This is a genomic window from Oceanomicrobium pacificus (genome assembly GCF_009833495.1).
GTDB classification, from domain to species: Bacteria; Pseudomonadota; Alphaproteobacteria; order Rhodobacterales; family Rhodobacteraceae; genus Oceanomicrobium; species Oceanomicrobium pacificus.
The window spans coordinates 561,877-1,009,265 of the sequence record NZ_WUWG01000003.1; the positions used below are offsets into that span (position 1 = coordinate 561,877).

The following is a 447,389-nucleotide window of genomic DNA, read 5'->3' on the forward strand; positions in this document are numbered from 1 at the left end:
GGCGTGATCGTGGGCACCTATTCCACCGTTTTCGTGGCCTCTGTCATCCTGTTGCGGCTGGGTGTGAAGCGCGACTGGTCGAAGCCCGATCCGGCCGCCGCGGGCACACAGTTTGCCGGCGGGGACAGCTGAGCGCATGCGCCTCAACGAGATCAGCTACGAAGGCGGCATTCCGGTCGACAGTTACGGCCCGGGTTTCTTCCGCATCCAGTCGCAGATCCATGAGGGGCCACTGGCGCTGTTGCCCGGCCGGGCGGAAAGCTGGGCCGGTCTGGGCGCGGACGGGGCCTTCCGGCCCTTCCTCGACGCGGCGGGTGACATTGACGTCCTGTTTCTGGGAACCGGAAGCGATCTCGTGCCGTTGGACCCCGAGACCCGCGCCGCGTTCGACGACGTGCAGGTCGGTGTGGAAATCATGGCCACGCCGGTGGCCTGCCGGACCTACAATGTTCTTCTGTCGGAGGGACGACGGATCGCGGCGGCGCTCATGCCGGTCTGACCGGCTTTCATCGCCGCGCAAAGCGCGTATAGTCGCCGCCGGACCTCCGGTCAGACGGCGGCAATGGCACGACAACTTAGAAAAAGAGGGTAAACCATGGCTTTCGAACTTCCCGATCTCCCCTATGCGCATGATGCACTTGCCGACAAGGGCATGTCCAAGGAGACGCTCGAATATCACCACGACCTGCACCACAAGGCCTATGTCGACAATGGCAACAAGCTGATCGCCGGCACCGAGTGGGAGGGCAAGTCGCTCGAAGAGATCATCACCGGCACCTATGACAAGTCGGCCGTTGCGCAGAGCGGCATCTTCAACAACATCTCGCAGCTCTGGAACCACAACCAGTTCTGGGAAATGATGGGCCCGGGTGAGAGCAAGATGCCCGGCGCGCTGGAAGCCGCCCTGAAGGAAAGCTTCGGTTCGGTCGAGAAATTCAAGGAAGAGTTCTCCGCTGCCGGTGCCGGCCAGTTCGGGTCCGGCTGGGCCTGGCTCGTGAAAGACACGGATGGCGGCCTGAAAGTGACCAAGACCGAGAACGGCGTGAACCCGCTCTGCTTCGGCCAGACCGCGTTGCTCGGCTGCGACGTGTGGGAACATTCCTACTATATCGACTTCCGCAACAAGCGCCCCGCCTACCTGTCGAACTTCCTCGACAATCTGGTGAACTGGGAAAATGTCGCCTCGCGTCTGGCCTGAGCCTGACATCGCGACATGCTGATCGAGCCGGGCGCATCGCGTGCCCGGCTTTTTCGTGGGCGGACGGGAAGGGGACCGCGTGAGTGAAGAGCTGAAAGGCTTTCTGGCCATGGTCACGGCGGCCTCGATCTGGGGCCTGTCCTCGATGCTCATCAAGGCGCTCGACCATGTGCCGGCGCTGGAGCTTCTGGCCCACCGCACCATCTGGGCGGCGCTGTTCTTCCTGGGCCTGTTGGCCGTGCAGCGGCGCTTGCGCGCCTTTGCGGGCCTCTGGCACACGCCCAAGGTCACATCGCGGCTGGTGCTTGCGGCCGCGCTCATCTCGGTCAACTGGCTCTGTTTCATACTCGCCGTGCAGAGCGGGCGCGCCCTGTCGGCGAGCCTTGGCTATTACATGTTCCCGCTCGTGGCCGTGTTGCTCGGCCGTGTCGTGCTGGGGGAGCGGTTGCGGCCCTTGCAGGCGGTTGCCGTGGCGCTTGCCGGTCTGGCCGTTGTCAGCCTGACGATCGGGCTCGGTGTCCCGCCCTGGCTGTCTCTCATCCTCGCTACCACTTTCGGGCTCTACGGGCTCATCAAGGCGCGTCTGGCCGTTGGGCCGGTCCTGAGCGTGGGGTTCGAGACCAGCCTTGTGGCACCGCTGTCCGTGATCTTCCTTCTGTCACCCTATGCGACGGGGGGCTTGTTCGGCTGGGATGCGTGGACGATGGGGCTTCTGGTGGCGTCAGGCGTGCTCATCACCGCGCTGCCGCTTATCCTGTTCTCGGCAGCGACGCGACGGCTGCCCTATGGGACAGTCGGGCTGATCCAGTATCTGAACCCGACGCTGCAATTCCTTGTCGCGACGTTTGTTTTTCTGGAACCGGTTCGCCCGGTCCACATGGCGGCACTGGTCCTGATCTGGGCCGGTCTGGCGCTCTATTCGCGCGACATGCTGCGCGCGTCAGCCTCCAGTCGTGCGAAAAGCGCGGGCACGTCGGCGACCGGCGTCAGCAACTGAGCGAAACTCTCATCCGCGAACCCTTCGGCGATCACATGATCGATGAGGGCTAGCAGCGGATCCCAGTAACCGTCCTGATTGAGCAGGTAGACGGGTTTGGCGTGCAGGCCGAGCTGCCGCCATGTCAGAACCTCGAACAGTTCGTCAAGCGAGCCGGGGCCGCCCGGCAGTGTCACGACCGCATCGGCATTCATGAACATGACTTTCTTGCGCTCGTGCATCGTCTGGGTGATGACGAAGCGCGTCAGGTCGGTCTTGCCAACCTCGCGCTGCAGAAGATGGACGGGAATGACCCCGAACGTGTCGGCCCCTGCCGCTTGCGCCGCGCGGGCCACGGCGCCCATCAGGCCGACATCCCCCGCGCCATAGACCAAACGCATGTCGTGCGCGGCGATTTCGCGGCCGAGCTGCTCCGCCATTGCCATATGTGCGGGGTTTTTCCCCGGACGGGACCCGCAATAGACACATATCGACTTGATTTTGTTATCAATCATGTTTTCCTGCCCCGACTTGTTTCATGTCTGGATGTAACGCATCTTGGGGCATGAGGAACAGAGGCGATTGCAGGCCGGTCCCGGCCGGTCGCGCCGCCGAAGTACAAAGGACCGCGTCAAGCGGAAGCAACCATGTCCGATACCCCCCCGCAAAACACGCCGTCCGATCCGCCGAAGGAAAAGCCGCGCAGCATCGTGATCGCCGTGGCGGTCGTGGCCGTTGTGGCCATCCTGATGACCATATTTGTCAGCCGGATCGAGACACGCGACGTGGCGAGCGTCTCCGGTGACAGTGCCGCTGAGACCGGTTCTGACGCGGCACCTGATGCGGGAGCGGGCGCCGTTGATACAGGGGAGACAGCATCGGCAGATGCGGCGGCGGACACAGCCGCTGCGCCGGAGGCGGATAGCGGTGCAGATGGAACGCCCACAGGCTCAGGCGATGCCGACACTGCGTCGGCGCCCGCGGCTGCACCGGATGCCGACGTGACGGGCACGGAACTGGCCGCGGCGACGCCGGCGGACAGTGACAATGCGCCTGCCGCTGCGGATGATGCGCCCGCTGCCGGTGACGCAGAGGCCTCGCCCGCAACGGATGGGCCGGCCACGGCGGATGCGGACGCGGGAGTTGGCGAGGGCGCTCCGGCGGATGCCGCGAGTAGTGACGCAGCAGACGCTGGCGGCAGCGAGGATGTGGCAACGGCACCTGCTGACGACGCCGACAGCGCCGGTGCGGACACGTCCGACAGTGCCGCAGAGGCCACAACTCCGCAATTCGACGTGGTCCGCGTCGATCAGGACGGGTCGGCGGTTATCGCTGGCCGTGCCGCGCCCAATTCGGACGTCACCATCACGCTCGATGGCGAGAATATCGGCACAGTCACATCGGACGCTCAGGGCCAGTTCGTCGCGATTGTCACCACGCCGCCCGGCGAGGACGCTGCCGCGCTCGCGCTGGAACAGACGGACCCGCAGGGCACGGTCACGGCCTCCACGGACCAGATCGTCATCCTGCCGCCGACCGGCCCCGAGCCGGAGGAGGCCCCGACCATTTTCCGCTCCTCAGGAGACGAGATCGAACTGGTGCAGCCCGCCGCCGTGTCGGCGGTCGACCAGATCGTAATCGATTCGATCAACTATGATGAAGAGGGACGCGTCGTTCTGATCGGTCGCGGCAGCCCGGGCCGGTTCGCGCGCCTCTATGTCGACCGCCAGCCCATTGCAGCGGGGCGGATCTCCTCTGACGGTGGCTGGCGCATCGCGCTGAGCGATCTGGCCGCCGGGCGCTACACGATGCGCATCGACGAGGTGGACCGAGAGGGCGCGGTGACCAGCCGCACGGAAACACCCTTCGAGCGCGTCGTGCCCGACATTGCCAAGAAGGCCGTCAGCCTTGCCGGTGGCACGATCACGGTCCAGCCGGGCAACACGCTCTGGGTCATTGCCCGCGACACCTATGGGGCAGGCACCAGCTACACCCAGATTTTCGAGGCCAACAGCGACCGGATCCGCGACCCCGACCTGATCTATCCGGGCCAGATCTTCACCCTGCCGGAGGCGGAAAACGCCCAGTAGGACTGGTTATTCCGCCACATAGGGCTTAAGTCCGGTCGACGGACCAGAAGACGACCGGGGACAGGTGGCATGAGCGACAATGCGGATATCGCGGCGGAAGAACGCCGCTCGGGTCTCCAGGTCATCCGCAAGGTCATGCCCTATCTTTGGCCCGAGGGGGAGACGGCGATCCGCACCCGCGTGGTGCTGGCGCTCGCGGCCCTTGTGCTGGCCAAGGTCGCGACCGTGGCCACGCCGCTCTTCTACAAAGCTGCCGTCGACGCGCTGGAGCCGACCGGCGACGGGCAGTCGACCGTCTATCTGCTGACGGCCGGTGCGGTCGGGTTTGTCATTGCCTACGGGATGATGCGGCTCCTCGGGGTGGGCTTCAACCAGCTGCGCGACGCGATCTTCGCGCGCGTCGGCCAGCGCGCATTGCGCCAGCTGGCGCTCGAGACCTTTACCCACATCCATGCGCTTTCGCTGCGCTATCACCTGACACGCAAGACGGGCGGGCTCAGCCGGATCATCGAGCGCGGGGTGAAGGGGGTCGATTTCCTTCTGCGCTTCCTGCTCTTTTCCATCGGGCCGCTGGCGCTGGAACTGATCATGGTCGGCGCCATCCTCTTTTTCGTCTTCGGATTTTCCTACCTGTTGGTCGTGGCGATCACGATTGGCCTCTATATCGCCTTTACCTTCAAGGTCACGGAATGGCGGGTGCGGGTGCGACGCCGGATGAACGAGAAGGACACGGATGCCAACCAGAAAGCCATCGACAGCCTGCTCAATTTCGAGACGGTCAAATATTTCTCGGCCGAGGAGCGGGAAGCCACGCGCTACGACGTCTCCATGCAGGGCTATGAATCCGCCGCGCTGACGACCTCCTATTCGCTGTCCTTCCTCAATTTCGGGCAGTCTCTCATCATCACGACCGGTCTCGTCATCATGATGGGCATGGCGGCCGTGGGCGTTCAGAACGGCACGCTGACGGTGGGCGATTTCGTCATGGTCAATGCCTACATGATCCAGATCACCATGCCGCTCAATTTCCTCGGCACGGTCTATCGAGAGATCCGGCAGGCGCTGGTCGACATGAGCGAGATGTTCAACCTGCTCGAACAGCCGCCCGAGGTGACCGACAAGCCCGGCGCGCCGGCGCTGCAGGTGACAGGCGGCGAGATCCGGTTCGACGACGTGTCCTTCAGCTACGACCCCGAACGCCGCATCCTGAACCATCTGAACCTGACGGTCGGCGCCGGAGAGACCGTGGCCGTGGTCGGGGCGTCCGGGTCGGGCAAGTCGACCATCGGGCGGCTCCTCTTCCGCTTCTATGACGTGAATGACGGCCGGCTCCTGATCGACGGTCAGGATGTCCGCGACGTGACCCAGACAAGCCTGCGGGCGCAGATCGGCGTGGTGCCGCAGGACACGGTGCTGTTCAACGATACGATCGGCTACAACATCGCTTATGGCCGCGACGGCGCCAGCGAGGCGGATGTGATCGAAGCCGCGAAAGCCGCGCAGATCCACGATTTCATCTCCGGACTGCCGGAGGGCTATGACACCAAGGTCGGCGAGCGTGGGCTGAAGCTCTCGGGCGGCGAGAAGCAACGCGTAGGCATTGCGCGCACGATCCTGAAGAACCCGCCGATCCTTCTGCTGGACGAGGCCACATCCGCCCTCGACAGCGAGACCGAAGCCGGCATTCTCGGCAGCCTCAAGGCGATGGGGCAGGGACGGTCGGTCATCACCATTGCGCACAGGCTCTCGACCGTGGTCGACAGCGACCGGATCTATGTGCTCGACCGGGGCGAGGTGATCGAGACCGGCACCCATGCCGAACTGCTCGCCGCGGACGGGCGCTATGCCACCATGTGGCACCGCCAGCAGGCGGAAGAGGATGATGCCGCACCGCCGCTGACCGTGGCCTGACGCCTATTTTACCTCAGCGGCGCGTCCGGTCCCAGACCATGTCCGACAGGCGCGGGTCGGCGGTGAAGGTTTCGCGGGGATATTCGATCCAGAGCCTGGGATGATCGCGCATGGCGACGATGCCCGATGCGCCGATGCGGATGCGCCAGGATTGCACGCGCACGGGGCGCGGTCGGGCAAAGCCCGCGCATGTCAGAAGTGCCAGATTGCGGCCGCCCTCCGGATCACGGACGGACCGGTAGGCGATCAGTTCCGCGCCTGCCGCACGGGCCGTGTCTGCCAGTGCCTGACAGGCCTCGTAGCGCACCGGATCGGTCCAACTGTCCGTATCCGCATCCAGCGGGGGCTGGGTCAGGTCGAGTGCGGCCGGTGTCGCCAGTGCGGCCGCGAAGGCCGTATAGTCGGCGGCATTGTCGGGAAAAGGCGTTGCCGGGCTCTCTGCATAGAATAGCAGCCGGTAGAAACACATCTCCGCCACCGCGACCTCGACCGCTGCCGCCCCATACCAGACGCCGGGCGTCAGTCCCGCCCGCCGGAACCGCGAGCCATATGGGTAGGGACGGTGCCGGAAGGGCGTATAGAGCAGATAGTCGAGATGCCGGCACGCTTCGGGCACCGGCGGTTTCACCTCGTCGAGGATCTCCTCCAGCACCGCCTGTTCGGCCAGACTGTCGCAGATTTTCTGGGTGGAAACCGCATGCTGCGCCTCGACCATCCGCCAGGCATCGCCCCGGAAGGGGCGGACCTCAGACCGGAGCGCGTCGGGCGTCCAGGTAGGTGACGACATCCACAAGCCCCTGCACGGTTGCGATATGGGCGGCCGGAACCGCGCCGATGGCACTGTTGGGGGCCGTCATCCAAGCGCGGGCCACGGCCTCGTCCCCGCCGGTGATCGCATCGAGCGACCGGAACGCGCGGACGAGCAGCGCGGAAAGCTCAAACGGTTTGGTGCCTTCTTCCAGCAGCGCATCGCCCCGCCGCAGGCGGGAGATGGTGGCCTCCGAGACGCCGACGATAGCCGCGACCTGACGGCCAGACAGGCCGAGCCGGTCCGCGGCGCGAAACACGGTTTTCGTCAGGACGGCACTACGGCTCGGGGCCGCCGGGGCGATATCATGGTGAACCATCGGCTCCTCCTTCATGTGAAAATATAGCTCAAAAATATTTCACATGCAAGTCTGGGGCGTCACGGCAGACATGCATGGCCCCGCATGTCGGGTGACATGCGGGGCCAGAGTTTTACGCCACTGCGTGGCCGCTATTCGGCGGCGCGGGGAGGGGTGATCAGGTCGGCAATCTGGGCTGACTCGATCCAGTTCACATCTTCCGGTTCGTGATTGCGCGCGGCCTTCTTGAGGCGGCGGTCCCGCGCGACGCGGCTGTCGCGGCCCGAGCGCACCGCGTTCAGCCAGTTGAAGAAGCTGCGGACGAACGCCCCGATCCAGACCCGCACCGCAAGCAACGCCGGCGTGACGATCAGCGTCAGGATGGTCGCAAGTCCCAGCCCGAAGACCACCGCTGTGGCCAGCTGTTTCCACCAGAGTGCGGTGGGCGCATCGATCGTGTAGCCGCCGCCGAAAAAGTCGAGCGACACGCCGAACATCATCGGCGTCAGGCCGGCCATGGTGGTGATCGTGGTCAGGAGCACCGGACGGATGCGCGCCTCGGCGGTGCGGACGATCGCCTCCAGCCGCGGCATGTAGCGCGCATATTCCTGATAGGTGTCGATCAGAACGATATTGTTGTTCACCACGATCCCCGCCAGCGCGACGATCCCTGTGCCCGTCATGATGACGGAGAATGTCTGGTCCATCACCAGCATCCCGATCAGCACGCCCGTCACCGACATGATGACCGCGAGCAGCACCAGCACCGAGTTGTAGAAACTGTTGAACTGCGCCAGCAGGATCACGAACATCAGGCCGAGCGCGCCGGCAAAGGCGACCTGAAGGAAGGCCAGCGATTCCGCTTCGTCCTCCGCATCTCCGGTCCATTCCCAGGCGATGGAGTCAGGCAGGTCCGCGGTTTCCAGCCATTCGGTCAGTTCCGCCTTCTTGTCGTTCGGGATCACACCTTCCTGCACGTCCGATTTCACAAGGAAATAGCGGCTGCCATCGACGCGGTCGATCTGTGCCAGCTTCGGCACCGGTTCGCGGGTGATGAAGTTGGAGAGCGGCACCAGCCCGCTCGAGGTGCGGACCCGCAACGTGTCGAGGGTCGAGAGGAGTCGGTCCTCTTCGGGCAGGCGCACGCGGATGTCGATTTCCTCGTCGGACGTGTCGGTGCGCATCGTATCGAGTGTCAGGCCGCGGGTGACAAGCTGCACCATCGCGCCGACGGTGGCCACGTCCGCGCCGTAACGTCCGGCCTTTTCCACGTCCACGTTGATCTGCCAGTCGATGCCGGGCAGGGGACGCGAATCCTCCACATCCTTGAGCCCGTCGAGACCGTCAAAATAGGCGCGCGCCATGGCGGTCGCTTCGAGCAGGTCCTCCCAGTTGGTGCTCTTGAGCCGCAACTGGAGCGGCTTGCCGCTCGCCGGACCCATTGCGGCCTCGGAGATTTCAGCCTCGATGCCCGGGATCTGCTGCAGCCGTTCGTTGATATTGGCCAGAATGGCCTTGCCCTTGCCATCCTCGCCCAGATCGTCGCGCTGGTCCCAGGGGAACAGCTCGATCTGCACCTGACCGACCGCATCGAGCGGCGTCGAGGCCCCGCCGGTATTCTGGTTCAGGCCACCGGAGCCGGCGAAGGCGAAGATCGACCGCACACCCGGCTCGTTCTGGATTTCCGCTTCCACGGCCCGGACCATCTGGTCCTTTTCCTCCAGCGAAAGGTTGCCGCGCGCCCGCACATAGGCAATCGCCCGCTCCGGTTCGGTTTCCACGAAGAATTCGACGCCGTTGTTGTTCTCGCCGAAATAGCCGAACACGCTGACGATGAAAAAGACCGTTGCGCCGACCGCGACGAAGGGCATGACCGGATTGCCCGACAGGAAGTGGATGAACCAGCCGAAGGGGCTGCGGCGGTAGCCGGCCTGACCCACGGCTTCGCGCCGCGGTCCGTGCAGCGACCCGCCGGTGACCGACAGGGCGACAAGGCCGACGATGGCCAGAAGGAGCCCCGGCAGCACGCCGATCCGGAAGGACAGGATCAGCCCGGCAAAAACGGTTGCGGCGGCCAGCAGCCAGAGCGGCAGGCGGATCCAGAAGGGCAGGCCCGCCCGCAGGCGGTCGGATGCATGTTCGAAGCTGCGGCTCAACCGGCCGGCCACACCGCCCACCACCGGCAGGAAGATCAGCGCCACGACCAGCGAGGCGGACAGGACGAAGATCAGCGTCACCGGCAGGTTGCCCATGAACTCGCCGGCCACGCCGGGCCAGAAGAGCATCGGCAGGAAGGCGCAAAGCGTCGTCGCGGTGGAGGAGACGATGGGCCAGAACATGCGTTTCGCGGCAGACGCATAGGCCCGCATCGGGCCGACCCCGCGCGAGATTTCCTTGTCGGCATATTCGACGACCACGATCGCCCCGTCGACGAGGATCCCCACAGCCAGGATGAGGCCGAACATGACGATGTTCGAGATCGACATGTCGAACACGGCCAGCAGCGCGAAACAGAGCAGGAAGGATGTCGGAATGGCAAAGCCCACGAGCAGCGCCGAGCGCGTGCCGAGCGACGCCAGCACAACGATCATCACCAGCGCGATGGCGGTCAGCACCGAGCCTTCGAGCTGGCTCACCATGCTCTGCACCTCGCTCGACGTGTCCATCGAGAAGCCGACCCGCACCGCGTCCTTCAGTTCCTGCGGCCAGTCGGCAACCGAGGCCTCGACCGTTTCACGCACCAAAGCGGACGTATCGATGACATTGAAACCCTTGCGTTTGACCACCTGCAGCGCGACCGTGCTTTCGCCATTGTAGCGCGCCGTTCCTTCGGCATCTTCGAAGGTGAGGCGGATATCGGCCAGTTCGCCCAGCGTGATGACGCGGTCGCCATTGACCTTCACGGGCAGCGCATAGACGTCCTGCGCATCCTTGAAACTCGACGGGATCTTGACCGAGAAAGCGCCGGATTCGGTTTCTACCTCGCCTGCGGCGATCAGCTGGTTGTTGTTTGTGACAACATTGATCAGCTCGCCAGCGGTGACGTTGTAGGCTTCGAGCCGCAGCGGGTCGATCAGCACCTCAAGCATCTCGTCGCGATGGCCGGCCAGACCGGCCTCAAGCACCGGTGCCAGAGCTTCGATATCGTTCTGCAGGTCCTTGGCCACGCGCAGGAGCGTGCGCTCCGGCACCGCGCCGGAGAGCGAGATCACGAGGATCGGAAATTCCGAGAAGTTGATCTCGTTGATCGAATATTGCCCGATCCCTTCGGGCAGGTCGGCCTCCGCCTGGTTCACGCGGTCACGTACTTCGGCAAGCGTGGCCGCGCGGTCCCAGCCGAATTCGAATTCGAGCGCGATGCCGCCATAGCCTTCGGCCGCGGTCGCGCTCATCGTTTTCAGCCCTTCGAGGTCGCGGAGCTTCGTCTCCAGCGGGCGGACGATCAGCTTCTCGCTATCCTCGGCGGAAATGCCGGGGTAGGGGACAGAGACGAAAAGAGCCGGAATTTCGATATCCGGCTCCCCTTCCTTGGGCAGGCCCGTATAGGCCAGAACCCCCGCCCCGATGGACAGGAGCACCAGCGCCATGATCATGCGGGCATTGTGTGACGCCCAGTCGACGATCCCTTTCATCAGCCGTCTCCGCGCAGGGTGACATCGATCGCCCGGCCATCGGTCACGAAGTCCTGACCAACGACGATCACATCGACCTCGTCCGGCAGGCCCGAAACCCAGATGCCGTCGGCCGCGTCGCGGATCACCGACACTTCGTTGAACCGTGCCACCCCATCCACGTCGATCCGCACGCCGAGCCGCCCGTTATCGTCGAGCGTCAGGGCCGATTGCGGCAGCAGATGGGCCTTCACCCCGTCGAGCGGGATCATGATTTCGGCGGTCGATCCGTCGCGGATCAGCCCGTCGGGGTTGTTCACCTCCACCTCGATGCGGAAGGTGCGGGTCTGCGCATCGGCTGACCGCGAGGCGAAGGTGACGATGCCGGTCACATCCTCGCCCGAAATAAGCCGCCCGGCCGCCGGTCCGCCCACGCGGATGCCGCTGATATCCTTCTCCGGAACGAAGCCCACAAGCTTGATCCGGCTCAGGTCGAGAATGGTCGCGCAGGCGCTGCCGGGCTGCAGAAGCTGGCCGAACTCGGCCGTGTCGCTTTCCAGAAGCCCGTCAAAGGGCGCGGTGATCTGCAGGCGGGCAATGTTCTTCTCCGCCTGTTTGACGGCGGCCTGCGCGCTTTCCAGCTGCGCCTTGCGGGCAATCGCGGCCGTCTCGGACGTGAAACCACGTTCGACCAGCTTCGCGGAGGCGGTATTGTTGGCCTCGGCCTCGACCAGTCGGGCGCGCGCCTCGGCCAGTTCGGCCGGCTTGGTGCCCTCATCCAGTTCGCACAGAAGCTGGCCTTTCTCGACACGCGAGCCCTTGCGGGTCGGCTCGGAGATCACCAGTCCGGTCGTTTCAGCCAGCACATCGACGCGGCGCACGGCCTCGGTCCGGCCGCGCAGAACGATGCCATTGTCCACGGTGCGCGCTACCGAGGTCATGGCAACGACGGAAACCGGCGGATTGTCCTCGTCGGGTGCGTTGATGACCGTCTCGTCCACGACCTCGACCACATCTTCCCCGGCAGCGAACGCCCGCAGCGCGTCGCGTTCCATGACCACGAAATAGAGGGTCAGGGCGACAAGGGCCGCGGTGATGAGGGGCAAAATCTTCATGGCGCGCTCCGTCGGATTTGCATCGGATTGGCATCTCACTTCCGCCCTGCGAACTTACCGGCGGGTAAAATATGCTACGGTAGATAGAGCCGGTTGGACCTGTCTACAAGCGCGGGCTGCGAAAAAAGACGCAAGGTCAGCCTGTTATGCAACGGTCAATCAGGGCATAAGGATCAGGCAATTCCGGTTCGCGCAGGCGTCCGGATTCTACAATGTCGGGGGGAGCCATGTCCACGCAAAGCACATTGTCGAAAAAGGCCGCCGTGGCCGGGGCGCAGGCGCCGGACACGCCCGCCCGCAAACCTATGACCGTTCCGGACTTCCGCGCCCGCAAGGGGCAGGAGCCGCTCGTCTGCCTGACCGCCTATACCGCCCATGTCGCACGGATCTGCGATGAAACGGCGGACATGCTGCTGGTGGGGGACTCGCTCGGCATGGTCATTCACGGGATGCCGAACACGCTCGGCGTCACCTTGGAACATATGATCATGCACGGGCAGGCGGTGATGCGTGGCGCGCAGGCCGCGCTCGTTGTCGTCGATCTGCCCTTCGGCAGTTTCGAGGAAAGCCCCGAGACGGCGTTCCGCAATGCCGCGCGGGTGGTCAAGGAAACCGGCTGCACGGCGGTGAAGCTCGAAGGCGGGCGCGACATGGCGCCGACGATCCGGCATCTGACCCGCCGCGGCATTCCGGTGATGGCCCATGTCGGCCTGATGCCCCAGCAGATGAACACCGCAGGCGGTTTCCGAGCCGTGCGCGCCGAGGACCAGTGGGACGATGTGATCGCTGATGCCAAGGCGGTGGAGGAAGCCGGCGCATTCGCCGTCGTGATCGAAGGCGTGGCGGAACCTCTCGCCGCCAAGATCACCCGCAGCTTGACCATTCCGACCATCGGGATCGGGGCATCGGCGGAATGTGACGGGCAGATCCTCGTCTTCGAGGACATGATCGGCCTCTTCCCCCGCGTGCCGACCTTCGTGAAGCGCTATGGCAACATGGAAGAGATGATGCGCGACGGTGTCACCCGCTATGCCGAAGAGGTCCGCGCCCGCCGCTTTCCCGGTTCCGAACATACCTATAGCGCCAAAAAATAGCGTCAGATCAGGGTTGGAATCTGCCGCGCAGGCGGGCTAGGTTCCGCCAGCCCTGCAAGGAGAGACGGTGTGAGCGAGACTGATTCCTTTATCGACGAGGTCAGCGAAGAGGTGCGGCGCGAGCGGCTTTACGGCCTGATGCGCAAATATGGCTGGATTCCGATCCTGCTGGTGCTGCTGATCGTCGGCGGGGCAGCCTATAACGAATGGCGCAAGGCATCGATCCAGAGCGCGGCCGAAGCCACCGGCGACGCCATGCTGGTCGCCATCGTGGCCGAGGATGCAGCCGCACAGGCCGATGCTTTTGCCGGTATCGCGGCCGAGGGTGGCCCGGCGGCGATCATTGCCCGCCATCAGGAAGCCGCGGCGCGCATCCAGGCGGATGACTTGACGACAGCCACGGTTCTGCTGACCGCACTGGCCGAAGATGCGGAGGCGCCGGTCATCTATCAGGATCTGGCGCTCTTCAAGCTGGTGCTGATCGACGGGGAAGACATGGATCCGGCCTATCGCGATGCGGCCTTCGACCGGCTGACCGGACCGGACAGCGCCTTCCGCCTGCTCGCCATGGAACAGCGTGCGGCTTTCAACGCCGCCGAAGGCGACACGGACGCAGCGCTTGCGGAACTGGCCCTGATCCTTGATGATCCGCAGACCACCAACGGCCTGCGTTCGCGGGCCCAACAGATGATCATCGCTCTGGGCGGCAGTCTCCCCGAGACAGGTTTGCCCGAAACCAGTGACGGCTAAGGAACCGAGGGGAACCGGCATGGGGCGACAGAAGAGCCTTTGGCGTCTTGCGGCCGGCCTGTGCATGGCCGCACTCGTGGCCGGCTGTGCCGAACGCGAACCGCGTCTGCCCGGCGAGCGCCAGTCGATCCGTCCGGCCGACACCGCGGACGGAGAGACGCGCAGCGTCGGGATTTCCTTGCCATCGCAGCGGGCGAATGCCAGTTGGACCCATGTCAATGGCAGCCCCAGCCACACGATCACCCATCCCGCGCTGAGCGCATCGCCCCAGCAGGTCTGGTCGGTCGATATCGGCACCGGCAGTTCCAAACGCACCCGCCTGATCACCACGCCCGTCGTGGCCGACGGCCGGATTTTCGTGATGGATGCGGCGGGCCAGATCACGGCCGTCAGCCGGAACGGGCAGCTGCTCTGGACGATCAACGCAACCCCGGCCGGAGAGGATCCGATCGCCGGTTTCGGCGGCGGCTTTGCCTATGCAAACGGCCGGCTCTTCGCGACGACCGGTTTCGGGCAGGTTCTGGCGATCAACCCGGCCTCGGGCGCCGTGGTCTGGCGCCAGCAGCTCGATGCACCGGTGCGCAGTGCGCCGGTCGCGGCAAATGGCGTCGTCATCGCCGTGTCGCGCGATGATGTGGCCCATGCGCTCGATCAGGGTGACGGCCGCGTGGAATGGATCGTGCCGGGTGCCGTCGGCGGTGCGGGCCTGGTCGGCGGGTCGAGCCCCGCCGTGCGCGGGCCGCTTGTCGTGCTGCCCTACAGTTCCGGCGAACTGGTGGCGGCGCTGACCCGCAACGGGCTGCAGGTGTGGAACAACGAAGTGTCCGGCGCGCGGCGCGGGCTTGTCCGCGGGCTTGTGGGCGACATTTCCTCCGATCCAGTCATCAATTTCGATACGGTCTATGCGGCCAACCAGGCGGGGCAGCTTGTCTCCATCAATCGCCGGTCGGGCCGCACCAACTGGGCCATCACCGAGGGGGCGATGGGGCCGGTCTGGCCGGTCGGCGGCTCGATCTTCTTCATCTCCGACGAGGCCGAGTTCATCCGCGCGAGCGCCGCGACCGGCGACCGGATCTTCACCACCCGGATGACCGAATATTTCGACAGCAGGAAACGCAACCGCGCGGTGACCTATTTCGGCCCGGTTCTGGCCGGTGGTCGGTTCTGGATCGCGGCTTCCGACGGTGTCCTGCGCGGCTTCAGCCCGGCCAACGGCGCGCTCAACGCCCAGCTGCCGGTGCCCGGCGGTGCGGCCACCGCGCCGGTGGTGGCGGGCGGGCTGATGTTCGTCGTCTCCGCAGACGGTCAATTGATCGCTTTCCAATAGGGTCGGAACAGGCTATGTGAGCCGCTTTCGCGGCCGGATCCGGCCCAACAACAGAGGCTTTCAGGTTCCCATGTCTTTCACACTGGCCATTGTCGGACGCCCCAATGTCGGGAAATCGACCCTGTTCAACCGTCTTGTCGGGCGGCGGCTGGCGCTGGTCGACGACCAGCCCGGTGTGACCCGCGACCTGCGCGAAGGCGCGGGCCGGATCGGAGCGATGAAATTCACCGTGATCGACACGGCCGGGCTGGAAATGGCCAAGGACGAGAGCCTGCAGGGCCGGATGCGGGCGCTGACCGAACGAGCCGTTGCCATGGCCGATGTGTGCCTCTTCCTTGTCGACGCGCGTGCCGGTGTGACCCCGGCGGACGAATATTTCGCCGAGATCCTGCGCAAGGCCAATGCCCGCGTGATCCTTGCCGCCAACAAGGCCGAAGGCCGCGCAGGCGAGGCCGGTGTCTATGATGCCTATGCGCTGGGGCTGGGCGAGCCGATTGCGCTGTCTGCAGAACATGGCGAGGGTCTGGGGGACCTGCACCGTGCGCTGGAGCCTTTCGCGCTCGAATTTGCCGACCGCGCGGTGGAACCCGAGACCGAGATCATCCTTGACGATGAGGAGGATTTCGACCCGGACGCGCAGGTGTCCCGCGACCCGAAGAAGCCGATCCAGATCGCGGTCGTCGGTCGCCCCAATGCCGGAAAATCGACCCTTATCAACAAGATCATCGGAGAAGACCGGCTTTTGACCGGACCCGAGGCCGGGATCACGCGCGACAGCATTTCCGTCAACACCGACTGGAACGGGCAGGCCTTCCGGATCTTCGACACGGCGGGCATGCGCAAGAAGGCCAAGGTGCAGGAGAAGCTTGAAAAACTCTCGGTTGCCGACGGTCTGCGCGCGGTCAAGTTTGCCGAGGTGGTGGTCGTTCTGCTCGACGTTCAGGTGCCCTTCGAGCAGCAGGATCTACGCATCGCCGATCTCGCCGAACGCGAGGGGCGGGCGGTCGTGATCGCGGTCAACAAATGGGATCTCGAGGACGAGAAGCAGGAAAAGCTGCGCTCTCTGCGCGAGCAGTTCGAGCGGCTGCTGCCGCAATTGCGGGGCGCGCCGATGGTCTATGTGTCGGCGATGACCGGCAAAGGGCTCGACAAGCTGCAGGAGGCCATACTGTCCGCCCATGATGTGTGGAACCGCCGCGTGCCGACCTCGCAGCTGAACCGCTGGCTCGCCGATCAGGTCGCGGCCCATCCGCCGCCCGCGCCGAGCGGCCGCCGTATCCGCATGCGCTACATGACGCAGGCCAAGACCCGGCCGCCGACATTCGTCGTCTTCACCTCGATTCCGGATGAAGTGCCTAAAAGCTACAACCGCTTTCTGGTCAACGGGTTGCGGCGCGACTTTGACATGCCGGGAACGCCGATCCGGCTGTTCCTGCGCGGCGGCAAGAACCCCTATGAGGCGAAGGCCAAGAAGCGCAAGATTCACTGACGGGCGCGACAGCGCCCGCAACGTTGCCGATCGGTTTGACAGGTATCAGAGAAGCGTGATCAGCCGCACGGCTTCCGTTGACGGGTCGGTCAGACGCGCGCGATCCTCGCCCGGATGGAAGCGCGCGCGCAGAGCGGTCGGCATCGGTTCCGGCTCGAAGGTCAGCACATCGGGGCCGATCTTGTCATTTTCCGCTGCATAGGCATCGATGACCGCCCGCGCGGCGGCTTTCGACATGCCATAGGCGGTGTGGAACTTGCCCCGCGCGGCATCGTGGGTGACGAAAAGCGCTTTTGATCCATCCCGCGCCCGCAGAAGCGGGTCGGTCATGGTGATGAGCCGCTGTGTCGCGCGCCCGTTGACCGCCCAGCAGCGGTCGAGATCCTTGTCGCCCACATGGCCCACGGGCGCGAGCGGCGCGGCATGGGCGGCAGCGTGCACGAGCAGGTCGAGCCCGCCCCAGCGGTCGTGAATGGCCTTGCCCATCCGCTGCAATCCACCTTCGTCGGTCAGGTCGAGGGGCAGGAGTGTGGCCTGGCCACCGGCGCCTTTGATCTCGTCGTCCAGTTCTTCCAGACCGCCTACCGTGCGCGCGAGCGCAATCACATGCGCGCCTTTTGCGCCCAGGTCCCGCGCCACCGCATAGCCGAGCCCGCGCGACGCACCCGTGACCAGCGCCACCTTGCCGTTGAAATCACGCATCAGGCCGGTTCCTTGACCTTGAAACCCTTGTCGATCATGTCGGTCGGCTTGACCGGATAATCGCCGGAGAAACAGGCGTCGCAGAATTGCGGATCAGCCGAGTCGCGGCCGCCTTTCTGGCCGCAGGCCCGGTAGAGCCCGTCGAGCGACACGAATTTGAGGCTGTCGACGCCAAGGTGGGCGCGCATCTCGTCCTCGGTCATGGTGGAGGCGAGGAGCTTGTCCTTCTCCGGCGTGTCGACCCCGTAGAAACAGGGCCACATGGTCGGCGGGGAGGCGATGCGGAAATGCACCTCGCGCGCACCGGCATCGAGGATCATGTCCTTGATCTTGCGGCTGGTGGTCCCGCGCACGACCGAGTCATCCACAAGGATCACCCGCTTGCCCTTGATCAGCGCACGGTTGACGTTCAGCTTCAGCCGCACGCCCATATTGCGGATCTGCTCGGTCGGCTCGATGAAGGTCCGGCCCATATACTGGTTGCGGATGATGCCCATTGCATAGGGAATGCCGCTTTCCTGGCTGTAGCCGATGGCCGCTGGTGTGCCGCTGTCGGGCACCGGGCAGACAAGGTCCGCCTCGACCGGGTTTTCCTTCGCCAGTTCAACGCCGATGCGGCGGCGCGTCTCGTAGACCGAATGGCCGCCGATCACGCTGTCGGGGCGCGAGAAATAGACATATTCGAAGATACAGAAGCGCGGCTTGATCGGGTGGAACGGGTGGAAACTTTCCACCCCCTGGGCGGTGCAGATCACCATCTCGCCCGGTTCGATCTCGCGCACGAATTCCGCGCCGATGATATCGAGCGCGCAGGTCTCCGACGACAGGACCCAGCCATCGCCGAGTTTGCCCAGCATCAGCGGGCGCACGCCGCGCGGGTCACGCACGCCGATCAGCTTGGAACGGGTCATGGCGACGACCGAGAAAGCGCCTTCGACGCGGCGCAGCGCGTCCTTGATCCGCTCGGAGATGTTGTTCTGGATGGAGCGCGCCATCAGGTGAATGATGCATTCCGTGTCCGACGAGGACTGGAAGATCGACCCGCGCTCGATCAGTTCCTGCTTCAGGCTGTCGGCATTTGTCAGGTTGCCATTGTGCGCGATGGCGCACCCGCCGACGGAAAATTCCGCGAAGAGTGGCTGCACGTCGCGGATCGCAGTCTGGCCCTTGGAGCCGGATGTGGAGTAGCGGACATGCCCGATCGCAAGCTGGCCGGGCAGGCTGTCCATCAGCGAGGCTTTGGTGAAATTGTCGCGCACATAGCCGAAACGGCGGGCGGAGTTGAAACCGACGTCCGGATCGTAGCTGACGATGCCGCCCGCTTCCTGTCCGCGATGCTGGAGCGCATGGAGCCCGAGGGCCACGAAATTGGCTGCATCCTGCACGCCGACGACACCGAAGATGCCGCATTCCTCGTGCAACTTGTCATCGTCGAACGGGTGGGCGGGAAGCGCGCGATCGGCGTCTGGCATGGAGTGCCTCATAGCTCAGGTCTTCGTGCCGCGCTTATAGATGGCGCGGCCCCCGGTGTCACCCGCCAGATTGCGGTTTTGTGACGCGCCGGATGCGGTCCGGCGCGTCCCATGGATCAGGCGTCCGTTTCGGTGGTTTCCGGCTCGCCGCATCCGGCGACCAGAACGCCGTAACGCTCTTCCAGCCAGGTTGGTGCGTCTTCCGGGATGCTCTCGTTCAGTGTTGCCTGAAGCGAGGCGAAAATCTCTTTCGAGCGGCTGTCTTCGACCTGCGGGATGCCGTCGCCGGCGGACAGGAAATTCTCGTAGAGCAGCAGCCCGATGGCGACCAGAAGCGCGCCGCGCGCCACACCGAAAAGCAGGCCGAAGCCGCGGTCGATGGAGCCAAGCGCGGAGTTCTGCACCGCGCCCGACAGGAGCGGGGTGAAGATCGAAATCAGCACCAGCGCGACGGCAAAGACCACCGCGAAGGCCGCGAAGATTGACAGTTGGCAGGATTCGGCGATGAAATCCCGCAGGAAGGGGATCTCGCGCACGAACGGTTCGGCCATGGGTGCGAAGAAATAGGCTGCAATAGCGGCCCCGACCCAACCGGCAATGGACAGCAACTCCCGAACCAGACCACGTGAAAACGCCAACAGGGCAGAAATTGCCACGATCAGCAGCACCACGCCGTCGACTATCGTGAAACCTTCCATGCGTCCCTCATTCCTTATTCTGGCTGTTCATGTTTCCGAAACACCGTTCGATGAAACTGGCCAGATCGTTTGTTTGTTCAATCCGCATATCGGATTCGGACAGCGATTTCATCCGCAAAGGCGCAAAAGCGGTTGAAAAACCCAGTTTTTCGGCTTCCCGAAGCCGTGTATCGGCCTGCGCGATCGGCCGAAGCCCACCGGACAGGCTGATTTCACCGCAAAAGACGGTGTCTGCGGGCAGGGGGTGATCCTCCCGCGCGGAGATCAGCGCCGCACTTACCGCCAGATCGGCGGCGGGCTCTGTGACCTTCAGGCCACCCGCGACGTTGAGGTAGACATCGCAGCCGCCGAAACCGATGCCGCAGCGTGCCTCGAGCACCGCAAGGATCATGGCCAGCCGTCCGCTGTCGACGCCGACAACTGTCCGGCGCGGTGTCGCGAGCGGCGAGGGCGCGACGAGCGCCTGTATCTCCACAAGCACGGGCCGCGTGCCCTCGATCCCGGCAAAGACGGCCGAGCCGGACGTGACCGTGTCGCGCTCCGCAAGAAACAGGGCCGACGGGTTCCCGACCTGCGCCAGCCCGCCGCCCGTCATCTCGAACACGCCGATCTCGTCAGCCGGGCCGAACCGGTTCTTCACCGCGCGCAGAATGCGGAACTGGTGGCCGCGCTCGCCCTCGAAATAGAGGACCGTGTCGACCATATGTTCCACGACGCGCGGTCCGGCGATCTGGCCGTCCTTGGTGACATGGCCCACAAGGATGATCGAGACGTTCCGCTTCTTGGCGAACTGGGTCAGCTCATGCGCTGCGGCGCGAACCTGGCTCACCGATCCGGGGGCGCTGTCCACATGGTCGGCCCACATGGTCTGGATCGAATCGATAATGGCAAGCGCGGGCCGTTCCTCGTCCAGCATGGTCAGGATGTCGCGCAGATTGGTTTCTGCCGCCAGTTTCATCGGCGCGTCCGCGAGGCCGAGCCGCTGGCCGCGCATGCGCACCTGTGCGGCCGCTTCCTCGCCCGAGACATAGACGACCCTGTTGCCCGCCCGCGCGAAGGCCGCCGCGGCCTGCAAGAGGATCGTCGATTTGCCGATGCCGGGATCGCCGCCGAGCAGGATGGCCGAGGCTGGAACCAGCCCGCCGCCGAGCACACGGTCGAACTCCTCCATGCCCGAGCGGGACCGCGGCAGCGGCGCATCGTCTGCGGACAGATCGCTCAGCGCGACGCGGTTGCCCCTTTGGGCGCCCAGCGTCTTCTTGGCAGGGCCGGCCGCGAGCGGGGCCTCTTCCTCGATGGTGTTCCATTCGCCACAGGCGTCGCACCGGCCCGCCCATTTGGAATAGCGGGCGTTGCAGTTGGAGCAGACGAAGAGTTTCTGGGCTTTGGCCATATGGGCGATCCTGATCCGTCAGAGCGCCCAACCGAACACGAGCGCCAGCGCGAAGGCAAGCTGCATCGCCGGGAAAGCGCGGTTCCAGCCCCGCTCCAGCCAGAGCGCGACAAGCGCCACGGGCGCGAGAAGCGCGGCGCAGATACGGCCGAGCGAGAAAGCCTCCACCCCCAGCGCCGCCATGATCGCAAGTGTCAAAAGAGCGGCAACACCGTGGGCGATCCGCAACCCGCCGCGCTGCCGCCAGGTTTGAAGTCCGGACCAGAGGAAGGCGCAGAAAACGCCCATCGCGATGACGAGCCCGAAGAGCAGGTTGAAAAGCGTCATCGCCGCACCTGCCGCATGGTGGCAAAGGTGAGCAGGATCGATGCCAGCACACAGGCCGTGAACAGGTAGAGGCCCCAGCCCGGTTCCACCCGCCCGACACCGACGCCCTTGGCCAGCACGATATAGACCGCGATCAGGAACATGTCCGCCATCGAGAGTTTGCCGAGAAGCGCCAGAAGCGGCAATGCGCGGCGTGTCAGCAGCCGGAAATGCACGCCGGACAGCATCAGTGTCTTCAGGATCGGAAACACCAGCGCGAAAGCGGCGACGATCACCGCCAGCGCCACGTCACTCTGCCAGAGCGTGCGCAAGCCCGACAGCACCGTGATCTGCGACGTGCCGAAAAAGGGCAGCAGCCCGGCATGGGCGAGCGGTGCGATCCAGGCGAGCGGAAACAGGACCAGAAGGGCGAGATTGCCCCATTTGAGGATCACCGGACCGCCTCGATCGGCCCTTCGGCACGGCCATGCAGGAACTGGTCCATGTAGGGGTCGCCGCTGGTCTCGATCTGGTCGACGGGTCCGGTCCAGCGGATCTTGCCGTCATGCAGCATCGCGACCTTGTCGGCGATGGCGCGGACCGAACTCATGTCATGGGTGATCGTCATGGCCGTGGCGCCCATTTCCACCACGATCTCGCGGATCAGTTCGTTGATGACGCCCGACATGATCGGATCGAGCCCGGTGGTCGGCTCGTCGAAGAAGATGATTTCCGGCTCGGCGGCAATCGCGCGGGCCAGCCCGACACGCTTCTGCATCCCGCCGGACAGTTCCGCTGGGAAAAGGTCGGCCACATCCGCTTTCAGCCCGACGCGACGCAGCTTTTCGATCGCCAGATCGCGTGCGTCGGATTTCGACAGGCGGTCGCGGCCCTGCCGCAGTCGGAAGGCGACATTCTGCCAGACCGGCAGACTGTCGAAGAGCGCGCCGCCCTGGAAAAGCATTCCGAAGCGGGACAGGAAATCGTCGCGGCGGGTCCGGCCAACCGCGACCCCGTCGATCTCGATCGTGCCGCCATCATGGGGAATGATCCCGAGCACGGTTTTCAGCGCCACCGACTTGCCGGTGCCCGAGCCGCCGATGATGACCATGCTTTCGCCGACCGGAATGTCGAGCGTGACGCCACGCAGCACCTCTTTGGGGCCGAAGCTCTTGGTCACCTCGCGAAAGGCGATACGGGGGGGAGGGGTGCCGGTCATGTCGAGAAGAACAGTTCTGTCAGCGCGTAATTGCAGGCGAGGATCAGCACGGAGGCCGAGACGACGGCGTTCGTCGTCGCCCGACCGACGCCCTGCGCGCCACGGCCGGAACTGTAGCCGTGGTAGCAGCCCATCAGCGCGACGATGAAGCCGAAGACGGCGGCTTTCACCAGCCCCGACCAGATGTCGATCGGCTGCAGGAAGTCGATCGTGTTCTGGATATAGGTCGCGCCGGAAAAGTTCAGCCGGTAGATGCCGACCGCCCAGCCGCCCATGATCCCGATCACGTCACCCACGGCGACAAGGATCGGCATGCAGAGCGTGGCGGCCAGAATGCGCGGCGCGACGAGATATTTCATCGGGTTGGTCGACAGGGTGGTCAGCGCGTCAATCTGTTCGGTCACCCGCATCGTGCCCATTTCCGCCGCGATGGAGGAGGAGACACGACCGGCCACCATCAGCCCGCCGAGCACGGGGCCAAGCTCACGCACCATGCCGATCGCGACGATGGCAGGCACCACGCTTTCGGCATTGAACCGCGCACCGCCGGCATAGATCTGGAGCGCGAGCGCCCCGCCGGTGAACAAAGCCGTCATGCCTACGACGGGCAGGGAGTAATAGCCGATCCGCATCACCTGATGGAGGAATTCCACAGGGTAGAAGGGCGGGCGCACCATATGGCTGATGGCGATGGCGGCGAAAATCACCACACGGCCGACGGCGGCGCAAATGCCGATCACCGACCGCCCGATGGCGGCAAGAAAATTGTCGATCTGGGTCAAGGCCTGCATGCGGGGTCAGTTCTCCGACGCTTTGCGTCTCTTGTAGACACGTTCGTAGCGGTCGCCAAGGCTCGTCAGGATTTCATAGCCGATGGTGCCGGCCGCACGTGCCAGATCGTCGACCGTCTGTTGCGGGCCGAGGATATCGAGCTTGTCAGGTGCATCTGGTAGGCCGGTCACATCGACGGTGATCAGGTCCATCGACACACGGCCGGCAATCGGGCAGGGCGTCGCCCCGTGGTAGAGCGCCATGCCGGGTGCGAGGTGGCGCATCAGCCCGTCCGCATAGCCTGCGGCAACGGTCGCGATCCGGCGCGGCCCTTCGGCCACCCAGTCGGCGCCGTAGCCGACGGCCTCGCCGGCCTCGACGGTGCGAGTCTGGATCACCGGCACACTGAGCGTGACAACCGGTGCGGCACCGGCAAAGGGAAGCCCGCCATACAGCCCGATACCGGGGCGGACCATCTGGTGGTGGAAGTCCGGGCCAAGGAGTGTGCCGCCGGTTGCCGCGAGGCTGCATGGCACGCTCATGTCCTGCACCATTTCCGCGAAACAGTCGCGCTGGCGGCGGTTCATGTCATGGTCCGGTGCGTCGGCACAGGCCAGATGGCTCATGATGAGGGCGGGCATCGCATCGAGTTGGTCCCGCGCGGCTTTCCAGTCAGCCGGTTCCAGGCCGAGCCGGTTCATGCCGCTGTCAAGCTGGATGCCGAACGCAGTGCCGGGCATTTCGGATTTGAAATCGGATAGTTGCTGCAGGGAGTTGAGAAGCGGGACAAGCCCGTTTGCTGTCAGGAGCGGTGCATCTCCCGGCATCAGTCCGGAAAAGACGAAGATCCGTGGCCCGTCGCCGAGCGCGCGCCGCACCGCCACCCCTTCCTCTGCCAGTGCCACGAAAAAGCTGCGGGCACCGGCCGCTTCAAGGACCGGCGCGACCGCGTCCACACCGAGCCCGTAGGCATTGGCCTTCACCACGGCGGCAGTTTCCACCTCCGGCGCCGACAGTGCATCGAGCGTGCGCCAGTTGGCCGCGATGGCATCAAGATCGATCGTCAGTCGGGCCCGCGCCATTCCATCACCTGTCGTTCGCCGGGGTCTTCAATTGGCCGACACAGGGTCACAGGCGCCGGGCGCGGTCAAGGGCGAAAGCCGCCTATTTCTTATTCATCATACGCATCGCCATGGACACGCCGGACATGACCATTTGCGGGGTGATGAGCGAAGAAGGGTTCTGAACCACGCCCTTCACATCGTCGCGGATCGACAGGACTTCTGCGCGGAGCTGGTTCACCTCTTCGACCATCAGGTCGATATCGGCTTCCACGGCGGCCATTGCCATGTCTCGCACTTCGCGCGCAGGCTCCAGCGCCTGCGGATCGGCGGCACGGCTCGCAGCCCAGAGCAGGATCGCGGCGATGGCGAAGTCGATGAAAGCCATGCCGATCGCCGCACCGGGTGGCCCCCAGATGTCGCGCAGCCAGTAGAAGCCCGCCATGTTGAGCATCACCAGTCCGAAGAAACCGACGAGCAGGGCCACGGCGGTCAGCGCGATGCTGCGCGCCATGGCCTTGGCCATATAGTTGAGGATGATCGACTGGCTGCGCCAGAGCAGGGTCAGGTTGCGACTGATCATGGTGTGTCCTCCTCAGCGGCCGAGCGCGTGGCCGATAATGACGCCAACGGCGAGCGCGCCGAGAAATGACAATTTGGGATTGTCGGCAATCGCGCCCTCCACCTCGTCGAGCATCTCCTGCAGGGGGATGTCGGCGATCACCTCCTCGACGGCGTTGAGGAACGGATCTCCGGAGGGCGCGGCAGACGCGGACGCAGCAGGCGCGGGGGATGCGACCGTGTCCTCGACCGCCGTCTGGACCGCGCGGGTTGCTTCCAGTTCGGCCTTCAGATGTTTCAGTTCCGCTTCGAGTTCGGCTTTGGTCGGCATCGCTGCTCCTCCGGTTGGGCGGCATCTCCGTCTTGCGTGCAAGCTTCCCACAGGGGGGCCAATCGGGCAAGCGGCGGAAAGCGCGGGCTTTTTCAGCCTGCAAACGTCCAGCGTGACGCTTTTGTTCCGCAAGTGGCCACACGAATCGTCCAAAAGCGACATCGAATCACGGGTTGACGTCGCTTTCGGCCAACATAGGCGGTCGATTTGGGATCGAATTGCAATCCCGGACCAGTTGTTGTTACGCTGCGGCCACACCCGATCGGCCCCGGCCGAAACAGTAGAATTTATTGGAGATGGTTGGTGCTAGACCAGACGTCCGACGATGCATTCGTCGCTTTTGACCGCGTTCAGAAAAGTTACGATGGCGAGACTCTGGTCGTCAAAGACCTCAACCTCAGGATTGGCAAGGGCGAGTTCCTGACCATGCTCGGGCCGTCCGGCTCGGGCAAGACGACCTGCCTGATGATGCTGGCCGGGTTCGAGACGGCGACCCATGGCGACATCCTGCTCGACGGCAAGCCGATCAACAATATCCCGCCGCACAAGCGCGGCATCGGGATGGTGTTCCAGAATTACGCGCTCTTCCCGCACATGACGGTGGGCGAAAACCTCGCTTTTCCGCTGGAAGTGCGCGGGCTTGGCAAGTCCGAGCGCGAGGAAAAGGTGATGGGCGCGCTCGACATGGTCCAGATGGGCGAGTTTGCCGGCCGGCGTCCGGCGCAGCTCTCCGGCGGCCAGCAGCAGCGGATCGCGCTGGCTCGCGCGCTGGTCTTCGAGCCGGAACTGGTGCTGATGGACGAACCGCTCGGCGCGCTCGACAAACAGCTGCGCGAACATATGCAGTTTGAAATCAAGCACTTGCACGAAAGACTTGGTGTAACCGTTGTTTATGTGACCCATGACCAGTCCGAGGCGCTGACCATGTCGGACCGCGTCGCCGTTTTTGACGACGGGCGGATCCAGCAATTGGCACCGCCCGATGTGCTCTACGAACAGCCGGAAAACGCATTCGTCGCCCAGTTCATTGGCGAGAACAACAAGCTGAACGGCACCGTGACGGCGCGGGCGGATTCGACCGTGACCGTGGACCTGCCGAACGGCCTGACCGTGGACGCGCTCGCGGTCAATTGCGGGGATGTCGGCGCGGCCACGACCCTGTCGCTGCGCCCCGAACGCGTGTTCCTTGACCAGTCGGCGCCGAACCGCACCACCGGTCATGTGCAGGAACTGATCTATCTCGGCGACCATATCCGCTGCCGCATGTCGGTCGCGGGCAATGACGAATTCGTCGTGAAAGTGCCCAATGCCGCCGGTCACCGCCACCTGAAGGTGGGCGAGACGACCGATGTGAGCTGGCACACCGAAGATTGCCGGGCGCTCGACGCGAGCTGACCGGCCGGGCCTGCCCGAAGGTCCTTGGGGCAGGCTGATTGAGAAGGACCACAACAGGAGAAAATGGGAATGACTTTGAAAAAGATCATGATCGGAACCGCCAGCTGTGTCGCTTTGACGGCGGGTGCGGCTTCGGCCACGGATATGACGATCGTGTCCTGGGGCGGCGCCTATTCCGCGTCGCAGCAGGCGGCCTACCACGACCCGTACATGGAAGCGAACCCGGACGTGAACATCATCAATGATGAAAGTTCCGCCGAGGCCGTGGCCAAGCTGCGCGCGATGAACGAAGCCGGCAACATCACCTGGGACGTGGTGGACGTGGTGGCATCGGACGCCATCCGGCTCTGCGACGAAGGCCTGGCGCTGGAAATCGACGCCGACACGCAGCTTGCACCGGCACCCGACGGCACATCCGCGTCCGAGGATTTCGGCGACCTTCTGGTGAGCGACTGCTTCATCCCGCAGATCGTCTATTCCACGACATTCGGCTATCGCACCGACATGGTGGGCGACACCCCGCCGACCACGGTTTGCGACGTGTTCGATACCGAAACCTATCCGGGCAAGCGGTCGCTCGAGAAGCGCCCGATCAACAACCTGGAATGGGCACTGCTCTGCGACGGTGTGGCCAAGGAAGACGTCTATGACGTGCTGGAGACCGAAGAAGGTCAGGCACAGGCGTTCGCCAAGCTCGACACGATCAAGGATGACGTCATCTGGTGGTCGGCCGGTGCCGAAACCCCGCAGCTGCTCGCCGATGGCGAAGTGGTCATGGGCTCCACCTATAACGGCCGTCTCTTCGCGCTGATCGAGGAGCAGAAACAGCCGGTTGCGATGCTCTGGGACGCACAGGTCTTCGATCTGGACGGCTGGATCATCCCCGCCGGTCTGCCTGAGGATCGCCAGCAGGCGGCTCTGGACTACATCTATTTCGCCACCGACACGCAGCGTCTTGCGGATCAGGCGAAATACATCTCCTACGGTCCGGCCCGTGCTTCCTCGGCACCGCTCGTCGGCCAGCATGCGGAACTGGGCATCGACATGGCGCCGCATATGCCGACCGATCCGGAAAACGCCAAGAACACCTTCCTCTATAACTACGAGTGGTGGGCGGATTACCGCGACGACCTGGACGCCAAGTTCCAGGCATGGCTTGCACAGTAAGCCTGTGTGCTTCGCGGGTGGCGCTTATCGCGCCGCCCGCACCCAAGACCGAGATTTCAGAACAGACCCAGATGTAACGGGCGGACCAGAATGACGAGTGCGACAGACGATGCGACCGGCCCCGTGCTGGCCGCCGACGGAACCCCGCTGAAGCGGAGCCTGAACCGGGCTCTGAGGCGGCAGAAGCTCCGGGCGCTGATGCTCGTCGCGCCGCTGCTGCTCTTCATCCTGATCACCTTCATCCTGCCGATCGGTGACATGCTCTTCCGCTCGGTGGAAAACCAGATCGTCTCCGAAACGCTGCCACGCACCGTGGTCGCGCTGGAGGATTGGGACGAGACGACGGGCGAATTGCCTGACGAGGCCGTGTTCGCCGCCTTCCACGAGGATATGGTGATTGCGGCCGACCAGAAGCTGCACACCCGCCTCGGGTCGCGCCTGAACTATGAAGTGAGCGGCATGTCCTCGCTCTTCCGCAAGACCGGACGCCGGGTCGACCGGATGGACACTGACCAGCCCTTCAGGGACCAGTTCATCGATGTCGACAAGGATTGGGGCGATGTGGAGACATGGTCCGCAATCAAACTGTTCTCGCCTGAATATACGCCGGGCTATTTCCTCAACTCCGTGGACCGGACGCTGACGCCCGATGGGATCGAGAAGCGGCCCGAGGACCAGCGGATCTATGTTTCGCTCTTCTGGCGCACGATGGTGCTGAGCTTCACGATCACCTTCAGCTGCCTGCTGCTCGGCTATCCCGTGGCGTTCCTTCTGTCGAACCTGCCGCTGCGCAGTTCCAACTTGCTGATGATCCTCGTGCTGTTGCCCTTCTGGACGTCACTGCTCGTGCGGACCTCTGCGTGGAAAGTGCTTCTGCAGGACCAGGGCGTCATCAACAACACGCTGGTGGCGATCGGAATATTGTCCGACGACGGGCGGCTGGCGCTGATCAACAATGCCACCGGCACGATCATCGCGATGACCCATATCCTGCTGCCTTTCATGATCCTGCCGCTCTTCTCGGTGATGAAGACCATTCCGCCGAGCTATGTGCGGGCGGCCAAATCGCTTGGCGCGACCGACTGGACGGCCTTCTGGCGGGTCTATTTCCCGCAGACCGTGCCGGGCATCGGGGCAGGGGCGATCCTCGTCTTCATTCTGGCCATCGGCTACTACATCACGCCGGAACTGGTGGGCGGCACGTCGGGGATCTTCATCTCGAACCGGATCGCCTACCACATCTCCTCGTCGCTCAACTGGGGCCTTGCGGCCGCGCTCGGCTCGACTCTGCTGGCGCTCGTGCTGGTGCTCTACTGGCTCTACGACAAGATCGTGGGCATCGATAACGTGAAACTGGGATAAACATGGCCCTTCCTTCCTATGCATCGACCGGCCAGCGTATCTGGTATTACGGGTTCCGCACGATCTGTGCGCTGATCTTCCTGTTCCTGATCGGGCCGATCCTCATCATCATTCCACTCAGCTTCAACGCGCAGGATTTCTTCACCTTCACGCCCGAGATGCTGCGCCTCGACCCGGCCGGCTACTCGCTGAAACATTATGAGGATTTCTTCACCAACCCGGACTGGCAACGCCCGTTGCGCAACAGTTTCATGATCGCGCCGATGGCGACGCTCCTGTCGGTGGGCTTCGGCACGCTTGCCGCGATCGGGCTGAGCCAGAGCCATGTGCCTTTCCGCGGTGCGATCATGGCGATCCTGATCTCGCCGATGATCGTGCCGCTGATCATCTCGGCCGCGGGCATGTTCTTCTTCTACAGCCGGATCGGACTTCAGGGCACCTATTGGGGCGTCGTGCTGGCCCATGCGGCGCTCGGCATTCCCTTCGTCATCATCACCGTGACGGCCACGCTCGTTGGGTTCGACAAGAGCCTGACGCGCGCGGCGGCGAACCTCGGCGCGGGTCCGGTGCGGACCTTCTTCAAGGTGCAGATGCCGCTCATCCTGCCGGGCGTCATTTCGGGTGGTCTTTTCGCCTTCATCACCTCGTTTGACGAGGTTGTCGTGGTGCTCTTCGTCGGTTCGGCAGGTCAGAAAACGCTGCCGTGGCAGATGTTCACCGGCCTGCGGGAACAGATCTCGCCGACGATCCTGGCCGTGGCGACGATCCTTGTGGCGATCTCGGTTCTGCTGCTGACGACGCTGGAACTGCTGCGCCGCCGGTCGGAACGGTTGCGCGGCATGAGCCCGGGCTGACCTGACAAAAAAATCGGACTGCGGAAGACCGGCCCTGCAGCCGGTCTTTTGCATTTTCGGGGCCGGTTTTGGCGGTTTGCGGCTTTGGCCCTACACTGGCGACAACCGTCCCAGAGGAAAGGTCAGACCGATGAAACGCCTTCTGCCCGCGACGCTCGCCCTCTCCATTGCCGCCATGCCCGCCAGCGCGGACGAGATCGCCGACGTGCTCCGCGGCGCGCTCGAGGCCTATGAGGCCGGCGATGTGAAAACCGCCAAGGAAGATCTCGACTATGCGCAACAACTCCTGTCGGAGATCTCGGCGCAGAGCTTTGCCGGCTACCTGCCGCCGCCGCTCGACGGCTGGACGCGCGAGGATCAGGAAAGCAGCGCCGGCATTTTCGGCGGTGGCCTCTCGGCCGAGGCGCTCTATTCCAACGGAGACACGCAGTTCACCCTGACGCTGATCGCCGACAGTCCGATGATCATGGGCATGTCGGCGATGATCACAGGCGCAGGCGCGGCGCTCGGCGGCAAGCCTCTGCGCATCCAGCGCGAGCGGTTCATCCGGCAGGATGGCGACCTGATGGGCATCGTCGGCAACCGGGTGCTGGTGCAGGCCTCGGGTGACGCGGCGGAGGAGGATATCGTCGCCACCATCGACCAGATGGACTTCAAGGCGATGGCCGATTTCTAGGGCAGGATCGCGAGCCAGATCCAGACCGTGAAAACGGAGGCCGCGGTGGCGAGCAGAACCGTGCTCGCCGCGGCCCCCTTGGCACGTCCGTAAATATTGGCGAACACATAGGCGTTGACGCCGGGTGCCATGCTGGCCGTCACCACGGCCGAGCGCACCAGCGCGTCCGACAGGCCGAAGACACGGTCTGCCAGCAGGTAGGTGACAAGCGGGTGCACGACAAGCGACAGGGTGGAAACCATGGCCGCTTCCCCGATTGACCGGCGGAGCGCATAGCGGGTCAGGATGCCGCCGAGGCCGAAGAGCGCGGCGGGCAATGCGGCCTCGATCATCATGTCGACCGCCGACCAGACCGGGTCGGGCAACGAGATGCCGGACAGGTTGACGATGAAACCGGCCATCAGGCCAAGCGTCAGTGCGTTGCGAAACAGTGTCGCGCCGACCGCGCGCATCGTGCCGAGGAACCCCCGCCCGTCGACGCGGCTGACCTCCATCACCGTGATGCCGATCAGGTAGCAGACCGGCGCGTGGAAAGCGATGATCGCGAAATTGCCGTCCAGCGACCCCGGCCCGTAGGCCCGTTCCATGATCGGCAGGCCGAGCAGCACCGAATTGGAGAAAAGCGCCCCGAAGCCGATCGCGACAGCCTCGCCCGGGCGGCGGCGGAAGATCGTCCGTGCACCGAGGATGCCAAGGGCGAAACAGAGGATCGCGCCCGAATAAAAGGAAATGAGCAGCCCGGGCTCGAAGGCGGTCTTCAGGTCGAGCCGCGCGATGGCGTCAAACAGAAGGCAGGGCAGCGCGAACCCTTGGGTGAAAACCATCAGCCCGTCGACGGCGCTTTGCTTGAAAAGTCCGAGCCGGGTCGCCAGATAGCCCGCCCCGATGACAAGGAAGACCGGGATGACGACATTGAGCAGGGTCAGCATCGGCGGTGGCTCACAGGCCCGCAACCTTCAGGCGCATCCCGTCATGGGCCGGCGTCACATGGTCGGGCGTCTCGGCCGCCACAGTCGCATGGTCGAGATCGATATGCATGTTGGTCAGGACTGCGTGGCGCGGAGCAGCCTGCGCGATCCATTCCAGCGTTTGGTCCAGATGTGCATGCGTCGGATGCGGGCTGTAGCGCAGCGCGTCGATCACAAGCGTGTCGAGCCCCGACAGGTGCGGCCATGCCGCGTCGGGCAGGGCGGACACATCGGGCAGATAGACGAAATTGCCGATCCGGAACCCCTGCGCGACGATCCGCCCGTGGGTGACGGCAAAGGGCTGCAAGGGGATTGCACCGCCTGGTCCGTCAATCGAGAAGGGGCCGTCGATGCGGTGCAGGTCGAGGATCGGCGGGTAGGAACTGCCCTCGGGCTGCACGAACGCATAGCCGAACCGCGTGACCAGCGCGTCCGAGGTCGGCGCATCGGCCCAGACCGGCAGCCGCGATTTGCGGTTGTAGACGATCATCCGCAAGTCATCGATCCCGTGGACATGGTCGGCATGCTCATGCGTGTAGACCACCGCATCGAGCGTGCCGACACCGGCATCGAGCAGTTGCGCACGCAGGTCGGGGCTCGTGTCGATCAGGAGCCGCGTCGTGCCCTCCGGTCCGGTGCGTTCGACCAGCAGCGAGCAGCGGCGGCGCCGGTTCTTGGGATTGTCGGGGTCGCAAGCACCCCAGATCCCGCCGAGGCGCGGCACTCCACCCGACGAGCCGCAGCCGAGGATCGTGGCGACCGTGCCATGTCCGCTGTTCGTCCCGTCAGGCATCGGCCGGGCTCCATGCGGCGGCCTTGGCGAAGAGCCGGTCGAAATTCTCGCTCGTCTGGCGGGCGAATGCGCCTTCATCCATGTCCCAGAGCCCGGCAATCGCGCGCGCGGTGTGCGCGGTATAGGCCGGTTCGTTGCGCTGGCCGCGATGGGGGACCGGTGCAAGATAGGGGCTGTCGGTTTCCACAAGGATGCGTGTTGCGGGGGCGGCGCGGAAGATATCGCGGAGCGCATCGCTTTTCTTGAAGCTCGCGATGCCCGAGGCCGACAGGTAGAAGCCGAGGTCGAGTGCCGTCTGCGCCAGTTCGGCCCCTGACGAGAAGCAATGCATCACGCAGGCATAGGCGCCTGCCGCGTGTTCGTCGCTCAGGATGCGCGCCATGTCCTCATCCGCGGCCCGGGCATGAATGATGAGCGGCAGGCCGGTCTGCCGTGCGGCTTCGATATGGATGCGCAGGCTGTCCTTCTGCGCCGCCGCGCTGTCTGCCGTGTAGTGATAGTCGAGCCCGGTTTCCCCGATGCCGACCATTTTGGGATGCCGGCTGAGCGCCACGAGATCCTCGACGCGCACCAGCCCCTCGGCGGCAACGCTCATCGGATGGGTGCCGGCGGCCCAGAAGACTTCGAGATGCGCGTCTGCAATCGCACGCACCGTATCGGCCTGCCGCAGCTTGGTGCAGATCGTGACCATGCGTGTCACCCCGGCGGCGACGGCGCGGTCCACGACCTCCGACCGTTCGCCGTCGAAATCGGGAAAGTCGAGATGGCAATGGCTATCGACGAGGGCAGGGAGGGTCATCAGGCGCGGTCCGGTCTCTGGCAGGTTCAGCTTTGGGCCACCGGCGCGGCCCTTGCGGCGCGGCGCAGATCGCCTTCGATCGAGATGAACGTATCGAGGATGACCTGTTCTGGGTCAAGGTTCACCGCGCGCGCATGGGCCAGCCGGCTGTCGATCCGTTGCACGGCGGCGGCCCAGACCGGGCCTTGCGCCGGCGCGTGTGCAGAAATGGCATGGAACCGTTCCTCGCGCGCCGCAGCGGGAATGCCGCTGCCGGCACCGCTGGCCGCAAGTGCCGCGCGCGACAGGGCAATCAGGAGCAGGTCGCAGACCAGTGCATAGCGCTCCTTCTGGCGGACGCCTGCGCAACTGCGCGCCAGCGCCATGACCGGACCGCGCGGCATGGCCGGGTCTGCCAGACAGGCGATGATTTCGGAATAGAGCCCCAGTCCCTCGCCGCGGAGGAGCCGGATCGCACTGCCGACCGACCCGCCCGTCAGTTCGGCCAGCGCACTGCTGTCGGCATCGGGCGCCAATCCGATCCCGTCGAGTGCGGCCCCGAGAGCGGACTGGTCGAGCCGGTCGAGACGCAGGGCGCGGCAGCGCGACCGGATCGTGGGCAGGAGCCGTGCCGGCTGGTGCGAGATCAGGAGCAGGACCGTTTTCTCCGGTGGCTCTTCAAGAACCTTCAGAAGCGCGTTGGCGGCGCTCTCGTTCATCTCGTCCACACTGTCGATGATGGCCACGCGCCAGCCGCCGTCCGGCGCGGTGAGGGAGAAAAACCCTTTCAACTCGCGCACCGCCTCGACGGTCAGAACGGTCGTCAGCCGTTCCTTCTTGTGGTCCCAGAGCCGCCGGCAGAGATGCACGCCCGGATCCGACAGGGCGGCATTGAGCCGGAAGACGGGGCTGTCAGGTGGTGTGTCGAGGGTCAGCGGATCGGCCGTGCGCCGCGCCTCCGTATCGCGCAGGAACCGCGCGATGCGCCAGGCCAGCGTGGCCTTGCCGATCCCTTTGGGGCCGGAAATCAGCCAGCCATGCGGCAGCCGGCCCGACGCGAAAGCATCGAGAAACGCTGCCTCTGCCGCGGTTTGGCCGAAAAGGTGCACCGTGTGGCGCGGATGCGGTGCGCCCTCGATCCGGTCCGGTTCTGGTATGTCTGCAACATCGATGCTCATGCCGCGCGATCCGCAAGGGCCGCATCGATGGCTGCGGCGATCTCTGCGATCGTTCCGCTGGCGTCGATCGGGACGCACCGGTCGGTGAAATCGGCCGACAGGGCACGGAACCCCGCCCGCGCCCGCGCCTGGAAATCCTGGCCCAGTTCCTCGAACCTGTCCTCGCCCGATCCGCGGGCCAGCCCGCGCTCCAGAGCGCGCCGGTCGTCCATGTCGAGCACGAATGTCAGGTCCGGTTCCAGCCCGATCATGAGCGCATGAAGCGTGTCGACCGTCCCGCGCAACTCGGCCCGCGCCGCGCCCTGATAGACCCGCGTGCTGTCGGCAAACCGGTCGCAAATGACGGTCGCACCGCGGTCGAGTGCCGGGCGGATCGTGCGTTCCACATGGTCGCGTCGCGCGGCGGTGAAAAGCAGGATCTCGGTCTCCGGCGACCAGCGGCCGGGGTCGCCCTCCACGAGCAGGCTCCGGATCTCTTCCGCACCCGGAGAACCGCCCGGTTCGCGGGTCAGCACAACATCCTGACCGGCGTCTTCCATCCGCTCGGCGAGCAGCCGCGCCTGTGTCGACTTGCCGGAGCCGTCGATCCCTTCAAAGGTGATGAACCGCCCCACGCGCACCCGGCCTATTGCGTGGCAACGGGCGGGAAGACGCGGTCGCGCAACGTGGCGGCAGCGGCGGCCAGACGGGCGGTGAACCCGCCGCGTTCGACCGTGTCGCGAGCCAGAAGCGGCACGCGGACCGGATCCTGGCCTTCGATCCCGATCTCCAGCGTGGCAAGCTGCTGCCCGGCCTCCACCGGGGCTTCGATCGGGCCGCGGTAGCGAACCTCTGCGGTTACCTCGTCGACGCCATAGGGCACCATGACACGGACCGGGCCATCGGCCACAAGCTCGACCTGTCCCTCGGTTCCGATCCAGAGGTCAGCGACGGCAATCGTCTCGTCTGCCTCGAAAAGCGCGCGCTCGCTGAAATCACGGAAGGCCCAGTTGAGGAGCCGCTCGGACTCGTTGCGCCGGTCGGACGAACTGTCGAGACCCGAGATCATCAGCGTCACGCGCCGGTCGTCACGCTCGGCAGACGCCACGAGCCCGTAGCCCGCTTCCTCGGTATGGCCGGTCTTCAGCCCGTCCGCCCCGAGGTTGAGATAGAGGAGCGGGTTGCGGTTTTCCTGGGTGATCCCGTTCCAGGTGAAACTCGTTTCAGCGAAATAGGGGTAGAGATCGGGGAAATCCCGCACAAGAAGGTTGGCGAGCAGCACCAGATCCTGCGCGCTCATCCGCTGGTCGGGATGCGGCCAGCCGGTGCTGTTGGCGAAGGTCGAGGCTTTCAGCCCCAGATCGCGGCCCTTCTTCGTCATCCGGTCGGCAAAGGCGGCTTCCGATCCGGCAAGGTTTTCCGCAATCACGACACAGGCGTCATTCCCCGAATGGACGATGACCCCCATGATCAGATCCTCGACCCGCACGGTCTTGCCGACTTCGAGGAACATCTTGGACCCGCCCATCCGCCAGGCTTTCTCGCTTACGCGGAACTCGCTGTCGAGCGTCAGATCGGTGGTCTCCAGCGCTTCGAAGAGCATGTAGAGCGTCATCAGCTTCGACATGGAAGCCGGCGGCAGCGGAACATCGGCATTCTTCGACAGGAGCACCGTGCCCGTGTTCACATCCAGAACCAGCGCCGCGCGGGCGCTCGTGTCGATGGCCGCGGCGGGCAGGGCAAGGCCGACCGTGGCCAGTCCTGATACGAGGGCTGAGCAGAGGATGTTTCTGGCACGCATGGCGGCCTCCTATCCGTTTGTGGCGAACGCGTCCTTGTAGCCGAGCGCCTTCACCTTCTTGAGGTTTTCCTCCAGCGCGGCCTGGCTGCGCGCCGGGCCGACAAGGATGAAGTAGCGGCGCTTGCCGTTCTTGGTGTTCGACTTCACGGTCGTCGGCAAGCCCTGCGTTGTCAACTTGGCAAGCAGATCGTTGGCGGCCTTCTCGTTGGAGAGCGCGGCCACCTGCACATAGGTCTTGGATGGTGCGGCGGTGGATTGTGCCGTCTGCGGCTTCACCGGATCGAGCGTGGTGGCCTCGATGGCCGCCGGCTTGGCCGCGGTCGGCGCGGGTGTGGGTTTCGGCGCGGGTGTGGGTTTTGGTGCCGGCGTCGGTTTCGGCGTGGCCGCGGCTGCCGCTGCGGTTGCCGTCGCGGCCGCAGCCGTCGTCGCGGCAGCGGTTGTTGCGGCTGCATCATCCGCCGCGGCAACCGCGGTTTCCGGTTCAGGTTCCGGCTCCGGCTCCGGAGCGGGCGGCGGCGTTTCGACCTTGCGCAGCGCCGTCACCGTCACCTTTGTCGGCTTGCCGGCGAGGATCGCCAGTGCCGAAGCCGCATCGGAGGACATCTGGAAGGCCGGGCCGGGATTGTCCCGCTCGCGGCGGAACAGCGCCGCCTTGACCGATTTTCCGGTTTCATCGTTGCGGATCGTGACCCGCTCGGGCTGGTCGGCATCGGGATGCGCGATCCAGACCCCACCGAGCGACGGCCGCCCGTCCCACAGCGCCAAATCCGTCTCCTGGAAGACGGCGGGCTGGGCCACCTCTTGTGTGCTGCCCTGTGCGGATGTGCCGGATGCTGCTGATGGTCCCGTGCCGTCCTCGGTGCAGGCGGCAAGGAAACTCAACGCAACTACAACCGGAACACCCCGCAGCGCCACGTGACCTCGGTGCATGCGCGGAAACATCATGGAATTCCCCTGTTTGCCGCACGGTGCCGAATGGCGGGGCGGCCGGTCCTCAATTCTTGCGCCGTGTCGGTTTATCTCTTGGCGCGCTCGATGCGAGAGTTTTACCAACAGATGGTTCAAAAGGGAAGGCCGGGATGGCGCGAATGCGGCACGCAGGGCGCGTGCAATCCGGACTTGCGGAGCCGTGCGGAAAGGCGCTATTGCCCACCTATCCAGGAGGGGTGGCCGAGCGGTCGAAGGCACCGGTCTTGAAAACCGGCAGGCGTGAGAGCGTCTCCAGGGTTCGAATCCCTGTCCCTCTGGATTGACACTGATTCTGTTTCTTCTTTCTCTTTCAGTGATTTGTGCGGCGGTTTTCCGCCGGAACATCAGTGGTGTGCTTGACTTGGCGCAGGGCACGCGGCTTGATCCGCGCATGATGCAGACCTCAAAGCCCATGCGCCCCGCCGCCCGTATTCGCCACACGCTCCGCAACCTTCTGCGCCCTGCCGCCGCGCTGATGCTGGCCGCGCTGGTCCTGCCGCTGCCGGCCAGTGCACAATCCAGCCGGGCGCAACTGGCCGAGGTGGCCGAGGCGCTGCGCAAGTATACCGACATCCGCACCGCCAAGGCCGAGGGCTGGAAGGCGTTTGGCGGGGACGAGCCGCTCATGGGCCAGCATTTCTACCCGCCCAACGGACCGGATTATGTGGCCGGCGACAAACTCGATTTTTCCCGCCCGAACAATCTGATGTATACCGAGATTGATGGACGGATGGTACTGACGGGCGCGGCCTTCGTGGTGCGGCTCGGGCCTGATGATCCGCTGCCCGACGGGTTTGCAGGGCGGGCCGACCGCTGGCATGTCCACGATTTCCAGAAAGCCATTGATGCCGCGACCGAGGACCGGCCGGTCCTTGGCGGCATCGCCAACTGGTGGCTGGACCGGACTTATTACAGCAAGGGCGACAATCGCGCGCGGCTCGCGATGGTCCATGCCTGGGTGACGATGCCGAACCCCGACGGGCCCTTCGCTGATTTCAACCGGCTGCTGGCCTATCGCAAGCTGGGCCTGCCGGACAGTTGGGCCAGCGGGGCGTCGATAGAAAGCGCGCGCGGCCTCGTGCTCGCGCAGGAGGGGGGCTGCGAACGGCGGCTCGAAGGGGATTTCTGGATTGCCAACATCAAGGGCCAGCAGAAACGGCGCATCCTGACAGGTTGCGAACAGGTGGCGGCAAAGATCCGGGCGGACCTGCCGGGCACCAAGGCCCGGGTCAATGCGCGCGCGGCCGAAGGCCATGCCGTGTTCGAGCGGTTTTTGGCCAAGGAACTGACCGCCGACCAGAAGCGCCGGATCGCCGCGATGGCCGAACATGGGGACCATGGAAATCACGCGGACCATGCCGGCCACGGCCAAGCCGGCGCGCACGCACATCACTGACGTTCAAGAAAGTTCGATAAGAATATGAAAGATTACGAAGAATTTGATGCGGTCGGTCTGGCAGACCTTGTGCGCAAAGGCGAGGTTTCGGCGGAGGAGCTGCTCGATGAAGCCGTCGATCGGATGGCGGCGCGCAATCCGGCGCTGAACGCGGTGGTGCTCGATTTCACCGATGTGGCGCGGCGCCGTATCGCTTCCGGCCTGCCGGAGGGGCCGCTCACCGGCGTGCCGTTCCTTTTGAAGGACCTCGGGGCCGAAGCGGTTGATTTTCCCTCGCACAACGGCTCGCAACTGCTGCGCAACACGGTCTATGACCGCAATTCGAGCCTTTACGCGCGGCTGGAGGCATCGGGCCTGTCGACATTCGGCCGCACCGCAGCGCCCGAAGGCGGCATCGGCGCTGCGACCGAGGCCGCCGTCTATGGCGGGCCGACGCGCAACCCGTGGAACCTCGACCACACGCCCGGCGGCTCGTCCGGTGGCGCCGGGGCCGCTGTGGCAGCCGGCATCGTGCCTGCGGCGCACGGATCGGACGGGGGTGGCTCGGTCCGCATTCCGGCATCAAGCTGCGGGCTCTTCGGGTTCAAACCCACCCGCGCGCGATTGCCCGACGGTCCCTATGCAGGCGAAGGCTGGGCCGGCATGGCGATCGACGGGTTCCTGACCCGGTCGGTGCGGGACACGGCGGTGCTCTTGGATATTTGCAGGGGCAGCGACCTTGGCGCGCCCTATGCCGCACCACCGATGGAGATGAGCTTCACCGAGGCGCTGGATGCGCCTGCGCGGCCCCTGCGCGTGGCGCTTTGCACAACGACGCTGACGGGTGATGCGATCGACCCGCAGGTGACTGAGACTGTCGCGCAGACCGGAAGGTTGCTGGCTGACATGGGCCATCATGTGACCGAGGACCGGCCGAAAGCCGACACGCTCGGCATGATGCGGGCCTGGACCAAGATCGTGGCTTGCGGCACCGCGCTCTGGATCGACAAGGCGCGCGGGACAACTGGCGTTCCGCCGACTGCCGACGAGGTCGAGGGCGTCGGGCGCGGCGCATGGGCCTATGCGCAAGGCATATCCGGCGCCGACTATCTGGATGCGGTAGGCAAGATCCATTCTTACGGGCGGGAAATGGCTGCGTTCTTCGAGAGTTACGATATTCTGGTGACGGCCACACTGGCCGAACCGCCAGCCAAGATCGGGCGGTTCGACCATCGGAGCGAGGATTATGTCGGCTACCGGACGGGGCCAGAGGGGATTTTTGCCTACTCGCCCTTCACCGCCGCGTTCAACGCGACCGGACAACCCGCGGTGTCCGTGCCGCTCGGCCAGAGCGCGGACGGGCTGCCCATCGGTGTGCATCTGGCCGCGCCCTTCGGCGCGGATGCGATGCTCATGTCCCTGTCAGCGGATCTGGAACGCGCCGCGCCCTGGGCTCACCGCCGGCCGCCGCGCCCGTCCTGAGTGGCGAGCGCGCCGTAGGCCTCCGGCCGCCGGTCGCGGAAGAGCCCCCAGCTGCGCCGGAACGTGGCAACGTCGTCGAGGTCGAAACTGGCGGTCAGGACGGCATCTCCCGACCGGTCGGCCTGCGCGACGAGCCCGCCCATCTGGTCGGCGATGAAACTCGATCCGTAGAAGGACACATCCGTGCCGTCCTGGACTTCTCGCCCGTAGCGGTTGGCCGCACCGAGCGGCATCAGGTTTGCCCCTGCATGGCCCTGCATGACGCGGGTCCAGTGCGGCTGGCTGTCATGGTCGGGCGCGGGCGGTTCGCTGCCGATTGCGGTCGGGTAGAGCAGGCATTCCGCCCCCATCAGCGCCATGGCGCGGGCGGTTTCGGGAAACCACTGGTCCCAGCAGATGCCGACGCCGATGCGGCCGGCCGCCGTGTCCCAGACGCGGAACCCCGTATCGCCAGGCGTGAAATAGTATTTTTCCTCATAGCCCGGACCGTCGGGAATATGGGTCTTGCGATAATTGCCAAGGATCGTGCCGTCCGCGTCGATCATGGCGAGGCTGTTGAAATTGGCCTGTCCGGCTTCCTCGTAATAGGAGATCGGCAAAACCGTGCCGAGTTCGCGGGCCAGATCGGCAAAACGCGCGATGACCGGATTGCCGTCGAACGGCCGCGCCAGGCCGAAGAAACGCGGATCCTCGGTCTTGCAGAAATAGGGGGCCTCGAACAGTTCGGGCAGCAGCACAAGGTTGGCGCCGTCCGCCGCGGCCCGACGCACCAGCGCTTCAGCCGTGTCGAGATTGGCGGCATGGTCGTCGCCGCAGGCCATCTGCACGACGGACAGGGTGAGTTTACGCATTGTTGAACCCTTCCAGGACATTCACGGTGTTGATGCCGACAGCCTCGATCGCATAGCCGCCTTCCATGCAGATGACGGTCGGCAATCCGGCGCGCGCGACGCGTGCACCCATATCGAGAAAATCGCCGCTGTCGAGCTTGAAAAAGCTGATCGGGTCGTCCTTGAACGTATCGACCCCGAGCGAGAGGACGAGCGCCTCGGCACCGAAGGCGCGGATCCGAGACAGCGCGTCGTCGAGCGCCTCCGACCAGGGCCCGTATCCCGTGCCGGGCGCCATCGGATAGTTGGCGGTGGCACCGTCGCCCGCGCCTGTGCCGGTCTCGTCCGCAAAGCCGAGGAAATAGGGAAACGCATCTTCCGGCGCACCGTGGAGCGAGGCGAAGAACACGTCGCCGCGGTCGTAGAAAATATCCTGCGTGCCGTTGCCGTGATGGAAATCCACGTCGAGAACCGCAACCTTTGCCGCCCCGTCGCGGCGGAACATCTCGGCCACGGCTGCCGCATTGTTGAGGAAGCAGTAGCCGCCATACATGTCGCTTGCCGCATGGTGTCCGGGCGGCCGGCAGAGTGCGAATGCCGCGCGGTCGCCGGCGGCCACGGCCCGCTGGGCCGCCTGCGCCGACGCCATGGACGACCAGGCCGCGGCCCATGTGCCTTCGGTGATCGCGGTTTCCGCCGCGAGTGCGTAATAGCCGACCTTGCCGTCGATGTTGCGCGGCGGGCGCGCGGTTTGCATCCGGCGGGCCGGGAAGGAGGCGGCGATGATCTCTCCCTCGAACCCTTCGGCTTTCCATTCGGCCCATGCCGTTTCAAGGAAATCCAGATAGTCGGGCGCATGGAGCGCGTCGACAACCGCGCGGTCGGCCGGGTCGGGGGCTATGGGGGCGGCAAAGCCGCGTTCCTTCAGCCGCGTCAGCACATGTTCGATCCGGCTGGGCCGCTCGAACGGGGTGACGAACTGTCCGCCATGCAACTCTGCCTGCGGGAAATGGGCGCGATGGTCTTCGCTGAAGAAGGTTTTCATTGTCGGTCCTCGGACAGAAGTCAGGTGTCGGCCAACGCCTGCCGGATTGCGGCAATTGCCGCCATCGTGTCGGCGATATAGCCGGGCATCAGGTAATCGGGCCAGGTGGAGAGTTTCACAACCGTCAGTTCGGCTTCCGCGTCGATATAGATGAGCTGGCCGAACACGCCGCGCGCCATGATGTCGCCGCGTGTCCGGTCATGGACCCACCATTGCCGGCGGTATCCGCCCTTGGGCGACAGGACCGTGTAGGGCCAGTCGAACCCGTCCGGGTCGGGTTTGGTCGTGGCGCGCGCCCAGTCATGCGGGATCGGCGTGTCGCCCGCATCCGATATGGCGCGGCGCATCGCCTCTCCGAAACGAGCAAAGTCGCGCAGGGTCGCACAGAAACCGCCATCGGCGAGCGCGGTGCCGGCGCTGTCGACTGTGAAAAACCCGTCGGCTTCCGCCCCGACCGGCTGCCAGATGCGCTCGGACAGGAGCCGGGGCAGTGGCATGTCGGTGACATGCTCGCAAACCCATGCCAAGAGGTCGGTTTCGATCGAGCGGTAGCTGAAACTCTGCCCGTGTGGACGGATGCGCGGCAGGCTCGCGATGACGCTGCGAATGGTTTCCCGCGGGGTGCCGTCGGGGGTCGGGCGCCAGCCGGCCGCCATGTCGATCCGCGTCATGTCGGACCCGGGCAGGTTGTAATCCTCTGTGAAGCGGACGCCGGAGCGCATGTCGAGCACCTGCCAGATGCGCGCATCGCCATAGCCGCTCTGCGCCAGTTCCGGAAGCACGTCGGACACGGGCGCCTGCAGGTCGATCAACCCGTCACCGTGCAGGACGCCGACGAGTGCGCCCACCAGCGACTTGGAGACGGATTGCGCCAGATGGCGGGTCAGCGGTGTCTGGTCGTTGAAGTAGGTTTCAGTGATCACCCGGCCGCGATGCAGGACCATGAATGCATCTGTGTAGCTTTCCGCCAGATGGTCGGCCAGCGTCAGACGTCGGTCCTCGGTCGCGGTGAACGTGACCCCGGAGAGGTCGGCCGTCGCGTCTGCCAGCGGGCGGGCACCGCCCGATCGTGCGCCGACACGGGCGATCGGAAACAGGTCCTCGATATGCTGGAATGTCCAGCGGTTGAATGGGGCGAGGTCCCAATTGGTCAGCGAGGGGCGCTTTTCCGGCGGGGGCGGATTGCCCTGCATGATCCCCAGTTCGCGGGCGGAACGCGGGCGCGGGGTCAGATTGTCCTCGATTTGCGTCATCGCTCCGGTCCGGGCTGGGGGTGGAAGGGATTCGGGTCCTGCGGCGCCCTAAGACGGCGCCGCAGGGATCAACAGCCGCTCAGGCGGTCACTGCTTCAGGCGGGTCCAGATCTTGTTGTAAAGATCGACGACCTCCTGCGGGCAGGGCTTCACGAAATCCGGCGCCGGCGCGTCGGCGGGCATCAGGATCTCCGGCGCTTCCAGCATTTCGGGGTCCATGAAGGCCTCGGAGCCTTTGATCCCGTTCGCATAACGCGCGAAGTTGGAAGTCATGGCCGCGTTCTCCGGGTCCATCATGAAATTGATGAAGAGCTTGGCGTTTTCCATGTTGGGCGCGTCTTTCAGCACGGCAACATTGTCCATCCAGCCGGTGAAGCCTTCCTTCGGATAGGCATATTGCAGGCTCGGCCGCTGGGCGCGGGCGCGCATGGCGGCGCCGTTCCAGTTCTGGCTGAGGTCCACATCGCCCGAGGTCAGTTTCTCGATCGTGGAATAGTCCATCGTGCGCCAGTGCTGCTTGGCCTCGACCAGAAGCTCGGTCACTTCGCGCAGCTCGTCCACATTGCCGTTGCAGCGGCCGTAGCCGAGATAGCGCAGGCCCGCGTTGATCACATCGTTCATGTCGTTGAGCATGTTGATGCGGCCCTGCAGTTCCTCCGGCGGATTGAAGAGCAGTTCCAGCGTGTTGATATCGCCGGTAAAGACTTCCGTGTCGACGGTGAAGCTCGTGGTACCCCACTGGTAGGGGATCGAGTAGTTCCGGCCCGGATCCCACCAGACATCGACCCAGTTCGGATCGACATTGGCGAAGTTTTCCATCTCGTTGGGTTTCACTTCGGCAAGCAGGTCCTGCTCGATCATGATCTTGATCATGTAGTCGCCAGGAACGACGATGTCGTAGCCGGTATTGCCTTCCTTGACCTTGGCCAGCATCGTTTCGTTGCTGTCATAGCCGTCGAGCGTGACTTCGATATCATGCTCGGCCTCGAATTTCTCGATCATCTCGGGGCTGGTATAGTTGCCCCAGTTGTAGATGTTGAGCTTGCCCGCCGCGAGCGCGGGCAGGCCCGCAACCGCGCTCAGAGCAAGGACGCTCAGTCCGATGGTCACTTTTTTCATTTCCGTCTCCTCTGTTGGTGCCGGCCGGGCATCTCTGGCCCGGTCATGCGCGGGATCGCTTCCGTCCCAATAGGAAGGTGAGCGACACAAGCAGCAGCGACAGCCCCAGAAGAAGTGTCGATACTGCATTGATTTCAGGTGTAATTCCGCGGCGGATCTGCCCAAGGATATAGATCGGCAGCGTGGTCTCTCCGGGACCGGCGATCATCAGCGTGATGATCACATCATCGAGCGACACCACGAAAGCGAGCGTGGCACCGGCCAGAATGCCCGGCGCCATCAGCGGCAGGGTCACGCGCCGGAACGCCGCCCATGGCGTCGCATAAAGGTCGGCAGCCGCCTGTTCGAGTGTGATCGTCATGTCCTGTAGACGCGCGCGGATCGGCAGGAAGGCGAAGGGAATGCAGAACACCGTGTGCGCCAGCATCAGGAAACCCACGCCCTGCCAGCCCGTCGCCTGTTTGATGAGCGAGAAGAATGACAAGGTTGCAACCGCGGTGACGATTTCGGGGATCATCAGCGGCTGGTTGATGATAGCGAACACGATCCCCTGACCGCGGAACCGGGCCACGCGGGTGGTGGCAAGTGCGGCCATGGTGGCGAAAGTGGTTGCGAGAGCGGTGGCCACGAAGGCGACCTTCAGTGACATCCAGGTTGCTTTCTGGATGCCCTCGTTGGCGAAGGCTTCCGTGTACCAGCGGAGCGAAAACTCCGTCCAGCGCACGACCGACCGGTTGTCGTTGAAGGAAAAGACGATCAGCACGACGATGGGCGCATAAAGGAAGATGATGCAGGCCCATGCCGCCGCGGCGAAGCCGGGCTGGCGGCGCAGGTCGAACGCCTTGGCGCGCGGGGTCTTGCGGGTCTCGGTCGCATCAGCCATGGGACACCTCCGCATCCGCGCGGCTGCGGTTCACGATCAGGAGCACGATCAGCACCATTGCCATGAGGATCAACGCGGCGGCCGAACCGAAGGGCCAGTTGCGCGAGCCGCCAAACTGCAGCGCGATCATGTTGCCGATCATCAGTTTCTTGCCGCCGCCGAGCAGTTCGGGCGTGATATAGGCGCCAAGGCAGGGGATGAAGACAAGAATACAACCCGCGATCATGCCGGGGCGCGCCATCGGCAGGATCACGCGGCGCAGCACCTGCACCCGTCCGGCATAGAGGTCATGCGCGGCCTCCACGAGCCGGAAGTCGAGCTTTTCGAGCGACGCATAGAGCGGCAGCACCATGAAAGGCAGGAAACTGTAGATCAGCCCGAGGAACACGGCCCCATCGGTATAGAGCATCTCGATCGGGCCGCTGGTCAGGCCGATCATCTGCAGGGTGATGTTGATGAACCCTTCGTCGCGGATGATGAGCAGCATCGCATAGGTGCGGATGAGCAGATTGGTCCAGAAGGGCAGCGTCACCAGAAAGAGCCACAGATTGCGCTGTGCGGGCGGCTTCGTGGCGATGAAATAGGCGGTCGGAAACCCGATGAGCAGTGCGCCGATCGTGGTGATGATGGCAAGGAAGGCCGAGCGCCAGAAGATCGACAGGTAACTCGTCGAAAAGGTCAGGCTGTCATCGAAAATGTCGCGGTCGAAGAGGAACTGGACATATGCGTCGGTTGAAAAGGCCCAGGTGACCCCGCCATAGGTGCCGGGCTCCAGAAAGGAATAGACGAGGGCAATCGACAGCGGCATCAGCCCGACGATCCCGATGGTCAGGATCGCCGGTGCGAGAAGGAAGACGCGGGTGCGCTTCGCGGCGCTGTCACGCGCGGCGCGTGCGCCGGCAAGCGCGTCGGACGCGGGCTGGCGCGTGGTGCGCGTGTCGGTGATCCTGTCCGCCATCCGATCAGTCCTGCAGCACTTGCAGCCGCTCGGGCGGCAGGGTGACCGAGAGCGGCGCGCCCTCGGCAAAGGGGGCGTCCCCGGTCCGGCAGCTGATCCGTGTCGCGCCGAGGTCGACCTCCAGCACCGTGCCGGAGCCGAAATAGACACGCTCGGCCAGGGTGCCGGCAAGGCTGTTCGGGCCCTCGGCGCCCGGCATCACATGCTCGGGGCGGATGGCCAGCGTCACTGTTGTGCCGCTCGCGGGCAGAGGGGCCGTCACGGCCAGATCGCCGCTGCCCGTTGCCACTGTGCCCCCGTCGGTCACGGTGCCTTCGATGAAGTTGATATCCCCGATGAAGTCGGCCACGAAACGCGCGGCCGGGCGGTCGTAAATATCCATCGGCCTGCCGATCTGCAGGATTTTTCCGGCACTCATCACCGCGATCCGGTCGGACATTGTCAGCGCCTCTTCCTGATCGTGGGTCACGAACACGAAGGTGATACCGGTTTCCAGTTGCAGGCGCTTCAGCTCGCTCTGCATTTCCTTGCGCAGCTTGAAATCGAGCGCCGACAGCGGCTCGTCGAGCAGGAGCACTTTCGGCGCAGGCGCCAGAGCTCGGGCCAGCGCCACGCGCTGCTGCTGGCCGCCCGACAGTTGGTCGATGCGCCGTCCGGCCAGATGGTCGAGCCGCACCAGTTCCAGCGTGCGTGCCACGGTCGCGTCGATCTCCTTGCGGTCGCGGCCGAGCATCTCCAGCCCGAAACCCACATTCTGCGCCACATTCATATGCGGAAAGAGCGCGTAATTCTGGAACACCGTGTTGATCGGGCGGTGGTGCGGCGGCAGATGTGTGACCGGCTGGCCGTCGAGCCGGATCTCGCCCGTGTCGGGCAACTCAAAGCCCGCGATCATCCGCAGGAGCGTGGTCTTGCCGCATCCCGAGGGGCCGAGCAGGGTGAAGAACTCGTTTTCCGCAATGGTGACGGAGACATTGTCGAGCGCGGTCATCGCCTCCTGTCCGGAGCCGAAGACCTTGGTGAGCGTCGAGATTTCGATCATCGGCCGGTCGCCGTCGCGGTGTCGGTCGCCGTGGCGGGCGCAGGGCAGGGCGGGGTCTGGCGGGCGGTCGATGCGGGCACGGGCGCTCCTTCTTCGGGGGGAGATGACATCGCCTGTGACTGTGCGGCAGGCCGGATCAGCCGGCCATACCCCCGCGGGGATAGATCAGCGCCGGCCGAGCCGCGACAGGAAGAGCGAGAACAGCTCGCCCTGACTGGAGATGCCGAGTTTCCGGTAGATATTCTTGCGGTGGATCTTGACCGTGCCCTCGGCGATCCCTGCAATCACCGCGATGGATGCGGTGGAATGGCCTTTGAGGATCAGCGCCGCAATGTCGCGCTCGCGCCGGGTCAGGGCCGGGCTGTCGAAAGTGACGAGCACTTCGTCAATGTCGCGCGGCAGGTCATCCGGTTCGAGATCCTGCCGCGGATGGCTGAAATGCTGCGCCAGAAGCGCGTCATAGATCGGCAGCATGTCCTGAAAGCGCGCAATATCGCGGCGCGAGAAGCGTTTCGCGTCCTCGCGCCGTCCGATGGAGGTGAAAACCGTTCGCCCGTCCGGCAGCGGCGACAGGATCGCGGCCTCGTCCACCAGCCGGATCGAGCGGTAGTAGGTCTTGTGATAGGTCGATTGCTGGAACCGGTCCGGGGCCACATCGCGAAGCCTGAAAGCGCCCGGGTCGCCGCCCTGACGGTAATGGGTAAAGAACGGGTCCAGCAGATAGGCGCCGTCGAGATAGCGGTCGATCACCACTGTCCGCCGTTCCGCACGTACGTCGTCATAGATGTGCCTTGGCGGTGCGGTGCCGTCGAGAAGCAGCAGAAGGCACCCCTGAAATGGCGTGACCTCGGCCAGATAGAGCATGAGCGACGGCATGAAATCCGCGGATCCCACGGCGCGGATCGTCCGGCCGAGCGCCATGCGCCGCGTGTTGGAACCGGCTTCTGTCATGTGGGAGCGTCCATTGCCATGGCATCAGAGCTAGCCTGTCCGGTGCGGCCCGTCCATGTTCAAGCGAAGCGGATCGGGTGCCGGTCCGCGAATGTTCATTTTTGAGGCAGGGGTGACGTGGGGTCCGGCCACGTTTCGGGCAGGTGGAGACCTGTGTTCGGCACTTGCGGTCGCCAGGTCGATTGTCCGCGCAAAAAAAGACCCCGCCGAAGCGGGGTCTTAAGACGCCGGACCCGCCGAAGCGGGCCCAGGACAGCCGGCCGGACACAAGGGCCGGCCGTTGTGGCGGATTACGACTCGTCTTCGTCGTCATCCTTGTTCTCGTCATTGGTCTCGTCGGCAATAGCCTCGGTCGACTTGTTCATCTCGGCAATCCGGTCGGCCGTCAGCTTGGCGAAACCGGCAACCAGAGCCTCGTAGAAGTCGCCTTCCTCGGGCAGCAGCACGACCGTTGCATCATCGGGCGCCGTGTCCGTGACGATGCCCTTCAGGTCGAGCGCAAAGGATTGCACGTCGGTCGTGTCCTCGGGGTTCATCACCGATACGACACCGCCGATCGTGTTGAACTCGCCCGCGTCCCCCAGAACATAAGAGCCGTCGAGGCTCAGTTCGCGGATCATGACCGTCACGTCATATCCGCCCGGCTGGGTGATCGGGTAAAGCTCCTCGGCCAGTTTCGTTTTCATGTCGTCGGCGAGGGCCGGCCAGTATTTCAGCGCGTCGGAGGTCTCAGCGCTCGACAGTTCGGTCTGCACGTCGACATCGCCAACGGTGATCGGCGTCGCCTGCACGGCCGTTGCGGCCATCACAAGGGCGGAAGCGGCTGCGGTGGTGCGGAAAAATGTCATCTCAAATTCCTTTCTGTTCAGTCCGTTTCGCAGGGTTGGCCGGCCTGAATAACCGACCGTTGATGGTCCCCGCTGTCGTGGTGAACAAACCGGAATGGTCCTTCCGGAGTTCCCGAAACTTGTAAAAAGATTTTTGCAAGCATCTGGGAACAGGCGGTTTTCTGCCAACCGAAATTGCAAAAGAAAAGGGCGGCTTTCGCCGCCCTGATCCCATCGCCTTTTCAACCGTCCCGCTAAACGGGAAATAGACGGAGCGCTTGCGCACTCCGCCGAAACTGGTTCGAAAAGTCGTTCGTCATGAAAATCACCGCCGGGCTGTCATCAGCCCGATCAGGATGCCAACCCCGACCGCGAGGCCAAGCGCGGTCCCCGGGCGATCCGCGATCATCTGGTTGGCGTCATCGTTGAGCGCACGAGCCTGACGGGCGACGAGTTCGGCATTTTCCTGACCGCGCGCCTTCAATTCCTGCGCCTTGATCTTGGCGCTTTCCGCCAGGGCCTCGCCCTGCGTACGGCCAAGGTCGGAAATGGTCTTGGTCAGACCGGCAAGGTCACTCTTCAGCGCCTCGATCTGCTTGGTGAGATCCTCCACGGAGGCCTCCGACTTGCCGTTGGACGTTTTCGCAACCTGCGTGCTTCTGGCCATGTTCAGTCTCCTTCACGTTTTCAAATCTGGTTGGCACATCAACGTGCCGACCTTTCCTTTGGTTCCGCGAAACCGGAAATGCGCCGGTCTGACGGATCCGTGAGGGAAGCGTGGGAACCTTTTGATCCGGCACCCGTTATGCTCCCAGACGCCGGCTGCTCATATTCGGCGCTAAGCAATTAAAGAAAGGACATACCATGCTTTATTGGGCTTTGATTTTTCTTGTTGTCGCACTGATCGCCGGTGTCTTCGGCTTTGGCGGGATCGCCAGCGCCTCGGCCGGGATCGCGCAGATCCTCTTCTTCATCTTCATCGTGCTGTTCATCGTCGCGCTGCTGGCCCGCGCGTTCGGCAGCAAATCGCCCTAACAGCGGCGGATGATCCGGCGGCTCCGGCCGCCGCCAGCGGCCGGTCGCGCCACCGCGGCCGGCTCCTTTTTTCCCTGAAACGAAACGGAGTTCTGACATGACCAAGTCCCTGAACGTTGTCCCGAGCGAGAAATCCGTGAAAACGGGTGTCCGTGATACGGGTGCCATCGCGCTCGGCCTCGCCGATGCGCTGGCCGACACGTATACGCTGCTCTTCAAGACACACAGCTACCACTGGAACGTCGAGGGGCCGCTCTTCTATTCGGTCCACAACCTGACCGAGACCCAGTATGAGGACCTGTTTGCCGCGACCGACGTGCTCGCCGAACGGATCCGCGCTCTGGGTCATCTGGCACCGACGCGTCTGGCTGATATCGTCGAGGCGTCCGTCATCAAGGAGCATGAAAATGCCTTGTCGGCCGGGGAGATGTGCGAGGATCTGGCAAGCGACCACGAACGCGTCGCCCACCGCCTGCACGCTCTGATCGAGATGGCCGGCCGCGAGAAGGATGCCGTGACCGAGGATCTTGCGACGGCACGCGCGACCTTCCACGAGAAAGCCGCCTGGATGCTGCGCGCGATCGCGGCTGAATAAGGCGCAGGCTTGCGTAACGAGTTCCCCGTGAGCGGGCGCCCGGTTCCCCCCGGGCGCCCTTTTCTTTGGACAGGTCCATTGCAGGGGACGTCCCGGATCTACGAAAAAGCCCCGACCGAATGGCCGGGGCTTCAACCTGTCGTTCTGTGCCGCAGTATCAGGCGCGCAACGTTTCCGTGGAGGAGAAGAACATCGCCTGGCTCACCGCCGACTGGACCTGGTCCTCGGTAAACGGCTTGGTGATCAGGAAGGCCGGCTCGGGCCGGTCGCCCGTGAGCAGCCGCTCCGGGAAGGCGGTGATAAAGATGACCGGCACATCGCCCAGTTCGGCCAGCAGATCGTTGACCGCATCGATGCCCGACGAATTGTCGGCGAGCTGGATGTCGGCCAGGATCAGGTTCGGGCGGATCTCGGTGCCGAGTTGCACGGCTTCGGCGCGGGTCCGCGCGACACCGCCAACCTGATGGCCCATTTCGGAGACCTGCGCTTCAAGATCCATGGCGATGATCGCCTCATCCTCGATGATCAGGACCTTGCCGGCGATCGACCGGGCCATTTCATCCCGCGCGATGCGGACCAGTTCCGTCACTTCGTCCGCGGAGACCTGCATGATCTGGGCGACCTCGGCCGGCGTGAAATCCTCGATCGTGGACAGAAGCAGCGCCTCGCGGGTGTTGGCCGTCAACCGCTCCAGGTGGGCCTGCGCGCGCTTGCGCAGCCCGTCCTCGTCATTGGCGACCGGCGCGCCGGCACTCGTCCAGATCGTGTGGAAGGCGCGGTAGAGCGCAACCCGTGGCGGCAGGCTCCCGTCGAGCACGGCCGGATCCTCGAGGATCGCCTCCAGCGTGGCGGCGGCATAGCTGTCCCCGGAGGTTTGCGCCCCGGTCAGGGCGCGGGCATAGCGGCGCAGATAGGGAAGATCGGCACCGATGGCGCTGACGCGATCCACCGGGGCGGAAGCTTGACGTGTCTCAGTCATAAAAAAAATAAGCCCTTTTCCATTTTTTTCGGAACCTAACGCCCTATCCGTGCATTTCGTTCCAAAGAATTTGTGATCCGAGCAAAATTGACTGAGCGTATGGAGAATGCTGTGCAGGACGAAAAGCAGGAGCGCGCGCGCATCCAGATCGACGAGAATCTGAAGCGCGTCTATCAGGAAGCGGTCGAAGAGGCCTTGCCTGACCGGTTCCATGACCTACTTGAAAAACTGAAGGCCCAAGACGCTCAGAAACAGGGGAACGCTCAAAAATGAGTCAGGCCAATCCGAAAGACGAGCTGGTAGAACATCTGCCGGCCCTTCGAGCCTTCGCCCTTTCCCTGACACGCAACGGATCCGTCGCCGATGACATGGTGCAGGACACGGTCGTCAAGGCCTGGACCAACATCGACAAGTTCGAAGCCGGCACCAACCTGCGGGCCTGGCTTTTCACCATTCTCCGCAACACCTACTATTCCAGCCGTCGCAAGCTCGGGCGGGAGGTCTCGGACGCCGAGGGTGTGTTCACCGAGAGTCTTGCCGTGAAACCGGCCCATGACGGGCACCTCCACATGAACGATTTCCGCAAGGCTTTTGCCACGCTGCCCGACGAGCAGCGCGAGGCGCTGATCCTTGTCGGTGCGTCGGGCTTTTCCTACGAGGAAGCCGCAGCGACATGCGGGGTGGCGGTCGGCACGATCAAGAGCCGCGCCAACCGTGCTCGTGCGCGGCTGACCGAGATGCTCAACCTCGGAGAGGATGAGGCGATGGAACTGACCGACAATGCCACCATGGCGGTCGTCGCGAGCAGCGGAGCCCCGGCGATCTGATGCCCCACAATCTGTTGCCTGCGCGGATGCGGAGCCTCACGTTCCGCGTCGTCGCTTTCCTGTCGCTCGCACTTCTGCCGATCGGCCTGATCGCCGTCAAACAGACGGACGAGGTGACCAAGGAAACCCAGCGGCGCACCGAACTGACACTGCTTGCGGTCACCGAACAGGCCGCGACGGTGGAGCAGGCGGTGATCCAGCAGGCCTTCGGGGCCGCGCGCACGCTCGGCGCCTTCATCCAGCTTTTCAATCAGGATGCCGAAGCCTGCCAGCGCCATTTGCAATCCTTTCTTGATGCGTCGGACCGGTTCAGTTTCGTGGGCTTCCTGCCGAAAGACGGGGTGATGACCTGCTCCTCTCACGGGCGCACGGTGGATTTTTCCGACTTTCCCGGCTTCGCGGACAGTGTCGCCAATCCCGCGCCGATGGTGAATGTCAATCAGGACGCGCCGCTCAGCGGCACGTCCGTCATCATTATCAGCCTGCCGCATTATGATGATGCGGGCAATTTCGACGGTTACATCTCGGTCTCCGTCCCGCATTACCGGCTCGATATCGACAGCGAGGAAGCGCCGAACGACCTGGTCGGGCTGATCACCTTCAATGACGAAGGCGAGGTGATCACCGCAACCTCCGACATGGGTGACGTGGCTGACCTGCTGCCGCGCGGAACAGAGTTGAAATATCTCTTCTCCGGCGGCCGGCAGGCTTTTTCCGGCAAGTCGGTGGACGAAGAGAACCGCGTGTTCGCCGTGACCCCGATCGTGGAAGATACGGTCTACGCGCTCGGCATCTGGTCGGCCCGCGCGCCGTCTGCCACCGGTTTCGACCGTGCGCTTCACCCGTCGGTCTTTCCGATCCTGATGTGGATCGCCTGCCTGATCGTCGCCATGTTCGCCATCCACCGGTTGGTCCTGCGCCATGTGACCCGCCTGCGTCGTCGGATGCGTGCCTTTGCCCGGACCCGCAGTTTCCGCCCGCAGCCGGAAACCGGCCGCGTGCCGCTTGAACTGGCCGAAATGGGACAGGATTTCGACCAAATGGCCGAGGCAATCCTGCGTGACGAAGCGGAATTGGAAAATTCGCTGCACGAGAAGAATGTGCTTCTCAAGGAGGTGCATCACCGGGTGAAGAACAATCTGCAGCTTATCTCCTCGATCATGAACATGGAGATGCGCAAGAATCCGGACCCGGCCACGAAGAAGGTGCTCCGGCGCCTGCAGGACCGGGTGCGCGGGCTCGCCACCATTCACCGGACGCTCTATCAGGCCGACAGCCTCAGCCAGGTGGATGCGGGTGTGCTCATCAATGATATTGTTGACCAGATCCGCGTGAAGGGGCAGGTGGCTGGCACCAAGGTCAAGGTCGACCGGACAGTCGACAGCGTCGTGCTTCTGCCGGATCAGGCAGTTCCGCTGGCGCTGCTCGCGTCCGAAGCCGTGACCAACCTTCTGAAACATCTGGGCGCGCCCGAAGGCAGCCCGCCGGAAGTGATCGTGGAACTGACCGAATCCGATGATGGCGAGGTAACGCTGCGCATCGAGAATACGCTCGGCCAGAAAACGGTGATCGACGATGCGGCGGAAAGCACCGGCCTCGGCGCACAGCTCATGAACGCCTTTGCTCGCCAGCTTGGTGGCCGGATCACGACCGCCGAGGAGGATGAGTGCTACCGGCTGAAGTTGACCTTCGTCAAAACTCCGTTCGATGAGGAACCGGTGGATTTTCCTGCCGACGCGCAGGGCGATGCCGAAGGGCAGAAGGCTGTGACGGTGGCAAGCGAACCGCGGAATACGGAAACGCCGGGTCCGGCGCGGCCGAGCCATGCCTGAGGACGGGCAGGGCGGAGGTGCGGGCACCCGTCTGCTTCTGACGGCAGCGGAAGCCTTTCCCGCCTTCGAGGAACTGGTGCTCGACGCGCAGGATCGCGTCGTCATGGGGTTCCGCGTCTTCGACCCCGACACGCGCCTGCGTTCCGAACGGGCACAAGAGGTCGGACGGACATGGGGCGATTTGATCGGCGCGACCCTCGACCGCGGTGTCTCCGTTAGGCTGATTCTGTCCGATTTCGATGCGGTCGCGCGGCCCGAACTCCACCGCGGCACCCATGCGGCGATCCGCAAACTGAATGCGATTGCCGAAGGTTCGGCACATCCCGACCTCTGGACCGGCATCGCTGCGCTGCATCCCGCGCGCGTCGGCATCGGCCCGCGTCTGCTTTTCTGGCCCAAGATCCTGGGCGAGTTGAAGGCCACGGCGGAGCGGCTGAACGCGCTCGATCCGGATGAGCGGTCGCAGGCGCTGGAGGATATGCCCGGCGTCGCCGCCTATCTGCGGAAGGATGGCGGCACACTGCGGCCGCGGCGCTGGCCTGTGCCCCCACTTGTGCCCGCGAGCCATCACCAGAAACTGGCCGTCATCGACGGGCGGACGCTCTATATCGGCGGACTCGATCTCGACGAGCGCCGCTACGACACGCCCGCGCATGACCGCGGAAGCCGCCAGACCTGGCATGATGCGCAGGTGATCGTGGAAGGTGAGGCCGCTGCCGCGGCCGAAGCCCATCTGGAGGCGTTTCCGGAGGAATGTGAGCGCGGCTCGACGCTGCCGCGGCCCGGGCTCTTGCGCACTTTGTCGGCACAGCGCTCGAACGCGCAATTCCATGTGTCGCCGAAGCCTGTCGTCTCGGAACTGACCGATGCGCATCTGTCCGGTATCGAAGCTGCACAAAAGCTCGTCTATCTGGAAACCCAGTTCTTCCGCTGCCGCAAGATCGCGCAGGCACTGGCCGAAGCGGCGCATCGCGCGCCGGACATTGGCATGGTGCTGGTCCTTCCGGCCGCGCCCGAGGATGTGGCTTTTGAGGGCAAGACCAAAAGCGATGCGCGCTATGGGGAATATCTGCAAGCCAAATGCGTCGATCAGGTGCGTGCGGCCTTCGGCGACCGGCTCTTCATCGGCGCACCGGCGCAGCATCGCCGCGAAAGCGCGGATCCGGATGCCAAAGGCCGTGCCGCGCTCGACGAGGCGCCCATCGTCTATGTCCATGCCAAACTGTCGGTCTTCGATGGCGCATCTGCGATCGTGTCATCGGCAAACCTGAACGGGCGCAGCCTCGACTGGGACACCGAGGCGGGTGTGGAACTGGGCGCACCCGACGCGGCACGCCTGCTCGACCGGTGCCTCGATCATTGGGTGGGCGGGGAGCTTGCCGCGGAGTTGCCGCGCGACGGGGCACTGGCGCCTGCGCTCGCGCGGATTTCGCAGGAAGATGCCGAACGTCCGCCCGAAACGCGGCGATCGCTCCTGTTGCCCTATCCGGTGGCGCCCGCCCGGCGCTTCGGGCGCAACATCCCCGGTTTGCCTGAAGAAATCGTCTGATCTGCCGGCGCTTAGCCGGTCGCGGCTTCGGGTTCGGTGTCCCGATCCGTTCCGGGCGCCCGGCCGTTCCAGGCGATTTCCATCGTCCAGAGCAGAAGCGGCAGCGCGATGATGCCGCCGAGCGGCCCCCAGAGCCAGAGCCAGAAGGTCAGGGACAGGAACACCAACAGCGGATTGACCGACATGGTGCGCCCGACGAGCGTCGGCGTCACGAACTGCCCCTCGATCATGTTGAGCCCCGCAAAGATGAGCGGCGGCAGAAAACTTGCCGGCCCGTCGAAGACGACGATGCCGGCAACCGCCAGCGCCGCCGTGACCGCGGTTGGCCCAAGATAGAGCAGGAAGTTCATCAGGAAGCCGATCACACCCCAGAGGATCGGCGACGGCATGCCGATCAGGCTGAGGCCGATGGCCACCAGCACACCGAAACAAGCGTTGATGATCGTGATGGTCAGGAAGTAGCGCGCCACCGTGCGCTCGGCCTCGTCGAACCGTTCGGCGGTGATGCCGGGGATAACCCGGCCGAGCCATGTATAGGTTTCAACGCGTGCGAACAGAAAGAAGAAGAGCGTTCCGATGAAGATGAGCGCCTGCGCGGCGATACCGGGCGCGTAGGCCAGTGCCTCGGTCGCGGTCGGAATCGCCACCGCATCCTCGTCATCCGACCCCGGTTCGGCATCGATGGCGGAGGCCACATCTTCGGCCACCTGATCCAGACCGCGCAGCATGGCTTTCAACTGCTCGACTGTTTCGCGCAGCTCGTACCAGATGAGCGGGGCGCGTGCGATCACCCGGCTGACGATCGGTTCCAGCAGAAACATGGCGGCAATGGCGACCACGAGCGCGACCAGAAGCGTCAGGAGCGCGGCGAGCGCACCGGGCAGGCGGAGCGCCAGCCAGAGCCGCGTGAGCGGTGAAAGGACAATGCCCGTGACAAGCGCCAGCGTGATCGGCGCTGCGACAGCCGCGGCCACGTCGAGCAGGTAGATGAGTGCAACGGCCGCCAGGATCATGAGGCATGCGCGTTCGACGCGACGGGCAGGGTAGGGATGGGCCATGGCGGGAAGCACTCCTTCGGAAGGCAACGCGCAACACCGGCGGCGGGTTCCGGACGATTTCCGCCTTTATTTGCGACTGTTTCCGGAACTTGGGGCGGTGCGGATCGTTGTGTTTCCAGAAGCCATTTTGATGAAAGGAGTTTCAGCATGAATTGGGATGTTGTCGAAGGCAATTGGAAGCAGATGAAGGGCAAAATCCAGGAAAAGTGGGGCGATCTGACCGACGATGAAGTCGACCAGATCAACGGCAACCGCGAGAAACTGGAAGGCGTGCTTCAGGAAAAATACGGCAAGGCCAAGGAAGAGGTGAAGCGCGACGTGGACGATTTCCTGTCCCGCCACTGACACTGGCCAGATTTCAGAACGATCGAAGCCGGCTCATCGAGCCGGCTTCTTTTTTGTTGGCGGTTCAGGTTCACTTGGTCTGTCCGTCCCGCCGGTCGAAAGACCATTCTGTCTAACCCGAGAAACAGGCTGGTGAGGAATGTCAGGCGGGGCCGGTCGCGCCATCAACGCCTGTCGCCAAGGCACAAAGCATTTCGGGATGCGAGTTCATATCGTCTGGTACAGGTGCGGAGGTCGGATCGCGACAAAGCTGCGGAGAAGACCGCTGCCGCCGGTTCAATCTAACACAATAAGATTTGGAGTTCGCGGGTTCGAGCCCTTCTTGCGCATACAGGCGTTCGGCAGTTCGTGAACGACTATTGCGACGAACCCTCGCGAACCGAGTACCGGACAGGAGGTCGCGCGTTTTCAGAGTGCCAAAGTTCTACCCGGTGGCGTCTCGGCCATTCGCTTTCCCTGAACTCTTCGCTGCATCTACCATGCGCCGCCGGTCTCACCGGTTTGTCCGGTCAAGGCATCCGTCACGAACGAAAAGGGGCCGGAGGGTGAACCTCCGGCCCCAAGGCCACGCGGCCGAAATTTCCGCGCTATTGGCAGGTCTTACGACCCTTCATACTCGGCCATGGCTTCGAGTTGGTCTTCGGTCGCATCGACATAGATGCGGATCTCTTCGCCATCATCGGCTTTGGTGATGGTGAAGCTCTCGAAGCCGATGGCGACCGGCTTCTCGCCGAGGCCGAGGAAACCGCCGACATCAACGATACCGGCCTGCACCATGCCGTCCTCGGTGATGATCATCTCGGACAGTTCGCCAACCCATTCGTCATTCACGTCATAGACGCGCTGTCCGATCAGGGTTTCGACTTCATATTCACCGGCTGCGACGGTCGTATAGCCTTCGACCTCCACCTCCGGGGCAGGGAACGTGTCGAACATCTGTTCGGCATCGGCTTCCAACTCGGCGGCAGCATCGCTGGCCGCAGCCGCGGCATCCTTGGCCGCATCCTCGGTCGCGGCAGCCGCATCATCGAGTGCGTTGGCCGCACCTTCGGCTGCGTTCTCGACAGCTTCACCGGTCTGTTCGGCGGCGTTCTCAACGGCCTGCGCCGTGTCAGCGGCCGCGTCACCGTGATTGTCGGCGGCAACCGGCATGGCGGCGAGGGTGGCAATTGCGGTGGTCAGAAAGAGGTTCTTCATTGCAAATCTCCTTTGGTCTAACTGGCCCGTTCGGGCATGGCAGACAAACCGGAAATCGGGCCGATCTGTTCCGCAAAAATCGGCAAAATATTTGTGGAACCGGCGCGGCCTCCGCAGCGTTATCGCGCTTCTGCGCAGCCTGTGTTTCACGGGCTGGAGGGATCGTGAATTGACGCGCCAGCGCGGCGCGGCATAGTGGCGGCATACCGGCGGAAGCCTGCCGTCGCGGCGCGGCCCATGAGACGGGGGATTGCCTCGTCTCGTGGCCTGCGATAGCCACAAGGGAAGACCCCGTCCGCGGGGCAGAGGTTACGGAGCAGAAGAGAACATGTCCGACACGACACCCAAAGGCGCGTCGAGAATCGCTTCGACGTTCGACCGTCGCCAGATCCTGAAAGCCGGTCTCGCAACCGGTGCGGCGCTGGCCGCGCCGTCCGTGCTGCACGCGCAGCGCGCCGGTCCGGCGGTGGACCGGAAGATTTCCGGTCTGCAGACCCAGAACTGGCAGAACCATTTCAGCTCGCTCGACAATGGCGCGATCCTCTGTGACACGCGCGCCCGGGCGCTGCATTACTGGTCCGCGGATGGCAGCATCTACAAGATCTACCCGACCAGCGTGCCCCTGACGGACAGCCTGACGCGGCGCGGGCGCACGCGCATCGTGCAGAAGCGCGAAGGGCCGGACTGGCGTCCGACCCCCAACATGCTGAAACGGGACCCTACCTTGCCGGCTTATGTCGGCCCGGGGCCGGAAAATCCGCTCGGCACCCATGCGCTTTATCTCAGCTGGGAATATTACCGGATCCACGGCACCAATGACGTGCGCAAGATCGGGCGCCAGTCCTCCAACGGCTGTATCGGGCTGTTCAACGACCAGATCGCCGAACTGTTCGGCATGGCGCAGGTCGGCACGCAGGTGCTGATGATCTGACTTCCGGTCAGTCCGTGCTGTCTGTCTGCCCGTCATCCGCTTCAGGGGCGGGCAGTTCCGACAGTTTTCGCACCAGCACCATCCGCATGTCCTGCATGGCGAGCAGCAAAGGTTCGGCCAATGCACGCACATCCTCGGGTCCGGCGCGGGACTGGAGCCATTGCGTGGTTCTGTGGATCTCGTCGGAAAGCCGCCGCGCATCCTCGCTCTGGTCCGCGGCCACCTGATCGCGCCGCGTCGCGATCCAGGCTTCGATCTCGGCCCGTTCCGCATCCGACAGGTCCGCATCGCCGTGGATCTTGATGTCACCGTTGCGGATATTGGCATTCGCCACATGGACGAAATCGAGCCGCCGCAGGCGGGCATCATCCTCCACCCGGTAGACGAGCGCGCCGTTCTCGCGGGTCCGGAAATAGAGGAAGGGCGGGTCCTGCAGCATCCGCTCAGCGCAATCCGGCGCAAAAAGTCTGGATGCGGGTGCAGGCATCGGTGAGCGCTTCGTCCGATGTTGCATAGGAGACGCGGAAATTCGGGCTGAGCCCGAAGGCGCCGCCGAAGACCACGGCAACGCCGGTTTCCTCCAGCAGCGCCGTTGCGAAATCCTCGTCCGTGTCGATCCGCGTGCCGCCGGCCGATTCCTTGCCGATGCAGCCCGCAATGGACGGATAGACGTAAAAGGCACCTTCGGGCGTCGGGCAGGTGATTCCGTCCGCATCATTGAGCATGCCGACCACGAGGTCGCGCCGCCGCGCGAATGCCTGTCGGCTCTCGGCGATATAGTCCTGCGGGCCGTTCAGCGCCTCCACGGCCGCCCACTGGCTGACGGAGCACGGGTTCGACGTGCTCTGGCTCTGGATCTTGCGCATGGCCGCAATCAGGTCCACCGGACCGGCCGCATAGCCGATCCGCCAACCAGTCATTGCATAGGCCTTGGAGACGCCGTTGACGGTCAGCGTGCGGTCATAGAGTGCCGGTTCGACCTCTGCCGGCGTGCAGAAGGTGAAGGGCGCATAGGCGATATGTTCATACATGTCGTCGGTCATCACCCAGACATGCGGATGGCGCATCAGCACATCTGTGAGCGCCTTCAGATCGTCCCGCCCGTAACCGGCGCCGGACGGGTTCGACGGCGAGTTGAAGATCAGCCATTTCGTTTTCGGCGTGATTGCAGCTTCGAGCGCGTCGGGGGTGATCTTGAACCCCTCCTCGATCCGGCTCTCCACGATGACCGGTTCGCCGCCGCAGAGCCGCACCATATCGGGATAGCTGACCCAGTAGGGCGCCGGGATGATCACCTCGTCGCCGGGGTTCAGCGTTGCCAGAAGCGCGTTGAAGAGCACCTGTTTGCCGCCGGTGGAGACGGACACCTGCTCCGGCCGGTAGTCGAGCCCGTTGTCGCGCTTGAACTTGGCGCATACCGCGGCCTTCAGTTCCGGGATACCGTCAACGGCAGTGTATTTCGTCCGTCCGGCATCGATCGCCGCTTTGGCGGCGGCCTTGATATTGTCCGGCGTGTCGAAATCAGGCTCGCCCGCGCTCAGACCGATCACGTCCCGACCGGCGGCCTTCAGTTCCTGTGCCTTGGTCGTCATCGCGATTGTCGGGGAGGGGGTCACGCGCGCCAGCGCATCGGCGAGAAAGGGCATTGCGGGCATCCATGTGGCTTTTCTCCCGTGTCTTACGTTGCCTGCAGGCACCAATCAAGTTACCTCTGCCGCGGAGCAGGGAGGGAGCGATCATGCCGACCGAACCAGAGATGGATCTTGAAACCGACTTCGAGGAAGATGTCGCCACGCTGGGGGACCGGATCACGGCCGCGCGGCTGCAGGCGGGTCTGGATCAGGCCGGTCTGGCGCAAGCCATCGGCCTCTCGCCCAAAACCATTGCGAACTGGGAGCTGGACCGGACCGAGCCGCGCGCCAACCGCATGCAGATGCTCGCAGGCGTGCTCAATGTCTCGCTCGGCTGGCTGATGAACGGCACGGCCGGTGACGAGGCTGCTTTGGCACCGGGGGACGAGACCGACGCCATGCGCGCCGAGATCGAGGCGATCCGGACCCTGCACAAGGAGCTTGGCGACCGGCTGGAGCGCCTGATCCTGCTCGTCGACCGGGCGGAGGAGAAGCCGTGACACAACCGTTCCATCTTGCTTTCTTCGTTCGCGATCTGGCTGAGACCCGGGCCTTTTACGGCGGCCTTCTGGGCTGCACGCTCGGTCGGTCCACCGACAGCTGGCAGGATTTCGACTTTTTCGGCCACCAGCTGAGCGCCCACCTTGGACCAGTGGCCGAGCGCGCGACCGGCGCCGTGGATGCGACCGCGGTGCCGATGCCGCATTTCGGCGCGGTTCTCGGCATGGAGGCCTGGGCGCGGCTGGTGCGCCGGCTGGAGGAAGCCGGCGTCGCGTTCCTGCTCTCGCCCCGGATCCGGTTCGAAGGCGCGCCCGGCGAGCAGGGCACCTTCTTCATCGAGGACCCGTCGGGCAACGCGCTCGAATTCAAGGGTTTCAAGGACATGGACGGCGTTTTTGCCAATGGCGAGGCGCCGGAAAACAGGCTCAAGCGGATGCGGATGCGCTGCTGGCGGCGCGGCACCAAGGAAATGGACATGGTGCTGGGGCCCTTCGCCGATGCGGAACTGGCCGGACTGTCGCCGGATGCGCTCGACCAGCTTGATGCGCTTCTGGAAGAGAATGACCAGGATCTCTATGCGTGGCTGACCCGCCAGAGCGAAGCGCCTGCCGATCATGCGGGCATGCTCGACCGGTTGCGGGCCTTTCACGGTTTCGTTTGAGCCAAATTCGCAGAAAATCCGCGATCCTTAACCTCCTGTTTCAGAAATGGCGCGAGCCTGTCCTTCCTTAAGAGGGAGGAGCCGATGGCCGCGTCAGCACGTTCCAATGCCGCCTCACCGCAGGACCGCGACGATCATGGCGCGGCCGACGGGGCCGCGCCACCTGCGGCGGATGGCCAGCTTCTCGACGATGCGCCGCTGGGGCTGCCCGACTATCTCGATGCGCTGAGCCTGATCGAGCGGTTGCACCGGCTGTTGCTCGACGTGGTTAAGGATGAGTTCGAACGGCTCGGACAACTCGACATCAATGCCGTGCAGGCGCTTTTGCTTTTCAATGTCGGCGACAATGAAGTGTCGGCGGGCGAGCTGAAGACCCGCGGCTACTATCAGGGCTCGAACGTGTCCTACAATCTCAAGAAGCTGGTCGAGAGCGGCTATATGAGCCATGAGCGCTCGGCCGTGGACCGGCGTGCGGTGCGCGTCCGGCTGACGGCCAAGGGTCGCGGGGTGCGCGATATTGTTGCCGGACTGTTTGCCCGCCATGCGGTTGGCGTGCAGGGACCGGGCGGTGTGACACCGGCCGAACTATACGGCCTCACCGACAGCCTGCGCCGGATCGAACGGTTCTGGGCCTCGGAAATCCGATACATCTACTGACGGTGCGGCATTGACCCGCGGAGGGTCCGGCTCCGGCACCTATCCGGTGGCGGGTTCGACCTGCCGTGGCGCAAAGCTTGATCTGCCGCAAGTTCCAAGACAGGATGCTGCGTTAAGCAATGCTGCGGCGTTTTGGTTGGTGCAGGCACCGGTCGGCGCCGGTATAAACGGCGGCACTTGCCAATCTGAGGATACATATGGACTACACGGCACATCTGGATCGCGCTTTGAAAGCCCTTCACGATGAAGGCCGGTATCGTGTGTTCACGGATATCTGTCGCGCCAACGGGTCCTTCCCGCATGCCCGCTGGGAGCCGGAGGGCGAAGAGCCGCGCGACATCACCGTCTGGTGCGGCAACGACTATCTGGGCATGGGCCAGCATCCGGTGGTGCTGGAGGCCATGAAAGACGCGATAGATACGGCCGGCGCCGGGTCGGGCGGCACGCGCAATATCTCGGGCACGACGATCTTCCACCGCGAACTGGAAGCGGAAATTGCAGACCTTCACCAGAAGGAAGCCGCGCTCGTCTTCACCTCGGCCTATATCGCCAACGAGGCGACCCTGTCGGTCCTGCCGAAACTCTTTCCGGACGTGGTGATCATTTCCGACAGCCTGAACCACGCTTCGATGATCGAGGGCATCCGCAATGCGCGCTGCGAGCGCCATATCTGGAAGCACAATGACCTCGACCATTTGCGCGAGCTTCTTCAGTCGATCGATCCGGCCCGTCCGAAGGTGATCGCCTTCGAATCGGTCTATTCGATGGATGGCGATTTCGGACCCTTGCGCGAGGTTTGCGATCTGGCCGACGAGTTCGGCGCGCTGACCTATCTCGACGAAGTGCATGCCGTGGGCATGTACGGGCCGCGCGGCGGCGGGGTCGCTGAACGCGACGGGCTGCTCGACCGGATCGACATTATCAACGGCACGCTCGGCAAGGCGTTCGGCGTCATGGGCGGCTATATCGCGGCAAGCGCGAAGATGGTCGACGCTGTGCGTTCCTACGCGCCGGGCTTCATCTTCACCACCTCGCTGCCGCCCGCCATCGCGGCCGGCGGGGCGGCCTCGATCCGGCACCTTAAGCGCGACCAGGCGCTGCGCGATGCTCATCAGGCCGGTGCCAAGGCCTTGAAATTGCGCTTTAAAGCACTTGGCTTGCCGGTGATGGACAATGACTCGCACATCGTGCCGGTGCTCGTCGGCAACCCGGTCAAATGCAAGATGCTGTCCGACAAGCTCCTGAGCGACTGGGGCGTTTATGTCCAGCCGATCAACTTTCCGACCGTGCCCCGCGGCACCGAGCGGCTGCGCTTCACGCCGTCGCCCGTCCACGATGGCAAGATGACCGATCATCTGCTGCGCGCGATGGACAGCCTGTGGAGCCATTGCGAGTTGAGCCGGAGTGCGCTCGCCTCTTAACCCTTTGAAATTGAGGGTATCCACAAATCGGCGGAATTCTGCTACCGTATTGAAAAGCCGGTGGGAAGCGTGAGGCGATTCCACTATCGGTAAAAGAAAAAGGCGGGGCAGTGTGATGAAGGGTCTAGAGGCGGATCCATGGCGGAGTCCAAACCCATAGCGGAACTTGGTGGATACGACTCGTTTGTCGTGCGGCTCGGGGACGAGTTGCGCGGGGAACGCGCAACGCGCGGTAAATCGTTGCTGGATGTGCAGAGGGATCTGCGCATCAAGGCGTCCTATATTGCCGCGATCGAGGATTGCGACACATCCGTGTTCCCCAATCCGGGCTTCATTGCCGGCTATGTCCGTTCCTACGCCCGCTATCTGGGCCTCGATTCCGAAGAGATTTACGGCCGTTTCTGTGCCGAGAGCGGCTTTGACGGGATCAACGCCTCGATGGGCGCGAAACCGGTGGCCGCCAAATCGGCCAAGGCACCGGCGCGGGGCGGCAAGGTCAGCGGCCCGGTCACATCGACGCCCTTCGACAATCCGGTGATGCGCGGGCTGGAAAGCGGCGGATCGGCCCTGTCGAACCTGTCGCTCGCCGGTGTCGGCTCCGTGGCAGTGCTGGCGCTGGTGATCGCCGGCCTCGGCTTCGGCGCCTGGACCGTGCTCCAGAACATCCAGCGGGTGCAGCTCGCACCGGTTGACCAGACACCCGACCTGCAAGCCGAACTGGACCTGCCCACAGGCGGGCAGGGGCCGCTGCCCGGCAGCACGGACGAGGCCCCCGCCGGTCTGGCCGCGCCGACGCCTGTGGCCACGCTCGACACGCTCTACCGTCCGCAAACGCTGGAGAAGCCGATCTTCGAGCCGCGTGACGGCCCGATCGTCCAGATCGACCCCGACCAGACCGGTGTCTTTGCACCGACCGACCGGATCGTCCGCCTGATCGAACAGGCCGAACCCGATCCGATGTCGCGCGAGGTACAGGGCCCGCAGGTGACGGAAAGCCTCGGCCCGCCGAAAGTTGCGGTCTATGCCGAGAAACCGGCCTGGGTCCGCGTCTATGAGGCAAGCGGCGCGGTTCTGTTCGAGAAAATCCTCGAACAGGGCGAAAGCTACATGCTGCCCGAAGATGTCGAGGCGCCGCTTTTGCGCGCGGGCAATGCCGGTTCGGTCTATCTGATGGTCGACGGTGTGCCTTACGGCCCGGTCGGGGAAGGAACGCGCGTCGCCAAGCAGGTATCGCTGGCCGCGCTCGACATTCCGGAAGCCTGGCCGGATGTCACGGTGCCGGAACTGCTTCTGGCCGGCGAGAATCTCGAACCCGCGCAGGACACGGCGCAGGCCCTGTCCGACAACTGACGCCTTCAGCGGCGCAACCACCAGTGACTTGACGACGCCGGCGGCAACCTGCCTGCGTGACAGACGCCGCCGTGCCGACTATATGAGCCGGACAGGATGAACGCAGAACGGTATTCGCAATGAGCCTCAACCCCGTCCGCCCCTGGCGCAACATCTACCGCCGCGAGAGCCGCAAGATCCATGTCGGGTCGGTGCCGGTCGGGGGCGATGCGCCGATTTCGGTCCAGACGATGACGAACACGCTGACCACGGACGTGGCCGCGACCATTGCGCAGGTACAGGCCTGTGCGGACGCGGGCGCGGATATCGTGCGCGTTTCCTGTCCGGACGAGGCGAGCACCAAGGCCTTGAAGGAAATCGTCGCGGAAAGCCCGGTGCCGATCGTGGCGGATATCCATTTCCACTATCGCCGCGGTATCGAGGCGGCGGAGGCGGGCGCGGCCTGCCTGCGGATCAACCCCGGCAATATCGGCTCGGCCGACCGCGTGGCAGAGGTTGTGGCCGCGGCCCGCGATCACGGCTGTTCGATCCGCATCGGCGTCAATGCCGGGTCGCTTGAGAAGCATCTCCTTGAAAAATATGGGGAGCCCTGTCCCGAAGCGATGATCGAGAGCGGTCTCGACCATATGCGCATCCTGCAGGACCATGATTTCCACGAGTTCAAGATCTCGGTCAAAGCGTCGGACGTGTTCCTCGCCGCTGCCGCCTATCAGGGGCTGGCAGAGGCCTGCGACGCGCCGATCCATCTGGGTATCACCGAAGCCGGCGGCCTGACGGCCGGCACGATCAAATCCGCGATCGGGCTCGGCAATCTTCTTTGGATGGGCATCGGAGATACGTTGCGCGTGTCCCTGTCGGCCGATCCGGTCGAGGAGGTGAAGGTCGGATACGAGATCCTCAAGGCGCTCGGGCTGCGCCATCGCGGCGTGAACATCATTTCCTGCCCCTCCTGCGCGCGGCAGGGGTTCGACGTGATCCGCACGGTCGAGAAACTCGAAAAACGGCTGGAACATATCAAGACCCCGATGAGCCTCTCGATCATCGGCTGTGTGGTCAACGGCCCCGGAGAGGCGCTGATGACCGATATCGGCTTCACCGGTGGTGGCGCGGGGCATGGCATGGTCTATCTCGCCGGCAAGCAGGCACACCGGCTCGACAATGAAAAACTCGTTGATCACATTGTCGAATTGGTCGAAAAAAAAGCAGAAGAACTAGAGGCAGAGCAGGAGGCGGCGCAAAGCGCGGCGCAATAAATCAATGAAGCTGATGATTACGCTGGTGCTGCTTGTCGCCGTTTTTGTGGCGGGCCTGACCTTTTACCGGATTCAATTTGCCGAGAGTGACCCGGCGGTCTGGCATGTCGATCCGCTGACCGCCTCGCCGCAGCCCACCCCGAACGGCTATCGCGTGGCGAGCCCGGAACTGGCCGCGCATCAGCCGGACCAGATCGCACCCGTCTACGGTGCGCCGGCGGCCGTCATCATGCAGGCGCTTGACGACTATATCCTCGCGCAGAGCAACACCGAGCGGTTGGCCGGATCGGTGGCAGAGAACTGGGCCACCTATATCCAGCGCACGCCGACGCTGAAATTTCCCGATTATATCTCGATCAAGGTCATCCCGATCGACGAGAATACGGCCACGGTCGCCATCTTCTCACGCTCGCGTTTCGGCCATGGCGACATGGGCGTGAACGAGGCCCGCGTGAAAACCTGGCTGGAAAGCATTTCCACGCTCGCTCTCTGAGGTCAGGAGGCGAGGCAGCCCTCGGACATGTCGCGCCACATCGGGTTGTTGAGCGACATTTCGCACCGGGCAAGGAAACTTCGCCCGTCGACCACCATGCACATGACCGTGCCAAGCTCGCGGCGTTCGCCCTCGCGATCCGTGCAGTAGCAATCGGGCCAGATCGTATCCGCGGTGCCGCCGTCGCTTGCCAGCGCGGGCAGGGCCGCGGTCAGAACGGCCGCGCATATGATCGCACCCGGTCTCATGCCGCCACTATAGCGCAGGGGCGGGTTTAGCGCGAGGCTTTCGCTTGACCCGCCCTGTCCGGCAGGCCAAGACAAGGCCATGATCCCGCATGACAAACTGAAGCAGATCCGCGAACGGTTCGAATATCTCGAAGCCCGCATGGCAAGCGCGCCGCCGGCTGACGAACTGGTGCGGCTGAGCCGGGAATATGCGGATCTGAAGCCGGTCGTGGAAACCGTGACGCGCTATCAGTCGCTGGCGGCGGACCGTGCGGCGGCCGAAGACATGCTGGCCGATGCCGACATGCGCGAACTGGCCGAGGAGGAAATCGCCACGCTCGACGCGGAACTGCCGGCGGCCGAACAGGCCGTGCGGCTGGCACTTCTGCCCCGCGACGCGGCCGACAGCCGCCCCGCGCTGGTGGAAATCCGCGCCGGCACGGGCGGCGACGAGGCCGCGCTTTTTGCCGCCGACCTGCTGCGCATGTACCAACGCTATGCCGAGGCCCGCGGCTGGCGGTTCGAGCTTGTCTCAGAAGCGGCAACCGAACTCGGCGGGGTGAAAGAAGCCGTCGTCAACGTGCAGGGCGAGGGCGTTTTTGCGCGCCTGAAATTCGAGAGCGGCGTGCATCGTGTGCAGCGTGTGCCTGCGACCGAGAGCGGCGGGCGGGTCCATACCTCAGCCGCCACCGTTGCGGTTCTGCCCGAGGCCGAAGAGGTTGATATCGACATTCCCGCAAGCGACATCCGGATCGATACGATGCGGGCGTCGGGCGCGGGCGGGCAGCATGTCAACACGACCGACAGTGCGGTCCGGATCACCCATGTGCCGACCGGGATCGTCGTCACCTCGTCGGAGAAATCCCAGCATCACAACCGGGCGCGGGCCATGCAGGTGCTGCGCGCGCGGCTCTACGATCTGGAACGCCAGAAGGCCGAAGACGCCCGCGCCGCCGACCGGCGCGATCAGGTCGGCAGCGGCGACCGGTCCGAACGGATCCGCACCTACAATTTCCCCCAAGGGCGCCTGACCGACCACCGGATCAACCTGACGCTCTACAAACTCGACGCGATCATGCAGGGCGATCTGGATGAGGTGATCGATGCGCTCATCACCGAAGACCAGGCCCGCAAACTGGCCGAGCTCGACGCGTGAGCGACCGGCTGGCCGATCTGCTGGCGCACGGCCAGGCGGTTCTGACAGCTGCCGGGATCACCACGGCGCCGCGTGATGCGCGGCGGCTGCTGGCCCATGCGATGAAGATCGATCCGGCGCGATTGACCGTGGAACTGTCCGGACCGGCACCCGCCGGCCTGGCCGACAGGTTCGGGACCATGATCGCGGCGCGGGCCCGCTTCCAGCCGGTGGCGCAGATCATCGGATATCGGGACTTCTGGGGCCGCCGGTTTCGCGTCACGCAGGACGTGCTCGACCCGCGCCCGGACAGCGAAACGCTGATCGAGGCGCTTCTGGAGGGCGGACCGGCGGAGCGGCTCCTCGACCTTGGCACGGGTAGCGGCTGTCTGGCGCTCACGCTGCTCGCGGAATGGCCGGGCGCGCACGGGGTGGCGACGGACCAGAGCGCGGCGGCGCTCAATCTGGCACGGGAAAATGCGGAGGCTCTCGGCCTGACAGACAGGGTCCGGTTCGCGCAAGGTGACTGGTGGGATGCGGCGGATGGGACATTCGACCTGATCCTGTCCAACCCGCCCTACATTCCGACCGATGTCTACGCGACGCTCGACCCCGATGTGCGCGACTGGGAACCAGAAGCGGCGCTGACGCCGGGCGCGGACGGTCTGGCGGCCTATCGGGCCATCATCGACGGGGTGGCAGACCATTTGCGCCCCGGCGGACGGCTGGCCTTCGAGATCGGCTATGATCAGGGGGCTTCGGTGGCGGCCCTCGTCGCGGAGAGGCTCGGCTGGACCCCGCGCATTTTGCCCGATCTGAACGGACATGACCGTGTCGTTCTGGCCGACCGGCCGGCCTGAAGCGTTTTTTGGGGTTGTTTTCGGTGTTTTGAACGGTATACGCTCTTCCTAGCTGCTGAAGAGAGGCGCTCGCGCCCTGCACATTCCAGCAGACATGTTAACCGGACATCGGAAGACGATTGGAACCGAGCAGGCGGATTGCGACAGCGCGAACTTGACCGCACAGTGATGCCCCTGGACTCAACAGACAGACATTATGAGATCTTCAAACAAATCGCGGTCCCGCAACAAGAACAACAACAATCGCCGGAACGTCGGAAATGTGATGAACCGCGTGTTCGACAGCGCCGGCCCAGAGGGCCGAGTGCGTGGCACGCCGACCCAGATCATCGAAAAATATCAGACCCTTGCGCGTGACGCGCAACTGGCGGGCGATCGTGTGGCCGCGGAAAATTTTCTGCAACATGCCGAACATTACCTGCGGCTGCTGGGCGAGGCGCAGAAAGCCCAGGCCGAACGCCAGCAGAACCAGCAGGGTCAGCAGAACCAGCAGAATGACGGCAACCGCCAGCAGGCTGACACTGCCGATACGGGCGGTGAGGGCGACCAGCAGCGCCATGCCAACGGCGCCGATGCGGATGCATCGAAAGGCGGGTCGGGCAAGGATGCGCTCGAGACGATCGAGGCCGCGGACACTGCCGACGAACCGTCGCTGGTCGAGACCCCGGAAGCCCGCAAGGAAAGCAAGCCGCGCCGCCCGCGCAAGCCGCGCAAGCAGCCGTCCGACGCCCAGCCCGAACTGGCCGCGGAACAGCCGGCAGGCGACAGCCAGCCGGGCTGAATTTTCTTCACGTTGGACATGCCGCGCCCTATCAGGGCGGGGCAAGCGGCGCGGTCAGGCGCCGCGCATCTCCGCATAGGTGCGGCTCAGGCGGCAGAATTCCTCGACCGAGACGGTTTCCGCACGCGCCGTCGGCGGAATGCCGGCAGCGTCCAGCAATGCCACCGGATCAACGCCCAGAGGTTTTAGTGCTGCGCGCAGCATCTTGCGCCGCTGGCCGAAGGCGGCGGCCACAACCCTGTTCAGAATATCGGCATCGGCTTCGAAACGCGGTTCGGGCAGCGCCGTCAGGTGCACCACGGCCGAAGAGACTTTCGGCGGCGGGGTGAAGGCTGCCGGCGGCAGGTCGAGCACGATCTTCGCATCCGTCCGCCATTGCGCAAGGATCGACAGGCGGCCATAGGCCTTGCTGCCGGGCTTCGCCACGATCCGCTGGGCCACCTCGCGTTGGAACATGAGCGTCAGGCTCGACCAGAAGGGCGGCCAGTCGCTGGGCGTCAGCCAGCGGACGAGAAGCTCGGTCCCGATATTGTAGGGCAGGTTGGCAGCCACGGCGATCGGCGGGCTCAGATGGTCGAGCGGATCGATCTCCAGCGCGTCGCCCTCGATCACCTCCAACCGGCCCGGATAGGCTGCGGCGACCTCCTGCAGGGCCGGAATGCAGCGATGGTCCCGCTCCACGGCGACAACCTTGCGCGCACCCTCGAAGAGAAGCCCCCGCGTCAGGCCGCCGGGGCCGGGACCGATTTCCAGCACATCATGGTCGGGCAGGGCGCGGACCTGCCGGGCGATCTTGCTCGTCAGGTTCAGGTCGAGCAGGAAATTCTGCCCCAACGACTTCCGCGCCGAGAGGCCATGGGCGGCGATCACCTCGCGTAGCGGCGGCAGTCCGTCCTGCGCGGCGCTCATGACACGGCCCCGCGGCGGGCGGCCAGTTGACCGGCCAGCTCCAGCGCCGCGATCAGGCTGTCGGGGCGTGCGATCCCCTGTCCGGCAATGTCATAGGCCGTGCCATGATCGGGCGAGGTGCGCAGGATCGGCAGGCCAAGCGTGACATTCACGCCGCGGTCGAAATCGAGTGTCTTGATCGGGATCAGCGCCTGATCGTGATACATGCAGACCGCACAGTCGTAACTCGCGCGCGCGCGGGCATGGAACATGGTGTCCGCAGGCAGCGGTCCGCGCAGGTCGAGCCCTTCGGCGCGGAGCCGGTCGAGGAGCGGGGAGATGATCTCGATTTCCTGTTTCCCGAACCGGCCATCCTCACCTGCATGGGGATTGAGGCCCGCGACAGCGATGCGCGGCGCGGCAATCCCGAAATCCCGTTGCAGTCCGGCATGGGTCTGCCGGATCACGGCTTCGAGCCCGTCCGCTGTCAGCTGTTCGGGAACATCCTGCAGGGCGATATGGATGGTTGCGGGCACCACCCGCAATTCCGGCGCGGCCAGCAGCATCACCGGATCAGAGGTGCCGCAGAGGTCGGCCAGAAACTCGGTATGGCCGGGGAACGCGAAACCCGCGCCCGCTTTCAGACCGGCCTTGTTGATCGGGTTCGTGACTACGGCGCCGGCCAGCCCCGCCTGCGCGTGATCCACAGCCAGTTCGATCGCATCGATGATGGCCGGTGCGTTGGCAGGGTCCGGCGCGCCCGGTGTGAATGAAGCGGCAAAAGGACGGTGCAGGACGGGCAGCCCGTCGGCCATGACCGCTATGGCCTCTCCGGGTGCCCCGATCGCGCGGATCGGCGTGCGGGTTTTTTCCGCCAGAGCACCGAGCCGGTCGATGTCGGAGATCAGGTAGAAGGGCAGCCTGTCGTTCAGCGCGGTCCAGGCCTTGAAGCTCAGCTCCGGCCCGATCCCTGCGGGATCGCCGCTCGTCAGCGCCAACGGGGCCGGCATCATTGCCGGACCACGACCGCGTTGCGTTTCAGTTCCTGCAGATAGCCTTCGGACAGGCTGTTGAGCCGCTGGTTCAAAAGCTGCGTGCGCACTTGCTCGCGCTGCTCGGGCGCAATGTTGCTGGCACGGTCGCAAAGCATGACGACCCGCACCGCATCCGCGGTCCGCACCACATCGGTCTCGCCCGGATCGAGCCGGTCGATCACCTGGCGCAGATCGCCCGGCAGCTGGCTCGGCAGCACCGGTTTCACGCGCCCGCTGCCGGGGCCGAAGTCGGGCACCCGGGCTGAAAGCGACAGGCAGTCATCCAGTTCGCGCTGCACCGCAACGGCGCGTTCCTCGGCCTCGCGCAGCGCGGTCTGGCTGACCGGATTGGGCAGCGGGATGACCAGTTGGCCGTAGGCGACCGTCAGTTCCGGCGGGGCGGTGCGGCTGTCCACGCGGACCTCGTGCAGTTTCAGGATCGACAGCCCGTCGGGAATCTCGATCGGCAGCGTGACCTCACCGGGCGAGAGCGCAAGGATCTGGGTGGCGATGGCTGGCGGCAGGCTGCCCACTTCAAGCCAGCCGAGCGATCCGCCTTCTGCGGCGTTGTTGGAGCGGGAATATTCCCGCGCGGCGGCGGCGAAATCACCGCGGCCGTTCAGCTGGTTCGACAGGCGTTCGGCCAGTTCGCGCGTGGCCTCCTCGCCGCGTTCCTCGAACGGCATGGCGATTTCCGAGAGGCGTACGCTTTCCTGCGTCGAGCCGCGCCCGAGCGACAGGGCCGCATCCACATCGGCGTCCGACGGGGTGGCGCGGGCGCGGAACCGGCCCTGCACGACCTCCCGCCATGTGACGCCGGCCTTCACGAAATCGTTGAGCGTTGAGGCCGCGATGCCGCGCTGTGCGAGCGCGTCGCGCAGTTCGGCCGCGGTCAGGTTGCGGCTCTCGGCAAACTGGGCGACGGCCAGTTCAAGGCTTTCTTCTTCCAGTTCCAGACCGAAGGAGGCGCCGGCCTGCAGTTTCAGCCGCTCGTCGATCAGCTGGTCGACCGCCAGTTCCTGCCGGTTTCCCGGCGCGCCGAGCGCTTCGAGAAACAGGGCCCGCTGTTCGATATCATAGTAGGTGATGGCCGAATTGTTCACCAGAATGGCCGTGGAGAAGGGATTTTGCGCCTCTGCCGCCACCGTGCCGCCCAGCGCGGCCGCCAGTGCCAGCGCCAGAACCCGGAAGCTGCGTTTCACATTCTCGATCACTCGGTCACCCGTTCATCATCGTCCACACCGCTGTGACGGCCAGATTGTCTCTCCGTCACCGCCGAAGCCGGCCAGCGTCACCGTCAGGCCGACATTGGTCGACGGGGGGACATTAGCGGACTCCGTGAACCGACGCGACACCTTCAGGTCGGCTCGAATGCACTCATTGCCATAGGTGACGCGCCCTTCACCATAGATATTCTTGCCCAATTGCAGGTCCCTGCGCCATTCCCCGCCGATTTCCCAGTTTCGCGCCACCCTGTAGGCACCATCCACAAGGAACTCGTTGCGCGGGTCGCTCGAATCGCTGGCGGAATTCTGCGCGATGTAGAAATGCGAGCCGGTGACGGAAAACCGCTCCGATGCGTAGCCGAAGCGCGTCTCGTTGCGCGAGAAGCTGAAATCCGTGTCGAAGAGCGACCGATTGACGAACTGGAAATTGGACGGCAGTTCCAGCGACAGGGCGCTGACGAAATCGCTCGTCCGACCGTTCAGACCCGAGCCTTCCGCGAACTGGTCGAAGTCGGAGGCACGCAACACCTGTCCAACGGTCAGGCCCAGCGTCCAGCCCGCGGGATTGAAATAGGTGTAAGTTGCGCCGAGATTGGCCCGTAAGCCGGTCTCGTAGGCGTCATTGCCCGGATAGCGGTTGGTGGCGAAGAGATTGGTCTCGTCGAACTCGACCGAGGTGCTGTCCTCGTTCGGCACCTGATCGTTGAAATCCGGATCGGCCGTGTAGAGAAGCTGCGCCACCGGTTCGATCACATGGGTGGCACCGCCCGACTGGCGGGCAAAAGGCCAGCGCAGCTCGAACCCGGTCGTCGGCACGAGCCGGGTGAGGAACTCCTCGTCATAGGCCGGATCGTCCCAGACCCGGTAGAGATCGGCATTGGCGGAAGCAAAGGCGCGGGTCAGGATGCCGGAATCGAGCGCCCAGTCCCTGGTCCATTCCACGCCAAGTCCGCCGCGCCCCACATCGCGCCCTTCCTCGCGCGTCAGGCCCATCGCGTTCGCGGTGATCGCCACCTGTCCGTCGAAGAAATCGTCGCGCAGGTAGCTGCGGTAGTTCACCTCCGGCAGGATGAACGGCACCGTCGCCTGATCCTCGTCATCGCGAAGCGTCTGGAAGGCGAAGGCATTGGCGAACAGATAGTCCCGCGCTCGGTAGCGCTCGATGGTGACCGTGCTCTCCAGCCGGTCGGTGTTGGAATAGTCGAACTGGCGCAGGAAACTCTTGTCGGACGCGCTTTCCAGCGAAAAGCCGGTCTGGAACCCGTCGAGAATGTCGAAGGACCCGTCCGCAAAAAGAAAACCGCGCCCGTCGCCTTCGTCCAGCCCGTCTGCGATCGAGATGGCACCGGTTGCGTCGAACTCGCCATAGGTGAACCGCTGGCGGTACTCGCCCTCCAGCACTGCGCCGCCCTTGCCGGTCAGGAAGGGCGTGATGGTCGTGTCGGCATAGGGGCCCAGCGGAATGTAGAAGGGCGTTTTCACGCCATAGCCGAAGATATCGGAGTTGAGAAATTCCGGCACAAGGAAGCCGCGCGCGCGACGCACGGACGGGTCGGGCACGCGGAAGGTCGGCAGGCGGAGCACCTGCTGGCCGAGAATGTCGAAACGTGCGCCCTCGAAATAGATCTGCTTCTCCAGATTGTCCTGCACCACCCGTTCGGCGCGGATCCGCCAGAGCGGGACGGGTGCCTCGGCACATACCTCGCAACTGCTCGCCACCGTGTTGAAGAGCGTCGTGTAGCGTCCGCCCTCGGATCGCCGCAGGCCCTCGGCCGCCAGTTGAACGCGATCCGCCAGCAGCACGCGGGCGCCCTGAATGAGCCCTTCGGTCAGGTCGGGTTGCAGTTCGGCTGCCTGTGCCAGCACCACCTCGCCCTGACCGTTTGACAGGAAAATCGGCCCGTCGATGAAGACGCGCTCATTCTCCACATCATAGCGGATGCGCGTCGCCTTGAGCGTGTTCGGCCCGTAAAAGGCTTCCAGATTGCCCTCGGCAATCAGCATGTTGGCGGACGGATCGAAGATGACGCTGTCGGCCAGCAGCGTCACCGGCGCGTCTTCCGTGCCCAGCGTCTGGGCGCGAAGCGGCGGCCCCGGCTGGGACAGAAGGAAAGCCGTTGCGATCAGGACCGGCAGGCGGCACGCGCGCATCTAGCCGTCCTCCAGATGCAGCAGCAGGCCCAGCGCAAGCATCACGGCCGCCGCCGAGGGCACCCATGCAGCGATCATCACCGGCACCTGACCGGCCGAGCCGAGGCTCTGGGCAAAAACGGCAATGAAATAGAGGAAGAAGCCCGACACGACCGCCGACAGGACCATGATGCCCATATGGCCGAACCGCACATGGCGGAGCGAGAAGACCGCCCCGATCAGGACCATGGCGACGAAGAAGAGCGGCTGGGCCAGCTGGTTCTGGAAATAGAGCCGGTGTCGCGTGGCGCTGAAGCCGCTCTCCTCCAACTGCAGGATAAAGCCCGGCAGGGCCGTGAGCGGCAGGGAAGAGGGCGCCGCGAACCCGTCAAGGATCAGGTCGGAGGTCAGGTCGGTTGGAACGTAGTAATCCTCATGCGCATAGGACTCGCGCGCATCTTCGGTGCCGTCGGCGGCAAAGCCCCAGATCCGTGCATTGCGCAAATGCCATTGGGCCGGTTCCAGCGTCGCGGAATCCGCCTCGATCCGCTCCGCGATACGCCCGTCCTCGTCGAAGATGAAAAAGCGCACCCGTTTCAGTTCCGCTCCATCGGGCGAGGCGCGGTTGGCCTGGATGACCGCCTGACCCGATGCATCGCCCTGCCGCAGCCATAGACCGCTGTTGGACAAGGAGAGCCGGGTCAGCACCTGGCCCTCTTCCTCGGCAGCAAGAATCTCGGCGCGCTGGCTTGTGGCGATCACGATCGGGTTGAGGACGAGGATCGCAAAGACACCAAGGCACGCGCCGATGACGCAGGGCACGAACACCATGCGCAGGCTCGACACGCCGGCGGCGCGCGTCACCACCAGTTCGGAACTGCGCGACAGGCCGAGGAAGGTCACAAGGGCCGAGATCAGGATCGTCAGCGGAAAGGCCTGTTCGATGATCGCCGGCGCGCGGTAGAGCGTGATCGCGGCAATATCGATGAAGGCCACACCGTCGCGGGACATCTTGCGCAGGTTTTCCACCCCGTCGAAAATCACGACGAGCGCGAGCACCACCAGCTGCACGCGCAGGAATCCCATCAGGAACCGCCAGGCGACGTAATAGGCGAGCGTCATGCCACCACCTCCGCACCCGCTGCCCTGCGGCCCGAGAGCCGCCAGAGAAGGAAGAAGGTCAGGCCCGCCGCGGTTCCCGCCGGCAAGAGCCCGAGCGGCGCCAGCGCAGCATTGGTCCGGATGGCCGAGAGCGCGGCAATGGCCAGCACCTGCACCGCGATGCCCGCGATCACGGCGAAGATGATCCGCCGCGAAAACCCGCGCCGCTGATAGCCGCCGAACAGGATCGTCGCGAGCGCAAGTGCGGGCAGGAAGAGCGCGATGCTGGGTGTCATCAGTTTTTCAACGCCCGCTGCCACATAGAGCGCCTCGTCCCGCTTGGGGATGTCGAGCATTTCCTGCGTCGGCGAAAACAGGTCCCGCAGCGGATATTCCACAGCCGATTTCTTGCGGTCGTCGGCGCTCGCCGTGTCCATCTCGAAATCATAGGAAAACTGCTCGAACTGCACCGCCGACAGCGTGTCCCGCGGCGCGCCGTAAATCTGCGCCAGACCGTCGAACATGACGATCCGCAGGAATGCGTCGTCGCTGAGCAGCAGCGCCTTGTCCGCCGTGTAGGTGGTCACATTGCGCAGGTCGCGCTGGTCATGAAGGAAAATGCCCCGCAACTCGCCGGAGGTGGACGCATCATCGACAAAGACCGTCACCCCGCGTTCGGGATGCATGAAGGCGCCGGGCGTCAGGATGCTCGATACCAACTCATTGCCGACGGCAAGGCGCCGCTCGGCAAGAAGCGTGGTCGAGCGCGGCACCAGATAGAGCGACAGGAGCAGGAGCAGCGCCATCACGCCGGCGCCGAAAATGAGCATCGGGCGCAGGAGCGCCCAGGGACTGAGGCCCGAACCCAGCATCACGACAAGCTCCGATTCACCGTAGAGCTTGTTGATCGTGTAGAGTGCCGCGGCAAAGGCCGACACGGGCAGCACCTGCAGGATCACGCGCGGCAGGATGAGCGAGGAAAATTCCAGAAACAGCATGGCTGCGCTCGAATTTCCGACCACATAGTCGAGCAGTTTCAGCGATTGCGTGAGCCAGATGATCCCGACGAAAACCAGCGTGAAGAAACCCAACGGGCCGAGCAGCTGCGCGAGCATGTATCGATCGAGGGTCTTCATCCGTGACTGCCTGCCTTCGCATTTGTTGCCATGCTCTGAATTCGGCCTATTGGCTTGGTGGCAACTGGTCAAGCCCGCGGAAACCCGATAGGTCTGCCTGCAAGCTTGGATCCACCCATTATGCAGGAGTATCGCATGACCGCGCCACTTCAGATCGATTTTCTGGAAACCGACACGTCGAATTTCGCCGAAACCGAGGGGCGGATCGTTGCCTTCATCGGCGAGGACGGGGTGCTGGAGCCCTCGGCGCGCAAGCTGAACCGGCTGATGAAGGGCGCTCTGGCGCGCTTTTCCGACAGCAAGGCGTTCGAGAAGCTGGAGGCCGGTGCAGGCCAGTCTTTCGACTATCCGGCCGGACTGGCGGCCGAGGCCGTTCTGGCCGTGAAACTGCCGCGCAAGGCGGATGCCGATACGGGCCGCAAGGCGGGTGCCACGATTGCCAAGTTCCGCGGCACGGCGCCGCTGACCATCGTGGCGGGTGCCCACAAGCAGGCCGCACAGATCGCCTATGGGCTGGCGCTGCGCGACTACGGGTTCGACCGGCACAAGACGGCGGACGCGCCCGAGGATGCGCGCAAGGTCGCTTTCATGGTCTCGCGCCCCGAAGCAGTGGCGGCCGAAGCCGCGCCGATGGCCGCACTGGCCGAGGCGGTCTTCTTCACCCGCGATCTGGTCAACGAGCCGGCCAATGTTCTGACAACGACCGACTTTGCCGCGCGGCTTGCCGCGATGCAGGATCTTGGCCTCGATGTCGAAATCCTCGAAGAGGCGGAGCTTGAAAAGATCGGCATGCGCACGCTTCTGGCCGTGGGGCAGGGCTCGCGCAGCCCGTCCAAGGTTGTCATCATGCGCTGGAACGGTGCGGGCGATGCCCAGCCGTTCGCGCTCGTCGGCAAGGGCGTCGTGTTCGATACAGGCGGTATCTCGCTGAAGCCGGCCGGTGGCATGGAAGACATGACCATGGACATGGGCGGCGCGGGTGTCGTGGCGGGCGTCATGCGCGGTCTGGCGCTGCGCAAGGCCAAGGCCAACGTGATCGGCATTGTCGGCCTTGTGGAAAACATGCCCGACGGGGATGCCCAGCGCCCCGGTGACGTGGTGCGCTCGCTCAAGGGCGACACGATCGAGGTGATCAATACCGATGCCGAAGGGCGGCTCGTTCTGGCCGACATCATGTGGTACGTGCAGGACCGGTTCAAACCGCGCGGCATGGTCGATCTGGCGACGCTCACAGGCGCGATCATCATCGGTCTGGGGCATGAGAATGCCGGTGTCTTCTCCAACAATGACGATCTGTGCAACGCCTTCCTGAAGGCGGCTGCGGAAGAGGGCGAGGGCGCGTGGCGCCTGCCGCTGTCGCCCGCCTATGACAAGCTCTTGAAATCCGCCGTGGCCGACATGGCCAACGTTGGCGGCAGACCGGCGGGCTCGATCACGGCGGCGCAGTTCCTGCAGCGCTTCGTCAAGGACGATACGCCGTGGATCCACCTCGACATTGCCGGTGTGGCTGCGGTCAAGACCGACACGGCACTCGCACCCAAGGGTGCGACCGGCTGGGGCGTGCGCGCGCTCGACCGGCTGGTGCGCGACCTGTTCGACGAGTGATCCCGTGGCCGAGGTGCTCTTCTACCACCTGACCGACAGCACGCTGGATGCGACGCTGCCCGATCTGGTGGAAAAGGCGCTCGGCCGAGGCTGGACCGTGGCCATCCGCGGACCGAACGAAGAGGGGCTGGCGGCGTTGAGCCGCCGGCTCTGGGGCTGGAAGGATGTGGGCTTCATGGCCCATGATCTCGCACCGTCCGCGCCCGGTACGCCGGTCATCCTGCACCCTGACGCCGCAGTGGAGGGGCGCGATGTGCTGATGGTCGTCGACGGGATGCCCCTGCCGCTCGATGCGGCCGCCACGCCGGCGCGAACCTGTCTGATCTTCAATGATGCCGATGCGGCCCATGTCGATCAGGCGCGGGCCGACTGGAAGGCGGTCGGCGCGGCCGGCCTCAAGGCCACCTACTGGGCGCAGGCGGACGGTAGATGGGTGAAACGGGCAGAAAACACGCCCGGCGCCTGATCCGTCAGAAGTGGAGCCGCATCCGGTCGCCCGCAATCTCCACCCGGCCGAACCGTTCCAGCGCCGTCATGCCAAGAAGCGAGATGTCGAGCGGCCCGCCATTCACCGACACGTCAACCGGACCGAGCTGGACGGGACCGATGCGAAAATCCTCCACCCGGGCAGCAGCGGTCGCCACGACCCCGTTGGCGGTGCGCGCGCGGCCGCGATAGTCGAGCGCCTGCGGGTCGAGACCCGCGCTGGCCGCATCCGCCTGTGATAAGACGATCAGCGATGCGCCTGTATCTACAATGAATTCAATTTGTTCGCCATTGACGGTGATGTCGGCTCTGAAGTGTCCATCGGGCGCGCGGGCCAGTTCGATCACGCCATCTTCGACACTGATGGCCCGGCGCGGGAACAGTTGCGGATCGAAGGTTGGCCAGGCCGCATAGACGAGCACGGCACCGGCGAAGATAAGCGCCCAGATCGCGGCCTGTTGAAGGGTCCGGTTCAGGTCGGACCGCATGGTCACGAGCCATGAGGACAGGATGAGGGCACCCAGCAGGACCAGATAGATCAGGTAGCCTGCATCGCTGCCCTGCATCAGCCGCCCATGCCAAACAGGCCAAGGTCGGAAATGCCGTCGAGCACGAACTGCACGGCGAGCGCGGCCAGCAGCATGCCCAGAAGCCGGGTGATGACATTGATGCCGGTCTGGCCGAGCACCCGCTCGATCAGACCCCCCATCATGAAGAGGCCCAGTGCTGTCAGCACCACCAGCAGAACGACGCCGAAGATCATCATTTGCGCGGGCAGATCGCCGCTGTTCTGGCCCATCAGAAGGACGATGGTGGCCATCGCGCCCGGACCGGCAATCAAAGGTGTCGCCAGCGGAAAGATCGATGGATCGGGTTTGATTTCAACGGCTTGTTCGCGCCGGTGGGTGCGTTTCTCGAAGAGCATCTCGACTGCGATCAGGAACAGGAGCAGCCCGCCGGAGATCCGGAACGCCGGCATCGAGATGCCGACAACACCAAGCACGGCTTCGCCGAACAGGCCGAACAGCACAAGAAGCCCGAAGCCGACCGCGCTCGCCCGCAACGCCACGAACCGCCGGCGGCGCGGCGACATGCCCTGCGTCAGCGCGACGAACAGCGGCGCAAGTCCGATCGGGTCGATGATCACGAAAAGCGTCGCGAACGCCGTGACGGCCAGTTCCAATGTCATGCGGTCTGCCCCGTTTCGGCTTCCAGTTTCTGTTCCGCCTCTACCCAGAGCGCCTCGGCCCGGTCAAGGGCGTCGAGCACCTCGGCCCGTTTGACCTGCAGTTTCGTCGCGTCCGCCACGCGGGCGGCGTCGTATATGTCGGGGTCAGCCAGACGGCGGTCGATCTCGTCGCGCATCTCTTCAAGCTTGGCAATCCGCGCTTCGGCGCGCGTGACCTCGCTTTTCAACTGCCGCAGCACGTCGCGCGACGGTTGCGGCTTGCGCGCCGGTTTCGGCTGCACAGTATCGGGCTTCGGTGCCTTGCCAGCGGACCGGCTGTCGGCCAGCAGCATGTCGCGGTAGCTGTCCAGATCGCCCTCATAGGGCCGGACCTGCCCACCCTTCACAAGCCAGAGTCGATCGGCCACCAGCGACACGAGATGCGGGTCGTGGCTGACGAGGATCACCGCGCCGCTATAGGCGGTCAGCGCGCGGACAAGTGCCTCGCGGCTGTCGATGTCGAGATGGTTTGTCGGCTCATCGAGGATGATCAAATGCGGCGCGTCGATGGTCGCGAGCAGGAGCGACAGCCGCGCCTTCTGCCCGCCCGAGAGGCGCGACACTTGCGTTTCGGCCACCTGCGCGGGCAGGCCGCCGGCAGCAAGCCGGCTGCGGATCTTGCCCGGCAACTCGTCGGGACGCAGTCGCCGCACATGCTGGATCGGCGTCTCGTCCAGCACCAGTTCGTCCACCTGATGCTGGGCGAAATAGCCGATCCTGAGCTTCGAGGATGCGATCTTGCGGCCGCCCATCAGCGGCAGCCGGTCCGCGATCAGTTTCGACAGGGTCGATTTGCCCTGACCATTCGCACCCAGAAGCGCGATCCGGTCATCCTGATCGATCCGCAGGTCGAGATGCCGCAGCACCGGCTTGCCATCATAGCCGACCGTGGCCTCTTCGAGTTTCAGGATCGGCGGGGCCAGTTCCTCGGGATCGGGAAAGGCAAAATTTGCCACGGCACATTCCTGATCGATCACGATCTCCGGCATCTTTGCCAGAGCCTTGATCCGGCTCTGGGCCTGCCGGGCCTTGGATGCCTTGTAGCGGAACCGGTCGATATAGGACTGCATATGCGCGCGCTGCAGATCCTGCTGCTTCTTGTTGGCCACAAGCTGGGCATGCCGCGCGCGGCGGACAGTGTCGAATGTGTCGTATGGACCCTGATAGAGCGTCAGCTTGCGCTGGTCGAGATGCAGGATCGCACCGACCGAACGGTTCAGAAGCTCGCGGTCATGGCTGATGACCAGCACCGTATGCGGATATTTTCCGAGATAGGATTCCAGCCAGACGGTGCCTTCGAGGTCGAGATAGTTGGTCGGCTCGTCGAGCAGCAGCACATCGGGTTCCGAGAAGAGCACCGCCGCCAGCGCCACGCGCATCCGCCAGCCGCCGGAAAAGTCCGAGCAGGGGCGGGACTGGTCCTCGGACGGGAAGCCGAGGCCGCGCAGGATCGAGGAGGCCCGTGCCTCGGCGCTATGGGCCTCGATATCGGCAAGCCGGATCTGGATCTCGGCGATCCGCGCCGGATCGGTGGTGCTCTCGGACTCTGCCAACAGGGCCGCGCGTTCCGTATCCGCCGCCAGCACCGTGTCGAGCAGGCTGTCGGCGCTTGACGGCACCTCCTGCGCCACGCCGCCGATGCGGGCGTTGCGCGGCACCTCGATCGTGCCCGATTCCAGCGGCAATTCGCCCCGGATCAGCCGGAAGAGCGTCGTCTTGCCGGTGCCATTGCGGCCGACAAAGCCGACCTTGTGTCCCGACGGGATGGTCACGGACGCATCCTCGAAGAGCGGACGGCCCTCCATCGTGAAGGTGATATTGCTGATCCTGAGCATGGCGCCCTGTGTTGCCCTTGTCCCGCCGCTTGTCAATCGCTGCCCGCGCGCGGCCCCGCCTGTTGGTGGCGCGGTCCGGCTTTTGGGGCTTTCGCCGCAGGTGCACCCATGCTATGCGCCCGCCAGAACACGGACAACGGCGCGAACCACGGGGGTTCGTGCAGGAAAAAGGACATAGAACATGGCCATTCAGCGCACCTTCTCGATCATCAAGCCCGATGCGACCAAGCGCAACCTGACCGGCAAGATCAACGCCAAGCTCGAAGACGCTGGCCTGCGGATCATCGCCCAGAAGCGTATCCACCTGACCAAGGCCCAGGCCGGCGTCTTCTACGGCGTCCACAAGGAACGCCCGTTCTACGACGAACTGTGCGAATTCATGTCCTCCGAGCCGATCGTGGTTCAGGTTCTCGAAGGTGAGAACGCGATTGCCAAGAACCGCGAAGTGATGGGCGCGACGAACCCGGCCGAAGCCGCAGACGGCACGATCCGCAAGGAATTCGCGCTCTCCATCGGTGAAAACTCGGTTCACGGTTCCGACGGTGAAGACACGGCCGCTGAAGAAATCGCCTATTTCTTCGCAGGTCTCGAACTGGTCGGCTGATCCGGCTTTTCGATCACCCCGATTTCGGAGAGGGCCGCATCCAGAGGGGTGCGGCCCTTTTTCGTGTCTCCGATCGGCTCCGCCGCCCGGGCTTCGGCCACGAGCCGGTCGAAGATGGTGCGCAGCCGTGCCTTTTCCTCGGGCTGGAGGTCGGTCCACGGGCGGCCCTGCAGGCCGAGCCAGAGCGCGTAAAAACCGATGAAATGCGGCCGCGTGCCGGCGCGCACCAGCCGTTTGTAGCTTTCCTCGGCACCGAGCGCGCGGACCTCTTCTGCTGAATGAAGCCCGGCGCGGGCGAAACCCGCTTCCGAGCGCGGGCCGATATTGCGGATCGCCGAGACCGGCTCAGCCATCATCCGTTCCGAGGATCGCGGTCGGGCTGCGGTCGCCGGCGGCGACCTTGCGCAGAACCGCCGGGTAGAGCCGGTGTTCGAGCGGTAGCAACCGTGCCGCCAATGTCTCGGCCGTATCCGTCTGACGCACCGGCAGGATCGCCTGTCCGAGGATCGGGCCGGCATCGAGATCGGGTGTCACCTCATGCACGGTGCAGCCATGCACGGCCATGCCCGCATCGAGTGCGCGCTGGTGCGTGTCGAGCCCCTTGAAGAGCGGCAGAATGGACGGGTGGATGTTCAGGACGCGCCCCGCCCAGCGGTCGAGAAAGACCGGCGTCAGGATGCGCATGAAACCCGCGAGGCAGATGATGTCCGGCGCGACCTTTTCCAGCGCGTCGTTGAGCGCGGCGTCGAACGCCTCGCGGTCGCCCTTGAAGGCGCGGTGGTCGATGGTCTCGGTCGGCACGCCGTGTTTCGCGGCACGCGCCAACCCGCCGGCGCCGGGCCGGTTCGACAGGACCAGCACCGGTTTGCCCGGATGGTCGTCGCGCGCCATATCGCGCAAGAGCGCCTCCATGTTGGAGCCGCTGCCCGAGATCAGGCAGGCAACGCGGGCGTGGTTCACGCGAGCGTGCCCGAATAGACCATGCCGGGCCGGTCGGTGATTTGGCCGATCCGTGTCACGCTTTCACCTTCATCGGACAGCAGGGCCGTCAGCCGGTCTGCTGCCGCGGGCGCGACGGCAAGGATCATACCGACCCCGCAATTGAAGGTCTTGAGTGTTTCGGCCTCGTCCATGCGCGCGGCACCGGTCAGCCAGCGGAAGACGGGCGGCAGGTCCCAGCTGTCGAGGTCGATCTCGGCCCCGAGACCTTCGGGCAATACCCGCGGCAGGTTCTCGGTCAGACCGCCGCCGGTGATATGGGCGAGCGCATGGACGCCGCCGGCCTGAATGGCGGAAAGGAGCGGACGGACATAGACGCGTGTCGGCGCCAGAAGCGCTTCGCCCAGCGTGGTCTCTGCAAAGGGTGCCCTGGCATCCCAGTCGAGCCCCTCTGCCTCGACGATCCGGCGGACCAGCGAATAGCCGTTGGAATGGACGCCGTTGGAGCCAAGGCCGAGCAGCACGTCGCCCGCCGCCACGTCGCGGGGCAGGGCGGTGCCGCGTTCCATCGCCCCCACAGCAAAGCCCGCAAGGTCGAAATCGCCGCCATGATACATGCCCGGCATCTCGGCCGTCTCCCCGCCGATGAGTGCGGCGCCGGCCTGTTCGCAACCCGTCGCGATGCCGCGGATCACCGCCTCGGCCTGGTCGAGGTCGAGCTTGCCGGTGGCGAAATAGTCGAGGAAGAAGAGCGGCTCCGCGCCCTGACACACAAGGTCGTTGACGCACATGGCGACCAGATCGATCCCGACCGTGTCGAGCCGGCCCGTGTCGATGGCGATCCGCAATTTGGTGCCCACCCCATCCGTGGCGGCGACAAGGACCGGGTCGGCAAATCCAGCATCCTTGAGGTCGAAAAGCGCGCCGAACCCGCCAAGTCCGCCCGCCACGCCCGACCGGCGCGTGGCCGCCGCGGCCGGCTTGATCCGGTCGACGAGCGCATTGCCCGCGTCGATATCCACGCCCGCATCGGCATAGGTCAGTCCGGGTTTCGATTGGGTCATCGGGGCGGCTCCTCGCACAGGGATATGGCGCATCGTTTAGCGCAAGCATCCCGCGAAGGGAACCACCGGCGCGCGACTTGACCGGCGCCCGTGCGCACCGTAAGCAGCGAAGCAGGTGGGCCTGTAGCTCAACGGTTAGAGCAGAGCGCTCATAACGCTTTGGTTGCAGGTTCGAATCCTGCCGGGCCTACCAGATCGACCATATCTGAAACTCACCGATTCCGTGCGGACTCACATAGTGGTGACGGCCGTTCCGTGACAGATATGCTATCATTGATCGTCTGTTTTCGGGTGGGGGCCCTTCAACATGATGTTGGAACATGTCGAGTGGCTGATCGTCGGTGCGACCGCGGCCAGTCTGCTCTATTTCAGATTTCTCTGACCCGTTCCGGCCATCGCCGCGATTGATCGGCCCGTCAAAAATGTGCACCCTTTCCGCAGCATAGCGGAGGGAGGCAACAGTCATGGGCGAAACCGGGCAGGAGCGGCAGTCAGATGCAGGATGAGGCTGGAACGGTGATGGACCTTGGCCTGTCGGCCCGCGCCGGCAGATACCGGGACGAGATCCGCCGCATGATCCGGGACGAGATCGCGCCGCTGGAGGACGCCTTTTTCGACGAGGTCGGCCAGACCGGCGACCGGTTTGCCTATACACCACGCATGACCGAGATCCTCGAAGGGCTGAAGGCCAAGGCCCGCGATGCTGGCCTGTGGAATTTCTGGCTCGACGATTCCGAGGCCGGGCAAGGGCTGACCACGGTCGATTATGCCTATCTGGCCGAGGAAATGGGCAAGGCGCGGCTCGCCGCCGAAGTGTTCAACTGCAACGCGCCCGACACGGGCAACATGGAGGTGCTGCGCCGCTATGGTACGCCCGACCAGCAGGCGCGCTGGCTGGAGCCTCTCCTCGACGGGCGCATCCGGTCGGCCTATCTGATGACCGAGCCGGACGTGGCCTCGTCGGACGCGACCAACATCTCGATGCGCTGCGTGCGCGAGGGCGACCACTACCGGCTCGACGGGGAGAAATGGTGGAGCACGGGCGCGGGCGACCCGCGCTGCGCGCTCTATATCGTGATGGTGCGCACCGGCGGGCCGGACGCGCCGCCGCACCAGAGCCATTCGATGATTCTGGTGCCGGCCGACACGCCGGGCATCGAGAAGCTGCGCGCCATGGAAGTGTTCGGCCATGACGAGGCGCCGCACGGGCACATGCATATCCGGATGACGGATGTGCGCGTTCCGGCGGACAACCTGCTGGTGGGAGAGGGCAAGGGCTTCGAGATCGCGCAAGGGCGGCTCGGACCGGGGCGCATCCACCATTGCATGCGCGCGATCGGCCATGCCGAAGCGGCGCTGGAGCGGCTCTGCCAGCGGGCGTCGAGCCGCGAGGCGTTCGGCCGGACATTGTCGGAATTCGGCAATGTCCATGACACGATTGCAAATTGCCGGATGCAGATCGAGCAGGTGCGGCTCCTGTGCCTGAAAGCGGCTTGGATGATGGATCAGGGCGATGCCCGCGCCGCCGCTCCGTGGATATCGATGGTCAAGGTGGAAGCCCCGCGCGTGGCGCTGATGGTCGTGGATGAGGCGATGCAGCTCCACGGTGCGATGGGGCTCAGCCAGGACACGCCGCTGGCGGCCAGCTGGACCCATTTGCGCACCCTGCGGCTGGCCGACGGACCGGATGTTGTGCATCGACGGCAGGTTGCACGTGCCGAATTGCGGCGCTACCGCAACCGGCCGGTCTGACGGGGATGGCCGTCACCGGCTATCCCGACCTGCCGGACGCGGCGGCATTGCAACCGGTGATCGACCGGCATGCGCCGGCGTTCGGACCCATTGAATCGATTGAAAAGACCGCCGCCGGCCAGTCCAACCCGACCTTTGTCCTGACGGGGCAGGCGGGGGCCAGGATGGTTCTGCGCCGCAAGCCGTTCGGCACTCTTTTGAAATCCGCACATGCGATAGAGCGGGAATATCGCGTCATGGATGCGCTTGCCGGCACCGATGTGCCGGTGCCGCGGATGATCCATCTGGAGCCGTCCGGTGATCTGATCGGGGCGCCTTTCTTCCTGATGGACCATGTCGGCGGCGAGAGCCGGACCGATCCGCGCCTGACCGCCTGGCCCCGCGACCGGCGCGCGCCCGTCATGGCCGATATGGCCCGCGTTCTGGCGCGCCTGCACCGCCTTGATCCGGCGCGGATCGGGCTTGGCGATTTCGGCCCACCCGGCAACTATTTTGCCCGCCAGTTGGGCCGCTGGACCAAACAGTATCGCGCGACCGAGACCGGCCGGATCGGACCCATGGACGCGCTTATCGATTGGCTGGAGGACCATCTCGACCAGCGCGAAGTGGCGCCGCGGCTTGTCCACGGTGACTACAGGATCGACAATCTGCGGCTCGACCGCGCGGCGGGGCAGGTGCTGGCCGTCCTCGACTGGGAGCTGTCCACTTTGGGGGATCCGCGCGCGGATCTCGGGGCGGTCTTCATGCAATGGGCCATGCCGCCCGGGCGCCTGTCACGCGGGCTAGACGGCATTGACCGGGACGCAGAGGGGCTGTTGCCGGACAGGGCGTTCCTCGAGATCTACTGCGCGGAGGCGGGCCTGTCCGCGCCGCCCGACCTGCGCTTTGCGATCGCGTTCAATTTCTTCCGGATGGGTGCGATCCTTCAGGGCGTGAAAAAGCGCGGCCTCGACGGAAACGCATCCGACCCGGCGCGCGCGGCGGCGCTCGGCGCGCTGGTGCCCGACTATGCGACGCGCGCTCTGGCAACGATCAACGCGGGATCCTGATCGTCGCCCTGAGCCCGCCGAGATCGGCGGAATCACCCAGTTCCAGAACGCCCCCGTGGCTGCGGGCTGCGTCGGCCGCAATAGACAGGCCGAGCCCGACATTGCCGCCGCGCTCGACCGACCGCGCCTCATCGAGCCGCGCGAAGGGGCGCATGGCTTCCTCCCGCCGGTCGGCGGGGATGCCAGGACCATTATCCTCCACCGTATACTCGAGCGTCTTTTCCAGAAGCGTCACCGACAGGCCGACCCGCGTGCCGAACCGGTGCGCATTGTTGAGCAGGTTCTGCACGGCCCGTTCCATCGCGCTGCGCCGCATGGCCACCTGCCGGTCCTCCGGCGTGTCGCAGCGCAGAGCCAGCGACACGGTCGCGCCGTGGCGGCGGGCATCTTCCACCAGCCCTTCGGCCAGCGATATGGCATCGACCGGTTCGGTCGCTTCCAGACTGTCGCCGCGCGCAAAGGCGAGAAACTCGGCCAGCATCCGCTCCATATCATCGACATCGCGCAGCATCTCGGCAGCCTCCGGCTCGTCGGGCAACAGCGAGAGCGACAGTTTCAGCCGCGTCAGAGGCGTGCGCAAATCATGGCTGACGCCCGAGAGCATCAGCGTGCGCTGCTCGATCTGGCGTTCGAGACGCGAGCGCATGGACAGGAATGCATTGCCCGCGCGGCGGACCTCTTCCGCGCCACGCGGGCGGAACTCCAGCGACCGGCCCTTGCCGAACGCTTCCGCCGCTTCGGCGAGCCGGCGGATCGGGCGGACCTGGTTGCGCAGGAAGAGCACCGCGATGATCGTGAGGAGGATCGATGTCAGGATCATCAGGACCAGAAGCTGATGCGGGTTGGAGGCGCTCACCCGGTCGCGCTCCACCAGCACCCGCAGGACGCCCTTTTCCGTCATCACCCGCATATCCACATTTCCCGCGTCACTCGCCAGATCGACCTGGATCGGGGCATTGACCCGTTCGCGCAGCGTGGTGATGACCGACCGGCCGGACAGGTCGTAGAACCGCACCTGATCCTTGGGCGGGATGCGGTCGTTCTCCTCGATCGTCAGGGCCAGTTCGAACGGTCCCGCCAGTTGCACGAGCGCCGCGCGGGCCGCGGCAAGGTCCGGCGCCTGTTCGATCTCCTGCACCAGATAGTTGATCTCGCTGGCGAGCGGACGCGTCATCTGCGCGGTCACCTGCGCGAAATGCCGCTGGATGAAGGCCGTGGCCACCACAAGCTGCAACGCCACGATCGGTACGACCATGATGAGCAGCGCGCGCCCGAACAGGCTGCGGGGCATATAGGACTTGAGCCAGGAAAAATTCATCGTCACAACAGGGTTACGCGCGGGCCCGAAGGCTGGCAAGACCGGAGGCAGCTATGCAATCCCCGTTCCGGACAGATCACCGGCCGACCTACGGGCGGCCCGAGGCGATCTCTCCGCTCTGTCAGGTGGTGACGGCGGCAAATGCCGGACCGATGACCTTCACCGGCACGCGATCCTATCTGGTCGGGGGCGATGAACTGGCGATCATCGATCCCGGTCCTGACGATCCGGCACATTTCAAGGCGTTGACGGCGGCTGTGGACGGGCGGCGCGTGGCTGCCGTGCTCGTGACCCATGCCCATGTCGACCACAGCCAGGTGGCGCGGCGGATCGGCGCCGCGCTGTCGGCCCCCGTTCTGGGCTTCGGGCCGATGCCCGCGCCCGATCTGCCGCCCGCCTTCCGGTCGGCCGCACTTGGCGGTGGGGAGGGGATTGACGCTGGGTTCCACCCCGACGAACGACTGGCCGACGGGGATGTGGTGACCGTCGACGGGCTGACCGTGACCGCGCTCCACACGCCGGGTCATCTTGCGGATCATCTGAGCTTCGACTGCCCTGACGCAGGGCTTCTCTTTTCTGGCGATGTGGTGATGGGTTGGGCAAGCACGATGGTCTCGCCCCCGCAGGGCGGCCTGACGGCGTTCCTCCAGGCGCTCGACCGGTTGGAGCCCTTGGCAGACCGGCGGTTCTGCCCCGGTCACGGCGCGCCGGTGGACGACCCGGGCGCCGTGATCCGCTACCTCCGCGCGCATCGCGCCGCGCGGACCGTGGACATCCTCGATGCGCTGGCCGAAGGGCCGAAGACTGTGCCGGAACTGACGCAAGCGATTTACACGGATGTGCCGGTGACGCTCCTTCCGGCGGCCGAGCGCAACGTTCTGGCCCATGTCATTGCGCTGGTCGAAGCGGGGCAGGCCCATGTCGGGGCGACCTACTCCCCACGATCCAAGATAGAATTGCTATGATATTTCAGAAGGTTGCGTGGCTTCTGTTCGCAGCGTCGAAGCTCTCTTTGGGCGGCGGTCAAGCGCAACAGAAAAAATCCCGTCCACTGATCGTTCTGCTCTTGTCGCCCCCGAACCGCTTTGCTATATCGCTGCCACCGAGCAGGCTGTTCCGGCGTAGCTCAGTGGTAGAGCAGTTGACTGTTAATCAATTGGTCGTAGGTTCGAATCCTACCGCCGGAGCCATTTCCAAAGTTTCGAGCTGAGCATAAGATCGCCATTCCAGGCGGGCATAGGCTATTCGCGCTCGTGTCAACTTATCCGTCTTGCTTCCAACCCTCGCGCCGATCTGAGCCGGTCGCGGCGAAAGTGATCAGGCAGACGATCCTGCCTGACCACCGGTTTTCAAAGTTTGTGTCAGCAGTGCCAGAGCCATCAGGCTGCCGAGGCCGGCAAATGTCGTCATGGCGGTCGAACCGACGGACAGGGCGTAGACCAGCCACAGGAGATTGCCACCGCACTGGAAGGCATTGCGCGATCTGCTCTGACCGCGCGCAAGGTCCGGATTGCGCAGGTTTGCGACCAGTTGCGGGACCGAGGAGAAGAGGGTCATCGCGCCAGCGATGAACCCCAGTGTTTCGACAAACATCGCATCCATCGGATCAGCTCCAACGATAGTGCGGCGCACGCTCGCCGCAGAAAAAGCGCAGCACATCGACAGTGTCGACAATGAAGGACACGGCATTCGTCGCCAGCAGGATCACCAGCCAGTTCTGCAGGTCCGGATAGTGCGCGATCTCCGTGGTCCGCGTGGCCATCCAGGCAAACATCGGGATCCAAAGGATATGGGCAATGCCCAGCAGCCGCACAAAGCCGAACCGCCGATGGATCAGCGCCTGCAGGATCACCGCAACTCCGGTTGTGGCGAGCACGACCTGCGCTTCGGGATGCTTGATGAAATAGAGGCAGGCGAGGTTCACGCCGACCAGCCAGACACTCCAGATCCGGGGCACCGGGCGAAACCGGAGGAACACGACGCCGAAAATCTGCAAGGTGCTCTTGAGGAATTCATACATGAGAAGGTCTCCTATCTTTCTGAGTTGATGACACTTGGATAGGAGCGGGGGCCTTGCCGGACTACTTTCCGGCGCGTAGGGATGGACTACGGATTGCGTAGTTAGGGGGAGCGATGAAATACGGACAGTTCTGCCCCGTGGCGAAGTCGGCCGAGATACTCGGCAACGGCTGGACGCTCCTGATCGTGCGCGAATTGCTGATGGGCAGCTCGCGCTTCTCGCAGCTGGAAAAAGGGATGCCGCGCATCTCGCCGACCGTCCTGACCAAACGTCTGAAGGAGCTGGAGGCGCATGGCGTCATCATCAAGCGGCCGATCAGCGGCCAGCGCGGGTTTGAGTATTTCCTGACGCCGGCCGGCAAGGAACTGGCGCCAGTCATCGAGTCGCTCGTCGTCTGGGGGATGCGATGGGCGCGCGACGAATTGCGCGATGATGAAATGGACGTGGCCTTCCTGATGTTCGACATCGAGCGGAACATCGTGTCCGACGAACTGCCGGGCGGGGAAACGGTGCTCTGTTTCCAGTTTCCCGATCTGGAGGAATATCAACGCTGGTGGATCGTGTGCGACGGGGACAAACGCGACCTGTGCTACCAGGACCCGGGCAAGGATGTGAGCGCCTATGTCACTGCCGCATCACGCGACCTGATCGGCGTCTGGATGGGGGATCTGCCGGTCGGTCAGGCGCTGGATGACGACAGGGTCACACTCTTGGGCGACAGTCTGGTCTGCCGCCGGTTCCGCAAATGGTTCCCGCTTTCCTCCGCCGCCGGTGTTCCGCGCCCCGGCCCTGCGGGGTGAAGGCACGGGATTGCCAGGCGTCCCGGCTTACCCCGTCCGGAAACGGTTCTCCGGCAGGCCGCGCGTGTCTGTTCTGAGCGCAAAAAGCGACCCGGCGAGCCGGTCGGTCGGATTTTTCTCCGCCGACGCCGTTGTGATGAACAGGGTGGACAGGTCGGGGCCGCCAAAGCAGCAAGTGGTGATGTTGCGCACCGGCATGTCGATCACGCGGTCGATGCCTCCGTCTGGCGACACCCGCACGATGCAGCCACCGAAATAGCGGCAATTCCAGATATATCCCTCTGCATCGATGGCGGACCCATCGGGCAGACCGCGGTCAAACCCGCTGAAATGCGGCTGGCGGTCGCCGATATCGCCGGTTTCGGGGTCGAACGGATAGGCGCGGATCTCGTTTGCCAGCGTATCGCCGAAATAGAAGGTCTGTCCGTCGGGCGCCCAGCAGAATGTGTTAGAGATGCCGATGCCGTCGTCGAACGGCTCCAGATTCTGGCCCGCGCGATACCGGTAGAGCGTGCCGCGATCCTGCGCGAACTCCTTTGCTTCCCCGTCGCGACCGACATTGTTGCCCATCGTGCCGACCCAGAAGTTGCCCAGCGGATCGGACCGGCCGTCATTGAACCGGACGTCGGGCCAGCCATCGAGCGTCACGCCCAGATCCTCGCGCGCGGCCGTGGCGGGGTTGAAAAGGATGAGCGTCGAGCCGAGCGCGACCAGAAGCCAGCCCGGTCGGTCGGTCAGGGACAGGGCGACGACCGGCTCGTCGAAGATGTGGCTTGTCACGGCGCGCGTGTCGAGCGGCATCCTGTGCAGGAGGAATCGGTTGATATCGGTCCAGTAGATACAGTTCTCCTCCGCGCTGAAGGTCGCGGCCTCGCCGCAAATGTCACCGGTCGGGGCGATACATTCCAGTTCAAGCATCTGTCGGTTTGCCTTCCTGTTGGTGGTCGGGCGTGCGGGCAGGGGGCGGCGCCACGGACCCGTCGATATATTTCAAGCCCTGGTCGAGATGCTCTGACATGTAGAACTGGAACCGGAGCCGGTCGCGTCGCGCCAGTGCCTCGAGGATCTCCGCATGGGCTTCATGGGTCTTGACGAGCCCATCCGTCTGCTTGCCCGTCCGCATCAGGCGGCAGATGAGCGGCTCCATGGTGCGATAAACCGCCAGCACCGTGTCATTCCGGGCGATGGACAGCAGGGCCGCATGGAAGGCGAAGTCGCGTGCCGCGGCATCCTCCTCGGACGTGGCGGTCAGGATCGAGTCGTTGATGGCGGCCAGCCGCGCAAGGTCATCCCCTGTGCACTGTGCGATCAGCGCGTCGGCTACACCGACTTCGATCAGCCGTCGGAAGCCCTGCACATCCATGAAGGTTTCGCGCGTCAGGGTGAGTTGGAAGGAGAAGAGGTTCAGAACCGCGTCCATCTGCCGGTTGACGATGACGGCACCGACTTTCGGGCGCACATCGATCACGCCATAGGCTTTCAGGATGCGCACGGCCTCCCGCACCGTGTTGCGGGCGGCATTGAACCGCTCCCCGAGCTCGCGTTCGCTCGGCAACGGGTCCCCGACCGACAGGCCCTCGGTCGCGATCATCATCTTGATCGCATCGACCAGCTGGTCGACGGCGCTGGTGGTGCCGTTTTTGGGTGTGCCGGTGTCGGACATGTCATCGCCTTGTTGGACCAGATGGAAGGATAGGTCCATGCGGCAGGAAGGCAAGTGCTGATTTTATTCTGATTTTTGCAAAAAAGGATCAGGAAATCGTAGCGTTTCGCATGTCTGGACCAACAAAAGACTTGAACTGCGGTTCGGGCTTGGCCGATACCTTGGGGAAAAGGGAGATTCGATCAGATGCTGCAATCCTGGCGTTGGTATGGGCCTGAAGATCCGGTGCCGCTCGAACATGTCCGGCAGGCCGGTGCGACCGACATCGTGACCGCGCTGCACGACATGTATGACGGCCGGATCTGGCCGGTGGAGGCGATCCGCGCGCGGCGCGAATTGATCGAAGCGGCCGGTCTGCGCTGGACCGTGGTGGAGAGTATTCCCGTGTCCAACCTGATCGAACGGGACGGGGCCGCGGCCCGGCAGGAGATCGAGAATTTCAAGCAGACGATGCGCAACCTTGCCGAAGAGGGGCTGGAGATAATCTGCTACAATTTCATGCCGATCGTCGACTGGACGCGAACCGACCTGCGCTATCCGGCACCCTATGGCGGGCTGGCGCTGCGCTTCGATCCGCTCGACTTCGCTGGGTATGACCTGTTCGTGCTGGAGCGCGATGGTGCGGCCGAGGATTATGACGCGGCAACCATCGAAGCGGCGCGCGCGCGGTTTGACGGCTGGGATGAGGAAACCATCAACACGCTGGAATTCAACATCATTTCCGGCCTTCCCGGGGCAGAGAGCCACTACAACCGGCAGAGCATCGCGGACCTGATCGCGACATTTGCCGATGTGGATGAGGACCGTCTGCGGGCCAACCTGATTGCCTTCCATGACGAGATCATCCCGCTGGCCGAAAGCCTCGGCCTGCGCATGTGCCTGCATCCCGATGATCCGCCGATCCCGCTCTTCGGGCTGCCGCGGGTGCTGAGCACCCAAGCCCAGTATCGCGCCATCTTCGAGGCCCATCCGTCGCTGGCCAATGGCATCACCTTCTGCACCGGTTCGCTCGGCGCGCGTGCGGACAATGACCTCGCCGCGATGGTCCGCGAATTTGCCCCGCGCATTCACTTCGCCCATCTTCGCAACGTGAAACGCGAGGAGGATGGCAGCTTCTTCGAGGCCGACCATCTCGAAGGGTCGACCGACATGGTGGAGATCGTCGACCTGATGCTGCGGGAGGAACGCCGGCGGCGGGCCGAGGGCCGAAAGGATGCGGAATTTCCGATGCGGCCCGATCACGGGCATCTGCTGCTCGATGATATCCACAAGACAACCTATCCCGGCTACTCGGCGATCGGTCGTCTGAAGGGCCTCGCGGAGCTGCGCGGCGTCATGGCGGCGCTCGACCGGGCAGCAGGGCAGGAGGCCGGGGCATGAGCGGGTTTGAGGGCAAGGTTGCGGTGGTCACCGGATCGAGCGGGATCGGGCTCGGCGCGGCGCTCCATTTCGCGCGGCATGGTGCGACCGTTTATGTCTGCGGGATCGACCCGGCTCTGAATGAAACGGCGCGGGCCGAAGGGCAGGGGTTCGCTTTCTCGGTCGCGCCGGTCGATGTGGCCGATGCCGATCAGGTGCGGGACTGGATCGACGGGATCGCGGCGGAGGCCGGCGGAATCGATATTCTGGTCAATGCAGCAGCCATCCAGACATACGGGGACACGGAATCGACGGACGTTGCGCACTGGAACCGGTCCATCGCGATCAACCTGACATCTTGCTATCTGACATCGCATTTCGCCTATCCGCACATGAAGAAACGCGGTGGCGGGTCGATCGTCCATGTCTCGTCGGTGCAGGGGCACAGCAACCAGTTCGGCGTTCTGGCCTATGCGACGACAAAGGGCGGCATCCATGCCTTTACCCGCGCGCAGGCCGTCGATGCCGCAAGAGACGGGATCCGCGTCAATTCGATCAGCCCGGGCTCGATCCGCACGCCGCTTTTGGAATTTGCCGCGCGGGAAATCGTCGGCGAAGGCAATGATATCGAGGAAACGATCGCCGGTTTCGGCAAGGCCCATCCGATCGGGCGCGTCGGCACGGTGGAGGAAACGAGCGAGTTGATCGGGTTCCTGTGCAGCGACAAGGCGGGCTTCTGCACCGGTGCGGACTACCGGATCGACGGGGCGCTGACCGCCCATATCGGTGTCTGACGCCGCAGTGCTCATGTCTGGCGACGGCCCCGTCTGGCAGTTTGACTGGGACCGGCTGTCCGGCGAGGTCCAGGCGCTCGGCGGTATGGCGGGACCGGTCCATTTCGACCTCGGCACGCGCCGCATCCAGCCTTTCGCCATTGCCCCTTGGGGGGACGACCCGCTTGACCGGCGCAACACGCTGCCGCCGATCCTGCGGCGGCTTCGCGGGGAATGGCCCTGCGTGCCGTTCGGGATGCCGGAGCTGCGGACGGACCTGCCGGACCGTTGGCGCGCGGGGCTGGACCCGGGGTTGCACCCCGTGGATCGCTGGCCGCACGGGTTCGGAGCAAATCATCTCTGGCACCGCTTAGCGGGACCGTCCGAGCGTTTGACCATCGGCATCGACTATCCGGCTGACCATGCGGTGAAGCGGCTGGAGCGGTCCCTGTCGGAAGGTCCGGACGGGGCTTTGGACATCGGCCTGACGGTTGAGATGCGCCGCGACGCGCTTTTGCCTCTGGGCTTGCATCCCGTCTTCCGCCTGCCGGACGAGGCGGGCGCGGGCCAACTTGATATCCCGTCTGCCGTCCGCGTGCACAGTTTTCCGCTTCCGGTGGAGCCGGGGCGGTCGGTCCTGCAGCCGGGTCAGGCGGCGGACGGGCTGGGCCGGCTTGCGCTGGAGGCTGGCGGCCATGCGGACATGTCCCGACTGCCTCTGCCTGTGCCGACGGAGGAGCTTCTGCTTGTCGACCTGACTGAGGGGCATGTTGAACTGTGCAATATTTCAGAGGGTTACCGGGTCATATTGACATGGGATGTGTCGCTCTTTCCCTCCTGCCTGCTCTGGGTGTCCACCGGCGGGCGGACGGACTATCCGTGGAACGGGCGGTTCAACGCGATCGGGATCGAGCCTGTCGCGGCGCCCTTCGATCTGGGAGAGATCATGGCCCGCAATCCTGATCTGCCGATCGCCAGCGAGCGGCACCACAGGGCCCTGCGATTGACGGCGGCGGACGGGTTGCGCACGCGATATTCAATCTCCGTTTCCGATATTTGACATTGTTTCAGATGGATACTGGCTCTGGTGAACTGATTGGTTGAAGATTGGGGCGCGGATGCTTTCGATAGGACGCCGCAGCCGAGATCCTTTTCCACCGCCAATCCCGCGCGGTGTCAGTTGCATGACAGGGTGGCGGCGTAGATGGTCGGACGGGCCATAGCCCCGCGCGCCCCAAGCCACGGACCAGAGACCTGATGTCGATCCGCCTCCGCCTGCAAACGCTGATCATCGCCGCGGCCGGGGCTTTGGCTTTCCTCTATCTCGGACTGCCCCTGCCATTCCTGCTCGGGCCGCTCTTTTCCTGCCTCGCCGCCGCACTTGCCGGCGCGCGGATGGAGGGGATGGGTGTGCTCGGCGTCGTGATGCGCACGATCCTCGGCGTCGCGGTTGGCGCGTCGATCACACCGGCGCTCTTCCAGCGGCTGCCGGAAATGGTCTATTCCGTCGCGCTCGTGCCACTCTTCGTGCTCGCGATCGGGGCGGCCGGCTATCCGTTCTTCCGCAGGGTCTGCGGGTTCGACGCACCGACGGCCTATTATGCGAGCATGCCGGGCGGCTTGCAGGACATGCTTGTCTTCGGGGAGGAGGCCGGCGCGGACCTGCGCGCTCTGTCGCTCATCCATGCCACGCGGGTGCTTGTCATCGTCTCCGCCGTGCCGTTTCTGCTGACCCAGGCCTGGGGGCTGACGCTCGACCGGCCACCGGGCGAGCCGGCGACGGCCATACCGCCGCATGAACTGGCGCTGATGGTTTTGGCCGCGATCCTCGGCTGGAAGGGGGGTGAGCGCGTCGGGCTGTTCGGGGCCTCGATCCTCGGGCCGCTCATCGCGACGGCGGCCCTGTCTCTGACAGGCCTTTTGCACCACCGCCCGCCGATGGAAGCCATTGTGGCGGCACAGTTTTTCATCGGGCTCGGCGTCGGGGTCAAATATGCGGGCATCACCGGCCGCGAGTTGCGTATCGACGTGAGCGCGGGGGTGGCCTTTTGCTTGGTGCTGGGACTATTGTCGGCGCTCTTCGCATGGGTCGTGACGGCGCTAGGCTGGGCGCCGCCGCTCGAGGCGTTCCTGTCTTTTGCGCCGGGCGGGCAGGCGGAAATGGCGGTGCTGGCGCTGATATCGGGCGCCGACATGGCCTTTATCGTGACCCATCACATGGTCCGGATCATCACGGTGATCTCCGGCGCCCCGCTCTTGGCACGGTTCCTCAGGTAACGGCCACGCGGCGGTGGAATTCCGGCCGGTCCCAGCTTCCGTCCTTCAAGATCCGCGCAAGGATGCCTGCCGCGCGGTCCAGATCGCCCTCGTCAATAAAGAGCGGCGTGATCCCGAACCGCAGAATATCGGGCGCGCGGAAATCTCCGATCACCCCTTCGGCAATCAGTGCCTGCATCACCGCATAGCCCTGCGGGTGCCGGAACGAGACCTGGCTGCCCCGCGCTGCCGGATCGCGCGGTGTGGCGAGCGTCACGTCGGGGCATTGCGCTTCCACGGCATCGATGAAGTGCGACGAGAGCGCCAGCGACCGGTCCCGTAGATCGGCCATATCGACCCTGTCCCAGACATCGAGAGCCGTTTCGAGCGCCGCCATGGCCAGCACCGGCGGCGTGCCGACACGCAGACGCCGGACGCCCTCGGCCGGGCGGTAATCTTGGTCGAAGGCAAAGGGCGCTTCGTGGCCGAGCCAGCCCGACAGGGACGGCCGGACACGGTCCGCGAGGTCGGGGCGCACGGCGATGAAGCCCGGCGCACCCGGTCCGCCATTGAGGAACTTGTAGGTGCAGCCGACGGCGAAATCGACGCCGAGACCGGCAATGTCGAGGTCGACCGCACCGGCAGAATGGGCCAGATCCCAGACAGTTACGATGCCAAGCTCCTGTGCCCGCCGTGTCAGCCGCGCCATGTCATGCCGGCGACCGGTCCGGTAATCGACCTCCGTTAGCATCAGGACTGCCACGTCTTCGGAGAGATGCGCCTCCACCTCCTGCGGTGCAGGTGTGACGAGCCGGTGCCCCCGGTCAAGCGCGCCGATCAGCCCCTGCGCCATGTAGAGGTCGGAGGGAAAGTTTCCATTGTCCGACAGGATGATCTTGCGGTCAGGCGCAAGCTCCAGCGCGGCCGACAGGGCCTGAAACACCTTGACTGACAGCGTGTCCCCAACCGTGACGGATCCGGGATCCGCACCGATCAGCCGGGCGATCCGGTCACCGATCATGTCCGGCTGGTCCATCCATCCGGCGCTGTTCCATGCGCGGATCAGGTGCTGGCCCCATTCGTCCCGCGCCACCTGTGCCAGCCGGTCGACTGCGCCCCGCGGCAGGGGGCCGAGCGAATTGCCGTCGAGATAGATGACCCCCTCGGGCAGATCAAATGCGGCGCGGGTGGCATTGAAATCGGTTGGCATGGACTGGGGCTCCGGGCTTCTGTTGGCACCTGATTGCCCCGATCAACCGCCCTTGGCAAGGGCCGGGCGGTCCGTCGCGCTTTGGCATTGTTTTCCGCCGCCCTGCGGGGCTATATCGCGGGATGCAGATCATAAAAACAACAGACGAGCTGGCGCGATTCTGCGCCGAATGCGCCAAACATCCCTACGTTACGGTCGATACCGAATTTCTTCGGGAGCGGACCTATTATGCCGAGCTCTGCCTCGTGCAACTGGCCATGCCCGGCGAGGATGACAGCACGGCGGCGCTGATCGACACGCTGGCGGACGGGATTTCGCTCGATCCGCTCTACGATCTTTTCCGTGACACGTCGGTCGTGAAAGTCTTCCATGCCGCCCGTCAGGATCTGGAGATTTTCTATCTGCAGGGCGGGGTGCTGCCGAAACCCTTTTTCGACACGCAGGTTGCGGCGATGGTCTGCGGCTTCGGCGAACAGGCCGGCTACGAGACGCTCGTGCGCAAGATCGCCAAGGGTCAGGTCGACAAAAGCTCGCGCTTCACCGACTGGTCGCGCCGCCCGCTGACCGAGAAGCAGATGCGCTATGCGATTGCGGATGTGACGCATCTGCGCGTGATCTACGAGTTTCTGGCCGAGAAGCTGGAGGAAACCGGTCGCACCGAATGGGTGGAGGAGGAAATCGCCATCCTGATGAACCCCGATACCTATGTGGTCGACCCCGAAACCGCCTGGCAGCGGTTGCGGATCAAGACCACCTCGGGACCGTTTCTTGCCATCGTGCGCGAACTTGCGAAATTCCGTGAGGAAACCGCCAAGAGCCGCAACGTGCCACGCAATCGCATCCTGAAGGATGACGCGATCATGGAACTGGCCTCGACCCGGCCGAAAAACATGGGCGATCTGGGCAAGTCGCGTCTCCTCTTGCGCGAAGCGCGATCTGGCGCCACGGCAGAGGGCATTCTGGCTGCCGTTGCCCGCGCCGAAGCCCTGCCGAAAAGCGCGTGGCCGAGCGTGCCGGAACGCCCGCGAAACCAGAACAACAACGATGCGCTGACCGACCTTCTGCGTGTGCTCCTGAAGGGCAAGGCGGAAAAGTCGAAAGTCGCGCAGAAGCTGATCGCCAACGCCGCCGACCTTGACGCGATTGCCAACAGCGACGCGCCGGATGTCGCCGCTATGTCGGGCTGGCGCTGGAAACTGTTCGGACAGGAGGCGATGCGCCTGAAACGTGGAGAAATCGCGCTGTCTTCGGACGGCCGCCGGATCCGCATCGTGGATATTGCCAAGGCGGACTGACCGCCCTTGGCAACGGGTGATCTATCAGGTGGCCACGCCCGCCGCCCGTCTAGCGGCCGCGCACCGTCATCTGATTGGTCTTGCTGACCACGGTGCCGGCCGTGACGCCGACAAGCTCTGACCGCCGCAGGTGCAGGGCCGCGATGATCTGGCGGGACCGTGCGGTCCCGGTCGAGGTGGCTTCGACAGGCGGCTGGGCGAGCATCTCGAAGACCAGCGTGTTGCCGCGGCGTTCGATCAGGCGCAGTTGCGGGTCGAAATAGCCCTGCCGCGGCGTCCGGCCCATCGCATAGAGCACAACCCCGTCATCGGTTGTCTGGTACCGGACGGCGACGATCTCGTCGACGCGGGTCAGCCGCCCCTGACGTTCGGCCTCGACCTCGGCCACTGTCGGCGGGGCCAGACCGGGCAGGTTGGTCGTACAGGCGGCGAGCAGCACCGCGAGAGCCGGGAAGAACGCAAATTTCATCTTCTACACCTCAACTGGTCCCCGAAAGGGATACCGAGCCGGCGCGTGAATGAAAAGCATCTTCCCGCCCATGCGCGAAAAGCGCGCGCCGGTCCATCGCGGGACTGGACCTTGTCTGGCCAAAGGCTTAAGTCCTCAGCCAGCAGAAAGGATCGCACCCCGTGACCACCGACCGTTTCGAAGAGATTGCCGGGAATTTCGAGTTTCTCGACGAATGGGAAGACCGGTATCGCTATGTGATCGAGCTCGGCAAGGATATGCCGGCGCTCGAGGAGGCGTTTCGCGTGCCTGCGACCAAGGTGGACGGCTGTGCCTCGCAGGTCTGGATCGTGCCGCAGATCGACGGGACCGGACCGGACGCCGTCCTGCATTTCCGCGGTGACAGCGATGCGATGATCGTGCGTGGCCTCATTGCCATTCTGCACGCGCTCTATGATGGCCAGACGGCGCGGAACGTGCTTGCCACCGACGCACTGGCGCAAATGGCCCGCCTCGGACTGGACCAGCATTTGTCGGCGCAGCGCTCCAACGGGCTGCGCGCCATGATTTCCCGGATCCGGTCGCTTGCAAGCGGCCTGGCCGAACAGGAGGATCGCACGTGACTTCGCCCCTGACAGACCTTCTCGACACGCAAGGCTGGGTTCTGGCCGACGGTGCCACTGGCACCAATCTCTTTGCCATGGGGCTCGCCGCTGGCGAGGCGCCCGAACTGTGGAACACCGACGCGCCGGAAAAAATCCGTGCGCTCTATGACGGGGCGATTGGGGCGGGCAGCGATCTGTTCCTGACCAACAGTTTCGGGGGCAATGCCTCCCGACTAGCGCTGCATGATGCGCAAAACCGCGTTCACGAGTTGAACCGGATCGCCGCTGAGATCGGCCGCGAGGCCGCGGACGCCGCCGGGCGCAAGATCATCGTCGCAGGCTCGATGGGCCCGACGGGCGAAATTCTGAAGCCGGTCGGCACACTCACCCACAGTCTCGCTGTCGAGATGTTCGAGGAGCAGGCGCGGGGCCTTGTCGACGGCGGGGCCGACCTATTGTGGGTGGAAACCATCTCCGCCCCCGAGGAATTTCGTGCGGCGGCCGAGGCGATCGCCAATGTCGGCGCGGACTGGGTCGGCACGATGAGCTTCGATACGGCCGGGCGCACGATGATGGGTGTCACATCGGCCGACATGGTCACGCTGGTTGAAAGCCTTCCCAATCCGCCGCTGGCCTTCGGTGCCAATTGCGGGGTCGGGGCTTCCGATCTGCTGCGCACCGTGCTGGGGTTCACCGCCGGCGGCGCGGCCCGTCCGATCGTGTCCAAGGGCAATGCCGGCATCCCGAAATATGTAGACGGCCACATCCATTATGACGGCACGCCGGACCTGATGGCGCAGTATGCGGTGATGGCGCGCGACTGCGGCGCCAGCATCATCGGCGGCTGTTGCGGAACAATGCCCGCGCATCTGGAACAGATGCGCCGCGCGCTGGAGGAAACAGCCCCCGGTCCGGCCCCCGATCTCGCCGCGATCGAGGCCGCGCTCGGCGGCTTCTCGTCGGCCAGCGATGGCACCGGCGATGCCGCCCCGTCGCGGGGCGGTGCAGGCCGGACCCGCCGCCGTGCGCGGGCGAAGTCGGAATAATGCGTGATTTTGTCGCTCTCAAGCCTTAAGAATTTCGGTTCTGTGGCATGTGTCGGAACACATGCCGGTCGGATAGCCGCACCAGAAGTGAAGGAAATGGCCCATGTCGCAAGACGAAGATGACCTGGTTCTCAGCGAACTGAACGATGAGGAACTCGTGCTGCAAATGCATGACGACCTCTATGACGGCATGAAGGAAGAGATCGAGGAGGCGGTTCACATCCTGCTCGATCGGGGCTGGCAGCCCTATGACATCCTGACAAAGGCGCTGGTCGAGGGCATGCGGATCGTCGGCATCGACTTCCGCGACGGAATTCTGTTCGTGCCCGAGGTGCTCCTTGCCGCAGGCGCGATGAAGGGCGGCATGGCAATCCTGAAGCCGCTCCTGATCGAAACCGGCGCGCCGCGGCTGGGCAAGATGGTGATCGGAACCGTCAAGGGCGACATTCACGACATCGGCAAGAACCTCGTCTCGATGATGATGGAGGGTGCGGGCTTCGAAGTGCGCGATCTTGGCATCAACAATGCGGTCGAATCCTACCTTGAAGCCGCGGTCGAAGAACAAGCCGACATTGTCGGCATGTCCGCGCTTCTGACCACGACGATGCCTTATATGAAGGTCGTCATCGATACGATGGTCGAGCAGGGGATCCGCGACGATTATATCGTGCTCGTGGGTGGTGCGCCGCTCAACGAGGAGTTTGGTAAGGCGATCGGGGCGGATGCCTATTGCCGCGACGCGGCGGTGGCCGTTGAAACCGCTAAACAGCTGATCGCGCGCAAACACAATCAGGTCGCCTGACGCGGGAGGGCCGGATGCCCGAACCGACAACAGAAACGCGGGGCAGGACCGGCAAACCGGTCCTGCTGCTGGCTTGCGGCGCGCTGGCACGCGAGGTGCTGGCGCTCGTCGAGATGAACGGCTGGACCCATCTCGACCTGCACTGCCTGCCCGCCAAGCTCCACCTTGAGCCCGCCCGGATTCCGGATGCGGTCGAGGAGGCCGTCACGCGGATGCGTGATGCCTATGACAGGGTCTATGTGCTCTATGCCGATTGCGGGACGGGCGGGTTGCTGCAGGCGCGCTGCGACGCGCTCGGGGTCGAGATGATCGCCGGACCCCATTGCTACAGCTTCTTCGAAGGCAACGCGACGTTTGCCGCGCATGATGATGAAATCACATCATTTTATCTGACCGATTTTCTTGTCCGGCAGTTCGATGCCTTCGTCTGGAAACCGATGGGTCTGGACCGCCATCCCCAGTTGCGGGATCAAATTTTCGCCCATTACGAGACGCTGGTCTATCTGGCCCAGACCGACGATCCGGCGCTTGACGGGGCAGCGGAGGAGGCCGCCGCCCGGCTCGGTCTGGCCTATGAGCGGCGGTCGACCGGATATGGCGATCTCGCACCCTTCATGGCGCGGGCCGCTCAGATGTAATCCGAGCGGTTCAGCCCGTATTTCGCCATTTTCTCGTTGAGCGTCCGGCGCGGCACGGCCAGTTCGTCGATCACCGATGCCACCGATCCGCGATTGCGGCGCAGTGCCGTTTCGATCAGCATCCGCTCGAACGCCTCCACATGTTCGCGCAAGGGGCGTTCTTTGGTGTCTGCGCCCGGAGCAGGGGCCATGTCGTCGGCCTGCAGAAGCTGCGCGATGTTGGTTGCGCCGCGCCGCGTCTGCAGCACCGCCCGTTCGGCCAGGTTGATGAGCTGCCGCACATTGCCCGGCCAGGGGGCTTGCAGCAGCGCCGCAGCATCGCTGGCGCTCACTTCCGGCGGCTCGCAGCCATATTCATCGGCAAACTGGCTGGTGAAACGGGTGAAGAGCATCAGGATATCCTCCCCCCGATCGCGCAGCGCGGGTGCTTTCAACTCCATCGCGGCCAGCCGGTAGAACAGGTCCTGACGGATTTTCGGATGGCCGAGCGCACTGACCGGTTCCGGCGTGATCGCGATGATCCGGAGCTGGTGGTCGGGACCCGCATCCACCGGCGCGTCGGAGATAAGCGTCAGCAGCTTGGCCTGCAGCGCGTCCGGCAATTCCTCGATATTCTCCAGACAGAGCGTGCCGCCCTCGGCCTGTTCGACGGCCGGCTTCTGGCTCAACTCATCGTCCGACCCGAAGAGGAGCGCATCGAGCGTGTCAGCATCGTGCGCTGCGCAGTTGACCGTCACGAAGGGTCGGCCCTGACGGGGGCCACAGGCATGGAGCGCATGGGCCATCAGCGACTTTCCGGTGCCGGTTTCGCCCGAGATCAGCACATGGCCGTCCGCCTGAGCGAGGTCGAGGATCTCCTCGCGCAGATGCTCCACCGCGTCGCTCGCGCCCATCAGCTTGTTGAGGAGCACCGAGCCGTTCGACAGTTCACGTCGCAGGTTGCGATTGTCGAGGGTCAGGCGCCGCGCCTCACCCGCGCGCCGAACAAGTTCCGCCAACCGTTCGGGATCGAACGGTTTTTCAACAAATTCATAGGCGCCGATCCGCATCGCCTCGACGGCCAGCTGGATGTCGCCATGTCCGGTGATCAGGATGACGGGAAGCGCCGGGTCGATGCTTTGCAGCTTTTTCAGCAGCGCCATACCGTCGGTGCCGGGCATCCGGATATCGGTGATGACGATACCGGGATAGCTGGCATCGATGGTGCGGAGCGCGGATTCCGCGCTGTCATGGGTGGTGGTGCGATAGCCCGACAGGCTCAGCCATTGCGAGATGCTGTCGCGCATATCGGCTTCGTCATCGACGATGGTCACGGCAATAGGTTCGGCCATAGTTACTCCGCAGCCCGTGTGGTCGGTTGATGCAGGGGCAGTTGCAGTTCGAAAACCGCGCCGCCCTCGGGATGGTTCCGTGCGATCAGGCGTCCGCCCAACTCGCTCGCGATCCCCGCAGAGATGGCAAGCCCGAGGCCGATGCCCTCTCCGGGTTTCTTGGTCGTGTAGAAGGGCTCGAAGAGCGAATCCGTATCCTCCAGCCCGTGGCCATTGTCGCGCACCGTCAGGCGCACGTTCGGCTGGCCCGCCATGAGGCTGATCTCGATCTTCCGCTCATCCTGCCCCTTGGTGGCGTCGAGCGCATTGCGCAAAAGGTTCACCACGATCTGTTCCAGCCGTACGGCGTCCCCCATCACGATCACAGGCGAATTGGGGACGCGGCGCAGGATTTCAACCCGCGACTGGCTCAATTGTGGGGTCATCATCGACAGGCTGCCGGTCACCGTATCGCGCAGGTCGAGCGGCTGCAGATCGTCGTTGGATTTGCGGGCATAGGATTTCAACTGCCGCGTGATGGCGCCCATCCGTTCGATCAGGTCGTCGATCCGCTGGAAGGAACTGAGCGCCTCGGAACTGCGGTTGCGCGCGATCAGAAGCCGTGCGCCGGCCAGATAGGTCCGCATTGCGGCCAGCGGCTGGTTCAGCTCGTGGCTGACAGCAGCCGACATCTGGCCAAGGGCTGCCAGTTTCGACGCCTGCTCAAGGCTTTGTTCGGTATCTTCAAGCGTCCGCTCAACCCGTTGACGTTCCTCGATTTCCGCCGATAGACGCGCATTGAGCGCGCGCAGCTCCTCGGATTCGCGGCGGATCAGGAGTGACTGTCGCGCGGTGCGCCGCGACAGGAAATAGACAACCGCGGCGGCCAGAAGCGTCATCAGCATGATCTCGAAGGCGAGCACCGCGTTCACCCGCGCGCGGATGTTCTCCAGCGTCGAGAAATAGGTGAGCCGCCAGCCGCGGAACCCGACCTTGGTCTCGTTGCGCAGAAGCGGGGTGTCGTCGATATAGACGTAATTATACTGGTCGCCGTCGACACCGCGGTTGGAGATGGCCCGCTGGACAGCGTTGGGTTCCTCGGTGCGCAGGATGTCCTCAAGCTTCTGGTTCCGCCAGCTTGGGCGCGAGGCAAGGATGATATTGTCGGACCCGTCGGTGACGAAGGCGATCACGTCGGACCGCCGCCAGCTGTCCTCGATCCGTTGCAGATCAACCGTCACCACGATGATGCCGAGCGTGTTCAGCCCGTCGACAACCTTGCGCGCATAATGAAAGCCGATGGCGCCTTCGCCGGGTTCGGACGTGGCAAAAATCGTGCCGCTTTCGCGCAGGGCCTGGGTAAAATAGGGCTGGTCGCTCTTGTTGGTGGACAAGGCGTGCCGGTCGCTTGCCGCCACAACGCGCCCCGTCACGTCGAGCAGTTCGATCGAGGCCGCGCCCAGTTCCTCCTGGAAGTCGATCAGGCGCTGGCTGGTCAGCTGGTAATCCTGACTCTGCAGGGCCGAGATCAGCACGCTGTCGCGTGACAGGATGAGCGGCACGACCGAGTGGCGCTGCAGGATCGACTGGATCGAACCGGAATAGAGCGCGGCCCGCAACTGGCCCTGATTGCGGCTGGTTGCGGTGAACCGGTCGGTCAGCAAAACGTTGGAAAACCAGAGCACGGCCATGGCCGCCACGATCGCAGCCGCCACCGACAGCCGCACCAGCGGGGTGGAGCGGACTTGATCATTGCTGCTGTCTGAACGCCATTGGGCCATGACTAGTTTTAAATTCCGCTGTTGGGCACCTCAAGCGTCTTTGATTGGCGGTTCGGCGGGCTTCCGCCTATCGTGCTGAAAGAGGGAAGAAATTCGAGGATTCCATGCTGTATCACCGCCGACCCGACTGGTGGCTCCCGGACGCGGCCGCCACGCCCGAAAGCGCTTACCTGAACCGCCGCCAGCTTCTGGCCGGCGCCGGCGCCGGGGCGCTTCTGGGCGCAATCGGCCTGCCGAAGGCCGGCCACGCCGCCGTCGCCGAGAGCCCGTTCACACCGATGCCGGCGACCCATCCCGAATATGCGGACGCCGGCCGGCCGGTCACCGCAGAGGATGTGAACGCCGCCTACAACAATTTCTACGAGTTCGGCTCGTCGAAGAAGATTGCCCGTGCCGCACAGGCGCTCGAAAGCGACCCGTGGGTGCTGGAGATCGACGGTCTCGTCGATACGCCGCTATCGATCGACGTGGATGATCTGATGAAGCGCGTGACGCCAGAGGAGCGGATCTACCGCCACCGTTGTGTCGAGGCCTGGTCGATGGTGGTGCCGTGGATCGGACTGCCGCTGCGTGATGTGCTGGCGCTCGCGGCGCCGCAATCGGGCGCGCGCTATGTCCGGTTCGAAACCTTCCTCGATCCCGCGCAGGCACCGGGCCAGAAGCAGCACTGGTATCCCTGGCCCTATGTCGAGGGGCTGACGATCGAGGAAGCGCAGAACGAGCTGCCGCTGCTGGTCGTGGGCGCCTACGGCAAGATCCTGCACAAGCAGTTCGGAGCGCCGATCCGGCTCCATGTGCCGTGGAAATACGGGTTCAAGTCGATCAAATCGATCAAGCGGATCACCTTGACCGACGAACGTCCGGTCAGCTTCTGGGAAGAACTGGCCGCGCAGGAATACGGGTTCTGGGCCAATGTGAACCCCGAAGTGCCGCATCCGCGCTGGTCACAGGCGACGGAACGGGTGCTCGGCGGCGATGATGAGGAAATCCCGACCGCGCTCTACAACGGATACGGGGATCAGGTGGCCCATCTCTACAAGGATATGGGCGACCTGCATGTGCAATCGCTCTGGCGCTAGGGCGCGTGGCGGTCAGGCTCTGACCAGCGCACTGGCCAGACTGTCGAAGAGCCGCCCGCCATCGGTCCCGCCCAGCGCGGGATCGTTGAGCCGTTCGGGATGGGGCATCATCCCCAGAACGCGGCGGTTGTCCGACAGGATGCCGGCAATATCGTCGCGCGACCCGTTCGGGTTCTCCACGTAGCGGAAGGCGACCCGGTCGCTGTCGCGCAGCTCTGCCAGAACTGCGTCGCTGGCGACGAAATTGCCGTCATGATGCGCCACGGGCACCGTGATCGTCTCGCCCGGCCGGTAGGCGCTGGTGAAGGGCGAGTCGCTCGTGCCAACGGTCAGGTGCAGATCGCGGCAGACGAATTTCAGATTGGCGTTGCGCATCAGCGCACCGGGCAGAAGGCCCGCTTCGATCAGAACCTGGAATCCGTTGCAGACGCCGAGCACATGGCCGCCTTTCTGTGCGAACTCGACCACGGCCCGCATGATCGGCGAGCGCGCCGCAATCGCGCCGCAGCGCAGATAGTCGCCGAAGGAAAAGCCACCGGGTATGGCGATCAGGTCGAGGCCCGCAGGCAGGCTGGCATCCTTGTGCCAGACCATCGCGGGGGCCTGTCCGGTCGCGCGTTCCAGCGCCACCGCCATGTCGCGGTCGCAGTTGGACCCGGGAAAGACGATGACAGCCGTCTTCATCCCGCGATCTCCACGTCGTAATCCTCGATCACCGTGTTGGCGAGCAGCTTGTCACACATGGCCCGCACGGCCGTTTCGGCGCGGGCGGCGTCCGTCTCGTCCAGATCGAGCTCGATCACCTTGCCCTGACGGACGCCGTTCACGCCGTCAAAGCCGAGTGCGCCGAGCGCATGACGGACAGCTTCGCCCTGGGGGTCGAGCACGCCGGATTTCAGGGTCACATGAACGCGGGCTTTCATTGCAGGTCCTTTCGCTGGTCTTGGCTGCTCAGTGAACGAGTTTCGGGCCGGCCTGACCGGCGCCGGTGCGCGGCAGCACGCCGAGGCGGCGGGCCACTTCCGTATAGGCATCCGTCAGGCTGCCGAGATCGCGGCGGAACACATCCTTGTCGAGCTTCTCGCCGCTCTCGATGTCCCACAGGCGGCAGCTGTCGGGGCTGATTTCGTCGGCAACGATGAGCCGCTGAAAATCGCCGTCGAACACGCGGCCGATCTCGATCTTGAAATCCACGAGCCGGATGCCGACCGCGAGCATGATGCCGGACATGAAATCGTTCACCCGCAGGGCGAGCGCGACCATGTCGTCCATATCCTGCTGGCTGGCCCAGCCGAAGGCGATGATATGTTCCTCGGTCACCAGCGGATCACCGAGCGCATCGTCCTTGTAGTAGAATTCCACGATCGGACGGGGCAGGGCGGTGCCTTCCTCCATCCCCAGCCGCTTGGCCAGCGAGCCGGCGGCCACATTGCGCACAACCACTTCGAGCGGGATGATCTCCACCGCGCGGATCAACTGCTCGCGCATGTTGAGCCGCTTGATGAAATGGGTCGGCACGCCGATGCTGTTCAGGCCGGACATGAAATATTCGGACAGGCGGTTGTTGAGCACGCCCTTGCCCTCGATCACGTCCTTTTTCTCGGCGTTGAAGGCGGTTGCGTCATCCTTGAAATACTGGATCAGCGTTTCCGGCTCGGGGCCTTCATAGAGGATCTTCGCCTTGCCCTCGTAAACCAGCCGTCGTCTTGCCATTTGGGAACTCCACCAACGGGACCGCGCCCGAAACCAGCGCCGGGTGCATGTGGGCGCTCTATAGGACGTGCGGCGTTTGGGAGCAAGCAATCGCGTCTATTCTCCTTGAGAGCAGGGTGTCGCAGGTCTATCTAGGGGATAACGACAACACCCAAGTGTGGAGCTGACATGAGCACCTTTGACGAACGGGAAACCGCCTTCGAGAACAAATTCGCGCATGACGAGGAAATGCAGTTCAAGGCCGTGGCCCGCCGCAACAAGCTGGTTGGCATCTGGGCCGCCGATCTGCTGGGCAAATCCGGTGCCGAGGCTGACGCCTATGCGCTCGAGGTCGTGAAGGCCGATTTCGAGGAAGCGGGCCATGACGATGTGGTGCGCAAGCTCTCTGCCGACCTGACCGGCCGTGCTGACGAGGCTGCGATCCGCGCCAAGATGGACGAGCTTCTGCTCATCGCCAAGGCGCAGATCCTGAACGAAGCCTGAGCCGTCGGGCGCGGGTGCGCGCCTTCGGCAAGCAGATGAAATGACTAAGGCCGGACCGGGGCGTTCCCGGGCCGGCCTTTTTCATGAGCGGTGTGGTGGTGGTCAGGCGTCGCCGAAGACCCGCTTGAAGATCGTGTCGACCTGCCGCGTGTGGTAGCCGAGATCGAATTTCTCTTCGAGTTCGACTTCGGACAGCGCGGCGCGCACTTCCTCATCGGCCTTCAGCTCTTCGAGGAAATCCTTGCCCTCTTCCCAGACCTTCATCGCGTTGCGCTGGACCAGCCGGTAGGCATCCTCTCGGCTCACACCTTTCTGGGTCAGGGCCAGAAGCACGCGCTGAGAGTGAACAAGCCCACGGAACTTGTTGAGATTGCTCATCATATTCTCAGGATAGACGACGAGTTTCTCGATCACCATTGTCAGACGTGCAAGCGCGAAATCGAGTGTGATGGTCGCGTCGGGGCCGATATTGCGCTCCACGGAACTGTGCGAAATATCCCGCTCGTGCCAGAGCGCGACATTCTCCATCGCCGGGACTACCGCCATGCGGACGAGCCGCGCCAGACCGGTCAGGTTCTCGGTCAGGACCGGGTTGCGCTTGTGCGGCATGGCCGAGGAGCCTTTCTGCCCCTTGGAGAAGAATTCCTCCGCCTCCAGCACCTCGGTGCGCTGCATGTGGCGGATCTCGATGGCGATATTCTCGATCGAGGAGGCGACAACGCCAAGCGCCGCGAAGAAGGCCGCGTGACGGTCGCGCGGGATCACCTGGGTCGAGATCGGCTCGGGTTCCAGTCCCAGCTTCGTGCAGACATGCTCCTCGACCGCAGGGTCGATATTGGCGAAGGTGCCCACTGCGCCCGAGATCGCACCCGTGGCAATCTCCTTGCGGGCCTTTTTCAGCCGGTTCAGGTTGCGGTCCATTTCGGCATAGAAGCGGGCAAAGGTCAGGCCCATGGTCGTCGGCTCGGCATGGATGCCGTGGCTGCGCCCGATCCGCACCGTGTCCTTGTGCTCGAGCGCGCGTTTCTTCAGCGCGGCCAGCAGCTTTTCCATGTCCGCGATGAGCAGGTCCGAGGCGCGCACAAGCTGCACGTTGAAACAGGTGTCTAGCACGTCGGACGAGGTCATGCCCTGATGGACGAACCGGCTCTCCGGCCCGACATGTTCGGCCAGATGGGTCAGGAAGGCGATGACATCATGCTTGGTGACGGCCTCGATCTCGTCGATCCGCGCCACGTCGAATTCGACATCCTTGGCGGTCCAGACGGCTTCGGCGGATTCCTTGGGGATGACGCCAAGCTCGGCCTGCGCATCGCAGGCATGGGCCTCGATCTCGTACCAGATCCGGAACTTCGTCTCAGGTGACCAAATTGCAACCATTTCCGGTCGAGAGTAGCGCGGTATCATCGATATTCACCATGATTGTTGAGGCTGTTTCACGGCCTGATAAACTCTAAGTCACCGCAGAACAAGGAAAGGCATTGCCGCATGGTCGGGATTCGCATCGCCGGGGTCGCTATCGCGCTCCTTTGCGCGCATCCTCTGGCCGCGCAGGAATGGCAAAGACTGAACGACGGGGAGCTTCTGACGACCCTGTCTGGCAAGTCCGTGGCCTTTGACGACCGCTCCAACGCCTATCACAGTTCCGGCCGCCTGCATGAGACGGGCGCACGCGATCTGTGGGGCTACTGGCGTGTTGAACGCGGGCAGCTGTGCCACCAGATGCGGGGCGAACAGGCCTGGTCCTGCTACCGGGTGTCGGCGTCTTGGCGCGACGGGTTGCAGCTTCTGCGGTTCCGCGACGATACCGGGCGGGAGCAGGACGGGCGGATCGAATGACCGCGCCGCAGGCGTTGAGCGACTTTCTCGGAACATGGGACATCGAACGGCGGATCGACAGCGACCGGCCGGGGCAGGGCGGGCGCTTTCGCGGGACCGCAACGATTTCGGCGCGGGAGTCCGGCGCGCTCTATCACGAAAAAGGACGGCTGATGCTGCCCGACGGCACCGGTTTTCTGGCCGAGCGGCGTTATCACTGGAGTGCGGACGGCACGGGCGGAATTGCGGTCCGCTTCGACGATGGCCGACCGTTCCACCGGATCGGCCTTGGGGCGCCGGGCGCGCGGGACGATCACCTCTGTGCGGCGGATATGTACCGCGTTGCCTACGGTTTTTCGCGCTGGCCCCTCTGGCAGAGCCGCTGGCAGGTGACCGGCCCCGCCAAGGATTATCTGATGGTCTCGGACTATCGCCGCAGTGCAGCATCGGACTTGTCTTGACGCCCCCTTTGGTGCAAGACAAGGGCAACGAATTCTCAAAATGGAGTGGGAGACGATGGCAACCAAAACTGACGCAGTCCTGCAGGAAGCGGTCTGGCAAACCGAAGGCACCGGCCTTGCGGTCAAGCGGGTCGTGCTGGTCGTTGCGGGCATTCTGGCGCTTGCCATTGCTGCCAAGATCAAGGTGCCGATGTGGCCTGTGCCGATTACGATGGGCACATTCGCCGTGCTGACCATCGGTGCCGCTTACGGGCCGCGCCTCGGTCTGGCGACCATCATGGGCTACATGATCATCGGTGCGCTCGGCTTCGACGTGTTTGCCTCTTCCTCGACAGAAGCCAACGGCCTGACCTACATGATGGGCGGCACCGGCGGCTATCTGGTGGGCTATGTGCTGGCGACGGTCGCGCTCGGCATGGCCGCGCGTCGCGGCTGGGACCGGTCGATCGGGCTGATGGCGCTCGCCATGCTGATCGGCAACGCGCTCATCTATGTGCCGGGGCTTCTATGGCTCGGCCATCTCTACACCTGGGAACAGCCGATCCTGCAGTGGGGCCTGACCCCGTTCCTGATCGGTGATGCGATCAAGCTGGCGCTGGCTGCGCTGCTGGTGCCGGGCCTGTGGAAACTGCTTGGATCCGCACGGGCCTGAAGCCCTCCGCATCCGTCTGAAATGTTTGGAAACCCCGGCTTCGGCCGGGGTTTTTTCATGTCAGTCGGCGGTTGCTGGCCCGTCATACTGCCGTTCCACCCGGGCGACACGCAGAGTGAACCGCGCATACCAGCGGGTATGGCCCAGCTTCTGCGCCACCTGATGGGCGGCATTCTCCTTCCAGGCCCGGATTGCGGCCTCGTCGCGCCAGTAGCTGACGGTGATGCCGAACCCGTCCGCATCCCGCGCACTGTCGATCCCGAGAAACCCGTCCTGCTCGGCCGCGAATGTGGCCATCTTCTCTGCCATCGCGCCATATCCGTCATCGGGTCCGGCGCGCCGGTTGGCGAAGATCACGGCATAATAGGGTGTCGGGGGCAGGGCGCACGGATCGGTCATCACGGGGCCTCCGGAAACAGGTAAGGGCCACGCAATTCCCCACGTGGCCCTGAGCTTGGCGGACGTTACCTTGGAGAGATTTCGTCGGCCTGTGCATCATTTACGCAGGCCGCACTTGTGGGGTCAAGGTTCTTGTCGCCGTATCGGCCGCGCGGTGTTTGCCGGTCAGGCGTGGCGGTGCAGCCGTCGGTACTGGCTGGGGCTTTCGCCGATCGTCGCTGTGAAGCGTCGGGTGAAATAGGCCGGGTCCGAAAAGCCCAGCTCCTCCGCGATTTCCGACACGCGCAGATCCGTCGTGGCCAGCGTTTCACGGGCCATCTCCATCACCCGGCTCTGGATGAAATGGGAGGCCGGCTTGCCGGTGGCCCGGCGGCAGATCCGCGTCAGATGGGTCGGTGTTACATCGAGCCGGCGCGCATAGTCGATCACGCTCTCGCTGCGGTCGAACCGTTCCTCGACAAGCGCGAGGAACCGCTGCAGCAGGTCGCCGCGCGGTGCCTCCTCGGCCAGTGCCAGTTTCGGATTGTCGGCCAGTTGGCGACGGAACCAGACGGACAGAAGCCCGCTGACATAAAGCATAGCCTCCAGCCGGTCAGAGCCGGGGGCTTGCGATTCCTGGAACAGCATCTCGAACCGTTGGGCCAGGTCGCGCTGATCGCCCGGTGCCACGCTGTTGCACAGGATCGGAACCTCGGGCAGCACCATCTGGCCATTGTCGGGCAGAAGCGCCACCCAGCCCTTGGTGCCGGGCGTGAAGGACAGGCCGAAGGGCATGTGCATGGGGAGCGACATGGCCGCTTGTGCGCCGAAGCCGCGAACATCTTCGCCGATCCTGATCCGGCCGCCGCCGCAGGTGACGCGCAGGAAGAGATGCATCGGGGCAGGGCGGGGCTCGGCCAGCGACCAGTTGAACTGGGCGGTGGCGGCGGTCAGCGTCATGCATTGCGGGGCCGCATTCGCGGGGCACGCCGTGGCAGAGCTGAAATCATGGGTCGGTGTCGTCATCTGGGGGCCGCTTGTTTGAAGACAAGTAATCAGACAATCGAGACGCATCAACGCCAAGGGTTGCGGCCAAATGTGGCGAGATCATGGTCGTGCTGTGCCATTTTGGCACCGAATGCGATGCATTGACGCATCAGACAATCGATGAAACGAGGTCCTCGGCCGGTGTTTCGTCGATGCGGACAGTGCGCCACGCGGTCATTCGGTTGCGGAACCAGGTGCGCTGGCGCTTGGCAAACTGCCGTGTCCGGAGCGCCCCGAGCGCGAGCGCCGCGTCGCGCGACATCCGGCCTTGCAGATGGTCCCAGAGCGCGTCTGCGCCAAGTGCCCGGGACGAGGGCCAGGCCGGATCCAGTCCAGCTTCATGGGCCCGCGCCACTTCATTGAGCGCGCCAAGATCGACCATCTGGCCGAACCGCCGTGTGATCCGCGCATTCAGCCATGCCGGTGCCGAGGTCAGCACAAGCGCTGTCGAAGCTTCAAGCGGCACGAGGGGTGGCGGCGTGTCGGCCTGCCAGTCGCGCAGCGTCCGTCCTGTGGCGCGCAGCACCTCCCAGGCGCGTTGCAGCCGCGCCGGATTGAACGGATCGAGATGGTCGAGCGCCGCCGGGTCGAGCGCCACGAGCGCCGCGCGCAATCCGTCGGTGCCGCCGTCGCGACGGAGCGCGTCGCCCTCGGCGCGGACATCTGCTGGCACGGGCGGGATCTGTGCAAGGCCCTCGGTCAGGGCCGAGAGGTAAAGTCCGGTGCCGCCGACGATGATCGGGCGCTGGCCGGCGCCGCGACACGCATCGAGTGCTGCATCGACATCCCGCAGCCAATGGCCGACCGAATAGGCGACATCCATCGCGATGTGGCCGTAGAGCCGATGCGGTGCGCGGGCAAGGTCTGCCGCGTCCGGACGCGCAGACAGGATCTGCCATCCGTCATAGACCTGAATGGCGTCCGCATTGACGACGGCGCCGCCAAGATTTTCCGCCAGCGCCAGCGCAAGGGCCGACTTGCCGGAGGCTGTCGGTCCGGCGATCAGGATCGGGTCTGTCTGTCGGTCACGCATAGTGCCACGTCCATGCCATATGAGGCGCAGGGGTCAAGTCTTTGGATCTCTGGCACAATCCATATTTAACATAATATTGATTATGCGACTTATGTAATGAGCCGGTCTGAAATGCGGCGCGTGCCCTAGCCCAGCAGTTCGGCCATCATGTCGGAGTCCGGATCGGCCAGACCGTCGATCACATCGAAATGGTGGCACCCTGCGACATGCCGTGACGAGACGGACGCGCACAGCCCGAACCATGCGAGCGCCAGCAGATCATTCTGCCGCAGAAACTCGGGCCGCTCCGCCGCACCGACCCAGCAGGACACGTTCATGTCCGCCCGCGGTGTCAGAAGCGCCGGGCTGTCCGCCACGGCGCGCGCCGGATCAAGCCGGAAGTCCGAATTCAGCTCAAGTTTCAGGAGCGGCCGCAAATCATGCACGCCGCTGATCGACATGACATGCGCGATCCGGTCGACAATGGCGCCCGGAACGGCGCTGTCCGTGCAAATGAGCCGCGTGACGAGGTGCCCGCCTGCGGAATGGCCCGCCAGCCGGATCGGCCCGTCCACGCGCCCTGCCGCGTCGATGAGCGCTGCGCCGACATCGGCCACCACGTCCGAGATATGAACCTGCGGCGCGAGCCGGTAGCTCGGCATGACCACGGTCCAGCCATGCGCCAGTGCGCCACGGGCGAAATGCGACCAGGTCGACTTGTCGAACATCCGCCAGTAGCCGCCATGCACGAACATCAGAAGACCGCGGCTCTCGCCCGTGGGCCGGAACAGGTCATAGGCTTGGCGCGGTTCGGGACCATAGGAGATATCGGCCTCCAGCCGCCCTGCCCGGTCCAATTCCGCGCGAAATGCCGGCGCGTCTTCCTGCCAGCGTTCAACGAACCCCTCCGCGCCCGGAATATGGTCGCGATTGGCATAGGCATCGTCCCAGTCGGTGATCGGCGCTGGCAGCTTCATTCCTATTTTCCTTTACCGAACAGGCTCTTGTATTGGTTCTTTTGCTTCTCGGTCCATTCAACATCCAGCACAGGACCGCCATCCTCCTGCCGTTCGTCTTGCACGACCTTCTGGCCGTAGAGCCATGCGCGGGCCTTGCCGTCCCCGTGGCCGAGCGGCAGCCGAGCGACGCTTTTGGGCTCAGACAGGCCGATCTCCACCGCCTCGAAAAAGGCGTCCATTCCCTCCCCGCTCAGGGCCGACATGGCAACCTTGCGCGGGTCGCGGCTAGCGGCCTGCCGGATCGCGTCGGCGCGGTCCTCGGGCACGGCGTCGATCTTGTTCCAGACCTCGACCATCCGGTCCTGCACGTCCGCTCCGACGCCGAGCGTGCTGAGGATCGTGCGGACATCCTGCGCCTGTTCCTCGCTCTCTGGGTGGGAAATGTCCCGCACATGGATGATGAGATCGGCGTCGAGCACCTCTTCGAGCGTTGCGCGGAACGCCGCGACAAGCTGCGTCGGCAGGTCGGAAACAAAGCCAACCGTATCGGACAGGATGACCTCCTTGCCCGAGCCCAGCGTGACCGCCCGCATTGTCGGGTCGAGCGTAGCAAAAAGCATGTCTTTCGCCAGCACGGAAGCGCCCGTCAAGCGGTTGAAAATCGTCGATTTTCCTGCGTTCGTATAGCCCACGAGAGCGACGATCGGATAGGGGATCTTCTTGCGTGCCTCGCGGTGCAGCTTGCGGGTGTTGACTACCTTTTTCAGCTGCGCCTTGATCCGCAGGATCTGGTCGTTGAGCGCGCGTCGGTCAGCCTCGATCTGTGTCTCGCCGGGGCCGCCGATGAAGCCGAGGCCACCGCGCTGCCGCTCAAGGTGGGTCCAGGAGCGCACCAGCCGCGATTTCTGATAGGTCAGATGTGCCAGATCGACCTGCAGCACCCCTTCCCGTGTTGCTGCCCGTTCCCCGAAAATCTCCAGAATGAGGCCGGTCCGGTCGAGGATCTTGACGTGCCATTCCTTTTCCAGATTGCGCTGCTGGATCGGAGTCAGCGGTCCGTCAACGATCACAAGACCGACATCCAAGGCCTTGAAAAGACTTTTCAATTCTTCGGTCTTGCCGGTGCCGAACAACATGCCGGACCGCACTTTGGGAACAGGCACGACAGCAGCATGCACGACCTCCAGGTCGGGCAAGGCTTCGGTCAGCGACCGGGCTTCTTCGAGCGCCAGATCGGCCGCGCGGATCCGGCCTGACCGCGGAATGTCCGGGTGCAGGACGGCCACGCGCATTGCGTCAGGATTATCCAGCGTTGTCCTCGCCCTCGTAAAGCAGCACGGGCTGGGACGGCATGATCGTCGAGATCGCGTGCTTGTAGACCAGTTGCGCCTGTCCGTCGCGGCGCAGGAGCACGCAGAAATTGTCAAACCAGGTGATCACACCCTGCAATTTCACCCCGTTGACCAGAAAAATCGTCACCGGGATCTTCGATTTGCGCACGTTGTTGAGAAATGCGTCCTGTAAATTTTGCTTGTCGGCAGCCATTGTTTTCAGCCTTCAGTTTTGTAGGCGGGCACCTGACGGAGCCGGCCCTTTATCGTTCTTGTGTCCTATTCATGGGGTCCCGACCGGGGAAATTCCAGCCTGAAACGCAAAAATTCTGCAAATGATGGGCCCCGAAGCGCAGGTTAGCGCCAGTAATCGGGATTGAGCAAGGCGATAACGGCCAAAGTCTCGATTCTGCCAAGGATCATGCAGGCCGAGAAGATCCAGTAGCCCGCATTGCCGAGCACCGTGTAGCTGTCGATCCCCTGCGGCAGTGTATGGATGATCGGCCCGGTGTTGGACAGGCCCGCAACCGCCAGAAGCAGGCTCGACTCGAAACTGTGCCCCGCCATGCTGAAGCCGAGGATCGCGGCGGCCATCGCGAGCAGGAAGAGCATCAGGAAGAGCCACGCCACCTGCGCGCCCTGCTTTCGGAAGCGCCGCGCGGCCAGCGACCCTGCCCCGCCGATCGAATGCGGATGTGCCACGCGGTCCAGTTCGCGCAGACCGTGCTTGTAGAGCGCATAGATCCGCAGGAGCTTCACGCCCGAGGCAGTGGTCGCAACGCCGCCGCCGATGATCGCAAGCGACAGGAGCACGATGCCCGCGGAATCGAGCCCCGACCAGAAACGCGCGTCGCTCCAGGCCTGGCTCTCGAAGCCGAGCGTCGTGAGGAAAGAGGTGATGGTGAAGAGCCCGCCCCAGAGCGCCTCCAGCCCCAGTCCGACATTGCCCGTCTGCTCCGTGTCGAAGGTCGCGAACCAGTGCCGCAGGAACAGGAAGAGTGAGATCGACCCGATCAGGAACCCCGCGAGGCGAAATTCGGGGTCGCTCAACATCCAGCGCAGGCGCCCCTGCATGACAATCGCCCGCCAGCTGCGGTGCGAGATGGCGAAGACAAGGAAGATCAGGATCGCCGCTTCGCCGACAAAACCTGACGACCCGCCCGACAGGCCACCCACCGGCGAAATGGCGCTCGTCGACACGGTTGCCATACCGTGGCTGAGGGCAACGAAGGGTCGGTCGCCCGCAAGAATCAGGATGAGCACCAGAACCGCCGTCACGATCGTGTAGGGCACGATCAGGATACGGCTCTGGCGGATGATCCGGTCGGACATTTCCTTGGATGCTCCCGTCTTCGACCGCGTGCCGGACCCGAGCCGCATGGAGGCGGACCGGATTTCGAATCCGCCCAGGTTCATCGGCTCCAGAATGGCGACGGCAAAAAGCAGCACCAGAAATCCGCCCAGCCAGCCGGTGATCGACCGCCAGAGGTGAATGGGCTGCATGATCTCGGCCGGGAAATCGAACACCGTCGCGCCCGTTGTCGTGAAGCTCGACAGCATCTCGAAATAGGCCTGCCCGTAGGTGATGGACGGCACGAGCTGTTCGAGCGGCACCGCGAGCACCAAAGGCAGGAGCGCGAAAGTCAGGAGCAGCGTGATGAGATGCGATTTGGCGGAAATATCGGGCGTCCGGTTCATCATCGACAGGCCCAGAAGCCCGAACATCGCCGCGAAGAAGAGCCCCGAATAGAGAAATATCCGCCCCGCCAGCCACAGTTCCAGCTGCGCGGCATGGGCCGCGGGCAACAGCATGGCCAGTGACCCGATCAGCCCGATCAGCACAAAGAGTGGAAACTGGCGCAGGCCGCTCATCGTCAGAAGAAGTTCAGACCGACCTGGAAGAGCTGCTCGACCTGGGCAACATCCTCGGCCATGGCGAAGACGGTAACGACGTCGTTCTTCTCGATCAGCGTGTCGCCGCGCGGCATCTGGAGCTTGCCCTTCTTGGCAATCGAGGTCACCAGCGCCCCTTCGGGCCAGTCGATGTCGCGGATCTTCTGGCCGGCGATCGAGGACGTGTCGAGCACCTGCGCCTCGAACACTTCCGCTTCCGCGTCCCCGATGGAATAGACCGCCGTAATCCGGCCATGCCGGATGTGGCGCAGGATCGAGGATACGGTCGTGGCCCTCGGTCCGATATAGGCGTCGATGCCGAGCGGCCCGAGCAGGCTGACGAGCGAGGGTTCGTTGACGAGCGCGATGGTCAGGGGGACGCCGAGAGACTTGGCGCGCGCGCTCGACAGCATGTTGACCTTGTCATCATCGGTCACGGCCAGAAGCGCGTCTGTCTTCGAGACGTTGGCCTCTTCGAGCAGTTCCTGGTCGAGCCCGTCACCATGCAGCACGATGGTGCGTTCCAGCGCATCCGCCGCGCGTTCGGCCTGTTTGCGGTTCCGTTCGATCAGCTTGCAGCGGATGCGTTCCGGTCCCTTTTCAAGCTCCTGCGCGACCCGCAGCCCGACATTGCCGCCGCCCACGATGATGACCCGTTCGCGCCGCACCGTCGACTTGCCGAAAATCTCCAGCGTGCGGTTGGTTTCCTCGGTCGCGACAAAAACGTAGATCTGGTCGCCGGGGAACACCTGATCCTCGGGCGCGGGAACGAAGAGTTTTCCGTCCCGCCGGATGCCCGCGACGATGGCCTGCAGGGTCGAGAAGAGTTCCGACAGTTGCCGGAGCGGCGTGTTGACCACCGGACAGTTCTCGTCGAGCGCGATGCCGAGCAACTGGAGCTTCCCGTCCTGGAACATTTCCGTGTCGAAGGCCGACGGGGCCTTGAGCCGGCGCAGCGCGGCCTCTGCCACCTCGCGTTCGGGCGAGATCACAACGTCGATCGGCAGATGGTCCTGCCGGTAGAGATCTCGATAGATCGCGTCGAGATAGGATTGCGCGCGCAGCCGCGCGATCTTGCGCGGGATCGAATAGACCGAATGGGCCACCTGACAGGTGACCATGTTGACCTCGTCGGAATGGGTCGCGGCGATGATCAGGTCGGCATCCTCCGCGCCTGCGCGCTCCAGAATGTCAGGGTGCGAGGCAAAGCCGATCACCCCGCCCACATCGAGCACATCGGTGATCCGCCGCACCAGCGCCGGGTCCTGATCGACCACGGTGACGAAGTTTTTCTCGGACGAGAGGTGCCGGGCGATCTGCCAGCCGACCTGCCCTGCCCCGCAGACGATCACTTTCATGAACGGACTTTCATATCAGCACTCCGCAGTCGCGCGCCGCGCCACCCTCAGCCCTCGTCGCCGCTGGTGTCAAGCTCGGCCACGCGCACGCCGGTGCGCGCCGTGGTGACGACATTGAGCGATTTGAGCTTCCGGTGCAGGGCCGAACGCTCCATGCCGACGAAACTCGCCGTCTTGGAGATATTGCCGCCGAACCGGTTGATCTGCGTCATCAGATAATCACGCTCGAACCGCTCGCGCGCCTCGCGCAGCGGCAGGCTCGCGAAGCCGGCCGACAGGAGCGAGGCCGTATCGGCTGGATCGCTGCCGGTGTCGGCCTCGATATCCGCGCTCAGGATTTCCTCGGGATCGGAGCCGAGGATCAGGGCCCGCTCGATCACGTTGCGCAACTGGCGGACATTGCCCGGCCAGTTCATCGTCTGGAGCATGACCTCCGCATCCTTGGAGATGCGCCGCGCCGGCAGCCCCTGCTCGGCATTCAGCTTGGAAATGAAGTGGCGGGCCAGCAGCGGAATATCCTCCCGCCGCAGGTCGAGCGCCGGCACCTGGATCGGCACCACGTTCAGCCGGTGGAACAGTTCCTCGCGGAACCGTCCGGCCTCGATCTCGGCCTTCAGGTCGCGGTTGGAGGCAGAAACGACCCGCACATCGACCCGCACCACGTCCGAACTGCCGACGCGCGAGAAGCTCTGATCCACGAGCACGCGCAGGATTTTCGACTGGGTGCCGAGCGGCATGTCGGCCACCTCGTCGAAGAAGATCACGCCGCGATGGGCCTGCTCGAACAGACCCGGCTCGACACCTTTCTCTGGGCTCTCGCGCCCGAAGAGCACCTCCTCCATCCGGTCGGGCTCAATGGTGGCCGAATTGACCGAGATGAAGGGGAATTTCGACCGGTCGGAATGGGCGTGGATGTAGCGCGCGGCCACTTCCTTGCCCGATCCTGCCGGACCCGACAGCATGATGCGCCCGTTGGTTTTCGTGACCTTGTCGAGCTGACTGATCAGCCCGCGCAGGGCGGTGCTTTCCCCCACCATTTCCGACGATGCCGTGTCCTGCCGGCGCAGGTTCTGGTTTTCCCGCCGCAACCGCGAGGCTTCCAGCGCGCGCGACACAACGACCAGCAACTGGTCTATATTGAACGGTTTTTCGATGAAGTCGTAGGCGCCCTGCTTCACCGCCGCGACCGCGATCTCGATATTGCCGTGGCCCGAGATGATAACGACCGGAATGTCGGGATTGTCCCGTTTCACGGTCTTGAGGATGTCGATCCCGTCCAGCTTGCTGTCCTTCAGCCAGATATCGAGGATGATCAGGTCCGGCGGCTCGCCATTGATTTCCGACATGGCGGTGCTGCTGTCCCATGCCAGCCGTGCATTGTGCCCTTCGTCCCGCAGGATATCCGCAATCAGTTCGCGGATGTCCTTTTCGTCGTCGACAACCAAGATATCTGTCATGCCGCTGTTTCCTTCTGGCTGCTCTGGGCGGGCTCGGTCCCGCCACTTTGCATCTCCGGGTCCACCGGCAATATCAGCCGGACCTCTGCCCCGAAAGTCGTATTCCCTTCAAAAACCGGTGCGTCGGCCAATTCCAGCGTGCCGGCATGTTCCTCCACGATCTTCTTCACGATGGACAGGCCCAAGCCCGTCCCCTTGTCGCGATGTGTGACATAGGGCTCGAAGAGCCGCGACCGCTGGTCCGGCAGGCCGATTCCGTTGTCCTGAACCGCGACCGAGATGCCACCGGGCTCGGATCGGACGCGGATGCGCACTTCGGGCGCGAATTCCTCGTTCGGCGATTTTTCTATCTTTGTATCAATGGCTTCGCCAGCGTTTTTCAGAACATTTGTAAGCGCCTGATTGATCATCGTCTCGTCGATCAGCAGGGTAACGCTGTCCACATCGCTGTCGATTTCGACCTTGAAACCGGGGCGTGCGGCCCGGAACAGCAGCATGGCGTCGCGGACAATTTCCATCAGGTCGTGGCGCTGGCGGTCCGGGTCGCGCATCCGAGCGAATTTTGAGAACTCGTCGACGATCCGGCGTAGATCGTTGGTCTGGCGCACGATCACATCCGCATATTGTTCCAGAGTGTCACGCTCCTCGCCCACGAGCGGGCCGTATTTGCGCCGCAACCGTTCTGCTGACAGCTGGATCGGGGTGAGCGGGTTCTTGATCTCGTGCGCGATGCGCCGCGCAACGTCGCCCCACGCGGCCATGCGTTGCGCCGAAACAAGGTCGGTCACATCGTCGAATGTCACCACATAGCCCTCGATCTCGCCCATGGCGCTGCGCCGCGTGGCCATGCGGACGAGCAGGATTTCCGCCTTCCCCTTGCGGGTCAGCTGCACCTCGCCCTGCGCCACCTCGCGGCCCTCTTCGGCGAGTGTGGCGAAAATCTCCGCAAATTCGGGCACGGCGCGGGGCAGTTCCATGCCGACCGCCTGCCCTTTCTTCAGGCCAAGGAGCGTCGAGGCGGCCGTGTTCATCACGTCGATCTGCCCCTCTCCGTCCAGCCCGATCACGCCGGCGGTGACGCCCGACAGCACGCTGTCGAACAGCCGGCGGCGACGCTCCGTCTCCGCATTGGCTTCCAGAAGCGCGTCGCGCTGTTCCTTCAACTGTTCCGTCATCCGGTTGAAGGTCCGGCCCAGTTGCGAGAACTCGTTGTCGCTTTCCTCCTCGCGCACCCGTACGTCCAGATCGCCCTCGCCCACCCGCTGGGCCGCACCCGCAAGGCGGATCACCGGCCGCGACAGCCGCTCCGCCACCCAAAGGCCAAGCCAGATGGCCGCAAGGATCACGATGAGAGCGAAACCTAGATAGATAAGCGCGAATTCGAAAAGGAGCCGCCCGCGATCATCCTCCAACTGTTCGTAGAGCGCCACCGTTTCGCGCGTGTCGTCGAGCAGGTTGAGGATGCTGCCATCCACGTCGCGCGTCACATAAAGGAACCGGTCGTCGTAGAGTGGCAGCTCGATCAGGGCGCGGAACTCGTTATTGTCCCAGTCCTGTATGACGACCACCTCGCCGTTCTGGGCCCCGAGGATCGCCTCAGGCTCGGGCGGTTCGTAGTTGAACAGGTAGGACCGCTCGCCACGGGCCTGGATCGCGGCATCGCCGGAGATGAGATAGGCCTCCTTCAGCGGGCGCTGCATCAGCGATTGGCCGCGGTTGAGGATCTCCCGGCTTTCCGCATCCCCCAGTCCGGGAAAACGCTGTTTCTGGGCGGACATGAAATTGGCGAGCAGTTGCGCGTCCGACTGAAGGTTGATCCGGTGCTCGTTTTCATAGGCCTGCGCGGCGGCAAGCGAATTGCCGACCACCTGCCGCACCCGGTCCGAGAACCAGCCCTCTAGCCCGAAATTGAGTGTCAGCGCGGCGAAAACGGCGACCATGATCGTCGGCACCATCGCGATGAGTGCGAAGATCGCGGTCAGCCGCAAATGCAGCTCAGACCCTGCCGACCGCCGCCTGCGGGCGGAGATCATGGCCGCGACCCGGCGCGCCACAAGTCCTGCGATCACAAGCACATAGACGAAATCGGCAAGCAAGATGCCGCGCAGGAGCGAGGAAGAGGAGCGCAATTCGAACCCGCCGAGCGCAAGGAAGGTCACGCCCGCAAGAACCGGTCCGAGCAGAACGAGGCAGATGGTCAGCGCGTTCTGAACCCGCCTTTGCCGCACCCACTTTTCCAAGCGGATCCAGGTGAGCGTGAGGATGTTACGCGGCACGCATGCTCCAGTTTCCAATGGCCTGTCGAAACTGTTGCAAACCTACATCATCTTCTTGCCGCGTGTCACGCGAATGTCGAGGTCCTGAATCTTTTTGCGGAGCGTATTGCGGTTGATGCCGAGCAGTTCTGCGGTCTTGACTTGATTGCCGCGCGTGGCCGCAAGTGACAGCGCGATCAGCGGCAGTTCCACTTCCTTGATGATCCGCTCGTAAAGGCCCGGCGGCGGCAGGCTGTCGCCATGCAGATCGAAATAGCGCTGAAGATGCTCCTCGATGCTCTTCGACAGTTTCTGCTGCCGGTTGGCCTGCGGTACGGTGGCCGAGCTCGGCCGTTCGGCGATTTCCTTGGCGACCATGTTTTCCGCGATCGTGTCGTCCGGGCAGAGCGCCGCAAGCCGCCGCATCAGGTTTTCAAGCTCGCGCACATTTCCCGACCATTGCTGCTGTTGCAGCAGCTTGATCGCCTCGGGCGAGATCGCCTTGCGCTGGAGCCCCTCGGCCTCCGCATTGCGCAGGAACTGGCGCGCCAGATCGGGAATATCGTCGAGCCGCTCACGCAAAGGCGGCAGCCGGATCGGCACGACGTTGAGGCGGTAGAACAGGTCTTCGCGAAACCGCCCCTCGTTGATCAGCGCGCGCAGGTCCTGATGGGTGGCCGCGATGATCCGCGTGTCGGCCTTGTGCATGTCCCGCCCGCCTACCGGAGAGAACTCGCCCTCCTGCAACACGCGCAACAGCCGCGTCTGCGCATCGAGCGGCATGTCGCCCACTTCGTCCAGAAACAGCGTGCCGCCTTGTGCTTGCTGGAATTTACCCACCAGTTCAGGATGTTGTGTGCCGTTCCTCATGCCCGACACTTGTCCGAACAGATCGCTTTCGATCATGTCGCGCGGAATGGCGGCAAGGTTCACGGCCACGAAGGGTCCGTCCTTGCGCTGGCCGAAATTGTGCAGGGCGCGCGCAACCAGTTCCTTGCCCGTGCCGCTCTCGCCCGAGATCATGACACCAAGGTCGGTGTTCATGAGACGCGCCATGATCCGGTAGACCTCCTGCATCGCGGGCGAGCGGCCGATCATCGGCAGCCCTTCCTCGCGCGGGGGCTGGGCGGCGGGCGCGCCCGACACGGCGCCGCGCTGCGACAGGGCCTTGTTCACCTGGCTCAGGACTTCCTTCAGGTCGAAGGGCTTCGGCAGATATTCATAAGCGCCGGCTTCCGTCGCGCGGATCGCCGTCATCACCGTATTTTGCGCCGACATGATGATGACCGGCAGGTCGGGCCGCTTCTTGCGGATCGCGGGCAAAAGGTCGAGCGCATCGCCGTCGGGCATCATCACATCCGAGACGACCACATCGCCCTCGCCCTCCTCGACCCAGCGCCAGAGCGTGGAGATGGTCGAGGTGGACCGCACGCGGCATCCGGCGCGCGTCAGGGCCTGGCTCAGCACCGTGCGGATCGTGCGATCGTCATCGGCAACAATGATCGTGCCATCCATCAGAGGGCCCCTTCTTCGGAACTTGCCGCATCCTGCGCCGGCGCGTCATCGGTGACGGGCAACGGGCCCTGCCAGATCGGCAGAAGCAACTGGAATTGGGTCCGGCCCGGCATGCTGTCACATTCGATAAGCCCGCCATGATCGGCCACGATCTTGGAGACAAGCGACAGGCCGAGCCCGCTGCCATTGGTCTTGGTGGACACGAACGGGTCGAAAATATCGGCCATCAGCCCCTCGGGGATGCCCGGCCCGTTATCAACGATGGTGATCTGCAGCGGCAGGCTCTCGCTGCGCTGGCCAGAGAGCGACAGTTTCAGACCGGGCCGGAAACTTGTCCGGATCTGCACCGTGCCGCCCACTTTCGGCACCGCTTCGGCTGCGTTTTTCAGCAGGTTCTGGAAGACCTGCATCAGCTGGTCGCTGTCGCCCACCACCGGCGGCAGGGACGGATCATAGGTTTCGATGAACCGGACATGGGCGGCGAAACCGGCCTGTGCGGCGCGTTTCGACCGGTCGAGCACGTCATGGATGTTCACCGGCTCGCGCAGGGCGGGCCGCAGGTCGCCGAACTGCTCGACCCGTTCGACCAGATTGCCGATCCGCTTCGTCTCGTCATTGATGAGGTCGGTCAGTTCGCGGTCCGCATCGTCGAGGTTCATCGCCAGCAGCTGCGCCGCGCCGGAAATCCCCGCGAGCGGATTGCGGATCTCATGCGCCAGCATCGCGGCCATGCCGGTGACGGACCGTGCCGCCGAGCGGTAATTCATCGACCGGTCCATTTTCTCCGCCACGCCGCGCGGATGCATCAGGATCAGCACGGTGCCGTCATCGTCCTGCAGCGGCGCCGCATGGATGGAGTTGAGCCGCACGACGCGGTCTGTCCAGGACATCTCCACTTCATGCTGGACGACGGAGACCGTGCCGCGCCGCGTCTGCTGCACGGCGTCGAGGAGCGCGCTGTCCTCTCCGGTGAAGCGCGACAATTTCCGCCCCACCATCTGCTTGGCAGACGTGCCGCAGAACACCTCGGCGGTCGAATTGGCCGACAGGATTTCATCATCGCGGTTGAGCACGATCGCAGGATAGGGAATTGCGGCCCAGACCGCATCGAAGGGCACGTTGGTCATGCAGCGGTCCTTTGCGGAAGGTCACCGGCCAGCGGCGCGTCGCGCACGGCGGCCCGCACGGCACGCATCACGGCGGCCGGATCTGTGCCGCGCATGATTTCGGGCCGTCGCGCCCCGCCGCCGCCGATCCGGTCGAGATACCAGCCCAGATGTTTGCGCGCGTTCCGGATGCCGAGGTCGCGCCCGTAGAAGGAAAGCATCGCCTCGTGGTGGGTGCCGATCAGATCGGCAAGCGCCTCGCCCGCCGGCGCGTCCGGCACCGGCTGCCCGGCCAGTTCGGCGCCCACCTGCGACAGGAGCCATGGCTGGCCCTGAATGCCGCGCCCGATCATCACCCCGTCCGCGCCGGACCGGGCCAGCGCGGTGCGCGCTGTGGATGCGTCAACAATGTCGCCATTGGCGAGGAGCGGCACGGACACGGCGGCTTTCACGGCAGCAATGGCGGCCCAGTCGGCCTGTCCGCGATAGAACTGGCAGCGGGTGCGCCCGTGAATGGTGATCATCGCGACGCCGGCGGCTTCGGCGCGGCGTGCCAGCTCTGGCGCGTTGATACTTGTCTCGTCCCAGCCGAGCCGGGTCTTCAGCGTGACCGGCACATCAACCGCACCGACCACCGCGTCGATCAGGCCGAGCGCATGATCGAGATTGCGCATCAAGGCCGAGCCGGACCAGCCGTTCGTCACCTTCTTGGCGGGGCATCCCATGTTGATGTCGATGCTGCGCGCACCCAGATCGGCGACCATGCGGGCGCATTCGGCCATCGGTCCGGCCTCGCGGCCGGCGATCTGCACAGCCGTGGCTTCAAGCCCCGCGCCCAGTTCGGCGCGGCTCCGTGCGTCGCGGCCGTTGGTGATCAGTTCCTGGCTTGCGACCATTTCCGACACGACCATGCCGGCGCCGAGCCGCGTGACGAGGTTGCGGAAGGGCAGATCGGTGATCCCGGCCATCGGGGCGAGCGCTACGGGCATCTCGGAGCCCAGTCTCGCAATCGGGTTACTCATCTGCCTAATCCTTGTGCACTTCGCCATCGGTCATACAGAGCGGGGCGGGAATGATCAACGGTTTTGAAACCATCAGCGATTGAGCCGGACCCGCCCTGTCGCTAAGACAGACGCGAACAGACAGGACCGGACAGAGATGACGATAGACGCGCTGATCGTGGCGGCAGGACGCGGCACCCGGGCCGGGGACGGACCGCCGAAACAGTATCGGATGCTGGCGGGCGAGATGGTGCTGACCCGTGCCATCCGGGCGCTTCTGGCGGCGCCGCGCGTCCGGCGGGTGCTGACCGTGATCCATCCAGACGATGCCGCGCTCTTTGCACGGGCGGTCGACGGCTTGCCGGAGGCGCGGATCACGCCATGGGTGGCAGGCGGTGCGGACCGGGCTGCGTCTGTTGCAGCAGGGCTCGATGCGCTGGCCGCGGGCGACGCGCCGGATCATGTCCTCATCCATGACGCGGCGCGGCCGTTCCTGTCCCGGGCCATACTTGACGCCACAATCGACGCGATGCTGGAGACCGGCGCCGCCTGCCCCGCGCTGCCAGTGGTCGACGCGCTCTGGGCGGTGGAGGATGGCCGTTTTGCAGCACCGCGTGACCGGACCGGACTGGTCCGCGCCCAGACGCCGCAGGCATTCGCATTTCCCGCGATCCGCGCTGTCCATGCCACACATCAGGGCGAAGCACATGATGATGTGGCGGTGGCTGTGAGTGCGGGGATGGCGGTTGCCTTCGTCCCCGGCGCAGAGGAAAATTACAAGCTGACGACGGCTGAGGATTTTGCCCGCGCCGAAAAGGCGCTGCGCCAGATGACAGGAGACGGAATGGATTTTCGCTGTGGCAACGGGTTCGACGTGCATGCGTTCGGGCCGGGCAGTTCGGTCACGCTCTGCGGTGTGACGGTGCCGCATGAACGCGGGCTTTCCGGCCATTCGGATGCCGATGTCGCGATGCATGCGGTCACCGACGCGCTTTTCGGCGCGATTGCGGAAGGTGATATCGGCCAATGGTTCCCGCCGTCCGAGGCCGAATGGAAGGGCGCGGACAGTGCACTCTTCCTGAGAAAAGCCGTGGAACGGGTGGCCGCGCGCGGGTATCGCATTGCCAATATCGACTGCACGATCATCTGCGAACAGCCGAAAATCGGGCCGCATGCCAAGGAGATGCGCGCCCGCATGGCCGCCCTGACCGGTATCGACGAGGACCGCGTGAGTGTGAAGGCCACCACGTCCGAACGCCTTGGTTTCACCGGCCGGAGCGAGGGGATCGCGGCCATGGCAAGCGCAGCGCTGGTGGCGGCATGATCCGGATCATCACCTCCTTTTTCGGCGCTGGCCTGTTGCCTGGTGCGCCCGGCACATGGGGCTCGATGGCGGCCATTCCTGCGGCCATGCTCCTGCATTACCTGGGCGGATTTCCGGCCCTGTCTGCCGCCACGCTTCTGGTCTTCTTCCTGGGCTGGTGGGCCACGTCACGCCATGTGGTCGCGATGGGCGAAAGCGACCCGTCGGAGATCGTGATCGACGAGGTTGTCGGCATGTGGATCGGGCTGATGCCTTTGTCTTTCGGGCTCTGGCGAATGGGCGCGGAGCCGCATGTCTTCCCGTGGCCGGGCTGGGTTCTGGCCTTTCTGCTCTTCCGGTTCTTCGACGTGCTGAAGCCCTTTCCGGTGTCCTGGGCGGACCGGCTCCACTCGCCGCTCGGCGTGATGCTCGATGATGTGATCGCCGGGATCATGGCGGCTGCAATCGTCATGCTGGCTGCCGCCGTTGCACATGGGTGGGGCGGATGATTGCGCCCGGGGCCGCGACCCGTGTCCTTGCGCTGGCCCGCACCCGCGGCTGGCGCGTCGCCACGGCGGAAAGCTGCACCGGCGGGATGATTGCGGCCGCGCTGACCGACATTGCCGGATCCTCCGATGTGGTGGAGGCCGGGCTCGTCACCTATTCGAACGCAGCGAAGGTGGCGCTTCTCGGCGTTGCCGAGCAGACGCTGGCCGACCATGGGGCTGTGTCGGAACCTGTCGCCCGCGAAATGGCACTCGGGGCGTTGCAGGCAACAGCGGCGGATGTGGCTGTGTCCGTGACGGGTGTCGCGGGCCCCGGCGGAACCGCGGCCAAGCCCGAAGGCATGGTCTGTTTCGGTCTGGCCATTCGCGGCGGGGATGTCGCGACGGAAACCCACCGGTTCGGCGCGATCGGACGCGAAGCGGTCCGAGGCGAGACCGTGCGCCATGCGCTCTATCTGCTCGAACAGGCCGCCGGACCGCAGTGACCGGGGAACGGATCACGCGTTCGAAATCTGCCCAATTTGTTGCAAAACTGTGAATTTCTGCTGAAATTTTGAGCAGAGCCGCGCCGCGCGGGTTCCGGCACGCCTATCGTGCTTGCCGCACCCCGCCCTGCCCCGTCACTCCCTATCCCCCAAGTGCGGGCGCAAGACCCGCATCACGGATAAAAGGGATATGATGATGAACGGTGCAGATACCGCGTGGATTCTGACATCCACGGCCTTGGTTCTTTTCATGACATTGCCGGGACTGGCGCTTTTCTATGGCGGGCTCGTGCGGGCGCGCAACGTGCTGTCGGTGCTGATGCAATGTATCTCCATTGCCTGCCTGATGTCGGTGCTCTGGCTGGTTGCGGGCTATTCGATCGCCTTCGGCGGCGGAAGCTCGGGCTTCTGGGGCGGGTTCGACAAGATGTTCCTGACAGGGATCACGCCCGATACGCTGGCGGGCACCATCCCCGAACTGCTTTTCTTCGCCTTCCAGATGACCTTCGCAATCATCACGCCGGCCCTGATCGTCGGCGCCTATGTGGAGCGGATCAGCTTCGCCTTCGTGCTGACATTCTCGGGTCTCTGGATGCTTCTGGTCTATGCGCCCGTGGCCCATTGGGTCTGGGGTGGCGGGTTCCTTGGCGATGGCGGTATCTTCGGTGAAACCGGCGTCCGCGATTTTGCCGGCGGGATCGTCGTGCATGAAACCGCCGGCCTCGCCGCGCTGGTCGTCGCGATCTTCCTTGGCGCACGGTCGGAGAAAGCCCGCCCGCCGCACAATCCGGGCTATGTGATGATCGGGGCCTCGATGCTCTGGGTCGGCTGGTTCGGCTTCAACGCGGGCTCGCAGCTGGCGGCAGACGGCGGCGCGGCGATGGCGCTGGTCGTCACCCATATCTCGGCGGCCACCGCCTCGCTCAGCTGGGCGCTCTACGAGCGGATCAAACATGGCAAGGCGTCGATGGTGGGCCTCGTGACCGGCACCATTGCAGGTCTGGCTTCCATCACACCGGCATCCGGTTTCGTCGGTCCGGTGGAGGCGCTGGTGATCGGTGCCGTGGCCGGTGTGCTCTGCCAGGAGGCCTGCAGCCTCATCAAGTCGGTCTGCAAGATCGACGACACGCTGGATGTGTTTGCGGTCCATGGCGTCGGCGGCATCTTCGGCACGATCATGATCGCGGTCTTCGGCGCGGGCAGCTTCGCGGCCCAGTTCGGCTCGCTGGCCATTGTCGGTATCTTCACGCTGGTTGGCACGGTCATCCTCGTGAAGCTGGTGGCGCTCATCTTCCCGATCCGCGTCAGCCAGGATGACGAGATCGGCGGCCTCGACTATGCCGCGCATGGCGAACGTGCCTACGATATAACCTCGTAACCGGTCCGGGCCATCTGGTCCGGTGTCAGGAAACGCGAAAGGCCGCCCCGATCGGGCGGCCTTTTTCATGTCAGGATGACGTGGCCGGTCCGGAGCCGTAGAGCACTTCGGCCCGCGCCTCGAAGGCGCGGACGATCCGCTGCATCGCCTCGTAGAAGACAAGTCCGATCACCGATTGCAACAGCGCCGAGCGGAACTCGAAATCGACGAAGAAGTCGACTTCGCAGCTTTGCTCGTCGATGGGGCGGAACTGCCAGTGATTGTTGAGGTAGCGGAACGGCCCGTCGAGATATTCCACGTCGATCTTGCGCGCGTCGGGGCGCAGTGTCACCCGGCTGCCGAACTTTTCGCGGAACAGTTTGAAGGAGATGATCAGGTCGGCGTCGATCACCGAACCGGACCCGTCGGGCAGCGGCTTTTCCGAGCGGATCCGCGCCGCCGAACACCAGGGCAGGAACTCGGGATAGCTGCCGATATCCGCGATCAGGTCGTACATCTGCGCAGCCGAATAGGGCATGACGCGTTTTTCTGCATGTGTTGGCATGGTCCTGCCCGATAAAATCCGTTACTGGACTGCCCCGGTCCAAATGCCGGCTTGTCGCCGGATGAGCGGCTTGGATAGACTGATCCGGCAAGCAGAGGCAAGCCCATGACACAAGCGCCCTACGTGATTGACGAAATGATCTCCGCGAAATCGATTGCGGCCCGGGTGGAGGCGCTGGCACGCGACATCTCGCAAGCCTTTGACGATACCGACAAGCTGGTCGTCGTGGGGCTCTTGCGCGGCAGTTTCATCTTCATCGCCGACCTTGTGCGCGAACTCGATCTGCCGGTGGAGGTCGATTTTCTCGAAGCCTCGTCTTACGGCAATTCGACGGAAAGCTCCCGTGAGGTGCGGATCCTGAAGGACCTGCGCGGAGAGATCGAGGGCCGCGACGTGCTGGTGGTGGAAGATATCGTGGACACCGGCCACACGCTCAACCATGTGCTGGAGATCCTGAAAACCCGGCGGCCGAAACGGCTGCGGACCTGTGCGCTGCTCGACAAGCCGTCGCGGCGCGAGGTGGACATCAAGGCCGACTGGACCGGCTTCGAGATCCCCGACAAGTTCGTTGTCGGCTACGGGATCGACTATGCGCAGCGGAACCGCAATCTCGACCATATCGGCGCGGTGCGCTTCACGGAAGCGTGACCCCCTGCCCCGATTTTGCCGCCTTCCCGGTTCAGAATCGGCAGAATTGGGCGGCATAAGGATAGAAGTGGCGCCGGAGTTGGCCGTGTACTGTGTGGGGCCGATGCGATTGGCTCCGGCGCCCGCTTCCTCGCAGAAATCCCGAAGACCGGATCAGTTCAGCCCGAGCTTGGCCTGACGCGCCGCGCGCAACCGCGCGAAATCGTCACCGGCATGATAGCTCGACCGCGTGAGCGGCGTGGCGGACACCATCAGGAACCCTTTGCCATAGGCGGCCTTCTCGTAGCCGGCGAACTCTTCGGGCGTGACGAACCTGTGCACGGCATGGTGCTTCGGCGTCGGCTGGAGATACTGGCCGATGGTCAGGAAATCGATATCCGCCGCGCGCATATCGTCCATCACCTGATGCACGGCCTGCTTGTCCTCTCCCAAACCGACCATGATGCCGGATTTGGTGAACATGGACGCATCCAGTTCCTTCACCCGCTGCAGGAGCCGCAGCGAATGGAAATAGCGCGCGCCCGGCCGCACTTCCGGATAGAGGCCCGGCACGGTCTCGAGATTGTGGTTGAACACGTCGGGGCGCGCTTCGACCACCGTTTCCAGCGCGCTATCGGGACATTTGAGGAAATCGGGCGTCAGCACCTCGATCGTTGTCGCAGGCGATTTGCGGCGCACGGCGCGGATCGTCTGGGCGATATGTTCGGCGCCGCCATCCTCCAGATCGTCGCGGTCGACGGAGGTGATGACGACATGGTTCAGGCCCAGCTTCTCCACTGCCACGGCCACGCGGCCGGGTTCGAACACGTCCAGACTGTCGGGCCTTCCGGTGGCGATGTTGCAGAAGGTGCAACCGCGCGTGCAGATTTCGCCCATGATCATCATGGTGGCGTGGCCCTGGCTCCAGCACTCGCCCACATTGGGGCAGCCGGCCTCTTCGCAGACGGTGACCAGATTGTTGTCACGCATGATCTTCCGCGTGTCGCGGTAGCCTTGCGACGTCGGCGCCTTCACGCGAATCCAGTCAGGCTTGCGCAGGATCGGCGTGTCGGGCTTGTGGGCCTTTTCGGGATGCCGTTCCGCACGGTCCTTGAGATTGCGCTCGCTCATGCCATTCCTCCGGTTTTTCTGCGCCTTACCATATATGATCGGGGCCGTCAGGGGGGTGCGACAGTTTCATATACCCGCCCTGCATCCCGTGCATGGGCCAGAAGCGGTTCGGCACTGGCGACAAGCGCATTTGCGAGCATTCCGACCCACGGGTCATCCGGTGTTTCACGCCGCAGCAGGAGCCGCACCTGCCGCGACGGTTCGGGGTTGGCGAAGCGCAGCACGGTCAGCCCTTCCTGCCGCGCCAGTTCCGAGGCCAGCGAAAGCTCCGGCAGGAAGGTCACGCCCACCCCGCCGCTTGCAAGCCCCGAGAGGGTCGCCAGAGAGGTCGCGCCAAGGTCGAGCCGAAGCGCCGAGCGGTCGATGGCGCAGGCGGCCAGCGCCTGATCGGACAGGCAATGGCCCTCCTCCAGCAGCAGAAGCCGTTCGCTGTCGACCGCATCGGGATGCGGATGCACGGGCGGCGGCGTCATGGACCGGATGAGCGGCGCCGTCCCGGCAAGCAGGAACCGGTCGTTGAAAAGCGGCAACGCACGGAACCGCGCTGTATCCTCGTCCGTGGCCAGAACGGCCGCATCGATCCGGCCCGCGGCCAGCGCCTCTGCCAGCCGCGCCGTCGGGGCTTCCTGCACGGACAGGTCAAGATCGGGATGGTCCCGCCGCAGCGCCGGGATCAGCGCGGGCAGCAGATAGGGCGCGATGGTCGGGATCATGCCGACGGCCAGCGGACCCGACAGACCACTGCGCCGCCGCCCCAGTCCCTCGATCGCCTGCGCGCCATCGACGACCGCGCGGGCCTTTTCCTCCAGCTGCCGGCCGAGCGGTGTGAGCGGCAGCCCGGCGCTGCCGCGCTCCACGAGCGGACCGCCAAGCAGGGCCTCAAGATCCCGGATCTGGACCGACAGGGCGGGCTGGGACACATGCACCCGGTCTGCCGCCTTGCCGAAATGGCGCGTCTCGGTAAGCGCGAGGAAGTAGCGGAGCTGGCGCAGGGTCACGGTCATAGGACAGACTTATGACACAGGCAGGAATTTGCAATCCAGCCTATTGGCGCGGCGGGTGGACAAGCCGGCCTGTTGCACCTGATGATGCGTGGAGTTGTCCCTTCACGGCCATCGGCCCCGAAAGCGGACCCGGGCAGACAGCATCACGAAAGGCCAGAACATGACGAGTGGTGACTTCACGACCCGCTATGCGTCGCACAAGGCGCATGAGCATCAGGTCGGACCGATACAGGAGTTTCTGAAGCAGATCGTCTATGGCGGCAATGACGGGATCGTCACCACCTTCGCCATTGTTGCAGGATTTGCCGGCGCCGGGGCCGAAGGGGCGGCACAGATCGGCGGAATCGCGGTGCTGCTTTTCGGTCTGGCCAACCTGTTTGCCGATGCCACGGCCATGGGGCTTGGCGAGTTTCTGTCCTCGCGTTCGGAACATGATGTCTACCGCGCCACGCGTGCGCGCGAATTGCACGAGATCCACACCAATCCCGATTTTGAGAGCGCTGAGATGGTCGAGATCCTGTCCGACCGTGGCGTGGCGGAGGAGGATGCCCGCGCGATGACGGATATCATGCTGCGCAATCCGGAGTTCATGGCCGACATGATGATGACCTATGAGGTCGAGATGGCCGACCCGAGCGGCGACAGTCCGGCGCTGAAGGGGCTCGCCACCTTCCTCGCCTTCATCCTGTTCGGGGCAATCCCCATCTCCCCCTATTTCATTCTCGAACCCGTGCAGAGCACCTTCTACCTGTCGGTGGCCGCGACCGCGCTCGCGCTGGCAATGCTCGGATCGATCCGCTGGCGGGTGACCTCCGAGACGTGGCTGCGCTGTGTGGGCGAGACGATGCTCGTCGGCGGGATTTGTGCTCTGGTGGCCTATCTGGTCGGTGTGCTCGTTGCCTGACGCGGACCACGCGCCTGTGGCCGGAAAGAGAAAGCCCGACCGCAGTCCGCGGCCGGGACTTTTTTCGCTGGAACCGGATCAGAAGTGGATCGCGCGCCCATAGGCGTCGAGCACCGCTTCGTGCATCATCTCCGACAGGGTCGGATGCGGGAACACGGTCTGCATCAGATCTTCCTCGGTCGTCTCCAACTGGCGGCCCACGACATAGCCCTGGATCAACTCGGTCACTTCCGCACCCACCATATGCGCGCCAAGCAATTCGCCCGTCTTGGCGTCGAACACCGTCTTGACCAACCCTTCCGGTTCGCCGAGTGCAATCGCCTTGCCGTTGCCGATGAAGGGGAAGCGGCCGACCTTGACCTTGTATCCGAGTTCCTTGGCCTTCGCCTCGCTATAACCGACGCTGGCGACCTGCGGGTGGCAGTAGGTGCAGCCGGCAATGCTTTCCGGCTTGACCGGATGGGCATGTTTGCCGGCAATCAGTTCGGCCACCATGACGCCTTCGTGGCTGGCCTTGTGGGCAAGCCACGGCGCACCGGCAATATCTCCGATCGCATAGAGCCCGTCGACGCCGGTGCGGCAGAACGCGTCTGTCACCACATGGGTCCGGTCGACCTTCACGCCCTGCTCTTCCAGACCGAGCCCTTCAACATTGCCGACGATGCCGACGGCCGAGATCACGGTGTCGAATTCGTGTTTTTCGACCTTGCCGCCGCGCTCGATATGGGCCGTCACCTTGCCTTTGGCGCGGTCGAGAGACTTGACCGTGGATTTCTCCATGATGGTCATGCCCTGCTTCTCGAACTGCTTTTTCGCGAAGGCAGAGATCTCCGCATCCTCGACCGGCAGGACGCGGTCCATCACCTCGACCACCGTCGTGTCGGCGCCGAGCGTATTGTAGAAGCTGGCAAACTCGATCCCGATGGCGCCCGACCCGATGACGAGTAGCTTCTTGGGCATCCGCGGCGGTTGCAGCGCGTGCTTGTAGGTCCAGACCAGATCGCCGTCAGCCTCCAACCCGGGCAGTTCGCGGGCCCGCGCGCCGGTGGCAAGGATGATGTTTTTGGCCTGCAGTTCCTCGCTGCCCTTCTCGGTCTCGACGCTGACCTTGCCCTTGCCGGCAAGCTTGGCCGCACCCATCACGACCGTGACCTTGTTCTTCTTCAGAAGGTGCCCGACGCCGCCCGACAGCTGTTTTGCCACGCCGCGCGACCGTTTCACGACCGCGTCGATGTCATAGCCGAACTTGTCGGCGCTCAGACCGAAATCCTTGGCACGTTCCATCAGGTGATAGACCTCGGCGGACCGAAGCATTGCCTTGGTCGGGATGCAGCCCCAGTTGAGGCAGATGCCGCCCAGATGCTCGCGCTCCACAACGGCCACATTCAGGCCCAGCTGCGCGGCACGGATGGCGGCGACATATCCGCCCGGCCCGGCTCCGATCACCACGACGTCGAAGGATTTGGCGGCCATATTTCCTCTCCCGAACTATTGGTTCAATGCTGAACCTTTTTCCGTCGCCACACTATGCGACATTCTGGATTGGATGGATAGCCCCCTGCGACGGCGCGCGACAAATGTGAAATCTGCAACCCCGTGTCCCGCTAGGCGCTAAGCTCGTCGAGGATGCCCTTGTAGCCCGGCCCGTCGAGAAACGCCTGTTCCTCTGCCGAATTGGTCCGCCCGAGCGCCGCGTTGCGATAGGGAAAACGGCCGAAGCGGCGGATGATCTCGCGATGCACTTTGGCATGGATGACATTGTTGCCGTCGGGCATGTTCATCGTGAAAAGCCGCACGGCGAGGTCCTGATCGGTCAGGTTCTCCGAATGCATCAACGGCATGTAGTAGAATTGCCGGCGCGGCCCCTCCACCTTCATGTCGAGCCCGTGGGTGATCGCTTTCTTCGCGAGCGCCAGCGCCTGCGCGTCGGTGGAAAAGGCCCGGGCGTCGTCGCGGAACATGTTGCGCGGAAACTGGTCCAGCACGATCAGCATCGCCAGCACATCGTCCGGCCTGCACTTCCAGCCGTCGAGCGTCTTGTCGCGCGCGGCCTCCCATGTCGGCATGAACCGGTCGCGGATTTCCGCGTCCAGTTCGGGTGTGCTCTGGTACCAGTTGGATGGATCGACCTCGTCGAGCCAGAAGGTCAGAATATCTTGCGGTGTCATGCCTGCCTCATTGCCACTGCTGCTCATTTTTTAAGCAAGTGTGCGCCTCGACCCGGCGTTTGCAAAACGGAAATTAAACCTTCTGGAAATCTGTGTCCTCTGCGTCACGCCGGGCGTCGGATGATGCCTCTTCCTCCGCCAGCGCCGTTTCCTCGGCGGCCTGTTCCTCGGCCATCTCGATCGCTTCCTCGGCCGCGATTTCCTGCGCAAGCTCGACCGCCACCGGCGTCGCCTGCGGCATGATCGGGCTGTAGGAGATCGTGTCCCCGGCCTCGGGCGCGGCACGCTGTGTCATCCGGTAGACCGCATAGGCCGCGATCATCGCGTAGAGGAGCAGCAGGAAGACGAAGAAACTGTCCGCGCCGAAGGCCTGCATCATGGCACCGAGTACCAGCGGGCCGGCAATCGCCCCGATCCCGTTGATGAACATCAGACGCCCCGAAGCCGCCGCCATATCCTCGGGCTCCAGAAAATCATTCGTATAGGCGATGGTCAGCGAATAAAGCGGATTGGCCGTGCCGCCGATGATGACCGCAAGCCCGATCAGGACGGTGAAGCTCGTCGTGAACGGCAGGGCCACCGCCATCGCCAGCGCGCCGATCACCGTCATCGCCATGATGAGCCTGCGCCGGTCGATCCGGTCCGACATGAGCCCCACCGGATACTGGAACAGAAGCCCGCCCACATAGACCGCCGCCACGAAGATCGACAGTTCGCTGATGGTCAGACCCTTTTCCGTCGCGTAGACGGATGCCATGCCGAAAATGGCCGAAAAGACCCCGCCGAGCAGAAAGATCGCGACGCAGCCGAGCGGCGACACCTCGTAGAGTTGGCGCAGCGTCAGTGGCTTCGTTGCTCGGAAGACGGGCGCATAGGTGTCGGACAGCAGGATCGGCGTGAAGGAAAGCGACACCAGCACCGACATGACGACAAAGAGCGTGTAGCCTGACACATCCGCAAGGTTCAGCAGGATCTGCGCCCCGACGATGCCGGTCATCTGAACGATCATGTAGAGCGACAGGGCCTTGCCCCGCGTCTCGTTGGTGGCCGCATCGTTGAGCCAGCTTTCCGCGACGACATAGACGCCAGAGAAGCAGAAGCCCACCAGCACGCGCAGCGCCACCCAGACAGCCGGATAGGGCAGCGCGGGGTACAGGATGAACGCCGCCGAAATGAGCGAGGCGAGCGCCGCGAAAACCCGCACATGACCGACCGCCGCGATCAGCACCGGCGTCAGGCGCGACCCGCCGAGGAAGCCGAGGAAATAGCCCGACATCACATAGGACATGGTCTTGGCATCAAACCCTTCGAGCGCGCCGCGCACACCCAGAAGCGAGCCTTGCAGCCCGTTGCCCATCATCAGCAGGAGGACGCCCAAGAGGAGCGGCCAGGAATGGGTGAGAATGGAAAACATCGTGTCCCCGTTTGTCCGCCCCGGTCCTGCCAGAGCGTTTCCGCATCAACTGATCTGAAAACGACATGTTCCCGTCGTTTTGGGTCGCTCCGGCGTCAGCCGGGAATCAGGAGCGAACTGTCGCCATAGGAGAAGAACCGGTAGCGCCCCTCGATCGCATGGGCATAGAGCGCGCGCATCCGGTCCATCCCCATCAGTGCCGAGACGAGCATCAGGAGCGTCGATTTCGGCAGGTGGAAGTTCGTCATCAGCCCGTCGGTGGCAAGGAAGCGGTAGCCCGGACGGATGAAAATATCTGTATCTCCGCTCCAGGCACCAATCTCGTGATGTGCGGTCGCCGCGCTCTCGATCAGCCGAAGCGAGGTCGTGCCGACGGGAATCACCCGCCCGCCGCGCGCCCATGTCTCGCGCATCGCATTTGCGGCCTCTTCGGTCACTTCGCCCCATTCGGCATGCATCTTGTGCTCGTCAATCACGTCTGTCTTGACCGGCAGGAAGGTCCCTGCCCCGACATGGAGCGTCACCTCCGTACGCCCGACACCATGCGCATCGAGGGCCGCCAGAAGCGTGTCGTCGAAATGGAGCGAGGCCGTCGGCGCAGCCACTGCCCCGTCGCGGCGGGCAAAGATGGTCTGGTAGTCGTCGCGATCCTGGTGATCGGCCGGGCGGCGGCTCTCGATATAGGGCGGCAGCGGCATCCGCCCGACATCTTCCAGCGCCAGAACAAGATCGGCGCCGGCCTTGTCGAAGGCCAGATCGACCTCTCCGCCGTCGCGGCGCGCCTCGACCGTGGCGGACAGGCTGTCACTGAAACGGACAATGTCGCCCTCGGCCAGCTTGCGCGCCGGCCGGGCCAGCGCGGTCCATCGCGCCGGGCCGCCCTGCTCGATCAGCGTCACCTCGATCCGCGCCTCGCCCGACCCGTGCGGGGTTTCGCGTTTGCGCAGACCGTCGAGCCGCGTCGGCAGCACGCGTGTATTATTGAAGACCAGCAGATCGCCGGGGCGCAGGAACGCCGGAAGATCCATCACCTGCCTGTCCATCGTCGCTCCACCCTCGGCCACCAGCAGGCGCGCGGAGGATCGCGGCGAGACCGGACGCAGGGCGATCAGCTCTTCAGGCAGGTCGAAATCGAAATCGGACAGGCGCATGGCCGCGCTCCCAGAAGTCAGTTCACGTTGAGGGCCGGAGCGGTATCTATTCTGGGCGTCTGTTGCAAGATGCTGCGCATACCGCCGGGCGTCAGGAGCGACAGCGGATTGATCTCAAACCGCGGCGATGCCGTGGTGCCGCCGACCGAGAAGGCCAGCCCGATCAGCCCCTCGCCCTCCCGGCTGCCGAAAATCCGTCCGAAGGGACCGTTGGCGAAATAGGCGGGCGTGATGACCCCGCCGAGCGCCAACTGCCCGTCTGCGGGGCGCAATTCACCTTCGAGCGTGACGCCCATCGCGTCGCCGACCGCCTGCCCGTCTTCGATGGCGATCCGGTCGCCGGTGCTGCGGAACCGTCCGGTGATCCGGTCGAAGAATGTGCCCTCCGGGCCGGGGTCTACACCGCCTGTCCCGCCTGCGCCCGCGCCGACTGTCACCAGTGCCCCGCGCAGGTCCACGTCACCCGACAGCCGCCGCCCCGGACCGGGCAGGTTGACCGCCAGTTGCAGCCGGCCGCCCACGGCCTCCTTGAAAATGCCCGAATCGGCCAGCACCCGCCCGCCATCGTCGCTGGTCACGATGGCGCGGCCGCCGCTGCCATCGGGGCTGAGCGCCACCTGCACTGGCGCGCCGCCATTGACCCGCGCCGTGAACCGCCCCGACAGGCCGGGTGCGAATGTCAGCTGCCCGCGCGCATCCGACAGGCGCAGCGTATCGGTCACGATCAGGTCGGTCCCGTCGAGCGTGATGCTGCCGCGCCCGCCGCCGCCGCCTGCTGGTCGCCGCCGCAGATCGATCACGCCGCCGGTCAGCACCATGCCCAGCCCGTCCGCACCGTTGCGCAAATCGAGCGCGCCGTCGAGCCAGCCGCTGTCGAGCCTGTCGAGCCGCAGCCGCAGCCCGCCATCTCCAAGCGACAGGCGGCCCGCTGCTGCCAGACCGGCGGCGGCCAGTTCAACATCCGCCTCCACCGCATCTCCGGCCGCGGGATCAAATCCGAACTGCGCGGTCAACTGCCCTTCCCGGCCCGCAGGTTTCGACCAGCCGAGCGCCGGAATGTCGAGCGGTACGGATTGCAGGTCGGTCGAAAGGGCAACCTGCGGTGCCGTCCCGTCCCGCGTCAGAGCCACCGCGCCCCGCACAGGCACCGGTGCCCCGATCCGGGCCGCGGCAGGCGACAGGCCGAACCGCTCCAGCTGCTCTGGCGCCACATCGGCGGCAAAGGCGATGTCGGTCACGCCGCCGGCCATGTCATGGTCCACGGTCAGTCCGGCGGCGATGCCGCCAGCAGTGACAGGTCCCGTGAGCGCGAACCGGCGCTTGTTGCCCTCGAACTGCAGGGCGTCGCTGACCAGCGGCAGGCCGGGAAGCAGACCGTCGCTGCGCGCATCTGAAATGCTGCCCGCATAGGTCGCGAAAATCTCCTCCGGTGTCAGACCGCCCTTGAGCGGCATGGCAATCGTCGCGTCCAGCCGCGCCGTCCCGTCGACACCGGCCAGTTCCGGCCGCTCGGCAATGTCGAAGGGGATCGGACTGTCGCCGAGCACCTTCAGCAGGCTGCCGACCGGTCCCTGCACCGTCAGGTCGAACCGCCCGTCGGCGGGCCGTTGGCGCGTGTTGGCCACCGACATGGTCGTGCCCGACAGGTCGAGCGGGTCCAGCCCCGGTCCAGCGGGGACCCGACCACCCGTCGCCACGAGGGAAAAATACCTGTCCGTCAACTCGCCATAGCCGGTCAGCCCTTCAGTTGGCGCCAAGCCGTTCAGGAGGCCAACCCGCCCGTCCTCCACATTGAAGTTGACCATCAGGCTCGGCCGTCCGCCGGTCCAGCGCAGCGACGCGCGGATATCTGTAGCAGCCCCCGCCTCAACATGGGTCCGCACCCATTGTTTCGACTTGCGCGCCACCGGCAGCGGCCAGAAGGTCAGAAGAGCGTCGCGCGACAGCCGGCTGATCCGGCTGTCGAGCCGCAGGTCCCAGCCGGCACCGAGCGTGGCCAGCGAACCCGTCGCGGAGGCGGTCAGCCCGTCCTCCTCCAGCGTCAGGTTGCCGATATCGATGCCGAACGGTGCCAGCGACACGCGCGCCGTCACCGCACCTCCGGCAATCGAGAGCGGCGCGCCGAACAGATCGGGCCGGTTCAGCCAGAGGTCGCGCAGCGAGAGATCGGCCACCAGCCGGTCGACGCGGCGGTCGGCGTTCGATTCGATGCCGAGCGTCCCGTCCGCCGACAGGCCACCCTGGGCGGTCTCGACGAACAGGTCGTCAATCTCGAACCGGCTCGCCACCGGATCGTAGGAGAAATAGGCCTTGCCATAGTGGAATCGCACGGGTGGTGCGCCCTGCGGCGCCACGGCGCCGGCGGACACTTCCAGAACGCCGTCGAGCCCGGTCAACTGCCCGTCTGCGTCGATCCCGCCGGAAATGTTGCCGCTCACCGGTGCGTCGAGCACCCGCAGGAAGTCGAGCGCGGCGAACGCATCGGCCACATCCTGCGGCGCGGCACCGGTGAAACCGCCCTGCACCGCGACAGCGCCCGTGTCTGGCGACAGAAGTGCATCGAGCGAGAGGGCAATGCGCGTCTGGCCCTCGCCGGTCACTTCGCCCGACAGGTCGAGCCGCCAATCCGCATCCGCACGGCGCAGGATCGCCGTTGCGTTGGGGGCAAACCAGGTGCGCCCGCTGCGCTGGTCGGCATAGGTCAGGCTGGTTCCTTCCAGCCGGACCTCTTCCAGCCGGTCGAGTTGCGGGATCGCGGCCAGGGCCTGCATGGCTGCCCCGAGCGATTGCGGCGCCGCCGCGCCGTCGCCGGCCATCGTCGCGACGGTCCAGCTGGACGGCCCGGTCCGCTCGATGCGGGTCTGGGCCCGTGTCACTTCCAGCCGGGTCGGGTGCAGCCTGCCGGATATGAGGTCGAGAAACGAGAATTCCAGCCTGATTTCAGGTGCATAAAGCGTGATGTTCCCGCCGTCATCGAACATGGCGAGCCGTTCCAGCGTCAGACGCACCGGCCGCTGGCCCCGTGCCAGACGCAGTTTCGCTTGCCCCAGTTCCACCCGGCCCTGCCCGTCGGCAGGCTCCAGACTGTCCTCGATCATCCGGGTCAGGGCGGGCACGGACAGATCACTGCGATCGGCAATATAGAGCAGCGACAGCGCGCCGAGCGCCAGCAGCATCGCGCAGCCGATCAACAGCCCCCAGACCCGCCGCCACAGGAACGCATGCGTGTGGGCAACGCGGCTCCTCTGGGTCGGGCTGTCGGTCTTCCGCCGATGGATGCGTGACATATGTGCTTCGGTCTCCGGCCTCGGGCGCCCGTCTTTCGGGCTTGGCCTCGCCCGAACCGCAGTTTAGCACTTGGCGGAGTGGCAATGCCAGAGAGGACGGAGCGTGACATGACCACAGACCCGATGATCGGCAAGAGTTTTCCGGATTTTGACCTGCCTGTGACCGGCGGCGGCACGTTGAGCCGCGCCGATCTCGCCGGCGGCCCGGCGGTGCTTTTCTTCTACCCGCGAGACGATACATCCGGCTGCACCAAGGAAGCGATCGGCTTCACGGCGGCTGAAAGCGATTTTGCCGGCCTCAAGGCACAAGTCATCGGCGTCTCCAAGGACAGCCTGTCCAGCCATGAGAAATTTGCCGCCAAACACGGGCTGACCGTGCCGCTCCTGTCCGACGAGACTGGCAATCTGTGCGAGGATTGCGGCGTCTGGCAGGACAAGCAGATGTATGGCCGCACCTTCAAGGGGATCGTCCGGTCGACCTTCCTTCTGGACGGCGATGGCATTGTCAGGCAGGTCTGGCGGAAGGTGAAAGTGCCCGGCCATGTGGAGGATGTTCTGGCCGCCGTCAAAGCGCTCTGACCATGGTTGCAAGCCTTGCCGAAGCTGCGGTGGACGTTCTGACCACCGCCGACCCGCGCGACAAGACCGCTCGCAGCCGCGCCCATGCCGTACGCTGGCGCGAGAGCGTGGCGGCAGGCGATCCGATGCCGGTCGGCACCGCTGCCCCGCCGGACCATCCGGCGCGTCCCGACGCCCCGGCGCTCCTTGATCCGCGCGACGTGCCGCGCCGTCGCCCCGGATCGCGGCAGGGCCGGATCGCGCTCCTGCATGCCATTGCCCATATCGAACTGAACGCGGTCGATCTGCACTGGGACATCATCGCGCGGTTCACAGGCACGCCCATGCCGCGCGGTTTCTATGATGACTGGGTCAAGGCGGCGGATGAGGAATCGAAACATTTCAACCTGCTCGCCGACAGGTTGGAGGCGCATGACAGCCATTATGGGGCCCTGCCCGCCCATGCCGGCATGTGGCGCGCGGCCGAAGATACGGCCGACGATCTTGAGGGGCGTCTCGCTGTTGTCCCGATGGTGCTCGAAGCCCGTGGCCTCGATGTGACGCCCGGCATGATCGACCTGTTCCGCGCGGCAGACGATGCCGAGACGGTCGCGGCGCTCGAAGTGATCTACGCCGAAGAGGTCGGCCATGTGGCTTACGGGTCGAAATGGTTCCACTTTCTGTGCGGGCGTCACGAGCATGACCCGAAGGACCGGTTCCATGCGCTCGTCCAGACCTATTTCCACGGCGCGCTGAAGCCGCCCTTCAACGAGGAAAAGCGTGCCGAAGCCGGCCTGCCGCCCGACTTCTACTGGCCGCTCGCCGACCGCTGACCGGCGCGGTGCGCGGGCCACGATCGGCAGATATCCGCCAAGTCGCAGCGTAATTAATTTGGCGGGTTGCAATAAATCCACAGTTCCGTAGCTTGCTCGCCGTGGGACAGTGAAACCACGGGCCGCAAGGCCCGGACCAAACAAGGCCGAAGGTCAGAATGCCAACAGCACATCCCCGAGGGTCAGGCAGGCTCCGTCAGTTGCTCCCCGAGTTGCGTGTCTTCATTCAAACCGACACCGAGACGAAATATGTTCATCTCGGCGCCTGGCAGCAGGCCGGCCTCTGGGTCGGTGGTGTCGCGCTGGTCTCCTGGACCTTCATCGCGACGGCCATGGTGCTCATCAACAATCTCGAAGCCGACACGCAGGTCGCGCAGGCAGAGGCTCTGGCCAATGCCTATGAACTGCGGCTCGACGAGCTTGGCGACGAGCGTGATTCCCGGGCACTGGAAGCCTCCAACGCGCTCAACCGGTTCTACATGGCGCTCGGCAAGATCTCCGACCAGCAGAGCGAGCTTCTGAAAGCGGTCGAGAAACAGCAGGAACTGGAAACCGCCCTCACGCTGATGCGCGACAATCTGCAGGCCGCGCTCACCGCGCGGGACGAGGCCACGAAACAGAATGACACGCTCATTGCCCAGCTGCAGATGGTCAGCGGCGATCTGAGCAGCCGCGCCGGCGCTGAGGATGATCTGGCCGACACGCTGCAGGCCATCTCCATCGCGCTGGAGGAAGCCGTGCGCGTCCGCGACGAGACCCGGCTGGAGAAGGTCGCCCTGCAGGACCAGATCACCGATCTGGAACGCCGCCTGATGCTGTCCGACGAACGGCAGGTCCGGATGCTGAGCAAGCTGGAAATGGCGATCCAGAACGAGTTCGAGCCGCTCTCGGCCATGTTCGAGGAAGCGGGTTTCGAGGTGGAGAAACTGGTCAGCCAGGTTTCCTCTTCCTATTCCGGCACCGGCGGCCCCGTCACGCTGGCGCGCCTGTCGACCAAAGGCACGCCCGATCCGGCTGCCATGCACCTGAACGAGAACGGCACTGTGGAACGGCCCGACACGCTGCGCCGGTTCGAGAACCTGATGGAAGATCTCGGCACCGTGTCGATGATGCAGTTGGCCGCCAACAAGGTGCCCTTCACCATGCCTGTGAAGACGCGGCACCGGTTCACCAGCGGCTACGGCTACCGCCGCGACCCGATCACCGGCGGGTCACGGCTGCACAAGGGGCAGGATTTTGCGGCCGGCCATGGCACGGATATATTTGCCACCGCCGACGGCGAGGTGATATATGCGGGTTGGCAAAGCGGATATGGTAAAATAGTAAAAATTCGCCATGGTTTCGGTTTCGAAACTTTCTACGCTCATCTGAGCAATATTCGTGTCAAGAAAGGCCAGACCGTGTCGCGAGGCGATCACATCGGGGATATGGGCAGCACCGGGCGCAGCACCGGGACCCATCTCCACTATGAGGTTCACGTCGCAGGCAAGGCCGTCGACCCCAACACCTACCTGAAGGCAGCAAGACATGTTCACTAAGAAACCTGCAGACAATCAGACCGCCGCGAAACCGGCCTCCCCCGCTCCGGCGCCGAGCGCTGACGCGTCCAAGCCCGCCGCCGCACCTGCGGCCGCTCCGGCTGCTGCCAAGCCGAAGCCGGCTCCGTCGGTCCTGTCCTCCGACCTGACCGTGAAGGGCAACATCATCACCACCGGCGACGTGCAGATCGAAGGCACGATCGAGGGCGACATCCGCGCCCATCTTCTGACGGTCGGCGAAAGCGCCACCGTGAAGGGTGAGGTCGTGGCCGACGATGTGGTCGTCAATGGTCGTGTGATCGGCCGCGTGCGCGGCCTGAAGGTCCGCCTGACCTCGTCCGCCCGTGTCGAGGGCGACATCATCCACAAAACAATCGCGATCGAGAGCGGCGCCCATTTCGAAGGCTCCGTCCAGCGTGAGGACGATCCGCTGAGCAACAAGTCGGCCACCCCGGCGGCCAAGGCTGCCAGCTGATCGATCCGTCGCTACGGATGAGTTGGAAAACCCCGGTCCCGCGACCGGGGTTTTTTTGTCTCCGGCGACGGGTGACGCGCGGGCCGCGGTCAGGCAGACTGGACACTCGACAGGTCAGGAGGCGCACATGATCCGCGGATATATCGCGCAATCAACGGACGGGTTCGTCGCCGACAGGGATGGAAGCGTTGCGTTCCTGACGCCGTTCAACGATGTCGATTACGGGTATGACGCCTTTCTGGGCGAGATCGGCACCGTGGTGATGGGACGCGCAACCTATGACCAGATCCTCTCTTTCGATGTCGGCTGGCCCTATCCGGACCAGCGCGGGATCGTGGTCACGTCACGCCCGCTCGACACCAGACTGGGAGAGGTGTCCGCCTGGTCCGGACCCTTGCCGGATCTGGCCGCAAAGTTGAACGCGGCTGGCGGCGGCGGTGATGCGTGGATCGTCGGCGGCCCAAGGCTCCAGACTGCCTTCATCGAAGCCGGGCTGATCGACCGGTTGCAGCTGTTCGTCATGCCGGTGCTGCTCGGCGGCGGCGTGCCGCTCTTCCGCTCGGAGGGCGCGCCGAAATCCTTGGCTTTGCAGGACGTCCGGCGGTTCGACAAGGGGGTCGTCGGGCTGGGCTACCGCCTGCCCTGACGCGATTATTCCTCGGCCTGCGCTTCGGCGCGCGATTTGCCGGCCACATCCATGGCCAGAACCGCAGCCATGAACGGGTCCAGATCGCCGTCGAGCACGCCCTGGCTGTCCGAGGTCTCGTGGTTCGTGCGGAGGTCCTTCACCATCTGGTAGGGCTGCAGAACGTAAGACCGGATCTGGTTGCCCCAGCCGATATCGCCCTTCGCGTCATGGGCTTCCTGGATCGCTTCGGTCCGCTTGCGCAATTCCAGCTCGTAAAGCCGCGATTTCAGCGCCGCCATCGCGTTTGCGCGGTTCTGGTGCTGCGATTTTTCCGAAGAGGTCACGACGATGTTGGTCGGGATATGGGTGATGCGCACCGCCGAGTCGGTCGTGTTGACATGCTGACCGCCCGCGCCGGACGACCGGTATGTGTCGACACGAATATCGGACGGGTTGATGTCGATCTCGATATTCTCGTCCACCACCGGATAGACCCAGGCCGAGCTGAAAGACGTGTGCCGGCGCGCCGAACTGTCATAGGGCGAGATGCGCACCAGCCGGTGCACACCGCTTTCCGATTTCAGCCAGCCATAGGCATTATGGCCCATGATCTTGTAGGTGGCGGACTTGATGCCGGCCTCGTCGCCGGGCGTCTCGGACACAAGCTCGACTTTGTAGCCCTTCTTCTCCGCCCAACGAACATACATACGTGCCAGCATCGACGCCCAGTCACAGCTTTCCGTGCCACCGGCCCCGGCGTTGATCTCCAGAAAACTGTCATTTGCGTCGGCCTCGCCGTTCAGGAGCGCCTCGATCTCCTTCTCGGCCGCCTTGTCGCGCAGCTTCGCAAGCGCGGCTTCGGCCTCCTTGACGACATCATCATCGCCCTCGGCCTCGCCCAGCTCGATCAGGTCCACATTGTCCTGCAGGTCCTGGCTAAGCGCCGTCACACTGTCGATCGCGTCCGACAGGGTCTGGCGTTCGCGCATCAGTTTCTGGGCTTTGGCGGGATCGTTCCAAAGGTCCGGATCTTCGGACATGGCATTGAACTCTTCCAGCCGGTGCGGCGCGGTTTCCCAGTCGAGCCGCTGCTTGAGCAGGTCCACTGATTTTCCGATTTCCGCAACGATGTTCTCGATTTCCGCCCGCATGATGCGTCCCTTGAAACTGCCGGTCTGGTTCTGGCTTCCGGACGCGGCCGCCCGGAAGGATTGGGATGTGTCTTAATCCGGTGAGGTCAGGAGGACAAGCGCGGGCTCAATAGAGCCCGCCGCTCGACATGGTTCCGAAAGTCGGGTTCGACGGAACCTCGACCGTTCGGCCCTGCACGTTGATCGTCTCGGTCGGCACCTCACCGCGCTCGAACAGGAGCAGGTCGTTGCCCATCACGAAACCGCCGTCCACATAGGCACCATATTCACCGACACGCGGTTCTTCGCCGGCGCGGAACAGTTCGGCCACCACATGGCTGCCGGACGCACCGTCGGGCAGGCGCTGGCCGGTGAACCGGTCGATCTTGACGAGCACCGTGTTGGCCGGCCGCGGCAGGTCGAAACTGCCATGTCCTTCCAGCGCCACTTCCATGAAGTCGCGGAAGACCGGACCGCAGAGCGTGCCGCCGTAAGCCCCCCGCCCCATCGGGCGCGGCGTGTCGAAACCGATATAGCAGCCCGCCGCGATCCGTGGCGTGAAACCGACGAACCAGGCATCCTTGCTGTCATTCGTCGTCCCGGTCTTGCCCGAGATCGGCACTCCGAGCTTGCCGACGGTCGAGGCCGCCGTCCCGCGGGAGACAACGCCGCGCATCATCGAGGAGAGCTGATAGGCCGTGACCGGATCCATGATCTGCTGGCTGTTGTTGTAGACCCGCGGTTCGCGCGCCTCCAAGAGCGTATCGGACTGGCAGTCGACACATTCGCGGCGGTCGTGCCGGTAGATCGTATTGCCGTTGCGGTCCTGAACCCGGTCCACCAGCGTCGGCTCCACCCGTTTGCCGCCATTGGCGAACATCGCATAGGCCGCGACCATCTTGTAGAGCGTCGTTTCCCCGGCGCCGAGCGAGTAGCTCAGGATGTTGGGCATATTCTCGTAGACGCCGAACCGTTCGGCATAGTCCCCGACCCGCTCCATCCCGATATCCTGCGCGATACGCACGGTCATCAGGTTCCGCGACTGTTCGATGCCGGTGCGCATCGGCGCCGGACCATAGAACTTGTTGGACGAGTTTTTCGGCCGCCAGATGCCTGCGCCGGTTTCCACCTCCACCGGCGCGTCGACGACGATCGAGGCCGGGGTGTAACCGCTGTCGAGCGCGGCAGCATAGACGAAGGGCTTGAAGGACGAACCCGGCTGACGCGTGGCCTGCGTCGCGCGGTTGAAAACGCTCGACTGATAGGAGAAGCCCCCCTGCATCGCCAGCACGCGGCCGGTCTGGGTGTCCATCGCCATGAAGGCGCCCTGCAGTTCGGGGATCTGGCGATAGGTCCATTTCTCGAACGTGCCGTCCTCGGCGGTCACGGCGGACACCATGATGATGTCGCCCACCGACCAGAGGTCGGCCGGTTTCGTCGCCTTGCCCTGCACGCGGCCGTCGCGGCGCGGGCGTGCCCATGCAGCTTCGGCCACGTTCAGGAAATGGCCGTCCTCGTCATCCTCGACACCGTCGATGCCGATGCGCGCGCTGGTCTCGCCCACCTCGAGGATAACGGCCGGATGCCAGCCCTCGATATCGCGCGGCAGGAAAATCCCCGCCATCGCATCGCGCCAGCCGTCTTCCGCCAGCTTCTCGGGGGCGATCGTCTCCAGTGGGCCGCGATAGATGCCGATGCCACGGTCATATTCTTCCAGCCGGTCGCGCAGCGCCTGCGCGGCGGCGGCCTGCAGGGTCGGGTCCATGGTGGACCGGATCGACAGCCCGCCGGTGAAGAGTTTCTCCTCGCCCAGCCGGTCGCTCAGCTGGCGGCGGATCTCGTCGGTGAAATAATCACGCGGCGGCATTTCGGAGCGCGAGGACGGATAGTCGCCGCTCTGCACCGTCTTCAGTGGCAGTTCCTTTTCGCGCAGGTAGGTTTCGCTGCTGATATAGCCGTTCTCGGCCATCTCGCGCAGCGTGTTGTCGCGCCAGAACACGGCCGTATCATAGTCGCGCACCGGATGCCGGTCGCTTGGCGCCTTCGGCAGCGACGCCAGATAGGCGGCCTCGCCCGGCGTCAGCTCTTCGAGTGTCTTGTTGAAATAGGTCTCGGCGGCAGCGGTGATCCCGTAGCTGTTCTGGCCCAGGAAAATCTCGTTCAGATAGAGCGCGAGGATCTGTTCCTTGTCGAGCGTCTGTTCAAGACGGGTGGCAAGGATGATCTCCTTGATCTTGCGCTCCATCTTCCGGTCGCCCGTGAGCAGGAAATTCTTCATCACCTGCTGGGTGATGGTGGAGGCGCCGCGCAGCCGCTGGCCCTGCGCCGCATCGACGACGGCCTTGCCGATGCCCACGATGTCGAACCCGACATGGGTGTAGAAATTCTTGTCCTCGGCCGAGATGAACGCATGTTTCACGAGCGGCGGGATCTCGTCCGGTGGCGTGTACATGCGGCGCTGGGTTGCGAACTCGTCAACCACCCGCCCCTCGCGCGAATAGACGCGCGACAGGTTGGCAGGCGCATATTCGGCCAATTGCTCGTGGCTCGGCAGGTCGCGGCCATACATCCAGAAGACCAGCGCCACGGAGCCGGCGGCAACGAAGACGCCGATGGTCAGAAGGCTGAAGATGAAGCCGAAAAATCGCAGCAGTGTGATCACGGTCGAAGTCCCAATTTCGTCAAGGCCCCTATATAGGCGTGTGCATGCACTTGGTCAAAGCACGTTCCCGCGTGACAGGCGGCACGGGCGTATACTGGCCGAACGCCGTTACTGGCGGGCCAGTTCCGCTCGTTTCCTGTCCTTCACGATCCACGCATCGAGCGCCGCCACGATCCCTTCAGCCACAGCCTCCTGCCAGGCCACCGACAGCATTTTCGACCGGTCAATCTCATCCGACAGGAAGCCCATTTCCAGAAGAACTGACGGCATGTCGGGCGCGCGCAAGACCCTGAAATTGGCCGACCATTTCGGCTTCGAGCGGTTCAGGTCGATCCGCGGGTCAAGGGCCGCGACCATGTCCGTGGCGAACTGTTCGGACCGGGCTTGCGTTTCCACCCGCGCCAGATCGACAAGCACCTGCGCCAGACTGTCCCGCGTCCCGTCGATGGCCGTTCCGGCCAGCACATCGACGCGGTTTTCAAGCGCGGCCAGTTCCTCCGATTCCGCGTCGAGCGGATCTTCGCTGAGTGTGAAGATCGTCGCGCCCCGCGCGATGCCGACCTCGACCGTATTGGCATGGAGCGACAGGAACATGATGGCGCCGGCCTCGCGGGCCATTTCCACCCGTTCAGACAGGGTCAGGAAATAGTCCGCATCGCGCGTGAGCAACACGTCATAGCGCCCGGACCGTTGCAACGTTTCGGCCAGGATGCGTCCCATCGAGAGGGTCACATCCTTCTCCGTCACCTCTCCGCGCACGGCTCCGGGATCGATCCCGCCATGGCCGGGGTCGATGGCGATCAGGGGACGCGCCCGTCCGGCCTCGGCCCGTTCTGGGCGCGACAGGGTCACGGCCTCTTCCCAGATGCCGCCGCCCGGATGCCCCGCCGTCGCGGCAAAACCCGCTGCATCCGTGCCCGTCAGCCGGATGTCGAGATCGACCGCGCCAGCCGTCCCGACGGGCGACAGGATGGCGCTCCGCACGGCCATCGGCCGGGTCAGGTCGATCACCGCGCGGGACCAGCCCGGCCGGTATATCCCGTAGCGCAGGTCGGAGATCAGGTCCGTTTCCTCGCCCAGCCTCGGGTCCATCGCGGACCAGTCCACTTCGCGAAAATCGAGCACCATCCGGCGCGGCGCGTCGAGCGTGAAGACGCGGAACGGCACGGCGCGGTCAAGCGACAGGCGCAGCGAGATGTCGCCGCCCAGATGTTCCTCGACCCCGCTGCGGGACGGCACCACATCGGCCACCGCGCGCAGGTCGCTCTGCGCACGGGCCGGCGATCCGCCTGCCACGCTGAAGATCACGGCCGCTGCCAAAGCGGCGGCCCGGACTGCCCGATCCATTGCAATGCCTCTCTTGTGCCCGGTCTCGGCCGGGTTTCCCCGCGCAGACTAGCATCCCCGTCGGGGGGCGAAAACTGTTGTATTCCCCTCGGCCCCGCGTCTAAGGTGCGAATTAGGAGTTGATGGGGCGCAAATGCTGCCCTATTTCTTCGAAAGTGAGTTTCGTCGGACCCCGTGGCCGCATCTGCAGACACTGCAAATGGGCCGGGACACGACAGGCGGTATCGCCATAGACCGATCCGATTTTTTTCAACGGATCAAACAATCAAGCGCCAGAAACGGTGCTGGAGAAACAACCGCGATGAAACGCGTCGGAACACAATTGGCCAGATCCCAGCGGACATGTTCCGCGGGCACGGACCATGTGCGGGACGCTGATATCGCTCCAACCCAAACGCCACGCCCGTCCCTGCCGGTTGATCCGCGCAGGCCACGGGCGCGCCGTCGTGAGAAACTATGTCAAAGAAAATGCTTATCGATGCCACCCACGCGGAGGAAACCCGCGTCGTGGTCGTCGAAGGAAACAAGGTCGAAGAGTTTGATTTCGAGTCGCTGAACAAGCGTCAGCTCGCAGGAAACATCTACCTCGCAAAGGTCACACGCGTAGAACCGTCGCTTCAGGCGGCCTTCGTGGATTATGGCGGAAACCGCCACGGGTTCCTCGCTTTTGCGGAAATCCATCCCGACTATTACCAGATCCCGGCCGCCGACCGCGAGGCGCTGCTGGCCGAGGAGGCACAGTCCGAGGCCGAAGAGGCCGAGGATGCAGAAGCCGAGGAAAAGCCCAAGCCGAAATCGCGCGGTCGCCGGAAGAAATCCGTCGAAGCTGCGTCGGACGGGTCGCCGTCTCTCGATGATGCGGTTGTCTCCGAGGAAGCCCCGAAGGATGACGCGGCGAAGAAAAAGGATGCCGAAGAGGCCGCTGAAGTTGCCGATGAAGCCACTGCTTCTGAGGCCGGTCCTGAGGCCGTCGCGGCAGAAGAGACATCAAGCTCCGAGACCGAGACGCCGGCTGACACCGCAGCCGAAGCAGATGCACCTGTTGCAGACGCAGATGCAGCGGATGCAGAGGCAGCGGACGCTGCTGCTGACGCTTCGGACGATGCCGCACCGGATGCAGACGCGCCTGCCGCACCCGAAGACGCGCCGAAGAAATCGCGTTCCCGCAGCCGTCGCCGTTCGAAATCCCGCGCCACCCCGACGGAAGAGGGCGAGGAGCAGGACACAACGGAAGTGGCCGACGTCGATCATGTCGGCGGCAACGACATCGAGGACGAGGTCGCACCGCGCCGCAAGCCGCGCCAGCGCCGGTACCGGATCCAGGAAGTCATCAAGGTGCGCCAGATCATGCTGGTGCAAGTCGTCAAGGAAGAGCGTGGCAACAAGGGTGCCGCGCTGACCACCTACCTGTCGCTCGCCGGGCGCTATTGCGTGCTCATGCCCAACACCGCGCGCGGTGGAGGCATCAGCCGCAAGATCACCAATGTCACCGACCGCAAGAAGCTGAAGGCGATTGCGGCGGAAATCGACGTGGCCAAGGGTGCGGGTCTCATTATCCGTACCGCCGGCGCGCAGCGTACCAAGACCGAGATCAAGCGCGACTATGAATATCTGATGCGCCAGTGGGAGCAGATCCGCGACCTGACCATGAAGTCGATCGCGCCCTGCCAGATCTATGAGGAAGGCAGCCTGATCAAGCGGGCGATCCGCGACCTCTACAGCCGGGAGATCGACGAGGTGATCGTCGATGGCGATCGCGGCTACCGTGAGGCCAAGGACTACATGAAGATGCTCATGCCGTCCCACGCCAAGAACGTGAAAGCCTATACCGACGCGCTGCCGCTCTTCGCCCGCTATCAGGTGGAGAATTTCCTGACCGGCATGTTCAACCCGGTCGTACAGCTCAAGTCGGGCGGCTACATCGTCTTCGGCGTGACCGAGGCGCTGGTGGCCGTGGATGTGAACTCCGGCCGGTCGACCAAGGAAAGCTCGATCGAGGAAACCGCGCTCAAGACAAACTTGGAAGCGGCAGAGGAAGTGGCCCGCCAGTTGCGGCTGCGCGATCTGGCTGGCCTCATCGTCATCGATTTCATCGACATGGACGAGCGGCGCAACAACCTCGCTGTGGAAAAGCGGCTGAAGGACAAGCTGAAATCCGACCGGGCCCGTATCCAGGTCGGCCGGATTTCGAGCTTCGGCCTTCTGGAAATGTCCCGCCAGCGGCTGCGGCCCGGCATGCTGGAGGCCAGCACGGCCCCCTGCCCGCATTGCCACGGCACCGGCCAGACCCGCTCGACGGACAGCCTTGCGCTGGCCATCCTGCGCGAGTTGGAAGAGGAAGGCGTGCGGCGCCGGGCACAGGAGGTGCTCGTCTCGGCGCCGATCGAGATCGCCAACTACCTGCTCAACCAGAAGCGCGAGCATGTGGCCATGATCGAGAGCCGTTTCGGCCTGTCTGTCCGGGTGGAAGGTGACCCGCATCTGATCAGCCCTGAGTACAAGGTGGAGCGGTTCAAGACCGCGACCCGTGTCGTGCCGATGCCCGAAAGCGAAGGGTCGATCACCATCGAAAGCTCGGCCCTGCCCGATCTTGAAGAAGAGGCAGAGGCCGACGCCAACGGCAATGCTGACACCCAGACCGACGCCGCGACCACGCCCGAGGGCGAGGAGAAGCCGAAGAAGCGCCGCCGCCGCCGTGGCCGCCGCCGCGGCAAAGGTGAGAACGGCAATGGCGAGAACGGCAATGCCGGCGAGAATGGCGACACCGTGAGCACTGCCACCTCCGCTGACGCTGCGTCCGACCCGATGCCGGCGCAGGACGAAGACGGTGACACTCCGCAGGATAGCGGTCTGGTCGAGGTGCCCGAGGACAAGCCGGCGCCGAAGAAATCCAGCCGGTCCCGGTCGCGGTCGCGCAAGAAGGTCGAAGCCGATGATGTGGCCGCGCCAAAGGCAGAAGATCCCGCGGTCGATGCGGTTGTCTCCGACGACACACCGGCGCTGGCAACCGCCGAAGCCGCCGCTGCTGTCGAGCCGACCGGCGAGGACGCGCCCGTGCCGGCGCCCGAGGTGGCTTTCCCGGCCGTCGCGGCAGCCATAGACGCGCCCGCCGATACGGCTGCCAGCGCGGAACCGGCCGAGGCCGAGGAAACCGGCGCCGATTCCGAGGACGGAACCGAAGCCGCAGCCGCAGCCGCGCCGGAAGAGGCACCGGCGGAGAAGGACAAGCCGAAGCGCCGCGGCTGGTGGTCGCGCGCCGTCGGCGGCTCCTGACGGAGCGGCCATAGGCGGATCGCCACGCATTCACCAAACTGTGCCGCGACGGGGGTTGAACCCGTCGCGGCAGACGGTTTCACTAGACCCAAACAGAGGCCGGATCGGACCCGATCCGCGCCCGGCAGTCGAGCAGGGACGCGCATGGGCAAGGCAATCAAGACACTGGCGGCACGGGCATTGCTCGCGGGCCTGATCGCGCTGTCATCCGCCCTGCCCGCGGCCGCACAGGCGTTGATCCGGGATGCCGAGATCGAACGCACGCTGCGCCGCATCTCCGATCCGATCTTCCGCGCCGCGGGGCTGAACCCGTCGAGTGTGAACCTCTACATCATCCAGAACCGCGAACTGAACGCTTTCGTCGCGGGCGGGCAGAACATCTTCATCCACACCGGGCTCATCACCAAGCTGGAGACGATGCCGGAACTGCAGGCAGTCATCGCGCATGAAACTGGTCATATCATCGGCGGGCACCTGAACCGCAAGCTCGACATGATGCGCGGCACGGCCACCGTCACCGGACTGGCGACAATCCTGGCCGTGGCGGCGGCGGCGGCCACCGGCTCGGGCGATGCGGCGGCCGCGGCAATGGCCGGCTCGCAGCAGGTGATGCAGCGCAACCTCTTGGCCAACAACCGCGCGCAGGAAGCTGCTGCGGATCAGGCCAGCCTGCGGATCATGACTGCAGCGGGGATCGACGCATCGGCGGCGCTGAAAGTGCAGGACCTGTTCCGCGGGCAGGAAATCCTGTCGATGCGCCGCGCCGACCCCTATGCACAGACCCACCCCATGTCGAGCGACCGCATCCGCTACATGGAAAACGGCGTTGCCAACCAACCCGTCATGCCGCCGCCGGATCCGGACCTTGTCTATTGGCACAAACGGATGCAGGCCAAGTTCAACGGGTTCCTGCTGCACCCCAATACGGCGCTGAAACGCGTGCCGCGCGGTGATACAGGCGAATTCGCGACACTGACCCGAGCGATTGCCTATCACCGCCTGCCCGACGCCGCGAAATCCATGGCCGCGATCGATGCCTTGATCGACGCGCGCCCCGATGACGCCTATTATCACGAGTTGAAGGGCCAGTTTCTGCTGGAGAACGGCAAGGCAGCGGCAGCGGTTACCGCCTATCGGCGCGCGCTGGACCTCGCGCCGGATACGCCGCTCATCATGGCGGGTCTTGGCCGCGCGCTTGTGGCACTCGATACGCGGGCCGCAGATACCGAGGCGCTCGGCCTGCTGGAAACCGCCCGCCGCAAGGACCCGGGCGATACGGTCGCGCTCCACAATCTGGCGCGCGCCTATGCGCGGACCGGCCAAATGGGCATGGCGTCGCTCGTGACCGCGGAACGCTACGCGCTGATGACGCGCCTGCGGGACGCGCATCTGCATGCCACGCGCGCGGCTGCCGCCCTGCCGCCGGGATCACCCGGCGCCCGTCGCGCACAGGACATCATCACCATGGCCGAACGGCTCAACAGTGAAGGACGAAACCGATGACCCGATTCCTGACCACCACCGCCCTTGCGCTCGGGCTCGGACTGGCCGCACCTGCGTCGGCCCAGATGTTCGAAAACCTGTCTGCCGACGACCGCGCGGCGCTTGGCGACGAGATCCGGTCCTACCTTCTGGAAAATCCGGAACTGATCGTGGAAGTGATCACGCTCCTGGAAGAAAAGCGCGCGGCGGAAATGTCGAACACGGATATCGACCTTGTGCGGAACAATGCCGATGCGATTTTCGATGACGGCTATTCCTTCGTCGGCGGCAATCCCGATGGCAGTGTGACGATGGTCGAGTTCCTCGACTATCGCTGCGGCTACTGCAAAAAGGCCCATGAGGATGTGAAAGCCACGCTCTCGGCCGATGGCGACATTCGCTACGTGGTCAAGGAGTTCCCGATTCTGGGACCCGATAGCGAGACCGCCAGCCGCGCCGCAATTGCAGTCCTGATGACGAGCGGCGACGAAGCCTATGCGGCATTCAATGACGCGCTGATGCGCCACAATGGCCCGATCAACGACAAGGTCCTGTCGCGACTGGCCGAGGAGGCCGGGGCCAGCCCGCAGGCGATGCTGGCCACCATGCAGGACGAAGAAGTGTCGCGCCGGATCATGGACACGCGCAAGCTCGCCGCGGCGCTCCAGATCAACGGCACCCCGACTTTCGTGATCGGCGAGCAGATGCTGCGCGGATATGTGCCGCAGGATGCGATGATCTCGATCGTCGACGAGCAGCGCCAGAAGCAAAACTGACCGTTCGGTCAAACACATGGTCCATTGCGGGTTTTCAGCCCGCGCGGACCTGCGTATAACCTTGGGTCAACACTGACCACCAACGGCCCTGAAGCCAACCTGTCCGAGGGATACATGAGCACCCGCAAATACCAGTCCGACGTGAATTTCATTCAGGCTCTGTCGGAGCTCCTGCGCAGCAATGACCTGACCGAGATCGAGGTCATCCGCGAGTTTGGCGAGAATGACAGCCTCAACGTGCGCGTGGCCCGCCAGATGGCGGCAGCGCCGGCGCAGGTCGTTCAGGCGGCCGCACCCGCGCCCGCGGCAGCCCCTGCGCAGGCTGCGGCACCGGCGCCTGCGGCGGCTCCGGCCGACACGGGCGGTGACCCCGCGGACCATCCGGGTGCCGTGACCTCGCCCATGGTCGGCACGGCCTATCTGCAGCCCGAACCGGGTTCGCCCGCCTTCATCAAGGTCGGCGACCAGATCGAGGAAGGCCAGACGCTGCTCATCATCGAGGCGATGAAGACCATGAACCAGATCCCCGCCCCGCGCGGCGGCAAGGTCGCGCGTATCCTTGTCGAAGACGGTTCGCCGGTCGAATTCGGCGCCCCGCTTGTTATTCTCGAATGACCGGGCGGCGCTGACATGTTCAAGAAGATCCTGATTGCCAACCGCGGGGAAATCGCGCTGCGCGTGATCCGTGCCTGCCGCGAGATGGGCATTCAGTCCGTCGCCGTCCATTCCACGGCTGACAGCGACGCGATGCATGTCCGCATGGCAGACGAGAGCGTCTGCATCGGTCCGCCTTCGGGCACGCAGAGCTACCTGTCGATCCCGTCAATCATCTCGGCCTGCGAGATCACAGGCGCGGAAGCGATCCACCCGGGCTACGGCTTCCTGTCGGAAAACGCCAATTTCGTATCCATCGTGCAGGATCACGGCCTGACCTTCATCGGCCCGACGGCTGAGCATATCAACGTGATGGGCGACAAGATCACTGCCAAGGAAACGATGCGCAAGCTGGGCGTGCCCTGCGTGCCGGGGTCCGACGGTGGCGTGCCGACGCTCGAAGAAGCTCGCCGCGTGGCGGAGGACATCGGCTATCCGGTGATCGTCAAGGCCACTGCCGGCGGCGGCGGGCGCGGCATGAAGCTCGCCAAGACCGCCAAGGATATCGACGTTGCCTTCCAGACCGCGCGGTCCGAAGCCAAGTCGGCTTTCGGCAATGACGAGGTCTATATCGAGAAATATCTGACCCTGCCGCGGCATATCGAGATTCAGGTCTTCGGCGACGGCAAGGGCAATGCGGTTCATCTGGGCGAGCGCGACTGTTCGCTCCAGCGCCGCCACCAGAAAGTGTTCGAGGAAGCCCCCTCGCCCGCGATCGATCAGGAGACGCGGTCGCGGATCGGCAAGGTCTGTGCCGATGCGGTCGCCTCGATCAACTATGCAGGCGCCGGCACCATCGAGTTCCTGTTCGAGGATGGCGAGTTCTATTTCATTGAGATGAACACCCGCCTTCAGGTGGAGCATCCGGTGACAGAGGCCGTCTATGGCGTCGACCTCGTGGCCGAGCAGATCCGCGTGGCCGCCGGCGAACCGATGCGTCTGAAACAGGAAGAGCTGTTGCCCAAGGGCCATGCGATCGAGTGCCGAATCAATGCGGAGAAACTGCCCGAGTTCCAGCCCTCGCCCGGCAAGGTGACGGCCTTCCATGCGCCCGGTGGTCTGGGCGTCCGGATGGACAGTGCGCTTTATTCCGGTTACTCGATCCCGCCCTATTATGACAGCCTGATTGCCAAGCTGATCGTCTATGGCGAGGACCGGGCCAGCGCGCTGGCGCGCCTCGACCGCGCGCTTGGCGAGATGATCGTGGACGGGATTCACACGACCACACCGCTCTTCGGCGCGCTCCTGCAGGAACCGGCGATCCAGTCGGGCCACTATAATATCCACTGGCTGGAGAAATGGCTCGAAGCCCAGTGAGGCCGGACCTGACCGGTGTTGCTGCCCCGTGAGCGGGCGCGGCGATACCGGCTTCTGGCTGACAGCAGACATGATGCTGCAGGCCTATGCCAACGGGATCTTCCCGATGGCCCAGTCCGCCGATGCCGACGATCTTTATTGGGTCGATCCGCGCGAACGGGGCATCCTGCCGCTCGACGGGTTCCATATGTCGCGTTCGCTGCGCAAGACCATCCTGCGCGGCGACTATGAGGTCCGGACCGACACCGCATTCGATGCGGTCGTCGCGGCCTGCGCCGACCGGCCCGAGACATGGATCAATCCCGACCTGCACCGGCTCTACCGCGATCTGCACCGGATGGGGTTTGCCCATTCCGTCGAGGTCTGGGAGGACGGGACACTCGCCGGCGGGCTCTACGGGATCGCGCTTGGCGGACTGTTCTGCGGCGAGAGCATGTTCTCGCGCCGCCGCGACGGGTCGAAAATTGCCATGGCCTGGCTGGTGGCACGTCTGAATGCGGGCGGATTTGCCCTGCTCGACACACAATTCCTGACCGATCATCTGGAAAGTCTGGGGGGGATCGAAGTGCCGCGCGCGCGCTATCAGGCCCTGCTCGCCCCGGCGCTGGACCGGGCCGCCGACTGGTCAGCCCTGTCCGATGAGGCCACCCCTCAGGAGGTGGTGCAGCTCAGCACCCAGACGTCGTAGCGCGGGTGATCCATGGCAGAGAGCGCGGGCGAACTGGCGAACATCCAGCCGGTGAACCGCGGCCCCGGTTCGCGCACATCCTTGATTTCGAGAAGCGCGAACGCGTCCGCGGCCGGATCGCCGACCGGATAGAGGCAGCTGTCGAGCCTGATCGCCAGCCGCTCGTGGATGATTTCTTCGCCCGCATTCACTTCCAGATCGGTGACGACGCCCGACATGGTGTCGAGCATACGCAGCCGCGCGCCCTCCCCCCGCTCGCGTTCGGCGGTGGTCGTGGACGGGTCGGACAGGCTGGAACTGGCATCCTGGGCCAGTGCCGGGCCGCCAATCAGGGCAGCGAACAGGATCGGGGTCAGAAGGGCGCGCATGATCAATCGTTGCCGGAGGCGAATTTCATCAGCAGATTCAGGAAAGACACGGCGCCCTGCGTGTTGAGGATCTCATCCCCGTCCGCGAGCAGGAACTCCGAGCCGCCCGGCGTGATGTCGACATAGTTGCCACCCAACAGGCCCTCGGTCGAGATTTTCACATCCGAGTCGTCGGGCAGTTGGATGTCGGCAGAGACGGAAAAAGAGGTGACGGCTTCATAGGTCGTCGGGTTCAGGTCAATGGCCGTCACACGGCCCACCTTCACTCCGGCGACGCGCACATCCGTGCCGACGGACACGCCCTCGATGCTGCGGAAATTCGCGGTCAGGCTATAGCTGTCCCCGCCGGACGACAGGCCCGTCGTCTGGGCGGCATAGACGAGAAACCCGCCTGCGACGGCCAAGACGGCGGCCCCGATCAGGGTCTCGGCGACATTGTTCGCCATCCGCCCTTACTCCGGCTGCCAGGCTTCGTAATCGGACCGCGCGGGGGCCGAGTCGAAATTGCGGATGCTGCCCGGAGGCGCGTAGGCGGCGGGCGAACCGGTCAGGTTTTCCTGATGCGGTTTTTCCCAATCCTTGCGCGGCAGCGGGTCGACGGTCGGGGCGTTGGTGAACGTGTGATGCAGCCAGCCGTGCCACTCGGGCGACACGCGGGAGGCCTCGGCCTCTCCGTTGTAGATCACCCAGCGTTTGCTGCCATCGTCATTCTGGTAATATTTGTTGCCCTGCTGGTCCTCGCCAACGAGCTGGCCCTTGCGCCAGGTGAAGAGCTGCGTCCCGAAGGTCTGGCCGTTCCACCAGGTGAAGAATTTGAGAAGAAAGTTCATCGCAAGATCCGCCTGTAAATCCTGTCGCGCTTATGCCGCGAAACCGCGCTTCCGTCCAGTGAAACTCAACTGGCGGAGGCCGGTTCCTCCTGCCGTTCGGCATAGATGAGCAGCGGCTCGCCTTCTCCGGAAATCGCCTCCTCGTTGACGACGACTTCCTGAACGCCGCTGAGGCCCGGCAACTCGAACATCGTGTCGAGCAGAACCTCTTCGAGGATCGAACGCAGACCGCGGGCGCCCGTCTTGCGCTCGATGGCGCGGGCCGCGATGGCGCGCAGGGCCTCGGGTGTGAAGGTCAGTTGCACGTCTTCCATGTCGAAGAGCCGCTGATACTGTTTGACCAACGCGTTCTTCGGCTCCGACAGGATGGTGATGAGCGCATCCTCGTCCAGATCCGTGAGGGTCGCGATGACCGGCAGACGACCGACAAATTCGGGGATCAGGCCGAATTTCAGCAGATCCTCGGGCTCCAGCTCCTCGAACAGTTCGCCCACGCGGCGGCTGTCCTCATCCTTCACGTCGGCACCGAAGCCCATGGCCGAGCCCTTGCCGCGCTGCGCGATGATCTTGTCGAGACCCGCAAAAGCCCCGCCGCAGATGAACAGGATATTGGTCGTGTCCACCTGCAGGAATTCCTGCTGCGGATGCTTGCGCCCGCCCTGCGGCGGCACCGACGCCACGGTCCCTTCCATGATCTTCAGAAGCGCCTGCTGCACCCCCTCGCCCGACACGTCGCGGGTGATGGACGGGTTGTCGGACTTGCGGCTGATCTTGTCGACCTCGTCGATATAGACGATGCCGCGCTGCGCGCGCTCGACATTATATTCCGCCGACTGCAACAGCTTCAGGATGATGTTCTCAACATCCTCGCCCACATAGCCCGCTTCGGTCAGCGTCGTGGCGTCGGCCATGGTGAAGGGCACATCGAGGATGCGCGCCAGCGTCTGAGCCAGAAGCGTCTTGCCGCAGCCCGTCGGGCCGATCAGCATGATGTTCGACTTGGCCAGTTCAACCTCGCCATTCTTTTCCGAATGGTTGAGGCGCTTGTAATGGTTGTGCACCGCGACCGAAAGCACGCGCTTGGCCGTGTCCTGCCCGATGACGTAATCGTCGAGCACGTTGCAGATATCCTGCGGCGTGGGCACCCCGTCCGAGGATTTGACCAGATTGCTCTTGGTCTCTTCCCGGATGATGTCCATGCACAGTTCGACACATTCGTCGCAGATGAAGACCGTCGGACCGGCAATCAGCTTGCGCACTTCATGCTGGCTCTTGCCACAGAAGGAGCAATACAGCGTGTTTTTGGAATCCGATCCGCTCGATTTCGTCATGTTCGGTCCGACCCTTTCATCGGTGTCGTGACCCCTGTCGGGCCCTTTCGCTCATTTGAGCATGACCCGTCAGGGGGATTCAAGGTGCAAAGCGCAGCCCGTGCGGGCCTGCGTCAATCGTCGCTCATCTCGCGCCGGTGCTCGACGATCTGGTCGATCAGGCCCCATTCCTTGGCCGTCTCGGGGTTCATGAAATTGTCGCGCTCGAGCGCCGCCTCGACCGTGTCGTAATCCTGTCCGGTATGCTGGACATAGATCTCGTTCAGGCGCCGCTTGAGGTTCTCGGTCTCGCGCGCATGGATCATGATGTCGGTCGCCTGGCCCTGATAGCCGCCCGAGGGCTGGTGGACCATGATCCGGCTGTTGGGCAGCGAGAAACGCATGTCCTTTTCACCGGCGGCCAGCAGCAGCGACCCCATGGAGGCCGCCTGCCCCACGCAGAGCGTGGACACCGGCGGACGGATATACTGCATCGTATCGTAGATCGACAGGCCCGAGGTCACCACGCCGCCCGGCGAGTTGATATACATGGCGATCTCTTTTTTCGGGTTCTCGGCTTCCAGAAACAGGAGCTGCGCCACGATCAGGGTCGACATGCCGTCATGGACGGGACCGGAGACGAAGATGATCCGCTCCTTTAGGAGGCGGGAGAAAATGTCATAGGCCCGCTCGCCGCGCGCCGTCTGTTCGACGACCATCGGCACCAGCGTATTCATGGTATGTTCAACGGGATCATGCATGGAACTTGCCTCTTTTGTTGGGCACGGCGCTGGGGTGCGCGGGCTCTGGACTAAAGGAATAGTCGCGGCACTGGGGGGCTGCAAGGGCGGAACGACAAAGAAAGGGCCGCCCCGAAGGACGGCCCGATCAGAGCTTCGTGATGCGGCCTGCGGGGCTCAGACGTCGTCGAGCGCTTCCACTGCGGCCTGCAGTTCGTCCTTGGTGACCTCTTTCTCGTCCACCTTGGCCAGCTCGAGGATGTAATCCACGACCTTGTCCTCGAAGATCGGCGCGCGCAGCTGCTGCTGGGCACCGGGGTTCTTCTGCATGAACTCGAAATAGGCGCGTTCCTGGCCCGGATACTGGCGGGCCTGCGCGAACATGGCCTGCTGCAGTTCCTGCTCGGTCACGTCGATCTCGTTCTTGTTGCCCACTTCGGCGAGCAGCAGGCCGAGGCGCACGCGGCGCTCGGCGAGCGTCTTATGCTCGTCGGTCGGCTCGATCTTGTCGTGGTTGTGATCGTGCACGTCGGGATTTTCCTCGTGCCACAGCTGGTGCGCGATCTGCTCGGCTTCAGCCGCAACAAGGCTCGGCGGCAAGTCGAATTTCACCAGACCGTCGAGGCTGTCCATCAGCTTGCGCTTGACGACCTGACGCGCGGCGCCGGCATATTCGACGCCGAGGCGCTCTTCGATCTGGCCTTTCAGCGCGGCCAGATCCTCGGCCCCGAATTTCTTGGCCAGTTCATCGTCGATCGGTGCGGTCTTCGGCTCTTTCACCTCTTTGACGGTGCACTCGAAAACGGCGTCCTTGCCGGCCAGGTTCTCCGCGCCGTACTCGGCCGGGAACGTCACCTTGACCTCGACCTCTTCACCGGCCTTGGCGCCGACAAGCTGTTCTTCGAAGCCCGGAATGAAGCTGCCGGAGCCGAGCACCAGCGGATAGTCATCGGCCTGGCCACCCTCGAATGCCTCGCCGTCGACCTTGCCCAGGAAGTCGATCACGACCTGATCGCCGTCCTTGGCCTTGGAGCCCTTGCGGCGCGGCTCGAAATGGTTGGCGGAATTGGCGAGGTTTTCCAGCGCCTCGTTGACGGCATCCTCGTCCGGCTTGACCACCAGTTTCTCCAGCTTGACCTTGGAGAAATCGGTTTCCGGCACGTCGGGCAGCGCCTCGTAGGACATCGACACTTCGATATCGTCGCCCTCTTTCCACTCGTCATTGGTCATCTTGACGTCGGGCTGCATGGCCGGGCGGTCGCCGGTTTCCTCGAAGTGGGATTTCATCGCGTCGTCGATGCTTTCCTGCATCGCTTCGCCCAGCACGGACTTGCCGAACATCTTCTTCATCAGGGCGGCGGGCGCCTTGCCCTTGCGGAAGCCCTTCATCTGGAAGTCGCGGCGCGCTTCCTCGAGCTTCTCGTTGACCTTGGCGTCCAGTTCGGTGGCGGTGACGGTGATCGCATAAGCGCGTTTCAGCCCGTCATTGAGGGTCTCGGTGACCTGCATGTTACTTCCTCTTGTCCGTTGCGGCTCGGCGGAGCCTGGTGCGGGTGGAGGGACTTGAACCCCCACGCCGTGCGGCACCAGAACCTAAATCTGGCGTGTCTACCAATTCCACCACACCCGCAAAATACCGACAGGCCCGCCCGGGGGCGCGCCTGAATTCCGGCGCCTCTCTAGCAGAGCCGTCCGGCCCTTGCGAGGGAAAAATGAACCATTTCGCACCCCGATCGGGCGCAGGGCGGTTCAGCGGCCCGAGGGCGTGTCGTTCAGACCCCGCAGGACCGCGGGGACCATGTCCGGCAGGTCCTCGGCAATCAGCCCCGGGCCCAAGCGGCGGGCGGCATCGGCGTGGATCCATGCCGCCGTGGCGGCCGCTCGCGGCCCGTCCCAACCGCGCGCGAGCAGACCAGCGATGAGGCCCGCCAGAACATCGCCTGCGCCGGCCGTTGCGAGCCAAGGCGCGGCGGCATCATAGCAGGCGGCATGCACCGCCACCGATCCGTCGGGGGCGGCGATGACCGTGTCCGGCCCCTTAAGGAGAATCGTCGCCCCTGCCCGCTCGGCTGCGGCCCGCGCCGCATCGATCCGGCTGAACGCCGGTCCGGTCGTCACCGGATCTGCAAGCTGTGCCGCAAGATCGGGAAAAAGCCGTTTGAACTCGCCGCCATGCGGGGTCAGGACCGTTTTCTCGTGCACTGCCTCGAAAAGCTGGTCGGGCGCATCTGCAAAGACCGTCAGCGCATCGGCGTCGAGGACCGAAGGCAACCCCGTTTCCAGTGCCGCCAGCACCCGTGCCCGGCTGCCCGATCCGAGGCCGAGCCCCAACCCCGGCCCGAGGCAGAGGGCCGTTGCCTTGCGCGTTTCGGCAAGGCCAGCGAGACCTGCCGCATCGGGCATTGCCGCGAGCATGACAGCGTCAAGACGCGCGGCATTTTCCGGCAGTGCGGCTTTCGGCACGGCGAGCGTCACCAGACCGGCCCCGATCCGCAGTCCGGCCCGCGCGGCCAGCCGCGCCGCGCCGCCCGCTCCCGGCGGTCCGCCCAGCACCAGAAGCGCGCCGTGACCATATTTATGAGCACCCGCGCGCTTGTCGGGGCTGTCCGGCCGCGCAACCAATTTCGCCAGATCGTCCGGTAAAGCATGTGTCCAGCGCTCCAGCCCGATCGATCGCAGATCGAGCCAGCCGCAATGGTCCGGACCGTGGCCGAGAATCGCGCCCGCCTTGGCCCATGCGAACTGTACGGTCAGATCGGCCACGACGGCCTGCGCGCCGATCACCCGGCCGCTGTCGAGACATAGCCCGCTCGGCGCATCGACCGCGACCACACGTGTGCCCGCTGACCGCGCGTCCGCGATCTTCGCGGGCAGCTCCGCAAACGGGCCGCCCAACGCGCGGGTAAGACCGGTGCCGAACAGCGCGTCCACGATCAGGTCCACGGTCCAGTGGGTACCTTCAAGGTCGGAAAAGCTCTTGATATCGCTACGGTTTTGCCAATCTTCCCGCGCGGCGGCGGCATCGGGCGGCATTTCTGCCGAAGGGTCGGCCTGCACGCAGGTGACGGTCCAGCCGCGCTCCTGCAGACGGGATGCGATCACGAATCCGTCGCCGCCATTGTTCCCCGGACCGCACAGGATCAGCGCGCGAGCGGGTGCGCGTGCAAAGGCGGGCCAGCGGTCGCCGATTGCGGCGACCACGGCCTCCCCCGCGCGGGCCATCAGCCACCCGCCGGAGACAGCACCCGACGCCATCGCCTGCGCTTCCACATCTGCCATCGTGCGCGCGGTCAAGAGCGGAACCCCTTCGCCGTTGGCGGTTGCGGCCATCACGCTCCAGGGTCCGGTCTGCGGCTCAGGCATGGGCGCTCCTTTCCGTTTCGCTCTTTTGTTGGGCAGGCTGCACATATTTTAGGCAATTTCACGGAATCTCCACCCCGCGACCGGCACCACCACTCTCCTGCGATTGCATACCCTTATCCAAGATGCATCAACAGGCCATGTTCGTCAGCCGCCCGTCCGGGGCGGACCAATCAGAGGGGAGCGATCGGATATGAAGAAGATCGAGGCCATCATCAAACCCTTCAAGCTCGACGAGGTGAAGGAAGCACTTCAGGACGTCGGCGTGCAGGGTTTGAGCGTGATCGAAGCCAAGGGTTTCGGCCGCCAGAAAGGCCATACGGAACTGTATCGCGGCGCGGAATATGTCGTGGATTTCCTGCCGAAAGTGAAGATCGAGGTGGTGCTTGCCGCCGATCAGGTCGACGCTGCGGTGGAAGCCATCATCAACGCCGCCAAGACCGGCAAAATCGGGGACGGCAAGATTTTCGTCTCCAGCGTCGAACAGGCCATCCGTATCCGGACCGGCGAAGACGGCCCCGACGCCCTCTGATCCTGAAAATCTAGAACTGCAATTAGGGAAGACCACATGAGCGACCAAGCATCCGTTCTGAAACAACTCAAGGATGACGACATCGAATATGTCGACATCCGGTTCACTGATCCGCGCGGCAAGCTGCAGCACGTGACTGTCATGGCCGACCAGGTCGATGAGGATTTCCTCGAGGAAGGCTTCATGTTCGACGGTTCCTCGATCGCCGGCTGGAAGTCGATCGACAAATCCGACATGAAACTGATGCCCGACTGCGGCTCGGCCTATGTCGACCCGTTCTACGCGGAAAAGACGCTCTGCCTGCACTGCTCGGTGCTGGAGCCCGACACGAACGAACCCTATGACCGCGACCCGCGCGGCACCGCCGAAAAGGCTGAAGCCTACCTGAAGGCATCGGGCATCGGCGACGTGTCCTACTTCGGTCCGGAAGCCGAGTTCTTCCTGTTCGACGATGTGCGTTTCTCGAACACGATGAACAAAGTGTCCTACGAGGTGGATGCAGCCGACGCGGCCTGGAACACCGACACCGAGTACGAGATGGGCAACATGGGCCATCGTCCGGGCGTCAAGGGCGGCTACTTCCCGGTCAACCCGACCGACGCAGCCCAGGACCTGCGCTCCGAGATGCTGTCCACCATGAAGCGCATCGGCATGAAGGTCGACAAGCACCATCACGAGGTGGCCTCCTGCCAGCACGAGCTGGGGCTGATCTTCTCCTCGCTCACCGAGCAGGCCGACCATCTGCAGAAATACAAATATGTCATCCACAACGTGGCGCAGGCCTACGGCAAGTCGGCAACCTTCATGCCGAAGCCGATCGCCGGCGACAACGGCACCGGCATGCATGTGAACATGTCGATCTGGAAGGACGGCAAGCCGCTCTTCGCAGGTGACAAATATGCCGATCTCAGCGACGAGGCGCTCTGGTTCATCGGGGGCATCCTGAAACATGCCAAGGCGCTCAACGCCTTCACCAACCCGTCGACCAACAGCTACAAGCGCCTGATCCCGGGCTTCGAGGCTCCGGTTCTGCGCGCCTACTCCGCCCGCAACCGTTCCGGCTGCGTGCGCATCCCGTGGACGGAAAGCCCGAAAGCCAAGCGCGTCGAAGCCCGTTTCCCCGATCCGTCGGCGAACCCCTACCTCTGCTTCGCGGCCCTGCTGATGGCCGGCCTCGACGGCATCAAGAACAAGATCGACCCGGGCGAGCCGTCGGACAAGGATCTCTACGATCTGCCGCCGGAAGAACTGGCCGATATCCCGACCGTTTGCGCCTCGCTGCGTGAAGCGCTGGAAAGCCTCGAAGACGATATGGACTTCCTGCTGGCCGGCGACGTGTTCACCAAGGACCAGATCGAAGGCTACATGGCCCTCAAATGGGACGAGGTTTTCGCCTTCGAACACACGCCGCACCCGGTCGAGTTCGGCATGTACTATTCCTGCTGACAGGCGGGACATACAGGGGGAAAGGGCGCCGCTTCGGCGCCCTTTTTCTTTGCCCGAAGTCCAGGGCGGCTGGCGCTGCGCCGGTCAGCGGAACGTGTCGGAATAGTGGATCAGGCCCCAACCGTGGAGCGGGCCGTGGACCTTGCGCCAGAGCGCCGAGAAGGCGAACCAGTCCTGCCCCGCGGCCTGTGCCATCTGCCCCAGTGTGAGGCGGCCGTCGGCCAGCGCGATGAGCGGTGCGGTCTCTTTGGGGATGACCAACACCTGCTTGCCGGATTCGTCGGTGATGCGCAGCCTTCCCTTCGTTTGGATCTCGCGGGCCAGTGCCTCCGCCCGCATGCCCTTGAGCCGCGGCCGGAGCGCCGGATCGCCAATGTCGGCCATCGGTGCCGTGCGGCCCTTCGGGGCCAGATAGGCGACATGGGTTTTCAGGTCGCCGCGCAACTGTTCGGCCAGCGTCCATTCCTCTGCCACGCTCAGTCCTTCTCGCGCCTCGGCCAGATTTTTCTCTTCAGGAAGAAGGGGTTCGAGGCTGTACTTGGCTGGCTGTGTGAAAGAAACAAGCTGCAGGTCCGCCTGATCCACCGCCGCCAGCAAGTCCGGGACCGTATAGGGCCGGTCACGCGCGTGCAGCAGAAGGTCGTAGAGCCCCGCATCCGATTGCTTGTGATCGACCAGCAGGCTGTTCATCCGGAACCGGTTGTGCGGCGGCAGGTTCCGGAGGATCCGGCGGGCGGCTCCAACCTTCTCCTCTTCGGGAAAATCCTGTAGCAACCTGTTGAAAAACGGTTGCATTTCGTAGACGCCGCTCCGCCCGTAGGGGGCATAGACCATCATCCCGATCCCGCCATCGGGTGTCAGGGCGCGTGCAAGCGCCCGGAACCCGGCATCCGGGTCCGGCAGGTGGTGGAGCACGCCCGTGCAGTCGATATAGTCGAACGGCCCCATCTCCGGTGCATCGAGAAGCGAGCCGGTGACGAAGTCGATATGGTCTGACAGGCCCCTTATCTCGGCACGCGCCTCCGCGATCCGGCGCGCGGCGCGTGACATGTCCAGATAGGTGATCCGCGGCATGCGGCCCGTATCGGCCATTTTCTGGGCCAGCTGGATCAGCCCGTCGCCGGTGCCGCCCCCGGCCACCAGAATGCGGCGGTCCGTCCGCCAGTCGCCGTGCCCGCCAAAAAGGAAATGGTCCACCTCCACAGGGTCTGACGGCGAACCGGTGATCAGCCTGCGGCGCTCGTCCTCCGGGTCCCGTTCCGGATAGGGGTAGAGTTCATATTGTGTCTCGACGCGATCCATGAGCCTGATATTCCATAAAATTGTCACCGTGCGGGCGCCAATCCATCTTCCCTGCGCGACCCTGTTTACCCTATCCTCATGTCCGGCCGGTTCACTAGGGCCCAAAGGGAGTAACACCATGTTTCTGCAGAAATTGCTTGTCGTGGCTACTGTGGCTGTCGGGGGCCTGATCGCGGGCTGCACCACGGTCGATGTCGCGACCCCGGGCCAGATCCCCACAACCGTCAGTTCCAAATGGGTCATCCGCGATGTTGTCGTGTCGGTGCCGGACGAACTGTCGGTGTCCGAGCAGAACCGGCTCGCACCGGTGGCCGACATTGTCTGGCGCGAAGACCCATTGGGGGACCGGCGCGCACAGGTTGGGCAAATTCTGGAGGATGGCATCCGCGCCGGCACAGCCGACATGAACGGGTCGCAGCCGGTGGTGCTGCGGGCGCAACTCACGAGGTTCCACGCGCTGAGCGACCGGGCACGGCGCTCCACGGGTGGCGTGCACAAGGTCAGCTACTATATCCGGCCCTATGATGCAGCCACCGGCAGGCCGCTCGCCCCAACGTCGCTTCTCCATGCCGACCTGAAAGCCTTTGGCGGAGCCGCGGCCGAAGCGGCCGTTGCACGCGGCGCGACACAGAAACTCCGTATCACGGCGCAGATCGCGCTTGTGACGCGGACATGGATCGGGCGCGGCACCGTTCCGGACCCGCAGGCACTCAATGCGCTGAAAGCCAAGGCAGGTGTTTCGGCGACAGCCGGTGGTGCTGCATCCACAGCCGCAAGCGCAACCGCAGCCGCGGCAACCGGCACGGGCGCAACAGGAGCGACGGCCGGGGCGGATGTCCAGGTGGTTGATCCGGTCCTGATCGACCTCGGCCTTGGTGTGCCGGCCGTCCCGAGCAGCACACCCTCGATCGGGCGCTAGGGCGCAGCTGCTAGGCCGGTTCGGTGGACAGCCAGACCGAACCGGCATCTTCCCGCCAGAAGGGGCGCAGCCCCTCGCGCTGATCCTCGGTCAGGCTATGAACCGGCACCATGAATGTGTGGATCCCGAAGAGGATCGCGCCCGTTTCCGGCAGCCTGTGCAGCGTCTGGCGTTCGACGCGGATGAAATGCGGGCCCGCTGCGGGGACCGGACGGTCCTGTCCCTCCCGCCGCGGTGCGAAGAGATCCGGCGCGCCGTAAAGGTGGTAGTTGGCGCGCCAAAGCGGCCGGTCAGGATGCAGCGCATCGAAGAGCCGGCCGACACGCCGCGCCATATCATCGGCATAGCGGTCGACAGGCGCATGGATCCGCAGCATGGACCGGCCGATTTTCTCGGCCAGTGTCCAGCTTGCCGGAAAACACAAGGTTGCGGCGAGGAGCCGCGCCGCAGCCCCGCCCTGCCCCTCGAGGATCAGAAGATCCTCCTGCACGAGCCGCGCCAACCTGTGGGTCACCGGCCCCGCAGTCGGGACCGTCGCACCATCCGGCCGCCGGATGAAACCATCGCCGATCTGATAGTCCGGTCGTGCCTGCAAAGCAGCCAGCACCATCCTGTCCAACTCGGCCAGCGCGTCTGCCGCCTCCGGCAGATCGGCACAGACCGCGTCGGGCCGGGGTGCGACCAGCCGGTCGCGTTCCGCCATCTGACCGGCAAAGGCATCATCGACCAGAAAGGGCGTCTTTTCCCCAAACGGCTGGATGCCCGGCAACCGCCGTGTCGCGCTGGCCGCCCAGGGCGCGATCGGCAGGATGCTCTGGCAATAGTCGGGCACGGATGGGGTCAGGTCGTCGGGCATGGGGCCTCGGGCTCTTGGTCTTGTTCCCTCCGTCCTACCGCATCACGCCGAGCCGCCTCAAGCCGCAGAGATGGTGGTCAGCCCCCGCCCGGCGCCTCCAGCCCCTTCAGGAGAATCGTGGCCGCGCGCGCCGAAAAGGCCATCGGCAGGTCATAGACGATCCCGAGCCGCATCAGTGCCTTTACGTCCACGTCGTGGGGCATGGGCGACAGCGGATCGACAAAGAAGATGAGCGCATCCATCCGGTCCTCGGCGATCATCGCGCCGATCTGCTGGTCGCCGCCAAGAGGCCCGCTCTTGACTCGCGTGACATCCAGATCCGGCAGCGCCTCCAGCAGCCGCCCGCCCGTCGTCCCGGTGGAGATGATCCGCGCCGGAGCGAGCAGCGCCGCATGGGTTTTTGCCCAGTCGACCAGCCCGTCCTTCCGCGCATCGTGGGCAACGAGCCCGATCGTCAATTGCCGTGTCATTGCTCGTGTCTCCGCTCGATCACCGCGCCGCGCGCGCGGACAAGATATTGCTGTTCCCCTGCGCGCTCTGCCATACTGCTTGATAAGAGCAGAACAGATTCGGGAAAACCCGCCACATGTCACAGGCCGCCATGTCGGACGACGATCTCTTTGCCGGTGCCGCACCGGATCAGGGCTATGACGCCTCCTCCATCGAGGTTCTCGAAGGGCTGGAACCGGTGCGCAAACGGCCGGGCATGTATATCGGCGGCACCGACGAGCGCGCACTGCACCATCTGGTGGCCGAAGTGCTCGACAACAGCATGGACGAGGCCGTGGCCGGCCACGCGACCCGGATCGAGGTCGAACTGCACGGCGATTTCTCGATCTCGATCTCGGACAATGGACGCGGCATTCCGATCGACCCACATCCGAAATTCCCCGACAAATCGGCGCTGGAGGTCATCCTCTGCACGCTTCACGCCGGCGGCAAATTTTCCGGCAAGGCCTACGAGACATCGGGCGGCCTGCACGGGGTCGGAATCTCGGTCGTCAACGCTCTGTCCGATTTCGTCGAGGTCGAGGTGGCGCGCAACAAGGAGCTTTTCCGGCAAAGCTTCTCGCGCGGGATCCCGCAAGGTCCTGTCGAGAAAATCGGACCGACCCAGAACCGGCGCGGCACACGCGTGACCTTCCATCCCGATGCGGAGATCTTCGGCGCCCATGCGCGGCTGAAACCGGCCCGGCTGCTGAAGATGGTCCGCTCGAAGGCCTATCTCTTCTCCGGCGTGGAAATCCGCTGGAAATGTGATCCGGTCTGCCTGAAAGAGGGCGACGAGACACCGGCCCAGGCCACGTTCCATTTCCCCGGCGGGCTGGCCGATTATCTCAACGAGTCGCTGAAAGGCGCGGCCACCTACAGTGACGCGCCCTTCGCGGGTCGTGTCGATTTCTCCGAAAAATTCGGCGCCGGCACACCCGGCCGCGTGGAATGGGCGATCAACTGGACGCCGAGCCGCGACGCATTTGTCTCCTCCTATTGCAACACGGTCCCGACCCCGCAGGGCGGCACGCATGAGGCCGGTTTCTGGGCCGCGATCACCAAGGGCATCCGCGCCTATGGCGAACTGGTCAACAACCGCAAGGCCGGCCAGATCACCCGTGATGATGTGATGTCGGGTGGCTGTGCGATGATCTCCGTCTTCATCCGCGATCCGGAATTTGTCGGCCAGACCAAGGACCGGCTGGCCACAACGGAGGCGCAGCGCCTCGTCGAAAATTCCGTGCGCGACCATTTCGACAACTGGCTGGCATCCGACACGAAATCGGCGGGCGCCATCCTCGACTATCTGGTGCTGAAGTCGGAAGAACGGCTGCGCCGGCGGGCCGAGAAGGAAACCCAGCGCAAATCGGCGACGAAAAAGCTGCGCCTGCCGGGCAAGCTGGCCGACTGTTCCGGCGCGACACGGGACGGGTCGGAACTGTTTCTGGTCGAGGGCGACAGTGCGGGCGGCTCGGCCAAACAGGCCCGCGACCGCAAGACCCAGGCCGTCCTGCCCCTGCGCGGCAAGATCCTGAACGTGCTCGGCGCGTCCGGCTCCAAGATGATGCAGAATCAGGAGCTGAACGACCTCTGTCAGGCGATGGGCGTGCAGATCGGCGCCAAGTTCAATGTCGAGGATCTGCGCTACGACCGTATCATCATCATGACGGATGCCGATGTGGATGGCGCCCATATTGCCGCTCTGCTGATGACCTTCTTCTACACCCAGATGCGCCCGCTCATCGATCAGGGGCATCTCTATCTGGCCGCGCCGCCGCTCTACCGGCTGACGCAGGGCGCGCGCTCGGTCTATGCGGCCGATGAGGCGGAGAAGGACATGTGGCTCGAAAAGGGCTTGGGCGGGCGCGGCAAGATCGACGTCAGCCGCTTCAAGGGTCTGGGCGAGATGAACCCGTCCCAGTTGAAGGAAACCACGATGAACCCCGACAGCCGGACTCTGATCCGCGTCACGATCGACGAGGACGAGCCGGGGGAGACAGGCGATCTGGTGGAACGTCTGATGGGCAAGAAGCCGGAGCTTCGGTTCGCCTATATTCAGGAGAATGCCCAGTTCGTCGAGGAAATCGACGTCTGAGAAACCGGGGGCTTCGTCACCGGAACTGCCGGCACGTCGCCCAAAAAGAAAAGAGCGGTCCGAAAAGTCGGGCCGCTCTTTCTTTTGTCGGACCGGTCGCGGCCTTCCGGCCGCGCCCGGTTTACGACGGTCATTCGATCATTCCGCGACGATGGCGTCGATCCGCTGATCTTTTTCCCACTGGCGCAGGTCGCTGTCGACAACGCCTTTGATCTCGGCCAGCTGCGAAACGGAGAGCGTCGGGCTCACGCCGAGCTGGGCGGCAAGCTGGGCATTGGTCATGGCGAAGGCAGAAGTGCCGGCCAGGGTGACGAAGCCAAGAGTAGCGGCGGTAACGAGCGTTTTCATGTTGTGTCCTTTCAAAGTTCGGTTTCGGTTTTGATGCCGTTGCTGTTCGGCATGACTGGGATTTGGGAAGGTTCAGGACGCTCTGCAACGCTCGGAAATCAGACGATTTTGTGAGGTTCAGCCCCCCTTGAATGTTATCTTGCGGATCATACCAACCACCCGTTTCGCGCCGAGAAGCGGCTGGAAATGCGTTTCAGGTCAGGGACTTGGAGGGACCGACACGCGGACATTTGCGCATCACGCCGCGGGGATGAAACCGGTTTGGATCGGTGTGAATAGACTGATATTTCAGGCTTTCACGGCTCGGTAATGCACCCTTGTGGTGCGCAAACGGAGAATTGCGATTTCGGAAACAGTGCCCCAAGAGCGCCGCGGCATTGTTTTCAGGGCAAACGGGCGCGGATCTCGGGCGAAACGGAGCCCCGAAGGGCCGCTATTCGCCCGCTTCCAGCTCCAGCCACTGTTCTTCCAGCGCCGCCAGCCGCTCCTGCCGCTCCAGAAGCCCTGCACTCGCCTTCTCGAACTTTTCGGGCGCGGTGGAAAACAGGTCCGGATCGGCGAGGAAGGTTTCAAGCTTCTCGATTTCCGCACTGACCCGCGCCATGTCCTTCTCGATCCGGTCAACCTGCTGGCGGTTCACCTTGCGCGCAGCCGTGTCTGACACATCCGGTTTCGGAGTTTGAGCGGTTTTGCGTGGCGCGGGTTTCGGCGCCACCGTCTGCCCGCTGCCGACCGGCCCCGCATCGCCGCGTTGCGCGAGCATATCGGACCAGCCACCGGCATAGACGGTCGCTCGTCCACCGGGCTCCAGCGCCACGGTTGTCGTGGCGACGCGGTCGATGAAGTCGCGGTCGTGGCTCACAAGAAGCACCGTCCCGCCATAGTCGAGCACCAGTTCCTGCAACAGATCAAGCGTCTCCACATCCAGATCGTTGGTCGGCTCATCGAGGATCAGCAGATTGCTTTCGCGCGCCATAAGGCGGGCCAGAAGCAGCCGCGCCTTCTCCCCGCCCGAGAGCGCCGAGACCGGACCGCGCGCCTGTGTCTCGTCAAAGAGGAAATCCTTCAGGTAGCCAACGACGTGGCGCGGCGTGCCGCGCACCATCACCTGATCAGACTTGCCCGACACGCCCAGTTCGGGATCCTGCGCCAGCGTGTCCCAGAGCGATTTGTCCGGATCGAGCGCCGCGCGGTTCTGGTCGAATGTCACCGGCAGCAATCCGGTCCCGATGCGCACGCGCCCGCTGTCCGGCGGTTCGGCTCCGGTCAGGATGTTGAGAAGTGTGGTTTTGCCGCTGCCATTCTCCCCGACGAGCGCCACCGTTTCCCCGCGCATCACGCGGATGGAGAAGTCACGTAGGATCACCTTGGCGCCGAACGCCTTGGTGACATGTTCGGCCTCGGCCACCAGTTTGCCGGAGCCGGGGGCGGCATCGAAGGCCAGCGCGGCCGTCCCGCTGCGGCGCACCTGTGCGGCCCGTTCCGCCCGCATGTCCTGCAGGCGCCGGACGCGGCCCATGTTGCGTTTCCGGCGGGCCGAGATGCCTTCGACCGCCCAGCGGCCCTCGGCCTTGATGAGCCGGTCCAGCTTGTGCCGTTCAAGATCTTCCTCGGCATGGATCTTGTCGCGCCAGTCCTCGAAGGCGGCAAAGCCCTTCTCCATCCGGCGCACCGTGCCGCGGTCGATCCAGAGCGTGGCCTCGGTCAGGTTTTTCAGAAAGGCGCGGTCATGGCTGATCAGGACAAAGGCCGTGCGGGTGTCGCGCAGGAACCCTTCGAGCCAGGAAATGATCCCGATATCGAGATGGTTTGTCGGCTCATCGAGCAGCATCAGATCCACGTCGCGCGACAGGAGCCGTGCCAACGCCGCGCGGCGGCGCTCACCACCCGACGCGGCTGCAGGCGCGATGTCGGGGCTCAGCCGCACGCCCTCCATTGCCATGTCGGCGCGGAAATGATCGGCCGGATCGAGCCCGTCTCGCACATAGTCGCCAAGTGTCCCGTAGGCACTGAAATCGGGGTCCTGTTCCATATAGCCCACGGCCATGCCCGGCCGCAGGAAGCGTGTGCCGGCATCGGGCTCGACCAGTCCGGCCATCACCTTCAGCAGTGTCGACTTGCCGGACCCGTTCCGCCCGACAAGGCAGATGCGGTCTCCGGGATTGATCGACAGGTTCGCGCCGTCGAGCAGCGGGCTGGTGCCGAAACCGAGCGTGATATCGGCGAGGGTCAGGATGGGTGCGGGTGCCATGCGCGGTTCATGCGCGAGGCCGCCAGCAGCGTCAAGGGCAAGCGGGTGCCGTCGGTCTTGCGCGGGGCAGCGGTTTCGACCACTCTCCGACCGACCAAGGAGACTGCCCATGCCCGCGCCCCGTTTCAGCCATACGATCGAGGAAACCTTCGCCCCCCCTGTGATGGAAGCGCGCCGCTGGCTGGCCGAAGCCACGCCCGACCCCGACCAGCCGCTTCTGAACCTGTCGCAAGCCGCGCCGGTCGCGCCGCCGCCACGGGCTTTGCGCGAGGCCATTGCAGAGGCGGCGCTGACAGATGATGCGGCACATCTCTATGGGCCGGTGCTCGGCCTGCCCGACCTGCGGGATGCCGTCGCCGCGCGCTGGACGGAAGTTTACGGCGCACCGGTCTCGCCCGGTCAGGTGGCGATCACCAGCGGCTGCAACGAGGCATTCGCCGCCGCTATTTCGGTCACGGCCGCCCCAGGCGAGGAGGTCATCCTGCCGACGCCCTGGTATTTCAATCACAAGATGTGGCTCGACATGGCCGGCATCCGTGCTCGGCTCCTGCCCTCGGGTGACGGGATGCTGCCCGATCCGGAGGAAGCCGCGGCGCTGATCGGACCGGACACACGCGCCATCGTGCTCGTGACGCCGAACAATCCCACGGGCGCGGAATATCCGGCCGGACTCATCGCGCGTTTCGCCGAACTGGCGCGGTCGCGCGGCCTGCGGCTGATCCTCGACGAGACCTATCGCGATTTCCATTCCGGCGACGGCGCGCCGCATCGCCTGTTCGAAGATCCGGACTGGGGCGATACGGTCATCCAGCTTTACAGTTTTTCCAAGGTCTACCGCCTGACCGGTCACCGTGTCGGGGCGCTGGTGGCGGGCGAACCGGTGCTGGCAGAGGTGGAGAAATTCCTCGATACGGTCACGATCTGCCCCAACCAGCTCGGCCAACGGGCGGCGCTCTACGGATTGCGGCATCTGAGCGGGTTCGTGGCCGATGAGCGGGCCGAGGTTCTGCGCCGCCGCGCGGCCATGGAAGAGGGTTTTTCGGCGCTTGCCGGCTGGCAGCTTCTGGGCTGCGGGGCCTATTTCGCCTACTTGGAACATCCGTTCGATAGCCCGTCGGACACTGTTGCGCAGGCGCTCTTGCGCGACAAGGGCGTGCTTGTGCTGCCCGGCACCATGTTCGCCCCCACCATCGCCAAGGGCGGCGACGGCAGCGCCGAGGCGCAGCTTCGCATCGCCTTTGCCAATGCCGATCTGGGCGGGATCGCCACACTCTTCGACAGGCTGAAGGGATTTGCCGCCTAACTGGCCTTGTTTCCCCCCGATTGTGTGCCTAAAACGCTTGGAACATTGCCCGAAGGGCAGCCTTTCTGACGCAGGGACTTCATTGCATGCTCACCTCCTTCCGCTCGAAGAAATCCAACATTTTCGTCTGGATCCTCATGGGGCTGCTCATCGTCGGTCTGATCGGCTTCGGCGGTCAGGTCGGGTCCGGATTTGGGCCGCAAGCCGTCGCCACCGTGGGTGAGGAAGATGTGACCGCGGACGACTATGTCCGCGCCATGCGGCAGGAACTCAACCGCTTCTCGCAGCAGACCGGCCAGTCGCTGACCATGAGCCAGGCCCGCGCTTTCGGCGTCGACCGGATGGTGCTGGGGCGGCTCGTGAACACGGCCGCGCTCGATGGCGAAAGCACTGCGCGCCAGATCTCTGCGAGCGACGCCACCGTGGCGACAGAGCTGCGCCGGACACCGGCGTTTCAGGGGCTCGACGGCAGTTTCGACAAGGATGCCTACGAGTTTGCGCTCGATCGGCAGAATCTCTCGCCCGCGGAATATGAGGAACTGGTGCGCGACGGGATTGCCCGCGACCTTCTGAACACTGCCGTAAGCGCCGGCATTCGCGTGCCGATGGCCCTGCCCGGCGCGATTGCCGCCTATGTGGGCGAGGAACGCAGCTTCGAGATGGTCCGCCTGTCAGCCGACACGCTTGGGGTCGAGGCCCCCTCGCCCGGCTATGGCGCGCTGCAGGCTTACCATCAGGAAAATGCCGAGCGCTACACCACACCCGCGCAGCGCCAGATCACCGTGGCCTATGTCACGCCGGAACTGATGATCGATCAGGTGGAGATTGCCGAGGAAGACTTGCGCGCGGCCTATGAGGATGCGGGCGAGCGGTACAATACCCCTGAGTTGCGCGCGGTGGATCGGATCGTCTTCGGCACCGCCGAACAGGCGCAGGAGGCCCGTGACAGGATCGATGCCGGCGACGCCGATTTCGATGCGATCGCAGCCGAGCGCGGGCTGAGCGACAGCGATATCGACCTGGGTGACCAGCGGCGCGAAGATCTTGCCCCTGCGGCGGCCCAGGCGGTCTTTGCCGCGACGGACCTTGGCGTGGTCGGCCCCGTCGACAGCAAGCTCGGCCCGGCGCTCTTCCGTGTGAACGCCATTCTCGACGCGCAATCCACACCGTTCGAAGAGGCCCGCGAGGAGTTGCGCCGCGAGGCAGCCCGCGAGATCGCGCTCGACCGGATTGCCGCATTGGCCGAACCGGTGCAGGACCTGATCATTGGCGGGGCGACGCTGGAGGAACTGGCCGAAGAAACCGACCTGACGCTCGAGACGATCAGTTTCGACGAAACCATGGATCAGGGACTGGCAGGCTATGAGGCGTTCCGCGCCGAGGCGCTTGCGGCCGGGATCGGGGAAGACCGTGACGTGCAGGATCTGGGCGATGGCGGCATGTTCGTGCTGCGCGTGGAGGGCGAGACCGACCCCGTCCTGCAGCCGCTCAACACGATCCTGACGCAGGTGATGGAAGACAAATCTGCCGAGGACCGCCGTGCGAAACTGGCAGACATGGCCGAGGAAATCCGGACCGCGCTTGAGGGCGGAGAGACGCTTGCGGATGCGATCGGGGACCGCCCGCTCAGCATCGAGGCGCAGGGCCCTGTCGCGCGCGACACCACCCTGCCCGGCCTGCCGGCCACGCTCGCAGCCGACCTGTTCGAACTGGAGGCCGGCCAATCGATGCTCCTGACGGCGGGAGACGACATCCTGCTCGTGCACCTGACCGACATCATGCCTTTCGATGTCGATACCGAGGATAACGGCCAGTTGCTCGACACATTTCGGGCGCAGATTTCCCGACAGGTATCGGAAGATATGTTCGGCTATTTCGCACAGGCCCTGCAAGCAGAGGCCGGGGTGACGCTCAATCAGGCGCTGCTCGACAATATCAACGCGCAGTTCCCCTGACGATGAGCATCCAGCCCGCCTTTGACGCATTTTCCGCCGGGTTCGAGGCCGGGCGGAACCAGGTCGTCTATACCCGCCTTGTCGCGGATCTCGACACGCCCGTGTCGCTGATGCTGAAACTCGCGCAAGCACGCAAGGACAGTTTCATCCTCGAATCCGTGACCGGAGGCGAGGTGCGCGGCCGCTATTCGGCCATCGGCATGAAGCCGGACCTGATCTGGAAATGTCACGGGACGACCGCATCCATCAACCGCGACGCCCGGTTCGATCCCGACGCGTTTCGCGAGGAAGATGCCGACCCGCTGACTTCGCTCCGCGCGGTGCTGGAGGAAAGCCGCATCGACCTGCCCGCGGATCTGCCGCCCATGGCCGCCGGTCTGTTCGGCTATCTCGGATATGACATGGTGCGGCTGGCGGAAAAATTGCCCGAACCCAATCCCGACCCGCTCGGCCTGCCCGATGCGGTCATGCTGCGCCCGACGGTCATGGTCGTGGTCGACGGGGTGAAGGGCGAGGTCACGGTGATCTCTCCGGCATGGGCCAGTTCCGGCCTGTCGGCGCGCGCGGCCTATGCGCAGGCCGCCGAACGGGTCATGGATGCGGTGCGCGATCTGGACCGGCAGCCGCCTGTGGACACGCGCGACCTGGACGCGGACGGGACGGCACCGTCGCCGGTGTCCAACATGAGCCGCGACAGCTATTTCGAGATGGTCGCGAAGGCCAAGGACTATATCAAGGCGGGGGACATCTTTCAGGTCGTGCCCAGCCAGCGCTGGAAGCGGCCCTTCACCCTGCCGCCCTTCTCGCTCTACCGCGCGCTGCGCCGGACGAACCCGTCGCCCTACATGTTCTTCTTCAATTTCGGCGGGTTCCAGATTGTCGGTGCCAGTCCCGAAATCCTTGTCGAGGTCAAGGGACGCGAGGTCACGATCCGGCCCATCGCGGGCACCCGTCCGCGCGGCAAGACGCCGGAGGAGGATCTGGCGCTCGAAGCCGATCTGCTCGCCGATCCCAAAGAATGTGCCGAACATCTGATGCTGCTCGATCTGGGCCGCAACGATGTGGGCCGCGTGTCGAAGACCGGCACGGTGGACCCCAATGAGCAATTCGTCATCGAGCGCTATTCCCATGTGATGCATATCGTGTCGAACGTGCGCGGCATCCTGCAGGACAAATATGATGCGCTGGCCGCCCTTCTTGCCGGCCTGCCGGCCGGCACCGTGTCAGGCGCGCCCAAGGTCCGCGCGATGGAGATCATCGACGAGCTGGAGCCCGAGAAGCGCGGCGTCTATGGCGGCGGCTGCGGCTATTTTTCGGCCGGCGGCGACATGGATATCTGCATCGCGCTGCGCACGGCGGTCATCAAGGACCAGACGCTCTATATCCAGGCGGGCGGCGGTATCGTACATGACAGCGACCCGGAGGCCGAGTTCCAGGAAACGGTCAACAAGTCGAAGGCCCTGCAACAGGCAGCGGACGAGGCCGGCCTTTTCGTGAGCTTCCGCGGCAACTGACCGGCGGCAGATACAGACATGAAAAAGCCCGCCGGTCCGGCGGGCTTTTGTCGTTCCGGGGCTGCGGCGGTCCGGCGGTCCGGTGTCAGCTCCCCTCCACCTGACGGCGAATGGCAACGCTGACAGGTGCAATTTCGAGCGCCTTCGCCCGGCCGTTCAGGAGCCATGACAGGATCGCATTCACCGTTTCGGGGAATGTGTGGCCGATCACAACCGCGCTGCCGACCTTGGAGGCCTGGAAGGCCGACCGGTCGAGCGCGGCGCCAATTTTTGCCACGTCCAGTTCGTCATCGATGACACGATAGGATTCGATGGCCGGGACACCTTCCACCGCGGCCAGTTCGGCAGCCGAGGTCAAGCCGCCCGCATTGGTGATCAGCGCATGCCCCGTCGGCTTGATATCGGCCAGAACCGATTTGACCAGATCGCGGTTGCGATGCAGCGACCCGCCGGGCTGGTCCATGACGGCAAGCGCACCGGGCACCGTGTCGAGCATGCCCTGCACGACAGCGGCCGTGTCCGCCGGATCGCTGGACGAGGTCAGGCTGTCATAGGGGGTGAAGACCACCACCTCATGCCCCGCCTCGCGATAGGCCATGGCTGCCGCTGCAGCCCCCTCATTGTCGCCCGCAAGCGCGAAGGTAACCGGCACACGCACCGAGAGAAGATCGTCCCGCGCCACACCGTCCGCGCCGACATCGACAAGGATGATCGACAGGACCGGCTTGTCGCCCGGCCCGTCATAGGGCTGCGCGAAAGCCTCGAAGGCTGCGCCGCCGGCATCTGCCAGCACAGGCGCTTCGCTCCCGTCACCGCCCTCTGCCGGTGTATCCGCTTCGGGTGCGGCGTCGGCAGCTTCGGCTTCGGGTGCCGCATCCGCCGCCGGCGTCTCGCCGGTTTCGGCAGGCGCGGCATCACCTGTCTGCGGCAGGGCCGGTGCCGTGTCTGGCACGGCAAGCGCCAGTTCCTGCTCAGCCGGGGCTGGCGTGTCCGCACCGCTCAATTCAGGGTCGGCCCCCGCCAGTTCCGGATCGGCGCTATTCAGCTCGGGATCCGCGCCTGCCAGTTCCGGATCGAACCGCCCGTCCGGCAGCAACAACGGGTTGTCGTCGATCTGCACGTCCGTGGCGGACCCGACAGAAAAATCGCTGCCGCCCACCGGCGCATCCGACACGATGATGATTTCCTCTTTCGGCACACCGACCGTGTCGAGGTCAATCTCCTCTTCCTCGCGGTCAGGCACGATGTCGATCGGCTCTTCAGGCGCCGCATCGGCCAGTTCGGCTTCCGGCTCGGCCGGCGCTTCGGTTGCGGCCGGGGCCAGAGCCACATCGGTCGCCGGTTCGCTTGGCAGTGCTGCCGGCGCACTGTCCCCGCCGCTCGGCGCGGTCAGGCTGCTCTGGCTGTCGCTTGCAGGGGCTTCCGGCGCCTGCGATCCGCCGAGCGGAGCGGCGGGCGCGGCATCACCGGGAAGCGCCGGCGCGCTCGATCCGTCCGAATCCGGCGCACCGCCGACCACGGGGGGCGCAGTGCTCTCTGTTGCGTCGGGCGTCGTGTCGCCAGCATTGGCCGACGCCGTGGGCGCGGCCGGCGCCGGTGCCGTCACTGCGGGTGCGTCCTGCTGCGGCAGACGCGCGCCTTCGGGTGTCTCCGGCGTATCGAGCGGGGCGAGGGATTCGAAGATCGGCGGTGCCGCCACGCGGTCCGATCCGCCGGGGCCGAAAATCGACCAGGCCACCATGCCGATCGCGATCAGGAACCACATGGTGAAGAACCCACGCCAGAACCCGCCTACGCGTTCCACCTTCACATTCGCCATTCGTCAGACCTCGTGCGCTTTTTTGGGGACAGGCGCCCTTGACCCCGAAACCATGATCAGACCATGTATAGCTCGCAAATCCGGCGAGACCACCTTAAAACGGTGAAAATCCATTGAGAGGAACAGCATGCTGCTGTTGATCGATAACTACGACAGTTTCACCTACAATCTGGTGCACTATCTCGGCGATCTTGGGGCGGATGTCCGCGTCTACCGCAATGACGAACTGGACGTGCAGGCCGCGATGGCCCTGCGCCCCGAGGCGATCATGCTGTCGCCCGGGCCCTGCGATCCCGATCAGGCGGGCATCTGCCTTGCGCTGACAGAAGCCGCAGCGGAGACGCGCACGCCGCTCATCGGGGTCTGTCTGGGGCATCAGAGCATCGGCCAGGCTTTCGGCGGCCGCGTTGTGCGCGCGGACCAGATCATGCATGGCAAGATGGGCGAGATCCACCACCGAGGCACAGGCCTGTTCAAAGGCCTGCCCTCGCCCTTCCAGGCGACACGCTACCATTCGCTGGTCGTCGCCCGCGACGGATTGCCCGATGTGCTGGAGGTGACGGCAGAGACGCCCGACGGCACCATCATGGGTCTTCAGCATCGTGACCTGCCGATCCACGGGGTGCAGTTTCACCCCGAATCCATCGCGTCCGAACATGGCCATGCGCTGTTGCGCAACTTCCTCGACACCGTGAAGGAGCCGGCATGAGCGACGGGTTCAAGGCACTGATCGGCGCGGCGGCCGAAGGGCCGCTGTCGCGCGGGGATGCGGAAACCGCTTTCGGGCTGATCATGGAAGGCGAAGCCACGCCGGCACAGATCGGCGGCTTCCTGATGGCGTTGCGGGTGCGCGGCGAAACCGTCGATGAGGTTGCCGCCGCAGCCACCGCGATGCGCGCGCGCTGCGTGCCGGTTCAGGCCCCTGCAGACGCGATGGACATTGTCGGCACGGGCGGCGACGGCAAAGCGACGCTCAATATCTCGACCGCGACCGCCTTTGTGGTGGCGGGCGCCGGGGTGACAGTTGCCAAGCATGGCAACCGCAACCTTTCGTCGAAATCGGGTGCCGCCGATGCGCTGACCGAAATGGGCGTGGACGTAATGGTCCCTGCCCCGGTCGTGGAACGCGCGATCGCGGAAGCCGGCATCGGGTTCATGATGGCCCCGATGCACCATCCCGCAACCCGTCATGTCATGCCGGCGCGGCAGGAACTGGGAACGCGGACGATTTTCAACATTCTCGGCCCGCTGACCAATCCGGCCGGCGTCAAACGGCAGCTGACCGGCGCCTATGACCGGGCGCTCTTGCGGCCGATGGCAGAGACACTCGGCCAGCTTGGGTCCGACCGCGCCTGGCTCGTCCATGGCGGCGACGGGACGGACGAGATTTCTATCGCCGGTGTCACATGGGTTGCGAAACTCGAGGACGGCACCGTGACGGAAGGCGAATTGCATCCCGAGGATGCCGGCCTGCCGGTGCACCTTTTCGACAGCATCCGCGGCGGAACGCCGGCGGAAAATGCCGCGGCCTTCCGCGACCTGCTCGACGGCACCGCCTCGGCCTATCGCGATGCGGTGCTGCTGAATGCCGCCGCCGCACTCGTCGTGGCCGGCCGGACCGGTGATCTGCGCGAAGGCGCCGACATGGCGCGGGAGAGTATCGACAGCGGCCGCGCGAAACAGGCCATCGAAACACTGGCGCGGATCACCAGCGCCGCCTGACCCAATCAAGGACGCCCATGCCCACCATTCTGGACAAGATCAAGGCCTACAAGCTCGAGGATGTCGCCGCCCGCAAGGCCGCACGCCCGCTGGCGGAGGTTGAAGCGGCGGCGCGTGCCGCGTCGCCCGTGCGCGGCTTTGCGGACGCACTCCGAAGGGCGTCGCAGGACGGCTACGGCCTGATCGCGGAAATCAAGAAAGCCAGCCCGTCCAAAGGGTTGATCCGCGCGGATTTCGACCCGCCGGAACTGGCGCGGGCCTATGCGCGCGGCGGCGCCACCTGTCTGTCCGTGCTGACCGACACGCCCTCGTTCCAGGGGGCGGATGCCTATCTGGAAGCCGCCCGTGCGGCTGTAGACCTGCCGGTTCTGCGCAAGGATTTCCTTTACGACACCTATCAGGTGGCCGAGGCGCGTGCGCTTGGCGCGGACTGTATCCTGATCATCATGGCGAGCGTATCGGACACGCAGGCCGCTGAATTGGAGGCGGCGGCCTTCGACTGGGGCATGGATGTGCTGGTGGAGGTGCATGACGCAGCCGAACTGGACCGGGCGCGCGCCCTCAAATCCCCGCTCCTTGGCGTCAACAACCGCGACCTCAACACATTCCACACCACGCTCGATACCTCGCGAAAGTTGGCGGAACTGGCCGATCCGGCACGGATGCTCGTCTCCGAAAGCGGGCTGAACACACCACAGGACCTTGCCGACATGGCCGCCATCGGCGCGCGGATCTTCCTGATCGGGGAAAGCCTGATGCGGCAGGCCGATGTGGAAGCCGCGACCCGCAGTCTCCTCGCCAATCCGGTGCGGGGCGCGGCATGAGCACCTCCGGCCTCACCCATTTCGACGCCGAGGGCAAGGCGCAAATGGTCGATGTGTCCGGCAAGCCCGTGACCGCGCGCGTCGCGGTGGCCGAAGGCGCGGTGCACATGGCGCCGGACACCCTGTCGCTTATCGTCGAAGGTCGTGCAAAGAAGGGCGACGTGCTCGCCGTGGCCCGCCTCGCCGGAATCATGGCGGCGAAAAAAACCCATGACCTGATCCCGCTCTGCCACCCGCTGCCGATCAGCAAGGTGGCGGTCGACCTGCAGCCCGATATGGCGGACAACCGCGTCACGATCCGCGCCGAGGTGCGCACGACCGGCCAGACCGGTGTGGAGATGGAAGCGCTGACAGCGGTGAATATCGCGGCGCTGACCGTCTATGACATGGTGAAGGCCGTCGACAAGGCAATGGTCATTTCCGACATTCGGCTGACCTTGAAAGATGGCGGGAAATCAGGCCGCTACGAGGCAGACTGATGATTTCGGTCGAGGAGGCGAGAGAGCGGATCGCGGCGCTCCTGTCGCCCCTTGAAGCGGAACAGGTGCCGCTGGCCGAGGCCGGCGGGCGCGTGCTCGCCGCGCCGGTCCGCGCCGCCCGCACCCAGCCGCCCTTCCGCACGAGCATCATGGACGGGTATGCAATGCGGTCCGCCGATGCCCGTCCGGGACACACGTTGCCCGTGGTCGGGGAAGCCGCCGCCGGCCGCGCCTTCGACGGATCGGTACCCGCAGGATGCGCGATCCGGATTTTCACCGGCGCACCCGTGCCGGATCCGCTCGACCGCGTCGTCATCCAGGAGGATGTGCGCCGCGACGGCGACCGGATCACCCTCAACAACCGGATCGAGGCGGCCGCCTTCATCCGCCCGGTCGGCGCGGATTTCGAGACGGGCATGGAACTGGGCGCGCCGCGCAGGCTGGGTCCGGCCGACATTGCGCTCATTGCAGCCATGGGCGTCGCCACCCTGCCCTGCATCCGCCAGCCCCGTATCGCGCTGATTGCCACCGGCGACGAACTGGTGATGCCGGGCGCAGAGGTCGGGCCGGACCAGATCGTTGCGTCCAACAGTTTCGGGCTGAAGGCCATGCTGGAAGCCTCCGGCGCCCGCTGCCGCCTGCTGCCCATCGCGCGTGATACGGTCGCGGACCTGCAGGCGGTGCTGCGCCTCGCGGAAGGGTCGGACTTGATCGTCACCATCGGAGGCGCCTCGGTCGGCGACCATGATCTGGTGCAGACCGCTGCCGAGGGCGCCGGCCTGTCGCTCGACTTCTACAAGATCGCGATGCGGCCGGGAAAACCCTTGATGGCCGGCCGGCTCGGGGACGCGACGCTGATCGGCCTGCCCGGCAATCCGGTGTCGGCCATGGTTTGCGGGCAGGTGTTCCTGCGCCCGATGCTCGATGTTCTGGCCGGGCTTGGCCTGCAGCCGATGGACACGCGCACCGCCACGCTGACCCGCCCGATGGGACCGAACGGCCCGCGGGCGCATTTCATGCGCGCCACGGTCGAACGCCGCGCCGACGGGCTCCATGCGACACCGGCGGAGCGGCAGGATTCGGCGCTCCTGTCGGTGCTCAGCGCGAGCAATGCACTCCTCATCCGGCCGCCCCACGATCCGGCGCGTGCATCCGGCGACCCGGTGGAGGTGATGCAGCTTTAACGGGAGTCGTTGACACAAAGCGCGAACTTTTGTAGAACGTGGTGGAACGAAAGGGCGACAAAGGGGCAGTCCATGTTGACGAAGAAGCAGTACGACCTTCTGGCCTTCATCAAGAAGCGGATGGACCGGGACGGGATCCCACCCTCTTTCGATGAGATGAAGGATGCGCTCGACCTGCGCTCCAAATCCGGCATCCACAGGCTGATCACGGCGCTGGAAGAACGGGGATTCATCCGGCGACTCGCCCATCGCGCCCGTGCGATCGAGATTGTCCGCCTGCCTGAAGGTTTGGCGCAGGAGGACGGTTTTGCGCCCCGCGTGATCGACGGCGGCCGCGACCGTGCACCGGAAGCCGACCTCCGCCCCGCGGCGGACGGCTATGCGATCGAACTGCCCGTGATGGGGCGGATCGCCGCCGGAACGCCGATTTCCGCCATTCAGGAGATTTCGCACAATGTGGCCGTGCCAGCCGGCATGCTCGGATCCAGCGGGAAACATTTCGCTCTGGAGGTGAAGGGCGATTCGATGATCGAGGCCGGCATCAACAATGGCGATATCGTCGTCATCCGTGAACAGCCCGATGCCAGCAACGGCGATATCGTCGTCGCCCTGGTGGAGGATGAGGAAGCCACGTTGAAGAGGCTGCGCAAGAACGGATCCGCCATTGCGCTCGAAGCCGCGAACCCGGCCTACGAGACCCGCGTCTATCGCGATGATCAGGTGAAGGTGCAGGGTCGGTTGGTCGGTCTGATCCGGACCTACTGACCGGACTGGAGGACCGAAGGCCCACCGGCCCAGGGGCGCACCCTTTGTGCCGGGTCGGTCCAGCGCAGGTCCGGCCGCTTGTTTGAGCCCCGGAAATAGACCGCAACCGCGCCGCGCTGGTCCAGATCGGATCGACCGATCGCGACGCAGGGGCCATTTTGTGGCGCCGGGCCGGGCAGGATCAGCAGGTGCTGTGCCCGACAGACCGGCTCGAACCCTTCACCCTCGCGCATCAGGACGATCGTCCACGCGCCCGAACGGGCCAGACGAAGCCCTCCATCGCGGGTCCAGCCTGGCCGTTCTGCGGCGGCTTTCAGGTCCGCCGTGTCACCATCCGCCGCAAGCCAGTTCTCGACCGCAAACCGGTCGCCGCGGGCGTCCGACAGGCTGCGCCCTGCTTCGGTCAGAAGGCCCGCCACGCGCCCGGACGGGGCCACGATCAGGTCGGGCCGCGGCGTGAGCAACCAGAGGGCGATACCCGCGGCCGCCACCGGCAAGCCGCCCCAGTTGCGTCGCGCCGCAAGGCAAACCCACAGCCCCCCCGCCGTGACGAGAGCCAGTGCCATGGGCGGTCCGGCCGGCACAGCCGCCACCGCGCCGGGCCAAGACGCCACCGTCGCGGCAATGGCGAGCACCAGGGCAATCCCCTTCCCCATCACCCAGAGCGCAGGCGCCGCCAGCCCGATCGGCGCGAGACAGGCCGCCGCAATCGCGCCCGGCATGATGACACTGCCCATCACCGGAACGGCCAGCATGTTGGCAACAAGCCCGTAGCGCGGCGCGAGATTGAAGTGATAGGCGGCGAACGGTGCGGTCGCGGCACCTGCCACAAGGGCGCTTAGCGCCAGAGCCGCGAGCCAACGGGTCGCAAGCGCCGCCCATCCTTTGGCCGGCCCGAAGCGCCCGCGGACCGCGCCGAAGGCCGCGACCAGCGCCAGCGTGGCTGAAAAGGACATCTGGAAGCCGGCCTCCAGCACCGTTCCGGCAGGACCGAGGCACAGAAGGACCAGCGCCGCGATCGTCACCGACCTGATGGTCAGAGCCGGCCGGTCGAGCATCACGGCCCCGAGCATGATCGCCACCATGACAAACGCCCGCTGTGTCGCCACGTTTCCGCCGGAAAGGCCGAGATAGGCAATCCCGGCCGCGAGCGCGGCAAGTGCCGCAATCTTGCGAACAGGCCAGCGGTCCCCGACCGATGGCAGCATCAGCAGCGCCAGCCGCGCGAGCGCAAACACCAGTCCCGTCAGCATCCCCACATGCAGCCCGGAGATCGCCAGCAAATGCGCTAGGTTCGCTGCTCGCAGATGCGCCACATCGGCCGGATCAAGCTCCGAGCGGTCACCGGTCAGGATCGCGGCGGCAAACCCGCCGCTCCGCCCGTCCATCCGCGACCGGAGTGCACGGGACAGACTGACGCGCCGGACCTCGATCCAAGTCCGCCAGCCGCGCGCGTCGGCAGGTGGATAGCGCAGCACCGGCAGGGGCGCGAAACCGGTGGCCCCTATCTGGCGGAAATAGCTGTAGCGCCGGAAGTCGAAACCGCCGGGTTCCACCGGGCCTTTCGGGGCGGCAAGCCCGGCTTCCATCAACAGTCCCTGGCCCGGCAGCAAGGGCCTGTCAGGCAAATCGCCGCGCATCACGATCCGGACCCGTTCAAGCGGTGGGCCGGCCCATCCGAATAGCGTGACATCCTCCAGCAGCACACGCGGATGGCCACCGGCCGACCGGTCGAGCGCCACGATCCGCCCCGCGACCGGACCATACCAGTCCCTTTCGATCACCGGCGTCGCGATCCGGACGGTTTTCAACGCCCCGAGCCCGAGGCCGCAGACCACTGCCAGCACGAGGAGGACCGGCACCGGCGTCGCCGCACGTTTCCAGCCGAGCCAGACGAGCGAGACGGCACCCGCCGCAGCCCAGAGAGCCGCCATGCGCGGTGTCGGCTCCTGCCAGAGCGCGGCATAGACCGCCATGCCGGCACCGAAGGCGACGATGGCGGCATCCGCCACCTGTCCGGCAGCGCGCGGGCTTTGCCCCGGCTCGGACACGCCTCCCCCTTCCCGGGCCGATGGCCCCTTGTGACCGCGGACCGAAATGGCCTACATACCGGGGCAAATTCTTCCCAATTCTTGGTTTCCGAGAGGTTAATCATGGCTCCGACCGCCGCTGATACCGTCACGCGTTTCGCCCCGTCCCCGACCGGGTTCCTTCATATCGGCGGCGCCCGCACCGCCCTGTTCAACTGGCTCTATGCCCGCCACAATGGCGGCAAGTTCCTGCTGCGGATCGAGGATACGGACCGCGCGCGCTCCACACCGGAGGCCACTGAGGCGATCCTTGACGGCATGCGCTGGCTCGGGCTCGACTGGGACGGGGACGCGATCAGCCAGTTCGGCAACCGCGACCGCCATCAGGCCGTGGCAGAAGATATGGTCGCCCGCGGCACCGCCTATCGCTGCTATGCCACGAAAGAGGAAATCGACGCGTTCCGTGAGGCGGCAAAAGCTGAAGGTCGACCGCCGCTCTTCCGGTCGCCCTGGCGCGATGCCGATCCGGCGACAGCGCCCGATGCGCCTTATGTGGTGCGGCTGAAGGCGCCGCGCGACGGGGAAACCGTCATCCGCGACCGCGTTCAGGGCGACGTCACCTTCCGCAACGAAACGCTCGACGATCTGATCCTCCTGCGCTCGGACGGCACGCCGACCTACCTGCTGGCAGTCGTCGTGGATGATCACGATATGGGTGTGACCCATGTGATCCGCGGTGACGACCATCTGACCAATGCCGCACGGCAGGCGCTCATCTATGCCGGAAATGGCTGGGATGTGCCTGAATTTGCACATATTCCGCTCATCCACGGTCCGGACGGCGCAAAACTGTCGAAACGCCACGGCGCGCTCGGCGTGGACGCCTATCGCGACATGGGCTATCCGGCGGAGGCGATGCGCAACTATCTGGCGCGGCTCGGCTGGTCGCACGGAGATGACGAGTTTTTCACCACCGAACAGGCGATCGGCTGGTTCGATCTGGCGCAGGTCGGCAAATCGCCTGCGCGATTCGACTTCAAGAAGCTGGAAAACCTGTCCGGCCAGCATATCCGCGCGATGGCGAATGACCGGCTTCTGGCCGAGGTCGAAGATTTTATTGCGGTGCAAAACAATCCGCCGCTCACCGATACGCAGCGGGCGCTCTTTCTCTCTGCGATGGACGGGCTGAAGGAACGCTCCAAGACATTCCCGGAACTTCTTGAAATGGCGCACTTCTTCTTGGGTGAGCGCCCCTTTGTGCCGGATGCGAAAGCAGCAGCGATCCTCGATCCGGTATCCCGTGGTATGCTGAACAGATTGACTTCGCGCCTGCGGGATGCTAGCTGGTCCGCAGAGAACCTTCAGGCCGTCACCCGTGACTTCGCCGAGGGGGAAAACCTGAAACTTGGCAAGGTGGCACAGCCACTGCGCGCAGCCCTGACCGGACGCACGGTGTCTCCGAGCGTGTTTGAGGTCATGGAGCTGATCGGACGCGACGAAACCCTCGCCCGACTCGAGGACAGCGCTGTCTGACGCACGGGATGTCAGGCGCTCGGTGGCGGCGCATCCCGCGCTCCGCCGGCGCATCCCACGCGCCGCGCATGCGCATCCCCGGCCAGGGATCAGCGATGAGCAGAGCTGCCGGCAGGCAGGTACGAAGGACAAGGATAGACGATGTCAGAACAGAAAAATGCCAAACTCGACCTGAAGGGCCAGACCTTCGAACTGCCGTTGAAGAGCCCGACACTCGGACCCGATGTCGTCGATATCCGCAAACTCTATGCCGAAGCCGACGTGTTCACCTACGATCCGGGCTTCACCTCCACCGCCTCCTGCGAAAGCTCGATCACCTATATTGACGGTGGCAAGGGCGAGCTGCTCTATCGCGGCTACCCGATCGACCAGCTGGCCGAAAAATCCCACTTCCTCGAGGTGTGCTTCCTGCTGCTTTACGGCGAGCTGCCGACCGCGACCGAACTGACCGATTTCGAGACCCGCGTCACCCGTCACACGATGCTCCACGAGCAGATGACGAATTTCTTCCGCGGTTTCCGCCGCGACGCACACCCGATGGCCATCGTCTGCGGCGTTGTCGGCGCCATGTCGGCCTTCTACCATGACAGCACCGATATTTCCGATCCGTGGCAGCGCGAAGTGGCCACCATCCGGCTGATCGCCAAACTGCCGACGATCGTGGCCTGGGCCTACAAATACCATGTCGGCCAGCCCTTCGTTTATCCGCGCAACGATCTCGACTATGCGTCGAACTTCCTGCACATGTGTTTCTCGGTCCCGGCCGAGGAGTATAATGTCGACCCGATCCTGTCGCGCGCGATGGACCGGATATTCACCCTCCACGCAGATCACGAGCAGAATGCCTCGACTTCCACGGTGCGGCTCGCGGGCTCCTCGGGTGCCAACCCGTTCGCCTGTATTGCGGCCGGTGTCGCCTGCCTCTGGGGCCCTGCGCATGGCGGCGCGAACGAAGCCTGCCTGCGCATGCTGCGCGAAATCGGCTCGGTCGACCGCATCCCCGAATTCATCGAGCGCGCGCATGACAAGAACGACCCGTTCCGCCTGATGGGCTTCGGGCACCGGGTCTACAAGAATTACGACCCGCGCGCGAAAGTGATGCAGGAAACCGCCAAGGAAGTGCTCGAATTGCTCGGGGTGGAAGACAATCCGACCCTGCAGGTGGCACAGGAGCTGGAACGGATCGCCCTGTCCGACCAGTATTTCATCGACAAGAAACTCTACCCGAATGTGGATTTCTATTCCGGCATCATCCTCGATGCGATGGGCTTCCCGACCTCGATGTTCACGCCGATCTTCGCGCTCGCGCGCACCGTCGGCTGGATTTCCCAGTGGAAGGAAATGCTGGAGGATCCGACGCAGAAGATCGGTCGCCCGCGCCAGCTCTATACGGGCGCCGCGCATCGCGACTATGTCGACGTCGAAAAACGCTGATATCAGGACGGGCGCCGGGGCAATCCGGCGCCCGTTTTCCATCCGATGAGCAAGAGCCTGAAACGTGTGATCGCCGATGCCGAAGCGCGGGGCCTGCAGATCGAGGTCCTGCGGATGGACGACGGCACCCTGACGGCGCAGGCCGCCGCCGATGCGGTGGGCACGACGCCTGCACAGATCGTGAAGTCGATCATCTTCCGCGATGCGGCGACCGACGAGCATGTGCTCTTCCTGACCGCGGGCCACAACCGCGTCTGTCCCGACAGGGCCGCGCAAGTCGCGGGAATCGACCTTGCCAAGGCCGATGCGGCCAGCATCCGACGGGTGACCGGGTTTGCGATTGGCGGCGTGTCGCCGCTCGGCCATCTGACGCCGATCCGGACCTATCTCGACCCGGATATCCTGAACTTCGACACGGTCTGGGCCGCGGCCGGCACGCCGCACCATCTGTTCGAGATCGCACCGGACGCCCTCCAGAAGGCCACGGGCGCGACCACGGCGGCCTTTACGGTCTGATCTGGTCCAGCACGCTGCGCGCCGCGCGGCGCCCGGGCGGCAGATCACCCTGCCCCAGCAACGTCATCGACGTGGCAAATGCCGCTTTCTGGGCGGCCATCGCGTCCGGATCGTCCAGGAGCGCGGCCACGCCGCCTGCCAGCGCCGCCGGCGTGCAGTCCTCCAGCAGATATTCCGGCACGATGCGGCTGTCGGTCAGGATGTTGACGAGCGTGACCGTGTCGAGCTTCACCAGCCTGCGGGCGAGAAACTGCGAGAACTTCGCCCCACGATAGGCAATCACCATCGGCGTGCTGGCGGCCGCCAGTTCCAAGGACACGGTGCCCGAGGCCGCAAGCGCCAGATCGGCCGCGGCAAAGCAGGCCCGCTTGCGGGCAAGCGCGGCCTCGGCCGGCAAATCGCCCGGCTCAAGGAGCCGGACGGACAGGCCGCTTCCCGCGATCATGTCGCGCAAGGTTTCGGCCTGCGGCCCGACGGTCTGCATGAGCAGTTGCACGTCCGGCCGGTCGGCCTGCACCTGTCCGGCGGCCTGCAAGAAATCGGGGCCGAGCCGGAACACTTCCCCGCCGCGGCTTCCCGGCAGAAGCAGCAGCAACGGTCCGTCGCCGGGCGCAAATTCAGCGCGGAACCTGTCGATATCGGCGGCGCTTGGCTGCGGTTCCGTCACGACCGGATGCCCGACGAAATCGCAGGTCAAGCCCGCGGCTTCCATATAGGGCGGCTCAAAGGGCAGCAGGGCCAGCACATGGTCCACGACCTTCGCCATCTTGGCAGCGCGACCGGGCCGCCAGGCCCAGACCGAGGGCGCGACATAGTGGATCACCTTCAGGTCCGGCAGCTGTTGTCGCGCCCGCCGTGCGACCCGCAGCGTGAAATCGGGACTGTCGATGGTGACGAGCGCGTCGGGCCGTGCCGCCACAACCGCCTCAGCCGTCTCGCGGATCCGGCGCAAGAGGAGCGGCAGGCGCGGCAGCACCTCGGCCACACCCATCACCGACAGATCCTCCATCGGGAAGCGGCTCTCCAGCCCCTCGGCGGCCATTTCCGGCCCGCCAACCCCATCCACCTGTGGCGGTGCGCCAAGCTCGTCACGCAGGCCGGACAGAAGCGCCGCGCCCAGCCGGTCGCCCGACGGTTCGCCGGCGATCAGGAAAAATTTCGGATCTGCCGCCGTCATGGCGAGGGATCGGCCGGTCGCGCCCAGAGAAAGAGCCCGTGGCGGTCTGCCTCGGCAACCGTCTCGTCGAGACCGAGGATGAGCACGCTGTCGGCCTGCACTACAACGCCTGCCAGCCCGGCCGTGGCCGCATGGGTCATCGTATCGGGACCGATCGCGGGCAAGTCGACGCGCCAGTCCTGCCCCTGTTTCGGCGCCTTCAGCAGCACGCCGCGGCTGCCTTTCGGGTCGGGCCGGAAGCGGGCGCCGGTCTTGGCCACGAAATCGAGCATCTGGTCGGTGCCCTGAATGGATTCGGTGGCAAGGCAGATGCCCTGCGCCACCACGGCCCCCTGCCCGACATCGACCTCGCCAAGGGCGGCCACGATCTGGGCCGCACGGGCGGCATCGCTGCGGTCGTCCGGTCCGGGCTTGGCTTGGGTATAGACGCCCTCGCGTGCAATCAGGTTGGCGAGCATCGCATGGGGAGCGATCACCTTCATCCCTTCCGCCTCGAAAATGCCCGCGATCGCGCGGAGCGTTTCGTCATCCCCCTTTTTCAGGGCGGGCAGCACGGTCGCGGCGAGCTTCACGCCCTTCATGTCGAACCTCAGCGGGTTCAGTTTCGGGCGCACCATGCCGCCCGCGAAGGACACGGCGGTGCAACCCGCTTTCTTGAGATCGGCAAAGAGCCGGCCCGCCTTCTCGAAAACCGCATGGATGGTCGGGTGTTCGCCGGCCCAGTCCACCTCGATTCCTTCAAAGGTCACCACACGGTAGTTGAGGCCCTGCCTGCGGCATTCCTCCGCCACCATGCGCGGCAGGACCCCGGCACCCGATATGATGCCGAGACCGCCAAACAGTTCGGGCGGCGGGAAGGTCGGGGCATCGCTCTGGTCAGCCATGGCCAGCTGTCAGTCCGGCACCGTCAGGTGGCGCGCCGTGTCCGACAGGATGAATTGCGTCACCTCGACCACGAGCGGATTGTCGGCCCGGGCCTCGGCCACCTTACGGGCGCGGTCCTGCACCGTGCCCTCTCCGGAGAAGATCTCCGAATAGGCGGCGCGGAGCCCGTTGATCTGGTCCTTGGGCGCGCCCTTGCGCTTCAGTCCGACAAGGTTGAGCCCGGCCAGCGCGCCCCGATTGCCGGTCGCCATGCCGAACGGGATCAGATCGGCGACGAGGCCGGTCTTGCCGCCCACCATAGCGCCCCGCCCGATCCGGCAGAACTGGTGGACGCCCGCCTGTCCGCCGATGATCACGTCGTCCTCGACCGTCACATGGCCCGACACGGAGGTGTGGTTCGCAACCACAAGCCGGTTGCCGAGCATACAGTCATGCCCGACATGGACACCCATCATGTAAAGGCTGTCATCCCCGACACGGGTCAGACCGCCGCCGCCTTCTGTGCCGGGGTTCATCGTCACATGCTCGCGGATCATGTTGCGCGCGCCGATCTCCAGCCGGGTCTTCTCGCCGCGGAATTTCAGATCCTGCGGCTGGTGCCCGATCGAAGCGAAGGGCCAGATGCGGGTCTTCTCGCCCACGCTGGTATCGCCGGCCACAACGACATGGCTGATCAGTTCCACACCGTCGGCCAGAACCACCTGCGGCCCGACATGGCAATAGGGGCCGATCACAACGCCCGCGCCGATGCGCGCGCCTTCCTCGACGATGGCGGTCGGATGGATCTGCGCCGTCTGGTCGATGCTCATGGCAGGTCTCCCTCAGGCGCCGTCCGGCGGCGCGATCATGGCGGAAAATTCAGCCTCGGCGACGACCTTGCCATCAACCATGCCCTCGCCCCAGAATTTCCAGACCTTGCCGCGGCCGCGCACCACTTTCACATGCAGCTCCAGCTGGTCGCCGGGGCTCACGATCTGGCGGAACTTGGTCTTCTCCAGCGTCATGAAATAGACCAGCATATCGCTGTCGATCAGGTCGAGCGACTTGACCACCAGCACGGCCGCCGTCTGTGCCATCGCCTCGACGATGGTCACTCCTGGCATCACCGGGCGGGCCGGGAAATGGCCCTCGAAATGCGGCTCGTTCACCGTGACATTCTTGATCCCGACAGCACTCTCATTGACCTTGATGTCACGCACCTTGTCGATGAACAGGAACGGGTAGCGGTGCGGGATCATCCGCTTGATCTCAAGAATGTCGGCGCTCGGCAGCGCCGTGTCGGTTGTCTGTTCAGACATGGGGTCCGTCCTCGTTCTGAATCCTCTGGCGGGGCGGCCGGGCCGCCTGCCTCATGGGTCGGTTATATCGGAAATATCCGTGAAGGCGAGATCGAGTCGCTCGATCACCTCCTGCGTCACGTTGAGCCTGCGGTCCGACAGGATGAGCGCGCTTTGCTCCATGATCGCCAGTGCGCCGCGCTCGACCATCACCGCCTGCAGAACCGGCGCCGTGCGCACCAGAAAATTGCGCCGCAGCCCGTCATATTTCTCCAGGAGTGCGTCGGCCTTGCCCTCCTGGGCCTCGCGCGCCGCCACGACCTTGCGGTCGAACGCATCCGCGAGCGCGCGGAACTCGTCCTTCGTGACCGTGTCGCGCAGGTCCGTCAGCCGCTGTTCCTCGCGCTCGAACTCGCGCTCCAGATTGCGACTCTCGGCCCGCAGGCTGTCGGCCTCTTCCTCCTGCAGGCGCAGGATCTCGCGCCCGATGACGCTGTCGGTCAGGAGCCGGTCCTGATTGATGACAAGGATCGCCGGGTTCGACGGCATTGCGCCAATGGGCGCCGTTGCGCCGCTGGTGGGCGCACCCAAGGGGGCCGCGGTGCCCGCAGTTCCCTCCTGCGCCGTCGCCGGCGGTGCCCCAGCCCCGCCAAGGAGCAGGGCCAGCACCGCCGCGGGGCCTATGCCGCGAAACCCGATCATGTGCAAACTATGTCAGAAGCGGGTGCCGATGGAAAAGCGGAACTTCTCCAACACGTCGGTATCCTCGAACTGGATCGGATAGGCCCAGTCGAAGCGCAGAGGGCCGATCGGCGTTTCCCAGAAGAGGCTGACACCGGCCGCGGAGCGCAGACGGAACTTGTCGTCGATCTCCCCCGAGGCGCCCGGCACGACATTGTCGAGCGACCAGAGCGAGCCGGCTTCCGCAAAGACGCCGCCATAGATGCCCCACTCGGGCGGCAGGCCGATGGGGAAGCTGCCCTGGAACCGCGCCATTGCGTAACTGTTGCCGCCAAGGCTGTCGTCAATATCCCCGCCCGTGGCAGAGCAGGCCGAACAGACATCGCGCGGACCGACTCCGGACCGGGCGAAGCCGCGGAACGTGTCACCGCCAAGGAAGAACCGGTCGATGACACGGGTGTTGCCCTTGAAGGTGGTCAGGTAGCCGCCCTCCAGCTCGCCCGAGACGATCAGTTCCTCGTCAAAGAAGCTGCGGAAGACACGCGCGCGCGCCACCGTCTTGGAATAGGACGTATCCCCGCCGACGCCTGACAGGTCCTGATTGAGCACGAAGATGAAGCCCGCGGTCGGATCCACGACCGAGTTCCGGCGGTCATAGGCATAGGTGAAGCCGATGGCCGAGGTGGACAGTTCGCCCACATCCGCCGCGATGATCGGCGAGACATTGTCCCCGATCTCCGAAATCTCGTCGCTCGATCCGCGATAGCGCAGCGTCAGGCGCCCGTTTTCCGACACGGGGAAACCGATCCGCGGCTCGAAGCCGATATTCTTCGTCTGATAGGAGGATTCCGTCCGCGAGAAGTCGCGGTAGTAGATATCGAAACCGCCAAGCAGATCGCGATCCAGAAGCGCCGGTTCGGTGAAGCTGAACGAGGCCGTCGTCAGGTCGGTCGATTTCCCGAGCAGCACGGACACGGTCTGGCCGCGGCCAAGGAAGTTGCGTTCGGTCAGTTCGATCGTGCCCGCGATTCCTTCCTGCGTGTCATAGGACAGGCCGAAGGACAGGCTGCCGGTCGGTGCTTCCTCGACCTCCACATCGATCACGGCGCGGTTGGGTGCCGAGCCTTCCTCGACCCGCACTGCAACATTGCCGAAATAGCCCAGCCCGCGGATCCGGTCCTCCCCGCGGCGCAGGGCGCGGGAGTTGAACGCATCGCCTTCGGCAAACTCGAACTGCCGCCGGACCACGCGGTCAAGCGTGTTGGTGTTGCCGCGAATGTCGATCCGCTCGATGAAGACGCGCGGGCCCTCGAACAGCTCAAACACGATGTCGATGGTGCGGTTGTTGGCGTTTTTCTGCACGCGCGGACGCACGTCGACGAAAGCAAACCCTTTCTGACCGGCGAGGAACGCCATCCGCTCGATGATCTGCTCAACGTCCTTCGACGAGTAGACGTCACCGGAGCGCACGTCGATCAGCTTCTCGAATTCGGTCGGATCGAGGCGCGGATTGTCTGCGGCAACGCCGATGCGCCCGAACCGGTAGACCGGCCCCTCATAGAGGTTGAAGGCCACGAAGAATCCGTCCCGCTCACGCGACATTTCCGCGGTCGCGGACCGGACCTGGAAATCGGCATGGCCGCGTTCAAGGTAGAAGTCCCGCAGCAGCTGCTTGTCGAATTCCAGCCGGTCACGGTCATATGTGTCGGACTGGACGATGAAGCTGAGCAGCCCCGCCTGAGAGGTCTCGATCACGCGCCGCAGGCGGCGGTCGGAATATTTCTCGTTGCCCACGAAGGAGATTTTCTGGATCTCGGTCGTGTCGCCCTCGAACACCTCGAAGACCAGATCGACGCGATTGTCGGGGCGCTGGATGATGACCGGACGCACCTGCGCGGTGAAGCGGCCGCCGGCTGCATAGGCCGCGACGATGGCGGCGACATCGGCTTCGGCTGCGGCGCGGTTGAAGGGCTGGCGCGGGCGCAGGCGGATGACCGATTGCAACTGCTCATCGTCGATGCGCTTGTTGCCCTCGAATGCGATGCGGTTGATCGTCGGGTTCTCTGTCACCTGAATGACGAGGCTGTTGCCTTGCGGGACGATGTCGACCGACTCGAACAGGCCGGTCTCGAAGAGACGGCGGACGGCGGCGTTGATCTCATCCCCGCCGACCGGAACATTGACCGGTATACCGGCAAAGGACCGGATCGTTGCCGCCTCGATCCGCTGGTTGCCGCTGACCTGAATGGAGCCAAATGACCGTGCGCCCTGAGCAAATGCAGCACCGCCGGTGCCGTCCGGAAGGGGCACAGAAACACCTGCCAGTGCCACGCCGATGCCCAACACAGCTGCCCGGATGATCCGGCCGCCCAGGTTCAGAAATGCCATTCTGCCTGCCCCTTGTCCCTGCTCGCCTATTTGTTGGCGCTATATATAGCGTATTTTATACGCCGTGTCACAATCTCATGATGTCGTTATACGTCGCAAACAGCATCAGCAACAATACCATTGCCAAGCCTATCGACATGGCCACCTGCAGCCAGCGGTCGCTCGCGGGTTTGCCGCGGATTGCCTCATAGGCGAACATGACTAGATGCCCGCCGTCGAGCACCGGCACCGGAAAGAGGTTCAGCAGCCCGATGGCCGTCGACAGGACCGCGATCAGGTTGATGAAGCTGAGGAGCCCCTGACTGGCGGTCTCCCCCGAAATCTGCGCGATCCCGATGGGGCCTTGTAGGTTTTCCGGGCCGAGATCACCGGTGATCATGGCCTTCAGGCCGGTGAGCGAGGAAGTGATGACGAGCCAGACCCGTTCCACCCCGAGGCCGAGCGCCCGAAGCGGGTTCGGCCGTTCGGTCGCAGGCGCGAAGGCCAGCCCGCCCGACACGCCGATCATCACGCGTTTCTCGAACCCGCCCTCACCGTCGCCGGTATCGCGGAGCTCGGGCGCGATGGTCAGGTCGAGCGTTTCACCTGCGCGGTCGACCCGCAGGCCGAGCGGCGCCCCTTCGGACGCCATGACGATCTGGCGCAGGTCTTCGAACCGCACCAGATCGGTGCCGCCTGCCGACAGGATCACGTCACCCGGCTCCAGCCCGGCCCGGCTCGCGGGCGACAGGGGCTCCACTCCATAGACGATCGGCGGCAGAAGATAGGGGGCGGTGACATCGACCAGATCGCCGTCGCGGCGCACGGTCAGATCCATCGGGCCGGCCTCCGCCATTCCGTCCACGATGGTCAGAAGCTCGGTATAGTCGGCGACATCCGTGCCTTCGGCGGCAACGATCTCGTCCCCGACCTGCAATTCATTCACCTGCCCCGGCAGCGCGACAATCTCGCCTACGACGATACCCGGCTTTGCGACTCCCTGCACAAGGATGAGGCCCGCAAAGACAATCGCGGCAAGGATGAAGTTGAAGACCGGTCCGGCAAGAACCGTCAGGGCGCGGCGCCCGACGCTCGCACCGTGGAAGCTGGCGGCCCGTTCCTCGGGCGACAGTTGCTCGAGTGCGTCGGGGTCGGCGCGGCTCGACCCATCGGCGTCGCCCGCGAATTTCACATAGCCGCCGAGCGGCAGGGCCGCGACCTGCCAGACCGTGCCGCGCCGGTCGGTCCGCCGCCAGAGCACGGGGCCGAACCCCATCGAGAAAATGTCGGCCTTGATCCCGCACCAACGCCCGACGATGTAATGGCCATATTCGTGCACGAAGACGACGATCCCGAGCACGACGATGAACGGCAGCACCACCGACAGGAAGGGGCCGATCACGGGCAAGGCAGCTATCAGGTCCATCAGGCCTCCGAAACGGTTGGGACCGCGCCGGTTTCACCCAGCGGTTCCGTGGCGCGGGCGAGCGCATCGGCCCGTTGCACCGCGGCCAGATCGTAGCTGGCCAGATTGATCTCGCGATGCGTATCGAGCGCATCCATCACGCCTTCCACATGGGCCGCCATGGCCAGGAAGTCAATTTCGCCGGCAATGAACAGGTCTAGCGCGACCTCTTTCGCCGCGTTGAGCACGGCCCCGTGCAGACCGCCGCGCGCCATCGCCCGGCGCGCCAGACGGAGCGCGGGGAACCGGTCCGGATCCTCGGGTTCGAAATCGAGGCGCGAAAGGGTCGCGAAATCGAGCCGCTCGACCGGCAGGTCGATCCGTTCGGGCCAGTTGAGCGCAAAGCCGATTGCGCCGCGCATATCCGGCGCACCGAGTTGCGCCATGATCGCGCCGTCACGATATTCCACCATCGAATGGATGATGGATTGCGGGTGGACAACCACCTCCACCTGCTCCGGTGAAACGCCGAAAAGCTGATGCGTTTCAATGACCTCCAGCGCCTTGTTGAACATGGTGGCGCTGTCGATCGTGATCCGTTGGCCCATATCCCAGTTGGGGTGGCAGAGCGCCTCGTCAAGCGTCGCCTTGGCCATCTGCGCGCGGGACCATGTGCGGAACGGACCGCCGGAGGCCGTCAGGATGATCCGCGATACTTCGGACAGGCGTTCACCGCGAAGCGCCTGAAAAATCGCACTATGCTCGCTGTCGACCGGCAGGAGCGTGCAGCCCGACGCGGCACAGACCTGCTTCAGGAGCGCACCGGCACAGACAAGCGATTCCTTGTTGGCGAGCGCCAATGTGCCAGTATTTGCCGCTGCGGCGAGCGTCGGGGCGAGCCCTGCGGCGCCGACGATGGCAGAGAGAGTCCAGTCTGTCGGACGCGCGGCGGCCTCGGTAAGTGCATCAGACCCGGCCGCGACCTCGATTCCGCTGCCCTTGAGCGCTTCGGCCAGCGCCGCCCCCTGCCCCGCATCAGCAGTGACCGCGATCCGCGCCTTCAGCGCCTTTGCCTGGCACGCCAGTTCAGGGATGTTCGACGCGCCGGAGACGAGTTCAACCTCGGGGCGCTCCGCTTCGGGTAGACGCATCAGAAGATCGAACGCATTGCGCCCGATCGATCCGGTCGCGCCCAATATGCTGATCCGACGCATCTTCAGTTGCCGAAGACACCGGCGACAACACCGGTCATACCGCACAAAAGCGAAGCCGCCATCAATCCGTCCAGCCGGTCCAGAAGGCCGCCATGTCCGGGCATGATCTGGCCGCTATCCTTGATACCGCGCACCCGTTTGACATGGCTTTCCAGAAGGTCCCCGGCCTGGCTGACCATCGCGGTCACAAGGCCCAACAGGACCAGCGGGAAGAGCAGAACACCCTCGATCAGCGGTGCCATGATGGCCGCAACGAGCATCGCCAGCACCCAGCCGCCGATCGCGCCCGACCATGTCTTCTTCGGGCTGACCGCGGGCCAGAGCTTCGGCCCCCCGAATATCCGCCCGGCAAAATAGCCGCCGACATCCGCTGCAACCACCGTCAGCACCAGCCAGAGGATCAGCGTGAACCCGTCGTCGCTGTCGGACCGCAGGAGTGCCAGCCCCGCCATTGCGAGCGCGATATAGGCCAGGCCGGCAAAGGACCAGACCGGCCAGCGCCGGTCGACAAGCAGCATCGATGCGCCGCCCGCAAATACAGTCAGAAGCCCCGCCATCGGGCCGATCAGATCGGCCGCGACAACCGTGGCTGCGGCAGTCAGGATGCCGATGAGCATCGCAGGTGCCGCAATGGCGCTGTCCGTATCGAACATGCGGCGATACTCGATCTGCATCAGCGCCGCACCGGCCGCCAGCAGGACCGTGCTGAATGGCGCGCCGAGATAGAACACGCCGAGCGCCACGAGCCCAAGGCCGACGCCCGAGGCCGTACGGACACCCAGATCGGCAAATTTCGACGTGTCGGACGGGCCGTTCGTCATCCGACCACGGCTCCGAAGCGGCGTTCGCGCTGGCGGAACCGGTCCAGACAGGCCGCCAGATCGTCAGGCGTAAAATCGGGCCAGCACGTGTCGACGAACACATATTCCGAATAGGCCGCCTGCCAGAGCAGGAAGTTGGAGATGCGGTTCTCCCCCGACGTGCGGATCACCAGATCCGGGTCCGGCAGGCCGGCCGTGTCGAGATAGCCGGCAAACCGGTCCTCGGTCACATCTTCGGCGCGGAGCTTGCCGACCGCCACGTCCTGTGCCACGCGGCCCGCCGCGCGGGCCAGCTCGGCCCGCCCGCCATAGTTGAGCGCGACCGTCAGTTGCAGCCCGTCATTGGCTTCGGTCCGTTCTTCCAGCCCCAGCATGAGGCGCTGCAGGTCCTCATCCAGCCGTTCCCGGCCGCCGATGAAGCGGACCCGCACATTGTTCGACATGAGCTTGGCGGATTCCTTGGTGATATAGCGGCGGAGCAGGTTCATCAGTCCCGTGACCTCCGCCTCGGCCCGCTTCCAGTTCTCGGTCGAGAAGGCGAAAATCGTGAGATAGGTGATGCCGAGACCCGGCGCGGCCTTTACAAGATCACGCACCGATTCCACGCCCTTGCGATGGCCGGCGAGCCGCGGCAGACCGCGGCGCGTGGCCCAGCGGCCATTGCCATCCATGATGATCGCCACATGTTGTGGCGTATCCGGCGTGAATTCGGTTGTCGCGTTCATCCTGCCCTGCCCCTCGGACCCATTCAGACCAAATCAGACCTGCATAATTTCTTCTTGTTTTGCTTCCAGAACCTTATCGACTTCGGCGATTTTCTTGTCCGTCAGCTCCTGGATCTCGTCGGACCAGAGCTTCACATCATCCTCGCTCATGCCGTCATTCTTCAGCTTCTTGAGCTGGTCCATCCCGTCCCGGCGCACATTGCGGATCGCGATCCGGGCACTTTCGGCATATTGCCCGCCCAGTTTGGCCATTTCACGGCGGCGCTCTTCGTTCAGTTCCGGGATCGGAAGCCGCAGGATCGTGCCGTCCATCACCGGGTTGATGCCAAGGCCGCTGTTGCGGATCGCCTTGTCGACCGCATTGACCAGCCCCTTGTCCCAGACATTGACCACCACCATACGCGGCTCGGGCACATTGATCGTGGCGCACTGGTTGAGCGGCATGGAACTGCCATAGGCGTCCACCATCACCGGATCGAGCATGGAGGCCGATGCACGGCCGGTCCGCAGGGACGCGAACTCCCCGCGCAGCGCCGACAGTGCGCCGGACATGCGTTTTTCCAGTGCGTCGAGATCGATTTCCTCGTCCATCTTCCGTCTCCTTCCCCGGTTTTCCCGGGCTATCTGTTTGTCAGCTCGGTTCCACGACCGTGTAGCGGCCCTTGCCGTTCAGCACACCCACGAGCCCGTTCGGCTCGTCGAGCGAAAAGACCACGATCGGCAGCGCATTGTCGCGCGCCAGCGCGATGGCGGATGCGTCCATCACCTTCAGGTTTTTCTGCAAGACTTCGTCGTAAGTCACTCGTTCATAACGCTTTGCATCCGGATTGGTTTTGGGGTCGCTGTCATAGATCCCGTCAACCTGCGTGCCCTTGAAGATCACTTCGCAATCCATTTCGGACGCGCGCAGCGTGGCGGCCGTGTCGGTCGTGAAATAGGGGTTGCCGGTGCCGGCGGCGAAAACGCAGACGCGCCCTTTCTCCAGGTGGCGGACCGCGCGGCGGCGGATATAGGGTTCGCAGATCTGGTCCATCGGAATGGCCGAGATCACACGGGTGAAGATGCCCAGATCCTCAAGCGCGGACTGCATGCCGAGCGCGTTCATCACCGTGGCGAGCATGCCCATATAGTCGGCCGTTGCCCGCTCCATCCCCTGCGCGGAACCCTGCAGCCCGCGAAAGATGTTGCCGCCACCGATCACGAGGCAGATTTCCACGCCCAGATCATGGACCTTCTTGATCTCGTTGGCGATGCGCTGGACGGTGGGCGGGTGGAGCCCGAATTGCTGGCTGCCCATCAGGGCTTCGCCAGAGATCTTCAGCATGACACGTTTATAGGCCGGCTTGGTTTCGCTGTCTGACCCGTCCGTCATGCAAAGATTCTCCGTCTGTTGAAACAGCGCCAAAATGGGCGATAACGGCACCGGATTCAATGCCAAACGCACCCTTTCGGGCGGTTTCCCGCCCCCGCCCTTTCCCGCTGTGGTGGAACCGTCGGCCGCTGATGCCGGCCTGTCGCGCTACGGATCGAGCCGCCAGGGCGGATGGCGGCGGTTGTCACCCGCATGATAGAGGCAGAGCCGGTGACCCGTCGGATCGGTGAACCGCGCTTCGCGCCAGAGCCAGCTTTCGCTTGTCGGCGGGCTATCGAAACGGATGCCGCGCGCCTTCAGATCGGCATGGGTCGCGTCCACATCCGCGACCTCGAAATAGAGCACGGTGCCACCGACCCGCGGCGCGTCCGACAGGTGGAGCGAGAAGGTGCTCGTCCCCGATGGCAGTTCGAACCGCGCATATTCCCCGCGGGCCGAGACGATCAGCCGGAAGCCGAGCGTCAGGTAGAAATCGACGCTGGCTTTGAAATACGCGACGTCGATCGTGACCTGGTTGAGGTCCATTGCCACCCCCGGCACTGCTGTTGCCAAAGAAAAAGGGCCCACCCTTCCGGGCAGGCCCTTCGAACCTAGCGGTGGCTGGATCAGCCGGCCATGGTCTTGGCGACCTCGGCGGCGAAATCCTCTTCGACCTTCTCGATGCCTTCGCCGACTTCGAGACGGACATAGCCGAGAACTTCGGCACCGGCATCCTTGGCGGCCTGACCGACCGTCACGTCCGGGTTCATGACGAATTTCTGGTTCAGAAGGGTCACTTCCTCGAAGAATTTCTTCATGCGGCCGACGATCATCTTCTCGATGACATTGTCGGGCTTGCCGGATTCGCGGGCCTGTTCGGTGAGCACCTGCTTCTCGCGCTCGACCAGAGCCTGATCCAGATCGGCTTCGGACAGCGAGGCCGGGTTGGTCGCGGCAACGTGCATGGCGATCTGCTTGGCGACGCCTTCGTCACCGCCCTTGAGCGCGACGAGCACGCCGATCTTGCCCATGCCGGTCGCGGCGGCATTGTGGACGTAGGTGGCCACGACATCGCCTTCGATCCGGGCCATGCGGCGCACGGACATGTTCTCGCCGATGGTGGCAACCTTGTCGGTCACAGTCGCTTCGACGGTCTTGCCGCCAAGGTCGGCCGCTTTCAGCGCGTCGACATCGGCCACGTTCAGCGCGGCTTTGGTGATGTCGGACACCATGGACTGGAATTCGGCGTTCTTGGCGACGAAGTCGGTTTCGGAATTGACCTCGACAGCCACGCCAACGCCATTCTCGACGGCCACGCCGACGAGACCCTCGGCCGCGGTGCGGTCGGATTTCTTGGCCGCTTTCGCAAGACCTTTGGTGCGCAGCCAGTCAACGGCAGCTTCCATGTCGCCGTCATTTTCGGTGAGCGCCTTCTTGGCGTCCATCATGCCCGCGCCGGTGGCGTCGCGGAGTTCTTTGACCTGAGCAGCGGTAATCGCCATCTTCGATCTCCTTCGTGAATCAACGGGAACCGGCCTGTTGCCGGTTCGCAAACGGTCTGGGTGCCGCAGGGGTCTACACGATCCCTGCGACAGATTTGCGTCGGATCAGGCGTCGGCCTTGGCGTCTGCGGCGGCCTCTTCGGCGACGGCTTCCTCGGCCGGCGCTTCGTCCATGGCGCCAACGTCGACACCAGCGGAACCGAGCTGGGCGGCCATGCCGTCCAGAGCGGCGCGGGCCACGAGATCGCAATAGAGCGCGATCGCACGAGCGGCGTCATCGTTGCCCGGGATCGGGAAGTCGATGCCGTCGGGCGCGCTGTTGGTGTCGACCACGGCCACAACCGGAATACCCAGTTTCTTGGCTTCGGCGATGGCGAGCGCTTCCTTGTTCGTGTCGATCACGAAGATCAGGTCCGGCGTGCCGCCCATTTCGCGAATGCCGCCGAGCGACAGCTGCAGTTTGGTCTGCTCGCGCTCCATGTTGAGGCGCTCTTTCTTCGTCAGGCCAACGGCACCGGATTCCAGCTGCTCGTCGAAGCCCTTCAGGCGCGCGATCGAGTTGGACACGGTTTTCCAGTTGGTCAGCGTGCCGCCGAGCCAGCGGTGGTTCATGTAATACTGGGCCGACTTCTCGGCCGCTTCGGCAATGGCTTTCTGGGCCTGACGCTTGGTGCCGACGAAGAGCACGCGGCCGCCCTTGGCAACCGTCTGCTGCACGGCCTGCAGCGCCTGGTCGAGGAGCGGCACGGTCTGCGTCAGGTCGAGAATGTGGATGCCGTTGCGCTCGCCATAGATGTACTGACCCATGCGGGGGTTCCAGCGGTGCGTCTGGTGGCCGAAGTGAACGCCGGCTTCAAGCAGCTGGCGCAATGTGAACTCGGGAAGAGCCATTGTCTTTTTCCTTTCCGGTTTTGTCCTCAGCGGGTCGAAGGGCATACGCCCAACCGGTGGACCCTTGGGGATGTCTCCCCCAATGGCCCGAAGCCCGCCTGTGGTCTCAATCCGCGTGCACATAGAGGGAATGCCATGGTTTGGCAAGGGCGTTCTGACGATTTCCCTTGCCAAGCGGCGGCGGCTGGGAAATCAGGGGGCATGACCCAGACCGACCCTATTCTGTGTATCGGCTCCGCCCTGTGGGACATCATCGCCCGCACCGAGCGGCCGATGAAACCCGGATATGACGTGCCCGGCCAGATCGATCGCCAGCTTGGCGGCGTTGCGCTCAATGTCGCGCTCGCGATCCGCGCCCACGGGCTGCAGGCTGCCGTCCTGACCGCCATCGGCGAGGATCCGGACGGTGACAGCCTGATCGCGGCCCTTGCCGAGGCCGGGATCGACATGCGTTACGCGACCCGCGTCAGCGATCCGACGGACAGCTATATGGCGATCGAGAGCCAGGGCGATGTGTTTGCCGCCGTCGCCGATTGTGTGACGCTGGAGCGCGCGGGCGACACGATTGTGGCCCCCCTGCGGGACGGAACGCTGGCCGCAGCCGACCGCCCGTGGCGCGGAGCCGTGGTGATCGACGGGAACTTGTCCGAAGAGGTGCTCTTCTCGATCTCGGCTCATCACGACCTGCGCCATGCCTCCATGTATCTGGTGCCGGCCAGTCCCGGCAAGGCCGAGCGGATGCGCCGCGTGCTGCGCCGTGGCGAGGGCACGATCGTTGTCAATATCCACGAGGCGGGCATCCTCTGCCAGGAAGAGTTCCGCACCAGCACCGACGCGGCACTGGGTCTGCGCGCGCTTGGCGCCCAACGCGCCATCGTGACCAACAGCGCGCGCACGGCCTGTCTGGCCGAGGAAGCGGGGCTTGTGGAACGTGACCCGCCACCCGTCGTGCCGCGCACCGCCACCGGCGCGGGCGACGCGTTTCTGGCCGGCTTCATATGCGCCGAAGTGCGCGGGGCCACGAGCGCCGATGCGCTCGACGCCGCCATCGCGTCGGCCGCCGCCCATATCTCGCAGGAGTCTCCATGACCGCACCGCTTGCCTATTCCGCCGAAGTTGCCGAAGCGCGCGCGTCGGGCCGCCCGATCGTCGCGCTGGAAAGCACCATCATCACCCATGGCATGCCCTATCCGCAGAATCTCGAAACCGCGCGGCAGGTCGAAGAAGATATCCGTGCAGAAGGTGCGGTTCCGGCCACCATCGCGCTGATGGGCGGGCAGATCTGCATCGGGCTCGACCCCGATGCGCTCGACGCGCTGGCGCGCACGCCCGATGCGGCGAAAGCGTCCCGCGCCGATATCGCCGCCATTCTGGCCGCGGGACGGACGGGCGCCACCACGGTGGCCGCCACCATGATCTGCGCGCATCTGGCGGGGATCGAGGTCTTTGCCACCGGCGGGATCGGCGGCGTGCATCGTGGTGCAGAGTCCAGCTTCGATATATCCGCCGACCTGACGGAACTGGCTGAAACGCCCGTCACGGTGGTCGCGGCGGGCGCAAAGGCGCTCCTTGACCTGCCCAAGACACTCGAAGTGCTCGAAACGCGCGGCGTGCCGGTCATCACCGTCGGACAAGATGCCTTCCCGGCCTTCTGGTCGCGCGACAGCGGCCTGCCGAGCCCGCTCCGCTGCGATACAGCCGCCGAGATCGCCGCTGCGCACCGGATGCGCGGACGCCTCGGCCTGCCCGGCGGGCAGCTGGTGGCCAACCCGATCCCCGAAGCGGATGAGATTTCGCGGGATATCATGGTGCCGGTGATCGAGCAGGCGCTGGCAGAAGCCGATGCGGAAGGGATCGCGGCCAAGGCGGTGACACCGTTCCTGCTTGGCCGGATTTTCGAATTGACCGAGGGCCGTTCGCTGACCGCAAATATAGCGCTTGTGCGCAACAATGCCCGTCTGGCCGCGGCGATTGCCATTGCCCTGCAAACAGCCAGCACCTAAGTAATAGCTGACTTTTCGGGGCGAAGATCGCCCCATCCACGCAGGACCCCGACCGACCATGGCCAAGAAGCCAAAGAAGAAGAAGATCCTGCTGCCGCAGCCGAAACAGACAATCGTCCAGCGGGTGCGCAGCAATTTCTTGACCGGCCTTGTGGTCGTCGCGCCGGTCTCGCTGACCATCTACATCATCTGGACGGTCGTGGCCTTCATCGATGCGAAGGTCGTGCCGCTGGTGCCCGATGTCTACAATCCGGCCACCTATCTGGGGCAGGATATTGCCGGCTTCGGGGTGGTGATCTTCATCGTCTTCACGGCGATTGTCGGCGCGCTGACCAAGGGGCTCTTCGGGCGCCAGCTGATCCGCTTCGGCGAAAGCATCGTCGACCGGATGCCGATTGTCCGCTCGGTCTATAACGGCTTGAAACAGATCGTGGAGACGGTCCTGTCGCAGAACCAGGCGACGTTCGAGCAGGCCTGCCTGATCGAATATCCGCGCAAGGATGTCTGGGTGGTGGCCTTCATCTCGACCGAATCCCGCGGCGAGATCCCGCGCCGTGCGGGCGAGGACGAGCTTCTGTCGATCTTCGTGCCGACGACCCCGAACCCGACATCCGGTTTCCTGCTCTTCCTGCCGAAGCGCGATGTGATCGTGCTCGACATGAAGGTGGAGGATGCGGCGAAACTCGTCATCTCCGCCGGTCTGGTGGTTCCGCCCACGGCAGAGGAGATCGCCGCCGGCCGCGCCGGATCGGTGCGCCGGCCCCCGGCGCGTGTCGCCACGACAGCGCAGGGCAAGCCCAAAGCGGCGGTCGACTGACGCGCCCCCCGTGATCGAGGCGACGCTCACCGGCTTCCTGACCTCCATCTCGCTGATCCTCGCGATCGGCGCGCAAAATGCTTTCGTGCTGCGGCAGGGTCTGGCCCGAAGCCATGTTTTCGCCGTCTGCCTGACCTGCGCCCTGTCGGACGCGATCCTCATCACGCTCGGCGTGGCAGGGTTCGGCGTCGTTGTTGCCGCCTATCCCTCCCTGCCCCGGATCATGGTCTGGGCGGGAGCGGCGTTCCTGCTCTTCTACGGCGCCACGCGCTTCCATGCCGCCTGGAAGGGCCATGCCGGCATCGACCTGTCGGGCAAGGCCGCGCCGCAGAGGCTCGGCACGGTTCTGGCGACCTGCCTCGCGCTCACATGGCTGAACCCGCATGTCTATCTCGACACGTTCGGCCTGATCGGCGCGGTCTCCACGGGCTTTGCCGGCGCGGTAAAGACCGGGTTCGCCATTGGCGCGGTCACGGCGAGCTTCGTCTTTTTCTTCTCGCTCGGCTATGGCGCGCGCCTGCTGACCCCGATCATGCAATCCGCGCGCAGCTGGGTCGTCCTCGATATCCTGATCGGGCTGGTGATGTGGGCGCTGGCGGTCGGGCTGGTGCTGAGCCACTAGCCAAAAGAAAACGCCCCGGCCACGAGGGGCCGGGGCGCTCGTCATCAGGCCTCGCGGAGGCTTATTCCTCGTTCCACCAGACATCGGGCAGGAAGCCGATCCAGTCGCCGTAAATCGGCAGTGTCTCGGGGTATTTCAGCCGGCTTGCATGGGCCAGTCGGCTCACGTCGGAGAACCAGAACGGCACCACGTAGCGCCCGGATGTCAGCACACGGTCGAGTGCCTTCGTGGCGGCCACGAAATCCTCCTGGCTTTCGGCCGACAGCATCGCGTCGATCATCGCATCCGCCGCCGGGCTGTTCACGCCCATATAGTTGCGCGTCCCCGGCTCGGTGACACCGTTGCTGCCCCAGTAGAAGCGCTGCTCGTTGCCCGGCGACAGCGACAGGCCCCAGCGGTTGACCATCATGTCATAGTCATATTCGGTCGCCCGCGCCTTGTGCTGTGCGCTGTCCACCAGTTCGATGCCGGGTGTGATGCCAAGCTGCTTGAGCGCATCGAACCACATGTTGGCAAGACCTTCATCACGGTTCGATTTGAGCATGATCTCGAAGGTGAACGGGTTGCCGTCTGCGTCTTTCAGTTCGCCATCCTGAATGGTCCAGCCGGCGGCTTCCAGTTGCTGGCGCGCCGCGCGCAGGTTCGAGCGGTTCCGCTCGCTCCCGTCGGACACCGGCAATGCGTAGCCGTCAATGGCACCGGGCAGAAGCTCGTCTGCAAAGGGGGCGAGCAGTTCCGCGACCTTGCCTTCGGCGGGTTCACCGACGGCCATGCCGAGCGGCGAGTTGGCGAAGTAGCTGGTGCGGCGCGGATAGACGCCATTGTTCAGCGCCTGGTTGATGAACTCAAAGTTGAACGCGTGCAGGAGCGCGTCACGCACCCGCCAATCCTCGAAGATCGGACGGCGTGTGTTGAAGACGAACCCTTCCATGCCCGCCGGGCGCTGGTGCGGAATGACGGATTTCGTCACCTCGCCGCTGGTCACGAGCGGGAAGTCATACTCGTTCTCCCATTTGACCGGATCGCCCTCGCGGAAGACGGACGTCTCCCCAGCCGTGAAGGATTGCCAGACGACGCCCGCATCGCCGTAGAATTCGTAGCGGATCTCGTCGAGATTGTTCCGCCCCTTGTTGAAGGGCAGGTCCTTGCCCCAATAGTCGGGGTTGCGCACGAAGGAGATATAGCGCCCCGCCTCGAAATCTCCGACCGTGTAAGGGCCTGTGGCGGTGGGCACATCAAGCGTGCTTTCGGCAAAATCGCGGCCTTCCCAGTCGGACTGTTTCAGGATCGGGCGCAGGCCGAGGATGAGCGGCAGTTCGAAATCAACCGTGTTGAAGGTGAACCGCACCCCGCGCTCGCCGACACGCTCGACCGTCTCCACCTTCTTCCAGCTGTTGCCGAAACTCGGCAGGCCTTTCTCGGCGAGGATCTCGAACGACCAGATCACGTCATCGACCGTGACCGGGCTGCCGTCGGAAAAGGCGGCCTCGGGACGCAGATGAAACTCGACCCATTCGCGGTTCGGGCCGGTCTCCACCGATTCGGCGAGCAGCCCGTAGAGGGTGAAGGACTCGTCCCAGCTGCGGCCAAGCAGCGATTCGAACACATGCGCCCGTAGCCCCCAGGGCGACCGGCCTTTCAGGATGTAGGGGTTGAACGCATCGAAGCCGCCCGACTCGCCAAAGACGATCCGGCCCCCTTTCGGCGCGTCCGGATTGACATAGGGCAGTTCGGTAAAGTCCGGACCAAGGGCCGGCTCGCCATACATAGCGATGCCATGCTGTGGCTCGGCATACGCTATATGTGCCATCGTGCCCAAGGAGAGGGCCAGCCCTAGTGCGATCCTGTGCGGTTTCATCTGCTCAACCTTTTGATTTGTGAATCGTTTCTCGGTGGTGCGAGTTTACCGCTGCCCGAGGAGTGATCAAAATTTATCTTGGAGTCTGAGCCGGCATTTTGTATAAAGGGGGCACTGCTCGATAGGTTTCTTGCCTGTATGAAACCTGCCTCAATAACTTAACGCCCTCCTTGCGAGGGCGTTTTTTTTGGTTGTTTCTCCGGCAGTTTTTCCGATCTGTGCATCCGCACAATTGAACTTCGCACCTGCAATACATACGGTCCTGAGCAGAATTCCGCCGCCACCCGCGACGGAGAAGGAACAGGGAGCGTCCTCATGGCACTTGCAGGCAAAACCGCCATCATCACCGGATCGAACTCGGGAATCGGACTGGGCATCGCAGAGGTGCTCGTGCGCGAGGGCGCGCATGTCATCCTCAACAGTTTCACCGACCGGGAGGAGGATCACGCCCTCGCCGCCAAGATCGCGGACGGTCAGCCGGGCAGCGCCGAATATCGCCAGGCCGACATGTCGGACGGCGATGCCTGCCGTGCGCTCGTCGACGGGGTGGCGAAGGATCGCGGCACGGTAGACATCCTGATCAACAATGCCGGCATCCAGCATGTGGCTGCGATCGAGGAGTTCCCGCAGGACAGCTGGAACCGGATCATCGCGATCAACATGAACTCCGCCTATCACACGACCGCACGGGCCGTGCCGGTGATGCGGGAAAACGGCTGGGGCCGGATCATCAATGTCGCCTCCGTGCACGGGCTGCGGGCCTCGCCCTTCAAATCGGCCTATGTGGCGGCGAAACATGGCGTGGTGGGGATGAGCAAGGTCGTGGCGCTGGAAACCGCCGAGGATCCGATCACCTGCAACGCGATCTGCCCGGGTTATGTGCTGACACCGCTCGTCGAGGCACAGATCCCCGATACGATGGAGAAATATGGCATGGACCGCGATACGGTGGTGCGCGAGGTGATGCTGCAACGCCAGCCGTCGCGGGAATTTGCCACGACCGAACAGATCGGCGGCACCGCGGCCTTCCTCTGCTCGGACGCCGCCGCGCAGATCACAGGCACGACCATTTCGGTTGATGGCGGCTGGAGCGCGATGTAGGAAATTCCGGAGGCGTGCGACATTTCGCACGCCATTCCGCCCCGTTCTCAAGCAAAAGTGATCCGACCGCAGCTTGCACACGTATGCATGCACAATAGTGTGATTGCGGACTAGGGGCTTGGACGATGAAAATTCTGATTATCTGCAAGGGCAACGCCATCGGGTCGCCGATGGTTGAATCTCTCCTGAACCACAAGGGTGCACAACGGTTGACAGCGCTGTCTGCGGGAACAGAACCGAAGAAACGCATCCGCCGCGAGGTTGCGGAATACCTGATCCGGCGCGGCCACGATCCGCGCGTCGGCACCTGCACTCACTGGCGCGATGTCGATCTGTCGGACGGGGATTTCGACGTGGTCATCAATTTCTGCGAGATCGAAGGCGATGTGTCTCCGGAACTGATCGGCAAGGCGATGCTGGTCGACTGGTCCGATCTGGTCCCGGCAGGCCTGACCTGTCAGGCGAAGCTGGCGAAAGACGAGATCTCCGCGCTCTACAGCGCTTTCGACCGTCGGGTGGAAGCTCTGCTCTCCCTGCCGTTCGAATATCTCGACCGGGCGACCCTGCGCCCTGCCCTCGCCCGCGCCCTCTCTGTCTGACGGCAACCGCAACATGTCGGAGCCCAGCTACAGGATCGGATGCGATTGCGGAACGGTTCAGGTGACACTCACCGGCAGCCCCCGCGTGCGCGGCCATTGCCACTGCAATGCCTGCCGCATCCTGCTCGACACTCCATATCACTCGGTGACCGCCTGGATGCCCGAGCAGGTCGACGTGACCGCGGGCAGCGACAGTCTGGTCAGCTTTCAGCATCCCGACCTGTCGATGAAGAAAATCTTCTGCCGGGATTGCGGGACCACCTTGTGGAACACCAACAAGATGGACTGGCGCGTCGTGTCCCAGCATCTGATCGCCAAACGGCTCGGGGGCCTGCCGGACGAGCTGCAATCGCTCAGCCACTTCCACTATGGCGCGCGGATTGTCGACGTGGATGACGATCTGCCGAAGAAAGACTGAGCGTCAGTCCACCAGTGACGTGACCCAGAGGATGACCGCATCTTCCTGGCTGAGCGACACGAGGTTGTGCCCCATCGCCGCGTCATAATAAGCGGTGTCGCCGCGTTTCAGATCGACCGGCTCGTAGAACTCGCTGAAGAACCGCACCACGCCCGACAGGACATAGAGAAACTCCTCCCCGTCATGGCGCACCCATCCGTCAAACTCGTCGAAGGAACGGGCCCGCACCGTCGCGCGATAGGGCAACATCCGTTTGCGGCTGAGGTCGGCGGCAAGGATCTCATGCTCGTAGGTCTTGGTGATGAGCGCCGTGCCCTCTCCGGTGCGGGTGATCGCGCGCCGCGCCAGCACCCGGTCGTTCTTCGGCGGGGTGAAAAGCTGCGGGATGGATATATCGAGCCCGTCCGCCAGCTTGCGCATCGCATCGAAGGTGGGCGACATTTGCTCGTTTTCGATCTTCGACAGGGTCGAGCGGGCCAATCCGGCCTTGCGGGCCGCCTGTTCCAGCGTCCAGTTGCGCGCCTTGCGCAGCGCCCGCACGCGTTCGCCCAGGTTGATCGGCGCGGCAAGCTGGTCGTCGCCGCTGGCGCGCGCCACACGCAAAACGCTGATTTCCTGATCGCTTTCCGGCGTCTCTGGTCCGCTGGACGGCATCGACATCGCTCCTTCAAAAGATTAGGAGGCTGCATAGCCCCTTTGATCGCAACCTTCAATTCCCCGGCCCGCCATGCCTGACCCTGCGCTCTTCGATGACGGACCGCCGCCCACCTGCCCGGCGCGGTTCAACATGGCAGCCTATGTGCTGGAGGCTGGACGGGCGCGGCCCGACCATCCGGCGCTTCTGACACTGGCTGGTCCGGGACAGGTGGCTTTGAGTCTCAGCCACGGGGCGTTGCGCCGTGCCGTTCTGGAAACGGCCGCAGGTTTGCAGGCTGCGGGCTTGGCGCGGGGCGACCGGATCGTGCTGCGGCTGGGCAATGTGCCGGCCTTCCCGATCCTCTTCTATGCATCCCTTGCGCTCGGGGCCGTGCCGGTCCCACTCTCGGCCCAGCTGACGGCCAGCGAACTGGCACCCATGCTGGACCTGATCGCGCCAGCGATGATCGCGCATGGCGGTGACCTGCCCTTGCCCGACCATAAGGCGCTGCGGGTCGATGCCGACCGGCTCGATCATTTGCGCACGTGCGGCACGCTGGCGGGATTTGCGGACACGGGCGCCGACGATCCGGCCTATATCCTCTTCACATCCGGGACGGGCGGGCGTCCGCGCGCCGTCCTGCACGCACATCGTGCGGCCTTTGCCCGGCGGATGATGTGGCACGACTGGTACGGGCTGACGCCACGCGACCGGATGCTGCATGCCGGCGCCTTCAACTGGTCCTATACGCTCGGCACCGGCCTGACCGACCCGTGGGCTGCCGGTGCCACCGCGTTGATCTATACCGGTCCGCCGGACCGGGCCGTCTGGGCGGCGCTCGCAGCAGAACATGGCGCGACGATTTTTGCAGCTGTGCCGGGCGTTTATCGCCAACTTCTGAAGTCTGGCGCGGATTGCCGCGCCGGTTTTTCCGCTCTGCGCCACGGCCTGTCGGCGGGCGAAGCCATGTCGCCCGACCTGCACCGCGCCTGGCAGGACGCGACCGGCTGCCGCGTGCACGAGGCGCTCGGCATGACCGAGATTTCCACCTATGTTTCGGGCGCGCCGCACCGGCCTGCGCCGACTGGCACGTCAGGCTATCCGCAGGCCGGACGCCGGATCGCCATCCTGCCGGAGACGGACGCGGATACGGCATCCGGTGCGCGCCCCGCTCCGGTTCCGCGCGGCACACCCGGTCTTCTGGCGGTCTCCACCCGGGACCCGGGCCTGATGCTCGGCTATCTCGACGAGGCGGGCGCGCCGCCCCGGCCCGCAGACGGGGACTGGTTCCTGACCGGTGACCGCGCGGTCATGGCTGAGGACGGCGCCATAACCCATCTGGGCCGCGCGGACGATGTGCTGAATGTGCAGGGCTACCGCGTCTCGGCACGCGAGGTCGAACTGGCGCTCGCAGCCCACCCACAGGTAGAGGAGGTCGCGGTTGCCGCCCTGCGTCGCCGCGCCGATCTCGACGTGATGGCGGCCTTCATCGTGCCGGTCGCGGGTTCACATCCCGCGCCCGAGACCCTATCTGACTTCCTGAATGACCGGCTCGCCCGCTACAAACAGCCGCGCGAGTTCATCCTGCTCGATGCCCTGCCCCGCAGCGCCAACGGCAAAATCCTCAAACGCGTCCTGACGGATGCCCATGGCTGGAAGGGCTGACATGACCACGACCCTCGACATCACTTCCGACCCGATCTGCCCCTGGTGCTATATCGGCAAGAGCTATCTCGACCGAGCGCTGGCACAAGCGCCCGACCATCCGTTCGAAATCCGCTGGCGTCCGTTCCAACTCAACCCCGACATGCCGGCCGAGGGCATGGACCGCCGCGCCTATCTCGAAGGCAAGTTTGGCGGGCCAGAGGGTGCAGCAAGCGTGTACGGCCGGATCGAGGAAACCGCGAAACAGGCCGGGCTCGACATCGATTTTGCCGCGATCAAGCGGACGCCCAACACCATCGACGCACACCGGCTCATCCATTGGGCCGGGATCGAGGGGCGCCAGCCGGCCGTTGTGGCCCAGCTGTTCCGCCGCTATTTCCGCGAGGGGCAGGATATTTCCGACCATGGCGTGCTGACCGATGTGGCCGAAGCAGTCGGCATGAATGCCGAGGCCACCGCGCGGCTCCTGTCGGGCGAGGCCGACCGGGACGAGGTGCGCCGCGCCGACCAGATGGCCCGCGACATGGGCGTTCAGGGTGTGCCGACCTTCATCATCGGGGCGCATTATGCGCTGAGCGGTGCGCAACCGCCCGAGCTTTGGGGGCAGGTGATCGCGGAGATCACGGAAAAGACCCGCGCCATGGCCGACACGGCCGCGCGCGAGACGCCGGGCGGCCTGCCGAACTGAACGGGCTTCAGCCCGGCAGGAAGACGCGGGTTTCGCGCGCCGTCAGGCTCAGCCGCCGCGTCGGACCATAGCCGCTGAGGTCGGCGCGCAGTTCGGGGAACAGGTCGAGCACCTCCGCCACATGGTCCGTCTGCAGCATGTCGAGCGTCAGATCGCCCAGAAACAGGCTTTCCGACCAGACCCCGTCCGCCATCACGATCTGGTGGCGATCGAAGAGCATATGCCAGTAGGTCACGCTCGCGGCGTCCTCGTCCCGCAGGACGCCGGAGGCCCCGACCAGACCGGCTGCCGGTGCCAGCACTTCCGACGTGTCGAAATAGAGCTGCGCCACCGGACCCGCGACCAGCATCCGGTGCTGGGGGGAGACGATCAGGTCGCGCGACGGTGTGTCGGGCCCGAACGCATGCGCCCGGATCCGCACAGGCCGCATCCGCGCCGCCGTGCCGGACAGGGCGACCGTCCGGCTGCCGATCCAGCGCAGGGGCTGCGGCCCGTCATCCCACGTCAGAACCATATCGCCGGGCGCCAGCGTCTCGATCGCGCGCGGCCCTGCTTGCGTGTCGATCAACGCGCCTTTGGTGAAACAGACGAAGCTCTGCCCCGGTGTTGGCGGATTGGTGAAGACATAGCTGCCATCGGGTTGCAGCCCGAGCGAACTGCCGATGACCTGCCCCGTCGTGTCGAGCACCTGCGCCGCCTGCCCCGCGAAAGGGTCGCCTGTCGCAGTAGAAGCCGTGTAGGGCGTGCCGAAACTGTAAAGCCCGAATGTTTCGCCGGTGACCGCATCATAGAGCCCCACCGCATCCTCGCGGTGCAGCGCCAGCGGTCCGGTGCCAAAATTTGCCCCGAACACATAGTGGTCTGCTGCGTTGCCGGTGGTCAGCTGCCCGTCCGTGACCGTGTATATGTCACCGGCGGCGGGGCTGGCCGTCGTCGATCCGTCATGGCTGCGATCATAGATCACCAGACGCAGGTTCGCCGGATCGCCGGTATAGGAGGACGGGATCCGCACCTCGAGCATGTCGAGATTGGCCGAACCCAGATACTTGATCTCCGAAATTGCCGGATCTGCCATGCCTGCCCTGTCTTCCCCCGCCTGACAGCTGTCGCCCTTCCAGCTTCCGCGTCAATCCTTAATCAGGCTTTGTCAGCCTTCGCTCTGCCCTTCGCGGCCCCGTCCTGCACGGAGAGTTGAGCCAGATCGCGCGCGATGGCAAAGGCGCCCTTCACCTTCTCCGCATCATTGGCCCAAGACCGCCGCACGACGATCTTGTTGTCCTTCACCTTGGCCAGCCCGTTCTGCTTCTGGATGAAGGTCACAAGGCCCGCCGGATTGGCGAACTTGTCCTTGTGGAACTGGATCGTCGCGCCTTTCGGCCCGCCGTCGAGTTTCGCAATGCCCGCCTTCCGGCACATGGCCTTGATGCGAACAATGTTCATCAACATGTTGACTTCACGCGGCAATTTTCCAAACCGGTCGATCATTTCCGCCGCGAACCCTTCGAGTTCGACCTTGGTCGACAGGCCCGACAGGCGGCGATAGAGACCGAGCCGCACATCGAGGTCGGGCACATAGCTGTCGGGGATCAGCACCGGCACGCCAAGGTTGATTTGCGGCGCCCATGTCTCGTCAGCTTCTGACAGGCCCTCTAGCTCGCCTGCCTTGATCTTGGCAATCGCCTCTTCCAGCATCTCCTGATAGAGCTCGTAGCCGACCTCGCGCACATGGCCAGACTGCTCGTCGCCGAGCAGGTTCCCCGCCCCGCGAATGTCGAGATCCTGACTGGCCAGCGTGAAGCCTGCACCGAGCGAATCGAGCGCGCCCAGCACGCGTAGACGTTTTTCCGCCCCCGGCGTCAGCGGCTTGCGCGGCTTGGTCGTCATGTAGGCATAGGCGCGGATCTTCGACCGGCCGACACGCCCGCGGATCTGGTAGAGCTGCGACAGGCCGAACATGTCGGCCCGATGCACAACGAGCGTGTTGGCGGCCGGAATGTCGAGGCCGCTTTCCACGATGGTCGTGGCCAGAAGCACATCATACTTGCCGTCGTAGAACGCGTTCATCCGGTCGTCGAGTTCGGTCGCCGGCATCTGCCCGTGGGCCACGACAAAGCTGACCTCGGGCACCTGTTCGCGCAGGAATTCCTCGATATCGGCCAGATCGGAGATGCGCGGCACGACATAGAAGCTCTGCCCGCCGCGATAATGTTCGCGCAGGAGCGCCTCGCGGATCGTGACCGGATCGAATTCGCTGACATAGGTGCGGATCGACAGCCGGTCGACAGGCGGCGTGCCGATGAGCGACAAGTCCCGAACGCCTGACAGCGCCAGTTGCAGCGTGCGCGGGATCGGCGTGGCCGACAGGGTCAGCACATGCACCTCGGACCGCAACTGCTTCAGCCGTTCCTTGTGGGTGACGCCGAACTTCTGTTCCTCGTCCACGATGATCATGCCCAGATTGGCAAATTTCACGTTCTTGGCGAGGATCGCATGGGTGCCGACCACGATATCGACCTGCCCGTTGGCCAGTTCCGCGCGGGTCAGGTTCGCCGATTTCTGCGTCACGAAGCGCGACAGTTGTCGCACGGTGACCGGCAGGCCCCGGAACCGTTCCGCGAAGTTCTGGTAGTGCTGGCGTGCAAGCAGCGTCGTGGGCGCGATCACCGCGACCTGGGTGCCCGACATGGCCGCCACATAGGCCGCCCGCAGCGCCACTTCGGTTTTCCCGAAGCCCACATCGCCGCAAACGAGCCGGTCCATCGGACGGCCCGACGCCAGATCCTCCAGCACATCCTCGATCGCATTCAGCTGGTCATCCGTTTCCTGATAGGGGAAGCGGGTGCAGAATTCGTCATAGCTGTGATCCTGCGGCACGAGCTTCGGCGCGGTGCGCAGAGCACGTTCCGCAGCGATCCGGATGAGCTTGTCCGCCATGTCGCGGACCCGCTCCTTCAGCTTCGCCTTCTTCGCCTGCCAGGCGCCGCCGCCGAGCCGGTCGAGCAGCCCTTCCTCATGCCCGTAGCGGCTGAGCAGTTCGACATTCTCCACCGGCAGGTAGAGCCGATCGCCGCCGGCATATTCGAGCGCGATACATTCGTGCGGCGCGCCGGCGGCGGTGATCGTCTCCAGTCCCGTATAGCGCCCGACCCCGTGCTCGATATGGACGATCAGGTCGCCGGGGCTGAGGCTGTTCGCTTCGGTCAGGAAGTTTTCCGCCTTGCGGCGGCGGCGCGCGGGCCGGATCAGCCGGTCGCCCAGCACATCCTGCTCGGCAATCACCGTATAGGCCGGGGTCTCGAACCCCTGTTCCAGTCCCCAGATCGCCAGATAGAGTCCGCCGGAGCCGGCAGGCAGGTCGGTCAGCCGATCCAGGTCCTGACAGTCGGTCAGCCCGTCATCTTCCAGAAGCGTCCGGAACCGCTCGCGCGACCCTTCGGAATAGCAGGCAAGGACCACATGGCCGGACCTGCGCCGGGCACCGATATGCTCGGCCAATGCACCGAAAAGCGATATCTCCTCGCGCTGGCGCTCCGGCGCGAAATTGCGCCCGATCCGGCCGCCCGCATCGATGACGCCCGGTCCGGACGGAGACGGAAGCGGGCTGAAGAGCCGCAACCGGCGGCCGGCCATGGCCGCATCCCATGCCGGATCGTCGAGATAGAGCGCCTCGGGTCGCACGGGCTTGTAGACCGACCCCAGTTTCGAGCGGTCCTGCAGGGCCGCCTGACGGGCCTCATACTGTTCGGAGATCGCGGTCCAGCGCGCGTGCCGTGCCGCGTCGCTCTGGTCGTCCATCGAGACCGGCGCATCCGGCAGGTAGTCGAAAAAGCTCTCAAGCCCCTCATAGAAAAACGGGAGCCAATGCTCCATCCCCTGATGCTTGCGGCCCTCGCTGACGGCAGCATAGAGCGCATCGTCATTGCCCGCCGCCCCGAAACTCGTGCGATAGGCCTGCCGGAAACGCTTGATCGCCGCCTCGTCGAGGATGATCTCGGACACGGGCGCCAGTTCGATCCGGTCGATATGGGCGGTCGTGCGCTGGGTCTCGGCGTCGAAACGGCGGATACCATCCACCACATCGCCGAACAGGTCGAGCCGCACCGGACCGCCCTGCCCCGGCGGGAAAATGTCGATCAACCCGCCGCGCACGGCAAAATCGCCCGGTTCGGTCACCGTCGGGGACGGGCTGAACCCCATCCGCACAAGGAAGGCGCGCAGGGCCTCCACATTCAGTTGCCGGTCCTTCTCGGCCACGAAACTGGCAGCGGCAATCGCCGCATGGGGCGGCACTTTCTGGGTCGCGGCATTGAGCGTCGTCAGGACCAGCGCCGGCCGGTCGAACCCGCCCGCAAGCGTGGCGAGCGTCGCCATGCGCTGGGCGGAAATGTCGGCATTGGGCGAGATGCGGTCATAGGGCACACAATCCCAGGCCGGGAAGGTCAGAACCGGCAGATCGGGCGCGACGAAGCCGAGCGCGGTGCGCAGCGCGGCCATCCGGGCATCGTCGCGGGCCACGTGAATGACCGGTCCGCCATGCGCCGCCACCTCGCGCGCGATCAGCTGCGCGTCGAATCCCTCGGGCGCGCCACCAACCAGAAGCCGGTGCGTCTCTGATCTGTTTTTTCCGCTCATGGCAGGCAGGTAGACCAGCGACCCGCCCGCGACAAGTCCCCGCGCACGCGCGCGAGCGGAAAAGCGCGACTTTTGCCTGTTCAGAAGGGCGGATAGGTCCGGATCAGGTGCAGCATCACGCCGATGAAGACCGCCAGGAAGATCGACAGAAGCCCGATCGCCTGCGTCCAGAACCGGTGCCAGCCGATCATGTCGAGCAGCGCTTCCGCGTCCGGCTCCTCCCGCAGCACCCGCGCCGCCAGCCGCCGCCGCCGGAAAAGCACGAGGCTGAGCGGAAGCGCGAGCAGGAACAGCGCCGCCACCGGTTCGACCCGCAGCCACAGGCCGGTGAGCGCCAGCACGGTCAGCACGAAGGCCAGAAGACCACTGATCCACGCGCCAAAGAGCTGGAACCCCTCGTCCAGTCGGCGGGCATGGATGCCGGCCAGTGTGACGATGTCACTGCGCGCCGCATCCTCGCCGCGTCGCGCCCGGATCGCCAGATCGTTCGGCACGCCGAGGGTGGAATGGGACACGACCACCCAGATGAGCGCGGTCAGCAGCCAGTACCACAGGCTGAAGATCTGCCCGGTGCCGAAAATCTGGCCATATGTCATTCTGATTGTCGCCTGCCTGCCGTCACACTGGGCCGACAGTGACCCGATGCCGCGCCGAATTCAAGCGGGGTCGCAAGCCCCCTCTCTTCCCGATCCGCGGCCCCTCGGCTATGGTCCGCGCAGAAGCAGATGCCGGAGCGCCCATGTCCCAGATCGTCACGCCCTTTCCGCTGCGCCGCGCCCGGCGCACCCGCCGCACCGAATGGATGCGCGAGATGGTGCGCGAGCACCGCCTGTCGACCCGCGACCTGATCTGGCCGATCTTCATCCGCGACGGCGAGAATGTGACCGAACCGGTGGACGCCCTGCCCGGCGTGTCGCGCCTGTCGATCGATCAGGCGGTTCTGGCAGCCGAAGAAGCGGCGGCCCTGGAAATTCCGTGCCTTGCGCTCTTTCCCTATACCGATCCGGCGCTCAAGACTCCGGAGGCAGAGGAAGCCTGGAACCCAGACAATCTGGTCAACCGCGCAACCCGCGCCATCAAGGCTGCTGTTCCGGACATCGGCATCATGCTCGATGTGGCGCTCGACCCCTATAACAGCGACGGGCATGACGGGATCGTGCGCGACGGCGAGGTGCTGAACGACGAAACGCTTCTGGCGCTGGAGAAGCAGGCGCTGGCGCAAGCTGACGCGGGCGCGGACATTCTCGGGCCGTCCGACATGATGGACGGGCGGATCGGGGTGATCCGTCAGGCGCTGGAGCGCAACGATTTCGGCCAGACGGCGATCATGTCCTATTCGGCCAAATATGCCTCAGCCTTCTATGGTCCGTTCCGCGACGCGGTCGGTGCGTCGGGTGCGCTCAAAGGTGACAAGAAGGGCTACCAGATGGACCCGGGCAACGGGGCGGAAGCCCTGCGTGAGGTCGCGCATGACCTGTCCGAAGGGGCCGACATGGTGATGGTCAAGCCCGGCATGCCCTATCTCGACATCTGCCAGCGGGTGAAGGCGGAGTTCGGCGTGCCGACCTTCGCCTATCAGGTGTCCGGCGAATATGCGATGATCCGTGCCGCTGCGCAGAACGGCTGGATCGACGGGGATGCGGCGATGATGGAAAGCCTGACAGCCTTCAAACGCGCCGGATGCGACGGAATCCTGAGCTATTTCGCGCCGCGCGTGGCCCGCATCCTGCTCGACGAACCGCTCGACGACTGACGCGCCGCGCTATCCCGACCATGTGGGCGGATCACGCCTGTCCAGCGGACCCGCGCGCAACCGGTCGTAAAGGTCGTGGATGCCCGCCACTTCGGCACGGATCGAATGATGGGCGACCACATCCGTCCGCGCCGACAGGCCGAGCGCCCGTACATGGTTGGGATCGTCCAGAAAAGGCGACAGCACGCGGGCCAGATCGGCAGCATCGCCGGTCGCGAAGCGCGCGCCGTTGACGCCCGGTCGGATCAGTTCAGGCCAGTAGCCTGCGCCCGAGGTGACGGCCATCGCGCCCGATGCCATGCCTTCGAGCGGGGTCAGGCCGAAGCCCTCCGTGCGCGACGCGGCCAGCAAAATATCCGTACGCCGGTACCAGTCGCGGATGGCCTCTGCCTCCAGATCGCCCAAAAACCGGACCCTGTCCGACAGGCCGGCTGACTCAATTTTTGACTTCAAATCAGATATATAAGACTCGTCTTTCGCAAGCCCTGTGAAGAAGGCGCCCCAGTCGGGGCGATCGGGCAAGGTCGCACAGAGCGCCTCCACCGCCAGATCGGTCCCTTTGGACTCGCGCAAGCGCCCGAAACAGCCGATCAGGTAGCGCGCGGGAATGCCGCTCGTCGCCACGGCTGCCGCCTTGTCCGGCGGTGGCGTGAAATCGTCTGTGTCCACCCCGTGCGGGACGACGGTCGTGTACCAGTCGAGATGGCTTGCGGCCCGCTCAGACGTCGCGATGATCGCGTCCATCCGGCCCATGATACCGCGCAACACCCGCCCGTGGCGGCGCGGGGCAGCAGAGGTGAAGACGAGCCGCCAGTTCTGCCCCAGCCCGTATTTGAGCCAGAGGCCGGTCAGCATCTCCACATCGCGGCGTGCATGCCAGATGCGGGGCCTGCCGTCGGACGTGGCCGACCATCCGGCGCGCACGACCGAACGCAGCGGCCATGTCCCGGACAGGCCAAGTCCGCCGGTATCCACCACAGCGATCTCGCGCTCCTCCTGCTGCAAGGGCACGAGCGCGGCAACCGTGGCCGAGACGCCGGTAAAGCGCGCGTGCTGGTTGGCCACGACAATGTCGGGCAGCCGGCCCGGGGGCTTGGCAGATGCGGTCACGCGGGGTGCCTCCGTTCATGTCATGCGGCGGCTTTTCTCGCATCAATACCGGCAGAGTGGAAGTGATTTCAGGACTGTGGTAAACAGGATGCAACCGGCTTCAGACCGGAAAAACAGGCATATTTCGGAGCAGATCATGACATCCTTGACCCGTCGCACCTTCATTCTTGCGGCCGGCGCCACTGCCGCATGCAGCTCGCCGCCGCCGATCAACTCGCCGCGCGTGGAGCTGGACAGCGCGATCATGGACGCGCGCAAATTCATGTTCACCTCGGTGCCCGGCAGCCAGCAGCTCGCGGAACGCTCGGCCGGCTACCTCATCATGCCGCAGGTGATCGAGGCGGGCTTCATGGCAGGCGGCTCATATGGCGAGGGCGGCCTCATCATCGGGGAGGCGATCGTCGACTATTATTCCGTCGCCAATGTCTCCTTCGGGTTCCAGGTGGGCGCGCAGCAGGCCAGCCACGCGCTTTTCTTCATGACCCAGGAAGCGCTGCAGAACTTCCGCACGGCAGATGGCTGGAAACTCTCGGCTGACGCGACATGGGTGATCGACACGACGGGCATCAGCTTCGGTGCGTCGAGCAAGACGCTCAATCAACCGGTCATCGCGCTTGTGTTCAACCAGTCCGGCGTGATTGCCGGCGCGACGCTGCAGGGCGGGAAATATTCCCGTATCGTGCGAAACTGAATTATCGGGATGCGCCCCGTCGGACGGCGCATCCCTGCCCGCCCCTAGTTCCGCTGGAAATGCGCGATGATGATCGCGGCCACGATATCGGGCTGTTCGCTCGACAGCGCATGGCCCGCATGGGGCACTTCCGCATAGGTCACCTGATCGCCGAGGTCGGCTTCCAGAACGCGGCCGGCCTTGTCAGGCGGTGCGATGAAATCCTCCCCCGCCTGCACCAGAAGGAACGGCACGCCGCCGGCCGCCTTGAAAAAATCGCCATTCACCATGTTGGCAGCATGGACCTCTGCAGCCGCAAGCTCCGGATACCAACCCTCCAGCCAGACGGACGCGTCATTGCCGACGGCAAAGAAGGCGCAGGCCAGCGCCTTCAACCGCTCGGGCTCGGCCAGCGACAGGTTGAAACTGCCGCGCAGGCAGGATTGCTGTTCTTCCGACATGGCGAAATTGCCGCCGGATGCCATGAGCGCCAGATTGTCGACCATATCGGGGTAGAGGGTCGCGAATGTGCGTGCCAGCCGGTTGCCAAACGCGTGGCCGATCAGGCTGACCTGAGTGATGCCGAGCGCGTCGAAGCTCCGTTTCAGGTCATTGGCGAACTGGCCCATCGACAGGTTTTCCGGCGTCAGGTCCCCGCGGCTTCGCCCGATTCCGCGGGGCTGCACGAGCACCACACGATAGCCGGCCTCGACAAAGCGGCGGGTCAGCGTGGAGTGATAATCCTCGGTATAGTCCTCCACCCCGCGGCCGAGCGAGGGGATGATCGACAGCCACGGCCCGCTGTCACCGTCGGCGGCGAAGACGCGCACATGGTTGGCCGTGCCGTCGCCATGCTCCACCACCTGTTCATCGACCAGATGGTCCCATGCCGTGCCTTCATCCGCGGCCCGAAGCGGCCCAGTGCAAGCCAGACCGGCTGCACAGATCAGCGAAAGAAAAATACCGGCCCTCATCCCAAGCCCTCCTGTCGCGACGGCGCTGACGTGCCGCCTTCGGTCAGGACGCTAGCCTGCGCGCGACCACCCGCCTAGCCGCTATTCGCAACTTTCGTGCGAAATCCGACAGTCAGCGCTGCGCTTTGGTGGCGGCGGAGCGGATCGCCGCGATGTTGCGGCCGTAATCCTCCGGCGTGCCGCCCTTGAACACAGCCGACCCCGCCACGAGCGCATCGGCGCCTGCCGCCGCGCAGAGCGGCGCCGTGTCGGGCGTCACGCCGCCGTCGACTTCCAGCCAGATCGGCCGGTCGCCGATCATCTTGCGGATGCGGCCGATCTTCTCCACCTGCGACTGCAGGAAGGACTGGCCGCCGAAACCGGGATTGACGGTCATCACAAGGATCAGGTCGAGCCTGTCGAGCACATATTCGATGGCCGATTCTGGCGTCGACGGGTTCAGCGACACGCCCGCCTTGCAGCCGAGCGACCGGATATAGTCGAGCGACCGGTCGAGATGCGGCCCGGCCTCGGCATGGATGGTGATGATGTCGGACCCGGCCTTGGCGAAGGCCTCCAGATAGGGATCGGCGGGCGCGATCATCAGATGCACATCCATCACCGTCTTCACATGCGGGCGGATCGCCTTCACCACGTTGGGGCCGATGGTGATGTTGGGCACGAAATGCCCGTCCATCACATCCACATGGACCCAGTCGCAGCCCTGCGCCTCGATGGCCTGCACCTCCTCGCCCAGACGAGCGAAATCGGCAGACAGGATGGAGGGCGCGATCTTGATCGAACGGTCGAAATCGGACATGCGGTCACTTCCTTCGTCTGAGCGGCGCGCGCCGCCTGTTGGCCTCTGCCGCCAGCGGCTACCCCAGCGGCCCCGCCGGGGCAAGCCCGACCGGAGCGCCCGGGTGCGGCAATCAGTCCGCGGGTTGCGCGAGCCGGCGCATCAGGCTCGATGTGTCCCAGCGCCCGCCGCCCTTCTTCTGTATATCCTTGTAGAACTGGTCCACCGCAGCGGTCATCGGCAGCGACGCGCCGTTGCGGTCGGCCTCGGCCAGACAGATGCCGAGATCCTTGCGCATCCAGTCCACCGCGAAGCCGAAATCGAACTCGTCGCGCAACATGGTCGAGCCACGGTTCTCCATCTGCCAGGAGCCGGCCGCCCCTTTGGAGATCACGTCGAGCACGGCCTCTCCGTCGAGACCGGCGCATTGCACGAAATGCATCCCCTCCGAGAGCGCCTGCAACAGGCCGGCAATGCAGATCTGGTTGACCATCTTGGTCAGCTGGCCCGCGCCCACCGGCCCCATCAAACGGCAGGAACGCGCGAAGGCGTCGATGGCGCCGGAGACCTGATCGAAATGGGCCTGCGCGCCGCCGCACATGACGGTCAGCTGGCCGTTCTCGGCGCCCGCCTGACCGCCTGAGACGGGCGCATCGATGAACCCGACGCCGGCAGCCTCGGCCTCCGCAGCCAGTTCGCGGGCAACCTCTGCCGAAGCGGTCGTATGGTCGACAAAGATCGACCCTTTGGCCATCGCGCCAAGCGCGCCATCAGGGCCAAGGACGACCGATCGCAGGTCATCGTCATTCCCGACGCAGGCAAAGACGATCGCAGCCCCTTCGGCGGCCGCGCGGGGCGTATCGGCACGCGCGCCGCCATGCTCGGCCACCCAGGCTTCGGCCTTGGCCGCGGTGCGGTTGTAGACGGTGACCTCATGGCCTGCAGCTTTCAGATGGCCCGCCATCGGATAGCCCATCACGCCCAGTCCCAGAAATGCAACCTTTGCCATACGTCCCTCCAGTTTTCCCGCTGACGTTACGTCGGCGCGTTGTTTCTGGTCTAGTGGCCTGCTATCCAATTCGGGTCAAGCACCTGGCAGGAATAAACCTCTATGGAACGGCTCTTTCGGTGGCTGCTGCGCAGCCTGATCGCTCTTGTCGCGATTGCGCTTCTGGGAGCCGGACTGGCCTATTATCTCGCGGCCGGATCGCTGCCGGACTATGACCGCCGGTTCACGGTCTCGGGCGTCTCCGCGCCGGTCGAGATTGTGCGCGACAATCATGCCGTGCCGCATATTTTCGGCGAAACAGACGCCGACACGCTTTTCGGCCTCGGGTTCGTGCATGCGCAGGACCGGCTCTGGCAGATGACGCTGCTGCGGCGCACCGCGCAGGGGCGGCTGTCGGAAATGTTCGGCGAGCGGACGCTCGAGATTGACCATCTGATGCGGGCGCTCGACATTTACGGCATCGCGCGGCGCGCGGTTGCGCACCAGCCGCCAGAGGCGCAGGCGCTCTTGTCGGCCTATGCGGCTGGCGTGAATGCCTACCTCGGCGCCGTCGGGTCTGAAGCGCTCGGCCGGGGCGCGCCCGAATTCCTGCTCTTTTCCAACGAGATCGCCGCCTGGACGCCGGCCGACAGCATCGCCGTCTCGAAGCTGATGGCGCTGCAGCTGACCGACAAGGCCCAGAAGGAGGTTTTGCGCGCGCGTCTGAGCCTGATCCTGCCCGCCGAGCGGGTCCGCGACCTGCTACCCGACGCGCCCAACAAGCCGGTCATGGCGCTGCCGGAATTTGCCGCGCTTTTCGATGACGCGCCCGCGCCGGTCCGGATGGCGGCCGGGATCGGCAGGTCCGATCCCCTGAACCCGGTCCGCCCCGTGGGCAGCGCCGGTGCGTCCAATGCCTGGGCCGCGATGGGGCAAAGAGCGGCAGCCGGCCATCCGCTTCTGGCCACAGACCCGCATCTGGGGCTGACCGCCCCGTCGATCTGGATGCTCGCCCGCCTGCAACTGACGAGCGGCGGCGTGATCGGCGCGACGATCCCGGGCGGCCCCGCGATCCTTGTCGGGCGCAACGCCTCGCTCGGCTGGGGGTTGACCGCGGCCTATCTCGACGATCAGGACCTCTATATCGAGGAGTTGAAACCGGGCGACCCGAGCGCCTACCGGGTGGGCGATACTTATGTCCCTTTCCGCACCCGCGACGTGGTCATCACGATCAAGGATGCACCGCCTGTTACCCGCACGCTCCGCTGGACGGAGAACGGCCCTGTTCTGCCAGACGAACCCTACGGGCTGGCCGCGATCACCCCGCCCGATCATGTGATGAGCCTCGCCTGGACCGGCCTCATCGAAGAAGACACGACACCGAGTTTCTATCTCGAACTGATGCACGCCAAATCGGTCGACCGGGTCCGCGAATTGGCGCCGCTCGCCGTGGCGCCATCGACCAACCTGATCCTCGCCGACAGCCGGAATGTCGCGATCCAGACGCTCGGCCGGATGCCGCGCCGCAATGCGGCCCATTCCAGCCAGGGGCGCATCCCCTCGCCCGGCTGGCTCGATCGCAACCGATGGGATGGGTTCTTCCCGACCGAAGACAATCCTTGGGTCAAGAACCCGCCGAGCGGGATTGTGGTCAACACCAACAACAAGATCGTGGACGGGGACTTCCCGCGCCACTTCAGTTTCGACTGGGGAGACACGCAGCGCATCACCCGCGCCGAGCGGCTGTTGAACTTGCGCGAGTTCCATACGCTCGACAGTTTCATCGAAATCCAGACCGATGATGTGTCACCGACGGCGCGCAACCTCCTGCCGCTGATCGGGCGCGACCTCTGGTATGCGGGCCAGCCCGCCGCCGAGGACAAGGCCGGGCGGATGCGCCAGCAGGCGCTGGAGCGGCTCGCGGTCTGGAACGGGCAGATGACCGAACATGATCCGGAGCCGCTCATCTTCTCGGCCTGGCTCCGGGCGTTGCAGCGGCGGCTCGTCATCGACAGTCTCGGGCGTGACACGAGCCTTCTGACCCACCCCGATCCGGCCTTCATCGAACGAGTGTTCCGCGATGTCGACGGGGCCAGCATCTGGTGCGACATCCAGCAGACGACGGCGGCAGAAAGCTGCCAGATGATGGCAGAGGCCGCGCTGGATGATGCGCTTCTGATGTTGTCGGAACGCTATGGCGACCGGCTGGAAAGCTGGCGCTGGGGCGACGCGCACGAAGCGCGCCACGACCATACGGTGCTTGGCAAGATTCCGGTCCTCAGCTGGTTCACCAACATCCGGCAGGACACGTCGGGCGGCGACAATACGCTATTGCGCGGCCGCAGCGCCGGCACCGGTCCCGACCCGTTCGCCAATGTGCATGCGGCGGGGTTCCGCGGCGTGTTCGATTTCAGCGACCCCGAAGCCTCTGTCTTCATCATCTCCACGGGCCAGAGCGGGCATTTCCTGTCCCGCCACTATGATGATCTGTCAGTGCTCTGGCGGCGGTCGGAATATGTGCCGATGGCGCTCGACCCGGTGCTAGCGCGCGGCGGCGCGCTCGGCACGACATGGCTCGATCCGTCAAACTAGGCTTGGCGGCGTTCCGGCGCCGCAACCGGCCCGGTCAGGCAAACAGGTCGTGGCACAATTCCAGCGCATCGACGAGCGTATCGACCTCGTCACGCGTGTTGTAGAGCCCGAAACTCGCCCGGCAGGTCGCCGTGACGCCCAGATGCTGCATGAGCGGCTGGGCACAGTGATGGCCTGCGCGCACCGCGATGCCCTTCTGGTCGATCACGGTGGAAATGTCATGCGCATGGGCCGCCCCGTCGAGCGTGAAGGAGAAGATCGCCCCGCGATCGGCCGCATGGCCCTGGATGTTGAGCCAGTTGAGCCCCTTGAACCGGTCCATCGCATAGTCGCGCAGATCGGCCTCATGCGCGGCAATCGCATCCATCCCGAGCCCGGTCATATAGTCGATCGCGGCCCCGAGCCCGATCATCTGCACGATACCCGGCGTGCCTGCCTCGAACTTGTGTGGCGGGTCGTTATATGTGACCGCGTCGCGGGTCACGTCGCGGATCATGTCGCCACCACCCATGAAGGGCCGCATCTCGTCCATCCGCTCGCGCCGGATGTAGATCGCGCCCGACCCTGACGGGCCATAGAGCTTGTGGCCGGTGATCGCGTAGAAGTCGCAGCCCAGATCCTGCACATCGACGGGCATGTGGACGGCCGCCTGGCTGCCATCGACGCAGACCGGCACGCCTTTCTCGCGGGCCCCGGCGCAGATCGACTTGATGTCGACAATGGTGCCGAGCACGTTCGACATGTGGGTGATCGCGACCAGTTTGGTGCGCGGCCCGATGGCGGCAAGCACCCGCTCGGGGTCCAGCGCGCCCGTCTCGTCCGGTTCGACCCATTTCAGAACCACACCCTGCCGTTCGCGCAGGAAGTGCCACGGCACGATATTGGCATGGTGTTCCATGACAGACAGCACGATCTCGTCACCCGGCTCCAGCCGCGGCGCCGCCCAACCGTAGGAGACGAGGTTGAACGCTTCCGTGGTGCCGGAGGTGAACAGGATCTCCTCTTCATGGCCCGCATTGAGGAAGGTTTTCAGCGTGCCGCGCACGGCCTCGAACTTGTCCGTGGCGAGGTTCGACAGGAAATGCAGGCCACGGTGCACGTTGGAATATTCCATCGCATAGGCCTGCGTGACGGCGTCAATGACCGCCTGCGGCTTCTGGGCCGAGGCGCCATTGTCGAGATAGACAAGAGGCTTGCCATGCACGCTGCGGCTCAGGATCGGAAAATCCTGCCGCACGGCCGTCACGTCATACATTCAGATGTCCTCCAGCGGCACCAGACCAAACCCGACCAAAAAGATCGACAAGCACAGCGCTACACCCAAAACCGTCAGGAAGGCAACGCCCAAACCCTTCAAGTTGGTGTCATAACCGTGCAGTGCGGTCGTGAAGCTGGAATAGATCCAGATCATCCAGATATTGCCCGCCAGAATGAAGAGCGCGGCGAGCGGCGGGACGAGCAGGAAGAGCAGGAAGGCCGTGACCTGAAGCGCCAGCGACACGACCGACAGCCAGGCCACCATGGCGAGCGCCCCGTCGAACGTGCCGGTGCCCGCAAGCGCCCGGCCGATCTTGGTCACGAAGAAGGCGAAGGCCAGCATGGTCGCCAGCTTGATCAGCGCCAGCGGCAGCGTGCCGACCGCGAGCCAGGCGAAAGCGCCTTCGGTCTCCACCGGCATGATCATCGTCTGGACCGCCGTCAGGATACCTTCGAGCGCCAGCACCAGAACCAGCACCTGCATCCAGGCGCCCCGCTCCAGCGGCAGTGCAAAAACAGAACCGGCCGCATCCTGCGGCCGGCGGAGTGTCTCGGCGAAGAGACGCCGAAGAATGTCTTTCATCAAATGACCCCGGTGGCTCTGAGATACATGCCCATCACGACGGCCACGATGGCCAGAACGGACATCGACATGAATATCAGGGAGACCGAGCGGAATCCATTTGCTTCTGCCACACCGGCCGAAATGAACCAGGTGAAGGGGATGAGGCCGATCCAGTAGGGCGGCAGCGCGACCCAAGGCTCCTTCAGGACCGGGAAGGACGGCTCGAAAAGCGACATCATCACCGTCACGATGGCGGCCAGCAGCCCGAAGGGGGCAGACACGACTGCACCCCAGAAAAGCCCCGCCCGCGTGTCCTTCCAGCTGCCCTTGCCGCCGAAGAGCTTGAGCGACAACCAGACCGCGCCGGAGAAGAGATACATGACCGCCGTGCGCACGAAGAGCGCCGCAATCAGCCAGAGCCCGATCTCGGCCGGGATCTTGTCCGACGCGCCCTCGGTCGGGGCCACGGCGGTCTTGATCGACCAGCTGAGGAAAAAGACGATGTCGGACAGCATCACGTAGAAAAGCAGCCGCGCCTCGCTCGGCTGCTCGGCGATCAGGCGCCGGGTCGAGCGGCGCATATCCTTCCACGCATCCAGCACACGTTCGGCCAGATTGCTGCGGGACGACTGGTAAACCCCAGTCGTGGTGGAGAATTCTTCTGTACTCATGGCCTCGATCTCGGACTTATCGCTGGTGGGGGGGTACTGCCCGCTGACAACTCGGCACGCTGCTCACACACGCGCAAAGGATGCGCGCGAACTTGGACAAGAATAAGGCTAAGTTCAGAAAAGCGCGACGAAAACTGCCGGAATTGCAACAACTGTTGCACAGATGACGGTGGCCACCCGCGCGGTGGATGCAAAGCCTTCCGCCTCGGCCAATGCCGCAGCCCAGGACCAGAGCAGCACGGCAAGGCTGATCGTGCCGAGGATCGGGGATGCAAGCGCCGCCAGTTCCGGCCGGTAGGCAAACAGCGCCGCAAAGGCCGAGGTCACGAGGACCACCGGCATGGCAACCACCAGCCCCCAGAAGAGCGCGAGCCGTGCGGAAAAGAAGTTCCCCTGCCCGCCAAAGACCCGCGCCAGCAGGTGTGACAGGGCCGCCACCCCGTAAAGGATGAGCGGCAGGAAGAAGAAGAATCCGAAAATCCGGCCTGAAAGAGCGGCCGCAAGCGGGTCATCCGCCTCTGCCGCCAGATCCGCCGTGCCGCGCAGCCCCGGCAGGGAGGCCACAAACAGAAGCGCGCAGGCCAGCATCAGGAAGAAGAGCGCCCGCTCTTCCCCGAAGCCGCCCTGCATCTGCCGCCGCATCGCGGGCCGGAACCCGCGATAGGCGTTCAAAATGTCGGCAACCAGACCGGGGCTGCCGCTCTTCCGCTCAGCCACGCCGCCGGTCGAGCCAGCCGGCCAGCTGGGCACGGATCACGTCGGCCAGCGCATCATCCTCGATCTCCTGGATCGCCTCATCGACGAAGGCGAGCACGAGCATGTCGGTCGCATCCTCCTTCGAGATGCCGCGGGAGGTGAGGTAGAAAAGCGAGGTCTCGTCCACCGCGCCGCAGGTCGAGCCATGCGAGCAGACCACATCGTCGGCGTAGATTTCCAGCTCCGGCTTGGCAAGGAACTGGCTGTCATCGTCGAGGAGCAGTCCCTGGCTGATCTGGTAGCCGTCTGTCTTCTGCGCGTCGGGCTGGACAAGGATCTTGCCCTGGAACACGCCGGTGGCGCCCGATTTCAGCACCTTCTTGAAGACCTGCCGGCTTTCGCAATTCACCGCGTCATGGGTGATGAAGACCGTGTCGTCATGGTGGAAATCGCCCTCGCCGATGCAGGCGCCGGCCACATGGGCCGTGGCATCGTCGCCGGTCAGTTCGATCACGCATTCGTTGCGGGTGAGCGCGCCGTTCACGGTGAGCGTGAAGCTCTTGAATGCGCTCTCGGCCTCGAGCCGCGCGAACAGGTGCGTGGCGGCAAGCCGCTCGCGGTCCCGGCCCTGAATACGGACATGGTTGAACCGGCCCGTGTCGGCAACCTCGACCTCCATCACCTTGTTGAACCGCGCTGCGGCGGCTCCGGTCTCAAGCACGGTCAGTGCCGCGCCCTCCTCTACCCGGATCACGTGATGGACCGCACAATCGGCGGACGCTGCCGTGTGCCGGTGGTGGAACTGCACAGGGCGGGTCACCTGACCGGTCGCGCGGATCACGATCCCGTCCCGCGCCACGGCGCTGTTGAGCGCGGCGAGCGGACGCTCCACCGGCGACTGGCCGGCGGCTTCTAGAACGCCGTAGACGTCGCGCGCCCAGTGGATATCCGCAGCCTGTGCCGTGGCGAGCGTCTCGATCTCCAGCCCGTCAAGCGCCAGCGCGTCGGACGCATCCGCGTCGAACCGGCCATCCACGAAGACAAGCCGAAGCGGCGTGGCCTCTGCGAACACATCCGCGGTTTCATCCGGCATCGCGGCCACATCGGCCGCAGCCGCGGCGGTCAGCGGCGCGGGGTTGGTGAACTTCCAATATTCGTCACGACGGCCCGGCAGGCCCATGCCGGCCAGACGCGACAGGGCCGCGCTGCGGGCCTCCGCCGCCCAGCCGCCATCGGTGCCGTCGCGCGACAGCCGGTCGACCAGTGCTGCGACCGGATCATCCTTTTCCAGTGCCAGCCCCATCACGCCACCGCCGCGAGAATGTCGCCATATCCGTTTTCCTCGACCTCGAGCGCCAGTTCCGGCCCGCCGGTCTTCACGATGCGGCCGTCGGCCATGATATGCACCACGTCCGGTTTGATATGGTCGAGCAGCCGCTGGTAGTGGGTGATCACGAGGAACGCACGACCTTCGTCGCGCAGCGCGTTCACGCCTTCGGCGACCAGTTTCATCGCGTCCACGTCGAGCCCGCTGTCGGTCTCGTCGAGAATGCACATTTTCGGCTCCAGCATGGCCATCTGCAGGATCTCGTTGCGCTTCTTCTCGCCGCCCGAGAAGCCGACATTGACCGGACGTTTCAGCATGTCCGCGTCGATCTTCAGGCTCGCGGCCTTGGCCCGCACCAGCTTCAGGAACTCGGCCGCGTTCAGTTCTTCCTCGCCGCGCGCCTTGCGCTGAGCGTTCACGGCGGTGCGCAGGAAGGTCATGTTGCCGACACCGGGGATCTCGACCGGATACTGGAAGGCCAGGAACAGGCCCTCGGCGGCGCGCTCTTCCGGCTCCAGATCCAGCAGGTCCGTGCCGTCGAGCGTCGCGCTTCCATCGGTCACTTCATAGCCGTCGCGGCCCGCGAGCACATAGGAGAGCGTCGATTTTCCCGAGCCGTTCGGCCCCATGATCGCATGCACCTTGCCGGCTTCGACAGTCAGGTCGACGCCTTTCAGGATCTGCTTTTCCTCTTCTTCGAGGGAGACGTTCAGGTTCTTGATTTCAAGCATGTTTCTATTCCCAAATCAGGCGTGTCAGCCCACCGAGCCTTCCAGCGAGATGGCGACGAGTTTCTGTGCTTCCATGGCGAATTCCATCGGCAGGGCCTGGAGCACGTCCTTGCAGAAGCCGTTGACCACGAGCGCGACGGCCTCTTCCTCGTCCATGCCGCGCTGGCGGCAATAGAAGAGCTGGTCATCATCGACCTTGGAGGTTGTCGCCTCATGCTCGACCCGGCTCGAATTGTTCTTGCATTCGATATAGGGCACCGTGTGCGCGCCGCATTTATCCCCGATGAGCAGGCTGTCGCACTGGGTGTAGTTGCGGCTGTTCTTGGCCTTCGGGTGCATCGAGACGAGGCCGCGATAGGTGTTCTGCGCCTTGCCCGCGCTGATCCCCTTGGACACGATCCGCGACCGCGTGTTCTTGCCCAGATGGACCATCTTGGTGCCGGTATCGGCCTGCTGCATGTTGTTGGCGATGGCGATCGAGTAGAACTCGCCCTGGCTTTCCTCGCCCCGCAGGATGCAGCTGGGATATTTCCACGTCACGGCAGACCCGGTTTCCACCTGCGTCCACATGACCTTCGAGCGGTCGCCGCGGCAGTCGGCCCGCTTGGTGACGAAATTGTAGATCCCGCCCTTGCCGTTCTCGTCGCCCGGATACCAGTTCTGGACGGTGGAATATTTGATCTCCGCATCTTCGAGCGCGACCAGTTCCACGACCGCGGCATGCAGCTGGTTCGTGTCGCGCATCGGCGCGGTGCAGCCCTCCAGATAGGAGACATAGGAACCCTTGTCGGCGATGATCAGCGTGCGCTCGAACTGGCCGGTATTCTCTGCATTGATGCGGAAATAGGTGGACAGTTCCATCGGGCAGCGGACGCCGGGCGGCACATAGACGAATGACCCGTCGGAAAAGACCGCGCTGTTGAGCGTGGCGTAGAAATTGTCCGACACGGGGACGACCGTGCCGAGATATTTTTTCACCAGTTCGGGATGCTCGCGCACGGCTTCCGAAATGGAGCAGAAAATCACGCCGGCCTTGGCCAGTTCTTCCTTGAAGGTGGTGCCCACGGACACGCTGTCGAAAACCGCATCGACAGCCACCTTGCGGCCCTCGGCTGCAGCATCGCCCGCGCCCTCGACACCGGCAAGGATCATCTGTTCCTTCAGCGGGATGCCGAGTTTTTCGTAAGTTGCCAGCAGTTCGGGATCGACCTCGTCAAGCGACTTGGGCTTTTCCTTTGCCATGCTCGCCGGCTGGGCATAGTAATACTGGTCCTGAAAATCGATCTTCGGGTAATGGACCATCGCCCATTCGGGCTCCTGCATCTGCGTCCAGCGGCGATAGGCACCAAGACGCCATTCGGTCATCCAGTCCGGCTCGCCGTTCTTTTCGCTGATCAGACGGACGATATCCTCGTTCAGCCCTTTCGGGGCATATTCCATCTCGATCTCGGTCTCGAACCCGTATTTGTAGCGCTCGCCGACCGAGCGCACGGCATCGACTGTTTCCTGATCGACGCCGTCCTTGACCTGAAGTTTCTCCATCGCGGTCATCCGCCCTTCCTTTCAAGCGCTTCGTTTGCGGAAGCGTGTGTAATGTTCAATCCAGGTGGAGGCGAAGCCGTCCACCTCGGCATCCGTGGTTGCGGTCCCCATCGATACGCGGATCGCACCGCCGGAGATCAGTTTGTCAAAGCCCATCGCGGCAAGGACGCGGCTCTCCCGGACCTTGCCCGAGGAACAGGCCGAACCGGCCGAAATCGCATAGCCCGCAAGGTCCATCTGCATGACCTGCGTCTCGCCCTTCCAGCCCGGAACCGCGAGGCAGCTCGTGTTGGGCAGGCGTGGCGCATCGAGCCCCGGGATCACGAGGTCGGACGCGGCATCGAGCAGGTGCGCTTCCATCCTGTCGCGACGCTCTGCGACCGCTTCCCATGCGCCGCTCTCGAGCTCTGCCACAGCCGCCTTCAGGGCCGCGGCAAATCCGGCAATTCCGATCACATTCTCCGTGCCCGACCGGCGGCCCTGTTCCTGACCGCCGCCCCGCAGGGTCGCCGCGACATCGCGCCCCTGCCGCAGCACCAATGCGCCTATACCTTTCGGCCCGCCGAACTTGTGCGCTGACACGGCTGCCATCTCGGCCCCCGACCAGGCAAAGGCAAAGGGCAGTTTCCCGATCGCCTGCACCGCATCGCAGAAGAAAAGCCCTTCAGGCAGGTCCTGCAGGATGCCGGTCTCGCTGTTGGCGCGTTGCACTGCGCTTGAAGCGGGGTCGTCGACGGTGACCTGTCCGTTCCCGTCGACGGCCAGATCGGCTGTGACCCAGGCCGCCACCGCATCATGTTCCACCGCGCCGGCATGGATATCCCTGTCATGCAGGGCCAGTGCGGCGGCCTCCGTCGCGCCGGAGGTAAAGACAATATCTGCGCCCGACGCCCCGAGCGCTTCGGCAATCTCGGCCCGCGACCGCTCCACCAGCGCGCGGGCGGCGCGACCCGCGGCATGGACGCTCGACGGATTGCCCACGATGTCGCAGGCCGCAATCATCGCGTCACGGGCTTCCGCGCGCAGCGGCGCCGTGGCGTTCCAGTCCAGATAGGCGTGTCGGGCGGTCACGCGCCCTCCTCGTCGACAAGCTCGATAAAGGCCGGCACCGCCGGACAGGGGGCGAGCTGGTCGGCGGTGATGTCACTCAGCCGGGTCTGGTGCAGAAAGACGTAGACATGGGCCGAAAGCTGTTCCCAAAGCCGGTCGGTCAGCCCCTGCGCTTCGGTGCCCGAACGCGCGCCCGAGGCCCCTGCCCCGCGGCTCAGCGCATCCATCGTCTCGTCCACGGCGCCGAGGATTTCGGACACGCGGATCCGGTCCACCGGACGGGCCAGCCGGTAGCCGCCGCCCGGGCCGCGCACGCTGTCCACGATCCCCGCCCGGCGCAGCTTCACGAACAGCTGTTCGAGATAGGCCAGCGAGATGTCCTGCCGCTCGGAGATTTCCGACAGCGACACAAGACGGTCCTCGCCCTCACGCGCCAGATCGGTCAGCGCGATCATCGCATAGCGGCCTTTGGTGCTCAGCTTCATCCGGAAATCCCGACGGTCGGAGTTGACGCAAGCAGGAACAATGCTTACTCACATTTCAGCCCGGAGCAGGTCTGCCCCGGAAATTAGAATTGTTCTAGATTGTCCGACCGATTCCGTCAAGCATTGGTCCGACACTCCCGCGCGTTGGAGCAGCACATATATGCCCGAGGTCATTTTTCCCGGACCTGAAGGTCGGCTCGAAGGCCGCTACCACCCCCAGAAAGCCAAGGACGCGCCGATCGCGATCATCCTGCACCCGCACCCGCAGTTCGGCGGCACGATGAACAACAAGGTCGTCTACAACCTGCATTACGCTTTCCTGAACATGGGCTTCACCTGCCTTCGGTTCAATTTCCGCGGTGTCGGGCGCAGCCAGGGCGAATATGATCAGGGCGTGGGCGAATTGAGCGATGCCGCCGCGGCGCTCGACTATCTGCAGGCGCTCAACCCCAATGCGAAACATTGCTGGGTTGCGGGCTTCTCCTTCGGCGCGTGGATCGGCATGCAGCTTCTGATGCGCAGGCCGGAAATCGCCGGGTTCATCTCGGTCGCGCCGCCGGCCAACATGTATGATTTCAGCTTCCTTGCGCCCTGCCCGTCCTCGGGCCTCATCATCAACGGATCGGCTGACAAGGTCGTGCCGCCGTCCGATGTGACCGGACTGACGGAAAAACTGCAACAGCAGAAGGGCATCACCATCACCCATGAAGTGGTGGACGGTGCCGGCCATTTCTTCGATCCCGGCATGGACGAGATGATCTCGACCGTCGATGGCTATGTCCGCCGCCGGATGACCGAAACCACCCGTTAATTCCGCCGGCCGGCGCTCAGCCGGCCGCCACCGCGTCGGGCAGCGACAACCGACCGCCCGTCACGGGCCGGTCCACGCCGGTCGTGCCCGGGGCCGACAGCGGCAGACCGCGCTCGGTCCGCGCAGCCAGATAGGCGAAGGCTTGCGCTTCCAGCATGTCGCCGTCGAGCCCGAGCCGTTCCACCGGCCCGACAGGGGCTGCCAGCGCGGCGGACAGGCGGGCCATCATATGGCCGTTGCGCCGCCCGCCGCCGCAGATGAACCAGCCTTCGACCGGTTTCGGGAAATGCGCTTCCGCCGCTGCGATCCCGGCCACCGTCATGGCCGAAAGCGTGGCGGCGGCATCGGCTGTGCTTGCGCCGTCAACCCATGCCGAAACCATATCAAAATCATTCCTATCCAATGACTTGGGCGGATTTTTTAAGAAGTAAGGCAAGCCGAGATACCGTGCCACCGCGCCCGCATCCGCCTGCCCCGCCGCCGCCGTCGCGCCATCCGCATCATAGGCCGCGCCGGTCCGCGCCAGCATCAGATCGTTCAGAAGCGCATTGCCAGGTCCGGTGTCGAAGGCCAGAAGCGCCTGTGCGGCGGCCGGGTCTTCCACGGCCGGATCGACCCATGTCACATTGGCGACCCCGCCGATATTGACGAAGGCAACGGGCGCGGAACAACCGGCCCACCGCGCGCAGGCGTGATGGAAGAAGGGTGCGAGCGGCGCGCCCTGCCCGCCGGCGTCCATATCGGCGCTCCGGAAGTCCCAGGCCACGCGGCAGCCGCTGTCGCTTGCCAGTCGCGCGCCATCGCCGATCTGGAAGGTGCGGCCCGTGTCCGGATCATGGCTCAGTGTCTGGCCGTGAAAGCCGACCAGTTGACCGCTCCGCGCCCCGATCGCCTGCAGGGCGTCGAGATGCCGTGCCCGCACCCGCGCCTCGATCTCGGCCAGCAGGTTCGACTGGGGATCGGGCCATTGCCCGAACCCCGAAGCGATGAGCGCCCGGTCATCAGGGTCCAGATCAAGGGTCAGATGGGACCCGAATCCGCCGATCCGCTCGCCATCCGTGTCGAGCAGCGCCACATCTACCGCGTCGAGCGAGGTTCCGCTCATCATGCCGATCACGGTCTGCATGCCAATTCCTGCGCCCATGCCCCTTCCCTTCGCTGCTGAGCAAGCTATACATCGCGCCATTGCAACATCCAATGGACCGCACGCGATGACCTACACGCCCAAGAGCGAATTTCTGCACCAGATGCAGACCCGCGGCTTCATGCAGGACTGTACCGACCTGCAAGGCCTCGACGACGCCCTCATCGAAGGTGTGGTTCCGGGCTATATCGGCTTCGACGCGACGGCAGACAGCCTTCACGTCGGCTCGATGATTCAGATCATGATGCTGCGCTGGCTGCAGAAGACCGGCCACAAGCCGGTCGTGCTGATGGGCGGCGGCACCTCCAAGATCGGCGACCCGTCAGGCAAGGACGAGGCGCGGCAGCTGCTGACCAACGACCAGATCGGCGAGAATATCAAGGGCATCCGCAAGGTGTTCGACCGGTTCCTGACCTTTGGCGACGGCCCGTCGGATGCGCTGCAGGCCAACAATGCCGACTGGCTCGACACGCTGAACTATATCGAGTTCCTGCGCGACTATGGCCGGCATTTCACCATCAACCGGATGCTGACCTTCGACAGCGTACGGCTGCGGCTCGACCGCGAACAGCCTCTGACATTCCTCGAATTCAACTACATGCTCCTGCAAGCCTATGATTTCATGGAGATGAACCGCCGCTGGGGCGTCGGGCTGCAGATGGGCGGCTCGGACCAGTGGGGCAATATCGTCAATGGCGTCGACCTGACCCGGCGGATCAACCGCAACACGGTTTTCGGCCTGACGACGCCGCTGCTGACAAAGTCGGACGGGTCCAAGATGGGCAAATCGGCCAATGGCGCGATCTGGCTCAACGAAGAGCGTCTGTCGAGCTACGAGTTCTGGCAGTTCTGGCGCAACACGTCGGATGCGGACACGGGCAAGTTCCTGCGGCTCTTCACGGAACTGCCGGTCGATGAATGCAACCGTCTGGGCGCGCTTCAGGGGTCGGAAATAAACGAGGCGAAGATCATCCTCGCCAACGAAGTCACCGGTCTCGCCCGCGGTCCGGAAGCGGCGCAGGCCGCCGAGGCGACGGCCCGCGAAGTGTTCGAGAAAGGCGGCATCGGGGACGATCTGCCGACCGTCGCGATCCCGGCGGCCGACCTGTCGGAGGCCGGGATCTCGGTCGTGCAGCTCTTCGTGCGCGCGGGCCTTGCCAGTTCGGGCAAGGAGGCGAAACGCCTGATCGCCGAAGGCGGCGCGCGCATCGACGACGCACCGGTCACCGATGCGGGCCAGATGATCGGACTGTCGGATGCGCCGCTGAAACTGTCGGCCGGCAAGAAGCGCCACGCATTGGTGCAGCGCGGCTGAGCGGTCACTCCCCGAGCATCCAGGTGCCATCGGGGTGGAACGCATGAAACGCAAAGGCAAAGGACGTGTCATGCGGCACGTCCTGTCCGTTTCTGTCGCGCACCCGGATCGATGATATTTCCCGCCCGTCTGAGATTCGCGCCGTATCGAGCGCCGAGGCCATCACCCCTTCCCAGCTGAGCGTCAGGCCGGCTTCCTCGATGGTCGCGCCACCCGCCAGGCGGGACAGCGGCCAGGCGCGGTCCCCCACCACGACGACGCGCGACAGCGGCTCGATCCCGTGCGGCGGCGGGTCGCCGGAATAGAGGAACGGCCGGTTCAGCCCGTCATATCCCGCATAGGGGTTGCGCCCGTATGGTCGGACGGCGTTCGGCCGCGCCATCACGAGGCCCTCCTTGTTGCGATCACGGAACGCATCGAGGCTTTCCATCCAGCTTGGCAGGACAGTCAATTCCGCACCGTTGAGCGCCCCGACAATTCCAGTGCCGGTAAATTGCTGCCACCAGCTTTCGGTCTCCCGGTCGAACATGATCATGTCGGAATTGCGCAGCTTGCCCGACACACCGAATGTCAGCACCTGATCGCCGAGCCGCCGGTCGAAGGTGATCGCCGAATTGCACAAGGGGCAGAAGGTCACGGCCACGGGCACGCTGCCTGCCCGGTCATTCACGATCTCATGCCATGTCAGGTAACGCAGCGGATAGGCGCGCGGCACCTCCCCCGGCAGTTCGAGCGCGATCACCGGTTCGCGGCCGGGAATGTCGGCCTCGGCCACCGGCAGCATCACCGGGTCGTCGATCGCGGGAATGCCGTCGCGCGGCGGCCCGCCGGAGATCACTTCGGCAAAGGCAATGGAGGCGCGGCTGAAATCCGTATTCGGCCATTCATTGGTCCAGAAGGCGGGCGGCTCCTCGGCACGGGCTCTATCCGGCGGCAGGCAGACAAGGGCGGCAGCGAGGGCAAGGCAGAGCGGCAGAAGGCGCATTTTCGGTCATCCTGAGGTTGATCAACTCAGGATGGCAGGAGAGTTTGCATCTGAACAGAGCCGGTCACGCCCATGTGACGGCATGAAAAAAGCGGCGCCCCGGGTTCGGGACGCCGCTTTCGATCAAAGATCGTGGGTCGGGATCAGAGGTCGCTCTTGATCCAGACTTTCTTCATATAGTCCGGCTTGCCGGTCACCATGCCGTTATTGGCCTGATCGCCGCGCTTGATCGCATCGATCACCGACTGGCCGCGGATCACCTTGCCGAACACCGTATACTGGCCGTTCAGGAAGGGCGCGTCGTCGAACATGATGAAAAATTGGCTGTTGGCCGAGTTGGGGCTTTGCGACCGGGCCATGCCGACCGTGCCCTTCTGATAGGCAATGTCGGAAAACTCCGCCGGCAGGTCGGCCAGTACCGAACCGCCGCGTCCGGCCAGATTGCCGGCATAGTCCCCGACATGGCCGAATTCCACATCGCCGGTCTGGGCCATGAACCCGTCGATCACGCGGTGGAAGGCCACCCCGTCATATTCGCCGGACCGCGCCAATTTCTTGATCCGCTCCACATGGGCGGGCGCGACATCGGGCAGAAGCTCGATCTCGACCGTGCCTTCGGCTTCACCAGCCACCTCGATGACGAGGATATCCTCGGCATTCTGGGCAAGTGCCGCCCCGGCCCCGCCGAGCAGCGTGGCCGCTGCCGCCAGTGCGAGAAACCCGCGCCGGATCATGCGTCACCTGCGAGCTTGACCGTAATCATCCGGTCGGGGTCGCTGACCGCGCCATTCGCCGCCTGATTGCCGCGCTTGATTGCGTCCACATGTTCCATGCCGGAGGTCACACGGCCGAAAACGGTATACTGGCCGTTCAGGAAATGGCCGTCGTCGAACATGATGAAAAATTGGCTGTTGCCCGAATTGGGGTTCTGCGAGCGCGCCATGCCGACGACCCCACGGTCAAACGGCAGTTTGGAAAATTCGGCCGGCAGGTCCGGCAGGTCCGAGCCGCCGGTGCCGGCGCGGGCGGGGTTGAACCCCTCTTCCATGTCGCCATGCTCCACATCGCCGGTCTGAGCCATGAAACCCTCGATCACGCGATGGAAAGCGACATTGTCATATTCGCCGTTCTTCGCCAGATGCTTGATCCGCTCGACATGTTTGGGCGCCACGTCGGGCAGAAGCTCGACATGGACCGGTCCGTCCTTCAGTTCGATGATCAGCAAATTGTCCTGGTTGTCCGCCATCATGGCCTCCGCAATGTTCGTTTGCCGAGAACCTAGGCGCTGGGGCCAGCAAGCGAAAGGGCGGGATCAGGTTTTTTGAAGTTTTTCGGCCATTGCGCGGGCAACCGCCGGTGGCACGAAAGAGGAAATGTCCCCGTCGAGCCGCGCGATTTCCTTCACCAGCCGCGAGGCAATGGCCTGATGATGCGCGTCCGCCATCAGGAACACCGTCTCGATACTGTCGTCGAGCGCGCGGTTCATGCCGACCATCTGGAATTCATATTCGAAGTCCGACACGGCGCGAAGCCCGCGAATGATGACACTTGCGCCAACCTCGGACGCACAATCGATGAGCAGGTTCTCGAACGGATGGGCCACGATTTCCACGCCGCTCTGGCGCGAGATGGCGGCGCATTCTGCCTCGATCATGGCCACCCGTTCCTCCAGCGAGAAGAGCGGCCCCTTGTCCCGGTTGATCGCCACACCGATCACCAGCCGGTCGACGAGCGAACAGGCCCGGCGGATAATGTCCGTGTGCCCGTTGGTCACGGGATCGAAGGTGCCGGGATATAGTCCGATGCGCATTTTGGGGCACTCCTGTCGCGGTTCGGGCGCACGCAACAATATTGCGCCTGTCAGGTCAAGCCCGTCGCGCCCAGGCCGAACGTTCGGGACAACCGGCGCGCCGGACTGTTGCCGCTTTCCCCGTCAATGACCCGCGATCATGTCCGCGAGCGCGGTGTTTTCCATCTCTATCTCGGAAATCCGCGCCTTGACCGCATCCCCGATGGAAATGACGCCGATCATCTTGCCGCCGTCGATCACCGGCATGTGGCGGAACCGGCCGCTGGTCATCTTTTCCAGAACCGACAGGACACTGTCCGATTTCTGGCACCCGATGACCGACGGGGTCATCACGGCCTCCACCGTATCGTCAAGGCAATCCGGCCCGCGTTTCCCGATCTCGCGCACGATATCGCGTTCCGACAGGATGCCGTCGACGCTCTTTCCATCCTCGGTCACGATCAGCGCACCGATCTTTTTCTCGGACAGGATCTTGGCGGCGTCGTGCAGCGCGGCCTTGCGGCTGATGGTCAGGATGTCGTGGTCGGGTTTGGCGGAAAGTATTTGGCTAACGATCATATCGCCCTCCTCTGACCCTAACAGACTGGCCGCAAAGCGGTGATTCCGTCAAGCAAGGCGGGCGAGCCGGGCCAGATCCTCCCGCATCCCGGTCACCAGATGGGCCGCGGTCTTGGAGATCCGCGCCACCCGCGCATCATCCTGATGCCGGATCAGGTAGAGGCTGCGCGACAGGCTCAACTCGTCCCGCAGAAGCGGCACCAGCCGGTCGAACCCTTCGGCGACGAAATCGGGCAGGATGCAATAGCCTGCGCCCGCGAGCGCCCAGTTGAGCTGCACGATCAGGCTGTTGGAGGCCAGCGCCGGTGCCATGTCGCGCCCGATCGAGGCAAAATAGTCGAGCTCCTTGTCGAAGATCATGTCCGGGATATAGCCGATGCCGCGCTGGGACCGCAGGTCGGACAGGCTGCGCGGGCGCACGCTGTCGGCCCAGTCCCGCGTTGCGTAGAGCCGCAGGCGGTAGCCGCCGATCTTCTGGATCTTCACCCGCCCGGCCGAGGGCGGCGACAGGGTGATCGCCAGATCGGCTTCGCGCTTCGACAGGCTGAACATCCGCGGCAGCGCGACGATCTGCACCGACAGGTCGGGATTGTCCCTGTTCAGGTCCGCGCAAACCCGCGGGAGCAGGAAATTCGACACGCCGTCCGGCGCACCGATGCGCACATGGCCGGACAGGCGGTCGGCATGGCCGCCGACCTCCTCCGACGCGGCCGCGGCGAGCGATTCCATCGACTGGGCATGCGCCAGCAGGTTGCTGCCGGCTTCGGTCAGCGCGTAGCCCTGCGGAGACCGGTCGAACAGCTTGGCACCGAGTGCGGTTTCCAGCGCCGTGATCCGCCGCCCCACCGTGGCGGGATCGAGCGCAAGCTGCCGCGCGGCCGACAGGAGCCTTTGTTGCCGCGCGACCTGAAGGAAGACCCGCAGATCGTCCCATTTCATCTGAGGCTTGCCGGTGACCGCCATTCCGCACTTCCAGATTTTTTCCGATACCTGACCGCATTTCTGCGTCAGACCTTGCAAAAATGCAAAACGTCTTTGGTCTTTTTTGGCTGCGCTTTGACCGCCAATCGCTATAGATTGCCGCCAAACCCGCACCCGCTGTGCGGGTGCACCGACCAAAGGGATTCCGAAATGACCGAACTCACCCATTTCATCGACGGCAAACATGTCAAAGGCACATCGGGCCGTTTCGCCGATGTGTTCAATCCGGCCACCGGCGAAGTGCAGGCCAAGGTGCCGCTGGCGAGCAAGGCGGAACTGGATGCGGCCGTGGCCTCTGCCAAAGCCGCGCAGCCGGCATGGGCCCGCGTAAACCCGCAGCGCCGCGCCCGCGTGATGATGAAGTTCGTCGAACTCCTGCACCGCGACATGGACAAGCTTGCCGAGGCGCTCAGCCGCGAGCATGGCAAGACCCTGCCCGACGCCAAGGGCGACGTGATCCGCGGTCTGGAAGTCGCGGAATTCTGCATCGGCGCGCCGCATCTCCTGAAGGGCGAGTTCACCGACAGCGCCGGCCCGGGCATCGACATGTATTCGCTGCGCCAGCCGATCGGCGTGGCCGCGGGCATCACGCCCTTCAACTTCCCCGCCATGATCCCGATGTGGAAATTCTGCCCCGCGATCGTCTGCGGCAACGCCTTCATCCTGAAGCCGTCCGAGCGCGACCCGTCGGTGCCGCTGATGCTGGCCGAACTGATGCAGGAAGCCGGTCTGCCCGACGGCATTCTGCAGGTCGTCAACGGTGACAAGGAAAGCGTCGACGCGATCCTCGACAACGAGGATATCGGCGCCGTCGGCTTCGTCGGCTCCACGCCGATCGCCGAATATATCTACGGGCGCGGCTGCGCGAACGGGAAACGCGTGCAGTGTTTCGGCGGCGCGAAGAACCACATGATCATCATGCCCGATGCGGATATGGACCAGGCCGTCGACGCGCTTGTGGGCGCGGGCTATGGCGCTGCCGGCGAACGCTGCATGGCGATCTCGGTCGCCGTGCCTGTCGGTGACGAGACCGCCGACCGGCTGATCGAAAAACTGGCGCCGCGGGTCGAGGCGTTGAAAATCGGGCCCTACACGGCCGGCGACGATGTCGATTTCGGCCCCGTTGTCACGGCGGATGCCAAGACGAAGATCCTCGGCCTTGTCGACAGCGGTGTCGAACAGGGTGCGAAGCTCGTTGTCGACGGGCGCGACTTCAAGATGCAGGGCTACGAGAACGGCAACTTCGTGGGCGCCTGCCTCTTCGATCGCGTCACCACCGACATGGACATCTACAAGACCGAGATTTTCGGCCCCGTCCTGTCCACCGTGCGCGCGCAGAGCTATGAGGAAGCGCTCGGTTACGCGATGGACCATGAATATGGCAACGGCACCGCGATCTTCACCCGTGACGGTGACACGGCGCGCGATTTCGCCAACCGGATCAATATCGGGATGGTCGGCGTCAACGTGCCGATCCCGGTGCCGCTCGCATACCACACGTTCGGCGGCTGGAAGAAATCGGCCTTCGGCGACCTGAACCAGCACGGCCCGGACGCGTTCCGTTTCTACACGCGCACCAAGACCGTGACCGCCCGCTGGCCGTCCGGCACCAAGGAAGGCGCGGCCTTCTCCATCCCCGTGATGGACTGACGCAGACGCGTGAAAACTGGCCGGGGGCGGCATGCCCGCCCCTGACCACCCGATCTGCCGGAGGGAGGACCGGATGGATTTCGCACTCAGCGACGAACAGCAGATGATCTTCGACATGGCGCGCGATTTCGGCACCGACCGGATCGCGCCCTATGCTGCGGATTGGGAAACGGAGGGCAGTATTCCGCGGGATGTGCTGCAAGCTGCCGCCGAACTCGGGTTCGCGGCGATGTATGTCAGCGAAGAGGATGGCGGCACCGGACTCAGCCGGCTCGACGCCACGCTGGTCTTCGAGGCACTGGCGATGGCCTGCCCGTCCGTGGCCGCTTTCATCTCGATCCACAATATGTGCGCGAACATGATCGCGAAGAACGGCAGCGACGCATTGAAGGCGCGCATACTGCCGAAACTCGTCGCGATGGAGGCGATCGTCTCCTACTGCCTGACCGAACCCGGATCAGGGTCGGACGCGGCAGCGCTGCGCACACGGGCCGAACGCACCAATGCGGGCTACCGGCTGACCGGCACCAAGGCGTTCATTTCCGGCGGCGGGTTTTCCGACCTTTATCTGGTCATGGCGCGCACCGGCGCTGAGGGCCCGAAGGGCATCTCCTCGATCCTCGTGGAAGACGGTACGCCGGGCCTCAGCTTCGGGGCGCCTGAGCGCAAGATGGGCTGGAAGAGCCAGCCGACCGCGCAGGTCCAGTTCGACGGCTGCGAGGTGGCGGCAGACAATCTGATCGGCGAGGAAGGGCGCGGTTTCACCTATGCGATGCAGGGGCTGGACGGTGGGCGGCTCAACATCGCCGCGGCGGCCCTCGGCGGCGCGCAATCCGCGCTCGACATCGCACTGCGCTACACGGGCGAGCGCGAGGCTTTCGGCCGCACCATCGACCAGTTCCAGGCGCTCCAGTTCCGGCTGGCCGACATGGAGACAGAGTTGCAGGCCGCACGCACCTTCCTTCGGCAGGCTGCGTGGAAGCTCGACACTGCCGCGCCCGATGCAACGAAATTCTGCGCCATGGCCAAACGGTTCGTGACCGACACGTCCTTCCGCATCGCCAATGACGCGCTGCAACTGCTCGGCGGCTACGGCTATCTGGCCGACTATGGCGTGGAAAAGATCGTCCGCGACCTGCGGGTGCACCAGATCCTCGAAGGCACGAACGAGATCATGCGGCTCATCACCGCCCGCGCGCTTCTGGCCGAGCGCGACCGGGGCTGATCCATGGGCGATATCCACACACGGATCGAGGGCGCCTGCGGGCGCATCACCTTGCAGCGGCCGGAGACACTCAACGCCCTGTCGCATCCCATGGTCCTGCAGATCGAGGAGGCGCTCGACGCTTGGGCCACGGATGACCGGGTGCGGATGGTGCTGGTCGATGCCGAAGGGCCGCGCGCCTTCAGCGCGGGCGGCGACCTGCAATCCATGTACGAGACCGGGCGCAAGCAGAACTGGGAGTTTGGCCGTCGTTTCTGGCGCGACGAATACCGGCTGAACGCCAAGATCTTCAACTTCTCGAAACCCTATGCTGCGCTGATGCAGGGCTTCACCATGGGCGGCGGTGTCGGCATTTCCTGCCATGGCAGCCACCGGATCGTGGGCGATACCAGCCGCATCGCCATGCCCGAATGTGCCATTGGGCTGATCCCCGATGTGGGCGGCACATTGATCCTTGCCCGCGCACCCGGGCGGCTGGGCGAATATCTCGGCACCACCGGCCAGCGGATGGGGGCCGGCGACGCGATCCACGCAGGGTTTGCGGACTATTACATCCCCGAAGCGGACTGGCCCGCACTGACGGCCGAACTTGAGCAGACCGGCGACTGGACCCGGATCGATGCCGCCGCACGGCCCGTGCCCGACAGTCCGCTCGCCGACGATCAGGCGCGGATCGATGCAAGTTTCGCAGGGGAGACGATCTGGGACATTCTCCGCGCCCTGCCCGATGATGGTTGGGGCGACGGTGTGCGCGACCGGCTGGCCGCACAATGCCCGCTCTCCGCCGCCTGTACGGTCGAGCTGGTGCACCGCGCCCGCGCGCTCGACCGGATCGACTATGCGCTGCTGCAGGAATACCGGTTCACGTCGCGCTCCGCGTCCGAGGGCGATTTCATCGAAGGTATCCGCGCCGCGATCATCGACAAGGACGGCCGGCCAAATTGGTCGCCCGCGACGCTGGGCGACCTGACACCTGCCGCCGTGACCCACATGCTGCGCCCGCTCGGCGCGGACGAACTGAAGCTCTGACTGGGAGGACCCGATGCGCATCGGATTTATCGGACTGGGCAACATGGGCGCGCCCATGGCCCGCAACCTTGCCAAGGCCGGACATGAGGTGACCGGCTTCGACGTGGCCGGTGTCACGGTGGAAGGCGTCGCCACCGCTGACAGTGCCGCAGCGGCCGCTGAGGGGGCCGAGGCCGTGATCACCATGCTGCCCGACGGGCAGATCCTGCGCGCGGTCTATGACCAGATCGTGCCGGCCGGCACGGCCGGAGCCTGTTTCATCGACTGTTCCACCGTCGATGTGGACAGCGCGCGCCACGCTGCCGCACAGGCCGAGGCCGCGGGTCTTCTGGCCGTTGACGCGCCCGTGTCGGGCGGCATCGGCGGGGCGGAGGCCGGGACCCTCACCTTCATGGCGGGCGGCAGCGAAGCGGCATTTGCAGCTGCAGAGCCGCTCTTCGACATCATGGGGCAGAAGGCGGTGCATTGCGGGCCGGCGGGCAACGGGCAGGCCGCGAAAATCTGCAACAACATGATCCTTGGCGTGACGATGATCGCCACCTGCGAGGCGTTCGCGCTCGCCGACAAGCTCGGGCTCGACCGGCAGAAGATGTTCGATGTCGTGTCCACCTCCTCGGGCTATTCCTGGACGATGAATGCCTATTGCCCGGCACCGGGCGTCGGGCCGAAAAGCCCGGCGGACAATGACTACACGCCCGGATTTGCCGCCGAGTTGATGCTGAAGGACCTGCGACTGGCGCAGGTTGCGGCGGAAACGGTGGACGCGGACACGCCCATGGGCACCGCTGCGGCGGCGCTCTACAGGCTCTTTGTCGAGGATGAAGACGGGCTGGGGCGCGACTTCAGCGCCATGCTTCCGCGGTTCGAGGCGCGCGGTCGCGGCTGAATGCTGCCGACGGGCGGTGCCGGGTCTGGGAACCCTGACGGCCATCGGATAGTTATCCCCCTGACCGCTGCCCGTCACGGGCGCCGCGACAAAGGAGATAAAGATGATGCGATCCATACTCGCCCTGTCGGGTCTGGCCCTGACAATGGCCATGGCCGCACCTGCCACTGCCGCCCCGAAAGGCTGCCCGCCGGGACTGGCCAAGAAAGCCGTGCCCTGCGTTCCGCCGGGACAGGCCAAGAAACTCTACGGTGTCGGCCGCCCGCTGCCCGCAGACACACGCTACGAGCGGATCCGCGACTATGACCGTTACGGGGTGCGCCGTCCGGCGCCGGGCGAGATCTACATCCGGCTCGACGATGACCTTCTGCGGGTCGCAGAAGACACGCGCACCGTTCTGGAAATCATCAACCTGACCGGCAAGCTGTTGCGCTGATCGCACTGCCCAGACGACCCGGACATTAAAAAAGGCGCCCCGATCGGGGCGCCGTTTTTTTGCTATACCGGCCCGCCTAAGCTGACCGGCGATCCGCCGGCTCACATGATGTAGGACAGCGGCGCGGGATAATTGCCATCCTTGATGTCTTCCTTATGGACACCGAGGAATACGGCACATGCACAAAAAGCAACGAAAAGAAGGTTCCAGGCCATGTTTTGTCTCCGTGGGGGCACTCAACTGAACATAGGTCCATCATCGTAATCTCTGTGACGGAAATCGGGCAGGCTCGGGGCCTTATTGGGGAATGTGCTGCGAAAAAGACTCAGTTTTCGCCATCTTTCACCCAGGAAAATCCCGCCGGATAGCTGTGAAATCCGTCGAAATCCGCCTTGCCAACAGGCAATCCCTGCGCGCGCAGGATCGCAAAGCCCTGGCTGAGGTGGAAGATGAAGTTGGGCAGCGCATAGAGCGTCAGATAGTCCGTCGCATCCTGTTCCAGCGTTGCGAAACCGGCCTCGTGGCGGACGCGGTGCGCGGCGCCATCCGCCATCATCCCGGGCGTGATGCCCGCCAGATGCGCACGGGCGGCGGCACTTCGCGCGCGCAAGGCCACGCGCGTGTCTGACGGCTCGGGCAGGTCCGGAACGGGACGCCCCGCCACCGGGAACACCGCCCGCAACGCATATCCCTGCGCGCAGGCGAAATGGCCGTGGGCCTGAAACCCGTCCGGCGCCAGCCGCCGGTCGAGCAGGCAGAGTTCCGACGGGGCAAGCCCCGCCAGAAGCGCATCCATCCGGTCGAGATAGTGCAGGATCACGGGCACGCTCAGCGCATGGAGCGACACATCCCCCTGCCCTGCATCCGTGCCCGCACCATTCATTCAGCCGCGACCCGGTCCGCCCCCAGCATGTCGCGCAGGTAGCGCCCGGTATGGCTCGCGGCGACGCCTGCGACCTCCTCCGGCGTGCCGGCGGCGACAATCGTTCCGCCGCCATCGCCGCCTTCGGGGCCGATGTCGATCAGGTGGTCGGCCGTCTTGATGACATCGAGATTATGCTCGATCACCACGACCGTGTTGCCCTGCTCCACCAGTTCATGCAGCACTTCGAGCAGTTTGCGCACATCCTCGAAATGCAGACCCGTCGTCGGTTCGTCGAGAATGTAGAGCGTGCGCCCGGTGGACCGTTTCGCCAGTTCCTTCGACAGTTTGACGCGCTGCGCCTCCCCGCCCGACAGGGTCGTCGCCTGCTGGCCGACCTTGATATAGCCGAGGCCCACCCGCATCAGCGTGGTCATCTTGTCCCGGATCGAAGGCACGGCCTTGAAGAATTCCTCCGCATCCTCGACCGTCATGTCGAGCACATCGGCGATGCTCTTGCCCTTGTAGAGCACTTCCAGCGTCTCGCGGTTGTAGCGTTTCCCGCCGCAGCTTTCGCAGGTCACATAGACATCGGGCAGGAAATGCATCTCGATCTTGATGACCCCGTCCCCCTGACAGGCCTCGCACCGGCCGCCCTTGACGTTGAAACTGAACCGGCCCGGCTTGTAGCCGCGCGCCTTGGCTTCCGGCAGGCCCGCAAACCAGTCGCGGATCGGAGTGAAGGCGCCGGTATAAGTGGCCGGGTTCGAGCGCGGCGTGCGCCCGATGGGCGACTGGTCGATATCGATCACCTTGTCGAGATGCTCCAGCCCCTTGATCGCCGAACAGGGCGCCGGTGTCTGCCGCGCTCCGTTGAGCCGCATCGAGGCCGTCTTGAACAGGGTTTCGATGGTGAGCGTCGACTTGCCGCCGCCCGACACACCGGTCACGCAGGTGAACGTGCCGAGCGGAAAGCTCGCCGTCACATCCTTCAGGTTGTTGCCCGTCGCGCCTTCGACCGTCACCAGCTTGCCATTGCCCGGACGGCGCTCGGCAGGCACCGCGACGGCGCGTTCGCCGGTCAGGTACTGGCCGGTCACGGAGTCGGCGCAGGCGGCAATATCCGCCGGCGTCCCTTCGGCGATGATCTGTCCGCCATGGACGCCAGCGCCCGGACCGATGTCGATCACATGGTCGGCCTCGCGGATCGCTTCCTCGTCATGTTCGACCACGATCACCGTGTTGCCCTGATCGCGCAGGTTCTTCAGCGTGACCAGCAGGCGGTCATTGTCGCGCTGGTGCAGACCGATGGACGGTTCGTCGAGCACATAGAGCACACCCGTCAATCCCGACCCGATCTGGCTCGCCAGCCTGATCCGCTGGCTTTCACCGCCCGACAGCGTGCCGGAATTGCGGCTGAGCGTCAGATAGTCGAGCCCGACATTCACAAGAAAACCGAGCCGTTCGCCGATTTCCTTCAGAATGGCACGGGCAATTTCATTCTTCTGGTCGCTGAGCGTGGAGGGCACGCGGCCCACCCAGTCGGCCGCGTCCTTGATCGACATTTCCACGACCTGGCCGGCATGCCGACCGTCGATCTTCACCGCCAGCGCCTCGGGCCGCAGACGGTAGCCGCCACAGCTCTTGCAGGCGCGGTTGTTCTGGTAGCGCTCGAACTCCTCGCGCACCCAGTTGCTGTCCGTCTCGCGGTAGCGGCGCTCCATGTTGGGGATGACACCCTCGAAGACGCGCTTGACCTCGTAGACCCGACCGCCCTCGTCATAGCGGAACTGGATCTCTTCCTTGCCCGAGCCGTAGAGCATGACCTCGTGCACCTTTTCCGGCAGGTCGCGCCACGGGGTGGTCTTGTCGAAATCATAGTGCCGGGCGATTGCCTCGATCGTCTGGCGGAAATAGGGCGACTTGCCCCGCGCCCATGGCGCCAGCGCCCCGTCGATGAGCGAGATGCTCTCATCGGGCACCACGAGCCGGTCGTCGAAGAAAAGCTCGACCCCCAGACCGTCACAATCCGGACAGGCGCCAAACGGCGCGTTGAAGGAGAAAAGCCGTGGTTCGATCTCGGGGATGGTGAAACCGGACACCGGACAGGCGAAATTTTCCGAGAATGTGATGCGGTCGGGATCGCCCTCCTTCGGGGCGGTCTCCAGTATCGCGATCCCGTCGGCCAGATCGAGCGCGGTGCGCAAACTGTCGGCCAGCCGCGTCTCCAGCCCGTCCTTCACCACCAGACGGTCGACCACCACGTCGATATTGTGGCGGAACTTCTTGTCGAGTTCCGGCGGCGTGTCGAGGTCGTGGAACGCCCCGTCGACCTTGACCCGCTGGAAGCCCTGCTTCTTGAGCTCCTGGAACTCCTTGCGATACTCGCCCTTCCGGTCGCGCACGATGGGCGCGAGCAGGTAGGCCCGCGTCCCCTCCTCCATCGCCATGATCCGGTCGACCATGTCGGACACTTGCTGCGCCTCGATCGGCAGGCCGGTCGCCGGCGAATAGGGCGTGCCAACACGGGCAAAGAGAAGCCGCACATAGTCGTAGATTTCCGTGACCGTGCCGACGGTCGAGCGCGGGTTGCGCGACGTGGTCTTCTGTTCGATGGAAATGGCGGGGCTCAGGCCGGAAATATGGTCCACATCCGGCTTCTGCATCATGTCGAGGAACTGGCGGGCATAGGCCGAGAGCGACTCGACATAGCGGCGCTGCCCTTCTGCATAGATCGTGTCAAAGGCGAGTGAACTTTTGCCCGACCCGCTCAGCCCCGTGATGACCACGAGCTGGTCGCGCGGAATGTCCACGTCCACGGACTTGAGATTATGTTCCCGCGCGCCGCGGATTTCGATCGATTTCAGTTCGGCCATGACCCTCGTCCCCGTTCCTTCGGGCGATGTAAGTGCAGCAGGGCGAACTTACCAGACGCGGGATTAGAACAAAAGGTGAATACTCGATCACAAGCCCGATTATTTGGCCATGATCGACGCGACATAGTTCTTGGTTTCCGCATAGGGCGGAATGCCGCCGTATTTTTCCACTGCCTCGGGACCGGCATTGTAGGCCGCCAGCGCCAGCTTCCAGTCCCGGAACCGCAGGAACTGGGTGCGCAGGTAGCGGGCGCCGCCTTCGAGATTCTCGTTCGGGTCATGCGGGTCGACACCAAGCGCGCGCGCCGTCATCGGCATGAGCTGCGCCAGCCCGATTGCGCCCTTGTGCGACACGGCGGTCGGGTTGAAGCCCGATTCCTGTTTCACCAGCCGCACGAACAGGTCTTCGGGGATCCCGTGCTTCTGCGCGGCGGCCCGGGCCGCATCCCTGTAGGGCCCGGTATCGAAATTGCGGGCGAACTTGTCGGCCGTGTCGTCGGAAAAGGCGGACGGGCGGCCATACTGGCGGGCGAGTTTGCCGTCGAGCAGCTTGGAATGGATTTTGGACAGGCCCCGCGCCCCGTTGGCCTTGGTCGAAAAACTTTGTGCCTGAACCCCGCCGGCAAGCGCCAGCGACAGGCCGAGACTGATCCAGAAAGCAGGCTGAAATCGCATGATAGAAACACCCTGGTGGCCACATATACATCGCGACAGTCCGGCCAATGTAGCCAAAGGGAACGGCGCTGGCAATTTTAACCGGTGGGAAACCTGTGACGGCCCTACTGGTGCGCACGCGCCGGGAAGGTTAACGTCCGGCAAACGGATTCGGACGCAAGGAGAAAAAGATGGCCGGCAGCGTGAACAAGGTGATCCTGATCGGGAACCTCGGAGCCGACCCGGAGGTGCGGACGTTCCAGAATGGCGGGCGGGTGTGCAACCTGCGCATCGCCACCTCGGAAACATGGCGCGATCGCAATACGGGCGAGCGGCAGGAACGCACCCAGTGGCACAGCGTCGCGATCTTCTCCGAGCCGCTGGCGAAAGTGGCTGAGCAGTATCTGCGCAAGGGCTCGAAAGTCTATATCGAAGGCCAGCTGGAAACCCGCAAATGGCAGGACCAGAGCGGTCAGGACCGCTATTCGACCGAGGTTGTGCTGCGCCCCTATCGCTCGGAACTGACCATGCTCGACGGTCGCGGCGAAGGTGGCGGCGGTGGCGGAAGCTACGGTGGCGGCAGTGATTTCGGCGGCGGCCAGGGCGGTGGCTATGGCGGCGGGTCGCAGGGCGGAAGCCAGGGCGGCAATCAAGGCGGCGGTGGCGGCGGCGGTTTCGACGACGAAATCCCGTTCTGAGACGGCTGCGGCAGACCAAATGATTGCGGAAGGGCGGCGCAGGCCGCCCTTTTTCGTGGCCCCTACTGGATCAGGATTTCCCCATCCACCTTGCGCCATTCGCCGGGCGCGATCAGGCGGCGGTGCACGAAGCGCACCCGTTCCAGCGGTCCGTCGAGTTTTTCCTGCCAGAAGGCGATGAATTTCTTCAGCTCCGGAAACTCCGGCGCCAGATCGTAATGCTGCCATGTAAAGGTCTGGAGGAGCGACCGCGCGTCGGGCATCCGGTATAGATATTCCGCCGTCGTCAGCCCGTAACCGTTCAGCATCATTTCAGTGTCTTTGCTCATTGCTGCTCTCCCTTCTCCGAGGTTGACGGGAAAAGTCTGCAGCCAAGTCCGTGATCAGGCAAGGTTTTCCGAACCATTCACAATGATTTCAGCATGTTATCACTCACCCTTCACGGCTGATAACAAGCACCGGTGCCCCCGATGGCCCGACAAAAGCCCGCCGACGGCCCGAATCCGCCCCGCAACCGCCGGGCAAAGCCCGATTGCAGACCTATATGGTTCTGTCCTATAAACTGACCCACAATATTTTGTAACTTCGAGCAGGTCAGCGATCCCGTGAGCGACGATATCGAAACGCCCGAGGGCGCGGACGGCACACCGCCCGAGCGCCCCGCCCATTCCGGACCGAGCATCACGATCGAGGAGGAGATGAAAAGCTCCTATCTCGACTATGCGATGAGCGTGATCGTCAGCCGTGCGATCCCCGATCTGCGCGACGGGCTGAAGCCGGTGCACCGGCGCATCCTCTATGCGATGCACGAGACCGGAAACACGGCGGACAAATCCTACCGCAAATCGGCCCGTCCGGTCGGTGATGTGATGGGTAAATACCACCCCCATGGCGACAGCGCGATCTATGACGCGCTGGTGCGTATGGCGCAGGATTTCTCCATGTCCCTGCCGCTGCTCGACGGTCAGGGCAATTTCGGCTCGATGGACGGCGATGCGCCGGCCGCCATGCGCTACACGGAAGTCCGGATGGACAAGCCGGCCGACGCGCTTCTGGCGGATATCGAGAAGGAAACGGTCGATTTCCAGGACAATTACGACGGCAAGGACCAGGAGCCTGTCGTCCTGCCGGCGCGCTTCCCCAACATGCTCGTCAACGGTGCGGGCGGGATCGCGGTCGGCATGGCCACGAACATTCCGCCGCACAATCTGGGCGAGGTGATCGACGCCACGCAGGCGCTCATCGAACAGCCCGATCTCGACAGCACCCAGTTGATGGACTACATCCCTGCCCCCGATTTCCCCACCGGAGGGATCATCCTGGGGCGGTCGGGCGCGCGGAAAGCCTACACCGAGGGACGCGGCTCGGTCATCATCCGGGCCCGGTCCACGGTGGAGGAGATCCGCAAGGACCGCTACGCGATCGTCGTCACCGAGATCCCTTATCAGGTGAACAAGGCGACCATGATCGAGAAGATCGCGGAACTGGCCCGCGACAAGAAGATCGAGGGCATTGCCCATGTGCAGGACGAAAGCGACCGGTTCGGCGTCCGCGTCGTGATCGAATTGCGGCGCGATGCAACCGCAGAGGTCGTGCTGAACCAGCTGTACCGTTTCACGCCCCTGCAGACCTCGTTTGGCTGCAACATGCTGGCGCTCAATGGCGGCCGGCCCGAACAGCTCGACCTGCGCAAGTTCCTGACGAGCTTCATCGCCTTCCGCGAGGAAGTGGTCGCGCGGCGCACGGCCTTCGATCTGCGCAAGGCGCGCGAGCGCAGCCATGTGCTCTGCGGTCTGGCGGTCGCCGTGTCCAATGTCGATGAGGTCGTGGCCACGATCCGCGCCTCCGCCGATCCGGCAGAGGCGCGGGAGAAGCTCATGACCCGCCGCTGGCCGGCGGCGGACATTGCCGAATATATCAAGCTGATCGACGATCCGAGCCACACGATGAACGAGGACGGGAGCTACAACCTGTCCGAGACACAGGCCCGCGCCATCCTCGACCTGCGGCTCCAGCGCCTGACCGCGATGGGCGTCAAGGAAGTGACGGACGAGTTGCAGGAACTGGCCGGCAAGATTGCCGACTATCTCGACATCCTGCGCTCGCGCGAGCGGATCATGGCCATCATCTCGGCCGAACTGGCCGAGGTGCGGGAGAAATTCGCCGTGCCCCGCCGGACCGACATTGTCGAATGGTCCGGCGACATGGAGGACGAGGACCTGATCGAGAAGGAGGACATGGTCGTCACCGTGACCTCCGGCGGCTACATCAAGCGCACGCCGCTGGCCGATTTCCGGTCTCAGCGCCGGGGCGGCAAGGGTCTGTCGGGGATGGCCACCAAGGAAGAGGATGTGGTCACCACGCTCTTCGTGGCCAACACCCACACCCAGCTTCTGTTCTTCACCACGGACGGGATGGTCTACAAGCTGAAGACCTGGCGCCTGCCGCAGGGCGGCCGCACCGCCAAGGGCAAGGCCATCGTCAACATCCTGCCGATCCCGGCCGGCGTCTCCATCGCGGCGATCATGCCCGTCGATGTAGACGAAAAGGATTGGGGCGACCTGCAGATCGTCTTCGCAACGTCGGCGGGCACGGTGCGCCGCAACCGGTTGTCGGACTTCACCAACGTCATGCGCAACGGCAAGATCGCGATGAAGTTCGAGGATGACCATGCGGAGACGCGGCTCATCAACGCGCGCATCTGTTCGGAAAATGACGATGTGATGCTGGTGACCCGCAACGGCCGCGCGATCCGCTTCCCGTCGACCGACGTGCGCGTCTTCAACTCGCGCGCATCCGTTGGCGTTCGCGGCATCCGTCTGGCCGAGGGGGACGAGGTCGTCTCGATGGCCGTCATCCGCCACTTCGTCGCCACGCCGGAAGAACGCGCCGCCTATCTGAAGATGCGCCGTGCGGTCGCCGGTCTGGACGACGAGGCCGAGGCCGAAGCCGACGAAGAGGCGCAGCCGGGCACCATTTCGCCGGAACGCTATGCGGAAATGTCCGCGGCCGAGGACCTGATCCTGACGATCACCTCCGGCGGGGCCGGCAAGACCTCGTCGAGCCACGACTATCCGGTGCGTGGACGCGGCGGTCAGGGCGTAGCCGCAATGGACCGCGCGCAACGCGGCGGGCCACTCGTCGCCTGTTTCCCGGTGGAGACCGACGACCAGATCATGCTCGTCACCTCGACCGGACAGGCCATCCGCTGCCCGGTCGACGGGATCTCCTTCCGTTCGCGCGGTGCCGGCGGCGTCAAGGTCTTCGACACGGCCAAGGGCGAGGAGGTCGTCTCGGTGGCCTGGATTGCCGATCAGGGCGATGCCGAGGGGCTGGAGACGCCCGACGACCTGCCCGGCGGCGACGACTGACACACGCTGCCCTGCTGCACAATTTGATCGGGCCGCCCCTCGGGCGGCCCTTTCCTTTCGGCCCGCGCTGGCCTACATGGGCGCCATGAGCAAGATAGATCCCATTCACATCATCGGCGGCGGCATGGCCGGGTCGGAAGCGGCCTGGCAGGCGGCCAACATGGGCGTGCCCGTCATCCTTCACGAGATGCGCCCGACGGTGAAAACCTTTGCCCACCAGACCGACGGGCTGGCGGAACTGGTCTGTTCCAACAGTTTCCGGTCCGACGATGACAGTCAGAACGCGGTCGGCCTTCTGCATTGGGAAATGCGCGCGGCCGACGGGTTGATCATGGCCAAGGGGGACAAACATGCACTGCCGGCGGGCGGTGCGCTCGCCGTTGACCGCGACGCGTTCAGCCAGGATGTGACCGAGACGCTCCTGTCCCACCCGCTCGTCACGCTTGAGCGCGGCGAGGTCGCCGGCCTGCCCCCTGAAGAATGGGACAATGTGATCGTCGCGACCGGCCCGCTCACCTCCACCGCGCTGGCCGAGGCTGTCGCCGCGCGGACGGGTGAAGGTTCGCTCGCCTTCTTCGACGCGATCGCCCCCATCGTCTATGCCGACAGCGTGGACATGTCGAAAGCCTGGTTCCAGTCGCGCTATGACAAGGGCGAGACGGAGGAAGAGCGCAAGGCCTACCTCAACTGCCCGATGGACCGCGACCAGTATGAGGCGTTCATCGACGCGCTGCTGGCCGCCGACAAGACCGAGTTCAAGGACTGGGAAGAGAACACGCCCTATTTCGACGGGTGCCTGCCGATCGAGGTGATGGCCGCACGCGGGCGCGAAACCCTGCGCTTCGGGCCGATGAAGCCCGTCGGGCTGACCAACCCGCATGCACCGGACGTGAAGGCGCACGCGATCGTGCAGTTGCGGCGCGACAATGCGCTCGGCACGCTCTTCAACATTGTCGGCTTCCAGACCAAGATGAAATACGGCGCGCAGAAAGAGGTGTTCCGGATGATCCCGGGGCTGGAGGATGCGGAATTTGCCCGTCTGGGCGGCATCCACCGCAACACGTTCCTCAACAGCCCGCGCCTGCTCGACGACCGGCTCCGCCTGCAGTCCGATCCGCGCTTGCGCTTTGCCGGACAGATCAGCGGCGTGGAAGGCTATGTGGAAAGTGCCGCGATGGGTCTGCTTGCCGGGCGCATGGCCGCAGCCGCCCGGCTCGGCCGCGACCTGCCGCCGCCGCCGCCGACCACGGCGATGGGCGCGCTCGTGACCCACATCACCGGCGGTGCGGACGCCAAGACCTTCCAGCCGATGAATGTCAATTTCGGCCTCTTCCCGCCTGTCGAGGGCGTCCGTGGCGGCCGCCGCAAACGGGCGGAGCGCTACAAGGCCTATACCGATCGCGCAAAGGCGGATTTCGGGGCATGGCTGGCCACGTAGAACGGTTTGCCCCCTCGCCCACCGGGCCGCTGCATCTGGGACATGCCTATTCTGCCTGTCTCGCCCATGATGCGGCGCGCGCGGCAGGCGGGCGGTTCCTTCTGCGGCTGGAGGATATCGACCGGAGCCGGTCTCGGCCTGAATGGGCCGGTTTGATCGAGACCGATCTGCGCTGGCTCGGCCTCAGCTGGAACGGACCGGTTCTGCGGCAGAGCGACAGGCTGCCAGCCTACCAATCCGCCCTCGCCCGGTTGGCGGGGATGGGATTGATCTATGCCTGCACCTGTTCGCGGCGGGACATCGCCGCAGCGCTTGACGCGCCGCAGGAAGGCGTTCCCCGTCTGGGTCCCGACGGGCAGGTCTATCCCGGCACCTGCCGGTCCTCGGCGTCCCGTCCACGCAGCGCCGCGGATCTCGATGCCCTGCCGGACACGGCCGCATTGCGGCTCGACATGGGTGCCGCGGTCGCCCGATTGGGCACCCTGCCCGCCTTCACCGAATTGGATGCAGGACCGGGCGGGCAGACCGGAAGAATCGATCTGGACGCGGCGTGGCGCGTATCAAACTGCGGCGACATCGTGATCGCGCGGCGCGGCTGGGGCACTTCCTACCATCTGGCCGTGGTGGTCGATGATGCCGCGCAGGGCGTAACCCATGTTACGCGCGGGCGCGATCTGTTCGAGGCGACGGCAATCCATGTCGTCCTGCAGGCGCTTCTCGAGCTGCCGACGCCGGTCTACCGCCACCATCGGCTGATCCGCGATGCGGCGGGCAAACGGTTGGCAAAGCGGGACGATGCCCGCGCGATCCGGCTCTACCGCGACGCGGGACATACGCCCGCCGAGGTCCGCGCCATGGTCGGGCTCTAGTCGATCGGATCGGCGGTGATCCGTTCCGCCCCATCCTCGACCAATGTGTAGAAACAGCTGCGGCGATGCGTATGGCAGGCCGCACCGGTCTGGTCCACGATCAGCAGCAGGCAATCCCGGTCGCAGTCGATCCGGAACTCCACCAGCCGCTGCACATGGCCCGACGTGTCTCCTTTGCGCCAGAAGCTCTGTCGGGAGCGCGACCAGTAGGTGACGATGCCGCCATCCAGCGTGCGCGCGATGCTCTCGGCGTTCATCCACGCCATCATCAGCACCTCGCCATTGGCATGGTCCTGCGCGATGGCGGGGATCAGGCCGGCCTCATTATAGGTGAGCGTTGCGGGGTCGAATTCTGCCATGCCTCTCCTCCGTGCGCCGGTCCCTTTTCCTCGGCGCGCTTTGGCCCTATCTATTGGGAAACCGGACAAAAGCAAAGGCTGTCCCATGGGTGGCGAAAGCGATCTCATCAAACTTTATTCGGCGCGCATTCTGGAACTGGCGGCCAGCATCCCGCTGACCGAACCGATCACCGCACCTGACGGCGAAGCCCGCAAACGTTCACCGCTCTGCGGTTCCACCGTGTCCGCCGCGCTGACGCTCGATCCGGACGGGCACATCGAGACATTCGCGCAGGATGTGAAAGCCTGCGCATTGGGTCAGGCCTCGGCCTCGATCCTCGGCCGATCCGTCATCGGGCAGGATCGCGACGCGATTGCGCAAGCCCGGGACGAATTGCGGGCCATGCTGAAGGACGACGGGCCGGTGCCCGCCGCCCCGTTCGACGGGTATGAAGTGCTGATCCCGGCGCGCGACTACAAGAACAGGCATGCGTCAATCCTGCTCAGCCTTGACGCGACACTGGCGGCCTTCGATGCCGCATTGGCTGACGCTCACGCCTGACGCAACCAGCGCGACCACGCCCCAAAAAATACACTGAAAAAGAAAAAGACCGCGCTCCCCCCGAAGCGCGGTCTGAGTTGGCGTTCCGTCTCGGTCAGATCGGGCCCGGGTTGAGGCGGGGCCGGATCGGCATTGGCTGGCGAAGCCGGTAAGGCGGGTCGGGACAGGCAGGTCCGAAACCCAAGGCAGGCCGAAGACAGTCCGCAGGCAAGATCGCGGTCAGAGCAATCCGGGCAGAGACAAACCGGCCAGCACGACGATCACCAGGGCAGACAGGCCGATCATATCCTCGAGGAAGGCGGCACCCTGCGGGTCGGTCATCTTGCGAAAGCGGGTCATGGTTGTTCTCCGTCACTCTTAACCTGTTCCTCTTATGTTCCATAATCGATTCGGATGCAAGAACTTTATGAGAACATTATTGGAACATACGGGAACGAATGTGCCGGAACGCCCTAGCCCACGGACAGGAGCGCGATCGAACGGTCCTTGTCGAGCAGGTAGAGGAGCACCCGCGCCGCCTGCCCGCGCGGGCCGGTCAGGTCCGGATCGCGGCTGAGCAGGAGCCGCGCATCGTCGCGCGCCATTTCCATCAGGCCGGGCTGGGCTTCCATATCCGCCACACGGAAACGCGGCAGACCGGACTGGGCCACGCCGAGCACATCGCCCGCACCCCGCAGGCGCAAGTCTTCCTCGGCGATCCGGAACCCGTCCTCGGTTTCGCGCATGATTGACAGGCGGGCCCGCGCTGTGTCCGACAAAGGCTCATCATAGAGAAGCAGGCAGGTCGATTTCTCCGCCCCGCGCCCGACTCGGCCGCGCAACTGGTGCAGCTGCGCCAGTCCGAACCCCTGCGCGTCTTCGATGACCATGATCGTCGCCTCCGGCACGTTGACGCCCACCTCGATCACGGTGGTTGCCACCAGAAGCTGCGCCCGGCCATCGACGAAATCTGCCATCGCGGCATCCTTGTCCGCGGGCTTCATCTGGCCGTGGACAAGCGCCACGCGCCCCTCGCCCAGCCGCGCGCGCAACATACGGAACCGCTCCTCGGCTGCGGTTTTCTCCAGCGTCTCGCTCTCTGCGACGAGCGGACAGACCCAGTAGGCCCGCTGCCCGGCATCGAGCGCCCGTGCCAGCCGGTCGATCACCTCGTCAAGCCGGGCGGCATTGACAAGCGCCGTGTCCACCGGTTTGCGGCCGGGCGGTTTCTCGTCGAGCACGGAAATGTCCATGTCGCCGAATTGCGCCAGCGTGAGCGAGCGCGGGATCGGCGTCGCCGTCATCACCAGCACATCGGGCGCGACGCCCTTCGCACCGAGATCCATGCGCTGACGCACGCCGAACCGGTGCTGTTCGTCGATGATGGCAAGGCGCAGGTCCGCGAAGCGCACATCGTCCTGGAAAAGCGCATGGGTGCCGAGCACGATCTGCGCCGACCCGTCTGCCAATGCGGCCAGTTTCCGGCCACGTACCGCGCCGCTGTCGCGCCCGGTCAGAACCTCGATCCCGATGCCTGCCGCCGCGGCCAGCGGGGTCAGGGCTTCGAGATGCTGGCGGGCAAGGATTTCCGTCGGCGCCATCATCGCGGCCTGCCCGCCGGCCTCCACGGCCGTGAGCATTGCGAGCATCGCAACCAGCGTCTTTCCCGACCCTACATCGCCCTGCAAGAGCCGGTTCATCCGCGCAGGCCCCGCCATGTCGGCGCGGATCTCCTCCAGCGCGCGGGTCTGCGCGCCGGTCGGACTGTAGGGCAGGCTTTTCAGCACGCGATCCGACAGGATGCCCGACCCGACAGACGGGCGGCCCTTGGCGCGGCGGATCTTGGTGCGCGCAATCGCGAGCGTCAGCTGGTGGGCGAGAAACTCGTCATAGGCCAGACGCTGCCGCGCCGGTGCGTCTGCCGACAGGTCCGCCAGACGGTCGGGATGATGGGCGGCACGCACGGCCTCCGCCCACGCAGGCCAGCCCTCGCGCGCGACGATGCTCGGATCGGCCCATTCCTGCGTCTCAGGCACCCGATCCAGCGCCCCGCCGACCGCCTTTCGCATCTGCTTCTGGCTCAGGCCGGCAGCGAGCGGATAGATCGGCTCGAACCGCGGCAGATCGGCGGCCTCCTCGGGCGGGAACATATAGTCCGGGTGGATCATCTGGACCTGATGGTCAAAGGCCTCCACCTTGCCGGATACGATCCGTTCGGCGCCCACCGGCAGTTGCCGCTGCAGCCAGTCCCCGCGGGCATGAAAAAAGACGAGCGGGAAACTGGTCTCGCCATCATCGACCATCACGCGGGTCGGGCGGCCGCGGGCCGAAGGCGCCTTGTGGGACAGGACAGTGACCTTGAGCGTGGCCACGGCGGGCGGCACGACCTCCGAGATGCCGCCGAGAAGCCGCCGGTCGATCCCCTGCCCCGGCAGGGTAAAGAGCAGGTCCACCGGCCGGGTCACATGCAGCCCTTCGAGGGCGGCGGCGGATTTCTCGCCGATGCCCGGCAGGCCGGTCAGATCGCCGAAGAGCGGAAAGAGGATTTCGGGACGGCCTTTGGACATGGGCTCAGTTCAACCCCAGCGCCGCCCTGCGATCAAGCGCCATCCGCGATCAGCGCCAGCCACGCCTCCTCGCTCAGCACCTCGACACCCAGATCGGACGCCTTTTTCAGCTTCGATCCGGCTCCGGGGCCGGCCACCAGAATATCCGTCTTGCCCGAGACCGAGCCCGCCACCTTGGCGCCGAGCGCCTCGGCCCGGGCCTTGGCTTCGGCGCGGCTCATCTGTTCCAGCGTGCCGGTGAAGACCACCGTCTTGCCCGCGACCGGACTGTCGCTTGATTGCGCCTCGGGCGGCTCGATTGTGTCGAGCGCGGCCACGAGCCGGTCGATCGACGCGCGCTCATGCGCCTGCGCCAGCGTGGTGACGAGCGAGCGGGTCAGCGTCTCCCCCACCCCGTCGATGTTCAGGAACTCCGCCCATCCGGGACTGTCCGCGAGCAACTGCCGGTTCAGCTCCGTTGTCGCCGCAGCCGGCTCGGCAGCCGCCCGGTCGGCGGTTCCGGCAAGCTGGTCCCAACTGCCGAAGGCGCGTGCCAGATCCTTGGCTGCAACCTCGCCCAGATGGCGGATGCCGAGCCCGAAGAGAAACCTGTGGAACGGGATGGTCCGCTTCTCGGCAATCGCGGCAAACAGGTTGCTGGCCGACTTCTCGCCCCAGCCTTCGACATTCTTCAGCTGCTGGAGGTTGCCCGGACCGAACCGGTCCTCCAGCGAGAAGATATCGGCCGGCTCCCTGATCCAGCCATCCTTGTAGAACTGTTCGACCTGTTTCGCGCCCAAACCTTCAATGTCGAAGGCCGCGCGCGCCACGAAATGTTTCAGTTTTTCAACCGCCTGCGCCGGGCAGATGAGACCGCCCATGCAGCGGCGGACCGCGTCACCGGGCTCGCGAACGGCCTTCGATCCGCATTCGGGGCAGGTGTCGGGGAAGCGGTAGGGTTCCGCGTCTTCCGGCCGGCGCGACAGGTCGACATCCTTGATCTTCGGGATCACATCGCCCGCGCGGTAAACCGTCACCCAGTCGCCGACGCGAATGTCGCGCCCGTCGCGGATCGGCGCACCCTTGCTGTCGCGACCCGCTATGTAATCCTCGTTGTGGAGCGTCGCGTTCGACACGACCACGCCGCCGACCGTCACCGGCGCGAGCCGCGCGACCGGAGACAGGGCCCCGGTCCGGCCGACCTGAATCTCGATCGCCTCCAGCCGCGTGGTCGCCAGTTCGGCGGGAAACTTGTGCGCGATGGCCCATCGCGGCGTGGTGGAGCGCAGGCCGAGCCGGGACTGGTAGGCAAGCGCGTCCACCTTGTAGACGACCCCGTCGATATCATAGTCGAGCGTCGCGCGCTGGCCCTCGATCCGGGCGTAAACCTCCAGAAGACCGGCCACATCCTCGACCCGTGCTGTCAGGTCGTTGACCTGAAACCCGAAGGTGCGGAACGCCTCCAGCATGGTCCATTGCGTGGTGGCCGGCATGTTGGACACTTCCCCCCAGGCATAGGCGAAGAAGCTGAGCGGCCGCTCGACCGTCACCGATGCGTCAAGCTGGCGCAGCGAACCGGCGGCGGCATTGCGTGGGTTGGCAAATTGTTTCTGGCCAGCAGCCTCCTGCCGGGCGTTGAGCGCCGCGAAATCGCTGCGCGACATATAGACTTCGCCGCGGACCTCAAGCACCTCCGGTGCACCCTCCAGCGCTTGCGGGATGTCGTTGATGGTGCGCGCATTGGCTGTCACATCCTCCCCGACCTCGCCATCTCCGCGGGTCACGGCGGAAACAAGCGCGCCGCCCTCGTAGCGCAGCGACAGGGACAGGCCGTCGATCTTCGGCTCTGCCGTGAAGGCCAGCGGCGCATCATCCGAAAGGCTCAGAAACCGCCGGATCGCGGCCACGAACTCGTCCACATCCGCATCATCGAATGCATTTCCGAGCGACAGCATCCGTTGCGCATGGCGGCGTTTGGTGAATCCTTCGGCGGCCGGCGCGCCCACGGCACGGCTCGGACTGTCGGGGCTGTCTAGTTCGGGGAACGCGGCTTCCAGCGCCAGAAGTGCGCGTTTTTTTGCATCGTAATCAGCGTCCGACAGGGTCGGCGCGTCGGCCTGATGATAGTCGAGATTGGCCTGCGCCACGTCGGCACGCAGCGCCTCGATCCGGGCGCGGGCCTCCTCCACCGAAAGATCCTTCAGGTCATCTGCCTGCGGCGTGTCACCCATGTCCCTGGCCTCCCCTTCCCGAGACAACAGGGATATGCGGCGCGGGCCGTCAGGTCCAGCGGGGATAGACGCGGCGGGTGGCCCGCGTCAGGACGCGATCTGGGCGATATCAGCTGCCGGTGCCGGATCGCGCAGCACATAGCCGCGCCCCCAGACCGTTTCGATATAGTTCGACCCGCCGGTGGCCATGGCGAGTTTCTTGCGCAGCTTGCAGATGAACACATCGATGATCTTCAGTTCCGGTTCATCCATTCCGCCATAGAGATGGTTGAGAAACATTTCCTTGGTGAGCGTCGTGCCCTTGCGCAGGGACAGCAGTTCCAGCATCTGGTATTCCTTGCCGGTCAGATGCACCGGCTCCCCGCCGACATCCACGGTTTTCGCATCGAGATTGACGCGGATCGGACCGGTTTCGATGATCGAATGGGCGTGACCCTTGGAACGCCGCACGATCGCATGGATGCGCGCCACCAGTTCGTCGAGGTTGAAGGGCTTGGTCAGATAATCATCCGCGCCCGATCCGAACCCTTTCATCTTGCTGTCACTATCGTCCGAGCCCGACAGGATCAGCACCGGCGTATCCACCTTCGACATGCGCAGCTGGCGCAGAACCTCGTGTCCGCTCATGTCCGGCAGGTTCAGGTCGAGAAGGATGATGTCATAGTCATAGATCTTCGCCAGATCGACCCCTTCCTCCCCCTGATCGGTCGCGTAGACATTCAGTGCGGACTTGCGCAGCATCAGCTCAACACTGCGGGCCATGGAGGGATCGTCTTCGATGAGCAGAACACGCATGCCGGGACTCCGTTAACTGTTCGGGGTCAAAATGGTTAACCCGTTAACGGTTAATCATGCCTTAAAATTGCATCTGTTACCAGTCTACTTTCGTTAAAGTTGTCTGAATTGCTGGAGCCGTGTGGCATGGAGCGCTTTTGGCCCATGGTCGGACAGGAGCCGTTTCCAGCTCTCCAGCTCCTCCGCGCTCAGCCCGTAGCGCTGGCAGGCTTCGGCATCTGTCAGCACCCCCTGATAGATGGCCCGCACCACCTGCAGCTTGCGGCTGGCCACCCAGCGGCGCGTGTCCCGGCCGGGCAGTTCGGCTGCTGCCCGCTCCCGTGCTGCACGACCCGATGCCCCACGCTGCCCCTCTGCTGCTCCGCCGGCCTCTCCGGCCCGCAGATTGCCCCTCGATCTGCTCACCCGCACCTCCTGCTGCACCGCGAATTGCTTGCAAGACTTGGCCGCGGGCCTTAAAGGGGCGTGAACCGGACCCTTGAGACTGATTAGGATTTACCTACATTTCTCTGGATCCCGAGGACAAGACCATGACCGATATCCAGACGCAGCCCGCCCCGGCCACCAGCGCCCCGGCGAAGAACAGCCTCGGCTTTGCAAAGCCGCCGTCGCAAACCCGCGTGGTCGTCGCCATGTCCGGCGGCGTCGACAGTTCCGTCGTGGCCGCGCAACTGGCCGAGGAAGGCTATGATGTGGTCGGGGTCACGCTGCAGCTCTACGACCACGGCGCGGCGCTCGCCAAGAAAGGCGCCTGCTGCGCCGGGCGCGACATTCACGATGCGCGCCGCGTGGCCGAGGAAATGGGCTTTCCGCACTACGTGCTCGACTATGAGAACCGCTTCAAGGAAAGCGTGATAGACGAGTTTGCAGACGCCTATCTGGCCGGCGCCACACCGGTGCCCTGCATCCGCTGCAACGAGCGGGTGAAATTCCGTGACCTTCTGGAAACCGCGCGCGACCTCGACGCCGATTGCATGGCGACGGGCCACTATATCCAGCGGTTCGAGGGCGCCGAGAAGGCGGAACTGCATCAGGCGGCGGACCCGACGCGGGACCAGAGCTATTTCCTCTTCTCCACCACGCAGGAGCAGCTCGACTATCTGCGCTTCCCGCTGGGCCATCTGGCTTCCAAGGAAGAAACGCGGGCGCTGGCCCGCCGCTACGGGCTGCCGGTGGCCGACAAGCCCGACAGCCAGGATATCTGTTTCGTGCCGAACGGCTCCTACGCGGCGGTGATCGAGAAGCTGCGCCCCGGCGCGGCTGATCCGGGCGAAATCGTGCATCTCGACGGGCAAGTATTGGGCCAGCACAAGGGCGTGATCCATTACACGATCGGCCAGCGGCGCGGGCTCGGCATTGGCGGCGGCACACCGCTCTTTGTGGTGAAGCTCGACCCCGATGCCCGTCAGGTCATCGTCGGCCCGAAAGAGGCGCTCGCGACGACGACCGTGCCGGTGAAGGAGATCAACTGGCTCGGCGACACGCCGTTTCAGGAGGCCCCTGCCGGTGGCTGGCCGCTGGAGGTCAAGGTCCGCTCCACCCGCCCGCCGAAAGAGGCGCGGGTCCACCCGACCGGTCCGGATACGGCGCTCGTGGAACTGCTTGAGCCCGAGGAAGGGATCGCACCGGGGCAGGCCTGCGTCTTCTACGCGCCCGAAGGGAGCCGCGTCCTTGGCGGCGGCTGGATCCACCGCGGCTGACCGCCGGCCGCGGCCGCGGCAGCGGCCGGGCTTCGCGCCACGGGGGCAAACAGGCCTTTTGCCCTTGCCATTCAGGCCTGAATCTGTATAACGCGCCATCCCTTCGAACTCAGAGCAATCGCGTTGCCTCTCGTGTGCGGACCGGAGGGGTCATATCCGCATGTTGAAGCGCGCCGGAAAATAGGTGACCACATGGCTCTCTACGAGCATGTATTTATCGCGCGTCAGGACCTGTCCAACGCGCAGGCCGAAGGCTTGATCGAGCATTTCGGCCAGGTCCTGAAGGACAATGGCGGGTCCGTTGTCGATCAGGAATATTGGGGCCTCAAGACGATGGCCTACAAGATCAACAAGAACCGCAAGGGCCACTATGCCTTCGTCAAGTCGGATGCGCCGACCGACGCGGTTCAGGAAATGGAACGCCTGATGCGCCTGCACGATGACGTGATGCGCGTCATGACCATCAAGGTCGACGTTCACGAAGAAGGCCCCTCCGCTGTCGTCCAGGCCAAGAATGCCCGTGACGAGCGCGGTTCGCGCGGCCCCCGCGGCGATCGCCCGCGGCGCAACTGAACGGAGAGGACCTAGACCATGGCAAACAAACCGTTTTTCCGCCGTCGCAAATCCTGCCCCTTCTCGGGCGAGAATGCGCCGAAAATCGACTATAAGGACGTGAAACTCCTGCAGCGCTACATTTCCGAGCGCGGCAAGATCGTCCCGTCCCGTATCACCGCGGTATCCGCCAAGAAACAGCGCGAACTGGCCAAGGCCATCAAACGCGCCCGTTTCCTGGCCCTGCTGCCCTACGCAGTGAAGTAAGGAGACGAAGATGGAAGTCGTACTTCTCGAACGCGTCGCCAAGCTGGGCCAGATGGGCGATGTCGTCTCGGTCAAGCAGGGCTATGCCCGCAATTTCCTGCTGCCGCAGGGCAAGGCGCTGCGCGCCACCCAGGCCAACCTGGCCCAGTTCGAGGCCCAGCGGGCCCAACTGGAAGCGCGTAACCTTGAGACCAAGAAAGAGGCCGAGGCGCTCGCCGCCCGTCTCGACGGTCAGAAATTCATCGTGATTCGCTCCGCCTCCGACGCCGGCGCGCTTTACGGCTCCGTCACCCCGCGTGACGTGGCCGACGTGGCGACCGAAGACGGGTTCTCGGTGGACAAGAAACAGATCCACCTCGATCGCCCGATCAAGGAACTGGGTCTGCACGACATGACCGTGATCCTGCATCCGGAAGTGGACGTCACCATCTCGGTGAACGTGGCACGCTCCATGGAGGAAGCCGAGCTTCAGGCCTCCGGTAAGACCATTCAGGAACTGGCCGCTGAAGCCGAGGCCGAAGCCGAATTCGACATTGCCGAACTGTTCGACGAAGTGGGCGCTGCCGCCCTCGACGAGGACGATCTGGATGTCGCACCGGCTGCCGAAGCGGACGACGCCGACGCCGATGAGGATGACACCCAGGCCTGACGGCCCGCGTGACACCACACATTCAGGCCGCGCCGGGCAACCGGCGCGGCTTTTTTCTTGCCTATCGCCCCCCGGCTGGGTCACCATCGCCGCAACCGGTTCGGCCAAGTCGCTGAACGGACGTGACAAAGGGGCTTTGACAATGTTTCGCGTGACCATGCCGCTTCTGGGCGCCACCCTTCTTGCCGCAGCCTGCACCACGGCCCCGCCCCCGCCGCCGATGGACCAGACGCCCTTTGCCCGCATCACGACCGAGGACGCCTTCCGTGCCAACATGGTCGGCAAGACCCTGACCTACGGGTCCGGCCGGGTGACGCTCAATGCCGATGGCACCATCACCGGTTCGGTCGACGGCAAGCCATTCGGCGGCACCTGGGAGTTCCGCGACGGGCTCCTGTGCCGGCAACTCACCGCATTGTCGGGCTTGCGCGCCAGCGATTGCGAGGTCTGGGAGATCTGGGAATATCGCTACCGCGTGACCGAACAGTCGGGCCGCGGTGCATCGACGATCTACAACGTGCTCTGAATCGCAGCGAGACAACGCGCACCGGCGGTCCCCCGCCGGATGCGCAAAAAATCCGCTTGTCCCCGTTCTTCACATCCTGTGGATAGCTGGTTTTCGGTGTATAAGTTTCACCGGACGGAGCAGTGAGCATGGCAGACGGATCAGGCGGCCTCGACGCCGCCACACAGGCACAACCGCATAATATTGAGGCAGAACAGGCGCTTCTGGGCGCCCTGCTGGTCAATAATGACATTTACGACCGAGTCGCGGGAATCGTTCAGGCCGAACATTTCTACGAGCCGGTGCATGGACGCATCTTCGAGGTGGCGGCGCGGCGCATCCAGCGCAATGCACTGGCCTCGCCGGTCACGCTGAAAGCTTTTCTGGAGGATGATCCGGGCCTGCAGGAACTGGGCGGTCCGGCCTATCTGGCCCGGCTGGCCGGTGCCTCCATCTCGACGCTTGCCGCGCGCGACTATGCGCAGATGGTCTATGACCTCGCCATCCGCCGCGACCTGATCGGCATCGGCCACGAGATCGCCGACCAGGCCAGCCGCGTGGATGTGGAGAACGAGCCGGCGGAACAGATCGTCGCGGCGGAACAGCGGCTCTACCAACTTGGCGAAAAAGGCAATGCAGACACGGGCTTCCAGTCGTTTCTGAAAGCTGTGACGGAAGCGGTCGAAGTGGCCAATGCCGCCTACCAGCGCGATGGCGGGCTGGCGGGCATCTCCACCGGACTGACAGATATGGACAAGAAGCTCGGCGGGCTGCACCCGTCGGACCTTCTGATCCTCGCCGGGCGGCCCTCGATGGGCAAGACCTCGCTTGCGACCAACATCGCCTTCAACATCGCCAAAGCTTATGAAAAAGGCACGAAACCCGACGGGACGCCGGGCGCGGTCAATGGCGGCGTCGTCGGTTTTTACTCGCTGGAAATGTCTGCCGAGCAGCTGGCCGCGCGTATCCTGTCGGAAGCCGCGCGCGTGCCGTCGGAATCGATCCGCCGCGGCGACATGACGGAGGACGAGTTCCGCCGCTTCGTGCAGGCCGCCAAGGATCTTGAAAGCTGCCCGCTCTATATCGACGACACGCCGGCGCTGCCGATCTCCACGCTCGCGGCACGGGCTCGCCGGCTGAAGCGCCAGCACGGGCTCGACGTCTTGATGGTGGACTATCTGCAGCTTGTCCGGCCGGCCTCGGCCAAGGACAGCCGCGTGAACGAAGTGTCCGAAATCACGCAAGGATTGAAGGCGATCGCCAAGGAACTCAACATCCCGGTGATCGCGCTCTCCCAGCTCTCGCGCCAGGTCGAATCGCGCGAGGACAAGCGCCCCCAGCTTTCCGACCTCAGGGAATCAGGCAGCATCGAGCAGGATGCGGATGTCGTGATGTTCGTGTTCCGCGAAGAATATTACAAGGAACGCGAGAAACCGGGCGACCACGACATCGAGGGCATGATGAAGTGGCAGGAGGAAATGAGCCAGCTCCACGGACGCGCCGAGGTGATCATCGGCAAGCAGCGACACGGGCCGATCGGCACGGTCGATCTGGCGTTCGAAGGGCAGTTCACCCGCTTCTCCAATCTTGTGCGGGCCTATCAGCAGTCCAGCGGGGAGGGGTTCTGATCAAGACCGCAGCATAGCGGCCGTCAGACCCCGATCCCGGCACACACTATATCTACGTCTCACACACTGCCCCGCTCCGCGGTGGCGGTTTCCGATCCGCGCCATGGCGGCACCCGCGCCTGTGCCTGCGGGTCGGTTTTGTGTCACAATGGTTCGGGCGGGGATTGCGCCCTGCCCGTATCCCCATGCTAGGCAATGTGAAAGCGGCGGCGGACAGGGCCGGATGCGCGAAAAGTCGGGAGTGATCTTGGATGAATAAGGCCGGTGTCTGGAAGTCGGGCCGCGGGCGCGGCCGGGCCCATCCCAAGGGGCGCCCGCTTGAGGATTCCGCTCTGACCGAGGTCCGCGCGCTGCTCGGCGACCGTCCGCGCCGCCGGGACTTGCTCATCGAACATCTGCACCTGATTCAGGACCGGTTCGGCCACCTGTCGGCCGCGCATTTGCGCGCGCTGGCCGAAGAGATGCGCCTCTCGCAAGCCGAAGTGCAGGAGGTGGCCTCCTTCTACGCCCATTTCGACATTGTCAAAGAGGGAGAGACCCCGCCCCCGCCGGTTACCGTGCGGGTGTGTGACAGCCTTTCCTGCGCGCTTGCCGGATCGGCGGCGCTGCACGATGCGCTCGAAGCCGGCACGGACCCGTCCCAAATCAGGATTGCACGCGCGCCCTGCATGGGCCGCTGTGCCGAAGCGCCGGCCGTCGAGGTTGGCCACCGACACGTCGCACCCGCCACGGCCGAACGAGTGCAAAAGGTCATCGCCGCCGGCGACCTGTCACCGCAGATGCCGGACTACGAGGATCTTGCCGCATACCGTGCGCGTGGCGGCTATGCACGGCTCGCCGCAATGCGTGCGGGCGAGTTGAAGGCCGATGATCTGGCCGCGGATGTGGAAGATGCGGGGCTCCGGGGCCTTGGCGGCGCTGGTTTTCCCGCCGCGCGGAAATGGCAGTTCGTGCGCGATGCGCAGGGCCCGCGCTATCTGGCCGTCAACGGCGATGAGGGCGAGCCCGGCACCTTCAAGGACCGCGTCATGCTGGAGGCAACGCCGCATGCATTCCTCGAAGGGACGTTGCTGGCCGCCGAGGCCATCGGCGCGGACCGCGTCTATATCTACATGCGCGACGAATATCCCGCGATCCTGAAACTGCTCGCCGCGGAAATCGCCGCGCTGGAACGCGCCGGGCTGGTGTCGCCGGGGTTCATCGACCTGCGGCGCGGCGCCGGCGCCTATATCTGCGGCGAGGAAAGCGCGATGATCGAGTCGATCGAGGGCAAGCGCGGCCTGCCGCGGCACCGGCCGCCCTATGTCGCGGAGAAGGGCATCTTCGACCGCCCGACCCTCGTCCACAATGTCGAGACGCTCTACTGGATCGCGCGCATCGCGCAGGAGGGACCGGAGGTTCTGAACGCGTTTGGACGTAACGGGCGCACCGGATTGCGCGCCTTCTCGGTCAGCGGGCGGGTTGCGGACCCGGGCGTCAAGCTCGCCCCGGCCGGGATCACCATGGCGGAACTGCTCGACGAATATTGCGGCGGCATGGCCGAGGGCCACCGCTTCAAGGCCTACCAGCCGGGCGGACCGTCGGCGGGGCTCCTGCCCGCCACGATGGCAGATGTGCCGCTCGATTTCGACACATTGCAGCCCCATGGCACCTTCATCGGGTCGGCGGCAATCGTCGTCCTGTCGGATCAGGACAGCGCCGCGGATGCCGCGCGCAACATGCTCGCCTTCTTCGAGAGTGAAAGCTGCGGCCAGTGCACGCCCTGCCGCGTCGGCTGCGCCAAGGCCGTTCAACTGATGGACGCGCCGGCATGGGACGCAGAAAAGCTGGAGGAACTGGCACAGGCCATGGCGGATGCCTCGATCTGCGGGCTGGGACAGGCGGCGCCGAACCCGATCCGGCTGGCGCTGAAACATTTTCCGGAGGAAACGCGATGACGGACGCTTTCGTGGCCGCGCTGGTCGGCGTGATCTTCGCGCAGTTGGCGCCCGGGCCGAACCTGCTCGCCGTGGCGGCAGCGGGGCTGGCCGACGGGCGGCGGGCCGCGCTCGGCGTCGTTTTCGGGGTGGCCACCGGCATTCTTGTCTGGGCGGCGCTTGCCGCCATCGGGCTTGGCGCGGTGATCGCCGCCCTGCCCGCAATGTTCACCGTGCTGAAACTCGTGGGCGGCGGCTACCTGCTCTGGCTCGGCGCGAAGGCGCTCTGGAGCCTGCGCAGCCCGACCGGCCCGGCGCTCAAGGGCGAGCGCCGCGGCCTGACGCTGGCGACCGGCTGGCGCCGGGGGATCATCGTGGTGCTGACGAACCCCAAGGCTGCCGTCATGTGGGCTGCGGTCGGCGCGTTCCTCTTCGGTGCGGGCCTGAACGCGGCGCAGGTCATGGCCTTCGGGCCGCTGGCCGCGCTGACGGCCATTGCCATCTATGGCGGCTACGGGCTTCTCTTTTCCAGCCGTTCGGTCGGGCGGGGCTATGCCCGCGCGGCCCGTATTTTCGACGCCGGTTTCGGGCTGGCCTTCACCCTGCTCGGCGGCTCGCTCGTCGTTGATGCCCTGCGCCGGAGCGTGCCATGAGCGACCGCATCACCGTCACGCTGGACGGGCGCGAAATCTCGACCACGCCCGGTACGACCATCTGGGACCTGGCCCACGGGCGCGGGCTGACGCTGCCGCATCTGTGCCACCGGCCCGAACCCGGCTACCGCGCGGACGGCAATTGCCGCGCCTGCATGGTGGAGATTGAGGGCGAGCGGACGCTTGCGGCCTCCTGTATCCGCGAAGTGGCGGACGGCATGGTCATCCGGACTGACAGCGACCGGGCCCGCGGCGCGCGGCGCACCGTATTGGAACTGCTCGCCGCCGACCAGCCCGCGCCGGAGGACGCGCATGATGCAGGCAGCCAGATCGACCGGATGATCGCGGAGACGGGCGCGCGCCGCGACGCCTATCCCCCCCGCCCCGCAGCGGAGGTGCCGCTGCTCGACGCCAGCCATGTCGCGATGCGGGTCAACCTTGATGCCTGCATCCATTGCAACCTGTGCGTTCGGGCCTGCCGCGAGGTGCAGGTCAATGACGTGATCGGCATGTCCCGCCGCGGGATGGACAGCCGCGTGACCTTCGATCTGGCTGATCCGATGGGCGCCTCCACCTGTGTGGCCTGCGGCGAATGCGTGCAGGCCTGCCCGACCGGCGCGCTGATGCCCGCAACCATCCTCGATGCGGACGAACGGGGCAGCCGACAGGACAAGGATCGCGAGGTCCGGTCGGTCTGCCCCTATTGCGGCGTCGGTTGCCAGCTGACCTTCAACATCCGCGACGAGAAGATCGCCTGGGTCGACGGCGCGCCGGGCCCCGCCAACGAAAACCGGCTCTGCGTGAAGGGCCGTTTCGGCTTCGACTATATCGGCCATCCGCACCGGCTGACGGCGCCGCTCGTGCGGCGCGACGATGCGCCGCCCAAGGGCCTGAATGTCGATCCGGCGGATCCGATGACCCATTTCCGCGAGGCCAGCTGGGACGAGGCGCTCGACCGCGCCGCAGGCGGGCTGGCAGGCTTGCGGGACAGGCATGGCGGGCGCGCGGTCGCGGGTTTCGGGTCGGCCAAATGCTCGAACGAGGAAGCCTATCTGTTCCAGAAGCTGATCCGCTCGGGCTTCGGGCACAACAATGTCGACCATTGCACGCGGCTCTGCCACGCCTCGTCCGTGGCCGCCCTGATGGAGAATGTCGGCTCCGGCGCAGTCACCGCCGGGTTCAACGAGATCGAGAATGCCGATGTGGCCATCGTGATCGGCGCCAACCCGACCGAGAACCACCCTGTCGCCGCGACCTATTTCAAGCAATTCGCCAAGCGCGGCGGCACGCTGATCGTCATGGACCCGCGCGGACAGGGGCTGCGCCGCCATGCCGAACACATGCTGCAATTCCGCCCCGGCAGCGACGTGGCGCTTCTGAACGCGATCATGCATGTGATCGTGTCCGAGGGGCTCCACGACCGGCAGTATATTGACGCCTATACCGAGAATTTCGACGCGTTCCGCACCCATCTGGACGGGTTCCCGCCGGAGAAAATGGCGGATTTGTGCGGGATCGACGCTGAGGAAATCCGCGCGGTGGCGCGCGCCTTTGCCGGTGCGCGGGCGGGCATGATCTTCTGGGGGATGGGCGTCAGCCAGCATGTGCATGGCACCGACAATTCGCGCTGCCTGATCTCGCTGGCGCTGCTCTGCGGCCATGTCGGGCGGCCGGGCACCGGGCTGCACCCGCTGCGCGGCCAGAACAATGTGCAGGGCGCGTCCGATGCGGGGCTGATCCCGATGTTCCTGCCCGACTACCAGTCCGTGGAACAGGCCGAGTTGCGCGCGCCTTTCGACACGCTCTGGGGCGGCGCAAATGTCGCGCCCGAACGCGGCCTGACCGTGGTCGAGATCATGGATGCGATCCATGATGGCGATATTCGCGGCATGTATATTCTGGGCGAGAACCCGGCCATGTCGGACCCCGATGTCGACCATGCGCGCGCGGCGCTGGCGCGGCTCGACCATCTGGTCGTGCAGGACATCTTCCTGACAGAGACTGCCAATTATGCCGATGTGATTCTGCCGGCTGCCGCCTGGCCGGAAAAGACGGGCACGGTCACCAACACCAACCGGCAGGTGCAGATGGGCAGGCCGGCGGTCGCCCCGCCGGGTCAGGCCCGCCCAGACTGGGAAATCACGGCGGCGCTGGCCAAGCGGCTCGGGCTCGACTGGGCTTGCGACCATCCGCGCGACGTGTTTGCCGAGATGAAGCAGGGCATGGCGTCGCTCGACAATATCACCTGGGACCGGCTGGAGGCCGAGGGCGTCGTCACCTACCCGACCGAAGGGCCGGACGATCCCGGCCGCTCGATCGTGTTCGGCGACGGGTTCCCGCGCGCGGGCGGACGGGCACGTTTCACACCGGCCGAGGTCACGCCGCCGGCCGAGGTGCCGGATGCGCGCTTCCCGATGATCCTGATCACCGGACGGCAGCTGGAACATTGGCATACGGGGTCGATGACGCGGCGCACGGCGGTGCTCGATGCGCTGGAACCGGAAGCAAATGCCGCGCTCCATCCGCGCACCCTGCGGCGGCTCGGCGTGGAAGCGGGCGGGCGGCTCCGGATCGAGACACGGCGCGGCGCGATCGAGATCATGGCCCGCGCCGACCGCGCGGTGGCCGAGGACACGGTCTTCGTGCCCTTCGCCTATGTCGAGGCTGCGGCCAACATCCTGACGAACCCGGCGCTCGACCCGTTCGGCAAAATCCCGGAGTTCAAATATGCGGCCTGTGCGGTGACGCCAGCGGACTGACGCTCATGCGTCGGCCGGTGCGGGGGCCAGTTGCAACCCGCCATGCCGGATAAGGAACTCGACCACCGGGGCCACGCCCTCGTCATGGCGCAGCGCACAGAAGGCGAAGGGCCGTGTTCCGCGCTGCGCGGCCGCATCGCGTTTCATCACGTCGAGCGACGCGCCCACATGGGGCGCCAGATCGGTCTTGTTGATGACAAGCAGGTCGGAGCGGGTGATCCCCGGACCGCCTTTGCGCGGGATTTCTTCCCCGGCGGCCACATCGATCACGTAGAGCGTGATGTCTGCCAGTTCGGGGCTGAACGTGGCCGACAGATTGTCGCCGCCGCTCTCGATCAGGACGAGGTCGAGATCGGGAAAGGACCGGTTCAGGTCCGCAACCGCCGCCAGATTGATCGATGCATCCTCTCGGATCGCCGTATGCGGGCAGCCGCCGGTTTCAACACCGCGGATCCGCTCCAGCGGCAGGGCCTGCACCCGCATCAGATGTTCGGCATCCTCCTGCGTGTAGATGTCATTGGTGATGACGGCCATCGAGCAGCGGTCGCGCAGGGCGCGGCAGAGCTTTTCGGTCAGTGTCGTCTTGCCCGCGCCGACCGGGCCGCCGATGCCCACGCGCAGCGGGCCGTTCAGGGAAGTCATGTCCGGAAAATCCTTGTCGTCTGTGTTTCATGTCGCAGGGCGGCCAGATCGGCCATGATCGCATGGCCGCCCACATCCGCGAGTGTCAGGTGGCGGCTCTCCTCCACCAGTGCGTCAATCGGCGCGAAGCGGGCCGCGAGCAGCCGCTGCCCTTCGGTCTGGCCGAGCGGCATGAAGCGCACCGCCGCCGCGATGAGGGCCGAGATCACGCCATGCAGGTAGAGCCGGCAGGCCGCGTCGCGGTCGACCCCCATACGGGCCGCAGCCGCGCCGACGGCGACGGGATAGGGCCAGTCGCCCAGTGCCTTGCCGAGCCTGTCCGGCCAGACTGCGCGCGACGTGGCGGCAAAGGCCGTGCCCTGCGCATCGGTTTCCAACAGCCGCTCGCGGCCCTGCGCGAAGGCCCGAACCTCCGCCGCCAAAGCGTCGCGCGCGGCAAAATCCGGTGCGGTATGGGCCAGCGTCAGGAAAATCGCATCCGCGCGCGGGCCGCCGGCCTCCAGAAGCCGGTCAAGCCACCCACCAAGGTCGTCAGCGGAGGTGATCTGTTCCTCCGATATGGCCGTCTCCAGCCCGTGGGAATAGGCAAAGGCCCCGACCGGATAGCTCGGCGACATCCACGCCGCCAGCAGATGTTCGGACTGCGCGCTCAATGGCTGTGCCCGTGGGTGCGACCGGTGCCGTAGGCACCGCCTTCGGGGTTGAAGGGTGCATCGAGCCGCGTCACCCGCGCGCCCAACTGTTCCAGCATCTCGGCGATCACATGGTCCCAGCGCAACAGGAGCGACGTCTCATGGATTTCGCAGGGCAGATGGCGGTTTCCGACATGCCAGGCGCAGCGCACCAGATGCAGCCCGGCCTCGCATTCGGCGCGCATCAGCGGCTCGGCCTCTGCCGTGACCTGCATCCGCTGGCCGGTGTCGAGCACGAGCACATTGCCGTCCTGCAGCCACGTCACTTCGGGCTGGTCGAGAAGGCAGCGCAAGCCCCCCTCGCCCGTCAGCACCACGCGGCGGCGGGTCCGGTCGTCATAGGCCAACCGCACGATATCGTCGGGCGTGCCATGCCCGTGATCAAGGATCTCCACCACACGGGGCAGTGTCGGTTCGGCGTCAGGTCGGTCGGTCATCGTCATCCTTCACATATGCCAGACACGCGGCAGCGGATCGTCCCGCACATGGCCAAGCGCCGCCAGAAGCCCGCGCCGGAGCGCCTGTCCGTCGCGGGCGAGTATCCTCAGCAGGAGCTTGCCGTCCCAGCCGGACACGCCGCTGGTCAGGCCCTCCAGCCCGCTGATCGCCGCGCGCAGCCCGTCCGTCCGCGCTTCGGCATCCGGCGTAACCATCAGAACCGTGCCGAGCCCGAGATGGCCCGCCAGCGCGGCCGGATCGCGCAACGGATCAGACCCGCCGCGCGGCAGGCATAGGTCGAGCCGGTCACGATAGAGCGGTTCACCGTCGCGGCGGATGTGCCAGCGGTCGGACAGGGCAAGCTTCGCAATCGTCTCGCCCATTGCGGCGCGGCCGAACAGGAAACTTTCCGCCGCCAGAAACCGCGCATCGCCCGCAAGGGTAACGTCCAGTTGCCGGTCGAGCGCCGCGCCGTCAAAAAGGATCGTTTCCTGCGGCAGCCAGTCGAGCCGTGCGCCTGCCCCGACCGTCAGCCGGTTGCGGACCTGTGCCGCACCGCCTGCGCTGCGGTAGATCCGCTCTGCCGTCTGGCTGGTGACCACGAGCGCACCGCCCGGATCGACCTCCGCCGACACATCGAGCCGGTCACCCCCGGTCAGGCCACCTGCCGTGTTGATGAGCACCGCCTGATCCGGCCCGCCATAGGTGCGGGGGCGCAGGATCTTGGCCGATCCGGCCTGATGCAGACGCCGCAGGCCCGTGGCCGCTTGCACAATCGCGGCACGCCCGCGCACCCGTTGCAGGGTGACAGGCGGTTGCGGCGTGCCGGGCCGGTCGATGGACAGCGTGTCAGTCATTGCAGGACGAGCGTAGCGGGCGGGACGCTCCGCTTCCAGAGCCGCCGGTCCGCTCGCATATGCGGAAGCAGCCGGTTGCACAGCCCGCACGCAGACCGGCCGGAACTGCCTCAAAAGGCGGCAGATCGAGACCGGGTTTGGCCGGTCAGCCGATCGTGTCGAGAAGCACCTGCGTGACCGCGCGCGTGCCCATGTCGCCGCCGAACTCCATCGGCCGCAGGGCATTTGCCGCAAAACCGGACTCGACCGCTGCCTCGATCCGGGCAGCAGCCGCAGCATAGCCCTTGTGACCACGCGTATCGGCCAGATAATCGAGCATCATCGCGCCTGACAGGATCGCCGCGAGCGGATTGGCCTTGTCCTGCCCCATAATGTCGGGGGCGCTGCCATGGGCCGGCTGGAAGAGGCCGATCGCATCACCGATCTCGCCGCAGGCGGCCATGCCCATGCCGCCGACCAGCCCGCCCGCCAGATCCGACAGAATGTCGCCGAACATGTTTTCCATGACCAGCGTGTCGAAGGCCCAGGGCTGGCGCACCAGATCGAGCGCCTGCGCATCGACATAGTTGTAGCCGCGCGGCACATCCGGATAGCGGTTCGCCACCTCGTCGAATATCTGGCGGAAGAAAGCCATGGAGGTGAAGACATTGGCCTTGTCGACGCAGGTCAATTGGCCGGAGCGCCCCTTCTCTGCCCTGCGCGCGGCAAAGCGAAACGCAAAATCATGAAGTTTTTCAGTCGTTTTACGACTGATCCTCAACGTCTCTCTGACTTCCTCACTGCCGATCACCTCGGCCCGCCCGTGCACAGCGGCGGAGTAGAAAAGCCCCTCCGTGCTCTCGCGGATGATGACAAGGTCGATGCCGGCGGCCCGCGGATCCGCGAGCCGTTGCGGCGCGTTGGGATAGGCTTTCACAGGCCGCACGCCGGCATAGAGCTGATAGCGGTCGCGCAAGCGCAGATGCGGGGAGATTTCCGTGCCATCCGCGTGCCGGATCGCGGGCAAACCAATGGCCCCGAGAAAGATCGCATCCGCTTCGCCGGCCTTTTCCTCGCCCCCCGGTTCGATGTCGTGACCGGTTTCACTATAATAGCCGGCACCGGCCCGGACCGGTTGCAGGGTGAGCGGCGCGGCGCCTTCACGGGCGAGAGCGGCCCCGGCCACGGCCAGCGCTGCCCGCGTGACATCAATCCCGATCCCGTCGCCTTCGATCACCGAAACGGTTGCGCCCTTGCTCACCTGCCTGCCCCTTTTGCCCTGCGCCAGAGCCACGGACCCGCCGCCGCCGCGCATGTTTAATGAATGATTTAATGTATGCGTTAATTCGTACAACAGCGCAAGCCCATTGCGACAAGGATGGCCGCACCGTGTAAATTTTCGTTGATATGGAAAGCACTGGCACCCGAGGTCGGAGGGAATTTCGCCTTTGTTTTCAACGGCGGTTCACGATTAACCTTTTAAAACCGCCTCATGTCAATTCAATGACTTAGCCCTGACCGAGATAAACCTTTCTCGGAATCGAACCAGAAATATCCTCAAAAATATCTCTTGATCGTCACCCTCCAATCTCCACCACAGAGCGATCAGTCCCTTTCCTAAAATTCGCAGGCTTAGATCGTTCAAAGTTTCCCGCCCTTTACTCACGAAACGATGAAGTTCGTCCCCCAATAGGACATACGACCGCGGTTCCAAAATTTTGTGAATAGAACATAGAGCGGATTATCGTCCCACCAATAAAAAAGACTCCATACTCTTGCTCAAATTGCGGTCAGTTCGATGCCCGCAACGCGATACCGGGCCATGCCGTCGCCAGCTGGGGCGTCCCACTGGAAGGACTGCGAAGCGATGTTCAAGCGGTCATGTTCGGCGCGTGTCACATAGGCTTTTGTCAGCATCTCCCGGGCGATCCGTTCAGCATGCGCCAAGTCGCGGGCCGGGCCAAGCCGTGTCATGGCGCGACCCCCAGTACGAGGGTCGTGGGCTTCTGGAGCGATGACTTCGATTACGATCCTCTTGATTGGGATTACATGCTCCACAACCACGTCCGCCGTATCCGCCTGACGAGCGGCCTGGGATGTGAGGGTTACAGCAATCTCGCGATCGATGCGGGCGATGAACGCTTGCCTCAGTCTGGTAGGTACCCGATTTGAGCCTTTACTAAAAAGGCGACCGCCTGAGGCGACAATAGCACGCCCCTCCACAATGATATCCCAAGCGTCTTCCAAAATCGGATCTCCATTGCGCAGAGCTTCATGCCGTAAGTCAACAGCAGTTCAAGCAAAAATTTACTAAGTCAAATCCGTCTTCAACTTTTCTTCGACAGTTTGTACTTCTGTCTAAACAACTTTCAATCGTTAGGGGAGGCATCAAACTCGGCGAGATTATTCTCGAAAGTGAGCGTGCGCGGTCTTGCAAGTCCAGAAAGAACGCAAATAACATCACCTCACGCATCCGTGCAAATACAAGAACTGTTCAGGAGCATTAAGTGCTTAACGAATTTGGCGAACAATCCGGCCTCTACCTCAAAGATGGGATAATATTCTTGGCGGAGGCGTTGACCCTGTCGGACAGTCGACCAGGTCAGATTGCGGGGATCTTGGCGCTAACGACCATTTTTCTTGGAGTTTGGTACCTGCTTCGGACTGGACGTCAACTGAACGCAATACAATTGCTTGACCAAAAGATACGGGCTTACGCTGACATTCCTTCTTTCGCGAAGGGGCACAGTGAACTCATTTACGAGCTGCGGTCCAGTTTTCCCAAGAAAGGCCCTAGGCATACCGTTTGGGAAGCCTTCGACGAGTTTAACGAGACCGTCGTGCGAGATGACATCGACGATGAGCCGACTATCCGAAACTCAATCCGACCGGCCTCCTTTCTCAACGTCGAAGATTTGGGGTTCGGGCCTGGCTTCTTCCGAATCCTTCCAAACACCCTTGTGTCGGCCGGGCTGCTTCTGACATTCCTAGGTCTTGTCGCGGCACTCCATCAGTTCTCCCAATCTATCGACGTCAGCGCTGATGGTATGGACGGGGCGATGCGAGATTTCATGCAGATCGCTTCGGCAAAGTTTGTCATGTCTTTGGTAGGACTATTTTGCTCGATCCTGTTTACATTCCTGCTCCGAACTAGGCAAAACAAGCTCGACGCCGCCCTTCACCGCCTATGTATCGGCATTGAGCGGCGTCTCGTCTTCGTCAGCCTAGAAGATCTTGGCTTCCGGCAACTCCGCGCTGCCACCGAGCAACGCGAGCACCTGCGCGAGATCGGAATGGGCATGGTTGCCGAACTTCAGAAGCCGCTCGAGGCCCTACCCGATCGGATCACTGGAGCCATTGCAGACAAAATGGATCCTATCTTCGACCGCGTTACCTCAATGGGAACAAGCAACATGGAAGGGCTCGTTGGAAATCTGTCGGATCAGCTTTCACACTCCGTCGGGAATGCACTGACACGCGCTAGCGAGTCGCTTGGCGAGGCGACAGATCGGATCGGCCAAATGGTTGACCGAATGAACGCGACAAACGAACAGGCTGGCGACGGTCTGCGCAGCGCCCTAGACCAAATGGCACAGGCAATCACCAAAATGCGAGAAGAGGTCGCCACGAGCGGCCGAACCGCTTCTGAAGCGATGAACGAAGGAGCGGACAAGCTTCTGTCGGTCATGAACGAAACCCTTGCTGGCATCCGGGACAATACAGGTGAAGGCGCTCAGTCTATGCGCGCGGCTGCGGAGGAGATGCGTACCGCAGCGGAGGGCTTCCGTGATGCACTCGCAAACGCCAGTGAGGAAAGTGGCAATGCCGCCAGAGAAAGGATGGAACAAAGCAGCGCCGAAGCAGGACAGGCGATCGAAGATGTGGGCAAGTCGCTGCTCGTCAGCTTCAATCAAACTAGTGCCGAAATTGCCAAGCTCGGCACAGAAATGGGCAGCACGATCGGAGAAGAATTGCTGGGCCGTCTTGAGACAATCAGCCACCGCCTCGAGGCAATGGCCGAAGCGGTCCAACGTGGAGCTTCAGGCGCACAGAGTGCTGCACAGGGCATGAACTCCAGTGCAGATGCCATCAATGGAGCTTCGGACGGTTTCCGTAACGCCAGTCAGGACCTTACAGCCGCAGCGGAACCGCTCCGCGCCTCTCATGAACGCATTGAAACTACGCTGCGCCGAGTCGGAGACCTCGTCGAAAGCGTTTCCGAGACGCTTATGCTAAACTCTGCTTCCGTATCGCAGAATGCTGCGCATGTACTGGAAACGGCACAGACCGCCCTCGGCAATGAGCGGGAGGGAATCCGTCGCTCGCTTGAAGCCACTGAAGCCACCATGGCCCAACTTTCGAGCGAGGCCGAGAAGCTTGACCAGATCGACGAAATGCTGGGCCGTGCCTTGACGGAATACAATGCAAAGCTGGAAGCCGCCCTAGGGTCGGCGCAGGATCATGTAAAAGAGATGAGCGATACGCTGGACCCTGGCCTCCAGACTCTTCGAAGTGTGGTCGAGCAAGCCGAGGCGTTTCTTCCATCACAGGCACGGGGGCGTGCATGAGGGCGCAAGCAAGGCGGCTCCGGCAAGAGGAAGAAGAAGAAAGCGCTTTCATCTCGATGACTGACATGACAGTCGGTTTCCTTTTCATCATGATGATCCTGCTCGCTTTCTTTGCCAGCCAAATGCAGGACTCCGATGTTGTTCCCAGATCCGAACTAGATCGGATCATTCAGGACCGGGATGCCTGGCAGCAAAAAGCCGAACTTCGTGCGGAGCTCATACTACGTCTCGAGGCCCAAATCGAAGCTTTGAAACAGCAGCGTAATCAATTGCAGTTGCAGGTCACGAATTTAAACGCCGCGCTCGATATCGAACGGGTAAGGGTGGCCGAATTGGTCTCGGAAATCGATCTGGCTCGTACTCAGATCGCGGAACTGGAAGAGCGCATTCTGGCGCTTCTTCAACAGATTTCTGCGCTAGACGATTGGCTCGAAGAGTTGGCGCGGCAACGTGATCAGCTACTAGATCAGGTCAAAAACCTCAAAGTCGCCCTCGATGTCGAACGGGCGCGGGTGACAGAATTGGTCTCTGAACTCGATCTGGCTCGCTCGCGGATCGTGGAACTGGAAGAGCGCATTCTTGCACTTCTTCAACAGATATCAGAACGGGAAAAAGAGATTGAGGACCTGAGGCGACAACTCGCCGAATTGCAGCAAATTGACCCCTTGGAAGCATACCTCGCTCAAGTGGCGCAGGCGCGGCGCGAGGTTCTTCAGAGACTTCGCGACGCGATCAAAGTCGATTTTCCCGATCTTCAGGTTGAACTCAGCGAAGAATCCGACGCGCTGCGTTTTCAAGGCGAAGGTCTTTTTGCCTCTGGAAGGTCCGATCTGGCAAGGGATCGACGTGGGATCGTCGCGCGATTGGCAGAAAGGCTCGACGAAGTGCTACCCTGCTTCACGTTGGGCGAAGCATCGAGGTTCGAAAACGATTGCAATCCCGGCTTCGTCATGATCGAGGCAGTGCAGATCGAAGGTCACACCGACGATGTCGGAACAGACCGAATAAACCGAAACCTGTCTGCAGCACGGGCAAACAGCACCTTCTTTGCCATGACACAGGCTGCATCAGGAATCATGCAGCATCAGAACCTCAAGAGGCAACCTGTGTTGTCTGTGGCCGCCTACGGACCGGACCGACCTGTTGCTTCGAACGAGACGCCGACAGGTCGTGCCACAAACCGCCGGATCGACCTGCGTTTCATCATGGTGACCCCACAGGACACGGACGGGATTGACATTATTCGCGAGGCGCTGAAAAGCGTCGGAGACCCCCAGTGAGCGGAGCAGAACAAACAGCATCTGAAGCCAGGAACCGTGCGACGGCGCGTGCGTTGCTCAGCCGAGGTCAATCGTTTCGTGTTCGCGCGCTTCCGTCACTAGAGCAAATCAGGCGCAGAATCTCCAACATCCGGAGCCGATGGCCGAATGCCGTCCGCACGCCAGAGGATCGCGACCGAGAGACGTTGGCAATGGAGATGTTGCGACGGGTGACTGAGTGGGACTGGAGCAACATCACAACGCAGCGTGTCACCTCGGCCGCAATAGCGGTGTTCGACGATGATCGACGGTCGCGTCTGGATCTCTCGCCGGTCCGGGAATTCTACTTCACGGAGATCGCGACCCGAGAGCCCGGTGCCTTTCTAGACGGGATGGTCGGCGTCTATATCGAAAGCTTCACTCCAGGCGCTGAACACACACAGAACCTTGCGAAAGCTCTGGAGGATCGAAGCGACGAACTTGGCGCACGACACCTTAATCTCATAACCGCCCTACCCGAGTTGTTCCGCCCGGAAGCCGTGACATATGCTTTAGCCAGCATCATGCTGGAGGCGGATGACGCTTACGCGCACTTGAAGGCCATCGGCCTGAGCAGCCCTCACACGACCGGCTTGGCCAAAGCAGCGCAGAAGACCTTTATTGAACGCCTGGCACCCGATCTCATCAATGCCGAGGCCCGTCGAAAACTCTTCAACTGGCTGACGCCTGCGAAAGGACCTGTCCTTCAGGCCGGCGCTGGTCCAGCTGTAGAAGCGCTACTGGCTCCATGGCGCGACCGAAACCCTTCTGACGCAACGCGAAACGAGTTAAGTGAAACAATAATTGCTGCTTGGAATGATCCGCGCCTGTACGCGGGCGGCATCTGGTCGGGTTTTGACAAAGAGTTACGCGCCGTCCTGCTCCGCTGGCTAACGCATCAAGACATGAAGTTCTTCTGCGACATGGTCACAGCCACGCAGAATAGCCACATGTGGCCGCCGCGCAGAGATTTCTGGCTGAAGCTATATCAAGACAAACTGATCGATGAGGCCTGGGTCGCTTTTGGCTCCGAGGCGCGGCGATATGCGCGACAGAACCTCTTGCGAGGAGACAAAACCAACATGAATCACCGTTTCGGACTCCAACTCGATCGCGGTGGGAGCACGTCGCTGCTGATCATGCGAATCGGCAACAAAATTGTTGTAGACGGCTGCCACAGCTACAAGACGCACATCTTTCGTGCAGACGACACCAAAGCTCCCAAACTCTATAAAAGCCGATATCATTGCGATGACATCATGCGGGCATCGTCGAACTCGAAGCCGCACAATTCCATACCGAGATGGTCGCAGTGGGTCTTGCAGCATGTCTGAGGAGAAACCTGTCTATAGCGTCAATGATGACGACATCGAAATCCGATTTCCTCCGACAAGGCAGGGCCTTCTCTCCAGGTTGATGGCAACACCAAAAAACCGGAGCTTCACCGAGCTCGCGCCTGAAGACCGGGATTTGCTCTTTGCCATTGGCGACCTCCGGGCTTGGGCCGACACTCATATCGATGATGTTTCTGTCGCACCGGATCTACTCCGCATTTCACACGACGCCGCCGCCAGCCTGTCGGTTCAGGCGGCGGATGCACTTGGTCTTCCACGTACCGTCGACCTATTGCTGAAAACTGACGTAACGGGCGTACTTGGCCGACCAGACTTCAAACTTCACTACGAATGGTCACGCAACGGACGCCGCGAGCATCCTAGGCGCCGCGGCTCCGTTTTGCATACTTCCGGCGGTCCGCGTCGATTGCCTCTTTGGATGAAGCGGGCGTTGGACCTTGCCGATGACTTCGACGCCACCTGCCCGGTCGAGGACCATTGGCGGGCGCTTGCAGAGTTCCGCCGAGCGATCGAGCCGGAGGACCTGATCGCCCCCGAGATGCCCGCCAACCGCAAGATGGCTCAATTGTCAATGACTGCTTTTTTACGTGGGTTAGAGGTGCGGATCGCCGACCGGTTCTCCATAGCTCCGGATGCCACATTGGGGCAATTCGAAATCGTACCCTATTCCTCGCAGCGGCTAGACAGTGAAGGCATAACCGACGACGAAATCTCTGAACAGCATGCAGAACTTTCCGGCGAAGAGCTTGCCGTTTTCCAGCACCGGTTGCACGCACGTGGCGCTCGCCCTGCCTTTCAACTTGGCAACAACTCTTATCTTGTGGTTGACCGAGGTACCGCCCCCGTTCTCGAAGAACTCGCGCGCGCTCAGAAAGCGTCCCGTGAAGAACGACGGGCGTTCATCGAAAACCCTCGCAGCTTCATCACCAATGCCGTGAACCGACACATGGAGGCCACTGGCGCCTTCGAAGGCCTCGAAGCCGCTGAACAAGAGGAGATGGTCGAGGCAATTGCCGGCCCGTCGCTCGTCGAAAGTCGAGAATATTCTGAGCGCGTTACTGGCGTCACCGTTCATAAGCCGCCCACAGAACCAATTGAGGGGAGCGGAACCACATGGCTGCCAGAAGCCTTTGCGCAACACCTTGTCGAGGCGATTCAAAAGATGCCTGACGGCGAGTTGCAAAGCCTTCGCCAGCAAATGGCTGCCGTTCTAGAAAAAGGCGGCGAAACACCGGCCGAAATAAACGGCGAAAGTGTCGAAGTTACCCCAGCTAGGCTAGCCGCCATCGAAGGGGAGATAAATCGGCGCGAAAAGCTGAATATGCCAGACCATTCTGATGAGGAACCCGTACAAACGCCCGATGCGGATGGACCAATAATCCTCGACACGCTCAACAATTACGAAGAGCTGTCTTGGCAGGCGCAGTTAACGGCCCGGACCCCCGCAATCGCCACAATCCTGCCCGAAGCGATCCGAACGCCTCTTCACCAGCATCAGAGCAAAAGCTTCAAATGGGCGCTAAATTCATGGCAGGCCGGCTTGCCCGGTATCCTCAACGCCGACGAACAGGGTCTCGGCAAGACGTTGCAGACCATCGCTTTCCTCACTTGGCTCAAAGAACACATGAAAAAGCCAACAGCAGAATGCCGAGGTCCTATTCTTATCGTGGCGCCGACTTCCCTGCTTCGAAATTGGGAACAGGAAGTGGATTCCCACGTAGAGGGTAGAGGCTTCGGCAACCTCATCCGGCTATATGGTGGTTCACTCGGCTCCCAAAAGCGACGGGGCTCACAAGGGACGGAAACCCAGTCGGGATTGCCGCAGCTCGATCTTGACTGGCTAGACGAGGCCTTCGAAGACGGGCGCGCGCACCGCTACTGGTTTCTGACGACATACACGACGTTAGCAAACTACCAGCACTCCCTAGGTCGTGTTCCGTTTTCGGCGATGGTCATGGACGAGATCCAAAACATCAAAAACCGCACCACGCTCGCGTCCCGGGCCGTAGAGGCGATGAACGCTGATTTCCGCATCGGCTTGACGGGCACACCGATCGAGAACGCTGCCATCGACCTCTGGACGATCATGGATCGCATTGCACCCGGATGCCTTGGCTCAGGAACCGATTTCCGAGAACGCTACGCCACGCCAGATGCTGAAAACATGGCCGATCTCCATGACCGCGTGTTCAAGCCGAATGAAGGCAAACCACCCCTTGGGCTGCGGCGACTGAAAGATGAGGTTGCCCGCGACCTACCCAAGAAGCGCAGGTACTTGCATCCGCGTCTGATGCCCAAAATGCAAGCTGAAGCTTACGATCTTGCCCAGCTTAAACTGGCGAATGGTGGACCAGGCGCGGCTCTCAAAATGCTGCACCACATCCGTTCAGTCTCGGTCCATCCCGGAGATGCAGGGGCCAGCTCCCCTGACCAATTCATTGCAAAAAGTGCAAGGCTCGAAGCCGTGATTGATATTCTGCACCGCATCCGAGACGCACGTGAACGTGTGCTCGTCTTCATCGAACATCGAGACATGCAGTTCCGCTTTGCCGAGATCGTGCGCCACTTGTTCGGCCTCGATCGGATCGACGTGATTAACGGCGACACACCGATCCCTAGACGCCAACAGATCGTCAACCAATTCCAGCGACACCTTGACGTCGATGGGGGCTTCGACATGCTGATCCTGGGCCCCAAGGCAGCAGGCACAGGTCTAACGCTGACTGCGGCTACCCACGTGATTCACCTGTCACGATGGTGGAATCCGGCTGTGGAGGAACAGTGCAATGACCGCGTCCACCGCATCGGTCAGGCCCGGCCGGTATCGGTGCATATTCCGATGGCGATCCATCCAGAGCTCGGTGCACAGAGTTTCGATGGCTTGCTTCAGAGCCTAATGCAGCGCAAACGCAGATTGGCCGAACAGGCGCTTTGGCCGATGGGGGACAGCAAAGCCGATGTCAAGGGGCTCACCGAGGCCGTGGCTTCTCCACAGCGTGGACAAACAGGAAAGATTCCCGAGATAATGGTCGAGCAATTTCGACGCGACGGGATTGCGCCTGTTTCACCTGGCTCCGATGGCTCCTACGAACTTCTCTGAAATCGACATTCCGCAAATGCTGGTCGATCTCGACAAGCTTGGTCTGGAAGCCACGGACGATATCCCGCTGAGAGACACCCGAGGCCGTCAGTTGCAGATGGTTCGACATGATGTTGGCTGCCGGCACAATGACCGACCGGATGACGATGGTGTTCTTCGCCACCGACACACCCGCCTGCCATGCTTTCTCGGCCGTCACGAAATGCTTGAATGCATTCTTGCCCAGGAGCGCCGTCATGGTGAGCCGCATATGTTTGCGGGTATCATCCGACAGGCGGCTCGTTCCGGTCCAGGCATCCCCCACAGACGGGGAGCGATAGCCCAGGGTGCCATGGATCATGTCCCGGCGCACCATGAACGTATCCTCGCCATAACGCTCTTCGATCTTGGCTTTCAGAGCCCGGGGGATCATTCGCCAATTCTCGGCATAGATCTCGTCGGTCAGGTCCGGATCAGCAATATTCACATATTCCCGGCCACGGCCTGCCTTGATATCCTCCTCATAGCGCTCGTGCATCCGGCCGAGGAGCTCGTCATTCATCTGAACGGCCAGTTCTTCTTCCACCAGACGACCCGCCCAGGCACCGATTATCTGACCGAGATGCGTGTTCTTCGGGATGTGTCTGGTGATCTCAGGGTCCAGAGACCGCTCATAGCCCATCAGAGCGCCACGATCGGTTTACTGAGCTTTCTCAAAGACGACCATAATCAACACCTCGCAATTGAAACTGGGAAGGCAGACTTATCACCTGATTTTGGTTTCACGCGGAAGGTGGTGGGGCCCGCGAGGCGAGGCCTCGAGCCGAACCCGAAGGCGGCGCGGGTCCCACCACCTCGTGCGTGATTTCGAACGGTTCGTCAAAGACCAACTGAACCAGCTGATCCACCTGTTAGGGGCGGGGTTGCAAGACCCGCAGTAACTGATAGCTGCCTTCCCAGTGAAGGTAGTTGATCACCCGCCCCCTTCCCGATCAAGTGGAAATCGCGTCGGCAGTCAAGCGTCTGTACAGTTTATCAGCGTACTCAGGTTCGATTGAACGGGCATACGCAATTAGCCCAGCAATGTGTTTGATCATTGATTGCTCGCTCCTAAATTGCCTTGCCTCGCTATGTTTTTTGATTCCGATGGATGGATTCGTAATCGCATAGACATGAGTTTCGAGATTGTTTTTGAATCTGCGTGTCAATCTGGGCCGACTAGTGTCGACGTTCAATCCCAACAGGACCTTGCGGGCGCCCGGAGGTGAGATGGTCGTTTTCCGATTGTTTGGAGAAAGGCCAAACGAACGGATTTCATCAACTATGGAGAAAATCAGTTCTTTTGCTTCATGCCGGCTCGACTCCCTTTTGGTAGAGAATGCGAGGTCATCAGCGTAGCGTGTGTAGATCCATCCACGCCTTATTGCTATTTCCGAAATGGCTTCATCAAGCTCATTGACCGCCAGATTGGCTAACATTGGGCTGCTGGGAGCGCCTTGGGGGAGCACGCCCAAACGTGCCTTGGATACCTCGAATTGAGCTGTTCCAAAAACTCTTGTACAAATCCGCGCCATCTGGAAGCAAAGCGGTCTAGGGTATCCAAGAGAGGAAAATGTTTCGAACACCATCAGCTCATTGATGGATTCAAAAAAATTCTTGACGTCTACTTTCAGCAGCCAACGTGCACCGCAGTGCTCCTTTACAGCATTGACGAGGCTTGATCCCGGGGCGTAGGCGGTACTGGACGAGTGAGGTTTGCAATTGTTGAGGATCTGTGCGGCGATCCAGCATTGGGTTTTCGAAAGGAGAGGCTCTGGGACGCAAATCGTCCTGCGATTTGAAGCTTCGCTCTTAGGCCCTCTTTTCTTTGAAATCGAGAACACTCGATAAGGGTCCTTCTCGCGGTCAACGTAGGAAAGTAGAAGTCCAATCGGAACATCAACAGTCGCGGCCAAATGCTCGAGTGAAAACAAAACGGGAAGATCCGGCCCTTGAGCCTTGATCCTCCTTGCAATACCCAATGCTGGCTCCGCGATCGTTTCAACCTCTCCCTCACGCCTGCATGCTTGCATAAAGGCCGTTGGGCTCCAGGGATTCCGGCGAGACCATCCGGTCACTGGTCATTCTCCCCTAGCGATCCAAGCTTAGGGACGAAATCTGCCGAGGCCTCCTTGAAGTTCGTTCGGGCAACCGACTTCGCATTTCGGTCGAGCTGTGAAAACGCAGTCCAAAGCTCTCGAATTTCGTCCCCTTTGTTTGTTGACTGTGGATTCTCGAAATTTAGCTTTGCGCCTTCAATCCTGTTCTCTAAATCCCGAACTATCTCAGGGTCGAACAGGAAACCGTTCACCGCGTTTTGGAACCGATTGCGTGTCTCGATCGGGAGATCCACGATCCTACTCGAGATGTATGATCGTATAGAAATTAATTGCGCATACAGTTCACTCGCTTCCTTGTTAGGCATAGCATTCACAACCAACCGGCCGGCGTCAGCCGTTCTGGCTGCTGACGAGGTATTTCGTTCGACACGAGATACATTTGATGCAGCTCGTTCGAGAGATTCTGCTAGCTGGATGAAATCCTCCAAGATCTGGGCGTGAGCGCCACCCGAAAAGTTTTCACGACGCTGTTTTGATCGCGTTGACTCGGATATCTCCTTCCGAAGTTGGTTGAAAGAAGACTGAACATCCAGATTGTGCTGACTTAGAACCACAATGGCATTTGCATGTTCCAGGGAACCTTTAGACAGACCCAACGAATCCGCCAACTCGTTGAACTTGCAGCGCCAATCATAGGTTGATCCATACCCCAGAGGGCAAAATTGAAACAAATTTTCAATCAGCCCATAGGATCTCCAGCTTTTCCATGAAGGTGAATCCGATAAGCTTTCTTGGAGGCGCCGTAGCCGATAAGAATCGGTTCCTACAAGTAGAATTGAACGACATTCCGAGAATCGAACTTCATCCGGCGTCGGCCGATACAGCCAAGAACGTTGGCGTCGGTGTAGGTATTTGAGAACTCCTGAAAATGCTTCTTCAACAGGTGTCCGGTTTTCGCCCAGTCCGATGCTGCGGGCAAGACCTTCAGCTCGTGTCGAGAATTTCCCACTAGATCTTCGCCTACACGTATGCCGAAAAATATCGTCAGTAGCGAAATCGCCATCGAAGTAGACACCAACGGGGTTTGGAAAGGCTGTCAGGATGAAAGAAAGCCTGCTGACCAAAAATCGCTCCAGGATCTGGGGGTCGGACAAATCAATCTCATCGAGCTCGCCAGCCAATACATCGTAATGCTGTCGGCCGACACCCAGATGCTTCGAGCGTGAGCGAATCCACTCCCTACCGATTTCGGTTTCCGAAATTCTTGTCTGATAAGTCGTCTTTCTCAGATGAATGGCTCCTTGCCCAACGTTCAATTGATACGTCAATTGCGATTATTCGAGATTTTGATAAATCAAAACAAAAAATTCAATTCAAAAAATAGCCTCTAGCATGGCCCAAATTGCCGAAGTGGCAACAGGAATGTTTCAATTGGCCATTCATGCCTCAACCGAAAAAATAGGAGGATTGTCTGAAGTTCTCGGTCAGCTAAACAAGGCCCCCTTTACCTCACTCCGAGATATTTATTCACTGCGCTTGCGTAAGCCTATATTTCTTTCGCGGCCAAGTTAGGCTTGAGTTATTTTGCCAACTCTTCTTACTGGAAACACTCCCCTCCACGGTTCGCACGCCCACTCTGCGGAAATCCCCTACGGGTGGTTTATTGGTACCGACAAATTGCAAAATTAAGTATCCGACCATACATAGAATTGAAAAGTGCCCTCTGAATATCCAAATCCTCAGAAGCGAATGATAAATCCAATCCATAAAAATGAATGTTCTCTGAACATTTTTTGAATACGGAAGCAGGGGAAGTTCATGTTTGCATTTTTTAAATCAAGAACAAAAAGCAAGATTGAAATGGCTTCAAAAATAGCGGCTGAGGAACTCCTTGGCGACGTCTTTCCATACGATGACGTGAAAGACCATGCATCGCGGCTTGTACTACCCAAGCGTCAAACAGCTGAAATGCTGGCTACGCAAACAGCTCTTTGGTTTTTTAGGAACCCTGGAGACAAGTTCCCAGATCTGTTTCAGGCACAGATCATAGCCAGGCTATCAGCCTTGGAATGGCATCAAGAAGGCAAGATTCCTAGCACTTTGCTTTTCGCTTTCGAGCAATCTCTATATAAAATGTATCATCCAAACAATCGGAGTGAGTAGACCCTCGGCAGCTGACATTGCAGATGCCATGGATTTCAATCGTTTGGCCGCTTCAATGGGCTGTTCCTCAATGGCCACTTCCATGCAGTCAGTCGAACGATTGTGACAAACCGTCATTTCGACCTTTGAGGGTATCCAAACTTATGGGTCCAGCGTTTTAAAATGGGCAATCGGGAGAGCACCATGGCGTTGCAGCAGTATCTTGATGAACTGCGTCGCCAGAAACCAGACTACACAGTACCGGACTTCGATCCTGACGGTCCGCTCGAGCAGGCCGAGGTCATGTTTCTTCTCATGAAAGCTGGGACCAAAGGTGCAGGCGTCAACGGCGTTGTTAGCCTGACGGCAAATGACGATCAGACGGCTCGCAATATGCGCTCGATCTTCGATGAAATTGGGCTGGGGTATCATGACGTGCTGCTTTGGAACGTCATACCTTGGTATGACGGAAAACGCTCTGCATCAATTGATGAGGTAGAAGAGGGGCTTGTGGCGCTTGAACAACTCGTATCGCTGCTTCCTCACCTAAAAACCGTTGTCCTCGTGGGCGCTCACGCGCAGAAAGCTGAACCGATGCTGATGCGCCTTGGATTGCGCGTGCTGACCTCACCACATCCATCGCCGATGGTAAAGAACATCAACCCTGAACAATATGCAGAGATTGCACCTGTCTGGGCCCAGGCGGTGAAATGAGCGAAGCCCCAAAACTGTTCTGTTGGCCGTCTGAAATCCGGATGCGTGTTGGCAGGACAATCGGGCCTCAGTAGCCGGCAATTCAGGGCCCCCAATTCATTGGTATCTATTTGCCGAAATTGCGCCATTGCTCCTGACAGCATCGTCCAGCCCGTCTTCAACGCCTCACCAGCTAGGGAGACCAGCGCAAGGACCTTCTATTCTGACTGGCGAGAAAGCTCAAAAGCCACTTGAACTGGTCACGCTCGATGAGTTTGATGAACTTGAACCAAACGAACATGTAGCTTCTCACAGCGGAGACGTTGAGGAACTTATCCTCTGCCAATACGGCCTCACCGCAGCCCTTTCCTGCCTACCCTGCTCCAAATAGTACCTTCGGACCCACCCAATGAATCCAGTTGAGATTGAACAGGCCATCAGCGATTTGGCGGAACAGGCTTTCGACCCGTCTGAGTTCCCTTTTGCATTTCTGGAATGCTTCGATGGATCGGCCACTGGCTCAAAGAGGCTTCGCAAGGGCACATCCAACAAATCTGATATAGGCGGAGTTCTAAAAGCGGGCAGCGCGCACATTCTGACCAGTGAGCCGGGAGGCGTGTCCGACGCGCTCGAGACGCTGCGATCCAGCAAAGCTACCCAAACCAAAAGGAACAAGGTCAGGTTCCTGATCGCCACGGATGGCGAGGAGTTTCAGGCCGAGGATCTGGTTTCCGGAGACACCATCGCCTGCACCTATCAGGACTTCCCTGATCATTTCGGTGTTTTCCTGCCTCTGGCCGGCATCTCGACGGTCAAACAGATCCGGGAGAGTGCCTTTGACATCAAGGCCACCGGACGCCTGAACCGTCTCTATGTGGAGCTGCTGAAAGACAATCCCGACTGGGGTACGGCCGATCGCCGCTCGGAAATGAACCATTTCATGGCCCGGTTGATCTTCTGCTTCTTTGCAGAGGATACCGACATTTTCGCCAGCAACGACCTGTTCACAGGAACGATCGACCGCATGTCGAACCGGGACGGCTCGAACACGCATGAGGTTATTTCAGAAATATTCAGGGCGATGAACACCGCTATCGCAGATCGAGCAGGCGCCAACCTGCCTCGTTGGGCCGATGCCTTTCCCTATGTAAATGGCGGGCTGTTCTCAGGCTCCACTGAAGCGCCTCGCTTCTCCAAGATCGCCCAACGCTATCTCAGCCATATCGGCGGCCTTGACTGGACGAAGATCAATCCGGACATTTTCGGATCGATGATCCAGGCCGTTGCGGATGAAGGAGAACGTTCTGTCCTGGGCATGCACTACACCTCGGTGCCGAACATCCTGAAGGTGCTGAACCCGCTCTTCCTCGATGACCTGAACGTCGCGCTGGAAGAGGCCGGCGACAACAGCCGCAAGCTGCTAAACCTGCGCAACCGCATTGCCAAGATCCGGGTGTTCGATCCGGCCTGTGGGTCGGGCAACTTCCTTGTCATCGCCTACAAGCAGCTGCGTGCGGTTGAGGCCGAGATCAATCGCCGCCGGGGCGAGGCCGATCGCAAGACGGACATCCCTCTGACCAACTTCCGCGGCATCGAGATCCGGGATTTCTCGGCCGAGATCGCCCGACTGGCGCTGATCATCGCGGAATACCAGTGCGATGTGACCCATCGCGGGCAGAAGGAGGCTCTGGCCGAGTTCCTGCCGCTGGACAACCAGAACTGGATCACCTGCGGCAATGCCCTGCGGCTTGATTGGTTGTCTATCTGTCCCCCGACAGGCACTGGAGTGAAGCACAAGGCGGACGATCTGTTTCAGAGCCCGCTGGATCAGGCACAAATCGACTTTGAGAACGAGGGTGGAGAAACCTATATTTGCGGTAATCCCCCCTACAAAGGCGGTACGGAACAGGATAAAGAGCAGAAAAGCGACATGGCGTCGATATTTTCTGCGGGATTCAAGACATGGAAGTCCTTCGATTATATTCTAGGATTTTTCCAGAAAGCACGGAGCTTCCTTGATTTTTGTGATGCTCAAGCTGCCTTTGTAACCACTAACTCCATTTGCCAAGGAGAGCAGGTATATAGGTATTGGCCGCAATGCATATCTGAGGGCATCAAGATCTCATTCGCCGTTACATCTTTCAGGTGGAACAATTTGGCTGCCCACAATGCAGGGGTTACTGTTTGCATAGTGGGATTGTCTAAAAACCCATCAACGGCGCGGCTGATTGATGGCAAGTTAAACACGATGAGGGAAGTTTCCAACATCAACGCATATCTTGTGGCGTATCAAGATGTGTACGTTAAAAATGAGACAAAGCCAGTTAATGGCCTATCTCCGGTCGTTAATGGCAATAAGCCTGCCGATGGTGGGGGGCTTATCTTCGGGTTTGAAGTGGCGTCCGATTTAAGAGATAGCTGCCCGGATGGTGTAGAAGTTATTCGTCCGTTCTACGGCGCACACGATGCCACACATGGGGTTGGCAGATACTGCTTGTGGGTTAATGAAAAGAATTACCAAGAGCTAAAGAACATCCCCGCCTTCAGACATAGGTTTGAGATTGTCCAAGAAATGCGTGGCAAGAGTGATAAGGAGCTTACACGCAATGGCGCCAGGACACCATATGCCTTTCAGCAAATAAGGCAGACTGGAAAAGAAGTTGTGTTTCAGATCCCGCGTCATTCGTCCGAAGTTCGGGATTTTTATCCGGTAGTATCTCTGCCTCCAGGAGCTATCGTCGGAGATGGTGCATTTTCTTTTTACGATCCCCCACTTTGGAACATTGCGGTATTTGCATCTAAACTGTCGTTAGTCTGGATTGCTGCGGTTTGCGGGAAGATCAAAACGGACTTTAGGTTCTCCAACACACTTGGCTGGAACACCTTCCCCGTCCCCAAGCTGACCGAGAAAAACCGCGAAGACCTAGCAAGCTGCGCCGAAGACATCCTCCTGGCGCGCGAGGCGCATTTCCCGGCCACCATCGCCGACCTCTACGATCCCGAAAACATGCCCGCCAACCTCCGCGCCGCCCATGACCGCAACGACGAAACCCTGGAACGTATCTACATCGGCCGCCGCTTCAAGAACAATACCGAGCGACTGGAAAAATTGTTCGACATGTACACCAAGATGACGACGAAGGTGCTGACATGATTGCGGCGCTCATTGGTCTGGTCGGAGTTGTTGTTGGCAGCTTGATCGTTGCCGCCAAGGAGACCCTTTCGGCCCGTGCTGAGCGCAAGCGGAACGCCACCTACTCCGCGATGCGCATCGTTTGCGAATTGGACCATCTTGTCGAGATTTGTGTGGCCGTGGTCTATGATGACGGAACCGAAATGGGACAACTAGCTGGACGAATGGAAGATGGGCAGGAGTATGCAATCGCACAAGTGGATTGTCCGAAAGAGCTTGTTTTCGCAGATGACATTGTCTGGAAAAGCCTAAGCGGAGACTTGATGTATCGCGCGCTTGCTTTGCCCAACCGGCTCCAACAAGCGAACCGGAACATTTACTATTGGGGTCGGAATGCATCTCTCCCCTATCTACGCGAGTATTTTGAGGCTCGCCAGGAAAGTTATTCAGCGCTCGGGTTGGAAGCTCTGGCGTTAGCCGACGCTTTTCGACAGAGGTTTGGCATGCCAAATCGGTCCGAGCCCGCCTGGAAAACGGACAGAGATCCTAAGACACTTTTTCAGGAAACTCTGGACTTTCTAGAGCGTTCTTCTGACGCAGCAACCAAGCCGAGATCTTGGGGATCAAAGGACATCTAGGATGAACAGTTCTCGATCCATCCCCTCCGTCTCCGTCACCTATGCCCGCGATGGTAGTTCCACAAAGTCGAACGAACTCGGCATGCGCGCTATGCAGGAACGGGCTTACGAGCGCAGGGGCGAGCAATATCTCCTGATCAAGTCCCCCCCTGCATCCGGGAAGTCCCGTGCGCTCATGTTCATCGCGCTCGACAAGCTTGAAAACCAAGGGCTCAAGCAGGCGATCGTGGTGGTGCCGGAAAAATCCATCGGGGCGAGTTTCAACAACGAGCCACTTTCAAAGTTCGGATTCTGGGCCGACTGGTTCGTTGAGCCAAAATGGAACCTGTGCAACGCGCCGGGCGGGGACGATGGTAAGGTTAGAACCGTTGGCAGATTTCTGGAAGGCCCTGACAAGGTTCTGGTTTGTACTCATGCTACCTTCCGGTTCGCCGTCGACAAGTTCGGGATTGACGCGTTCGACGATCGATTGATTGCCGTCGATGAATTCCACCACGTGAGTGCCAATCCGGAAAACAAGCTCGGGACGCATCTCGGGCAGTTCATCGCCCGCGACCGTGTCCATATTGTTGCAATGACAGGCAGCTATTTCCGTGGAGATGCTGAAGCCGTATTGAGCCCAGAGGATGAGGCCAAGTTCGACACCGTCACCTACACCTACTACGAGCAGCTCAATGGCTATGAGCATCTCAAGACACTCGACATCGGTTATTTCTTCTATACCGGATCCTACGCCGAAGACCTGTTGGCCGTTCTGGATCCGCGAGAGAAGACCATCCTGCATATCCCAAATGTCAATGCACGGGAAAGCACCGGGGACAAACACAGGGAAGTCGATCATATCATCGACGCCCTTGGAGAGTGGGCCGGCACGGATCCGGCAACCGGGTTCCATCTCGTGAAAACGCCAGACGGCCGAACGATCAAAGTTGCAGATCTGGTTGATGATGAACCGGCGAAGCGAGAAAAGGTCTCTCGGGCACTGAAAAATCCTGCGGAGAAAAACAATCGGGATCATGTCGACCTGATCATAGCGCTTGGCATGGCCAAGGAGGGTTTCGACTGGATCTGGTGTGAGCATGCACTGACAGTCGGATATCGGGCGAGCCTGACCGAGATCGTTCAGATTATCGGACGGGCTACCCGTGACGCTGTCGGGAAAACCAGAGCGCGCTTTACAAATCTGATCGCCGAACCGGATGCGAGCGAAGGCGCGGTGACAGAGGCAATCAACGACACCTTGAAAGCCATTGCAGCCAGCCTGCTGATGGAGCAGGTACTCGCTCCGAGATTCAACTTCACCCCCAAGACGCCAGCTTCAGTTGCCCAGCCCGGGTTCGACTATGGTGACGGAGGCTATGATCCCGAGAAATCCAATGTCGGATTCAACGAGGAAAGCGGTCAGTTCGATATAGAGATCAAGGGCCTTAAAGAGCCGGGAACCAAGGAGGCCAAACGGATTTGCCAGGAAGATTTGAACGAGGTGATTACTGCATTCGTTCAGGACAAGCCGACGGTTGAGCGCGGCCTGTTTGATGAGGAGCTCGTACCTGAGGAACTGACCGTCACGCGAATGGGCAAAATCATCCGCGAAAGATATCCCGACCTTCAGGACGACGATGTCGAGGCTGTCAGGCAGCGTGCAGTCGCTGCAATGAACCTGACCCAGCAAGGCAAGAAGACCATTCTGGGTGCGGATGAGGACGAGAAGGAGCCATCTGCTAACACAGCGCTGATCGACGGCGTGAGGAAGTTTGCCATGGACGTTCGGGACCTCGACATCGACCTCATCGACTCCATCAATCCGTTCGGTGAAGCCTATTCCATTCTGGCAAAGTCCATGAACGAAGACAGCCTCCGACAGGTCGCATCAGTCATCTCCGCGAAAAGGAGCCCGATCTCACCTGAGGATGCCATCACGTGGGCGCGACGGGCCAGTAGGTTCAAGAAGGAGCATGGCCGCCCGCCGTCGCTCATATCCGCTGATCCGTTCGAAAAACTCATGGCCGAGGGAGCGACAGCTTTCATGCGGTTCAGAAAGGAAGGTCGCTATGAGTGATGAACTCGATGCCCTGGCAGGCGACCTGGCGGAATTTGACGTTCCTGACAAACCTGTAAAACGCTCGAAAATTGAGGAGCGGGTCATAGCAGGCTTTGAAGATATTCAGCGTTTCTATGAACGGGAAGGCCGCAGACCACGGCATGGCGAAAACCGCGATATTTTTGAACGTTTGTATGCGGTTCGTCTTGAGCAGCTGGCGTCAAATCCGGAATACCGTGCAATCCTCGATCCAATGGACAAGCACAAGCTCTTGGATCAGGCCGATGATTCCGCGGACACCTCAGCGTACACTGACCTAGATTCCCTGGCCGATGACCTAGCGGAGTTGGATGATCCAGGGGGTGATCTCTCCCAACTCAAGCACGTACGAACTTCGGCTGAGAAACGAGCTGCGGAAGAAATTGCCAATCGAGAAATCTGCAAGGATTTCGATAAGTTCAAATCGATCTTCCAGAATGTGCAGTCCGATCTAGAGACTGGACTGCGTATGACTCGCCCTCCCGAAACCAGTGCAGAAATCGAAGCAGGACGGTTTTACATCCTATCTGGTCAGAAAGCCTATGTGGCTGAGAAGGGTGAAGCATTCAGACAGGACTATGGTGATTGGGATGCCAGATTGCGGGTCGTGTTTGACAATGGAACGGAGAGCAATTTGCTGATGCGCTCGCTGCACCGGGCCATGAGCAAGGATCCAACGAGCCGCACCATCAGCGATCCGGTGGCAGGGCCATTGTTTTCAGATTCTTCAATCGAAGGTGATGAGGCGAGTGGTATCGTTTACGTGCTGCGCAGCAAATCTGAAATACCAGCAGTCGCAGAGAACCGAGATATTCTCCACAAGATTGGAGTGACTGGCGGCAGCGTCGAAAGGCGGATCGCGAATGCCAGCCAGTATCCCACTTTTCTGATGGCCGAAGTTGAGATCGTATCAACCTACGAGCTCTACAACATCAACAGAACCAAGCTAGAAAACCTGCTCCATCGTGTCTTCGATCGGGCTCGCCTGAATGTCGAGATCAAGGATCGGTTTGGAAAATCGGTCACACCAAAAGAATGGTTTCTGGTTCCCCTGCCCGTCATCGACGAAGCCATCGAACGTATCAAAGATGGGTCCATTGCAGGTATGGTCTACGATCCGAACACTGCCCAACTGACATGAAGGCCCTTGGGTTCAGTTTTGACAAAGTGAGAGGATCCAAAGAAGCCGAATTCCGGTTCGAGAACGGCTATGTCTTACTAGGCAGGTGAGCCGCTGCAGAGATTGTTGGCTGAAACAATCTTTGGGCCTCAAGATTGACCACGTCTGTGCCAGTCCTCATCCGACAAGGATCGGAGAAAATTTACTGCCCGTTCTGTGTTGCGACGATCTTGTTTGGCAAAATCAATCTGGGCCTCGAACCTCTCCCTTTTTTCCTCATCGGAACGGCTCCATCCCCCCAAAATCATACACATTAGCGGGCCGGGGCCTGGCCTGATACCGCAGGCCACCCGAAATCTATTCCATTGGTGTGGAACCGGACAGACAATGGATTCATCGTCTAGAAATGGTTCAAAATCTTCCGCTGAGACAGACACAACCTCCAGGGCTTCAATCAACAATTGCTCCAAGACCCCATTCGACAGACGTTCGATTTCGGGTTTCGGCACACCTAGTTCAAAGAAGGTTCGGACCGACGACTTCAAACTCAGCTTCGCCATCGACAATTGTCGCTCGGCCCAACGTTCCGGAGTGAACTCCTTGACCAAACTATCTGGCCGTTCTCCCCCCGCTAGCCGCACATCGAGTTCTTCTTCGGAAACTCCAGTCTCAAGAATGGCTGAGCGATCGAACGCGGATAGCCGCCGAACTGTGCTCACAGAGCGTTGTCGATTTGTGGGGCCTTCGCTATCTGGCATGATACATCCTCCTTTGGCCTATCCAGAGACAGGATCTCAATATGCTTGCTTCGCCCTATTATATTTTTTCACAATGATGTCTAGCTATAGGGTTATGGGGCCAGCTCCACTGACTGGAAATACCCCCCCCATACCTAGCTCCTACACCCACTCCGTGGACACCCGCTACGCGGGGCGCAATGGCAATCGTGCCCTATACGGACATTCGCATGCGTTGAACCAAACGAGAAGAGCATGCCAGTGGGAGAGCTTGAACCCCAGCCGCCTCGCAATTCCGGACGGCACTCATGGAATGGTTGCGAATCTCACTACTGGTTGCTCTGTGATGAAAGGAATCCATCGTGGCAAGACCAGTTCTGAAATACGTCTGGCGCATGCGTGACCGACACGGCAAGGAGCGGGTCTATCTCCGCTACCCCAGACGGCCACTGATCGCCCTGCCTGCGCTCCCTGAGACCTCTCTGGAGTTCCAGGAGGCATACCGGGTGGCCATGCTCAAGGCCGAGAACGGAACCATGCTGCCCAGCCGCAGCAAGGAGGGCACGATTGGCGAGATCCTCGATCTCACGATGAAGTCCCACCACTACCGGACAGGCATCACAGATCTCTACCGCAAGCGCCTCAGAGGCCATTTCGACGCCATTCGAGAGTCCGTCGGGCATGTGCCCTTCGATGTGGTTCGTGTCCCTCACATCCGCAAAAATCTCAGCCATCTCTCTGACCGGCCCCATGAGGCCGAGATGAGATTGAAGGCATGGAGATTCATCTTTGCCGAGGCTGTGAAAGCCAGCCGAGCAGACCAGAATTTCGCGTCCGATGTTCCGTGGACCACCGTGAAGAACAAGGGATTTCCCTCTTGGTCCGAGGAAGAGATATCCGCATATGAAGATCACTGGAAAGTCGGGACTCCACAAAGAACCGCGTTCGATCTTCTGCTCCATACCGGTCAGCGCCGGAAGGACATTTGCGAAATGGAATGGTCTGATATCAAGGATGGGTGGATCACCATTATCCAGTCCAAAACCAAGAAGCAGGTGGATATTCCAATCTCCCATGCCCTTCAGGCCAGCCTCGATGTGACGCCTAAGATCGCAGCCACGATCATCACCACCAAGTTCGGCAAGCCCCGCTCATCCAACGCATTTGGCGAATGGTTCCGCAGCTCCGTAAAGGAAGCTGGCATCAAGGATCGATCGGCACATGGATTGAGAAAGGCCGCAGCGAACCGACTGGCCGAGGCTGGATGTTCCGTCCATGAAATCGCCTCGATCACCGGCCATACCAGCCTGAAAGAGGTCGAACGGTACACGAAAAGTGCCTCCCAGCGACGTATGGCCCAGAAGGCCATGCAACGGCTCGACAAGTGAGGAGTGATAAACCACCCTCGCTATTTTGATTAATCGACCCGTAAGTCACTGAAAAACATAGGTAAAATTTTGACTTGGTACCCGAGGTCGGACTCGAACCGACAAGGCCGTGAGGCCGGGGGATTTTGAATCCCCTGTGTCTACCAATTCCACCACTCGGGCGGGACCGGAGACGGGTTTCGCCGATCCGGCATGCCAGTGCAAGGGAAAAAGCCGCTGCCACCGCGCCCGCCCCTTCGACGCTTGACCTGACCTGCCATCCGTGGTGCTTGGAGCCAGCAGTTTTCGAGAGGCAGGATGCTCAGACGTTTGTATGACTGGACCTTGTCCTTTGCCGACACGCGCTATGCGCTGGCGGCGCTGGCGGTCGTGGCCTTCGTCGAAAGCTCCGTCTTCCCGATCCCGCCCGATGTGCTGCTGATCCCGATGGTGCTGGCGGCCCGCAACCGCGCTTGGTTCTTCGCCACCGTCTGCACGGTCTTTTCCGTGGCGGGCGGCTGCCTTGGCTACTATATCGGCGCGGAACTGTTCGAGCAGGTCGGCCAGCCCGTGCTCGATTTCTATCACAAGGGCGAGCATTTCGCGGCCTTCAGCGAACGGTTCAACGCCTATGGGCCGTGGGTCGTGCTCTTTGCCGGCGTCACGCCCTTCCCCTACAAGGTCATCACCATCACCTCGGGCGCGACGGGGCTCGATTTCTGGGTCTTCCTGACGGCGTCGACAGTTGCGCGCGCCCTGCGCTTCTTCCTGGTCGCCGGGCTCCTGTGGTATTTCGGCCCCGTTATCCGGACCTTCATCGACCGCTATTTCGGCTGGGTCGCGACGGCCGCGATCATCCTGCTGTTCGGTGGCTTCTACGCAGTCAAGTATCTATGACCCTCACCCCGCGAAACCTGGCGCTTGTCGCGCTGGCCGGGTCGGCCGCCCTGCTCGTGGGCGCGCTCGGCTTCCAATATCTGGGTGGTATGGCGCCCTGCAAGATGTGCATCTGGCAGCGCTGGCCGCACGGGATCGCGATCCTGATCGGGCTCATGGCCATCTGGCAGCCGCGCCCGCACTGGTTTGCGCTCGGCGCGCTGGTTCTCTTCATTGGCGGAGCGATCGGCGTTTTCCATGCAGGCGTCGAATGGGGGTTCTGGGAAGGACCGAGCACCTGCACGTCCGGCAGCATCTCGGGCCTGAGCACCGATGCGCTCTTCGACCAGATCATGGCCGCACCGGTTGTGCGCTGTGACGAGATCCCCTGGGCCTTCCTCGGCCTGTCCATGGCGGGCTGGAACGCGGTCTTTTCCTTCCTGCTCGCCGGGATCTGGTGGCGCGGTTATGCGTCGAGTTCGGCGTCCCAGTAAAGGAAGTCCATCCAGCTGTCATGCAGGTAGTTGGGAGGGAATTTCCGGCCCACATTCTGCAATTCCTCGGGCGTCGGACGGCGCGGCATGCGCCGCAAATGCATGCCCACCTGCTTCAGGGTCCGCGACCCTTTATGCAGGTTGCACGGGCCGCAGGAGGCCACGACATTCTCCCAGGTGGTGCGCCCGCCACGCGCCCGCGGGATCACGTGATCGAAGGTCAGATCCCCGCGCGCACCGCAATACTGGCAGCAAAACTCGTCGCGCAGGAACAGGTTGAAGCGGGTGAAGGCGGTCTGTTTCGCGGGGCGCACAAATTCCTTCAACACAACGACCGAGGGCAAGCGGATATGGGTCGATGGCGAGCGGGCGACATGGTCATATTCCGCGATCACGTCGACCCGGTCGAGATAGGCCGCCTTGATCGCCTCCTGCCACGGCCAGAGCGACAGCGGCATGTAGGAGAGCGGCCTGTAGTCGGCATTCAGCACCAAGGCCGGATGATGACGGAGGTTTCCGGGACTTCGGACAAAAGAGGTGACGTAAGAACCATCCATGGCGACTCGTTTCCCTGCTCTGTTTGCCGCCGCCGGCGGCACCAGAACGGGACGCGCCCGTCCCAGTATATGAAACAACTATATCCTGCGGTCGAATTCAGACAAGCCCCCAAATAAGCGATGCTTGCGGACTGAACTCTAAGCGCCTTCTGCTACAATGGCGTGACAGGCCCAGAATCGAAATCACAAGTGAGGGAAGAGCATGGCCAGGCCGCTCGACGCGATCCTCGAAACCGCGCTCTATGCCAGCGACCTTGATGCGGCATTTGCCTTTTACGGCGAAACGCTCGGGCTGGAACTGGTGTCGGACGCGCGACCGCGCCATGTCTTTTTCAGGCTCGGGACCCAGATGCTGCTCATCTTCTATCCGGCGCGGACCGAAACGCCCGGCGGCCCGCCCGGCCTTCCTGTGCCCACCCACGGCGCACGCGGCCCGGGACATGTCTGTTTCACCGTCGCGCGGGACGATCTGGACGGCTGGCGGACACGGCTCGCGGAAGCCGGAACCGGGATCGAGGCCGATTTCGAATGGCCGAACGGCGCGCGGTCACTTTACTTCCGCGATCCTGCCGGCAATTCGCTGGAGATGGCCGAGCCGAAACTCTGGTTCGGCGCCTAGCCCAGTTCCTGTTTGATGAATTGCAGGGCCATTCCGAGCCCGTCCGGTGCGATCCCGTGGCCGGTGCCTTTGGAGACATGCGTGTAGACGGTGAAGCCGTTTTCCACCAGCGCATCAGCAGCTTCGGGCAAGGAGCTTGGCGGCACCATCTGGTCCTGATCACCGTGGACGAGCAGCACCGGCATGCGCGACACAAGCTCCACTCCGAGCCGCTCCGGCGCCAGCAGGCGGCCAGAGAAGCCGACGATCCCGGCAAAGGGCTCAGGCCGGCGCGGCGCGACATGCAGGCTCATCATCGTGCCTTGCGAAAAGCCGACAAGGACGGTGCGTTCGGGCGGGATGCCATCGTTCTTGGCCACGGCATCGAGCCAGCCGTTCAAAAGATCGACCGACGCCGCCATGGAGGCTTTCGACTGTTCCTCGGTGGAGCCGTCGAGCCACGGGATCGGAAACCACTGATATCCCATCGGATTGTTGGCGCAGGGTTCGGGGGCGTTCGGCGCATGGAACCGCGTGTCTGGCAGATGCTGGCTCAGCGGATTGGCCAGCCCGATCAGGTCGTTCCCGTCGGCACCATAGCCGTGCAAAAGCACCACGAGTGAGGTCGCGTTGCCCGAGGCCGCGTCCCGGATCGGTCCGGTCAAGGTTGTCATGTCAGCGCACTCCCTCTCGGTTCTTGGCCACCCGGTAATAGGCCCAGAGCAACCGCGCCGCAACCGCCCGCCACGGCGCCCATGCGGCGCCCATCTCCTGCAACTGGCGGGCGGTCGGGCGCTCTTCCAGTCCGAAGAGAATCCGCGCGCTTTCCTGCAGCGCCAGATCGCCCGAGGCGAGCACATCGGCGCGTCCCAGCGAGAACATGGCATAGATCTCGGCTGTCCAAATCCCGATGCCTTTCACTCCCACCAGTTCCGCGATCACCTCTTCGGTCGGGCGGTCGCGCAGGGCGGCATAGTCGATACCCGCTTCGGCCAATGCGCGGGCATAGCGCAGTTTCGGGCGCGACAGGCCGCAGGCACGCAGGGCCTCGTCATCAAGGGCGCTCAGGCCCGCTTCGGTGACCGCATCCGCGGCCTCCAGCCGTCGCCAGATCCCGTCTGCGGCGGCGACCGATATCTGCTGGCTGACGATGGCACCCAGAAGCGCCGTGAACCCGTCCTCGCGCAGCCTGAGCGGCGCGGGGCCGGCAGCGTCATGGGCCTCGGCAAATCGCGGCTCGACCGCAATCAGATGGGCGGTCCCCTCCTCGATATCGGCCGCACAGGTGATGATCCGCCCGACACTCATGCCAGTTGCGCCCGCCGCGCGTCGATCCAGCCGAGCGCCGCCGCCGGATCGGCGACCGTGGTAGAGCCGCGCGGCATGGGCGGGCGGTCGACGATCAGGATGTTCAGCCCCAGAGCCGCAGCCGCGTCGAGCTTGGTGCGCCCCGACCGGCCGCCGGAATTCCGCGTCACCAGCCATGACGCCCCGCTCTCGCGCAGCACCTGCCGCTCGCTTTCCTCGCTGTGCGGCGGGCGGCCCTTGACGAAGCGGATATGCGGCGCGGCCGCCTGAAGCGCGGGATCGGGCGGATCGATGACGCGTGCGGTGAAGCTGCAATCGGTGCGGGCGATGAACGGGTCCAGATGCCGCGCGCCAAGGGCAAGGAACGCATGTGTCCCGGCAGGCAGCGCGGCTGCGGCCGCGCCGAGGTCGGGCACACGGTGCCAGGCGTCTTGCGCTGCCGCGTCCCAGGCCGGACGGCGCAGATGCAGGATCGGGACGCGGGCGCGACGTGCCGCAGACTGGGCATTCCGGGTCATGCGCGCGGCAAACGGGTGGGTGGCATTCAGGACCGCCTTGTAGCCGCCGATCACCAGATGCCCCGTCAGCCCGTCCTCGCCGCCGAATCCGCCCTGCATCACGCCGATATCGGGCGGCAGTCCCACCGGCTCGGCCGTGACGCCCGCGAGCGCGTAGCGCACGGTCCAGCCCCGCACCCGCTCCGCCAGCTGGCGGGCCTCTGTCGTGCCGCCGAGGATGAGCAGAAACGGTCCCTTCAGTTCGGGAAAGTCAGGCATCGGGCCCCAATCGCTCACGGTCCGCTCCGCGCCAGAATATGGCCCTGCCGGTCGACCAGCACCACATCGACCGCGACCGGTTCACCCAGCAACCGCTGATGCACGGACTGACGTGCCGCCTCGGCAATACGTTCGGGAAGATCTTTATCAATTTCAATTGCTTCCAGAACAGTATTCGCATCCTGTACCAACGGATTCCGGGCGAGATCCGCCAGCGCATCAAAGTCGACCTGGCTGCGCGCCGAATGCAGGTCCATCGCGCCTTGCGCCAGTTTCGCAAGCTTGCCCGGACCGCCACCGATCGTCAGCCGCGGCACCGGATGGCGGGCCAGATACTTGATCAGCCCGCCGGCAAAATCCCCCATATCGAGCATCGCATGGTCGGGGAGGCCATAAAGCGCCTGCACCGCGCGCTCCGACATGTTGCCGGTGCACCCGGCCACATGGGCCAGCCGGTCGGCCCGTGCCACGTCGACCCCGCGATGGATGGAGGCAATCCATGCCGCGCAGGAAAAGGGTCGCACGATGCCGGTCGTGCCAAGGATCGAGATGCCGCCGACGATCCCGAGCCGCGGGTTCCAGGTCTTCTCCGCAAGCGCCGCCCCGCCCGGCACGGATATGGTGATGTCGATATCGCCCGACCGGCCCGTATGCAGGGCCAGTGCCGCAACCTCGGCCGCCATCATCTTGCGCGGCACCGGATTGATCGCGGCTTCTCCGGGCGGGATCGGCAGGCCCGGACGGGTCACCGTGCCGACACCGTCGCCGGCATGGAACCGCACGCCCGCGCCGGGCGCACCATTGCGCACCTCCACCTCGATGATCGCGCCGTGGGTCACGTCCGGATCGTCGCCCGCATCCTTCTCGATCGCGGCCAGCGCCCAGCCGGGCCCGCGCGCGCTGCGCACGAGCGGAAAGGACGGCATCTCGCCGCCCGGCAGGGTGATCGAAACCGGATCGAGCACCCCATGCCCCCACAGGTCCGCGAGCGCCGCGCGCGTGGCTGCGGTGGCGCAGGCGCCGGTGGTCCAGCCGCGGCGCAGAGAGCTATGTGGGCGCGCTGTCATCAGCGGGACTATAGGGGGCGTGTGCGGCCGGGCCAATCGCCATGTGAGGGCGCCACAGCAGCCCGATCCGGCGCGTCCGCGCTTGGCCTTGCGGAAGCACGGGTCTAATAAGTGGCGATGGACAGTTCGAATCTTCCCGCCCCGCCCGGAGGCACATGGCCGACACTGGACCCCGGCTGGGTCTGGCTCGTCGGCGCCGGACCGGGCGACCCCGGCCTGATGACCCTGCACGGTCTGAATGCGCTCCGTCAGGCGGACGTGATCGTCTATGACGCGCTTGTGGAACCGGCGATCCTTGATTGGGCAAGGCCTGATGCGGACCGGATCTATGCCGGCAAGCGCGGCGGGAAACCGTCGGCCAAACAGCGCGACATCTCGCTGCATCTGGTGGAACTGGCACAGGCCGGCCGCCGGGTCCTGCGGCTGAAAGGCGGCGATCCGTTCGTCTTCGGCCGTGGCGGCGAGGAAGCGCAAACGCTCGTTCAGCATGGCGTGCCGATCCGGATCGTGCCGGGCATTTCCGCAGGCATCGGCGGGCTCGCCTATGCCGGTATCCCGGTCACCCATCGCGACATCAACCAGTCCGTCACCTTTCTGACCGGCCATGACCAGACAGGTGCGACGCCCACCTCCGTCAACTGGGCAGCCGTGTCCGAGGGGGCGCAGGTGATCGTGATGTATATGGCGATGAAACATCTGGCCGGGATCACCGCGGCGCTGATCGACGCAGGGCGCGCGCCCGACGAGCCGGTGGCCATCGTGACCCGGGCGACCCTGCCCGACCAGCGCGTGCTGGAGACAACGCTGGCCCATGCGGTCGACGATGCGGCCGCGGCCGCCGTCGACCCGCCTGCAATTGTCTGTGTCGGGCGCTCTGTGCTGATGCGGCAGGTGCTCGACTGGACCGGCATGATGGCGGGCGAGCCGGTGCGCAATCCCGACCCGCTGGGGCGCGGACGGCCGGCCGAACAGGCGTGAGCCGCGGGCTCCTTCTGGCCGCGCCCGCATCGGGCAGCGGCAAGACGGTGCTGACGCTGGCGCTCCTGCGGGCCTTGCGCCGCCGCGGGGTGGCGCTGCGCTCGGCCAAGAGCGGCCCCGACTATATCGATCCCGATTATCACCGGCTGGCGAGCGGCAGCGCCTGCGTGAACCTCGACGGCTGGGCCATGTCAGCCCAGCGGCTGGCCGGGCTCGCGGCAAACGGAGTGGAGGGGCCAACCGGACCGGACGCGCCGCTTCTGGTGGTCGAGGGGGCCATGGGGCTCTTTGATGGCGCGGTGCCTGATGCCGCCGGATCAAGTGCTGCGCTGGCAAAGACGCTCGGCCTGCCGGTGGTCCTGATTGTGGATTGCGCGCGACAGGGCCAGTCGGTCGCGGCACTCATCTCTGGCTTTGCACGGTTCGATCCGGACCTGCATCTTGCAGGCGTCCTATTGAACCGGGTCGGCTCGGAACGGCACGCGCAGATGCTGCAGGACGCGATCGGCCGCCACCTGCCGGACCTGCCGGTGCTCGGATGCGTCTACCGCAGCGACGCGCTCGCCCTGCCCGACCGGCATCTGGGCCTCGTGCAGGCGCGCGAACATGCCGATATCGACGCGTTTCTTGACGGGGCCGCCACGGAATTGGACGCCCGGATCGACATCCGCGCGCTGGTGGCCAGTGCCGCACCCGTCCGGCACGGTAACACGCCGCGGCTCCCGCTTCGCCCGCCGGGGCAACGGATTGCAGTGGCACGCGACGACGCGTTCGCCTTCGCCTATCCGCATCTTCTGCAGGGCTGGCGCGACGGCGGCGCGTCCATCAGCTTCTTCTCCCCTCTGGCCGACGACGCGCCCGACGAGGCAGCCGATGCGGTCTATCTGCCGGGTGGGTATCCGGAACTGCATGCAGGCCGGCTTGCCGCGGCCGGCAGGTTCCGTGCAGCCATGCGAAGCGCGGCGGAACGCGGCCTGCCGGTCTACGGCGAATGCGGCGGCTTCATGGTGCTCGGCCAAAGCCTGACCGATGCGGACGGCACCGATCACCCGATGCTCGGCCTCCTCGATCTGGAAACCGATTTCAGCGCCCGCCGCCGGCAACTCGGCTACCGCCGCGCCGTGCCGCGCGGCGGGGACTGGTTCGGCAGCCAGTCCGGCCCGTGGCGGGCGCACGAATTCCACTATGCCACCATCCGCAGGCAGGCGGGCATGCCGCTCTTCGAGGTCTCGGACGCCGCAGGCACCGTGCTCGGCCCCGCCGGACTACAGCACGGATCGGTCAGCGGCAGCTTCATCCACCTGATCGCGCCGGAAGAAGACGCGGTGATTTGACGCTTGCGCACGCGGCGCCAAGATGGTCCTGTCCGCGCATGACTGCAGCCGACCGTCCCTCCGCCAAGACCAAGCGCAACATTGCCGCCCTGATTGCCGCGCAAGCGATCCTCGGGGCGCAGATGCCGGTCTATTTCGTGTTGGGCGGCCTGTCGGGCAAGATGCTGGCGAGCAACCCGTGCTGGGCGACGCTGCCGATCTCGCTGATCGTGCTCGGCTCGATGATCTCCGCCCCGCCGCTCGCCGCCTTCATGGGGCGGTTCGGTCGCCGGGCCGGTTTCTTTCTTGGCACATTCGGCGGCGCATTCGGCGCGCTTCTGTGCACGATCGCGCTCTATTCGGGCAGTTTCGCGCTGTTCCTGATCGGCTCGTTTATCACCGGTCTCTACTTTTGCGCTCACGGGTTCTACCGGTTCGCGGCGTCGGACAGCAGCGAACCGGCCTTCCGGCCCAAGGCGATCAGCTGGGTGATGGCCGGCGGCCTCATCTCCGCCATTCTCGGCCCGTTCATCGTGCGCCAGACAGGCGGTGCCGCCGTCAGCCTGCCCGGTCTCGACCTGCCGCCCGTGCCCTTCGCCGCCGCCTATCTGTCGATGGTGGTGCTGAATGTGCTCGGCTCGGCAATCTTCCTGTTCCTCGACATCCCGAAGCCGAAGCCGCCAAAGGCCGGGACCGACGCCGGGCGGTCACGCTGGGAGCTTCTGAAGAGCCCCGGCATCCTTGTCGCGATGATCGTCTCGATGGTGGCCTATGCGCTGATGAACCTCGTCATGACATCCACCCCGCTCGCCGTCGTGGGCTGCGGGTTCACGCCCGACGATGCGGCCAATATCGTCTCCGCCCATGTGCTGGCCATGTATGTGCCAAGCTTCTTTACCGGCCCGCTCATCGCGCGGTTCGGCACGCGGCTCATCATTGCAACCGGACTGGTGCTGCTGGCCGGTGCGGGAATCGTCGGCCTGTCGGGGGTGGATTTGGGGAATTTCTACCTCGCGCTGGTGCTGCTCGGGATCGGCTGGAATTTCGGCTTCATCGGCGGCACCACGATGCTCGCGCAATATCACACGCCCGAGGAGGCCACCCGCGCGCAGGGCATGAACGACTTCGCCGTCTTCGGCATGGTGACGCTGGCCTCGCTCAGCTCCGGCATCCTGATGAACTGTTCGGGCGGCGATCCTGTGTCCGGCTGGACAGCGGTGAATATCGCGATGGTGCCGCTCCTGATGCTGGCCGGCGGTGCGCTCATCTGGCTCACGCTCGCCGGCGCACGGCGCGCACCGACCGCCTGAGCCGCTACCAGCGTCCGGTCATCCCGCGCCAGAGGGCCGACCAGCGGCGCGCCAGTTCGCGGCGGCCAAGATCACCCTGCACAACCGCAGCCGGATCGGTTGCAGCCTGCGCGAGCACCGGACCCGCTTGCACTGCCGTCAGGAGCGCGGGCGCCACGCTGCGCGGCAGGCGCGCGCGGGCCTCACGTGCGCGTTGAAGGGCCGCGGCGGCGTCGCTGGTGATGTCGCGGATCGCATCTGCCATCGGCTCTGACACCTCGCCCCGCGCGAGCGCGGCATGGTCGGTCACCCAGCCAGTGGGCACCGGATCGCGGCCCGACGCCAGCAGTGCTGGCACCGCCTGCCAGAGTGCGGCAACCCCGCCGGCATAGGCCAGATCCGTCACCACCGGCAAACCGTCGTCCGGACAGTCGCAGATCCGGGCCGCGAGGCGCATGAGCGCGCCGGCCGTCCCGTCGATATAGGCATCGAAAGCCGCGCGGCTCGACTGCGGATCGGAGCCAATATCGAAGCGCCGCGCGGCAATGAGCGCGGAAAATTCACGCTGCGGCAGATCGTGGCGTGCTATGGCATCGGCGAGCGGCGCGACGACCTCATGGGCGCGCGGCGGTTTGCCTGCGAAGATCTCGTCCAGCGCATCTACCCACCATTGCAGGCGGATCTCGGCCAGCATCGGCTCGGACGTGACCCACGGCGCGCGAACAACTTCCAGATTGAACGCATAGAGCGCCAGCAGGTCGCCGCGGGCCGGCATCGGCGCCAGAAGCGCCGTGCGGAACCGGTCCGGATCCCCCCGCTCGACCGCAGCGGCGCAGGCATCGAGGCTCATGCGTCCGCGGCCTCCTCGGCGATCAGCTTCCAGATGACGGCCTCATGCAGCGCCTGAAACGAGGCATCGACGATGTTGGCCGACACGCCGACCGTGGTCCAGTGACGGCCCTTGTCATCTTCGCTGTCGATGAGCACGCGGGTGACGGCTTCGGTCCCGCCATTGGTGATGCGGACCTTGAAATCGACCAGCCGCATGTCGGCAATATGGCCCGACCACTGGCCCAGATCCTTGGCGAGCGCGCGGCTCAGCGCGTTGACCGGCCCCTGATCGGCATCGCTTTCGGGATCGTGGCTCTCGGACACGTTGAGCACCCGTTCGCCGCCGACATTCACCACGACGACCGCCTCGGACACGGTCACAACCTGCCGCAGCGCATTGTAGCGGCGTTCGACCATGACGCGGTAGCGTTCCACGTCGAAGAAGCGCGGCATCTGGCCGAGCACGCGGCGGGCGAGCAACTCGAAACTCGCCTGCGCCCCGTCATAGGCATAGCCCATATCTTCGCGCGCCTTGACCAGATCGAGGATCTCCGACAGGCGCGGATCGCCCTTCTCCACCGACAATCCGGCCTCCGACAGGCGCCGGCGCAGGTTCGACTGGCCGGCCTGGTTCGACATGGGCACGACGCGGCGGTTGCCGACGGATTCGGGCGGGACATGCTCGTAGGTCGTCGGGTCCTTCAGGATCGCGCTCGCATGCAGCCCCGCCTTGTGGGTGAAGGCATTGGCGCCGACATAGGGCGCATGGGCATCCGGCACGCGGTTGAGGATCTCGTCGAGCATCCGGCTGACGCGGGTCAGCTTGGCCAGATCCTTGCGGTCGACGCCGATCTCGAAAGCGTCCGCGAAGGCCGGCTTCAGCAGAAGCGTCGGGATGATCGAGACAAGGTTGGCATTGCCGCAGCGCTCGCCCAAGCCGTTGAGCGTGCCCTGGATCTGGCGCACACCCGCCTGCACGGCGGCCAGCGAATTGGCCACAGCCATGCCGGTATCGTCGTGCGTGTGGATGCCGAGCCGGTCACCCGGAATGCCCGCTGCAATGGCGGCGTCCACTGCCGCCGTCACGTCGCCGGGCAGCGCGCCGCCGTTGGTGTCGCACAGCACGATCCAGCGGGCGCCCGCATCATGGGCCGCGCGGATGGCTTCGAGTGCATAGGGCGGGTTGGCGGCAAAGCCGTCGAAGAAATGTTCCGCATCGAAGATCGCCTCGCGGCCCTGCTCGACCAGATAGGCGACCGAGTCGCGGATATTGTCGAGATTTTCCTCCAGCGTGATGCCGAGCGCCGCGGTGACGTGGAAATCATGGGTCTTGCCGACAAGGCAGACCGTGTCCGTGCCCGCACCCACGACCTGCGCCAGCACATCGTCGTTGGAGGCCGAGCGCCCGGCCCGCTTGGTCATCCCGAAGGCCGCGAAGCGGGCCGCCTTCAACGTCGGCGCGGCGGCGAAAAAGTCGCTGTCGGTCGGGTTCGCCCCCGGCCAGCCGCCCTCGACATAGTCGAGCCCGAGCGCGTCGAGCGCCTCGGCGATCCGCACCTTGTCATCGACCGAGAAATCGACGCCCTGCGTCTGCTGCCCGTCGCGCAATGTCGTGTCGTAGAGATAGAGCCGTTCGCGGGTCACAGGAGCGCCTCCAATGCTGCGGGATCGGCGCTGCCGGAGGAATGAGATAACTGAGCTCCGTCCAAGCCAATCTGAACCTCGTATCCTGCGTTGATTGCTCCCTTCCGAAGTTCGTCGGCACGCTCATAGTCCTTCCTTGACCGAGCTTCGTTTAAAGCAGCGACAAATCGGAGCTCAACCTCGGTAGCCGAAGATATAGGCCGATACCAGAAATCATCCGTATCTTCGAAATTGAGAATTCCAATTAAGTTGGCAGAAGCCTTCAGATCAGAGTATCTTCCCTGCTTAAAAATTTTCCGAAGTTCAAACATTGCGCCAGCTGTATCAAGGTTATTGCATAAATAACCCAGAAATTTTTCGTCCACATCTCCCGTTGATTCATTCTCACAAGCGCGCTTCCACTTTTTCAGCTCTCTTGTAGCCCGATCTATTTTATCCTGGCTGAAACTAAACTTCTTTGAATAGTGCGTTTTTAGAAACACGAAGCGGATCACCTCTCCCGGCACGCCCTGATCGAGCAGGTCGCGCACGGTGAAGAAATTGCCAAGCGACTTGGACATTTTCTTGCCCTCAACCTGCAGCATCTCGTTGTGCATCCAGATTTTCGCAAACCCGCCGTCCGGGTGCGCGCAGCAGCTCTGGGCGATCTCGTTTTCATGGTGCGGGAATTGCAGATCGATCCCGCCGCCATGAATGTCGAAACTGTCGCCGAGCAACTCGCGCGCCATGGCGGAACATTCGATATGCCAGCCCGGACGCCCCCGGCCCCACGGGCTGTCCCAGCCCGGCGTGTCCGCGTCGGACGGTTTCCACAGCACGAAATCCATCGGGTTGCGCTTGTAGGGCGCGACCTCGACCCGCGCGCCGGCGATCATGTCCTCGACCGTCCGGCCAGACAGGCGGCCATAGTCGCGATAGCTGTCGACGGCAAAAAGCACGTGGCCCTCCGCTGCATAGGCATGGCCGGTCTCGATCAGCGTTTCGATCATCGCGATCATCGGCGGGATGAACTCGGTCGCGCGCGGCATCTGGTCCGGCTCCAGCGCGCCGAGCGCGGCCATATCGTCAAGATACCAGCCGATGGTTTCGTCCGTGATGTCGCGGATGGGCCGCCCTGTCGCCGCGGCGCGGGCATTGATCTTGTCATCCACGTCGGTGAAATTCCGGACATAGGTCACATGGTCGGCACCATAGACATGCCGCAACAGGCGGTAGAGCGTGTCGAACACCACCACCGGACGCGCATTGCCCAGATGCGCCCGGTCATAGACCGTCGGGCCGCAGACATAGAGCCGCACATTGGCCGGGTCGATCGGCTCAAGCCGTTCGCGGCGGCGCGTGGCGGTGTTGTGAAGGGTGATCTCGGTCATCGGTCAGGTCCTGTCGCGGCGTCCCGCGGCGGGCCTAGCAGTTTGTGGATCAAAAGAAAACACGAAGACCGGCCGCGGACATATGTCAGCGGATAATGCAAATCCCGGAAATGCAGCATGTCTTCGTCATGATGCCGTGATGCCACCACCGGTATCATGAATCAAGCCACAGATTGCCAGAGCGCGAGAATCAGGCCACGGTGTGACTGTGCCATCAGGCGCAACGACGATCGGGACACGTGCATGCCGCCTTTAAGATTTTCCTGCGAATGCAGCCAGGTTCAGTATGAGATTTCCGGGCCGCTGCCCGAGGTGCTCGCCTGCCACTGCACGCAATGCCGCAAAAGCTCGGGCCATTACTGGGCCTCGGTCCGGGTGCAAGACGACCAGATCAAGGTCATCAGCGACACGACGCTGGCCATCTACCAGTCGACCGACATGGCGCAGCGCGGTTTCTGCACCGCCTGCGGGTCGACCATCTCCTGGCGGCTACAGGGGCGCCCGGGGCTTCTGCTCAGCGCCGGCTGTTTCGATGACGACCTGCCCGTGCGCCTGACGGGCCACCATTTCGTCACCGAAAAGGGCAATTATTACGACCTGAAAGACGGGCTGCCGCAGGCTGAGCGGTTCGACTATCCAGCCGACCCGTCCCCTGCCCCCAGCACCGAAGAAGCCTGACCGCCCGGCACCTTTCGTCCCCAAACGAAAACGGCTCCGCCAAGGGCGGAGCCGTTCCTCGATCCAACCTGTGCGGGATCAGAACTTGTAGGACACTTTGGCCTTCAGGGTGTTGACGTTCACGTCGGTCCCCAGATCGCCGTAATCCTTGAAATCGTGGTAGAGATACTCGGCACCAACGATCCAGTTGTCGGTCACGGCATAGTCGACGCCGAGGCCGGCCACATAGCCATTGCCGCGGTCATCGCCGAGCGTGTCGCTCGACAGGTTGGCCGCTGCGGCGCCGACGGTCCCGTAGACGAGGGTCCGGCCGAAATCATAGCCGCCCTTCAGTTTCAGGCGGGCAATGCCGTCGATCGTGGCGTCCGTATTGTCGACTTCGAGATCGGCCCAGTCCACATCGAGCTCACCGCCGATGACCCAGTTGCCGAAATCGTAATTGTAGCCGGCATGCACACCGCCGAGATAGCCTTCGGTGTCGCCGACACCGTCGACATCGCCGCGGCCATAGCCGAGTTGAGCACCACCGTAGAAACCGCTCCAGTCATAGCCCGTATCGACGACCGCGACGGGCGCGACCACGACCGGCTCGACCGGCTCTTCGAAATTCATGTTGCCTGCGTAGGCGGCGCCGGCGGAAACGCTCGACGCCAGGACGAGTGCGACTGCTTTTTTCATTCGTAATCTCCAATGTTCGGCACGCCGGAGCGCGCCTCAAGGGTGATCCCTGTTCGACAAATGTCGGCCCCGTGTTCGTCCGGGGTTGCAGCACAGCTAGGCCCGCTCGCGATGGAAAAAAAGAGGTGACGGCGGATTTTGTTGCACCTGCACGCGATCGGCCATTTCCCGCCCGAATGCGGCCGAAACGGCGTTGATTTCAAGCGGTTTTCCGCCCATTCGCGCCTGCGGAACCTTTTGCGTTGCCGCACGTTGGGTCAGGTGAAATTCGATCAATTCCGCCCTTGACGCGGCCAGGCGCCTTGTCTAAATGAACCGCGCTGCTGGGGAATAGGTTAACGGTAGACCCACGGACTCTGACTCCGTTAGTCCTGGTTCGAATCCAGGTTCCCCAGCCAAAGCTTCTACCCAAATACCAATTCATGCCGGCCGATCTGGCGACACGAAGATATCCGCCGCTCGGACGTGTACGTTAGGGTGTGCGTTTTGAATGTGCGCAGATCTGCAATCCTGCCGCGGTTTGGTGAATGGAACTGCCCGATGAATAGCTGACCATAAAAGCGTCATGCTTCATGGCTTGGGTCAATGGTTTGCTGAAGCGAAGGACATTGGTATCAAGCAATCCGCCAACGTCATCTGCTCAGGGTAGCGGATCTTCAGGCAGTACGAACTTGGGGATCAATCCTTCGGTGCAAGCCGACCTGACGGGCATTTCTGGCTGATCGAAGAAGGCCGCCGCGACATCTCTGTCGCATTTTGAGAACAAGGTTGCACCATGGCCAGTGTTCGGGAAGCGGACAAACTGGGATCCGGATATGTTACCGGCCGCTTGTTCCGACCATGACGTGGCGGTCTGTGTGTCATTCGTTCCGGAAAAAAACCATGACAGGAACAGATCCGTTTCCGGTAACCGGAGTGTGGAAATCCTGGTCTACAGTGCCGGTCGGAAACCCATCACATGCGCCAAGCTCAAAGACCATCGTTCGCCCTTCGCGCTCTGTGAGCCCGGGGATTCGATACTGCTCGATACGATCGAGTGCGCGTTCCGCACTGTTGAAAGGAACAGAGTCATTGCAGGTAAAAAGGCGAAGGGCAAAAGCCAGTTCGTGCAACTGCTCGGTAAATCGGTCCAGATTTCGCAATCGCCTGAATATCTCGGCAATGTCATCGGGTGCCATCTGCACAACCAGCGACATCAGAATCTCTGCGTCGATGCCCGAAAAGTTGCGTTGGACAAACTGGCCGAGTTCATCGGACGTCGCGGGGCGCATAGGCAAAGCAACGCGCTCTGCCCCATATCCGGCATCAATCGCGGTGCTGTATGGGGCGTCTTCGAGTTGGTGAAGCGTTCTCAGGAACACTGAAGCCGGCGATGTTTCGGCTTCTCGGGCCATGTCCTGTGCCTGCTGTGCAAGCGCCGCTGCGCTGTCGCGGAGCATATCGCTTTGCGCAGCCAGACTATTGGCTCGATTGAGCAGTCGTCGTGCCCCGATGTGTCCCTCCACAAGCTGGAAAGCCGGAGGTGGGGCCGTTTCAGCTTCCGCGTATTTCATCAGGGAAATGGCCTCAAACAGTTCAGTTCGGCCTTCCTCCATTTCAGTAATCATTCGAGGCAAATACCGAACACGCCACACCGCGCCCGCTTGGTTTGCCGAAGAAAGGATCAGTTGTTCCAGCGCCTGAGCTGTCACCGGTAAGCCGCTCTCTGTCGAAAGCGGCTCTGCCAGAAGTGCGGAGAACAGATCGTTCAGACTTTCGACAAGGTTCGGGTAGGCTTCGGCACATGCCGGGTCTGAAAGGCACATTCCGTACATACCCAGAAACGCCTCTTCGTTGGTCTCCGGCAAGCGCTCACGCCAAGCCACCTCGGTAGGCAGCACGGAGTCGAGCAGGATGGAGCGCAGTCCGGGTGGGTTCTGCCGCAGCACTTCCAACCCGAGCCGTGTGCCGTAGGAATGCCCGTAGATGTTGAAACTGTAGAAACCCCAATAATTCGGCAACGCGGACCACATCACGAGCATTGGTGACGGTGTTGTAATTTTTCAGGCCCACGCCCTGCTCGTTCAAGTGTGCGACACACAAGGGGATCAGATACTCGCTGGCTGCCGCGCCGAGATTCATTCCGGAAGAATCGGCAATATCCTCTGCCGCAGCAAAAGCCGCATCACTGTTGGCCGCGAAGACCTCATTGCATTCGATCTCGCCTGGCGAGAATCCGGAGCCGCGCTGATCAAAAACAACGACGTCTCGGCGGGCACGGAGAGTTGCCAGGCGTTCCGCCAGCGCGTTCGTCATGCTTGCAAGTTCACCACCGCCCAGACCGCCATGCAAGTAGATGACCGGATCACGTGCTGGCGACAGGCTCGTCGACCGGAGCACGCCATACATCAAGTCGATGGTTTTTCCATCTCCGTCATCATAGTCGACCGGCACTGTTAGGATGCCACAAGAATAGGTTTGGCCTTCGACTCGGTTGCGGTCTGGGTGATTACGTCAGGGCAAGAAACAGCTTTGGCGTCAGGGGACGTCGGTTGGGAATGTGCCGCACTTCCAAACATCAACGGGGCGAGAAGACTTGAGAAAACGAAAGCGGCAGCACCCCACGAATGCGGTTCGTTCCCTGTCATCTGCCGATATGCTTCTCTATCGGCGCCGCGAGACATCGCGAAGTCAGTCTTTGAATTCGGAAAGCGAACCATGTGAGACTCCCGTAATGCGAGGCCAACGCTGGGGCGACACCTGAGACCGTAGACCAGGCGAAGGACCATGAACAGAGATGGACATTTCGCAAGGGAAATTGCCGAAAGTGAGAGAAGAAACATACCGACAGTTTGGAAGGCCCAAAAGTTAGAGTACGATTGGCGTCGTTCCGTGCTCTACGCGCAAATTTTGAAGCGGAGGTGTCGGGTCTAGCATCGCAGAACCTGTTCAGCGGGCGCAGAGAAGAGACCTGAGAGGTACGAAATGACCAACGTCATAAGAAATTGGGTGAACAAAAGGCCAATTATTTTCGCTATTTTTCTAATTTTCGTATATTTTGTATTTCTTTCCATTCCATCTTTATTTTCAAGCGGAGCATTTGGAAAAGACGAAACCAAGTCCGCGAACTCCATTGATCTGGGAGACCTGCCATTCGAATTTTTTCTGGCTGCAAGCATCGTGGCCATTATCGGGCTCGTCGGCTGGAACAAAAAAGCTCGACTAACGTCGGCGCCGGACTGGAGTGGAATCTGGGCGCCTATCGTTTTTGCTGTTTACATTGCCAGCATACTGATCCCCGGGCTGATGGCAGCCGCCGGCTCTGGCGCTCAAATCTCCGATTTGATTGCATCCATTCCCTGGGAAAAGTTCATATTGTTCATGCTGCTTATCGGAATCTTTGAGGAAAGCCTGTTCAGGGGCGCGGTGTTTCGCGGTTTTGAGGCTGGTATTGGACCGATCTTTGCAGTGATCATCTCATCGGTGCTTTTCGGATCAATGCACTTTGTAAACTGGATTGCCGGGCAAGCGTTGGAGTCAACGGTCGAACAAGCCATTCAGGCTGCGATGCTCGGATTCGCGTTCGCGACCATTTCTCTTCGCATGAACTCGATCTGGTTTGGGGTCGCTGCCCACGCGCTTTTTGACGGCGTAGTGGATTTCAACGGCCAGGTTCTCGCCACTGCAGCAGATGCCGTAGCGCCATCGGATCCGTCCATTGGCCAGCCCGTGCCTCCCGTTGAGCCAGCTTCCGACACAGCAGCGCTCGCTACAGGCGCACTCAATCTGCTTCTGAGGCATTTCGAATTGGTGCTGGGCTCCATCGTACTCTGGTCGTGGTGGCGGCGGCAAAGAAGGAACCAAAGCCTCTAGCGTGTCCGAAGCCGTGTGATTTCCGGATCCCGTCCGAATGTTGATGGGGCCATCTGGAACACCCAGGTTTTCGTGTGCCTTGCTTTGGGCGGACCGTCGATAATCACGAAGCCAATCTATCATCCACCCATGTCGAATCCGGTCGCAGTGACGGCCCTCCGGATCTAGACACAATGAAGGAAAAATTCATGCATCGGCTGGCGAAAGTCAGGCACCCGACCCATAGGGCCAAACGATATTCAAAATAAACAGGACCACAAAAAGTACAATTATTTTAACTATGGACTTCTTTTTCTTATCCATACCCTCGAACATAGATCCCTGATCGAGACCCCAAACAACGATAACGATGATTATTATTGTCGCGATCGTATGAGGAATATCAAAAGTCACTTCAGCCCCCCCCTTTTCTGGCTTTTCGATTTCGTCGGGCAAATTAACAAATAAAATGGTCGATCAAAAGCGCCGAGCGCCCAATGGGTTGCGAATATCTATGTCTGCGCTTCGCCGTCAAATCGATAGAAGGTTCGAGACCGGGAAACACAGGTTGTCCCTCATTCCTCTGCCTTGGAATTCTTGCTTTCGCCATGTCCGAACTGGCGACAAAGAAAGGCCAGTATCGCGATATTGAGCAGCGGTGTCAGCGCAGCAAGCCAGGGACGCAAGGTCTCGGGGAACCCGTCCAGCCAGACCGCTTTGCCGGACGTCACCACAATGACGCGATTGAACTGCCCGCGCATGATGCGGTTCACAGGCCGGGATTTTTGCCGCACACTCACGCGACTGGTTGATGATCGGTATGTGATCGGAGCGCCGAGCAAGCGCGGTCGATTGGGCGCTGGATCAAGGACCGAGCACCGAAAGCCTCGTGAGAAAGAGGCGCTCGAAAACAGGCGCAATGACCGCCGGAAGATGGACGTCAGGATGAACACAACGATCGTCGACAACCAGAGCATCGAGAGCTTCTACGACGATTTCCTGAAGTCAAAAATGATCGGCTATCGCGTCGATGGCAACAAGCGGATCAGCCTTGCGATCGATTTCGCGCTTCGAAACATTGATGCAAATGCTTCGGTCCTCGATGTTGGATGCGGCATCGGTATCGCGACCGAACAGATCGCCAAGAAGGCCAACCCGTCCAAGGTACTGGGGGTTGATATTGCTCCGGAGAATATCGGATACGCAAGGAAGACTGCCAGACATCCCAACCTCGACTTCCTGTGCATCAATGCCGCCGAGAATCTGGACGCGGTGCGCGATCACTTTGCCGAGGGAATAGACGTCATCTGCATGTTCGATGTGATCGAGCACATCAAGCCGCAGGACAGGCGGGACCTGTTTGCATCCCTGTCACGCGTTTCTAATCCCGGAGCCAGATTGATCGTCACATACCCAAGCCCCGAATACCAACTGCACATCATGGAAAACAATCCCGATGAATTGCAGATTGTCGACGAGGTCATCTACGAAAGCGACCTGATTTCCGAAGCCGGAGACGCCGGCTGGCGACTTACACGTTTTGAATATAAATCCGTCTGGTCCTCCAATCAGTATATCCACGCTGTTCTCGCAAAAAGCAGGGATTTCGGGGACCAGAAGCCCAGCCGGAGTTTGACCCTGAAAGGAGCAGCGGAACGTGTCGGAAGAAAAATCCTGAAGCCGTGGCTCCGATACAAGTATCAGATACGGCCGTTCAGGAAATAACCGGGAATGCGGAAATGCGGGAAAGCCACCCAAATTGACTGAAAAACTGAAGATAGCACATCTGTCTTTCTCGGCCCTGCCACGGACCGTCGGCGGTTTGGAGATCGTCGTCGACAGTCTGATCCGAAGCCAGCAGGACGCCGGTCACGACGTCACATTGGTGACCCGCTGGAAGCAGCGCCAGAGGTCGGGCGATGCCGGTTTCGGTTACGATCGTCTCACGCTTGCCCCAAACCCGACACTGCCGGCTCCGCCCTATCGCTCGGTGGGCATGCGGTCGCCCGTCGCTGCAATGGTGGCCTGGTACCAATGGCGCCACAGGTTCGACATCTGGCATGTGCACTGGGTCTACCCGACGGCATGGATGGCCTTTCCCGGTCTGGACCTGCTCGGCGTGCCGTTTGTCGTGACAGCCCATGGCGCGGATATCCAGATAGATGCGGAAAGCCGATACGGGTTCCTCCAGCACGCCACACATGAGCGCAGGGTCCGCGCCCTGATGCCGCGACTCCCTGCGTTGACGGCCATATCCCCGTCCATCAGCGCGCGATATGTGGTTTTGGGTGCAGATCCAGGTTCGGTCCATCCGATCCCGAACGGCGTTGACACCAACCGACTGTCGCGACCCGGCTCGACCAAAGAGGAAGTCAGAGCCCGTCTGAACGTTCCCCGAGGGGTCCCGATGATCCTCTCGGTGGGACGGAACGAACCGCGAAAGGGCTTCACCTACATTCCGGATACGATCGCGGCATTGAACAGCCTCGGCCGGACCGTCGTCTGGGTGGTGGTCGGGCAGCAGTCGGAGCAGCTTTTGCCGCGCGCGGCAGAAGCCGGTGTCGGGGAGCAGTTTCGCGCGCTTCCGACCATCCGAAACGCGCAAGGAAGAGAGATGCGATTCCCGCCGGACGAGCTTGTCGACTTGTATGCCGCCGCGGATATTTTGGCCTTTCCCTCCATGTCGGAGGGCATGCCGCTCACGATCATTGAAGCGATGGCGGCCGGCACACCGGTCGTCGGCAATGATGTTCCCGGCATTGCGGATATGATCGAGGATGGCGCGGACGGGGTGCTGTGCGAAGCACGAAATCCCGGCGCGATGGCAGATGCGATCTCGGGCATTCTTGGCGACACCGCATTGGCCGCGTCTCTGTCCAGCCGCGGCAGGGAGAAGGCGCAACAGTTCGATTGGGATGCGGTTTCAGCAACCTATACAGACTTGTACTCCAGAACGATCGAGACGTGGAAAGCCAGGACATCCTGACCTGTTTGCCACTACAGGCACAGGGATGTCCCCGCGCACAAGTGCCAGAAAACGACAGAAAGCAGACTGTGCCTGCACCTCTCCTATCGGCGCCGCCTATCGCGCCCCGTCACAACCGCAAAAAGAATCCCCAATCGAAAATCTGCGTCTAAGGTAAACCGTCGGCAGACCCGCAGGACGGAACGGGATCGGGAGGTAGGGACATGGCCACGCAGACGGAACAGCTCAAGATCGTCGAACAGCGCCTGTTATGGCTGTCGCACTGGATGATCCATCATGCCAACCACCTGCGGCCGAAGGTCGACGGGATCAAGATCGGCGGGCATCAGGCCTCTTCGGCCTCGATGGTGTCGATCATGACGGCGCTCTATTTCTCCGCGCTCCGGCCGGAGGACCGTGTCGCGGTGAAGCCGCATGCAGCACCGGTGTTCCACGCGATGCAATATCTGATGGGCAACCAGACGCTGGAAAAGATGAAAGCCTTTCGCGGTTTCGGCGGTGTGCAATCCTATCCGAGCCGCACCAAGGATATCGACGATGTGGATTTTTCCACCGGATCGGTCGGGCTGGGCGTTGCCATCACCTCATTCGCGTCGCTGGTGCAGGACTATATTCATGCGAAATCCTGGGGACCGGACGCGCCGCTCGGCCGGATGGTGGCGCTGGTCGGTGACGCGGAACTTGACGAGGGCAATGTCTATGAGGCCCTGCAGGAGGGCTGGAAGAACGACCTGCGCAACTGCTGGTGGGTCATCGACTATAACCGCCAGTCGCTCGACGGAATCGTGCGAGAGGGCCTTTTCGCACGGATCGAGAAAATCTTCGACGCGTTCGGATGGGACGTGGTTCGGGTCAAATATGGCAGCCTTCAGAGGGCCGCCTTCGAGGAGCCGGGCGGCCCTGCCCTGCGCGACTGGATCGACGCTTGCCCCAATCAGGACTATGCGGCGCTCACCTTCATGGGCGGCGCCGTATGGCGGCAGCGGCTGATGGACGATCTGGGCGATCAGGGCGCGGTCAGCGCGCTCATCGAGCGGCGCAGCGACGCGGAGCTTGCCGCGCTGATGGAAAATCTCGGCGGCAACTGCGTGGAGACGATGGCCGAGACCTTCGCCGCCATCGACCATGACCGGCCGACCTGCTTCCTTGCCTATACGGTCAAGGGCTGGGGCACGCCGATTGCCGGCCATAAGGACAATCACGGCGGGCTGATGAACCGCACGCAATTCGCCGACTGGCAGGCCCATATGGGTGTGCCCGAAGGGGCCGAATGGGACCCGATGGCGGGCGTGGCCGATCCGGCATCGCTGCGCGACTTCCTGTCAACGGTGCCCTTCTTCGCCCATGGTCCCCGCCGCTATCAGGACGCAAAGCTGCCGGTGCCGCCGATTGCCGTCGACAGCGCGCGGGAGGTCTCGACCCAAGCGGCTTTCGGCAGGATCCTCGACGATCTGTCGAAAGGCGACAGCCCGCTTGCCGCCCGCATCCTGACCACATCGCCCGATGTGACCGGCACCACCAGCCTCGGCCCCTGGGTGAACCGGCGCAAGCTTTTCGCGCGCACCGAACAGGCGGATGCGTTCATCGAGCACCGCATCCCGTCGACGGCCAAATGGGAGTTCACACCGGACGGGCAGCATATCGAACTTGGCATTGCCGAGATGAACCTGATGCTGCTTCTCGGCGCGGCCGGCCTGTCCCATTCGCTCTTCGGCAAGCGGCTCATACCCGTCGGCACCGTCTACGACCCGTTCGTGTCCCGCGGGCTCGATGCGCTCAACTATGCCTGTTATCAGGATGCGCGCTTCCTGCTGGTCGGCACGCCGTCCGGCGTAACCCTGGCGCCCGAAGGCGGGGCACACCAGTCGGTCGGCACGCCGCTCATCGGCATGAGCCAGGACGGGCTCGCGGCCTTCGAACCGGCATTCGCCGACGAACTCGCCGTGATCATGGAATGGGCCTTCGACTATCTTCAACGCGACGGCGAAGGCGATCCGGACGAGCGCACATGGCTGCGCGACGAGACCGGCGGATCGGTCTATCTGCGCCTGACGACGAACCCGATCGAGCAGCCGGGCAAGCGTGTGGACGAGGATTTCCGACAGGGCGCGATCGACGGCGCCTACTGGCTGCGCAAACCCGGCCCGAACGCGGATCTGGTGATCGCCTATCAGGGTGCGGTCGCGCCCGAAGCGATCCGTGCTGCGGGCCGGATCGGGGAAAGCCGCCGCGACATCGGCGTGCTGGCGGTCACATCAGCCGACCGGCTGAACGCGGGCTGGACGGCGGCACAACGTGCCCGGTCCCGCGGACATGCGGGTGCGCAGTCCCATATCGAGCGGCTGATGGCGGATCTGCCGCCGCATTGCCGGATCATAACCGTCATCGACGGCCACCCGGCGACCCTGTCCTGGATCGGCGCGGTCGGCGGGCACCGGACGATCCCGCTCGGTGTCGAGCATTTCGGGCAGACGGGCACGATCGGCGACCTTTACCGGCATCACGGGGTGGATGCGGACACGATCATCGCCAAGGTGGCGGCGCTGACACCAGGCAAGGCCCTGCGCAGCGGGACGCCTGTCTAGGCGCCCCGCGCATCCCGCGCCCGTCGGTCAGAAGAACATTGAAATGCCAAACTTCAACTGGCTGTCCGGCCCGCCCAGCGGCGAACGTTCCAGCGCATAATAGCCGAGGCTGAGATCGAGCGCCGTGCCGGTCTCCTCGTTCAGAACCGTAGTCTTGCCGACCGTCAGCCCGAGCGGGACGGACCAGGGTTCGGCATCCTTCTCCGCAGACCAGTTGTAGGAGAGCAGGTTGTTATAGCCTGCATACCAGCCGCCGCCGAACCCGTAGATCACGATCGGCTGCAGGATCGTGACGGAGAAATCATCCTCCCCCCACATATGGCCGACAAGGCCGCCCCAGGACAGATCGCCGGTCTGGCCGAACATGACGAAGGCCGGCCCGGCGCCCCAGCCCGCACCGGCCAGCGCATCATCGCTGCGGGTCGGCAACGATACCTGCACGCCGTAGCCGAGCGCGATGCCGCTCGCGCCGGGCGTCGGCGCATAGAAAGCCTGCACCGTGCTGTCGCCGATGCCCCATGTCAGCTCCGTGGCCGGCGACGGTGTCGGGATCGAGGGCGGCAGCGATGCGGCCTGCTGCACACCCTGAATGGGAACGATGCCGCGCAGCACGAGGTTCGCATCCCCCAGCGGCACCGAATAGACGGGCTGGAGCTGGAAATTGTAGCTGTCCTCCTCCTCGGTTCCGGTGCGATAGGCAATGGTGTTGTCGGTCATGAGCGCTTTGGTGTCGGCGAGCGGATTGGCCGCCTTGCGCGCGGCAAGGCAGGCCGCGTCGCAGGCCAGTGCCGCGCCGGCGAAAAAGCTCGCCACCATGGTGAGCGATGCTGTCGTGAGTGTCTGGTTCATGCCGGTCCCCTCCCCCGTCCTTCGCGTGGCCAGCCGTTGCACCGGCCACAGGTTTCCCAAGTGCTCACATCCCGTCACGGTGGGTGAATTCACTGTTCGGCATCGTCCCCGCTACAAGCGCTTCCTCGATCATGTTCCCGGGATCGTTGTCGCGCAAGGTCTTCTGCCAGATCGCAAGATCGGCAGTTGTCCCGGCCTCCAGCGACCCGATCACATCCTTGATGCTCGTTTGACAGGCGGTAACACGCGTCCAGTGAACCGGCGAATTGTCAGGTCTCACCCTTCCTCAGGGAGAGTTGCCCGAGACGTCTCGACTGTCGTCCGCCACGCGGCGCAACGGGGCGGGACCCGCATGGGCGCCCGCCCCGGCGCCCTGACCCTTGCCTCAAGGCCGGGGGCGCGGCCCCCGCGTGGTGCTCTGGGGGCAAGGTAAAGTTAACGTAAAGGGAAACTCTGTCAAATCCGGACCAGCGGGGATCACCTGCCGCGCGCCTTCGCGCAGCTATGCGCGGTGGTCCGAATGCATCAGGTCTGCGTGAACTGTCGTGCAGAGCTTGCATTTGCATGCCCGACGCTTGAGGGTTATGGCAATATTCGCCTGCAATATGGGGAATTGCTTATGAAAATCTATTTTGCTGCTGCCGCGACGTGCCTGCTGGGCGCCTGCACCACCGGAAATGTCGGCTCGGATCTTGCCGATATCGAGGAAGGTGCGCCGGTCCCCGAAGAGGTGCTGGCCGTGGCCGCACCCTATCAGGACCTGAGCGCCGTGATCCTGCGGCCCGAGGATGGCTGTTTCTGGTACCGCTATGTCGGTCCGGTGGAAACGACCCTCCTGCCGCTGCGCACCACGGCCGGGCGCCATATCTGCACCCGGTCGCAGTCGGTTACGAGTTGACCCCTAGCCCCGCCCGATATTGTCTTCCGGCGGGTAGAGATAGGCGGTCGATCCGGTCGACACACGGTCATAGAGCCCGTTGATATGGGCCATCACCATGCGCACGCAGCCGGAGCTGGCGCGCCCGCCGATCGAGCGTGCATAGGGCGTGCCGTGAATCCGCAAATATGTGTCGCGCCCGCCCGAATAGAGGTAGAAGGCGCGGGATCCGAGCGGGTTGCTCGGGCCGCCATCCATCCCGTTTTCATACTGTTTGTACACTTCGGGCTCGCGCCGGATCATGTTGGCCGTCGGCGTCCAGGTGGGCCAGCGCGCCTTGCGCCCGATCCGGTAGGTTCCGGGCTCGTAGAGGTTCCCCTTGGCAATCGCCACGCCGTAGCGCATCGCCGTCCCGTCGCCGTTGATATAGTAGATGTAGCGCGCCACGGCATCCACGTGCAGGTCACCTGCCCGCAGGCTCGGGCGGGCCTCGACCAGATTTGCCAGGAAGCGCGGGTGAATCCCCCACGGGTTGGAGGTGGCCGGATCATAATTGGCCGGCGTGACCATCGAATCCCAGCGCGGCCAGTTGTTCGGATTGCTGACCGGGCCGCGGGCCGGTGCCGCAGGCGGCTCGACGGTGGGCAACACGGTATCCTGCTGGGCCAGAGCAGGCCCCGCGATCGGTCCGGAAAACAGCGCCGCACTCGTCACAATGAAATGGCGTCTCGTGAGCATGAGCATCATCCCTTCCACAACAAGGCGCCCCGAGCAGACGGGCGCCAGACAAACATCCATTATTGCATATCCGCCCCCGGGGGCAGCCAGTCACAAACCTGTGCGCACCGGACCGTGTTCCATATGCCGCAGGGTCATGCAGGTGGATTTTTCGTCATTTGGCGGCCCAAACGGGTGACTGACCCCACGGAAGGTATGCCGGTCGCGATCAACGGCCAGATATGCACCCGCCGGCGAAAGCGTTGACTTCGCGCCACAAATATTCCGGCACTCAACCGCACCTTGAAAACAAGGCAGAAGATGGCAGGTTTGCCGCAATTCTCCTCCATTTAATCGACATTTTAACAGAATCTTAATGTTTAAGGATTCGCAGGATCAAACCTTCGCGCGAAACCTCTGCGATTCTGACCCGCCGCCCTCTGTATCGGCCGCGGTGTCAGGGCCAAAAAATCACAGGGTGGGGTGGGACAAAGCCGGGGGAAGATCACCTACTCACTACTATTGCAGGACTGACAATGCAGTTTACCAAGTATGCCGTCGCGGCCGCGTTTCTGGCTGCCCTTTCCTTCGGCGCGGCAGCCGAAGCCAAGGTTCGCCTCACGTCCATGGGGCTTTCCGATGACGGCGCCGTTTGGCGTATCCGTAACGAAGATCCCGAGGTCAAGACGATCCGCTTCCAGCAGGTCGGCGGCAGCTTCTCCCGCGTCTATCAGGTCAACCCGGGCGAGGAAATCCTCGTCACCGGTCCGGCCGGCACGGCGAAGCTCATCAATGTCGATACCAACCGGCAGGAAGATGTGAAAGCCTCCGGCTCGCACAACTACACGCCCCCGGCCCCGATCGTGGGTGCCCAGGGCGTGCAAGGTGCGCAAGGTGCGCAAGGCGCGCAGGGTGTCCAGGGCGTTCAGGGCCCGGCCGGCGCGGACGGCAAGGATGCCGACATGACACAGGTCTGGTCGAACCGTGACGGGATTGCCGGTGTGGCCGCTCTGGCCGCGATCCAGCAGAACCCGCATGCGGACGGGATCCAGGTCTCGCTCGGCGCCGGATCCTGGGACGGGGCCGCAGGCACCGCCTTCGTCGTTGGTACGAAATTTGCCGACAGCCTTTATGGCAATGTCGGCGTGATCTCGGCCGGCGGCAAGGTCGGCGGCGCGATTTCCGTCACCTACACGTTCAACTGAACGTCACGACAGACCGGTCGGCCCCCACACGACCGGAAGCAGGAGGCCCGGAGACGGGCCTCTTTTATTGTCGGGACCCAATGCACGAACACGCCACGCAGCCGCGCCGCAATCAGGGCCGCTGCGATCCCTTCTAATACCTATTCGATCGTCACGCCGAGCGTGTATTCCGCCGCCCCGTCGCCGCGGTTGATGACCTCGACCACATGGTCGCCGGACTGCCAGAGCTGCCCGCGATAGTCCTGCCCCGCCGGCACCATGTCGAGAAGGAACGTCTCGTCTGGATTGAAGATCTGGTAGGACAGCCCGCCACCGGTGCCGGACAGGTTCACATCGAGAAACTGCCCGTCCTTCGCCCCGAGCAGGTAGCGTTTCGACGCGCCGGCCGCGAGCGTGCCGGTGAGGGTCGCGCCGCTTGTGCCGGCCGCGAAACGGACCTGTTCCTCCGACACCATGTCCCCCGACGCGCCGGCCATCGCACCCGCCCCGTCGTCGGCAGCCTCCGCGACAGCCAGTTCACCGACCGCCCCGTCGCTATAACCGATGCAGCGCCAGAGCGTGCCGCCCGCATCGCGCAGCATCACCAGCGTGCCGGCCTCGGAAAATTCCGAACTGACCACGGTGCCGCTCTGCCCGTCGGGTCCGCCGACGGTGCGCAACTGGTCGATACATCCGTCGATCGCCTCTTGCTCGGCCGCAGGTGCGGGCGACGCGAGGGCCAGAAAAGCGGCGGGCAGGCAGAGAGTAGCAAGACGTGTCATTCTATCCTCCTGTTGCTGGCAGGTGCGCAAGCAGACCTGCAAATGGGTTACCGTCGTTCAAGACTGCGCAAAGGCGGCTGGTCGATCAACTCTTTCCTGCCGGTCGGGCGCACCGCGTTGGAACGATTGCCGCCGCCTCGCGGTTCACTTCATGACGGCGTGCGGTTGGCGTGCTAGGCTTTGCGGGCATTCCGCCTTGCCTGTCGACCGGTCCGGCCCGTCTATCGGCCGCAAGAGGGAGAAGATCATGCAGTGGAGAGGACGCCGCGGCAGCCGCAATATCGAGGACCGGCGCGGCCGGCGTGGCGGCGGCATGGCCGTGGGCGGCGGCGGGATCGGGCTCATCCTGCTGCTCATCGTCGGGTGGTTTTTCGGCGTCGACATGACGCCCTTCGTCAGCCAGACCGGGACCGCACCCCAGCAAACCGGAGAGATGAGCGCGGCCGACCGCGAGGCCGGGGCCTTCGTCTCGGTGGTGCTCGCCGACACGGAAACGATCTGGTCCGCGATCTTCCAGCAGGAGCTTGGCCGCAGCTACACGCCGCCGGTGCTCGTCCTCTACAGCGGGGTCACCGGATCGCCCTGCGGCGGCGCATCGGGCGCGACGGGCCCCTTCTACTGCCCGCTCGACCGCAAGATCTATCTCGACACGGATTTCTTCGTGACCATGCAGCGCCAGCTTGGCGCGGGCGGCGATTTCGCGGCGGCCTATGTGGTCGCGCACGAAGTCGCGCATCATGTGCAGGACGAACTGGGCATCCTCGGTCAGGTCAACCGCGTGCGGGCGCAGGCGAGCGCGGCGGAATCGAACGCGCTGTCGATCCGGATCGAGTTGCAGGCGGATTGTTTCTCCGGCATCTGGGCGCGCTATGCGGACGAGGCGCTCGGCACGCTCGATCCGGGCGACGTCGCCGAGGCGATGAACGCCGCGAAGCAGATCGGCGACGATATGCTCCAGCGCAATGCCGGCCGTGTGCCGATGCCGCACACATTCACCCATGGCACGAGTGCGCAACGCCAGCGCTGGTTCGCCACCGGCTACCAGACGGGCGCGCTCGACCAGTGCGACACGTTCGGGACCGACGCGCTCTAACCTTGTTCCGGCGTCCTCACAGTGCGACCAGATCATAGTGGCGGATCGTCCGCCGCGCGACCATCTCGGCTTCGGCCGGGTCGATATGCGCCGCCTCGATATCCTCCCCTACAAAGGCTTGCAGCGAGTCCAGGTCGCGCCAGACCATCACGAAACTGAAATGGCGCGGACTGTCATCGCGGGCCGCTCCGGGAAGCAGCATCTCCACCCCTCCTGTTGCCTGCATGAGCGGGATCGCCGTGTCGTGGAAAAAGCGCCGGAACGCGGCTTCCTTGCCGGGCCGGACTTCCACTTGAAAAATGCGCATGATCATGAGTGCCCCCTTCTCGCTCGGGCCGCACGGCCACATGCCGTCGCAATTGCCCCCGCAGCCAGTGTAGCAGATCGGCCCCGGTGCCCCGTTGGCGGCACCTTCCGGAGGGCAAACGGCATTGGCAGATTTCCGCTACCGCTTGCGCGTCCCTCTTGCGTCGAAGGCCGAACTCCGGTCCAATTCGGCCATCGAGCAATCAGGATTTCCGAGCCATGAAGGCCATCCTCCGTCTTGCCGTGCCGCTGATGCTTCTTGCAGCCTGCAGCGCCGACACGGTCGAAGTGAGCCGCAGCCAGAGCCTCTATCCCGGTGAAACGCCGGAACTGCGCGCCCTTATCAACGAATATGCTGATGTCTATGACGTGCCGCCCGAACTGGTGCATCGCGTCGTCCAGCGCGAGAGCGACTACCGCCCGAAAGCCCGCAACGGCCCCTATTACGGGCTGATGCAGATCCTGCCCGCCACGGCGCGCAACATGGGGTTCGAGGGCAAGCCGAGCGACCTGCTCGATGCGGAAACCAACCTGCGCTATGCGGTAAAATATCTGCGCGGCGCCTGGATCGTGTCGGACGAACGGATGGACGAGGCTGTCATGTGGTATGCGCGCGGCTACTATTATGCCGCGCGGGACAAGTGCCTGCTCGTGGAAACCGGATTGCGGGAGCGGGAAGTGGCGCGCAAATGCCGCTGACGCGCGACCTGCGACCTGACCGCACCGCCCCGCAAATACGCGCCCGATAAGGGAACCCCGGCCTGCAAAACTCTGTTATCCTTACCGAACCAACGGTGAAGGAGCGGACATGGTCGACTATTGGGACTTCCTGCTGCGCCTCGGGCTAGCGCTGGCCTGCGGGCTGATCGTCGGGCTCGACCGCGAATTCAAACACAAGCCGCTCGGCGCGCGCACCTATATGCTGACCGCGATGGGCTGCTGCGCGTGGATGATGCTGACACAGAATTACGCGCTCGGCATCGCCGCGGGAACGGAACTGGCGCTCGACCCGACGCGGCTCATCCAGGGGCTCGTCGGCGCGATCGGGTTTCTGGGCGCGGGCGCGATCATCTCATCGAACAGCGAGGGCCGCCTGCGCGGCGTGGCCAGCGGCACCGCGATCTGGGGCGTCGGCGCGATGGGGGTTGCCTGCGGCATGGGCTATTGGCGCGAAGCCCTAACGCTCGCGGTCGCCTTCGGCGTGGTGCTCAATGTCTATGATCTGGTGACGGAAGGCGACGGAGTGGACGAGCCTTCGGATGTGGAGAAGCGGTGAGGTTTTTGTAAGGGTTGATAGAACCTTCCTTGGCGCCCGCCTCCTATATAGCGTCGGCATCATTGGTTCTTAATTGATCAAGACAACTTTCGAGTTCCACGGCACTTGGGGTAGGATATACACCCAAGAAAACGCTCTCCGCTTTTTCGATTTGCTCGCTCAACCATCCCCCCACCGCAACGCGGACAGGTTGCACCGGCTACACCGCGTTTGCCGGTTATGGTTTTGACATTTTGAACATGGTCTCGACGTGTTGTCTTGTTGGCTAAAAATGCTTGCCCTCTCAGCGCTGATGCACAGCGGGTGACGTCACTTTCCGTCAGTCGTATTTGGTCAAACTGTTTGATGTAGTGTGACAGGGCACGAACGCTCCAAACCACATTTCCGGGCATTATCGTTTTTGGCCGTGCCGAACCAACGAACGCAACGACATTAAAAACTTGATGTTTTTCAAGCCCTGCTACCTCTTGAACGGCTCTAACGTGTTTGTAGTTTTGATGCGTCGGGTTCTGCATCTTGAACTTTTGACGATGAAGAGTCTGCGTCCAACTTCGTTGCTTAGCATCACCAAATATCCAACCCGACATGTTTTTGGTTTCGACAACAAAAACCCCAAATCTAGAAATAACTACGTGATCAATTTGAGTAGTTCCATCTCGACACGGTAAAGTGAGGTCGTTTAAAATATGATAGTCGTCTTTTGGGAGCCTGGCCTTAAGCCCTCTTGCAACACGGCGCTCTCCAACCGCGCCGATGAAGTTTGGAGACCTAATTAAACGCGCAAGAAGAAATAGCAGCCCGGCGAGAACGATGACAATGAAAACGGAGATGTCGCTGGAAGGTTCAGGTGCATTCATGCCGGAGCTCTACCAATTTCGGCCTCAAAAAATCAATACAAAACGATCCGGTTTCACCAGACAAAATCACATCAGGTTAAGGGCGCAAAAGTAAGCAGAACATTGAAAGCATTTCTGAAGACAGTTTTGTTAAAAAACAATTTCTGCTAGACCAAACAAAAGAGTAGGTCATCGAAATTGGTTGGTGCCCAGCAAGAACACGGAGGTCTAGGTCAACTAGTGTTCAGATGATTGGTGCGGTCGAGAAGACTCGAACTTCCACGGGAGTTACCCCACAGCGACCTCAACGCTGCGCGTCTACCAATTCCGCCACGACCGCACGTGATCAGGTAGGCTGGGGGCGATATAGCGAAGCGCTCGGGGGATGTGAAGCGCAAAAAACGCCGCTCCGGAATTTTCCTGCGCGGCACCCCGCCCACTGGACATTTGGCCCGCGCTTGCGCAGATGAAGGCCAGTGCAGGACAGGAGCGGCACATGGTCGAATGGATCATCACCGATGGGCTGACGGACTACCGGACGGCCGAGCGCGCCATGGAAGCGCGGGCCGCGCAGATCGCGGCGGGCACGGCGGAGGAAGCCGTCTGGCTTGTGGAACATCCGCCGCTCTACACCGCCGGCACCTCTGCCAAGCCCGAAGACCTGACCGACCCCGACCGGTTCCCCGTCTACCCGACCAAGCGCGGCGGGCAATATACCTATCACGGGCCCGGGCAGCGCGTGGCCTATACGATGCTCGATGTCGGCAAGCGCGGGCGCGACGTGCGCTGTTTCGTCGACCAGCTGGAACGCTGGGTGATCGGCAGCCTCGCCACATTTCAGGTGACGGGCGAGAAACGCACGGGCCGTGTCGGCGTCTGGGTGACGCGCCCCGACCGCCCGCCCCTGCCCGACGGCAGCCCGGCGGAAGACAAGATTGCCGCCATCGGCATCCGCCTGCGCCGCTGGATCTCGTTTCACGGCATCTCGGTCAATGTCGATCCGGCGCTGGAGGATTTTTCCGGCATCGTGCCCTGCGGGATCACCGATCACGGGGTGACGAGCCTCGTCGACCTCGGCCTGCCGGTCACCATGGCGGATCTCGACCTCGTGTTGCGCGCGCAGTTCGAGACGCTGTTCGACAGCCCGACCGTTACCACGGACGATACGGCGCTGCTCGCCGCCGCGGACGCCCCGGCTTGAACGCAGCCGCTTGGCGGGGCGGTGTGGGTTGCGGGCGGGCGCTCACGGGCACGTGACGGTTCAAAAGTGGCAATCTGCGGCATCGCGGCAGTTGTGATTGGCGAAACGCTTCGCTAGAGACAACAATGACAAAAGACACGCGCGCACCCCGGGCATGGGGATTCGCGTCATAAGAGACGTTCAGGAGACCATTTATGGCAGACGCAGCTGCACAGGCGCATGAAGAGCATGCCCGTCCGGGGTTCTTCACCCGGTGGTTCATGTCGACGAACCACAAGGATATCGGGATTCTCTATCTCTTCACCTCGGCGATTGTCGGGTTCATCTCGATCCTCTTCACCGTCTATATGCGGATGGAGCTGATGGAACCGGGTGTCCAGTATATGTGCCTCGAAGGCGCATCGCTGGTCGCCCAGTCGGCGGATGCCTGTACGCCCAACGGCCATCTGTGGAACGTGATGATCACCTATCACGGCATCCTGATGATGTTCTTCGTGGTCATTCCGGCCATGTTCGGCGGTTTCGGTAACTATTTCATGCCGTTGCAGATCGGTGCACCGGACATGGCCTTCCCGCGGATGAACAACCTGAGCTTCTGGATGTATTTCGCGGGCTGTGCGCTCGGCATTGCCTCGCTGCTCTCTCCGGGCGGCAACGGCCAGCTCGGGTCGGGTGTCGGCTGGGTGCTCTATGCACCGCTGTCCACCAACGAAGCGGGCATGTCGATGGACCTCGCGATCTTCGCGGTCCACGTCTCGGGTGCCTCCTCGATCCTCGGCGCGATCAACATGATCACGACCTTCCTGAACATGCGCGCGCCGGGCATGACGCTCTTCAAGGTGCCGCTCTTCGCCTGGTCGATCTTCGTCACCGCCTTCCTGATCCTGCTGTCCCTGCCGGTTCTGGCGGGCGCCATCACGATGCTGCTGACGGACCGCAACTTCGGCACGACCTTCTTCGATCCGGCCGGCGGCGGTGATCCGGTGCTCTACCAGCACCTGCTCTGGTTCTTCGGCCATCCGGAAGTCTACATGATCATCGTGCCGGGCTTCGGCATCATCAGCCACGTGATCGCGACCTTCTCGCGCAAACCGATCTTCGGCTACATGCCGATGGTCTGGGCGATGATCGCGATCGGCGTCCTCGGCTTCGTCGTCTGGGCGCACCACATGTACACGGTGGGCATGTCGATCACCCAGCAGAGCTACTTCATGCTGGCGACCATGGTCATCGCGGTGCCGACCGGGGTGAAGATCTTCTCCTGGATCGCGACCATGTGGGGCGGCTCCATCGAGTTCAAGACGCCGATGCTCTGGGCTTTCGGCTTCCTGTTCCTCTTCACCGTGGGCGGCGTGACCGGTGTGGTCCTGTCGCAGGCCGGTGTCGACCGCGCCTATCATGACACCTATTACGTCGTGGCCCACTTCCACTATGTGATGTCGCTCGGCGCCGTCTTCTGCATCTTCGCCGGGATCTACTACTGGATCGGCAAGATGTCGGGCCGCCAGTATCCCGAATGGGCCGGCAAGCTGCATTTCTGGATGATGTTCATCGGGGCCAACCTGACCTTCTTCCCCCAGCACTTCCTGGGCCGTCAGGGCATGCCGCGCCGCTACATCGACTATCCGGAAGCCTTCGCCTACTGGAACTACATCTCCTCCTGGGGTGCGTTCCTGTCCTTCGCCTCCTTCCTCTTCTTCATCGGGATCGTCTTCTACACGCTGACCCGCGGCAAGAAGGTCGAGGATCCGGCATATTGGGGCGAAAGCGCGGACACGCTGGAATGGACCCTGCCGAACCCGCCGCCCGAACATACGTTCGAGACGCTGCCCACGCAGGACATGTGGGACAAGCATCCGCAGCATTGAGCCGCGATGGCAGAGTTTGACAAAGACAGGAACGGGGCCGGTGCAGATGCATCGGCCCCGCGCCGTTCAGGCGATGCCGATGGCCTGCGCCCTTCGGACCGGCGCCCGCCCCTGCCCGCGACCGAACCGCTCTATGCGGTGACGCTCTGGCCCCACAGGTCGCTGAGCGAAACCGGCTTCCGCACACTCCTCCTGATCGTCTTCGCCGGGCTGGTCATTCCCGTCCTGCCCTTTCTCGGCTCGCCGGTGGCGCTGGTGCTCATCCTCTTCGCGCTGGCGACGCTGGCGCTCCTCTGGCTGCTCCTGCGCCGCAACTATCGCGACGCCCGCCTGCAGGAGGACCTGCGGCTCTGGCGTGGGCTGATCCTTGTCGAGCGGCGCGAGGCAGACGGGCGCGAACGGATCTGGCACGCGGACCCGACATGGGTGGGACTCACCTGCCGCGAACAGGGCGGTCCGGTCGACCATTACCTGACGCTCACCGGCAACGGACGCACGATCGAGCTTGGCGCATTCCTCAGCCCCGAGGAGCGGCAGCAGCTCTCCGAGGAACTGGACGCGGCCCTGACCCGCGCACGCAGCGCCGACCATCCAGCGAACGGGTGACGCGCGCGGACCTTGCGACCGCGCATTGGCGCCGATCACCAATTGAGATGCGTGATGAACCGAAACGGGATTTCATCACAGATCGGTCGTCGATTGCCATGCTAACCTGCTGACTTTGAAAAGTGGGGGATAGTCATGAAAACCATAGTGAAACTGGTTGCGTGTGTTGTTGCCGTCTCGGTTCCCTTTGCCGGCATCGCGCAGGATATCAAGCCGGGCACCCGGATCACCGTCACCTCGGACTGGCACGCCAAAAACGGTGGGCCGTACAGCCCGAACATTGTGTCGTGCAACTCCAATAGTGGGCTTTGCCTGAAAGACACCGGCACATCGGCACAGGTCAATGCCATGACCAAAACCGCCAAGGGCTTGCAGGTCGTGTTCAAGGATTACGGCGTCGTCTACATGTTTCGCCCCGGCGGCAAGGGCACATTTCACGATATGAACGGAAAGCAGACTGGGACTTTTGCATGGGTCCAGTAGCGCGCCAAACACCAAGGGCCGGCAAGTGCCGGCCCTTTCAAACAACTTTGTCGCCTTGGTTCAGGTCAGCGCCGATTTGACCTTGGCGCCGACCTTGCCGAAATCCATCTGGCCGGCATAGTTGGACTTCAACTCGCCCATGATCTTGCCCATGTCGCGCACCGATTCCGCGCCGACCTTCTTGATCGCCGCGCGAATGGCCACGTCGACCTCCTCAGCGTCCATCTGGCGCGGCATGAATTCCTCGATCACCTTGATCTCGGCCCGTTCCTGCTCTGCCAGTTCCAGCCGCCCGGCCTCTTCATAGACGCGCGCGCTCTCGACCCGCTGCTTCGACATCTTGGCCAGAATGGCGAGGATTTCGTCATCCGATACGCCGGTCGCGCCATCGTCGCCCCGGGCCGCAATGTCGCGATCCTTGATTGCGGCATTGATCAGCCGGAGCGTGCTCAGCCGCTCGTTTTCGCGGGACTTCATGGCCTCCTTGAGTGCCTGGTTGAGTCTGTCGCGCAGCATTTTTCACCCCCAAAGGTGTCTGTATCCGTTTACAAGGGGCCCAATATAGGGATTGCAGCGTCCGGGATCAACCATGGTGCAACTTTCTAAGGCACTGATAATCAACACTATTATTCTTCGTGACTGTGCTTGACCTGCGGGCATGGCCACCGTATTTTCCGCCAAATTCCACTATAGGATCGAAACCCATGTCCCTGTCCGCGCCGTCTGACCAGGCACTGGCCACCGCGCCTGCGCCCCAGAGCAACCCGACAGCCTGCCTCGTGCTGGCCGATGGACAGGTGTTCTTCGGACGAGGGTTCGGGGCCGAAGGGATCGCGGTTGCGGAACTCTGCTTCAACACCGCGATGACCGGCTATCAGGAAATCATGACCGACCCGAGCTATGCCGGACAAGTCGTGACCTTCACCTTCCCGCATATCGGCAATACCGGCGTCACGCCTGAGGATGACGAGCGCGCCGACCCGGCCGCGGCCGGCATGGTGGTGCGCTGGGACCCGACCGCACCGTCGAACTGGCGCGCCGCCGACGACCTGTCGGCCTGGCTCGCCAAGCGCGACCGGATCGGCATCGGCGCTGTGGACACGCGCCGCCTGACCCGTGCCATCCGGATGCAGGGCGCGCCGCATGTCGCCATCCAGCATGCGGCAGACGGCCAGTTCGATGTGGACGGGCTTCTGGAAAAGGCGCGCAGCTTCAAGGGACTCGAAGGGGCCGATCTGGCCAAGGACGTCACCTGTGCGCAGTCCTTCCGCTGGGACGACATGCGCTGGGCCTGGCCCGACGGCTACCCCAAGCAGACCGAGGCGCGCCACAAGGTCGTGGCGCTCGACTATGGTGCGAAACGCAACATCCTGCGTTGCCTGGCGTCGGCCGGCTGCGACGTGACGGTCCTGCCCGCGACGGCAACTGCCGAGGAAGTGCTCGCGCACAATCCCGACGGGGTTTTCCTGTCGAACGGTCCGGGCGACCCGGCCGCGACCGGCACCTATGCCGTGCCGATGATCCGGCACCTGATCGCGGAGACCGACCTGCCGATCTTCGGCATCTGCCTCGGCCACCAGATGCTGGCGCTGGCGCTCGGGGCCCGCACCCTGAAGATGAGCCACGGCCATCACGGCGCCAACCATCCGGTGAAGGACAAGGACACGGGCAAGGTGGAGATCACCTCGATGAACCACGGGTTTGCCGTCGACAGCCAGTCCCTGCCCGAGGGTGTGGTGGAAACCCATGTCTCGCTCTTCGACGGGTCGAACTGCGGTATCCGCATGGTCGACCGGCCGGTCTTCTCGGTCCAGTACCATCCCGAAGCCAGCCCCGGTCCGCAGGACAGCTACTATCTGTTCGAGCGGTTCGCCGCCGCCATGGACGCGCGAAAAGGCTAAAGATTTAGCCAAATTTTAACGCGACCCGCCAATCCTCCGCCAAGGGGGATCGGATGGGCAATCTTTTCACGGATCTGGACAAAGCACCGCCGGACCGGTACGACGCGCTTGCGGTGCCGCTCGGGCGGCTTCTGATGCGCAGCGGCGCGCTCCACCGGGAAGAGCTTGAACTCGGGCTCCTTCTGCAACGGCGCCAGAATGCCCCGCTCGGGGATATTCTCGTGGCCGAAAACCTCGCGGCGCGCGTCGATGTCCACGCGGCGCTCGCGCGGCAGGCGGGGCTAGCGCGCGTCAATCCCGATCACGCGCCGCCCGACCCTGCCCTTGTCGATCTCCTGCCGCTTGACGCCGAACTGGCGCTCCTTTGCCTGCCCTGGCGCTGGATCGACGGGCGTATCCTCATCCTGATTGCCGATCCGCGGCGCGAACGGGATGTGCGCGCGCTCTGTCATGCCGAAAGCGTCGGTCCGGTCACCTGCCTGCTGGCGCCGGCCGGCGCGATCCGCCGGTCACTCCTGTCCCAACGGGGCGTCGAACTGGGGGCACGCGCGCGCGACCGCTGCCCCGACGGGTTCAGCTGCCGCGATCTGGAACGCCCCGTGCAGCGGCTGCGCCTGTCGCTGGCGCTGCTGGCCCTTCTTCTGCTGCTGGGGCTCTGGCCAACCGTGGCGGCAAGTCTGGCGGTCTGGACGGTCCTGGTGGCAGCGATGGGGCTGACCGCGCTGCGGCTCGTCGCGCTGGCGCCCGCGTCGGGGCGCGTGGCCCCGGACCGGCGCCCGGTCCCGCTGACCGGCCGACGGCCCAAAGTCTCGGTCCTGATCCCCTTGCGGGACGAAGCCGCGATCCTGCCGGCCCTTCTGACCGCACTTGGCCGCTTGACCTATCCGCGCGCGCTTCTCGACGTGAAGCTGCTGGTGGAAGCCGATGACCGGAGCACGCGCAACGCACTTGGCGCAATCGTCTTGCCGCCGTGGATCACGGTGACGATCGTGCCGCCCGACGGGCTCCGCACCAAGCCCAAGGCGATGAACCTGGCGCTCGATTTCTGCGACGGGCAGATCATCGGTATTCTGGATGCGGAGGACCGGCCCGATCCCGACCAGATCGACCTCGCGGTGCGGGCGCTTGCGCAAGCCCCGCCCCGCGTGGCCTGTGTGCAGGCTCGGCTCGATTTCTACAACCGCCGCGCCAACTGGCTGTCGCGTCTCTTCACCATCGAATATGCGGCCTGGTTCCGCTGCCTGCTGCCCGCGTTGCAGCGGCTGGGCGCACCGATACCCCTCGGCGGAACCTCGGTCTATTTCCGGCGCGCGGCGCTGGAGCAGCTGGGCGGCTGGGACGCGCACAACGTGACCGAAGATGCCGACCTCGGCCTCCGGCTTGCCCGGTTCGGCTACCGGTGCGAGATGCTCGACAGCACCACATGGGAGGAGGCCAACGCCCGCATCCGACCCTGGCTGCGGCAGCGCGGCCGGTGGATCAAGGGCTATATCGTGACGTGGCGCACCCATATGCGCCACCCCCGCGCGGCCTTGCGAGACCTCGGACCGGGCCGCTTCGTGATGGCCAACCTGCTCTTTCTCGGCAGCATCATCGGATTTCTGGCGCAGCCCGCGCATATCCTTTTGTGGCTGCAGGTGCTCGGCATCAGCCATCTGCCCGGCCTGCCCGGCCCTGTGGTTCTGCTGACGCTCGGCCTGCTGCCATGGGTCGTGAATTTCGCGCTGCAATGGCGCGGCACGCGCCGTGCGGGCTGTGCGGGGCTGATGGTCTGGGTGCCGTGTTTCACGATCTACTGGACGCTGGCAGCGCTCGCGGCCTATCGCGCCCTGATCGGGCTATTGTTCCACCCGTTTGCCTGGGCCAAGACCCCGCATGGCGCGGGGCGGGACCCCCTTGTCACCCGACCGTCAGGCTGACGCTTCCGAGCGCCCCTATGGTCAGCCGGTAGTGCCCGCCCGCTGCAACGGCCCGGACCGGCTCATGCGCGCCGCACAGCACCACGTCACCGGCCCGCAAGGCGAGCCCGCGCGCGGTCAGCACGGTCGTCACATGGGCCAGCGCGTCGAGCGGCGGCTGCGGGACCGCATTGGCGGCCTGCAACAGCGTCCCGCCCGGCCCGTCGAGCCGCGTTTCGCCGAAATCGCCCGTGTCGAGGATCGACGGATCACAGGCCGCCCCGAGCACGCAGCCGATATTGAAGACATTGTTGGCCAGCGCCGTCGGCCCGTGCGCCGTGGCCAGCCCGCCGCGCCGGTCGAGCAACTCGAAAGCCGGCATCACCTCGGCCACGGCCGGGCGCACGGCGTCGGCCGTCCAGTCCGCCTGCCCGGCCAGATCGGCCCCGAGCCGCACCGCGATTTCACATTCGATGGCCGGCGACAGCCGCCCGTCGAGCCCCAGATTCCCCGGGTCGGATTGGATTTCGGCAGCAAAGATCCGGGCTGTGCCGGGCGCATCCACATGCTGTTTCGCCGCCTGCCCCGGCCCGTTCCACGCAATCTTGTATCCGCCGACCGGACCGCGCTGATGCGCCAGTTCTGCCGCCACGCGGTCCTGGATCTCGTAGGCCGCCGCCACATCGGCGATCGAGGCCGCGCGGTCGCGCACGGGTTCGCCGCCGGTGATCTCGCGCGCGATCTCCTCGGCCAGTGCAATCCGTTCACCCATCGGCGCTCTCGGCCTCCACTTTCAGGCGGGTCTCGTAGGCTTGCGAGATATGCAGGCGCGCGGCCTCGTCGGCCGTCGGCCCGTCCCGCGCCTCGATTGCGGCGACGATGGCTTCATGCTCGTCGAGCGCGGTCATATCCCGCCCTTCGGCGGCAAAGGATGTCGTGGCGAGCAGCGCCATCGACCTGTGCACCATGTCGAGTTGCTGGATCAGGTAGCGGTTGTGGCTCGCCATGTGCAACTGCCGGTGGAACCGCTTGTTCGCCCTCGACAGCGCCTCGGGCTTGCCCATCAGCTGCCGGTCGCGCTGGACCATATCCTTCAGGATGCGGATTTCCTCCGGCGCGGCATGCTGTGCGGCGAGCCGTGCCGCCAGCCCTTCCAGTTCCGAGCGGACGACATAAAGCTCGCCCAGCTGATCATGATCGAGCGATGCCACCACAAGACTGCGCCCGTCGCGCGCCAGAACGCCCTGCGTCTCCAGCCGTTGCAACGCCTCGCGGATCGGTGTGCGCGACACGCCGAACCGGTCGGCCAGTTCGCTTTCCACCAGCCTGTCACCGGGGCGGTAATCGCCCTGATCGATCGCATCGAGCACAAGCTCGTAGGCATCGCGATGGGCGCCCGTTTCTGAAGCCATGCGCCTGTCATCCCCTTGTTGTCGTTCCGTCACCTTATCGCCGCCCGCGCGCGAGGTCGACAGTGCATGCGACCGTATACGGACCTGTGGCCAACCGGTCCCGATCACACCTGTCACGGGCACCCCTTGCCCTGCCCGACCGTGCGGATTAAGGCTCGCCCATGGTCAAAGAGAATTTCTCCCATGTCGATGTCTGGGTCTTCGACCTCGACAACACGCTCTATCCGGCCGAGGCCAACCTATTCGCGCAGATCGAGGTCCTGATGGCGGGATTCGTGATGCGGGAACTGGGGCTCGACCGGACCGAGGCCGACGCGCTGCGCCGCGACTACTGGCACAATCACGGCACCACACTGGCCGGGCTGATGGACCGGCACGGGATCGACCCGGATCCCTATCTGCACGAGGTGCACGAGATCGACCTGAGCGGACTGGCAAAGGACGCAAAGCTCCATGCCGCGATTGCAGCACTTCCGGGGCGCAGGATCGTCTACACGAACGGGTCGCGCCGCCACGGCGAACGGGTGACAGATGCGCTCGGCCTCAACGGGCTGTTCGACGCGATCTACGGGATCGAGGATGCGGATTACCGCCCCAAACCCGAAGCCGCGGCCTTCGACCGGATTTTTGTCCGCGACGGGCTCGACCCGAAGTGTGGCGCGATGTTCGAGGATGATCCGCGCAACCTTGCCGTGCCACATGCGCGCGGCATGCGGACGGTGCTGGTTGGCGATACGGGCGACGCGCCGCATATCCACCACCGGACGGAGCGCCTGCGGGACTTCTTGACGCAACTGGGCTGACGGGCTTTGCACCTCGGCGGCGGACCTTCTAGGCTCGACCCATGACAGCGCAACATACCGATATTCTCGTGGCCGGCGGCGGTGTCGCGGGCCTGATCGCCACCATCACGCTGGCACGGACCGGCGCGCAGGTCACCTGCGTCGATCCGGTCCCGCCGGTGACGGACATCGCCGCCGAAGGCGCCGACTTGCGCAGCACCGCCTTCCTGCAGCCCTCGGTGGCGCTCCTGCGGTCGGCCGGTCTCTGGGACCGGCTTGCCCCGCATGCGCAACCGCTCGAGACCATGCGCATAGCAGATGCGGGCGGACCGGTTTGCGCCGTGCGCGAGCTGGCCGATTTCCGCGCCAGCGAACTGGGGCACGAGGCCTTCGGCTACAACCTGCCCAACTGGCTCTTGCGGCGCGAGTTCATGGCCGTGATCGGGGACATGGCGGGCGTCGATTTCGTCGCGCCTTGCAAGGTGGAGCGCATCACGCCGCGCACCAGCGGCCCGATCGTGCATCTCGATGACGGCCGCGCGCTGCGGCCGGAACTTCTGGTCGCAGCCGACGGGCGCGGCAGCCTGATCCGCAGGAGCCTCGGCATCGGGGTCAAAACCCGGACCTTCGGGCAGAAGGCGCTGGTCTTCAACGTGTCCCACCCCCGCCCGCACGAAAATGTCTCGACCGAGATCCACCGCGCCGGCGGGCCCTTCACGCTTGTGCCCCTGCCGGACGACAGCGATGGCACGCACCGTTCGGCGGTCGTCTGGATGGATCGCGGGCCGGAGATCCAGCGGCTGGCCGCGCTCGACACGGCGGCGTTCGAGGCGGCGCTGAACGAACGCGCCTGCGATATGCTGGGCCACCTGACCGTCATCAGCCGCAAGGTGGCCTGGCCGATCATCGCGCAGACGGCCGAGCGGATGACCGGCCCCGCAACCGTGCTGATGGCCGAGGCCGCGCATGTGGTGCCGCCCATCGGCGCGCAGGGGCTGAACATGAGCCTCGCCGATTTGTCCGCGCTCCGCGACATGGTGATCCGGGCCCGCACGGACGGTCGCCCGCTCGGTGATCCGGTCCTGCTTGCGGAGTATGAGAAGACCCGCGCGCGTGATGTGGCCCTGCGGACGACCGGCGTCGATCTGCTCAACAGCGCATCGATCATGTCGGCCCCCGCCCTGCGCGACCTGCGGCGGCAGGGCCTGCGGGCGCTCTCCGGCATGGCGCCGGTGCGCAAGCTCGCCATGCAGGCCGGTCTGGGCATGGGGCGCGGCGACGGCGCCTGAAGGCGGCCGCTGTCAGACGAGACCCGGCGCGTCCTTTTCCACGCTCAGGAGCACGTTCGATTCCACGTCGCCCACGCCCGGCAGTGTCATGATACGACGACGCAGGATGCGCTCGAAATCGGCCAGATCGCGGGCTACGACCCGCAGCCGGTAATCATAGACGCCGAGCACATGCTGCACGATCTGCACTTCCGGAATGGCGGCCACGGCGCGCTCGAAATCCTCCAGCGAGACACGCCCACGGGCGGCGAGTTTCACGCCGAGAAACACGGTCACGCCGAAGCCGAGCTTTTCGCGGTCGAGCACCAGCCGGCGCCCGAGGATGACGCCCGCCGCTTCGAGCCGCTTGATCCGCCGCCAGGCGGCGGGCTGGCTCAGGCCGACGCGACGGCCCACCGCACCTGCTGCAAGCGACCCGTCGCGCAAGAGTTCGCGCAGGATCTTGCGGTCCGTCTCGTCCAGATCGATGCGCGCCCCGTCGTCGCTCATATCGGCAGGCTTTCGCTGTGCTTCAGTTCGGAAACGAGCATCAGCGCCTCGATATCGAGGATGTGCGGCAGGGTCAGGATGCGGTCCTTGTAGATCTCCTGATAGTGGGCAAGATCGCGCGCGCGGATGTCCATCCGGATGTCGACCCGCCCGAGCAGCGTTTCCAGCCGCGTCACTTCCGGCACGTCGCGGGCGGCGCGGATGAAACTGTCGAACGCATTTGTCTCCGTCTTGTCGAGGGTGATGCGCAGATAGACCTCCACCTCATAGCCGAGCGCGCGCCAGTTGATGACCGTTTCGCGCCCGCGGATGATGCCGGCGGCCTCCATCCGTTCGATCCGCCGCCAGCAGGCGCCCGCCGACAGACCGACTTCCTCGGCCAACCGGGCGGTGCTCAGGTCCGGATCATCCTGCAGGATGCGCAGGAGTTTCCTGTCCATGTCGTCGACGGCGTGCATGATATTTCCGAAATCTTGGCTCAACACGAATTGGAATTTCCAGATATCGCGAATTTCCTGCAGATCAAAGGCGAAAATTCTCCGCAGACCGCTATTGTGACCGTCAGAGATACATCAATGGAAGGACAACGCCCATGCGCGTTTATTACGATCGCGATTGCGACATCAACCTGATCAAGGACAAGAAGGTCGCCATCCTCGGCTATGGCTCGCAGGGTCACGCCCATGCGCTGAACCTGCGCGACAGCGGTGCGAAGAACCTTGTCGTTGCCCTGCGCGAGGGCTCGCCCTCGGCGGCCAAGGCCGAAGCCGAAGGGCTGCAGGTCATGGGCATTGCCGAAGCCGCGGCCTGGTGCGACCTGATCATGTTCACCATGCCCGATGAACTTCAGGCCGAAACCTACAAGAAATATGTCCACGACAATCTGCGCGAAGGCTCCGCCATCGCCTTTGCCCACGGGCTCAACGTCCATTTCGGCCTGATCGAGCCGAAGCCCGGCATCGACGTGCTGATGATGGCACCCAAGGGCCCCGGCCACACGGTGCGCGGCGAATTCGTCAAGGGCGGCGGCGTCCCCTGCCTCGTGGCTGTCGACAATGACGCGACCGGCAAGGCGATGGAAATCGGCCTCTCCTACTGTTCCGCCATCGGCGGCGGCCGTTCGGGCATCATCGAGACCAATTTCCGCCAGGAATGCGAAACCGACCTGTTCGGCGAGCAGGCCGTGCTCTGCGGTGGCCTCGTGGAACTGATCCGCATGGGCTTCGAGACGCTGGTCGAGGCCGGCTACGAGCCGGAAATGGCCTATTTCGAATGTCTGCACGAGGTGAAGCTGATCGTCGACCTGATCTACGAGGGCGGCATCGCGAACATGAACTACTCCATCTCCAACACCGCGGAATATGGCGAATATGTCTCCGGCCCGCGGATCCTGCCCTATGAGGAAACCAAGAAACGCATGAAGGAGGTCCTGACCGACATCCAGACCGGCAAGTTCGTGCGCGACTTCATGCAGGAAAATGCCGTCGGCCAGCCCTTCTTCAAGGCGACCCGCCGGATCAACGACGAACATCAGATCGAGCAGGTTGGCGAGAAGCTCCGCGCGATGATGCCCTGGATCTCGGCCGGCAAGCTGGTGGACCAGTCCAAGAACTGATCTGCCGGATTTACCGGATGACTGGGGCCGGCCCTGCGCCGGCCCCTTTTTCATGCCTGATCGACAGGCCGCACCGTCAAAAATGATCGGACCGCGCTGACGCTGCGTAATCCAAAGCGACAGCAACAGGGAGATCAAGCATGTCAGACTTCACCATGTCCCGCCGGACGCTCCTGTCGGGCGTGGCGCTCGCCGGTGCCGCGAGCCTCGCCCCCGCCCTGCCCGCCCAAGCAGCGGCCGAGATGCAGGGGCTTTCCGTTCCCTCCGTCTACCGCTTCAAGATGGGCGATTTCGAGATCACGACGATCCGCGATGGCGGCGTGGCGCTCGACGGCCCGCACCCGATCTTCGGACAGAATGTCGACGCCTCCGAGGTGCAAGCGCTGGCGGAAGAGAATTTCCTGCCGCCAACCCGCATGGAAATCGGCTTCACCGTCACGCTGGTGAACACCGGGGCGGAGCTGGTGCTCTTTGACACCGGCAATGGCGACACGGGCCGCCGTCCGGCGGCGGGCCTGCTGCTCGACCATCTGGCCGCGGCGGGCATCAGCCCCGAGGATATCGACATTGTCGTCATCACACATTTCCACGGCGACCATATTGGCGGCCTGACCGAAGGCGGCAGTCCGGCCTTCCCGAACGCCCGCTATGTGACCGGCGCGACCGAATATGATTTCTGGACCGGAGACGCGGCTGCAGGCAACGACGCGCTCGCCAATTCCGTCAAGCTGGTGCAGGCCAAGGTCGTGCCGATGGCCGAGAAGATGACCTTCGTCGCGCCCGGGGATGCCGTCGTCTCGGGCATCGAGGCGGTGAACGCCTTCGGCCACACGCCCGGTCACATGGCCTACCGGATCGAGAGCGGCGGGCAGAACCTGATCCTGACCGCCGACACGGTGAACCATTTCGTCGTGTCGCTGCAGCGCCCCGACTGGCACGTCCGGTTCGACATGGACAAGGAGGCAGCGGCCAACACGCGGCGCGAGCTGCTGGGCATGATCGCCTCGGAACGCCTGCCCTTCATCGGCTACCACATGCCGGCACCGGCGCTGGGATATCTGGAACCCTATGACGGGTCGTTCCGCTACGTCGCGGCCAGCTACCAGTTCCACGTCTGACAGTCCCGGATCAGGCCCCAACGCCCGCCGCAGTTGCAGCGGGCGTTTTCCGTTCGACAACCCTCGACGGGTTCGCTAGAAGGGCGCCAACAGGCATCGCCCGCGGGTGGTGCGCACAGGCTATGGAAGATACGGCGAACCCATGGAAAACGTTGTCTTGGTCATTCACCTTCTGCTTGCGCTGGCGCTGATCGGCACCGTGCTTCTGCAACGGTCCGAAGGCGGTGGCCTCGGCATCGGTGGCGGCGGCGGTGGCGGCGGCCTGATGAGCGGCCGTGCGGCGGCAACTGCGCTGACCAAGCTGACATGGATCCTTGCCGTGGCGTTCCTCGTCACCTCGCTGACGCTGACGATCTTCTCGGCCCGCAATGCCAACACCGGTTCGGTCATCGACCGGGTCGAGGTGACCGAGGGTGACGATAACCTTGCACCGCCGGCCCCGGCCGGTCTCGAAGGGTCGCTTCTGCCGCCGAGCGCGGATGACGCGCCGGCCACGCCGCCGGCAGCCGACTGACCCGGCACGCTCTACCCCGCGCCGCCGCTTGCGGCGCGGTCAATTCCGGACATCACGAGAGCACGCGCGCCTGACCTTGTCGGTCAGGGTCGAATCCTGTATGCGTTGAGTCCCGTGATGCATCGTCGCGCGGTCCCTCGGGGCCGGACCAGATAACCAGACAATCACGGGGGCCATACAGGCATGGCACGTTACATTTTCATTACCGGTGGCGTTGTGTCCTCGCTTGGCAAAGGCCTTGCGTCGGCGGCACTCGGCGCGCTCCTGCAGGCGCGCGGCTATTCGGTCCGGCTGCGCAAGCTCGATCCCTATCTCAACGTCGATCCCGGCACCATGTCGCCCTTCGAGCATGGCGAGGTGTTCGTGACCGATGACGGGGCGGAAACCGACCTCGACCTCGGCCATTACGAACGGTTCACCGGCGTTGCCGCCCGCAAGACAGACAGCGTGTCGTCGGGCCGGATCTATTCCACCGTGCTGGAGAAGGAACGCCGCGGCGAATATCTGGGCAAGACCATTCAGGTCATTCCCCACGTTACCAACGAAATCAAGGACTTCCTCGACATTGGTGACGACGAGGTGGATTTCATGCTCTGCGAGATCGGCGGCACGGTCGGCGATATCGAGGGCCTGCCCTTCTTCGAGGCCATCCGCCAGTTCGCGCAGGACCGTCCGCGCGGCCAGTGCATATTCATGCATCTGACGCTGCTGCCCTATATCGCGGCCTCGGGCGAGTTGAAAACCAAGCCGACCCAGCATTCCGTCAAGGAGTTGCGCTCGATCGGGCTGGCGCCGGATGTACTGGTCTGCCGCTCCGAGGGACCGATCCCGAAGAAGGAACGCGACAAGCTGGCGCTCTTCTGCAACGTGCGGCCCGACAGTGTGATCGCCGCGCAGGACCTGAAGTCGATCTACGAGGCGCCGCTTGCATATCACCGCGAAGGGCTCGACCAGGCGGTGCTCGACGCGTTCGGCATCGCGCCTGCGCCGAAACCGGACCTGACTACTTGGGCCGACGTGGCCGACCGGGTCTACAATCCCGAAGGCGAGGTGCGGGTCGCCATCGTCGGGAAATACACCCAGTTGGAAGATGCGTACAAATCCATCGCCGAGGCGCTCACCCATGGCGGGATGAAGAACCGCGTCAAGGTCCGCGCCGAATGGATCGACAGCGAAGTGTTCGACCGGTCGGAAGATATTGCCGCCCATCTGGAAGGGTTCAACGCGATCCTCGTGCCCGGCGGCTTCGGCGAACGCGGCACCGAAGGCAAGATCAAGGCCGCGCAATATGCGCGTGAAAAGAAAATCCCCTATCTGGGTATCTGCCTTGGCATGCAGATGGCCGTCATCGAGGCGGCGCGCAACCTCGCCGGCCTCAGCGATGCCGGCTCGGAGGAATTCGACCATGAGGCAGGCGAGAAGCGGTTCACACCGGTCGTCTACCACCTGAAGGAATGGGTCGAGGGCAACCGGACGATCCAGCGCGATGCCGATGACGACAAGGGCGGCACGATGCGGCTCGGCGCCTATGACGCCGTGCTGAAGGAGGGCTCGAAAGTCGCGGAGATCTACGGCCGCACGGATATTTCGGAGCGCCACCGCCACCGCTACGAGGTCGATATCAAATATCGCGACAAGCTGGAGGGCTGCGGCCTCGACTTTTCCGGCCTCTCGCCCGACGGGCGCCTGCCGGAGATCGTCGAGTACAAGGACCACCCCTGGTTCATCGGCGTCCAGTTTCACCCCGAATTGAAGTCGAAACCGTTTGACCCGCACCCGCTCTTTGCCGACTTTGTGCGAGCGGCTGTCGAACAGTCGCGGCTCGTCTGAACCACGGAGCGGCACACGAGATGATCGAATCCCTACTCTCCCGCCTGTTTGGCGACCCCTCGACCGAAACCATGCCGGCAGAAGATTGCCGGCTGGCGCTGGCCGCGCTTCTTGTGCGGGCCGCGCGGGCGGATGATGATTATGCGCTGGTGGAGGCCGAGACGATCGACCGCGTGCTGGCCGAACGCTACGGGCTCGACGCGGCCGCCGCCGCCGCCCTGCGGGCGGAGGCCGAGGAAGCCGAGGCCAAGGCGCCCGATACGGTGCGCTTCACGCGCGTCATCAAGGATGCCGTGCCCTATGAGGAACGCGACAAGGTGGCCGAGGCGCTCTGGCGCGTGGTTCTGGCCGATGACAGCCGCGGATCGGATGAAAACGGGTTCCTGCGGCTTGTGGTCAGCCTGATCGGCGTGTCCGATGTGGACAGCGGACTGGCGCGCCAGCGCGCGATGCAATCGGACTGACGGTCCACCGGACCGCCTGTTGAAAAAGCCGCCCCCGGGGCGGCTTTTGTCATTTCAGTGATCGAGCGCGCCGAAGAGCGGCGCCAGCGGTTCCTCGAACTTCCGCCAGGCTTCGACCGAGCTTTGGTAGATCGGCTGGCGGGCCTGCGTCACCGATGCGGTGCGGATCGCGCGCTTGGATTTGTAGAATTCCAGGCAGGCATCGTCCCATTCGAGCCCGAGATGCGCGATGAGCGCTCGGGCTTCCGCCTCCGGATTGGCGGTCAGCTTGGCATATTCAATGTCGTAGACGTGATCGGGCAGAACCGATTTCCAATGCTGCATCAATTGGTTGTACGCGTTTCTATATGCTGCAAGGTCGCCCATGTCGTTGGAGTAGCCCATGCCCGGTGCAGCGAAATTGTTCTTGTAGATCGACAGGACATTGTCCCGCGCGTCGCGCACGCAATGGACGATTTTCGCATCCGGCAACACCGCGCGGATGAACCCGATATACTGGAAATTGGCCGGCATCTTGTCGGTTACGCGGGCCGCGCCGCCGCCTACCTCGCGCAGCGCCTCGCGGATCATGTCGCCGGTCTCGGCACATTTCTGCTGCAGGTCGGGAATATCCGCAAAACTCTCCGCCGCGCCATAGGTGCGGATGAAGCGCACGAACTGGCGCGACACGAAGCGCTGCTCGCCCGCACCCGCCACCTCCGGATGGCTGGAGATGATCTGCTCCACCAGTGTGGTGCCCGAGCGCGGCATGCCGACCACAAAGATCGGCAGGTCCGGCTTGCCGGTCGGTGCCGGCAAGCCAGCGAGGAATTTCGCATCGAAATCCTGCGCCATCCGGCCGAAATCGTTCAGCGCGGCGGAAACGTCGAAAGCGAGGTTTTCCCGCTGCAGGTCGTTGCCGCGCTTGTACCAGCGCGCGGCCTCTTCGGCATTGCCCAGATCCTCGTGGATCTTGCCGAGCGCAAAGGCGACGGACTGGTTGTCCTCTCCGTCTCCGGCCATGGCCTCGGCCGCTTTCGTGGCCAGTTCGATGACCGCGTCACCCTCCTTGACCTTGCGCGAGCGGGCCAGCGCCGCATAGGCAAATCCGGCCTTCGGGTTCAATTCGATCGCGCGCATCAGGCTATCTCGGCCCTCGTCGATCCGCCCCGTGGTGATGAGCATGTCGCCGCGATGGGCGTGCAACTCGCCCCGCTTGGGATGCTCCGCAATCAGCGCGTCGAGGAGCTCCAGCGCCTCTGGCGTGCGCTCCGCCCGGTCAAGCGCGCGCGCCAGCCACAGGCGCGCTTCCCGATCGCCGGGCTTCAGCCGGTCGGCATTGGCAAAGGCCTGCACTGCTTCGGGCTCCCGCCCCCAGCGGAAAAGCGCAAGGCCGAGCTTGAAATGCCCCTCGGGATCGGCGGGCCGGATTTTCGTGGCCTGCAGATAGAAACCGAAAGCGGGTTCATAGAGCCGCCCGGTCAGGCAGATGTCACCCCTCAGGACATAGACCGCGAAGCCGCCAGGGAATTTCTTCTGCAGCTCGATCAGCTCCTGCTCGGCTTCCTCCAGTTCGCCCGCCTCGATCTTCCGCGCAATCGGCATCCAGAGCTTCGGATTGGGCTGCGCGGTCTTGCGCAGTTCCTTGATCTGCGCGCCCAGTTGCAGCGCGCCGGGATGGTTCGGAACAGCCGCCAGCACCGAGCCGACGATATTCTCCGCACGGGTCAGGCGGCCGGACTTGGCTTCGCGGATGGCAAGGTCGAGCGACTGGGGAATGGTGAGCTTCTGCGACACGGGGCGGGCGCCTTCCTTTCTTGTGATGCGAGCAGATAGCGCCAAACGGCGGCCCGGGTCCAGCCCCGACCCGACGGTCGGGCGAACGGCTGTGTATCCCCGCGCCTGTCAGTCCGCGCTTGCACCGCCCGATGCCGGCACCTCGGCCAGATAGGCGGCGATCGCCTGAACGTCGGCTTCAGGCAAGGCGGCCATGTTCTTCACGACCTCGACCATTTCACCGCCGACGCTGTCGAACTCCGGCGTGAAGCCCGTCGTCAGGTAGCCTGCGATATCCGCGACCGACCAGTCGCCGATCCCGTCCGGCCCAGGTGTGATGTCGGGAATGCGCCCCTCGCCCGAGGGGTTGGCCGCGCCGGCCAGCCAGTTGCCAAGCGCGAGCCCACCGGTCAGCCCGCGCGGCGTATGGCACTCGCCGCAATGGCCACCGCCTTCGACGAGAACCTGCCCGGCCTGCGCCTCGGCGGACAGGCTCTCGGGCGGCAGGACCGGACCATCCTTCAGATGCAGCCGTTTCCACAGGCCGAGCCCGCGCCGGATCGTGAAGGGAAAGGGCAGGTCATGGCCCACGCTCGGCGTCGCGTCCGGCGGCAAGGTGCCGAGATAGGCGTGGAGGTCGACAATGTCCCCCAAGTCCATCCGCCGGTAGGATGTGTAGGGAAAGGCGGGGTAGAAATGCGTGCCCTCGGGGCTTGTGCCGAACTGCATCGCGTTGACGAGGTCTTCCGCCGTCCAACCCCCGATCCCGTGCTCCGGATCGCTGGAGATGTTGGGCGCGACGAAGGTCCCGAAGGGCGAGGCCAGACGCCGCCCGCCTGCGAGCACAAGACGGGCTTCTCCCTCAGCCTCCGGCGCGGCATGGCAGGAAGCACACCCGCCCAAATGGAAGATCCGCTCGCCGCGCGCTGCATCGCCGGCCAGACCGGCCAGCACATCCGGATCAATCCGTTCCGGACGGGTCAGCACCCAGAAGAGAGCCAGGCCGGCCAGACCCAAAAGGGCCAAAATTCCCAGAAAACGCAGCATGTTGACCCCGATCAATCTATGGTTGATTTAAATTCGCCTAAAAGTTTACCCACCTTTAACACCCCCTGCCCCAGCCTCATGGACCGGTAATCAGTCGCTCGGGGGATGGTAGGCAATGCTGAAGGTCACGCCAATAGGTTCGTGCCGGGTCGCCAATCCGCTGCGGCGCGGCGCGGCGGCGGGCGGCTACCGGCTCGAGACGAGCGGCATTTACGGCTACACCCACAGTGCGGCCGAGGCGGTGCAGCAGGTGCGCTACCTGACCGGCGCGTTTGACCCGCCGGACCGGCTGCGCCCGCTCATCATGCCCAACAGCGGCCCTGACCATTCGGGCGGCGACGGCCTGCTGGCAGATGTCTATGTGGTCGAGTTGAGCTCGGCCAAGACGATCCGCGTCGGCGATGCGGTGATCCAGCTCAACTACCTGTCCCGCCACGTGCCGGAGGTCTTTTCCGACCGGGCACGCGGCGCGGCTTTCTGGCGGCTCTGCCGGTCGGAGGATGCGGACCTGCGCGCAGAACGCCTGGCAGAGATGCCCGCCTACCGCGCGCTCGACGCGGACCGGCAGGCGCTCCTGCGCGCGATCCGGCTGGAACTGGCCAGCCCCGCACGGCTGGCGGCGGATATCGGCTGGCTCATGCGCACCCTGCCGCGGGTCCTGTTCGTCACCCATGTCGATGCACGGCTGCCGGACGGATCGCCGATCCCGTCGCGGCACGCCTATATCGAGATGGTCTCCGGCGTTCTGCGCGCCCTCGGGGCGGATTTTTCCGACCCGACCGATGCGGTTGACCGCTACGGCCAGAGCCGCGCCATGCAAAGCGAGGGCGGCAGCCTGACGCACTACACGCCCGCGTTCGAGGAGGTGCTGGCCGCAGAATGGACCGAGCGCCACCTGACCGCCCCGCGGCGGATGGCGGTCTGACCCATGGCCGATCTGCTCGCCCCTTTCCTGACCCGACCGTTGCAGGCGGAACGGCCGGCGGCGTCCATCGACCCCGACCGGATCGAAGAAGCCTCGAAACTCCTGCTCGGCGGCACGCCGGATGCGGCGCAGGCGCGGGCCCGCATCGAGCAGGCCGAAGCGCTCCTGCGCCTCGCACCACAGAACGAGATGGCGCAGGAAACCCTGTTGCGACTCTGGGAGGCCTCGCGCCGGAAGGCGGATATGGCGGACAGCTGGCAGGCCTTCTCCGACCGCTTCCCCCGCAACCGGACCGGCCTGCGCATGGCGCTCCGCTGGATGCGGCGCGCCGGGCGCCTGTCGGACGCCCGGACGCTGGCGGACCGCCACGCGGGCAACCCAGCCCTGATGGCCGACCTGCTGGTGGAACTTGGCGACCGGGACGGCGCGGTGGCCGCCGCGCGCGACGCGCTGGCGTGCAGCCGCAAACCTGTCCGGAGCCGGCAGATCCTTGCGCGCCACCTGCTTGCCGCCGGACGGATCGCGGAGGCGCGGGCCGAGGCGCGGCATCTGGAAACAGCCCGACTGTCGCCGACCGGGCGCAAGCTTCTGGATGATATCGGTGCCGCGGCGCGCGCGCTCGACACGCTCGACCGCCGCCGCGCGGAGACGCGCAATGCCCAGCCCTCCGCCCGTGCGCTGCACGCCGCGCTCGATCTCTTTGCGCAGCGCCGTCCGCGTCTCGTCTCCGGCGACGGTCCGGTCACATTCGTCACCGGCTCGCTCGCGGCGGGCGGCGCCGAGCGCCAATGCTCCATGATCGCAGCTGCCCTGCAGGAGCGCCGCCGCGCGCGCGGCTCCGGGCCCGTCGACATGGTCGTGACCGACGCGTCGAGCAGCAGCGACCGCGGCCATTTCCGGCCGGTTCTCGATGCGGCGGAGGTGCCGCTCACGGACCTCTCACGGACGCCCGACTGCGCGATGGAAGGCGACAGCCAGCTTGGGCGGCTCGTTCCCTTGTTGCCCGCGCAGGCGCAGGTGGGGCTCCTGCGGCTCCTGCCCCATCTGCGCCAGCGCCAGCCCGACACGGTATACATCTGGCAGGATGGCGCGGTCCTGATGGCGGCGCTGGCGGCGCTCGTCGCCGGCGTGCCGCGCATCCTCATCAGCCTGCGGGGTCTGCCGCCCAACCTGCGGACCGACCGCGACCGCGCGGAATATCACGACATGTATCGCGCGCTGGCAACCATTCCCGGTGTCACGCTCACTGCCAACAGCCGGCCGGCCGCGGATGCCTATCGCGACTGGCTCGGCCTGCCTGCGGACGGATGCCGCTACCTGCCCAATGCCGTGGCCCCCCTGCCGGCGGAGGCCCCGCTCGATCAGGCGCGGCTCTGGAAGGGGTTTGCCGACCGCCTCGGCCCCGATCCGGCGGTCCTTGGCGGGATCTTCCGTTTCACCGCGAACAAGCGCCCGCAAGACTGGATTGCGGTCGCGGCCCGCGCGATGGCCGCGCACCCGGGGCTCGCCTGTATCCTCGTCGGTGACGGACCGGACCGCGCGGCCTGCGAAACGCTGGCTTCCGACCTCGGCATCCGCGAGCGGATCCTTTTCACCGGTGAAACCGCCCATGTCGGCTTCTGGCTCGGACGGATGGACCTTTTCATGCTTCTGTCGCGCTTCGAAGGGCTGCCAAACGTGCTAATCGAGGCGCAGATGGCGGGCCTGCCCGTCATCTCGACGCCTGCGGGTGGCGCGGCGGATACGTTCCTGCCGGGCCGCTCCGGCCTGCTGCTGCCTTCGGCCGACCCGTTCGATCCGGACGCGGCGACCATGGCCGTGCTGGATCTTCTGGGCAATCGGGCCCGCGCCGCCGCCATGGGTGCCACCGGGCGCACCTTTGCAGCAGAGCGGTTTGCCCTGCCGCGGATTCTCGATGCGACGGAGTTGCTTCTTGCCGGTCAGCCCCTGCCCGATATGGCCCCCGCCGTGCCCCCACAGGCGGCGGCACCGCCCGACCCCGGTCCGGCGGTGCCGCACCTGCCACCGGTGCAGGCGGCACGGAGCGGCGCATCGAGGCACCTGTCGTGAGCGCGCGCGCCGGCGAGCTGACCCGACGGCCGGGCGGCGGCGCCCTGCGTTGGGCCGCCGTGGTCGGGTTCATCGCCGAGCGCGAGGTCCGGCTGCGTCTCTCGCAGGGCATGGTCGGCTATGGCTGGACCTTTGTCGTGCCGCTCATCTGGATCGGCGGGCTGGTCCTGTCTTTCGACTATCTGGGGCGCGCACCGACGGTGCTGACCGACACGGCGAGTTTCGTGGCATCGGGCATGATCGGATATGTCGTGTTCCGCCAGACCGTGACGGCGATGACCCGCGCGCCCAGCCACCACCGCCATGTGCTGGGCTGGGAGGGTATTCGAGCGGGGGACATCTTCATCGCCGCCGCCCTGATCGAAGCGCTGAACGCGATGCTGCTTCTGGGTCTTATCCGCGGGCTGCTGGCGCTCTACGACCCGGCGAGCGCGCAGATTGCCGACGTGCTCGGCGCGCTGAACGGGCTCGGGCTGGCCTGGGCGCTTGGCACGGGCTTCGGCATCCTGGCCGCGCGCACCATGGGTTTGAGCGAATCCGCGCGGCGGCTCATCCCGCTCGCCCTGCGCCCGCTCTTCTGGATTTCCGGCATTTTCTTCACCGCGGCAGAACTGCCGGCGCGGCTGCTCGCACTCTTCATCTGGAACCCGCTCCTGCATGTGACGGAGGTGCTGCGCAGCGGCTATCTGGAACAGTATCAGACCGACATCGCCCGGCCGCTTTTCCCGCTCGGCGTTGCAGGTGCCTGTCTGCTCATCGCTGCCCTCCTGCCCGCGCCGGAGGACCGCTGATGCTCTGTTTCGACGCTGTCAGCTATATCGAGCGCAAGGGGCGGCGCTGCCGCGGCATCCTGAAAGATGTCAGCCTTCGGCTCGGGCCGCATGACCGGGTGGCGGTGCTGGGCGACGGGCGGTCGGGCAAATCGACATTGATCCGGCTCGCGTCCGGCGCGCTTGCGCCGACCTCGGGTTGCGTGCGGCGGCTCTGCCCGATCTCCCCGCCGCTCGGTGCAAGCGGGCAGTTCCACACGAGCCTGTCCGGCGCGGCCAATGTGACCCTGCTCGCGCGGCTCGCCGATGTGCCGGCCGGGCCGGTGCGCGCCTTCTGCCGCGAGGTGGCCGATCTGGGCGCACGGTTCGACGCGCCGATGTCGGGCTACACAAACGGCATGCGCGCGCGGCTCGGCTTTGCCCTGAGCTACGCGATGCCGTCCCAGATCCTGCTCGCAGACGAGATGGTCGGCACCGGCGACACGGCCCATCGCGCGCTGTGCGATGCGCTACTCGACCGCGCGCTGGAGACGAGCGGCCTTCTGCTGGTGACCCGGAACGCGCGGCTGGTCGACCGGTTCGGATGCCGGCCCTTTGCGCTTGTCCGCGGCCATCTGCTGCCCTGCCGGTCGAGCGCGGAGGCCGAACGCCTCGTCGCCGCGGCGCGCGTCGAGCCGCACAATCAGACGGAGGCTGCGGCATGAGCCTCGACCTCGACCACCGCGACGACGATCGGGCACGCCGCGCCGAGGAAGCCCGCCAGCGCCGGCAGGCGGAACTGGACGCACAGGCCGAGGCCGAGCGCGCGGCATTGGAGACCCGCCTGCCGGACGCCGGCGCGCTCGACGCTATGGCCGCCCGCTGGGCCGCCGACGGGCGCCGGCGGACACGGCGCGGGGCGCTTGCCTTTGCCCTTCTCGTGCTCCTGCCGGCTATCGCGCTCGCCCTCGGTGCACAGATGCTTCTGCCGCCGCGATATGATGCCGAAGCGCAATTCTCGATCCTCGTCTCGGGCGGCACGGTCGATGCTTCGAACCGCGCAATCCTGAGCCGCGAGGATCTCAGCCCGTCTGCGCAGGCGGCGCAGCTTGTGCGGGCCTATATCCTGTCGGCGGAAATGATGGCGCTTCTGGCCGACGATGCGACAGCTGCGCCTTCGGCCGGCCCCCTGGCCGGCCTCTTGGCCCGCCTCGATCCGCGCAGCGACCTCCAACGGCACCGTGACCGTGTGCGCGTCAAGGTGGACATCCAGAGCGGGCTTTCCACCCTCACGATCGAAGGTCTGTCGCCCTTGGCCGCCGAAGCCGCCGCAGAGCATGTGCTGGATGCGGCGCGGGACCGGATCGAGGCAGAAGCACGGTCGATCAACCGGACGCGGATCGCGCGTCTCGAACAGGTGGAACGTCGCGCGGCAGCAGCCGAAGCAGAATCCGTTGCCCGGCTGCGTGCGCTCCAGCGGCAAACAGGCGATGTCGACCCGCGCGAACGGGCACGCCTGACCTACGGCTATCTTGCGGAACTGGAGGCGGCCCGCGACAGGCTCGGCCGGTCGAGCCATGCCAGCTGGACAGAGGGCGGCCTGTCCCCCGCAACGCTGGGCGACCTGGAACAGGCGGACCTGCTCGACGCCCAGATCGCCCGCGCCGAAGCCGCGCTGGCCGGATCACCCGACATGACGGGCTCCACCGGCGCGCGCATCCTGGCCTTCGACACGGCCGAAGCCCGTCTGGCCGCCGCGCGCGACGCGCGCCGGGCGGCCGGGACCGCGCTGCAGGCCGCGCGCACGAGCATCGCGCTCGACCCGACGGTCCTGCGCATCCTGGCCCCGCCCTTCGCCGGAAATGCCCCAGCCGCGCCCGCGCCGTTTCGGATATTCCTTCTCGCCACGGCTTTGCTGGCGACGGTTTTCGCCGTGCTGCACCTGCTGAAACGCAGCCTCAGCCACCATGGCAGCTATTGAACGCAGGGGGACCGTCACATGGCCTATGACAATCCGGTGGATGAGCGGATCGCGGTGATCGGGCTCGGTTATGTCGGCCTGCCGGTGGCGGTTGCCCTGTCCGAGCAGTTTGCGGATGTGCGCGGCTTCGACACCAACCGGGCGCGGGTCGAGGCGCTCCGCTCCGGCGAGGACGAGACCGGCGAGGTGGCGCCGGACCGGCTCGCAACCACCCGCCTGCACCTGTCGGACGCGCCGGATGCGCTGGACGGGTGTTCCTTTTTCGTCGTGACCGTGCCCACACCCATCGACCGCGCCCGTCGGCCCGATTTCTCGCCGCTCCAGTCGGCCTGCGCGCTCATCGGCCCCTATCTGCGCCCCGGTGCGGTCGTGGTTTTCGAGAGCACCGTCTATCCCGGCGCCACGGAAAACCTGTGCGGCCCGTGGCTTGAAGCGGCATCGGGCCTGATCGCAGGCGTCGATTTCACGCTCGGCTACTCGCCAGAGCGGATCAATCCCGGCGACCGGGCCCGGGGCCTCGCGCAGATCACCAAGGTGCTTTCGGCGCAGGACAGCCCCTCGCTGGCCCGGATGGCTGCTGTCTACGGCCCGATCATCGAGGCCGGGCTCCATGCCGCGCCCTCGATCATGGTGGCCGAGGCGGCAAAGGTGATCGAGAACACCCAGCGCGACCTCAATATCGCGCTGATGAACGAATGCGCGCTCATCTTCGACCGGCTCGGCATCCGCAGCGCGGACGTTCTGGCCGCCGCGCGGACCAAATGGAATTTCCTCGACTTCCGGCCGGGGCTGGTCGGCGGCCATTGCATCGGGGTCGACCCCTACTATCTGACCGCCCGGGCCGAGGAACTGGGCTATCACCCGCAGGTCATCCTGTCGGGGCGCCGCGTCAATGACCGGATGGGGCGCTTCGTGGCCGAAAAGGCCGTGCGCCTGCTGGCCCGCCTTGCCCGCAGCCCGTCGGAGGCCAAGGTCGGCATCCTCGGCCTGACCTTCAAGGAAAACGTGCCCGACCTGCGCAATTCCAAAGTGTTCGACATGATCGAGGAACTGGAAGCCTATGGCATCCGGCCCCGCGTCCATGACCCGCATGCCGGGTCCGAGGCCGTGCGCCGCCATTCCAACCGCCTCAATTGGTGCGACTATGAGGAGATGCGGGACCTCGACCTCGCGATCCTTGCGGTGCCCCATGCGCGCTATCTGGACCATCAGCGCCCGCCCTGGGCGCTGGTGGCCAAAGACGGGGCGATGATCGACGTGCGGGCCGTGCTCGACCCGTCACAGGCCGGCGGGCGGCTCTACTGGTCGCTCTAGATCGCCGCAACCGCAGGATAGAGCGCGCGATAGCGCAGATGTACCGCGGCGAACGCGTCGCGCAGGGATGCTTCGGGCGCGATCCGGCGCGCAACGGCGGGCGGGCGGCATACGGCGGTCGGTTCCAGCCCTTCGGCCGCGATCAGCCCCAGCCGCGCAGCCCCGAAGGCGGCGCCGAAATCCCCGTCCGCCGGCACTTCGACCGGCAGGTCGAGCACGGTGGCGATCAGCTTCAGCCAATAGTCCGACCTGGCCCCGCCGCCGACCGCGCTCACCGCCGCTGGCGCCGCACCGGCGCTGCGCAGCGCATCGAGATTGTCGCGCAGCGCGAAGCCGACCCCTTCGAGCACGGCGCGGGTCAGCGCCGCCTGATCGGCCCCGTGGGACAATCCGGCAAAGAGCCCGCGGACCTTTGCATCATTGTGCGGTGTGCGCTCGCCGGACAGGTATGGCAGGAAGGTCACGTCACCGGGGGCCTGCAACCGGTCGCCCAAGGCTCCGGTCAGGTCCGCCGCCGACCGTCCGGCAATGCCCGCATACCAGTTGAGCGCGTCGGTGGCCGACAGGATCACACCCATCTGGTGCCACAGGCCCGGCAGCGCGTGGCAAAAGGCATGTACGGCGCTGTCGGGATTGGGCGAGTAGCTGGCATTGCTGACAAAGAGCACGCCCGACGTGCCGAGCGAGACGAAGGCCGCATCGGGCGACACGGTCCCCATGCCAATGGCCGAGGCCGCATTGTCCCCCGCACCGCCGGCCACGACGACACCGCGATCCAGTCCCAGTTCGTCGGCCACCACGTCGCGCAACTGGCCCGACACATCGGACCCTTCGACGAGCCGCGGCATATGGTCGACCGACAGGTCGGTCGCGCCAAGGAGCGCGTCCGACCATTGCCGACGGCCCGTATCGAGCCATGAGGTGCCGGCGGCATCGGACATTTCCGACACATGTTCACCGGTCAACCAGAGACGAAGATAGTCCTTCGGCAACAATACTTTGGCGACTCTTTTGAAGATTTCGGGTTCATTGTCGCGGACCCAGGCAAGCTTCGGCGCCGTAAACCCCGGAAAGACGATATTGCCAGTGAGCGCCCGGAACTGCGGGTCCGCATCGAGCGCCGCGGCCTGGTCCGCGCTGCGCGTGTCGTTCCACAGGATACAGGGGCGGAGCACCTCGTCGGATGCATCGAGCAACGTCGCGCCGTGCATCTGGCCGGAAAACCCGATACCCTTGACCGCGCCGAGCGCCAGCGGGTGCACCTCGCGCAGTTCCGCAAGCGCCGCCTTGGTCGCGCTGATCCAGTCCGCCGGTTCCTGTTCGGACCAGCCATCATGCGGGCGCGACACGGTCAGCGGCGCCGTGGCCGAGCCGATCACCGTCTGCATCGCATCGATCAGCAGCGCCTTGACGCCCGAAGTGCCCAGATCCAGTCCCAGATACATCTGTTTCGTCCCCTGTTGAAAAACCGGCCGCGGTCAGGTGCCGGGCGTATAAGTGAAAGTCGGAAACCGCGCCGGACGCCCCTGCCCCGAAATGTCGAAAGCCGCCATGCCGACAAAAGCTCCGGTGAAATTCGCATGCGCCCCGCGCCCGGCCTCGTCGGAGATGAGCGACGCGTCGAGCACCGGCCCGATATCCTGCCAGTCGTCGGGTCCCTGCGCCCATGAAAATTGCGCGCGGTCGCGATCGACCGACAGGCGCAGGCGCACCGGTCCGTCACCGATCGGCACCGGCGCCGGCAGCGGATGGTCCAGATGCGGGTCCGGCCAGCGCCCCGGGCAGGTCATCAGCGTCAGGCAGCGGCCGATCCCCTCTTCCCGCGTCACCGCAAGGAAGAAGAACTTATGCGTGTTGTAATAGTGGGTCAGCCCCGCCGCCTGCTGATAGCTCTCCGGCGCGAAGGACAGCTCGGTCTCGGCGGTGAAGGTGAAATCGGTCTGCCGCCGCGCGACCAGCGCTTGCTCGAACCATGAGCCGATGCTCTCCCGCCCGAAAAGGGTCAGCCCGTCCGATCCGGTCGCGAAAATCCGGTCGGGCGCGGGCGTCCGCAGCCACTGGAAGTCGAGCGGCAGACCGCCGTCGAACCGGTAGGTCGCCGCCTCCGGCGCAGCGCGGCTGGCCTGCGGGTCGGGTGCGGCTTCCCGAAGCGCGGGCTGGTCGCGCCCGTCCGACAGGCGCAGCCAGCCATCCGCGCCCCATTCGCAGGCCACGATGCCGGTTTCGCGACCCAGCGGGCAGCGCCCGCGTGTCGACAGCGGCCGCCCGCACAGGAATGTGTGATAGGTCCGCCCGTCCGGCGTCTCGACCATCTGGCCGTGCCCGGTGCGTTGCAGGGGCGCCTCGGGCGCATGGTCGGCGGTCATCAGATGCCCGTCCGGATGCGGGTCGTACGGCCCCCAGATGTCAAGCGACCGCGCCATCGTCACCGCATGTTCCCAACTCGTCCCGCCCTCGGCCACGGTCAGGTAATACCAGCCGTCGCGTTTGAAGAGATGCGGCCCTTCCGTCAGGCCGCGCGGCGTGCCGTCAAAGATATTGCGCACCGGACCGACCAGCTCGCCCGCCGCCGCGTCATATTCCTGCAAGAGGATTCCGTCGAACGCCGGATTGACCGGGTTGGCGCCCTTCGGTCTATGGTTCCAGCGCATGTTGGCAAAATATTTGCGCCCGTCATCATCGTGGAAAAGCGTCGGGTCGAAGCCGCTGCTGTTCACATAGACGGGGTCCGACCATGGCCCGTCGATCGACGGCGCGGTGACGATGTAGTTATGCGCGTCCTTGAAGGACCCGTCATAGCGTTTCACATCCGTGTAGACGAGCCAGAACAGCCCGTCCGCATGGGACAGGCAGGGCGCCCAGATGCCGCAACTGTCGGGATTGCCACGCATGTCGAGTTGCGTGGCCCGGCTGAGCGGCCGGGTCACGAGCCGCCAGTTCACCAGATCGGTCGAATGATGGATCTGCACGCCGGGATACCATTCGAAGGTCGATGTCGCGATATAGTAATCCCCGCCCACCCGGCAGATGGACGGGTCCGGATTGAAGCCGGGCAGGATCGGGTTTTCGATCATCGGACCCTCAGCTGTCGGACGATTTGGCCCAGAGGTTGATATCCTCCTCGCGGGCATAGAGGTCGATCTCGTCCAGCTCTTCCTGCGTGAAGTCGAGATTGTTCACCGCACCCACGCAATCCGTCACCTGCCCGGGCCGGCTGGCCCCGATGAGCGCCGAGGTCACGCGTCCGCCGCGCAGCACCCAGGCCAAAGCCATCTGCGCCAGCGTCTGGCCGCGCCGCTCCGCAATCGCGTTGAGGCTGCGGATATGGTTGATCGCACCCTCGCTCAGCATGTTGGGCGACAGGGATTTGCCCTGCGCCGCGCGGCTGTCCTCGGGGATGCCGTTGAGATACTTGCCCGTCAACATGCCCTGGGCAAGCGGTGTGAACACGATCGAGCCCATGCCCAGATCGTCGAGCGCGTCCAACAGACCGTCGCGCTCCACCCAGCGGTTCAGCATCGAGTAGCTCGGCTGGTGGATCAGGCAGGGCGTGCCCAGATCCTTCAGGATCGCATGCGCCTCGCGCGTGCGCTCGGCGCTGTAGGACGAGATGCCTGCATAGAGCGCCCGGCCCGACCGGACGATATGGTCGAGCGCCATCATCGTCTCTTCGAGCGGCGTATCGGGATCGAACCGGTGCGAATAGAAGATGTCGACATAGTCGAGCCCCATCCGTTTGAGGCTCTGGTCGCAAGACGCGATCAGATATTTCCGGCTGCCGAACTCGCCGTAGGGCCCGTCCCACATATGGTAGCCGGCCTTGGACGAGACGATGATCTCGTCCCGGTACGGGGCGAGATCTTCGGCCAGAATGCGCCCGAAGGCGGTTTCCGCAGACCCGGCAGGTGGCCCGTAATTGTTGGCCAGATCGAAATGGGTGATCCCGTTGTCGAAGGCCGTCCGGCAGATCGCCTGTTTGGTCTCGTGCGGTGTGTCGTCACCGAAATTGTGCCACAGGCCGAGCGAGATGGCGGGCAGTTTCAGCCCGCTCCGCCCGCAACGGTTGTAGCGCATCGTGTCATAACGGTTTTCGGCGGCGGTCCAGGTCATCAGATCCTCATTTGAGCAGCGCCTGCGCCTGTTCGATCGACAGGGCTTCGGGGCGCGAACAGGTGGTGGAGAGGGTGACGAAGGCGCCCGTCTCTCCGGATTTCAGGATCGACAGCATAACATCCACACCGTGGAGTGCACGCTCAAGTGCACAGCGGAAGTCTCGGTCCTCAAGGATCGCCGCGGCCATGTCCGCCAGACCGGCGGAACGGTGGTTGGCCATCATGCCCTGACTGTGCTGCTGGTTGGGGATGCCGAACGGATGGTCCCAGAGCGGTACGGGCGCAATCTCGCCGTCGCGACCGGCCATCTCGACCGTCCCGCCAAAGAAATTCGGGTCGGGCAGAAAGAGCGAGCCTTCGGTGCCGTAAAGCTCCATATGGCCGTGACGGTGCGCCCAGACATCCCAGCTCGACGACAGGGTGATCGCCGCGCCGGACTTGAAGGACAGGAGCGCATGAATGTCCGTCGGCGTCTTGACCGCGATCTCCTCGCCATTGCGCGGTTCGCTGGAAATTGTGCGTGTCGGCGTCGCCATGCCGGTCAGCGCGGCGACCCGTTCTACCGGACCCAGCAGGTTGATGAGATTGGCGATGTAATAGGGGCCGAGATCGAGCACAGGCCCGCCGCCCGGCAGGAAGAAAAAGTCCGGATTCGGATGCCAGTGCTCCATGCCGTGGTTCATCACATGGGCGGTGCCGGAGGTGACAGATCCGATCGCCCCGTCATCGATGAGCTTGCGCGCCATCTGGTGCGAGCCGCCGAGGAACGTGTCGGGCGCACAGCCAACCTTCAGGCCCTTCGCATCGGCGAGGCCGCGCAGGGTCTCGCCCTCCTCCAGCGACAGGACAAGCGGCTTTTCCGAATAGACATGCTTGCCGGCCTCCAGAATGGCCTTGGAGACCGCGAAATGCGCGTCCGGAATCGTCAGGTTGACGATGATGTCGATATCATCGGCGGCCAGCAGGTCTTCGACGCTCATCGCCCGCAGACCGAATGCGTCTGCCTGGGCCTGCGCCGCATCGGGGTTCATGTCCGCGCAGGCCCGCATCTCGATGCCTTTGAACAGCGGCGCGAACTTGAAATAGGTGGTGGAGATATTGCCGCATCCGATGATGCCGACGCCAAGAATACGGGTCATGGTCTGTCCTTCCAGAAAGGGTGGCTGCGCCCGGACCGCGCAGGCCGGGCGCAAGATGGTCGGGGCGCTTCAGAGCGCCTTCATATGGTCGAGCGACCGGCGGGCAAAACGCGACGCGTCGCTCGGATTGTCATGCTCCATGACAAAAAGCGTGGCCTTGGTGGATTTGAGCGCCGCCATCAGGCCCGCCCAGTCGAGCACGCCTTCGCCCACATCGGCCCAGCCATCCTCGTCGGCCTTCTCGCCTTCCGGCGCGATATCCTTCACATGGGCGGCGGTGATCCGGTCGGCATATTTGGCGATCCAGGGCAGCGGATCGGCGCCGGCCCGGGCAATCCAGGCGATATCGGCCTCCCATTCGAGTTCCGGTCCGCCTTCAAGGATCAGGTCCTGCGGAATCGATCCATCCTCGAGCGGCACGAACTCGAAATCATGATTGTGCCAGCCGAAGCCGAGGCCCGCGGCCCGCAAGGGCGCGCCGGCTTCCTGCAGCCGCGCGCCGAACGCCCGCCAGCCCGCCGCATCTGTCGGACGCTCCTCTGCCACCAGATAGGGCACGAACACTTTGCGTATGCCGAGCGTCTTGCACGTGTCGATCACGCCCTGCGGATCACCCTCGACCATGTCGAGACCGAAATGGCCCGACGCCATCTCCAGCCCGGCATCCTTCAGATGCTGTGCCAGCAGGTCGGCCTCGGTCAGGTCGGCATAGAGCCCGCCATAGCCCTCCACCTGTGCGTAGCCCAGATGGCCGAGCATCCGCAGCGTGTCGGCCAGCGTCGGGAAGTTGCGGGAGGAATAGAGCTGATAGGAATAGTCTGTCATGGAAATTCTCCTTCGTGGCGCGGCCGGTCAGGCCAGCCAGCGGTCATAGTCGGACACGAGCAGGTGCACAGGTGCCTCGTCATCCTCGATGTCGGAAAAGCGGCCGATCGGCTCGCGGAAGATATTGTCGGTCAGGTCGTCATTGACGGTGGAGACCTCTCCGATGAGCACATCCCCGCCCTCGCCCCAGAAGGCGTGCCAGTCGCCGGGATGGAGGGTCACGCTCTCGCCGGGTGCGAGCGCCAGATGTTCGCCGCCCTTCAGCGTGCGCAATCGCCCGTCGGTGGCCACGGTCACATCCGCATCCGGGTCGATCTGGCCGTCGGGACCAGAGGCGAACAGTTCGATCACCAGCGTCGCGCCGCCACGGTTGATGATGTCTTCGGACTTGATGTGATGCGTGTGCATGGGCGAGATCTGCCGGTCGCGGCTGATCATGATCTTCTCCGCATAGAGCATCCCCCGCCCGCGGCTCAGATCCTCCGCCTGCCCGTTGCGGGTGGTGAAGAGGAACAGCCCCAGATCGGCGAAGTTGCCCTTGCCGTAATCGGTGATGTCCCAGCCGAGCCGGTTTTCGCGGATGCTTGGCGAATGGCTGTCGACCGCCGCTTTCAACTGCGCCGGATCATGGTAGGCAAAGGGCGGCAGAATGAATCCGAACGACCGGATGAACTTGTCACTTTCACGAATGATTTCATTGACTTCAGAACGTTTCATCAAGCGATCTCCTGTTCTGTCTGGCAGGTCGCGGAATAGAGCGACCGGATGGTCGGCACGGGGGCATCACCCGCCGCGGACGGTGCGAAATGCACGGTCACGGGGCGGTCGGGCAGAAGCGTGAGCATATTGTCGGACAGACGCCCGGCCTGCCCCGGCTCGATGGCGACGAAGAAAGCGGGACGCGCGGCTGTCAGCGTAATCGCCCAGCCATCGCCGTCGGCCGCGACATCGGTCCGGATGTCCGGATCAGGCAGATCATAGCCCTTGAAGGGGCGCGGCGCCTCGACCACCAGACGTTCGGGCGCGTGGGCCGAGGTGACGCGTGCCACCAGAACCTCGTCGGACCCCAACGCATCCGCCGGCACATGGCCAATCTCGTCGGCGCGATCGGTCGGCACGGTTGCCGTCAGCATGGCCAGACTGCGCATCCCGCCCGACATGGACAGCGCAAAAACCTCCACGCTGATCTCGGCCGGTGCGGGCAGATCGCTGACCGCGACGACGCGATAGCGCCCGTCCTCGGGCAACACCACAGCCGTCAGCGGCGCATAGAAATGCCGCGCGGCGTGGTGCAGGAGCTTCCACCCCCCGCCATGGTCGAGACTGGCCCAGCTCGCCACCGGCCAGGTGTCGTTGAGCTGCCAATAGAGCGTGCCCATGCAATGGGGCTTGAGCGCCCGCCAGCCGTCGACGGCCGTGCGGATCGCCTCGGCCTGCTGAACCTGGCTGACATAGACGAAATCGTCGAACCGCGTAGGGAACCGGAAATAGCGGAACATCGTCTCTGCGATCCGCGCATTGCCACCGGCATTCTTCTGGTGGCTCTCCAGAACCGGCGAGGCGATGTTGCGGTCGGCCGGCTCTGCGAAACGGCGCACCACATCCATGCTCGGGAAGGACTGGAAGCCGAATTCGGAACAGAAGCGCGGGCGGACGGCGCGATAGGCGTCGAAACTCTTGCCCTCATGCCAGACCGACCAGAAGTGCATGTCGCCCGAACTGTCATTGTGCCAGGCATCGCCGAAGGACAGGAGCCCCGGCGACGGGCTAGACGGCCACCAGATCGCATCGGGCGCGGTTTCTTTCAGGGCGGTTTCGATGGTGCGGTTGAGCCGGTCGTAAGAGACGAGATAGCGGTCGCGGTCCTTCAACGGCTCCTCGAACCATGTGAGCGCGCCGAGCAGTTCATTGTCGCCGCACCAGAGCGCGATTGAGGCCCGATGGTTGAGCCGCCCGACCTGATCGCGGACCTCCGCCGCCACCGATGCCAGAAATCCGTCGGTCGAGGGATAGAGCGAGCAGGCGAACATGAAATCCTGCCAGACCAGCAGGCCCCGTTCGTCGCAGGCATCGTAGAAGGTGTCCGACTCGTAGCGCCCGCCGCCCCAGACGCGGATCATGTTCATGTTGGCCGCGACCGCGCTGTCGAGCAGGTCGGCGATGCCCTCGGCCGTGATCCGGCCGGGCAAAGCATCCGCCGGGATCCAGTTCGCGCCCTTGCAGAATATTTCCCGCCCGTTGACCGACAGGGCGAAACGCGCGCCGACTGCATCGGGCGTGGTGATGAGCGTGATGTCCCGCAGGCCGATGCGGCGGCAGTCGCGCTCCTGCCCGACCGCGACCTCCAGCCCGTAAAGCGGCTGGTCGCCCTGCCCCGCCGGCCACCAGAGTGCGGGAGTGTCGACCTCCAGCACAAGGTCGAGCACCTGGACGCCACGGCGCAGGTCGGCCCGGCCTTCGATCTGCTGCTCCGTGCCATCGGGCGCGGCCAGCCTGCAGGACCAGTCCTGCACACCATCCGCATCGGCGGTCACGTGAACCGCAATATCGAGCCGCACGTCGCCATCCGCATGGGTCTGCACCGGCACGACACGGTCGATGGTCAGGCCGGTATCCTCGACCAGCCGCACATGCCCGTGAACGCCCAGGGGCGCGAGCGCGATGTTCCAGTCCCAGCCGAAATCGCACTGCACCTTGCGCAGCATGTTGCCATGCGGCAGCGGGTTGTTGTCGGTGCTGTAGGGCACCGGAAAGGGCAGGCTTTCGTAGCGGCGGCGGGCCTCGTCCAGACAGGCGTGGATCGTGATCTCGATCTCGTTCTCGCCCGGTTTCACGGCATGGCCCACAGCCAAGCGGTAGAGCCGGTGCTGGTTGTCGGCCTCCAGCACCATCTGCCCGTTGATCCGCACGGTCGCGACCGTGTCGAGTTCGGACAGTTCCAGCCACATCGGCCCGCTGCCGTCACAGGAAAAGCGCCGCGACAGCGTCCAGTCCCGGTCCGCGACCCAACGCACATCATATTCGTTCCGGCCTGCATAGGGCTCGGGGATCAGCCCCGCCGCGGTCAACGTGCTGTGCACGTCGCCCGGCAGGGACATGGTCAGGTCGAACTCGCCCTGCGCATCGCGCAGGGTCCAGGTGCCGGCTAGATTGATCATCGGGTCAGAGTCGCAATTCGGACTGCGTGTCGAAAATCGAGGATTTGGACAGATCGAAGCTGAGGCCGACGGTGCTGCCCGGCGCGTAATTCGCATCCGATGCGATCCGCACGGACAGTTTGTGCCCGTCCATGTCGAGCCAGAGCAGGCTGTCGGAGCCCATCGGCTCGTCCAGATCCACCGTAGCGGTGACATGGGCTGCCGGGTCTGCCGCATCCGTCACCACGATATGTTCGGGCCGGACGCCGAAGACCACCTTGCGGCCGGGCGCGAGCGGACCTTCGCCCTCATACCCGTCGAGCGGCACGGTGCGCGCGCCGACCTGCAGCGCGGTTGTGCCACCGGACTCCACCGTCTCGGCATCAAGGAAGCTCATCGACGGCGAGCCGATGAAACCGGCCACATAGAGGTTCGCGGGCTTGTTGTAGATCGTCTGCGGCGCGTCGAGCTGCTGGATGACGCCGCCGCGCATGATCGCGATCCGGTCCGCAAGCGTCAGCGCCTCGATCTGGTCATGGGTCACATAGACCATCGTGTTGGACAGTTTCTGATGCAGGCGCTTGATCTCCACCCGCAACTCGGAGCGCAGTTTCGCGTCGAGGTTCGAGAGCGGCTCGTCGAAGAGGAACACGTCCACGTCGCGCACGAGCGCCCGCCCGATGGCGACGCGCTGGCGCTGGCCGCCCGACAGGGCGGCGGGCTTGCGGTCGAGCAGGTTCTCGATCTGCAGGATGCCTGCGGCACGGTTCACCCGCTCCTCGATCTCTGCCTTCGGCAAGCGCTGGTTTTTCAGCCCGAAGGACAGGTTCCCGCGCACGCTCATCTGCGGATAGAGCGCATAGGACTGGAACACCATCCCGATGCCCCGCTCACTCGGCTCCGCCCAGGTGACGTTGCGCTCGTTGATGAAGATCTGCCCGCCGGTCACGTCGAGCAGCCCCGCGATACAGTTCAAGAGCGTGGACTTGCCGCAGCCCGAGGAGCCCAGCAGCACAAGGAATTCGCCCTGCCGGATGTCGAGGTTCAGGTTCTGCAGCACCTTGACCGATCCGAAGGCCAGATCGAGGTTGCGGATCGCGACCGAGGGCGTGTCCTCCGCCAGTGCGGGGGCGGCAACGGGTTCGGCCAGTTTTTCCGATGTAAGAGCCATGAGATTATCCTTTGACCGCGCCAGCGGCGATGCCGCGCACGAAGAGTTTGCCGGAGACGAAGTAGATCACGAGCGGCACGAGCCCGGTCAGCAATGTCGCGGCCATATTGACGTTATATTCCTTCACGCCCTGCACCGAGTTGACGATATTGTTGAGCTGCACCGTCATCGGGTAAGTGTCGGGCTTGGTGTAGATCACACCGAACAGGAAGTCGTTCCAGATGCCGGTCACCTGCAGGATGATGGCGACCACGAAGATCGGCAGACTCATCGGCAGCATGATGCGGAAATAGATCCCCCAGAAGCCGGCCCCGTCCACGCGGGCGGCCTTGAAGAGTTCCTCCGGCACGGATGTGAAATAGTTGCGGAAGAGCAGCGTCAGGATCGGCATGCCGAAGATCGTGTGCACGATCACCAGCCCCCAGATCGACCCCATCAGCCGGAAGTTGGTTCCGGTGACGGCAGAGATCCCCTCGCCCGCTTCACGCAGCAGGATCACGATCGGGTAGATCATCACCTGATAGGGAATGAAGGCACCGAAAATCAGGATCGTGAAGAAGACTTCCGATCCCTTGAACTTCCAGTTGGCGAGCGCATAGCCGTTCACACTGGCCACCGCGATCGACAGGATGACCGAGGGCACGAGGATCTGAACCGAGTTCCAGAAGCCGCGGCTCAGCCCGTCGCAATTAATGCCCGTGCAGGCCTCGGCCCAGGCTTTCACCCACGGCTCGAAAGTCACTTCAACGGGCGGCGCGAACACGTTGCCGAGCCGGATCTCCGGCATGCCTTTCAGCGAGGTCACGATCATCACGTAGAGCGGCAGCAGATAGTAGACCGCGACCACGAAGAGCGTGCCGTAGAGCATGATATTGGTGGGCGACAGGCGCCGTTTGGGTTTCGGTCCGTGCGGACCGGTATAGGTGGCGGTTGCGTCAGTCACGGCGCTTGCCTCCGAATTCGAGATAGGCCCAGGGGATGAGCACGATGAGAACGCTCAGGAGCATCATCGTGGAGGCGGCGAAGCCCTGCCCCAGATTCTGCGCCTGGAACATTTTTTCGATCACGTATTTCGCGGGCACTTCGGACGCGATGCCAGGCCCGCCGGACGTTTGCGCGACCACAAGGTCATAGACCTTGATGATGCCGCTCGCGATCAGCACAAGTGCGGTGACGAAGATCGGCCGCATCATCGGGATGATGACAAGGATGTAGGTCTTCCAGGCCGGAATCCCCTCCACCCGTGTGGCCTTCCAGATATCCTCGTCGATGCCGCGCAGGCCGGCGAGCATGATGATCATGATGAAGCCCGACCCTTGCCAGATACCGGCGATCAGGATGCCGTAGATGACGATGTCGGCATTGTTGAGCGGGTCGAAGGTGAAGCTTTCCCAGCCCCAGCGCTGCACCACGCCCTGAATGCCGAACTGCGGGTTCAGGATCCACTGCCAGACAAGGCCGGTCACGATGAAGCTGAGCGCGAACGGATAGAGGAAGATCGTGCGGAACACGGCCTCGCCTCGGATCTTGCGGTCCAGAAGCGCAGCCAGTGTGAAGCCGATCACGAGGCTCAGGATCAGCGAGCAGATCCCGTAAATCGCTAGATTCTCGATCGAAACCAGCCAGCGGCGCGTGTTCCACAACCGCTCATACTGGTCGAGCCCGACCCATTTGTCGGGCGCAGGCAGCAGCCGCGACTTGGTGAAACTGTGATAGATGGTCCAGGCGGTACAGCCTACGAAGATGAGAAGCGCGGTCGCCACCATCGGAATGGACGCGATCTTGGCGTTCAGATTCCGGAAGAGGCGGTTCGGGCGCTTGGCGGGTGCGCGTTCGGTCTGCGCCTCCGCTTCGGTGCTTTCGGCAACGGCCATTGTGAGTGTCTCCGGCAGGCGCGCCCGCGGGCGGGATCACGCTTGCACTGTCTGCCCCGCAAACGGGCGGGGACGGTCAGGCGGGAATGGGGCCCGGCCGGGTCAGGCCGGGCCCCGTGCGGTCCGATCAGTCGGCGTCGCCGATGATTTCAGCATAACGCGCCTGGGCGTCTTCAGCCGAATAGGACGGGTCGTTCCAGAACTCGACCATCAGGTCTTCGATCTGGCCCTGCGTGTCGGGGGTCAGCGCCATGTCGCCCGAGGGCATGATGTTGCCGGACGCGAGGATTTCGAGCCCTTTCTTCATGCAGTCGTTGGCGGCGGACAGGTCGATGTCGCCACGGATCGGCAGCGAGCCCTTCTTCAGGTTGAAGTTGACCTGGACTTCCGGCGACAGCAGGAGTGCAGCCAGTTCCTTCTGGGCGGCTTCAACTTCCGGATCGTCGATTTTCGGGAAGTAGAAGGCGTCACCGGCCGTGTCGAGGATCTCGTTCACGCCGAGGCCTGGCAGACAGGTATAGTCTTCACCGGCGACCTGCTCGGCCACCTGGAATTCACCCTGCGCCCAGTCACCCATGATCTGGGCGCCGGCCTGACCGGTGATGACGAGGTTGGTCGCCTGGTTCCAGTCCTGCACGTTGGAGTTGGCGGCAAATTCGCGCGCCTTGGCGGCAGCTTCGAAGACCTTGGCGTAAACCGGACCACCGGCCACTTCGGCATCCTTGTCGATGTTGACCGACTTCCAGGCGTCCACACCGGCAATCGCGATGGAGAGCACGCCGAAGGCGCCCGAGGACTGCCAGGGCTGCTGGCCCATGGCGAGCGGGATCTTGCCGGCTTCTTCAAGCGCGGGCGCAGCGGCCACGAACTCGTCCCAGTTGGACGGCACGTCGACGCCGGCATCGGCGAAGGCCTTGTGGCTCAGCCAGATCCACTGCCAGGAGTGGATGTTAACCGGCGCGCAATAGATGCGGCCGTCAAGGGTACAGGCGTCGAGCAGCGAGGACGGGTTGACGATGTCCTTCCAGCCTTCGGCCTCGGCCACGTCGGTCAGGTCGAGCAGCAGTCCTGCTTCGATCAGCTCCTCGGCCTGACGGCCATGGTTGAGCTGCGTCGCGCCCATCGGGTCACCGCCGAGGATCCGGCTGATGATGATCGGACGCGCCGTGCCGCCGGACCCGGCGATGGCGCCGTCGACCCAGTTATGCTCGGTGGCATCAAATGCTTTGGCGAATTCCGAAACCGCAGCGGCCTCACCGCCGGATGTCCACCAATGGGTGACTTCCAGGTCGACAGCCTGTGCCGACATCGGCACGAGTGCGGTTGCTGCAAATGCGGCAGCAAGCGAACGAAGTTTCATCTAGACCTCCCAATCTATATCGTTGTAGCCCGGAGGCTAGGCGAGCAGATTTCATAAAGCAAGAATTTGAATCGCCCGGATCGAAAAAATTTATTTGGCGCCTGAATTTTATGGAAAGTTTCGCGCCAGATTGTGCGCCGCAGCATTGGTCTATCGCATTTTTTCCTGTTTTTCATGAGGTTGACGGCGTAGTGTCGATTCGATTCCACACGCTGGCGGTCTGTCGGGATAGTCCGGCATCTTTGCCCCGGCAGCAGGATCGAGATTTTACTGTAACGTTACAGTAAACTGACAAATTTTGGTGAAAGCCGCCACGGGGGGATATGGCCACGATCGAGGGCAAGAGCGCAGGCGAGGCCGGCCGGAGCGGGGACGAACGCCCCACGCTCAAGACCATCGCCTACATGACCGGGCTCGGTGTCACCACCGTGTCCCGCGCGCTGCGTGATGCGCCCGATATCGGCCAGGCGACCAAGGAACGCGTGCGGCTCGTGGCCGACCAGATCGGTTACCGGCCGAACCGCGCCGGCGTCCGATTGCGCACCGGCAAGACCAATGTCATCTCGCTGACGCTCAGCATCGAAGAAGAGGTGATGGGCCTGACGCCTTCGCTTGTCTTCGGCCTGTCGGAGCGGTTGACGGACACGCCCTATCACCTCGTCGTCACGCCCTACTCGCTCTCCAACGATCCGCTGGATCCGGTCCGCTATGTTGTCGAAACCGGTGGCGCGGACGGGATCATCCTGTCACGCACCCAGCCCGACGACCCGCGCGTGCGCTACCTGATCGACCGAAAGTTCCCGTTCGTCACCCACGGGCGGACGGATATGGGCTTCGAACATGACTACTTTGATTTCGACAATGACGAATTCGGCTATCGCGCCGCCCAACACCTGATCGCCAAGGGCCGGAACCACCTCGCCCTTCTGCCCCCGCCGATGACGCTGACCTACGGGCATCACATGACCGCCGGTTTCTCCCGTGCGGTGGCCGAGGCCGACGTGCTCGACATTCCGATCCGCACCATCACGGTCGACGACCCCATGTCGGTGATCGAGGCCGAGATCACCCGGATGATGGCCGGACGCCACCGGCCCGACGGTCTGGTCTGCGGGTCGGGCGCAGCCACGATCGCGGCGACGGCGGGGATCGAGGCGGCGGGCCTGACGATCGGCAAGGATATCGACCTTGTCGGCAAGCAGTCGATCGACATTCTGGGGCGGTTCCGGCCTGCGATCAGCCGCTTCAACGAGGATGTGCGCGAAGCCGGGCGGCAACTGGCGGATGCGCTGGTGGCCCGGATTGCCGACCCCGATGCGCCGCCCCGCCAGAACCTCATGGCCGCGAGTTACGAGCCGGAAGTGTAAGGATCAGACGAGCTTGCGTTTCGGCAGCTTGAAGCTGAGCGCCAGCCCGATCAGTCCGAGCAGCGTCAGGAACCAGATCCCGGTCCGGAAGGCCTGCGTCCGCGCCTGTGCATAGCCCGACAGGATGTCCGACTGGGCTTCGGGCGCGATACCTGCTGCATCGAGCCCGGCCGTGATCTGCGCATCGGACACCAGTTCGACCGACTGTTCCAGCGTCGCGATCACCACCGATTGCTGCGCGGCATCGAGCCCCGGCAGCGCCATGATCTGTGACGAAAGCGCCGCGGTCAGACCCGCGATCATCATCGTGCCGACCAGTGCCACGCCGATCGCATTGCCAAGCTGCTCGAACGTGCCGTTCAGCCCCGACGCCTCCGCCGTCTGTTCGGGCGCGACCGAGGACAGGACAAGGTTCAGGATCTGGGAGGCGATCAGCCCGAGACCCGCACCAAAGACGACGCCGGTGGCCAGATCCTCTGGCTCCGCATCGGGGCGGATCGTGCCGCCGATGATGAGAAGCCCCAACACGGCCAGCACAAATCCCGCGCGGATGATCCGGTCGGCCGAGTAGCGCGACGACAGTCGGGCGCCGAGGATCGCGCAGACAAGCAGCGCGAGCGAGAAGGGAATGAGCGCCAGTCCGGTTTCCATCGCGCTGAAAGCGAAGGCCAGCTGGAACAGAAGCGGCATGGTGAACAGGAAGGCCGCCATGATCGCCATCTGGATGAATCGCGCGCTGATACCCGGCAGAAGCCCCGGCGCGGACAGGAGCGAGGGCCGGAACAGACCCGGCCGGCCGGCCGATTCGCGCCGCCGCTCCAGCGTGAAGAGCGCCACGAGCGATGCCAGCCCGATGGCCACCAGCACCGGCACGATGGACAGGCCGAACGGATTGATCGCCACGTCACCCAGCATGAAGGGCTGGCGCGCCATGACGAACCCGTATGTCTGGCCGAGCAACACCGCAAGAACGATGAGCGACCAGCCGCAGACCGACAGGATCGCGCCCGCAAAATCGAATGAGGGGCGGTCCTCGCGCTTTGCATCCGCGGCAATGGCGCGGCACAGGATCAGGACGAGGATGACGATCAGCACCTCGATCCGGAAGGCCCACCGCCATGTGTAATAGGTTGTCAGGAACCCGCCGACAATCGGCCCGACAGCCGCCCCCACCGCCGCCACGGCGGATATGATCCCGTAGGCGAAGGCCCGCTCGGCCCCGTCATAGGAATCCCGCAGGATCGTCTGGATATTGGGCATCATCAGCGCCGAGCCGATCCCCTCGATCACCGACCATCCGATGATCAGCATCCAGAGCGACTGGCTCGTCGAGGCCAGAAAGGTGCCGACCCCGAAAACGCAGACGCCGATCATGAAAACCCGCTTCTTTCCAAGTATATCCGCGAGCTTCCCGCCAATCAGCATGAAGGAGGCCATGACCAGCGCATAAAGCGCGATGGCCGCCTGAATCCCGCCGACCGTCGTGTCCAGATCGACGATCAGCGCCGAGATGGAGACATTCATCACCGTCGTATCGACAACGATGATGAAGGTGGACAGGGCCAGCGTGATCAGGACGATCCAGCGGGACATGGTGTGCCTCGGAGCGCCGGATCAGCGGCGCTCTTCCATCACTTTCTTGAACATGAACATCGGCAGGACGAGATGGGCGACCAGCGCCCCGAGCCAGACCAGAAGCGTTGCCGCGAGCCATGTCGTGATGCCGCCGATCTCCATGCCGGCGAGCACCGCGCCCGTGATCCCGAGCCCGACAAAGGTCGTGACAAGCGCCACACCGCCCTGCATGGCCGGCACATTCTTCAGCGACATCTTGGTCAGGAGCGGGCTGGCGATCACCTCGATCACAGTGAACAGCAGCACCGCGACCACGAACGAAACCGGATCGATGGTGAATTCGGGCAGGAACCAGACCGCCAGAAGCAGGCCAACGGCATTGCCGAGCGTGAACATCAGGGCGGAAACCAGCATGCGTATCATCTATCCCTCCAATGGTTCAGTAAACCGTCTGCCGTTCCGGCAGTTGGGATCATGTTCCGCGAAAAGCCCCGATTTTCAAAGCGCTATTTGCCGGACTGTCTTGCGCCGCCCTCGTCAGAGCCCCGCATTTGCGAACGCGCGGCGCATCTCATCGGTGCTGTTGTCCTTGGCAAAGAAGATCAGCACTTCACCCACCGTCACGCCGAAGCGGCTGACATAGGCCCGGTTGATGAGCCCGCCGGAGGGCTGAAGCCAGAGCCAGTCGTCAAATCCCACGCGCAGAGTCTCTCCGTCACCGACCGGCAGGTCGATCGTGTAGACCCAGTTGAACGTGTTGCCGGAAACCTCTCCGGTGGCCCCGCCCACGACGCCGTCCGCCTGCCCGACCCAGCGACCGTCCGGTGCGCGTTGCAGGCGCCAGATCCGTTTTTCCGTGCTGCCGTCATCATAAAGGAACGTCTCGTCGAGCGTGAGCGTCCGGCCATCCCAGTCGCCGTCGATGCGGACCTGAAAGCGGGCGCGGATCCTGCCGAGCCGGTCCTGGAACTGGCCCCAGGCCCAGGTCTGGCCCTCGAAATAGTCCACAAGATCGAACGCGGGGCGCACATCGCGCGAGGCCGTCAGGTCGGGCCGGCCACAAGCGGCCAGACCAAGCAGAAGCAACAGGGTCAGAATTCGGGCTGTCATCGCATCCTCCGCGCGCATCAAGGCAACTTTTTGTCGTCCAGAGGCGTTACGGCAGTGATGCGGCCACGGATCACCTGCCGGATTTTTTTGATCCAAACCTTGAACCGCGCCGAAACGATACCAAAGCGCCGCAGGGCCGGACGGCACCGGCGGCTTGAAGGAAGGCTCTCGTCAACAGGAGGCAAAAATGTGGGAGAGACTGGAAAACGCCCGTTACCGGAACACGCGCCAGGTCGCGCTTTTTGATCTGATGCTGGGCCAGATCGCGGATTTCATGTTCGGGACCGGCCAGCCGCAGATGCGGCCCGTGCCCGTGCGCCGCGACATGTCCATGCCCCCCCGCCGCCGCTGACAGCCACGCGCAGTCGGCGGACTGCTGACCCGCCCCGGACCGAAAGGAGACAAAGATGCGCATTCTGCACCTGACCGCCGCCCTGTCCCTGTCGCTTGCCAGCCTGACGGTTGCCCCGCAGGCCTCCGCCGAACCGGTGGTGACAAGCGGAAAACTGGGGCTGCAGGCCAGCCAGCCGCTCGGCCGGACCAATGTCAAATGGCTGATGTTCGACATTTACACAGCCGAGCTCTGGACCGACCGTCGCCAGCCCTTTGCGTGGAACCGCCCCTTTGCCCTGTCGCTCACCTACAAACGGGACTTTGACGCGGACGATCTGGCCCGCGCCTCGGTCGAGGAAATCGCCCGCATCGAAGGTAGCGCCCCTGCCGGACTGGAAAGCCGGTTGCGCAGCTGTTTTGCCGATGTGAACCCCGGCGACCGGATCACCGGGGTCGCGACCGGAAGCGACAAGGCGCTTTTCTTCGTCAATGGCCGCCAAAGCTGCGCGGTGAGTTATCCGCAGTTCACCAAACGCTTTTTCGGCATCTGGCTCGGACCGAATACCCGCGATCCGGGCGCCACGCGCCGGCTTCTCGGCAGCTGACGCCGTAAATCAGAGCTGGCCGCCCAACGCGGCCAGCGCCACGCCCCCCACAGCCCCCACAATCACCACCCGCAGGCTTGACTGGCCCCAGACGGCCAGCATCAGGAAACAGGTGGCCGCCAGCAGAAAATCGCCGCGCGACTGCACCCCCGCCGTGAACACCGGATCATAGAGCGCCGCGGCCAATATCCCGACCACTGCCGCATTGGTTCCCATCATCGCCGCCCGCATGCCGGTCCGCCCGCGCAACCCCTCCCAGAAGGGCAGAAGGGCGAGCAGGATCAGCATGCCGGGGAGGAATATGGCGACAAGCGCCAGCGCGGCGCCCGCCACCCCGTTCGGCGGCACGTCGCCCACAGCCCCCAGATAGGCGGCGAAGGTGAAAAGCGGCCCCGGCACCGCCTGCGCCGCGCCGTAGCCGGCAAGAAATGTCTCGGCGCTCATCCAGCCCTGTCCGACGGTCGCGGCCTCCAGGAGCGGCAACACCACATGCCCACCGCCGAAAACGAGCGCACCGGCCCGCACATAGGCGTCGGCCATGGCCCATCCCTGCCCCAGCCCCGTGACGAGCGGCAGTCCGGCAAGCAGAGCGAGGAAGAGCGCGCCGCACCCGAGCGCCAGTGGCACCGGCACGGCAATGCGCGGCGCGTGGCCCTGCGGCGCGTCCGCTGTGCAAAGCATCCATCCAAGGAGCGCCCCGCACAGGATTGCTGCCACCTGCCCTCCCGCCCCCGGCCAGACCGTGACGAGCGCCAGCGCGCCGAGCCCGACGGCCGCGCGCCGCGCATCGGGCGTCAGGGTCCGCGCCATGCCCCAGACGGCATGGGCGACGATGGCAACAGCCACGATCTTCAGCCCGTCGATGACGGCCATACCCAGCGGGCCGGGACCGGCGGCCACGCCCAGCGCAACCGCCAGAAGGATCAGGGCCGATGGCAGGGTGAAGGCCGTCCAGGCCGCAAGCGCCCCGCGCCAGCCCGCGCGCATCCAGCCGAGCGCAAAGCCCGCCTGACTGGAGGCCGGACCGGGCAGGAACTGGCAGAGCGCCACCAGATCGGCATAGGCCGCGTCGCTCAGCCAGTTGCGTTCCTTCACGAAAGCGGTGCGGAAATAGCCCAGATGCGCGATCGGACCGCCGAAACTCGTCAGCCCCAACCGCAGGAAAATGGCGAACACCTCGCCCGCACTGCCGCGGGCCGTTTCTGCCGCCGTGTCTGTCCCGTCCGCCTCTGCCATCTGCCCGCCTTCGTCGCCGGTTCCCGCCGCAGCCTAGCGCGCGCTGCTTCCACCGCAACCCCGCAGGCACCCCATGTTGCAGGCCACCCGCGACAGATTGATGACGGGCCGGCAGCAAACCCTGTTAAGGTGGCGCGACTCAGCTGCCTGTCCCTGCCCGCCCGCCCGGGCCGTGCGCCCAGCGCCGCTCTGGCCTCTAGATGAAGGAGACCTGACATGCTCAAGAACCCTGCCCGCTCTGCCGCCCTTATCCTCTCGCTTCTGGCCCCGTCCGGCCTTGCCGCGCAAACGGCGGAGAATGCGGCCGCCGCGGCCAATGCGAACAACCCGATTGCCAATACCGAGGCCGTCAATTTTCAGGACCAGTATTTCGGCAACCTGACGGGTGTGGAGCAGGAACTGAACCAGTTCTTCTTCCGCTACGCGGCCCCCTTCTCGGCCTTCGGCGGCGACTGGCTGGCGCGCTACACGTTTCCGGTCGTCACCGCGCCCGACGGGACGGGCGGCCTGACCACAGGCTTTGGCGACCTGAACGTGCTCGCCGCCTATCTGTTCGACACGGGCAACCCGGCCATCAGCTTCGGCATCGGCCCGCAGGTGACGGTGCCGTCGGCGTCGGAGGACCAGACCGGTTCCGGCAAATGGTCGGTCGGTCTTGCGAATGTGCTCTTCAACGCGACCAATCCGCGGTTCCAGTGGGGCTATCTGCTGACATGGCAAGCCAGCATCGCCGGGGATGACGACCGCAAGGATGTGAACCTCGGTGCCGCGCAGCCGTTCCTTTTCTACCAGCTCGGACAGGGCTGGTACCTGCGATCCTCGGCCATCGCCACCTATGACTTCACCAACGACAATTACACGCTGCCTGTGGGCCTTGGCGTCGGCAAGGTCATCAAGACGGACTTCGCGGTGGTGAATCTCTTTGCAGAGCCGCAATATTCGGTCGCCACCCGCGGCGACGGCCAGCCCGAATGGGGTGTGTTCGCGGGTCTGAACTTCCAGTTCTGAACAGACGGGTCATACCGAAACTGAAAAGGGCGGCACCTTGTGCCGCCCCTTCTTCTGTCCTACCGGCCGTTCGCGTCAGGACGGGTTGTACCAGATCGGCGAGGTATAGGCGCGCTCCTGCCCGACCAGCACCGCATCCTCGGGCAGTTCCGCGCCGAGCCGCAGCTTGTCGAAGAGCACCCAGCGCGGTGTCGGGATCTCGATCACGCGCGCATAGTAGAAGGCCTTCTGCGCCGGATCGAACTCCGGATCGGTCCAGACGGTCATCAGTTCCGACGCGCCGATCGTGTTGGTGTAGTTGGCCGCCTCGATATCCACCGTATTGCCGACCTCCGGCACCATCCCGTTCGCGTCCGGTTCGCGGTCGCCGGACCAAGCCACATCATAGACCTTCTCGTTCAGGGTGCCGTCCGCATCCATCCAGCCTTTCACGATCTGCGCCCGGTCGAGATTGGCGCCGAGCGGGTCGCGCAAGGCATAGAGCATGAAGGTCGGCGCATCCGATGTCGCCGGCCGCAGGTCGCCGCCCATCGGCACGCCCTTGCTGTAGCCGGTCACCGCCGGTGCGCGCGAGCGCAGGTCGTCATCCGTATAGTCCCAGCCACCGAAGAAGCGGACCCCGATCCGCGGGCCAGTGGTGCCATAGACCTCCTTGCGGGCCATGGCGTCGAAAATCGCCTCGCGCGTGTTCTCGGTCGCCCAGACGCCCGTATAGCCCGACGCCGACAACGACCAGCCCGGGAAGACGCCCAGTTCGGTTTCGGTGAACGGGTGGAAAGCCCGGGTGGCCGACGGCTCCGCGCTCGTCGCCTTGCCGAAATAATTGTCCTCATCCGCAGTGGCGAGCGACGTGTGGCTGTCGGTCGAGCCGATCATCCCGAACTTGTAGGGGTTGGTGCCGAGTTTTTCCTCCAGCATCAGGCCGTTTTTCAGCGCCTCGCGGGCATATTCGGTCGCCAGCATCGCATCGGTCTTGGCCTCGGTCAGGTCGAGGTTGCCCGCGTCCCACGTCTCGTAATCCGCAAACGGATCGTCGGGCGACAGTTTCGGGTGGGTCTCCCCGTCCCCCTTGATCTGCGTCACTTCGTAGAGCGGCTCCCACTTGTTGCGGGCCATCACATAGGTCTCGTCGATCTCGCGCCCGGTATATTGCGCATCGACCGGGAACATCAGCCCGTTGGACAGGTTGCCGTTATGCGCGATGGCGAGCGCGGTGCCGCCGGTCTTGCTCTCATAATCCTCCAGCCACTGGTAGAGGTCGAGCGGATCGGTCGATCCGAGCGGCGGCTGGGTGACCATCGGCACCACCTGTTCGGCCCGGCGCGCACTGTCGCGCAGGATCACGTTGCGGTGCAGGTTGTTGCCCTTGACGAGCGAGGTCCACTCATAGGCGATGAAGGCCGTGAACCGCCCCGGCTCGTTATAGCGTTCCGCCGCGTCGATCACATCGGCCCAGACCGTGTCATAGGCGGCCGAGCCCGGCGAATAGGCTTCCACCAGTTTCGGGTCGAGCGTGCCTTGCGAGAAATTGGTGATCAGGTCGAGCGCGGCATTGGCGGCCGCTTCCCCCCCTTGCTGCATCGCCTCGTACCAGCCGCGGCCCTGTTCGGTATCGGTGATCGCAGGCGCCCCGGCGCGCAGGTCGGTGGCAAAGCCCATCATGTCGGAATGGTCGGTCAGCGCCATGAAATCGAGCGGACGGGCCAGTTTGACCGGCAGGCCGGTGGCGGAGACAACCTCTTCTCCACGGGCAAAACGCCAGGCCTCGTCCAGACCGAGCGTGTTGCCGAACAGCCCCGCATCCGGCGACAGGGCCGTATGAAGATGCGTTTCCCCCCAGAAAACCTGCGTCGGAAAATGCCGCTCCGCATAGGGGGAGTAGGTTGCGCCCTTGTAAAGCCCTTCGAGACTTTCCATTGATGGCTTGAACTGGGCCATTGCGGGCGCTGCCACGATCAGGGCAGCCGACATCATCAGATAGCGCATTCTCAATCTCCCCGTTTTTCTCCGGTATCATCCAAACCGTGCGACCTCGGGCGAAGACTATCGCAAAAGCTGTTTTCAGGACAGGATTTATCCTTTCAGATGATCAAAGGACGGACTGCCGCCGCCGCGTGTCTCGTCCGGGCCGGACAGGACCGGCCCAAGATGCCACCGGAGGATGCAGATGCTTGAACAACAGGTGACACAAGAACCGCGCCGCCTGCCCGACGATAGCCGGATCTATCTGACCTATACCGGACTGGAGACGGATCTTATCTTCAACCGTGGCATAGACCTGCCTGAATTTGCGAGCTTTCCGCTTCTGGAACATGCGGACGGGCGGGCGCTGCTGGCGGCGGCCTTCCAAGACCAGATTGCGGTGGCCCGCGCGGGTGGCTGCGGCTGCATTCTGGAATCGACGACCTGGGTGGCGAACCGCGACCGCGCGGCGCCGCTCGGCTATGGTGCGGACCAGCTGGCGGAGGTGAACCGCCGGTCGATGGCCTTTCTGGCCGAGCAGCGGGACGCGGCCGGCTATGATCCGATCCTCCTCAGCGCGAATGTCGGGCCACGCGCGGATGCGTTTTCACCCGAAGTCACCATGACAGCGGACGAGGCCCGCGCCTATCACGCGGAACAGATCGGCTGGCTGGCCGAGACGGAGGTCGACTTCATCGCCGGCTACACGCTCGCCAATGTGCCCGAAGCGATCGGTCTGGCGCAGGCCGCAACCGACCATCATCTGTCCGTCGCCATCTCCTTCACGGTGGAGGTGGATGGCCGCCTGCCATCCGGCACCCCGTTCCCAGAGGCTCTGGCCGAAACCGATGCAACGACGGGCGGTGCGGTCGCCTATTACATGATCAACTGCGCCCATCCCGACCATATCGCCCGTGCGTTCGGTGATGCGGATGCGCACTGGTCGCCCCGCCTTCAGGGGCTTGTTGTAAACGCCTCGCGCTGCAGCCATGCGGAACTGGACGAAGCCACCGAACTCGACGCGGGCGACCCGCCCGAACTCGGGCGGGCGGTTGCTGCCCTGACACGGGCCCACACGCAGCTCAAGGTCATCGGCGGGTGCTGCGGCACAGACATGCGCCATTTGCGGGAGATAGTGCGCAACCTGTCGCCCGACTGACGAGCTGCAACTTGTGAATTCACAAGCGCCACGCAGCAAGGCACACTGGCAGGATGTTGTTTCGCGGTCTTCCCCTTGCCTTCGGGCTGCTCGCCGCTGCACCGGCGCTGGCCTGCGGGTTCCACAACTATGCGCCGCCACCATCGCTCGTCGACCGGCTGCAGACCAGCGACCGTATCATTCTCGCGCGCACGGCCCCGGATGACCCGTTCCGCTATGCAGCCCGGACCGCACTTCTCGGCCCGGTCGAGGGGTTCGAGAGCGACCAGCTAGTCGACAGCGTCACACGGCGCAAGCTCGCGGGCGATCCGGTGGCGCAGGTGCTTTTCGCGCGGGATGCCATCAACGGCAGCTGGCAGAAGCTTGCCTTTGTCGACCCGCAAATGGGCCAGCTTGTCGACACGGTGATGGACCGTCTCGACGATTGGCATGGCCCTGCCGGGGCGCCCGACAGGTTCGCCTTTTTCGCGGACCAACTGGGCAGCACCGATCCCGCCATTCACAAGATTGCCCTGCGCGAACTGGATCAGGCCGATTACGGGGTGCTGCGGTCGCTGGTGATCGACATTCCGCCCGCGCAGCTCATGCGGTCGCTCGACATCCTGCAGGAGGTCAACCTGAAGCCGATCCGGCTCCTTCTGCTCGGGCTGGTCGGGGACGGTGCCGCGCGCGACCGGCTTGAGGCCGGTACGCGCCAGTCGGCAGATATCAGCGGCCGGCTGCTTGGCGCCTATGCGACGGCCCTCATCGAGCTGGACGGCCCCTCCGCTGTGCGGCTGATCACGCGCGAAATCATGGGTGATCCGTCGCTCACCGATGCCAGTCGCGAGATGCTGGCCGAGGCTCTGGCGCTGCACAGCCTGTCGGGCGATCCCGACACACGCGCCGCGATCCTGTCCGAACTGGACGCGGCCCTGGCCTGGGACCCGACACTGGCGCCGAGCCTCGTGCGGCAGTTCTCCATGCGGCGCGACTGGACACTGGCGCCCGCGCTCGACCGGCTGACCCGGACGGGGGAAACAGGCGCGCTGTCAGCGGCCGACAGGCTGGCTGTCGCGGCCTACCTGTCCGGAAGCTCAACGGCGCCGGCCTCTGCAGGCAATTGACCGCTGACGGGCCGACAGCCCACCTTGAAGACCAGTCCCCGCCGCCGAATGCCAAGAAGGCGCTGTGTTTCAAGTGCTTGCGCATTGCCCCTGCCGCCCGCTCGAAATCTTTTCTGCTGCCCGTCAACTGAAACAGTCTTGACAGGACTGGTATACTAGTCTTCTACATTACCTCGCGAGCGCCACCTCCGGGGCCCTGGCGCACGGCGGAACCGGGTCACCGGCGCCGCAAACCGGCCAAGCGGCCGGACAGGAAAACGGTCCGGGAGGGACCGTCATGATAGATTAGGGAGACCATCATGAAACCGAACCTCAAAGCCAGTTTCGCAGGCGCCGTTGCAGCCATTGCGCTCATCGGATCGGCCGCCAACGCCGCCGAATGGCGCGGCTGGAACATCCATGTAGAGGGTTATCCGAACACCGTCGCGATGGACAAGTTCGCAGAGCTTGTGGAAGAGAAGACCGGCGGCGAAATCTCGCTCCAGATGTTCCACGGCGGCACGCTCGGCAGCCAGCCCGACGCCATCGAACAGGTCCGTCTCGGCGGTCTGGAGATCGGCAACTTCAACCTTGGCCCGATCGGTCCGATCGCGGCCGAAGCCAATGTCGTGTCCCTGCCCTTCATCTTCAAGGACGTGCCGCACATGTTCCGCGTGCTGAACGGCGAAGGCGGCGAGATGATCGCGAAAGGCATGGAAGCGAAGGGCCTGATCCCGCTGGCTTGGTATGATGCCGGTGCCCGCTCCTTCTACAACGGCGCCAAGCCGATCAACGCGCCCGAAGATGTTGCCGGCATGAAGGTGCGGGTGATGAACAACGACCTCTATTCCGGCATGATCGCGGAACTGGGTGGCAACCCGTCCCCGATGGCCTTCGCCGAGGTCTATCAGGCGCTGAAGACCGGCGTCGTGGACGGGGCCGAAAACAACTGGCCGTCCTACGAATCGACCGGCCATTTCGAGGTGGCGGGCTACTACTCGCTCAGCCAGCACCTGATCATTCCGGAATGCGTCTGCATCAATGCAGATGCCTATAACGCCCTGTCCGACGAGCAGAAGGCCGCCGTCAAGGAAGCCGCGATGGAATCGGCCGAACTGCAGCAGCAGCTGTGGGCCGAGCGGGAGGCCACCAGCCGCAAGATGGTCGAGGAAGCCGGCGTCGTGACCAACGAGATCGCCGACAAGGGCCCGTTCCAGGAGGCCATGGTCCCGGTCTACGAGGCCTATCTTGAAGCCAATGCAGACCTGCGCCCGCTGGTCGAACTGATCCAGGCGACCGAGTAACGTCCCGCCTGCAAGAACCGCCCCGGCAGCGCGTCTGCCGGGGCCGCTTCTGTCAAGGAACACCATCATGTCTGACCGCGAAACCGGCGTCGGGGCCCGTGACTTCATGACCCCTGTCGACAAGCTGCTCGACGCGATCGCCACGGCCTGCCGGGTGCTGACGGGCCTGTCGCTCGTCATCCTCACCGTCATTTTCGGCTGGCTGGTCTTCGGCCGCTACGTGCTGAACGCCACGCCAACATGGGTCGAGCAGGCCGCCCTCCTTCTGGTCATGACCATCGCCTTCATCGGCGCGGCGGTCGGTGTGCATGAAAATGCCCATCTCTCGGTCAGCGTCTTCCGCGGGCTGGTGCCGGCGCCTGTCCGCACGGCCTTCGTCATCGTGACCGATCTGGCCATGGCCGGCTTCGGCGGCTTGATGCTCGTCTATGGCGCGAAGCTGACGGCCTTCAAATGGGGGTCGATGATCCCGCTCATCCAGCTGCCCGAAGGGCTGCGCTCGCTGCCGCTGACCATCGGCGGCGGACTTATCCTGCTTTTCTCGCTCGCCCATCTCACGCGGCTGGCGCTGCGGCGCGACCTGCGCCGCGACACGATCGAATAAGGGACTATCATGGGGCTTCTCCTCCTTCTCGGCCTGTTCGCGCTTTGCGTCGCAATCGGCGTGCCGGTGGCCTTCGCGCTCGGCATCGCGGCCATTTCCGCCTTCGCCTTCGAGGGTCTGCCGCTGATGATCGGCTTCCAGCGGATCATCTCGGGCATCAATGTCTTCTCGCTCATGGCGATCCCCTTCTTCATCTTCGCGGGCGAATTGATGTTCCATGGCGGGATCGCCATGCGGCTGGTCCGCTTCGCCTCTGCCGCCGTCGGCGCGGTGCGCGGCGGCCTCGGGATCGTCAACGTCTTCTCCTCGATGCTCTTCGGCGGCATTTCGGGGTCGGCGGTGGCGGATATCTCCGCGCTCGGCTCGATCCTCGTCCCGGTGATGAAGGAAAAGGGCTATGACGCGGATTACGCGGTCAACGTGACCGTCACCTCCTCCATCGCGGGGATCATCATTCCGCCGAGCCACAACATGATCATCTTCGCCATTGCGGCGGGCGGCGGCATCTCGATCTCGAAACTTTTTCTCGCGGGCGTGGTGCCGGGCATGCTCATGTGCCTCTGCCTCGCCGTGGCGGCCTATCTGGTTGCCGTGAAACGCGGCTACAGCGCCGAGGCCTTCCCCGGCTGGTCGGCTCTGGCCTTTGCCTTCTTTGGCGCGATCCCGGGCCTGCTGACGGCGGTCATCATCGTGGGCGGGGTGCTGTCAGGCGTCTTCACGGTCACCGAATCCGGTGCGTTCGGCGCGATCTACGCCTTTCTGGTTACACTGCTCGTCTACCGCTCGATCACCTGGGAAAATTTCAAGATCGCCGTGCGCCAGTCGGTGCGCACCACCTCCATGGTGATGATTCTGATCGCCTGTGCGGGTGCGTTTGCCTACATGCTGACCTTCTACCGGGTGCCGGACAAGACGGTCGACCTGCTGACGGGCCTGACGGACAACCCGATCATGATCCTGCTGATGATCAACCTCGCGCTTCTGGTGCTGGGCATGATCATGGACATGGCCGCGCTCATCCTGATCTGCACGCCGATCTTCCTGCCGGTGGCCAACAGCCTCGGCGTCGATCCCTACCAGTTCGGAATGATCCTGCTCGTCAATCTGGGTCTTGGCCTCTGCACGCCGCCGGTCGGGTCCTGCCTCTTCGTGGGCTGCGCCGTGGGCAAGCTGCCGATGGAAAAGGCCGTGCGGACGATCTGGCCCTTCTATCTGGCGATCTTCGTTGCGCTGATGCTGATCACCTTCGTGCCGGCCATATCGCTGACGCTGCCGGGGCTTCTGGACCCATGAGCCGCAAGCCGACGGTTCTGGTCGCCGGAACCGGCTTTGCCGGCGAAGGCCACACGGATGCCTTTCGCGCCGCCGGCGCGGAAGTGGTCGGCATGGTCGGCCGGACGCCGCATGTCGCGGCCGAGGTCGCGGGGCGGCTCGGCATCCCGATGCACGGCACGGACTGGCAGGCGGCGCTGCGCGACACACGGCCCGATATCGTGGCCATTGCCACGCCGGGCGGCGCGCATTTCGAGCAGATCCGTCTGGCGCTCGGCTTCGGGGCGCATGTGTTCTGCGACAAGCCGCTCACGACCGACGGGGCGCGCGCGGAACAGCTCTTGGCGCTGGCCGACGCGGCGGGGGTCAAGACCGCCTTTGCCGCGAGTTACCGCTATACGCCGAGCGTGCGCCACGCACAGGCGCTGGTCGCTGCAGGCGCCATCGGCCGGCCGACCGAGGTGGAGTGCATCTCGCATTTCAACCTCGAACGCGGCATCCCCTTCGGCTGGTCCCACCGGCAGGAAGCCGGTGGCGGCCGGCTCAACAACAATTTCACCCATACGCTGGCCATCGTCTCGGCCGTGCTCGATGCGACGCCAGAGGCCGTCACCGGCGAAGTGCGTGACGACCTGCGGCGCGCGCCCATCGTCGACGGGGTGCACAACTTTGCCACCCGGCGCGCCTTCATCCCTGCAGATCTGAGCGACCCGAAACTGCAATGGGGCAAGAGCAATGTGGAATGGTCCTACACGGTGCTGGCCCGGATGAAGAGCAGCTTCGCGGAAGCGCCGGTCTCCGCCCTGTTCAAACATGGCGGGCTCGTCCCGCGCTTCCGCGAGGACCATATCGTCTTCTACGGCGATGCCGGCGCGATCTATCTCGAAGGGCACTATGGAAGCGGTGCGCTGCACCTGTGCGGTCCGGCGGGCGACTGGCAGGACTTGGCCCTGCCCGCGGATATTGCCGCCGACACGCCGGATGTGACGGGCGAGACCGAACAGTGCTGGCACTATCTGGCGCGGGAATTCATGGCCGACATTCAAGGCAGGCCGGTCGCCCCCTACCCGACCTTCCGCGACGGATGCGCCTACCAGAAGATCATCGACCTGATCCGTGCCAACGCGAACTGGACGGACCTGCACCCAGACTGAACCGGCCCGACCGACGAAAGGAGTTGCCATGAAGATCACCGATGCCCGCATATTCGTCGGCGGCCCCGGCAAGAATTACGTCACGCTGAAGATCGTCACGGATCAGGGCATCTACGGGCTGGGCGACGCGACGCTCAACAATCGCGAGACCCTGCCCGCGGCCTACCTGCGCGATTATCTGGTTCCGAACCTGATCGGGATGGACCCGCGCCGGAGCGAGGATATCTGGCAGTTCTTCTATCGCGGCGCCTATTTCCGCGGCGGCCCGATCGCCATGGCGGCGATCGGTGCGGTCGACATGGCGCTTTGGGACATCAAGGGGAAGCTGGCCGGACTGCCGCTCTACGACCTGTTCGGCGGCAAGAGCCGCGACGGCGCGCTCGTCTATGCCCATGCCACGGGCGCCGACCTTCAGGCCTTGATGGACTCCGTCGCGCGCTATGTCGCGCAGGGCTACAAGGCCGTGCGGGTGCAATGCGGCATACCGGGCATGCCGACCGCCGGCTACGGCGTTGCGGACAAAGAGACCGGCGACGGTGATTTCATCACGGATTTCAGCGGCATCCGCCCCAAGGTGGAGATCTGGGACACCGACCGCTACATGCGCTACATGCCCGACGCGCTGATGGCCGTGCGGGAGCGGTTCGGGCCGGAGCTGAAAATCCTCCATGACGTGCATCACCGGCTCACCCCGCGCGAGGCGGCTTCCTTCGCCAAGTCCGTCGAACCGGTCGGGCTCTACTGGCTCGAGGATCCGACCCCGGCCGAAGATCAGGGCGCGCTCCGCTTGCTGCGCCAGCATTCCACCGTGCCCGTGGCGATCGGCGAGGTGTTCAATTCGATCTGGCAGTGCAACCGCCTGATCGAAGAGGAACTGATCGACTTCATCCGCGTGGCGGTCACCTATGCGGGCGGCATCACGCATGCAAAACGGATCGTCGATCTGGCGGGTCTACACAATGTCCGAACCGGCTTTCACGGGGCGCCGAGCCACTCGCCCGTCTCGATGGCCGCGCAGGCACATCTGAACGCCTGGGCGCCGAATTTCGGCATTCAGGAATATCTGGTGCTGGGCACGCCCGCATGCGACGCGCTCTTCCCGTCCGCGCACCGGATGGAGGGCGGATTGTTCCATGTGAGCGACGCACCGGGCCTTGGCATCGACTTCGACGAGCGCGAAGCGGAGCGCTACAGCTACAGCCCCGGCAGCCATCCGGTCGTGCGGCTCGAAGACGGCACGATGTGGAACTACTGAACCGGACAGATGTTCACGTGACGCTTTGACTGCGCCACGTGAGCCATTGTTCCAAATATGTTAATCAGCTTCCGAGAACCGGAACACGATATCATGTTCATAGGTTTCGCCCGGGTCGAGCCGCGCCGACGGGAATGCCGTATGGTTCGGACTGTCGGGAAAATATTGCGGCTCCAGACAGATACCGTCGCGCGGGCGGAACGCCGCGGCTGACGGTTCTGTCGCGTCAATGTCGAGCATATGCGCGTCATAGACCTGCAGCCCTGGCATGTTGGTGAATAGCTCCATCGTCAGGCCCGACCTGGCCGCGTGCAGGCACGCGGCCGGTGCACCGTCGGGACGCGCGTTCAGGATGAAATTGTGGTCGAGGTCGACGGGACGGTCCAGGTCGGCAACGGCGCGGGCGTCCCGATAGTCGAACGCCGTGTCTGCCACAGGCAGTGCCACGCCGGTCGGGATCTTGCGCGCATCCACCTCCGACACATGATCGGCGGCAAGGGTCAGCCGGTGATCGCCCACGCTGCCTGCTCCGTCGAGGTTGAAATAGCTGTGCTGGGTCAGGTTGATGACCGTTGGCGCATCCGTTTCGGCCCGCAATTCGGTCACCAGCGACACTGCGCCTGTGTCGTCCTGCTCGAGCTGGTAGGTGCACCGCGCCACCACCCGGCCCGGAAAGCCCTGATCGCCATCCTCCGACACGATTTTAAGGGTGACTTCGGACGCGCTCGCGGCCTCGATCTCCCAGACGCGGACGCCGAACCCTTCCGGCCCGCCATGCAGGCAGGTGCCCGCGCCTTCGTTGGTGACCGGCGTGAACTGCCGCCCGCCGAGCGTGAACCCGTCGGCAATCCGGTTGGCATAGCGCCCCGCAATGGCACCGAAATAGGGGGAGAGCACGGGATAGGGCTCGAACCGGTCGAACCCGAGCACGACTTTCTGCAACTGCCCGTCACGGCGCCGGATCTGCAGATCGGCAATCACCGCGCCCCAACTGAAGATGCGCGCAAAGGAGCCGTCCCCTGCCGTCAGCGTCACCGCATGCACGTCCTGCCCGCCGAACCGGCCGGCAACCTCGATCATTCTGTCATTCATGGTGTGTTTAGCCTGCGCGGCGCGGCCTGTTTCGTCCTTCATGTTGCTGACACCGCAGGTTGCGCCGCATGTTTGCGCGCCAGCCGCGCCTGAAATAGCACAACCACCAGCAGGAAAAAGCCGCGAATGACCGATTGCCAGTAGGCCGAGAGCGAAATCCAGCCCTTGCCATTCTCGAAATTCAGGATGGTGAAGAGCACACCGAGCAGGAGCACGCCGGCCAGCGTCGCCCCGACCGATCCGACACCGCCCGTCAGGAGCGTGCCGCCGACCACCACCGACGCGATGGCAAAGAGTTCCCATCCCTTGCCCTCGATCGGTTGTCCGGCGCCGAACTGGGCAGCAAGGATCACCCCCGCCAACCCGGCCAGCCCGCCGCAGGCAATGTAGGTGACCATCAGCGTCCGCTCCACCGGAAGCCCCATCATCCGGGTCGCCTCCTCGTTGCCACCGATGGCCAGAACCGTCCGGCCGGCGCTGGTACGGTTCAGGATCACCGATCCGATCACATAGGCCACCGCCGCGATCAATGCCGGAACCGGCAGGCCGAACAGGTTGCCCTGCCCCAGCCAGGTGAAGCTCGTCGCGTAGGAAACCGGGATCGACTGGTTGCCCGACAGCAGGAGCGCCATGCCGCCGGCCGCCAGCATCGTCGCGAGCGTGGCAATGAAGGGCATGATCTTCAGCCGCGTGACGATGAGCCCGTTCAGAAGCCCCACGACCAGCCCCGCACCGACCCCGGCGGCGAGCCCCGGCACCAGCCCGTAATGGCTCGCATGGGCGGCAACGACGCTCGACATGGCGGCATTGGCGCCGACCGACAGGTCGATCCCCTCGGTCATGATGACAAAGCACATGCCGAGCGCCACGAGCGCGAACATGGAATTATAGCGCAGCACGCTCATCACATTGAACGGGCTGAGGAAATTGTCATAGCGGAGCCATCCGAACAGGATGACGAGCATCAGCGCGACGACCACGCCGTAAGAGCCCATGAGACCGCGATTGCCTGCCATGCCGATCATGATGCGCGTGCCTTTCTCTGGATCCAGACCGCGGCGATGATGATCGCCGCCTTGACGACCATGGCCGCCGCATCGGGCACCCCGTTGGCCAGAAGCGTGTAGCGCACGATCTGGATCGTGAGCGCGCCCAGAAGCGTGCCCCAGATGCTCGCGCGCCCGCCACTCAGAAGCGTGCCGCCCACCGCGACGGCAGCGATGGCATCGAGCTCCATCCCGAGCCCGACAAGATTGGCGTCGGACGCGGAATTGATCGCGATGACGATGAGACCCGCGATACCAGCCAGCAGGCCGCTGATCGCATAGACCGCGATCTTCACCCGTCCGACCGGAACCCCGGCCAGTTCCGCAGCTTTCTCGTTGCCGCCGATGGCGAGGATCTGTCGCCCGAAAACCGTCCGGCGCAGCATCCAGGCTGCCCAGACGACGACCACGGCCATGATGATGACCTGAAACGGCAGGCCGAGGATCCGGCCGAGCCCGATGAACTGGAACTCAGGCACGCTGAACACCTGCAGATTGCCGTTGGTCATCACCTGCGCGATGCCGCGCCCGGCAATGAACAGGACCAGCGTGGCGACAATCGGCTGGATGTGGAACGTCGCCACCAGCCAGCCGTTGAACGCGCCGAGCGCGCCGGCCACCGCGACCGACAGGATGATCGCCAGCCCCACGGCCAGACCGACATGCTCGATCCCGAATATCTTTCCCATGAAGATCATCGGCGCGAGCGCACCGGCAATCGCCATCAGCGAGCCGACGGACAGGTCGATCCCGCCTGTGGCGATGACGAGCGTCATGCCGACCGCCACGATCACGATGGTGCAGACCTGTGTCAGGTTCACGTTCAGCGTCTGGACCGACAGGAAATTCGGCGTGATCGCGATGTTCAGCAGGATCAGCAGGACAAGAACGATCAGCGTCGCGTAGCGGTCGAGAAACGCATAGATCGGCCTGTCAGGCTTCTGCGACGGACGGCTCCCCGCCGCCATGCGCCATTGCGGCCAGAATGCGCTCTTCATTGATTTCTCCGTTTGTGAGTTCTGCGACGGTCAGCCCCTCGCGCAGGACAAAGACCCGGTCGGCCCCTTCGCTCACCTCCTCCAGTTCGGAGGAGATCATCAGGACCGCCAGCCCGTCATCCGCGAGCGTGTTGACGAGTTTCTGGATTTCGGCTTTGGCGCCGACGTCGATGCCGCGCGTCGGTTCGTCGAGGATCAGAAGCCGCGGCGACATGGCCAGCCAGCGGCCGAGCAGAACCTTCTGCTGGTTGCCGCCCGACAGTTCCCGGATCTTCTGGCCCGGTCCGGCGCATTTGATCCCGAGACTTGCGATGAACTTCTCCACGATCCGCGCCTGCCGTTTCTCGTCGAGAATGCCGGCGCGTGCCAGTTTCGGCATCAGCGCGAGCATCATGTTCTCCGCGATGCTCATGTCGGGCACGATACCCTCGACCTTACGGTCCTCGGTGCAAAACCCGATGCCCGCATTGATCGCGTCCGCGGGCGTTTGCGGGGCAAAGCCTGCGCCGTCGAACCGGATTTCGCCGCCCTCGGGCCGAGCCGCGCCGAAGACGAGCTTGGCGGTTTCGGTGCGCCCCGCGCCGAGGAGGCCAGCAAAGCCGACGATCTCCCCCTTGCGGACGGAGAAATGCACATCGCGTACATGGGCCCCGTCCTTCAAACCCTCGGCCGACAGTATCGTGTCGCCCACATCATGGTCATGGTCGCCCGCAAAGGCCGTGGTGCGGCCGCCGCTGCGGCTGATCTCGCGCCCCAGCATCGTGGAGACAAGGTCCAGCTTGCCGATCTCGGCCATGGCGCAGGCGCGGATCGTCCGCCCGTCGCGCATGATCGTCACCCGGTCGCAAACCTCGTAGAGCTCGTCGAGCTTGTGGCTGACGAAGATCACCGACACGCCCTCGTCGCGCAGGCCGCGGATCACGTCGAACAGGACCGCCGCCTCGCGCTCGTCGAGAGAACTGGTCGGCTCGTCCATGATCACCAGACGTGCGGAGAAGCCGATCGCCCGCGCGATGGCGATCATCTGCTGTGTGGCGGTGCTGAAGTCGGACAGGGGCCGGCTCACGTCAATCGACATGTTGAACTTGGCGAGCAGGCGTTCGGCCTCCGCCCGCATACCGCGCCAGTCGAGAAGGCCGCGGCGCCTGATCTCGCGGCCAAGGCAGATGTTTTCCGTCACCGACAGGGTCGGGACCAGGTTGATTTCCTGATAGATGGTGCTGATCCCGGCCGCCTGTGCCGCCTGCGGCGATCCGACCGAGAAGGGCGCGCCCTCGAAGGTGATCTCCCCGTCATCGCCGGGAATGAAGCCGGTCAGGATCTTGATCAGCGTCGATTTTCCGGCGCCGTTCTGCCCGACAAGCGCGTGAACCTCGCCCGGGGCAACCTCGATTTCGGCACCATCGAGCGCCACGGTTCCGCCGAACCGTTTGTGGAGGTTGTCGATGCGCAGAAGCGGTGGCTGGGTCATGGTAAATCCGGGGTCAGGCCGTGCAGCAGCCCGCCGCCCGGCGCGGCTCGGAATCGCGCCGGGCGGAACGGGCCCGCCTGCAGGCAGTTTGCCTGTCCGGTCCCGGTTGGCGCGGGAACCGGACAGGCCGATGCATCAAGGGGAGACCTCAATATGCGGTGTCGATCAGATCGGCCGCATTCGACGCATCGTAGAAATTGTCCGGGTTGATGATCTTGCCCGGAATATCCTCACCGTTGGCGTAGGCCGCGGCCGTGTCGAACGCCTTGGGACCGAAGCGCGGGTTGCACTCGCAGACCGCGGCGACCTTGCCGTCGATCACCAGTTGCAGGATTTCGCGCCCGCCATCGATGGACAGGATCAACACATCCTTGCCCGGCACCTTTCCGGCCGCCTCGACAGCCGAAATCGCACCGATCGCCATCTCGTCATTATGGGCGTAGATCACATCCGCATCCGGATGGGCCTGCAGCAGCGTCTCGGCCACCTGGCGACCCTTGTCGCGGGCAAAATCGCCAGTCTGGGACGCGACGATCTCGAACGACGCATGGTCGGCGATGAACGTGTCGAACCCTTCCTTGCGGTCGTTCGCGGGCGAGGACCCGGCAGTGCCTTCAAGCTCGATGATCTTGCCGCCACCGGGCTTGTTGTTGACCAGCCATTCGGCAACGCGGCGCCCTTCCTCGATGAAGTCGGAGCCGATGAAGGTGACGTAATCCTCGCCGGCCTTGGCCAGCGACTGGTCGACATTGCGGTCGAGCAGGATGACCGGAATGCCCGCGCCCTTGGCCGCCTTGATCGCAGGAATGAGCGGGATTTCCTCACGCGGGGCGAGGAAGATCAGGTCGACGCCCTGCGCGATCATGGAATTGACGTCGGCCACTTGCTTGGCGGCGGACCCGGCGGCATCGGTATAGACAAGCTGCCAGCCGCGCTTCTCGGCCTCGGCCTGCATGGAATTGGTCTGGGCAAGGCGCCAGGGGTTGTTGCTCTCGGTCTGTGCGAACCCGACCTTGTACGTGTCCTTCACCTCCAGCGTCGGCAGGCCGGCAAAGGCGGATCGCGCCACCGCGGTCGCGGCCAGCGCGGCGGTGGTCGTGAGTAGCAACTGTCTGCGTGAGATCGTCATTCTTCATTTCCTCCCGTGTTGTGTGGCGAGGCCACTGGGCGCAATCTCGGTCGTTTATAATCATTAGTCAACGATTATTTATATTTATAAATTACCTTCCCTCTCCGGCGCTGTGACGGTTAAATGACAGCGCGGGCCGGACGCTCTCAAGCGGGCTGCAGCGGGCTGCGAGACGTGCATACAGACGCGAAGGACAATCACAGGTGCCCAAGACAGGACAGAGCCGTGGCACCCGCCGCGTAACCATGACCGACGTGGCCAAGGAAGCCGGCTGTTCGCAGGCAACCGTGTCCTTCGTGCTGAAGAATGCGCCGGGGGTCAAAATATCTGCCGAGACCCAGCAGCGCGTCATCGATGCAGCGATAAAGCTCGGTTATCGCTCGACGAAATTCATTCATCAGGCGGAAGAGCCCAACCTCGCCAAGCCGGGGCCGAGCACCATCGGCTTCGTCGTCGACCAGCTGGCCACCAGCCCCGAGGCGGTGGTCGCGATCGACGCCGCGCGGCAGGCCAGTTGGCAAAACGGGCATATCCTTTTCTCGGCCCAGACCATGTATGATCCGGAGCTGGAGGCCGAGACGCTGACCTCGCTGGCCGGTCAGAAACTGGCAGGGCTCATCTACATGGCGATCTTCACGCGGCAGGCCGAACTGCCCGAGGGCCTGCTCGACCTGCCCTGCCCCGTGGTGCTGCTCAACTGCTATGCGGAGGAGACCCGATTCCCCTCCGTCGTGCCCGATGAAACGGTCGGCGGATACCGCGCGACGCGGCACCTGATCGAACAGGGGCACCGCCGGATCGGGATGATCCTCGGCGAGCCGTGGATGGAGGCGACACAGGATCGCCAGACCGGCTATGAACGCGCGCTGGCCGAGGCCGGGATCGCCTTCGATCCGGCGCTGGTCACGGGCGGCAACTGGACGGCGAGTTCGGGCTATGCCGGCACGCGGGCGCTGCTGGCGCTGGACCCGCGCCCGACCGCGATCTTCTGCCAGAACGACCGGATGGCCATCGGGTGCTATGAAGCACTGAAGGAAGAGGGCTTGCGCATCCCGCAGGATATCTCCGTCATGGGGTATGATGACGAGGAGATCGCCCGCCACCTGAACCCGCCGCTCAGCACGGTCGACCTGCCGCATCGCGCAATGGGCGCCTGGGCGGTCGAGCAGATCGAGCGCAAGCGCGCGGGCAAATCGGTGAAAGCCAAGCTGACGCGAATGGATTGCGCGTTGGTCGAACGCGACTCCGTGGCGGCGCCGAGGGACGAATAGGGGATTATCCCGCGGTCAGGCGACCATTGCGCGAAGCCGCGCCGCATCAGGCTCGAACCCGATCCCCGGCCCGTCCGGCACCCGCACCCGCCCGTTCCGCACGCTCAGATCCATGTCGGACAGGGCGGTGCGCAGGGGATTGTCATTGGCGTCAAGCTCCATCGGGCCGGCGTCGGGGAAGAGCGACAGAAGTTGCATCGTCACCGCCAGACCGGGGGCCGCACCCATATAGTGCGGGCAGAGCCCGATGCCCGCGACCCGCGCGCGATGCGCCAGCGCCATCCAACCCGTCACGCCGCCGATCTTGGTGACGGACGGTTGCAAGACGCCCAAATAGCCCGCCGTCAGACCCTGCTCCAGCGCCGCCATCCCGCGCACATTCTCGCCAAAGGCCAGCGGCGGGCGGACGGCCTTGGCCAACCCGGCCAGATCCGCGTCCGGCAGGCCCACATCGACGGGCTCCTCGACAAAGGTCAGGCGATGCGCGTCGAGTCGCGGGATCATCTCCCGCGCGTCCGCGAGCGACCAGGACTGGTTTGCATCGACCATGATGTTCAGGTCAGGTCCACCGACCTCGCGGCAGAGCGCAACGACCTCTTCGTCTGACACGGCGTCATAGCCGACCTTCAGTTTGACCGCGCGATGCCCGGCATCCATCAGCGCAGCGATCCGGTCCCCCAGCCCGTCCCGATTGGGCGAACTGGCATAGACCGCGACCGTTTCCGCTGTGGTGTCCGGCAAATCCGCATCGGTCATGACAGCCCGGACGTGCCCGGCCAGCGAAAGCCCAGCCCGCCGTGCGCAGAGATCCCAGGCCGCAATGTCGAGCCCGGCGATGATATTCTCGAACGGACCGGTCTCGCCCGTGTGCCGGGCGAGGATGCGCCAGCGCGCCTCCAGCCAGGCGGTAAGCGCGGGCGGACCGTCAAAACGCCGCCCCGCAACGGACGGGAACACGAGGTCCTGAAGGATTGCGAGCCGGTGCGCAGCGGCTGACGGGGGAAAATTCGACCAGATTTCCCCCCAGCCCGTCGCGCCGTCACGGTCCGTCACTTTGATGACGAGCGAACTGCGCCGGTCGAGATCCCCCATCGAGGACCGCGCGGGCGATACGGGAATGGCAGAAACGGGAAACCCCTCCACCTGTTCCAACTGGATCATCTCACCCTCCGTCCGCTGACCTGCTGCAAGATCAACCGCGATTCCCTCATTGATGTCAAACTGATTAATCAGTTGTTCATCACTGTTGACATCCCGCACCGCAAGACGGCAGGAAGGGTCAGGGACCGGTATCGGGCGGAGGACGCAACGGATGAGCACGGCAGACATAGCCAGCACCGAATTCAAGCAGCGGCTGATCGCCTGCGATGTGCGGCCGGGCGCGTTCCTGACGCTGAAGGAGATTTCCGCCCTGCTCGGCATCCCGCTCGGCGCGACGCGCGAAGTCACCCAAAGGCTGGCGCGCGAGGGGTTCATGACGATCTATCCGCAACGCGGGATTCAGATCGCGCCGATCACGGTGAAACGCATCCGCGACGCATTCGGCTTCCGTCGCATGCTGGAAACCGCGGCCGTCGCCGGTTTCGCCGAAACCGCCCCTGCCCCTCAGATCGACCATCTGATCGCGCGGGCCGAAAGCATTGCTGCCATCGATCCAGACGATCCGGACTTCACCGCGCAGGTGGGCGAGATTGACTGGGAACTCCATTTCGCCTTCATCCGGCACGCGGGCAACGAATTCCTGACCGAGGCCTATGAGGTCAATGCCACCTATATCCGCTGGTTCCGCGCCAATGCCGCCATTCCCGTCACACGGCACCTGGAAGTGATGCAGGAACATCTGGACATCCTGCAGGCCTGCAAAGCCCGCGACCCGGCCGCAGCGGTCGATGCGCTGGGCGTACATGTGGACAAGTCGCTGCAAAAGGCGCTCGGCGCATGAACCGCCCAACGGACAACCCCGAATGGCTGCCGCTCGATCTGGTCGGCGGACCGGCAAGCCACGTCCGCATCTCGCCCTTCGGCGCGGAGTTGCGCGCGCTCACACTTGGCGGGGCCGACGTGCTCTGGTCCGGCGCGGATGCGGATTGGCCGCATCCCGCCGCGCTGATCTATCCGGTTTTCGGCCGCGCGCCCGACGCGGACGTCCCGCCCCACGGCCCGGCGCGGCTGGCCCGGTTCGAGCGTCTTTCGCGACGGGCGTCCGCCCCGCGGCTGGCCTGGCGCAACCTGACCGTGCAACATCATGTGACGGCCCGCAGCTACCAGCAGACGATCCGCATCCGCAATGACCGGACGGCGCCGCTCTCCTACTCCTTTGGCCTGCATCCGGGTTTCTACCTGCCGGGCTTCGGCAGCGGCGGGCGGGCCTTCCTGATGGCACCCGAGGGCACCCGCTTCCCCGAAACGGCCGAGCGGATGGAGGCCATGGCCCTCACCGGCAGGACCGCGCCGCTCGATGCATCAGGCGGGGTCTTGTGCCTCGCGCAGCAGCGCGACTTCGCGACGGGCGGCCGGTTCCTGCGGAATTTCGCACCGCGCTGGCTCTGGCTTCTCAACCCGGCGACCGGGCAGCGGATCAGGCTCGGCTTCCGGGGGTTCAGGCACATGGCGCTCTGGTCGCGGCCGGGTCTCGACGGGCTGTGCATCGAGCCGCTGACCGCAGGCCCGGGCACCGGCGCCGCGGCCGGTCAGGCCAAACTGCAGCCGGGACGCGCGGCGGTCTTCGGCTTCTCCGTGACACTTGAAGCAGGCGGCACGCCGGACGCGGGGGCAACAGCATGACAGAGCCATCGGGCACCAACCGCCTCGTCGGGAAGACCGCGCTCGTCACCGGAGCCGGCAGCCGGGGCATCGGACGCGAGATTGCCCTCGCCCTCGCCCGCGAAGGGGCGGATGTTCTTGTCCACGGCCACCGGGATATGGACATGGCGCAGCAGGTGGCGGCCGAGGTCGCGGAACGGGGCGTGCGGAGCGCCGCCCTGCTGGCCGACCTGTCGGACCCCGCTGCCGCGCGCGCGCTCGTCGCGCAGACGATCGAGCGGCTCGCACCGCCCGATATTCTTGTCAGCAATGCGGGCATGACGCTGCGCAAGCCGCTCATGGACTGCATGGATGCCGAATTCGAGGGGCTGCTGGCCGTCAACCTGCGCGCGGGTTTCGCGCTGGCGCAGGCGGCGGCGGCGGCGATGATCGACCGCAAGGTTGCGGGGCGGCTGATCTTCGTGTCCTCGGTCAATCAGGACCTGGTGATGGACGGTCAGGGCTTGTATGGCGCCACCAAGGGCGGATTGCGCCAGTTGGCCCGGTCCTTCGCGCTGGAACTCGCGCCACACGGCATCACCAGCAACATCATCGCGCCGGGTCTGGTGGAGACGGATTTCAACCGCGATGTGCTGCGCAACCCCGAATTCCGCGCATTCGCCACTTCCGGCATCCCGATGGGGCGCGGTGCGGACCCGTCCGAGGTTGCGGGTGCCGCGCTCTATCTGGCAGATCCCGCATCGGCCTATGTCACAGGGACGACGATCACCATAGATGGCGGCAAGTCCCTGCCCTGACCGGGCTCAGGCCGGATCACCCGCCAGATCGCTCAGGATCGGGCAATCGGGCCGCGCATCGCCGTGACAGGTGCGCACCAGATGGGCGAGCGTGTCCCGCATCGCCTGCAGTTGCGCAATCTTGGCATCGATCTCGGCCAGATGTTCCTCTGCCACCGCCTTGACCTGCGCGCTTTCGCGCCCTGAATCCTCGTAAAGACCGAGCAGCCGGCGGCAATCCTCGATGGAAAATCCGAGCGCCCGCGCCCGCCCCAGAAATGCGAGCTTGTGCAGGTCGTTCTCGGAGAATGCGCGGTAGCCGTTGCCGCTCCGCGCCGGGCGGACAAGGCCGATATCCTCATAGTAGCGGATCGTCTTGGGCGGCAGGCCGGACCGGTCGGCCACGTCTCCGATGTTCATCTCAGACCTCCTGTGCGCGCAAGGCGTGGCTGGTGGCAGGCGCTGTGCCGTCCGGCACGTCCAACGCTGGGCGGATGCGGCGCAGACGGAGCGCATTGGTCAGGACCGACACGGACGACAGGGCCATCGCGCCCGCCGCGAAGACCGGCGAGAGCAGGATCCCGAATGCCGGATAGAGCAGACCGGCGGCGACGGGGATCAGCGCGACATTGTATCCGAACGCCCAGAGCAGGTTCTGCCGGATATTCGACATTGTGCGGCGGGACACTTCGACCGCATTGACCACGCCCGCCGGGTCGCCCGACATGAGCACCACATCTGCCGCCTCGATCGCGATATCCGTGCCGGTGCCGATCGCAATGCCGACATCGGCATGGGCGAGCGCCGGCGCATCGTTGATGCCGTCACCGACAAAAGCCAGCGACCGCCCGCCGGTGCGCAGGTCGTCGAGCGCGGTCACCTTGCCGTCGGGCAGCACGTCGGCCACAACATGGTCGATCCCGACCTCGGCGGCGATGGCATCTGCCGTTGCCTTCCGGTCGCCGGTAATCAGGGCGACATCGATACCGCGCGCCTTGAGGGCCGCAACAGCGCCCCGGGCGCCCGGCTTGACCGGATCGGACACGGCCAGAAGCGCCGCCGCGCGCCCGTCGACGGCAAGGAAAAGGACCGAGCGCCCCCGTGCGGCCAGCGAAGCCTCCTCATCCGCAAACGGACCAAGGTCGATCTTCTCGCGCTCCATCAATCGCCGCGCACCGATGAGGACCGGCTGGTCCCCGACCGTCGCCGCGACGCCGAACCCGGTGTCCGATCTGAAATCGGTGACCGGCGGCAGCGCGACGCCCGCGCCTTCCGCCGCCTCCGCAATCGCATGGGCCAACGGATGTTCCGACCGCGCCTCGACCGCACCGGCCATAGCCAGCAGGGTGTCACGGTCGAACCCGTCAGCCACCATCATGTCGGTCAGCACCGGGCGGCCTTCGGTGATCGTGCCGGTCTTGTCGAACGCGGCGATCCCGACGCCCGACAGAGCCTGCAGCGCATCACCCTTGCCAAAGAGCACGCCGAGTTCCGCCGCGCGCCCCGTGCCGACCATGATCGAGGTCGGGGTGGCGAGCCCCATCGCGCAAGGACAAGCGATGATCAGCACCGAAACCCCGGCCACGAGCGCCATGGTGAGCGCGGGCGACGGGCCGAAGATCAACCAGACCAGAACGGTCAGCACCGCGGCGCCGATCACGGCCGGCACGAACCAGAGCGTGACCTTGTCGACCAGCCCCTGAATGGGCAGGCGCGCGCCCTGCGCGGTCTCCACCATCCGGACGATCTGCGCCAGCACCGTATCCGCGCCGACGCGGGTCGCGCGCACGGTCAGGCTCGACGTTCCGTTGACCGTGCCGCCGGTTACCGGATCGCCGGCGGCCTTGGACTCTGGCACCGGTTCGCCGGTAATCATGCTTTCGTCAACACGACCCGATCCCTCCACGATCTCCGCATCGGTCGGGATGCGCTCGCCCGGGCGGACAAGGATCAGATCACCAACCGCGAGAGTTTCAACCGGCACGTCCCGCGCCCCCTCGCCCTCGACCAGACGCGCGGTTGGAACCTGCAGGCCCATCAGCGCCTCGATCGCCGCGCCGGTCCGGCCCTTGGCCCGCGCCTCCAGCCAGCGGCCGATCAGGATGAGCACGACGATCACCGCCGCCGCTTCGAAATAGACGGCACGCACGCCCGCGGGCAGAAGCCCGGGCAGGAAGGTCGCGATGGTCGAATAGGTCCATGCAGCTCCGGTGCCGAGCGCCACAAGACTGTTCATGTCCGGCGCGCCTTTCAGGAGCGCAGGCAAGCCGCGGGCGAAAAAGCTCCGGCCCGGACCGGCGAGCAAGAGGCTCGTGAGCAGGAATTGCAGGATCCAGGAGGTTTGCATCCCGATGCTGCGCTCGATGGCCATATGGACGGCCGGCACCAGATGGGCGCCCATTTCGAGCAGGAACACCGGCAGTGCCAGCGCAGCCGCGATCAACGTCCGGCGTTTCAGATCGTCCGCCTCTGCCGCCTTGCGGGCACCCTGCCCCTCGGCTCCGCCGCTCTGCGCGATTGTTGCCGGATAACCCGCCGCGGTGGCCGCATTGGCGATCTCGGCGGGCGTGACCGCGCCCTCCACATAGTCGACGACGGCGCTTTCCGAGGCCAGATTGACAGTCACGCCGGTCACACCCGGCAGCGCGGCCAGCGCCTTGTCCACCCGTCCCACGCAGGAGGCACAGGACATGGACCCGATTTCCAGCCGCAGGCGGGCCGTCCGCGCCGGATATCCGGCCGCGTCCAGACTGTCGAGCACGGCTGTCAGACGGTCGGGCCGGTCGAGCGCCATACTGGCGCTTTCCGAGGCCAGATTGACGGACAGGTCATGCACCCCGTCCTGCGCTGCCAGCGCACGCTCGACACGGCCGACGCAGGAGGCGCAGGACATGCCCTCCAGCGACAGGCGGAGCGGATAGGCATCTTCCTGAAGGGCATTTTCCGGACCGGACATCGGACACCTCTTTCTTCCAGACCCACCCTATATAAGGGTTCCAGTCACTGGAAGCTCAAGAGGCTTTGTCGGGCCTTCTGCTCAGAGCATCGTCCAGACCTGCATCAGAAGTCCCGCGGTGAAGGCGCCGGTCAGCGACAGGCCGATGTAGAGCGCGAAGACCGGTGGCCGCGCCAGCGCCCAGACCGCCATGGCCGCGGGGATCGAGGTCACCCCGCCCGCCACAAGAAAGGCGAGACCGGCCCCGGGCGCCATGCCCTGTGCGATCAGGCCGCCGACAAGCGGCAGCGCGGCATAGCCGTTGAGGTAAGCCGGCACGCCGACAAGCGTGGCCACTACAATCGGCCCGACCCCGTCGCCGCCCAATAGCACCGTCACGCGCTCGGCGGGCACCAGCGCCAGCATCAGGCTTTCCAGAAGAAAGGCCAGAAAGAGCCACCGTGCAAGGAAGAGCGTGGTCGACAGCGCCTCGCGCCCGAATTTCGCGCGCCGGCCGGGGTCGTCCCAGAAGCGCCAGACCACCGGCCCGGGCGCGCGCACCCGTGCGCCACCGCAGCCGCCATCCCCCACCCCGTCCCGCAAGGGCCGCTCGAACGCGCCGCCGCGCGACAGGAGGTGCACCACCAGACCGCCGAACATCCCGATCCCCGCCGCTGCCAGCGTCTTCGCCACGGCGAATTCGGGGCCGAGCACGCCGGCCGTAATCACGAACATGGACGGGTCCATCACCGGCGAAGCCAGCCAGAAGGCCATAACGGCCGACAGCGGCACGCCCATCGCCAGAAGCGCCGCGATCAGCGGGATGACCCCGCAGGAGCAGAAGGGCGACAGGGCGCCCGCGATCGATGCCAGCAGGATCATCAAAAGCGGCGATCCGGTAAAGGCGCGGGCCACCAGCCGGTCCGCACCCGTGGCCCCGCAATAGGCTGCGACAAGGATCGACAGGACAAGAAACGGCGCCGTGTGCCAGAGCGCGGCCACCGCGAAAAGGAAACTCTCCTGCGCCAGCGTCACGTCGACAAGCGCCATTGAGGCGAGCAGCGCCACCGCGGCCAGCCAGACGCGCTGGGACGTCCAGAGCGCGCGCAAGGGCGCTGTGCGGCGCGGATTCAGGGTCAGGTCTGACATGGCGATACATCCGGTTTTATAGTTGTTTTAGGGCGAAAGAAACTCATCCCGTGTCCTCCGCCTCGGACACCCCGACACCGACGCAACATTCGGAGCTGAGGAACTCGAGAAGTGCCTGCATGGCGGGGTAATCGACACGGTTCACCACTTCGCGGCCGCGCCGCTCCTGCAGGACAAGTCCGGCACCTACTAGCGCCGACAGGTGATGCGCCAGCGTCGAGGGCGGCAGGTCGAGCCGCCCCGCAATGTCGCCCACACGCAAACCATCGTCGCCCGCCTTGACCAGCAGGCGGAAGATCGACAGGCGCGCATCATGGCCGAGGGCAGACAGGGCACGGGCATGGGGCGATGACAGGCTCATGTGGCCAAAATAACCATAATTCCGGTTATATCGAATCTTTTATTCCGACGCTCCGTCGAGCGCATCGAGAAAAGCCCCGACCCGACCCGCCATCAGCGCCGGATCTTCCAGAAAGGGCATGTGCGCCATGCCATCCAGAGGCGCGAACGCGGCGCCTGGCATCTGTGCGGCCAGATATTCAGCCGCCGCGATCTTGTAGGGAAAATCGAGCGTCCCGCAAAAGATCCGAACGGGGCAGGCAATCTCCGCCACGCGGTGCCAGGCTTCGGGCGGTTCCTGCTCCTGCAGCAGTTCCGGCTGGCGCAGCGCGTCCATGTTCATGCGGGAGAAAAGGTCGCGCGCCGCGCCGCTGACGCGCCCCGGAGCCGCGCGCGGACCGTCGAGCCACGCCTGCCGTTCCAGCCGGTTGATCCGTTCCAGAGCCTCCACCTCGTAGGCGGCGTCGATCTCGGCCTCAAGCGCAGCCAGATCGGCATCGAGGCGCGGCGCGGGCATCCCGCTCACCGCGGGGGCCACCAGAAAGAGGCCTGCCACACGGTCGGGCCAGCGCAGGGCAAAATCGATCGCGATACGCCCGCCCTGCGAACAGCCGACGAGCACGGCAGGTGCCAGATCCCGCGCCGCTATCACCGCCGCCAGATCCGCGACATGTGAAAATGGCTCGTCCGGCGCACGTGTCCGGCCGAACTCGCGCCGGTCATAGGAGAGGAGCCGTGCGCGGTCCGACATGGCCGCGTGGAGCGGCAGGTACATCCGGTGGTCCGCCACGCCGGCATGCAGGCAGACGACCGGACGCCCTTCCCCGCTTTCAACCGCAAACAACCGGGCCCGGCCGGACGGTATGTCCAATTCCTGCATCTTTGCCATGAGCGGCATCCTAGCATGAAAGCGCCGCCCCGCCCTGCAGACTTGCGATGTCGGGAAAAGGGTGAAGACTGGACGCCGGCAAAACAAAGAATTGGAACGGAGGGTCACATGGCGCGGGTCGGATTTCTTGGATTGGGCAAGATGGGCAGCGGCATGGCGGCGCGGCTTGTCGCGGCAGGGCACGAAGTCACCGTCTGGAACCGCGATGCGGCCAAATGTGCCGTCCTCGCCGAAGCGGGCGCTCAGGTGGCCGACACTCCGGCCGGAGCCGCCCGGGGTGCGGAGTTCGTCCTGTCGATGGTGGCCGACGATGCGGCCTCCACCCGCGTCTGGACGGATGCGGACGGCGCGCTGCCGGTCATGGAAGCGGGGGCCGTGGCCTGCGAATGTTCCACCATCTCGCACGGGCAGGTCGCGCGGCTGGCCGCCGCTGCGTCAGCCCGCGGGATCGGCTATATCGATTGTCCGGTGAACGGCCCGCCCACGGGTGCAGCCGCCGGCACGCTCGTGCTGCTCGTCGGCGCCGATCCGGTCCTGCTCGACCGCGCCCGCCCCGTTCTGGAGCCGCTTGCGGCATCGATCCTCCATTTCGGGGCGGTGGGGAGCGGGACCGGCTTCAAACTCCTCAACAATCTGCTCGGTGCCGTCCATGTTGCCGCGATCGCCGAGGTGGCGCATCTGGCAGGCAAGCTGGAGCTTGACCCCGAGACGCTGATCGCGGCGGTGGAAAGCGGCCCCTGCGCCAGCCCCCACACGGTGCGGATGATCCGCGCGATGGCCCACGGCAAACTGTCCGACCAGACCGGACTGGCCATCGGACTGAGGGAGAAGGACGCGCGCTACTGCCTTGCAATGGCAAGAGAAAACGGCACCGGCATGTCGGTCGGAGAAACCGCATACAGCTGGTATGCCGACGCCCTTGGCAGCGTCGCGGCGGAGGATGATTCCGCCATGCTGCGCGTCGTGACCGCCCGAAACGGCCATGCCCCGGCGGTGCCCGAGGGCGGCTGAGCCGCGCGCAACCTATACAAGGCGCGCCCGCCTGCGCCATAGTCGGTCCGTCCGCCCCTGCCCCATGTCGCACCGGGACCGCCATGCTGAAACGCCTTGCCCTTTATCTGCCGGTGGCGCTTGCGCTGCTCCTGATCCTGCTGGCCGTTGCCGGTTTTCTGGCACGCGCCAATATCCTGCGGCTGGTCCCGCCCGAACAGGTGTCCATCGCGGCCGGGCGGCCGGGCGGCGGCTATTACAGTTTTGCCGAACAATATCGCGACATTCTGGCCCGCGACGGGATCGAGATGACCATCGTGGAAACGGCCGGCTCGATGGACAATTCCCGTCTGCTGGCCACCGGAGAGGTGGATATCGCCCTCATCCAGGGCGGCACGCCTGTCTCCGACGCGGTGGGTCTGGAGGCCCTTGCGGCGGTCTTTCTGGAGCCGTTCCTGATCCTGCATCGCAGCGCCATCACCGATGCGGCCGACCCGACCAACTGGGCCGACCTGCGGGTGGCGGCAGGCGAACCCGGCAGCGGCACACGCATCGCAATCAACCGGATGATCGAAGCGCTCGAGGTCGATCTCGACCAGTCGCGGCTCTTGCCGCTTGCGGGCGCGGAGGCGGCCACGGCGCTCATTGACGGCACAGCCGATATCGCGGTTTTCGTCGCCCCGATCTCGGCCCCCTATCTGGAACCGGTCTTCTCCGACCCCGACATCCGCATCGAGACGCTCCGCGATGCGGAGGCACTGGCCCGCCGCCTGACCTTCGTGAAACAGGCCGATATCCCGCCTGCGGGCCTCGACTATTCGCGCCGCCTGCCGCCCGAACGGGTGGAACTGACGGCAATGATCGCGACACTGGCCGCGCGCGGTGACCTACATCCAGCGCTGGTCGACCGGCTCTTGCGGGCGGCGATCGAGGTCCATTCCGGGCCGAACCTGCTGAGCGCCGATCTGGCCTTCCCGATGGCCGAAGGGGTGGAACTACCGATCAACCGGCAGGCGGGCGAGATGCTGCGCAACGGGCCGAACCGGCTCGATGCGGTCCTGCCCTACTGGATGGCCGCACAGGTCACCCGGCTCCTTTTGATCGTGCTGCCGCTCCTGATCCTGCTCCTGCCGCTCCTGCGCACCCTGCCCGGTATCTATACGTGGAGCATCCGCTCCAAAATCTACCGCCGCTACAAGGAACTGGTCGAGATCGACGCCGAAGCCGAGCGCGAGACCGATCCGGACGCCCGCCGCGCGCTACTGGAACGGCTCGACCGGATCGACAGCGACGTGCGGGAGTTGAAAGTGCCCGCCCGTTACCGCGAACAGGTCTATACGTTCCGCCTCCATATCGACCTTGTGCGCAGCAAGTTGACCGGCACGCCCGCAACCGGCGCACCGCCAGCAGACTTGCTATCCTGACCGGAACGGCGGACGCGGCACGTTCGGAACCTTCCCCGTTCTTGACGGTAGCCGTGTGTCCGTCGTTCACGCGCATCTGTAGCGGCGGATCAGCCCGCGGGCGTCACCCAGATCGGCGATGTATAGGCGCGGTCCTGCACGGTCGGCGGCACAACGTCGGGCAGCGGCACATCGTAGAAGGCCGCATCATGCGTGGTCCAGCGCGGCTTCGGGATCTCGATCACGCGCACATAATAGAAAGCCGTTTCCGCGGGATCGTAATCCGGATCCTGCCAGAACCCGTCGAGCGCCGGCGCGCCGATCGTGTTGCTATAGGTCGCGGTCTCGATATCGACCGTGTTGCCGACCGGTTCGCGTGCCCGCCCGTCCGCGCCGATCTCGCGCTCGTCCGACACGGCAATGTCGTAGATGCGCTCATGCGTTTTTCCGTCCGCATCGATCCAGCCCTTGATAAGCTGCACCCGGTCCAGATTGGCACCGTCGGGATCGCGCAGCGCGCGCACCATGAACCGCGGTGCGTCGCCCTCTACGCCAGCCATCAACTCGCCCCCCATCGGCACACCGCCGCGATAGCCGCGCGCCACGAAATCGGGCGCGCCCAGATCGTCGGCCTCAAAGTCCCAGCCGGCAAAGACCCGCACGCTGATCCGCGAGCCGGTGGTCGCATAGGCCTCCTTGCGGGTGATCGCGCCGAACACCTCTTCACGCGTGTTCTCCCGCGCCCAGACAGCCGTGAGGCCGGCCGCGGATTCCTGCGCGGTGAGGATCCGCAGTGCCGGATCGTCGGCGGGGATCACCTCGCCATTGTGGCGGTTCGGGGACGGCTCGGTGTGCTGGTATTTGCCGAAATAATTGTCCTCCCGCGTAGTCGGGATGGCGGTGTGCGTGTCGGTCGCGCCGTAGAATCCGAACTTGAACGGGTTGACGCCGATCTCGCGCTCCACCCGAAGCCCCACCTTCAGCGCCGAGCGGGCATATTCGAACTCCAGCATCTCGGGCGTCTTCGGCGCGGACCCGGCAATGTTGCTCACGTCCCAGGTCTCGAAATCGGCAAACTCGTCATCGGGTGACAGGAGCGGATGGGTCTCCTCATCCCCCTTGATCTGGGTCATCTCGTGCATCGGCTCCCAGCGGATGCGCTTGGCGGCATACTCCGCGTCCATCGGCGAGCCATCGAATTTCTGCGGCGCGAACATCAGCCCGTTGGACGTGTTGGCATTGTGCGGCACCGCAATGGCACGGCCGCCCGTGTCGGCCTCGTAGCGGGCCAGATAATCCCACAGAAGCTCGGGGTCCGAGCCTTCGAAGAAGGTGAAGGGCCGGGTCTGCGATGTGTGCTCCGCCCCGTCAGCAAACAGGATGACCCGGTGCAGATTGTCGCCCTGCGGCGTGAAGGTCCATTCGAAGCCTGCCAGCGCAGTGAAGCGGCCCGGATCGTTATAGTCATCGACCGTGTGCACGATGTCGCGCCAGATGTCGCCGTCAAGGTCCACCCCGTCGAGCGGATCGCGCCCCTGAACGGTGCCCACGTCGATAATGTCGGCAAAAGCGGCCATCCGGCCCTCCTGCCCGGAATTGAAGAGCGCGTAAGTCCGGCTGCCCCAGTCATGGGACAAGAGGCGCGGGTCGGAGGTGCGCATCGCGGTCGCCAGCCCCAGCATCTCTGCATGTTCGGTGATGGCGAGGAAATCGAGCGGGCGGATCAGCTGGATCGGCTGCCCGGTGTTGGAGATGATCTTCTCCCCGCGTGCCACGCGGAACGCGTCATGCATGTCGAGCGACGTGCCGATGAGCCCCGCATCGAAGGAAATCTCAGTATGGAAATGCAGGTCCCCGAAAAGGAGCTGGTCGGGATAGGCCCGCCCGACAAAGGGCGAATAGACCTCCGCCCCCGCTTCCGCTGCCCCGCGCACCGAGGCATCGAAAGCCAGCGATGGCGTGGCCGCGACGAGCGCCAGGAAGGTGGCGGCGCCCGATGCGAGGCGGATGCGCGCGCCCTTTTGTCTCTTGAATTGCCGCATCGGAACCTCCTGTCGAACAGTCTCCTCACAAGACTAACCGACCGGGTCGATTGCTCCAAAAATTATTCCGGGAAACGGCTGGCCCCAGATCTGACGGGGAGGAACGTCTTGTTTCAACTGAAGGACATTGAGCGGCGCCTATGTGCTACACAGGTCGCGCAAAGCCTGAACGGCGCTGTCGGGGCTTGTCAGGACGGGCACATCGACCGCGCCGGTGACCGCCTGCGCGGCCCGCGCGGTCGAGAAATGCGCGAGCATGATCGCATCGGCGCCGGTGATGCCGGCCGCGCAGTCCCGCACGATCCGGTCATGGGCCGCGCCGTCACCTGCGCGCAGCGCCGCCATCGCGCCCTCGGCCAAACGGGTGTCTAGGCGCGCAGCCCCACCCGCCATGTCCCTGAACTCGGCCTCCATTTCCGCCACGGCCGGTGCAAAGGTCGCGACCATCGCGATACGGGACCCGAGGCCCAGCGCCGCGCGGAACATGGCCTCGTTGGGCTTCAGAACCGGCAGGGGCGCGAGGCTGCGGGCCACATGGTCGAGCGCGCTGCCAAAGGCCGAACAGGTGAACAGGATGCCCGCGGCGCCGACCGATGTGGCGTGGCGCGACAGAGCCATGAACCGGTCGTCGAACGACGTTGTCCCCGCCCCCGACTGGGCATCCTCTGACAGCGACGTGTCGAGCAGGTCGAAGGGCCGTGCCTCCGGCCAGCCCGTCGCCATGGCGGCATGGACCGGCGCCATGGCGACCGGCGTGGCATGGATGAGCGCAATGCGCGGCCCGTCAGACATAGGCGTCCCTCCAGCCCAGTCCGGCTTCCGTGTCTCCGGCGGGCTTATATTCCAGCCCGACCACACCACCATATCCCCCGGCATCGAGGGCACGGAAGAAGGCGGCATAGTCGATCGTTCCGCTGCCCGGCTCGTGGCGCCCCGGTGCGTCTGCGATCTGGATATGGCCAATCATCCCGCCCGCCTGCTGCCAGAAGGCCACCGGATCAAGTCCGCGATTGACCGCATGGAAACTGTCGAAAAGCATGAAGGCATTGTCCCTGTCGATCGTGGCCAGAAGGTCGCGGGCCATGCGCGGATCGTTAAGGAAGAACCCCGGCACCGCGCCATTGTCGATCGGCTCCAGAAGGATGCGCTGGCCGGCTGCCGCGGCCCGGTCCGCGGCCCAGGCGATCCGCTCGGTATAGAGCGGCAGCAGGCGCGCACGTTCGGCATCCGTGTCGGTCGCAATGCAGCCCGGCATGATGTGGAGGAACGTCGCACCGATCCGGTCAGCCGCCTCCAGACCTCGGTCCACGCTTTCCCGGAACGCGGCCTCACGGCCCTCGAGGCAGGCGAACCCTTTCTCCCCGCGCGGCGGATCACCGGACGGCGCGGCGATCTGCGCGACCGACAGGCCGTGCGTCCGGCAGGCATTTGCAAAAGCGCCTACTCCGAACCCGTATGGGGCAGGATGCTCGACCCAGCGGAACCCGTTGGCCGCCGCGCGTTCAAACCGTTCTTCAAGCGGCCTGTCGGCAAAAAGATAGCCCAGATGGGCGCAGAATTCAGGCATCCCTAGGACCCTGTCACAATTCGCTCGGGGAATGGGCGATGTAGCGGAAGGCGAACGGCTCGCAGTAGAAAGCCTCACCCAGAAGGATCGGCCGCCCCGCGCGGGAGAACATGCGATGGCTGCGGCGCAGGAGCGGCGCACCCGGTGCCACACCGAGTTTCGCGGCCATATCGTCCCCCGCGACCACGGCGCGGATCGAGGCCTCCATCCGGCCGACCGGATCGGGCACATATTGCTCCACCAGTTCATGGGTCGAGGAGCGGTCCAGCGCATCGAGCGAAATATCGGTCAGCAGCCCGTGGGTGAAGGTCCGGCGCTCCAGCCCGATCACCGTCCCCCCCACGAGGCGCAGCCGTTCGAACCGCAACACGGTTTCCCCTTCCTCGATATCGAGCGCATCGGCGAGCGCGGCATCCGCCGGGTCACGCGCGAGCGTGATCAGCCGGTAATCCACCTGCTGGCCACGGGTCGAGGCATCCTCCTCGAAGCTCTTCACCCCGACCACTTCCATGGTCGCCGAACGCGCCGTTTCCGCGACGAACGTGCCGCTGCCCACCCGCTTCTCGATCTGGCCCGCATAGACGAGCTTCGACATGGCGTTCTGCACGGTTGCCCGCGACGTTCCGAACTGCCGCGCGATCTCCTTTTCGGTCGGCAGCTTGGTGCCCGGCGGCAAGGCGCCGGAGGAGATCTGGCTCAGGAAATGATCCTGTATGGCTTGGTAAATCGGGACGGATTCCACGGACGCGCTGCTCTCTTTCGAATCTGTTGACAGGTAAAGGACAGTCCTTTACGAATTGGATAGTCCTTTTATACCGCAAAGGCATGTCCAATACAAGGCGCCACGGTGAAAGGTCACGGGAGGAACAGAGTGTGTCGCAGTCGAGCGAAGCCGCTGCCATGAGCAGCAGCGCAGACCTTGCCCGCATCCGGATGCGGGACATATTTGCCAGCAGCTGGCTGCCCTATCTGGCGTCGATCTGCGCCGGGCTCATGCTCTGGCAGTTGATCTCGACGCAACTGCCCGGCGTCATCTTCGCCTCCCCCGTGGCCGTGGCCGACCATCTGGTCGGTGCCTTCGCCTCCGGCGACCTGCCCGCGCGCTTCGCCAACTCGCTGCGCCACATGATCCTCGGTCTGGGGCTGGCTCTTCTGGTGGCCGTGCCGCTCGGGATGCTTATGGGCCGGAGCGAGACCGCCTTCCACATGTGCAATCCGGTGCTGACGGCGCTCTTCGCCATCCCCTCCGTTGCCTTCGTGCCGTTCCTCATCATCTGGTTCGGCGTCTTCTTCGAGGCGCGCGTGGCGCTCGTCTTCGTCATGTGCGTCTTCGATATCCTGATCACGGTGACGGCGGGCGCACGCAATATCGAACCGCGTGTCATCCAGGCCGCGCGCTCCTTCGGGGCGAACCGCCGCACGACCTTCTTCAGCGTGCTCCTGCCCGCCAGCTATCCGTTCCTGATGACCGCGCTCCGGATCGGCACGATCCGCGCGGTCAACGGCATGATCACGGCAGAGCTGTTCTTCGCAGCCGTCAATCTCGGCGAGTATATGGAGGACGCCTCGTCTGTGTTCGACAGCGCCGCCATGCTGTCGGTTGTCTTCTGTCTCTCGCTCTTCGGTCTGCTGGCGCAGGAGCTGGTCAAATGGGCCGAGGCGCGCCTCCTGCCCTGGCATGTGCGGAGCTGAGCGATGACCCGATCCCATATTCTTTTCCTGAACCTCACCGGCATCGCGCTGTTCCTCTGCCTGTGGGAAATCGCGGGCCGCGCCATGGGCCCGAGCCTGCTGGCCGCGCCGACCGTGGTCGTGCCGGAATATATCCGGCTGCTGATGGCCGGCGACATGCTGCGCGAACTGGCGGGCTCGCTGCGCCAGATGCTGGTGGGCTTCGGGCTGGCCTGCATCATCGGTATGCCGCTCGGCGCGCTGATGGGCCGGATCCGCACCATCGATCTGCTGGTCCATCCCTGGGTCAGCATGATCGTCGTCACCTCCGCCGCGGCGCTCGCGCCGATCTTCATCCTGATGTTCGGCACCGGTTTCGAATTCCGCGTGGCGATCGTGTTCGTCTCCTCCTTCGGCTATGTCACGCTCACCGCCTATCACGGCGCGCGCGGCATCGACCCGAAGATGCTCGATGTGGGCAATGCCTTCTCCACCGGCCCGGTGGAGACCTATTCCAAGATCATCCTGCCGGCGCTCTTCCCCTATCTCATCACCGGCGCGCGGCTCGGGCTCATCCATGCGATCCGCGCCATGGTCATGGCCGAAATGTTCGTGCTGGTCGGCTATGGCGGCCTGATCTTCCAGACCGGACAGGACCTGTCCACCGCGCCGCTCATCTCCTACCTCGTCACGCTGATGGCGGTGAGCGTGGGCGCGAACATGGCGCTCGGCTGGGCCGGGCGGCAGATCGCCCCCTGGTACGACTCCAAAATGGCCGCCGGCTAGGCGGCGTTCACAACCGGGCGGCCGGTCCCATGGCGGGGCGGGTTGCACCTCGATCCCGGCCAACCGGGACGCAACAGCAACAGATCCGAAGGGAGGACAACATGCTGAAAAGAAGAACCGTTCTGAAATCCATGGCGGCGGGCCTCGGGGCCGGTATCGTGGCCGGTCCGCTGGGCCTCGGGGTCGGTCGCGCGCTGGCCGATGGCCACGCGCCGCTGACCATCAACGTGCCGGGCAACACGCTGGGCGTGCACGTGCCCTACATGGCCGCCATCAACGAGGGCCTTGTGGAACTCGGGGAACCGGCCGCCAAATGGGAACGCGTGCCGAAGCTGCAGACCATCACCCAGTCGATCCTGTCGGGCCAGACGGAAGTCGGCGCGGGCGATGCGATCTCGACCCTGCGCGCGGTGGAAGCCGGTGCGGACCTGAAGATCATCGGCAACGCTTTCATGCACACGAGCCTCGTCTTCGTGGTGAATGCCGACAAGATCTCCGAACCGAAAGACCTGGAGAAGGACGATGTCACAATCGCCGTCAACTCCAAGGGCGACTTCACCCATGTGATGGTCGTCGGTCCGATGACCGCCAAGGGCGTCGACATGGACAAGGTCAACGTCATCAAGATGGGCGGGTCGGGCAACCGGTTCCGCGCGCTTCTGGCGGGCAAGGTGGACGGGGTGCCGCTGCATTTCGACCAGGCCGCCGAACTGGCGAGCCAGGGCAATTTCAAGGTGCTGATCGAACCGGCGAAGGAATATGAAGCCTTCCTCGGCGAGGTCTGGATCGTGTCCGGCGGCTGGCTGGAGAAGCCGGAAAACCGCGACCGCGCCAAGGCGCTCCTGAAAGCCACCACCATCGCCTTCCGTCAGGCCAATGACGATCCGGCCTGGTATGCGGACATGTATCGCAAGCACGGCACCAAGGAAAACATGGCAACGGCCACGGACGAGGAGATCGAGGTCGTGCGTCAGGCGCTCGGGGTCGATATCGGCTGCTGGCCCAACGACATGCACCACGAGCTTGCCGTCTACGAGCAGCTCCTGCCGGTCTACAAGGCCGCAGGCGCGATCAAGGGCACGGTCGACCTGACACAGGTAGTCGACACGTCGCTCATCGACGAAGTGCTGGCAGACATAGGGTAAGGGCAGACCGACATGGCGACGAAACTCTCGCTCAATCACCTGAACAAGAGCTTCGGTCGGGGCAAGACCCCGCCGATCGAGGTGGTCAGGGATTTCAGTCTGGAGATCCGCGATCTGGAGTTTCTCGCCGTGATCGGGCCGTCGGGCTGTGGCAAGTCCACGCTCCTGCGGCTGATCGACGGCCTGATCCCCGCCGACAGCGGCAGCATAGAAATGGACGGGCGCGACATATCCGACAAGGTCGGCGGCGAGGGCCGCGGCATGGTGTTCCAGAGCTTCGATCTGTTCCCGTGGCGCACGACGCAGGCCAATGTCGAATTCGGGCTCGAAGCCAAGGGGGTGCCGAAGGCCGAGCGCGCGCCGATTGCAAAGAAATACATCGATCTGGTCGGTCTGACCGGGTTCGAGGACAGCTACCCGCACGAACTGTCGGGCGGGATGCAGCAGCGCGCAGGCTTTGCGCGCGCGCTCGCCATCCACCCCGAAATCCTGCTGATGGACGAGCCGTTCGGCGCGCTCGACGTGCAGACGCGCGACATCCTGCAAAACGAGTTGCTCGACATCTGGCAGAAGGAGCAGAAGACCGTCCTTTTCGTCACCCATTCGATCGAGGAAGCCATCTATCTCGCCGACCGGATCGCGGTCATCACGCCGCGTCCCGCGCGGGTCGACCGGATCATCGACGTGCCTTTCGAGCGCCCGCGCCGGGAGGAGATCAAGTCGCGGCCGGAGTTTCTGGAGATGCGGCAGGAGATCTGGTCAATCCTGAAGGAAGGGGTGACGGTTTGACGGACCGGACACGCCATCACACTGCGGGAGGGGTTTGAGATGTTTCCGCCCCCGCCCGAGATCACGGCGACCGAACTGGCCCGCCTGCCCGACGCGTTCCAGCGGAACGGTCAGGGGTCGGACTGGCTCTTCGGCAAGCGCAATCCCGATCTGGGCTCCTTCCTCGAAGGACCGATCATCGACCGCGACGGGTCGCTTTTGCTGACCGACATTCCCTATGGCCGGATCTTCCGTCTCGACCCCAAAGGGCAGTTCAGCCTGATCGCGGACTATGACGGCGAACCGAACGGGCTGGCCCTGTCGCCCGACGGCACGATCTGGATCGCCGATCACCGCAACGGGCTCATGACGCTCGACCGGGATACGGGCCGCGTGACGCCGGAACTGCCGCGCCTGCGCCGCGAGGGGTTCAAGGGGCTCAACGACCTCATCTTTGCCGGGGACGGCACGCTTTTCTTCACCGATCAGGGCCAGACGGGCATGCATGACCCGACAGGGCGCGTCTTTGCGCGGCGGCCCGACGGGCGGGTCGACCTGATGCTCGACACGATTCCGAGCCCCAACGGCATGGCCTTCAGCCCCTGCGGGCGGCTCCTCTATGTGTCGGTCACCCGCGCGAACCAGGTCTGGCGCCTGCCGCTGCATGCCGATGGCAGCACCACCAAGGTCAATATCTTCCTGCATCTCTCGGGCGGGCATACCGGGCCGGACGGGCTGGCCACGGATGCGGCGGGCAACCTTTTCGTCTGCCATTCCGGGCTGGGCATTGTCTGGATGTTCGACCCGCTCGGCGTGCCGGTCGGGCGGATCAATGTCCCCGGCGGGCTCGATGTGACCGCGGCCTGTTTCGGCGGCCCCGGCGATGACCGGCTCTATATCGTGGAGAGCACGCAAGGCGCGGTCTTTGCGGTGCCAACCGCAGACCTTGCGCGGCTGACCCGATGATCGCACGTACGCCGGACGGATGGACGATCATCAGCGGGGCGGCGGCCGGGATCGGTGCCGCCCTTGCCGCCGACTGTACCGCGCGCGGACAGCGGGTGCTCGGAATAGACCGTGATGCGGCCGAATTGGCCCGAACGGCAGAGGCGCTCGGGCCCCAATTCCAAGGCGCAGTCGCCGACATGCAGGATGCCGACGCGGTGCGGGCCGCGATCGGTTCGGTCGACGGTCCTGTCGCCACGCTCATCAGCAACGCGGCCATCGTCCGCGCCTGCCCCTTTGCCGACAGCAGCCCCGATGACTGGGCCGAGGTCATCGGCGTCAATCTGATGGGCATGGTGCATCTGGTGCAGGCCGCCCTGCCCCGCCTGTCGGATGGCGGCCGGATCGTGGCGCTCTCGTCCCACTCCGCGGTGCGCGGCAGTTTCGGGCGCGCGGCCTATGCGGCCTCAAAGGGCGGTGTCGACGCGCTGGTGCGCGTTCTTGCCGTGGAACTGGCCCCGCGCCGGATCACCGTCAACGCCGTGGCCCCCGGTCCGGTCGAGACGCCGCACGTGAAGGCCAGTCACAGCGACGCACGCCGCACGGGCTGGGCCGAACGCCTGCCCGTCGGACGCTATGCCGCGCCGGAGGAAATCACCGCCGCCGTGCGCTTCCTTGCCTCGCCCGAGGCCAGCTACATCACCGGACAGGTGCTGCCCGTGGACGGCGGCTTCACCAGCGCCGGACTGACCCACACGATATGAGGCCCTGACATGGATCTTCTGGTACTTCCCGGCGACGATATCGGACCGGAAATCACCGCCGTCGCCTGCCGCGTCCTGAAACGCGCGAGTGACATTCACGGGCTCGATCTGCGGTTCGAGCAACGCGCGGTCGGCGTGGCCGCACACCAAAGCAGCGGCTCCACCGTGCCCGACAGCGTGCTCGACGCGGCCCTGAAGGCGGACGGGATCATCCTCGGACCGGCCGGAATGACGGCCTATCCGGAAGCAACCACCGGCTGGCTCAACGTGCCGGGCACGATCCGCAAGCGGCTCGATCTCTATGCCAATATCCGCCCGGCCCGCAGCCGCGCCGGCATCCCCGGCGCGCGCGCCGGCCTCGACGTGACGATTGTGCGCGAAAATACCGAAGGTTTCTATTCCGACCGCAACATGTTCCTTGGCTCGGGCGAGTTCATGCCGACCGAGGATGTGGCGCTCTCGGTGCGCAAGATCACCCGTCAGGCGTCGCACCGGATCGCCCGCGTGGCCTTCGAGATGGCCAAGGGCGAGAACCGGCCCGTCACCGTGGTGGGCAAACGCCATGTGCTGCAGGTCTCTGACGGGCTCTTCATGGAAGAGGTGCGCCGCGTGGCCGCCGACTATCCCGATATCCCGCTGACCGAGGTGGATATCGACGCCATGGCAGCGGACATTTACACACGGCCGGAAAAGTTCGGCATCATCCTGATTTCCAACATGTTCGGCGACATTCTGTCGAACCTCGCGGTGGCGCTGTCGGGCAGCCTCGGACTGGCCGCATCGCTCAATGCAGGGGACGGCCGCGCGGCGGCAAATGCCGGGCACGGATCCGCGCCCGATATAGCCGGGCGGGGCATCGCCAACCCGCTGGGGCTGGTGCAATCGACGATCCTGCTTGTCGACTGGCTTGGCCGCACGCGTGACAAGCCGGCTTTCACGCAGGCGGCCGCACAGCTTCACCAGGCGGTCGACCGGGTGCTGGCGACGCCGGACACCCGCCCGGGCGACCTTGGCGGCCCTGCCGGGACGGAGGCCGTGGGCGACGCGCTGGTCGCCGCGCTGGAGGACCTGGCCGGCTGAACCCACGCCACCGGTGGCACGGATCACCGGAGATGCTTCGAGCAGCATCCCGGAAACCGGCGGCTGATCCGCGCCCGTGCACCAAACATCAACGGCTTGAAAAAATACTGTGTCAGGGAAACACTGGGCGGTGATCGTCCGGCTGTGCCGCGCATGGCCGTTCGCGCCCCCGGGGTTCGTGTTCACTGCCGCAGGAGTTGCCGATGACTGTCACCATCAGAAACGGATCGCCGGCCCTTTCGCCATGGTCGCCGCTCGCGCCCCTCAGCCTTGCCGCGCTTTCGGCCCTTTTGCCCGCGCCTGCCGCGGCACAAAGCGCGCAAGCCTGCGTGGAGCTCGGCTCCCCGCGCACGGAATATCGGGCCGGCACCGAAACCACGCTCGGCGGGCAGACGATCACGACGACGGAACGGATCTGCCTGCCCATACCCAACGGGCCGATCACCGGCTTGGTCGTCGGCAATTCAAGGATCACATCGGGCGGGGAACTCGAGATCTACGTGCCGGGCCAGAATATCAACCCGCAAAACGCCTCCGTCCTGACGCTGCTCAATGTCGATGTGGAGGCCGGAAGCGGCGATTTCGTCTCCCGCAAGGCGTTGGCAACGAACATCAACGGCAAATTGCGGGTCAATATCCTGAACACACGGATCGGGTCCGGCCGCTCGATGACCTTCGCGCCCGCCAATGGCGGGGATGTCGACCCGACCGAGGTCTATTTCCAGTCCGACCGCCCGCTGACCTATGACCAACTGACCGTCACCAATGCAACGGAGATTTACTTCGGCGTCCTGAACATCCAGACGCGGATTGTCCAACCCTCCGATTTCACGCTGACCGGCAGTTCCATGTCCGCCACGAGCGATATCGTGATCGGACGCGGCACCACGCTCCGGCTCGATGCGGCCAGCAGCCTGACCACGCCCGATTTCGACCATTTCGGCACGCTTGCGGGCGATGGCACGATCAACGCCTTCACCTTCGTGTCGAAGAGCGGCAGCACCCTGTCCCCGGGCTCCTCCATCGGAACGCTGACTTTCAACAGCGCGATGGATTTCGAGAGCGGGTCGACGATCATCACGGAAGTGGACCCCGCTGCCGCACAGAAAGCCGACCTGATGACCGCAACCGATGCCGTCACCGGGATCAACAATGCGCGGATCCAGGTGGAAGCCGCCCGGCCCGGCCTGACCCCGCAGGATTATGAAGCCGGCAACGACTACACCGTTTTTCAGGCATCCGCATTCGACGGCGACACCCCGGCGCTTGCGGCCGGCGGGTCGCTGCCCGCGCTCCTCGGCCTGCGCATCGCCAACACGCCCACAGCCGACGGCCGGATCGACATTGCATTCACGGCGCAGCCCGTCTCCAGCCTGCCGCAACATCCCGCGGTCACTAACTCGCCCAATGCCAGCAATCTGGCTGGGGCTATCGCGACGGCCACGACCGTGTCGCCCAGCACCAGCCTGACCAACGGCACCACAATCGGCACGGCGGTCAGCACGCTGACCAATGCAGGGGCCTCGGGCTTCAACCTTGTCCATGCAGAGCCCTATTCCTCGAACCTCGCCATCGGACTGGAGCAGCTGGACCTGGTCTCAGGTGCCGTGTTGCGGCAGGCCGATTGCGGCGCACTGCAGCATACAGGGTTCGATATGTCCGACCGCCCACTGTCGACGGCGGCGAACCTTCCCACGGACAGCAGACCGAACTGCGCCGACCGCCGGTGGTGGATCGACGCGGCCTATGTGCGCGGTAATGTCGAGGGGTCGGGCGGGCTCGGCACATACGACTATTCGCTCGGCAACCTGACCTTCGGCGCGGATGTCTACGAATTCGATGCAGGCATCGTCGGCCTCTTTGCCGGTTTGGGCCGCGCGTCGATGGACGAGCATGACCAGGTCGTGCAGGATTTCTCCACCGACAGTTTCCATCTGGGCGGCTACGGGCACGGCACGGCGGGCGCCTGGGACTGGTCGGGGATCATCGGCATCATGTCCGGCAAGACGGATGCGGAGCGCACCAACCCGTCCGTCGGCAGTTTCACCGGCGGGGTGGCAACCGCGTCGCTCGATCAGGACGGGTTCCACGCCGGGGTTCAGGCGCGCCGCCCCATGCAGTTGGAAAACGGCGCCAATCTGGCCACCGTGCTCGGCCTGAACTACGCCCGGATCCGGCAGGGCGCCGCGACGGAATCCGGCAGCGGCGACTTCCTCTATGCGATCGACGCTGCCGATGCCGAAGCGCTGGTCGCGTCCGTGGGGCTCGACTATCAGCGGGAAGTCTCGACCGCCTACGGGCTTTTCACGCCGATCGCCTTCGCGCGTTACGAGTATGACTTTCTGGCCGACCGGAACGGCGATCACGAAGTGACGGTCAACAGCCCCGTCTTTGGAAGCTTCACGCAGGTGGGCCAGAACCGTGGCGCGCACGGGTTCGTGCTGGGTCTCGGCCTTGGCTACCAGATTTCCGACACGGCCCGCGCATCGGCAGGCTACGCCTATGCGCTGCGCTCCAACGGCTACGAGCACGGGCTGGGCGCCAATCTCAGCGTGCGGTTCTGACCGGTCGCGGGTTTGACGCCTCAGCCCGCCGGCGCGCCCGCCACCCCGAGCGCGAGCATCAGAAGCGCGATCGCCGCGACCCATGCGGCGGCGATGCGCAGCGCGATGCCAACCCACGGCCAGTTGTAGCGGTCGCGGATCACATCGACGATCCCGACGAGAAACAGCAGCCCGACGGTAGCACCCACGATCGACCCTGACATGACGAACAGCCGGTCGGCTGCCGGACCGGGATCGGGCACCGACACGGCACCGATGCAAAAGCCCCCAAGCGCCACCAGCAGGGCAACGAGCGGCACCAGACGGCCCGGCAGGAGCGCGGCCGTCGCAGAGGCGGCAAACGCGGCGCCGAACATGAGCAGGTCGAGCGCGCCCGTCCCCTGACCTGCGACCAGCCCCGCGATGGCAGCCACGAAGAAAAGCACCAGTTGCCGGCCGGCCGTTGGCAGGGCGAGATGCCCCACCAGCAGCCCGAGCCCGAGCATCAGAAGCGCCTGTGCTGGTGTCGAGAAGGGATGCAGCAGCCCGACATAAAAGCCCCGCACACCGGGCACCGGCGCATGGGCGAAAGCCGGTCCGGCGCTCAACATGAGCGGCAGCCAGACCGCCCCAAACCGTCGCCCCATATCAGGCCATGCCGGTCAGGAACGCCACACCGGCGAGCGAGATCACGCCCCCTGCTCCGCGCACGGCGACGCGCCCGCCGGGCCAGCGCACCAGCAGGCCGAAGCCGATCCCGATCAGGTGCAACAGACCGGTCGAGATGACGAACCCGACCGCATAGGCAAACGCATTGACCGTGGCGGGCAGTTCGGTGCCATGGGCGTAGCCATGAAAGATCGCGAAGGCGCCCACGATGACGGCGGCAACCCAGATCGGCGGTTTGACCGCGAAGAGGATCATCAGGCCAAGCACCACCGCAGACAGCGCGATGCCGGTCTCTACCGCGGGCACCGGCACACCGAGAATGCCAAGCACGGCGCCGAACGCCATGACGAGCGGGAAGACGATCGGCAGGATCCAGATCGCGGGCGCGCCGAGAAACGCGCCCCAGAGCCCGACCGCCACCATCGCCGCCACATGGTCCCAGCCAAGGATCGGGTGGGTGAACCCGGCAATGAAGCCGCCGCCATACCCGTCACCGGAATGGGCCAGCGCCGGATCCGCGACAAGCGCCAGCAGGGCCAGCATCGCAGGCAGGGCATATGTGGAACGGATGGTCATGAACTGTCTCCCGAGGACGGCACTGGCGCGGGGGCCGGCATTGCTGAATTGAACGGCCCTATGGAAACCATGTCTCTTTTCAATGGGCAAGCGGCTGTTTCGCGCCACGCGCCGGAGAGAGGGCCCGGCGCCCCCGGAAACGAGACGGAGAATTCCGCGAACGCAGCCCGTCACGCCCCCTTTTGCGTGTCAGTTCCCCGTCGCCAGTGCCAGCGCGGCGGCCGCCACGCGCGCGTCACGTTCGGCATCGGCGAGCGCCTCGGTCGCGGCAAAGAGGCCCAGTTCCGCCACGCCCGCATCCGACACCGTGCCGATCCCGCCGGTATAGGCCTCCTTTGCAGCGTCCGCGGTCGTGCGCGCGGCATCGGTCAGGGCTTTGGTCGCCGGATAGAGCGCAAGCGCGGTGCGCAGGGTCTCGTAGGCCAGCGCGATCTCGCGTGTGGCGGTCAGCCGTGCCACCTCGACCCCGGTCTGGCTGCGCTCCAGCCTGTCGCGCGCCGCGGCCAGCCGTTTTTCGCGCAGTCCCCCGTCGACGATCGGCACCGACACGCCGATGAACGCCCCGCTCGATCCGGCCGTGTTGAGCCCGATCGGCGCCAGACCGTTCAGGTCCACCCGCCCGTCGCCCGCCGACGCATAGCCGCCGGTGAAGATCTTCGGCCGGTAGGAGGCCACGGTCGCATCAAGCTCCGCCTGCGCCGCATCGACCTGTGCCAGCGCCGCGCGCACGTCGCTGCGGCGCGCGAAGGCCGTATCCAGAACGCGGTCGAGCGTGCGGTCATTGGCCGATGGCAGGCCGCCGCCCGGCGCTTTCAGCCTGATCCGGGTGGACGGCGGCACGTTGACGAGCGCGGCCAGCGTGACCGCGGCGGCCCGTGCCTCTCCGGCTGATGCCTCGGCCACCAGCCGTGTCTGCGCATCGAGCTGCCGCGCCTGCGCCACCTCGACCGTCGTGCCGGTGCCTTGCGCAAAACGCCGCTCGGCCGCCAGCACAAGGTCCGCCGAGCGCGACCGCGCCTCGTTGGCGGCCGAGACCTTCTTCAACGCCGCCAGACGCGTGTGATAGGCCGCGCTGACGTCGAAGATCAGCTGACGGTGGACCGTGTTGAACCCGATCTCGGAAATCCGCGCCAGACTGTCCGCCGCCCGCTGCCGCGCGGCATTCTCCCCGAAATCGTACAGGAGCCAGGTGGCCGTCAAGGCAAGCGCCTCACCGCTGCTGTCGACCGATCCCGGCACGTCGCCGAGGATTGGCACAGGCAGGTTCGTGTTGACCGACTGGCGCCCTGCGACGGCGGCGGCGGTCACCACCGGCAGGAGCGCGCTGCCGACGATCCCGGCCTGACGCCCTGCCTCGCGCGCGGCGAGCCAGGATTGGCGCGTCGCCGGATTGCGGGTCTGCGCCAGATCGATGAGCGCGGGCAGATCGTAGCTCCGCCCCGCATCGAAGCGCGCCACGTCCGGCGCCTGGGCCCCCAATGCGGCCAGTTGCGCGACATCGGCCGTCACCTCGGCCGGGTCATCTGCAATCTGCCGGTCCGCCTGCCCGATATCCCGCGCGCCCGGCGTCTCCGTGCAGGCGGCCAGAAGGCAGATGAGCATCGCGGTCAGGGGCTTCGGGGTCATCAACGCTGCTCTCCGTCTCGGTCGGTCCGGCTGGCGGTCAGAAGCCCATGCTGGAGCATGTCCGCCCGTGATGCCAGTGCGGAATAACGGGACGCGGTGCCCGGCTCGAACCGCAGGGCGAAAAGCCCGTCCCGCGCCATTTGCAGCGCCGCTGCTGCCGCATTCAGCGAAAGTCCCGCACGGAAACCGTCCGGTGCTCGACGGGCCGACTGCAAGGCCGCCTCGGTCCGGTCGAGCGTCAGGGCGATTGCCCCCGCCGCCGACGCGGGGCGGATCGTCAGGAACACGGTCGCCACCACCAGATTGCCAAGGAGGATGCCGACGATACGCCCCCAGGCGATGCCGAAATCGACATCCGGGCCGGGCGTGTTGAGGATGCTGAGATAGACCACGAGCGCGATCTGCAACCCGGCATAGGCGCTGCGGTCCGGACCGGTAGCGAGCCATGCGGCCGGCAGGGTCACGAGCACGGTCAGGAGCGCCAGCCCGCCAATCCCCTGCAGGTTCGGGATGACCAGAAACAAGCAGAAACCGGCGATCACGGCACCGATCAGGCAACCGCCGATGCGCAAGGCGGCCTTGTGAAGCGTCTCGCCAGTCGAGCCAAGACAGACCAGAAAGGCGGTGATCGTGATCGTGTGGATCGCGGGCCAGTCCAGAACCAGAAAGATCGCGTAGCAAATCGCAATAGACAGGGTCGCCTTGATCGCGAACAGGCCCGCCCCCTCGCCCTCTGCCTCCGAACCGCTGCTGTCTTCGGTCACCTGCTGCTCCGTGTCCGAAAGCGCGACAAGCCGCGGATCAGCCTCCGCCGGTGCAGGTTCATCGAGCGCCAGCGCAGCACGGTTGGCGGGCGTGTCGCGCGGCGGATCGCCGGCTGCACAGTCGGCAAGCAGCCGCGTCGTGCCGGCCTCGAGCGCGACAGCCCGCCCCCGCATCCGCCCGTGCAACTGGCCGGTCCGGTCCGCCAGTTGCCGCAACCGGAGCAGGTCGGCCGCATCCGAGAGCAACAGGGTCCGGCACGCGGTAAAAGCGGCAGCGTCGCGCCGGACCATGGCCTGACCGATCGCATCAAGCCGGGTTGCAAAAAGCCCGGACAATTGGCGCCGCGCGGTCCGCCCGAAGAGCGCCGCGCCGAGAAAGAGCACGCCCATCGGCACCACCACCACCGTGACGAGCCAGAAAAGCCCCCGCAGCAGCAGGTCGGGATAGGCCAGATAGTCGAGAATGCTCAAAACCTCGAATATCGCCATCCCGATCGTCGCCGCCACGATCCCGGCCGGCGTGGCGCGGGCCAGATACATGGCGCCGAAAGCCACCGCGAACATGACCGGCACGCGTAGCACCGGCGATCCGGCGGTGGCCATCACAAGCATGATCGCAAGGAAGATCGCGGCAATTGCGGCAAGGATCAGCCCCGCGGACACGGCCATCGTCTCGACAGCCTCCGACCGGGCGGCAAAGAGCACCAGATAGGCCGACAATGCGGTTTCCGGCAGGGTCAGCGATTTGGACAGGATGACGACGAGCCCGCATCCGAGCGCAATCAGAAGCGACCGCCTGATGCGCGGCCGGTCGGTCATTCGCCCTGCCCGATGGTCACGCTGGCACTGGCACCGAGCCGCAGGAACGGCGGGAGCGGTGCATCGAGCGCAATCCGCACCGGATAGCGGCGCGCCAGACGTACCCAGTCGGTCGAGCGCGGCACGAACGGCAGCAGTCCCTGCACCGCAAGCGCGTCCGACGTCTGCACCCCGCGCCCGATCGACGCGACCCGCCCGGTCAGCACTTCGCCCGCGTCGGACAGCACGCGGACATGCGCGACCATGCCGGGCGCGATCGCGGCCAGTTCGGTTTCACGGAAATAGGCCTCGACATGCCAACTGGCATCATCAATCAGCACCAGAACCGGTTGTTCGGGCAGAACCCAGCTGCCAACACCGGCCTGCAACCCGCTGACATAGCCGGAAAAAGGCGCTGCGACTTCAGTTTGCGACAGCCTGTGTTCCGCCACCGCCAGCACGGCCTCTGCCGCCCGCAACTCCGCCGCGAGCGCATCGGTGTTGGACACGAGGTCGCGCGCCGCGCCTGCTGTCTTGCGCGCCACATCGAGCGAGACGCGTGCGTCGGCTGCTGCCGTGCGTGCCTCGTCGAGCGTCTGCCGGGAGGCAATCCCGTCGGCGGCGAGCGGCTCCAGCCGCGCAACCGTGGCTTCGGCCAGCGCCAGATTCTGCTCGGCACGTGCCACCTCGTCGGCGGCCGATCCGGCATTCTGCGCGGTGGCCCGCGCGGCCCGTTCCGCATCCGCAAGCGCCGCCTGCGCCGCTGCCACCTGCGCCGCCGCCTGATCGCGCTGCAACCGGTAGGCCGTGTCATCGAGCGCGAAGAGCGGCGCGCCTTCCTCTACTGCATCATTCTCCGCCACGTCGAGCCGCGCGATCCGGCCGGGCACGCCTGCGGTCACGTGGATCACCTCTGCCCCGACGGATGCATCGTTGGTGCGCGGGCGCCGGTCGATATCGGTCAGCACGATAGCCAGAAGCACCAGTGCGGCGATCAGAGCCACGGCAAACAGCACCCACCCTGCCCGCTTCTGCCCCGGTGTGATGTCAGGCTCCAGCATGTCTCACCACCGCCCGAAAAAGATGAGCCAGAGAGCCAGCCCGCCGGACAGCCACAGAAGCAGATAGAAAAGCGGCAACAGCGGCACGGCCGGGATCAGCCCCGCGCGCAAGAGCGCAAAATGGCCCGCAATCGGCAGGGCCAGCCCCGCGAGCAGGCAGAAAATCCAGGCCGGGAAATAGGATCCGAAGATCACGATCGTGTCGGGCAAGGGGATCAGCACCGGTCCAATCCCGCCGGTTCCGCGACCGGTCCGCGCACCGCACGCCCCTCCAATTGCCCGATCTGTCCCGCCAATCCGGTTGCCCCTTCCCTCTGTCCGGGTCGCAAGACCCCGCCAACCCCGACGAAATAACAGGATCAGGTGCCGGTCAAATCAAAACCGGAACGAATGCATTCGATCCCGGCTCTTTCCCATCTGCACGGTCACATCCGCGCGATCTTCGCCGTCCCTCCGGCCGAAGATGACGGAATGCCACGGTGTCCCTTCCGGAAATGCCTTGTTAGGATATGCGCGAACACATCCGATCCGAAGGTTTCCCTATGCCCACCAAACGCGAATTCCTGTCCGGACTTGCATCGAGCGCGGCGCTTGCAACTCTGCTTCCGGCACAGGTCAAGGCCGCGACGCCGGACGCCACGCTCTTCACCAACGTGCGCGTGTTTGACGGCACGTCCGACGGCCTGTCCGATCTGACGAATGTTCTGGTCGAGGGCGAATTGATCAAGGAGATCTCGCCCGCAGCCGACGCCGCGCCGGATGTGCCGCGGATCGACGGCAATGGCCGCACCCTGATGCCCGGCCTGATCGACAACCATGTGCATCTGCAGTGGAACCAGAGCCCGCTCGAATTCATGTCCGCGCGCGCCGACTATCTGGCGGCACTGGCGCTCCGCGAATGCAAGGCAACGCTGATGCGCGGATTTACCGGTGTGCGGGACACAGGCGGCGGCATCTTGGGCGTCGCCCGCGCTGTTGACGAAGGCATCTATCCCGGCCCCCGGATCCACGCCTGCAATTCGGCCATCGGAATGACCGCCGGGCATGGTGATTACCGCCCGCGCAGCGTGCGGCCCCGCGCCTTCGGCGGGCCGGCCATCACCGAATTCGAGGCGACCCAGATCGTCATCATCGCCGACGGTGTCGACGAAGTCCTGACGGCCACGCGCGACCAGTTCCGGCAGGGCGCCCACTTCATCAAGGTGTTCTCGGGCGGTGCCGTGTCGGGCCTCTACGACCCGCTTGATATCAATGAATATTCCCCGCAGGAACTGTTGGCAGCGGTGGAAGAGGCAAAGCGCTGGAACACATACGCGGCATCGCATGCCTATATGGATTCCTCGGTGCGCAGTGCGATCGAGGCCGGGTTTGCCTGCATCGAACATTGCAACCTTATGACCCCGGAATCGATGGAACTTGCGGTGGAAAAAGGTGTCTGGCTGTCGACGCAGGTCGGCTTCTTCATGACGCCGATCCCCGAAGGCTTCACCGAGGCGCAGGCGACGCGGCAAAAGCTGGCGCAGGACGGGCTCGACACGATGCTGCAACTGGCCAAGGAATATGGCGCGAAGATCGCGTTGGGCACCGATTTTGTCGGTTCGTCGGAAACCAAGGCAACCCAGTTGAACGAACTCTCCCTCAGGACACCCTGGTTCAGCAACGCGGAAATCCTGCAGCAGGCCACCGGCAACAATGGCCGCCTTTGGGAACTGGCAGGCCCGCGGAACCCCTATCAGAAAGGCCCGGTCGGCGTCATCGAGGCCGGTGCCTATGCCGACATCCTGCTCGTTGACGGCGATCCGATCGCCGATATCTCCGTCATGTCGGACCCCGAGAATTTCGACGTCATCATGAAGGGCGGCCGCGCCTACAAGAACACGATCGCCTGAAGCGCTGTGCCAGTGATCGGGCGTAGCGAGGCTTCGCCCGGCCTTCACTCGGTTTACAAAGCATACCCGAATTGCCCGCAGCCTTACGGCTTGCGGGAATAAAGCTCTATATTTATTTCGATATTTTGGTTGCGGGAGCAGGATTTGAACCTGCGACCTTCAGGTTATGAGACACGCTCTGGCCATTTCGACGGGTTTCGCCCGATCGCGCCCATCTACCCTATCTATCTGAATCAGAACGTTTTTTATTGACCCGCTCGACTCTCGGCTTCTACCTCTTTCCCTGCGAAACGCTGCGCGCTGCTTCCATAGTGCTTCCACGAATGAGAGACGAAGGACCGACCAAAGATGCCCAAACTGACCAAACGCACCGTTGAAAGCCTGCCGCCGAAGGCGTCCGATTACTTCGTTTGGGACAGCCAGATTCCGGGCTTTGGTGTGCGCGTCATGCCGTCTGGTGCAAGGTCATACCAAGCGCAGTATCGCAAAGGCGGCCGGACGCGGCGCGTCTCACTCGGCCGTCACGGCAAGATTACAGTTGATGAGGCGCGGCGTCTGGCGAAGGAATTGATGGGCCAAGTGGCCAAAGGTGAGAACCCGGCCGAAGAGATTGCGGTGGAACGGCGCGCACCGACCGTGGCGTCACTCTGTGATCGGTTCTTTCAAGATCATGTCGTAGAACGCTGCAAGCCGACCACACAGGCTGAGTATCGCCGCTCGCTGAATATCTTCATCAAACCCGAGATTGGCAGCTTCAAGGTGGTTGATGTCGAGCGCAAAGATATCTCGGCTCTGCATCACAAGATGCGGGCCACGCCCTATCAGGCGAACCGCACGCTGCAAGTGCTCTCCAAGATGTTCAACATGGCGGAAATTTGGGGACTTCGGCCGGACGGGTCAAACCCCTGCCGGCATGTGCCCAAGTACCGTGAGAAGAAGCGCGAGCGGTTCCTGAGCCAGTCGGAGCTGCAACGGCTCGGCGCGGTCCTCTCAGACGTTGAACAGAGCGGCGAGGAAAGCGTGCATGTCGTGGCCGCCTTCCGCTTGCTGATCCTCACCGGCTGCCGCCTGCGGGAAATTCAAACCTTGCGATGGGACTATATCACCGGCAACGGGATGGAGCTGCCCGACACCAAGACCGGTGCGCGGCGTATCCCATTGCCCGAAGCGGCGCGGGCCATCTTGTCGGCCTTGCCGCGCACGCCCGGCCATCCGTACGTGATCGAAGGCAAAGTTGAGGATGCCCATATCACGGACCTGCAGCATCCGTGGCGACGCATCCGGGCCCGGGCCGGGCTGGATGATGTGCGCATCCATGACCTGCGCCATACCTATGCGTCCAATGCGGTCTCGTCCGGCATGCCGATCCAGATGGTCGGCCGCCTCTTAGGACATAGCCAGATACAAACCACGATGCGCTATGCGCATTTGGCCGATGATCCTGTGCGCCGCGCAGCCGAAGAGAATGCCAACCGCCTAAGCGGCTTTGTCCTCGGCCAGAGTCCTACACCCCCACCGTTGCGGGTCGTGGGTTAAGCGTGCGCTCTTGGCGCGGCTTTGCAACGCTGATCTACCCCGACACCTATTAGATGCGTCTTCGCTGTTTCTCTCCGGACCGGCGCTTTGTAAGACACTGGAACGGCTAAGAAACCGGTCCCATCACGGCCGGTGCCTTTCTCTAACATAACCCTCCTGCGACCGAGATATGTCGGTCCAATTCTGGGACATCTCAACCTCTATGCTTCCAGCCAAGTTCTACCAGACCACCTATGCCGCCGATGATGTTGCCCGCCTCTGCCAGATGGCGGGGCTGAAGCCGCAAGACCCGGAGGCGTTTCACCAGAAGTTGGAAGATTGCGCGGCGGTCTATCGGTGGGAGACGGCCAACTATGAGGAGGTCGTTCCGGCATTCTCTGTGAAGCGTGAGCTGCACTCGGCACAGAAACGGGCGACTGCTCTGCAAAAGTCTCTAAGCGAGTTGTCCGACACAGCGCGTCAAGAACTTCTCCGGCGTGTTGCCTATCGTCAAGATCGTGATGCCGCGCGCCATATCACCGGCAGACGGGAAGGCGGCGAGGCATCGTTGCTGTTGCCATCGGGTGGATCAGACGACGCTATCCTGTTGGGCTTGCCAGACATCGAAGGCCTGATTGATATTCTCAGCGATGTATTGGGCGCGGCCATCTCAGAGGTCCCGAAGCGGCCGTCTGGTCCTGTTCCGGATTTTGGCTTGTACCTTTGGGCCGCAAACATTCGGTTGCTATGGGAAGAAACGACCGACGCGCCATTCACGCGCGATGCGACGGAAGAGAACATCCCAATCACGCCAGCCGCCCTCTTCTGTGTTGAAGCGTTCAAGCCCATTGAGCCCAGCTTCCCTAGGTCGCGCGTTCTTCACGCCCTAAAGCTCTGTATTCAATACAAAAAAATCACTGGAACAGTTGCTGCAAAAAACGTGCAGTAACTGTTCCAGTGCTTTCGCTCGCCTGTCGAAAGTGATCGCATCATGGTTGGCCTCGTCAAAACAGAAGAGACGAGGCAGACCATGATGCAAGAGACTTCCACCTCCCCGGCACCGGCTTACGCGGTGTCTGACTATTGGGATGGCTTTATCCCCGAGATCGAAGCCGCCGACTTCCTGTGCCAAAGCATTCGCACGCTTCAGAAATGGCGCGTGACAGGCTTTGGCCCGCAATTCTACAAGCCCGGCCGCTCCGTGCGCTACCGGCGCCGTGACCTGCGCGACTGGGCCGAAGCCCGGCGCCACGCCAGCACATCGCAATATTGAGTTTTGCCCGTGCGGCGCTGGCAGCCCCGCGCGGGATTTTGGGGCCGGACGGCTTCATCGGGGTGCAGGCCAATTCCCCTGCACCCCAACCATCCTAAACATCGGAGACAATCACATGCAGAACCAACCAGCGCACAAGGTGCGGATCGGGCTCGTTACCGCATCGATCTGGAACAATAACGGCTCTTACTCGGTCGACCTGTCACGGTCGTACAAGACCGACCAGGGCGAGTGGAAGAACACAAGCGGGCTCTTCCATTCCGACCTGCTCAACGCCAGCAAATGTGCGGAACGCGCAGAGATCTGGATCTCTCGCCAGCTCACGAAATCGCAATGACACTCAAAGCCGGGCTATGCCCGGCCCCAAAACCCATTGCTGCCCCGCCGGAGGCGCACTCTTCATCCGGCGACACTCCAACCACCTTCATCCACATCAGCGCAGCGATTGAAGCCGCGATAAAGGGGGGTCTTGTAACACCCCCCTCCACGAATACGAAAGCGAAGACCAGCGAAGCTGATGGCTGACATTCTGCATTCCGGCTTTGACGGGCTGAAGTTCACGATCCAAACCGATATCCCGGACGCCTTCCGTGCTCAGCTGGCATCTGCCAAAGAACATGCGAAGAAGAGCTTCGCGGATAGCCAGCTTCAGTTCGGCCCCTTCACGCTCAGTGTGACCAACAAGGGCGCGCGCGGCTTCACAACCCATACGGGCGACTTCGGGGCTGTCTGGCTCTTCCAAGACCCGCAAGACCGTATCCAGAACAATCCCGGCATCACGGTCGACTTCCGCGCCTTCGGGCTGGCGACAGGCGGTCTGGCTGGTGCTGAGCAACACTTCCGCGCCTGTATGGAGGCGTTCGGCATCAAGTACGTCGAGACGCAACTCCGCGTCACCCGCGCCGACTTCGCCGTCGATATACTCGCCCCGTGGTTTGAACCGGATCGCGAGGCGCTTGTGGTGCCACCCGGCACAAGGGTCACGGAATATACCGGCGTTGCAGAGACCGCGACTGTGTCGAGCGGCGCCCGCGTCATCGGCCTCCGGGCCGGGGCTGTCGCCAATCGCCAGCTCGCCATCTACGACAAGCGGGCCGAAGTGATCCAGCAGAAGAAGATGGGGTGGCTGACCATCTGGAATGCCGCGCGCGAGGAAGCAGGCAAACCGCCCTTGGACTTGAGTGATCGGGACAAAAGTCAGGTATGGCGGTTTGAGATGCGGCTCGGCAGCAAGCAGCTTCGAAACAAGTTCGAGATAAGGGACTGGCAGGACCTACAGGACGTGATCGGAGACGCCTTTACAGATGCCCTTGGCCGCATGCGCTATTGCGTTCCCACACCAGACAGCAACCGCGCCCGATGGCCCACGCATGAGCTCTGGTCGCGGTTTGAAGGCGTGGTCGAGAATGACTTGATGGCGAACTGCGCAGGCGTCCTGCCAAGCGACGTGATCCAAGCCAATCGCGCTGCGAAGATGCGGGAACTGGACGCCCAACTGGCTGGCCTCTTCGTGACCCGGGCTGCGATGTCAGAAGTCACTGCCGAAGCGTTTCCTGAGTTCTTGGAGAGCCACGTCGAAGCCCTGCTACGGCAGATGCAAGAGCACCCTGTTTCGTTGGCAGATCGCATTGCAAAGGCCGGGGCGAAGTATCAATTGAGGTGATTTTGGGCGGAAAGAGGTCATTCGCTGCTTGTGCAAACTCAAGCACGTCAATTACCTAAAAAGTCGTTCAACACACTGACTATTGATCATTGAGCTTACAATTCGCTGCCTTGAGCGGGAAAATGAAAGTTTGACCTCAACTTGCCTTGCGAGACAGGCCTTGTGGGCTGTGTCAGCCCAAAATTGGTGCGACCTCACATCTTCCTGTTCTGCCGCGTAGGTGGGGTGCGGCAACGTTCCGGTCTCCAGTCACATGGGTTTCGGCACGCTTGAAAAACCGCCGGAGGAGGATTTTGCTCCAAAACGTATGGCATCAGTTCAGTTCGGCGCGTGGGCTAAAGTCGTTTCCTCAGTCACCGGTGCCCGCAACGGTAGCAGCGGGTCGGTGGGAAGGCTGATCATAGCGTTGAGGAAACTGAGGCAGCACGATTACGCGCTGCCTCGTTGGTAAAGCACTAGAACTTACCCATTTCTCTAAGGATCTCACGGTTCTTTTCGCGATGACGCCATGCTGCACCCATGCTGTTTTTAAGGTTTTCCGGCAGCATTTCCATCGGAACCACAAGGTCACCTTCAACGGGCCAATCCATCAACAGCTCCGGCTTGTAGCCTTCGGGATAATACAAATCTGGATCAAGCTCGCTTTGTCGAATAAAGGGTTCCTGAATGTCTTCGCGGGCGTGTGGCGGAGCTGGAACGACCAATTGCTCATTGGTGAAATCAAACTGCGGTGCGCGCACATTTGGGAATTCAGGCAAGATGCCTTCGCGTACCCAGATCTGATCTTTAGTAACATTGACCACAATGCCGTCTGGTGCGCCAAAGTGGAACGGACCTTTCCAGTGCTCACGGATCTCTGCCACTGACTCTTCCAGCAAGTATTTATCATAGCTCATATGCGTGGTCATGAAGAGGCGTGGTTGAATCAAGTTAGCTATATAGCCAGCTGCGTAAGTTGGCGTGTGATGCGTGTCGATGGTATACCGTGCAAGGAAGGGGGGGACGCCCTGAACCCCGGAGTTGATCTCGACAACTTCCTGCTGTTGTTCGGTGATGTAGACATCGCATCCTTTGGCGTACTCGACATCCAGCAAGTTCGGACGGCCATCGCCAGTCCACACAAAGCATAGATCATTCCAATCAAGGCGATATGCCGAGGCACCGTCTTTAGCGTGGCTGCGTTGCCAATGTCGCACGGTAACACCATTTTCGTCATAGATAATGCCGCCGTTATCGCGGAAATCAAACTCATTGACTTCGATGTCCCAGCCTACACCAGCAGGGAAGACGCTGAACGCATCACGGTGCCAGGCGGTCATCATCTTCATGCCTTCGACCATGGCCGCCGTGCCGTATTCCGGTGTGCGCCCAGAGGGGCCATGAATGCGCAAGGGCTCATGCCAGCCACCGCTCCACGTGCGGAACATCCACACATACGGAAGTGCACCAAAGTGATCGACATGCAAGTGTGTGATGAAGATATTGGTCAGCTCGTTCAACGCGACGCGCGCGGCTTGGTAGTTGGCTACGGAGCCTTCGCCAATGTCAAAGATGAAATTATCGCCATTGCCGAGCTCGACGAACACGGACGTGTTGGCTTGACCGGGGCGGATGATCGGAGCGGTCCCCATGAAGGTAATCCGCATTTCCTCCGGCTGCACTTCTTCAGTGCCCGGGAACCAATTGGCAGCACTGGTCAACCATGGTTGGGGCGATATTCCCTCAAACATGAGCCCCTCTTTCCAACGCCCGTTTGGCACGCCCCCTGTTAGGGCATTCTGAATGTCTTCAGCGGAGGAAGGTTCACCTACTTCCGGTATCTGCTGCGCGCTCACCCAGCTTGCCAGTGAAAGTGAGGCGAGCGCCGCAACGCTTATCGCTTTAAGCTTTTTCAATTTTCCCTCCTTAGGAAGTTCGTGGAAAGGCGGATCGGTTTAGTCAGAAAGATCGGTAAATCACCGATATTGCTCAATTCTTTGCGGGGTCATAACATAGGCGCTCTCGACGTTTCGCTGGCCGTCGGAGTAGGTTACTAACTCCGTCTGTCGTTCGGCCTGTAGCTCTCCCATTATCCAAACGGGGTCATACATCCCGCGTATCGGGTAGCCATCGGGGTAGTGGACGTGGATCAACTGATTTGCCGCGGGAGGCGGTGTATGCACGCAGGCTCCCACTGTGGGAACGAGTAAGAACTCGATCACGAACCTTCCATCCATTTCCAATGGCAAGATGTAACCGGGGACCCGGACATTTTGCGATAGGACTTCTGGGTTAGGCGCACTGAACCGACGTTCGTGCGCTTTCATAAGCCTTTCACGCTCCGCGAACAGCCAGTCTGGATCCAAGCCACTTGATACGAGCTTGGCTCTAATTTTAGAGGCTTGTGAGCGGGCGAAATCGTTGGCGCTCTCCGCATCCGTCACTTCAATGCGATAAAGCGTGACAAGATCGTTCTTTTGCCGATAATCCAGATCTTCAAACGGGTTGGAACCCATTTCTACTTCCGGTACCAGATCCGCCCAGCCAAGATTTCGCTGGTCGCTTGCATTGGCTTTCGTCAGGCACAACGGCACAGAGATACTAATTGCAAGTGCAAACACAAAGAAGCTGGATACCTTAAGACGCTTCCACGTCGTCATTGTCACCTCCGCATCAAAGTTTAGGAAAGACGGCTTACCCGCACCAATTCAACTAACAGCTCCCGCCTTATGCGGTTCCACTCAGCGCGTTCGGGTTCGCTGCATCGAGCACCGTTTAGTTTACTACAAACCGCTTGGTAGTCAGCAAATGCCTCACGCAGTACCGAGTTTTCTGATAGTGACCGGCGGATTTGAGAGGCGAGATCTGGCAGATCTTCTCCAAGGGTCGGCATTGACTCTGCACCTTGGGAACATAGGGTCGAAGGCACATCTAAACTGAATGTTTCCAACCGAAACGGTAAGACCAGCGAACACTGATTGCAACTCAGGCTGTGTCACCAAGATATCAATGAGTAGAAAACGTTAACCTTGCGGCTTGAAAAAGTTGGCATTGGATCGGGAGATTCCGTTGATTGTTACGCGATCCCCCGGATTTAGCGATAGCAGCGAACGACCGCTTTGACGGGCCGCACCGCAGCGCAATTGAGTCGAGTTGAAAGGCAGCTTTGGGCCGTTAGCCTCGCACCACCCTGTCACCCATCTACCGCACCTTTGACTTCGGCTCTGCTGCTTCCACAGTGCTTCCAGCGGGGATTTCGGAACGCAGGAAGCCCCGCGGAAAGCGGGGCTAAGGCGTTGTATTTGTTTGGTGATTTTGGTTGCGGGAGCAGGATTTGAACCTGCGACCTTCAGGTTATGAGCCTGACGAGCTACCGGGCTGCTCCATCCCGCGGTGATGTTCTTTTTTGTGGCTGTGTCACCAAGATATCAATGAGTAGAAAACGTTAACCTTGCGGCTTGAAAAAGTTGGCATTGGATCGGGAGATTCCGTTGATTGTTACGCGATCCCCCGGATTTAGCGATAGCAGCGAACGACCGCTTTGACGGGCCGCACCGCAGCGCAATTGAGTCGAGTTGAAAGGCAGCTTTGGGCCGTTAGCCTCGCACCACCCTGTCACCCATCTACCGCACCTTTGACTTCGGCTCTGCTGCTTCCACAGTGCTTCCAGCGGGGATTTCGGAACGCAGGAAGCCCCGCGGAAAGCGGGGCTAAGGCGTTGTATTTGTTTGGTGATTTTGGTTGCGGGAGCAGGATTTGAACCTGCGACCTTCAGGTTATGAGCCTGACGAGCTACCGGGCTGCTCCATCCCGCGGTGATGTTCTTTTTTGTATCGTTTGAGAGCGTCTGTTCTTGTCAGGTTT

426 protein-coding genes, 9 tRNA genes and 1 pseudogene (1 of these 436 running past the window's edge) are annotated in these 447,389 nt (G+C 64.2%); 205 read left to right on the forward strand and 231 right to left on the reverse strand.

The window, feature by feature from the left end; all coding sequences use genetic code 11:
* From secF to rarD, 4 genes are all read left to right on the forward strand, one after another.
* A protein-coding gene (gene secF / locus GSH16_RS09235; RefSeq protein WP_160854278.1) for a protein translocase subunit SecF crosses the window boundary here: on the forward strand, window positions 1-132 show its 3' portion. The gene continues 849 nt to the left of window position 1, outside the view; the window shows 132 of its 981 coding nt (coding positions 850-981); its start codon lies beyond the left edge, outside the window; the stop codon is at window positions 130-132.
* Window positions 133-136: 4 nt separating this feature from the next.
* Window positions 137-499 carry an Mth938-like domain-containing protein gene (locus GSH16_RS09240; RefSeq protein WP_160854280.1) on the forward strand — a complete coding sequence of 121 codons (363 nt, stop codon included), beginning with the start codon at window positions 137-139 and terminating at the stop codon, window positions 497-499.
* 96 nt (window positions 500-595) lie between these two features.
* Window positions 596-1,198, forward strand: coding sequence for a superoxide dismutase (locus GSH16_RS09245; protein ID WP_160854282.1), 603 nt, complete (start codon window positions 596-598; stop codon window positions 1,196-1,198).
* Window positions 1,199-1,277: 79 nt separating this feature from the next.
* Window positions 1,278-2,195 carry an EamA family transporter RarD gene (gene rarD / locus GSH16_RS09250; RefSeq protein ID WP_160854284.1) on the forward strand — a complete coding sequence of 306 codons (918 nt, stop codon included), beginning with the start codon at window positions 1,278-1,280 and terminating at the stop codon, window positions 2,193-2,195.
* Here rarD and GSH16_RS09255 read toward each other — a convergent pair.
* A complete protein-coding gene (locus tag GSH16_RS09255) occupies window positions 2,114-2,689 on the reverse strand; it encodes an LOG family protein (protein ID WP_160854286.1) in 576 nt (191 codons plus the stop codon). The two genes, rarD and GSH16_RS09255, sit on opposite strands and share 82 nt — an antisense overlap.
* Before the next feature lie 132 nt (window positions 2,690-2,821).
* On the opposite strand from GSH16_RS09255, the gene GSH16_RS09260 reads away from it, so the two are divergent.
* Window positions 2,822-4,264, forward strand: coding sequence for a LysM peptidoglycan-binding domain-containing protein (locus GSH16_RS09260; RefSeq protein ID WP_160854288.1), 1,443 nt, complete (start codon window positions 2,822-2,824; stop codon window positions 4,262-4,264).
* A 69-nt stretch (window positions 4,265-4,333) separates the two neighbouring features.
* A complete protein-coding gene (locus GSH16_RS09265; protein ID WP_160854290.1) occupies window positions 4,334-6,175 on the forward strand; it encodes an ABCB family ABC transporter ATP-binding protein/permease in 1,842 nt (613 codons plus the stop codon).
* Window positions 6,176-6,188: 13 nt separating this feature from the next.
* On the opposite strand, the gene GSH16_RS09270 is transcribed toward GSH16_RS09265, so the two are convergent.
* The 4 genes from GSH16_RS09270 to GSH16_RS09285 all read right to left on the reverse strand — a co-directional run bounded on the left by GSH16_RS09270 (window position 6,189) and on the right by GSH16_RS09285 (window position 12,007).
* Window positions 6,189-6,962, reverse strand: coding sequence for an RES family NAD+ phosphorylase (locus GSH16_RS09270; protein WP_160854292.1), 774 nt, complete (start codon window positions 6,960-6,962; stop codon window positions 6,189-6,191).
* Window positions 6,922-7,302, reverse strand: coding sequence for an MbcA/ParS/Xre antitoxin family protein (locus GSH16_RS09275; protein ID WP_160854294.1), 381 nt, complete (start codon window positions 7,300-7,302; stop codon window positions 6,922-6,924). The genes GSH16_RS09270 and GSH16_RS09275 overlap by 41 nt, the downstream gene beginning before the upstream one ends.
* A gap of 131 nt (window positions 7,303-7,433) precedes the next feature.
* Window positions 7,434-10,913: an efflux RND transporter permease subunit gene (locus GSH16_RS09280; RefSeq protein ID WP_160854296.1), complete on the reverse strand. Its 3,480-nt coding sequence runs from the start codon at window positions 10,911-10,913 to the stop codon at window positions 7,434-7,436.
* Window positions 10,913-12,007, reverse strand: a complete 1,095-nt coding sequence (locus GSH16_RS09285; protein WP_160854298.1) for an efflux RND transporter periplasmic adaptor subunit — start codon at window positions 12,005-12,007, stop codon at window positions 10,913-10,915. The genes GSH16_RS09280 and GSH16_RS09285 overlap by 1 nt, the downstream gene beginning before the upstream one ends.
* Window positions 12,008-12,234: 227 nt before the next feature.
* Here GSH16_RS09285 and panB point away from each other — a divergent pair, with 227 nt between their 5' ends.
* The 4 genes from panB (at window position 12,235) to der (ending at window position 16,667) form a co-directional block, all read left to right on the forward strand.
* On the forward strand, window positions 12,235-13,101 hold the full coding sequence (gene panB / locus GSH16_RS09290) for a 3-methyl-2-oxobutanoate hydroxymethyltransferase (protein WP_160854300.1): 867 nt from the start codon (window positions 12,235-12,237) through the stop codon (window positions 13,099-13,101).
* Between the two features lie 69 nt (window positions 13,102-13,170).
* Window positions 13,171-13,851 (forward strand): hypothetical protein, encoded by a 681-nt coding sequence (locus GSH16_RS09295; RefSeq protein WP_160854302.1) that lies wholly within the window; start codon window positions 13,171-13,173, stop codon window positions 13,849-13,851.
* Between the two features lie 19 nt (window positions 13,852-13,870).
* On the forward strand, window positions 13,871-15,178 hold the full coding sequence (locus GSH16_RS09300; RefSeq protein ID WP_160854304.1) for a PQQ-like beta-propeller repeat protein: 1,308 nt from the start codon (window positions 13,871-13,873) through the stop codon (window positions 15,176-15,178).
* Between the two features lie 70 nt (window positions 15,179-15,248).
* On the forward strand, window positions 15,249-16,667 hold the full coding sequence (gene der, locus GSH16_RS09305; protein WP_160854306.1) for a ribosome biogenesis GTPase Der: 1,419 nt from the start codon (window positions 15,249-15,251) through the stop codon (window positions 16,665-16,667).
* A 45-nt stretch (window positions 16,668-16,712) separates the two neighbouring features.
* Here the strand turns inward: der and GSH16_RS09310 are convergent, their stop codons facing one another.
* From GSH16_RS09310 to GSH16_RS09360, 11 genes are all read right to left on the reverse strand, one after another.
* Window positions 16,713-17,369: an SDR family NAD(P)-dependent oxidoreductase gene (locus GSH16_RS09310; RefSeq protein WP_160854308.1), complete on the reverse strand. Its 657-nt coding sequence runs from the start codon at window positions 17,367-17,369 to the stop codon at window positions 16,713-16,715.
* Complete coding sequence (gene purF, locus GSH16_RS09315) at window positions 17,369-18,841, reverse strand: amidophosphoribosyltransferase (RefSeq protein WP_160854310.1); 1,473 nt, start codon at window positions 18,839-18,841, stop codon at window positions 17,369-17,371. Before purF ends, GSH16_RS09310 begins: the two co-directional genes overlap by 1 nt.
* A 116-nt stretch (window positions 18,842-18,957) precedes the next feature.
* A complete protein-coding gene (locus GSH16_RS09320; protein WP_160854312.1) occupies window positions 18,958-19,539 on the reverse strand; it encodes a CvpA family protein in 582 nt (193 codons plus the stop codon).
* A gap of 7 nt (window positions 19,540-19,546) precedes the next feature.
* Window positions 19,547-20,932: a DNA repair protein RadA gene (radA, locus tag GSH16_RS09325; protein WP_160854314.1), complete on the reverse strand. Its 1,386-nt coding sequence runs from the start codon at window positions 20,930-20,932 to the stop codon at window positions 19,547-19,549.
* An 18-nt stretch (window positions 20,933-20,950) separates the two neighbouring features.
* Complete coding sequence (locus GSH16_RS09330; RefSeq protein ID WP_160854316.1) at window positions 20,951-21,259, reverse strand: hypothetical protein; 309 nt, start codon at window positions 21,257-21,259, stop codon at window positions 20,951-20,953.
* On the reverse strand, window positions 21,256-21,693 hold the full coding sequence (locus GSH16_RS09335) for a paraquat-inducible protein A (RefSeq protein WP_160854318.1): 438 nt from the start codon (window positions 21,691-21,693) through the stop codon (window positions 21,256-21,258). Before GSH16_RS09335 ends, GSH16_RS09330 begins: the two co-directional genes overlap by 4 nt.
* Window positions 21,690-22,457, reverse strand: a complete 768-nt coding sequence (locus GSH16_RS09340; protein ID WP_160854320.1) for an ABC transporter ATP-binding protein — start codon at window positions 22,455-22,457, stop codon at window positions 21,690-21,692. Before GSH16_RS09340 ends, GSH16_RS09335 begins: the two co-directional genes overlap by 4 nt.
* Entirely contained in the window at window positions 22,454-23,248 is a 795-nt protein-coding gene (locus tag GSH16_RS09345; protein WP_160854322.1) for an MlaE family ABC transporter permease, read from the reverse strand. The genes GSH16_RS09340 and GSH16_RS09345 overlap by 4 nt, the downstream gene beginning before the upstream one ends.
* A gap of 6 nt (window positions 23,249-23,254) precedes the next feature.
* Window positions 23,255-24,310 (reverse strand): alanine racemase, encoded by a 1,056-nt coding sequence (gene alr / locus GSH16_RS09350; RefSeq protein WP_160854324.1) that lies wholly within the window; start codon window positions 24,308-24,310, stop codon window positions 23,255-23,257.
* Between the two features lie 82 nt (window positions 24,311-24,392).
* Entirely contained in the window at window positions 24,393-24,872 is a 480-nt protein-coding gene (locus GSH16_RS09355; RefSeq protein ID WP_160854326.1) for a hypothetical protein, read from the reverse strand.
* A gap of 12 nt (window positions 24,873-24,884) precedes the next feature.
* Window positions 24,885-25,181, reverse strand: a complete 297-nt coding sequence (locus tag GSH16_RS09360) for a hypothetical protein (RefSeq protein WP_160854328.1) — start codon at window positions 25,179-25,181, stop codon at window positions 24,885-24,887.
* A 303-nt stretch (window positions 25,182-25,484) separates the two neighbouring features.
* On the opposite strand from GSH16_RS09360, the gene GSH16_RS09365 reads away from it, so the two are divergent.
* The 5 genes from GSH16_RS09365 to GSH16_RS09385 all read left to right on the forward strand — a co-directional run bounded on the left by GSH16_RS09365 (window position 25,485) and on the right by GSH16_RS09385 (window position 30,635).
* Window positions 25,485-26,576 (forward strand): ABC transporter ATP-binding protein, encoded by a 1,092-nt coding sequence (locus GSH16_RS09365; protein ID WP_160854330.1) that lies wholly within the window; start codon window positions 25,485-25,487, stop codon window positions 26,574-26,576.
* 87 nt (window positions 26,577-26,663) lie between these two features.
* Window positions 26,664-27,743: an extracellular solute-binding protein gene (locus GSH16_RS09370; RefSeq protein ID WP_235913146.1), complete on the forward strand. Its 1,080-nt coding sequence runs from the start codon at window positions 26,664-26,666 to the stop codon at window positions 27,741-27,743.
* A 90-nt stretch (window positions 27,744-27,833) separates the two neighbouring features.
* Window positions 27,834-29,105: an ABC transporter permease gene (locus GSH16_RS09375; RefSeq protein WP_160854334.1), complete on the forward strand. Its 1,272-nt coding sequence runs from the start codon at window positions 27,834-27,836 to the stop codon at window positions 29,103-29,105.
* Window positions 29,106-29,107: 2 nt separating this feature from the next.
* Complete coding sequence (locus GSH16_RS09380; protein WP_160854336.1) at window positions 29,108-29,959, forward strand: ABC transporter permease; 852 nt, start codon at window positions 29,108-29,110, stop codon at window positions 29,957-29,959.
* A gap of 130 nt (window positions 29,960-30,089) precedes the next feature.
* Complete coding sequence (locus GSH16_RS09385) at window positions 30,090-30,635, forward strand: hypothetical protein (protein ID WP_160854338.1); 546 nt, start codon at window positions 30,090-30,092, stop codon at window positions 30,633-30,635.
* On the opposite strand, the gene GSH16_RS09390 is transcribed toward GSH16_RS09385, so the two are convergent.
* Genes GSH16_RS09390 through GSH16_RS09420 form a run of 7 tightly spaced genes read right to left on the reverse strand, consistent with a single transcriptional unit; the run spans window position 30,632 to window position 37,077 of the window.
* Window positions 30,632-31,564, reverse strand: a complete 933-nt coding sequence (locus GSH16_RS09390) for an AEC family transporter (protein WP_160854340.1) — start codon at window positions 31,562-31,564, stop codon at window positions 30,632-30,634. The genes GSH16_RS09385 and GSH16_RS09390 overlap by 4 nt on opposite strands.
* Window positions 31,565-31,574: 10 nt before the next feature.
* Window positions 31,575-32,396, reverse strand: coding sequence for an MBL fold metallo-hydrolase (locus GSH16_RS09395; RefSeq protein ID WP_160854342.1), 822 nt, complete (start codon window positions 32,394-32,396; stop codon window positions 31,575-31,577).
* Complete coding sequence (locus GSH16_RS09400) at window positions 32,389-33,195, reverse strand: TatD family hydrolase (RefSeq protein WP_160854344.1); 807 nt, start codon at window positions 33,193-33,195, stop codon at window positions 32,389-32,391. Before GSH16_RS09400 ends, GSH16_RS09395 begins: the two co-directional genes overlap by 8 nt.
* Before the next feature lie 26 nt (window positions 33,196-33,221).
* Window positions 33,222-34,352 (reverse strand): DNA polymerase III subunit delta', encoded by a 1,131-nt coding sequence (locus GSH16_RS09405; RefSeq protein WP_160854346.1) that lies wholly within the window; start codon window positions 34,350-34,352, stop codon window positions 33,222-33,224.
* The gene (gene tmk, locus GSH16_RS09410; RefSeq protein ID WP_160854348.1) at window positions 34,349-34,972 is read right to left on the reverse strand and encodes a dTMP kinase; all 624 of its coding nucleotides are present in this window, start codon (window positions 34,970-34,972) and stop codon (window positions 34,349-34,351) included. Before tmk ends, GSH16_RS09405 begins: the two co-directional genes overlap by 4 nt.
* A 5-nt stretch (window positions 34,973-34,977) precedes the next feature.
* Window positions 34,978-36,132: a D-alanyl-D-alanine carboxypeptidase family protein gene (locus GSH16_RS09415; protein ID WP_160854350.1), complete on the reverse strand. Its 1,155-nt coding sequence runs from the start codon at window positions 36,130-36,132 to the stop codon at window positions 34,978-34,980.
* 9 nt (window positions 36,133-36,141) lie between these two features.
* Window positions 36,142-37,077: an SPOR domain-containing protein gene (locus GSH16_RS09420; protein ID WP_160854352.1), complete on the reverse strand. Its 936-nt coding sequence runs from the start codon at window positions 37,075-37,077 to the stop codon at window positions 36,142-36,144.
* A gap of 215 nt (window positions 37,078-37,292) precedes the next feature.
* Between GSH16_RS09420 and GSH16_RS09425 the strand changes: the two genes are divergently transcribed.
* The 3 genes from GSH16_RS09425 to GSH16_RS09435 all read left to right on the forward strand — a co-directional run bounded on the left by GSH16_RS09425 (window position 37,293) and on the right by GSH16_RS09435 (window position 39,958).
* A tRNA-Ser gene (locus GSH16_RS09425) sits at window positions 37,293-37,379 on the forward strand.
* Window positions 37,380-37,453: 74 nt separating this feature from the next.
* Window positions 37,454-38,497 carry a hypothetical protein gene (locus GSH16_RS09430; RefSeq protein WP_160854354.1) on the forward strand — a complete coding sequence of 348 codons (1,044 nt, stop codon included), beginning with the start codon at window positions 37,454-37,456 and terminating at the stop codon, window positions 38,495-38,497.
* Window positions 38,498-38,521: 24 nt separating this feature from the next.
* Window positions 38,522-39,958 (forward strand): amidase, encoded by a 1,437-nt coding sequence (locus GSH16_RS09435; RefSeq protein ID WP_160854355.1) that lies wholly within the window; start codon window positions 38,522-38,524, stop codon window positions 39,956-39,958.
* On the opposite strand, the gene aguB is transcribed toward GSH16_RS09435, so the two are convergent.
* From aguB to GSH16_RS09485, 10 genes are all read right to left on the reverse strand, one after another.
* Window positions 39,931-40,809, reverse strand: coding sequence for an N-carbamoylputrescine amidase (gene aguB, locus GSH16_RS09440; protein ID WP_160854357.1), 879 nt, complete (start codon window positions 40,807-40,809; stop codon window positions 39,931-39,933). The two genes, GSH16_RS09435 and aguB, sit on opposite strands and share 28 nt — an antisense overlap.
* Window positions 40,802-41,833, reverse strand: coding sequence for a histone deacetylase family protein (locus tag GSH16_RS09445; RefSeq protein ID WP_160854359.1), 1,032 nt, complete (start codon window positions 41,831-41,833; stop codon window positions 40,802-40,804). The genes aguB and GSH16_RS09445 overlap by 8 nt, the downstream gene beginning before the upstream one ends.
* 20 nt (window positions 41,834-41,853) lie before the next feature.
* Window positions 41,854-43,086 (reverse strand): serine hydrolase domain-containing protein, encoded by a 1,233-nt coding sequence (locus GSH16_RS09450; RefSeq protein WP_160854361.1) that lies wholly within the window; start codon window positions 43,084-43,086, stop codon window positions 41,854-41,856.
* 87 nt (window positions 43,087-43,173) lie between these two features.
* A complete protein-coding gene (locus GSH16_RS09455) occupies window positions 43,174-44,205 on the reverse strand; it encodes an ABC transporter substrate-binding protein (RefSeq protein ID WP_160854363.1) in 1,032 nt (343 codons plus the stop codon).
* Between the two features lie 43 nt (window positions 44,206-44,248).
* On the reverse strand, window positions 44,249-45,088 hold the full coding sequence (locus GSH16_RS09460) for an ABC transporter permease (RefSeq protein WP_160854365.1): 840 nt from the start codon (window positions 45,086-45,088) through the stop codon (window positions 44,249-44,251).
* Complete coding sequence (locus tag GSH16_RS09465; RefSeq protein WP_160854367.1) at window positions 45,081-46,046, reverse strand: ABC transporter permease; 966 nt, start codon at window positions 46,044-46,046, stop codon at window positions 45,081-45,083. Before GSH16_RS09465 ends, GSH16_RS09460 begins: the two co-directional genes overlap by 8 nt.
* Before the next feature lie 4 nt (window positions 46,047-46,050).
* A complete protein-coding gene (locus GSH16_RS09470; RefSeq protein ID WP_160854369.1) occupies window positions 46,051-47,088 on the reverse strand; it encodes an ABC transporter ATP-binding protein in 1,038 nt (345 codons plus the stop codon).
* A gap of 165 nt (window positions 47,089-47,253) precedes the next feature.
* Window positions 47,254-48,039: a helix-turn-helix transcriptional regulator gene (locus GSH16_RS09475; RefSeq protein ID WP_160854371.1), complete on the reverse strand. Its 786-nt coding sequence runs from the start codon at window positions 48,037-48,039 to the stop codon at window positions 47,254-47,256.
* 290 nt (window positions 48,040-48,329) lie between these two features.
* A complete protein-coding gene (locus GSH16_RS09480; RefSeq protein ID WP_160854373.1) occupies window positions 48,330-48,887 on the reverse strand; it encodes a hypothetical protein in 558 nt (185 codons plus the stop codon).
* 304 nt (window positions 48,888-49,191) lie between these two features.
* On the reverse strand, window positions 49,192-49,533 hold the full coding sequence (locus GSH16_RS09485) for a DUF883 family protein (RefSeq protein WP_160854375.1): 342 nt from the start codon (window positions 49,531-49,533) through the stop codon (window positions 49,192-49,194).
* Between the two features lie 197 nt (window positions 49,534-49,730).
* On the opposite strand from GSH16_RS09485, the gene GSH16_RS09490 reads away from it, so the two are divergent.
* Both GSH16_RS09490 and GSH16_RS09495 read left to right on the forward strand, forming a co-directional pair.
* Window positions 49,731-49,901, forward strand: coding sequence for a DUF1328 domain-containing protein (locus tag GSH16_RS09490; RefSeq protein WP_160854377.1), 171 nt, complete (start codon window positions 49,731-49,733; stop codon window positions 49,899-49,901).
* 97 nt (window positions 49,902-49,998) lie between these two features.
* Window positions 49,999-50,496, forward strand: coding sequence for a Dps family protein (locus GSH16_RS09495; protein ID WP_160854379.1), 498 nt, complete (start codon window positions 49,999-50,001; stop codon window positions 50,494-50,496).
* Window positions 50,497-50,653: 157 nt separating this feature from the next.
* Here GSH16_RS09495 and GSH16_RS09500 read toward each other — a convergent pair whose 3' ends face one another.
* A complete protein-coding gene (locus tag GSH16_RS09500) occupies window positions 50,654-51,475 on the reverse strand; it encodes a response regulator (protein WP_160854381.1) in 822 nt (273 codons plus the stop codon).
* Between the two features lie 111 nt (window positions 51,476-51,586).
* On the opposite strand from GSH16_RS09500, the gene GSH16_RS09505 reads away from it, so the two are divergent.
* Genes GSH16_RS09505 through GSH16_RS09520 form a run of 4 tightly spaced genes read left to right on the forward strand, consistent with a single transcriptional unit; the run spans window position 51,587 to window position 55,683 of the window.
* Window positions 51,587-51,748, forward strand: a complete 162-nt coding sequence (locus GSH16_RS09505; RefSeq protein ID WP_328803206.1) for a NepR family anti-sigma factor — start codon at window positions 51,587-51,589, stop codon at window positions 51,746-51,748.
* Window positions 51,745-52,302: an RNA polymerase sigma factor gene (locus GSH16_RS09510; RefSeq protein WP_160854383.1), complete on the forward strand. Its 558-nt coding sequence runs from the start codon at window positions 51,745-51,747 to the stop codon at window positions 52,300-52,302. Before GSH16_RS09505 ends, GSH16_RS09510 begins: the two co-directional genes overlap by 4 nt.
* On the forward strand, window positions 52,302-54,134 hold the full coding sequence (locus tag GSH16_RS09515) for a sensor histidine kinase (protein ID WP_160854394.1): 1,833 nt from the start codon (window positions 52,302-52,304) through the stop codon (window positions 54,132-54,134). Before GSH16_RS09510 ends, GSH16_RS09515 begins: the two co-directional genes overlap by 1 nt.
* Complete coding sequence (locus GSH16_RS09520) at window positions 54,127-55,683, forward strand: phospholipase D family protein (protein WP_160854396.1); 1,557 nt, start codon at window positions 54,127-54,129, stop codon at window positions 55,681-55,683. The genes GSH16_RS09515 and GSH16_RS09520 overlap by 8 nt, the downstream gene beginning before the upstream one ends.
* A gap of 11 nt (window positions 55,684-55,694) precedes the next feature.
* Here the strand turns inward: GSH16_RS09520 and GSH16_RS09525 are convergent, their stop codons facing one another.
* A complete protein-coding gene (locus GSH16_RS09525) occupies window positions 55,695-56,741 on the reverse strand; it encodes an AI-2E family transporter (RefSeq protein WP_160854398.1) in 1,047 nt (348 codons plus the stop codon).
* On the opposite strand from GSH16_RS09525, the gene GSH16_RS09530 reads away from it, so the two are divergent.
* Together GSH16_RS09530 and GSH16_RS09535 are read left to right on the forward strand one after the other, a co-directional pair.
* Complete coding sequence (locus GSH16_RS09530) at window positions 56,740-56,892, forward strand: hypothetical protein (RefSeq protein WP_160854400.1); 153 nt, start codon at window positions 56,740-56,742, stop codon at window positions 56,890-56,892. The two genes, GSH16_RS09525 and GSH16_RS09530, sit on opposite strands and share 2 nt — an antisense overlap.
* Complete coding sequence (locus GSH16_RS09535; RefSeq protein WP_160854402.1) at window positions 56,889-57,086, forward strand: CsbD family protein; 198 nt, start codon at window positions 56,889-56,891, stop codon at window positions 57,084-57,086. Before GSH16_RS09530 ends, GSH16_RS09535 begins: the two co-directional genes overlap by 4 nt.
* A 600-nt stretch (window positions 57,087-57,686) precedes the next feature.
* Here GSH16_RS09535 and GSH16_RS09540 read toward each other — a convergent pair.
* On the reverse strand, window positions 57,687-58,283 hold the full coding sequence (locus tag GSH16_RS09540; RefSeq protein ID WP_160854404.1) for a PRC-barrel domain-containing protein: 597 nt from the start codon (window positions 58,281-58,283) through the stop codon (window positions 57,687-57,689).
* A gap of 328 nt (window positions 58,284-58,611) precedes the next feature.
* On the opposite strand from GSH16_RS09540, the gene GSH16_RS09545 reads away from it, so the two are divergent.
* Complete coding sequence (locus GSH16_RS09545; RefSeq protein WP_160854406.1) at window positions 58,612-59,214, forward strand: L,D-transpeptidase; 603 nt, start codon at window positions 58,612-58,614, stop codon at window positions 59,212-59,214.
* A gap of 7 nt (window positions 59,215-59,221) precedes the next feature.
* Here the strand turns inward: GSH16_RS09545 and GSH16_RS09550 are convergent, their stop codons facing one another.
* Together GSH16_RS09550 and GSH16_RS09555 are read right to left on the reverse strand one after the other, a co-directional pair.
* On the reverse strand, window positions 59,222-59,653 hold the full coding sequence (locus GSH16_RS09550; protein WP_160854408.1) for a hypothetical protein: 432 nt from the start codon (window positions 59,651-59,653) through the stop codon (window positions 59,222-59,224).
* Between the two features lie 4 nt (window positions 59,654-59,657).
* A complete protein-coding gene (locus tag GSH16_RS09555) occupies window positions 59,658-60,860 on the reverse strand; it encodes a pyridoxal phosphate-dependent aminotransferase (protein WP_160854410.1) in 1,203 nt (400 codons plus the stop codon).
* A gap of 92 nt (window positions 60,861-60,952) precedes the next feature.
* On the opposite strand from GSH16_RS09555, the gene GSH16_RS09560 reads away from it, so the two are divergent.
* From GSH16_RS09560 to GSH16_RS09590, 8 genes and pseudogenes are all read left to right on the forward strand, one after another.
* Window positions 60,953-61,345 (forward strand): helix-turn-helix domain-containing protein, encoded by a 393-nt coding sequence (locus GSH16_RS09560; RefSeq protein ID WP_235913093.1) that lies wholly within the window; start codon window positions 60,953-60,955, stop codon window positions 61,343-61,345.
* Window positions 61,342-61,746 (forward strand): annotated as a pseudogene (locus GSH16_RS15775) (VOC family protein); the annotation flags it as partial. The gene GSH16_RS09560 and the pseudogene GSH16_RS15775, both read left to right, overlap by 4 nt.
* Window positions 61,747-61,785: 39 nt before the next feature.
* The gene (locus GSH16_RS15780; RefSeq protein WP_407941064.1) at window positions 61,786-62,007 is read left to right on the forward strand and encodes a succinate dehydrogenase assembly factor 2; all 222 of its coding nucleotides are present in this window, start codon (window positions 61,786-61,788) and stop codon (window positions 62,005-62,007) included.
* Between the two features lie 84 nt (window positions 62,008-62,091).
* A complete protein-coding gene (locus GSH16_RS09570; protein WP_160854414.1) occupies window positions 62,092-62,664 on the forward strand; it encodes a MarR family winged helix-turn-helix transcriptional regulator in 573 nt (190 codons plus the stop codon).
* Between the two features lie 197 nt (window positions 62,665-62,861).
* Window positions 62,862-64,085 (forward strand): 5-aminolevulinate synthase, encoded by a 1,224-nt coding sequence (gene hemA, locus GSH16_RS09575; protein ID WP_160854416.1) that lies wholly within the window; start codon window positions 62,862-62,864, stop codon window positions 64,083-64,085.
* A gap of 138 nt (window positions 64,086-64,223) precedes the next feature.
* Window positions 64,224-65,435, forward strand: a complete 1,212-nt coding sequence (locus GSH16_RS09580) for a helix-turn-helix domain-containing protein (RefSeq protein ID WP_160854418.1) — start codon at window positions 64,224-64,226, stop codon at window positions 65,433-65,435.
* A gap of 119 nt (window positions 65,436-65,554) precedes the next feature.
* Complete coding sequence (gene ispG, locus GSH16_RS09585; protein ID WP_160854420.1) at window positions 65,555-66,688, forward strand: flavodoxin-dependent (E)-4-hydroxy-3-methylbut-2-enyl-diphosphate synthase; 1,134 nt, start codon at window positions 65,555-65,557, stop codon at window positions 66,686-66,688.
* 4 nt (window positions 66,689-66,692) lie between these two features.
* Window positions 66,693-67,181 carry a DUF1499 domain-containing protein gene (locus GSH16_RS09590; RefSeq protein ID WP_160854422.1) on the forward strand — a complete coding sequence of 163 codons (489 nt, stop codon included), beginning with the start codon at window positions 66,693-66,695 and terminating at the stop codon, window positions 67,179-67,181.
* Window positions 67,182-67,183: 2 nt separating this feature from the next.
* Here GSH16_RS09590 and GSH16_RS09595 read toward each other — a convergent pair whose 3' ends face one another.
* On the reverse strand, window positions 67,184-67,429 hold the full coding sequence (locus tag GSH16_RS09595; RefSeq protein WP_205524055.1) for a hypothetical protein: 246 nt from the start codon (window positions 67,427-67,429) through the stop codon (window positions 67,184-67,186).
* A gap of 79 nt (window positions 67,430-67,508) precedes the next feature.
* Between GSH16_RS09595 and prfA the strand changes: the two genes are divergently transcribed.
* From prfA to GSH16_RS09610, 3 genes are all read left to right on the forward strand, one after another.
* Window positions 67,509-68,564, forward strand: coding sequence for a peptide chain release factor 1 (gene prfA / locus GSH16_RS09600; protein ID WP_160854424.1), 1,056 nt, complete (start codon window positions 67,509-67,511; stop codon window positions 68,562-68,564).
* The gene (gene prmC / locus GSH16_RS09605) at window positions 68,561-69,403 is read left to right on the forward strand and encodes a peptide chain release factor N(5)-glutamine methyltransferase (RefSeq protein WP_160854426.1); all 843 of its coding nucleotides are present in this window, start codon (window positions 68,561-68,563) and stop codon (window positions 69,401-69,403) included. The genes prfA and prmC overlap by 4 nt, the downstream gene beginning before the upstream one ends.
* 265 nt (window positions 69,404-69,668) lie before the next feature.
* A complete protein-coding gene (locus GSH16_RS09610; RefSeq protein ID WP_235913096.1) occupies window positions 69,669-70,184 on the forward strand; it encodes a DUF4167 domain-containing protein in 516 nt (171 codons plus the stop codon).
* Window positions 70,185-70,238: 54 nt separating this feature from the next.
* Here the strand turns inward: GSH16_RS09610 and rsmA are convergent, their stop codons facing one another.
* The 6 genes from rsmA to GSH16_RS09640 are packed head-to-tail and all read right to left on the reverse strand — an operon-like array spanning window position 70,239 to window position 77,699.
* Entirely contained in the window at window positions 70,239-71,093 is an 855-nt protein-coding gene (gene rsmA / locus GSH16_RS09615) for a 16S rRNA (adenine(1518)-N(6)/adenine(1519)-N(6))-dimethyltransferase RsmA (RefSeq protein ID WP_160854430.1), read from the reverse strand.
* Window positions 71,090-72,082: a 4-hydroxythreonine-4-phosphate dehydrogenase PdxA gene (pdxA, locus tag GSH16_RS09620; RefSeq protein ID WP_160854432.1), complete on the reverse strand. Its 993-nt coding sequence runs from the start codon at window positions 72,080-72,082 to the stop codon at window positions 71,090-71,092. The genes rsmA and pdxA overlap by 4 nt, the downstream gene beginning before the upstream one ends.
* Entirely contained in the window at window positions 72,082-73,320 is a 1,239-nt protein-coding gene (locus tag GSH16_RS16080) for a peptidylprolyl isomerase (RefSeq protein WP_160854434.1), read from the reverse strand. The genes pdxA and GSH16_RS16080 overlap by 1 nt, the downstream gene beginning before the upstream one ends.
* A 15-nt stretch (window positions 73,321-73,335) precedes the next feature.
* Window positions 73,336-75,483, reverse strand: a complete 2,148-nt coding sequence (locus tag GSH16_RS09630; protein ID WP_160854436.1) for an LPS-assembly protein LptD — start codon at window positions 75,481-75,483, stop codon at window positions 73,336-73,338.
* A complete protein-coding gene (gene lptG / locus GSH16_RS09635; RefSeq protein WP_160854438.1) occupies window positions 75,484-76,584 on the reverse strand; it encodes an LPS export ABC transporter permease LptG in 1,101 nt (366 codons plus the stop codon).
* The gene (locus tag GSH16_RS09640) at window positions 76,581-77,699 is read right to left on the reverse strand and encodes an LptF/LptG family permease (RefSeq protein WP_160854440.1); all 1,119 of its coding nucleotides are present in this window, start codon (window positions 77,697-77,699) and stop codon (window positions 76,581-76,583) included. The genes lptG and GSH16_RS09640 overlap by 4 nt, the downstream gene beginning before the upstream one ends.
* A gap of 135 nt (window positions 77,700-77,834) precedes the next feature.
* Between GSH16_RS09640 and GSH16_RS09645 the strand changes: the two genes are divergently transcribed.
* Both GSH16_RS09645 and GSH16_RS09650 read left to right on the forward strand, forming a co-directional pair.
* Window positions 77,835-79,304, forward strand: coding sequence for a leucyl aminopeptidase (locus GSH16_RS09645; protein WP_160854442.1), 1,470 nt, complete (start codon window positions 77,835-77,837; stop codon window positions 79,302-79,304).
* Between the two features lie 4 nt (window positions 79,305-79,308).
* Complete coding sequence (locus tag GSH16_RS09650) at window positions 79,309-79,770, forward strand: DNA polymerase III subunit chi (protein ID WP_160854444.1); 462 nt, start codon at window positions 79,309-79,311, stop codon at window positions 79,768-79,770.
* A 4-nt stretch (window positions 79,771-79,774) separates the two neighbouring features.
* Here GSH16_RS09650 and GSH16_RS09655 read toward each other — a convergent pair whose 3' ends face one another.
* From GSH16_RS09655 to GSH16_RS09665, 3 genes are read right to left on the reverse strand one after another with little or no spacing between them, the layout of a single operon-like run.
* Entirely contained in the window at window positions 79,775-80,356 is a 582-nt protein-coding gene (locus GSH16_RS09655) for a retropepsin-like aspartic protease family protein (protein ID WP_160854446.1), read from the reverse strand.
* Complete coding sequence (locus GSH16_RS09660) at window positions 80,356-80,979, reverse strand: MarC family protein (protein ID WP_160854448.1); 624 nt, start codon at window positions 80,977-80,979, stop codon at window positions 80,356-80,358. Before GSH16_RS09660 ends, GSH16_RS09655 begins: the two co-directional genes overlap by 1 nt.
* Complete coding sequence (locus GSH16_RS09665) at window positions 80,976-82,853, reverse strand: ABC-F family ATP-binding cassette domain-containing protein (RefSeq protein WP_160854450.1); 1,878 nt, start codon at window positions 82,851-82,853, stop codon at window positions 80,976-80,978. The genes GSH16_RS09660 and GSH16_RS09665 overlap by 4 nt, the downstream gene beginning before the upstream one ends.
* 181 nt (window positions 82,854-83,034) lie before the next feature.
* Here GSH16_RS09665 and ndk point away from each other — a divergent pair, with 181 nt between their 5' ends.
* On the forward strand, window positions 83,035-83,457 hold the full coding sequence (ndk, locus tag GSH16_RS09670) for a nucleoside-diphosphate kinase (RefSeq protein WP_160854452.1): 423 nt from the start codon (window positions 83,035-83,037) through the stop codon (window positions 83,455-83,457).
* Here the strand turns inward: ndk and GSH16_RS09675 are convergent.
* From GSH16_RS09675 to purM, 3 genes are read right to left on the reverse strand one after another with little or no spacing between them, the layout of a single operon-like run.
* Window positions 83,424-83,810, reverse strand: coding sequence for a TfoX/Sxy family DNA transformation protein (locus GSH16_RS09675; protein ID WP_160854454.1), 387 nt, complete (start codon window positions 83,808-83,810; stop codon window positions 83,424-83,426). The genes ndk and GSH16_RS09675 overlap by 34 nt on opposite strands.
* On the reverse strand, window positions 83,803-84,417 hold the full coding sequence (gene purN, locus GSH16_RS09680; RefSeq protein WP_328803207.1) for a phosphoribosylglycinamide formyltransferase: 615 nt from the start codon (window positions 84,415-84,417) through the stop codon (window positions 83,803-83,805). Before purN ends, GSH16_RS09675 begins: the two co-directional genes overlap by 8 nt.
* A complete protein-coding gene (gene purM, locus GSH16_RS09685; protein ID WP_160854456.1) occupies window positions 84,414-85,460 on the reverse strand; it encodes a phosphoribosylformylglycinamidine cyclo-ligase in 1,047 nt (348 codons plus the stop codon). The genes purN and purM overlap by 4 nt, the downstream gene beginning before the upstream one ends.
* A gap of 117 nt (window positions 85,461-85,577) precedes the next feature.
* Here purM and GSH16_RS09690 point away from each other — a divergent pair.
* The 3 genes from GSH16_RS09690 (at window position 85,578) to GSH16_RS09700 (ending at window position 88,261) form a co-directional block, all read left to right on the forward strand.
* Window positions 85,578-85,653, forward strand: a tRNA-Ile gene (locus GSH16_RS09690).
* Between the two features lie 326 nt (window positions 85,654-85,979).
* A complete protein-coding gene (locus tag GSH16_RS09695; RefSeq protein ID WP_160855184.1) occupies window positions 85,980-87,212 on the forward strand; it encodes an acyl-CoA dehydrogenase family protein in 1,233 nt (410 codons plus the stop codon).
* A 5-nt stretch (window positions 87,213-87,217) separates the two neighbouring features.
* Window positions 87,218-88,261 (forward strand): phosphotransferase family protein, encoded by a 1,044-nt coding sequence (locus GSH16_RS09700; RefSeq protein WP_160854458.1) that lies wholly within the window; start codon window positions 87,218-87,220, stop codon window positions 88,259-88,261.
* On the opposite strand, the gene GSH16_RS09705 is transcribed toward GSH16_RS09700, so the two are convergent.
* Window positions 88,245-89,579 carry an ATP-binding protein gene (locus tag GSH16_RS09705; protein WP_160854460.1) on the reverse strand — a complete coding sequence of 445 codons (1,335 nt, stop codon included), beginning with the start codon at window positions 89,577-89,579 and terminating at the stop codon, window positions 88,245-88,247. The two genes, GSH16_RS09700 and GSH16_RS09705, sit on opposite strands and share 17 nt — an antisense overlap.
* Before the next feature lie 53 nt (window positions 89,580-89,632).
* Between GSH16_RS09705 and GSH16_RS09710 the strand changes: the two genes are divergently transcribed.
* Entirely contained in the window at window positions 89,633-90,544 is a 912-nt protein-coding gene (locus GSH16_RS09710) for an MBL fold metallo-hydrolase (RefSeq protein ID WP_160854462.1), read from the forward strand.
* A 150-nt stretch (window positions 90,545-90,694) separates the two neighbouring features.
* Window positions 90,695-90,769 (forward strand) — tRNA-Asn (locus GSH16_RS09715).
* Window positions 90,770-90,896: 127 nt separating this feature from the next.
* On the opposite strand, the gene GSH16_RS09720 is transcribed toward GSH16_RS09715, so the two are convergent.
* Window positions 90,897-91,181, reverse strand: a complete 285-nt coding sequence (locus tag GSH16_RS09720; protein ID WP_160854464.1) for a PQ-loop repeat-containing protein — start codon at window positions 91,179-91,181, stop codon at window positions 90,897-90,899.
* Between the two features lie 4 nt (window positions 91,182-91,185).
* The gene (locus GSH16_RS09725; protein WP_160854466.1) at window positions 91,186-91,599 is read right to left on the reverse strand and encodes a hypothetical protein; all 414 of its coding nucleotides are present in this window, start codon (window positions 91,597-91,599) and stop codon (window positions 91,186-91,188) included.
* A gap of 113 nt (window positions 91,600-91,712) precedes the next feature.
* Here GSH16_RS09725 and GSH16_RS09730 point away from each other — a divergent pair, with 113 nt between their 5' ends.
* Window positions 91,713-92,399, forward strand: coding sequence for a winged helix-turn-helix transcriptional regulator (locus GSH16_RS09730; protein WP_160854468.1), 687 nt, complete (start codon window positions 91,713-91,715; stop codon window positions 92,397-92,399).
* Window positions 92,400-92,426: 27 nt separating this feature from the next.
* On the opposite strand, the gene GSH16_RS09735 is transcribed toward GSH16_RS09730, so the two are convergent.
* Both GSH16_RS09735 and GSH16_RS09740 read right to left on the reverse strand, forming a co-directional pair.
* Window positions 92,427-93,317 carry an SMP-30/gluconolactonase/LRE family protein gene (locus GSH16_RS09735; protein WP_160854470.1) on the reverse strand — a complete coding sequence of 297 codons (891 nt, stop codon included), beginning with the start codon at window positions 93,315-93,317 and terminating at the stop codon, window positions 92,427-92,429.
* The gene (locus GSH16_RS09740) at window positions 93,310-94,062 is read right to left on the reverse strand and encodes a FadR/GntR family transcriptional regulator (protein WP_160854472.1); all 753 of its coding nucleotides are present in this window, start codon (window positions 94,060-94,062) and stop codon (window positions 93,310-93,312) included. Before GSH16_RS09740 ends, GSH16_RS09735 begins: the two co-directional genes overlap by 8 nt.
* Window positions 94,063-94,248: 186 nt before the next feature.
* Here GSH16_RS09740 and uxuA point away from each other — a divergent pair, with 186 nt between their 5' ends.
* From uxuA to GSH16_RS09760, 4 genes are all read left to right on the forward strand, one after another.
* A complete protein-coding gene (gene uxuA / locus GSH16_RS09745) occupies window positions 94,249-95,442 on the forward strand; it encodes a mannonate dehydratase (protein WP_160854474.1) in 1,194 nt (397 codons plus the stop codon).
* Window positions 95,439-96,215: an SDR family NAD(P)-dependent oxidoreductase gene (locus tag GSH16_RS09750; RefSeq protein ID WP_160854476.1), complete on the forward strand. Its 777-nt coding sequence runs from the start codon at window positions 95,439-95,441 to the stop codon at window positions 96,213-96,215. Before uxuA ends, GSH16_RS09750 begins: the two co-directional genes overlap by 4 nt.
* 13 nt (window positions 96,216-96,228) lie before the next feature.
* Window positions 96,229-97,254: an aldose epimerase family protein gene (locus tag GSH16_RS09755; RefSeq protein WP_160854478.1), complete on the forward strand. Its 1,026-nt coding sequence runs from the start codon at window positions 96,229-96,231 to the stop codon at window positions 97,252-97,254.
* A gap of 197 nt (window positions 97,255-97,451) precedes the next feature.
* On the forward strand, window positions 97,452-98,471 hold the full coding sequence (locus GSH16_RS09760; protein WP_160854480.1) for an AbrB family transcriptional regulator: 1,020 nt from the start codon (window positions 97,452-97,454) through the stop codon (window positions 98,469-98,471).
* On the opposite strand, the gene kynU is transcribed toward GSH16_RS09760, so the two are convergent.
* Window positions 98,464-99,660: a kynureninase gene (gene kynU / locus GSH16_RS09765; protein ID WP_160854482.1), complete on the reverse strand. Its 1,197-nt coding sequence runs from the start codon at window positions 99,658-99,660 to the stop codon at window positions 98,464-98,466. The two genes, GSH16_RS09760 and kynU, sit on opposite strands and share 8 nt — an antisense overlap.
* Window positions 99,661-99,782: 122 nt before the next feature.
* Between kynU and rnd the strand changes: the two genes are divergently transcribed.
* Entirely contained in the window at window positions 99,783-100,955 is a 1,173-nt protein-coding gene (gene rnd / locus GSH16_RS09770) for a ribonuclease D (protein ID WP_160854484.1), read from the forward strand.
* 49 nt (window positions 100,956-101,004) lie between these two features.
* Here the strand turns inward: rnd and GSH16_RS09775 are convergent, their stop codons facing one another.
* Entirely contained in the window at window positions 101,005-101,424 is a 420-nt protein-coding gene (locus tag GSH16_RS09775; RefSeq protein ID WP_160854486.1) for a hypothetical protein, read from the reverse strand.
* A gap of 161 nt (window positions 101,425-101,585) precedes the next feature.
* Between GSH16_RS09775 and GSH16_RS09780 the strand changes: the two genes are divergently transcribed.
* The 4 genes from GSH16_RS09780 (at window position 101,586) to GSH16_RS09795 (ending at window position 104,494) form a co-directional block, all read left to right on the forward strand.
* The gene (locus GSH16_RS09780; RefSeq protein WP_160854488.1) at window positions 101,586-102,026 is read left to right on the forward strand and encodes a SufE family protein; all 441 of its coding nucleotides are present in this window, start codon (window positions 101,586-101,588) and stop codon (window positions 102,024-102,026) included.
* Window positions 102,023-103,054: a betaine--homocysteine S-methyltransferase gene (bmt, locus tag GSH16_RS09785; RefSeq protein WP_160854490.1), complete on the forward strand. Its 1,032-nt coding sequence runs from the start codon at window positions 102,023-102,025 to the stop codon at window positions 103,052-103,054. Before GSH16_RS09780 ends, bmt begins: the two co-directional genes overlap by 4 nt.
* 103 nt (window positions 103,055-103,157) lie before the next feature.
* The gene (locus GSH16_RS09790) at window positions 103,158-103,856 is read left to right on the forward strand and encodes a corrinoid protein (RefSeq protein WP_160854492.1); all 699 of its coding nucleotides are present in this window, start codon (window positions 103,158-103,160) and stop codon (window positions 103,854-103,856) included.
* Between the two features lie 14 nt (window positions 103,857-103,870).
* Window positions 103,871-104,494: a DUF1638 domain-containing protein gene (locus GSH16_RS09795; protein ID WP_160854494.1), complete on the forward strand. Its 624-nt coding sequence runs from the start codon at window positions 103,871-103,873 to the stop codon at window positions 104,492-104,494.
* Here GSH16_RS09795 and GSH16_RS09800 read toward each other — a convergent pair.
* Both GSH16_RS09800 and GSH16_RS09805 read right to left on the reverse strand, forming a co-directional pair.
* The gene (locus GSH16_RS09800) at window positions 104,485-105,825 is read right to left on the reverse strand and encodes a sigma-54-dependent transcriptional regulator (RefSeq protein ID WP_160854496.1); all 1,341 of its coding nucleotides are present in this window, start codon (window positions 105,823-105,825) and stop codon (window positions 104,485-104,487) included. The genes GSH16_RS09795 and GSH16_RS09800 overlap by 10 nt on opposite strands.
* Before the next feature lie 2 nt (window positions 105,826-105,827).
* Window positions 105,828-107,585, reverse strand: coding sequence for a sensor histidine kinase (locus tag GSH16_RS09805; protein ID WP_160854498.1), 1,758 nt, complete (start codon window positions 107,583-107,585; stop codon window positions 105,828-105,830).
* 104 nt (window positions 107,586-107,689) lie between these two features.
* On the opposite strand from GSH16_RS09805, the gene msrP reads away from it, so the two are divergent.
* The gene (gene msrP / locus GSH16_RS09810; protein ID WP_160854500.1) at window positions 107,690-108,664 is read left to right on the forward strand and encodes a protein-methionine-sulfoxide reductase catalytic subunit MsrP; all 975 of its coding nucleotides are present in this window, start codon (window positions 107,690-107,692) and stop codon (window positions 108,662-108,664) included.
* A 12-nt stretch (window positions 108,665-108,676) separates the two neighbouring features.
* On the opposite strand, the gene purQ is transcribed toward msrP, so the two are convergent.
* The 3 genes from purQ to purC are packed head-to-tail and all read right to left on the reverse strand — an operon-like array spanning window position 108,677 to window position 110,377.
* The gene (gene purQ / locus GSH16_RS09815; RefSeq protein ID WP_160854502.1) at window positions 108,677-109,348 is read right to left on the reverse strand and encodes a phosphoribosylformylglycinamidine synthase subunit PurQ; all 672 of its coding nucleotides are present in this window, start codon (window positions 109,346-109,348) and stop codon (window positions 108,677-108,679) included.
* Entirely contained in the window at window positions 109,345-109,587 is a 243-nt protein-coding gene (gene purS, locus GSH16_RS09820; protein WP_160854504.1) for a phosphoribosylformylglycinamidine synthase subunit PurS, read from the reverse strand. Before purS ends, purQ begins: the two co-directional genes overlap by 4 nt.
* A 28-nt stretch (window positions 109,588-109,615) precedes the next feature.
* Complete coding sequence (gene purC, locus GSH16_RS09825; RefSeq protein ID WP_160854506.1) at window positions 109,616-110,377, reverse strand: phosphoribosylaminoimidazolesuccinocarboxamide synthase; 762 nt, start codon at window positions 110,375-110,377, stop codon at window positions 109,616-109,618.
* A 168-nt stretch (window positions 110,378-110,545) separates the two neighbouring features.
* Here purC and GSH16_RS09830 point away from each other — a divergent pair, with 168 nt between their 5' ends.
* Window positions 110,546-110,860 (forward strand): DUF1476 domain-containing protein, encoded by a 315-nt coding sequence (locus tag GSH16_RS09830; protein ID WP_160854508.1) that lies wholly within the window; start codon window positions 110,546-110,548, stop codon window positions 110,858-110,860.
* Window positions 110,861-110,962: 102 nt separating this feature from the next.
* Here GSH16_RS09830 and purB read toward each other — a convergent pair whose 3' ends face one another.
* The gene (purB, locus tag GSH16_RS09835) at window positions 110,963-112,267 is read right to left on the reverse strand and encodes an adenylosuccinate lyase (RefSeq protein ID WP_160854510.1); all 1,305 of its coding nucleotides are present in this window, start codon (window positions 112,265-112,267) and stop codon (window positions 110,963-110,965) included.
* An 81-nt stretch (window positions 112,268-112,348) separates the two neighbouring features.
* Here purB and GSH16_RS09840 point away from each other — a divergent pair, with 81 nt between their 5' ends.
* Genes GSH16_RS09840 through GSH16_RS09850 form a run of 3 tightly spaced genes read left to right on the forward strand, consistent with a single transcriptional unit; the run spans window position 112,349 to window position 113,791 of the window.
* Window positions 112,349-112,699, forward strand: coding sequence for a hypothetical protein (locus GSH16_RS09840; protein WP_160854512.1), 351 nt, complete (start codon window positions 112,349-112,351; stop codon window positions 112,697-112,699).
* The gene (locus GSH16_RS09845; protein ID WP_160854514.1) at window positions 112,696-113,139 is read left to right on the forward strand and encodes a DUF6314 family protein; all 444 of its coding nucleotides are present in this window, start codon (window positions 112,696-112,698) and stop codon (window positions 113,137-113,139) included. The genes GSH16_RS09840 and GSH16_RS09845 overlap by 4 nt, the downstream gene beginning before the upstream one ends.
* Window positions 113,140-113,194: 55 nt before the next feature.
* Window positions 113,195-113,791: a biotin transporter BioY gene (locus GSH16_RS09850; protein ID WP_160854516.1), complete on the forward strand. Its 597-nt coding sequence runs from the start codon at window positions 113,195-113,197 to the stop codon at window positions 113,789-113,791.
* A 60-nt stretch (window positions 113,792-113,851) separates the two neighbouring features.
* On the opposite strand, the gene GSH16_RS09855 is transcribed toward GSH16_RS09850, so the two are convergent.
* The 13 genes from GSH16_RS09855 to dusB form a co-directional block, all read right to left on the reverse strand.
* Window positions 113,852-114,190: an antibiotic biosynthesis monooxygenase family protein gene (locus GSH16_RS09855; RefSeq protein WP_160854518.1), complete on the reverse strand. Its 339-nt coding sequence runs from the start codon at window positions 114,188-114,190 to the stop codon at window positions 113,852-113,854.
* 165 nt (window positions 114,191-114,355) lie between these two features.
* Window positions 114,356-115,195: a helix-turn-helix domain-containing protein gene (locus GSH16_RS09860; protein WP_160854520.1), complete on the reverse strand. Its 840-nt coding sequence runs from the start codon at window positions 115,193-115,195 to the stop codon at window positions 114,356-114,358.
* 130 nt (window positions 115,196-115,325) lie between these two features.
* The gene (gene miaA, locus GSH16_RS09865) at window positions 115,326-116,249 is read right to left on the reverse strand and encodes a tRNA (adenosine(37)-N6)-dimethylallyltransferase MiaA (RefSeq protein WP_160854522.1); all 924 of its coding nucleotides are present in this window, start codon (window positions 116,247-116,249) and stop codon (window positions 115,326-115,328) included.
* Window positions 116,250-116,374: 125 nt separating this feature from the next.
* Window positions 116,375-117,205 (reverse strand): alpha/beta hydrolase, encoded by an 831-nt coding sequence (locus GSH16_RS09870; protein WP_160854524.1) that lies wholly within the window; start codon window positions 117,203-117,205, stop codon window positions 116,375-116,377.
* A gap of 2 nt (window positions 117,206-117,207) precedes the next feature.
* Window positions 117,208-118,479, reverse strand: coding sequence for a GTPase HflX (gene hflX / locus GSH16_RS09875; protein WP_160854525.1), 1,272 nt, complete (start codon window positions 118,477-118,479; stop codon window positions 117,208-117,210).
* A 10-nt stretch (window positions 118,480-118,489) separates the two neighbouring features.
* On the reverse strand, window positions 118,490-118,732 hold the full coding sequence (gene hfq / locus GSH16_RS09880; RefSeq protein WP_160854527.1) for an RNA chaperone Hfq: 243 nt from the start codon (window positions 118,730-118,732) through the stop codon (window positions 118,490-118,492).
* A 143-nt stretch (window positions 118,733-118,875) separates the two neighbouring features.
* Window positions 118,876-120,390: a potassium transporter TrkG gene (locus tag GSH16_RS09885; RefSeq protein ID WP_160854529.1), complete on the reverse strand. Its 1,515-nt coding sequence runs from the start codon at window positions 120,388-120,390 to the stop codon at window positions 118,876-118,878.
* Between the two features lie 2 nt (window positions 120,391-120,392).
* Window positions 120,393-121,769, reverse strand: coding sequence for a Trk system potassium transporter TrkA (gene trkA, locus GSH16_RS09890; protein WP_160854531.1), 1,377 nt, complete (start codon window positions 121,767-121,769; stop codon window positions 120,393-120,395).
* Window positions 121,770-121,816: 47 nt separating this feature from the next.
* Window positions 121,817-123,226 carry a nitrogen assimilation response regulator NtrX gene (gene ntrX / locus GSH16_RS09895; RefSeq protein ID WP_160854533.1) on the reverse strand — a complete coding sequence of 470 codons (1,410 nt, stop codon included), beginning with the start codon at window positions 123,224-123,226 and terminating at the stop codon, window positions 121,817-121,819.
* A complete protein-coding gene (locus GSH16_RS09900; protein ID WP_328803208.1) occupies window positions 123,223-125,502 on the reverse strand; it encodes a sensor histidine kinase NtrY-like in 2,280 nt (759 codons plus the stop codon). The genes ntrX and GSH16_RS09900 overlap by 4 nt, the downstream gene beginning before the upstream one ends.
* Before the next feature lie 42 nt (window positions 125,503-125,544).
* On the reverse strand, window positions 125,545-126,996 hold the full coding sequence (ntrC, locus tag GSH16_RS09905) for a nitrogen regulation protein NR(I) (protein ID WP_235913099.1): 1,452 nt from the start codon (window positions 126,994-126,996) through the stop codon (window positions 125,545-125,547).
* On the reverse strand, window positions 126,996-128,123 hold the full coding sequence (locus GSH16_RS09910) for a two-component system sensor histidine kinase NtrB (RefSeq protein ID WP_160854535.1): 1,128 nt from the start codon (window positions 128,121-128,123) through the stop codon (window positions 126,996-126,998). The genes ntrC and GSH16_RS09910 overlap by 1 nt, the downstream gene beginning before the upstream one ends.
* Window positions 128,120-129,124 carry a tRNA dihydrouridine synthase DusB gene (gene dusB, locus GSH16_RS09915; protein WP_160854537.1) on the reverse strand — a complete coding sequence of 335 codons (1,005 nt, stop codon included), beginning with the start codon at window positions 129,122-129,124 and terminating at the stop codon, window positions 128,120-128,122. The genes GSH16_RS09910 and dusB overlap by 4 nt, the downstream gene beginning before the upstream one ends.
* Window positions 129,125-129,260: 136 nt before the next feature.
* Between dusB and GSH16_RS09920 the strand changes: the two genes are divergently transcribed.
* The 4 genes from GSH16_RS09920 to GSH16_RS09935 all read left to right on the forward strand — a co-directional run bounded on the left by GSH16_RS09920 (window position 129,261) and on the right by GSH16_RS09935 (window position 132,775).
* On the forward strand, window positions 129,261-130,427 hold the full coding sequence (locus tag GSH16_RS09920) for a bifunctional 2-C-methyl-D-erythritol 4-phosphate cytidylyltransferase/2-C-methyl-D-erythritol 2,4-cyclodiphosphate synthase (protein WP_160854539.1): 1,167 nt from the start codon (window positions 129,261-129,263) through the stop codon (window positions 130,425-130,427).
* Complete coding sequence (locus GSH16_RS09925) at window positions 130,424-130,915, forward strand: phosphatidylglycerophosphatase A family protein (protein ID WP_160854541.1); 492 nt, start codon at window positions 130,424-130,426, stop codon at window positions 130,913-130,915. Before GSH16_RS09920 ends, GSH16_RS09925 begins: the two co-directional genes overlap by 4 nt.
* Window positions 130,912-131,397 (forward strand): CinA family protein, encoded by a 486-nt coding sequence (locus tag GSH16_RS09930; protein ID WP_160854543.1) that lies wholly within the window; start codon window positions 130,912-130,914, stop codon window positions 131,395-131,397. Before GSH16_RS09925 ends, GSH16_RS09930 begins: the two co-directional genes overlap by 4 nt.
* Window positions 131,398-131,593: 196 nt before the next feature.
* Window positions 131,594-132,775, forward strand: a complete 1,182-nt coding sequence (locus GSH16_RS09935; protein WP_160854545.1) for an ammonium transporter — start codon at window positions 131,594-131,596, stop codon at window positions 132,773-132,775.
* 70 nt (window positions 132,776-132,845) lie between these two features.
* Here GSH16_RS09935 and GSH16_RS09940 read toward each other — a convergent pair whose 3' ends face one another.
* Window positions 132,846-133,319 (reverse strand): type II toxin-antitoxin system RatA family toxin, encoded by a 474-nt coding sequence (locus GSH16_RS09940; RefSeq protein WP_160854547.1) that lies wholly within the window; start codon window positions 133,317-133,319, stop codon window positions 132,846-132,848.
* 105 nt (window positions 133,320-133,424) lie between these two features.
* On the opposite strand from GSH16_RS09940, the gene hpt reads away from it, so the two are divergent.
* A complete protein-coding gene (gene hpt / locus GSH16_RS09945; protein ID WP_160854549.1) occupies window positions 133,425-133,967 on the forward strand; it encodes a hypoxanthine phosphoribosyltransferase in 543 nt (180 codons plus the stop codon).
* A 153-nt stretch (window positions 133,968-134,120) separates the two neighbouring features.
* Here hpt and lipA read toward each other — a convergent pair whose 3' ends face one another.
* Window positions 134,121-135,077 (reverse strand): lipoyl synthase, encoded by a 957-nt coding sequence (gene lipA, locus GSH16_RS09950; protein ID WP_160854551.1) that lies wholly within the window; start codon window positions 135,075-135,077, stop codon window positions 134,121-134,123.
* Between the two features lie 47 nt (window positions 135,078-135,124).
* Window positions 135,125-136,081 carry a LysR substrate-binding domain-containing protein gene (locus tag GSH16_RS09955; RefSeq protein ID WP_160854553.1) on the reverse strand — a complete coding sequence of 319 codons (957 nt, stop codon included), beginning with the start codon at window positions 136,079-136,081 and terminating at the stop codon, window positions 135,125-135,127.
* Between the two features lie 160 nt (window positions 136,082-136,241).
* Here GSH16_RS09955 and GSH16_RS09960 point away from each other — a divergent pair, with 160 nt between their 5' ends.
* Window positions 136,242-136,985: a VIT1/CCC1 transporter family protein gene (locus tag GSH16_RS09960; RefSeq protein WP_160854555.1), complete on the forward strand. Its 744-nt coding sequence runs from the start codon at window positions 136,242-136,244 to the stop codon at window positions 136,983-136,985.
* Window positions 136,986-137,063: 78 nt separating this feature from the next.
* Here the strand turns inward: GSH16_RS09960 and lpdA are convergent, their stop codons facing one another.
* The 5 genes from lpdA to GSH16_RS09985 form a co-directional block, all read right to left on the reverse strand.
* The gene (gene lpdA / locus GSH16_RS09965; RefSeq protein WP_160854557.1) at window positions 137,064-138,458 is read right to left on the reverse strand and encodes a dihydrolipoyl dehydrogenase; all 1,395 of its coding nucleotides are present in this window, start codon (window positions 138,456-138,458) and stop codon (window positions 137,064-137,066) included.
* 131 nt (window positions 138,459-138,589) lie between these two features.
* Entirely contained in the window at window positions 138,590-139,153 is a 564-nt protein-coding gene (locus GSH16_RS09970; RefSeq protein ID WP_160854559.1) for a DUF924 family protein, read from the reverse strand.
* 73 nt (window positions 139,154-139,226) lie between these two features.
* A complete protein-coding gene (locus tag GSH16_RS09975; RefSeq protein ID WP_160854561.1) occupies window positions 139,227-140,567 on the reverse strand; it encodes an MFS transporter in 1,341 nt (446 codons plus the stop codon).
* 95 nt (window positions 140,568-140,662) lie between these two features.
* Complete coding sequence (gene queA, locus GSH16_RS09980; protein WP_160854563.1) at window positions 140,663-141,718, reverse strand: tRNA preQ1(34) S-adenosylmethionine ribosyltransferase-isomerase QueA; 1,056 nt, start codon at window positions 141,716-141,718, stop codon at window positions 140,663-140,665.
* Window positions 141,719-141,735: 17 nt separating this feature from the next.
* Window positions 141,736-145,005, reverse strand: coding sequence for a YhdP family protein (locus GSH16_RS09985; RefSeq protein ID WP_160854565.1), 3,270 nt, complete (start codon window positions 145,003-145,005; stop codon window positions 141,736-141,738).
* A 108-nt stretch (window positions 145,006-145,113) separates the two neighbouring features.
* Between GSH16_RS09985 and GSH16_RS09990 the strand changes: the two genes are divergently transcribed.
* The 5 genes from GSH16_RS09990 to GSH16_RS10010 all read left to right on the forward strand — a co-directional run bounded on the left by GSH16_RS09990 (window position 145,114) and on the right by GSH16_RS10010 (window position 149,055).
* Complete coding sequence (locus GSH16_RS09990; protein ID WP_160854567.1) at window positions 145,114-145,584, forward strand: peroxiredoxin; 471 nt, start codon at window positions 145,114-145,116, stop codon at window positions 145,582-145,584.
* 2 nt (window positions 145,585-145,586) lie between these two features.
* The gene (locus GSH16_RS09995; protein ID WP_160854569.1) at window positions 145,587-146,396 is read left to right on the forward strand and encodes a ferritin-like domain-containing protein; all 810 of its coding nucleotides are present in this window, start codon (window positions 145,587-145,589) and stop codon (window positions 146,394-146,396) included.
* Between the two features lie 200 nt (window positions 146,397-146,596).
* Complete coding sequence (locus tag GSH16_RS10000) at window positions 146,597-147,934, forward strand: DUF5930 domain-containing protein (protein WP_160854571.1); 1,338 nt, start codon at window positions 146,597-146,599, stop codon at window positions 147,932-147,934.
* Window positions 147,924-148,409, forward strand: a complete 486-nt coding sequence (locus GSH16_RS10005; protein WP_160854573.1) for a bactofilin family protein — start codon at window positions 147,924-147,926, stop codon at window positions 148,407-148,409. The genes GSH16_RS10000 and GSH16_RS10005 overlap by 11 nt, the downstream gene beginning before the upstream one ends.
* 127 nt (window positions 148,410-148,536) lie before the next feature.
* Window positions 148,537-149,055, forward strand: coding sequence for a dihydrofolate reductase family protein (locus GSH16_RS10010; protein WP_160854575.1), 519 nt, complete (start codon window positions 148,537-148,539; stop codon window positions 149,053-149,055).
* A 5-nt stretch (window positions 149,056-149,060) separates the two neighbouring features.
* Here GSH16_RS10010 and prfB read toward each other — a convergent pair whose 3' ends face one another.
* The 3 genes from prfB to GSH16_RS10025 form a co-directional block, all read right to left on the reverse strand.
* A complete protein-coding gene (prfB, locus tag GSH16_RS10015) occupies window positions 149,061-150,188 on the reverse strand; it encodes a peptide chain release factor 2 (RefSeq protein ID WP_160854577.1) in 1,128 nt (375 codons plus the stop codon).
* 106 nt (window positions 150,189-150,294) lie between these two features.
* Window positions 150,295-152,820 (reverse strand): penicillin-binding protein 1A, encoded by a 2,526-nt coding sequence (locus tag GSH16_RS10020; protein ID WP_235913149.1) that lies wholly within the window; start codon window positions 152,818-152,820, stop codon window positions 150,295-150,297.
* A gap of 117 nt (window positions 152,821-152,937) precedes the next feature.
* Window positions 152,938-154,176, reverse strand: a complete 1,239-nt coding sequence (locus GSH16_RS10025) for an N-acetylmuramoyl-L-alanine amidase (RefSeq protein ID WP_160854579.1) — start codon at window positions 154,174-154,176, stop codon at window positions 152,938-152,940.
* A gap of 456 nt (window positions 154,177-154,632) precedes the next feature.
* Between GSH16_RS10025 and GSH16_RS10030 the strand changes: the two genes are divergently transcribed.
* The 6 genes from GSH16_RS10030 to aat all read left to right on the forward strand — a co-directional run bounded on the left by GSH16_RS10030 (window position 154,633) and on the right by aat (window position 162,366).
* The gene (locus GSH16_RS10030) at window positions 154,633-157,449 is read left to right on the forward strand and encodes an Rne/Rng family ribonuclease (RefSeq protein WP_160854581.1); all 2,817 of its coding nucleotides are present in this window, start codon (window positions 154,633-154,635) and stop codon (window positions 157,447-157,449) included.
* 144 nt (window positions 157,450-157,593) lie between these two features.
* Complete coding sequence (locus GSH16_RS10035) at window positions 157,594-158,952, forward strand: M48 family metalloprotease (protein WP_160854583.1); 1,359 nt, start codon at window positions 157,594-157,596, stop codon at window positions 158,950-158,952.
* The gene (locus tag GSH16_RS10040) at window positions 158,949-159,707 is read left to right on the forward strand and encodes a DsbA family protein (RefSeq protein ID WP_160854585.1); all 759 of its coding nucleotides are present in this window, start codon (window positions 158,949-158,951) and stop codon (window positions 159,705-159,707) included. The genes GSH16_RS10035 and GSH16_RS10040 overlap by 4 nt, the downstream gene beginning before the upstream one ends.
* A gap of 114 nt (window positions 159,708-159,821) precedes the next feature.
* Window positions 159,822-160,322, forward strand: a complete 501-nt coding sequence (gene accB, locus GSH16_RS10045) for an acetyl-CoA carboxylase biotin carboxyl carrier protein (RefSeq protein ID WP_160854587.1) — start codon at window positions 159,822-159,824, stop codon at window positions 160,320-160,322.
* 15 nt (window positions 160,323-160,337) lie between these two features.
* Window positions 160,338-161,678, forward strand: a complete 1,341-nt coding sequence (gene accC / locus GSH16_RS10050) for an acetyl-CoA carboxylase biotin carboxylase subunit (protein WP_160854589.1) — start codon at window positions 160,338-160,340, stop codon at window positions 161,676-161,678.
* 70 nt (window positions 161,679-161,748) lie between these two features.
* Window positions 161,749-162,366 (forward strand): leucyl/phenylalanyl-tRNA--protein transferase, encoded by a 618-nt coding sequence (aat, locus tag GSH16_RS10055; RefSeq protein WP_160855192.1) that lies wholly within the window; start codon window positions 161,749-161,751, stop codon window positions 162,364-162,366.
* On the opposite strand, the gene GSH16_RS10060 is transcribed toward aat, so the two are convergent.
* The 8 genes from GSH16_RS10060 to GSH16_RS10095 all read right to left on the reverse strand — a co-directional run bounded on the left by GSH16_RS10060 (window position 162,330) and on the right by GSH16_RS10095 (window position 168,977).
* Entirely contained in the window at window positions 162,330-162,734 is a 405-nt protein-coding gene (locus tag GSH16_RS10060) for a DUF2155 domain-containing protein (protein ID WP_160854591.1), read from the reverse strand. The genes aat and GSH16_RS10060 overlap by 37 nt on opposite strands.
* Window positions 162,735-162,736: 2 nt before the next feature.
* Window positions 162,737-163,180, reverse strand: a complete 444-nt coding sequence (gene mlaD / locus GSH16_RS10065) for an outer membrane lipid asymmetry maintenance protein MlaD (RefSeq protein ID WP_160854593.1) — start codon at window positions 163,178-163,180, stop codon at window positions 162,737-162,739.
* A gap of 6 nt (window positions 163,181-163,186) precedes the next feature.
* The gene (locus GSH16_RS10070) at window positions 163,187-163,564 is read right to left on the reverse strand and encodes an NADH:ubiquinone oxidoreductase subunit NDUFA12 (RefSeq protein ID WP_160854595.1); all 378 of its coding nucleotides are present in this window, start codon (window positions 163,562-163,564) and stop codon (window positions 163,187-163,189) included.
* 65 nt (window positions 163,565-163,629) lie between these two features.
* The gene (clpX, locus tag GSH16_RS10075) at window positions 163,630-164,895 is read right to left on the reverse strand and encodes an ATP-dependent Clp protease ATP-binding subunit ClpX (protein ID WP_160854597.1); all 1,266 of its coding nucleotides are present in this window, start codon (window positions 164,893-164,895) and stop codon (window positions 163,630-163,632) included.
* Window positions 164,896-165,008: 113 nt separating this feature from the next.
* A complete protein-coding gene (locus GSH16_RS10080; RefSeq protein ID WP_160854599.1) occupies window positions 165,009-165,635 on the reverse strand; it encodes an ATP-dependent Clp protease proteolytic subunit in 627 nt (208 codons plus the stop codon).
* Between the two features lie 156 nt (window positions 165,636-165,791).
* Window positions 165,792-167,123 carry a trigger factor gene (gene tig / locus GSH16_RS10085; RefSeq protein WP_160854601.1) on the reverse strand — a complete coding sequence of 444 codons (1,332 nt, stop codon included), beginning with the start codon at window positions 167,121-167,123 and terminating at the stop codon, window positions 165,792-165,794.
* Between the two features lie 36 nt (window positions 167,124-167,159).
* Window positions 167,160-167,244 (reverse strand) — tRNA-Leu (locus GSH16_RS10090).
* Window positions 167,245-167,363: 119 nt separating this feature from the next.
* Complete coding sequence (locus tag GSH16_RS10095) at window positions 167,364-168,977, reverse strand: NAD(P)H-hydrate dehydratase (protein ID WP_235913101.1); 1,614 nt, start codon at window positions 168,975-168,977, stop codon at window positions 167,364-167,366.
* A gap of 190 nt (window positions 168,978-169,167) precedes the next feature.
* Between GSH16_RS10095 and GSH16_RS10100 the strand changes: the two genes are divergently transcribed.
* Together GSH16_RS10100 and glnA are read left to right on the forward strand one after the other, a co-directional pair.
* The gene (locus GSH16_RS10100) at window positions 169,168-169,506 is read left to right on the forward strand and encodes a P-II family nitrogen regulator (protein WP_160854603.1); all 339 of its coding nucleotides are present in this window, start codon (window positions 169,168-169,170) and stop codon (window positions 169,504-169,506) included.
* 36 nt (window positions 169,507-169,542) lie between these two features.
* Window positions 169,543-170,952, forward strand: a complete 1,410-nt coding sequence (gene glnA / locus GSH16_RS10105) for a type I glutamate--ammonia ligase (protein ID WP_160854605.1) — start codon at window positions 169,543-169,545, stop codon at window positions 170,950-170,952.
* An 84-nt stretch (window positions 170,953-171,036) separates the two neighbouring features.
* Here glnA and GSH16_RS10110 read toward each other — a convergent pair whose 3' ends face one another.
* Window positions 171,037-172,254 carry a class I SAM-dependent methyltransferase gene (locus tag GSH16_RS10110; RefSeq protein WP_160854607.1) on the reverse strand — a complete coding sequence of 406 codons (1,218 nt, stop codon included), beginning with the start codon at window positions 172,252-172,254 and terminating at the stop codon, window positions 171,037-171,039.
* 118 nt (window positions 172,255-172,372) lie between these two features.
* Between GSH16_RS10110 and GSH16_RS10115 the strand changes: the two genes are divergently transcribed.
* Complete coding sequence (locus GSH16_RS10115; protein ID WP_160854609.1) at window positions 172,373-173,173, forward strand: DUF6778 family protein; 801 nt, start codon at window positions 172,373-172,375, stop codon at window positions 173,171-173,173.
* 10 nt (window positions 173,174-173,183) lie between these two features.
* Here GSH16_RS10115 and GSH16_RS10120 read toward each other — a convergent pair whose 3' ends face one another.
* Entirely contained in the window at window positions 173,184-174,029 is an 846-nt protein-coding gene (locus tag GSH16_RS10120; RefSeq protein WP_160854611.1) for a heme-dependent oxidative N-demethylase family protein, read from the reverse strand.
* Between the two features lie 77 nt (window positions 174,030-174,106).
* Complete coding sequence (locus tag GSH16_RS10125) at window positions 174,107-174,499, reverse strand: methylglyoxal synthase (RefSeq protein ID WP_160854613.1); 393 nt, start codon at window positions 174,497-174,499, stop codon at window positions 174,107-174,109.
* 131 nt (window positions 174,500-174,630) lie between these two features.
* Between GSH16_RS10125 and parE the strand changes: the two genes are divergently transcribed.
* Window positions 174,631-176,616: a DNA topoisomerase IV subunit B gene (parE, locus tag GSH16_RS10130; protein ID WP_160855196.1), complete on the forward strand. Its 1,986-nt coding sequence runs from the start codon at window positions 174,631-174,633 to the stop codon at window positions 176,614-176,616.
* Between the two features lie 138 nt (window positions 176,617-176,754).
* Here parE and GSH16_RS10135 read toward each other — a convergent pair whose 3' ends face one another.
* Window positions 176,755-176,964 carry a MerR family transcriptional regulator gene (locus tag GSH16_RS10135; RefSeq protein WP_160854615.1) on the reverse strand — a complete coding sequence of 70 codons (210 nt, stop codon included), beginning with the start codon at window positions 176,962-176,964 and terminating at the stop codon, window positions 176,755-176,757.
* A gap of 433 nt (window positions 176,965-177,397) precedes the next feature.
* Window positions 177,398-179,215 carry an ABC-F family ATP-binding cassette domain-containing protein gene (locus GSH16_RS10140; RefSeq protein WP_160854617.1) on the reverse strand — a complete coding sequence of 606 codons (1,818 nt, stop codon included), beginning with the start codon at window positions 179,213-179,215 and terminating at the stop codon, window positions 177,398-177,400.
* A gap of 109 nt (window positions 179,216-179,324) precedes the next feature.
* On the opposite strand from GSH16_RS10140, the gene GSH16_RS10145 reads away from it, so the two are divergent.
* The 3 genes from GSH16_RS10145 (at window position 179,325) to trpE (ending at window position 183,987) form a co-directional block, all read left to right on the forward strand.
* Window positions 179,325-180,518 carry an aminotransferase gene (locus GSH16_RS10145; RefSeq protein ID WP_160854619.1) on the forward strand — a complete coding sequence of 398 codons (1,194 nt, stop codon included), beginning with the start codon at window positions 179,325-179,327 and terminating at the stop codon, window positions 180,516-180,518.
* Window positions 180,519-180,604: 86 nt separating this feature from the next.
* Window positions 180,605-182,473, forward strand: coding sequence for a peptidylprolyl isomerase (locus tag GSH16_RS10150; protein ID WP_160854621.1), 1,869 nt, complete (start codon window positions 180,605-180,607; stop codon window positions 182,471-182,473).
* A gap of 2 nt (window positions 182,474-182,475) precedes the next feature.
* On the forward strand, window positions 182,476-183,987 hold the full coding sequence (gene trpE / locus GSH16_RS10155; RefSeq protein ID WP_160854623.1) for an anthranilate synthase component I: 1,512 nt from the start codon (window positions 182,476-182,478) through the stop codon (window positions 183,985-183,987).
* A gap of 85 nt (window positions 183,988-184,072) precedes the next feature.
* On the opposite strand, the gene GSH16_RS10160 is transcribed toward trpE, so the two are convergent.
* A complete protein-coding gene (locus tag GSH16_RS10160) occupies window positions 184,073-185,806 on the reverse strand; it encodes a divergent polysaccharide deacteylase family protein (RefSeq protein WP_160854625.1) in 1,734 nt (577 codons plus the stop codon).
* A gap of 127 nt (window positions 185,807-185,933) precedes the next feature.
* On the opposite strand from GSH16_RS10160, the gene GSH16_RS10165 reads away from it, so the two are divergent.
* The 6 genes from GSH16_RS10165 to lexA all read left to right on the forward strand — a co-directional run bounded on the left by GSH16_RS10165 (window position 185,934) and on the right by lexA (window position 190,780).
* Complete coding sequence (locus tag GSH16_RS10165) at window positions 185,934-186,515, forward strand: anthranilate synthase component II (protein WP_160854627.1); 582 nt, start codon at window positions 185,934-185,936, stop codon at window positions 186,513-186,515.
* Window positions 186,512-187,528: an anthranilate phosphoribosyltransferase gene (gene trpD / locus GSH16_RS10170; RefSeq protein WP_160854629.1), complete on the forward strand. Its 1,017-nt coding sequence runs from the start codon at window positions 186,512-186,514 to the stop codon at window positions 187,526-187,528. The genes GSH16_RS10165 and trpD overlap by 4 nt, the downstream gene beginning before the upstream one ends.
* Window positions 187,529-187,545: 17 nt before the next feature.
* Window positions 187,546-188,352 carry an indole-3-glycerol phosphate synthase TrpC gene (trpC, locus tag GSH16_RS10175; RefSeq protein ID WP_160854631.1) on the forward strand — a complete coding sequence of 269 codons (807 nt, stop codon included), beginning with the start codon at window positions 187,546-187,548 and terminating at the stop codon, window positions 188,350-188,352.
* Window positions 188,349-188,831: a cyclic pyranopterin monophosphate synthase MoaC gene (moaC, locus tag GSH16_RS10180; RefSeq protein ID WP_160854633.1), complete on the forward strand. Its 483-nt coding sequence runs from the start codon at window positions 188,349-188,351 to the stop codon at window positions 188,829-188,831. The genes trpC and moaC overlap by 4 nt, the downstream gene beginning before the upstream one ends.
* Window positions 188,831-190,015, forward strand: coding sequence for a molybdopterin molybdotransferase MoeA (locus GSH16_RS10185; protein WP_160854635.1), 1,185 nt, complete (start codon window positions 188,831-188,833; stop codon window positions 190,013-190,015). Before moaC ends, GSH16_RS10185 begins: the two co-directional genes overlap by 1 nt.
* Window positions 190,016-190,087: 72 nt before the next feature.
* Entirely contained in the window at window positions 190,088-190,780 is a 693-nt protein-coding gene (gene lexA, locus GSH16_RS10190; RefSeq protein ID WP_160854637.1) for a transcriptional repressor LexA, read from the forward strand.
* Here lexA and GSH16_RS10195 read toward each other — a convergent pair.
* Complete coding sequence (locus tag GSH16_RS10195) at window positions 190,774-192,831, reverse strand: ComEC/Rec2 family competence protein (RefSeq protein ID WP_160854639.1); 2,058 nt, start codon at window positions 192,829-192,831, stop codon at window positions 190,774-190,776. The two genes, lexA and GSH16_RS10195, sit on opposite strands and share 7 nt — an antisense overlap.
* 99 nt (window positions 192,832-192,930) lie before the next feature.
* Here GSH16_RS10195 and gltX point away from each other — a divergent pair, with 99 nt between their 5' ends.
* From gltX to GSH16_RS10210, 3 genes are all read left to right on the forward strand, one after another.
* Complete coding sequence (gene gltX, locus GSH16_RS10200; protein WP_407941065.1) at window positions 192,931-194,343, forward strand: glutamate--tRNA ligase; 1,413 nt, start codon at window positions 192,931-192,933, stop codon at window positions 194,341-194,343.
* Between the two features lie 141 nt (window positions 194,344-194,484).
* Window positions 194,485-195,777, forward strand: coding sequence for a citrate synthase (gltA, locus tag GSH16_RS10205; protein WP_160854643.1), 1,293 nt, complete (start codon window positions 194,485-194,487; stop codon window positions 195,775-195,777).
* A 45-nt stretch (window positions 195,778-195,822) separates the two neighbouring features.
* A complete protein-coding gene (locus tag GSH16_RS10210; protein ID WP_160854645.1) occupies window positions 195,823-196,293 on the forward strand; it encodes a YbaK/EbsC family protein in 471 nt (156 codons plus the stop codon).
* Here GSH16_RS10210 and lpxB read toward each other — a convergent pair.
* The 15 genes from lpxB to rpsB all read right to left on the reverse strand — a co-directional run bounded on the left by lpxB (window position 196,283) and on the right by rpsB (window position 210,589).
* The gene (lpxB, locus tag GSH16_RS10215) at window positions 196,283-197,470 is read right to left on the reverse strand and encodes a lipid-A-disaccharide synthase (protein WP_160854647.1); all 1,188 of its coding nucleotides are present in this window, start codon (window positions 197,468-197,470) and stop codon (window positions 196,283-196,285) included. The genes GSH16_RS10210 and lpxB overlap by 11 nt on opposite strands.
* The gene (locus GSH16_RS10220; RefSeq protein ID WP_160854649.1) at window positions 197,467-198,354 is read right to left on the reverse strand and encodes an LpxI family protein; all 888 of its coding nucleotides are present in this window, start codon (window positions 198,352-198,354) and stop codon (window positions 197,467-197,469) included. The genes lpxB and GSH16_RS10220 overlap by 4 nt, the downstream gene beginning before the upstream one ends.
* A gap of 9 nt (window positions 198,355-198,363) precedes the next feature.
* Window positions 198,364-199,164 carry an acyl-ACP--UDP-N-acetylglucosamine O-acyltransferase gene (gene lpxA / locus GSH16_RS10225; RefSeq protein WP_160854651.1) on the reverse strand — a complete coding sequence of 267 codons (801 nt, stop codon included), beginning with the start codon at window positions 199,162-199,164 and terminating at the stop codon, window positions 198,364-198,366.
* 12 nt (window positions 199,165-199,176) lie between these two features.
* Entirely contained in the window at window positions 199,177-199,653 is a 477-nt protein-coding gene (gene fabZ / locus GSH16_RS10230) for a 3-hydroxyacyl-ACP dehydratase FabZ (RefSeq protein WP_160854653.1), read from the reverse strand.
* Window positions 199,654-199,704: 51 nt separating this feature from the next.
* Window positions 199,705-200,181 (reverse strand): OmpH family outer membrane protein, encoded by a 477-nt coding sequence (locus tag GSH16_RS10235; protein WP_160854655.1) that lies wholly within the window; start codon window positions 200,179-200,181, stop codon window positions 199,705-199,707.
* 165 nt (window positions 200,182-200,346) lie between these two features.
* The gene (bamA, locus tag GSH16_RS10240; protein ID WP_160854657.1) at window positions 200,347-202,701 is read right to left on the reverse strand and encodes an outer membrane protein assembly factor BamA; all 2,355 of its coding nucleotides are present in this window, start codon (window positions 202,699-202,701) and stop codon (window positions 200,347-200,349) included.
* 67 nt (window positions 202,702-202,768) lie between these two features.
* Complete coding sequence (gene rseP, locus GSH16_RS10245) at window positions 202,769-204,106, reverse strand: RIP metalloprotease RseP (RefSeq protein WP_160854659.1); 1,338 nt, start codon at window positions 204,104-204,106, stop codon at window positions 202,769-202,771.
* Entirely contained in the window at window positions 204,106-205,299 is a 1,194-nt protein-coding gene (dxr, locus tag GSH16_RS10250; RefSeq protein ID WP_160854661.1) for a 1-deoxy-D-xylulose-5-phosphate reductoisomerase, read from the reverse strand. The genes rseP and dxr overlap by 1 nt, the downstream gene beginning before the upstream one ends.
* Before the next feature lie 2 nt (window positions 205,300-205,301).
* Window positions 205,302-206,120, reverse strand: a complete 819-nt coding sequence (locus GSH16_RS10255; protein ID WP_160854663.1) for a phosphatidate cytidylyltransferase — start codon at window positions 206,118-206,120, stop codon at window positions 205,302-205,304.
* Window positions 206,117-206,845: an isoprenyl transferase gene (locus tag GSH16_RS10260; protein ID WP_160854665.1), complete on the reverse strand. Its 729-nt coding sequence runs from the start codon at window positions 206,843-206,845 to the stop codon at window positions 206,117-206,119. Before GSH16_RS10260 ends, GSH16_RS10255 begins: the two co-directional genes overlap by 4 nt.
* Before the next feature lie 33 nt (window positions 206,846-206,878).
* Window positions 206,879-207,436 carry a ribosome recycling factor gene (frr, locus tag GSH16_RS10265; RefSeq protein WP_160854667.1) on the reverse strand — a complete coding sequence of 186 codons (558 nt, stop codon included), beginning with the start codon at window positions 207,434-207,436 and terminating at the stop codon, window positions 206,879-206,881.
* Between the two features lie 40 nt (window positions 207,437-207,476).
* A complete protein-coding gene (gene pyrH / locus GSH16_RS10270; RefSeq protein WP_160854669.1) occupies window positions 207,477-208,217 on the reverse strand; it encodes a UMP kinase in 741 nt (246 codons plus the stop codon).
* A 147-nt stretch (window positions 208,218-208,364) separates the two neighbouring features.
* On the reverse strand, window positions 208,365-208,742 hold the full coding sequence (locus tag GSH16_RS10275) for a VOC family protein (protein ID WP_160854671.1): 378 nt from the start codon (window positions 208,740-208,742) through the stop codon (window positions 208,365-208,367).
* A gap of 80 nt (window positions 208,743-208,822) precedes the next feature.
* Complete coding sequence (tsf, locus tag GSH16_RS10280; protein WP_160854673.1) at window positions 208,823-209,698, reverse strand: translation elongation factor Ts; 876 nt, start codon at window positions 209,696-209,698, stop codon at window positions 208,823-208,825.
* Window positions 209,699-209,803: 105 nt separating this feature from the next.
* The gene (rpsB, locus tag GSH16_RS10285; protein WP_160854675.1) at window positions 209,804-210,589 is read right to left on the reverse strand and encodes a 30S ribosomal protein S2; all 786 of its coding nucleotides are present in this window, start codon (window positions 210,587-210,589) and stop codon (window positions 209,804-209,806) included.
* 201 nt (window positions 210,590-210,790) lie between these two features.
* Here rpsB and GSH16_RS10290 point away from each other — a divergent pair, with 201 nt between their 5' ends.
* The 4 genes from GSH16_RS10290 to GSH16_RS10305 are packed head-to-tail and all read left to right on the forward strand — an operon-like array spanning window position 210,791 to window position 214,031.
* Window positions 210,791-211,678: a PfkB family carbohydrate kinase gene (locus GSH16_RS10290; RefSeq protein WP_160854677.1), complete on the forward strand. Its 888-nt coding sequence runs from the start codon at window positions 210,791-210,793 to the stop codon at window positions 211,676-211,678.
* Window positions 211,675-212,592 carry a pseudouridine-5'-phosphate glycosidase gene (locus GSH16_RS10295; protein ID WP_160854679.1) on the forward strand — a complete coding sequence of 306 codons (918 nt, stop codon included), beginning with the start codon at window positions 211,675-211,677 and terminating at the stop codon, window positions 212,590-212,592. The genes GSH16_RS10290 and GSH16_RS10295 overlap by 4 nt, the downstream gene beginning before the upstream one ends.
* A 58-nt stretch (window positions 212,593-212,650) precedes the next feature.
* Window positions 212,651-213,409 (forward strand): DUF502 domain-containing protein, encoded by a 759-nt coding sequence (locus GSH16_RS10300; RefSeq protein WP_160854681.1) that lies wholly within the window; start codon window positions 212,651-212,653, stop codon window positions 213,407-213,409.
* A 10-nt stretch (window positions 213,410-213,419) separates the two neighbouring features.
* Window positions 213,420-214,031 carry a LysE/ArgO family amino acid transporter gene (locus tag GSH16_RS10305; protein WP_205524095.1) on the forward strand — a complete coding sequence of 204 codons (612 nt, stop codon included), beginning with the start codon at window positions 213,420-213,422 and terminating at the stop codon, window positions 214,029-214,031.
* A 61-nt stretch (window positions 214,032-214,092) separates the two neighbouring features.
* On the opposite strand, the gene GSH16_RS10310 is transcribed toward GSH16_RS10305, so the two are convergent.
* Entirely contained in the window at window positions 214,093-215,889 is a 1,797-nt protein-coding gene (locus GSH16_RS10310) for an extracellular solute-binding protein (protein ID WP_160854685.1), read from the reverse strand.
* Between the two features lie 315 nt (window positions 215,890-216,204).
* On the opposite strand from GSH16_RS10310, the gene GSH16_RS10315 reads away from it, so the two are divergent.
* The 3 genes from GSH16_RS10315 to GSH16_RS10325 all read left to right on the forward strand — a co-directional run bounded on the left by GSH16_RS10315 (window position 216,205) and on the right by GSH16_RS10325 (window position 218,007).
* Window positions 216,205-216,990 (forward strand): 3-hydroxybutyrate dehydrogenase, encoded by a 786-nt coding sequence (locus GSH16_RS10315; protein WP_160854687.1) that lies wholly within the window; start codon window positions 216,205-216,207, stop codon window positions 216,988-216,990.
* 125 nt (window positions 216,991-217,115) lie between these two features.
* Window positions 217,116-217,589: an arsenate-mycothiol transferase ArsC gene (locus tag GSH16_RS10320; protein ID WP_160854689.1), complete on the forward strand. Its 474-nt coding sequence runs from the start codon at window positions 217,116-217,118 to the stop codon at window positions 217,587-217,589.
* 13 nt (window positions 217,590-217,602) lie between these two features.
* On the forward strand, window positions 217,603-218,007 hold the full coding sequence (locus GSH16_RS10325; RefSeq protein WP_160854691.1) for a GFA family protein: 405 nt from the start codon (window positions 217,603-217,605) through the stop codon (window positions 218,005-218,007).
* Between the two features lie 3 nt (window positions 218,008-218,010).
* On the opposite strand, the gene GSH16_RS10330 is transcribed toward GSH16_RS10325, so the two are convergent.
* Window positions 218,011-218,661 (reverse strand): helix-turn-helix domain-containing protein, encoded by a 651-nt coding sequence (locus GSH16_RS10330; protein WP_160854693.1) that lies wholly within the window; start codon window positions 218,659-218,661, stop codon window positions 218,011-218,013.
* Between the two features lie 73 nt (window positions 218,662-218,734).
* Between GSH16_RS10330 and GSH16_RS10335 the strand changes: the two genes are divergently transcribed.
* Together GSH16_RS10335 and GSH16_RS10340 are read left to right on the forward strand one after the other, a co-directional pair.
* Window positions 218,735-220,309 carry a class I adenylate-forming enzyme family protein gene (locus tag GSH16_RS10335; protein ID WP_160854695.1) on the forward strand — a complete coding sequence of 525 codons (1,575 nt, stop codon included), beginning with the start codon at window positions 218,735-218,737 and terminating at the stop codon, window positions 220,307-220,309.
* Window position 220,310: 1 nt separating this feature from the next.
* The gene (locus tag GSH16_RS10340; protein WP_160854697.1) at window positions 220,311-220,997 is read left to right on the forward strand and encodes a DsbA family oxidoreductase; all 687 of its coding nucleotides are present in this window, start codon (window positions 220,311-220,313) and stop codon (window positions 220,995-220,997) included.
* A gap of 7 nt (window positions 220,998-221,004) precedes the next feature.
* Here GSH16_RS10340 and GSH16_RS10345 read toward each other — a convergent pair whose 3' ends face one another.
* The 3 genes from GSH16_RS10345 to GSH16_RS10355 form a co-directional block, all read right to left on the reverse strand.
* Entirely contained in the window at window positions 221,005-222,072 is a 1,068-nt protein-coding gene (locus tag GSH16_RS10345; protein WP_160854699.1) for a Hint domain-containing protein, read from the reverse strand.
* Window positions 222,073-222,134: 62 nt separating this feature from the next.
* Window positions 222,135-225,629 (reverse strand): transcription-repair coupling factor, encoded by a 3,495-nt coding sequence (gene mfd / locus GSH16_RS10350; RefSeq protein WP_160854701.1) that lies wholly within the window; start codon window positions 225,627-225,629, stop codon window positions 222,135-222,137.
* 80 nt (window positions 225,630-225,709) lie between these two features.
* Entirely contained in the window at window positions 225,710-226,225 is a 516-nt protein-coding gene (locus tag GSH16_RS10355; protein ID WP_160854703.1) for a component of SufBCD complex, read from the reverse strand.
* Between the two features lie 143 nt (window positions 226,226-226,368).
* Here GSH16_RS10355 and hemB point away from each other — a divergent pair, with 143 nt between their 5' ends.
* The gene (gene hemB, locus GSH16_RS10360) at window positions 226,369-227,382 is read left to right on the forward strand and encodes a porphobilinogen synthase (protein WP_160854705.1); all 1,014 of its coding nucleotides are present in this window, start codon (window positions 226,369-226,371) and stop codon (window positions 227,380-227,382) included.
* 9 nt (window positions 227,383-227,391) lie between these two features.
* Here the strand turns inward: hemB and GSH16_RS10365 are convergent, their stop codons facing one another.
* The gene (locus tag GSH16_RS10365) at window positions 227,392-228,492 is read right to left on the reverse strand and encodes a glycosyltransferase family 4 protein (protein ID WP_160854707.1); all 1,101 of its coding nucleotides are present in this window, start codon (window positions 228,490-228,492) and stop codon (window positions 227,392-227,394) included.
* Window positions 228,493-228,628: 136 nt separating this feature from the next.
* Here GSH16_RS10365 and GSH16_RS10370 point away from each other — a divergent pair, with 136 nt between their 5' ends.
* Window positions 228,629-229,183: a lipid-binding SYLF domain-containing protein gene (locus GSH16_RS10370; RefSeq protein WP_160854709.1), complete on the forward strand. Its 555-nt coding sequence runs from the start codon at window positions 228,629-228,631 to the stop codon at window positions 229,181-229,183.
* 44 nt (window positions 229,184-229,227) lie between these two features.
* Here the strand turns inward: GSH16_RS10370 and GSH16_RS10375 are convergent, their stop codons facing one another.
* From GSH16_RS10375 to GSH16_RS10385, 3 genes are all read right to left on the reverse strand, one after another.
* A complete protein-coding gene (locus GSH16_RS10375; protein WP_160854711.1) occupies window positions 229,228-230,136 on the reverse strand; it encodes an alpha/beta fold hydrolase in 909 nt (302 codons plus the stop codon).
* Window positions 230,137-230,248: 112 nt separating this feature from the next.
* On the reverse strand, window positions 230,249-230,935 hold the full coding sequence (rpe, locus tag GSH16_RS10380; RefSeq protein WP_160854713.1) for a ribulose-phosphate 3-epimerase: 687 nt from the start codon (window positions 230,933-230,935) through the stop codon (window positions 230,249-230,251).
* Between the two features lie 112 nt (window positions 230,936-231,047).
* A complete protein-coding gene (locus tag GSH16_RS10385; protein ID WP_160854715.1) occupies window positions 231,048-231,923 on the reverse strand; it encodes an NAD(P)-dependent oxidoreductase in 876 nt (291 codons plus the stop codon).
* A 102-nt stretch (window positions 231,924-232,025) separates the two neighbouring features.
* Between GSH16_RS10385 and GSH16_RS10390 the strand changes: the two genes are divergently transcribed.
* On the forward strand, window positions 232,026-234,494 hold the full coding sequence (locus GSH16_RS10390; protein ID WP_160854717.1) for a penicillin acylase family protein: 2,469 nt from the start codon (window positions 232,026-232,028) through the stop codon (window positions 234,492-234,494).
* A 34-nt stretch (window positions 234,495-234,528) separates the two neighbouring features.
* On the opposite strand, the gene GSH16_RS10395 is transcribed toward GSH16_RS10390, so the two are convergent.
* From GSH16_RS10395 to GSH16_RS10435, 9 genes are all read right to left on the reverse strand, one after another.
* Window positions 234,529-235,749 carry a cysteine desulfurase gene (locus GSH16_RS10395; protein WP_160854719.1) on the reverse strand — a complete coding sequence of 407 codons (1,221 nt, stop codon included), beginning with the start codon at window positions 235,747-235,749 and terminating at the stop codon, window positions 234,529-234,531.
* Window positions 235,750-236,334, reverse strand: coding sequence for a YIP1 family protein (locus GSH16_RS10400; RefSeq protein WP_160854721.1), 585 nt, complete (start codon window positions 236,332-236,334; stop codon window positions 235,750-235,752).
* Window positions 236,334-236,987 (reverse strand): YIP1 family protein, encoded by a 654-nt coding sequence (locus GSH16_RS10405; RefSeq protein WP_160854723.1) that lies wholly within the window; start codon window positions 236,985-236,987, stop codon window positions 236,334-236,336. The genes GSH16_RS10400 and GSH16_RS10405 overlap by 1 nt, the downstream gene beginning before the upstream one ends.
* 114 nt (window positions 236,988-237,101) lie before the next feature.
* Complete coding sequence (locus GSH16_RS10410; RefSeq protein WP_160854725.1) at window positions 237,102-237,704, reverse strand: YIP1 family protein; 603 nt, start codon at window positions 237,702-237,704, stop codon at window positions 237,102-237,104.
* Window positions 237,697-238,986 (reverse strand): SufB/SufD family protein, encoded by a 1,290-nt coding sequence (locus GSH16_RS10415; RefSeq protein ID WP_160854727.1) that lies wholly within the window; start codon window positions 238,984-238,986, stop codon window positions 237,697-237,699. The genes GSH16_RS10410 and GSH16_RS10415 overlap by 8 nt, the downstream gene beginning before the upstream one ends.
* Window positions 238,986-239,741 (reverse strand): Fe-S cluster assembly ATPase SufC, encoded by a 756-nt coding sequence (gene sufC / locus GSH16_RS10420; protein ID WP_160854729.1) that lies wholly within the window; start codon window positions 239,739-239,741, stop codon window positions 238,986-238,988. The genes GSH16_RS10415 and sufC overlap by 1 nt, the downstream gene beginning before the upstream one ends.
* A 24-nt stretch (window positions 239,742-239,765) precedes the next feature.
* Entirely contained in the window at window positions 239,766-241,292 is a 1,527-nt protein-coding gene (gene sufB / locus GSH16_RS10425; protein WP_160854731.1) for a Fe-S cluster assembly protein SufB, read from the reverse strand.
* Window positions 241,293-241,304: 12 nt separating this feature from the next.
* The gene (locus GSH16_RS10430) at window positions 241,305-242,354 is read right to left on the reverse strand and encodes a cysteine desulfurase family protein (protein WP_160854733.1); all 1,050 of its coding nucleotides are present in this window, start codon (window positions 242,352-242,354) and stop codon (window positions 241,305-241,307) included.
* A complete protein-coding gene (locus tag GSH16_RS10435; protein ID WP_160854735.1) occupies window positions 242,351-242,818 on the reverse strand; it encodes an Rrf2 family transcriptional regulator in 468 nt (155 codons plus the stop codon). Before GSH16_RS10435 ends, GSH16_RS10430 begins: the two co-directional genes overlap by 4 nt.
* A 160-nt stretch (window positions 242,819-242,978) precedes the next feature.
* Here GSH16_RS10435 and GSH16_RS10440 point away from each other — a divergent pair, with 160 nt between their 5' ends.
* Complete coding sequence (locus GSH16_RS10440) at window positions 242,979-243,629, forward strand: alpha/beta hydrolase (RefSeq protein WP_160854737.1); 651 nt, start codon at window positions 242,979-242,981, stop codon at window positions 243,627-243,629.
* A 16-nt stretch (window positions 243,630-243,645) separates the two neighbouring features.
* Here the strand turns inward: GSH16_RS10440 and GSH16_RS10445 are convergent, their stop codons facing one another.
* Window positions 243,646-244,773, reverse strand: coding sequence for an anhydro-N-acetylmuramic acid kinase (locus GSH16_RS10445; RefSeq protein ID WP_160854739.1), 1,128 nt, complete (start codon window positions 244,771-244,773; stop codon window positions 243,646-243,648).
* Between the two features lie 67 nt (window positions 244,774-244,840).
* Here GSH16_RS10445 and tyrS point away from each other — a divergent pair, with 67 nt between their 5' ends.
* Window positions 244,841-246,088, forward strand: coding sequence for a tyrosine--tRNA ligase (gene tyrS, locus GSH16_RS10450; protein WP_160854741.1), 1,248 nt, complete (start codon window positions 244,841-244,843; stop codon window positions 246,086-246,088).
* 4 nt (window positions 246,089-246,092) lie between these two features.
* Here tyrS and GSH16_RS10455 read toward each other — a convergent pair whose 3' ends face one another.
* The 6 genes from GSH16_RS10455 to GSH16_RS10480 form a co-directional block, all read right to left on the reverse strand.
* On the reverse strand, window positions 246,093-247,073 hold the full coding sequence (locus tag GSH16_RS10455; protein ID WP_160854743.1) for a DUF3179 domain-containing protein: 981 nt from the start codon (window positions 247,071-247,073) through the stop codon (window positions 246,093-246,095).
* Window positions 247,074-247,216: 143 nt separating this feature from the next.
* The gene (locus tag GSH16_RS10460) at window positions 247,217-247,807 is read right to left on the reverse strand and encodes a peptidylprolyl isomerase (RefSeq protein WP_160854745.1); all 591 of its coding nucleotides are present in this window, start codon (window positions 247,805-247,807) and stop codon (window positions 247,217-247,219) included.
* A complete protein-coding gene (locus GSH16_RS10465; RefSeq protein ID WP_160854747.1) occupies window positions 247,804-248,319 on the reverse strand; it encodes a peptidylprolyl isomerase in 516 nt (171 codons plus the stop codon). Before GSH16_RS10465 ends, GSH16_RS10460 begins: the two co-directional genes overlap by 4 nt.
* Window positions 248,320-248,385: 66 nt before the next feature.
* On the reverse strand, window positions 248,386-248,883 hold the full coding sequence (coaD, locus tag GSH16_RS10470) for a pantetheine-phosphate adenylyltransferase (RefSeq protein WP_160854749.1): 498 nt from the start codon (window positions 248,881-248,883) through the stop codon (window positions 248,386-248,388).
* Window positions 248,884-249,006: 123 nt separating this feature from the next.
* The gene (locus GSH16_RS10475; RefSeq protein ID WP_160854751.1) at window positions 249,007-249,441 is read right to left on the reverse strand and encodes a CBS domain-containing protein; all 435 of its coding nucleotides are present in this window, start codon (window positions 249,439-249,441) and stop codon (window positions 249,007-249,009) included.
* 48 nt (window positions 249,442-249,489) lie between these two features.
* Entirely contained in the window at window positions 249,490-250,380 is an 891-nt protein-coding gene (locus GSH16_RS10480) for a LysR family transcriptional regulator (RefSeq protein WP_160855198.1), read from the reverse strand.
* Between the two features lie 192 nt (window positions 250,381-250,572).
* Between GSH16_RS10480 and GSH16_RS10485 the strand changes: the two genes are divergently transcribed.
* From GSH16_RS10485 to GSH16_RS10505, 5 genes are all read left to right on the forward strand, one after another.
* Window positions 250,573-252,072: a CoA-acylating methylmalonate-semialdehyde dehydrogenase gene (locus tag GSH16_RS10485; RefSeq protein ID WP_160854753.1), complete on the forward strand. Its 1,500-nt coding sequence runs from the start codon at window positions 250,573-250,575 to the stop codon at window positions 252,070-252,072.
* 73 nt (window positions 252,073-252,145) lie between these two features.
* Complete coding sequence (locus GSH16_RS10490) at window positions 252,146-253,297, forward strand: acyl-CoA dehydrogenase family protein (protein ID WP_160854755.1); 1,152 nt, start codon at window positions 252,146-252,148, stop codon at window positions 253,295-253,297.
* A 3-nt stretch (window positions 253,298-253,300) separates the two neighbouring features.
* Window positions 253,301-254,326 (forward strand): enoyl-CoA hydratase/isomerase family protein, encoded by a 1,026-nt coding sequence (locus GSH16_RS10495; RefSeq protein ID WP_160854757.1) that lies wholly within the window; start codon window positions 253,301-253,303, stop codon window positions 254,324-254,326.
* Window positions 254,327-254,339: 13 nt separating this feature from the next.
* Window positions 254,340-255,212, forward strand: coding sequence for a 3-hydroxyisobutyrate dehydrogenase (gene mmsB / locus GSH16_RS10500; RefSeq protein WP_160854759.1), 873 nt, complete (start codon window positions 254,340-254,342; stop codon window positions 255,210-255,212).
* Window positions 255,213-255,315: 103 nt separating this feature from the next.
* Window positions 255,316-255,648 (forward strand): RcnB family protein, encoded by a 333-nt coding sequence (locus tag GSH16_RS10505; protein WP_160854761.1) that lies wholly within the window; start codon window positions 255,316-255,318, stop codon window positions 255,646-255,648.
* Window positions 255,649-255,973: 325 nt separating this feature from the next.
* Here the strand turns inward: GSH16_RS10505 and GSH16_RS10510 are convergent, their stop codons facing one another.
* The 3 genes from GSH16_RS10510 to GSH16_RS10520 form a co-directional block, all read right to left on the reverse strand.
* On the reverse strand, window positions 255,974-256,531 hold the full coding sequence (locus GSH16_RS10510) for a DUF1993 family protein (protein ID WP_160854763.1): 558 nt from the start codon (window positions 256,529-256,531) through the stop codon (window positions 255,974-255,976).
* Complete coding sequence (gene uvrA, locus GSH16_RS10515) at window positions 256,528-259,386, reverse strand: excinuclease ABC subunit UvrA (RefSeq protein WP_160854765.1); 2,859 nt, start codon at window positions 259,384-259,386, stop codon at window positions 256,528-256,530. Before uvrA ends, GSH16_RS10510 begins: the two co-directional genes overlap by 4 nt.
* A gap of 99 nt (window positions 259,387-259,485) precedes the next feature.
* Window positions 259,486-260,061: a lytic transglycosylase domain-containing protein gene (locus GSH16_RS10520; RefSeq protein ID WP_160854767.1), complete on the reverse strand. Its 576-nt coding sequence runs from the start codon at window positions 260,059-260,061 to the stop codon at window positions 259,486-259,488.
* Between the two features lie 170 nt (window positions 260,062-260,231).
* On the opposite strand from GSH16_RS10520, the gene ssb reads away from it, so the two are divergent.
* The gene (ssb, locus tag GSH16_RS10525; RefSeq protein WP_160854769.1) at window positions 260,232-260,738 is read left to right on the forward strand and encodes a single-stranded DNA-binding protein; all 507 of its coding nucleotides are present in this window, start codon (window positions 260,232-260,234) and stop codon (window positions 260,736-260,738) included.
* 62 nt (window positions 260,739-260,800) lie between these two features.
* Here the strand turns inward: ssb and GSH16_RS10530 are convergent, their stop codons facing one another.
* On the reverse strand, window positions 260,801-261,067 hold the full coding sequence (locus GSH16_RS10530; RefSeq protein ID WP_160854771.1) for an usg protein: 267 nt from the start codon (window positions 261,065-261,067) through the stop codon (window positions 260,801-260,803).
* A gap of 276 nt (window positions 261,068-261,343) precedes the next feature.
* Here GSH16_RS10530 and gyrA point away from each other — a divergent pair, with 276 nt between their 5' ends.
* The 3 genes from gyrA to gluQRS all read left to right on the forward strand — a co-directional run bounded on the left by gyrA (window position 261,344) and on the right by gluQRS (window position 266,416).
* Entirely contained in the window at window positions 261,344-264,109 is a 2,766-nt protein-coding gene (gene gyrA / locus GSH16_RS10535) for a DNA gyrase subunit A (protein ID WP_328803211.1), read from the forward strand.
* Window positions 264,110-264,194: 85 nt separating this feature from the next.
* The gene (gene trmFO, locus GSH16_RS10540; protein WP_160854773.1) at window positions 264,195-265,547 is read left to right on the forward strand and encodes a methylenetetrahydrofolate--tRNA-(uracil(54)-C(5))-methyltransferase (FADH(2)-oxidizing) TrmFO; all 1,353 of its coding nucleotides are present in this window, start codon (window positions 264,195-264,197) and stop codon (window positions 265,545-265,547) included.
* Window positions 265,532-266,416 carry a tRNA glutamyl-Q(34) synthetase GluQRS gene (gluQRS, locus tag GSH16_RS10545; RefSeq protein ID WP_160854775.1) on the forward strand — a complete coding sequence of 295 codons (885 nt, stop codon included), beginning with the start codon at window positions 265,532-265,534 and terminating at the stop codon, window positions 266,414-266,416. The genes trmFO and gluQRS overlap by 16 nt, the downstream gene beginning before the upstream one ends.
* Here the strand turns inward: gluQRS and hisI are convergent.
* On the reverse strand, window positions 266,413-266,775 hold the full coding sequence (gene hisI / locus GSH16_RS10550) for a phosphoribosyl-AMP cyclohydrolase (RefSeq protein ID WP_160854777.1): 363 nt from the start codon (window positions 266,773-266,775) through the stop codon (window positions 266,413-266,415). The two genes, gluQRS and hisI, sit on opposite strands and share 4 nt — an antisense overlap.
* An 85-nt stretch (window positions 266,776-266,860) precedes the next feature.
* On the opposite strand from hisI, the gene GSH16_RS10555 reads away from it, so the two are divergent.
* Window positions 266,861-267,316 (forward strand): iron-sulfur cluster assembly scaffold protein, encoded by a 456-nt coding sequence (locus tag GSH16_RS10555; RefSeq protein WP_160854779.1) that lies wholly within the window; start codon window positions 266,861-266,863, stop codon window positions 267,314-267,316.
* A 452-nt stretch (window positions 267,317-267,768) separates the two neighbouring features.
* Here GSH16_RS10555 and recG read toward each other — a convergent pair whose 3' ends face one another.
* From recG to GSH16_RS10575, 4 genes are all read right to left on the reverse strand, one after another.
* Window positions 267,769-269,862 (reverse strand): ATP-dependent DNA helicase RecG, encoded by a 2,094-nt coding sequence (gene recG / locus GSH16_RS10560; protein ID WP_160854781.1) that lies wholly within the window; start codon window positions 269,860-269,862, stop codon window positions 267,769-267,771.
* A 32-nt stretch (window positions 269,863-269,894) separates the two neighbouring features.
* On the reverse strand, window positions 269,895-272,072 hold the full coding sequence (ligA, locus tag GSH16_RS10565) for an NAD-dependent DNA ligase LigA (protein WP_160854783.1): 2,178 nt from the start codon (window positions 272,070-272,072) through the stop codon (window positions 269,895-269,897).
* An 87-nt stretch (window positions 272,073-272,159) separates the two neighbouring features.
* Complete coding sequence (gene ctrA, locus GSH16_RS10570; RefSeq protein WP_160854785.1) at window positions 272,160-272,867, reverse strand: response regulator transcription factor CtrA; 708 nt, start codon at window positions 272,865-272,867, stop codon at window positions 272,160-272,162.
* A 93-nt stretch (window positions 272,868-272,960) separates the two neighbouring features.
* On the reverse strand, window positions 272,961-273,272 hold the full coding sequence (locus tag GSH16_RS10575; RefSeq protein WP_328803212.1) for a DUF1153 domain-containing protein: 312 nt from the start codon (window positions 273,270-273,272) through the stop codon (window positions 272,961-272,963).
* Between the two features lie 125 nt (window positions 273,273-273,397).
* Between GSH16_RS10575 and mnmA the strand changes: the two genes are divergently transcribed.
* The 9 genes from mnmA to fdhF all read left to right on the forward strand — a co-directional run bounded on the left by mnmA (window position 273,398) and on the right by fdhF (window position 283,496).
* The gene (mnmA, locus tag GSH16_RS10580; protein ID WP_160854787.1) at window positions 273,398-274,567 is read left to right on the forward strand and encodes a tRNA 2-thiouridine(34) synthase MnmA; all 1,170 of its coding nucleotides are present in this window, start codon (window positions 273,398-273,400) and stop codon (window positions 274,565-274,567) included.
* Between the two features lie 192 nt (window positions 274,568-274,759).
* Window positions 274,760-275,140, forward strand: coding sequence for a 30S ribosomal protein S6 (gene rpsF / locus GSH16_RS10585; RefSeq protein WP_160854789.1), 381 nt, complete (start codon window positions 274,760-274,762; stop codon window positions 275,138-275,140).
* A gap of 18 nt (window positions 275,141-275,158) precedes the next feature.
* A complete protein-coding gene (rpsR, locus tag GSH16_RS10590) occupies window positions 275,159-275,386 on the forward strand; it encodes a 30S ribosomal protein S18 (RefSeq protein WP_160854791.1) in 228 nt (75 codons plus the stop codon).
* A 10-nt stretch (window positions 275,387-275,396) separates the two neighbouring features.
* Complete coding sequence (gene rplI / locus GSH16_RS10595) at window positions 275,397-276,035, forward strand: 50S ribosomal protein L9 (RefSeq protein WP_160854793.1); 639 nt, start codon at window positions 275,397-275,399, stop codon at window positions 276,033-276,035.
* Window positions 276,036-276,177: 142 nt separating this feature from the next.
* Window positions 276,178-276,561: a hypothetical protein gene (locus tag GSH16_RS10600; RefSeq protein ID WP_160854795.1), complete on the forward strand. Its 384-nt coding sequence runs from the start codon at window positions 276,178-276,180 to the stop codon at window positions 276,559-276,561.
* A gap of 128 nt (window positions 276,562-276,689) precedes the next feature.
* Entirely contained in the window at window positions 276,690-278,168 is a 1,479-nt protein-coding gene (locus GSH16_RS10605; RefSeq protein ID WP_160854797.1) for a replicative DNA helicase, read from the forward strand.
* 251 nt (window positions 278,169-278,419) lie between these two features.
* Complete coding sequence (locus GSH16_RS10610; RefSeq protein ID WP_160854799.1) at window positions 278,420-280,105, forward strand: NAD(P)H-dependent oxidoreductase subunit E; 1,686 nt, start codon at window positions 278,420-278,422, stop codon at window positions 280,103-280,105.
* A complete protein-coding gene (locus GSH16_RS10615) occupies window positions 280,102-280,737 on the forward strand; it encodes a LysE family translocator (protein ID WP_160854801.1) in 636 nt (211 codons plus the stop codon). The genes GSH16_RS10610 and GSH16_RS10615 overlap by 4 nt, the downstream gene beginning before the upstream one ends.
* On the forward strand, window positions 280,734-283,496 hold the full coding sequence (gene fdhF, locus GSH16_RS10620; RefSeq protein ID WP_160854803.1) for a formate dehydrogenase subunit alpha: 2,763 nt from the start codon (window positions 280,734-280,736) through the stop codon (window positions 283,494-283,496). Before GSH16_RS10615 ends, fdhF begins: the two co-directional genes overlap by 4 nt.
* Window positions 283,497-283,499: 3 nt before the next feature.
* Here fdhF and ureG read toward each other — a convergent pair whose 3' ends face one another.
* From ureG to GSH16_RS10650, 6 genes are all read right to left on the reverse strand, one after another.
* On the reverse strand, window positions 283,500-284,138 hold the full coding sequence (gene ureG / locus GSH16_RS10625; protein ID WP_160854805.1) for an urease accessory protein UreG: 639 nt from the start codon (window positions 284,136-284,138) through the stop codon (window positions 283,500-283,502).
* On the reverse strand, window positions 284,135-284,791 hold the full coding sequence (locus GSH16_RS10630; protein ID WP_160854807.1) for an urease accessory protein UreF: 657 nt from the start codon (window positions 284,789-284,791) through the stop codon (window positions 284,135-284,137). Before GSH16_RS10630 ends, ureG begins: the two co-directional genes overlap by 4 nt.
* Window positions 284,788-285,267, reverse strand: coding sequence for an urease accessory protein UreE (locus GSH16_RS10635; RefSeq protein WP_160854809.1), 480 nt, complete (start codon window positions 285,265-285,267; stop codon window positions 284,788-284,790). Before GSH16_RS10635 ends, GSH16_RS10630 begins: the two co-directional genes overlap by 4 nt.
* 9 nt (window positions 285,268-285,276) lie before the next feature.
* Complete coding sequence (locus GSH16_RS10640; RefSeq protein ID WP_160854811.1) at window positions 285,277-286,125, reverse strand: urease accessory protein UreD; 849 nt, start codon at window positions 286,123-286,125, stop codon at window positions 285,277-285,279.
* Window positions 286,126-286,270: 145 nt separating this feature from the next.
* Window positions 286,271-287,365, reverse strand: a complete 1,095-nt coding sequence (locus tag GSH16_RS10645; RefSeq protein WP_328803213.1) for an isocitrate/isopropylmalate dehydrogenase family protein — start codon at window positions 287,363-287,365, stop codon at window positions 286,271-286,273.
* Between the two features lie 518 nt (window positions 287,366-287,883).
* On the reverse strand, window positions 287,884-288,351 hold the full coding sequence (locus GSH16_RS10650; RefSeq protein WP_160854815.1) for a hypothetical protein: 468 nt from the start codon (window positions 288,349-288,351) through the stop codon (window positions 287,884-287,886).
* A 260-nt stretch (window positions 288,352-288,611) separates the two neighbouring features.
* On the opposite strand from GSH16_RS10650, the gene GSH16_RS10655 reads away from it, so the two are divergent.
* From GSH16_RS10655 to GSH16_RS10670, 4 genes are read left to right on the forward strand one after another with little or no spacing between them, the layout of a single operon-like run.
* A complete protein-coding gene (locus tag GSH16_RS10655) occupies window positions 288,612-290,672 on the forward strand; it encodes a hypothetical protein (protein WP_160854817.1) in 2,061 nt (686 codons plus the stop codon).
* Window positions 290,669-291,952 (forward strand): OmpA family protein, encoded by a 1,284-nt coding sequence (locus tag GSH16_RS10660; protein WP_160854819.1) that lies wholly within the window; start codon window positions 290,669-290,671, stop codon window positions 291,950-291,952. The genes GSH16_RS10655 and GSH16_RS10660 overlap by 4 nt, the downstream gene beginning before the upstream one ends.
* Window positions 291,949-293,304 (forward strand): EH signature domain-containing protein, encoded by a 1,356-nt coding sequence (locus GSH16_RS10665; protein ID WP_160854821.1) that lies wholly within the window; start codon window positions 291,949-291,951, stop codon window positions 293,302-293,304. The genes GSH16_RS10660 and GSH16_RS10665 overlap by 4 nt, the downstream gene beginning before the upstream one ends.
* Window positions 293,297-296,425, forward strand: a complete 3,129-nt coding sequence (locus tag GSH16_RS10670; protein ID WP_160854823.1) for a DEAD/DEAH box helicase — start codon at window positions 293,297-293,299, stop codon at window positions 296,423-296,425. Before GSH16_RS10665 ends, GSH16_RS10670 begins: the two co-directional genes overlap by 8 nt.
* A gap of 971 nt (window positions 296,426-297,396) precedes the next feature.
* Here GSH16_RS10670 and GSH16_RS10675 read toward each other — a convergent pair.
* Window positions 297,397-298,521 (reverse strand): reverse transcriptase family protein, encoded by a 1,125-nt coding sequence (locus GSH16_RS10675; RefSeq protein ID WP_160854825.1) that lies wholly within the window; start codon window positions 298,519-298,521, stop codon window positions 297,397-297,399.
* Window positions 298,518-299,684: a hypothetical protein gene (locus tag GSH16_RS10680; protein ID WP_160854827.1), complete on the reverse strand. Its 1,167-nt coding sequence runs from the start codon at window positions 299,682-299,684 to the stop codon at window positions 298,518-298,520. The genes GSH16_RS10675 and GSH16_RS10680 overlap by 4 nt, the downstream gene beginning before the upstream one ends.
* Before the next feature lie 637 nt (window positions 299,685-300,321).
* On the opposite strand from GSH16_RS10680, the gene GSH16_RS10685 reads away from it, so the two are divergent.
* The 6 genes from GSH16_RS10685 (at window position 300,322) to GSH16_RS10710 (ending at window position 308,330) form a co-directional block, all read left to right on the forward strand.
* Window positions 300,322-300,666, forward strand: coding sequence for a hypothetical protein (locus tag GSH16_RS10685; protein WP_160854829.1), 345 nt, complete (start codon window positions 300,322-300,324; stop codon window positions 300,664-300,666).
* A gap of 183 nt (window positions 300,667-300,849) precedes the next feature.
* The gene (locus GSH16_RS10690) at window positions 300,850-301,359 is read left to right on the forward strand and encodes a uracil-DNA glycosylase (RefSeq protein ID WP_160854831.1); all 510 of its coding nucleotides are present in this window, start codon (window positions 300,850-300,852) and stop codon (window positions 301,357-301,359) included.
* 388 nt (window positions 301,360-301,747) lie between these two features.
* The gene (locus GSH16_RS10695) at window positions 301,748-304,492 is read left to right on the forward strand and encodes a class I SAM-dependent DNA methyltransferase (RefSeq protein ID WP_160854833.1); all 2,745 of its coding nucleotides are present in this window, start codon (window positions 301,748-301,750) and stop codon (window positions 304,490-304,492) included.
* Window positions 304,489-305,109 (forward strand): hypothetical protein, encoded by a 621-nt coding sequence (locus tag GSH16_RS10700; protein WP_160854835.1) that lies wholly within the window; start codon window positions 304,489-304,491, stop codon window positions 305,107-305,109. The genes GSH16_RS10695 and GSH16_RS10700 overlap by 4 nt, the downstream gene beginning before the upstream one ends.
* 1 nt (window position 305,110) lies before the next feature.
* The gene (locus tag GSH16_RS10705) at window positions 305,111-307,168 is read left to right on the forward strand and encodes a DEAD/DEAH box helicase (protein WP_160854837.1); all 2,058 of its coding nucleotides are present in this window, start codon (window positions 305,111-305,113) and stop codon (window positions 307,166-307,168) included.
* Window positions 307,161-308,330: a GIY-YIG nuclease family protein gene (locus tag GSH16_RS10710; RefSeq protein WP_160854839.1), complete on the forward strand. Its 1,170-nt coding sequence runs from the start codon at window positions 307,161-307,163 to the stop codon at window positions 308,328-308,330. Before GSH16_RS10705 ends, GSH16_RS10710 begins: the two co-directional genes overlap by 8 nt.
* A 128-nt stretch (window positions 308,331-308,458) precedes the next feature.
* Here GSH16_RS10710 and GSH16_RS10715 read toward each other — a convergent pair whose 3' ends face one another.
* Window positions 308,459-309,067 carry a hypothetical protein gene (locus GSH16_RS10715; protein WP_160854841.1) on the reverse strand — a complete coding sequence of 203 codons (609 nt, stop codon included), beginning with the start codon at window positions 309,065-309,067 and terminating at the stop codon, window positions 308,459-308,461.
* Between the two features lie 341 nt (window positions 309,068-309,408).
* On the opposite strand from GSH16_RS10715, the gene GSH16_RS16085 reads away from it, so the two are divergent.
* A complete protein-coding gene (locus GSH16_RS16085) occupies window positions 309,409-310,434 on the forward strand; it encodes a tyrosine-type recombinase/integrase (RefSeq protein WP_160854843.1) in 1,026 nt (341 codons plus the stop codon).
* A 75-nt stretch (window positions 310,435-310,509) separates the two neighbouring features.
* Here GSH16_RS16085 and GSH16_RS10725 read toward each other — a convergent pair.
* Window positions 310,510-310,596, reverse strand: a tRNA-Leu gene (locus GSH16_RS10725).
* A 135-nt stretch (window positions 310,597-310,731) separates the two neighbouring features.
* Between GSH16_RS10725 and GSH16_RS10730 the strand changes: the two genes are divergently transcribed.
* Complete coding sequence (locus tag GSH16_RS10730; RefSeq protein WP_160854844.1) at window positions 310,732-311,310, forward strand: YqaA family protein; 579 nt, start codon at window positions 310,732-310,734, stop codon at window positions 311,308-311,310.
* Window positions 311,307-311,783, forward strand: coding sequence for a disulfide bond formation protein B (locus GSH16_RS10735; RefSeq protein ID WP_160854846.1), 477 nt, complete (start codon window positions 311,307-311,309; stop codon window positions 311,781-311,783). The genes GSH16_RS10730 and GSH16_RS10735 overlap by 4 nt, the downstream gene beginning before the upstream one ends.
* On the opposite strand, the gene GSH16_RS10740 is transcribed toward GSH16_RS10735, so the two are convergent.
* Window positions 311,756-312,340 (reverse strand): HNH endonuclease, encoded by a 585-nt coding sequence (locus tag GSH16_RS10740; RefSeq protein ID WP_160854848.1) that lies wholly within the window; start codon window positions 312,338-312,340, stop codon window positions 311,756-311,758. The two genes, GSH16_RS10735 and GSH16_RS10740, sit on opposite strands and share 28 nt — an antisense overlap.
* 202 nt (window positions 312,341-312,542) lie before the next feature.
* Here GSH16_RS10740 and GSH16_RS10745 point away from each other — a divergent pair, with 202 nt between their 5' ends.
* Window positions 312,543-312,959: a VOC family protein gene (locus tag GSH16_RS10745; protein ID WP_160854850.1), complete on the forward strand. Its 417-nt coding sequence runs from the start codon at window positions 312,543-312,545 to the stop codon at window positions 312,957-312,959.
* Here the strand turns inward: GSH16_RS10745 and GSH16_RS10750 are convergent.
* Genes GSH16_RS10750 through GSH16_RS10765 form a run of 4 tightly spaced genes read right to left on the reverse strand, consistent with a single transcriptional unit; the run spans window position 312,956 to window position 316,089 of the window.
* On the reverse strand, window positions 312,956-313,612 hold the full coding sequence (locus GSH16_RS10750) for an alpha/beta hydrolase (protein WP_160854852.1): 657 nt from the start codon (window positions 313,610-313,612) through the stop codon (window positions 312,956-312,958). The genes GSH16_RS10745 and GSH16_RS10750 overlap by 4 nt on opposite strands.
* A 1-nt stretch (window position 313,613) precedes the next feature.
* Complete coding sequence (locus tag GSH16_RS10755) at window positions 313,614-314,246, reverse strand: DNA-3-methyladenine glycosylase family protein (RefSeq protein ID WP_160854854.1); 633 nt, start codon at window positions 314,244-314,246, stop codon at window positions 313,614-313,616.
* Window positions 314,243-315,040: a cobalt-precorrin-6A reductase gene (locus GSH16_RS10760; protein WP_160854856.1), complete on the reverse strand. Its 798-nt coding sequence runs from the start codon at window positions 315,038-315,040 to the stop codon at window positions 314,243-314,245. The genes GSH16_RS10755 and GSH16_RS10760 overlap by 4 nt, the downstream gene beginning before the upstream one ends.
* Window positions 315,037-316,089 (reverse strand): cobalt-precorrin-5B (C(1))-methyltransferase, encoded by a 1,053-nt coding sequence (locus GSH16_RS10765; protein ID WP_160854858.1) that lies wholly within the window; start codon window positions 316,087-316,089, stop codon window positions 315,037-315,039. Before GSH16_RS10765 ends, GSH16_RS10760 begins: the two co-directional genes overlap by 4 nt.
* Before the next feature lie 117 nt (window positions 316,090-316,206).
* Between GSH16_RS10765 and cobA the strand changes: the two genes are divergently transcribed.
* The 3 genes from cobA to GSH16_RS10780 are packed head-to-tail and all read left to right on the forward strand — an operon-like array spanning window position 316,207 to window position 319,690.
* The gene (gene cobA / locus GSH16_RS10770; RefSeq protein ID WP_160854860.1) at window positions 316,207-317,067 is read left to right on the forward strand and encodes a uroporphyrinogen-III C-methyltransferase; all 861 of its coding nucleotides are present in this window, start codon (window positions 316,207-316,209) and stop codon (window positions 317,065-317,067) included.
* The gene (locus GSH16_RS10775; RefSeq protein WP_160854862.1) at window positions 317,064-318,401 is read left to right on the forward strand and encodes a cobyrinate a,c-diamide synthase; all 1,338 of its coding nucleotides are present in this window, start codon (window positions 317,064-317,066) and stop codon (window positions 318,399-318,401) included. The genes cobA and GSH16_RS10775 overlap by 4 nt, the downstream gene beginning before the upstream one ends.
* Before the next feature lie 38 nt (window positions 318,402-318,439).
* Complete coding sequence (locus tag GSH16_RS10780) at window positions 318,440-319,690, forward strand: MFS transporter (RefSeq protein WP_160854864.1); 1,251 nt, start codon at window positions 318,440-318,442, stop codon at window positions 319,688-319,690.
* A 4-nt stretch (window positions 319,691-319,694) separates the two neighbouring features.
* Here GSH16_RS10780 and GSH16_RS10785 read toward each other — a convergent pair whose 3' ends face one another.
* From GSH16_RS10785 to cysS, 3 genes are read right to left on the reverse strand one after another with little or no spacing between them, the layout of a single operon-like run.
* Window positions 319,695-320,519: a phytoene/squalene synthase family protein gene (locus GSH16_RS10785; protein ID WP_160854866.1), complete on the reverse strand. Its 825-nt coding sequence runs from the start codon at window positions 320,517-320,519 to the stop codon at window positions 319,695-319,697.
* A complete protein-coding gene (gene cimA / locus GSH16_RS10790) occupies window positions 320,516-322,144 on the reverse strand; it encodes a citramalate synthase (RefSeq protein ID WP_160854868.1) in 1,629 nt (542 codons plus the stop codon). The genes GSH16_RS10785 and cimA overlap by 4 nt, the downstream gene beginning before the upstream one ends.
* Window positions 322,141-323,514 (reverse strand): cysteine--tRNA ligase, encoded by a 1,374-nt coding sequence (gene cysS, locus GSH16_RS10795; protein WP_160854870.1) that lies wholly within the window; start codon window positions 323,512-323,514, stop codon window positions 322,141-322,143. The genes cimA and cysS overlap by 4 nt, the downstream gene beginning before the upstream one ends.
* A gap of 243 nt (window positions 323,515-323,757) precedes the next feature.
* Between cysS and GSH16_RS10800 the strand changes: the two genes are divergently transcribed.
* A complete protein-coding gene (locus GSH16_RS10800; RefSeq protein WP_160854872.1) occupies window positions 323,758-324,192 on the forward strand; it encodes a GFA family protein in 435 nt (144 codons plus the stop codon).
* A gap of 78 nt (window positions 324,193-324,270) precedes the next feature.
* Here the strand turns inward: GSH16_RS10800 and GSH16_RS10805 are convergent, their stop codons facing one another.
* Both GSH16_RS10805 and GSH16_RS10810 read right to left on the reverse strand, forming a co-directional pair.
* Complete coding sequence (locus tag GSH16_RS10805; protein ID WP_160854874.1) at window positions 324,271-324,870, reverse strand: outer membrane protein; 600 nt, start codon at window positions 324,868-324,870, stop codon at window positions 324,271-324,273.
* Between the two features lie 96 nt (window positions 324,871-324,966).
* Window positions 324,967-325,146, reverse strand: a complete 180-nt coding sequence (locus GSH16_RS10810) for a hypothetical protein (RefSeq protein WP_160854876.1) — start codon at window positions 325,144-325,146, stop codon at window positions 324,967-324,969.
* A 48-nt stretch (window positions 325,147-325,194) separates the two neighbouring features.
* On the opposite strand from GSH16_RS10810, the gene GSH16_RS10815 reads away from it, so the two are divergent.
* Window positions 325,195-325,268 (forward strand) — tRNA-Gln (locus tag GSH16_RS10815).
* 242 nt (window positions 325,269-325,510) lie between these two features.
* Here the strand turns inward: GSH16_RS10815 and GSH16_RS16100 are convergent.
* The 3 genes from GSH16_RS16100 to GSH16_RS10830 are packed head-to-tail and all read right to left on the reverse strand — an operon-like array spanning window position 325,511 to window position 327,303.
* Window positions 325,511-325,795, reverse strand: a complete 285-nt coding sequence (locus GSH16_RS16100) for an alpha/beta hydrolase (RefSeq protein WP_160855204.1) — start codon at window positions 325,793-325,795, stop codon at window positions 325,511-325,513.
* Window positions 325,731-326,717, reverse strand: a complete 987-nt coding sequence (locus tag GSH16_RS10825) for a hypothetical protein (protein WP_160854878.1) — start codon at window positions 326,715-326,717, stop codon at window positions 325,731-325,733. The genes GSH16_RS16100 and GSH16_RS10825 overlap by 65 nt, the downstream gene beginning before the upstream one ends.
* A gap of 4 nt (window positions 326,718-326,721) precedes the next feature.
* Window positions 326,722-327,303 carry an alpha/beta fold hydrolase gene (locus GSH16_RS10830; RefSeq protein ID WP_160854880.1) on the reverse strand — a complete coding sequence of 194 codons (582 nt, stop codon included), beginning with the start codon at window positions 327,301-327,303 and terminating at the stop codon, window positions 326,722-326,724.
* 531 nt (window positions 327,304-327,834) lie between these two features.
* On the opposite strand from GSH16_RS10830, the gene GSH16_RS10835 reads away from it, so the two are divergent.
* Window positions 327,835-328,722: a CPBP family intramembrane glutamic endopeptidase gene (locus GSH16_RS10835; RefSeq protein WP_160854882.1), complete on the forward strand. Its 888-nt coding sequence runs from the start codon at window positions 327,835-327,837 to the stop codon at window positions 328,720-328,722.
* A 554-nt stretch (window positions 328,723-329,276) separates the two neighbouring features.
* Here GSH16_RS10835 and GSH16_RS10840 read toward each other — a convergent pair.
* Window positions 329,277-329,432: a hypothetical protein gene (locus tag GSH16_RS10840; protein WP_160854884.1), complete on the reverse strand. Its 156-nt coding sequence runs from the start codon at window positions 329,430-329,432 to the stop codon at window positions 329,277-329,279.
* Window positions 329,433-329,436: 4 nt separating this feature from the next.
* Between GSH16_RS10840 and GSH16_RS10845 the strand changes: the two genes are divergently transcribed.
* The 3 genes from GSH16_RS10845 (at window position 329,437) to GSH16_RS10855 (ending at window position 334,272) form a co-directional block, all read left to right on the forward strand.
* Window positions 329,437-330,426 carry a class I SAM-dependent methyltransferase gene (locus GSH16_RS10845; RefSeq protein WP_160854886.1) on the forward strand — a complete coding sequence of 330 codons (990 nt, stop codon included), beginning with the start codon at window positions 329,437-329,439 and terminating at the stop codon, window positions 330,424-330,426.
* 34 nt (window positions 330,427-330,460) lie between these two features.
* Complete coding sequence (locus tag GSH16_RS10850; RefSeq protein ID WP_160854888.1) at window positions 330,461-331,687, forward strand: glycosyltransferase family 4 protein; 1,227 nt, start codon at window positions 330,461-330,463, stop codon at window positions 331,685-331,687.
* Between the two features lie 203 nt (window positions 331,688-331,890).
* Window positions 331,891-334,272: a transketolase gene (locus GSH16_RS10855; protein ID WP_160854890.1), complete on the forward strand. Its 2,382-nt coding sequence runs from the start codon at window positions 331,891-331,893 to the stop codon at window positions 334,270-334,272.
* Window positions 334,273-334,299: 27 nt separating this feature from the next.
* On the opposite strand, the gene GSH16_RS10860 is transcribed toward GSH16_RS10855, so the two are convergent.
* Both GSH16_RS10860 and GSH16_RS10865 read right to left on the reverse strand, forming a co-directional pair.
* Window positions 334,300-335,121 (reverse strand): hypothetical protein, encoded by an 822-nt coding sequence (locus GSH16_RS10860; RefSeq protein ID WP_160854892.1) that lies wholly within the window; start codon window positions 335,119-335,121, stop codon window positions 334,300-334,302.
* Window positions 335,122-335,185: 64 nt separating this feature from the next.
* Window positions 335,186-335,401 carry a hypothetical protein gene (locus GSH16_RS10865; protein ID WP_160854894.1) on the reverse strand — a complete coding sequence of 72 codons (216 nt, stop codon included), beginning with the start codon at window positions 335,399-335,401 and terminating at the stop codon, window positions 335,186-335,188.
* Between the two features lie 339 nt (window positions 335,402-335,740).
* Here GSH16_RS10865 and GSH16_RS10870 point away from each other — a divergent pair, with 339 nt between their 5' ends.
* Window positions 335,741-336,019, forward strand: a complete 279-nt coding sequence (locus tag GSH16_RS10870) for a hypothetical protein (protein WP_160854896.1) — start codon at window positions 335,741-335,743, stop codon at window positions 336,017-336,019.
* A gap of 3 nt (window positions 336,020-336,022) precedes the next feature.
* On the opposite strand, the gene GSH16_RS10875 is transcribed toward GSH16_RS10870, so the two are convergent.
* Complete coding sequence (locus GSH16_RS10875; protein WP_160854898.1) at window positions 336,023-336,736, reverse strand: L,D-transpeptidase; 714 nt, start codon at window positions 336,734-336,736, stop codon at window positions 336,023-336,025.
* 515 nt (window positions 336,737-337,251) lie between these two features.
* Between GSH16_RS10875 and GSH16_RS15785 the strand changes: the two genes are divergently transcribed.
* On the forward strand, window positions 337,252-337,920 hold the full coding sequence (locus GSH16_RS15785; protein WP_205524056.1) for a hypothetical protein: 669 nt from the start codon (window positions 337,252-337,254) through the stop codon (window positions 337,918-337,920).
* A 140-nt stretch (window positions 337,921-338,060) separates the two neighbouring features.
* Here GSH16_RS15785 and GSH16_RS10880 read toward each other — a convergent pair whose 3' ends face one another.
* Window positions 338,061-338,681, reverse strand: a complete 621-nt coding sequence (locus tag GSH16_RS10880; RefSeq protein WP_160854900.1) for a hypothetical protein — start codon at window positions 338,679-338,681, stop codon at window positions 338,061-338,063.
* A 247-nt stretch (window positions 338,682-338,928) separates the two neighbouring features.
* Between GSH16_RS10880 and ypfJ the strand changes: the two genes are divergently transcribed.
* The gene (ypfJ, locus tag GSH16_RS10885; RefSeq protein WP_160854902.1) at window positions 338,929-339,774 is read left to right on the forward strand and encodes a KPN_02809 family neutral zinc metallopeptidase; all 846 of its coding nucleotides are present in this window, start codon (window positions 338,929-338,931) and stop codon (window positions 339,772-339,774) included.
* Window positions 339,775-339,790: 16 nt separating this feature from the next.
* Here the strand turns inward: ypfJ and GSH16_RS10890 are convergent, their stop codons facing one another.
* Window positions 339,791-340,087, reverse strand: coding sequence for an antibiotic biosynthesis monooxygenase family protein (locus tag GSH16_RS10890; RefSeq protein WP_160854904.1), 297 nt, complete (start codon window positions 340,085-340,087; stop codon window positions 339,791-339,793).
* A gap of 212 nt (window positions 340,088-340,299) precedes the next feature.
* On the opposite strand from GSH16_RS10890, the gene GSH16_RS10895 reads away from it, so the two are divergent.
* Both GSH16_RS10895 and GSH16_RS10900 read left to right on the forward strand, forming a co-directional pair.
* Window positions 340,300-340,779, forward strand: a complete 480-nt coding sequence (locus tag GSH16_RS10895) for a transglycosylase SLT domain-containing protein (protein WP_160854906.1) — start codon at window positions 340,300-340,302, stop codon at window positions 340,777-340,779.
* A gap of 109 nt (window positions 340,780-340,888) precedes the next feature.
* Entirely contained in the window at window positions 340,889-341,356 is a 468-nt protein-coding gene (locus GSH16_RS10900; RefSeq protein ID WP_160854908.1) for an MgtC/SapB family protein, read from the forward strand.
* Window positions 341,357-341,433: 77 nt separating this feature from the next.
* Here the strand turns inward: GSH16_RS10900 and GSH16_RS10905 are convergent, their stop codons facing one another.
* Together GSH16_RS10905 and GSH16_RS10910 are read right to left on the reverse strand one after the other, a co-directional pair.
* A complete protein-coding gene (locus tag GSH16_RS10905) occupies window positions 341,434-342,213 on the reverse strand; it encodes a nuclease-related domain-containing protein (protein ID WP_160855206.1) in 780 nt (259 codons plus the stop codon).
* A gap of 232 nt (window positions 342,214-342,445) precedes the next feature.
* Window positions 342,446-342,532, reverse strand: a tRNA-Leu gene (locus GSH16_RS10910).
* 126 nt (window positions 342,533-342,658) lie between these two features.
* Here GSH16_RS10910 and lipB point away from each other — a divergent pair.
* The 4 genes from lipB (at window position 342,659) to GSH16_RS10930 (ending at window position 346,350) form a co-directional block, all read left to right on the forward strand.
* Window positions 342,659-343,393: a lipoyl(octanoyl) transferase LipB gene (lipB, locus tag GSH16_RS10915; RefSeq protein ID WP_160854910.1), complete on the forward strand. Its 735-nt coding sequence runs from the start codon at window positions 342,659-342,661 to the stop codon at window positions 343,391-343,393.
* 194 nt (window positions 343,394-343,587) lie between these two features.
* A complete protein-coding gene (locus tag GSH16_RS10920) occupies window positions 343,588-345,261 on the forward strand; it encodes a cytochrome c oxidase subunit I (RefSeq protein ID WP_160854912.1) in 1,674 nt (557 codons plus the stop codon).
* Between the two features lie 6 nt (window positions 345,262-345,267).
* Window positions 345,268-345,867, forward strand: a complete 600-nt coding sequence (locus GSH16_RS10925) for a DUF2244 domain-containing protein (protein WP_160854914.1) — start codon at window positions 345,268-345,270, stop codon at window positions 345,865-345,867.
* Between the two features lie 135 nt (window positions 345,868-346,002).
* The gene (locus GSH16_RS10930; RefSeq protein ID WP_160854916.1) at window positions 346,003-346,350 is read left to right on the forward strand and encodes a hypothetical protein; all 348 of its coding nucleotides are present in this window, start codon (window positions 346,003-346,005) and stop codon (window positions 346,348-346,350) included.
* Between the two features lie 60 nt (window positions 346,351-346,410).
* Here the strand turns inward: GSH16_RS10930 and GSH16_RS10935 are convergent, their stop codons facing one another.
* Entirely contained in the window at window positions 346,411-346,866 is a 456-nt protein-coding gene (locus tag GSH16_RS10935) for a GatB/YqeY domain-containing protein (protein ID WP_160854918.1), read from the reverse strand.
* Between the two features lie 188 nt (window positions 346,867-347,054).
* Here GSH16_RS10935 and carA point away from each other — a divergent pair, with 188 nt between their 5' ends.
* Both carA and GSH16_RS10945 read left to right on the forward strand, forming a co-directional pair.
* Window positions 347,055-348,251, forward strand: a complete 1,197-nt coding sequence (carA, locus tag GSH16_RS10940; RefSeq protein WP_160854931.1) for a glutamine-hydrolyzing carbamoyl-phosphate synthase small subunit — start codon at window positions 347,055-347,057, stop codon at window positions 348,249-348,251.
* Between the two features lie 53 nt (window positions 348,252-348,304).
* Window positions 348,305-350,170: a glycosyltransferase family 2 protein gene (locus GSH16_RS10945; RefSeq protein WP_160854933.1), complete on the forward strand. Its 1,866-nt coding sequence runs from the start codon at window positions 348,305-348,307 to the stop codon at window positions 350,168-350,170.
* Here the strand turns inward: GSH16_RS10945 and GSH16_RS10950 are convergent.
* Window positions 350,151-350,921: a hypothetical protein gene (locus GSH16_RS10950; RefSeq protein WP_160854935.1), complete on the reverse strand. Its 771-nt coding sequence runs from the start codon at window positions 350,919-350,921 to the stop codon at window positions 350,151-350,153. The two genes, GSH16_RS10945 and GSH16_RS10950, sit on opposite strands and share 20 nt — an antisense overlap.
* Window positions 350,914-351,561 (reverse strand): GntR family transcriptional regulator, encoded by a 648-nt coding sequence (locus tag GSH16_RS10955; protein WP_160854937.1) that lies wholly within the window; start codon window positions 351,559-351,561, stop codon window positions 350,914-350,916. Before GSH16_RS10955 ends, GSH16_RS10950 begins: the two co-directional genes overlap by 8 nt.
* A 161-nt stretch (window positions 351,562-351,722) precedes the next feature.
* On the opposite strand from GSH16_RS10955, the gene GSH16_RS10960 reads away from it, so the two are divergent.
* Window positions 351,723-352,364 carry a pyrimidine 5'-nucleotidase gene (locus GSH16_RS10960; RefSeq protein ID WP_160854939.1) on the forward strand — a complete coding sequence of 214 codons (642 nt, stop codon included), beginning with the start codon at window positions 351,723-351,725 and terminating at the stop codon, window positions 352,362-352,364.
* Window positions 352,365-352,405: 41 nt separating this feature from the next.
* Window positions 352,406-353,632 (forward strand): FAD-dependent monooxygenase, encoded by a 1,227-nt coding sequence (locus GSH16_RS10965; RefSeq protein ID WP_160854942.1) that lies wholly within the window; start codon window positions 352,406-352,408, stop codon window positions 353,630-353,632.
* A 12-nt stretch (window positions 353,633-353,644) separates the two neighbouring features.
* Here GSH16_RS10965 and GSH16_RS10970 read toward each other — a convergent pair whose 3' ends face one another.
* Window positions 353,645-354,121, reverse strand: a complete 477-nt coding sequence (locus GSH16_RS10970) for an Lrp/AsnC family transcriptional regulator (protein WP_160854944.1) — start codon at window positions 354,119-354,121, stop codon at window positions 353,645-353,647.
* The gene (locus tag GSH16_RS10975; protein ID WP_160854946.1) at window positions 354,118-354,579 is read right to left on the reverse strand and encodes an Lrp/AsnC family transcriptional regulator; all 462 of its coding nucleotides are present in this window, start codon (window positions 354,577-354,579) and stop codon (window positions 354,118-354,120) included. The genes GSH16_RS10970 and GSH16_RS10975 overlap by 4 nt, the downstream gene beginning before the upstream one ends.
* A gap of 134 nt (window positions 354,580-354,713) precedes the next feature.
* Between GSH16_RS10975 and ilvC the strand changes: the two genes are divergently transcribed.
* The 5 genes from ilvC to GSH16_RS11000 all read left to right on the forward strand — a co-directional run bounded on the left by ilvC (window position 354,714) and on the right by GSH16_RS11000 (window position 359,662).
* Window positions 354,714-355,736: a ketol-acid reductoisomerase gene (gene ilvC, locus GSH16_RS10980; RefSeq protein ID WP_160854948.1), complete on the forward strand. Its 1,023-nt coding sequence runs from the start codon at window positions 354,714-354,716 to the stop codon at window positions 355,734-355,736.
* A gap of 140 nt (window positions 355,737-355,876) precedes the next feature.
* Window positions 355,877-356,854, forward strand: a complete 978-nt coding sequence (locus tag GSH16_RS10985; protein ID WP_160854950.1) for an MBL fold metallo-hydrolase — start codon at window positions 355,877-355,879, stop codon at window positions 356,852-356,854.
* A 142-nt stretch (window positions 356,855-356,996) separates the two neighbouring features.
* Window positions 356,997-357,368 carry a preprotein translocase subunit SecG gene (secG, locus tag GSH16_RS10990; protein ID WP_160854952.1) on the forward strand — a complete coding sequence of 124 codons (372 nt, stop codon included), beginning with the start codon at window positions 356,997-356,999 and terminating at the stop codon, window positions 357,366-357,368.
* A 183-nt stretch (window positions 357,369-357,551) separates the two neighbouring features.
* Window positions 357,552-359,198, forward strand: a complete 1,647-nt coding sequence (locus tag GSH16_RS10995; protein WP_160854954.1) for a CTP synthase — start codon at window positions 357,552-357,554, stop codon at window positions 359,196-359,198.
* Window positions 359,199-359,218: 20 nt separating this feature from the next.
* A complete protein-coding gene (locus GSH16_RS11000; protein WP_160854956.1) occupies window positions 359,219-359,662 on the forward strand; it encodes a tellurite resistance TerB family protein in 444 nt (147 codons plus the stop codon).
* Between the two features lie 54 nt (window positions 359,663-359,716).
* On the opposite strand, the gene GSH16_RS11005 is transcribed toward GSH16_RS11000, so the two are convergent.
* Both GSH16_RS11005 and GSH16_RS11010 read right to left on the reverse strand, forming a co-directional pair.
* Window positions 359,717-361,438: a tetratricopeptide repeat-containing sulfotransferase family protein gene (locus tag GSH16_RS11005; protein ID WP_160854958.1), complete on the reverse strand. Its 1,722-nt coding sequence runs from the start codon at window positions 361,436-361,438 to the stop codon at window positions 359,717-359,719.
* Window positions 361,439-361,546: 108 nt separating this feature from the next.
* A complete protein-coding gene (locus GSH16_RS11010) occupies window positions 361,547-362,464 on the reverse strand; it encodes a c-type cytochrome (RefSeq protein WP_160854960.1) in 918 nt (305 codons plus the stop codon).
* Window positions 362,465-362,579: 115 nt separating this feature from the next.
* Between GSH16_RS11010 and GSH16_RS11015 the strand changes: the two genes are divergently transcribed.
* From GSH16_RS11015 to GSH16_RS11040, 6 genes are read left to right on the forward strand one after another with little or no spacing between them, the layout of a single operon-like run.
* Window positions 362,580-363,389, forward strand: a complete 810-nt coding sequence (locus GSH16_RS11015; RefSeq protein ID WP_160854962.1) for a hypothetical protein — start codon at window positions 362,580-362,582, stop codon at window positions 363,387-363,389.
* 3 nt (window positions 363,390-363,392) lie between these two features.
* Entirely contained in the window at window positions 363,393-365,459 is a 2,067-nt protein-coding gene (locus GSH16_RS11020) for a glycosyltransferase (RefSeq protein ID WP_160854964.1), read from the forward strand.
* The gene (locus GSH16_RS11025) at window positions 365,456-366,250 is read left to right on the forward strand and encodes an ABC-2 transporter permease (RefSeq protein WP_160854966.1); all 795 of its coding nucleotides are present in this window, start codon (window positions 365,456-365,458) and stop codon (window positions 366,248-366,250) included. Before GSH16_RS11020 ends, GSH16_RS11025 begins: the two co-directional genes overlap by 4 nt.
* A complete protein-coding gene (locus GSH16_RS11030) occupies window positions 366,250-366,933 on the forward strand; it encodes an ATP-binding cassette domain-containing protein (protein ID WP_160854968.1) in 684 nt (227 codons plus the stop codon). The genes GSH16_RS11025 and GSH16_RS11030 overlap by 1 nt, the downstream gene beginning before the upstream one ends.
* Window positions 366,930-368,189 (forward strand): hypothetical protein, encoded by a 1,260-nt coding sequence (locus GSH16_RS11035; RefSeq protein WP_160854970.1) that lies wholly within the window; start codon window positions 366,930-366,932, stop codon window positions 368,187-368,189. Before GSH16_RS11030 ends, GSH16_RS11035 begins: the two co-directional genes overlap by 4 nt.
* An 18-nt stretch (window positions 368,190-368,207) precedes the next feature.
* Window positions 368,208-369,503, forward strand: coding sequence for a nucleotide sugar dehydrogenase (locus GSH16_RS11040; RefSeq protein WP_160854972.1), 1,296 nt, complete (start codon window positions 368,208-368,210; stop codon window positions 369,501-369,503).
* On the opposite strand, the gene xylB is transcribed toward GSH16_RS11040, so the two are convergent.
* The 11 genes from xylB to GSH16_RS11095 all read right to left on the reverse strand — a co-directional run bounded on the left by xylB (window position 369,500) and on the right by GSH16_RS11095 (window position 383,121).
* Window positions 369,500-370,948: a xylulokinase gene (gene xylB / locus GSH16_RS11045; RefSeq protein ID WP_160854974.1), complete on the reverse strand. Its 1,449-nt coding sequence runs from the start codon at window positions 370,946-370,948 to the stop codon at window positions 369,500-369,502. The two genes, GSH16_RS11040 and xylB, sit on opposite strands and share 4 nt — an antisense overlap.
* Before the next feature lie 33 nt (window positions 370,949-370,981).
* A complete protein-coding gene (locus GSH16_RS11050; protein WP_160854976.1) occupies window positions 370,982-372,577 on the reverse strand; it encodes a glycoside hydrolase family 43 protein in 1,596 nt (531 codons plus the stop codon).
* A gap of 7 nt (window positions 372,578-372,584) precedes the next feature.
* Window positions 372,585-373,613, reverse strand: coding sequence for an L-glyceraldehyde 3-phosphate reductase (mgrA, locus tag GSH16_RS11055; RefSeq protein WP_160854978.1), 1,029 nt, complete (start codon window positions 373,611-373,613; stop codon window positions 372,585-372,587).
* A 7-nt stretch (window positions 373,614-373,620) separates the two neighbouring features.
* Window positions 373,621-374,754 carry a Gfo/Idh/MocA family protein gene (locus GSH16_RS11060; RefSeq protein ID WP_160854980.1) on the reverse strand — a complete coding sequence of 378 codons (1,134 nt, stop codon included), beginning with the start codon at window positions 374,752-374,754 and terminating at the stop codon, window positions 373,621-373,623.
* Window positions 374,755-374,823: 69 nt separating this feature from the next.
* Entirely contained in the window at window positions 374,824-375,579 is a 756-nt protein-coding gene (locus GSH16_RS11065) for a sugar phosphate isomerase/epimerase family protein (protein ID WP_160854982.1), read from the reverse strand.
* A gap of 27 nt (window positions 375,580-375,606) precedes the next feature.
* Window positions 375,607-376,296 carry a D-lyxose/D-mannose family sugar isomerase gene (locus tag GSH16_RS11070; protein ID WP_160854984.1) on the reverse strand — a complete coding sequence of 230 codons (690 nt, stop codon included), beginning with the start codon at window positions 376,294-376,296 and terminating at the stop codon, window positions 375,607-375,609.
* The gene (locus tag GSH16_RS11075) at window positions 376,296-378,737 is read right to left on the reverse strand and encodes a beta-mannosidase (protein ID WP_160854986.1); all 2,442 of its coding nucleotides are present in this window, start codon (window positions 378,735-378,737) and stop codon (window positions 376,296-376,298) included. Before GSH16_RS11075 ends, GSH16_RS11070 begins: the two co-directional genes overlap by 1 nt.
* 4 nt (window positions 378,738-378,741) lie before the next feature.
* Entirely contained in the window at window positions 378,742-379,887 is a 1,146-nt protein-coding gene (locus GSH16_RS11080) for an ABC transporter ATP-binding protein (RefSeq protein WP_160854988.1), read from the reverse strand.
* Window positions 379,888-379,891: 4 nt separating this feature from the next.
* Complete coding sequence (locus tag GSH16_RS11085) at window positions 379,892-380,830, reverse strand: carbohydrate ABC transporter permease (protein WP_328803215.1); 939 nt, start codon at window positions 380,828-380,830, stop codon at window positions 379,892-379,894.
* Complete coding sequence (locus GSH16_RS11090; RefSeq protein ID WP_160854990.1) at window positions 380,823-381,761, reverse strand: carbohydrate ABC transporter permease; 939 nt, start codon at window positions 381,759-381,761, stop codon at window positions 380,823-380,825. Before GSH16_RS11090 ends, GSH16_RS11085 begins: the two co-directional genes overlap by 8 nt.
* A 127-nt stretch (window positions 381,762-381,888) precedes the next feature.
* The gene (locus tag GSH16_RS11095; RefSeq protein ID WP_160854992.1) at window positions 381,889-383,121 is read right to left on the reverse strand and encodes an ABC transporter substrate-binding protein; all 1,233 of its coding nucleotides are present in this window, start codon (window positions 383,119-383,121) and stop codon (window positions 381,889-381,891) included.
* A gap of 323 nt (window positions 383,122-383,444) precedes the next feature.
* On the opposite strand from GSH16_RS11095, the gene GSH16_RS11100 reads away from it, so the two are divergent.
* Window positions 383,445-384,488 carry a LacI family transcriptional regulator gene (locus GSH16_RS11100; protein ID WP_160854994.1) on the forward strand — a complete coding sequence of 348 codons (1,044 nt, stop codon included), beginning with the start codon at window positions 383,445-383,447 and terminating at the stop codon, window positions 384,486-384,488.
* A 3-nt stretch (window positions 384,489-384,491) separates the two neighbouring features.
* Here GSH16_RS11100 and GSH16_RS11105 read toward each other — a convergent pair whose 3' ends face one another.
* From GSH16_RS11105 to GSH16_RS11115, 3 genes are all read right to left on the reverse strand, one after another.
* A complete protein-coding gene (locus tag GSH16_RS11105; protein ID WP_160854996.1) occupies window positions 384,492-386,081 on the reverse strand; it encodes an MFS transporter in 1,590 nt (529 codons plus the stop codon).
* 21 nt (window positions 386,082-386,102) lie between these two features.
* Entirely contained in the window at window positions 386,103-386,477 is a 375-nt protein-coding gene (locus tag GSH16_RS11110; protein ID WP_235913105.1) for a phage holin family protein, read from the reverse strand.
* A gap of 123 nt (window positions 386,478-386,600) precedes the next feature.
* Entirely contained in the window at window positions 386,601-387,173 is a 573-nt protein-coding gene (locus GSH16_RS11115; RefSeq protein WP_160855000.1) for a DUF3833 domain-containing protein, read from the reverse strand.
* Between the two features lie 187 nt (window positions 387,174-387,360).
* Between GSH16_RS11115 and GSH16_RS11120 the strand changes: the two genes are divergently transcribed.
* Entirely contained in the window at window positions 387,361-387,525 is a 165-nt protein-coding gene (locus tag GSH16_RS11120) for a hypothetical protein (protein ID WP_160855002.1), read from the forward strand.
* Between the two features lie 55 nt (window positions 387,526-387,580).
* Window positions 387,581-388,111, forward strand: coding sequence for a chalcone isomerase family protein (locus tag GSH16_RS11125; RefSeq protein WP_160855004.1), 531 nt, complete (start codon window positions 387,581-387,583; stop codon window positions 388,109-388,111).
* Window positions 388,112-388,120: 9 nt separating this feature from the next.
* Here GSH16_RS11125 and chrA read toward each other — a convergent pair whose 3' ends face one another.
* A complete protein-coding gene (chrA, locus tag GSH16_RS11130; RefSeq protein ID WP_160855006.1) occupies window positions 388,121-389,347 on the reverse strand; it encodes a chromate efflux transporter in 1,227 nt (408 codons plus the stop codon).
* 216 nt (window positions 389,348-389,563) lie between these two features.
* On the opposite strand from chrA, the gene GSH16_RS11135 reads away from it, so the two are divergent.
* Complete coding sequence (locus GSH16_RS11135; RefSeq protein ID WP_160855008.1) at window positions 389,564-390,355, forward strand: hypothetical protein; 792 nt, start codon at window positions 389,564-389,566, stop codon at window positions 390,353-390,355.
* A 75-nt stretch (window positions 390,356-390,430) separates the two neighbouring features.
* On the opposite strand, the gene GSH16_RS11140 is transcribed toward GSH16_RS11135, so the two are convergent.
* Window positions 390,431-392,341 (reverse strand): DUF3604 domain-containing protein, encoded by a 1,911-nt coding sequence (locus GSH16_RS11140; protein WP_205524057.1) that lies wholly within the window; start codon window positions 392,339-392,341, stop codon window positions 390,431-390,433.
* 181 nt (window positions 392,342-392,522) lie between these two features.
* On the opposite strand from GSH16_RS11140, the gene GSH16_RS11145 reads away from it, so the two are divergent.
* From GSH16_RS11145 to manD, 7 genes are all read left to right on the forward strand, one after another.
* Entirely contained in the window at window positions 392,523-393,476 is a 954-nt protein-coding gene (locus GSH16_RS11145) for a homocysteine S-methyltransferase family protein (RefSeq protein ID WP_160855010.1), read from the forward strand.
* A gap of 53 nt (window positions 393,477-393,529) precedes the next feature.
* Entirely contained in the window at window positions 393,530-394,582 is a 1,053-nt protein-coding gene (locus GSH16_RS11150) for a hypothetical protein (protein WP_160855012.1), read from the forward strand.
* A 299-nt stretch (window positions 394,583-394,881) separates the two neighbouring features.
* Window positions 394,882-395,865: a TRAP transporter substrate-binding protein gene (locus GSH16_RS11155; RefSeq protein ID WP_160855014.1), complete on the forward strand. Its 984-nt coding sequence runs from the start codon at window positions 394,882-394,884 to the stop codon at window positions 395,863-395,865.
* Between the two features lie 67 nt (window positions 395,866-395,932).
* Window positions 395,933-396,469: a TRAP transporter small permease gene (locus tag GSH16_RS11160; RefSeq protein WP_235913107.1), complete on the forward strand. Its 537-nt coding sequence runs from the start codon at window positions 395,933-395,935 to the stop codon at window positions 396,467-396,469.
* Window positions 396,470-396,478: 9 nt separating this feature from the next.
* Complete coding sequence (locus GSH16_RS11165; protein WP_160855016.1) at window positions 396,479-397,762, forward strand: TRAP transporter large permease; 1,284 nt, start codon at window positions 396,479-396,481, stop codon at window positions 397,760-397,762.
* The gene (locus GSH16_RS11170) at window positions 397,759-398,895 is read left to right on the forward strand and encodes a Gfo/Idh/MocA family protein (RefSeq protein WP_160855018.1); all 1,137 of its coding nucleotides are present in this window, start codon (window positions 397,759-397,761) and stop codon (window positions 398,893-398,895) included. The genes GSH16_RS11165 and GSH16_RS11170 overlap by 4 nt, the downstream gene beginning before the upstream one ends.
* A gap of 28 nt (window positions 398,896-398,923) precedes the next feature.
* Window positions 398,924-400,150 (forward strand): D-mannonate dehydratase ManD, encoded by a 1,227-nt coding sequence (gene manD, locus GSH16_RS11175; RefSeq protein ID WP_160855020.1) that lies wholly within the window; start codon window positions 398,924-398,926, stop codon window positions 400,148-400,150.
* Window positions 400,151-400,210: 60 nt separating this feature from the next.
* On the opposite strand, the gene GSH16_RS11180 is transcribed toward manD, so the two are convergent.
* The 5 genes from GSH16_RS11180 to GSH16_RS11200 all read right to left on the reverse strand — a co-directional run bounded on the left by GSH16_RS11180 (window position 400,211) and on the right by GSH16_RS11200 (window position 405,886).
* Window positions 400,211-401,242, reverse strand: a complete 1,032-nt coding sequence (locus GSH16_RS11180) for an aldose epimerase family protein (protein WP_160855022.1) — start codon at window positions 401,240-401,242, stop codon at window positions 400,211-400,213.
* A gap of 38 nt (window positions 401,243-401,280) precedes the next feature.
* Window positions 401,281-402,267: an ABC transporter permease gene (locus tag GSH16_RS11185; RefSeq protein WP_205524058.1), complete on the reverse strand. Its 987-nt coding sequence runs from the start codon at window positions 402,265-402,267 to the stop codon at window positions 401,281-401,283.
* On the reverse strand, window positions 402,264-403,286 hold the full coding sequence (locus GSH16_RS11190; protein ID WP_235913108.1) for an ABC transporter permease: 1,023 nt from the start codon (window positions 403,284-403,286) through the stop codon (window positions 402,264-402,266). The genes GSH16_RS11185 and GSH16_RS11190 overlap by 4 nt, the downstream gene beginning before the upstream one ends.
* Window positions 403,222-404,757: a sugar ABC transporter ATP-binding protein gene (locus tag GSH16_RS11195; protein ID WP_160855024.1), complete on the reverse strand. Its 1,536-nt coding sequence runs from the start codon at window positions 404,755-404,757 to the stop codon at window positions 403,222-403,224. The genes GSH16_RS11190 and GSH16_RS11195 overlap by 65 nt, the downstream gene beginning before the upstream one ends.
* Window positions 404,758-404,905: 148 nt before the next feature.
* On the reverse strand, window positions 404,906-405,886 hold the full coding sequence (locus GSH16_RS11200; RefSeq protein WP_160855026.1) for an ABC transporter substrate-binding protein: 981 nt from the start codon (window positions 405,884-405,886) through the stop codon (window positions 404,906-404,908).
* 203 nt (window positions 405,887-406,089) lie between these two features.
* On the opposite strand from GSH16_RS11200, the gene GSH16_RS11205 reads away from it, so the two are divergent.
* Window positions 406,090-407,157 carry a LacI family DNA-binding transcriptional regulator gene (locus tag GSH16_RS11205; RefSeq protein WP_328803216.1) on the forward strand — a complete coding sequence of 356 codons (1,068 nt, stop codon included), beginning with the start codon at window positions 406,090-406,092 and terminating at the stop codon, window positions 407,155-407,157.
* Window positions 407,158-407,172: 15 nt separating this feature from the next.
* Here GSH16_RS11205 and GSH16_RS11210 read toward each other — a convergent pair whose 3' ends face one another.
* A complete protein-coding gene (locus GSH16_RS11210; RefSeq protein ID WP_160855028.1) occupies window positions 407,173-408,318 on the reverse strand; it encodes a mandelate racemase/muconate lactonizing enzyme family protein in 1,146 nt (381 codons plus the stop codon).
* Between the two features lie 151 nt (window positions 408,319-408,469).
* Between GSH16_RS11210 and GSH16_RS11215 the strand changes: the two genes are divergently transcribed.
* From GSH16_RS11215 to GSH16_RS11225, 3 genes are read left to right on the forward strand one after another with little or no spacing between them, the layout of a single operon-like run.
* The gene (locus tag GSH16_RS11215; RefSeq protein WP_160855030.1) at window positions 408,470-409,099 is read left to right on the forward strand and encodes a GntR family transcriptional regulator; all 630 of its coding nucleotides are present in this window, start codon (window positions 408,470-408,472) and stop codon (window positions 409,097-409,099) included.
* Window positions 409,096-409,941: an aldose epimerase family protein gene (locus GSH16_RS11220; protein ID WP_160855032.1), complete on the forward strand. Its 846-nt coding sequence runs from the start codon at window positions 409,096-409,098 to the stop codon at window positions 409,939-409,941. The genes GSH16_RS11215 and GSH16_RS11220 overlap by 4 nt, the downstream gene beginning before the upstream one ends.
* Complete coding sequence (locus tag GSH16_RS11225) at window positions 409,938-410,717, forward strand: SDR family NAD(P)-dependent oxidoreductase (RefSeq protein WP_160855034.1); 780 nt, start codon at window positions 409,938-409,940, stop codon at window positions 410,715-410,717. Before GSH16_RS11220 ends, GSH16_RS11225 begins: the two co-directional genes overlap by 4 nt.
* 6 nt (window positions 410,718-410,723) lie before the next feature.
* Here GSH16_RS11225 and cueR read toward each other — a convergent pair whose 3' ends face one another.
* The 5 genes from cueR to GSH16_RS11250 all read right to left on the reverse strand — a co-directional run bounded on the left by cueR (window position 410,724) and on the right by GSH16_RS11250 (window position 416,008).
* Window positions 410,724-411,116 carry a Cu(I)-responsive transcriptional regulator gene (cueR, locus tag GSH16_RS11230; protein ID WP_160855036.1) on the reverse strand — a complete coding sequence of 131 codons (393 nt, stop codon included), beginning with the start codon at window positions 411,114-411,116 and terminating at the stop codon, window positions 410,724-410,726.
* Window position 411,117: 1 nt separating this feature from the next.
* Window positions 411,118-413,652, reverse strand: a complete 2,535-nt coding sequence (locus GSH16_RS11235; RefSeq protein WP_160855038.1) for a heavy metal translocating P-type ATPase — start codon at window positions 413,650-413,652, stop codon at window positions 411,118-411,120.
* A gap of 81 nt (window positions 413,653-413,733) precedes the next feature.
* On the reverse strand, window positions 413,734-414,780 hold the full coding sequence (locus GSH16_RS11240) for a permease (RefSeq protein WP_160855040.1): 1,047 nt from the start codon (window positions 414,778-414,780) through the stop codon (window positions 413,734-413,736).
* A gap of 43 nt (window positions 414,781-414,823) precedes the next feature.
* Entirely contained in the window at window positions 414,824-415,141 is a 318-nt protein-coding gene (locus GSH16_RS11245; protein ID WP_160855042.1) for an ArsR/SmtB family transcription factor, read from the reverse strand.
* Between the two features lie 39 nt (window positions 415,142-415,180).
* On the reverse strand, window positions 415,181-416,008 hold the full coding sequence (locus GSH16_RS11250) for an alpha/beta fold hydrolase (protein ID WP_160855044.1): 828 nt from the start codon (window positions 416,006-416,008) through the stop codon (window positions 415,181-415,183).
* Between the two features lie 15 nt (window positions 416,009-416,023).
* On the opposite strand from GSH16_RS11250, the gene GSH16_RS11255 reads away from it, so the two are divergent.
* Entirely contained in the window at window positions 416,024-417,019 is a 996-nt protein-coding gene (locus GSH16_RS11255; RefSeq protein ID WP_268893956.1) for an NAD(P)-dependent oxidoreductase, read from the forward strand.
* An 83-nt stretch (window positions 417,020-417,102) separates the two neighbouring features.
* Window positions 417,103-418,422, forward strand: a complete 1,320-nt coding sequence (locus GSH16_RS11260) for a TAXI family TRAP transporter solute-binding subunit (RefSeq protein WP_160855048.1) — start codon at window positions 417,103-417,105, stop codon at window positions 418,420-418,422.
* Window positions 418,423-418,511: 89 nt separating this feature from the next.
* Here GSH16_RS11260 and GSH16_RS11265 read toward each other — a convergent pair whose 3' ends face one another.
* The 4 genes from GSH16_RS11265 to GSH16_RS11280 all read right to left on the reverse strand — a co-directional run bounded on the left by GSH16_RS11265 (window position 418,512) and on the right by GSH16_RS11280 (window position 422,752).
* Window positions 418,512-420,443 carry a DUF3604 domain-containing protein gene (locus GSH16_RS11265; protein WP_160855050.1) on the reverse strand — a complete coding sequence of 644 codons (1,932 nt, stop codon included), beginning with the start codon at window positions 420,441-420,443 and terminating at the stop codon, window positions 418,512-418,514.
* A gap of 138 nt (window positions 420,444-420,581) precedes the next feature.
* Window positions 420,582-421,235 carry an aspartate/glutamate racemase family protein gene (locus tag GSH16_RS11270; protein ID WP_160855052.1) on the reverse strand — a complete coding sequence of 218 codons (654 nt, stop codon included), beginning with the start codon at window positions 421,233-421,235 and terminating at the stop codon, window positions 420,582-420,584.
* Window positions 421,228-422,010 (reverse strand): hydroxypyruvate isomerase family protein, encoded by a 783-nt coding sequence (locus GSH16_RS11275; protein WP_160855054.1) that lies wholly within the window; start codon window positions 422,008-422,010, stop codon window positions 421,228-421,230. The genes GSH16_RS11270 and GSH16_RS11275 overlap by 8 nt, the downstream gene beginning before the upstream one ends.
* A gap of 13 nt (window positions 422,011-422,023) precedes the next feature.
* Window positions 422,024-422,752, reverse strand: coding sequence for a GntR family transcriptional regulator (locus GSH16_RS11280; RefSeq protein ID WP_160855056.1), 729 nt, complete (start codon window positions 422,750-422,752; stop codon window positions 422,024-422,026).
* A gap of 158 nt (window positions 422,753-422,910) precedes the next feature.
* Between GSH16_RS11280 and GSH16_RS11285 the strand changes: the two genes are divergently transcribed.
* From GSH16_RS11285 to GSH16_RS11320, 8 genes are all read left to right on the forward strand, one after another.
* A complete protein-coding gene (locus tag GSH16_RS11285; protein WP_160855058.1) occupies window positions 422,911-423,702 on the forward strand; it encodes an ABC transporter permease in 792 nt (263 codons plus the stop codon).
* Between the two features lie 3 nt (window positions 423,703-423,705).
* Window positions 423,706-424,467 carry an ABC transporter permease gene (locus GSH16_RS11290; protein ID WP_160855060.1) on the forward strand — a complete coding sequence of 254 codons (762 nt, stop codon included), beginning with the start codon at window positions 423,706-423,708 and terminating at the stop codon, window positions 424,465-424,467.
* Between the two features lie 101 nt (window positions 424,468-424,568).
* Complete coding sequence (locus tag GSH16_RS11295; protein WP_160855062.1) at window positions 424,569-425,612, forward strand: ABC transporter substrate-binding protein; 1,044 nt, start codon at window positions 424,569-424,571, stop codon at window positions 425,610-425,612.
* A 12-nt stretch (window positions 425,613-425,624) separates the two neighbouring features.
* A complete protein-coding gene (locus tag GSH16_RS11300) occupies window positions 425,625-426,401 on the forward strand; it encodes an ABC transporter ATP-binding protein (protein WP_160855064.1) in 777 nt (258 codons plus the stop codon).
* A gap of 39 nt (window positions 426,402-426,440) precedes the next feature.
* The gene (locus GSH16_RS11305; RefSeq protein ID WP_160855066.1) at window positions 426,441-427,346 is read left to right on the forward strand and encodes an SMP-30/gluconolactonase/LRE family protein; all 906 of its coding nucleotides are present in this window, start codon (window positions 426,441-426,443) and stop codon (window positions 427,344-427,346) included.
* Window positions 427,343-428,089 carry an SDR family NAD(P)-dependent oxidoreductase gene (locus GSH16_RS11310; RefSeq protein ID WP_160855068.1) on the forward strand — a complete coding sequence of 249 codons (747 nt, stop codon included), beginning with the start codon at window positions 427,343-427,345 and terminating at the stop codon, window positions 428,087-428,089. The genes GSH16_RS11305 and GSH16_RS11310 overlap by 4 nt, the downstream gene beginning before the upstream one ends.
* A gap of 9 nt (window positions 428,090-428,098) precedes the next feature.
* Window positions 428,099-429,169 carry an isocitrate/isopropylmalate dehydrogenase family protein gene (locus GSH16_RS11315; protein ID WP_160855070.1) on the forward strand — a complete coding sequence of 357 codons (1,071 nt, stop codon included), beginning with the start codon at window positions 428,099-428,101 and terminating at the stop codon, window positions 429,167-429,169.
* Between the two features lie 203 nt (window positions 429,170-429,372).
* Window positions 429,373-431,733, forward strand: coding sequence for an autotransporter family protein (locus tag GSH16_RS11320; RefSeq protein ID WP_235913111.1), 2,361 nt, complete (start codon window positions 429,373-429,375; stop codon window positions 431,731-431,733).
* Window positions 431,734-431,753: 20 nt separating this feature from the next.
* On the opposite strand, the gene GSH16_RS11325 is transcribed toward GSH16_RS11320, so the two are convergent.
* From GSH16_RS11325 to GSH16_RS11350, 6 genes are all read right to left on the reverse strand, one after another.
* Window positions 431,754-432,359: a hypothetical protein gene (locus GSH16_RS11325; protein WP_160855072.1), complete on the reverse strand. Its 606-nt coding sequence runs from the start codon at window positions 432,357-432,359 to the stop codon at window positions 431,754-431,756.
* Between the two features lies 1 nt (window position 432,360).
* Window positions 432,361-432,957 carry a HupE/UreJ family protein gene (locus tag GSH16_RS11330; RefSeq protein ID WP_160855074.1) on the reverse strand — a complete coding sequence of 199 codons (597 nt, stop codon included), beginning with the start codon at window positions 432,955-432,957 and terminating at the stop codon, window positions 432,361-432,363.
* A gap of 189 nt (window positions 432,958-433,146) precedes the next feature.
* Complete coding sequence (locus tag GSH16_RS11335) at window positions 433,147-434,583, reverse strand: TolC family protein (RefSeq protein ID WP_160855076.1); 1,437 nt, start codon at window positions 434,581-434,583, stop codon at window positions 433,147-433,149.
* Complete coding sequence (locus tag GSH16_RS11340; RefSeq protein WP_160855078.1) at window positions 434,583-436,166, reverse strand: FUSC family protein; 1,584 nt, start codon at window positions 436,164-436,166, stop codon at window positions 434,583-434,585. Before GSH16_RS11340 ends, GSH16_RS11335 begins: the two co-directional genes overlap by 1 nt.
* The gene (locus GSH16_RS11345; RefSeq protein WP_160855080.1) at window positions 436,163-437,206 is read right to left on the reverse strand and encodes an HlyD family efflux transporter periplasmic adaptor subunit; all 1,044 of its coding nucleotides are present in this window, start codon (window positions 437,204-437,206) and stop codon (window positions 436,163-436,165) included. Before GSH16_RS11345 ends, GSH16_RS11340 begins: the two co-directional genes overlap by 4 nt.
* Before the next feature lie 3 nt (window positions 437,207-437,209).
* Window positions 437,210-437,428 (reverse strand): YtcA family lipoprotein, encoded by a 219-nt coding sequence (locus tag GSH16_RS11350; protein ID WP_160855082.1) that lies wholly within the window; start codon window positions 437,426-437,428, stop codon window positions 437,210-437,212.
* Window positions 437,429-437,748: 320 nt separating this feature from the next.
* On the opposite strand from GSH16_RS11350, the gene GSH16_RS11355 reads away from it, so the two are divergent.
* The 6 genes from GSH16_RS11355 to GSH16_RS11380 all read left to right on the forward strand — a co-directional run bounded on the left by GSH16_RS11355 (window position 437,749) and on the right by GSH16_RS11380 (window position 443,546).
* On the forward strand, window positions 437,749-439,095 hold the full coding sequence (locus GSH16_RS11355) for a metal-dependent hydrolase family protein (RefSeq protein WP_160855084.1): 1,347 nt from the start codon (window positions 437,749-437,751) through the stop codon (window positions 439,093-439,095).
* Window positions 439,096-439,443: 348 nt separating this feature from the next.
* Complete coding sequence (locus GSH16_RS11360; RefSeq protein WP_160855086.1) at window positions 439,444-440,631, forward strand: site-specific integrase; 1,188 nt, start codon at window positions 439,444-439,446, stop codon at window positions 440,629-440,631.
* A gap of 202 nt (window positions 440,632-440,833) precedes the next feature.
* On the forward strand, window positions 440,834-441,559 hold the full coding sequence (locus GSH16_RS11365) for a hypothetical protein (RefSeq protein WP_160855088.1): 726 nt from the start codon (window positions 440,834-440,836) through the stop codon (window positions 441,557-441,559).
* An 81-nt stretch (window positions 441,560-441,640) separates the two neighbouring features.
* Window positions 441,641-441,883 carry a helix-turn-helix domain-containing protein gene (locus GSH16_RS11370; RefSeq protein ID WP_407941062.1) on the forward strand — a complete coding sequence of 81 codons (243 nt, stop codon included), beginning with the start codon at window positions 441,641-441,643 and terminating at the stop codon, window positions 441,881-441,883.
* Between the two features lie 115 nt (window positions 441,884-441,998).
* On the forward strand, window positions 441,999-442,220 hold the full coding sequence (locus GSH16_RS11375) for a hypothetical protein (protein WP_160855090.1): 222 nt from the start codon (window positions 441,999-442,001) through the stop codon (window positions 442,218-442,220).
* 180 nt (window positions 442,221-442,400) lie between these two features.
* On the forward strand, window positions 442,401-443,546 hold the full coding sequence (locus GSH16_RS11380; RefSeq protein ID WP_328803219.1) for a hypothetical protein: 1,146 nt from the start codon (window positions 442,401-442,403) through the stop codon (window positions 443,544-443,546).
* A 455-nt stretch (window positions 443,547-444,001) separates the two neighbouring features.
* On the opposite strand, the gene gntH is transcribed toward GSH16_RS11380, so the two are convergent.
* The 4 genes from gntH to GSH16_RS11400 form a co-directional block, all read right to left on the reverse strand.
* Complete coding sequence (gene gntH, locus GSH16_RS11385) at window positions 444,002-445,441, reverse strand: guanitoxin biosynthesis MBL fold metallo-hydrolase GntH (protein WP_160855092.1); 1,440 nt, start codon at window positions 445,439-445,441, stop codon at window positions 444,002-444,004.
* Window positions 445,442-445,501: 60 nt separating this feature from the next.
* Entirely contained in the window at window positions 445,502-446,185 is a 684-nt protein-coding gene (locus GSH16_RS11390) for a DUF3299 domain-containing protein (protein ID WP_160855094.1), read from the reverse strand.
* 656 nt (window positions 446,186-446,841) lie between these two features.
* Window positions 446,842-446,918, reverse strand: a tRNA-Met gene (locus GSH16_RS11395).
* 345 nt (window positions 446,919-447,263) lie between these two features.
* Window positions 447,264-447,340: transfer RNA gene (locus GSH16_RS11400), tRNA-Met, on the reverse strand.
* Between the last annotated feature and the right edge of the window lie 49 nt (window positions 447,341-447,389).

Bases quoted from the DNA above. Each gene is read 5' to 3' on its own strand.
- GSH16_RS10860 (WP_160854892.1), bottom strand. From the start codon at position 335,121: ATGAACCAGACACTCACGACAGCATCGCTCACCATGGTGGCGAGCTTT.
- GSH16_RS09495 (WP_160854379.1), top strand. From the start codon at position 49,999: ATGACCAAGTCCCTGAACGTTGTCCCGAGCGAGAAATCCGTGAAAACG.
- GSH16_RS09285 (WP_160854298.1), bottom strand. From the start codon at position 12,007: ATGAAGATTTTGCCCCTCATCACCGCGGCCCTTGTCGCCCTGACCCTC.
- GSH16_RS09970 (WP_160854559.1), bottom strand. From the start codon at position 139,153: ATGACACCGCAAGATATTCTGACCTTCTGGCTCGACGAGGTCGATCCA.
- GSH16_RS10290 (WP_160854677.1), top strand. From the start codon at position 210,791: ATGACCCAGACCGACCCTATTCTGTGTATCGGCTCCGCCCTGTGGGAC.
- GSH16_RS10835 (WP_160854882.1), top strand. From the start codon at position 327,835: ATGACCAACGTCATAAGAAATTGGGTGAACAAAAGGCCAATTATTTTC.
- GSH16_RS10985 (WP_160854950.1), top strand. From the start codon at position 355,877: ATGTCAGACTTCACCATGTCCCGCCGGACGCTCCTGTCGGGCGTGGCG.
- hfq (WP_160854527.1), bottom strand. From the start codon at position 118,732: ATGGCTGCCGACAAGCAAAATTTACAGGACGCATTTCTCAACAACGTG.
- GSH16_RS09935 (WP_160854545.1), top strand. From the start codon at position 131,594: ATGAACGGTGCAGATACCGCGTGGATTCTGACATCCACGGCCTTGGTT.
- GSH16_RS11000 (WP_160854956.1), top strand. From the start codon at position 359,219: ATGATCGAATCCCTACTCTCCCGCCTGTTTGGCGACCCCTCGACCGAA.
- GSH16_RS10030 (WP_160854581.1), top strand. From the start codon at position 154,633: ATGTCAAAGAAAATGCTTATCGATGCCACCCACGCGGAGGAAACCCGC.
- GSH16_RS11270 (WP_160855052.1), bottom strand. From the start codon at position 421,235: ATGTCTGACGGGCCGCGCATTGCGCTCATCCATGCCACGCCGGTCGCC.
- GSH16_RS10275 (WP_160854671.1), bottom strand. From the start codon at position 208,742: ATGGACCTCAACCAGGTCACGATCGACGTCGCGTATTTCAAAGCCAGC.
- GSH16_RS11320 (WP_235913111.1), top strand. From the start codon at position 429,373: ATGACTGTCACCATCAGAAACGGATCGCCGGCCCTTTCGCCATGGTCG.
- GSH16_RS09790 (WP_160854492.1), top strand. From the start codon at position 103,158: ATGTCGCAAGACGAAGATGACCTGGTTCTCAGCGAACTGAACGATGAG.
- GSH16_RS10435 (WP_160854735.1), bottom strand. From the start codon at position 242,818: ATGAAGCTGAGCACCAAAGGCCGCTATGCGATGATCGCGCTGACCGAT.
- GSH16_RS11305 (WP_160855066.1), top strand. From the start codon at position 426,441: ATGTTTCCGCCCCCGCCCGAGATCACGGCGACCGAACTGGCCCGCCTG.
- GSH16_RS09805 (WP_160854498.1), bottom strand. From the start codon at position 107,585: ATGGCCCAATGGCGTTCAGACAGCAGCAATGATCAAGTCCGCTCCACC.
- rseP (WP_160854659.1), bottom strand. From the start codon at position 204,106: ATGGACCTGATAGCTGCCTTGCCCGTGATCGGCCCCTTCCTGTCGGTG.
- GSH16_RS10480 (WP_160855198.1), bottom strand. From the start codon at position 250,380: ATGAAATGGGACGATCTGCGGGTCTTCCTTCAGGTCGCGCGGCAACAA.
- GSH16_RS11120 (WP_160855002.1), top strand. From the start codon at position 387,361: ATGTGGGAGAGACTGGAAAACGCCCGTTACCGGAACACGCGCCAGGTC.
- GSH16_RS11220 (WP_160855032.1), top strand. From the start codon at position 409,096: ATGAACCGCCCAACGGACAACCCCGAATGGCTGCCGCTCGATCTGGTC.
- GSH16_RS10395 (WP_160854719.1), bottom strand. From the start codon at position 235,749: ATGTATGACGTGACGGCCGTGCGGCAGGATTTTCCGATCCTGAGCCGC.
- GSH16_RS09445 (WP_160854359.1), bottom strand. From the start codon at position 41,833: ATGAAAACCTTCTTCAGCGAAGACCATCGCGCCCATTTCCCGCAGGCA.
- mgrA (WP_160854978.1), bottom strand. From the start codon at position 373,613: ATGACCTGGACCGCCGCCGAAAACCGTTATGACACGATGCGCTACAAC.
- rpsB (WP_160854675.1), bottom strand. From the start codon at position 210,589: ATGGCTCTTCCCGAGTTCACATTGCGCCAGCTGCTTGAAGCCGGCGTT.
- GSH16_RS11250 (WP_160855044.1), bottom strand. From the start codon at position 416,008: ATGGCAAAGATGCAGGAATTGGACATACCGTCCGGCCGGGCCCGGTTG.
- GSH16_RS10930 (WP_160854916.1), top strand. From the start codon at position 346,003: ATGAAAACCATAGTGAAACTGGTTGCGTGTGTTGTTGCCGTCTCGGTT.
- GSH16_RS09975 (WP_160854561.1), bottom strand. From the start codon at position 140,567: ATGTTTTCCATTCTCACCCATTCCTGGCCGCTCCTCTTGGGCGTCCTC.
- GSH16_RS09420 (WP_160854352.1), bottom strand. From the start codon at position 37,077: ATGATGTTTCCGCGCATGCACCGAGGTCACGTGGCGCTGCGGGGTGTT.
- GSH16_RS10755 (WP_160854854.1), bottom strand. From the start codon at position 314,246: ATGAGTGTCGGGCGGATCATCACCTGTGCGGCCGATATCGAGGAGGGG.
- GSH16_RS11195 (WP_160855024.1), bottom strand. From the start codon at position 404,757: ATGACCCAGCCACCGCTTCTGCGCATCGACAACCTCCACAAACGGTTC.
- lpxB (WP_160854647.1), bottom strand. From the start codon at position 197,470: ATGACGGCGGCAGATCCGAAATTTTTCCTGATCGCCGGCGAACCGTCG.
- lipA (WP_160854551.1), bottom strand. From the start codon at position 135,077: ATGAGCGAGCGCAATCTCAAGGACCGTGCGGAACGGCATCCCGAAAAG.
- GSH16_RS09595 (WP_205524055.1), bottom strand. From the start codon at position 67,429: ATGAGACCGGGTGCGATCATATGCGCGGCCGTTCTGACCGCGGCCCTG.
- GSH16_RS11010 (WP_160854960.1), bottom strand. From the start codon at position 362,464: ATGCTGCGTTTTCTGGGAATTTTGGCCCTTTTGGGTCTGGCCGGCCTG.
- GSH16_RS09910 (WP_160854535.1), bottom strand. From the start codon at position 128,123: ATGACCAACGTGCCCTTCGATGCGGTCTGGGCCGCAATTCCCTATCCT.
- GSH16_RS09660 (WP_160854448.1), bottom strand. From the start codon at position 80,979: ATGACATTGGAACTGGCCGTCACGGCGTTCGCGACGCTTTTCGTGATC.
- GSH16_RS09545 (WP_160854406.1), top strand. From the start codon at position 58,612: ATGTCCGACACGACACCCAAAGGCGCGTCGAGAATCGCTTCGACGTTC.
- GSH16_RS10040 (WP_160854585.1), top strand. From the start codon at position 158,949: ATGACCCGATTCCTGACCACCACCGCCCTTGCGCTCGGGCTCGGACTG.
- GSH16_RS09525 (WP_160854398.1), bottom strand. From the start codon at position 56,741: ATGGCCCATCCCTACCCTGCCCGTCGCGTCGAACGCGCATGCCTCATG.
- sufC (WP_160854729.1), bottom strand. From the start codon at position 239,741: ATGCTTGAAATCAAGAACCTGAACGTCTCCCTCGAAGAAGAGGAAAAG.
- lipB (WP_160854910.1), top strand. From the start codon at position 342,659: ATGAAGGCCAGTGCAGGACAGGAGCGGCACATGGTCGAATGGATCATC.
- GSH16_RS10145 (WP_160854619.1), top strand. From the start codon at position 179,325: ATGCCCGCGCCCCGTTTCAGCCATACGATCGAGGAAACCTTCGCCCCC.
- GSH16_RS10605 (WP_160854797.1), top strand. From the start codon at position 276,690: ATGGCAGACGGATCAGGCGGCCTCGACGCCGCCACACAGGCACAACCG.
- GSH16_RS11355 (WP_160855084.1), top strand. From the start codon at position 437,749: ATGCCCACCAAACGCGAATTCCTGTCCGGACTTGCATCGAGCGCGGCG.
- purQ (WP_160854502.1), bottom strand. From the start codon at position 109,348: ATGAAGACGGCTGTCATCGTCTTTCCCGGGTCCAACTGCGACCGCGAC.
- GSH16_RS11335 (WP_160855076.1), bottom strand. From the start codon at position 434,583: ATGACCCCGAAGCCCCTGACCGCGATGCTCATCTGCCTTCTGGCCGCC.
- GSH16_RS10880 (WP_160854900.1), bottom strand. From the start codon at position 338,681: ATGACACGTCTTGCTACTCTCTGCCTGCCCGCCGCTTTTCTGGCCCTC.
- GSH16_RS09485 (WP_160854375.1), bottom strand. From the start codon at position 49,533: ATGGCCAGAAGCACGCAGGTTGCGAAAACGTCCAACGGCAAGTCGGAG.
- GSH16_RS10005 (WP_160854573.1), top strand. From the start codon at position 147,924: ATGTTCACTAAGAAACCTGCAGACAATCAGACCGCCGCGAAACCGGCC.
- GSH16_RS09435 (WP_160854355.1), top strand. From the start codon at position 38,522: ATGAAAGATTACGAAGAATTTGATGCGGTCGGTCTGGCAGACCTTGTG.
- GSH16_RS10615 (WP_160854801.1), top strand. From the start codon at position 280,102: ATGACGGACGCTTTCGTGGCCGCGCTGGTCGGCGTGATCTTCGCGCAG.
- GSH16_RS09645 (WP_160854442.1), top strand. From the start codon at position 77,835: ATGACCGCGCCACTTCAGATCGATTTTCTGGAAACCGACACGTCGAAT.
- GSH16_RS10345 (WP_160854699.1), bottom strand. From the start codon at position 222,072: ATGGCAGATCCGGCAATTTCGGAGATCAAGTATCTGGGTTCGGCCAAT.
- pyrH (WP_160854669.1), bottom strand. From the start codon at position 208,217: ATGACGGACGGGTCAGACAGCGAAACCAAGCCGGCCTATAAACGTGTC.
- GSH16_RS09370 (WP_235913146.1), top strand. From the start codon at position 26,664: ATGATCGGAACCGCCAGCTGTGTCGCTTTGACGGCGGGTGCGGCTTCG.
- GSH16_RS10160 (WP_160854625.1), bottom strand. From the start codon at position 185,806: ATGGCGAATGTGAAGGTGGAACGCGTAGGCGGGTTCTGGCGTGGGTTC.
- GSH16_RS10750 (WP_160854852.1), bottom strand. From the start codon at position 313,612: ATGACAACCTTGACCGGACCGATCCGGGACGCGGCCTCGGGCAACGCG.
- GSH16_RS09870 (WP_160854524.1), bottom strand. From the start codon at position 117,205: ATGAAGCTGCCAGCGCCGATCACCGACTGGGACGATGCCTATGCCAAT.
- GSH16_RS11210 (WP_160855028.1), bottom strand. From the start codon at position 408,318: ATGATCCAGTTGGAACAGGTGGAGGGGTTTCCCGTTTCTGCCATTCCC.
- GSH16_RS09455 (WP_160854363.1), bottom strand. From the start codon at position 44,205: ATGAAAAAAGTGACCATCGGACTGAGCGTCCTTGCTCTGAGCGCGGTT.
- GSH16_RS09990 (WP_160854567.1), top strand. From the start codon at position 145,114: ATGACCACAGACCCGATGATCGGCAAGAGTTTTCCGGATTTTGACCTG.
- GSH16_RS10780 (WP_160854864.1), top strand. From the start codon at position 318,440: ATGACTGCAGCCGACCGTCCCTCCGCCAAGACCAAGCGCAACATTGCC.
- GSH16_RS11115 (WP_160855000.1), bottom strand. From the start codon at position 387,173: ATGACAGCCCGAATTCTGACCCTGTTGCTTCTGCTTGGTCTGGCCGCT.
- GSH16_RS11215 (WP_160855030.1), top strand. From the start codon at position 408,470: ATGAGCACGGCAGACATAGCCAGCACCGAATTCAAGCAGCGGCTGATC.
- prfB (WP_160854577.1), bottom strand. From the start codon at position 150,188: ATGCGGGCGGAAATCGAGAACATCGTTGCGGAAATCGGAAAATCAGTG.
- hisI (WP_160854777.1), bottom strand. From the start codon at position 266,775: ATGGCAGAATTCGACCCCGCAACGCTCACCTATAATGAGGCCGGCCTG.
- GSH16_RS09320 (WP_160854312.1), bottom strand. From the start codon at position 19,539: ATGGAAGGTTTCACGATAGTCGACGGCGTGGTGCTGCTGATCGTGGCA.
- GSH16_RS10705 (WP_160854837.1), top strand. From the start codon at position 305,111: ATGAACAGTTCTCGATCCATCCCCTCCGTCTCCGTCACCTATGCCCGC.
- GSH16_RS09405 (WP_160854346.1), bottom strand. From the start codon at position 34,352: ATGAGCATCGATGTTGCAGACATACCAGAACCGGACCGGATCGAGGGC.
- GSH16_RS09535 (WP_160854402.1), top strand. From the start codon at position 56,889: ATGAATTGGGATGTTGTCGAAGGCAATTGGAAGCAGATGAAGGGCAAA.
- lptG (WP_160854438.1), bottom strand. From the start codon at position 76,584: ATGACGCTCGCCTATTACGTCGCCTGGCGGTTCCTGATGGGATTCCTG.
- purS (WP_160854504.1), bottom strand. From the start codon at position 109,587: ATGAAAGCCCGCGTTCATGTGACCCTGAAATCCGGCGTGCTCGACCCC.
- ctrA (WP_160854785.1), bottom strand. From the start codon at position 272,867: ATGCGTGTTCTGCTCATCGAAGACGATCCCTCCATGGCCCGCAGTGTT.
- GSH16_RS10845 (WP_160854886.1), top strand. From the start codon at position 329,437: ATGACGCGATTGAACTGCCCGCGCATGATGCGGTTCACAGGCCGGGAT.
- GSH16_RS10925 (WP_160854914.1), top strand. From the start codon at position 345,268: ATGGCAGAGTTTGACAAAGACAGGAACGGGGCCGGTGCAGATGCATCG.
- GSH16_RS09725 (WP_160854466.1), bottom strand. From the start codon at position 91,599: ATGTATGAATTCCTCAAGAGCACCTTGCAGATTTTCGGCGTCGTGTTC.
- GSH16_RS11360 (WP_160855086.1), top strand. From the start codon at position 439,444: ATGCCCAAACTGACCAAACGCACCGTTGAAAGCCTGCCGCCGAAGGCG.
- GSH16_RS09450 (WP_160854361.1), bottom strand. From the start codon at position 43,086: ATGACGCAAATCGAGGACAATCTGACCCCGCGCCCGCGTTCCGCCCGC.
- GSH16_RS10385 (WP_160854715.1), bottom strand. From the start codon at position 231,923: ATGGCAAAGGTTGCATTTCTGGGACTGGGCGTGATGGGCTATCCGATG.
- GSH16_RS11170 (WP_160855018.1), top strand. From the start codon at position 397,759: ATGAGCCGCAAGCCGACGGTTCTGGTCGCCGGAACCGGCTTTGCCGGC.
- GSH16_RS10440 (WP_160854737.1), top strand. From the start codon at position 242,979: ATGCCCGAGGTCATTTTTCCCGGACCTGAAGGTCGGCTCGAAGGCCGC.
- GSH16_RS10185 (WP_160854635.1), top strand. From the start codon at position 188,831: ATGATTTCGGTCGAGGAGGCGAGAGAGCGGATCGCGGCGCTCCTGTCG.
- GSH16_RS09735 (WP_160854470.1), bottom strand. From the start codon at position 93,317: ATGCTTGAACTGGAATGTATCGCCCCGACCGGTGACATTTGCGGCGAG.
- GSH16_RS10800 (WP_160854872.1), top strand. From the start codon at position 323,758: ATGCCGCCTTTAAGATTTTCCTGCGAATGCAGCCAGGTTCAGTATGAG.
- GSH16_RS11260 (WP_160855048.1), top strand. From the start codon at position 417,103: ATGCTGAAACGCCTTGCCCTTTATCTGCCGGTGGCGCTTGCGCTGCTC.
- GSH16_RS09515 (WP_160854394.1), top strand. From the start codon at position 52,302: ATGCCCCACAATCTGTTGCCTGCGCGGATGCGGAGCCTCACGTTCCGC.
- GSH16_RS10070 (WP_160854595.1), bottom strand. From the start codon at position 163,564: ATGAACTTTCTTCTCAAATTCTTCACCTGGTGGAACGGCCAGACCTTC.
- GSH16_RS10355 (WP_160854703.1), bottom strand. From the start codon at position 226,225: ATGACATATGGCCAGATTTTCGGCACCGGGCAGATCTTCAGCCTGTGG.
- ispG (WP_160854420.1), top strand. From the start codon at position 65,555: ATGAGCCTCAACCCCGTCCGCCCCTGGCGCAACATCTACCGCCGCGAG.
- rpsR (WP_160854791.1), top strand. From the start codon at position 275,159: ATGGCAAACAAACCGTTTTTCCGCCGTCGCAAATCCTGCCCCTTCTCG.
- GSH16_RS11125 (WP_160855004.1), top strand. From the start codon at position 387,581: ATGCGCATTCTGCACCTGACCGCCGCCCTGTCCCTGTCGCTTGCCAGC.
- GSH16_RS10875 (WP_160854898.1), bottom strand. From the start codon at position 336,736: ATGCTCACGAGACGCCATTTCATTGTGACGAGTGCGGCGCTGTTTTCC.
- accB (WP_160854587.1), top strand. From the start codon at position 159,822: ATGAGCACCCGCAAATACCAGTCCGACGTGAATTTCATTCAGGCTCTG.
- GSH16_RS10320 (WP_160854689.1), top strand. From the start codon at position 217,116: ATGAAAATTCTGATTATCTGCAAGGGCAACGCCATCGGGTCGCCGATG.
- GSH16_RS09265 (WP_160854290.1), top strand. From the start codon at position 4,334: ATGAGCGACAATGCGGATATCGCGGCGGAAGAACGCCGCTCGGGTCTC.
- GSH16_RS11105 (WP_160854996.1), bottom strand. From the start codon at position 386,081: ATGTCCCGCTGGATCGTCCTGATCACGCTGGCCCTGTCCACCTTCATC.
- GSH16_RS09480 (WP_160854373.1), bottom strand. From the start codon at position 48,887: ATGACATTTTTCCGCACCACCGCAGCCGCTTCCGCCCTTGTGATGGCC.
- GSH16_RS09385 (WP_160854338.1), top strand. From the start codon at position 30,090: ATGAAACGCCTTCTGCCCGCGACGCTCGCCCTCTCCATTGCCGCCATG.
- GSH16_RS11140 (WP_205524057.1), bottom strand. From the start codon at position 392,341: ATGCGCTATCTGATGATGTCGGCTGCCCTGATCGTGGCAGCGCCCGCA.
- GSH16_RS09330 (WP_160854316.1), bottom strand. From the start codon at position 21,259: ATGACGCTTTTCAACCTGCTCTTCGGGCTCGTCATCGCGATGGGCGTT.
- rnd (WP_160854484.1), top strand. From the start codon at position 99,783: ATGCAGATCATAAAAACAACAGACGAGCTGGCGCGATTCTGCGCCGAA.
- GSH16_RS10390 (WP_160854717.1), top strand. From the start codon at position 232,026: ATGGAACGGCTCTTTCGGTGGCTGCTGCGCAGCCTGATCGCTCTTGTC.
- GSH16_RS10955 (WP_160854937.1), bottom strand. From the start codon at position 351,561: ATGGCTTCAGAAACGGGCGCCCATCGCGATGCCTACGAGCTTGTGCTC.
- GSH16_RS10080 (WP_160854599.1), bottom strand. From the start codon at position 165,635: ATGCATGATCCCGTTGAACATACCATGAATACGCTGGTGCCGATGGTC.
- mnmA (WP_160854787.1), top strand. From the start codon at position 273,398: ATGACCGATATCCAGACGCAGCCCGCCCCGGCCACCAGCGCCCCGGCG.
- GSH16_RS09920 (WP_160854539.1), top strand. From the start codon at position 129,261: ATGACGATAGACGCGCTGATCGTGGCGGCAGGACGCGGCACCCGGGCC.
- GSH16_RS09380 (WP_160854336.1), top strand. From the start codon at position 29,108: ATGGCCCTTCCTTCCTATGCATCGACCGGCCAGCGTATCTGGTATTAC.
- GSH16_RS10110 (WP_160854607.1), bottom strand. From the start codon at position 172,254: ATGGATCGCGTCGAGACACAATATGAACTCTACCCCTATCCGGAACGG.
- dusB (WP_160854537.1), bottom strand. From the start codon at position 129,124: ATGAGTAACCCGATTGCGAGACTGGGCTCCGAGATGCCCGTAGCGCTC.
- GSH16_RS11135 (WP_160855008.1), top strand. From the start codon at position 389,564: ATGCTCAAGAACCCTGCCCGCTCTGCCGCCCTTATCCTCTCGCTTCTG.
- GSH16_RS09245 (WP_160854282.1), top strand. From the start codon at position 596: ATGGCTTTCGAACTTCCCGATCTCCCCTATGCGCATGATGCACTTGCC.
- ssb (WP_160854769.1), top strand. From the start codon at position 260,232: ATGGCCGGCAGCGTGAACAAGGTGATCCTGATCGGGAACCTCGGAGCC.
- GSH16_RS09930 (WP_160854543.1), top strand. From the start codon at position 130,912: ATGATTGCGCCCGGGGCCGCGACCCGTGTCCTTGCGCTGGCCCGCACC.
- GSH16_RS09695 (WP_160855184.1), top strand. From the start codon at position 85,980: ATGGACCTTGGCCTGTCGGCCCGCGCCGGCAGATACCGGGACGAGATC.
- tig (WP_160854601.1), bottom strand. From the start codon at position 167,123: ATGCAGGTCACCGAGACCCTCAATGACGGGCTGAAACGCGCTTATGCG.
- GSH16_RS09355 (WP_160854326.1), bottom strand. From the start codon at position 24,872: ATGATCAGTCGCAACCTGACCCTGCTCTGGCGCAGCCAGTCGATCATC.
- msrP (WP_160854500.1), top strand. From the start codon at position 107,690: ATGCTGTATCACCGCCGACCCGACTGGTGGCTCCCGGACGCGGCCGCC.
- GSH16_RS10010 (WP_160854575.1), top strand. From the start codon at position 148,537: ATGATCCGCGGATATATCGCGCAATCAACGGACGGGTTCGTCGCCGAC.
- GSH16_RS11095 (WP_160854992.1), bottom strand. From the start codon at position 383,121: ATGAAACTTCGTTCGCTTGCTGCCGCATTTGCAGCAACCGCACTCGTG.
- gluQRS (WP_160854775.1), top strand. From the start codon at position 265,532: ATGGCTGGCCACGTAGAACGGTTTGCCCCCTCGCCCACCGGGCCGCTG.
- GSH16_RS09400 (WP_160854344.1), bottom strand. From the start codon at position 33,195: ATGACCCTCCCTGCCCTCGTCGATAGCCATTGCCATCTCGACTTTCCC.
- aat (WP_160855192.1), top strand. From the start codon at position 161,749: ATGATGCTGCAGGCCTATGCCAACGGGATCTTCCCGATGGCCCAGTCC.
- GSH16_RS11030 (WP_160854968.1), top strand. From the start codon at position 366,250: ATGCTCTGTTTCGACGCTGTCAGCTATATCGAGCGCAAGGGGCGGCGC.
- GSH16_RS09955 (WP_160854553.1), bottom strand. From the start codon at position 136,081: ATGACCGTGACCCTGCGCCAGCTCCGCTACTTCCTCGCGCTTACCGAG.
- GSH16_RS09590 (WP_160854422.1), top strand. From the start codon at position 66,693: ATGAAGCTGATGATTACGCTGGTGCTGCTTGTCGCCGTTTTTGTGGCG.
- GSH16_RS11050 (WP_160854976.1), bottom strand. From the start codon at position 372,577: ATGATCGAAAACCCGATCCTGCCCGGCTTCAATCCGGACCCGTCCATC.
- GSH16_RS10900 (WP_160854908.1), top strand. From the start codon at position 340,889: ATGGTCGACTATTGGGACTTCCTGCTGCGCCTCGGGCTAGCGCTGGCC.
- mlaD (WP_160854593.1), bottom strand. From the start codon at position 163,180: ATGGCGAACAATGTCGCCGAGACCCTGATCGGGGCCGCCGTCTTGGCC.
- GSH16_RS10960 (WP_160854939.1), top strand. From the start codon at position 351,723: ATGGTCAAAGAGAATTTCTCCCATGTCGATGTCTGGGTCTTCGACCTC.
- GSH16_RS09415 (WP_160854350.1), bottom strand. From the start codon at position 36,132: ATGCGTGCCAGAAACATCCTCTGCTCAGCCCTCGTATCAGGACTGGCC.
- GSH16_RS10660 (WP_160854819.1), top strand. From the start codon at position 290,669: ATGAGGGCGCAAGCAAGGCGGCTCCGGCAAGAGGAAGAAGAAGAAAGC.
- GSH16_RS10370 (WP_160854709.1), top strand. From the start codon at position 228,629: ATGACATCCTTGACCCGTCGCACCTTCATTCTTGCGGCCGGCGCCACT.
- tsf (WP_160854673.1), bottom strand. From the start codon at position 209,698: ATGGCGATTACCGCTGCTCAGGTCAAAGAACTCCGCGACGCCACCGGC.
- GSH16_RS11165 (WP_160855016.1), top strand. From the start codon at position 396,479: ATGGGGCTTCTCCTCCTTCTCGGCCTGTTCGCGCTTTGCGTCGCAATC.
- ndk (WP_160854452.1), top strand. From the start codon at position 83,035: ATGGCCATTCAGCGCACCTTCTCGATCATCAAGCCCGATGCGACCAAG.
- GSH16_RS09260 (WP_160854288.1), top strand. From the start codon at position 2,822: ATGTCCGATACCCCCCCGCAAAACACGCCGTCCGATCCGCCGAAGGAA.
- sufB (WP_160854731.1), bottom strand. From the start codon at position 241,292: ATGACCGCGATGGAGAAACTTCAGGTCAAGGACGGCGTCGATCAGGAA.
- GSH16_RS09475 (WP_160854371.1), bottom strand. From the start codon at position 48,039: ATGACAGAAGCCGGTTCCAACACGCGGCGCATGGCGCTCGGCCGGACG.
- xylB (WP_160854974.1), bottom strand. From the start codon at position 370,948: ATGTATCTGGGACTGGATCTGGGCACTTCGGGCGTCAAGGCGCTGCTG.
- GSH16_RS11245 (WP_160855042.1), bottom strand. From the start codon at position 415,141: ATGAGCCTGTCATCGCCCCATGCCCGTGCCCTGTCTGCCCTCGGCCAT.
- GSH16_RS10310 (WP_160854685.1), bottom strand. From the start codon at position 215,889: ATGAAACCGCACAGGATCGCACTAGGGCTGGCCCTCTCCTTGGGCACG.
- GSH16_RS11110 (WP_235913105.1), bottom strand. From the start codon at position 386,477: ATGCTGGTTTCCGCCCTGATGTTCACGCTCGGCAATGCCGTTGGCCTG.
- GSH16_RS10965 (WP_160854942.1), top strand. From the start codon at position 352,406: ATGACAGCGCAACATACCGATATTCTCGTGGCCGGCGGCGGTGTCGCG.
- gltA (WP_160854643.1), top strand. From the start codon at position 194,485: ATGTCAGAACAGAAAAATGCCAAACTCGACCTGAAGGGCCAGACCTTC.
- radA (WP_160854314.1), bottom strand. From the start codon at position 20,932: ATGGCCAAAGCCCAGAAACTCTTCGTCTGCTCCAACTGCAACGCCCGC.
- GSH16_RS09490 (WP_160854377.1), top strand. From the start codon at position 49,731: ATGCTTTATTGGGCTTTGATTTTTCTTGTTGTCGCACTGATCGCCGGT.
- lpxA (WP_160854651.1), bottom strand. From the start codon at position 199,164: ATGAGCATCGACCAGACGGCGCAGATCCATCCGACCGCCATCGTCGAG.
- GSH16_RS09665 (WP_160854450.1), bottom strand. From the start codon at position 82,853: ATGCTCAGGATCAGCAATATCACCTTCACGATGGAGGGCCGTCCGCTC.
- tyrS (WP_160854741.1), top strand. From the start codon at position 244,841: ATGACCTACACGCCCAAGAGCGAATTTCTGCACCAGATGCAGACCCGC.
- purB (WP_160854510.1), bottom strand. From the start codon at position 112,267: ATGATACCGCGCTACTCTCGACCGGAAATGGTTGCAATTTGGTCACCT.
- GSH16_RS10455 (WP_160854743.1), bottom strand. From the start codon at position 247,073: ATGCGCCTTCTGCCGCTCTGCCTTGCCCTCGCTGCCGCCCTTGTCTGC.
- cueR (WP_160855036.1), bottom strand. From the start codon at position 411,116: ATGAACATCGGAGACGTGGCCGACCGGTCCGGCCTGCCGCCCAAGACG.
- GSH16_RS09610 (WP_235913096.1), top strand. From the start codon at position 69,669: ATGAACCGCGTGTTCGACAGCGCCGGCCCAGAGGGCCGAGTGCGTGGC.
- GSH16_RS09570 (WP_160854414.1), top strand. From the start codon at position 62,092: ATGGCCGCGTCAGCACGTTCCAATGCCGCCTCACCGCAGGACCGCGAC.
- GSH16_RS10950 (WP_160854935.1), bottom strand. From the start codon at position 350,921: ATGGGTGAACGGATTGCACTGGCCGAGGAGATCGCGCGCGAGATCACC.
- GSH16_RS10405 (WP_160854723.1), bottom strand. From the start codon at position 236,987: ATGAGTACAGAAGAATTCTCCACCACGACTGGGGTTTACCAGTCGTCC.
- queA (WP_160854563.1), bottom strand. From the start codon at position 141,718: ATGCGCCTGTCCGATTTCGATTTCGACCTGCCTGAAGAGCTGATCGCC.
- GSH16_RS10785 (WP_160854866.1), bottom strand. From the start codon at position 320,519: ATGAGCCTCGATGCCTGCGCCGCTGCGGTCGAGCGGGGGGATCCGGAC.
- GSH16_RS09960 (WP_160854555.1), top strand. From the start codon at position 136,242: ATGACGAGTGGTGACTTCACGACCCGCTATGCGTCGCACAAGGCGCAT.
- chrA (WP_160855006.1), bottom strand. From the start codon at position 389,347: ATGGCAGAGGCGGACGGGACAGACACGGCGGCAGAAACGGCCCGCGGC.
- GSH16_RS10935 (WP_160854918.1), bottom strand. From the start codon at position 346,866: ATGCTGCGCGACAGACTCAACCAGGCACTCAAGGAGGCCATGAAGTCC.
- ypfJ (WP_160854902.1), top strand. From the start codon at position 338,929: ATGCAGTGGAGAGGACGCCGCGGCAGCCGCAATATCGAGGACCGGCGC.
- panB (WP_160854300.1), top strand. From the start codon at position 12,235: ATGTCCACGCAAAGCACATTGTCGAAAAAGGCCGCCGTGGCCGGGGCG.
- trmFO (WP_160854773.1), top strand. From the start codon at position 264,195: ATGAGCAAGATAGATCCCATTCACATCATCGGCGGCGGCATGGCCGGG.
- GSH16_RS10995 (WP_160854954.1), top strand. From the start codon at position 357,552: ATGGCACGTTACATTTTCATTACCGGTGGCGTTGTGTCCTCGCTTGGC.
- GSH16_RS10510 (WP_160854763.1), bottom strand. From the start codon at position 256,531: ATGAATGGTGCGGGCACGGATGCAGGGCAGGGGGATGTGTCGCTCCAT.
- GSH16_RS10530 (WP_160854771.1), bottom strand. From the start codon at position 261,067: ATGAGCAAAGACACTGAAATGATGCTGAACGGTTACGGGCTGACGACG.
- GSH16_RS10330 (WP_160854693.1), bottom strand. From the start codon at position 218,661: ATGCCGTCCAGCGGACCAGAGACGCCGGAAAGCGATCAGGAAATCAGC.
- GSH16_RS11200 (WP_160855026.1), bottom strand. From the start codon at position 405,886: ATGACGATCTCACGCAGACAGTTGCTACTCACGACCACCGCCGCGCTG.
- GSH16_RS15780 (WP_407941064.1), top strand. From the start codon at position 61,786: ATGCGCTGCTGGCGGCGCGGCACCAAGGAAATGGACATGGTGCTGGGG.
- GSH16_RS10210 (WP_160854645.1), top strand. From the start codon at position 195,823: ATGAGCAAGAGCCTGAAACGTGTGATCGCCGATGCCGAAGCGCGGGGC.
- mmsB (WP_160854759.1), top strand. From the start codon at position 254,340: ATGCGCATCGGATTTATCGGACTGGGCAACATGGGCGCGCCCATGGCC.
- GSH16_RS09720 (WP_160854464.1), bottom strand. From the start codon at position 91,181: ATGGATGCGATGTTTGTCGAAACACTGGGGTTCATCGCTGGCGCGATG.
- GSH16_RS09555 (WP_160854410.1), bottom strand. From the start codon at position 60,860: ATGCCCTTTCTCGCCGATGCGCTGGCGCGCGTGACCCCCTCCCCGACA.
- GSH16_RS11235 (WP_160855038.1), bottom strand. From the start codon at position 413,652: ATGTCCGGTCCGGAAAATGCCCTTCAGGAAGATGCCTATCCGCTCCGC.
- rpsF (WP_160854789.1), top strand. From the start codon at position 274,760: ATGGCTCTCTACGAGCATGTATTTATCGCGCGTCAGGACCTGTCCAAC.
- GSH16_RS11015 (WP_160854962.1), top strand. From the start codon at position 362,580: ATGCTGAAGGTCACGCCAATAGGTTCGTGCCGGGTCGCCAATCCGCTG.
- GSH16_RS09465 (WP_160854367.1), bottom strand. From the start codon at position 46,046: ATGGCGGACAGGATCACCGACACGCGCACCACGCGCCAGCCCGCGTCC.
- purC (WP_160854506.1), bottom strand. From the start codon at position 110,377: ATGGCAAGACGACGGCTGGTTTACGAGGGCAAGGCGAAGATCCTCTAT.
- GSH16_RS11345 (WP_160855080.1), bottom strand. From the start codon at position 437,206: ATGCTGGAGCCTGACATCACACCGGGGCAGAAGCGGGCAGGGTGGGTG.
- trpC (WP_160854631.1), top strand. From the start codon at position 187,546: ATGCCCACCATTCTGGACAAGATCAAGGCCTACAAGCTCGAGGATGTC.
- GSH16_RS09460 (WP_160854365.1), bottom strand. From the start codon at position 45,088: ATGGCTGATGCGACCGAGACCCGCAAGACCCCGCGCGCCAAGGCGTTC.
- GSH16_RS10445 (WP_160854739.1), bottom strand. From the start codon at position 244,773: ATGGGCGCAGGAATTGGCATGCAGACCGTGATCGGCATGATGAGCGGA.
- secG (WP_160854952.1), top strand. From the start codon at position 356,997: ATGGAAAACGTTGTCTTGGTCATTCACCTTCTGCTTGCGCTGGCGCTG.
- GSH16_RS10765 (WP_160854858.1), bottom strand. From the start codon at position 316,089: ATGACAGCGCGCCCACATAGCTCTCTGCGCCGCGGCTGGACCACCGGC.
- GSH16_RS11145 (WP_160855010.1), top strand. From the start codon at position 392,523: ATGCTTGAACAACAGGTGACACAAGAACCGCGCCGCCTGCCCGACGAT.
- carA (WP_160854931.1), top strand. From the start codon at position 347,055: ATGTCCCTGTCCGCGCCGTCTGACCAGGCACTGGCCACCGCGCCTGCG.
- GSH16_RS09360 (WP_160854328.1), bottom strand. From the start codon at position 25,181: ATGCCGACCAAAGCCGAACTCGAAGCGGAACTGAAACATCTGAAGGCC.
- GSH16_RS10460 (WP_160854745.1), bottom strand. From the start codon at position 247,807: ATGATCCGGCGCGGGTTTCTCGCACTGGCGGCAGCGGCCACGCTGCTC.
- GSH16_RS09775 (WP_160854486.1), bottom strand. From the start codon at position 101,424: ATGAAATTTGCGTTCTTCCCGGCTCTCGCGGTGCTGCTCGCCGCCTGT.
- GSH16_RS10340 (WP_160854697.1), top strand. From the start codon at position 220,311: ATGACCACGACCCTCGACATCACTTCCGACCCGATCTGCCCCTGGTGC.
- GSH16_RS09520 (WP_160854396.1), top strand. From the start codon at position 54,127: ATGCCTGAGGACGGGCAGGGCGGAGGTGCGGGCACCCGTCTGCTTCTG.
- GSH16_RS10255 (WP_160854663.1), bottom strand. From the start codon at position 206,120: ATGACGAACGGCCCGTCCGACACGTCGAAATTTGCCGATCTGGGTGTC.
- GSH16_RS10670 (WP_160854823.1), top strand. From the start codon at position 293,297: ATGTCTGAGGAGAAACCTGTCTATAGCGTCAATGATGACGACATCGAA.
- GSH16_RS11375 (WP_160855090.1), top strand. From the start codon at position 441,999: ATGCAGAACCAACCAGCGCACAAGGTGCGGATCGGGCTCGTTACCGCA.
- GSH16_RS09640 (WP_160854440.1), bottom strand. From the start codon at position 77,699: ATGAAGACCCTCGATCGATACATGCTCGCGCAGCTGCTCGGCCCGTTG.
- GSH16_RS09750 (WP_160854476.1), top strand. From the start codon at position 95,439: ATGAGCGGGTTTGAGGGCAAGGTTGCGGTGGTCACCGGATCGAGCGGG.
- GSH16_RS09630 (WP_160854436.1), bottom strand. From the start codon at position 75,483: ATGCGCGCGTGCCGCCTGCCGGTCCTGATCGCAACGGCTTTCCTTCTG.
- lpdA (WP_160854557.1), bottom strand. From the start codon at position 138,458: ATGGCCGCCAAATCCTTCGACGTCGTGGTGATCGGAGCCGGGCCGGGC.
- GSH16_RS09740 (WP_160854472.1), bottom strand. From the start codon at position 94,062: ATGTCCGACACCGGCACACCCAAAAACGGCACCACCAGCGCCGTCGAC.
- ilvC (WP_160854948.1), top strand. From the start codon at position 354,714: ATGCGCGTTTATTACGATCGCGATTGCGACATCAACCTGATCAAGGAC.
- GSH16_RS09300 (WP_160854304.1), top strand. From the start codon at position 13,871: ATGGGGCGACAGAAGAGCCTTTGGCGTCTTGCGGCCGGCCTGTGCATG.
- aguB (WP_160854357.1), bottom strand. From the start codon at position 40,809: ATGCGTAAACTCACCCTGTCCGTCGTGCAGATGGCCTGCGGCGACGAC.
- GSH16_RS09390 (WP_160854340.1), bottom strand. From the start codon at position 31,564: ATGCTGACCCTGCTCAATGTCGTCATCCCGGTCTTCCTTGTCATCGGG.
- parE (WP_160855196.1), top strand. From the start codon at position 174,631: ATGTCGGACGACGATCTCTTTGCCGGTGCCGCACCGGATCAGGGCTAT.
- GSH16_RS11185 (WP_205524058.1), bottom strand. From the start codon at position 402,267: ATGATCGGCATGGCAGGCAATCGCGGTCTCATGGGCTCTTACGGCGTG.
- GSH16_RS10870 (WP_160854896.1), top strand. From the start codon at position 335,741: ATGAAAATCTATTTTGCTGCTGCCGCGACGTGCCTGCTGGGCGCCTGC.
- GSH16_RS10905 (WP_160855206.1), bottom strand. From the start codon at position 342,213: ATGAATGCACCTGAACCTTCCAGCGACATCTCCGTTTTCATTGTCATC.
- GSH16_RS11275 (WP_160855054.1), bottom strand. From the start codon at position 422,010: ATGCCTGAATTCTGCGCCCATCTGGGCTATCTTTTTGCCGACAGGCCG.
- GSH16_RS11070 (WP_160854984.1), bottom strand. From the start codon at position 376,296: ATGAAACGTTCTGAAGTCAATGAAATCATTCGTGAAAGTGACAAGTTC.
- GSH16_RS11040 (WP_160854972.1), top strand. From the start codon at position 368,208: ATGGCCTATGACAATCCGGTGGATGAGCGGATCGCGGTGATCGGGCTC.
- GSH16_RS10220 (WP_160854649.1), bottom strand. From the start codon at position 198,354: ATGGCTGACCAGAGCGATGCCCCGACCTTCCCGCCGCCCGAACTGTTT.
- trpD (WP_160854629.1), top strand. From the start codon at position 186,512: ATGAGCGACGGGTTCAAGGCACTGATCGGCGCGGCGGCCGAAGGGCCG.
- GSH16_RS09340 (WP_160854320.1), bottom strand. From the start codon at position 22,457: ATGACCGGCACCCCTCCCCCCCGTATCGCCTTTCGCGAGGTGACCAAG.
- miaA (WP_160854522.1), bottom strand. From the start codon at position 116,249: ATGCGTGACCGACAGACAGACCCGATCCTGATCGCCGGACCGACAGCC.
- GSH16_RS10495 (WP_160854757.1), top strand. From the start codon at position 253,301: ATGGGCGATATCCACACACGGATCGAGGGCGCCTGCGGGCGCATCACC.
- GSH16_RS11315 (WP_160855070.1), top strand. From the start codon at position 428,099: ATGGATCTTCTGGTACTTCCCGGCGACGATATCGGACCGGAAATCACC.
- GSH16_RS10150 (WP_160854621.1), top strand. From the start codon at position 180,605: ATGCTCACCTCCTTCCGCTCGAAGAAATCCAACATTTTCGTCTGGATC.
- GSH16_RS10635 (WP_160854809.1), bottom strand. From the start codon at position 285,267: ATGACCGACCGACCTGACGCCGAACCGACACTGCCCCGTGTGGTGGAG.
- GSH16_RS11090 (WP_160854990.1), bottom strand. From the start codon at position 381,761: ATGGCCGTTGCCGAAAGCACCGAAGCGGAGGCGCAGACCGAACGCGCA.
- GSH16_RS09710 (WP_160854462.1), top strand. From the start codon at position 89,633: ATGCAATCCCCGTTCCGGACAGATCACCGGCCGACCTACGGGCGGCCC.
- GSH16_RS10035 (WP_160854583.1), top strand. From the start codon at position 157,594: ATGGGCAAGGCAATCAAGACACTGGCGGCACGGGCATTGCTCGCGGGC.
- GSH16_RS09840 (WP_160854512.1), top strand. From the start codon at position 112,349: ATGGTCGGGATTCGCATCGCCGGGGTCGCTATCGCGCTCCTTTGCGCG.
- ureG (WP_160854805.1), bottom strand. From the start codon at position 284,138: ATGACTTCCCTGAACGGCCCGCTGCGCGTGGGCATCGGCGGCCCGGTC.
- pdxA (WP_160854432.1), bottom strand. From the start codon at position 72,082: ATGCCGGCCCCGTTGGCGCTGACGAGCGGCGATCCCGCAGGGATCGGG.
- alr (WP_160854324.1), bottom strand. From the start codon at position 24,310: ATGGCGCGGGCCCGACTGACGATCGATCTTGATGCCATCGCGGCCAAC.
- GSH16_RS10740 (WP_160854848.1), bottom strand. From the start codon at position 312,340: ATGGATGGTTCTTACGTCACCTCTTTTGTCCGAAGTCCCGGAAACCTC.
- GSH16_RS10135 (WP_160854615.1), bottom strand. From the start codon at position 176,964: ATGAAAACGCTCGTTACCGCCGCTACTCTTGGCTTCGTCACCCTGGCC.
- GSH16_RS11075 (WP_160854986.1), bottom strand. From the start codon at position 378,737: ATGATCAATCTAGCCGGCACCTGGACCCTGCGCGATGCGCAGGGCGAG.
- GSH16_RS10970 (WP_160854944.1), bottom strand. From the start codon at position 354,121: ATGAGCGACGACGGGGCGCGCATCGATCTGGACGAGACGGACCGCAAG.
- GSH16_RS09655 (WP_160854446.1), bottom strand. From the start codon at position 80,356: ATGCAGGGCAGCGATGCAGGCTACCTGATCTATCTGGTCCTGCTGGGT.
- GSH16_RS09375 (WP_160854334.1), top strand. From the start codon at position 27,834: ATGACGAGTGCGACAGACGATGCGACCGGCCCCGTGCTGGCCGCCGAC.
- uxuA (WP_160854474.1), top strand. From the start codon at position 94,249: ATGCTGCAATCCTGGCGTTGGTATGGGCCTGAAGATCCGGTGCCGCTC.
- GSH16_RS09845 (WP_160854514.1), top strand. From the start codon at position 112,696: ATGACCGCGCCGCAGGCGTTGAGCGACTTTCTCGGAACATGGGACATC.
- GSH16_RS11310 (WP_160855068.1), top strand. From the start codon at position 427,343: ATGATCGCACGTACGCCGGACGGATGGACGATCATCAGCGGGGCGGCG.
- GSH16_RS09550 (WP_160854408.1), bottom strand. From the start codon at position 59,653: ATGCTGCAGGACCCGCCCTTCCTCTATTTCCGGACCCGCGAGAACGGC.
- GSH16_RS09730 (WP_160854468.1), top strand. From the start codon at position 91,713: ATGAAATACGGACAGTTCTGCCCCGTGGCGAAGTCGGCCGAGATACTC.
- GSH16_RS11390 (WP_160855094.1), bottom strand. From the start codon at position 446,185: ATGACGACGTGGAAGCGTCTTAAGGTATCCAGCTTCTTTGTGTTTGCA.
- prfA (WP_160854424.1), top strand. From the start codon at position 67,509: ATGATCCCGCATGACAAACTGAAGCAGATCCGCGAACGGTTCGAATAT.
- GSH16_RS10975 (WP_160854946.1), bottom strand. From the start codon at position 354,579: ATGCACGCCGTCGACGACATGGACAGGAAACTCCTGCGCATCCTGCAG.
- GSH16_RS09255 (WP_160854286.1), bottom strand. From the start codon at position 2,689: ATGATTGATAACAAAATCAAGTCGATATGTGTCTATTGCGGGTCCCGT.
- coaD (WP_160854749.1), bottom strand. From the start codon at position 248,883: ATGCGCATCGGACTATATCCCGGCACCTTCGATCCCGTGACCAACGGG.
- GSH16_RS10295 (WP_160854679.1), top strand. From the start codon at position 211,675: ATGACCGCACCGCTTGCCTATTCCGCCGAAGTTGCCGAAGCGCGCGCG.
- GSH16_RS10400 (WP_160854721.1), bottom strand. From the start codon at position 236,334: ATGAAAGACATTCTTCGGCGTCTCTTCGCCGAGACACTCCGCCGGCCG.
- GSH16_RS11340 (WP_160855078.1), bottom strand. From the start codon at position 436,166: ATGACCGACCGGCCGCGCATCAGGCGGTCGCTTCTGATTGCGCTCGGA.
- GSH16_RS10415 (WP_160854727.1), bottom strand. From the start codon at position 238,986: ATGGGGCTGGCACTGGAAAAGGATGATCCGGTCGCAGCACTGGTCGAC.
- GSH16_RS10690 (WP_160854831.1), top strand. From the start codon at position 300,850: ATGGCGTTGCAGCAGTATCTTGATGAACTGCGTCGCCAGAAACCAGAC.
- GSH16_RS10895 (WP_160854906.1), top strand. From the start codon at position 340,300: ATGAAGGCCATCCTCCGTCTTGCCGTGCCGCTGATGCTTCTTGCAGCC.
- glnA (WP_160854605.1), top strand. From the start codon at position 169,543: ATGAGCGACCAAGCATCCGTTCTGAAACAACTCAAGGATGACGACATC.
- moaC (WP_160854633.1), top strand. From the start codon at position 188,349: ATGAGCACCTCCGGCCTCACCCATTTCGACGCCGAGGGCAAGGCGCAA.
- GSH16_RS11160 (WP_235913107.1), top strand. From the start codon at position 395,933: ATGTCTGACCGCGAAACCGGCGTCGGGGCCCGTGACTTCATGACCCCT.
- GSH16_RS09270 (WP_160854292.1), bottom strand. From the start codon at position 6,962: ATGTCGTCACCTACCTGGACGCCCGACGCGCTCCGGTCTGAGGTCCGC.
- GSH16_RS10300 (WP_160854681.1), top strand. From the start codon at position 212,651: ATGGCCAAGAAGCCAAAGAAGAAGAAGATCCTGCTGCCGCAGCCGAAA.
- GSH16_RS11255 (WP_268893956.1), top strand. From the start codon at position 416,024: ATGAAAGCGCCGCCCCGCCCTGCAGACTTGCGATGTCGGGAAAAGGGT.
- GSH16_RS11290 (WP_160855060.1), top strand. From the start codon at position 423,706: ATGACCCGATCCCATATTCTTTTCCTGAACCTCACCGGCATCGCGCTG.
- GSH16_RS10315 (WP_160854687.1), top strand. From the start codon at position 216,205: ATGGCACTTGCAGGCAAAACCGCCATCATCACCGGATCGAACTCGGGA.
- GSH16_RS09310 (WP_160854308.1), bottom strand. From the start codon at position 17,369: ATGCGTGATTTCAACGGCAAGGTGGCGCTGGTCACGGGTGCGTCGCGC.
- GSH16_RS10490 (WP_160854755.1), top strand. From the start codon at position 252,146: ATGGATTTCGCACTCAGCGACGAACAGCAGATGATCTTCGACATGGCG.
- GSH16_RS09885 (WP_160854529.1), bottom strand. From the start codon at position 120,390: ATGAGCGGCCTGCGCCAGTTTCCACTCTTTGTGCTGATCGGGCTGATC.
- GSH16_RS10855 (WP_160854890.1), top strand. From the start codon at position 331,891: ATGGCCACGCAGACGGAACAGCTCAAGATCGTCGAACAGCGCCTGTTA.
- GSH16_RS11265 (WP_160855050.1), bottom strand. From the start codon at position 420,443: ATGCGGCAATTCAAGAGACAAAAGGGCGCGCGCATCCGCCTCGCATCG.
- GSH16_RS11295 (WP_160855062.1), top strand. From the start codon at position 424,569: ATGCTGAAAAGAAGAACCGTTCTGAAATCCATGGCGGCGGGCCTCGGG.
- GSH16_RS10100 (WP_160854603.1), top strand. From the start codon at position 169,168: ATGAAGAAGATCGAGGCCATCATCAAACCCTTCAAGCTCGACGAGGTG.
- ntrX (WP_160854533.1), bottom strand. From the start codon at position 123,226: ATGACAGATATCTTGGTTGTCGACGACGAAAAGGACATCCGCGAACTG.
- GSH16_RS10335 (WP_160854695.1), top strand. From the start codon at position 218,735: ATGCCTGACCCTGCGCTCTTCGATGACGGACCGCCGCCCACCTGCCCG.
- GSH16_RS10890 (WP_160854904.1), bottom strand. From the start codon at position 340,087: ATGATCATGCGCATTTTTCAAGTGGAAGTCCGGCCCGGCAAGGAAGCC.
- GSH16_RS10555 (WP_160854779.1), top strand. From the start codon at position 266,861: ATGGGTGGCGAAAGCGATCTCATCAAACTTTATTCGGCGCGCATTCTG.
- GSH16_RS10115 (WP_160854609.1), top strand. From the start codon at position 172,373: ATGTTTCTGCAGAAATTGCTTGTCGTGGCTACTGTGGCTGTCGGGGGC.
- lexA (WP_160854637.1), top strand. From the start codon at position 190,088: ATGTTGACGAAGAAGCAGTACGACCTTCTGGCCTTCATCAAGAAGCGG.
- GSH16_RS11325 (WP_160855072.1), bottom strand. From the start codon at position 432,359: ATGGGGCGACGGTTTGGGGCGGTCTGGCTGCCGCTCATGTTGAGCGCC.
- GSH16_RS11285 (WP_160855058.1), top strand. From the start codon at position 422,911: ATGAGCAGCAGCGCAGACCTTGCCCGCATCCGGATGCGGGACATATTT.
- GSH16_RS11380 (WP_328803219.1), top strand. From the start codon at position 442,401: ATGGCTGACATTCTGCATTCCGGCTTTGACGGGCTGAAGTTCACGATC.
- GSH16_RS10095 (WP_235913101.1), bottom strand. From the start codon at position 168,977: ATGCCTGAGCCGCAGACCGGACCCTGGAGCGTGATGGCCGCAACCGCC.
- manD (WP_160855020.1), top strand. From the start codon at position 398,924: ATGAAGATCACCGATGCCCGCATATTCGTCGGCGGCCCCGGCAAGAAT.
- GSH16_RS09705 (WP_160854460.1), bottom strand. From the start codon at position 89,579: ATGAATTTTTCCTGGCTCAAGTCCTATATGCCCCGCAGCCTGTTCGGG.
- GSH16_RS10465 (WP_160854747.1), bottom strand. From the start codon at position 248,319: ATGGCGGACAACCAGGACAATTTGCTGATCATCGAACTGAAGGACGGA.
- cysS (WP_160854870.1), bottom strand. From the start codon at position 323,514: ATGACCGAGATCACCCTTCACAACACCGCCACGCGCCGCCGCGAACGG.
- GSH16_RS09500 (WP_160854381.1), bottom strand. From the start codon at position 51,475: ATGACTGAGACACGTCAAGCTTCCGCCCCGGTGGATCGCGTCAGCGCC.
- hpt (WP_160854549.1), top strand. From the start codon at position 133,425: ATGACACAAGCGCCCTACGTGATTGACGAAATGATCTCCGCGAAATCG.
- GSH16_RS10735 (WP_160854846.1), top strand. From the start codon at position 311,307: ATGACCCTCACCCCGCGAAACCTGGCGCTTGTCGCGCTGGCCGGGTCG.
- GSH16_RS09700 (WP_160854458.1), top strand. From the start codon at position 87,218: ATGGCCGTCACCGGCTATCCCGACCTGCCGGACGCGGCGGCATTGCAA.
- GSH16_RS10475 (WP_160854751.1), bottom strand. From the start codon at position 249,441: ATGATCGTTAGCCAAATACTTTCCGCCAAACCCGACCACGACATCCTG.
- GSH16_RS09275 (WP_160854294.1), bottom strand. From the start codon at position 7,302: ATGGTTCACCATGATATCGCCCCGGCGGCCCCGAGCCGTAGTGCCGTC.
- uvrA (WP_160854765.1), bottom strand. From the start codon at position 259,386: ATGGCCGAACTGAAATCGATCGAAATCCGCGGCGCGCGGGAACATAAT.
- ntrC (WP_235913099.1), bottom strand. From the start codon at position 126,996: ATGGATGGCACGATCATTGTTGCCGATGACGATCGCACGATCCGCACG.
- GSH16_RS11065 (WP_160854982.1), bottom strand. From the start codon at position 375,579: ATGACAGACTATTCCTATCAGCTCTATTCCTCCCGCAACTTCCCGACG.
- GSH16_RS09540 (WP_160854404.1), bottom strand. From the start codon at position 58,283: ATGAAGAACCTCTTTCTGACCACCGCAATTGCCACCCTCGCCGCCATG.
- GSH16_RS09510 (WP_160854383.1), top strand. From the start codon at position 51,745: ATGAGTCAGGCCAATCCGAAAGACGAGCTGGTAGAACATCTGCCGGCC.
- rplI (WP_160854793.1), top strand. From the start codon at position 275,397: ATGGAAGTCGTACTTCTCGAACGCGTCGCCAAGCTGGGCCAGATGGGC.
- GSH16_RS10025 (WP_160854579.1), bottom strand. From the start codon at position 154,176: ATGGATCGGGCAGTCCGGGCCGCCGCTTTGGCAGCGGCCGTGATCTTC.
- purM (WP_160854456.1), bottom strand. From the start codon at position 85,460: ATGACCCAATCGAAACCCGGACTGACCTATGCCGATGCGGGCGTGGAT.
- GSH16_RS10805 (WP_160854874.1), bottom strand. From the start codon at position 324,870: ATGAAAAAAGCAGTCGCACTCGTCCTGGCGTCGAGCGTTTCCGCCGGC.
- hflX (WP_160854525.1), bottom strand. From the start codon at position 118,479: ATGCGCGTGGCCGTCCTGCACCCGGACATTCCGCGGTCAGGCCGGATC.
- GSH16_RS11060 (WP_160854980.1), bottom strand. From the start codon at position 374,754: ATGACCCGTATTCTTGGCGTCGGCATCATCGGATGCGGCAATATCTCC.
- GSH16_RS09860 (WP_160854520.1), bottom strand. From the start codon at position 115,195: ATGACGACACCGACCCATGATTTCAGCTCTGCCACGGCGTGCCCCGCG.
- GSH16_RS10700 (WP_160854835.1), top strand. From the start codon at position 304,489: ATGATTGCGGCGCTCATTGGTCTGGTCGGAGTTGTTGTTGGCAGCTTG.
- GSH16_RS11080 (WP_160854988.1), bottom strand. From the start codon at position 379,887: ATGGCTCTTACATCGGAAAAACTGGCCGAACCCGTTGCCGCCCCCGCA.
- GSH16_RS11225 (WP_160855034.1), top strand. From the start codon at position 409,938: ATGACAGAGCCATCGGGCACCAACCGCCTCGTCGGGAAGACCGCGCTC.
- trkA (WP_160854531.1), bottom strand. From the start codon at position 121,769: ATGAAAGTGATCGTCTGCGGGGCAGGGCAGGTCGGCTGGCAGATCGCC.
- bamA (WP_160854657.1), bottom strand. From the start codon at position 202,701: ATGGCATTTCTGAACCTGGGCGGCCGGATCATCCGGGCAGCTGTGTTG.
- frr (WP_160854667.1), bottom strand. From the start codon at position 207,436: ATGGACGAGGAAATCGATCTCGACGCACTGGAAAAACGCATGTCCGGC.
- GSH16_RS09830 (WP_160854508.1), top strand. From the start codon at position 110,546: ATGAGCACCTTTGACGAACGGGAAACCGCCTTCGAGAACAAATTCGCG.
- GSH16_RS11100 (WP_160854994.1), top strand. From the start codon at position 383,445: ATGGCCACGATCGAGGGCAAGAGCGCAGGCGAGGCCGGCCGGAGCGGG.
- GSH16_RS10945 (WP_160854933.1), top strand. From the start codon at position 348,305: ATGGGCAATCTTTTCACGGATCTGGACAAAGCACCGCCGGACCGGTAC.
- accC (WP_160854589.1), top strand. From the start codon at position 160,338: ATGTTCAAGAAGATCCTGATTGCCAACCGCGGGGAAATCGCGCTGCGC.
- hemB (WP_160854705.1), top strand. From the start codon at position 226,369: ATGTCCCAGATCGTCACGCCCTTTCCGCTGCGCCGCGCCCGGCGCACC.
- GSH16_RS10610 (WP_160854799.1), top strand. From the start codon at position 278,420: ATGAATAAGGCCGGTGTCTGGAAGTCGGGCCGCGGGCGCGGCCGGGCC.
- GSH16_RS11035 (WP_160854970.1), top strand. From the start codon at position 366,930: ATGAGCCTCGACCTCGACCACCGCGACGACGATCGGGCACGCCGCGCC.
- GSH16_RS10120 (WP_160854611.1), bottom strand. From the start codon at position 174,029: ATGCCCGACGACCTGACCCCATCCGTGCCCGACTATTGCCAGAGCATC.
- rsmA (WP_160854430.1), bottom strand. From the start codon at position 71,093: ATGAGCGCCGCGCAGGACGGACTGCCGCCGCTACGCGAGGTGATCGCC.
- GSH16_RS11300 (WP_160855064.1), top strand. From the start codon at position 425,625: ATGGCGACGAAACTCTCGCTCAATCACCTGAACAAGAGCTTCGGTCGG.
- GSH16_RS10640 (WP_160854811.1), bottom strand. From the start codon at position 286,125: ATGACTGACACGCTGTCCATCGACCGGCCCGGCACGCCGCAACCGCCT.
- GSH16_RS09240 (WP_160854280.1), top strand. From the start codon at position 137: ATGCGCCTCAACGAGATCAGCTACGAAGGCGGCATTCCGGTCGACAGT.
- trpE (WP_160854623.1), top strand. From the start codon at position 182,476: ATGAGCATCCAGCCCGCCTTTGACGCATTTTCCGCCGGGTTCGAGGCC.
- GSH16_RS11155 (WP_160855014.1), top strand. From the start codon at position 394,882: ATGAAACCGAACCTCAAAGCCAGTTTCGCAGGCGCCGTTGCAGCCATT.
- GSH16_RS09560 (WP_235913093.1), top strand. From the start codon at position 60,953: ATGCCGACCGAACCAGAGATGGATCTTGAAACCGACTTCGAGGAAGAT.
- GSH16_RS10715 (WP_160854841.1), bottom strand. From the start codon at position 309,067: ATGCCAGATAGCGAAGGCCCCACAAATCGACAACGCTCTGTGAGCACA.
- ligA (WP_160854783.1), bottom strand. From the start codon at position 272,072: ATGGGTGACACGCCGCAGGCAGATGACCTGAAGGATCTTTCGGTGGAG.
- dxr (WP_160854661.1), bottom strand. From the start codon at position 205,299: ATGCGTCGGATCAGCATATTGGGCGCGACCGGATCGATCGGGCGCAAT.
- GSH16_RS10375 (WP_160854711.1), bottom strand. From the start codon at position 230,136: ATGAGGGCCGGTATTTTTCTTTCGCTGATCTGTGCAGCCGGTCTGGCT.
- GSH16_RS11190 (WP_235913108.1), bottom strand. From the start codon at position 403,286: ATGAAGAGCGCATTCTGGCCGCAATGGCGCATGGCGGCGGGGAGCCGT.
- purF (WP_160854310.1), bottom strand. From the start codon at position 18,841: ATGCCAGACGCCGATCGCGCGCTTCCCGCCCACCCGTTCGACGATGAC.
- GSH16_RS10695 (WP_160854833.1), top strand. From the start codon at position 301,748: ATGAATCCAGTTGAGATTGAACAGGCCATCAGCGATTTGGCGGAACAG.
- GSH16_RS11180 (WP_160855022.1), bottom strand. From the start codon at position 401,242: ATGAATGACAGAATGATCGAGGTTGCCGGCCGGTTCGGCGGGCAGGAC.
- GSH16_RS09470 (WP_160854369.1), bottom strand. From the start codon at position 47,088: ATGATCGAAATCTCGACGCTCACCAAGGTCTTCGGCTCCGGACAGGAG.
- GSH16_RS10745 (WP_160854850.1), top strand. From the start codon at position 312,543: ATGGCCAGGCCGCTCGACGCGATCCTCGAAACCGCGCTCTATGCCAGC.
- GSH16_RS09800 (WP_160854496.1), bottom strand. From the start codon at position 105,825: ATGGCCGAACCTATTGCCGTGACCATCGTCGATGACGAAGCCGATATG.
- recG (WP_160854781.1), bottom strand. From the start codon at position 269,862: ATGTCCAAAGGCCGTCCCGAAATCCTCTTTCCGCTCTTCGGCGATCTG.
- GSH16_RS10520 (WP_160854767.1), bottom strand. From the start codon at position 260,061: ATGCGATTTCAGCCTGCTTTCTGGATCAGTCTCGGCCTGTCGCTGGCG.
- GSH16_RS10060 (WP_160854591.1), bottom strand. From the start codon at position 162,734: ATGCGCGCCCTTCTGACCCCGATCCTGTTCGCTGCCCTGATTGGCGGC.
- kynU (WP_160854482.1), bottom strand. From the start codon at position 99,660: ATGCCAACCGATTTCAATGCCACCCGCGCCGCATTTGATCTGCCCGAG.
- GSH16_RS10260 (WP_160854665.1), bottom strand. From the start codon at position 206,845: ATGAACGCGACAACCGAATTCACGCCGGATACGCCACAACATGTGGCG.
- GSH16_RS09675 (WP_160854454.1), bottom strand. From the start codon at position 83,810: ATGGCTGAGCCGGTCTCGGCGATCCGCAATATCGGCCCGCGCTCGGAA.
- GSH16_RS10505 (WP_160854761.1), top strand. From the start codon at position 255,316: ATGATGCGATCCATACTCGCCCTGTCGGGTCTGGCCCTGACAATGGCC.
- GSH16_RS10325 (WP_160854691.1), top strand. From the start codon at position 217,603: ATGTCGGAGCCCAGCTACAGGATCGGATGCGATTGCGGAACGGTTCAG.
- GSH16_RS09925 (WP_160854541.1), top strand. From the start codon at position 130,424: ATGATCCGGATCATCACCTCCTTTTTCGGCGCTGGCCTGTTGCCTGGT.
- fabZ (WP_160854653.1), bottom strand. From the start codon at position 199,653: ATGTCTGAACAGACAACCGACACGGCGCTGCCGAGCGCCGACATTCTT.
- GSH16_RS10730 (WP_160854844.1), top strand. From the start codon at position 310,732: ATGCTCAGACGTTTGTATGACTGGACCTTGTCCTTTGCCGACACGCGC.
- GSH16_RS09530 (WP_160854400.1), top strand. From the start codon at position 56,740: ATGGCGGGAAGCACTCCTTCGGAAGGCAACGCGCAACACCGGCGGCGG.
- GSH16_RS09855 (WP_160854518.1), bottom strand. From the start codon at position 114,190: ATGACCGATCCGTGCGCCCTGCCCCCGACACCCTATTATGCCGTGATC.
- GSH16_RS10485 (WP_160854753.1), top strand. From the start codon at position 250,573: ATGACCGAACTCACCCATTTCATCGACGGCAAACATGTCAAAGGCACA.
- GSH16_RS10165 (WP_160854627.1), top strand. From the start codon at position 185,934: ATGCTGCTGTTGATCGATAACTACGACAGTTTCACCTACAATCTGGTG.
- GSH16_RS15785 (WP_205524056.1), top strand. From the start codon at position 337,252: ATGCAGTTTACCAAGTATGCCGTCGCGGCCGCGTTTCTGGCTGCCCTT.
- GSH16_RS10600 (WP_160854795.1), top strand. From the start codon at position 276,178: ATGTTTCGCGTGACCATGCCGCTTCTGGGCGCCACCCTTCTTGCCGCA.
- GSH16_RS09580 (WP_160854418.1), top strand. From the start codon at position 64,224: ATGGCGGAGTCCAAACCCATAGCGGAACTTGGTGGATACGACTCGTTT.
- GSH16_RS11150 (WP_160855012.1), top strand. From the start codon at position 393,530: ATGTTGTTTCGCGGTCTTCCCCTTGCCTTCGGGCTGCTCGCCGCTGCA.
- GSH16_RS11330 (WP_160855074.1), bottom strand. From the start codon at position 432,957: ATGACCATCCGTTCCACATATGCCCTGCCTGCGATGCTGGCCCTGCTG.
- clpX (WP_160854597.1), bottom strand. From the start codon at position 164,895: ATGACGAAATCGAGCGGATCGGATTCCAAAAACACGCTGTATTGCTCC.
- GSH16_RS09795 (WP_160854494.1), top strand. From the start codon at position 103,871: ATGCCCGAACCGACAACAGAAACGCGGGGCAGGACCGGCAAACCGGTC.
- GSH16_RS10685 (WP_160854829.1), top strand. From the start codon at position 300,322: ATGTTTGCATTTTTTAAATCAAGAACAAAAAGCAAGATTGAAATGGCT.
- GSH16_RS09345 (WP_160854322.1), bottom strand. From the start codon at position 23,248: ATGCAGGCCTTGACCCAGATCGACAATTTTCTTGCCGCCATCGGGCGG.
- GSH16_RS09985 (WP_160854565.1), bottom strand. From the start codon at position 145,005: ATGTCACGCATCCATCGGCGGAAGACCGACAGCCCGACCCAGAGGAGC.
- rpe (WP_160854713.1), bottom strand. From the start codon at position 230,935: ATGTCCGATTTCGACCGTTCGATCAAGATCGCGCCCTCCATCCTGTCT.
- GSH16_RS10125 (WP_160854613.1), bottom strand. From the start codon at position 174,499: ATGACACGGCAATTGACGATCGGGCTCGTTGCCCACGATGCGCGGAAG.
- GSH16_RS09995 (WP_160854569.1), top strand. From the start codon at position 145,587: ATGGTTGCAAGCCTTGCCGAAGCTGCGGTGGACGTTCTGACCACCGCC.
- GSH16_RS10140 (WP_160854617.1), bottom strand. From the start codon at position 179,215: ATGGCACCCGCACCCATCCTGACCCTCGCCGATATCACGCTCGGTTTC.
- GSH16_RS09940 (WP_160854547.1), bottom strand. From the start codon at position 133,319: ATGCCAACACATGCAGAAAAACGCGTCATGCCCTATTCGGCTGCGCAG.
- hemA (WP_160854416.1), top strand. From the start codon at position 62,862: ATGGACTACACGGCACATCTGGATCGCGCTTTGAAAGCCCTTCACGAT.
- GSH16_RS09280 (WP_160854296.1), bottom strand. From the start codon at position 10,913: ATGAAAGGGATCGTCGACTGGGCGTCACACAATGCCCGCATGATCATG.
- der (WP_160854306.1), top strand. From the start codon at position 15,249: ATGTCTTTCACACTGGCCATTGTCGGACGCCCCAATGTCGGGAAATCG.
- GSH16_RS11240 (WP_160855040.1), bottom strand. From the start codon at position 414,780: ATGTCAGACCTGACCCTGAATCCGCGCCGCACAGCGCCCTTGCGCGCG.
- GSH16_RS09395 (WP_160854342.1), bottom strand. From the start codon at position 32,396: ATGCCTGACGGGACGAACAGCGGACATGGCACGGTCGCCACGATCCTC.
- mfd (WP_160854701.1), bottom strand. From the start codon at position 225,629: ATGAGCGGAAAAAACAGATCAGAGACGCACCGGCTTCTGGTTGGTGGC.
- fdhF (WP_160854803.1), top strand. From the start codon at position 280,734: ATGAGCGACCGCATCACCGTCACGCTGGACGGGCGCGAAATCTCGACC.
- GSH16_RS09755 (WP_160854478.1), top strand. From the start codon at position 96,229: ATGTCTGGCGACGGCCCCGTCTGGCAGTTTGACTGGGACCGGCTGTCC.
- cobA (WP_160854860.1), top strand. From the start codon at position 316,207: ATGGACAGTTCGAATCTTCCCGCCCCGCCCGGAGGCACATGGCCGACA.
- GSH16_RS11020 (WP_160854964.1), top strand. From the start codon at position 363,393: ATGGCCGATCTGCTCGCCCCTTTCCTGACCCGACCGTTGCAGGCGGAA.
- GSH16_RS10235 (WP_160854655.1), bottom strand. From the start codon at position 200,181: ATGCCGTCGAACCCGGCGATCCTTGTCATCAATCAGGACCGGCTCCTG.
- GSH16_RS10920 (WP_160854912.1), top strand. From the start codon at position 343,588: ATGGCAGACGCAGCTGCACAGGCGCATGAAGAGCATGCCCGTCCGGGG.
- GSH16_RS11365 (WP_160855088.1), top strand. From the start codon at position 440,834: ATGCTTCCAGCCAAGTTCTACCAGACCACCTATGCCGCCGATGATGTT.
- GSH16_RS11370 (WP_407941062.1), top strand. From the start codon at position 441,641: ATGATGCAAGAGACTTCCACCTCCCCGGCACCGGCTTACGCGGTGTCT.
- GSH16_RS09760 (WP_160854480.1), top strand. From the start codon at position 97,452: ATGTCGATCCGCCTCCGCCTGCAAACGCTGATCATCGCCGCGGCCGGG.
- GSH16_RS10710 (WP_160854839.1), top strand. From the start codon at position 307,161: ATGAGTGATGAACTCGATGCCCTGGCAGGCGACCTGGCGGAATTTGAC.
- GSH16_RS09850 (WP_160854516.1), top strand. From the start codon at position 113,195: ATGGCAACCAAAACTGACGCAGTCCTGCAGGAAGCGGTCTGGCAAACC.